This is a genomic window from Pseudomonas sp. BS3782 TE3695, assembly GCF_050435305.1.
GTDB lineage: Bacteria > Pseudomonadota > Gammaproteobacteria > Pseudomonadales > Pseudomonadaceae > Aquipseudomonas.
Map to the genome: position 1 here is coordinate 1,964,798 of NZ_JBNDKB010000001.1, position 457,190 is coordinate 2,421,987.

The following is a 457,190-nucleotide window of genomic DNA, read 5'->3' on the forward strand; positions in this document are numbered from 1 at the left end:
GCCCGGACAGCATTTTGTCACAGAAAAAATAACCCTCGGCGCGCGTCTGTTCAGGGCCCGAATAGCCGGCCCGACGTTCGGGTGCAGCCGTGCGTACCGTTTCGGGTGATGTCGCGGGCGGTTTAGGCTAGAATGCACGGCCTCAAAGCACACCCCTTCCCGAGGCTGTCCCGAAGATGTTGATCCTGCGCGGCGCTCCTGCCCTTTCTGCCTTTCGCCACAGCAAACTCCTTGAGCAACTGAGCCAGAAGGTTCCGGCTGTCAGCGGCTTGTATGCTGAATTCGCTCACTTCGCCGAAGTTACCGGCGTCCTGACCGGCGACGAACAGCAGGTGCTCGCGCGCCTTCTGAAGTACGGCCCAAGCGTTCCAGTACAAGAGCCAACCGGTCGCCTGTTTCTGGTGTTGCCACGTTTCGGCACCATCTCGCCATGGTCCAGTAAAGCCAGCGACATCGCTCGCAACTGCGGCCTGACGAAAATCCAGCGCCTGGAGCGCGGCATCGCGTTCTACGTCGCCGGCCAGTTCAGCGACGCTGAAGCGCAGCTGATTGCTGACGGTCTGCACGACCGCATGACCCAGATCGTGCTGGGCAACCTTGAACAAGCCGCCGGCCTGTTCAGCCACGCCGAGCCCAAGCCACTGACCGCGATCGACGTGTTGGGTGGCGGCCGCGCCGCGCTGGAAAAAGCCAACACCGAGCTGGGCCTGGCCTTGGCCGAAGACGAGATCGACTACCTGGTCGCAGCCTTCGTTGGCTTGAAGCGCAACCCGCATGACATCGAACTGATGATGTTTGCCCAGGCAAACTCCGAGCACTGCCGCCACAAGATCTTCAACGCCAGTTGGGACATCGACGGTCAGAGCCAGGAAAAAAGCCTGTTCGGCATGATCAAGAACACCTATCAGATGCACAGCGAAGGTGTTCTGTCGGCTTATAAGGACAACGCCTCGGTAATCGTCGGCTCCGTCGCCGGCCGTTTCTTCCCGGACCCTGAAACCCGCCAGTACGGCGCGGTGCAGGAACCGGTGCACATCCTGATGAAAGTCGAAACGCACAACCACCCGACCGCGATTGCCCCGTTCCCGGGCGCATCCACCGGTAGCGGCGGCGAGATTCGCGACGAAGGTGCAACCGGTCGCGGTGCCAAGCCAAAGGCTGGCCTTACTGGTTTTACCGTGTCCAACCTGCAGATCCCGGGCTTCGAACAGCCGTGGGAAGTGCCATACGGCAAGCCTGAGCGCATCGTGACCGCGCTGGACATCATGATCGAAGGTCCACTGGGTGGCGCCGCGTTCAACAACGAATTTGGTCGTCCGGCCCTGACCGGTTATTTCCGTACCTTCGAACAGTCGATCACCACTCCGCGTGGCGACGAAGTTCGCGGTTACCACAAGCCGATCATGCTGGCCGGCGGCATGGGTAACATCCGTGCCGAACACGTACAGAAAGGCGAGATCACCGTCGGCTCCAAGCTGATCGTGCTCGGCGGCCCGGCAATGCTCATCGGCCTGGGCGGCGGTGCTGCCTCTTCCATGGCCACCGGCACCAGTTCGGCGGATCTGGACTTCGCATCGGTACAGCGCGAAAACCCGGAAATGGAACGTCGCTGCCAGGAAGTCATCGACCGTTGCTGGCAGTTGGGTGACAAAAACCCGATCAGCTTCATCCACGACGTCGGCGCGGGTGGTCTGTCCAACGCCTTCCCGGAACTGGTCAACGACGGCAACCGTGGTGGTCGCTTTGAACTGCGCAACATTCCAAACGACGAGCCGGGCATGGCCCCGCACGAAATCTGGAGTAACGAATCCCAGGAACGCTACGTTCTGGCGGTGGGACCTGCGGACTTCGAACGCTTCCAGGCGATCTGCGAACGCGAGCGTTGCCCGTTTGCCGTGGTCGGCGAAGCCACTGCCGAACCGCAACTGACCGTGACCGACAGCCACTTCGGTAACAGCCCGGTGGACATGCCGCTCGAAGTGCTGCTGGGCAAAGCCCCGCGCATGCACCGTTCGGCCGTTCGCGAAAACGAGCTGGGCGATGATTTCGATCCGTCGACCCTCGAGATCGCCGACTGCGTCGAGCGCGTTCTGCATCACCCGGCCGTGGCCAGCAAAAGCTTCCTGATCACCATCGGCGACCGCACCATCACCGGCCTCGTGGCTCGTGACCAGATGGTCGGTCCGTGGCAGGTTCCAGTGGCCGACGTTGCCGTCACCGCTACCAGCTTCGACGTTTACACCGGTGAAGCCATGGCCATGGGCGAGCGTACTCCGCTGGCTCTGCTGGACGCTCCGGCGTCGGGCCGCATGGCCATCGGCGAAACCCTGACCAACATCGCGGCGTCGCGCATCGCCAAGATCTCCGACATCAAACTGTCGGCGAACTGGATGTCCGCCGCCGGTCACCCAGGTGAAGACGCGCGTCTGTACGACACCGTGAAAGCGGTCGGCATGGAATTGTGCCCGGACCTCGGCATCACCATTCCGGTAGGCAAGGACTCGATGTCCATGGCCACCCGCTGGAACGACGAAGGCGTCGATAAGACTGTCACCTCGCCGATGTCGCTGATCGTGACCGGCTTCGCCCCAGTCGCTGACATCCGTCAGACCATGACCCCGCAATTGCGCATGGACAAGGGCACCACCGACCTGATCCTGATCGACCTCGGTCGCGGTCAGAACCGCATGGGCGCTTCGATCCTCGCTCAGGTTCACGGCAAACTCGGCAAGCAGGCCCCGGATGTCGATGACGCCGAAGACCTGAAAGCCTTCTTCGCCGTGATCCAGGGCCTCAACGCCGACGGTCATTTGCTGGCTTATCACGACCGTTCCGACGGTGGTCTGCTGACCAGCGTCGTAGAAATGGCCTTCGCCGGTCACTGCGGCCTGAGCCTGAACCTCGACGGTCTGGCAGAAACCTCCGCCGACATCGCCGCGATCCTGTTCAACGAAGAACTGGGTGCTGTGATCCAGGTTCGCCAGGACGCCACTCCGGACATCCTCGCGCAGTTCAGCGCAGCTGGCCTGGGCGATTGCGTGTCGGTGATCGGTCAACCGATGAACAACGGCGAGATCAGCATCACCTTCAACGGCGACACCGTGTTCGAAGGTCAGCGTCGTCTGCTGCAACGTCAGTGGGCCGAGACCAGCTACCAGATCCAGCGTCTGCGTGATAACGCCGACTGCGCCGACCAAGAGTTCGACGTGCTGCTGGAAGAAGACAACCCGGGCCTGAGCGTCAAGCTCAGCTACGACGTCAACCAGGACGTCGCCGCGCCCTACATCAAGAAAGGCATCCGCCCACAGGTTGCCGTGCTGCGTGAGCAGGGCGTCAACGGTCAGGTGGAAATGGCGGCCGCGTTCGATCGCGCCGGTTTCAACGCAATCGACGTGCACATGAGCGACATTCTGGCCGGCCGTGTCGACCTGAACGAGTTCAAAGGTCTGGTGGCTTGCGGCGGTTTCTCTTACGGCGACGTGTTGGGCGCCGGCGAAGGCTGGGCCAAGTCCGCGCTGTTCAACAGCCGCGCCCGCGATGCGTTCCAGGGCTTCTTCGAACGTAATGACAGCTTCACCCTCGGCGTGTGCAACGGTTGCCAGATGATGTCCAACCTGCACGAGCTGATCCCGGGCAGCGAGTTCTGGCCGCACTTCGTGCGTAACCGTTCAGAGCAGTTCGAAGCTCGCGTGGCGATGGTGCAGATTCAGGAATCGAACTCGATCTTCCTGCAAGGCATGGCTGGTTCGCGCATGCCGATCGCCATCGCGCATGGTGAAGGCCATGCCGAATTCGCCAGCGAAGAAGCGTTGCTGGAAGCCGATCTGTCGGGTTGCGTGGCGATGCGTTTCGTCGACAACCACGGCAAGGTCACCGAAAACTACCCGGCCAACCCGAACGGCTCGCCGCGCGGGATCACCGGTTTGACCAGCCGCGACGGTCGCGTGACCATCATGATGCCGCACCCGGAGCGGGTATTCCGCGCCGTGCAGAACTCCTGGCGTTCGGAAGACTGGAACGAAGACGCACCCTGGATGCGTATGTTCCGTAACGCTCGCGTTTGGGTTAACTAAGAGCGGGAGCTGATTGCCGTGTACAAGCTCGGTTTTTTTGTTCCGGCCAGCCATGTCGAGGTGGTCAAAAGCGCTGTGTTCGCTGCCGGTGGCGGGCGGATCGGGGCTTATGATCACTGCGCGTGGCAGGTGTTCGGGTTGGGTCAGTTTCGTCCTCTGGACGGCAGTCAGCCGTTTATTGGTGAAGCGGGGCAGGTCGAGCAGGTCGAGGAATGGAAGGTTGAGCTGGTGGTCAGCGATGAGTTGATTCAGGCGGTGGTGGTGGCTCTGAAAGAGAGCCATCCCTATGAGACGCCGGCTTATGAGGTATGGCGGTTGGAGGATTTCTGATCTTCCTGGCTGCTGAAAATGAAAAAACCCGCTGAAAGTGATTTCAGCGGGTTTTTTATTGGCTGCGATTTTAGGGCGTGGCGGCCCTTGGAGCCGACCAGGTTCTTGTTGATTGAGTACATATCCATTGCTGCGGTAACGGCCACTTATGGTTTCGCCCTGACGGCGACTCCCTTTGGCAAACGCCCCAAAGGAAGCAAAGGTCTTCGCCCCAAGCGTCCGGCCCCTCGCTGAGGCTCGGCGTTCCTTCGCTCCGGTATCCATCTGGGGGCATCGCCCTACGGTCTGCTTCGCTACGACCTACATGCGATGGGTTCGACTGCGTCGAACGGCGCTGCGCGCCAATCCCCAGATGAACACCTGCGCTCAGCCTCCCGAAGGGGCGGGTGGATCAAGATCAAAAGCCAGATCAAAAGCTGCAGGCGAGCTAACGCTCGGCCTGTTGAGTGGTGAAAGGCGGGTGTGCGCCGCTCCACTGTGGGAGCGGGCTTGCTCGCGAAGGCGACCTGACAGCCGACCAATCTCTCTCAGACATACACCGCCCCACTTGTAGGAGCGAGGCTTGCCCGCGAAGGCGGCCTGACAGCCAACCAATCTCCCGCGGGCGTACGCAACCCCACGTAGGAGCTGCCGAAGGCTGCGATCTTTTGATCTTGGTGGCCTGATAGCCGACCAATTTCTTTCATATGTACGCTGCCCCACTTGTAGGAGCGAGGCTTGTCCGCGAAGATGGCCTGACAGCCGACCAATCTCCCTCAGATGTACTCCGACCCACTGTGGGAGCGAGCCTGCTCACGATGGCGGCCTTACAGACAGCGATGTTTATTGATCGGTAAAAACATCAGAACCTTCCCACAAGTCTTTCAGGTTGTGCGTCGGAAGTGGCCTCTCTAATCTCCAAAATCCGTTCTTACCCATATTTTGCAAGACTACTTGGAGAATACAGATGACGAAGCCCGCTAACGGCCACGTCCTCTCATCCGCCTTGGACACATTGGTCAAACGTCCTCTAAATCAAGCAGATGACACGGCGCTTGTGAGCGCGGCCAAAGCTGTTTGGTACTCGAAATTGAATCTTGAGAGTGAGGTGACAGCGTTCCTGAACTGCCACTCTGATGAGGTGGAAGTTCGACGTGCAGGCTATCTGCTCGAACGATTTACTCGCTTTGCCTGCGTGTCTGATAGCCGCGTGTCGGAAACCCTTAACGCTACTGAGCTTTTTGCACTCTCGACTTCCAAGCATGAAGTGATACCACAAGCAACCGTACCGCTTCGTCGGCGCCGTGATGAACTCGCCATTGCTTGGGGGCTGAATGAAGGCCTAGGCTTGAAGGCGCAGTCCCTCATGCCTTTCCAGACTCGGCATTACGAGGCGGAACAGCGCGCTACGTTTTCCTGAGCTTAAGCTGCATTACAAGAACCCGGCCTAGGTCGGGTTTTTGCTGTCCGCCTGGATAGTGATGGTGTTTATTTGTAAGGCAAAACATCAGAACCTTCCCACAAGTTTTTCAGGTTGTCCGTCGCAAGTGGGCTGTCTAACCTTTGGCCTTGAAGGTTGCCGTTACGGGCGAATCTCGATCATCGTGCCGTCCGGCACCAAACCCCAAACCTCGCGCATGTCCATGTTGCGCATGGCGATGCAGCCGTCGGTCCAGTCCAGCGTATGGAACAGGTCTTCAGGGTTGTCTTCGGTGTCCGGGGTACCGTGGATCATGATCATTCCGCCAGGCTCGACGCCTTCGCGCCGGGCACGGGCGGCGTCGCTGATGTTGGGGTAGGAAATGTGCATCGCCAGGTTGAAACGGTCACTGATCTTGCGCCAGTCCACCCAATAAAAGCCTTCGGGGGTGCGTTTGTCGCCCTCCATCAGCTTTGGCCCCTTGGGGCTTTTGCCCAGGGAAATGCGATAGGTCTTGATCGGCTTGCCGTCATTGATCAACTGCAACTGATGGGCAGACTTGAGAACCAGGACTTTTTCGATGACTTTGCCGTCCAGCGTTTCCGTGGAGGAAGCCTGGCTGACAGCAACGAACGACAAGCAAAAAACGGCAAGCAACCAGCGCATTGAAACGATATCCCTAAGAGGTGTCGCGATTATTAATTTTATAGATGCTTTTATGTGTAGGCGCGTTAAATGATGGCAGGCTGGACGAGCGGCGGGATCGATTCGGACCGCACGGGGTAGACCTCGGTCCGCCGGTCAGCGAAGTAGCATTCTAAGGTACGGCCCACCGTGCGGAAAGCCAGTTCGCCCCAAGGGATGTCGGCTTCTTCGAACAGTTGCACTTCCAGGCTCTCGGGGCCTGCGGCAAAATCCAGGTCCACCAGCTCGGCGCGAAAGAATACATGCACCTGGCTGATGTGTGGCACGTCGATCAGCGTGTAGATACTCAGGTTGCGCACCCGGGCACAGGCTTCCTCGGCGGTCTCGCGAATGGCGGCCTGTTCGATGGTCTCACCGTTTTCCATGAACCCGGCGGGCAGGGTCCAGTAACCGCGCCGTGGCTCGATGGCGCGACGGCACAGCAATACCTTCGAACCCCAGACCGGCACGCAACCGGCGACGATATTGGGGTTTTGGTAATGGATGGTATGACAGCTGTCGCAGACAAAACGCAGGCGCGAATCGCCTTCGGGAATGCGCTGGCTTACCGGGTTGCCGCACTGGCTGCAAAATTTCATGCTTGGGTTCCTGAATGCTGCGCCTATCTTGGCGTGCGGCGGTGTCGGTCGGCAAGTTGTCGTTTCGCGACATGAGGCTGTTCGGGGCTTGGGCGGTCGATGCGATTGGTGCATGATGCAGGGTAAGGCACAGATCGAGAAGACTCATGCTGGACGAGCTACTGCACCGGGTAAGCAATCACACGCCGCGTACGCTGGAAACCGACCGACGTTTCCCCGAAGCCGCGGTATTGGTGCCCATCACGCGCAGTGACGAACCGGAATTGGTGCTGACCCTTCGCGCCAGCGGGCTCTCGACCCATGGCGGCGAAGTTGCCTTTCCCGGCGGTCGACGCGACCCCGAAGACCCTGACCTGATTTTTACCGCCCTGCGCGAAGCCGAAGAAGAAATCGGCCTGCCGCCGGGGCTGGTCGAAGTGATCGGGCCGCTGAGCCCGCTGATCTCCCTTCACGGCATCAAGGTCACGCCCTATGTCGGCGTGATTCCGGATTTCGTCGAATACCTGGCCAACGATGCCGAGATCGCCGCGGTGTTCAGTGTGCCGCTGGAGTTCTTCCGCGAAGACCCACGAGAACACACACATCGCATCGACTATCAGGGCCACAGTTGGTACGTGCCGAGCTACCGTTATGGTGAGTACAAGATTTGGGGGCTGACGGCAATCATGATCGTCGAGTTGATCAACCTGCTCTATGACGCGAAAATCAGCCTGCATCACCCCCCCAAAAGTTTTATCAAAACCTGAAGCCATCGCGCGTAGGAAAACAAGATGAAATACCGTCTGGGCGACGCCCGCGTCGACACCCATCCGCAGAGCTGGGTCGCCCCCAATGCCGTGCTGGTGGGCAAGGTCAAACTGGAAGAGGGCGCCAACGTCTGGTTCAACGCCGTGTTGCGTGGCGACAACGAACTGATCCTGATCGGCAAGAACAGCAATGTGCAGGACGGCACCGTGATGCACACCGACATGGGCTACCCGCTGACCATCGGCACCGGCGTGACCATCGGCCACAACGCCATGCTCCACGGCTGCACGGTGGGCGATTACAGCCTGATTGGTATCAACGCGGTAATCCTCAACGGCGCGAAAATTGGCAAGAACTGCATCATCGGCGCCAACTCGCTGATCGGTGAGGGCAAGGAAATTCCGGACGGTTCGTTGGTCATGGGCTCGCCGGGCAAGGTCGTACGCGAATTGACCGAGCCGCAAAAGAAGATGCTCGAAGCCAGCGCTGCCCACTATGTGCATAACTCGCAGCGTTACGCCCGCGATCTGGTCGAGCAAGAAGAATGAGCACCACTGAACGACCTGTTCCATCGCCGTGCGTGAATATTTGTGCGCTGGATGAGGATGACATTTGCACCGGGTGTCAGCGCACGGTGGAAGAAATCACCCGCTGGAGCCGGATGGACAATGCAGAGCGACGCAAGGTGTTGGAGTTGTGTCATGAGCGGGCGAAGTCGAGTGGGTTGATCTGGATGTTGCCATCCAAATCCGATTCCTGATGGTTGTACACGGCTCCGTGGCGAGGGGGCTTGCCCCCGTTGCGCTGCGAAGCGGCGCTAAATCTGCGACGTTATTCTTTCAGGCGTACGGCATTTGCTGATTTCACGACTGCTGCGCAGCCGAACGGCGGCAAGCCCCCTCGCCACAGGTGATCTGTGCGCTTGAGATGAAGTACCCTGTGCACCAAATTGACAGGTATCCCTCGCCCCATGCTCTTCCTGATCGCCTACATCAGCAGTGTCGTGCTGATCAATTACGCCTTTTCCAGCGCCCCGCACCTGGACATCGTCTGGTCAGCCTGGGGTGGGCTGGTGTTCGTGCTGCGTGACATGGTGCAAACCCGTTTCGGCCACGGCGCGATGGCGGCGATGCTGGTGGCGCTGGTGTTGTCGTATGTCACTTCAGACCCGTCCATCGCCCTGGCCAGCGCTACGGCGTTCGCCGTGTCGGAATGCATCGACTGGCTGGTGTTCAGCATCACCAAGCGGCCATTGCACGATCGCCTGTGGATAAGTTCGGCGCTGAGCATCCCGCTGGACACTTTCATCTTCTTCGGCATGATCGATGCGTTCACTCCGGCCGTGATCCTTACCGCCATGGGGTCGAAGTTCGCAGGTGTGACGGTCGTGTGGCTGATCATGGCCTGGCGCTTGCGTCATCAGGCCGTCGTCAGCTGAAGCCAAACCCTCAGGTTCATGTAAAATGCCGCGCTTTCTCCCCATGGGAAGCGTGCCAGGCACCGCATCCCTCGATGATCCGCTTCTTGAGGACCTGAGATGACCCGTATCGGAACTCCATTGTCGCCAACCGCGACCCGCGTATTGCTGTGTGGCTGTGGTGAGTTGGGCAAGGAAGTGGTGATCGAGCTGCAACGCCTGGGCGTTGAAGTGATTGCCGTGGATCGCTACGCCAATGCGCCAGCCATGCAAGTCGCCCATCGCAGCCATGTGATCAACATGCTCGACGGTGCCGCCTTACGTGCAGTGATCGAAGCCGAGAAGCCGGACTTCATCGTGCCGGAAATCGAAGCAATCGCCACCGCGACCCTGGTAGAGCTGGAGTCCGAAGGCTTCACTGTGATCCCGACCGCTCGCGCCGCGCAGCTGACCATGAACCGCGAAGGTATCCGTCGCCTGGCCGCCGAAGAGCTGGGCCTGCCGACGTCGCCGTACTACTTCGCCGACACCTTCGAAGACTACAGCAAGGCCGTCGACGATCTGGGTTTCCCCTGCGTGGTCAAACCGGTCATGAGTTCCTCGGGCAAAGGCCAGAGCCTGCTGCGCAGCGTCGATGACGTGCAAAAAGCCTGGGATTACGCTCAAGAAGGTGGCCGCGCCGGTAAAGGTCGCGTGATCATCGAAGGCTTCATCGATTTCGACTACGAAATCACCCTGCTGACCGTGCGTCACGTTGGCGGCACTACGTTCTGTGCGCCGGTTGGCCACCGTCAGGAGAAGGGTGACTATCAGGAATCCTGGCAGCCACAAGCCATGAGCCCGGTTGCCCTGGCTGAATCCGAGCGCGTTGCCAAAGGGGTGACCGAAGCCTTGGGTGGCCGTGGTCTGTTTGGCGTCGAGTTGTTCATCAAAGGTGATCAGGTGTGGTTCAGCGAAGTCTCGCCGCGCCCGCATGACACCGGTCTGGTGACCCTGATTTCCCAAGACCTGTCGCAGTTCGCGCTGCACGCACGGGCGATCCTGGGCCTGCCGATTCCATTGATCCGTCAGTTCGGGCCTTCGGCTTCGGCGGTGATTCTGGTGGAAGGGCATTCGACCCAGACCGCATTCGCCAATTTGGGTGCTGCGCTGAGCGAGCCGGATACCGCGTTGCGTCTGTTCGGCAAGCCTGAGGTCAATGGCCAGCGTCGGATGGGTGTGGCGTTGGCGCGTGATGAATCGATCGAGGCTGCACGGGCTAAAGCGACCCGTGCTTCTCAGGCTGTTGTTGTAGAGCTCTAAACCGAGTCGCGCCATTCGCGAGCAAGCCCGCTCCCACATTGAACCGCATTCTTTCTGACAGAACGTGGTCCCCTGTGGGAGCGGGCTTGCTCGCGAAGCTTTTGCCTTTTTTTCAGGCAACCCGATTCAAATCGTTATGCCGCGTCTCCTTCAGGCACAGCACTGCGATCAAGCTGAGCACCGCCGCCCCCGACACATACCCGCCGACATAACTCAAACCGCCCATCGCCACCAGTTTCTGCGCAAAGAACGGTGCCGCCGAGGCTCCGACAATGCCGCCCAGATTGTAGGCCGCCGACGCGCCGGTATAGCGCACGTGGGTCGGAAACAGCTCTGGCAGCAGCGCGCCCATCGGCGCAAACGTCACGCCCATCAGAAACAGTTCGATGCACAGGAACAGCGCCACGCCCCAGGTCGAGCCTTGGGTCAGCAACGGTTCCATCAGGAAGCCGGACAGAATCGCCAGCACGCCGCCGATGATCAGCACCGGTTTGCGCCCGAAACGATCACTGGCCCAGGCCGATAGCGGTGTCGCGGCCGCCATGAACAGCACCGCGAAACACAGCAGACCGAGGAAAGTTTCGCGGGTATAGCCGAGCGTCGAAACACCATAGCTCAGCGAAAACACCGTCGAGATATAGAACAGCGCGTAGCACACCACCATCGAGCCGGCCCCCAGCAGCATCGGCGCCCAGTATTGGCTGAACAGCTCGACCAACGGGATCTTCACCCGTTCCTGACGAGCCATGGCATTGGCGAATACCGGGGTTTCGTGGAGCTTGAGGCGTACGTACAAGCCCACCATCACCAGCGCGGCACTAAGCAGGAACGGAATCCGCCAGCCCCACGAACGGAACTGCTCGTCGTTCAGGCTCATGGCCAAGGTCAGGAACAGGCCGTTGGCCGCCAGAAACCCGATCGATGGGCCGAGTTGCGGAAACATGCCGTACCACGCGCGCTTGCCTTTGGGCGCGTTCTCCGTGGCCAGCAATGCGGCGCCGCCCCATTCACCGCCCAGCCCCAGGCCTTGGCCGAAGCGCAGCACGCAAAGCAGGATCGGCGCCCAAGCGCCAATGCTGTCGTAACCCGGTAACACGCCAATCAGCGTAGTACACACGCCCATCAGCAGCAGGGAGGCGACCAGTGTCGATTTACGTCCAATGCGGTCACCGAAGTGGCCGAACAGCGCTGAACCCAGTGGCCGCGCAAGGAAGGCGATGCCGAAGGTAAGGAACGCCGATAGCATCTGGGCGGTGCCGGAGGTTTGCGGAAAGAACACCGGCCCGATCACCAGCGCTGCTGCAGTGGCATAGACATAGAAGTCATAGAACTCGATGGCCGTGCCAATGAAACTCGCAGTGGCTACTCGGGTGGCGGAGTTGGCTGGTTGGACAGGCGCGGTGTCGCTGAACGTTGTGCTGGTCGTCAGGCGGTAATCCCTGACAGTCATGGGCCCCAGTGGAGCGAATTATTATGGTCGAATACCCAGGGATGTGGGTTCAGATACGGTCGCTGTTCAAGGTAGGAACAGTCGTCGCAGTGATGCGGATATTGCCGATGATCTGGCCGGAACCTGCTGCGCGCGGGGTAAGCACGTGGTTCGGTGGGAAGCTTGGATAAGCGACCTGATTATAGGAAGGCGGCTAACGATCGAACAAGGGCGTGGATTTGAAAAAGATCGCAGCCTCGCTTCGCTCGACGGCTCCTGCAAAGTAACGCATTCCAAACTGTAGGAGCTGTCGAGCGAAGCGAGGCTGCGATCTTTTGCTGAGCTAACGGACGAGGGCAGCCACTGAACTGGTATGCCAGATCAACACCCGCGTAACGCGATTGTCTTCCGTCTCCAGAATCTCCAGCCGATAACGCCCGATTTTCAGGCAAACCGCACTGTCTGGAATCGTTTCCAGCGCCTCGGTCACTAACCCGTTGAGGGTTTTCGGACCATCGCTGGGCAGATGCCAGCCAAGGCTCTTGTTCAACTCCCTGATCGACGCCGCCCCTTCGATGACCAAACGCCCATCGGCCTGCGGATGGATGTGCGGATTATCCAGGCTGTGCTGGCTTTCGAATTCACCGACGATTTCTTCGAGAATGTCTTCCAGGGTCACGATGCCCAGCACTTCTCCATATTCGTCGACCACCATGCCCAAACGCCGCTGCTGCTTGTGAAAGTTCAGCAATTGCAATTGCAACGGGGTGCTTTCCGGTACGAAGTACGGTTCGTGACTGGCGGCCAGCAGCGCTTCGCGGGTCAGGCTTGAATCCGGCAGTAAATGCCGGATCTGCCGGGTGTTGAGCACCGCTTCGACCTGGTTGATGTCGCTGTGGAATACCGGCAGGCGAGTGCGCCTGTTATGGCGCAGTTGCTCGATGATTTCTTCGAGGGGATCGTCCAGATTGATTCCGTCGACCTCACTGCGCGGTACCAGAATATCGTTGACTGTGATGTTATCCAGCGCATGGATACCTGATAGCGAATGCGGGCGACTGGCGGCGTGTTCGTGATCGTCATGCCGGTCTGCTGGCGCCTCGTCTTCGCTTTGTTGCACCACATTGATTTTGCGGGCGAATGGACGCATCAGCAGTTGGCTGATGGCATTGAGTAGCCAGGCAGCGGGGTAGACGATCTTCAAGGGGATGCCGAGCAGTGTGTTGCCCAGGCTCAGGACCGCATCCGGATGGCGCGCGGCAAGGGTGCGCGGCAGATAGTCGGCGAACACCAGCAGCACCGCACTGGCACCGAGGCAGGCAATCCATGGACCGTTTTGTGCCCAGGTGAAAATCGCCAGCAAGGTGCTGATGACCACTGCCAGCGCGCGACACAGGGTGTTGCAGAGGATCAGGCTATTGAGCGGGAAACTCAGCTTGGCCACGGGTTTGTCGCTCGAACGCGAGGCCGTGCGCTGGGCCAGCAACTGCTGTTGTGCAATTTCGATGGCGGTAAACAGCCCCGACCATAAAATCAGCAGGGCCAGCACCGCGAGCATCGGCCCTATGGGCAAGTCGTCCATTAATGCCGCCCGTCAGATGTGCAGAATGTATTCGCGGACCAGCTTGCTGCCGAAGTACGCCAGCATCAGCAGGCAAAAACCGGCAAGGGTCCAGCGAATGGCTTTGTGTCCGCGCCAGCCGAGGCGGTTGCGTCCCCATAGCAGCACGCTGAACACGATCCAGGCCAGGCACGCCAGCAGGGTTTTATGCACCAGATGCTGGGCGAACAGGTTCTCGACGAACAGCCAACCGGAAATCAGTGACAACGACAGCAGGCTCCAGCCAGCCCATAGGAAGCCAAACAGCAGGCTTTCCATGGTTTGCAGCGGCGGGAAGTTCTTGATCAGCCCGGATGGATGCTTGTGTTTGAGCTGATGGTCCTGAACCAGCAGCAGCAAAGACTGGAATACGGCGATGGTGAACATGCCGTAAGCGAGGATCGACAAGAGGATGTGGGCGAGGATGCCTGGCGCTTCGTCAATGATCTGCACCGTACCGGCGGGGGCGAACTGTGCCAGCATCACGGTGGCGGCGCCCAGCGGGAACAGCAATAACAGCAGGTTTTCCACCGGAATCCGCGAGCAGGCCAACAGCGTCAGGGCGATGACCGCTGCGGCAATCAGGCTGGCGGCGCTGAAAAAGTCCAGGGCCAGGCCAATCGGTGTCAGCAGATAGGTGATCAGGCTGACGCTGTGAGCCAGCACGGCCAGCACACCGAGGGTGACCAGCAGGCGCTTGTTCGCCTTGGCGCCGGTGGCCAGACGAGTGCCCTGATAGAGGGTCGCAGCGGCGTATAAGCAGGCGGCGGCGAGGGTGGTAAGCAAACTGGGTGACAAGGGGAGCATAAATCCTGTTAGGCAAGCCCGAAAGGCGCTGAGTTTGGCATAGAACCCCCACCGCACGAAAGACCATGCAACCTGACAGCGAGGTGTCCGCCAGACGCAGTCTTCGCTATAATCCGCGACCTGCCCACGCCGCAGGCTCGCCGAGCACATGTTTATTCCGGTCTGGGCCGCCATTATCCCGGTCTACACAGGGCCTGAAAGGATCGCGCAATGTTTGAAAACTTAACCGACCGTCTCTCGCAGACGCTGCGCCATGTCACCGGCAAGGCCAAGCTGACCGAAGACAACATCAAAGACACCCTGCGCGAAGTGCGCATGGCGCTGCTTGAAGCCGACGTCGCCTTGCCGGTGGTCAAAGACTTCGTCAACTCGGTCAAGGAGCGCGCTGTCGGCACCGAGGTGTCACGCAGCCTGACGCCGGGCCAGGCCTTCGTGAAAATCGTCCAGGCCGAACTCGAAAGCCTGATGGGCGCGGCCAACGAAGACTTGAACCTGAGCGCCGTTCCTCCTGCCGTCGTATTGATGGCCGGTTTGCAAGGTGCGGGTAAAACCACCACCGCCGGCAAACTGGCGCGCTTCCTTAAAGAGCGCAAGAAGAAGTCGGTCATGGTTGTATCCGCGGACGTTTACCGTCCGGCGGCGATCAAGCAGCTTGAAATGCTCGCGGGTGAAATTGGCGTCACCTTCTTCCCGTCCGACCTGAGCCAGAAGCCGGTCGACATCGCGCAAGCCGCTATTAAAGAAGCCAAACTGAAATTCATCGACGTGGTTATCGTCGATACCGCCGGTCGTTTGCACATCGACGAAGAGATGATGGGCGAGATCAAGGCGCTGCACGCCGCGATCAACCCGGTCGAAACCCTGTTCGTGGTCGATGCCATGACCGGCCAGGACGCCGCCAACACGGCCAAGGCCTTCGGCGATGCGCTGCCGCTGACCGGTGTGATCCTGACCAAGGTCGACGGCGATGCCCGTGGCGGTGCCGCGCTGTCGGTACGTGCCATCACCGGCAAGCCGATCAAGTTCATCGGTATGGGCGAGAAGAGCGAAGCGCTCGAGCCGTTCCACCCTGAGCGTATTGCGTCGCGCATCCTCGGCATGGGTGACGTGCTCAGTCTGATCGAGCAGGCCGAACAGACCCTCGACAAAGACAAGGCCGATAAATTGGCCAAGAAGCTGAAGAAGGGCAAAGGCTTCGATCTCGAAGACTTCCGCGATCAGCTGCAACAGATGAAGAACATGGGCGGCCTCGGCGGCCTCATGGACAAGCTGCCGAACATCGGTGGTGTGAATCTGGCGCAAATGGGTAACGCCCAGGGCGCGGCAGAGAAACAGTTCAAGCAAATGGAAGCCATCATCAACTCCATGACCCCGGCCGAGCGTCGCGACCCTGAGCTGATCAGTGGTTCGCGCAAGCGCCGGATCGCCATGGGTTCCGGCACTCAGGTGCAGGACATCGGTCGCTTGATCAAGCAGCACAAGCAGATGCAGAAAATGATGAAGAAATTCTCCGCGAAAGGCGGAATGGCCAAAATGATGCGCGGCATGGGCGGCATGTTGCCCGGTGGCGGCATGCCGAAAATATAGTGTCCAGTCACGCCAATACTGCTCAATTTTGGCGGCGCCTGTTGATCTCATGCTGCGTTGCCGCTCCTCGCCATAGCCCGCTATGACTCGTCGCGGCGCCTTGCTTGAGGTCAACAGTCACTCGCCAAAATATGAGCATTATTGACGAGACTGGACACAAAGTATTCACGCAAGGGCTTGCCCTTGCATCTCCCACAAGGAAGTGGGATCTCCAGCAAACCCGCACTTGGCGGGAGCTGACTGGCCGTTTTCAACGACGGCTCTATAGCAAATCTGGATGGCGACCGATAGGCCGCCGGAAAAAGACATTTGCAAAAGTCCGGATATTCCTTAGAATATGCGGCCTTTCGGGCACCTATGCCCGCTGTGCCTTTAGATTTGCAGCACCGACTACAGGAACGATGTTCACATGCTAACAATCCGTCTTGCCCTTGGCGGCTCCAAAAAGCGCCCATTTTACCACTTGACCGTAACCGACAGCCGCAACCCGCGCGACGGTTCGCACAAGGAACAGGTTGGTTTCTTCAACCCTGTTGCTCGTGGTCAAGAAGTTCGTCTGTCCGTGAACCAAGAGCGCGTAGCCTACTGGCTGAGCGTTGGTGCACAGCCTTCTGAGCGCGTTGCTCAGTTGTTGAAGGAATCTGCCAAGGCTGCGGCCTGAGCAATATGAACGCGACGCCAGCTGCTGCCGATGATTTGATCGTTATTGGCAAAATTTATTCTGTTCATGGCGTTCGCGGCGAAGTGAAGGTGTATTCCTTTACTGATCCGACTGAAAACCTGTTGCAGTACAAAACCTGGACGCTCAGGCGCGAAGGCAATGTGAAGCAGGTTGAGCTGGTCAGCGGACGTGGGAACGACAAGTTCCTGGTCGCAAAGCTCAAGGGTCTCGATGATCGTGAAGAAGCACGTCTTCTGGCTGGTTATGAGATCTGTGTGCCGCGCAGCCTGTTCCCTGAATTGACCGACGGCGAGTACTACTGGTACCAGCTGGAAGGTCTGAAGGTTATTGATCAACTTGGGCAATTGCTCGGGAAAATCGATCATCTTCTGGAAACCGGCGCCAATGATGTAATGGTGGTCAAGCCTTGCGCTGGCAGCCTGGATGATCGCGAACGCCTGTTGCCCTATACGGAGCAATGCGTGTTGGCTGTTGACCTTGCCGCAGGCGAGATGAAGGTGGAATGGGATGCGGACTTCTAAACGTGGCTAACTTGCGCGTAGAAGTGATCAGTTTGTTTCCCGAGATGTTCTCCGCCATCAGTGAGTACGGCATCACCAGTCGGGCGGTGAAACAGGGGCTGTTGCAGCTCACCTGTTGGAATCCGCGAGACTACACGACGGATCGACATCACACTGTGGATGATCGCCCATTTGGCGGTGGTCCGGGCATGGTGATGAAGATCAAGCCCCTGGAAGATGCTCTGGTTCAGGCCAAGGCGGCAGCCGGGGAGGCGGCGAAGGTAATTTACCTGTCCCCCCAAGGCCGTCAACTGACTCAGTTGGCGGTGCGCGAGTTGGCGAATCTGGATGCATTGATCCTGATTGCCGGCCGCTATGAAGGCATTGACGAGCGTTTTATTGATGCTCATGTCGATGAAGAGTGGTCGATTGGCGACTATGTACTGTCTGGTGGCGAGCTGCCGGCGATGGTCCTGATCGATGCGGTTACACGACTGCTGCCCGGAGCTTTAGGGCATGCGGACTCCGCCGAGGAAGATTCCTTTACGGATGGTTTGCTGGATTGCCCGCACTACACCCGACCGGAGGTGTATGCGGATCAGCGTGTTCCCGACGTATTGCTAAGTGGCAATCACGCGCACATCCGGCGTTGGCGTTTACAGCAGTCCCTTGGTAGGACCTTTGAACGACGCGCCGATCTTCTGGAAAGCCGCTCGCTTTCTGGAGAAGAGAAGAAGCTGCTCGAGGAATATATCCGCGAGCGGGACGATAGTTAACAACGTATCGATGGTAGATCCGACGATTTACCTTAGGAGCACAGCATGACTAACAAAATCATCCTTGCACTCGAAGCAGAGCAGATGACCAAAGAGATCCCTACCTTTGCCCCGGGCGACACCATTGTCGTTCAGGTGAAAGTGAAGGAAGGCGATCGTTCGCGTCTGCAAGCGTTCGAAGGCGTAGTTATCGCCAAGCGTAACCGCGGCGTAAACAGTGCTTTCACCGTTCGTAAAATCTCCAACGGTGTTGGCGTAGAGCGTACTTTCCAGACCTACAGCCCGCAAATCGACAGCATGGCCGTCAAGCGTCGCGGTGACGTACGTAAAGCCAAGCTGTACTACCTGCGTGACCTGTCCGGTAAAGCAGCTCGCATCAAGGAAAAACTGGCTTAAGTCCAGCTTCCGATGCGCAAGAGCCAGCCTGTTCAGGCTGGCTCTTCAAGAAAATGCCTCGTATCGAAAGATACGGGGCATTTTTCGTTATGGCTGCATATAAAGGCCGGCTAATGGCGGAACCTGTGGGAGCGGGCTTGCTCGCGAAGAGGGTATATCAGTCGACATTGATGTTGCCTGGTGCGTCGTCTTCGCGAGCAAGCCCGCTCCCACACGGATCGCGGCGTTAAGAGAGAAGACTTTTTCCGCACAAAAGCAAACGCCCCGAACAAGTCGGGGCGTTTGCTTGAAGTGCTGCGGCTTTTTGAGCTTGGGCGTTTAGCGCTTCAGCGAAGCTGGCAGGTGTGGCTGGATCGCCGTCAATACTGCCTTGAAGCACTTGGTGTTGCCGGCGACGATATGGCCTTTCTCAAGGAAGTCGTGACCGCCGGTGAAGTCGCTCACCAAGCCGCCGGCTTCCTGGATCAGCAGGGCGCCTGCAGCCATGTCCCATTCGGACAGGCCCGATTCCCAGAATGCATCGAAACGGCCGGCAGCCACGTAGGCCAGGTCCAGGCTCGCTGCGCCAGCACGGCGGATGCCGGCGGTCTGGCCTACCAGGGCGCGGAACATGCCCAGGTAGTTGTCGAGGTTGTCCATCTGCTCATCGCGGAATGGGAAGCCGGTACCCAGCAGGGCGCCGTCCAGGCTGGTGCGGCCGCTGACGCGCAGGCGACGACCGTTCAGCTGGGCGCCGCGACCACGGCTGGCGGTGAATTCTTCCTGGCGAACCGGGTCCAGAACAACAGCGTGCTCCAGGCGGCCACGGTATTTGCAGGCAATGCTGACCGCGAAGTGCGGAATGCCGCGCAGGAAGTTGGTGGTGCCGTCCAGCGGATCGATGATCCACAGGTACTCTTCGCCTTCGATGCCGTTACCGGCGTGCATGCCGGTTTCTTCACCCATGATCGAGTGATTAGGGTAAGCCTTGCGCAGCGCATCGACGATTTTCTGTTCGGCGGCGCGATCTACCTCGGATACGTAATCCTTGGCGTCTTTTTCGTCGACCTTGATGGTATCCAGGCGCTCGATGGAGCGGAAAATCAATTCACTGGCGCTGCGGGCGGCGCGCAGCGCGATATTCAGCATGGGCTGCATGGATGTGTCACCTAAGGTTGTTAAAGAAAGCCGGGCATTCTATCAGAACTTTTCTACAGGTGAAGGTCGGTGTTCGCTTTCATAGCTTAACGGTAGGTTGAGCTGTAAGATTCTGCTCCCCATTAAAGTGTTCGAGAGCGCCTCCCTTGCTGCAAAACATTCGTGTCGTCCTGGTCAATACCAGTCACCCCGGCAATATCGGTGGGGCTGCGCGTGCCATGAAGAACATGGGCCTGTCACGGCTGGTGTTGGTCGAACCGCGGTTGTTCCCGCACCACGAGGCCGATGCGCGTGCGTCCGGCGCCGGTGACATCCTTGAAAATGCTCAAGTCGTCGCCACCTTGGAAGATGCCTTGGTCGGCTGCAATCTGGTGCTCGGTACCAGTGCTCGTGATCGTCGCATTCCCTGGCCGTTGCTCGATCCCCGTGAATGCGGTGTGAAGGTGGTCGAGGAGGCGGGGCAGGGCGCCGAGATCGCATTGGTGTTTGGTCGTGAAGATTCCGGCCTGACCAATGAAGAGCTGCAGCGATGTCATTATCACGTGCACATCCCATCAGACCCTGAGTTCAGTTCGCTGAACCTCGGGGCCGCGGTGCAGGTGTTGAGCTATGAAGTGCGCATGTCCTGGCTGGCGGCTCAAGGTCAGCCGAGCAAGGTCGAGAAGGAGGAAGTGGCGTCCACCAAAAGTGGTGAACTGGCGACCATGGATGAGCTGGAGCGATTCTATGAGCACCTGGAGCAAACGCTGGTGGCCATCGAATTCCTCGACCCGGAAAAACCACGGCACTTGATGGCGCGTCTGCGCCGGTTGTACGGACGCAGCTCGGTCAGTCGGGCGGAAATGAATATATTGCGTGGCATCCTCACGGAAACCCAGAAAGCGGCCCGTGGCGAGCTTCTAAAGCGGAAGGATTAATGATGTTCGAGCGTTTGCGTGAAGATATCCAAAGTGTTTTCCATCGTGACCCGGCGGCGCGTAATGCTTTTGAGGTTCTGACGTGCTACCCGGGCATGCACGCCATCTGGATCCATCGCCTGTCGTCAGCGTTGTGGGGCATGGGCTGGAAATGGCTGGCGCGTCTGGTGTCGAACTTCGGTCGTTGGTTGACCGGAATCGAGATTCATCCGGGTGCCAAGGTCGGTCGTCGCTTCTTTATCGACCATGGCATGGGCATCGTTATCGGTGAAACCGCCGAAATCGGCAACGACGTCACCCTGTATCAAGGCGTGACCCTTGGCGGCACCAGCTGGAACAAGGGCAAGCGTCATCCGACCCTGGAAGATGGCGTTGTGGTCGGGGCGGGCGCCAAGGTGCTCGGTCCGTTTATCGTGGGTGCCGGGGCCAAGGTGGGTTCCAATGCCGTGGTCACCAAGGCAGTTCCGCCCGGAGCGACGGTGGTGGGGATTCCGGGGCGGATCATCGTCAAGTCCGATGACGAGCAGGATGCCAAGCGCAAGGCGATGGCCGAGAAGATCGGTTTCGATGCTTATGGTGTTGGTGAGGACATGCCGGATCCGGTGGCTCGAGCCATTAACCAGTTGCTCGATCATCTGCAGGCTGTAGATGGTCGACTTGAAGGGATGTGTGGGGCGCTGAAGGACCTGGGTAGCAATTACTGTGCGAAAGATCTGCCTGAACTGCGCGAAGAAGACTTTGCCTGCGTGAAGGACAAGGATCAGGCCAGCTAAACTGCGCCGACCCTTTCGCGAGCAAGCCCGCTCCCACATTGGATTTTCAGCGGGTACGGATTTGTGTTCGACACAGATCAAGTGTGGGAGCGGGCTTGCTCGCGAAGAACGATAACGCGCATTTGCTGGTTATACGCTGTCAGCCTTTGTTATGATGCGCGCGCTCTTTTGCGGGTAAACCTGACTAAAGCACTAGGTCTTATAGTTGACTTAAATACTCGGGAATTGCATACTCGCCCCATTCCGAATTCCGTGGTAATTGTCCATGCGACTGACTACAAAAGGCCGATACGCCGTGACCGCCATGCTTGACCTGGCGTTGCACGCGCAGCACGGGCCGGTGTCCCTGGCCGATATCTCCGAGCGCCAAGGCATCTCCCTGTCCTACCTCGAACAGCTGTTCGCCAAATTGCGCCGCAGCAATCTGGTGTCCAGTGTTCGCGGTCCAGGCGGTGGTTACCAGCTGTCCCGCGACATGCAGGGCATTCAGGTCGCCCAGGTAATCGATGCGGTCAACGAATCGGTCGATGCAACCAAATGCCAGGGCCAGGGCGATTGCCATTCCGGCGACACCTGTCTGACCCACCACTTGTGGTGCGATCTGAGCCTGCAGATTCACGAATTTCTGAGCGGTATCAGCTTGGCTGACCTTGTAACTCGCCGTGAGGTGCAAGAAGTAGCCCAGCGTCAGGATCAGCGTCGTTGCAACAGCAAGGCGCCACGCCTGGACAAGATTGAAGCGTCCGCCGTCGAATGACAGCCAAAGAGCTAGCGGCACGCCAGCCAGCCTGATTTAGGAGATAGTCCATGAAATTGCCGATTTACCTTGATTACTCTGCGACGACCCCGGTTGATCCACGTGTCGCGCAAAAGATGAGTGAATGCCTGCTGGTCGACGGAAACTTCGGTAACCCGGCGTCCCGTTCCCACGTATTCGGCTGGAAAGCTGAAGAGTCCGTCGAGAACGCTCGCCGTCAGGTCGCTGACCTGGTTAATGCCGACCCGCGTGAAATCGTCTGGACCTCCGGTGCCACCGAGTCCGACAACCTGGCAATCAAGGGTGCGGCGCATTTCTACTCCACCAAAGGCAAGCACCTGATCACCACCAAGATTGAGCACAAGGCTGTCCTCGACACCATGCGCCAACTGGAGCGTGAAGGTTTCGAAGTGACCTACCTCGATCCTCGCGAAGATGGTCTGGTCACTCCAGAGATGGTCGAAGCTGCTCTGCGCGACGACACTATCCTAGTGTCGATCATGCACGTGAACAATGAAATCGGCACCATCAACGACATCGCTGCCATCGGCGAACTGACCCGCTCCAAGGGGATCCTGTTCCACGTCGACGCTGCTCAGTCCACCGGCAAGGTCGAGATCGACCTGTCGAAACTGAAAGTCGACCTGATGTCGTTCTCTGCCCACAAAACCTACGGCCCTAAAGGCATCGGCGCGCTGTACGTCAGCCGCAAGCCGCGTGTTCGCATCGAAGCGACCATGCACGGCGGCGGTCACGAGCGCGGCATGCGTTCCGGCACCCTGGCGACCCACCAGATCGTCGGCATGGGCGAAGCTTTCCGTGTGGCCAAGGAAGACATGGCTGCCGAGAACGTGCGCATCAAAGCCCTGAGCGATCGCTTCTTCAAGCAGGTTGAAGGCTTGGAAGAGCTGTACGTGAACGGCAGCATGACCGCCCGCGTACCGCACAACCTGAACCTGAGCTTCAACTACGTTGAAGGCGAGTCGCTGATCATGGCGCTCAAGGATCTGGCGGTTTCGTCCGGTTCGGCCTGCACCTCGGCGTCGCTTGAGCCTTCGTACGTACTGCGCGCCCTGGGCCGTAACGACGAACTGGCACACAGCTCTATTCGCTTCACCTTCGGCCGTTTCACCACCGAAGAAGAAATCGACTACGCCGCGCAGAAAGTCTGCGAGGCCGTTACCAAGCTGCGCACTCTTTCGCCGCTGTGGGACATGTACAAAGATGGCGTCGACATTTCGAAAATCGAGTGGGCGGCGCACTGATATTCAAGTCGCCGCAACCGGGCCCCGCCAAACCACGATTGGCTGGGCTTCAAGAGCGACTCCTGATGAGTGAGGATTAAGAATCATGGCTTACAGCGAAAAGGTCATCGACCACTACGAGAACCCGCGCAACGTCGGCAAGATGGACGCGGAAGATCCTGATGTCGGCACCGGCATGGTCGGCGCTCCGGCGTGCGGCGACGTGATGCGTCTGCAAATCAAGGTCAACGAACAAGGCATCATCGAAGACGCCAAGTTCAAAACCTACGGTTGCGGTTCGGCGATCGCCTCCAGCTCCCTGGCGACCGAGTGGATGAAAGGCAAGACTCTGGATGAAGCAGAGACCATCAAGAACACTCAGCTGGCCGAAGAACTGGCGCTGCCGCCAGTAAAAATTCACTGCTCCGTACTTGCTGAAGACGCTATCAAAGCGGCCGTTCGCGACTACAAGCAGAAGAAAGGCTTGATCTGACTTTCAAGATTTGGCGACGAGTAAGGAGTCACCGATGGCTATCAGCATGACAGAAGCGGCTGCTCAACACGTGCGACGCTCCCTCAACGGGCGCGGCAAAGGTGAAGGGATTCGTCTGGGTGTTCGCACCACAGGCTGTTCCGGCCTTGCCTACGTGCTGGAGTTTGTCGACGAGGTGGTTGCAGAGGATCAGGTGTTCGAAAGTCACGGCGAGAAAGTGATCATCGACCCGAAGAGCCTCGCTTACCTGGACGGCACCGAACTCGATTTCGTCAAGGAAGGGTTGAACGAAGGCTTCAAGTTCAACAATCCCAACGTTCGCGGTGAATGTGGCTGCGGCGAAAGCTTCAACATCTGAGGCTGCGCGTGGGAACTCCTTGTCATTTCGCTTTATTTGAGCTGAAACCGAGCTTCCGTCTGGATCTCGATCAGTTGGCCTCGCGCTACCGTGAGTTGGCGCGCGGCGTTCATCCGGACCGCTTTGCCGACGCTTCCGAGCGTGAGCAGCGGCTGGCGCTCGAGCAATCCGCGAGCCTCAACGAGGCCTACCAGACGCTCAAAAGCCCCCCAAAACGCGCGCGCTACTTGCTTGCGTTGAGTGGTGGCGAGTTGCCGCTGGAGGTCACGGTGCATGATCCGGAGTTTCTTCTGCAGCAGATGGAATTGCGTGAAGAACTCGAAGACCTGCAAGACAGCGCCGACCTGGCCGGCATCGCCGCGTTCAAGCGCCGCTTGAAGGTCGCGCAGGATGAACTGAACGAAAGCTTCGCAGCCTGTTGGGATGATGCAGCGCAACGTGAACGGGCCGAACGCCTGATGCGGCGCATGCAGTTTCTCGACAAGCTCACCTACGAAGTGCGCCAGTTAGAAGAGCGCCTCGACGATTAACCCAGTGCCGCTCCGGTCGCACGCCTGATATACAGATAAGTCCTGATCACGATGGCCCTACTGCAGATCGCCGAACCCGGCCAAAGTCCTCAACCGCACCAGCGTCGTCTGGCTGTGGGGATTGACTTGGGCACTACCAATTCGCTGGTCGCTGCGTTGCGCAGTGGTCTTTCCGAGCCTCTGGCCGACGCGCAAGGGCAAGTTATCCTGCCATCTGCCGTGCGCTATCACGCCGATCGCGTCGAAGTCGGCGAGTCGGCCAAACTGGCCGCCGCGTCCGATCCTTTGAACACGGTGCTGTCGGTCAAGCGCTTGATGGGTCGTGGTCTGTCCGACGTCAAGCAATTGGGCGATCAGCTGCCGTACCGTTTTGTCGACGGCGAATCCCACATGCCGTTCATCGACACGGTGCAAGGCCCGAAAAGCCCGGTCGAAGTTTCCGCCGATATCCTCAAGGTACTGCGTCAGCGCGCTGAAGCGACCTTGGGTGGCGAATTGGTTGGCGCGGTGATCACCGTTCCGGCTTATTTCGATGATGCTCAGCGTCAAGCCACCAAGGATGCGGCCAAGCTGGCCGGCCTGAACGTGCTGCGTTTGCTCAATGAGCCAACCGCCGCCGCGGTGGCTTACGGTCTGGATCAGCACGCCGAAGGCCTGGTCGCGATTTATGACCTTGGTGGCGGCACCTTCGATATTTCGATTTTGCGCCTGACTGGCGGTGTGTTCGAAGTGCTGGCTACCGGTGGCGACAGTGCGCTGGGTGGCGATGACTTTGACCATGCTATTGCTGGCTGGATCATCGAGAGCGCCGGTTTGTCGGCCGACCTTGATCCGGGTGCGCAACGTAATCTGCTGCAAACAGCGTGCGCAGCCAAAGAAGCCTTGACCAATTGCTCGTCCGTTGAAGTCGCTTATGGCGACTGGAAGGCTGAGCTGACCCGTGACGCCTTCAATGCGTTGATCGAGCCGATGGTCGCTCGCAGCCTGAAAGCCTGCCGTCGCGCGGTGCGTGATTCCGGCATCGAGCTGGAAGACGTTCACGCTGTGGTCATGGTCGGCGGCTCGACTCGCGTTCCTCGCGTCCGTGAAGCTGTTGCGCACGCCTTTGGTCGCGAACCGCTGACCGAAATCGATCCGGATCAAGTCGTCGCCATCGGTGCCGCGATCCAGGCCGATACCCTGGCCGGCAACAAACGTGATGGCGGCGAACTGCTGTTGCTCGACGTGATTCCGTTGTCCCTGGGGCTGGAAACCATGGGCGGCCTGATGGAGAAGGTGATTCCGCGCAACACCACCATCCCCGTCGCCCGGGCTCAGGACTTCACCACGTATAAAGATGGCCAGTCGGCCATGGCTATCCACGTATTGCAGGGTGAGCGCGAGCTGATCAGCGATTGCCGCTCCCTGGCCCGTTTCGAATTGCGCGGTATTCCGGCGATGGTGGCTGGCGCGGCGAAGATTCGCGTGACCTTCCAGGTCGACGCCGACGGTCTGCTCAGTGTCTCGGCCCGCGAATTGGGTTCAGGCGTCGAAGCCAGCATCCAGGTCAAACCGTCCTACGGCCTGACCGACGGCGAAATCGCCAAGATGCTCAAGGATTCGTTCCAGCACGCCAATGATGACAAGGTCGCCCGCGTATTGCGTGAGCAGCAGGTCGATGCCCAGCGCTTGATCGAGGCGGTGCAGGGCGCTCTGGAAGTTGACGGCGAACGCCTGCTTGATGCCGAAGAGCGCATGGTCATCGAGTTGCAGATGCAGGAACTGACCGAATTGATGAAAGGCACCGATGGTTACGCCATCGAGCAGCAGACCAAGCGTCTGTCGCAAGTGACCGATGCCTTTGCTGCCCGCCGCTTGGATTCGACGGTGAAAGCCGCTCTGGCGGGGCGCAACCTGAATGAAATCGAGGATAACTGATGCCGCAGGTCATTTTTCTGCCACACGAGAAGTTCTGCCCGGAAGGCATGGTTGTAGAGGCTGAACCCGGTATTTCCATTCTCGAACTGGCCCATGAACACCATATCGAGATGGAAAGCGCCTGTGGTGGCGTCTGCGCCTGCACTACCTGCCACTGCATCGTTCGCGAAGGTTTCGATTCGCTGGAAGAGGCCGATGAGCTGGAAGAAGACTTTCTTGATCGGGCATGGGGTCTGGAAGCGCAATCTCGTCTAGCCTGTCAGGCGATCGTCGGGACAGAAGACCTGACCATCGAAATTCCGAAATATTCGCTCAACCATGCAGCCGAAGCGCCGCACTGATTCAAGGAGCCGACATGAGTCTGAAATGGGTTGATGTGCTTGAAATCGCGATCCAACTGGCTGAAACCAGGCCTGAAGTGGATCCACGTTTCGTGAACTTCGTTGATCTGCACCAATGGGTGCTGGCATTGCCGGAGTTCAGTGATGATCCGACCCGCGGTGGCGAGAAGGTGCTTGAAGCCATTCAGGCCGCCTGGATCGAAGAAGTGTAGGAGCTGACTCGCGAAGCGAGGCTGCGATCTTTTCCAATGCCACTTGAATCTCAAGCGCAAAGCAGAATCAAAGGATCGCAGCCTTCGGCAGCTCCTACAGAGGGCAGAGGTCGCGACTTTACGCCGTTAGGCAATACCAAAGAACCCGCGTATAATTCGCGGGTTTAATTTTTCGCAAATTACCGTTTCTGGAGTTACACCATGGCTGTTCAACGTACTTTCTCCATCATCAAGCCTGACGCTGTTGCAAAAAACGTTATCGGCGAGATCACCACTCGTTTCGAAAAAGCTGGCCTGCGCGTTGTAGCTTCGAAACTGAAGCAACTGTCCAAAGCCGAAGCTGAAGGCTTCTACGCTGAGCACAGCGCTCGTGGTTTCTTCAACGACCTGGTTGCTTTCATGATCTCCGGTCCGGTTGTCGTTCAGGTTCTGGAAGGCGAAAACGCTATCGCTCTGAACCGTGAGCTGATGGGCGCTACCAACCCTAAAGAAGCTGCTGCCGGCACCATCCGTGCTGACTTCGCTGATTCCATCGACGCCAACGCTGTACACGGTTCGGACTCCGAAGCCGCTGCTGCTCGCGAAATCTCGTACTTCTTCGCAGCTACTGAAGTAACCACTCGCTAAGCATCGGCTTAAGAGTGAAGGTGAATCCATGACTACATCGACTGTAAAAACCAACCTGCTGGGTCTGACTCAACAGGAAATGGAAAAATTCTTCGACTCAATCGGGGAGAAGCGTTTCCGTGCCGGTCAGGTAATGAAATGGATTCACCACCTTGGCGTCGATGATTTCGACGCCATGACGAACGTCAGCAAGGCCTTGCGTGACAAGCTCAAGGCCATTGCTGAAGTCCGCGGCCCTGAAGTGGTCAGCGAGGACATCTCCACCGATGGCACCCGTAAGTGGGTGGTGCGTGTGGCGTCCGGTAGCTGCGTCGAGACCGTGTACATTCCTCAGGGCAAACGCGGCACTCTGTGCGTTTCGTCCCAGGCAGGCTGTGCCCTGGATTGCAGTTTCTGCTCCACCGGCAAGCAAGGTTTCAACAGCAACCTCACCGCCGCCGAAGTGATCGGTCAGGTGTGGATTGCCAATAAATCGTTCGGCAGCATCCCGGCGACCGCCGACCGTGCCATCACCAACGTGGTGATGATGGGCATGGGTGAGCCGCTGCTGAACTTCGACAACGTCGTGGCCGCCATGCATCTGATGATGGATGACCTGGGCTACGGGATCTCCAAGCGCCGCGTGACCCTGTCCACTTCGGGTGTGGTGCCGATGATCGATGAGCTGTCCAAGCACATCGACGTGTCCCTGGCGTTGTCGCTGCACGCACCGAATGACGCATTGCGTAACCAATTGGTGCCGATCAACAAAAAATATCCGCTTAAGATGCTGCTCGAGTCGTGCCAGCGCTACATGTCGTCCCTGGGCGAAAAGCGCGTGCTGACCATCGAGTACACCTTGCTCAAGGACATCAACGACAAGGTTGAACACGCCGTTGAGATGATCGAGCTGCTCAAGAACATCCCGTGCAAGATCAACCTGATTCCGTTCAACCCGTTCCCGCATTCCGGTTACGAGCGCCCAAGCAACAACGCGATTCGCCGGTTTCAGGATCAGCTTCACCATGCAGGCTTCAATGTCACTGTACGCACCACCCGCGGTGAAGACATCGATGCCGCGTGTGGCCAATTGGTAGGGCAGGTGCTGGATCGCACCCGTCGCAGCGAACGTTATATCGCCGTGCGCGAGTTGAGCGCCGAAAACGATATCGCAACGAACGCCGCGAACAATAATTAAGAGAGGATCTCTATGTCCCTGCGCTTCGCGCTGCTTGTGCTGTTGGCCAGCCTCTGTGCTGGTTGTGTCCTGTCGGGCGATTTCAACCCGATGAAGACCAGCAAGGGCCGTGATGAAGCGCGTGCCGCCTACGTGCAGCTGGGTCTGGGGTATTTGCAACAAGGCATGACCGAGCGCGCCAAAGTACCGTTGAAGAAGGCCTTGGACCTGGATAGCTCGGATCCTGATGCCAACGCGGCTCTGGGGCTGGTGTTCCAGGCTGAGATGGAGCCGGAACTGGCCGATCAGCATTTTCGCAAGGCACTGTCTTCTCGTCCCGCCGATGCGCGAATCCTGAATAACTACGGCAGTTTTCTTTTCGAAGAGAAACGTTACAAAGAAGCGTATGAACGCTTCGAACAGGCCGCCGCCGATACTTTGTATCCTGAGCGTTCACGGGTTTTCGAAAATCTGGGCATGACCGCTTCAAAGCTAGGCCAGCGTGATCTGGCACGCCAGCAACTGGAAAAAGCCCTGCGTCTGAATCGCCAACAGCCACGTGCATTGCTGGAAATGGCTGAGTTGTCTTACGAAGACAGGCATTATGTGCCCGCGCGTGACTATTACGACCGTTTTAGCCTGCTCACCGAGCAAAATGCACGTAGTCTATTGCTCGGCGTTCGGCTGGCAAAAGTGTTCGAAGATCGCGACAAGGCCGCCAGTTTTGGCCTGCAATTAAAACGACTCTATCCCGGTACGCCGGAATATCAGCAATACCTGTCGGAGCAATGATGAAAGCGGCGCATCCCGAAGTTGTAGCAGCGAATCGCGTTAATCCCGGTGAGACTTTGCGCCAGGCCCGCGAAAGCAATGGCTGGTCGCTGGCCGAAGTGGCCCTCAAGCTCAACCTCACCGTCAATTCCCTGAGCAATCTGGAAGCCGGCGCTTTCGACAAGCTGCCTGGCCACACCTTTGCTCGTGGCTATATTCGCGCGTATGCCAAATTGCTCGGCATGGACCAAACTGTTCTGGTCCAGCAGTTCGACCAATCCACCGGCACCGACTCCCATGGCAGCAACGTCCACAGCCTGGGGCGTATCGAAGAGCCGGTTCGGGTTTCCCACACCATTTTGCGAATTGTCAGCCTGCTGTTGCTGCTCGCGGTGATCGGCGGTGGTTTTATCTGGTGGCAGGATCAAACTTCATTGCGTACCAAGGACCTGATCGGCCTGGCGCCGGAGCACGTTGAAGTTGAAGGCGCCGACGGCACCACCCAGATCCATCCACTGGACGAACCAGAAGACCAGGCCGTTGCGCAAGGTCAGGCTGAAGGTGAAACGCCGCTTGCGTTGCCTCAGGCCGAGTCTTCGACCGAATCGGCCGAGGAACCAGTCAATGCCGAAACGAGTGCACCGGTTCCAGCGCCAGTCGCTTCAGCAGTAACGCCTGCGGCTGCGGCCCACGGCACTGCTCCGGTTGTCGCGACACCGGCGACGCCAGCGACACCTTCCCCGTCTGTTCCCGCTGTACCGGCACCGGTTATCACGGCTCCGATTGCTCCGACCGTTCCGGCTCCATCTCCGGCGGCTCCGGTGGCCGGCCAAGGCCAGGTTCAACTGCAATTCACCGCCGATTGCTGGACGCAAGTGACCGATGGCACCGGCAAGGTGCTGTTGAGCGGTCTAAAGCGTAAAGGCGAAAATGTTTCCGTTAGCGGCAAACCGCCCTTTTCCGTGCGTCTGGGCTTCGCCCGTGGCGCGCAGGTCAGCTACAACGGGCAAGTGGTTGATGTCGCTCCGTTCACCAGTGGCGAGACTGCTCGCCTGAAGTTGGGTCAATAAGTCATGCACGGCGAATCTCCAATCAAACGTCGCGAATCCCGCAAGATCTGGGTGGGTAATGTGCCCGTGGGCGGCGATGCGCCTATCGCTGTGCAGAGCATGACCAACAGCGACACCAATGACGTGGCCGCTACCGTGGCCCAGATCAATCGTCTGGAAGCCGCTGGCGTCGATATCGTGCGGGTTTCGGTGCCGGACATGGACGCCGCCGAAGCCTTCGGCAAGATCAAGCAATTGGTCAAAGTGCCATTGGTGGCCGACATTCATTTCGACTACAAGATCGCTTTGCGCGTCGCCGAACTGGGCGTGGATTGCCTGCGCATCAACCCGGGCAACATCGGTCGTGAAGACCGCGTGCGTGCGGTGGTCGATGCCGCCCGTGATCGCGGGATTCCGATCCGCATCGGCGTCAACGCCGGCTCCCTGGAAAAAGACCTGCAAAAGAAATACGGCGAGCCGACGCCCGCTGCGCTGGTCGAGTCCGCCTTGCGTCACGTCGAACACCTCGAGCGCCTGAATTTCCAGGACTTCAAGGTCAGCGTGAAAGCCTCTGACGTGTTCATGGCCGTCGCCGCCTACCGCCTGCTGGCCAAGGAAATCGTCCAGCCGCTGCATTTGGGCATCACCGAAGCCGGTGGTTTGCGTTCAGGCACGGTGAAATCCGCCGTGGGCCTCGGTATGCTGCTCGCCGAAGGGATTGGCGATACTATTCGCATCTCGTTGGCGGCCGACCCGGTCGAGGAAGTGAAAGTCGGCTACGACATTCTCAAGTCCCTGCACCTGCGTTCCCGTGGTATCAACTTCATCGCCTGCCCGAGTTGCTCGCGGCAGAACTTCGATGTGGTCAAAACCATGAACGAACTGGAAGGGCGCCTCGAAGACCTGCTGGTGCCGCTGGATGTCGCGGTGATCGGTTGCGTGGTCAACGGGCCGGGCGAAGCCAAGGAAGCCCATATCGGCTTGACCGGCGGCACGCCAAACCTGATTTACATTGACGGCAAGCCGGCGCAGAAACTGACTAATGACAATCTGGTGGATGAGCTTGAACGCTTGATCCGTCAGAAAGCGGCCGAAAAGGTCGAAGCCGACGCAGCGGTAATCGCTCGCGGCTGAGCCTGACTAAAGAGCCGAACGAATTTAAGGATTTATAGTGAGCAAGTCTCTGCAAGCCATTCGTGGCATGAACGACATCCTGCCCGAACAGACTCCTCTGTGGCGTCATTTCGAGGGCACCGTCTCGCGTCTGCTGGATAACTACGGTTACAAGCAGATCCGCATGCCGATCGTCGAGTTCACCGAGCTGTTCAAACGCTCCATCGGTGAAGTGACCGACATCGTCGAAAAAGAGATGTACACCTTCGAAGATCGCAACGGCGATTCCCTGACCCTGCGCCCTGAAGGCACAGCGGCCTGCGTGCGTGCGGTGCTCGAGCACGGCATCACCGGCGGCGGTCAGGTGCAGAAACTCTGGTACATCGGCCCGATGTTCCGTCACGAACGTCCACAGAAAGGTCGTTATCGCCAGTTCCACCAGATCGGTTGCGAAGTCTTCAACCTCGACGGTCCGGACATCGACGCCGAATTGATCGTTCTGACCTGGCGCCTGTGGGGCGAGCTGGGTATCCGCGATGCGGTCAAGCTCGAACTCAACAGCCTGGGCACCAGCGAGTCCCGTGGTCGTTATCGTGAAGCGCTGGTCGACTACCTGTCCGCTCGCCTGGATCAACTGGACGAAGACAGCCAGCGCCGTCTGAAGACTAACCCGCTGCGGGTTCTGGATACCAAGAATCCCGACACTCAAGCGGCATTGGCCGACGCGCCGAAGATGGCCGACTACCTCGACGAAGAGTCCCGCGTGCACTTCGAGGGCCTAAAGGCTCGTCTGGACGCCGCCGGCATTCCTTATGTGATCAACCCGAAGCTGGTTCGCGGGCTGGATTATTACAGCAAGACCGTTTTCGAATGGGTCACCGACAAGCTGGGCGCCCAGGGCACCGTATGTGCCGGTGGTCGTTACGACGGTCTGGTGGAGCAGATGGGCGGCAAGCCGACCACGGGCGTTGGTTTCGCCATGGGCATCGAGCGTCTGGTGCTGCTGCTTGAAACCCTGGAACAGATCCCGGAAGAAATCTCTCGTCAGGTCGATGTCTACCTCTGCGCCTTCGGTGAAGCCGCCGAGCTGGCCGGTCTGACCTTGAGCGAGCGTGTTCGTGATCAATTGCCCAACCTGCGCCTGCAAGTCAATGCCGGCGCCGGCAGCTTCAAAAGCCAGTTCAAGAAAGCCGACAAGAGCGGTGCGCTGTATGCATTGATTCTCGGTGAGGACGAAATGGCCCAGCAAGTGGTAGGTTTCAAACCCCTGCGTGGCCAGGGCGAACAACAAAGCATTGCCTGGGATGCGCTTGCTGCACACCTGGCCACCTGCGTCGTGCAGGGTTGAAGCTGTCAAACAGCCGATTTAGCGATTAAGGAGTATTGGGGTGTCGAGTACCGAAGACGAACATCTGGCGGAGTTGAAGGACTGGTGGACACGCAACGGCAAGCCCCTGGTCACTGGCGGCCTGTTGGCGCTGGTCATCGTGTTCGGCTGGCAGGCCTTTCAGAAGTATCAGAGCAATCAGTCGCAAGGCGCCTCGATTCTCTATCAGCAATTGCTTGAAACCACGCTGACGCCTGACGGCAAGCCTGATGCCGCACGTGTTTCGGATCTGGCTGGCAAGCTCAACAGCGAGTTCGGCGGCACTGCTTACGCGCAATACGGCAGCCTGTTCGTGGCGAAAGTTGCGGTCGACAGCGGCAAGCTGGACGATGCAGCCAGCGAACTGAAAGCCATTGTCGCCAAACCGGCCAACCCGGCACTGGGCGAAATTGCTCGTCAGCGTTTGGCGCAGGTGTTGGCCGCGCAGAACAAGGTCGATGAAGCCCTGAAGCTGCTTGAAGGCGATGCCGACAAAGCTTTCCTGGCCACTCGCGAAGAACTCAAAGGCGACCTGCTGGTGCAGTTGGGTCGTAACGACGAAGCGAACGCGGCGTATCAGAAAGCCAAGGCGGCACTGTCGGATGAAGCGGCGGTTGGCGGCCTACAAATCAAGCTGGACGACCTGGCCAAAGGGGATGCGTGACGTGATCCGTTGGAAACATGCAGCATTGCTGACTCTGGCCATACTGGCCGCGGGTTGCAGCAGCAACAGCAAAAAAGAATTGCCACCGGCCGAGTTGACCGACTTCAAAGAAGAAGTGGTGCTGCAAAAGCAGTGGAGTCGTTCGATCGGTGACGGTCAGGGCGAAACCTACAACATGCTGGTTCCGGCGATCGATGGCGATACCATCTATGCCGGCGACGTCACCGGTGTGGTGATGGCGATGGATCGCAGCAATGGCGACGTCAAATGGAAGAAAGATCTCGAACTGCCTGTCTCCGGCGCCGTTGGTGTAGGTTACGGTTTGGTCATGATCGGCACGCTCAAGGGCGAAATCGTTGCCCTGGATGCCAGCAGCGGTGAAGAGAAATGGCGCGCTCGCGTGACCAGTGAAGTGCTCGCGCCGCCGGCCACCAACGGTGACGTTGTTGTGGTTCAGACCCAGGATGACCGTCTGATCGGTCTGGATGCCGCTACCGGCAACCAGCGCTGGTTGTATGACAGCACGCCAGCGGTTCTGACCCTGCGCGGCACCAGTGCACCGATCGTCACCAACCGCCTCGCAGTGGCTGGCCTGTCGACCGGTAAAGTGGTCGCTCTCGATGTGTCCAACGGCGTGCCGGTGTGGGAACAGCGCGTAGCGATTCCACAAGGTCGTTCGGAGCTGGAGCGTGTGGTCGATATTGACGGTGGCTTGCTGCTGTCCGGCGGTACGCTGTATGTCGCCAGCTACCAGGGTCGCGTCGCGGCGCTGGACCTGGAAAGCGGTCGTCAGCTCTGGCAGCGGGATGCTTCCAGCTATGCCGGCGTTGCCCAGGGTTTTGGCAGCGTCTACGTGAGCCTGTCTGCGGGCACCGTTGAAGGCGTCGACGAACGTTCCACCACTGCCTTGTGGAGCAACGATTCGCTGGCCCGCCGTCAATTGTCGGCTCCGGAAGTGTTCTCCAGCTATGTTGCAGTCGGTGATATGGAAGGTTACCTGCATCTGCTGAGTCAGGTGGACGGTCGTTTCGTCGGCCGCGAGCGCATCGACAGCGACGGCCTGCGTGCCCGTCCGCTGGTGGTGGGTGACACGATTTATCTGTATGGCAACAGTGGCAAACTGGAAGCCCTGACCATCAAGTAAGAACTATGCTTGGGGTTTAACCCCCAAGCGGCTTCACCTGTGGGAGCGGGCTTGCTCGCGAAGGGCGTCAACGATGACGCGTACAGCCTGAATAAATGCGGTGCTGCTACGTTTTTTCGCGAGCAAGCCCGCTCCCACAGTGCTGCCCCGAGCACCAGCCGCTGCCTCGCAGCGGCTTTTGTATTTTCTGAAATAACGAAGTGGAGAGCCGCATGGTTCCCGTAATCGCCCTGGTGGGCCGACCGAACGTCGGCAAGTCCACCTTGTTCAACCGCCTGACCAGGACTCGCGACGCCATCGTCGGCGACTTGTCCGGTCTGACCCGTGATCGCCAGTACGGTGAGGCCAAGTGGCAAGGGCGTTCCTACATTCTGGTCGACACCGGCGGTATCTCCGGTGACGAGCACGGTATGGACGAAAAAATGGCCGAGCAGTCGCTGCTGGCCATTGAAGAAGCGGATGTCGTTCTGTTCCTGGTAGATGCCAAGGCCGGTTTCACCGCGGCCGACCAGATGATCGCCGAACACTTGCGCAAGCGTAACAAGCGTTCTTACGTGGTTGCCAACAAGGTCGACAACATCGACCCTGAAATGGCCCGCGCCGAATTCGCCCCGTTGGGCATGGGCCACGCGATCCCGATCGCCGGTGCCCATGGTCGTGGCATCACCCAGATGCTGGAAATCGCCCTGAGCGACTTCCCCAAAGACGAAGAAGAATCGGAAGAAGGCGAAGAAGAGATCGTTGCCGAAGGTGAGGAAGCCAAGCGCATTCCTGGCCCAAGCGAAAAAGACGGTATCAAGATCGCCATCATCGGTCGTCCGAACGTCGGCAAGTCGACCCTGGTCAACCGCATGCTCGGTGAAGACCGGGTCATCGTTTATGACCAGCCCGGCACCACCCGCGACAGCATCTACATCCCGTTCGAACGTAACGACGAGAAGTACACGCTGATCGACACCGCTGGTGTGCGCAAGCGCGGCAAGATCCACGAAGAAGTCGAAAAGTTCTCCGTGGTCAAAACCCTGCAAGCGATCAAAGACGCCAACGTGGTGATCTTCGTGATGGACGCCCGCGAAGGCGTGGTGGACCACGACCTCAACCTGCTGGGCTTTGCCCTTGAGGCCGGTCGTGCGCTGGTTATCGCGATCAACAAGTGGGACGGCATGACGCCGAGCGAGCGCGACTTCGTGAAGGTCGAGCTGCAACGTCGACTGTTCTTCGTCGACTTCGCCGATATCCACTTCATCTCGGCCCTGCACGGCACTGGCGTAGGTAACCTCTACGCGTCGGTACAGAACTCGTTCAAGTCCGCGGTCACCCGCTGGCCGACCAACCGCCTGACCCAGATTCTGGAAGATGCGGTCGGTGAGCACGCGCCACCGATGGTCAACAACCGTCGGATCAAGCTGCGTTACGCCCACTTGGGTGGTGCCAACCCGCCGATCATCGTGATTCACGGTAACCAGATCGAGAAGGTGCCGAAGTCTTACGTCCGTTATCTTGAAAACACTTATCGTCGTGTCTTGAAACTGGTCGGTACGCCGATTCGCATCGAGTTCAAGGGGGGGGAGAACCCGTACGAAGGCAACAAGAACTCGCTCACCGACCGCCAGGTCAACAAGAAGCGTCGGATGATGTCGCACCACAAGAAAGCCGACAAGAAGCGCCGCGACAAGCGATAGAAGCAGCGACGAGCCTCAAGCTGCAAGCTTCAAGTAAAAGCAGAAGGGTCCTTTCCGGGACCCTTTTTTGTGTCTGGTGGTTTGACGCTTGACCACTTGCAGCTTGAAACTTGAAACTTGCAGCTCACCTGCAGGGAATCACCGATGATCACCAGTAAGCTGCCGAATGTCGGCATCACTATCTTCACGCAGATGTCCCAGCTTGCGGCGCAAACCGGGGCGATCAATCTGTCTCAGGGGTTTCCCGATTTCGACGGCCCGCAGGCCCTGCGTGATGCAGTCGGTCGGCACATCGCCAGTGGCCACAACCAGTATTCGCCGATGACTGGCTTGCCGGTGTTGCGTCAGCAGATTGCGGCGAAGATCGCTCGCAGCTACGGCGTCCATGTCGATGCCGACAGCGAAGTGACGGTCACTCCCGGTGCGACACAGGCGATTTTTTGCGCCATTCAGGCGGTGATCCATAGCGGCGATGAAGTGATCGTGTTCGATCCGGCCTACGACAGTTATGAACCTTCGGTGGAGCTGGCCGGTGGCCGTTGCGTGCATGTGCCGCTGGGCCTGAACGATTTCAGCATCGACTTCCAGAAGCTTGCCAATGCGCTGAGCCCGCGTACGCGGATGATCATTCTTAACAGCCCGCACAACCCCAGCGGCGCGTTGATCAGTCGTGCCGAGCTGGATCAACTGGCGGCGTTGATTCGCGACCGCGATATCTATGTGATCAGCGACGAGGTCTACGAACACCTGGTATTCGATGGCGCATTTCACGTCAGCGTATTGGCCCACGAAGAACTTTATCAACGCGCCTTTGTGGTTAGTTCGTTCGGCAAGACCTACCACGTCACCGGCTGGAAAACCGGTTATGTCGTGGCACCTCCGGCCCTCACCGCGGAACTGCGCAAGGTTCACCAATACGTCAGTTTCTGCGGCGTGACGCCGTTGCAATATGCCTTGGCCGATTACATGGCCGAGCACCCGGAACACGTCGAGGAGTTGCCGGACTTCTATCAGGCCAAGCGCGATCTGTTCTGCGATTTGCTGGCACCGTCGCGCTTCAGTTTCACCCGGGTGGCCGGTACTTACTTCCAGCTGGTCGATTACTCGCAGATTCGCCCGGACCTCAATGATGTCGAGATGGCGCTGTGGATGACCCGCGAACATGGCGTCGCAAGCATCCCGATCTCGGTGTTCTACCAGACGCCACCCGAAGGCCAGCGCCTGGTGCGTCTGTGCTTTGCCAAACGCGAGGAGACCCTGCGTGAAGCAGCGGCAAAATTATGCGTGATCTGAGTGCTCTGCCCAATCTGAATGTCGCGCTGATCCAGACCACACTGGCCTGGCATGATCGCCAGGCCAATCTGCAACATTTCGAGCCTTTGCTGGAACAGGCTCGCGGCGCGGACCTGATCATCCTGCCGGAGATGTTCACCACCGGTTTCTCCATGGAATCGGAAACCCTCGCCGAGCCGGAAAATGGCCCCACCAGTAAATGGCTGCGGGTTCAGGCGGCGAAACTGGATGCGGTGATCACCGGCAGCATCATCGTCCAGGTGGCTGACGGCAGTCATCGCAATCGTCTGTTATGGGCGCGACCGGACGGGGAGGTGTGGCACTATGACAAACGTCACCTGTTCCGCATGGCGGGCGAGCACAACCATTTCACCCCGGGCGAGCGTCAGGTGCAGTTCGAATTGAAGGGCTGGCGAGTGCGGCCGCTGATTTGCTACGACCTGCGTTTCCCGGTCTGGAGCCGCGACCCTCAAGACACCGACTTGTTGCTGTACACCGCCAATTGGCCGGGCGCCCGGCGTCAGCACTGGAACCGTTTGCTGCCGGCACGGGCGATCGAAAACCTCTGTTATGTGGCGGCGGTGAACCGCATCGGTACCGATGGCAAAGGCTTTGCGTATAGCGGTGACAGTCAGGTGCTGGATTTTCAGGGTGAGATGTTGCTTGGCGCAGGCGATGCCGATGGCGTGTTCAAGGTGGTTCTGGATGCGGCGGAGCTGGCGGCTTATCGCTCACGGTTTCCGGCTAACCTGGATGCGGATACCTTCGAGTTTACTTGAGAATCGGGTGGTCCCGAAAAGATCGCAGCCTTCGGCAGCTCCTACGGGGCTTGTGTGCATCCGCTCGATCACCGGTGTACTCGATCAACGTAGGAGCTGCCGAAGGCTGCGATCTTTTGATCTTTCAGACAGCACAAACAAAAAGGCCCCGAGGTTCACACCCCGGGGCCTTTTGCATTGCAGCGCAGCCTTACGCCGCTTTCGCTTCCGGCTGGCTCAGGGAGCGGTTCAGTGCGCTGAACAGGGCCTTGAAGCTGGCGGTGGTGATATTTTCATCGATGCCGACGCCATGCACCGCTCGCTCACCGTTTACGCGCAGTTCAATGTAGGCCGCAGCCTTGGCATTGGTGCCCGCGCCGATGGCGTGTTCGTTGTAGTCCATGATTTCCACCGGAATCGGCAGACCGGCCACCAGCGCTTCCAGAGCGCCGTTGCCTTTGCCACGCCAGTGCAGGTTGGTTTCGCCCTGACCTTTGCTGGAGACTTCCACTTCCACGGCGCTGTGACCGTTTTCTTCTTGCAAGCGATGGCTGACCAGCGCGTACGGGGTGTTGGCCTGCAAGTACTCGCTGTGCAGCAAAGCGTGGATCTGCTGGGCTGTCATCTCCAGGCCCAGGCGATCGGTTTCACGCTGAACGACCTGGCTGAACTCTATCTGCATGCGGCGCGGCAAGTTGATGCCGTATTCCTGCTCCAGCAGGTAAGCGATACCGCCCTTGCCCGACTGGCTGTTGACGCGAATCACCGCCTCGTAGCTGCGGCCGATGTCGGCCGGGTCGATCGGCAAGTACGGCACTTCCCACAGGGCGTCCGGTTGCTGCTGGGCGAAGCCCTTGCGGATCGCATCCTGGTGCGAGCCGGAGAAGGCGGTGTGCACCAGGTCGCCAACGTATGGGTGACGTGGGTGCACCTGGATCTGATTGCATTCTTCGACGACCTTGCGCACGCCGTCGATATCGGAGAAGTCCAGCTCAGGGTTTACGCCCTGGGTGTAGAGGTTCAATGCCACGGTCACCAGATCGACGTTACCGGTCCGCTCACCGTTGCCGAACAGGCAACCTTCGACACGGTCGGCGCCGGCCATCAGGCCCAGCTCGGTGGCGGCCACGCCAGTGCCACGGTCGTTGTGGGTGTGCAGGCTGATGATCACGCTGTCACGACGGTTGATGTGGCGGCCGAACCATTCGATCTGGTCGGCATAGATGTTCGGGGTGGCGCATTCGACGGTGGCTGGCAGGTTGAGAATCACCTTGTGCTCAGGCGTCGGGTTCCACACTTCGATCACCGCGTCGCAGACTTCCTTGGCGAATTCCAGTTCGGTGGCGCTGAAGGTTTCTGGCGAATACTCGAAAGTCCACTCGGTTTCCGGCTGCTGGGCAGCGTATTTGACGAACAGCTTGGCGGCGTTCACGGCGATGGCCTTGATCCCGTCCTTGTCCTGATTGAAGACAATGCGGCGGAAGGAAGGGGAGGTCGCGTTGTACAGGTGAACAATGGCTTTCTTGGCCCCGCGCAGGGATTCGAAGGTGCGCGCGATCAAGTCTTCACGGCCCTGGGTCAGCACCTGGATGGTGGTGTCGTCCGGGATGTGGCCGTCTTCGATCAGGGTGCGCACGAAGTCGAAGTCGGTTTGCGAAGCGGCCGGGAACGAGGCTTCGATTTCTTTCACGCCGACTTGCACCAGGGTTTTCCAGAAACGCAGCTTCTTGACCGCGTCCATCGGCTCGATCAGCGACTGGTTGCCGTCACGAAGGTCCGAGCTGCACCAGATCGGCGCGGCGGTGATGGTCTTCGATGGCCAGGTGCGATCCGGGATGTCGATGGTCGGGAAGGCGCGGTATTTCGAAGACGGGTCTTTGAGCATGCTCATCGGGAAATCCTTATTGTGTGGGCCGAAAAAAGGCGGCCTGCCGGTGGATCAAAAAGTTCTGGGGATAAAGCGTCAGACGAGGCGCCGCGATTCAGCCTGGCAGTCGTGCGCTGACGAGGCACAGACTGCGGTGCTGACGGAGCTGAATGAGGGTGTGAGAGGTTTTCATGCCTTCAACCCTAACCGCGGGGGGAAAGGATGGCAAGCAGTCGAAAAAAATTGAGAGGAATACTCGAAAAGTCGTGTTTATTGAGATTTTGTTGCGGTGAATAGCAGAGATCGTATTGATGTTTGCGCGAGGTTTGAGCGATGCGCAATTGAAGGTTGGCGATTGCAGTTCGCCCGGCGCAGCTAATCCTTAAAGCCTCAACTAGGCGACCAGGAAGCAGGAGTTGGCAATGAGGCGGAATAAGTGGGGCCAATGAGGCCGCCTTCGCGAGCAAGCCCGCTCCCACATTTGATCGGTGTGAACACATGTTCTGTGCGCGCCGAAAATCTAATGTGGGAGCGGGCTTGCCCGCGAAGAGGCCGGTAGCCTCAACCACTATTTATGGCTGAAACGCCCCAATAAAAATCGCCGGATCCACCCGGGCGTCATTCAGGCTGATGTTCCAGTGCATATGCGGCCCAGTCGCTCGGCCAGTCGCACCGACTTTGCCGACCACACCACCGCGCGCCAATTGCTGGCCGACCTTCACATCGATCTTCGACATGTGACAGAACATGCTGATGAAGCCCTGACCGTGATCGACGAATACCGTATTGCCGTTGAAGAAGTAATTGCCGATCAAAATCACCTTGCCCGCGGCCGGGGTCTTGATCGGCGTGCCAGCGCCCACCGCGAAATCCAGGCCTGAATGGGGATTGCGCTCTTCACCGTTGAAGAAGCGGCGCACACCGAACCTGCTCGACAGCGGCCCATTGACCGGTTTATCGAGCAGCAAATTGCTCGGAGTGTTTGGACTGAAGGTGCGATAGGCGGCAATCTGCTCGGCCAGTTCACGTTCGATGCGCTTGAGATTTTCCGGGTCTGGATTGACCTGCTGCGTATTTTTCAGGGTGATGCGCTGTTCCGGGTATTTCTTGCTGCCGACAGTGAAACTCAGGTTGCGTCCACCGCTGCTGATGAATTGGGCGCCCGGCTTGACCGTCAACGGCACGCCGACAATAGCCAGCCAGTTATTTTGCTCCTTGACCACCAACACAGGTTTGCCCTGATACAGGGCCTTCGGTGCTTGTGCCGAAACACCCAGGTCCACGACGGCCACACCGCCCGGCACCGGTTTGTTCAACAGGCGGGTGATGTAGCTGTCGGCGTGGGCATTGAAGGTCAGGCACAGCAACAGCAAGGGAGCAAAAAAACGCGGCATGGATCAATCCAGTAGAGAAAGGGTGACAGGCGTCAGGTGATTGTCTTCGACCCGCACTTGCAGCTCGCCTTCACCCAGTTTGGCTTTCAGGCGCTGGCCGGTGTGGGTCTGTGCGGCGCTGCGAATCGCATTGCCGCGCTCGTCCAGCAGAATGCTGTAGCCACGCGCGAGAGTCGCCAACGGGCTGACCACGTGCAACGTCTGCATCTGACTTTGCAGTTGCAGGCGGCGGGATTTCAGCCCTTCACGCATGGCCCGGGGCAGTCGTTCGGCAAGGCTGTCGAGACGTTGGCGAAGCATTGCCAGTTGCCGGCCCGGATGTTGCCCGGCGAGGCGGGTTTCCAGGCGGATCAAGCGTTCGCGACGAGTGTTGAGGCTGCGTTCGAACGCGCGGCGCAGGCGCATGTCCAGATCATCCAGGCGTTGTGCTTGCTGACGCAGACGTTCACCGGGATGGCGCAGACGCCGGGTCATGCCTTCCAGGCGCATTCGATCGCGCATCAAGCGGTCGCGGATGCGCATCACCAAGCGCCGATGCAGGCTTTCGATGCGTCGAACCAGATCGCTGGAATCCGGCGCCAGCAGTTCGGCCGCGGCAGAGGGGGTAGGGGCGCGGACATCGGCGACAAAGTCACTGATCGACACGTCAGTTTCATGGCCGACGGCACTGACAATCGGCGTCACGCAGGCATCCACGGCGCGGGCCACGGCTTCTTCGTTGAAACACCAGAGGTCTTCCAGCGAACCGCCGCCACGGGCCAGGATCAACGCGTCGAAACCGCGGGCGTCCGCCAGTTTCAGCGCGCGGACAATCTGTGCGGTGGCTTCGCGGCCTTGCACGGCGGTGGGGATCAGCGTCAGTTGGATCTGCGGCGCGCGGCGGCGGAACACACTGATAATGTCGCGGATCACCGCGCCGGTGGGCGAGCTGATGATGCCGATGCGTTGCGGATGCGCCGGCAGCGGCACTTTGCGCTCGGCACTGAACAGGCCTTCAGCGCTGAGCTTTTCCTTCAAGGCATCGAAGGCCAGACGCAGGGCACCATCACCGGCCGGCTCCACGGTATCGAGAATCAGCTGGTAGTCGCCACGGCCTTCAAACAGCGAAACCTTGCCGCGAACCTTGACCGCCAAGCCATCCTTCAGCGCCTGACGAACCCGCGCGGCATTTTGCCGAAACAGCGCGCAACGCACTTGGGCGCCGCTGTCCTTGAGGGTGAAATACACATGGCCGGACGCCGGGCGGGCGAGGTTGGAAATTTCGCCTTCGACCCAGATGTTGCTGAACACGTCTTCGAGCAACACCCGCGCACGGCCGTTGAGCTGGCTGACAGTCAGGACTTCCCGGTCCAGGCCGAGTCTTGCAAAGGGATCTTTAATCATGGGGCGCAGTTTAAAGGCATTCGGCAAACAATCTCCATGCTCCACGCAAATCCCTTTTGTGGGAGCGGGCTTGCTCGCGAAAGCGGTTTAACATTCAACATTAATATCGACTGTCACGCCGCCTTCGCGGGCAAGCCCGCTCCCACAGGAATTTGTGCAGGTATTGATAAATTGTTGGACCAGCGCCGGGGGATTTTGCCGGCAGGCGAGGGCGACGGTGCTGTGGCAATCCGGGTCGGCCAAGGGTAGGAAGTGGATATCCGGCGGCGCGATGTCCTGCATCGATTCCGGTAACAGCGCGATGCCGAACCCGGCCTGGATCAATTGCAGTTGCGTGGTTTTGCGCGACACCACTCGAGCCGCCTGGGGAAAGAACCCCTGGCGCATGCACAACTCGGCAGACAGATAGCTCAAACCGCCACGCTGTGGATGAGGGATGGAAATGAACGCTTCATTCTTCAGCTGTGCCAGATCAATGCCTTGCGCGGACTTATCCACAGCCAGCCGATGATTAGGCGGAACCGCCAACAACAACCGCTCGCGGTACAGCGGAACAATCTGCACCCCTTCACGCTGACGCAACACCGGCAGGCGCAACAGACCCACATCGAGACGACCTTCGGCCAGTTCTTCCAGTTGCGCCTCAGAGGATAGCTTGACGATGTCCATCGACACTCCTGCATGCCGATCCAGATAGACGCTGATGCCTCGCAGCAGCCGACCACTCATGGGCACGGTGCTGGAATGACTCAGGCGCAACACGCCGAGTTGACCGCTGCCCACCTGGGTGGCCATCTCGCTAGCCTTGGTCAGTTCGTTCAGCAGGTTTCTGGCCCGAGGCAAAAAGGCTTCGCCCGCCGCCGTCAAACGGGGCTGGCGCGCGGTGCGTTCGAACAGCGGCGTTTGCAGCCGGGTTTCCATGTCCTTGATCTGCCGGCTCAGGGCGGATTGAGCAATAAACAGTCGTTCGGCCGCAGCGCTGAAGCTGCCGCTCTCGGCGATTTCCACGAAGTAACGCAATTGACGGGTTGAAAGCACCAGGCATGCCTTTTCGAGATGGGTGGTCGACGTTGAAGATATTAGTCGCAACGCTCGGCGCTGGCTAAAGTCATCGCAGGAATAAAAAGGAAGCCGTGCCGATGAATGTGCTGGAGTTGTTCAACCAATGGCAGTGGGTTGCGATGGATTGGCTGGTGATTGGGCTGGGCGTTGCGCTGGCCTACATCGTGTTCGGCATTGCTGGTTTTGGTACCGCGCTGGTAGCCGGGCCGATTCTGATCCTGTTCATGCCGCTGTCGAAAATCGTGCCGCTGCTGGTGTTGCTGGATTTCGTCGCCGCATTCGGCAATCTGCTGCCCTCGCGGCGGGATGTGGCGCGGCCCGAATTACTGCGACTGCTGCCGTGCATGGCGGTGGGCTGCACGTTGGGGGTGATTTTTCTGCTGAACCTGAAATCCGATGTTTTGCTGCTGTTGATGGGGCTGTTTATCAGCACCTATGCGATTTACAGCCTGTGGATTAAAACCCGTCCGGCGCAATTGTCCGCCGGGTGGGCGGTGCCGATGGGCACCGTGGGCGGGATGTTCGGGGCGCTGTTTGGCAGTGGCGGCTTCTTATATGCGATCTATTTGAACAGTCGGCTGCCCAAGGATGCGGCCCGGGCGACCCAAAGTGCCCTGATCAGTTGCAGCACCGTGGTGCGTTTGAGCCTGTTTGCCATCGCCGGTGTGTATGCCGAGCTACCCTTGCTGATATTGGCGCTGTGTTTGTTGCCGGCGATGGCGCTGGGATTGTGGATCGGCCGGCGGTTGACCATGAAATTGTCCCGCGAGGCATTCGTGCGGCTAGTGACCTGGTTGGTGCTGGCCAGTGGGATTGCCTTGATCGGGCGCTATTTGAGTACTTGACCGGATTTCGTCAGGGATTAAGCTGCCGGCCGCCCTGACGCTATCGCGGGCAAGCCCGCTCCCACAAGGATCTGAGGTGAGCACAAATGTGTTTACGATCGAGATCGTGTGGGAGCGGGCTTGCCCGCGATGGCGCCAGGTCGAACACCGCAGAAATCTCCATTTGACGCAGTAGGCTTGCACCATGAACTCCCAAAGCATCATCGTCCCGAAAATCTCCACCCTGCCGGTACACGAACCCCGGGCCCGGGCGGTCGTGCGTTGGCTGGTGCGCAAGAACATCATCAAAGAAGAGCTGACCACCTGTGGCCGCACCGGCAATCGCATGGCCCACGCCATCGCCGACGGTGCCCGCGCGGTGGTCCTGCACCCTGACGCGCTGCCATTCGGCGAGCCGGTCAATGGCCTGGAAATCATCACCAAGCGCTGCATCTACACACCGGCCAAGGGGTTCCTCGAAGAAGCCGGCTGCGCCGAGTGCCGCAAGGAGATCGGCGAAGCATTATTCGAAAGCCTGGAGGAGTGGATGCCGGGACGCACCGATAACTTCACGTGCCCTGAATGCGGGCATGAAGATGACATCAACGGGTTTCTGTTCTTGCAGGAATGCGGTTTTTCCAACCTGGGTTTCATCTTCAACAACTGGCTCGAGGCCGGGTTCAAGCAGAGCTTCATCGACGAATTTGCCGATTGGCTCGATCAGCCTGTCAGTTGGGTCAAGGTCGAACTCTGAACTCTGAACTCTGGCTGACACCGGCCCCGTAGGAGCTGCCGAAGGCTGCGATCTTTTGATCTTTTGGCGTCAGTGAGGCGGTTAAAGATCAAAAGATCGCAGCCTTCGGCAGCTCCTACAGGGGCTTTGTTTCTCCGTATGTCAGTAATGCCAATAATAGACAGAGTTTTACATTGAACCTGAGGGGGTGTCTGACTATAATGGCGCGCTTCCATTTTCCCGCTCGGGAGCCCCCGCGATGCTGCGTATCAGCCAAGAAGCTCTGACCTTCGACGACATTCTTTTAGTGCCCGGTTATTCCGAGGTTCTTCCTAACGAAGTCAGTCTCAAGACCCGCCTTACCCGTGGCATCGAGCTGAATATTCCACTGGTTTCTGCTGCCATGGACACCGTTACTGAAGCCCGTCTGGCAATTGCCATGGCTCAGGAAGGTGGCATCGGTATCATCCACAAGAACATGACCATCGAGCAGCAAGCTGCCGAAGTGCGTAAGGTCAAGCGGTACGAGGCCGGCGTGGTCAAGGACCCGATCACCATCGAGGCTGACGCCACGGTTCGTGAACTGTTCGAACTGACTCGCCTGCACAACATCTCCGGCGTACCGGTACTGCACGATGGCGACCTGGTCGGCATCGTCACTTCCCGTGACGTGCGCTTCGAAAACCGTCTGGACGTCAGTGTCCGTGAAGTGATGACGCCTAAAGAGCGTCTGGTCACGGTCAAGGAAGGCGCCAACAAGAACGACGTGCGCGAATTGCTGCACAAGCACCGCATCGAACGCGTGCTGATCGTCGACGACAAATTTGCCCTCAAAGGCATGATGACCGTCAACGATATCGAAAAAGCCAAGGCTTACCCGCTGGCGAGCAAGGACGATCAAGGTCGTCTGCGCGTGGGCGCTGCGGTCGGTACCGGTAAAGACACCGGTGACCGCGTAGCTGCCCTGGTCCACGCGGGTGTTGACGTAGTAGTGGTCGACACTGCTCACGGTCACTCCAAGGGCGTGATCGACCGCGTTCGCTGGGTCAAGCAGAACTTCCCTGAAGTGCAGGTCATCGGCGGCAACATCGCCACCGGCGCTGCCGCCAAGGCCTTGGCCGAAGCTGGCGCTGACGCAGTCAAGGTCGGTATCGGCCCTGGCTCGATCTGCACCACCCGTATCGTCGCCGGCGTCGGCGTCCCGCAAATCAGTGCCATCGCCAACGTCGCCGCTGCCCTCGAAGGCACGGGCGTTCCGTTGATCGCCGACGGCGGCATCCGTTTCTCCGGTGACCTGTCCAAGGCCATCGTTGCCGGTGCTTCCTGCGTGATGATGGGCTCGATGTTTGCCGGTACCGAAGAAGCGCCAGGCGAGATCGAACTGTTCCAGGGCCGTTCGTACAAGGCTTACCGCGGCATGGGTTCGCTGGGCGCCATGTCCCAGGCTCAAGGTTCCTCCGACCGTTACTTCCAGGACTCCTCGGCAGGCGCCGAGAAACTGGTTCCAGAAGGTATCGAAGGGCGTGTTCCGTACAAGGGCACCCTGAGCGCCATCATCCATCAACTGATGGGCGGCCTGCGTTCCTCGATGGGTTACACCGGCAGTGCCGACATCGAAGAAATGCGCACCAAGCCTGAGTTCGTGCGGATCACCGGCGCTGGCATGGCCGAATCCCACGTTCACGACGTACAGATCACCAAAGAAGCGCCAAACTATCGGGTCGGCTGACGCCGACAGCTATAAGCCACAAGCTAAGAGCTGCAAGCGGTACTGCGATTACGCAGCTACCGCGCAGCTTCCGACTACTTGCAGCTTGCAGCTTGAAGCTAGCAACTGCTTTTTGAGTTCTTTCCCATGTCCCTCGACATTCACGCTCACCGCATCCTGATCCTCGACTTCGGTTCCCAGTACACCCAGCTGATCGCCCGCCGCGTGCGTGAAATCGGCGTGTACTGCGAACTGCATCCGTTCGACATGGACGACGAAGCTATTCGCGAATTCGCTCCAAAAGGCGTCATTCTCGCTGGCGGACCCGAGTCCGTGCACGAAGCCGACAGCCCGCGCTGCCCGCAAGCGGTGTTTGACCTGGGTGTTCCGGTCTTCGGTATCTGCTACGGCATGCAAACCATGGCTGAACAGCTGGGTGGCAAGGTCGAAGGTTCCGATCTGCGTGAGTTCGGTTACGCCCGCGTTGACGTGGTCGGCAAGAGCCGCCTGCTCGATGGCATCGAAGACCATATCGATGCCGATGGCCTGTTCGGCCTCGACGTGTGGATGAGCCACGGTGACAAGGTCACCAAGCTGCCGGAAGACTTCCACATCCTGGCCAGCACCCCGAGCTGCCCGATTGCCGGCATGTTCAACGATGCTCGCGGCTACTATGGCGTGCAGTTCCACCCGGAAGTGACCCACACCAAACAGGGCGGTCGCATTCTCTCGCGCTTCATCCTCGACATCTGCGGCTGCGAAGCCCTGTGGACACCTTCGAAGATTGCTGAAGACGCCATCGCCCAGGTCCGCGCCCAGGTGGGCACCGACAATGTGTTGCTCGGCCTGTCCGGCGGCGTTGACTCCTCGGTGGTTGCCGCGCTGCTGCACAAGGCTATCGGCGACCAGTTGACCTGCGTCTTCGTCGACAACGGCCTGCTGCGCCTGCACGAAGGCGAGCAAGTGATGGCCATGTTCGCCGAGAACATGGGCGTCAAAGTGATTCGCGCCAACGCCGAGGACCAGTTCCTCGACAATCTGGCAGGCGAAAGCGACCCAGAGAAGAAGCGCAAGATCATCGGCCGTACCTTCATCGACGTGTTCGATGCCCAGTCCAACAAACTGGATAACATCAAGTACCTCGCCCAAGGCACCATTTACCCGGACGTGATCGAGTCGGCTGGCGCCAAAAGCGGCAAGGCTCATGTGATCAAGTCGCACCACAACGTGGGCGGCCTGCCGGAAGAAATGAACCTCAAGCTGGTTGAACCCCTGCGCGAGCTGTTCAAGGACGAAGTGCGTCGTCTGGGCCTGGAGCTGGGCCTGCCGTACGACATGGTCTACCGTCACCCGTTCCCGGGCCCGGGCCTGGGCGTGCGGATTCTCGGTGAAGTGAAGAAGGAATACGCCGACCTGCTGCGTCGCGCCGACCACATCTTCATTGAAGAACTGCGTAAAGCCGACTGGTACCACAAGGTCAGCCAGGCATTCGTGGTGTTCCAGCCGGTGAAATCGGTTGGCGTGGTGGGCGATGGCCGTCGTTACGCCTGGGTCGTTGCCCTGCGTGCCGTGGAAACCATCGACTTCATGACCGCGCGTTGGGCACACCTGCCTTACGAACTGCTGGAAACCGTTTCTGGTCGCATCATCAACGAAATCGAAGGCATCTCTCGTGTGACTTACGATGTGTCGAGCAAGCCGCCGGCGACGATTGAGTGGGAGTGATGCCCCCGGCCTCAGGGCCGATCGGCTGAAACAAAAAACGCCTGGTGCTTATGTACCAGGCGTTTTTTTTGAGTTTTTCATAGTGCTCTGGAGCGAACAGCCACTCAGTCATGCTGACTGGAATTTTTGTTTTTGGGGGGAAAGCTTCGAAGCAAGCGCTGTCGTTTTCAATGAATGGCAAAGGCTGGCGTAGGTATTAGAGAAACTGTGATCGAATCAAATCCGTATCGAACGGCGTTATCCCTTGCTCAGGTGCAAACACCGCCTGTACCTGCTGCGGCGAAACCACTCGTTCCCCGCGTGCTCGAACATGTAAATCGAACAGCAAGCTCGGCCGCGCACGCCGGCCCAATATGACGAAGCGCCTGGACGACGGCCCCGGCCAAGCTGCCCGGAGCAATCAAATGCTTATCCGCCCGTGTGGTCGTTGCCACCGTGCGCGGCGATGAACATGGCGACGGCCGACCGGCAATAGGATTCGATTTCGTTGTCGTCCTCTGCTCTCGCCTCATCGAAGCGCGCGATAATCAGAAGATCGGATCCTTTGAAAAGCGCGGCAAACAAGCGGGCGGACTGGAGAGGATCGGGCACGTTCAGAACCGCCTTCGCGTGCATCTGACGCAACAGGGCCTCGATTTGGGCGATGACATAGGCGGGGCCGGCTTCGTATTGGCGCTTGCTTAACGACTTTTGATTCGTCTTGTCGGCCATGATCATGGCTTCGACACTCCGCACGTCCGGGCTCAACAGCGTGCGAAGCAGGGTTGATCCCACCGCCATGAGCTGATCTTCGGCCGAACCGTCGAAGCCTTCAAAAAGGGCCTGTGGTGCAAACTGCTGGCAGTGGGCCGCGATGGCCGCGCTGAACAGCGCCTCTTTGTTCTCGAAGTGCCTATAGATGCTTAGCTTGGATATCTTCGCCCGCTGGGCGACCTTGTCCATGGTCGTCGCTTGAAAACCCAATTCCACAAAAAGTTCGCACGCGGCGTCGACTATCGTTTGGCCAAGCGCCTCGTTGGCGGGCCGGCCGCGCCGGGCCTGGTTGTTTTCGGTCATAAAAATTCCAGTACTTGACAGTATTCTAATTCTTGAATTAGGGTACTTCAAAGTATCTTAAAAGTGCAAGCCAATCTCCCTTCATCCACAACACGGAGCCCATCACCATGAATGATGTCATCATCATTGGCGGCAGCTTTGCCGGTCTTGCCGCCGCCCTGCAGCTCGGCCGTGCCCGCCGAAAGGTCACCGTTCTCGATACCGGCCTGCCGCGCAATCGCTTCGCCGACCACTCGCATGGGCTGCTCGGCCACGACCATAAGCCACCACTGGAGATCCTGGCCGAGGCGCGGCAGCAGCTGGCGCGCTATCCCACGGTCAAGCTGGTCACTGCCCGGGCCGAGAGCATCTCCGGCGCCATCGACGATTTCTCCGTCCTCACTGGCGATGGCGAAAGCTTCAGGGCGCGCCGCCTGATCCTGAGCTATGGCGTCGCCGATCAGATGCCTGAACTTCCCGGCTTTGCCGAAGGCTGGGGCACCTCCATCGTACCCTGCCCCTATTGCGACGGCTTTGAAGTTGCCGGCCGGCATTGGGGCCTCGTCTGGTCCGGCCCGCCGTCGCACAACTACGTCAGGCTGTACCACGATTGGACCGACACATTGACGGTCTTCGCCAATGGTCACGACATTCCACCCGACATCCGGGCCGATCTGGCGCGCCGCGGCATCCTTGTCGTCGATGGCCGGATCACCGAAATCGACCATGACGAGAGCCATAACGCCACCGTCAGGCTCGACGCCGGCCCCCCTGTCGCGGTCGACATCCTGTTCGCGCATCCGCGCAACAAGCCGTCCGCACGCCTGCATGAATCGCTGGGCCTCGCCACGGTCGATACGCCCCTGGGCATCGCCCTCAAGGTCGACGAGCGCCGCGAAACCAGCATGCCCGGCGTCTACGCCGCCGGCGACCTCGCCAATCCCCTCATGCCCTCGGTCACCACGGCATCATGGCAAGGCGCGACGGCGGGCATCTCCGCCCAGCAGTCGATGCTGGTTTGAGAGCACAGATTCCCTTCTTCGGTTGCGTCGTCGCTTTCGAAGAGGTTGGCGTAGATCGGCGCGGTGAAGGACGGATCGTCGAGTTTGACGCAATGGTAGGAGCGGTTGTCCTTCGAGGTCCGGCGCAGGCGGCACCGATCTCGGTCTGGTGTCTTATCGCTGCTGGAGGCGGGTTTAGAACGAATCAAAAACGAGGAGATGTCATGACAGAGCAAAATGCCTATCAGGTCGCCGACTGGAATGGCCAAAGCGGAGAGTACTGGGTCGCCAACCAGGCCCGGCTCGACGCCATGTTTGCGGTGTTCGGCCAGGCCGCGATAGAAGCCGCCGCGCCCGCGACGGGTGAGCGCGTGCTCGACGTCGGCTGCGGCGCGGGCGCGTCGAGTCTGGCTCTGGCCGCCCGCGTCGGCGCGGGCGGCCAAGTGCTGGGCGTGGACATATCCGAACCGCTGATCGGCCGAGCGCGCGCGCTTGCGCCGCAGGATACGCCGGCCCGGTTCCGGGTAGCCGACGCCAGTAGCGCCGAGCTGGCCGAGGGCGCGTTCGACATCCTGTTCTCGCGTTTCGGAGTGATGTTCTTCGACGATCCGACAGGGGCGTTCGCCCATATGCGACGCGCGCTCCGGCCGGGCGGGCGGGTCGCTTTCGTCTGCTGGCGCGGCGTGGCCGAGAACGATTGGGTGCGCCTGCCGATGGGCGCGATCAAGGGCATCGTCCCGCCGACCGCACCGCCCGATCCCGAAGCACCCGGCCCATTCTCGTTCGGCGACCGGGGGCGGGTGACGCGCATCCTGACGGGGGCCGGCTTTACCGATATCGCTATTGCGCCCTTCGATGTTTCCATCCCGTTCGGCGAGGGCGGGACGCGGGACGCGGCGATCGACGACGCGGTGAAGATGGCGTTCGAGGGCGGCCCGCTGTCGCTTGTGCTCGCGGATCAGCCCGACGACATCCGCGCCCGTGCTTGGGCCGCGGTTCGTGCCGCCTTCGCGGGCCTCCCCGGCGAGCGGTCGGTGATGATCGACGGCGCGGCGTGGATCGTCATGGCACGCAATCCGGCAAGCTGACAGGGTTGAACAGGGGGGAGACGCCCGTGCTGGACAAGAAGCGAGTGCCCAAGGATCGCCTGGATTTCGTGGATGACCCACGCACTTCACGGCACGGGAACTGGCGTTCATGAAAAACAAACCTAAAGGCCCCGTGAACGCGAGTTCACGGGGCCATTTGCGTTTCAGCGTCGCGCCACATCCGAAAAGTAAAACTTGTCCAGCGTATGCCGCGACTCGGTGTACTCGAACTGCCGGCCGTCCTGCAAAAACGTCTGGTTGCTGACCACGATCACATGGCTCTGGCCGTCGAGGTCCAGGTGTTGCTGGTCGTCCTTGCTGCGGGGCACCGCTTCGATGGTGCGCTGGGCGTAGGCGATTTGCAGTTGCAGGGTCTGCTCGATGAAGGCGTAGATCGATTGCTCGGCGATGTCGCGGGACAGACCGGGAATCACGTCGCTGACGAAATGGTTGATATCGAGGATCACCCGTTTGCCATCGATCCGCCGCACGCGTTTGATCCGTGTGATCAGGCTGCCTTCTTCGGCCTTGATGTGTTCGAGCAATGGGCCTTCGAGGGGGATTTGTGTGAACTCGACCACCTCGGTGCTGACGTCGTTGCCCAGTCGCGGGTAGGTTTCCTGGAAACTGACGATGCCGCCGAGTTGAAACTCGATCGGGTTGGTCGACAGCACGAAGGTGCCTTTGCCGTGGACTTTCTGGGCGAAGCCGCGCTCCTGCAATTGCTCGATGGCCTTGCGCACGGTGCCGCGACTGGCTTGATAGCTGTCCATCAATTCGGTTTCGGAAGGCAATCGGGCGCCACGTTCCAGACGTTCGGTCGTGATGCTGGCAAGCAGATCGCTGTAGATCTGGTTGTATTTACTCATGGGGATGGCTCTGTGCCGCGCTGTGCTCAAGGTTTTGAACCTTAAGGGCAGGGTAGGTGTTTGTCCATGCGGCTTTGGGTTTCTTTGACTTCGGAGGTAGGAAATATCGCCGCTTGTCGGGTTCAGGATAAACAAAACCAAACTCGTCTGTACGAGTTGTTGCAATAACTCGTACAGACGAGTACTTTTCGTTTCGGCGTGCTGCCAATAACAAAAAACTACAGTGGAAGAACAAGCATGAGCCACGACTATCCGAACATCGCCTCCGAGCTGCTGCACAGCCTCGGCGGCAGCGATAACCTCGAGCAGGCCGCGCATTGCGTCACACGGCTGCGCTTGGCCCTCAAGGACCCGAGCCTGGTTAACAGCGCCACGCTGAACCAGATCGATCTGGTCAAAGGTTCGTTCTTTACCGGTGGCCTGTTCCAGGTGGTGATCGGTCCCGGCGAAGTGGAAAAGGTCTACGCTGAGCTGCGCCGGCAAACCGGTCTCGCCGCCTCGACCATCGCCGACGTCAAACAGAAAAGCGCCGACAAGATCCACCCCATGCAGCGATTGGTGCGGGTGTTTTCCGACGTGTTCATGCCGATCCTTCCGGCGCTGATCATTGCCGGCCTGCTGATGGGCATCAACAACCTGATCGGCGCCAAGGGCATGTTCATCGAGGGCAAGACCCTGCTGGACGCCTATCCCAAGCTTGACGGGCTCTGGAGCCTGATCAACCTGATGGCCAACACTTCTTTCGTGTTTCTTCCGGCACTGGTGGGCTGGTCGGCGGCCAAGCGTTTTGGCGGCAGCGAAATCCTCGGCATCGTGCTCGGCCTGATGCTGGTGCATCCGGATCTGCTCAATGCCTGGAATTACGGCAAAGCGGTGGCTGGGCTTGAGGGGCAGAGCCTGCCGTACTTCGACATCCTCGGTATGTTTCAGATCGAGAAGGTCGGTTATCAGGGGCAAATCCTGCCGATCCTGATGGCGGCCTATGTGATGAGCGTCATCGAAAAATGGCTGCGGGCGCGAGTGCCTAATGCCGTGCAATTGCTGGTGGTGCCGATCACCACCATCGTCGTCACCGGTGTGCTGGCGCTGGCGGTGATTGGCCCGGTGACCCGCCATCTGGGGATTCTCATCACCGAGGGCGTGGTCACTCTGTTCGACCTGGCACCCATGATCGGCGGCGCTATTTTCGGCCTGCTCTACGCACCGCTGGTGATCACCGGCATGCACCACATGTTTCTCGCGGTGGACTTGCAACTGATCTCCACCCAAGGCGGCACCTTCATCTGGCCGATGATCGTCATGTCCAACCTCGCCCAAGGCAGCGCGGCACTGGCGGTGTTCTACATGACCCGCAGTGTGCGGGACAAAAGCATGGCCTCGACCTCGGCGATTTCTGCTTACTTCGGCATCACTGAACCGGCGATGTTCGGGGTCAACCTGCGCTACAAATTTCCATTCTATGCGGCCCTGATCGGCTCGGCGCTGGGCAGCATTTTCCTGTCGATGAACAAGGTTCAGGCTTCGGCGATCGGCGTTGGCGGGTTGCCCGGTTTCATCTCGATCATTCCGCAATTCATTCCGATGTTCGTGGTCGGGATGGTGATTGCCATGGTCGTGCCGTTTGTTCTGACCTGCGGGTTGAGCATGAGGATTGTCCGGCCGGGGTATCGGGTCGCCTGACAGATCGCATTTACCTGTAGGAGCTGACGAGTGCAACGAGGCTGCGATCTTTTGATCTTGCCTTTAAAAACAACGTCAAAAGATCGCAGCCTCGTTGCACTCGTCAGCTCCTACAGGGTTCGTACAAAATTCAAGAAGGAATAGCGCCATGCAAGACTGGCAACGTTCGGTGATCTATCAGATCTACCCGAAGAGTTTTCACAGCCACGCCGGCAACTCCACGGGTGATTTGCTCGGCGTCGTGGCCAAGCTCGATTACCTGCACTGGCTGGGTGTCGACTGCCTGTGGATCACGCCGTTCCTGCGTTCGCCCCAGCGCGATAACGGTTACGACATCAGCGATTACTACGCCATCGACCCCAGCTACGGGACCATGGCTGACTGCGAGTTGCTGATCGCCGAGGCCGGCAAGCGCGGGATCAAACTGATGCTCGACATCGTGGTCAATCACACCTCGATTGAGCACACCTGGTTCCAGCAGGCCCGCAGCAGCCTCGACAACCCTTACCGCGATTTCTACATTTGGCGTGACCAGCCGAACAATTGGGAATCCAAGTTCGGCGGTTCGGCCTGGGAGTACGAGGCCCAGACCGGTCAGTATTACCTGCACCTGTTCGACCACACGCAGGCCGACCTGAATTGGGACAACCCCAAGGTGCGCGCCGAAGTGTTCAGGATGATGCGTTTCTGGCGCGACAAAGGTGTGGGCGGTTTCCGTCTGGACGTGATCAACTTGATTTCCAAACCGGCGGATTTCCCCGAGGACAACAGCGACGGTCGGCGCTTCTACACCGACGGCCCGAACGTTCACGACTACTTGCAGCAGATGCACCGCGAAGTGTTCGAAGGCCATGACCTGATCAACGTTGGCGAGATGTCGTCCACCAGCCTGGAACACTGCATTCGCTATTCGCGGCCGGAGTCGAAAGAGCTGTCGATGACCTTCAACTTTCACCACCTGAAAGTTGATTACCCGAACCTGCAAAAGTGGGTTCGCGCCGATTTCGACTTCCTCGCACTCAAGCGCATCCTCTCCGATTGGCAGACCGGCATGCAGGCCGGCGGCGGCTGGAACGCGCTGTTCTGGTGTAACCACGACCAGCCGCGGGTGGTCTCGCGTTTTGGTCACGATGGCGAACATCGGGTGGTGTCGGCGAAGATGCTCGGCACGGCGTTGCATTTCCTGCAGGGCACGCCGTTCGTGTACCAGGGCGAAGAACTGGGCATGACCAATCCGGGGTTCGATCACATCGATCAGTACCGCGACGTCGAAACCCTGAACATCTTCCGGCTCAAGCGTGAAGCCGGTAGCAGCGACGCCGACAACATGGCGGCGATCATGCAGAAGTCCCGGGACAACGGTCGCACGCCGATGCACTGGAACGCCGAACCGAACGCTGGCTTCAGCGCGGTCGAACCCTGGATCGGCGTGCCGGCCAACGTGGCGCAGATCAACGTCGCTCACCAACTCGACGATCCGGATTCCGTGTTGCATCACTACCGTCAGCTAATTGCCCTGCGCCGCAGTGAAACGTTGATGTCCGACGGTGTTTACCGGCAGTTATTGCCTGAGCACACCCGGATCTGGGCCTACGTGCGTGAAGGCCATGGCGAGCGTTTGCTGGTGCTGAACAACTTCTATGGCACGCCGTGCGAAGTCGAGCTGCCGCCAGAAGTGATCAACGAATCGATGGTGCAATCTCTGGTCATCAGCAACTACCCGGACTGCCCGCCGCGCAATCGGCAGGTGTTTTTACGGCCCTATGAGTCGTTCGTTCTGCGCCTGACTGACCACTAAAAACACTAATTCAAAAAACACGCAGAACGCTGCGCGGGGGAGTTTTGCGCGCCGATTTTTGCTGCATCACACAATAAAAATAATGAGGTGGTTCTTGAAAACAACAATAAATCGCAGCCTTGTAGCGGCGAGCGTGTACCTGGCGTTACCGTTATCGGCCCATGCGCTGGAGTTCGCCGGCTATGTGCGTAGCGGTGTCGGTACCTCGGTCAACAGCAGTTCGCAGTCATGTTTTCAATTGCCGGGCGCACAGTCGAAATACCGCCTCGGCAACGAATGCGAACAGTATGCGGAGCTGGAGTTGCGTCAGGATCTGTTCACGCTGGATGACGGCTCGGTGCTCAGTGTCGACGGCATGGCCTCGCTGTATAACCAGTACGACCGCAGCCTGACGTTCAACGGGGACAACGGCTCGGTGCGCATGCCGCAGCTGTATGCGCAATGGTCGAACATGCCCAGCCTCAACGGCGGTTCGCTGTGGGCCGGTCGGCGTTACTACAAGCGCAACGATATCCACATTTCCGACTTCTACTACTGGAACCAGAGCGCCACCGGTGGCGGTATCGAAGATGTGCTGATCGGCGATCTGAAGTACAGCTACGCCTTCTCGCGCAAGGACAACCTGTACCAGAAGGACTACATCAACCGTCACGATTTCAACGTCGCCGGCTTCAACACCAACCCTGGCGGTGAGCTGGAGTTCGGCTTGAGCTATATCGACAAACCCGACAGCCGCGACGCTCACCACGGTTGGGCGATTACCACCCAGCATGTGCAGAAAGACTTTCTGGGTGGCAAGAATAAACTGGCCTTTCAGTACGGCGAAGGCCCCGGCACCGGGTTGGGCTATACCGGTAACGTGAGGCTGGACGACAGCAGCAAAAGCTATCGCGTGGTGGAGTTCTTCGACTGGCAAGTGACGCCGCGTTTCGGCGGGCAGGTCGAAGCGGTCTACCAGAAAGACATTCGCCCGGACGGCGCCGACCAGAACTGGATTTCCCTTGGAATTCGCCCGGCGTATGCGATCACTGAGCAGTTCAAACTGGTGACCGAGTTGGGCCACGATCAGGTTGAAGCCACGGGCGGGACGCGCAAGCTGAGCAAGTTCACCTTCGCCCCGACCTGGTCGCCCAAGGGCCCGGAATTTTGGGCGCGCCCCGAGGTGCGTCTGTATTACACCTATGCCAGCTGGAACGAGGCGGCCAAACGGGCGGCCAATGAACTGGCGGCGGGCTCGGCGTTGTCCGACACCGGCGCCTTCGGCACGGCGCGACACGGTTCGAACGTCGGATTGCAGGTCGAGTATTGGTGGAAATAAACGCCGCATGACCCCGTAGGAGCTGCCGAAGGCTGCGATCTTTTCTCTTGGGCTCACTTGAATCTCAAGCGGAAGATCAAAAGATCGCAGCCTTCGGCAGCTCCTACCAGGTACCGCGAGATCGCAAGCGTCTTTTATAAAGAACAAAACAGCAGGTGACGTCATGGCCACACCCCAACAATTGCAACTGCTGGCACCCTTGTCCGGCGTGCTGATGCCGCTGGATCAGGTGCCCGATCAGGTGTTTTCCAGTCGCGTGATCGGCGACGGTCTGTGCATCGATCCGACTTCGCAAACCTTATGCGCACCGCTGGCCGGCGTGATCAGCAATGTGCAGGTCAGTGGGCATGCCGTCAGCATCACCGACGACAATGGCGTGCAGGTGCTGATGCACATCGGCCTCGATACCGTGAACCTGGCTGGAAAGGGTTTCACCCGATTGGTGAAGGAAGGTCAGCGGGTAACAGTGGGGCAGGCACTGATCGAGTTCGATGCCGATTACATTGTCTTGCACGCACGCAGTTTGTTGACCTTGATGCTGGTGGTCAGCGGTGAGCCGTTCACCTGGCTGGCGCCTGAAACGGGGGTGGTAGAAAGTGGCCAGCCGCTGCTGAGTCTGAATCCATCCGAAGGGGCGGCCGATGAGGGGATTGCGCAGGAGGGCGAAGCGCTGTTTTCCAAACCGGTGACGCTGCCCAACACCAACGGTTTGCATGCTCGCCCCGCAGCCGTGTTTGCCCAGGCGGCGAAAGGCTTTGCGGCGAGCATTTACCTGCATAAACAGCAGAGCAGCGCGAACGCCAAATCCCTGGTGGCGATCATGGCGTTGCAGACCGCCCATGGTGACATCCTGCAGGTCAGCGCGGCGGGTGCGGATGCCGAAGTGGCAATCAAGACGCTGGCCGAGTTGTTGGCCGCCGGTTGTGGAGAAGCCGTAACGGTGATGGCAGAGGTTGAGACAGTTGCCGCGCAGGCCTCATCGCTAACAGTGTTGCGCGGCGTCTGTGCATCGCCAGGGTCGGCGTTTGGCCAGGTGGTGCAAATTGCCGAGCAGACTCTTGAGGTCAGTGAATCAGGCGTCAGTCCTCAGGTTGAGCGTGAGCACCTGTCCCGAGCGCTGGCCAAGGCGGTTCTGGCCTTGCAGCAGTTGCGAGACAAGGCCACGGGTGACGCCCAGGCAGACATCTTCAAGGCTCATCAGGAATTGCTCGAAGACCCTGGCCTGCTGGATCAGGCATTGGCACTGATCGATGCAGGCAAAAGCGCCGGTTTCGCCTGGCGAGCGGCTACCGAGTCGACGGCCACCTTGTTTAAAAGCCTGGGCAATGCCTTGCTGGCCGAACGGGCAGCGGATTTGGCCGACGTTGGTCAACGAGTGCTCAAACTGATTCTCGGTGTAGAAGATCGTGCAATGGAGTTGCCGGACGGGGCGATTCTGATTGCCGAGCAACTGACGCCTTCGCAAACGGCTGGCCTGGACACGCGCAAAGTAGTCGGGTTCGCGACGGTCGGCGGTGGCGCAACCAGCCACGTCGCGATTCTGGCGCGGGCCTTCGGTTTGCCGGCGATCTGCGGCTTGCCGGTTCAGGTGCTGACGCTGATCAATGGCACCCGGGTGTTGCTCGATGCCGACAGGGGCGAGCTGCAGCTGGACCCTGATCTGGCCGCCATCGAACAGTTGCAAGCCAATCGTCAACTGCAGAAGAAACGCCAGCAATACGAGCTGGAAAATGCAGGTTTGGCGGCCCGTACCCGAGATGGACATCACGTTGAAATCACCGCCAATATCGCGTCGCTGGCCGAAGCCGAACAAGCCATGGCGCTGGGCGGCGAGGGCGTCGGTCTGCTGCGTTCGGAGTTTCTTTATCTGGACCGCAACCACGCGCCGAGCCATCACGAACAGGCCTCCACCTACAGCGCCATTGCCCGCGCCCTTGGGCCGGCGCGCAATCTAGTGGTGCGAACCCTGGATGTCGGCGGTGACAAACCCTTGGCCTATGTGCCGATGGAGCGCGAAACCAACCCGTTCCTGGGCATGCGCGGCATTCGTTTGTGTCTGGAGCGTCCGCAACTGTTGCGCGATCAGTTCAAGGCGATCCTGAGCAGCGCCGGGCTGGCTCGCCTGCACATCATGCTGCCGATGGTCACGCAATTGTCCGAACTGCGGCTGGCTCGCCAACTGCTGGAAGAAGAAGCGCTGGCATTGGGCCTAACTGAACTGCCGAAGCTGGGGATCATGATCGAAGTACCGGCTGCGGCGCTGATGGCTGACCTGTTTGCACCCGAAGTGGATTTTTTCTCTATCGGCACCAACGACTTGACCCAATACACCCTGGCCATGGACCGCGATCATCCACGTCTGGCCAGTCAGGCCGACAGTCTTCATCCTTCGGTATTGCGCTTGATTGCCACCACCGTGAAAGCCGCCCACGCCCATGGCAAATGGGTCGGAGTATGCGGCGCCCTGGCTTCGGAAAAGCTGGCGGTGCCGCTGTTGCTGGGGCTTGGCGTGGATGAGTTGTCGGTGAGCGTGCCGTTGATTCCGGCGATCAAAGCGGCGGTTCGCGAAGTGGACTTGCTGGATTGTCAGGCCATCGCCCAGCAGGTGCTGGAGCTGGAAAGTGCCGAGCAAGTGCGCGAGGCATTGCGGCTGCATCACGAGGCAACGGTCGATACTTCACTGGTTCTGGAGAACTGAGCATGTTCGAGAAAATGCAGCGGGCGTTCTGGAAAGCGTTGACCCCGGACCTGGTGGTGGACGAGCCGAAAATGGAGACTCAGCCTGTTGGCGGCTTGGCCGCGAATATCGTCGCCGGGCTTGGCGGAATGGACAACCTCAAGTCGCAACAGCCGGTGGCGCTGACCCGGGTGCGGGTGGAATTGCGGGATGTGGCGCGGATGGATCGGCAGGCATTGACGGTGGCAGGGGTGCCGGGGGTGATGACGCTGGAGGATGGGGTTGTTCATCTGATCACGGGTCTTCAAGCGTAACCGGCCGTGGCGAGGGGCTGCCTGTGGCGAGGGAGCTTGCTCCCGCTGGGTCGCAACGCGGTCTTTCTCCCGACGCAGCCCCCGTAGGAGCTGCCGAAGGCTGCGATCTTTTGATCTTGCCCTTGTGGCGAGGGGGCTCGCCCCCGTTCGACTGCACAGCAGTCGCCAAACCAAACACCACGGTATGACTGACAAAACCGGATCGCTGGTTTTGGGGCCGCTGCGCAGCCCAGCGGGAGCAAGCTCCCTCGCCACAAAAAGCCGCGCGACGCTACTCCGAAGGCCGAGCCCGCAACCGCCGCCCAATCACATCCAGCACATCACAGCCATCGCGCAACGGAATGGCGCAGAGCAAGGCGAAGTCACTGAGAATGAAGGATTCGCACTCGACTGAACCGCGCATCGACATGTTCTCAAGCACCTGCGTGACGGAGCGAATTCGGTAGTTGGCAGCGTCATACAAAACATCGAGCGGCGCGTGGGTATCGACGAACAGGGTCGGCATGTCGGTGCAGTTGCCGGTGAGCGCCATGAAGCGGTTGTCGGGGTGGGGAATTGGGTTTTCGTAGGGTGGATCGGGGTGAAGACTTTTCATTTTTAAACCTCTGGTAGAAGTGAAGCTACCATCGGCCTTCCTACAGGCTTGGGTGGCAGCTATACGCGGGGTAGGAATATCGAGACCAGAGAACTCGACCACACCGAAGCGTGCCCGCGCACAGCCGCCGCTGCTGATATTACGGGCGCATGGTAACGGCCGCAAATCAGGTGTCGACGCCAAAGCGTTTCTCATGGTCTGAAAGGGTTCCTACACCCTGCCACTGAAATGTCAGTGACCGCCAAAGACTATCGATGGAACACATTTCACACCAGTTCATGGAAACCGCCGCAGGTTGAAGGAAACTTCCGACGATCTTGTCCGGAAATTTCGTGCCTCTATCAGAACGCTGCGGCAACCCCGCCTACACCGTGAACGAGTGAGCCCGACACCTGACATTTCAAATGATTTTCCTCACTACTTTACGAAATCATCACTACTTAAAACTCTCCCATCCAAAAAAATCGACAAAATTTACTTTTTATTCCCGTCCGCAACATGAAGTAATTAAGTAAGAGAGTCGAATTAGAAAGGAGTTTTCGTCAAATAAACCGAAGGATCTCGAAGGCTCAGAAATGAAGTTGTGAACTTTATAGCTGAATGCTCTGACATAGCTGATACCACGAAGCGGGAGCCGTCTTTCTCAATGGTTAATTTCATAGGCCCGGTTACCGGCAAACTTCTGACCACCAAATTATCAATTTCACTGCAACTGATCCCGATGCGGCAAGCATTATATTGAGCCTGTTGCCATTTTTGGGGGGGGCTATTGGGAAGCTCTCTGATATCGAATGCCAATGTCAATGTGGAAAGATTATTGTCGACAATTAAGGAAAATAGTTTTATCTCATTAATTGCAATTTGGCCACTAAACACCATACAAAAAAACGTACTGCCATCAAGGTCATTCCAGTACTTCATGTCACCTCCTGAAGGGGTAGTGTTCATTTGTATTTTCGACTTTTCCGTTTCTTGGGTCATCTGCAGGCCGAACGTTGAAATGAGGCCCTTGATCACCTTTTTTATTGTCCGCACCAAATCTATGACCGGCAGCATGGTCTTGCAATATCAATTTGAATCCGTCCTCTCGGGTGTACATGTATTGTCTGGTTTTAATTGGCATTCCGATGCTGTTTAGAATATTTTTTCCGTTTATATCAGTCATGTTGGCATAGGTGAATTGACTGGGTCTGCCAGTGACTTCATCCAGCTGTATATCTGGTTGCTGACCTCGTAGAATTCCGGCATCAGCCTTGGCCTGTCGGAAGGCGCCTCGTCGGGAGGTACCCGGTAATGCAGGCTCATCCGGGGCTGGGCAAGAGATTAAACGTTGGCTCTTGGGTGGGCAGTTGGAGCTCAACCCCAACGGATCAACCCACCCCGTCGGATTCGGCGTGTACTGATACTGGTTCAGCCCACCCGCCAACTTGATCGGATCAGGCGTCAGGTACCGAGCAACCTCCGGATCATAGTAGCGATGCCGGTTGTAGTGCAGACCACTCTCGGCATCGAAGTACTGCCCCTGAAAGCGCAGCGGTTGCTCGAGCTGCTCGCCCCCGCCGAACGCCAGACGCGTGACTTTTCCGTAGGCGTTGTACTTCGCCGACCAGACGATTTCGCCACCAAAATCGGTCAGTTCCTGCGGCGTGCCTAGGTGATCGAGCTGGTAGTAGAACGGGCAGGCCTTGCGCGGGCCTTTGCCGTCGAGCATGGCCAAGGGGCGGAAGGTGCCGGGTTCGTAGATGTAGCTGCGGTAATGCTCGCGGCTGCTTTCGGCGACGACCTGATCGCCCTGCCAAAAGAACTCGGTGGTTTTACCAACAACGGTTTTCTTGATGCGACGGCCGAAGGCGTCGTAACGGTAACTCGCACAACTTCCATCCGGCAACGTGACGCCGACCAAGCGATGCTGACAGTCGTAGCGATATTCGGTGACGAGTTTTTGTGCGGTGCCGCGACGTTCGCGGATCAGATTGCCGAAGGCGTCGTAGTCGTAATGCCGGTCGCCTTGTATCAGCAGGCGGTTGCCTTTGACGGTCGCTGCACCGGGACGGTCCTGCATCAGCAGGTTGCCCGCCGGGTCGTGAGCAAAACTTTCCGGCGGGTCGTCGCGGGCGTGGCGCACGCGGGTCAGGCGGTTGAGCGGGTCGTACTGGTAATTGCGCTGGCCGTGGCGGGTGTCGGCGATGTGGTCGAGGTTGCCGTTGAGGCTGTAGGCATAGTCGCGGCGGTACAGGTTTTTTTGCTGTTGGCTGACGGCGTGGGCCTTCAACCGGCCCTGGTCGTCGTAGGCATATTCGCTGAGCAGCAGGCCCTGCTGGCGGTTTTGTTCGCGACCGGCGAGGAAGGTGTGCGACGTAAGCCGCGCGCCATTGAGGTCGATGGCCGTCAGCGCGCCGCCCTTGGCGTGCTGGTAGTCGAGTTTGCTGCCGTCCGGCAGGCGCAGGCGGTTGAGCTGGCCGCAGGCGTCGTAGCCGTAACGCAAGGTGCCCCAGCCCTGGTGTTCGGTGATCAAGCGGTCCTGCTGGTCGTACTCGAATTCCAGCGGATGATCGTGGCCGTCGTCGACGCTGATCAATCGGCCCAGCGAGTCGTAGCGGTATTCGACCTGGATGCCATCGGGCAGGGTCTTGACCAACAGGCGCCCGGCCGAGTCCCGCTCGTAAGACGTGACCAACTGCGAGCCGTCATCGCCGAACTCGGTTTTCTCCTGCAAGTGGCCATTGAGGTCGTAGCTATAAATCCGGCAGCGCTTCCTCAACCAGCTGCCCCAAGGCATTCCAGACGAACACATGCCGGCTGGTGTCCGGGTAGCGGATCGACAGCAAACGCCCCTGAGCGTCGTAGTGATAATGGGTGACCTGGCCGTCGGGATCGGTCGCTTCGGTGACATCCCCCTGGGCATTGCGCTGATATTTCCACACGGCTTTGCCACGAAACCGTGCATGCAGGAAACCGTTGCGGTACTCGTAGGCCGTCGGCTCGTCTTCCGGTGGAATCAGCGCCACCAGGCGTCCGACTTCGTCGTAGCGGTATTCGGTGACGGCACCGAGCGGATCCTGCTCGGCAATCAGCCGGCCGTTGTCGTCGTAGGCCTTTAGGTGTTCGCCACCGTCCAACTCGACCTTACGCACCAGCCGCGCCCGATCATCGTGGACATAAACCTCTTCGCTGCCATCGATATTCAAGACGGTGACACTGCCCTCGTCATCCCAGACATACTGCGCGTCCATTTGCGCAAACGACGCCCAATGGCGGATGCAGCGCGCCGCCTTGCCGGACCGTTCCCACTCCCAGAAGAAACTCGCGCCACCGGCCAGTTGCCGCTGCAGGATCACGTGCCGGTCGTCGTAGTCGTAACGCTCGCTATCGCCGGCGGCGTTGCTCGCTTCGATCAGTTGATCACGTTCGTCGTAGCGGTAACTGACCAGTGTCTGCTCGGTGCGCCAGGCCTCGGCGAGGGTCTGGGCCGGGACGAACACCTGATAATCGATGCCAACCAAATGCGCGCGGTCATAACGCAACAGCAAGGCGCGACCGGCACCGTTGTCGAGGCGCTGGATGCGTTGCTGGCGGTCGCGGGTGATGCGCAATCGGTTGTCGTACGCGTCGCTGATCGTGGTCAGAAAACCGTTACGAAAGTGGTAGAAACGCGGTTCTTCGCCGGCCTGGGCGAGGATCAGTTCTTCGGAGTCCTCGCCGAGATAAATCGCGGCGCGCGACAAACTGTTGTGGATCGCTGGGCGCTCAATAGATGGCAACGGGAAGGTGGTGCGGCGGTTTTCGTGGTCGGTCCAGATGACCTGATCACCCTCGACTTCCAGCCGATGGGCGAGCGAATGGCTCCAGCCGAAGCCCAGCCCACAATCGATCTCGGCGGCACTGGTGCGATAGAGCCGGGTGAAGTCGAACGGCAGGATTCCGTCCAACGAACCATCAGTGAGAGTCAGCAGTTCTTCGCCGGTGACCATCGACACCGGGCATTTGTTGGTGGCGGTTTTATCGGCGGAGTCGGCGCTGTCGCCGTTGGGGTTTTTCGCCTGATCCGGGACGTTGTCGTGGTGTTCGTTTTGCTTGAGCGTGGTGTTGCGCTGGGCATCCCAGCGCAGTTGTATCCGACCCTTTTTCAGCCCCGCGGCAACACCGCGTGCGGCGACTTTCTTATAGCGGTCGACGTACTCCATGAAGGTGCTGAGAATAGTGAAAGTGGCCTCGACGAAGCGCATCGCCAGACCCGCCAGCAACGCCCCGTACTTGAGCCCGCGAGCGGTGAGATAGGTTTTGGCGGCGGGTATACCGACACCCGTCCAGGCCAGCGCCAAAGCAATCAGAATATCGATCAGCACCGAGACAATGATCTGGCTGGTCACCTCTGCCGTGTTGCCGGCGATCTCGCTGGGCGGCAGCATTTCCAGCCACAGACTCGCCGTTCGTAGCAGCAAACAGAGCGCCGCTTCGTCACTGGCCAGCAGCTGGATTTTTGCCATGACCTCGGGCGCCGTCTGCGCAAGCTTGGCCAATTCATCGGCGCCGCTGCCCAACCGTTCAACGAACTTGCGCGGATCCTGAAGAATGTCCGAGAGCAGGCCGAGGCTGTCCCAAACGCCCATGACCGCCGCCCAACTGCCGGCCAGCATTCCATTGCCTACAGCAACCGCAGACGATTGCGACCACTTCGGTTTGAACGTCTTCCACTCTTCACGCAGCCAGTTGTCGAGCTCCGTGGTCAACCCGTCGTAGGAAGAGAAAAGATCTTCAACCTGCTGCGGCGTGACTTCGTGGTGAACATGAACGCGGTAGAACTTGCCCTCTTTCCCCTGGAACGTTCCCTTGCCGTTTTTATCGAGCGTGACTGGCGTCGATTCCCCGCCATCCATGGCAATCACATCGACCTGAATGTTCCCCAGGGGAATGTCATAAACCGATTCGAACTTGCTCTCGATTTCGAGCATTCCGCCTTTCGGACACTGCACGACGGTGGAGATGAACTGGTCATCGCCGCTGCTGACAGCGGTGCGGGAGTCGCCGAACCGGATGATCCGTTCCATGCCCATCAGTGACGGCAGATCCGCCACGCGGCTGGCCTCGTCGGCGACCCGGTTGAACCAGTGTTTAAGCTGTTCGCGATAGAGCGAGAGGGTATGCGGGAAGCTGTCGAGTTCCTGCTCGATACGGGCGATGTGCTCCATCAACGCACCGAACGATAGGAGGCGGGGTTAAAAATCGGTTCGAACATGAGCAATCCCTGGCGCAGAAAATTAGGCGCGGGGACTTTGCGGGGGATCGAGCAGGAAAGAAGTCGGGAAAAGTGGAAATGGATGTAGGGCGATTCGCTGATTGGCGGCGACTCCGTAACGATCAGCTAAACGGCCCCAAATTCTGTAATTGCATTGCATCAGACATGTCGCGCGAGGCCGAAAAGATCGCAGCCTTCGGCAGCTCCTACAGGGTGTACGCCGATCCAATGTAGGAGCTGCCGAAGGCTGCGATCTTTTAAAGGGTTCACCACCGGCTGTGACCATCCGCCGCGCTGCCCTTACTGTTTCTCAACCGCAGGTGTATCGTATTCGCCTTTTGCAGGCCCCCGTGCCTGTGGCTGATACGTGAGGTAGTTGAGTTCATGTCCTTTACCCGTCGACAAATACTCGGTGGCCTGGCCGGTCTTGTGGTGGTTGGCGTGGGGGCTGGTGGCGCGTCGCGTTACTGGCTGGGCAAAATGGCCGACGCTGATGCCGGCCATGACTACGAGCTGATCGCCGCACCGCTGGACGTTGAACTGGTGGCCGGGCACAAGACCCCGGCCTGGGCGTTCGGCCCGTCGGCGCCGGGCACTGAATTGCGCGTGCGTCAGGGCGAATGGTTGCGAGTGCGCTTCATCAATCATCTGCCGGTGGCGACCACTATTCACTGGCACGGTATTCGTCTGCCGCTGGAGATGGACGGCGTGCCGTATGTCTCGCAATTGCCGGTGCTGCCGGGCGAGTACTTCGACTATAAATTCCGCGTTCCCGACGCTGGCAGCTACTGGTATCACCCGCACGTGAACAGCAGCGAAGAACTCGGTCGTGGACTGGTCGGTCCGCTGATCATTGAAGAGCGCGAGCCCACCGGTTTCAAGTATGAAAAAACCTTGAGCCTCAAGAGCTGGCACGTCGATGAAGAGGGCGCCTTCGTAGCGTTCAGCATTCCTCGTGAAGCGGCACGTGGCGGCACGGCGGGGGGCTTGTCGACCATCAATGGCGTCTCACAAGCGGTGATCGATTTGCCTGCCGGGCAGATCACTCGCGTACGCCTGCTCAACCTCGACAATACGCTGACGTACCGCCTTAACATCCCAGGCGTCGAAGCGCAGATCTATGCGCTGGACGGCAATCCGATTGCACCGCGCCCACTGGGCAAGGAATACTGGCTGGGACCTGGCATGCGCATTTGCCTGGCGATCAAGGCGCCGCCGGCTGGCGAAGAGTTATCCCTGCGCAACGGCCCGGTCCGCCTGGGCACCTTACGCTCAGTGGCCAATACCGATGCGCCAACCGAGTGGCCGCCGGCGCTGCCCGCCAATCCGGTGGCCGAGCCGGACCTGGCCAATGCCGAGAAACTCAACTTCAATTTTGAATGGGTAGGCTCGGTGTCGGTCAATGTCGAAAACGGCAAGCCGCCAAGCCTGTGGCAGATCAACGGCAAGGCCTGGGACATCACCGACAAGACCTGCGCCGATCGGCCCATTGCCAAGCTCGAAAAGGGCAAAAGCTATATTTTCGAATTGAAGAACATGACTCAGTATCAGCACCCGATCCACCTGCACGGCATGAGCTTTAAAGTCATCGCCTCGAACCGGCACAAGGTCATCCCGTACTTCACCGACACGTACCTGTTGGGCAAGAACGAGCGTGCGCAAGTGGCGCTGGTGGCGGATAACCCCGGGGTCTGGATGTTCCACTGCCATGTGATCGACCACATGGAAACCGGCCTGATGGCCGCCATCGAGGTGGCGTGATGCGTCAGATTCGCCCCGCAGCGATTATCGACCGCAGCCGTGATCGTGATTTCATGCGCGAGGCCCTGGCCCTGGCCGCTCAAGGCGCGGCGCTGGGTGAAGTGCCGGTGGGCGCGGTGCTGGTGCAGGATGGTGAAATCATCGGGCGCGGGTTCAATTGCCCGATCAGCGGCAACGACCCCAGCGCCCACGCCGAGATGGTCGCGATCCGCGCCGCCGCCCAGGCCGCCAGCAACTATCGTCTGCCGGGCAGCACGCTCTACGTGACACTGGAGCCGTGCAGCATGTGCGCCGGGCTGATCGTGCATTCGCGGATCGCGCGGGTGGTGTATGGCGCGCTGGAGCCCAAGGCCGGGATTGTGCAGAGCCAGGGGCAGTTTTTTACCCAGGGCTTTTTGAATCACCGGGTGTTGTATGAAGGTGGGGTGTTGGCGGAGGAGTGTGGCGCGGTGTTGAGCGAGTTTTTCAAGGCCCGAAGAGCCAAACCAGCAGACTAAAACACCAATCCAGTGTGGGAGCGGGCTTGCTCGCGAATGCGGTGGGTCAGTCAACATTTTTGTTGAATGTTAAACCGCTTTCGCGAGCAAGCCCGCTCCCACAGGGGATCTCCATTGTTTGGGAGATCGGTGTTTTATTTGCGGGCGACGATGACGGCGCGCATCGGCGCCGGCAGCCCTTCAATTGTTTTGCTGTGATCTTCCGGGTCAAGGAAGTCGCTCAACGACTGATACTTCATCCACTCCGTCCCGCGTTGTTCCTCGACCGTAGTCACGCTCACATCCACGCAACGCACGTCGCTGAAGCCGGCGCGGCGCAGCCACAGTTCCAGCGCCGGCACCGACGGCAGGAACCACACGTTACGCATCTGCGCGTAACGGTCTTCGGGCACCAACACCTGCTGCTGATCGCCTTCGATCACCAGCGTTTCAAGCACCAGTTCACCGCCCTTGACCAGGCAATCCTTCAGCGCCAGCAAATGCTCGATCGGTGAGCGGCGGTGGTAGAACACGCCCATGGAAAATACGGTGTCGAAGCCTTCCAGATTGGGAGGAAGATCCTCAAAGGGAAACGGCAAGTGCCAGGCATTGGGCTCGGACAGGTAACGCTGCACAGCCTGGAACTGGCAGAAGAACAGCCAGTTCGGGTCGACGCCGATCACGCTGTCGGCGCCGGCGCCGAGCATGCGCCACATGTAATAACCGTTGCCGCAGCCGACATCGAGGATGCGTTTGCCTTTCAAATCCAGATGTGGCGCGACTCGCGACCATTTCCAGTCCGAGCGCCATTCGGTGTCGACATGCACGCCGAACAGGTCGAACGGGCCTTTGCGCCAGGGCGATAAACCCATCAGTGCGGTGCGCATTTGTGCGCGGGTCTCAACGTCGCAATCGGTGTCCAGTTTCAGGCCGTTCAACAAATCGATTTCGCTAGGCTGGATCTTCGGCAATGCGTCCAGCGCGCTCTGCCAGCGTTCCAGGTCGCCGTGACCTTTTTCCATTTTCTTGTCGAGTTGCGCTTGCAGGGTGTTGGCCCATTCGGCCAGCGGAGTACCGGCCAGGCGGCGGGCGAGGGGGGACAGATCAATCATGGCAAGGCAATCAACGAGGCAAAGTTAAGACACTGGAACCACGGCACGACTTTCGAGAACCCGGCGGCCAGCAGGCGCTCGCGGTGTTCTTCGAGGCTGTCGGGTTTCATGACGTTTTCGATGGCGCTGCGCTTCTGGGCAATTTCCAGTTCGCTGTAGCCGTTGGCGCGTTTGAAGGCAACGTGCAGGTCGGTGAGCAGCGCGTGTTCTTCGGGGTCGTTGAAGCGCAGCTTCTCCGAAAGAATCAACGCGCCACCGGGCAACAACGACTGGCGGATGCGCGAGAGCAACGCGGTGCGCTGGTCGGGGGCGATGAATTGCAGGGTGAAGTTCAGCGCCACCACCGAGGCTGGCTGGAATTCCAGGGCAAGGATATCGCCCTCGATCACTTCCACCGGCAGCAACTCCTGGAACATCGAGTCCTGGCCATTGAGGTACTCGCGGCAACGTTCGACCATGGCCGCGGAGTTATCCACAGCGATGACGCGACAGCCGTCGGTGCGCACGTGACGGCGCAGGGCCTGGGTTACGGCGCCCAACGACGAGCCTAGGTCGTAGAGCACGCTGTTGGGTTGGGCAAACTGCGCGGCGAGCACGCCGAGGTTTTCCACGATGGTCGGATAACCCGGCACCGAGCGCTTGATCATGTCCGGGAACACCCGCACCACGTCCTCGTTAAAGGCGAAGTCAGGCACCTGGGCCAAAGGCTGGGCGAAAAGGCGATCGGATTCTTTGCTCACGGCGGTTCCAGCGGCATGGGTGGAAAAGGCTGGCATTTTAGCCAAATTGACGGGGGGATGCTTGGGTTGCTGATAAAGCGCCGGAGTGACCTCGGCCAAAAGGGGAGAAACACCGTTGTGGCGAGGGAGCTTGCTCCCGCTCGGCTGCGTAGCAGTCGTAAAACCGGCTGATCGGGCAAGTCTGATAAAACTCGTTGAATGGTTTTGGGGCCGCTTCGCAGCCCAGCGGGAGCAAGCTCCCTCGCCACAGGATTCAGCGCGGTTTCTGATCGAACGCCGAAGCTGTAATTCCCCATTGCCCAAGCCAGTAACTGAGGATGATCACGTAAGGCGCGGCGTTGAACGGTGATACAAACCGGTTAATGCCGATCACACTGTCAGAAAACACAAATGCCAGCGCGCCCCCCGCCCCCCGCCGCCAGCAGCGCTGAGCGTTTGGGCACGTTGGTGCCGAGCCGGGCCAAGGCGCGCCAGAGCATGGCGCTGATGGCCAGCCCGTAGACGATCACCGGGATCAGCAGCGGCCCCAAGCCATTGGAAATCAGAATCCCCAGTAGCACCGCGCCAACGCTCAACGCGAGCATCAACGGCAACAGCGCCAAACGCCGGCAATCGCTCAAATAAGCCTTCAGGTACGCCAGATGCGCGACCAAAAACGCCCCAAGGCCAAACACGAACAAATCCCCCGCCCATGCCAGTAACACATCGCCGAGCAAGGAGAAAATCAAACCCAGGCTGATCCAGCGTCGATAGTCACTGGGCGGTGCGTCGTGCAACCAGCCGAGCAGGGCCAGCACCGGCAATGGTTTGACCAGCAGGCACAGCAGCGTGGCATGCACGCTCAGGCCATACAGAAAGGTCACTGCGCCCATCAGCGCCAGAATCAGCCAACCCACGATCAATTAACCGCGATGGCGCAGTCGAAGGTTTTGACCGCCGGTACTTCGGGCGCCCACGGCTGTGAATAGGTCAGTCGCAAGCGACCAGTGCCAGTGGCAAAGGCCTGGAAACGCCAGGTCGAAAGGCCGGCGCTGCCGACGACTCCTGCGTCTTCCGGATTGCTGTAAACCTCGGGGCTGAGTACGCGCAACACGCCACCGGCCGAATCCTGGATCGCCCAACGGTAACCCGTGGTCGGGTTGCTGGGCAGGGTCAGTATCAAGTTTTGCCCGTTGTTCAGTTGCATTGGGCATTCGCTTTGTTTTTCCACGGTCACGTTGTGTGCAGGTTGCGTGGCGCAAGCGCTCAGCAGGGCAAGGGCGAGCGGGATAAACAGGCGGGTAGGGGACATGAGTCAGCGGCTCCGGCATTCACGACGAACGGCGAGCATAACTGAAGATGAGACAAAGTGTGACGGTCGAACCGGGGCAGGCGAAGGTTTGGAGGCGTTAGTACCGACGCCTTCGCGAGCAAGCCCGCTCCCACAGGTTCATCGCAATCCTTGTGGGAGCGGGCTTGCTCGCGAAAGCGGCCGCATGAGCGCTACATCATTATCAGAAGAGAATCTTCGCCACATCCGCAAAGCGCTTGGCGAAGTGCACGCTGATCCCTTCCTTCAAGTAGTCCGGCAACTCTTCAAAACTGCCACGATTTGCTTCCGGCAAGATCAATTCGAAGATCTTCTGTCGCCGCGCCGCGATGACTTTCTCGCGCACCCCGCCAATCGGCAGGACATGCCCGGTCAGTGTCAGTTCGCCGGTCATGGCCACACCTTTTTTCGGTGGCTGGTTGCGGGCCAGGGACAGCAGGGCGCTGGCCATGGTCACACCGGCGCTCGGGCCGTCTTTCGGCGTGGCGCCTTCCGGTACGTGGAGGTGGACGAAGGCTTCGTCGAAGAATGTCGGATCACCGCCGAATTGCTTCAGATGGGAGCTGACGTAGCTGTAGGCAATTTCTGCCGACTCTTTCATCACTTCCCCCAGTTGCCCGGTGAGTTTGAAGCCCCGGTTGAGGGTATGAATGCGCGTGGCTTCGATCGGCAGGGTCGCGCCGCCCATGCTGGTCCAGGCCAGCCCGGTGATGACGCCGATGCCGGACAGCACTTGTTCGTTGCGGAATACCGGTCGGCCGAGTGAGGTTTCCAGGTCTTTCGGCCCGAGCTTGATCACCGCTTTCGGTTCGTCGATCAGCTTCATCACGGCTTTGCGCACCAGTTTGCCCAGGTTTTTTTCCAGCTGCCGCACCCCGGCTTCACGGGCGTAGCCGTCGATCAAGGCTTTCAATGCGTTGTCGCTGATGCTCAGGCTACCCTTGGACACACCCGCTTTCTCAAGCTGTTTTGGCCACAGGTGACGCTTGGCGATCGCGACTTTCTCTTCGGTGATGTAACCCGACAGGCGAATCACTTCCATCCGGTCCAGCAACGGGCCGGGAATCGAATCCAGGGTGTTGGCGGTGCAGACGAACAGCACTTTCGACAGGTCCAGGCGCAAATCCAGGTAGTGGTCGAGGAATTCGACGTTCTGTTCCGGGTCGAGGGTTTCCAGCAGCGCCGAGGCCGGATCGCCCTGGAAGCTCTGGCCCATTTTGTCGATCTCGTCGAGCATGATCACTGGGTTCATCACTTCGACGTCTTTCAACGCGTGAACCAGTTTGCCCGGTTGCGCACCGATGTAAGTGCGGCGATGGCCCTTGATCTCGGCTTCATCGCGCATGCCGCCGACGCTGAAGCGATAGAACGGCCGGCCCAGGGTTTCGGCGATGGATTTGCCGACGCTGGTCTTGCCCACGCCCGGCGGGCCTACCAGCAATACGATGGAGCCGCTGATCTCGCCTTTATAGGCACCGACTGCGAGAAATTCGAGGATGCGGTCCTTGATGTCATCAAGGCCGGCGTGGTGTTTGTCCAGTACCTTGCGCGCGTGTTTGAGGTCGAGTTTGTCCTCGCCGTACACGCCCCACGGCACTGAGGTCGCCCAGTCGAGGTAGTTGCGGGTCACCGCGTATTCCGGTGAGCCGGTCTCGAGGATCGACAGCTTGTTCATTTCCTCTTCGATGCGTTTCTGCGCCTGAGGCGGCAACACCTTGCCCGTCAGACGTTGCTCGAACTGCTCGATGTCGGCGCTGCGATCATCCTTGGTCAGCCCCAGCTCCTGCTGGATGACCTTGAGTTGTTCTTTGAGAAAGAACTCGCGCTGGTGCTCGCCGATCTTGCGGTTCACTTCGGCGGAGATTTCTTTCTGCAGGCGCGCGACTTCGACTTCCTTGCGCAGCATCGGCAGGACTTTTTCCATGCGCTTGAGCATCGGCACGCAGTCGAGCACTTCTTGCAGCTCGCCGCCAGTGGCCGAGGTCAGGGCGGCGGCGAAGTCGGTCAGCGGTGACGGATCGTTGGGACTGAAACGGTTGAGGTAGTTTTTCAGCTCTTCGCTGTACAGCGGGTTAAGCGGCAGCAGTTCCTTGATCGCGTTGATCAGCGCCATGCCGTAGGCTTTGACCTCATCGGTCGGCTCGGTGGGCTGGTGCGGGTATTCGACTTCCACCAGATACGGCGGACGATGATGTTTGAGCCAGGTTTTGATGCGTACGCGGGTCAGGCCCTGGGCGACGAATTGCAGTTTGCCGTTTTCGCGACTGGCGTGGTGGACTTTGACCAGGGTGCCGTATTCCGGCAGGGCTTTGGTGTCGAAGTGGCGCGGGTCTTCCTGGGGAGTGTCCATGAAGAACAGGGCCAGGGAATGGTGGTCGGATTGGCTCACCAGTTCGAGGGTTTCGGCCCACGGCTCTTCGTTGACAATCACCGGCAATACTTGCGCCGGGAAGAAAGGCCGGTTGTGGATCGGAATGATGTAGACCTTGTCCGGCAGGTTCTGGCCAGGCAGGGCGAGGCCTTTGCCGATGGAATTGTGTTGGACGTTGTCTGTTTCGGCGTATTCGCTCGTGTCTTCGGGGAATTCTTGCTGGTCGGTCATGAGGCACCTGCGCAATTGGGTATGGGTCTTAGATGGGGCAGGTGGGGGGTGGTTTCAATGGGTCAGGATATTTCAGCGTGTGTGTTCACGCGTAGGAGCTGCCGAAGGCTGCGATCTTTTGATTTTGATCCTGGTGTCTTTCCGATACTGTCAGAAAATCAAGATCAAAAGATCGCAGCCTTCGGCAGCTCCTACAGGGGATGAGTGATCTGAAACAATTGAGCACAAAAAAGGCGACCCCCTCACAGGCGTCGCCTTTGCTTTAACTGCCGCTACCGCTTATTCCGACAGTTTGTATGCAATCACATAGTCACCTTGCTTGGTGCCCAGCGATCCGTGACCGCCCGCAACAACCAGCACGTATTGCTTGCCGTCTTTGCCGGTGTAGGTCATCGGTGTGGTTTGCGCGCCTGCTGGCAGGCGGCCTTCCCACAGTTGCTTGCCGTTTTTCACGTCGTAGGCGCGCAGGTACTGGTCGAGGGTGCCGCTCAGGAAGGCCACGCCACTGGCAGTGGTGAAGGCCCCGCCCAGGCTCGGTACGCCCATGCTCAGAGGAATTGGAACCGGCGAGCTGTCGCGCACGGTGCCGTTCTTGTGCATCCAGATGGTTTTGTTGGTGGTCAAATCGACCGCCGCCACGTAACCCCAGGCCGGTGCCTGGCACGGCAGGCCCATCGGCGACAGCAGGGCTTCGAGGATCACCCCGTAAGGCGCGCCTTTGTTGGGCTGCACGCCTTCGGTTTCGCTGATGCGAGGGCCTTGTTTGGCGATTTCGGCGGCGGGGATCAGTTTCGATTTGAACGCCATGAAGCTCGGGTTCACGAAAGCTATCTGACGCACCGGGTCAACCGAGATGCCGCCCCAGTCGAACACGCCGAAGTTACCGGGATAAACGATCGAGCCTTGCAGCGACGGTGGAGTGAACATGCCATCGTAGCGCAGGGATTTGAAGTCGATCCGGCACAGCATCTGATCGAACGGGGTCACGCCCCACATGTCGCGTTCCTTGAGGGTCGGCGGCACGAAGTTCAGGTCGGACATCGGTTGGGTCGGCGAAGTGTAGTCGCCTTCCACTGCGCCTTGCGGCACCGGAATTTCCTTGATCGGCACGATCGGCTGACCATTGCTGCGGTCCAGCACGTAGATGCTGCCTTGCTTGGTGGACGCGAGCACCGCCGGTTTCACACCGTCTGCGGTTTTCAGGTCCATCAGAGTTGGCTGGCCGCCGACGTCCATGTCCCACAGGTCATGGTGGGTGAACTGGAAGTGCCAGCGCACCTTGCCGGTGGCGATGTCCAGCGCGGTCAGGCCGGCGGCGTGCAGTTCCGATTCAGGGGTGCGTGCGCCACCGAACTGATCCGGGGTCTGGTTGCCCATCGGCAGATAAATCATGCCGAGTTTTTCGTCGACGCTGAAGATGGACCACATGTTCGGCGAGTTGCGGGTGTAGACCTTGCCTTCGGCAATCGGCGTGGTGTCGTCCGGGTTGCCGCTGTCCCAGTTCCACACCAGTTTGCCGGTGTGCACGTCGAACGCGCGGATCACGCCGCTTGGCTCGTCGATGGAAACGTTATCGGTCACGTGGCCGCCAATCACCACCAGGTCTTTGGTGACCGCCGGTGGAGAGGTGGAGTAATAACCGCCGGCGGTGAATTCACCGATGTTGGTCGTCAGGTCAACCTGGCCACCGTTGCCGAAGTCTTCGCACATTTTGCCGGTGTCGGCGTTCAGAGCGATCAGGCGGGTGTCGGCGGTCGGCAGGAAGATCCGGCGCGGGCAGACGCTGGCGACTGGCGCGTTGGCAGTGCCGGTAGGGCTCTGCTCGGATGCGTAGGCGGCGTCATCGTGATAGGTCACGCCACGGCAGGTCATGTGCGCCCAACCCTTGAAGTTCGCCGCGTTCTGCGTGGAGAGCTTCGGATCGAAACGCCAGAGTTCCTTGCCGGTGTCCGGGTCCAGCGCGATCACCTGGCTATGCGGCGTGCAGACATAAAGCATGCCGTTGGCTTTGAGCGGGGTGTTTTCGGCGGTGGTTTCGCCCGGGTCGTTCGGGCCCGGCAGGTCGCCGGTGCGGTAGGTCCAGGCGGGCACCAGTTTGTTGACGTTCTGCGGCGTGATCTGCGCCAGGGGCGAGTAGCGATCGCCATGGGCGCTGCGACCGTAGGAGTTCCAGTCGCCATCGGGCATGGCCGGGGCGGTGTTGCTCATGCCAGGCACGGCGTCACGATCCAGTTCGCCTTTGATTTCACCGGGGTTGGTGAACAGGCTGGCCAGCGCGGCGATACCGGCGATGACCACGGCAGCGCTCAGTACACCGGTGCCGATCGGGTTGAATTCGCCGGTTCGCAACGGGCGACGAAACCATGGCAGCAGCATGACAATACCCAGGGCAAAGAGCAGCGCCAGGCGTGGCACCAGTTGCCACCAGTCCAGGCCGACTTCCCACAGTGCCCAGACCGTACTGGCGAACAGCACCACTGCGTACAGGCTCAGCGCCGCATAACGGTCGGCAAGCAGCAGCCCCCCGGTCAGCATCAGGCCGATACCGGCCAGCAGGTAATACAGCGAGCCGCCGAGCATGCTCAGCTTGATCCCCCCGGCCAGCAAGGCCAGGCCCATTAGTAGAAGCACGATACCGAGCAGGCTCGGCAGCAGACGGCTTCGACTGAAAGCACCATCAGCGCTCATAGTGTGGTTCTCCGTGACGTTTTAAGTAAGCCCGCGCAAGTTCACTGTAGATGACGATCTGGCGTGGGCAGGTTTCATAGAAATAAAGTGTTCGGTTGATGCGGTCCTTGTGGGAGCGGGCTTGCTCGCGAAGAGGCCATCACATTCAACATGCTGGTTGCCTGATAGACCGCTTTCGCGAGCAAGCCCGCTCCCACAGGTTTTGTGCCGTTAGTTAGAACGATGACTGGATCTTGATCCCGCCAATCAGCGCGTCATCGACCTTGTCCACGCCACCGGGATGGCGGATGTATTGCAGGTTCGGGCGCACGGTCAGCCAGTTCGTGACGTGCACGCCGTAATAGAGCTCGGCGCTGTACTCGGTGTCTTGCGGCGGCAGGAACGACGGGTCGTCGTAGTCGAAGACGGCGCGGGCCTGATTGGTGGCCTCCGCGTTCTTGCGGTAGGCCGGGTTGACGTGGACACGGGCCAGGGCAAAACCGATGTCGTCCTTGGCGCGGGCATCGAACAAGCCTTTGTAGACGACGCCAGCCTGGACATAGTTATCGATGGCGTTGGTCTTTTTGTCGTGCATCGTGCCGTTGGCGAACACGCTCAAGCCCCGTGAATGGTCACTGGCGCGGCTGGTCAGCTGCTGCTGAATACCGAGCCACACACCGTGCTTGCTCGATGCGCTGCGATAAGCCTCGCCAGTCAGGGCTGCCGGCTGGCCATTGCTGTCCTTGTAGACATCGGTGGCCTTGGCATTGCTGTAGTAATAACCGGCACGGTATTCACCCGGCAGGCCATTGAATTTCGGAGTCCAGACCAGTTCCACCGGCAGAATCGCGCCCTGCGTGCCGCTGCCGCTGAGTTTGAAGCCGTTGTCGCGATCCAGGTTGGACGGGTTTTGCTCGTAAACCCCGACCTGCGTGTACAACTGCGGCGTCAGGTGATATTTGATGCGCATCGCCCACTGGCTGACCGGCCAGTTGTACCAGATGTCCCCGGCCCAGTTACCGACCTGGGAGCCACAGAACGCCAGATTCTGGAAGTCGCAGGGAAAGCTGTTGAAGTCTTCGCCCTCGCCGAAGCGGCCGACTTTGATATCGAGCTTCTGATCGAAGAATTTCTGCTGATACCACATCTGTGTCAGGCGCCAGGTCTGGCCGCGGCCCCAGACTTCCTGAGCCGAGGTGAAACCGCCGACCCGCGGATCGTTGATCCGGTCGTTGCTGATGTTGTTGCCGTTGCGCTCGGTGATGGTCAGCTGAAATTCAGCGTCGTCCCAGCCCAAAATTTTCTGCAAGTCCAGATGAGTGCCAAAGCCGAACTGGTCGCTGTAGCGAGCGGTGCGGTCATGGTCATAACCGCCGTGAAGGTTGCTGCCCATTTCACCGGTGTAATCAACCTTGAAGTCGTAGCCCTTTTCCGAAAGTTCGGTACGCGTGCCGTTCCAGTCACCGAGCATCCACGGCGAATCGCTATCGAAAGCCGGGGCGGCCTGGGTACAGGTGGCGAGGCCCAATGCGGCGAATCCGCCCATCAGGTTGAGGGCTTTTCGACTGGCCACAGGGAGTGAGACAGCGCTGTCTTGCGGGGTTTGAAAATCAGGCATGAGAAGGAAATTCTTGGTCTTTTTCTAAAAGGGGTGAACTGAATGAAGCAGGGGAGAAGCGTTTCAGCTGGACGGGCGTAAGGATAATGTTCTGTTACACATAGAGAAAGGGGTTTTACTGACATGGATCATTTCGGATTTGGTAATAGTCCATTGAACAAAGCAAAATCAAAAGATCGCAGCCTTCGGCAGCTCCTACGCGCCTGTGGGCGCTGCCGAAGGCTGCGATCTTTTCAGGTTCACCTACATTTATCAGATAACACATTGAGCTCTTCCACCCGACCAGCCCCTCGGCTAAGGTGCGCGGCTTCCAATTCCCACTTCGCTCGAAGGCCCGGCATGACCGAACAGAACACCAACCCGCTGCACGGGGTGACGCTGGAACAGATCCTCAACGCCCTGGTTGAACACTACGAATGGTCGGGGCTGGCCGAGCGCATCGATATCCGCTGCTTCAAGAGTGACCCGAGCATCAAGTCGAGCCTGACGTTCCTGCGCAAAACCCCGTGGGCGCGGGAGAAAGTCGAACGCTTGTACGTGAAGCTGATGCGCACCAAGCGACCGCTCTGAACATGGTCAAACCCTCGGCGCCAGGTGCTGCCGCGAGGCGTCGTTGTGTTGCCGTGGCGGCGATTCTGGGCTGGGCGGGTTTGAGCATTCAGCTGTACCTGATTCTTTATTTGCGCTGGAGTGTTGCGGCCAGTCTGCTCGGTGGTCTGGTGAGTTTTTTCAGTTTTTTCACCGTGCTGACTAACACGCTGGTGGCGGTGGTGCTGACCTGTGAACTGACGTCCCGAGAATCGGCGACGCGGCGCTGGTTTTTGCAGCCCTGGGTGAGCAGCGGGATTGCGGTGAGCATCGCCGTGGTCGGTGTGGCGTACAGCCTGTTGTTGCGCCACTTGTGGCATCCGGAAGGCTGGCAATGGCTGGCCGATGAGCTGATGCATAACGTCATGCCGCTGCTGTTTCTGGTTTATTGGTGGTTCTGTGTGCCCAAAGGTACGTTGCGCCTGGGGCACATTGCGCTGTGGGTGATCTATCCGCTGATGTATTTCGGCTATGCGTTATGGCGCGGGCATCTGTTGGCGGTTTATCCGTATCCGTTCATTGATGTCGACAAACTGGGCTATCCACAGGTGTTTGTGAATGCCGGGGGATTGTTGGCGGGGTTTGTGCTGATTGCGTTGTTGGTGGTTGGACTGGATCGTCGTCTTCATCGTTAGTTGGAGTTCGTTGGATAAAGATCAAAAGATCGCAGCCTTCGGCAGCTCCTACATATGAATCGTGCACCCCCGTAAATCGTCGGGCGAACACAAATCCTGTAGGAGCTGCCGAAGGCTGCGATCTTTTACGATTTATTCTTCGTCGCTGTCATCCAGCCGCCAGTAGCCGACCGCTTTGACGAATTGCTCGTTCAGGCAATGCTCATCGAGCAATACCCGGCGAATCTGCCGCGACAGCTTCGACTCCGTCGCCACCCACGCATACAGATTGCCATCGGGCACCTCGATCTGTTGCACAGTGGTCAGCAGGTTGTTCCTGCCTCCTTCACGCAATACCCAGATCACATCGACCTGGGCAGCGCTTTCCAGGCGTTGTTGTTCGGCGCCGTTTTCCACTTCCACGATCACCAGCGCATGCCGATTGGCAGCCAGGCCTTCGAGCCGACGGGCGATGGCGGGCAGGGCGGTTTCGTCGCCGATCAGCAGATAGCTGTCGAAGATGTCCGGCACGATCATCGAACCCCGTGGCCCTGCGATGTGCAGGAATTGGCCAGGTTTGGCCTGCTCGGCCCAGGTCGAGGCAGGGCCATCGCCGTGCAGCACGAAGTCGATGTCCAGCTCCAGGGTGTTCAGGTCGTAGCGGCGTGGCGTGTAGTCACGCATCGCGGGCATTGGCCCGTTGTCTTTGCCGGCACCGAGGACCAGGTTTTCCAGAGCCGCCTGTTCTGCCGCGTTTTGGGGAAACAGCAGTTTTACATGGTCGTCCGTTCCGAGGCTGACGAAGCCCGCCAGCTCAGGACCACCTAGCGTAATCCTGCGCATACGCGGGGTCAGGTCGACCACTCGCACCACTTCCAGGCGACGGCGTTTGAGCTCATGCATGACGCGGTGAATGGAGGGCGATTGCAGGATCATGTCGCTCATTCCGTTTTCTCCTGAACAGGTTGAACAGCAGGGCCATCGACGATGGCCTTGGCGGTGTTGTTGAGCAGATCGCGCACCCGCAGGATTTCTTCCGGGCTCCAGCGGCCGTGGTGCATTTGCAAGGCATGGCGCAGGTTGTGCACCGCCTCGTGAATTTCGGCGGGGCGGTCATGGCCGCGCAACGAACGCTTGCTGACTTCGATGCGCATGCGCACGCCGTCCAGGGCAATCGCTTGTTCACTTAAAGACAGACGTCCGGCGTCGGTGATGCTGTAGCGTTTTTTTCCGCCTTCGGCATCGCCCAGGATCATTTCGCTTTCTTCAAGGAAGGTCAGGGTCGGGTAGATCACGCCGGGGCTGGGGCTGTAAGCGCCGTCGAACATGCTTTCGATCTGGCGGATAAGGTCATAGCCATGGCACGGCTGCTCGGCGATCAGCGCCAACAGCAATAGTTTCAGATCACCGGGGGCGAATACCCGGGGGCCGCGCCCACCACGTTCGCGGCCAGGACCGGGGCGTTTTTCGAAGCCGTCACGGCTGTCACCGTGTTCGCGATGGGGGGAATGATGGTCTCTCATTTCTGCTTTCTCTCGTCGTGTTTAGATACAACTTAAGATATATCTTGAGAGGTTCGCAAGGTCCCCCGACCAACGGCTGTTCACAACGCAGAGCGCGGCCGTCACTGAAAATGGCGTTTTCGGCGCTTCAAAATCGGATTTTAAAACGGGCGAACAAGTTGAAATTAGTGTTAACTCTCTAAAGTGACGATTCACACCTTAATTCATTAGCTTTGTAATATCCCTCCTACGGAAATGATAGTGCCATTGTCGACCTTTATTGCCAGTGTATTGGCTTTATGTAGTCTTGTTCTGACAGTCGAACAGCGACTTTATCAATATTTGAGTATTTTTCTTTCCACAGTCGCGGCACTTTGCCTACGCACTTTGAGGAACTTGCCTGCTTACTTTCCAGATCGATTGGCCGATCATTCTTCGGCGTTGGAGGTTGAGGGGAATAGCTAGCTGCTCGTGACTGTTAGCTCTCCTGAAACTTTTAATGACTCGACTCTTTTAAAAGACAGGTACTGAATAATGTTCAAGAAAATCGCGTTTGCTGCTCCTTTGGCTGTTCTGGCACTGAGTTCTTCCATGGCGTTTGCCGTGGAGGAGGCGCGCACGTCCATCAATATTAGTGCCACCATCCCAAGCAAGGTTTTCCACGCTCAGCCGCGGGATCCAAACTTCGGTAAAGATGAGAAAATGGCTTACGTCTTGGGGGCTGGTACATTGACCCCTTTGCGTGCCACCTATGACGTTCAGCACACTAACGGGTCAGTCGGCGCCTATGTTGAAGGCGGTCCGCAGCCTCTGTCCAATGGCAATAGTACAATCGAGCTAACTTATACCTTCAATGGGCAAACCCTGACGGGTGTTTCGCAAGAAGTGGTAGGAGACACTGAGTCTAATGGTGGCATGCAGGCGGATCTGGTGATCGCAGCGGCCAAACCGGCCGACGGTCAGCATGGCCTGTTTACCGCCACGCCAGTAGTGATCTTTGACGCCATTCCTAGAATTACTCAGTAATACTGATTATTAACTAAGGCTGGTCCTTTTTTTGATAATACTTACCGATCGGCAGGCAACCTTTTCCTGTCGATCGGGTTCAGCTTGTTTATATTTAGAGTGTTTCGTTCATGTTTCCGATGATTCCCATCGCGACGGCGCTTGCCTTTTTTTTCTGTGCGAACGCTGTGGCCGCGCCAACGGAAAACGGTCATACACCTCGAAGCCTTCTGGCTCAGGCCAAAGGTTTACCAGCGGAGTTTGAAGAGCATTTTTTTGATGTGCCGTTAGCAGTGCGAGTGGAACTTGACCAACAGTTTCTCGGTGAGGCGATGGTGGTTCTAACTCGCGACGATCGCATTACCCTTGTTGAATTTACCGATGTCAGCGACAGCACGATCAAGTCCAGTGAGCGCGACACCTGGTCGAATTATATGAACCAAGGTGTGGCTCTCGGCGCATGCCAAGGCAAATGCCCGGAACAGTTACTAGCGGTGCACTACAGCCTTGAAAACTCATTGGTTTCTATCCTCACGGAAAATGCCGAGCGCGATGACCAAGTGCAGCGTTATTACAACCTGCCAGAAGGCGGTAGCACCGGCCTGATCGTGCGTAACCAGTTGAACCTCAACGGCGGCCAGAATCAGGACCTGGGCGGGCGCTATGGTCTAGAGGCCAGCAGCAGCCTCGGCAACTGGACCCAGGCGGTCAATATGCAGTTGTCTCGACTGGGTGGCATGGATAATCAGCTCTATCACGCCGTGCATGAGCTTTACACCCAGCGCGAGCTGGAAGGAAATTTTCTTCGTCTAGGCTATTTCACGCCTTCTTCCGAAGGGCTGACGCGACAGCCGCGCACGTTTGGCGCAAGTCCCGACACAGCTTTAGGCGTCATGTATGGTAGCTCCGACAGCCTAGCTATCAGTAACCCGAAACCAGCCGTTTACCCGATCTACGTCACGGCAAATCGGCAAGGCTCGGTGGAGATCTATCGCGACGGTTTGCTGATCAATACCCAGGCGGTCCCTGCCGGTTTACAGACACTCGATACAAGGCCATTACCGGGCGGGATCTACGAAGTGGAAGTACGCTTGATCGAAGACGGTCAAATCACCTCCAGTACCCAGGAGCTGGTCTACAAGCCGAACAACTGGCGCAACCACGACGAGCGCTGGCGCTACAACCTTTTTGCCGGCCGTGAATCCAAACTGCTCAGTAATTGGGAAGAGCAGGGCGATGGCGATATGACCGCCGGCGCGGCGTTCAACTTCCTGCTGCATCCGCGAGTAATTCTCGGCCTGACCGGCCGGCAGGTACGAGACAGCCTGCAATACGGCACATCCATCGATTGGGCCATCGTTAACAACGCCAGTTTCTATACCAACGTCTATCAGACCGAAGACTACGGCACCGGCCTTGATGTGCAGGGGCTGTATTCCTATGGAAATGGCAGCATCGTCGCCAGCCACAACCGCAGCTGGCTCGACACTACTCGACTCTACGACACCTTGCCCGATGGCACCCGAGTGCGTCAGCGCAATGTGTTTGTTGGCCAGACCAGCAACTCGTCGTTGTCGCTCAATCATCGGCTTACCAGTAAAAGTTCGGTCAATGCCCGGGTGTCTCATAGTGAGGGCAACACCGAAGGCGTGGGTGTGGATCTGGGATGGACTCAGCGCACCCAACTGTTCGGCAGTGACGCCAACTGGCGACTGTCGTTGTTCGATCGACCGGGCAGTTTCAGTTCGGGAGACAGTCGCAATCGCGGGATCGATCTGAGCGTGAACATCGCGCTTGGCGGCCCGGGCGAACAGATCTCCGGCACCATCGGAACGCGCACCGCCCGTGAGGGGGGGCGCGATAACAACGCTTCGATCACCTACCGCAAAGACCTGCAGGATCACTTGCTGCAAAGTGTATCGGCCACGGCGATCACCGACACCTACGGAGTCGGATTGAACGCAATGGCAGCCATGTCCTCGGACTGGGTCAATGGCGATGGTTTTATCCAGCGTTCGTCCTTCAACAATGACATCACCGGCGGCCTGAACCTAGACAGCACCGTGGCCGTTGGGAGACAAAAAATGGTCATGACCAGCCAGTATCACCGCAACGGCGCCGGCATGATCATTGATGTGGAATCGGACATCGATGACGTCGTCCTGCGTGCCGACGATTTGAGTGGCGGCAGTGCGGTTCTTCGGCCAGGGCGCAACTTTGTGCCGATTACGGCTTACAAAAGCAGCTCCGTGAGTTTCGATTTCGAGGGCAATCATGTGCCCGCCGCAACCATCCAGCCGGCCCGTTCCAGTTATCACCTGAACAAGGGCGGTGTGGAATATCGACAGGTCCGCGTGATGAAAACACTCACTGTGCTGGGGCGTCTTATCGACCCTCAGGGCAATCCGCTCAAGGGGCACCACATCATCAACCACGCCAGCCGTGGCGTGAGCGAAGTGGATGGGTTCTTCTCGATGGAAATGAACGCCGGTTCACCGACGCTAGAAGTGCGCCACGGTAATCAACTGCTGTGTCAGTTCCGCCTGGACCCGAGCCGCGGGCGCACAGAAAACAATGTATTGATGATCGGCGATTTACGGTGCACGCCCGATACGTTGGCGGACGCGAATTTTATGGCTCGGTCGGCAGGTTGATGACCTGGTTTGAACGTAATTGATCTTCGAGGTTACAAATTATGAAACGCCTGATGGCAGTGTTTGGTTTTTGCTTTTTTACCACGTCGGCTAATGCCGCCCCGAGCATCAATATAGGTACCGTTTATGACTATCTGGACGGGGACAAAAGTACTTATTTGAAGCGTGTGTTCAACGGTGGCGACAGCACCGCATTCGTCAAGGTCAACATCCTCGAAATCCTCTATGACGCCGATGGCACTTCGCGGGAAGTGCCGCTCAAGACTCAGGCCGACGCCAGCGCCCGGGATGGTTTGATGGCCAGCCCGGCGCGCCTGATTGTGCCGGCCAATGGCATGCAAGGCACTCGTTTGCTGTACATGGGTGAGCGTGACAGGGAGCGTTATTTTCGGGTGCGATTCGTACCGGTAGTGCCCGAGAAAGAAGATGAGTTTGTGGTTTCCAGCCAAGAGCGTGAGGAATACAAGAAGGCCCTGTCCGCAGGAGTCACCGTATTGGCCGGTTATGGCGCGGTTTTTTTCGTGCGACCCAAGGAGACACGTTTTGACAGCGTGATCGAGAACAGCGCAGGCAACTATCGGATTCGCAACAATGGCAATACCGTGGTGGTAATCGACGAGTTCAAGGACTGTTCAGTGAAAAACGAGCAGGACTGTCAGCCTACCACCAAACATCACATTCTTGCCGGTCGGGCTTTCCAGTTCGAAAAACTGCCCGGTCGTGAATACCGTTTTACGGTTATTGAAGGAACGGCGACCAAAAAGCTGGAAGTGAAGGGATAGCCCCACGTTTTTCTGAACAGGCTGGGTGAGGGTCAGGTTATCCCAATTCGGCCTGTCTTTTTAACGGGAATTGAAATGTAAGGTGATCAGCATGTTTAAAACCTTAATAACTGTCACTTCAATGGTTTTTTTGACGATGGCCAGCGTTTGTGCGTACGCCACTGTAGAGCGCGAGACGTTTGAGGTTTCGGTGACTATCCCGACCCCGGAGTTTTATGTATTGCCAGTGGACCCTGGCTGGATTGGCCGTGAGCAGAAACTGGACTGGAATCTGACCTCGGAGGAGTTAAGCCCGCTTCGCAAACATTTCGATGTCAAAAACACTAACGGTGGAATCGCTGCCCGATTGAGTGCAGAGCCTTACATACATAATGGTAGAGATATGGACAACATCGCGTTGGAGGTCCAGTTCAATCGAATAAAACTCAGTGTGGATAACTCTGAAGTCATTTCGGAACTGGACGGGAAGGCCGGTAAGCGTGTGGAGTTGGTGATTGCCGCACTCAAGCCCGATGACGGTTATAAGCCCGGTGAGTATTTCGGCAGTGTGCATATGATTTTTGAGGCAATCGCACCTTAATGTTGTTTGGCGATAAGTGATGGGGCGTTGCCGTCACGTTGAAATTTCAGGTTAACCGACAATGAATCTATTTTTTTCACTAAAAACAATCGCTGCCGTTTCTGTGGCAGTAGGCCTGCTGGCCGTATTTCATACCCCTGTCGCCAATGCGGTTGCGCAAGAGATCCGGGCAGTTTTTGTGCCTGATCCGGCGAACCCAATGCTCAACAAGTTTGTCAACACAACCCCGGAAAGTGGTGTGTGCCCGAACCATATGGCACCTCGCTGCAAGAGTCTGGGTATATTTAGCCTGCGCGTACCTGGCCTGAGGTTTAATTCAATACAACCTATTCCCGCCGAACATACAGATCCACGACAGGGTGCGACCTTCAATGTGCCTTCGAACTGGCGGGATCTGGAAGTTGTTCACACGAGGACAGGTGAACGCGAGATTGTCCAGATGCGGGTCGCAGGCATTGGGGGCGAATGGAAGATGGCGAGGCCACCGGGGGTTAGTGCCTGGGGCAAGCCAGGAATTTACTGGAACAGGCAATGGAGCAACGCGCCGGCTCCCTGTACCAGTACAGGATTGGCATATGCGGGTGTCGCACAATCGTTCTTTTTTTGGATCGTTCCTGAAGGTGCTGGCGCGTGCAGTAGAGCGCCGTCTGTTACAATTCCTTGGTTCAATTTTAGTACGGTTGAATACGCCTACGAACTCAAGACACCCAATCCCTTGGTAATGTCTGCGGGCGAGTACAAGGGCTCACTTACCTACACAGCGGGTCCGGGCATGGATTTCGACATGGGTAATGTACTGATCCCTAATGACAATGCGATCACCCTGAATTTCATCCTTGATGTCATGCATTCGCTCAAGGTTGAAATCCCGCCGGGTGGCAACAGAATCGAGCTTTTGCCTCAGGGCGGATGGCAGGCTTGGCTGCATCAAGGGCGTAAGCCTTCAAGGCTGTTCAGGGATCAAACGTTCAACATCTCAGCATCTTCACGATTCAAGATGCGCTTGGAGTGTGGCCTGGAGGCAGGTAACACGTGCGCGTTGAAAAACGCCGACAACCACCAAGTGCCAATGGATATCCTGGTCAGTTTACCCACTGGTTTGACTGACGATACCGGAAGAGCGGTGCACCGCTTGCCGCTACGTTTGGACGGCGTCAGCACCGAGAAATTCTTGCCCGGATATTATGTGGACCGCAAACCTGGGACCTTGCATTTCGAAGTGCAAAAAGCTGATGTTGAGGAAATGTTGCAGTACGGCGGCAGTACCTATTCAGGTACTGCCACGGTGATCTGGGATTCGGAAGTTGGTTGAATAGATTCGCCTCTGAAAGCATCTTGTTGGGATGTTTCTGGGGCGCTTCTAAGTATCGCTCTGTTACACCTCAGCTCTAGTAAGGGCGGCGCGGGTCAAACGTCTCGATAAGTATTTTTCGTTATCTCCCAGGTCAATGAGTATGCGATTGTAAGTTGCCTCGCTGATCGGCTCGTCGGCAAAAACTACGTTCTCCAAAATAGGTACGTCGGTCATGAGTTCCTTGAGCCTGTTTCGCAGGTCGCTGCGTTGCGCCTCCGTTAATGTTGACGAGTTGACCCATTCGAGTTGAGCGGTTCGCAGGGTCTCGATTTGCTCTGACTTACTAAGATAGAGCTGTTTGTTTTCTTCGAACTGCGAAGGGTACGTTTCACGGAGGAAGCCCTCCCAAAAATCCAGTTCAAGCATTTTGTTGACGAGGCCATCCCCTTTCTCTAAGGAAAGAACCGTGTTGTAGGCGTCGTCGATCATGGCATCGGTGACTCCAGCTACCGGTCTGTGAAGCATGTCTTCAGATTGCCAGGGCAGGCCCAAACGTTTGGCCAAACCAGTCTGATAGGCCAAGTAAACTTCAACTTCGTCTGGGTTACCTGAACGATTGCTCATGTCGGCCCGGGCGATATCATTGACCAGTTCCAAGCGTGCCGAACCTTTGGTGAGTGTCACAAGTTTACTTTCAAGCTCCGCGGGATTCGTGGAGCGGGAATATGCCTCGAAGGCGAGTACTTCGATGCCCATGTTGTTGAACAATTGCGCACCAGCATCGGCACATCTCACCGGGTCCCCCGCCATAACAAACAGTTTTTCTCTCAGCTTAGTATCGATGCAGACAGCATCAAGCATACGCCAGAGGCGCTCTAGTAGTTGTGTCCGTGCTTCACCGCCAGTCTGATAATCGGCGAAGTGCCGCGCCCCATTTATGAAAGACATAAAAGGCTCAGCGTTGGGTTCGTGTTTCAGTTCTTCCCAATGTTTAACACGTTCCGCGTCCACTTCGCGAGCACTGGTCCATATAGGTATGCCGGATGGAACGTCGGTTGGAGATTGCGCGCCTATCTCGTTGGGGAGGCCTAATTGCTGACGTATCTCATTAAACATCAGCCGGTTGATAGTCGATAAATTTTCGATATCGAGGCGTGTTCGGGCTACTGTCCATGCTTCTGTCGATCCAGGAATCACATGAGGTAACTGATTGATCGGATTGCCCCGCATATCCAAAACAAAATCCAAAGTCCTGTTTCTTGCAAAGATTCCTATGGGGAAATCAGTGAGGCCGGTGTTCCTCAGCCCGAGGAGTTTTAGCCTGGGCATGCGCGCAATATCGGGCCGTAGGAGTAGAGGATTGTTGTCTAGCTCAATTGTTTCCAGATAGGTCAGATTACTCAGTTTCTCGACAGAGCGATGGCTCAAGGTAATCGAGTTATCACCCAAGCGCAGACGCTCAAGGTAATGCATAGCGCCGATATCCATTGGCAGCCCCCTCAGCTCGCAGCGCTTGGCGCTGAGTTCCCGAAGATTTGGAAAGTTATACAACAGCGTGTATTGCTCGGGTGAAAATCTTGTGTTGTCGAGTTTAAGGACCGTGACTTTGTTGAGATATTTTTTTAGCGCCGGACGCTTTGACCACCAAGTTTCCAAATCTAGCGGTAGCAACTCTCTGGAGAGATCGAGCGAGTAGGATGACGGATCAGTGCGGCTGCCGAGCTCAGTGTTTTTTCGCTCAAAACAATCAATAAGTCGTTCGACGATGTGACGTCCCCCACCACTTAGAAATCCAGTGTTATCCGAAATCGGGCTATAGGGTTGCTGACGCTCCCAGCGATCGAGTATCCCTCGTAACTCAGCGAGATCTGTTTCTTGCTCGCCTATTGCGTTAAGCGGTTCACCTCTGGCGCTCAAAGCATTAGCAAACGCCTCAACCTCAGCCTCGCTAAAGTGCGGATGAAGATCCTGAATGCGTTCGTGCAGAGTTTTTCCTTCCTTGCTGAGTCCACCGCCACGAACCAACAGCATCGTTTCATGCTCGGCAACCGGGCGTATGGGCGGGCTGGCGAGGAGGGTCCTGCGCTCGCTGGGTGGTGCTGACTTCGCAATGACCCATTGCCTGAAAAACTCGGCATCGCCTGGTTTGTACCCCAATGCTTTCCTTCCTTCCTTGCCCATGGCATGCAGCAGGACCTCAAAAAAAGCATCAGTTTCATGGACAGGTTGATCCGAAGCATCACGGACCTGATATTTCCCCGAGTCGTCTCGAATCAATACCCGAACCTGCGTTGCGCTATCGGGCCCGGCACTGCAACGCAGCTCGCCGTCGAACGTACCCTGACGGATTTCAATACGCAGGTCGCCAAACATATCGGTATGGAGCTGCAACGCCCCCAGTGCCAGGCGTTCGGTTTTGATATTGCTCAATGCGTCGTGGTATAGGCCTTGGGCGGCGCGGACCGATTGCGTTTCGAAATCAAGCTCTCTGGCCTGGGTCTTGAGGCGCAAAGGAAGCTTAAGATTCTGCTTCATCTGTTGATGCTCCGAAGGTGTTGCGCCCGCCATGATGTTTTCCACGACACGGGCAGGCAGCTCGGGGAAGTCACTGAACAGCAAGATGATTTCGGGGGACAACGCGACTGTGGTGCTGTCGGCAGCACCAAGACGTTGCAGGGTATCGGTCAGCAGTGGCGGCGGTGGAGTGTTTTCGACATGCATCCTGCGCAGCAGGCCTTCATCAGTACCGCTGATCCGGCGGATCTGTTCCAGTTGTTCGTCGTTGAAAGTGTCGGTGGCGTGACCGATACGCCTCATCAATGTCGAGCCTTCCCACTCGCGCGGGTTTTCCGTTTCGCTGACCCACGCACCCTGGCCGTTGTGCCGCAAGGTCGGTGCATAGGCGTCGTCGCGTCGCGGATGCTGGATGCGGTGTTGCCCGGTGAGCGGGTCCTCCCGGATTTCGAAGTGCCTATCGTCCAACCGCAGAATACGTTGATCCTGATGCTGGTAAATGCCCAGTTCATTGGGCCGGGCGTTCGCCGGTAGGACCAGATCAGGCTGCTGATAGGGGGATAGGTCAGGATTCCATAACCGCGTCTGCCCATCAGGCAACTGCACTGGTTTCAGGCTCTCGAAAAATGGTGAGAGCTTCGCTCGTGCGACATTGCCGAGCGTGCCCGCCGCCGCGAAGGTACCCAGTTGTACGACGCTTTCCAGCACGCCGAGGGTCTGCTCGCCTGCTTCGGCCAGCCTTCCTTCGGCCAGGTCGACCAGGCCCTCGACCACCTCATCGGTCAGTTGATACGCGGTGTAGGCCAGCATCAGCTCGCCCAGACCGGGAACAAACGGCGTCGCCACCAGCAGTGCGATGTTGAGAACATCTGAAAGCATTTTCTCCAGATTGTCCCACCATGCCCAGCGAGCCATGCGATCGGCGTATTCGGTGGAAATCGCGATTTCCCGTGCATCGTTGAGAATCTTGTTCAGTTTCTGCCGGTAGAAGTAGCCCCATAGATCGCCGGTGAAGCGGTTCTGGCGATCATCCTGGATTTTCAACACGCTGAACTGAAGGTTCGGATTATCCACAGGGGTGTCGCGCCAACTGGGCAAGCCGGAACCCGGCGGAGCTGGCTGCCATTTCACTTTGCTCAGTCGATCATTCAACCCGGCAAAAAAATGCCCTCGTTGCTGATGGGCGACGAACTGGCTGAAAAACTGCTGATAGTTTCCGCCTGGAGGCGTGCCACGCAGCTGACGGGTCAGCTCTGCCATGAACTCGAGCGACGACGGGTATTCCTTGAGAGGGTGTTCCGGGTCATGGGGCACGTACGCAATCACGGGGACAGGGGGGGTGGCGGTAGATAGATCCGCTGCGATCAGAACAATGCCGGTCAGCGCAACATCCATCATCGACAGGTTGTAGTAGCTGACCGGTTGACCGTTCCATTTCAGATTTGCACGGTCATCGAGCATCCCTTGCACAACGTTATAGGCGTGTTGCCCGATATCTTTCTTCATCAGGGCCATTCGCGCGGCGACATTCAGCGCGCTTTTCTGGCTGAGAATGACTTTGTGGCGCAAGACATTGCTGGCTACTCGATTGGGCGACAGTAAAAACGCGTTCAGGTGTTGTTCGTATCGAGCGCCGATGTCCAGGTCGCGACACAGTGACTTGAACTGATCGATGCTCATTTTGTGCTTGAGGCGTTTGATTGCGAAATGACCCCGAGTATCGGGCCGGGTGATGAACTCGGAGTCTGCGGTGAATGTTTCACTGTTCGAAAAGTTATGCAGTGCGGCATCAAGCAAGGAAACGGTTCGGCTTTGCATTCCGGAGGCAAAGTCATGCACCCACCACGAGGTTTTCGCCGGTGCATACAGTCGCAGCCAAGTCTGCTCGACATCGTCGTCTATGCCGAAACGGTCTTTCAGCGCCTGTTGCAGCATGGGTTTGGCAAAGGCGTAGACATCTTGCAGGTTGCTCAGGGCCTGATCCACGCTGTTTTGCGCGTTCCAGTTGAGTTTGAGTTCATTGTTCAAGTTGCGGTGTGCGGCGGCAGAAGCGTCCTTGTGCCAGTGCGGAATCGTCAGCCCGACGGATTTCAACGCCTCGATTCGTGACGCTGAAGCGTTCAGCAGCCAGGCAGGGATGGCTTTCTTGACCAACTCGTAGTGGATGCTTTTATCGGGTAGAGCGCTTGGGGTCTGATCTGGCCGTTGACTTGCCAGGTTTGAATTGGGCATTGCTTGATCGTCCATTGATCAATAGTGGAGCGACCAGACTAGGTAAGCAGCTTGCGCAAAAAAAGCTCAAATATACGTTTGTAATGACGCCGGATTCGACTCGAACCTCTCAAAATTGAAGAGTGAAAAATAGATAGATACCGCCACGCCGGATAGTTCTGTTGATCCAGCTTAGCGTCCCGCCGTTGTCACCGTTCCCTGGCACAACGTCTGGGTGCCCGGTTGCAGATAAGGCGACAGGATCGGCGCCATGCCCTTGAGCACCTGCGCGGGCAACGCCGAGGTGAATTTGAAATTCTCCGCCGAGCGACCGGGGACATAGGCGGTGAGGGTGCCGAAATGCTTGTCGCCGATAAAGAACACGAACGTTGCCGTGCGGTTGATCGATTTGGAACTGAGAATCCGCCCGCCGGAACCGATGGCTTCAATGCGGTTGTCGCCGGTACCGGTCTTGCCGCCCATGGGCAAGGGGCTGCCATCGGCCAGTTTGAAGCTGCCGGCCAGGCGCTTGGCGGTACCAGCGTCCACCACTTGTGAGAGGGCTTCGCGCATCGCGGCGGCGACTTCCGAAGGCATCACTCGTTTGCCGACCATCGGATTGTTGATCAGGCGGGTTTCATAAGGCGTATCTGCCGCGAAGTGCAGGCTGTCGATCCGCAATGTCGGCATCCGCACACCATCGTTGAGAATGGTGCCGATCAACTCGGCCAAGGCAGCGGGGCGATCGCCCGAGCTGCCGATAGCGGTGGCCAGCGATGGCACCAGGTGATCGAACGGATAGCCGACTTTCTGCCAGCGCTGGTGAATGTCGAGGAACGCTTCGATCTCCAGCATGGTGCGGATGCGGCTGTCACGGGCGCCCTTATGACGGCTTTTGAACAGCCAGCTGTAGACCTCCTGGCGTTCGAACTGGCTGGCTTTGACGATCTGGCTGAACTTGGCGTCGGGGTTATTCAGCAAGTAGCCGATCAGCCACAGATCCAGCGGGTGAACCTTGGCGATGAAGCCTTGATCCGGCAGGTCATAGCTGCCAGGGCCATAACTCAGGTAGAGGCGTTCGAGGCGTTCATCGGTCAGCTTTTCTGTGAGCTTGGCGCCTTTGAGGTGCGAGCGTACGAAGGTGTTGAAGTCTTCCTGGTCGGCCTGGGGGAATAGATAACGATGCACGGCGGCCATGCGAATCGGCGTCGGACGCATGCCATGCAGAAAGGTCTCGAGCCGCGCCTGGGTGTCCTTGTTGCGGTATTTCTTCCAGAACTTCAGCAGGAATGAAGTGCCTTCTCTGTCGGCGAATGAGGCCAGGTATTCCTGACGCCTCGGGTCGCGGTCGTCCTTGAGCAATTCGGCGCTGCTGTTGGGGCCCGAGTAAGTGCTGTAGCGCACCAGGTCACGCATCAGCCGAATGAACGGCAGGTTGATCGATTCGCGCAGCGCATCGCGCAGGGTCGGCAGGCGGCCGTTGTCTTCCTTGCGAAAGTTAACGAACGTGTGCAGTCCACCGCCGGTGAAAAAGGCCTCGCCAGGGCTGGCGGAATATTTGCGATCCAGCGCGGCGCCGAGCATTTTCGGTAGGCTGCGGTCGGTGTTCTGAATCATATAATCGACGGCCCAGCGGGACAGGCGATCCTGGTCGGCGACTTCGGTTTTTTTCAGTTCGGCGACGCTCATGCTGGCGTAGCGATCGTGCAGTTCGGCCATGATCTGCAGGTAGGTGGTGAGCACGCGCATTTTTGCGGTGGAGCCCAGTTCCAGTTTGCTGCCTTCATTGATGTCGAATGGCTGGTCGGTGCTGTCGGTTTGCACCCGCACGCGCGAACCGTCCGGGGTCAGTTCGAACAGGGTGAAGCTGTAGCGCACCTGCGCGGTGTTGGTGGGGGTGAGCAGGCGTTCGCCGATCAGGCCGATTTCCGCTGCATAAGCTGGATCGGCTAGATGCTTGAGGTACGCGGTGGCCTGGGTTTGCAGTTCGCCTTGCAAGGTGCTGGTGGCGGACAGGTCGAGGCGGTCGAGATCATACAGCGGACGATTGAGCAAACCAGCCAGGCGGCTGCGCGCCACACTGATGCCTTTGTTGGTCTCGATAGGCTGAATGGTGGGTTGGGTGGCCCAGTCGCGGTAAATCACTTTACTGGCCAATGCCGCCGTGGCGAGTGGCGCATCGATCACGCCGTTTTGCGACAGCAGGCGAATATGGCTGTCGGTGAGGCTGGCCAATTCATCACGGCCCTTGGTCAAGTAATGGGAAGGGCGGCGCTGAGCAATCATCAGTGACAGCATTTCCCGCAGGGCCAGGCCTTTTTCCGACAGGCTTTGCGGGTCGGTGTCGGTGCTGGCCAACCGTTCGTTGGCCTTGTTGAAGTCGGCGCCGTACCAGACACGCAAACCTTCAGCCATGCCATGCACTTCACCGTGGCCCGGTACCGCCGACAGAGGAACGCTGTTGAGGTAGTCGCGAATCACGTTTTGTCGCGCCTGAAGGGTTTCCGGCCCCGCCTGATAGGCGCGCACGCTGGCGGAAATCATCTGGCGGATTTTTTCCGCGCCCGACACCGTCAAGCCATCGGGCGAATGCCGATACTTCTCAAGTTGCGTGGCCAGCGTACTGCCGCCCGCCGACTGACCGGGCAGGCCCAACAGTTTGGCCACTTGGGACCACGCCGCCTTGCCGAACCGCGGCCAGTCCACGGCGGGGTTGGCCTGAGGCTGGCGGGGATCGAGCAAAAACCGATTCTCGATAAACAGCAAGCTGCTGACCACGACCGGCGGGATCGCGGCAAAGCTTGAATAGAGTTGCTGCGGGTACTTGAACTGGTACAGCGGGGCCGCGCGGCAATCGGTGATCGACAGCCCGGCCTGGATTTTTTCGGCATAGGGCACAAAAAAACCCTTCTCGGTGTAGTCCATCAGCGCTGGGGAAAAGCGGGTTTGTGCTGCTATTACGTAATCACGCTTGAGCAGGCGCGGTAGAAACTCGTCCATGGCGCTGTAACCCAAACGCTGATCGAACGGGCCTGCGCCAGGGTAACGAATCGCATCGCTGGGCCCGGGTTTCAGCTCATACTTCAGCGAGGCGGCGTATTGACTGATTTCCCGGGCCTGAAACTTGGAGGTGCGCATTTCCTTGGCCGCGGCGAGGCCCAGGACAATCAGGATAATCAGCAACAGCAACCAGAAAGCCCCCCAGCCGTGCCGGGAGCGACGGGGTTTCTCAGGTAAAGGCGCTTCATCCACTCGTTCAGTCGGAACCACGGTTTTACTCGAATCGGTTTGCCACAAAGCGCCCATAGTCGACTGATCCATTCACGCAGATTGATCGGACTTGCTTGAAGCTTAGACGGTGGTTGGCGTTGGTGAGGAAATTGTGAACAACCAGATATCGAGTTCCCGCTATTCCTTGTGGCTTGTGACCTGTGTGACTTGTGACTTGTGATTTGTGACCTGTGGCGAGGGAGCTTGCTCCCGCTGGGCAGCGAAGCAGCCCCTTGTCTTGGCATCGCGCTTTGTCTGATCAATATCGTTCGCCGGTTTTACGACTGCTGCGCAGCCGAGCGGGAGCAAGCTCCCTCGCCACAGGTTTCTTCGGGGCGGGGTTCAACGTCAGCAGGCATGCAGAAGGTAATCGCCATCCAATTGGAAACAGAGCTTTCGTGGCGAGGGAGCTTGCTCCCGCTGGGCAGCGAAGCAGCCCCTTATCTTGGCATCGCGCTTTGTCTGATCAATATCGTTCGCCGGTTTTGCGACTGCTGCGCAGCCGAACGGGAGCAAGCTCCCTCGCCACAGGTTTCTTCGGGGCGGGGTTCAACGTCAGCAGGCATGCAGAAGGTAATCGCCATCCAATTGGAAACAGAGCTTTCGTGGCGAGGGAGCTTGCTCCCGCTGGGCAGCGAAGCGGCCCCTTGTCTTTGGCATCGCGGTTTGTCTGATCAATATCGTTCGCCGGTTTTGCGACTGCTGCGCAGCCGAACGGGAGCAAGCTCCCTCGCCACAGGTTTCTTCGGGGCGGGGTTCAACGTCAGCAGGCATGCAGAAGGTAATCGCCATCCAATTGGAAACAGAGCTTTCGTGGCGAGGGAGCTTGCTCCCGCTGGGCAGCGAAGCGGCCCCTTGTCTTTGGCATCGCGGTTTGTCTGATCAATATCGTTCGCCGGTTTTACGACTGCTGCGCAGCCGAGCGGGAGCAAGCTCCCTCGCCACAGGTTTCTTCGGGGCGGGGTTCAACGTCAGCAGGCATGCAGAAGGTAATCGCCATCCAATTGGAAACAGAGCTTTCGTGGCGAGGGAGCTTGCTCCCGCTGGGCAGCGAAGCAGCCCCTTATCTTGGCATCGCGCTTTGTCTGATCAATATCGTTCGCCGGTTTTACGACTGCTGCGCAGCCGAACGGGAGCAAGCTCCCTCGCCACAGGTTTCTTCGGGGCGGGGTTCAACGTCAGCAGGCATGCAGAAGGTAATCGCCATCCAATTGGAAACAGAGCTTTCGTGGCGAGGGAGCTTGCTCCCGCTGGGCAGCGAAGCAGCCCCTTGTCTTGGCATCGCGCTTTGTCTGATCAATATCGTTCGCCGGTTTTACGACTGCTGCGCAGCCGAGCGGGAGCAAGCTCCCTCGCCACAGGTTTCTTCGGGGCGGGGTTCAACGTCAGCAGGCATGCAGAAGGTAATCGCCATCCAATTGGAAACAGAGCTTTCGTGGCGAGGGAGCTTGCTCCCGCTGGGCAGCGAAGCGGCCCCTTGTCTTTGGCATCGCGGTTTGTCTGATCAATATCGTTCGCCGGTTTTGCGACTGCTGCGCAGCCGAACGGGAGCAAGCTCCCTCGCCACAAGGTTCAAAGCCAGCAGGCATCCCACAGCGGGTAATCGCCAATTTTTTCCACTAATCCTGCCCGTAGAGGATTGGCAACAATATAACGAGCAAAAGGCAGAAGCTCTTCGCCATCGCGGATTGCCCGATCGTGATAGCCGGTCTGCCAGAAAGCACCTTCATTGTTTGACGCTTGGTTGATGGTGAGGGTGCTGCGAGATTTGGTGGCTTGCATGAGTTGCGCCAGGGAGTGTTGTTCGAGTTGTACCAACCAATGGAAGTGATCTGGCATGACGACCCAAGCTATGGAGTTGACCCATTTTTGATCGTGGGCCCGCTTGAACTCGGCGACTAACAGGCGCCCCAACCGCCAGTCCGTGAATATTCGGCGGCGTTGATGCACAACCGCGGTGATGAGATAGGCTCGGCCCTGTTCCGAACAGCGTCCATGGCGTAGCAAATGGGAATTGGGATGTGGATGCATTCCTTGCGTCTTTTGTAGTGATCTTCATTTGATCCTAGCTCTCGATTTACCCCGCTGAAGCTGCAACTTCTGACTGAAATTTCCGAGATCCATGAAGGATCCAGGCGCTTTTGTGGCGAGGGAGCTTGCTCCCGCTGGGCTGCGAAGCAGCCCCATCCCTGCAATGGTGATCTGCCAAGTAAACCGGTGTGTTGGGTTTGCGACTGCTGCGCAGCCGAGCGGGAGCAAGCTCCCTCGCCACAGGGGGCGGGGGTATCGTCTGAAATAGCTGAGCCAGACGCATCAAGGCGGTAAATGCTGCCGAAGCAGGGGCATGACGATGCATCATTACCGTGCAATACTCAGCGCCGTTTTCAGTGGCGAATAATCTTACATAAGGCAGGTAATGCCCCTCCATAAACCGCGCTTTTGCCGAGAGTTATGGCTGAATGTTGTGGTTTATAGAGTGAAAAACCCTGCTGGAAGCTTTTTATACTGCATGCCCGCTGATCTTGCAGGTTTTGGTCCTGCAAGACGTGTCTGCCCATGAAGCAGGCCCGGTTTCAACAGGCACTGGCTTATCGGTCGGTGCTCCGACACTCAGTGGTCACATCCAATAACAAGACGAGGTTGTACCTATGCCAGTCGGCAATCACCTGCCTCACGGCGAGACCGCTCAGGGCGGCCCGCTTAAACGCGAACTCGGCGAACGGCATATTCGCTTGATGGCGCTCGGTGCCTGTATCGGCGTCGGCCTGTTCCTGGGTTCGGCCAAGGCCATCGAAATGGCCGGACCGGCCATCATGCTCTCCTACATCATTGGCGGTCTGGCGATCCTGGTGATCATGCGTGCCCTCGGTGAGATGGCCGTGCATAACCCGGTCGCCGGCTCGTTCAGCCGTTACGCTCAAGACTATCTCGGCCCATTGGCGGGTTTTCTGACCGGCTGGAACTACTGGTTCCTGTGGCTGGTGACCTGCGTCGCGGAAATCACCGCGGTGGCGGTGTACATGGGCGTCTGGTTCCCCGACGTGCCGCGCTGGATCTGGGCACTGGCGGCGTTGATCAGCATGGGCTCGATCAACCTGATTGCGGTGAAAGCCTTCGGTGAGTTCGAGTTCTGGTTCGCCCTGATCAAGATCGTCACCATCATTGCGATGGTGGTCGGCGGCATCGGCGTGATCGCATTCGGTTTCGGCAACGACGGTGTGGCGCTAGGGATTTCCAACCTATGGGCTCACGGCGGCTTCATGCCCAATGGCGTGCAAGGCGTGTTGATGTCTCTGCAAATGGTGATGTTCGCCTACCTCGGCGTCGAGATGATCGGCCTGACCGCCGGTGAAGCCAAGAACCCACAGAAGACCATTCCCGATGCGATCGGCTCGGTATTCTGGCGGATTCTGCTGTTCTACGTCGGCGCCTTGTTCGTGATCCTGTCGATCTACCCATGGAACGAAATCGGCACCCAGGGCAGCCCGTTTGTGATGACCTTCGAACGTCTGGGCATCAAGACCGCCGCCGGCATCATCAACTTCGTGGTGATCACCGCCGCGCTGTCGTCCTGCAACGGCGGCATCTTCAGCACCGGGCGCATGCTCTATAGCCTGGCGCAGAACGGCCAGGCTCCGGCCGGTTTTGCCAAGACCTCGAACAACGGCGTGCCGCGTCGTGCGCTGCTTCTGTCGATCGGTGCCTTGCTGCTGGGCGTGTTGCTTAACTATCTGGTGCCAGAGAAAGTCTTCGTCTGGGTCACCGCAATTGCCACCTTCGGCGCGATCTGGACCTGGGCGATGATCCTGCTGGCCCAGCTCAAGTTCCGCCAAGGCTTGAGCGCCAGCGAACGTGCTGGCCTTAAATACCGGATGTGGCTGTACCCGGTCAGTTCTTACCTGGCACTGGCTTTTCTGGTGCTGGTGGTCGGCCTGATGGCGTACTTCCCGGACACTCGCGTGGCGTTGTATGTCGGGCCTGCTTTCCTGGTGCTGCTGACGGTGTTGTTCTACCTGTTCAAGCTGCAACCGACCAATGTGTCGCAAGGTGCGGTGCGTTCGGCTTCATAAGTTGTAACGTCAGAAATACAAAAGCCCCGGTTTGGATGACCGGGGCTTTTGCGCTTTGGAAGATCAAAAGATCGCAGCCTTCGGCAGCTCCTACATTGGGATGGTGTAAACCCTGTAGGAGCTGTCGAGTGCAACGAGGCTGCGATCTTTTGATCTTAAGCTGCCGACACCATCGAGCGATTCAACCGCTTGTTGAAATCCAGCCAGGCCCCCAGCAACACCATCAACCCGACCCCCAACATTGCGCTAAATACCTGCATCGCCAGTGCATTCGCGCCCAAGGCATTGAGCATGTCCGCCAACGGCGCCAGCAACACACCAAGGCAGAACACTTCCAACGAATACCTCCCCATGCGACAGCTTTGCCGCGCCAGCCAGTGCTGCGTCCAGCCCGTGTCCGGCAACCACCTGGCAGTGACGTAGGCGAGGGCGAGGAAATGCAGCAGGCGTGCCGGCGAGAGGTGGGTCTTGCTGATCGGATAGAGCCATTCGCCGAGCCGTTGAGGCATGAAGGCGTCATGCACGGTCGGCCATTTCCACGACACCGCGATCAGCCCGGTCACCATCAGATAGCTCAACGCGGCGATAAAAACCGGTTGCCGGGTCAGCGGTCGAGGTTGCGGCGCCCGAGGCCTTTGCCCGTGAATCGCCGTCGCGCCACCGAGAATAAACAACAGTTGCCAGGCCATCGGATTGAAAAACCACACGCCACCGTCGGTGCCCGCCAGGTTCCACTGAAACCATGGCGCCAGCAGATACACCAGCACCGACAATCCCACCACGTATTCAGGCTTGCGCAACAGCATCGGCAGCACCAGCGGCAGGCCGAGCAGCAACAAAATATACAGCGGCAGCGGGTCCATCAGGTTCGGCTTGAAGCGCAGCAACAGCTCATCCATCAACGCCTGCTGCGGATTGCTGAGGAAGTATTGCAAGCCCATTTCCTGCACCAGATCACGGGTTTCCACGTGGCTGTTGGCAAAAAACACGATGCCCATCAGCAGCGCCAGCAAGAAGATATGCACCACATACAGCACCCAGGCGCGTCGCAGGATTTTTACCGTAGCGACCAGGAAACCGTCGCGCCGGGCGATTTTGCCGTAGGCCAGCACGGCCGCGTACCCGGCCAGGAACACGAAAATCTCTGCCGCATCGCTGAACCCGAAATTACGCACCGTGAACTGCGCGAGCGGGTTCTGTGGCACGTGATCCCAGAAGATGAAGATCAAGGCCAGGCCACGAAAAAAGTCGATTCGGTGATCGCGTTCAAACGTCATGATGGCGGGCTCTTGAACGGGTGGAGTAGGAGCGGGCGGCGCGCAGGGTGGCGTGATTCGCCGCCAATTGCAAAAGGCTGGATATTACCGAATGTCTCAGGGGTCTATAGCGAACGGATCGCGATGGCGTGTCCGTCGGTCTGCCGGGCCGTTCGCGCCCAGAACGACCTCTGATGGCGGTCTGTCCAACATCTACACTTCGTTTTTCAGGAGTGTGAAACGTGAAAGTTTCGCTGATTGTCCCGGTATTCAATGAAGAGCAGGCGATCAATCTGTTCTACCAGGCGGTGCGTCGCGAATTGAAACTTGACCCCTGTGAAGTCGAGATTGTATTCATCAACGACGGCAGTACCGACCGGACGGCTGAGCAGGCCAAGGCGCTGGCACAGGTCGATGAACAGGTATTGCTGATCAACTTCTCGCGCAACTTCGGCAAGGAACCGGCGTTGTTTGCCGGCCTGGAATACGCCACCGGCGATGCAGTGATCCCCATGGACGTAGACCTGCAGGATCCGATCAGCGTCATCCCGCAGTTGATTGCCGAGTGGCAAAAGGGCGCCGATGTGGTGCTCGCCAAACGCCGAAATCGTGACAGTGACAGTTATTTGAAACGCCACAGCGCATCGCTCTTCTATCATTTGTTGAACAGGATTTCCTACACCCGGATCGAAGAAAACGTCGGGGATTTCCGGCTCATGGACCGCAAGGTGGTCAATGTGATTCGCGCGCTTCCCGAGCATCAGTTGTTCATGAAGGGCGTTCTGTCCTGGGCCGGATTCACCACCGCGGTGGTGGAGTACGAGCGGGCCCGGCGAATGGCAGGACGCAGCAAGTTCAATGGCTGGAAGCTGTGGAACCTGGCGCTGGAAGGCATTACCTCGTTCAGCACGGTGCCGTTGCGATTGTGGACTTACATCGGTGGCGGCATTTCGATCTTCGCGGTGCTGTATGCGGTGTACATGGTGCTGGACAAGATTTTCTTCGGCAACAATGTCCCCGGTTACCCCTCGCTGATGACGGCCATTCTGTTTCTTGGCGGCGTCCAATTGATCGGTATCGGCATCCTCGGCGAGTATGTCGGCCGCATCTATATCGAAGCCAAGCATCGACCCCGTTATGTGGTCAAAGACGTCATTGGCGGCAAAGACCGGAGCGGGCTTTAGCATGGGCAGGCTGAGCGATTTTTTCAGCAATGAGCTAGGGCGTCGTCGGGTCTGGCTGTTTTTTTTGATCGCGACGCTGGTTTATGTCATTCCGCTGATCCTGGCGGACTATCCCTACATCGATGACAACTGGCGTTCGCTGTCGGCCGGTACGGCCTGGGCGGGGCAGGGACGGTTGTTCACCGAGCTGTTCTACAACCTGCTGACGTTCAGCGATGGCGCACCGAACATCTTTCCATTGCCGCTGCTGATCGCCACGCTGGCCATGGCTTTTGCGTTGACCAGCCTGACCTTCCATTACTACCCACGGCCGACAATATCCTGCTGCCTGGTGCTGTTGCCGCTCTGGTACAACCCGTTCTTCCTGCAGAACCTGTCTTATCAATACGACGGGCCGGCCAATGCCTTGAGTCTGGTGGCAGTGATCTACGCGATCACTTTTCGTCATCCCTCGCGCATTCTGCAATGGTTGGTGCCGGCCTTCCTGATTGCGCTGGCGCTGGGGTTCTATCAGGTGAGCCTGAATGTGTTTCTGGGCCTGTGCTGCCTGGAACTGCTCAGGGGCGCGAATGACAAATGGGCCTGGCGGCAATGGTACGAATTGGTCGGCTGGAAAATCGCCCAGGCAGGGCTCGGCGGGTTGATCTACAGCGTCACGGCTTACCCCTACATGAATCAGGATCGCGCCTTGTTGCTGAACTGGGCAGCAGCGCCCTTGCTGCAACTTGAAACCAACATCGGCCGGGTGCTGGAAAAAGTCGCGCTGCTGTTTCACGGCGGATTCACCTGGCTGTTCGCCGCGCTACTGTTGTGTGCCCTGGTGGGCAGCGCGCGGTTAGCCCGCAATGTGATGGAACGCCAGGACTCAGGGCTGAGAAAAATTGTGATGGGCCTGGTGTGTGTGCTGACCGTGCCGGTCGTGACCTTGCTGGTGTCGGGGGCTGCGTTGTTTTTCCGCGACTTCAATGAGGGCGCCAGAACCTTGATGGGGTTCGCGGTGTTACTGGTGCTGGTGTTCTATTTAACCCATCTGGCGCTGGCGCCCATCCATGAGCGGCTGCCGCTGCTGTTGGCGGTGCCTCTGTTGGCCATGCTTTCGTTGTCTTACGCCTATGGCCGCGTGCTGACCGTGCAGAATACTTTTGCGTCCAGCGCGTTGTTTTCCCTGGGGCATGACATTGCGGCCCAGCGGCAACTGCACGAGGCCAAGCGTATTTACCTGGCGGTGAGTTATTCCGATCACTGGCTGGTGGGGGCCGCGGGGGCGTTCAAGCAGATGCCGGTCTTGCATTATCTGCTGAACATCAACTTCTTCATGCTGGCCGAAAACCTGCCGAAGGCGGGCATCACCAATGTGGTCGCGGAGAGGGAGCGGCGCAACGCGACCCTGGCCGGTTATCAGGGTTATCCGCCGTTGGTGGAGAGCAAGTTCTATCGCATCTATCTGCTGGGCGATTACGGTTTCATCGTCATGAAAGAGCCGACCCCGATCACCACGCTGCAGTGGTGAGCCTGATGATTACCTCTTCGATCCTTCCCGAAAGTTTTCCAGCCCGGATGGCCGACAGGGCAGGTCTGGTGGCGGTGACCGTCCTCGCGTTGTTCGCAAGGTTTCACTCCATCACCGTGCCGGTCATCTGGTACGACGAGGCCTACAGCCTCTTGCTGGCCGAAGGCTCGCCTGCGTATATCTGGGCAACGACGGCACGGGATGTTCATCCGCCGCTTTACTATGTCTTGCTGCATTTCTGGATTTTACTGTTCGGCAATGGCGTGTTGGCTGCGCGATCCCTGAGTGCACTGGCGGATGTCGGCACGCTGTTGCTGTGCATCAAATTGATGAGCCTGGTGACGACACGAAAGGCGACCTGGATAGCCGCCGTGTTGTTGGCGTTGCTGCCTATGTCGGTGCGCTATAGCCAGGAAGTGCGAATGTACACCTTGCTCGGCTTTTGGCTGATGGGCGCGACCGTGGCGCTGGTGTGCTGGGTCAAGGCACCGGATCAAAAACGTTATCCGGTTTTTTACGTGCTGCTGATGGCGGCTGCTTTCTATACGCACTACGTCGCCGCGCTGTGCGTGCTGGTGCATTGGCTTTGTTGGTGGCGAGTGCGAGAGGGCGGTCGGCCCAGAGCAATAACGTTGCGTGCGTGGGTCGTGGCCAATAGCGCAATCGTTGTGCTGTACCTGCCGTGGATTCCTCATTTCATCGATCAAGTGTTGCGAATGGACGGGCTCGAGTGGATACCGCCGCTCACTTGGCAAACCGCGCTGACCTTCGTTTGGCAACTGGTGATGATGGGAGATTCGGCCAGTTATTCATCCCTTTGGCGTGTATTGCCCTCGGTGTTAATCGTCGGTTGCGCCGCTGCGGTGCTGCTCAAGTCACGCCATGAGCGACCCTTCAACGTCTTGCTGGTGAGCTATTTTTTTGTGCCGGTGTTGAGCGTGTTTCTGGTGTCGCTGATCGTACCGGTCTTCAACGCCAGGTACCTGATTTTTGCGGCTGCCGCGTTGCCCCTGATCGTTGGGCTCGCGCTGGACGCCTTCAGCCAACGCCATGCCGTTCTCGCCGCTGTCGCCATGGGGTTGGTTTTATTGGCAGAAGTGCACGGGCTTTCGGCGGTCTACGCACAAACCGATGAGATGAACGGGACGAGCATTCGCAAAGACGCAAAACTCGACGCCGTGGTCGCAGGGCTTGGCCGCGAAGTACGTCCGGGTGACGAGATCGTTGTGGATAACCTCTATTGGTACTTGCCGTTCACGTACTACAACCCGACAGGCATTCAGCCGAAGTTATACGTCTTCAAACCACCGACAGGCCGCTTGTGGGGAACCGCCGAATACGGTGGTTGGGCACTCATTCCCCGTCATTTGCATTCGATTCTCTTCGACGATTTTTCAACCTTGCAACTGACTGCCAAGCGGATCTGGTGGGTAACGGGCTACGCTCGGCCTGAACACGACGCCTTGTTTCCCAGGCACTGGAAGCAGGTGCAGGTGCTGAAGGAAGGGGATAGCGAAGCCCGTTTGTTTATCCGAGGGGAAGCGGCAACCCCGCTTGAGGTTGACGTCAGAGCGCATCCATCAACACAACAATACAATCCTTCGCCTGGTAATGATTAATCTGCGGCACCAGACCTTTACGGCGGGTCACTTGGAAAAGGGCGTAGCGGCTCAGGAGTGACAAGCCCAAACGGTTTCCTTGGGGGCGGACTCGGTAATGGTAGGCAGTGGCATGCAGGCTTTTGTGGCGAGGGAGCTTGCTCCCGCTCGGCTGCACAGCAGTCGCAAAACCTGCTGACGGGCTTTGTCTGACTGAGCGCGTTGTCTGTTTTGGGATCGCTTCGCGATCCAGCGGGAGCAAGCTCCCTCGCCACGGAGATCTCCTGCGCACAATAGAGATTTCCAGCTTACGGGCGATGGCAATATTGGAGCAACCGGGTAGGAGCTGCCGAAGGCTGCGATCTTTTGATCTTCAGCGTATCTAACTGACCTCAAGGTCAAAAGATCGCAGCCTTCGGCAGCTCCTACACACGGGGTGTTTATGCTGGCCAGGATTGCCGCATCGGTAACTCGACCCGAAACGTAGTGCCCACCCCGACTTCGCTACGCACCGAAATATCACCCTGGTGTTTCTTCACGATGCCATAGGACAGGGACAAGCCGAGCCCTGTCCCCTGGCCCACCGGTTTGGTGGTGTAGAACGGGTCGAATATTTTCTGCAGGTTGTCCGGTTCGATACCCGATCCCGTGTCCGCGATCTCGATCGACACCGTTTCACCTTCAAGGCCCGTGCGTAGCGTGATGGTGCCCCGTTCCGGTCCTATCGCCTGAGACGCGTTGACGATCAGGTTCATGATGACCTGATTGATTTGCGACGGCAGGCATTCAATGTCAGGCAGCTGTTGAAATTCCTTCACCACATCGGCCTTGTACTTGAGTTCATTGGCAACGATGTTCAAGGTCGACTCTATGCCTTGTTGCAGATTGGTCCACTGCCACTCCTGATTGGAGTCCACGCGAGAGAAGTCTTTCAGGTCTTTGACGATCTGCCCGACGCGGCCGATGCCTTCCTTGGACTCCTTGATCAGCAGCGGAATGTCCTCGCGCAGAAAGTCCAGTTCCACCCGTTCACGCAACTTGCCGAGTTGCTCGATCACCTCGCTTGAGCCAATGGCATTTTCCGCCTCTCGATAGGCATCGAGCATGTCCTGCAGTTGTTTGAAGTAGCCATCGAGGGTGCCGAGGTTGGAGGAAATGAAGCCGATGGGGTTATTGATTTCATGGGCGACGCCCGCCGCCAGTTGCCCCAGCGAAGCGAGTTTTTCCGACTGCACCAATTGCGATTCAAGCTGTTTGCGTTCGTCGATTTCCCGCTGCAACGCTTCGCTGGCTTGCTTGAACTGGGCCGTGCGCTGATCCACCAGATGCTCCAGATGGCTCATTTGAATAGACGCCCGCTCGGTCATCTCCCATTTGGTGAGCAGGGTATTGGCCATCTGCTGGACTTCAATGTTGTCGAATGGTTTTTTCAGAATCAGCAGGCGGTCATGGGCGTGCAAGCGTTCCAGCAGTTCATCCCAGGAATAGTCGGAATAGGCGGTACACACCACCACTTGCAGCAACGGATCTTTCTGCCACAGGTGTTCGATGGTCTGCGCGCCGTCCCAACCCTCGGGCATGCGCATGTCGACGAAGGCCAGCGCATAGGGACGGTTTTCCTGTAATGCCTGAATGAGTTTGCCCAGACCCTCCTGACCGCCATAGGCCGAATCCAGCTCGAACAGCAGGTTGGTGGATTTCACTTCGTTGCCGAACAGCGCGGCTTCCATTTCGTCCAGCTCTGCATGCTGCACTGATGTCGGGGTGAGGATCTTGCGAAAGTCTTCATGGATGGACGGTGTGTCGTCGATCAGCAGAATGCGTCGGTTTGAAAGATCGCTCATGCTTCCTCCATGACGGGTTTCAACGGGATCTGCAAAGTGAACAGTGCACCTTTGCCCGGCCCGTCGCTATGGGCGGTGAGATGGCCGTTCATCTCGATCGCGGCCAGGGCACAGCTGTGCAGGCCGAAGCCGTGACCTTCCTTGCGGGTGGTAAAGCCATGGGCAAAGATCCGCGTCATGTTCTCCGGCGCGATGCCTTCGCCGTCATCCTTGACGCTGATTTGCAGGATCGTGTCCTCGACGACTTTCACCCCAAGGGTCATTTGCCGCGGGCGGTTGCTGAGGTCGGTCATGGCATATTTGGCGTTGCTGATCAGGTTGATCAGGATCAGCAGCAACCGGTGTTTGTCGCCCATCACTTGCGGTACGTCGCCGTACTCCTTGACCACCGTAACGTGGTGCCGGGTCAGGGCGCCGGCGTTCATCCTCAGGGCGTCTTCCAGCAGTTCGCTGATGTGCAACGGCTCCATCAGGCTGTTGGCACCCGCGTAGGATTGCTGGGTGGCGACAATGTCCTTGATGTGATCGACGCTTTTACTCAGTTGCCCGAGTTCATCGGCCATGCCTTGTTGTTCGAGGGCAATGGCTTCCACTAATTGGTTCAGGTAACCGGGCAGCAGTTTTCCTTTCTCGTCATGGGTCAGGAAGACACCCAAGTCGTCTTGATGCGCGTTGATAAGTTGCATCGCCTTGCCCAGTCCCTGGGTCTTGCTGTTACGCAGCTTGCGGGTGACCAGGTCGGCCGAGATGTTCACGCTGTTGAGTACGTTGCCGACGTTGTGCAGCACGTTAGTGGCGATTTCAGCCATGCCGGCCTGGCGAGCGGTGTCGAGCAGTTCGCTCTGGGTATCCTTGAGTTCGCGGGTGCGCTCCTCGACCCGTTGTTCGAGGACGTCGTTGGCAGTTTGCAGTTCTTTGTTTACCCGATTGATCTCCCCGAAGCTGCGCATCAAGCGAATGGCCAGGTACACCAGCACCATCACCAGCAGCGTCGAAAATACCAACATGTAGAGGTGGTAACGCCGGTTGGCTGCATCGGTTTGCTGCTGATCCTTGTTCAGCAGCGCAGTCATGTCATCCAGCCGTGCGGCCACGGGAACGGCTTCGATGTTTTCCAGCAGCCCATTGACCACGGGTTGTTCCCGCAGGATCAGCGCGATGTGATTGCTCAAGACATCGATCGGGCTATGAAACTGCTCCGGTAATCGTTCCTTGTTCACCCGCAGTTTGTTCAGCCCAACCAGGATATCGGCCGCTTTGTCGTCGGAGGTGACCTGGGCGAACTCCAGGCTGCTGAGCAGCAAGTCGTAGGTGTCGGTGGCGATGTTCTGTAGTTGCAGCTTGTCTTCGTCGACCAATTGGGTCAGCGGTTCCTGAATGTCATCTTCGGCGGTGGGCAAAAAAGCCAGTGAGTTACGCAGCACCGCGTTGTGCGATTTGAACTGCTCCACCAGCCGGGTTTTTTCCTGAATGGCGGCCTGATAAGCCTCATGGCTGGCGCGCCAGGTTGGCGAGTCGTTGCGCCCATGACTGGATTCCATGGTCTCGAAGCGCTGCCACAGCTGTGTCATCTCGGTCAGCGGTGCAACCAGCGGGTCATAGTTGTGGCTGATGGCAATCCTGGCCTTGAGAATCTCGGTTTCCCACTGCGCGTTGAACTGTTTGATCCGGCCAATCAAGTCCCGGGACTCGGCGTACGTCGAGGTCTGGTCGGAGCTTGATTTGAGGTACAGAAACAGTAGTGTCGAAGCCAGTATCACGGCCACGCCACTGAGCACTAAAAGGTTGCGACGGTGGTACGTTTTCATAAGGATTTGCCTCCCCATTCACCGGTCAGGGTTTTGAGGAATTTGATGATCAAGGTCTTGTCCTGGTCAGAGGGCACGCGACCGAGCTGGAATCTGAACATCACGTCTACCGCTTCTTCCAGTGTCTTGGCCGAACCGTCATGAAAGTACGGCGCTGTCACGGCGACATTGCGCAGGCTCGGGACCTTGAACACGTTGCGGTCTTCTTCAGCCTTGGTGACCAGATAGCGGCCCAGATCGGCTTCGGTAGGGTTGCCTCGAACCTCGAAGTAATCGCCCATGACCCCGAATTTCTGGAACATGTTGCCACCGATATTCACCCCTTGATGGCAGGCGATGCAGCCGTATTCCTGAAAGCGTTGGTAGCCGTATTTCTCCTCGATCGTGAGAATCTCGGTATTGCCCATCAGGTATTGGTCGAAACGCGAGTTGGCGCTGAGCAGCGTGCGCTCGTAAGTGGCCAGCGCATTTTGCACGTTGTTCATGGTCACGCCGTCCGGGTAGGCCTTGGCAAACGCGCTTTTGTAAGTCTGGTCGGCGGCCAGCGTTTTGACGACATGCTCCCAATGACTGCCCATTTCACTGGGACTCTGCACCACTTCATGGACCTGGTGCTCCAGGGTATCGGCGCGGCCATTCCAGAATTGCCGGAAATTCAGGCTGGCGTTGAACACACTGGGGGTATTGATCGCCAGGGGCATGCCGTTGAAGCCGATGGAAAATGCCTTGTCGTCGGCACCGCCGATTTCCAGACGATGGCAGCTGGCGCAGGAGAGGCTGTTGTTGACTGACAGACGCGGCTCATTGAACAACCGGCGACCGAGCTCCACTTGTAAAGGATTTTGCGGGGGAACGGGGGGCAGGGGTTTGAGCGGGCCATTCAACGGTTCGCCATTGGCTATCAGACAAAAACCGGTCAAAGGCATCAGCAGCAGGTAGTAGAAGGAGCGCGACATCTTGTTATTCCTTGGCAAAGGGTGTCGTTGCACATCGATCATTTGGCTGCGTCGGGCTGAATGGACATCAGGTAGTGCACGAAGGCCTCCGGCTCCACGGCTTTGCTGAAGTAATAACCCTGGCCTTCCTCGCAATGGTGCGCCTTGAGAAAATTCAATTGCTCAAGGGTTTCCACCCCTTCGGCAATGACGGCCAGTTTAAGGCTCTTGCCCAGGCTGATGATGGCACTGACCAGGGCCGCGTCATTGCTGTCACGGCTCAGGCCACGAATGAATGACTGGTCGATTTTCAACACATCGATGGGAAACCGTTGCAGGTAACTCAGGCTCGAATAGCCGGTGCCGAAGTCATCGATAGCCAGCCGTACGCCCAATGCCTTGAGCCGATTCAGCGCGACCATCGTGGCATCGACGTTCTGCATCAATACGCCTTCGGTGATTTCCAGCTCCAGCAATGTGGGGTCCATACCGGTTTGCTTGAGTATCTGTTCGACCCCTTTGACAAAGTCCCGCTGACGGAAATCGATGGCCGACACGTTCACCGACATGCAGAGCTTCGGCAGACCTTTGGCCTGCCAGGCGCGGGCTTGTTGACAGGCCTGGGCGAGCACCCATTTGCTCAACGGTACGATCAAGCCGCTGTCCTCGGCCACCCCGATGAAATCTGTCGGGTAAACCCAGCCTTGCCCCGGCTTTTGCCAGCGGATCAATGCCTCGGCGCCGACCACTTTGCCGCTGGCCAGATCAAGTTTGGGCTGATAGTGCAGGACAAACTCATTGCGTTCCAGCGCCAGGCGAATACCCGACTCGATGCTCTGCTGTTCCCGGGCGCGCTGGTTCATCTCATCGATGAAAAAGCTGAAATCGTTCGGGCCGCTTTCCTTGACGTTACGCATCGCGGTTTCAGCTTTTTTGATCAGCGCAATGGCATCGAAACCGTCCTCCGGGTAGATGCTGATGCCCAGGCTGGCCGTCACGCTCAGGTCGTGGCCGGCAATGTGTTGAGGTGCGCGTATGGCGTTCAAGAGTTTTTCGGCGATGCCCTTGGTCTGTTGAGGATGGTGGATGTCAGCCAGGATCACCACGAACTCATCGGAGCCGTAGCGGAACACCGAGTCGGATGCGCGCACGCAGGCCACCAGGTTGTGCCCGACACGTTTGAGCATCTCGTCACCGGTCGGGTGACCCAAGGCATTGTTGATGCGCTTGAAGCGATCGAGCCCCAGAAACATCACTGCCAGTTGTTTGTCATGGCGTCGTGACAGGGCCAGTGACTGGTTCAGTCGGTCGCCCAGCAAGGTGCTGTTGGGTAATTCGGTCAATACGTCGTACTGCAACAAGTGCGACACCTTGAGCAGCTCATGAACCCTCGCCTCGATGGTTTGCTCCAGGGTATGCACTTTCATGGCCGCGTCCTGCGCCATCTGCCACTTCCAGGTCAGGGCGCTGGCCATCTGGCGGATTTCCAGGCTGTCGAAGGGTTTCTTCAGCACCAGCAACTGATCGCCGAACTCCAGTCGTTCGGCCATGGCTTCCCAGGTGTAATCGGAGAACGCCGTGCACAGCGCGATTTGCAGGTGAGGATCAGCCTTCCAGAGCCGTTCGATGGTTTCCAGGCCATCCCAGCCCGGGGGCATGCGCATGTCGGTGAATGCCATGGCATAAGGCCGACCTTGTGCCTGGGCGCGCTTGACCAGTTCGAGGGCTTCTTCGCCCTGGTAGGCGGAGTCGAGCTGAAATACCAGTCGTGCCGATTGCGGGCTGCCGAACAGCGCGGCTTCAGTGCCGGCGAGCGTTTGTTCATCGTCGGTATCGGGGCCGAGAATCTTGCGAAAGTCCTGATGGATCGAAGGTGTGTCGTCGATGATCAGGATGCGCCGGTTGGCCTGGACGAACGGAGTCTTCATTCCTTGTCCTCCGTGGCATGCGGCGGCTCATCCGGCATCGCTGCGGTTGCGTGGTTGGCGCGCAGAATGCTCCCGGCCTTCAGCAACTCGGCGGCCTGTTGGCTGCTGACTGCTTGGCTGAAGTAGTGACCCTGGGCGTTCATGGGTGAGCCGGTGGCCATCAGCGAACTGCGTTGCTCCTGGGTTTCTACGCCCTCGGCGATAATGCCGATCCCTACATCGCGGGCGAAGTTGATGATGGCCCGCAACGTCGTCGCGCTGGCCGGGTCGCGTGCGGCCATGTCGATGAAGCTCTGGGCGAGCTTCAGGTGATTGACCTGATAAGTCTTGAGGTAATCGAACGAGGAATATTCGGTGCCGAAGTCGTCGATGGCGATTTTCACCCCCAGCTCACGCAGGCGCGGCAGTACATCGTTATGCGTCCACTTGGTCTGGGCCAGGGTGGCTTCGGTGACGTCAAAGCGCAGGTCCCACGGGCACAGTTCCCAGCGCGCGGTGGTGCGCAATACGTCATAGATCAGCTCGGGGCCACTCTTGAGCTGAGCCAGGGACAGTTTTATCGCCACCACCGGTGGCGCCATGCCTTCGTCACGCCACTGCCGCATTTGCCGACAGGCGCCCTCCAGCACCCAGTGACCGAGAGCGATGATGGTGCCGGTCTTTTCCGCCGCAGGCAAAAATGCCTGGGCTTCCAGCAAACCGCGCCGAGGGTGGTTCCAGCTGACTTGTGCTTCCATCCCGAGGATCTTGCCACTGCTCAGGTCCACTTCCGGCCAGTAACGCAGTTCGAGTTCGTCGTGTTCGATGGCCGCTTTCAAGTCGTTGGCGATGGTCATGCGCTCGACCACTTCCTGATTGATCTCCTCGGAATGGAAGTGGTACTGGTTGCGGCCCTTTTCCTTGGAGCGATACAACGCCATGTCGGCCTGGGTCAACAGGCTGTCGGCACTGAGGCTGACCGGCGCATAGCTGCTGATGCCGATGCTGACCGAAACCCGCACATCATTGCCGGCCAGGGAGTAGGGCAGCACCAGTGCATCGCGGACCTTGGCGGCCAGGGCCGCTGATTGGGTCGGATCGCCGACGTCCAGTTGCAGTATCGCGAACTCGTCGCCACCGAGTCGGGCGACCACATCGTTTTCGCGTACGCAGTTCTTTATGCGCCCGGCGACTTCTTGCAACAGCAGGTCGCCCACCGGATGGCCCAGGGTGTCGTTGATCCGTTTGAAATGATCCAGGTCCAGGTAAAACATGGCGAACGGTGTGGCCCCGCGCCGGGCGGCGGCGAATGCCTGGTGCAGCCGCTCGATCAGCGTCGCGCGGTTGGCCAGCCCGGTCAGCCCGTCGGTGCGGGCCAGCAGGGCGATTTTTTCCTCGGCCAGTTTGCGTTCGGTGATGTCGATGATGATGCCTTCGACTTCCAGCAAGCGGCCTTCGTCATCGCGCACCGGGATATAGCGGTTTTCGACCCAGCGCCAATCCCCGTCACCGGTGCGCATCCGAAACTCGATGGAAGCCCCCGACGCATGGCGGTCCAGTACCCTGGCCATCGCCGTATCGACTTTTGCCTGATCGTCAGGATGGATCAGCTCCTGCGCCCAATTGGCCGACGCCACCAGGGCCGCCGCGATGTGGCCGTATTTGGTGATGTTGTGGGAGATATACATCAACGGGAACGACGGTTCGCCCCGCAGCCGATACAGAATGGTCGGGCTGTTCTGCACGATGATGTTGGCGTCGGACAATTCCCGGGTACGCTCTTCGACCGCGTGCTCCAGCAAAGACATCTTCAGCGCCGCGTCTTCGGTCATTTGCCACTTGGCGGTCAATGCGCTGGCCATCTGACGGATCTCGATGGCATCGAAGGGTTTTTTCAGGATAAGCAGGCGATCGCCCAGTTCCAGGCGTTCGGCGATGTCTTCCCAGGAATAGTCCGAATACGCGGTGCAGAGCGCCACCTGCAGCTTGGGATCGACCTGCCACAAGCGTTCGATGGTTTCCAGACCGTCCCAGCCGGGCGGCATGCGCATGTCGATAAAGGCCATCGCGTAGGGCGAGTCATTCGCCAGTGCGCTCTCGACCTTGTCCAGCGCTTCGCGGCCCTGAAACGCGGAATCGATGACGAAACTTTGCAACGATACCGACGCCGGGGTACCGAACAGGGCGTTTTCGGCGCTGATCAGGCTGTCGTCTTCGATCGAAGGCGGGCTGAGAATCTTGGCGAAATCCTCATGGATGGACGCGGTGTCATCGACGATGAGAATCCGGCGATTAATGCGCGCAAGCAGCGTATTCACTGACATGCGCCTGTACCGACAGCAGGTTGGTGCAATGAGCTCATAGAGGGTATCCCTTCCCTGATCGCTGGATGGAGCGAGTATCGTTCTGGATCCGAGTGATCTGAGCATAGTCGTCCGGCCGGCACTTCGCCCGGTTGACTGAAACGAATCATTTCCGGGGGCGGGCTGAAAATCATCTAGCCTGTAGGTCAGGCTCGGGGAACGCCAGCGTATCCGTCCCGCGCGCGACATAAAGACACACGTTTCACTTGAGGTAATGCCATGGAAGACCAACTCCCCACGACTGTGACCGATAAACCCAAATTACTACTGGTCGACGATGAGGAGTCGATTCTCAATAGTCTGCGCCGTCTGCTGCGTGGTCAGCCTTATGAGGTGCTGCTGGCCACCAGCGGTGCCCAGGCGCTGGAGATCATGGCGCAGCAGCCGATCGATCTGGTGATGAGTGACGCGCGCATGCCCAATATGGACGGCGCCACGCTGCTGGCTCACGTCCACCAACGCTATCCGGATACCACCCGGATCATGCTGACGGGTTATGCCGATCCGTCGGCCATTATCAAAGCCATCAATGAAGGGCAGATTCATCGCTACATCAGCAAACCCTGGCACGATGAGGAAATGCTGCTGACCTTGCGCCAATCACTTGCCTACCAGCATTCCGAGCGTGAACGTTTGCGACTGGTGCAGGAGACGTGGGACCAGAACGAGAAACTGAAGCGGCTCAACGCCACCCTGGAAAAACACGTCGCGGCCCGTACTTCGGAGCTGCAGCAGACCGCCGACATGCTGGACCTGGCCTATGAAGAGCTCAAGCGCAGTTATGTCACTGGCACCGAGGTGTTTTCGTTGCTGGCCAATCTGCGCCTGCCGCCTGCCAAACAGACCAACCGGCAAATCATCGAGCTGGTGCGGGTGTACTGCAAACTGCATGGCCTGGACGAAGGCACCAGTCGGGACCTGACCATGGCGGCCGCGCTCTACAACATCGGTAAATTGAGCTGGACCGACAGCATGATGAGCACGCCCTCAGACCTGCTGCATCACAATGACCGCGAGCGCTATCGGGGTTATCCGAAGCAAAGCGAGTCGCTGCTGATGACGCTCGATCCGATGAAGGATGCCGCTCGGTTGATCCTGCATCATCAGGAGCGCTGGGACGGCAGCGGTTTTCCCGATCGGCTCAAGGGCGAAGCGATTCCGTTCGGTTCGCGGTTGCTGAAACTGGCGGTGGATTTCATCGAGTTGCAGCGCGGCCTGATCCTTGAACGGCAGATGAACAGCGATGAAGCGCTGGTGTATATCCGCCAGTACGCCGGTCGCCTCTACGACCCGGAACTGGTGGAGGATTTCATTCAGGTCTGCGCCACTTATCTGAGCGACGTGACACTGGCCGATCCGACGGTCAAGGTGCTGACCACCCGGGATCTGGCGGCGGGCATGATCCTGGCGCGCAATCTCAACGCCGACAACGGCATGCTGCTGCTCAATGCCGGCAAGGTGTTGAACGGGCCGCTGGTGGAGAAGTTGATCGCTTTCGAGGCGATGGAAGGGGCCAGGTACAGCATCTTTGTGAAAGTGCCGGAGCAAGTGGAGAGTGCGCTTCTCGAGACGAGTTGAGCTTCCTGGCCTTTTTGCACAGATCCAGTGTGGGAGCGGGCTTGCTCGCGAAGACGGTTTTATATTCAACATTAATGTTGGCTGATACACCGCTTTCGCGAGCAAGCCCGCTCCCACATTATTTGACGCTCGGCAGATAAGTTTTCGGCGTGACGAAGAACCGGCACGCATGTGATCCTTGCGTCTTTTACCCAAGGCCTATCCTGATCCATGACGCTTCCATCCGCCGCTTCGCCCCGCATTATCCACATCGCCGCTGCCCTGCTGATCGGTCCCGACGGTCGCACCTTGCTGGTGCGCAAGCGCGGCACCCAGGCGTTCATGCAGCCAGGAGGCAAGATCGAGGCCCATGAGCAACCGGTCCATGCCCTCGCCCGTGAACTGGAAGAGGAACTCGGCCTGGTGATCGATCCAGCGCACGCCGCTTACTTGGGACAATTCTCGGCACCAGCAGCCAATGAGCCGGGTTTTGTCGTACAGGCCGAGCTCTTTCAATTGACCATCGACTCGCACGTTTCCCCAGCGGCGGAAATCGAAGAGGTGTGCTGGATCGATCCGGCCACCGACGGTGATGTCATGCTGGCGCCATTGACACGGGACCTCATCCTGCCGTTTTATCGAGCCTCACTGATCGAAACTGCCTGATCATCCAAGGACGGAGAGCGCCCATGATCCCGCTTCAAGACTTACTGATTTTTGCCGCCGCGGCGTTGCTGATGGTGCTCACGCCCGGGCCGAACATGATCTACCTGATCTCTCGTTCAATTTGCCAGGGGCGCAAGGCCGGCGTGACTTCGTTGCTGGGCGTGGTCGCGGGGTTTTTGGTGCACCTATTCGCGGCCGCCGCGGGTTTGACTGCGGTGTTCGTGGCCGTGCCGATGGCCTATGAAGTGTTGAAGTGGGCCGGCGCGTTGTACCTGTTGTGGCTGGCCTGGCAGGCGGTCAAGCCCGGTGCGCGTTCGCCGTTCGAGGCGCAGCAGTTGCCGGCGGACTCGTCCCGCAAGCTGATCACCATGGGCTTTCTCACCAGCGCGCTGAACCCGAAAATCGCGGTGTTTTACCTGTCGGTGTTTCCGCAATTCATTAGCCCTGAGCACGGTTCGGTATTCACCCAGAGCATCATCCTTGGCCTGACCCAGATCAGCGTGAGCTTCAGCGTCAACCTGCTGATCGCGCTGTTCGCCGCAGGCATCGCCTCCTGGTTCGTCAACAACCCGAACTGGCTGGCGATGCAGCGTTACTTCATGGGTTTGGTGCTGTCCGGGTTGGCGGTGCGCTTGATGCTCGAGCAGCGGCGAGTGGCCTGAAATGTGGATTCAACGGCTTGATGCCAGCCATGCCCTGGATTACCGGGCGTTGATGCTCGAAGCCTATGACTTGCATCCCCAGGCGTTCACCTCCAGCGTACGCGAGCGCGCGGTGATGCCGTTGAGTTGGTGGGAATCGCGCCTGACGGGCAAGCTGGAGCGGGTGTTCGGGGCGTTCGAGGAGGGAAAACTGGCAGGCATCGTCGGGCTGGCCTTCGAGCCGCGGGAAAAGGCCCGGCACAAGGCGACGCTGTTCGGCATGTACGTGACCGGCAAGGTTCGCCAGCGCGGGCTCGGTTATCAACTGGTGCAGGCCGCGTTGGCTGAAGCCCAGGCTCACCAAGGCCTGAAGCTGATCCAGCTGACCGTCACCGCTGGCAACGAAGCCGCCTTCAAGCTGTATCAGCGATGCGGCTTCGTGCAGTTCGGGCTTGAGCCGCTGGCCGTGCGGGTCGGTGAGGACTACTTCGACAAGATCCATATGTGGCGAGAGCTCACCGCTGAATCTTTGGCATAAGGGCTGGTGTGGCGAGGGAACTTGCTCCCGCTGGGCTGCAAAGCGGCCCCAAAACCCGCAACCACCTATTTTCAGACACTCCGCGTACACCGGTTTTACGACTGCTGCGCAGCCGAACGGGAGCAAGCTCCCTCGCCACAGGTTCTTCGCTAGCCTCGGGGACGCCAAGCCTGTGGGCGCGAGCTCTGAAACCACCCCGATCCCTTGTAGGCGCGAGGCTTGCCCGCGAAGATGGTTTCACATTCAAAACTGCTGTGGGCTGACACACCGCTTTCGCGGGCAAGCCTCGCTCTCACAGTAATCGATGTCGTTCACAAGTCTTCTAATCAAAGCAGATATCTGTGGGAGCGGGCCTGCCCGCGATGAGGCCTGAACAATCACCCTCCAACTTTGATCAGAATCGACAGGATTTCAGCGAACTGCACTCACCCCATCCAGCGTCGAAAACGACGTGTCCTTGGCCGTCAGCAAAAAGTCGCGCATGTAAGGTGCATCGAGCATGTCGGCGCGAATCCCGGCATAGAGCGTCGCGAACAGGCCTTTTTCCCCCAATCGTTTGGCCTTCACATAGCCCCGTGAACTGTATTCATGCAGCGCCCAATGGGGCATGCCGCACACGCCACGACCGCTGGCCACCAGTTGCATCATCATCACCGTCAGTTCCGAGGTGCGCACTTGGGCCGGTTCGATGTCGGCCGGTTCCAGGAAGCGGGTAAAGATGTCCAGCCGATCACGCTCTACCGGGTAGGTGATCAAGGTTTCCGTCAGCAGATCTTCGGGCACGATGTGCGGCTTGCTCGCCAGGCGGTGCTGATTAGCCACCGCAAGCATGGCTTCGTAGGTGAACAACGGCACGTAAGTGATCCCGACCAGTTCCAGCGGATCGGAGGTCACCACCAGGTCCAGATCGCCTCGGGCCAGCGCCGGCAGCGGGGCGAAAGAGAAACCTGATGCCAGGTCCAGCTCGACTTCCGGCCAGGCGTCGCGGAACTGATCGATGGTCGGCATCAGCCACTGAAAGCAACTGTGACACTCGATCGCCATGTGCAAACGCCCCGCCGTGCCGCCGGCCAGCCGCGCAATGTCGCGCTCGGCGCCACGCAGGAGGGGCAGGGTGGCGTCGGCCAGTTGCAGCAGGCGCAAGCCGGCACTGGTGAAGCGTACCGGTTTGGTCTTGCGCACGAACAGCGGCATGCCCATGCGCTCTTCCAGCTCCTTGAACTGGTGGGACAGCGCCGACTGGGTCAGGTGCAGGCGGTCGGCCGCATCCACCAGGCTGTCGGCTTCACGCAAGGCGTGCAGGGTTTTCAGGTGACGGATTTCAAGCACCGGGGGCTCCATGAGGAAAACTTGTGATCAACACGAAAAGGTTGAGTTTGTCTCATGTTGGGTGGGCTGTCGACAATAGCACCATGTTTTATAGCGTCCTTTATAGAGAGAACTCTCACCATGGCCTTGGCCCACACACTTGGTTTCCCGCGCATCGGCGCCGACCGCGAACTGAAAAAAGCCCTTGAGGCCTACTGGAAAGGTGATCTTGACCAGGACGCACTGAAAAGCGTCGGCCGCCAATTGCGCGCCACCCATTGGCAATTGCAGAAAGACGCTGGCATCGACCTGCTGCCTGTAGGCGACTTCGCCTGGTACGACCAGGTGTTGACTCACTCGCTGACCTTCGGCGTGATCCCGGAGCGTTTTGACAGTGCCAAAGATAAACGTGGCCTGCCGACCCTCGACACCCTATTCGCCATGGCCCGTGGTGCTACTACGGTCTGCTGTGGCGGCGAACATGGCAAGGCGCAATACGCTCAGGAACTGACCAAGTGGTTCGACACCAACTACCACTACCTGGTCCCGGAATTCAACGCAGACCAACAATTCAAACTGAGCTGGGAACAGCTGTTCGACGAAGTCGATGAAGCCAAAGCCCTGGGCCACAACGTCAAACCGGTGATCATCGGCCCGTTGACTTACCTGTGGCTGGGCAAGGCCAAAGGCAATGACTTCGACAAGCTCGATCTGTTGGAGCGCCTGCTGCCAATCTACGGCGAAATCCTCGGTCGCCTCGCGGCCCAAGGCGTGGAATGGGTGCAGATCGACGAACCGATTCTCACCCTCGACCTGCCACAGGCCTGGAAAAACGCCTTCGAACGCGCCTATCACATCCTTCAATACTCGCCGCTGAAAAAACTCGTGGCGACTTACTTCAGTGGCCTGGAAGACAACCTCGGCCTGGCTGTCAGCCTGCCAGTGCAAGGTTTGCACATCGACGCGGTGCGCGCGCCGGATCAACTCGGTCAGGTGCTGGATCGTCTGCCGACTTACAAAATTCTCTCGGTGGGTCTGGTGAACGGTCGCAACGTCTGGCGCTGCGAGCTGGAGCAAGTGCTGGCGCAACTGCAGCCAGCCCAGGAACGCTTTGGCGATAACTTGTGGGTCAGCAGTTCCTGCTCGCTGCTGCACAGCCCGGTGGACCTGGAGCGTGAAGACACACTCGACCCGGAACTGAAAAGCTGGCTGGCATTTGCCGTGCAGAAGTGCGGCGAAATTGCCGTGCTGCGTGATGCCCTCAACGATCCGCAATCGCCCAAAGTGCAAACCGCCCTGGCTGAAAGCCGCGCCATTGCGGCCAGTCGCGCTCAATCTCCGCGTATCCACAAAACGGATGTTCAGGCCCGAATCAATGCCATCGGCGCAGCGGACAGCCAGCGTCACTCGCCGTTTGCCAAACGCATCGCACAACAACAGGCGCGGTTGAAACTGCCGGCGTTTCCGACCACCACCATCGGCTCGTTTCCACAGACCGCATCGATCCGTCTGGCGCGCCAGGCCTTCAAGCAAGGCAAGCTGTCGGCCAACGATTACACCGATGCCATGCACTGCGAAATCCGCCACGCCGTGCAAATCCAGGAGCGCCTGGGCCTGGACGTGCTGGTGCACGGTGAAGCCGAGCGCAACGACATGGTCGAGTACTTCGCCGAACAACTGGACGGCTACCTGTTCACCCGGTTCGGCTGGGTTCAGAGCTACGGTTCGCGCTGCGTCAAACCGGCAGTCATTTATGGTGACCTGAGCCGTCCGAAGCCGATGACGGTCGACTGGATCACCTATGCCCAGAGCCTCACCGACAAGGTCATGAAAGGCATGCTCACCGGGCCCGTGACCATGCTGATGTGGTCGTTCCCGCGCGAAGACGTCTCGCGCAAAATTCAGGTGCAGCAACTGGCCCTGGCCTTGCGCGATGAAGTGGTGGACCTGGAAAACGCTGGCATCAAGATCGTGCAAATCGACGAAGCCGCCTTCCGTGAAGGGCTGCCACTGCGCCGGGCGCAATGGCAGGAATACCTCGACTGGGCGGTGGAAGCCTTCCGCTTGAGTGCATCGGGCGTGCGTGACGAAACCCAGATTCACACACACATGTGCTACAGCGAATTCAACGACGTGATCGAGTCCATCGCGGCCATGGACGCCGATGTGATCACCATCGAAACCTCGCGCTCGGACATGGAATTGCTGGAAGCCTTCGAAGCGTTCGACTACCCGAACGACATCGGCCCGGGCGTCTACGATATCCATTCGCCACGGGTGCCGGACACCGCCGAAATGGTCAAGTTGATAAGCAAGGCCGTTAAGCGCATTCCGGCCGAGCGCTTGTGGATCAACCCCGATTGCGGTTTGAAAACCCGAGCCTGGCCGGAGACGGAAGCGGCGCTGGTGAACATGGTTGCAGCGGCGCGGCAGTTGCGCAGTCAATTGGCTTGACCCGCCCGCTAATTGACTGGCAACGGAGCGCGCGTCGCACGCTCCGTTGTCGTGTTTCACAGCGATGGAAAGTGTTTGAGCGCCAGCGGTTTGCCGATGTCGCCCCGCCAGATCGACTCCACCGGAGCGCCGCTGCTGGCTTGCGCCTGTTGCCATTGCAGGCCCAGGTTGCGCTGTTCAGGCAATTTCAGATGACCTTTGACGAAGTTGAACGCAGACTTCGCCGAGGTGTAATGAAAGTGCGCATACCACAGTGGTTGCGGCGGCTGGCGGGTCAAATCGCGAACTTCATACTCCTGCAGAAAATCCCGCCGACCGTCCGGGCGCTTGCCCAGATCCCGCAATCCGCCTTCCTTGCGGATATCCACCACCCGTTGTTCCAGCAGGTAGTCCAGATAACCCTCAGTCGGGGTTTTGCTGTTCATGGACTGCTCGATGCGCAAGGTGCGTCCGGCTCGCGTAAGGTCCCGGGCCTGATCGGACAACTGCCGTACCAGCGGATCATGGGGCGAGAGACGTTCGATGGCCTGGGCGCGCATCGACAACTCGCTGGCCTCGATGCTCATCATGTGTTCCAGGTCCACCGGCAGCATGTCTTGCCGGGCATAACCCTCGACTCTGTTTTTATAAGTGGGCACCGCCGCGAGTCTTTTTCTGGCTTCGGCCAGCAACGGCTGCACATCCGAGGCCAGCGGCGTTTGCGACGACGCGGCAGGTTCACTGAGGTGGTATTTGCCGCTGGAGCGCGGTAGCCAGGTTTCCGTGCGGCCGTCGACGCATCGTGAAGCGCTTTTGCCGAGTGGCGGCGTCTGTGTGCTCGACGCCGACCAGCAGTCGACTGTCTTCGGTTTCAAAGAGTTTCTTGCCGGTTGTGCCCTCCGTTGGCGTGATCGCTGTGCGATTGCGCAGAGCGTTTCGCGCGAGCTCTTCGACCTTTGCCAGGTTGTCCAGAAACGGCGCGACTTGCTCCAGATCCAGATGTTGCGGGTAACCCAGTGTCCATGCGTTCAGGTTGCGACGGAAATCGGTGTAGGTTGCCAGGCAGTCTTCGAATACCCGATTACGCTGGGTCAGGCTGGCACGTACTTGCGGCAGATTGTGCTGGGTAAAGAGTGCGCGCCCCACTTGGGTGCGGGCCTGTTTCAGTTGCGCGTGGAAATAGAGCCAGGTGGTGTCATCGACGGCATCGACACGACTGATGATCTCAAGGAGGTGAGCTGTTTTCAGGTAACGGTAATTGGTCTCGCTTAACGTTTTGTTCACGGTCGCCACGTCAGCCGCCATTCTGGCTTTATGCTCCCGCTGGGTGATTCGGCGGTTCCAGAGATTGACCTGCTCTACGGCGGCATGCGCCTGATCGAATTCCTGGAGGAAGGCTTTGCGCGTGTTCTTGCGTTGTTCCATCAGACGCAAGTGGGCACGGGTGTCGTTGATGGGCGTGGTGTCTGAACGGGTAAGGAGTTCATCGATCCGGTCGAGGTGTTCCACCAGGCGTTCTTTGGCGAACTGGATTCGGTGTACCGTCCGGTCGACTACCACCCAGGCGCTGCGGCTTTGCAAGTCCTCGATCTGTGTGCGTTTTCTGCCATGGCTCAAGGGCAACAGGTCCGCCAGGTTCTGATAGCTGTTCCGGGCGATCTCGATATCGGTCAGGCAGGCGCTTTCCAGAGACGATCGCAGGGGAGGGCGCTGGGCCGGGGCGCTGTCGTAATAGCGCTCCATGGCTACGTTAGTGCTGCGTGTTTGAGTGTCCAGACGTCGGGTATAGGCGTCGGCGGTGTTGGTCAGGGTCAGTTGGCGGCGCAAGTGCCGATCAGTCCACCAGCGGGGCAGCCTGTGGCGAATGGCGGCGGGCCAGAGCGGGTCCATGCCGTCGGCCAGATGCCCGAGCGCCGCACCGCCACCCGCGCCACCGCCCTCCATCAAGGTGCCATGCACGGCGTAATGGGTGTTCCAGTGGCCGGCCTCGTCAAGGGCGATGGGTTGTTTGTAGGCGCGTGCCCAGGTGCCGTACAAGCGCCAGCCACGCGGGGCATCGCTCAACTCGATCCGGTAGATGCGCCCCTGGCTGATCATGAAGTCGCCGTTGGCATGCCGGTAGACATTGCGATAGATCCCGTGTGTGGCCGGTTGCAGGCCCGCCAGAGAAATCTCGTGTTCATATTCATAGCCTTTGAAGTAATCGAGGACGCTACGGGCCTGTTGCCGCGAGGGCACTCGCATGGCCCCGGCTTTCCCGGCCAGCGCTCGCAACTGGCGATGGCGGGCGACGGCACGGGCTGCACCGGGTGTCGCAGCGGCGCCAGGAAGAAGATCCATGGCCGCGTCGATCAATGACAGCAACACCGATTCAACGTCGGCCAGGCCATGACCGACATCGCCCCGCAGGAAGGCGGCGACCGCCAGGTTGGCGCTGCCCCAGGCGTCATACAGCGCGACCGCCGTCCCCACGAAAGGCACCATGCCCAAGGCCATTTTCAGGTAATTGAACATCGCACCGGACTGCAATGCACAGCGCTCCAGATACAACGCGTCGTTGGAGCGGGAGGTGCTTCGATGGGCTTCCAGCAAGCGCCCCATATGCACATTGAGCAAGTGCGCGGCCAGGGACGTGGTGGCTGGCCATGCGATGCCGACGCCGATCAGCGCAGTGAAGTTGCGCAGCAGGGCCTGATTGATCCGGCTGACATGAAGGACGAAATCCCCCGTCAACGCGCGGTCGGCCAGATAGTTGATCATGCCGGTCTGCAGGCACAGGTTGAACAGGCTTTGGCGTGCCTGCTCAAGGCTGTCGTACTGGCGCAGGTAGATCCCGTCCGGGGCCTGCGGTAAATAGAGCAGTGTCAGGCCGCTGACCTGTTCCTCGATGAAGATGATACCGGACAAAGTGCTCGGGCCTTGATGTGGCGTATCCTCGCCACCCACGGTCAGATGGGCCGGCAGCAGCACGATACGCTTTCCTTGGGCTGCAAAGGCTTGCCGGGTATTGGCATCGATGGCGATATTCAGCACGTGTTGTCCATGGGCATCGATCTGCCGTTGCAACAAGGCGAACTCACCTTGCAGTTTGAGCATCAGGCGCCAGGGTTCGGTCAGGCGTTCATGGCGATATTCAAGGTCGAAGGCCGACGCGCCGGGCGCGCCAAGAAACGCGTGGCGGATCTGTGTCTCATAGTGGCCGGCCAGATCCAGCTCGGTCACCAGTTTGCGCAGGTAAGGCGGGGTGATGCCGGTTTTCAGTGCTGTGCGATCTGGCTCGGTATCCGCGGTGACTTCGACCTGCATGAACGACAGTCGCCACCACAGGGGCTGATCGATGTTCGATTGCGCCAGTTCGACAAGGGACAGTTTGCTACGGGTTTTGCTGGCGATCAGTACATTCTCTTGAGGTGTTCCCGGTGCGGCGCCTTCGATCGCGACCTTCTGCCATTGCGTCGAGTCGGGCAGATCAATCGTCACCGCAAAGCCTTGCGTAAGGGAAAAGTCCTGGCGCAGGCGGGCGTCGATGCGTTTTTTGCTGAAATCTTCCCGTGACGGCAGGTCCCTTTCGAGCAGTTCATGGGAATGCTTCATGGCCGCGATGTAGGTTTTGAACAGACGCTTGAGCTGCAAACGCCGAGCATCAGACAGCGTGCCGAACCACTGCGGCAGCGCTCGCGCCAGTGCACTGCTATGGTTTTGCTCCAGGAGTTGCGCGAAGGCCAGTTCCCGAGCGGCGGGTATCGGCACTGTCAGGCGGGCGAGGGTGCGTTCGCGTAATTCTTCCAGCGCCGCTGCTCGTTGCCTGGCATGGGATGGCACAGGGTTGTCGGCAATCAGTTGAACAACCTGCTGTTCACAACGGTAGAGCTGATCCTGCAACGTGTATTGGAAAGGGTCGCCGGTCAGCTCGCTCAACTGCAAGGCCAATACGTCGTCGGTGGTGCTCAGTTTGAACAGCGCTTGTTCCAGTGCCCGCCGTGAAGCAAAACGCTGCAAGCCACCGAATCGGCCGGGCCAGTACAGCAACAGGCTGTGCGACCCGGTGCCGCGCAGTACCGACGGATGCGCGATCAGCAGCACGCCGTCCAGTTCCTCGGTTTGAGGACTGCCGTTGTCATCTTCGGTGGTCGACAGTGTCAGCCGCGCAACCGCGACCTCGGCATTGCGGTCCACCCGAACGGGAGCATCCAGAACAGCCTTGAGCATCTGGTGCTCTTGGGAACTGATCTGGTTCAGGGTCAATTGAATCTCGGATTCGACGCGCAACCCCGTCAGCCGTGCCTGATGCAGCGCGGTGTAATGTGGGTTCGGTGTATGACGCAGCTCCAGCATCTTCAGCACGTCGCGTGCATTCAGTAATGCGGACGCGGCGGTGTGGCTGGCCTGTTCGGCGACTGTCAGGGCGTCGAGGAGTTGTTTCAGGTTCTGCAGGCGAGGGTCATCCAGATCGCCCGCGAAATCTGTGCCAAGCAAGGTTTCGAGGGCTGCGCAGTGGTACGCCACGGCACTCTGGCGAGTGTCCAGCGCAATGTCGGGGTTGAGCAAACCGAACTGCGCAATACTGTCGCCGCTTTGTCCTTCGGGGTTGATGACTACCGGCTGTTCTGCAGGCTCGGCAAAAACAGCGTGTTGCTGATCCAGCCGGTCGGCGGCGTCTAGCGCAGTGGCGCCATGCTCGGTGATATCGCTGCCATTGCCCTGACGAATACGGTTCATCCAGGCGACCGATACACGCGCAATCAACTGCTCGGCAGCCACTTCCAGCGGCATGGTTTCGATGCGGGTGTATTCGAGGCTGATGCTGCCGACCCGGGACATTCCGAGCGTCTGTTGCGGGTGGGTGATCAGCCAGTTTTCCACCTCATGACGGTGCTGGAAGTGCTTCCAGGCCGGTTGCTGTTCTGGCAGGTACAGCCACTGCGCGGCCGGTTGTTCGGTACTGATGAGTAAAACCCCGGGCAACTCGACTCGCAGATCGTCAGTGAACCTGAACGCCACCTGATGGATAACCATCGGCGGGACGTCGACAGCCACGCTGGCGCTGAAGGCATCGATCAGCGCCAGCAGGGGTTTCATCTGTTCGGCCGTCAAAACGCGCTGGGCATGGGCTACCTGGCTGGAGGCTTCGAAGTGCTGACGATATAACCGGACAGCCAGAGTGCGGCGCGATATTGCCGTGCCGGGCGCCCGGGCATTCCACCAACGCTCCCATGTGTCATTGAGCAGGCGCTCCGGGTTCAGGCTTTTGAGCTCTTCGAGCAATTCGGTTGGGGACTTGCCGTAGAGGCGGTGTTCCCGTGCAAGACCGATTACCACGCAGCGTGCGTTGAGTGAAACTTCGACTGCAGGCTGTTGCAGCACAAAAGCACAAGCTTGGGTCAGGCTGACAAAATGTTCTGGCCGATTGGCGGTGGTGAAGATCCCTAGACCGACCCGGTTACCGTCGAGATCCCAGTGATCCTTGAGCAGTTGGTTGATCGAGGCGCGCGCTTGCGGGATTTGGGCCATGAGTTCGAGCCATTGCTGGCGACAGTCGCGCCAGCGCGCTGAGGCCGTCAACAACAGGCTCTGATCGGGGTTGGGTGAAAGAGGGTAGGACAGGCCGAAATCGGCCAATGTGGGCTTGGGGGTGTCGGGCATGGCGACTGGTCTCCAGAGGGCAAGGACGCCGGGTTGTTCCGGCGTCGAGGCGATTAGAGGTCAGTTATGAGGGGGGCTGGTGGTACATAGTTATATAGATGCGCGCTTATCCTGCGCTCTGGGGATGACCACTCGGCAATCTTCATCAAACTGTCACGTAACTGTGGCAGCGCGCTTGAACAAACTTCATCAGACTCGCGCTCTACTGGAGTTCTGCGTTTCGGTGTTTTTCATGCGTGCTTTTTTGTTATCGGCGGCCACTTTTCTGGCCGCTTTATTGTTCAGCTTGCCATCCCTGGCGGCTTCGCGGTGCGATGTCAATGTTCCGACCGAGCGAGTCGATCTGGAACAGGTGAGCCTGGCCTACCAGAGCATTGGCCGTGCCTCGGACCCTGCCTTGTTGCTGGTGATGGGCTTGGGCGGGCAGTTGATTCACTGGCCGGACGAGGTGGTGGTTGCGTTGTGTCAGCAGGGTTTTCGGGTGATCCGCTATGACAACCGCGATGTGGGTCTCTCCACATGGCGGCAGACGCCGGTCGATGCCAACCTGACGTTCGAAGTGATGCGCTACAAACTCGGCTTGCCGGTATCGGCGCCGTACACCCTGACCGACATGGCCGACGATGCCTTCGGCCTGATGAGTGCCTTGCACGTCGAGCAATTCCACGTACTGGGCGCCAGCATGGGCGGGATGATCGCCCAGCATATGGCGGCCATGGCACCGCAGCGCATCGAGAGCCTGACCTTGCTGATGACCAGCTCGGGGGCCGAAGGTTTGCCAGCGCCAAGTGCGGCACTGATGCAGTTACTCGCGCGACGTGGTGCGCCGAATCGCGAAGTAGCACTGGAGCAACAGGCCGATTTGCTGGCGGCATTGGGTAGCCCGGCGGTGAGCGATGACCGGCAGGCGTTGTTGCAGCAGGCGGCGCAGTCTTATGACCGGGCGTTCAACCCGGAGGGCGTGAAGCGCCAGATCATGGCGATCCTCGCTGAACGGAGCCGTGTGGCACTGCTCAATCAATTGCGGGTGCCGACGCTGGTGGTTCACGGCACCGCCGATCCGTTGTTGCCGGTGATGCACGGCGTACATCTGGCGGCGCACATTCGCGGCAGTCAATTGAAGCTGATTCCGGGGTTGGCGCATCGTTTCCAGGAGGCGTTCAAGGCGCCGTTACTGGCGGCGGTGTTGCCGTATTTGCAGGCCCACCGCGAAGACACCTCGCATTGGGCGCAGATCGATCCGGTGGCCGAACACAATCTCCTGTAACACCCCAATCCAATGTGGAAGCGAGCTCTTGTGGCGAGGGAGCTTGCTCCCGCTGGGCTGCGAAGCAGCCCCAATCCTGCACAGGCTGCTGAGTCTCAGGTAATCCGCATTGACCTGTTTACGACTGCTGCGCAGCCGAGCGGGAGCAAGCTCCCTCGCCACAAAAGCGCCTCAATGACAGTGGAGGCTGGTTTACGTTGGAATGAAGTTTTCCAGCATCCGGTTTACCGCCAGTTCACCCAGCATGACGGAGTTCTGGATGCCGAGCACGGTGTTGCGCTGCGGGCCGTTCAGCTGCCCCGCGAAATCACTCAGCATCACGCTCGCCGCCGCCAGAGATTCGCAGGCGTTGACCAGCAGGGTTTCGTCATTGGCGTCGGGGGCGACCAAGTAAAGGGTGCTGGGTTTGCGTGGGGTGTCTTTGGGAATGACCGGTTTGAGGTAGTAATCGAGGGCGCGGTCGGCGGCTTCGTTGAGCTTTTTGGAGCCTGGGGTTTCGTATGGGGAAACGATGTCTCCGGTTTAAAACGTAAAGGATGTCTCCGGTTTCTACCCGAGCAAGCCCGCTCCCACAAGGGATCTGCTGCGCGCTTTGGCCCCTCGGGTGTATCGTTCGAACTTTCCGGCGCGATTCAAGCCTGCGAGGTAAATGATGAGTACCCCCCTGAAAATCGATTTCGTCAGCGACGTGTCCTGCCCCTGGTGCGTCGTCGGTCTATATAGCCTGACCCGTGCCCTGGATTTGCTGGGTGACGAAGTCCAGGCCGAGATCCGTTTCCAGCCGTTCGAACTGAACCCGAAGATGGGCCCCGAAGGCCAGAACATCACCGAACACATCAGCGAAAAGTACGGCTCGACGCCTGAGCAATCGCAGAAGAATCGCGAAATGATCCGCGCGCGTGGCGCCGAGGTCGGGTTTGCCTTTCGCACGGACGGCAGCAGCCGTATCTATAACACGTTCGATGCTCACCGCTTGCTGCATTGGGCGGGGCTGGAAGGGTTGCAGTTCAACCTGAAAGACGCGCTGTTCAAGGCGTATTTCACCGAGGGCGGCAATCCGTCCGATCACGCACAATTGGCGCAGATCGCCGAAAGCGTGGGGCTGGACCGGCAGCGGGCCGAGGCGATCCTGGCGTCCGACGAATTCGCCAAAGAAGTTCGCGAAGAAGAACAGTTGTGGTTATCGCGCGGCGTGAGTTCGGTGCCGACGGTGGTGTTCAACGGGCAGTACGCCGTCAGTGGCGGGCAGCCGGTGGAGACGTTTATCGGTGCGATTCGCCAGATTATGAGTGAGGCCAAGGGCGGAACAGTGAGCTGAAATTGTGGCGAGGGAGCTTGCTCCCGCTGGGCTGCGCAGCAGCCCCAATAACAACGAACTGTTTCCGTCAGACACGCCGAGTACACCGGTTTTGCGGCTGCTGCGCAGCCGAGCGGGAGCAAGCTCCCTCGCCACAGCTCACAGAATACAAGCGTGGATGGTCAGGCGTGCAAGCGAACCCAAACGCTGACCAGCACCGTCGCCGCCATCAACCATGCCACCGCCGCCACCGCCAACGAAGCCTCCAGCCGCATCCGGTCGACCATCACATACAAGGTCGCCAGGTAGACGAAGTACGGAATGATCGACCACATGCCAAACACGATGGTGGTTTTCAGATCATCCAGCGAACGCCCCTTGCCGACGATGTAATGAGCGATCAGCGCAAAGGTAGGAAACAGCGGCACCAGGCCTGCGATGTAATAGTTTTTGGTCTTGGCCAGCATGGCCAGAATCACCACCACCGCCGCGCCCAGGGTCGCTTTGAATATCAGGTCCATCAGTGGCTCAGCCCGTATTTTTTCACTTTGTCGAACAGCGTGGTCTTGGCCATCCCCAGTTCCTGGCTGGCCTGGGTCAGGTTGCCGCCGCTGCGCTGCAAGGCGTCGCTGAGCAGGTTGCGTTCGAACGCTTCCACCGCTTCGGCGAAGGCCAGGCCCTGATTGCTGCCATTGGTGCCGGATTTTTTGAAGGCCGGCAGGCCCAATGCGAAACGCTCGGCGACGTTGCGCAATTCGCGCACGTTGCCTGGCCAGTCATGGCTCATCAGGTTCGACAGGGTCTGGTTGTCCAGCTCTGGCACCGCGCGGTCGAAGCGCAGGGATGACTGCTGCAGGAAGTGTTCGAACAATTGCAGGATGTCTTCGCGGCGTTCGCGCAACGGCGGCAGTTCCAGGGTCACCACGTTCAAGCGGTAATACAGGTCGCTGCGAAACTCGCCGGCCTTGCTTGATTGATCCAGATCGGACTTGGTCGCGGCGATCACCCGGCAATCCACCGCCACGCTCTGGTTCGAACCCAGGCGTTCGAGGGTGCGTTCCTGCAACACCCGCAGCAGTTTGATCTGCAACGGCAGGGGCATGCTTTCTACTTCATCGAGGAACAGCGTGCCGCCGTCGGCGTGCTCGATCTTGCCGATCCGCCGCTTGCCGGCACCGGTGAAGGCGTTGGCCTCGTGGCCGAATATTTCACTTTCGAACAGGTTCTCCGGCAGGCCACCGCAGTTCAGCGCGACGAACTGTTTGGTGTGCCGACGGCTGAAGTCGTGCAGGCAGCGCGCAACCAATTCCTTACCGGTACCGGTCTCGCCTTCGATCAGCACGTTGGCCGAAGTATCGGCGACGTTGGCGATCAGTTCCCGCAGGTTCTGCATGGCCGGCGAGCGCCCGATGATCCGGCCTTCGAGGGAGTCGCGCTCGAACAGCTGTCGACGTAACGACGACACTTCCCGCGCCAGGCTGCGTTGCTCCAGCGCACGGCGGGCGACGTCCACCAGGCGTTCGGGGGAGAAGGGTTTCTCCATGAAGTCGTAGGCGCCTTTCTGCATCGCGCCGACCGCCATGGATATGTCGCCGTGGCCGGTAATCAGCACCACCGGCAGGCTGCGATCGCGGGCCTTGAGCCGGGTCAGCAGTTCCAGGCCATCGATGCCCGGCAGGCGGATGTCGCTGATGACGATGCCGGCGAAGTTATCGCCGACACGTTCCAGCGCTTCTTCGGCGCTGCCCACGCCCACGCAGGGAATGTCTTCCAGGGTCAGCGCCTGTTGGCAGCCGAGCAGGACATGAGGGTCGTCTTCGACGATCAGCACACTAAGGTCGTTGTTCATATTGGCTCGGCGGGAGTGGGGCTTACCAACGGTAAACTGAGAACGAAAGTGGTTCCACCGCTGGCCGGGTGTTCGACACCCAGATGCCCGCCAGTGGCGGCGGCCAGGCTTGCCGACAGCGTCAGGCCGAGGCCCAGGCCTTGTTCGCCCGGTTTGGTGGTGAAGAACGGTTCGAACAGATGCTTGCGCGCTTCGGCATCGATGCCGTGGCCGTTGTCGCGTACCCGCAGACGATACTTGCCATCGAACGCCTCGCCCTCGAGCCACAACGCCGGCTGGGGCTGCGACTGCATGGCGTCGAGCGCGTTGCCGATCAGATTGACCAGGATCTGTTCCAGGCGGGTCTGGTCGATCTGCAGTTGTACGTCTTTGAAATCGCGGTGCAATTGCAGGTGCGCACTTTCCACCCGGCTACCCAGCAACTGCAGGGCAGCGTCCACTGCTTTGCCGAGGCTGGCCTGGCCCTTGTCATCGCCACGCCGGGCGAAGGAACGCAGGCTGGCAGTGATCCGGCCCATGCGGTCGATCAGTTCATTGATGGTCTTGAGGTTGGTGCTGGCGACATCCAGCTGACCGCGTTCCAGAAAGCGCACGGTATTGCCGGACAAGGTTCGCAGGGCGGCGAGCGGCTGGTTCAATTCGTGGGCGATGCTGGTGGACATCTGGCCGATGGCCGCCAGTTTGCCGGCCTGGACCAGTTCATCCTGGGCGCGGCGCAACGTCTCTTCCGCCTGCCGGCGTTCACGGATCTGGCCCTTGAGCCGTTCGTTGCTGGCGCGCAGGTCGGTGGTGCGTTCGGTAATCCGACGCTCCAGTTGATTGTTGGCTTCCTGCAAGGCTTCCCGTGCCGCGAGGCGGGTGGCGATCACCTTGCGCCGCTCGTTCCAGGCGATCAGCAGAAACGCCACCAGGGCAAATGCCACCGCCACCAGAATCCCCTGATTGATCGCTTCACGGCGCAAATCCTGCAGGGGGGTGAGCAGGGTGAAGTTCCATGGGGTGTCGCTCAGCGGCCGGGTTTGCGAGAGATAGCTGATGTTCTCTTCTTCGGACATCAATTCGCTGTTGGCGGGGAAGGTCAGCTTTTCTTCGCCTTCGGCGAGTTTCTCCCGTGCCAGCGGTTGCAGTTCATTCAGCGGAAACCAGTAGTACTGCAGGCTACGGGCCAGTTTTTCCTTGGTTTCCTCGCTCAATGGCACAACCGATTTAAGCCGCCGCGCCGGATCGCTGGAGAGAATGATGATGCCGTTCTCGTCGCTGACGAAGGCTTCCAGGCGCGCACGCTGCCAGCGTTCTTCCATGGCTTCGAGGCGGACCTTGACCACGGCGACGCCGATGATCTTGCCGTGCTCTTCCAGGCCATGCGCCAGGTAATAACCGGGTTCGCCACTGGTGCTGCCGATGCCATAGAAACGCCCCGGCTGACCGCGCACGGCATTCTGGAAATAGGCACGGAAGGACAGGTCTTCACCCAGATAACTGTCGACATCGCGCCAGTTGCTGGTGGCCAGTACGCGACCGGTGGTGTCCATCACATAAATGGCCCGACTGCGGCTGCGCCGGTTCAGGCCTTCAAGGTATTCGTTAACCGTCTGCCGATGTTCCGGCGACGTATCGGCCAGCAGTTTTGAAACACTGGATTCGAGTTCCAGCAGGCTGGGCAGGTAGGTGTACTTGCTGATCTCGCTCTCGACGGCGCGGGCGTGCAGTTCCAGCTGGCGCTGGCCATTCTCGCTAAGGTTGAGAATTCCGTAGTGTTCACTGACCCAGAAGCCGATGTAACCCAATCCGATCATCAGGGCGATGACCAGCGGCGGCAGGAACAGATGGCGAATCAAACGGGGTTTCACGGCGAGTGATGGCGGCGCGGCGCGATAGAGAGTGGAGTCGCATTTCATCACAGATGCCTTGGGTCAACCAGCGTGGCAACGGGCTTGCACTGGTTTCCAGTCGAACGCGGAACCTGTGGCGAGGGAGCTTGCTCCCGCTCGGCTGCGAAGCAGTCGTAAAACCGGTAAATGCGGTGTGTCAGACACAATGCGTTTTCAGGTTTTGGGGCCGCTGCGCGACCCAGCGGGAGCAAGCTCCCTCGCCACAAGGGCAAGCCAGTACCGTCTTAGTGCTGCAGAATCTTCTCGAGGAAATGCTGCGCGCGGTCGGAGCGGGCGGTGATGTCGCCGAAGAACTCTTCTTTCTTGCAGTCTTCGATGATCTTGCCCTGGTCCATGAAGATCACCCGGTCGGCCACTTTACGCGCAAAGCCCATTTCGTGGGTCACGCACATCATGGTCATGCCTTCGTGGGCCAGTTGCACCATCACGTCGAGTACTTCGTTGACCATTTCCGGGTCCAGCGCCGAGGTCGGTTCGTCGAACAGCATGACGATCGGGTCCATCGCCAGCGCACGGGCAATCGCCACACGCTGTTGCTGACCACCGGAGAGTTGGCCCGGGTGCTTTTTGGCGTGGGCAGACAGCCCGACGCGCTCAAGCAATTGCAGGGCTTTCTTGGTCGCTTCTTCCTTGCTGCGGCCCAGCACCTTGATTTGCGCGATGGTCAGGTTGTCGATGATGCTCAGGTGCGGGAACAGTTCGAAATGCTGGAACACCATGCCTACGCGCGAACGCAGTTTCGGCAGGTTGGTCTTCGGGTCGGCGATGGATGTGCCATCGACGATCACGTCGCCTTTCTGGAACGGTTCCAGGGCGTTGACGCATTTGATCAGGGTGGATTTGCCGGAGCCAGACGGCCCGCACACCACAATCACTTCGCCTTTTTTGACCTCGGTGCTGCAGTCAGTCAGTACCTGGAAGTCGCCATACCACTTGTTGACATTCTTGATAGAGATCATACGGCAAACCTTTTTTGCAGACGCTTGACCAGCAGCGAGGCGGCAAAGCTGATTGTGAAGTACGTGAGACCTGCAAAGATCAGGAACTCATTGGAGCGGCCGATGATGTCGCCACTGGCACGCGAGGCATTGAGGAAGTCCACCAGACCTACCGCATACACCAGAGAGGTGTCCTGGAACAGAATGATGCTCTGTTGCAGCAGCAGCGGGGTCATCTTGCGAAACGCTTGCGGCAGGATGATCAGTCGCATCATCTGGCCGTATTCCATGCCCAACGCCTGGGCAGCGCCCATCTGGCCCTTGGGGATCGACTGCACGCCAGCCCGCACGATTTCGCAGAAATACGCGGCTTCGAACATCATGAAGGCCACGATGCAGGAGGCGAACGCGCCGATCGGGGTGTCTTCGCCGGTAATCCAGCGTAATACAAACGGCACCGCCAGGTAGAACCAGGTGATGACCAGCAGCAACGGGATCGAGCGGAAATAGTTAACGTAGGCGCCGGCGATGCTCGACAGCAGTTTGTTGTGGGACAGGCGCATCAGCGCCAGGAGCGTGCCGAGGATGATCCCGCCGATCACGCCCAGCGCCATCAGCTTGAGGGTCATGATCATGCCGTTCCACAAACCCGGCAGGGACGGAATGATGCCCGAGAAGTCGAATTCCATCATTTACCCCCTACGGAAATCAGGCCCGGTACGGCGACTTTTTTCTCGACCGAACGCATCAGCAACATCAGGCTCATGTTCAGCGTGAAGTAGATCAGCGTTGCCAGGGTGAAGGCTTCGAACAGGTTGGCGGAGAACTCGGCAGTCTGTTTGGTCTGCGCGAGCAGCTCCATCAGGCCGATCAGCGACGCGACGGAGGAGTTCTTGAACACGTTCAAAAATTCCGAGGTAAGCGGCGGAATGATGATGCGGTAAGCCTGGGGCAGCAGCACGTTCCAGTAGATCTGCGGCAGCTTGAAACCCATGGCGCGAGCGGCGGCTTCCTGGCCGCGGGGCAGCGCCTGGATACCGGTGCGCACTTGTTCGCAAACGCGAGCGGTGGTGAACAGGCCCAGGCACACGACGACGCTGAGGAACGCCGAGGTCGTCGGGTTGAGATCCTGCTTGTACCACTCCTGGATGTCCGCAGGCAGCAGGTCGGGCACCAGGAAGTACCAGATGAACAGCTGAACCAGCAGCGGCACGTTACGGAAGAGTTCGACGTAGCAGGTGGCGATACCCGATACGATGCGATTCGGCACCGTGCGCATGACGCCCAGAATCGAGCCCAGCAGCAGCGCGATGATCCAGGCTGCGATGGCGATGGCGATGGTCCAGCCCAGACCGGAGAGGTACCAGTCGAAATAAATCTCGCTGCCCACGCCGGTGGACTTGAAGAACACGCCCCAGTCCCAGTTGTAATTCATTAGGGTCTCCCCTCGGATTCGATCGATTTACAAATGCCCGCCTGGGGAAGCTCCGTTCCCGCCCGATCTTGAAGATCAGGCACACACGAGCGGCTCGACAACCACCGGTTCGAGTGTTTCCAGAAAATGCCAGCAGGGAGTGACAACCCCTGAAAGGGCAAAGGCTCTCTCAGGGGATAAGGTTAGTCAGAAATCAGGATTTCTTTTCGTCAGCCGCTTTGTCGGTCGGATTGGCGATCAGGGCCTTGAGCTCTTCGCTCATCGGGAAGTTCAGGTTCAGGTTTTTTGGCGGGATTGGCTGCATGAACCATTTTTCGTAGATCTTATTGATCTCGCCGGACTTGTAGGTCGCGACGATGGCGTCGTCGACAGCTTTCTTGAACGGCGCGTCGCCCTTGCGGACCATGCAACCGTAGACTTCAAAGGACTGTGGAGTACCGGTCACGACCCAGTCGGTCGGCTTCTTGGCCTTGGCCATTTCGCCAGCCAGCAAGGCGTCGTCCATCATGAAAGCAACGGCACGGCCGGTTTCCAGCATCTGGAAGGACTCGCCATGGTCTTTGGCGGAGATCACGTTCATGCCCATCTGCTTGTCGGCGTTCATCGACTTGAGGATGCGCTCGGACGTGGTGCCCGCGGTGGTCACGACGTTTTTGCCTTTGAGGTCGGCGAAGTCTTTGTACGGGGAATCTTTCTTGGACAGCAGTTTGGTGCCGATTTCGAAGATGCCGACGGAGAAGTCAACTTGCTGCTGACGCTCTACGTTGTTGGTGGTGGAGCCGCACTCCAGGTCCACGGTGCCGTTCTGCACCAGCGGAATACGGGTCTGCGAGGTCACCAGGTTGTACTTGACCTGCAGGTTCGGCAAGTCCAGTTCTTTCTTCAGGGCTTCGACGACTTTCAGCTGGATATCGTGGGAATAGCCAACCGGTTTGCCGGAAGCGTCCGCGATGTAGGAAAACGGAATGGAAGCGTCACGATGCCCGAGGGTGATGGTGCCGGACTCTTTGATCTTCTTCAGTGTGCCGGTGAGTTCGGCGGCGAAAACTGGCGTGCTGATCAGAGCGGCAGCAATGGCTGCGCCCAGGATATGGGGAACGATGCGCATCAAATTTTCCTCGACATTGTTTTTATATGGAGCCAGTTCATCGGCCCTTTTTGGTGCTTCGAATGCCTGAGGGCTCCTGAAGTGTTGGCGCAGCAGGCATTCGTCCAAGAGTGTAGAGCATGACTCGTGCCAGGCCAGGCGATATAGATCAAGTTATTGATTTATAAGGATATTAAATATTTGTGGCGTTGAATTTTCTATTGGGCGATCCGGTTTACCGAATCGACTGGCAAGTCGCGTTCGGAAAACCGAATGCAATTCCATGACTTGCACATACCCTGTGGGAGCGGGCTTGCATCGCGAAAGCGGTCTATCAGCCGACGGATAGGTTGAATGTTAGTCCGTCTTCGCGAGCAAGCCCGCTCCCACAGTTGATCAATGGTGTTCTCTAGAATGCAAAAAGCCCCTGAATCATGAGATTCAGGGGGTTTCGTTTTAACCGGATTAACCGGACTCCCGATCAGGCCGCTTCGATCTTGCTGCGGTTCTGTTCGACCTTGTTCAGGTAATCCTTGAGCTTCTGCTGTTCCGCCGGGGTCGTGAACAGCCCAAGCTTTGTGCGGCGCCACAGAATGTCGTGGGCGGTGGTCGCCCATTCTTCGCTGCACAGGTAATCGACTTCACGAGTGTAGAGGCCGCCGCCGATGTGTTCGCCCAGATCGTTGAGGTTTTCCACACCTTCGAGCATGCGCCAGGTGCGGCTGCCATACGTGGTGGCCCAGCGTCGGGCGATTTCGGTGGGTACCCAGTCGAACTTGTCGCGGATCCGCGAGCACAAGGCCTGCGGCGTGGTCATGTCTTCGCCGCCGGGCAGGGGCGCGCTGGCAGTCCAGCTTGGCTTGATGTGCGTGAAGTACGGGGCCAGTTGCGCCAGCGCCGACTCGGCCAGTTTGCGGTAAGTCGTCAGTTTGCCGCCGAACACCGACAGCAGCGGCGCTTCGTCGGCACTGCCCGACAATGCCAGGGTGTAGTCGCGGGTGACGGCCGACGGGTTGTCGGATTCGTCGTTGCACAGCGGACGCACGCCGGAATAACTGTGCAGGATATCGTCGCGGCTGACTTGCTTCTTGAAGTGGGCGTTGACCACTTTGAGCAGGTAATCGGTTTCGCCTTCAGTGATCGCGACGTTCGCCGGGTCGCCGGTGTATTCACGGTCGGTGGTGCCGATCAGGGTGAAGTGATTCAGATACGGGATGGTGAAGACAATGCGCTGATCTTCGTTTTGCAGAATGTGCGCGTGTTCGCCTTCATACAGCTTCGGCACGATCAGGTGGCTGCCCTGGATCAGACGGACGCCGTACGGCGATTCCATCTTCAGGTCGTCACGGATGAACTGGGCAACCCACGGGCCGGCTGCGTTCACCAGTGCTTTGGCGCGGATCGAAAACAGGCTGCCATCGGCGCGTTCCAGGTGCAGGTGCCAAAGGCCCTTGGTGCGACGGGCATTGACGCAACGGGTTTGGGTATGGACGTGAGCGCCTTTCTCGCGGGCGGCCATGGCGTTGAGCACCACCAGACGTGCATCGTCGACCCAGCAATCGGAATATTCGAAGCCTTTGGTGATTTCGCTTTTCAGCGGGCTGTCCGGGCCGAACTTCAGGCTTTTCGAGCCTTCGAGTTTTTCTCGCTTGCCCAGGTGATCATAAAGGAACAGGCCGGCGCGGATCATCCAGGCCGGACGCAGGTGCGGGCGGTGCGGCAACACGAAACGCATCTGTTTGACGATGTGCGGCGCCTTGGCCAGCAGCACTTCACGCTCGGCGAGGGCTTCGCGCACCAAGCGAAATTCGTAATGTTCGAGGTAGCGCAGGCCGCCGTGGATCAGCTTGCTGCTGGCCGACGAAGTGTGGCTGGCCAGGTCATCCTTTTCGCAAAGGAACACCGAAAGACCGCGACCGGCGGCATCCGCTGCAATCCCCACGCCATTGATCCCGCCGCCAATGACGGCAATATCGTAAACCTCGGCGAGTGGGGGCATAGGCAAGGTAGAAGTGGGCATCGGCTGGCCTCGGGCTTTTGATTTTCTATATTGGAATTCGAACATTAATGTTCATTTGCGAAAATACTAGCCCATAAAGACGCGCACAGCCAGTCAACTTCGATTGAAAATACTGATCGAAAGGCGGTTAAAGGAAAATTTACGAACATTGAGTGAGCGCAGGAGGGGCTTTTGTGGCGAGGGAGCTTGCTCCCGCTGGGCTGCGAAGCAGCCCTAAAACCGGCAATCGGGGTATTTCAGAAGGAGCATGTCATCTGATTTGCGTCTGCTGCGCAGCCGAACGGGAGCAAGCTCCCTCGCCACAAGGGAGCGCGCTGTTTCCGAGAGGGGTTAAACCACTTCCAACCGAATCTTGTGCTGGCTCAGCAACTGCGCCAAGGCCGGCGAAGGCGGTTGATCGGTGACCAGACAATCGATCAGGCTGATCGGCCCCAGGCGAATCATGGCGTTGCGCCCGAATTTGCTGGAGTCGGCTGCCAGAATCACCTGCCGGGCATTGGCAATGATCGCCTGGGATACCCGCACTTCCTGATAATCGAAATCTAGCAAGCTGCCATCTTCATCGATGCCGCTGATACCGACCAGGGCGAAGTCGACCTTGAACTGGTTAATGAAGTCGACACTCGCCTGACCCACCACGCCACCGTCACGTCGCACGTTGCCACCGGTCAGCAGCACGTCGAAATCGTCCTTGGCGCTGAGCATCGAGGCTACATGCAGGTTGTTGGTGATGATCTTCAGGTGGTTGTGGTTGAGCAGCGCCCGGGCGATGGATTCGGTGGTGGTGCCGATATTGATGAACAGCGAGGCGTGATCGGGAATCTGAGCGGCAATGGCTTCGCCGATACGCTGTTTTTCATCGCGCATCTGATCGGCGCGCATGGCGTAGGCGGTGTTTTCGACGCTGGAGTCGTAGGCTGCACCGCCGTGGTAGCGACGCAACAGATTGACTTCCGCCAGTTGATTGATATCGCGGCGGATGGTTTGCGGTGTAACGACGAACAGCTGGGCCATTTCCTCGATGCTGACATAGCCGCGCTCGCGGACCAGTTCGAGGATTTGCTGCTGACGGGGAGGCAGATTCATGGGGCTTCCTTTGGGCTGCCGTGCAAAATTTGCCCATGATGCCGCAGGAATCCGCTCCCTACCAGTTAGAACCCGACCTTGGCTTATTCAGCACCCTCATGCGGTTCCCAATCACGAGTGCGGCTGACCGCTTTTTTCCAGCCGGCGTAGAGTTTTTCTTTCGCGGTTTCGTCCAGTGTCGGTTCGAACTCGCGCTCGATCACTGCCTTGCCGCGCAACTCGTCCAGGCTGCCCCAGAAGCCGCAGGCAAGACCCGCCAAATAAGCCGCGCCCAATGCGGTGGTTTCGCGCATTTTCGGACGCTCGACTTGCGTACCGAGAATGTCTGCCTGGAACTGCATCAGGAAGTTGTTTGCGACTGCGCCGCCGTCCACGCGCAGGGATTTCAGGCGCTCGCCGGAATCCTGTTGCATGGCGTCCAGAACGTCGCGGGTCTGGTAGGCAATCGACTCCAGCGCGGCACGAATGATGTGATCCACGCGTACGCCGCGCGTCAGGCCGAACAATGCGCCACGGGCATACGGGTCCCAGTACGGAGCGCCCAGACCGGTGAAGGCTGGCACCAGGTAAACGCCGTTGCTGTCCTTGACCTTGTTGGCGAAGTATTCGGTGTCGTGGGCGTCGTTGATGATTTTCAACTCATCACGCAGCCACTGCACGGTGGAGCCACCGTTGAACACCGCGCCTTCCAGGGCATAGGCCACTTCGCCACGCGGGCCGCAAGCGATGGTGGTGAGCATGCCGTGTCTGGATTTCACCGCTTTGTCGCCGGTGTTCATCAGCAGGAAGCAACCGGTGCCATAGGTGTTTTTCGCCTGGCCTGGCTCGACGCACATCTGGCCGAAGAGCGCCGCCTGCTGGTCGCCGGCGATACCGCCAATGGCGATGCCGCTTTTGGTGTGGCCGTAGATCTCGGACGAGGATTTAACTTCTGGCAGCATCTCGCGCGGGATGTCGAGGACCTCCAGCATCTTCGCGTCCCACTCCAGCGTGTGGATGTTGAAGAGCATGGTGCGCGAGGCGTTGGTGTAGTCGGTGACATGTACTTTGCCACCGGTAAATTTCCAGATCAGCCAGCTGTCGACGGTGCCGAACAACAGTTCACCCTTGCGCGCACGTTCACGGCTGCCTTCGACGTTGTCGAGGATCCACTTGAGCTTGGTGCCGGAGAAGTACGGGTCGGTGACCAGGCCGGTGGTGTCGCTGATGTATTGCTCATGGCCATCGCGCTTGAGCTGTTGGCAGATTTCGGTGCTGCGCCGGCACTGCCAGACGATCGCGTTGTAGATCGGGCGGCCGGTGGTCTTGTCCCAGACCACGGTGGTTTCGCGCTGGTTGGTGATGCCGATGGCTGCGACCTGATCGTGATGCAGGCCGGCTTGCGCCAGGGCCTCGACCATCACGGCGCTCTGGGTGGCGAAGATTTCCATCGGGTCATGTTCGACCCAGCCGGCTTGCGGGTAATGCTGCGCGAATTCGCGCTGGGCGGTGCAGACCACGTTCGCGTCACGGTCGAAAATGATCGCGCGGGAGCTGGTCGTACCCTGATCGAGGGCAATGATGTAGTTCTTATTCTGTATGTCGGTCATGTCGATTGCCTTGGACGAAAATTAGGAAGTGAGGTCAGGCGCGGGGCCACATGGGCAGGATCACGCGCCAACGGTTTCAAGACGTTCTTGGTTTGCCGTCAATGGCCGGTGCTGCATCCTTTGTAGCAGGTATGGCGCTGGGCAGATGACGGGCAATCAGCCCGCGATACGCTGCAGCACCGAGGCAGGCACCGACAATCGGTGCAAAAATCGGGATCAGGAAGTACGGGATATCGCGCCCGCCAGTGAAGGAAATTTCACCCCAGCCGGCGAAGAAAGTCATCAGTTTAGGACCGAAGTCGCGGGCCGGGTTCATCGCGAAACCGGTCAACGGGCCCATCGAGCTACCAATCACGGCAATCAGCAGACCGATCAGCAACGGCGCCAGCGGCCCTTTGGGCAGACCGTTGTTGTCGTCGGTCAACGACATGATCACGCCCATCAATATGGCGGTGATGATCACTTCAACCAAAAAGGCCTGGGCAGTGGTCAGAGCAGGGTTCGGAAAAGTGGAGAACACCGACGCCAATTCAAGGCTGGCCTGGGTGCCACGAACCATTTGGTGGGTTTGTTCGAAATCGAAGAAAAGGTTGCTGTACAGCGTGTAAACCAACAAGGCCCCGCAGAAGGCGCCAGTCACCTGGGAGAAGATATAGAAAGGCAGTTTGCGCTTTTCGAAGTCAGCGAAAATGCTGAGCGCGATACTCACGGCAGGATTGAGGTGCGCACCGGAAACGCCGGCGGTGAGGTAGATCGCCATACTGACGCCAACCCCCCAGATGATGCTGATTTCCCACAGCCCGAAGCTGGCGCCCGCGACCTTGAGCGCGGCAACGCAACCAGTACCGAAAAAGATCAGCAGTGCAGTACCCAGAAACTCAGCCATGCATTGGCTTGAGAGCGTCGGTTGTTGTAAAGCAGTTGTCATTGAAAACCTCGTTTTTGTTGTTGTCTGGCGCTTTTTGACCAAAGCCAAAGCGCGACTTTCACCGAGGCAGGACCCCATCCTGTGCTCGGTTTACTGCTGGGTGCTGCGGTGAGACATTCGTACAGTATTCAGATTCGAAAAAATATAGACAAGAAACGCTGCTGTCAAAGGTCGAAAGTGAACTGTCAGTCACATTTCAACTATTAGTCATGTGAATGACCGCATCGTTCATCGGGGAGGCTGACCGTGGACGAACGGCACAGTAGCCCGGCCAAGCTTTTGAAATAGCGTTGTAATAGAGCCTTTTATCGATCAATGACCTAGAATCCTGCGCAGTATTTTTTCTTCTGCCGCCAAGCCTGGAGCTGCCATGACCCCCGCATTGGATTTGTTGAAAAAAGTTCGTGCCGAACATCGCGTGCACAGTTACGAACATGATCCAAAGGCAGCGTCCTATGGTCTGGAGGCCGCGGAAAAACTGGGCCTGGACCCGGCGCAGGTGTTCAAGACATTGCTGGCGGCCAGCGAAAAGGGGGAATTGTTGGTGGCGGTGGTGCCGGTCGTCGGAAGTCTGGACTTGAAGGCGCTGGCGCAGGCCGCTGGCGTGAAGAAAGTCGAAATGGCCGATCCCGCGGCTGCACAGCGCGCGACAGGTTATCCGTTAGGCGGCATCAGTCCGCTCGGGCAGAAGAAGCGTTTGCGTACCTTTATTGATCATTCGGCTCAGCCTTTTTCCAGCATCTTCGTCAGCGCCGGACGGCGTGGACTGGAAGTCGAACTGGCGCCCGCCGTGTTGGCCGAGCACACCCAGGCGAAGTTCGCCGATATCGGTCGCGCCTGAGCAAAAGGCCTCGGGCGTCAGTCTGTATGGTGGAAATTGACTGGTTCTGTTACTGGCGAAGGGCGCTTCGTGGCTTCATGCTCGTCGACCTGAAAAAGGGAGAAGTGGCATGCAGCTAGAGTTTCATCAGGTCGACGCGTTCAGTGATCGCCCGTTCAGTGGCAACCCGGCGATGGTGTACCGGCTCGATACCTGGCTCGACGATGAGTTGATGCAAAAAATCGCCGCCGAACACAACCTCGCCGAAACTGCGTTTCTGGTGCGTGAGGGGCCTGTCTGGCACATCCGCTGGTTTACCCCGACCACCGAAGTCCCGTTATGCGGCCATGCAACCCTGGCCAGCGCCTATGTTCTGTTTGAAGTCTATAAGGAACCGGTCGAACGGCTGGACTTCATCTGCAAGTCCGGCCCGCTGAGTGTCAGCCGTGAGGGCGAGCGCTTGTGGCTGGATTTCCCGGCCATCGTGCCGACAGAAGTGGACGTGACCGCGGATATCGAGCGCGCCTTGGGTGTGAAAGCAATCGATATTCTGGGTTCGACAGAGTTGTTCATCGTGCTGGAATCCGAGCAAGCGGTACTCGACTGTCAGCCGGACATGATTGCACTGGCAAAACTGCCGTGGCTGGGCGCCATTGTGACGGCCAAGGGCAGCAAGCATGATTTTGTATCGCGATACTTTGCCCCGGCAATCGGCATTGACGAAGACCCGGTTACCGGGTCGACCCATTGCAGCCTGATTCCGTATTGGGCGGAACGCTTGAGCAAATCGAGTCTGACGGCTTATCAGTGTTCGGCGCGAGGCGGGGAGTTGTTCTGCCAGATGGAAGGGGAGCGAGTGAGTATTGGCGGCAATGCGACGCTGGTCGCAAGCGGCAAATTAATGCTCGGATGATTTTTTTGTAGGAGCGAGGCTTGCCTGCTGTGGCGAGGGAGCTTGCTCCCGCTCGGCTGCGAAGCAGTCGTAAATCCAGCGAACCGCATTCGCTGGATTTGGGTCCGCTTCGCGAACCAGCGGGAGCAAGCTCCCTCGCCACAGCGAGCAAGCCCGCTTGTGTCCGCGTTTTTCAGCTAGCGGAGCTGTACCGCCGAACACCGGATTCGATCACCGGAATCTGCGCCGCCGTGCTGCCGTTCGCCTGGAACAGCACCAAGTGTTCAGCCGCCACCCGAATGCCGACTTCAGCACCGACCAGATGATCGGCATGACTCGGGAAAATCGATTCCAGCTGCGCGCCCGTAGGTAACAGCAAGCGATACAAGGTTGATGCGCCCTGGAAGCTCTTGCCAACAATCTGCGCCCTCAGTGGGCTGTCCGGCGCATAGACGATATCGTCCGGGCGCAACAACACATCCACAGCGCAACCGATGGGCCAGGTATAGGCACGGTTGCCGCGCAATTCACCCAACTCGGTCTGCACCGACTCCGGGCTGCTCAACTGACCGCGAATGAAATAACCCTGGCCAATGAAACTGGCCACGAATGGCGTCAGGGGTTCGTGATAGAGGTTGTAGGGTGTATCCCACTGCTCCAGGCGACCTTCCTTGAAAACACCGACATGGTCGCTGACCGCGAAGGCTTCTTCCTGATCGTGGGTCACCAGGATTGCACTGGTGCCGCGTGCCTTGAGAATGGCGCGTACTTCATGACTGAGCTTGCGTCGCAATTCGCCGTCGAGGTTAGAGAACGGTTCGTCGAGCAACAGCAGTTGCGGTTCCGGCGCCAGGGCGCGGGCCAATGCCACACGTTGCTGCTGGCCACCGGACAGCTCATGGGGGAAGCGCTTGCCGAGGTTTTTCAGGTTGACCAGTTCGAGCAGCTCTTCGGTGATGCGATCCTTTTGCGGGTGCTTGCGGATCCCGAAAGCGATGTTCTCGGCCACGCTCAAATGCGGAAACAATGCGTAATCCTGAAATACCATGCCGATCCGGCGTTTCTCCGGGGCAAGGGTGAAGCCGGCGCTGGAGATGGTTTCGCCCGCCAACTGGATTTCACCTTCGTGCACCGGTTCAAAGCCGGCAATCGCCCGCAGGGTGGTGGTTTTGCCGCAGCCCGAAGACCCCAGCAGGCAACCGATATCTCCAGCATTCAAATGCAGGTTGAGGTTCTGCACAACCCGCAGGTTTTGATAACCGCAGGCCAGGTTGCGCAGGTTCAGCAGTAATGGCTGGCTCATGCGTGGTGGTACGAAGGCGGGACGAGGAATTCGAGCAAGGCCTTTTGTGCATGAAGGCGGTTTTCGGCTTGATCCCAGGCCACCGAACGTGAGTCGTCGAGCAGGTCGAGGCTGATTTCCTCACCACGGTGGGCCGGCAGGCAATGCATGAACAGCACGTCCGGGGCGGCCTGGTCGAGCAGGGCACGGTTGACCTGGAACGGTGCGAACAACTTCAGGCGCTTGGCGGTTTCCTCTTCCTGGCCCATTGAGGTCCAGACATCGGTGCTCACCAGGTGCGCACCGCGCACGGCTTCCTGCGGATCGCGGACGATGGTCACCCGATCGCCGGCTTTAGCCACGAACTCAGGATTGGGTTCGTAACCTTCCGGGCAGGCGATGCGCAACTGGAAGTCGAACTGGATCGCCGCTTCTATGTAGCTGTTGCACATGTTGTTGCCATCGCCGATCCAGGCCACAGTCTTGCCTTGAATCGAACCACGGTGTTCGAGGAAAGTTTGCATATCGGCCAGCAATTGGCAGGGGTGCAGGTCATCGGACAGGCCATTGATCACCGGCACGCGGGAATTGGCGGCGAATTCGGTCAGGGTACTGTGGGCAAAGGTACGGATCATCACCGCATCGAGCATGCTCGACATGACGATGGCGCAGTCGCCGATCGGCTCGCCGCGACCCAATTGGGTGTCGCGTGGCGACAGGAATATCGCCTGGCCGCCCAGCTGGATCATGCCGGCTTCGAACGAGATACGGGTGCGGGTCGAGGACTTCTCGAAAATCATCCCCAGGACGCGGTTTTTCAAAGGCTCGAACAGTACGCCGCGGTTACGCAGGTCCTTGAGCTCAACGCCTCGACGGATCACGCTGACCAGCTCTTCGGGCGTGCAATCCATCAGGGAGAGAAAGTGCCTTGCGCTCATCATTGACTACCTTTTTGCAACAGACCGCAGATACTCAAAGCCTTGTTTAACTGAAAAACGGGCGAGACCTGCGGCGTAAGCCGCACGGGGCGACGAAATAGGGGAAGGCGCGATATTGACATTAAATGTCGCGTTTTTCCAATAGGCTACGGTGTTTAGGGGATTTCAGAGGGGCTACGGGTGACCGCAGTAGCGCTTTTGAAGCCTGTTTCCTGACAGCAGCTAACCATTTGTACACCGCGCTCGCTGGGCTTGGCAATCAAACAGGGCGCGGGCGACACGCTGGCGGTCGGTTTTTGACCTGTCATTCGGGTCTTTGGCGGGCAATGTGTCTTGTCCGAAACATTTGCTAAAGCAAAGTGCTGCGTTATAACTAAGGCACGAGCGATGCAGGAAGCCATCTGGAATGGAATCGAAAGAACAGCTGTTAATGGAATTACTCGGGCTTACGGCCCGCTCTCTGACTCACCTCACCGCTTCCATGACCTCGATGTCTTTCGAGTTGTTGCGCAGTGAAGACGAGGTCACGAAGGCGGCCGGCCGACGCATGATTGACCGCATGGCCACTATCAGCGCCGGGCTCGACGAGCATTGGCGACTGATCGGCGAGCTCACCGGCGTGCATATTGCCCACGAGCAGATCGAAACCGTTGAGGAGATCCAGTCGCAGGCGCCGCCGAGTCTGCCGTTGAACTGATCCGTTGCTGCCATCGGCTGGCCTGATGGTCGCCGATTCACAAGACGAACATCGCTGGCAAAGGGGCGGATCGCGCGCCATAGTTTTGTTCCCGCGGCCGCTATTGCCCGCCCAGAACAAAACAGAGACTGGCCATGACCAAGACTCTCCATCACCGTGCGTGCCACCTGTGCGAAGCCATCTGCGGCCTGACCATCGAAACCACCGAGGTCGAAGGCAGCGGCGTACAGATCACCTCGATCAAGGGTGATCCACAGGACACCTTCAGCCGTGGGCACATCTGCCCCAAAGCGGTTGCCCTGCAAGACATTCAGAACGATCTGGATCGCCTGCGTCAGCCGATGCGGCGAACAGGCAGCGAATGGCAGCCTATCGAGTGGGAAGATGCTTTCAGTTTTGTGGCCGAACGCCTGGCGGCGATCCAGGAGCGTCACGGGCAGAACGCGGTGGCGGTTTATCAGGGCAATCCCAGCGTACACAACTACGGATTGATGACCCACAGCAATTACTTCCTCGGCCTGCTGAAAACCCGCAACCGGTTTTCCGCGACGTCGGTCGATCAGTTGCCCCATCACCTGACCAGTCATTTGATGTACGGCCACGGCTTGCTGCTGCCGATCCCGGACATCGATCACACCGATTTCATGCTGATCCTGGGCGGCAATCCACTGGCTTCCAACGGCAGTATCATGACCGTGCCGGATGTGGAGAAGCGCCTCAAGGCAATTCAGGCCCGGGGCGGCAAAGTGGTGGTGGTCGATCCGCGTCGCAGCGAGACGGCGGCGATGGCTGATCAGCATCTGTTCGTGCGCCCCGGTGGCGATGCGGCGCTGTTGTTCGGGCTGCTCAATACCTTGTTCGCCGAAGGCTTGACCCGCGACAGTCATTTGCCGGTCGATGGCCTGGATGAAGTGCGTGAAGCGATCGCAGGCTTCACTGCCGAGGCCATGAGCCCACTGTGTGCGGTGCCCGCTGAGCAGATCCGCCAACTGGCGCGCGACTTCGCGGCAGCGCCGACAGCGGTGTGCTACGGCCGTATGGGCGTTTCGACCCAGGCTTTCGGTACCCTGTGCCATTGGCTGGTGCAACTGATCAATCTGGTCACCGGCAACCTCGACCGGGTGGGCGGTGCGTTGTGCACCGAGCCTGCGGTGGATCTGGTGGCCTCGACCTCGGGCGGGCATTTCAACCGCTGGCAGAGCCGGGTGTCCGGGCGTCCGGAATATGCTGGAGAACTGCCGGTGTCGGCGCTGGCCGAAGAGATGCTTACCGAAGGGGAAGGGCAGGTCCGCGCACTGATCACAGTGGCGGGCAATCCGGTGCTGTCCACGCCCAATGGCCGGCAACTGGAGCAGGCGCTGGACGGGTTGGAATTCATGGTCAGTGTCGACCTTTACATCAATGAAACCACGCGTTATGCCGACCTGATCCTGCCGTCGACGTCGGCGCTGGAAAACGATCATTACGACACCACGTTCAACCTCTTCGCGGTGCGCAACGTCACCCGCTTCAACCGGGCGATCCTGGCCAAGCCCGAAGGCGCACTGCATGACTGGGAAATTTTCGTGGGGCTGGCCAAGGCTTTTGCAGCGAAGACTGGCAAAGAGCTGAAGCCGACTATCGCTCCCGCGCAGATGATCGACCTGGGGCTGCGGATGGGACGGTATGGCGACGCTTCGGAACATAAGCTGTCACTGGCGACTTTGTTCGATCATCCTCACGGTATCGATCTGGGGGCGCTCAAACCCAATCTGGCGCCACGCTTGAAAACGGCCAATCAGCGAGTCCAGGCGGCACCTGCCGAGATTCTCGCCGATCTGGCGCGCTTCGGGGCACTGCAAGCACCGGCTGCCGATGAGTTGCTGCTGATCGGTCGCCGCCACGTGCGCAGCAATAATTCATGGATGCACAATTATCACCGTCTGGTGAAGGGCAAGCCGCGCCATCAATTGTTGATGAACCCGGATGACCTGGCCAGCCGCGGGATCAGCGACGGGCAGCGGGTTCGCGTCAGTTCGCGGGTCGGGGTGATCGAGGTTGAAGTGGTCGCCAGCCTGGATATGATGAAAGGTGTGGTCAGCCTTCCGCACGGTTGGGGTCATGCGCGACCGGGTGTGCAGATGACGATTGCCAGCAGTCAACCCGGCTCCAGCGCCAATGACCTGACTGATGAATGTCAGCTCGATGAGTTGTCGGGTAATGCGGCGTTGAATGGCGTACCGGTGACCGTGGCGGCGGCGTGAACATGACTGTCGGGGAGGCCGAGCATGGCGCTCGGGTTTCCGTTACAATGCGCCACCGTGCCGACCACTGAGTCGGAAAGTTCAGCCGAGGTGCTCCATGGATATCATCGAAACGATTAAAGAGCAGATTGCCAACAACACCATTCTGCTTTACATGAAAGGCTCGCCGAATGCCCCACAGTGTGGCTTCTCCGCGAAAGCTGCGCAGGCTGTAATGGCCTGTGGCGAAAAGTTTGCCTATGTGGACATCCTGCAGAACCCGGAAATCCGCGCCAACCTGCCGAAATATGCCAACTGGCCAACCTTCCCGCAATTGTGGGTCGGTGGCGAGCTGATCGGGGGTAGCGATATCATGACTGAAATGGCTGCTGACGGTTCGTTGCAAGCGACGATCAAAGCTGCCGTTGAAGCTGCTGCTGCCAACAAGACCGACGCCTGATTAGCTCCTGTAGGAGCTGTCGAGTGAAACGAGGCTGCGATCTCTTGATCTCAGCAACTAAAAAGCCCCGCCCTCGAAAGAGGAGCGGGGCTTTTTATTGCACTTAAACAAGTTACTGAGATGTCGCCGCTACGATCGTCAAGATCGCAGCCTCGTTTCACTCGACAGCTCCTACTCTTCGCCCATCTGCGACTGCAGATAGTTCTCAAGGCCGACTTTATCGATCAGGCCCAGTTGGGTTTCCAGCCAGTCGATATGTTCTTCTTCGGATTCAAGAATGTCTTCGAGCAGTTCACGGCTACCGAAGTCGCCAACAGTTTCGCAGTGAGCGATAGCGACTTTCAGATCGGCATGGCCGTCGCGTTCGATCTTCAAGTCACACTCAAGCATTTCCTTGGTGTGTTCGCCAATGTTCAGCTTGCCCAGGTCTTGGACATTCGGCAGGCCTTCAAGGAACAGGATGCGCTTGATCAGCTTGTCGGCGTGCTTCATCTCGTCGATGGATTCGTGGTACTCGTGCTTGCCGAGCTTGTTCAGACCCCAATCTTCATACATGCGCGCATGCAGAAAGTATTGATTGATCGCGACCAGCTCATTGCCAAGGATTTTGTTGAGGTGCTGGATGACTGTAATGTCGCCTTTCATGATGGGGTCCTGCCCTGTATTAGCTGTTTATAAGGCAGAGTTTGAGCCGCATGATTAAGAGTGTCAAACCTAAGTTATTGAAACTTAAATGAAAATTAATCGGAATAAGAATGTTTGTGTTCCGCGTCTAGCCTCTAAGCAATTGATTTTCAGACATAAAAAAACCGGACATCAAGTCCGGTTCTTTGAAATAAGGGCTTTAAGCGGCGGTAAATTCTGCGGGGTAAGGGATCGACGCCTGGGCTGATTGCAGTTTGCCGAGGGTTTCACGGACCACTTCCTTGGCAAGGCAGGCGCATTTACCGCATTGGCTGGCAACGCCAGTGGCCTGACGAACTTCCCGATAACTGCAGCAACCTTCATAGATTGCATCGCGGATTTGACCATCGGTGACGCCAGTGCAGAGGCAGACATACATAAGTGAAAACCGTCGCTGGTTGTGACTCAATTGCGATGGATCTTAATGTTAACGAGAATGATTGTCAAAGTGGTTTCTGAAAGGTTTTTGTCATAAGGGCCTGTGACTGACGAACGGTTTCATCTCACGCTGTCAGGCGAAAAATATAGAAGCAGTCTTTTTACCGTCCAGGAAAAAAACCATTAAGGCGCTAAGGACAGGTGAAAAACGCGGTGTATGATGGTCGGCCTTTTGCGAAGCAGGTTTGTGTCACAGGGCTGTCGCCCGAGGGTGGCAGGCTGGCATGAACCCTGTTCTTCAACGTTATTACACCAGGAGATATCCAATGAGCGTACTCGTAGGCAAACAAGCCCCTGACTTCACCGTACCGGCCGTACTCGGCAATGGCGAAATCGTAGACAGCTTCACCCTGTCCTCGGCCATCAAAGGCAAATACGGCCTGGTGTTCTTCTACCCACTGGACTTCACCTTCGTTTGCCCGTCCGAGCTGATCGCTCTGGACAACCGCATGGCTGACTTCGCAGAGCGCAACGTGGAAGTGGTCGCGGTGTCGATCGACTCGCACTTCACTCACAATGCATGGCGTAACACCCCGGTGAACAATGGCGGTATCGGTCAGGTTCGTTACACCATGGCTGCCGACATCAAGCAGGAAATCATGAAGGCTTACGACGTTCAGTCCGCTGACGGCGTTGCATTCCGTGGCGCCTTCCTGATCGACGACAAAGGCGTTGTCCGCTCGCAGATCATCAACGACCTGCCGCTGGGCCGTAATATGGAAGAGCTGATCCGTCTGGTCGACGCTCTGCAATTCCACGAAGCGCATGGCGAAGTTTGCCCTGCCAACTGGAAAAAAGGCGACAAGGGCATGAACGCTTCGCCAGAAGGCGTTGCTGCCTACCTGACCGAGCACGCTGCTGCGCTGTAAGGCACGTTCGAGGCATAAAAAAACCGGCTGATGAGGCCGGTTTTTTTATGGGCGGGATAAACCCATGCTGTTCACTTTGAAAGAGCAAGCTCCCTCGGCATCAGATGAGTGATGGATCAGTCGTTGTAGTCTTCCCAGCCGCCCATTTGTTTCCAGCGATTGACGATGCCGCAGAACAGCTCGGCAGTCTTCTCGGTGTCGTAGCGAGCCGAATGAGCCTCGCGACCGTCGAAGTCGATATCGGCTGCCTGACAGGCCTTGGCCAATACGGTTTGACCGTAGGCGAGACCGGCGAGGGTCGCGGTATCGAAGCTGGAAAATGGATGAAACGGGTTACGTTTCATGTCCAGGCGTGCGACAGCGGCGTTGAGGAAGCCCAGATCGAAGCTGCTGTTGTGCCCGACCAGAATTGCCCGTTTGCAGCCGTTGGCTTTCAGGGCCTTGCGGATGCCGCGGAAAATGTCAGTCAGGGCCGCTTCTTCACTCACGGCCATGCGCAACGGGTGATCGAGTTTGATCCCGGTGAATTCCAGAGCGGCCGCTTCGATGTTCGCGCCTTCAAATGGCTCGACGCGGAAGAAGTAGGTGTGATCGGGATACACAAAGCCTTTTTCGTCCATGGCAATGGTGGTCGCCGCAATTTCCAGCAAGGCATCGGTGGCCGAATTGAAGCCGCCGGTTTCTACGTCGACGACAACCGGCAGGTAACCGCGGAATCTGGCAGCCATTGGATGACGAGGACCACCTCCGTTGCCTTGACCGTCCTGTTCATCGTCGAAATGGTCTTCACTCACGCGTGTTCCTCCAGCAGGCGCCAGCGCAGTTTTTCACCGGCGCGCAGCGGGATTACAGTCAGCTCACCAAATGGCAGGCTGGTTGGGGCGGTCCACTCATCGCGGACCAGGGTGATGCGATCGGTGTTCACCGGCAGGCCGTAGAAGCGCGGGCCATTAAGGCTGGCGAAGGCTTCGAGTTTATCCAGCGCGTTGCGCTGTTCAAAGGCTTCGGCATACATCTCGATCGCGGCATAAGCGGTGTAGCAACCAGCACAGCCGCAAGCCGCTTCTTTGGCGTGCTGGGCATGGGGCGCCGAGTCGGTGCCCAGGAAGAACTTGTCGCTGCCACTGGTGGCGGCGTCGAGCAGGGCTTCCTGGTGGGTATTGCGTTTGAGGATCGGCAGGCAATAGAAGTGCGGCCGAATCCCGCCCACCAGCATGTGGTTGCGGTTGTACAGCAGGTGATGGGCGGTGATGGTTGCGCCGACGTTGGCCGAAGCCTCGTTGACGAACTGCACGGCATCAGCGGTGGTGATGTGTTCGAACACCACTTTGAGGGTCGGGAAACGCTCGACCACTCGACGCAAGTGCTCATCGATGAAGATCTTTTCGCGATCGAAAACGTCGACATCGCCACGGGTGACTTCACCGTGAACCAACAAGGGCATCCCGACGTCGGCCATGGCCTCGAGTGCAGGGAAAATCTTGTCGATGCTGGTGACGCCCGAGTCCGAGTTGGTGGTCGCGCCGGCCGGGTACAACTTGGCGGCGTGAACGAAACCGCTGGCCTTGGCCTCACGAATTTCTTCGGGCTGGGTGCGGTCGGTCAGGTACAGAACCATCAGCGGTTCGAAACGGCTGCCGGCCGGACGCGCGGCGAGAATCCGCTGGCGATAGCCATTGGCTTCAGCAGCGTTGCGTACCGGCGGTACCAGGTTGGGCATGATGATGGCGCGACCAAAGGTGCGCGCGACATCCGCGACGGTATTGGTCAACACAGCACCATCGCGAAGATGAATATGCCAGTCGTCGGGACGCAGCAGGGTCAGGCGGTCGGACATGAGGGGATTCCAGGCGGGTCAAACTCAGGGGAATGCTACCGGAAAAGACTCTTGCAGGCACTCGCTATCAAGTTTTGCGGCAAGCTTCCGATATCCAACAGGTATGCCGTAAAGATGTGTTTCGGTCTTTTTGTTGCACAAGCCAGTGGAGCCCTCCCGTGCGCCAGCGTTATTTAGCCTTGCTCAGTGTGTTTGCCAGCCTTCCTGCGATGGCGCTCACTTTCCAGACCCGTCTGGAGAGCATCGAGTGGACGGTCGAAGGTGACAAGTTCGAATGCCGCCTGACTCAGCCCATCACCGATTTCGGCTCGGGAGAGTTCGTGCGTCGCGCCGGCGAACAGGCGACATTTCGCTTGAAGGCCTACAACTCGATGATCGGTGGCGGTTCCGCGACCTTGCTGGCGGCCGCTGCGCCATGGCAGCCGGGGCGTGGCGACATCAACCTGGGCTCGGTGCGAATGGGCAGTGGCAACGTGCTGTTCAACAGCTCGCAACTTCAGGCCGGGCGCCTGATCAGCGGGTTGCTGGACGGTCGCAGCCCGGTGGTTCGACACTCCTCGGGCGAGGGGCGGGTATCCGAAGTTCGTCTGCTGCCAGTCAAATTCAGCAAGGCCTACAGTGACTATCAGGGGTGCGTGGCCAAGTTGCTACCGCAGAATTTCGAGCAGGTGAAGCAGTCCCAAATCGGCTTTCCGGGGGAGGGTATCGATCTCGACGCCCAAGCCAAGGCCCATTTACAGGTCATGCTGGAATTCATGAAAGCCGATCCGACGGTCAACCATATTGAGCTCGACGGCCATTCCGACAACAGCGGCAACCGCCTGACCAACCGCGAATTGTCGCGACGCAGGGCGCTGGCCGTGATGGACTTCTTCAAGGCCAATGGTATCCAGGAATCGCAGATCACCCTGCGTTTTCACGGTGAGCGCTATCCTCTGGCGCCGAACAATAACGCCGCCAATCGGGCGAAAAACCGCCGGGTTGCCGTACGCCTTGAACGGGTAGCGCCGATCGAGCAACCGGCGCCTCCAGCGACTGCTTCCGCGGGCAGCGCGAAGACCTCCTGAACCCGCTGAAATCGTCGCTCGCTCGACATAATCTGTCGCTTCGTCGTCATAAGCTGTCGCGCCTCTGTAAATTATTCTGCATGGGCGGTAGACTTGACGGCTTTCCGTAGAACCCCGTGGAGTGATGGCATGGCGGACGTAAACAAGGTCGTTCTGGCGTATTCCGGCGGCCTGGACACTTCGGTGATCCTCAAGTGGCTGCAGGATACTTATAATTGTGAAGTAGTGACCTTCACCGCTGACCTGGGTCAGGGCGAAGAGGTCGAACCGGCCCGCGCCAAGGCACAGGCCATGGGCGTAAAAGAAATCTACATCGACGATCTGCGCGAAGAATTCGTGCGAGATTTCGTGTTCCCGATGTTCCGCGCCAATACCGTTTACGAAGGCGAGTACCTGCTGGGTACTTCCATCGCTCGTCCGTTGATCGCCAAGCGCTTGATCGAAATCGCCAACGAAACCGGCGCTGACGCCATTTCCCACGGCGCGACCGGCAAGGGCAACGACCAGGTTCGTTTCGAACTGGGCGCCTACGCTTTGAAGCCAGGTGTGAAAGTGATCGCTCCGTGGCGCGAATGGGACCTGCTCTCCCGTGAAAAGCTGATGGATTATGCTGAAAAGCACAACATCCCTATCGAGCGTCACGGCAAGAAGAAATCCCCGTACTCGATGGACGCCAACCTGCTGCACATCTCCTATGAAGGCGGCGTGCTGGAAGACACCTGGACCGAGCATGAAGAAGACATGTGGAAATGGACCGTCTCCCCGGAGAACGCTCCTGACAAACCGCAGTACCTGGAACTGACTTATCGTAACGGCGACATCGTCGCACTGGACGGCGTCGAAATGACTCCGGCCACCGTGCTGACGACTTTGAACCGTATCGGTGGCGAACACGGTATCGGCCGTCTGGACATCGTCGAAAACCGCTACGTCGGCATGAAGTCTCGCGGCTGCTACGAAACCCCGGGCGGCACCATCATGCTACGCGCACACCGCGCGATCGAATCGATCACCCTGGACCGCGAAGTGGCTCACCTCAAAGACGAGCTGATGCCTAAATACGCCAGCCTGATCTACACCGGTTACTGGTGGAGCCCTGAGCGTCTGATGCTGCAACAGATGATCGATGCTTCCCAGGCCCACGTGAATGGCGTAGTGCGCCTGAAGCTGTACAAGGGCAATGTGATCGTCACCGGCCGCAAGTCCGACGAGTCGTTGTTCGACGCCAACATTGCGACCTTCGAAGAAGATGGCGGCGCCTACAACCAGGCCGACGCGGCGGGCTTCATCAAGCTCAACGCCTTGCGCATGCGTATTGCAGCGAACAAAGGCCGCAAGCTTTTCTGAGGCCTTTGAGTCGGTAATGAATTTGTGGCCTTGTTGATGACAAGGCCACAAATTTGAAAGAGGGGCTGCTGCATATAACGCTTCGCTTTCTTCTTGTTTCCGCTGACCGTTCCTTTTGCTTTCTGTCCTTGATCTGCTTCAAGGGCTGCCTTTCTAATGTGCGACAGTTCAATACCTAGCCCATTATCGTCACGCCCTGTGAGCTCAAATTGTAAGAAATACAGAACGTTGCGCTATTACGTTTCTTTATTTGTTTCCAATGTTTGAGCGTATTTGTCTTCAGCAATTTATCCGAATCGGTACACGTGAGAAATACGATCACCTGTGCGGGATTGTCCGCAGGGTACTGAATGCTTTCCATCAAGGCGCTGAACGCCATTTTTTTGTGTATCCACCGTGCATCAACGATATGCAGATCCTTTAGCGGGGCAGGCAGGTTTACATGGTGCTGGGTCGAGCTTTCGGGCGCTACGCTGGATGGGTTGTTGCTCGGATGATGAACGTTCTCCATGGCTTTTATGAAATGCTTGTCCTTCACGAAATCGGAGGGCGCGTAAAGCGATCGATAGTTGAAGTTGAGAGTAACGAAGAAAAGAAAAAGCAAGTAAAAGGGAAAGCTGATCAGGAACCACACATAGAGTTTTCTCTCCTCATTGTCGAGAAAAGGAAGGGATACGGCGGCCGATGTTTCAGACAGTGCTGCAAATATGGCAATAATTGTCATGGGGTTGGTGATTCTTTTTTTGAGTTTTATCATATTGTCTGCTCATTAAGTTTTGTCTTTTCTCGATTGGTTGATGGGTTGTAATAACTGATATCAGACTATTTTTCTGTGGTGTTGAATTGTTTTTATTGGAGTAGTGAGGTTGTTATAGTAGCTGTATTGTTGCGGGTTCGGGTATGGCTGTTTAATTGTTTTTTGTTGGCGCTATGTTATTGGTTAAGTGTTACGGTGTGTGAACTTTTTTGCTTATTGAGCCAGGTTGCGCAAGAAGGTGCTGGAAAATACCCGTTACTTTTAAGGGTGGCTCAATAGTCGGCATCTCGTGGATTAATGTGTCGACACTGTTTTTTTGTCGTTTTTTGGTTGTAAGTCGATACAAAAAACTGTCGAAGCATTGAACAATAGTAGATCAGTAAAATCTCTGTTTCTTCGTATGGCAATGATTTTTTGTAGGAATAATCCGTGTTGTTTGTAGGCTATGTCTCTCGCTGCGAGTGGCCGAGGGTGACGGCGTGCCATGGGTGAAACGACTAGGCTATGGTGCGGGCTCTAAAAATTCGAACAGCGAAAATTGGACTTGCCCATGAATAAAGTGCTGATCGTGGATGATCACCCCGTCATTCGGCTTGCGGTACGTATGCTAATGGAGCGTCATGGCTACGAAGTCATTGCAGAAACAGATAATGGTGTGGACGCATTACAACTTGCCCGTGATCTTATGCCGGATATTGTCATACTGGATATTGGAATACCGAAACTGGATGGGTTGGAAGTTATCGCGCGCCTGACATCAACGGCGATGCCTCTTAAAGTATTGATATTGACATCCCAGGCGCCAGGCCATTTTTCCATGCGTTGCATGCAGTCGGGTGCCGCCGGATATGTTTGCAAACAACAGGATCTCACTGAGTTGCTCAGTGCAATAAAAGCTGTATTGTCAGGCTACAGCTATTTTCCTAATCAGGCGTTGCATACCGTGCGTTCCAGTCTGGGGAATGCCAGTGAAGCGGATATGGTGGATCGTTTGTCCGGGCGAGAGATGATGGTCCTGCAACAATTGGCCCGAGGAAAGACAAACAAGGAGATCGCCGATGGAATGTTCCTCAGCAATAAAACCGTTAGTACTTATAAAACTCGTCTTCTGTTAAAGCTCAATGCTCGCTCACTGGTCGACCTGATTGAATTGGCCCAGCGCAATGGCCTGGTATGAAGCTGCCAGCGTTTGGCGAGGCGCGATGAACAGGTGTTTGTCAACGGACGGCACTTAGTAAAAAGCCTCCGTTTCGGGAGGCTTTTAAGTGTTACAAGTCAAAATCGTAATCGGCCAATTGCTTTTGCAGTCGGCGCTCCTCCAGCAGGTTGTCAATGGTGCGGCGTTTGCTCAGGTTGGTCTTCGCCACTTCCATGACCGGCTCAGCGTCATCGGCCTCAACGGGGGTGAAGTCGTCTTCTACGTCCAATTGCTCTTTGCCAGTGCTCATAAGGTTAACTCCAGGCTAAGGCTGCCCTTTGGCGCTCCTTATATCGACAATTTCCCGGCGGGTAAAAAAGATTTTTTCAATCGATCAATCAAAAAAACTAATAGGGCCTCAATCGTCCGAGGTTTTTTGCTTGTATTCGCATAAATCCTCGATCCGGCAGCTGCCACACCGCGGCTTGCGGGCCAGGCAAACGTAGCGCCCATGGAGAATCAGCCAGTGATGGGCGTCGAGCAGATATTCCTTGGGCACGAACTTCATCAGTTTTTGCTCCACCTCGACCACGTTCTTGCCCGGAGCAATGCCGGTACGGTTACTGACCCGGAAAATGTGAGTGTCCACGGCCATGGTCAGCTGACGAAAGGCGGTATTAAGCACCACATTGGCGGTCTTGCGACCGACGCCCGGCAAAGCCTCCAGTGCCTCGCGGGTTTGCGGTACTTCACCTCCATGGCGCTCCACCAGTAAGCGACAGGTTTCGATCACATTTTTCGCTTTGCTGTTGAACAGACCAATGGTCTTGATATATTCCGACAGCCCTTCGACGCCCAAGGCATAGATTGCTGCTGGTGTATTGGCCACCGGGAACAGTTTGCCGGTGGCCTTGTTCACGCCGACATCGGTCGATTGCGCCGAGAGAATCACGGCGATCAACAATTCGAACGGTGAAGAGTAGGCCAGTTCGGTCTTCGGTTCAGGGTTGTCTTCGTGAAACCTGCGGAAAATTTCAAGACGTTTTGCGGCATTCATGGGCGATGCGTTTCCTCGAAGGCGGTCATTGTGAGGCCGCCGGGCGGCGAAAGGCTTGATGTGCGGCGATCAGTAGTCCGAGCAGAATAAACCCGCCGGGGGCCAGCGTGGCCAGATGCAGGCCACCGTCGGCGATCAGCGTCCAGCCTTGCCAGTCCGGTTGCGTGGTTCCGGCCATCCTGGAAAGGTCGCGACCGAGTGTTCCGTTGCCGATGAGCTCGCGCAGCAGAGCCAAGCCCACCATCAAGGCGCCGAACAAGCCACACAGGCGCAGTCGATCACGCGGTGGGCTCTGGAAAAAACCGTTGTGTTCCAGCACAACGCATTGCAGGGCGATCAATCCTGCGTAGAAACCCAGCTGCTGGTGCCATTGGAGCGACCAGGCTTGCATGGCGAGTTCCGCGCAACTGGTCAGCGTGGCGGCCAGCAGCAGGCTAGCGAGCAAATGGGTGGTTGGCATCAGTCGCGAGCGCAAAACGCCCATGCTTAAACCATAAGCACTGAGCACCAGGGCAAACATCAGCCACAGGCCCAGGGCCGTAACCAATGAATCCGTAACGCCGATCAACGGCGTAAGCATCAACGAGTTTTGCAGGGGCAATGACTTATTCATGGGCGCTGCTCCCGATCAGCGGTTGCCGATGTTCGTCGAAGTAGCGTAACGCGTCATGGGTAGCATTGATCACCGCTCTTGAGGTGATGGTCGCGCCCGCAATCTGATCGAATTGCCCTTGGTCTTTTTTCAAGGCCCAGCCATTGTCATCGGGGGCGGTTAGAGACTTGCCGGTAAACACCTCAAGCCAGGCATTGGGCCAGTCGGCGAGCTTGCCGCCTAGCCCCGGGGTTTCCGATTGCCTGAGGGTTTTGACCCCTACTAACTTGCCTTGGCGGTCGATGGCGATCAGCAATTCGACGGCGCCGGCGTAGCCCAGAGTCTGGCTGCGCAGCAACACGGCGCTCGGTTGGCCAGCCTTGGACGCCAGATAGCCACCCAACAGTGTGCTGTGGGCCAGGCGAATGTTTTCGACTCTGAGGGGGTGCTCCAATGGCTGATTGTCGTAGCTGTCGGGCGGTAGCAGATCCAGTAACCGGCGGCTGTCGATCAGGCGTTGTTCGACGGCAACGCGTGCGGCGCTGGTGTGCTGCACGAGGTAAGTCGCGCCCATCCCCAGGCCTGCCAGCACTACCAGGATCACAACGCTCGTCGCTCGGTTCATGGGGCAACCTGTTCCTGTCTGGACGCGGCAAACCGTTCCAGCGCCGGTACACAGAGATTCATCAGCAGAACCGCAAAGGCCACACCGTCCGGATAACCGCCCCACGTCCGAATCAGATAAGTCAGTAACCCCACGCCGGCGCCGAACAGTAATCGGGCCAAGGGGCTTTTCGCGCCCGAGATCGGTTCTGTGACGATGAAGAAGGCACCGAGCATGCTCGCGCCGGTGAGCAGATGAAACAGTGGCGAGCCATGAGAGTCGGAACCCGTACCGTTCCAGCACAACAGGCTGATGACGAACAGGCTGGCGAGCATGCCGACCGGCGCATGCCAACTGAATACCCGTCGCTGCAGCAGAAACGCACCGCCCGCCAGAAACGCCAGGTTGACCCATTCAACGCCTCGGCCGCCAAAACGGCCGAATGCCGGATTCTCGGCGAACAGTTCGTCCATGGTCAGGCTCTTGTTGATTCGCAAGCTGTCCAGCGCCGTGGCCTGGGCCCACGCATCGGGCGTCTGGCCGAAGCTGAAGCCGAACACCTGTTGCAGTCCACCGAACAAATCCATGCCATGGGACGCCGGCCAATGGGTCATTGGCTGCGGAAACATCACCAGGACCAGCGCGAAACCGAGCATCGCCGGATTGAACGGGTTCTTGCCGACGCCGCCATACAAATGCTTGCCGAAAGACAGTCCGAACGCCACGGCGCTGACCGTCAGCCACCATGGACAATAAGGCGGCAAGGCCAGCGCCAACAATGTCGCGCTGACCAGTGCACTGCCGTCGCTCAACGTCGGTTTCACCGGTTGTTTGCGCAGCTGCAACATCGCCGCTTCAACGGCCAACGCGGTTGCCGCCGCCAGAACCAGGTTGATCAATACGCCCCAGCCATACAGCCAGAACAACATCAGCATCCCCGGCACGGTGGCCAGCAATACCAGCTTCATGGCCTGTTGAAGGCGTTCGTCCACCGACTCAAGAGGTGGCATAGGCATCCACCTGACGCTCGGCTTCGCTGAGCGCACGTTGCAACGCTTCGATCTGTTCGGGCGGTGCCTCGCTTGTTTGAGCTTTCTTGAGTTCGGCGCGGCGCATGGCCAACTGGATCTTCGCCCGTTTCAGCTCGGCATCTTTCGCTGGAGCAGGTGGCGCAGAAACCGGCGGTGCGCTGCTCTCCAGTTGCGCCAGCGCCTGTTCGGCGGCTTCGAACTGCTGTTGCAGCACGATCAGTTGCGATTGCTGTTCGAAGGTCGGCGGATGCCCGAAGGCCTTGAGCGATTTGTTCAGTTGCGCCCGACTCATCGCTAGATCGACCTTGGCCTTTTTCAGTGCCGCATCGGCATTGTCGGCTTTCTGTGCGCGAACGCGCTCGAGTGCGGCCTGAACCGGGTCGAGCGTCACTTCGCTGTGCTGCACGGCGCGTTGGGCGCGGGCCTGGCGTTCGGCGAGCTTCTGTTCCTCTTCGCGATGCAAGCGGGCATTACGCTGTTCGAAACGGCGTCGCGCGTGATTGCGCTTGGCGGCGCGGGCCTGTTGTTCCTCCAGGCTGAACGCCAGCCCGCCGACAATCGGCAGCACCGTGGCCAGCGGTAACGGATGCATCTCGATGCAATCCACCGGGCACGGCGCCACACAGAGGTCGCAACCGGTGCATTCGTCAACGATGACTGTGTGCATGAATTTCGCCGCACCGACAATGGCATCGACCGGGCAGGCCTGAATGCATTTGGTGCAGCCAATGCATTCGGCTTCGCGGATGTAAGCGATCTGCGCTGGCGCCGAACCGCGACTGACGTCCAGTTCCAGCACTGGCACTTTCAGCAGGTCGGCCAGGGCCGCGATGGTTTCGCTGCCACCCGGTGGGCACTTGTTGATCGGCTCGCCGCTGGCGATGCCTTCGGCGTAGGGTTTACATCCGGGGTGACCACATTTGCCGCATTGGGTCTGCGGCAAGAGGGCGTCGATGCGTTGAATCAGACTCATGTTTTGATCAGCCCGCTGAATCCGAGAAAAATCACTGCGATCAATCCGGCGCCGATCAATTCGATCGGCAGGCCGCGAAAGGGCAGGGGGATATCGTTATCGAGTGTGCGCTGGCGCAAGTCGCTGAACAGACTCAGCACCAGCCAGAAACCCAGCCCGGCGCCAAGGCTCAGGGCTATGGCGTGGAAAATTCCCTTTTCGTCTTGAGCGTTGAGCAATGTCAGCCCAAGCACCCCGGCATTCCCCAGCAGCAGGGGCCAGAGGCCATCGAATGAAAGCTTCGTCAATAACCGGGAAAGCAGTTTGAGCAGCGGGTGGGTCAGCAGAACGCTCAACGGCAGGAATACGAACAGACGCAGCGACGTCAGCCCCAACGGCACTAATAGCCAGTGGTAGAGCGCATAGCCAAGTGCGCCGACGATCAGCATCAGGCACGTCGTCGCGATGCCCAGCGCATGGACCTGCGGCCGCTCGCTGCCCAGCACCGGATCGACGCCCAGCGGCCAGTGCAACACGAGGTTGTTGATCAGGGCAGCGCTGATAAGCGTAAGAAGCAGTTCGGTCATGATCGGTCAACCTGAAGCGTCCGTATCCACACATCGTTGGGCTGCTGGGTAAATCAGTAGGAGCTGCCGCAGGCTGCGATCTTTTGACTTTGTTTTTTAAACACAAGGTCAAAAGATCGTAGCCTCGTTTCACTCGACAGCGCCTACAAGATGAGGCGGGAGTTGAGAGATAGTATGGGCCAGACATGAAAAACCCACAGTCATGCCAGGCACGACTGTGGGATCGGTCCAGCGGATCGAGCCTTACTTGATACGCTGACCCGGCTTAGCGCCGCTATCGGGGCTCAGCAGGTAGATTTCTTCACCACCAGGGCCGGCTGCCATCACCATGCCTTCGGAGATCCCGAATTTCATTTTGCGAGGCTTGAGGTTGGCGATCATCATGGTCAGGCGACCATTGAGCTTGGACGGGTCCGGGTAAGCGCTCTTGATCCCGGAGAACACGTTGCGTTGTTCGTCACCGATGTCCAGGGTCAGGCGCAGCAGCTTGTCGGCGCCTTCCACGGCTTCGGCCTTGACGATCAGCGCAACGCGCAGGTCTACAGCGGCAAAAGTGTCGAACTCGATCTCTGGCGACAGCGGATCCTTGGCCAGTTCACCGTTGCCGGCGGGTGCCGCTTGGCCGGTGTCGGTTGCGCTGGCGGTCAGGTCTTCTTTCGAGGCGTCGGTCATGGCTTGTACTTTTACCGGGTCGATGCGGGTCATCAACGGTTTGAACTCGTTCAACTGATGGTTGCTGAGCAAGGTGGCGTGGTCGTTCCAGGTCAGCGGCGCGACATTCAGGAACGCCTCGGCATCGGCGGCCAGCAGCGGCAGTACCGGTTTGAGGAAAATCACCAGTTGGCGGAACAGGTTGATGCCGAGGGCGCAAATGGCCTGGACTTCATCCTGCTTGCCTTCCTGTTTGTTCAGCGACCACGGTGCCTTGTCGGCGATCCAGGCGTTGGCGCGGTCGGCCAGGCCCATGATTTCGCGCATGGCACGGGCGAAGTCGCGAGCCTCATAGGCATCGGCAATGCTTGGCGCTGCGGCCAAAAAGGCGTCGGTCAGTTCCGGCGCGGCGTTGCCGGCTACCAGTACACCGGCGTTGCCTTTATGGATGAAACCGGCGCAACGGCTGGCGATGTTGACGACTTTGCCGACCAGGTCGGAGTTGACCTTCTGCACGAAGTCTTCGAGGTTCAGGTCCAGGTCGTCGACGCCACGGCCCAGCTTGGCGGCGTAGTAGTAGCGCAGGTATTCCGGCGACAGGTGATCCAGGTAAGTCCGCGCCTTGACGAACGTGCCGCGGGACTTGGACATCTTCTGGCCGTTGACGGTCAGGTAGCCGTGGACATTGATGCCGGTCGGTTTGCGGAAACCGGCGCCTTCAAGCATGGCGGGCCAGAACAGGGCGTGGAAGTTGACGATGTCCTTGCCGATGAAATGGTACAGCTCGGCGGTGGAATCCTTGCCCCAGAACGCGTCGAAGTCCAGGTCCGGACGGCGGGCGCAGAGGTTCTTGAAGCTGGCCATGTAGCCGATTGGCGCATCCAGCCACACGTAAAAGTATTTGCCCGGCTCGTCGGGGATTTCGAAGCCGAAGTACGGCGCATCGCGGGAAATATCCCACTGTTGCAGGCCGGCATCCAGCCATTCGGCGATCTTGTTGGCTACGGCCTCTTGCAACGTGCCGCTGCGGGTCCAGGCTTGGAGCATTTCCTGGAAGTCTGGCAGCTTGAAGAAGAAGTGCTGGGAATCCTTGAGCACCGGGGTGGCGCCGGAGATGGCCGATTTCGGATCCTTCAGATCGGTCGGCGCGTAGGTCGCACCGCATTTTTCGCAGTTGTCGCCGTACTGGTCTTCGGTGCCGCATTTCGGGCAGGTGCCCTTGATGAAGCGGTCGGCCAGGAACATTTTCTTTTCCGGGTCGAAGTACTGAGTGATCGAGCGCGTAGCGATGTGCCCGGCGTCGCGCAGCTTCAGGTAGATCTGGCTCGAAAGCTCACGGTTTTCTTCGGCGTGAGTGGAGTGGAAGTTGTCGAAGTCCACCAGGAACTCGGCAAAGTCGGCGCTGTGTTCGGCCTGGACGTTGGCGATCAGTTGTTCCGGGGTGATGCCTTCCTTTTCCGCGCGCAACATGATGGCCGAACCGTGGGCGTCGTCGGCGCAGACATAAATGCATTGGTTACCGCGATGCTTCTGGAAGCGCACCCACATATCGGTCTGGATATATTCCAGCATATGGCCGAGGTGGATCGAACCATTGGCATAGGGCAGGGCGCTGGTGACGAGGATCTTGCGTGGCTCGGACATGGGGCTCGGCTACTTGATGAAACGGAGGTCGGCCACTATAAAGCGCTGACGCATATTTTTCACCCCGTGAGGTTGTTTCCTCCGATGATCGAATGGGGGAGGCCATTAAAAGATCGTAGCCTTCGGCAGCTCCTACAGGGATTGCGCCGAACTTGTAGGAGCTGCCGAAGGCTGCGATCTTTTGAACATCCCGCCAAACCATCAGAACAGGTACGATACCCGCCTGATTTTTCCAGTCTTGCTATCGGAGTTGCCCATGAGCGCCGTCAATCGTGCAGCGGTGGAAGCCGTCCTTCGCCAATACACCGACCCTTACCTGAACCAGGACCCGGTCAGCGCCGGGTGCGTGCGCAGCATCGATATCCAGGGTGATCGCGTCAGCGTCCAGCTGGAGCTGGGCTATGCCGCCGGTTTGTTCAAAAGCGGCTGGGCGCAGTTGCTGCAACTGGCCATCGAAGGCCTGGACGGCGTCGTCATTGCGCGCGTCGAGATCACCAGTGTGATCGCCGCGCACAAGGCCCAGGCACAGATTCCTGGCCTGGCCAACGTTAAGAACGTCGTGGCCGTGGCGTCCGGCAAGGGTGGCGTGGGCAAGTCCACCACGGCTGCCAACCTGGCCCTGGCGCTGGCCCGCGAAGGCGCCAAAGTCGGGATTCTCGACGCGGATATCTACGGCCCGAGCCAGGGCATCATGTTCGGCATCCCTGAAGGCACCCGACCAAAGGTCAAGGATCAGAAGTGGTTCATTCCGATTGAATCCCATGGCGTCGAAGTGATGTCCATGGCGTTCCTGACCGACGACAACACGCCGATGGTCTGGCGCGGGCCGATGGTGTCCGGTGCCTTGTTGCAACTGGTCACGCAAACGGCCTGGGGCAATCTGGATTACCTGGTCATCGACATGCCGCCAGGCACCGGCGATATCCAGTTGACCCTGGCGCAAAAAGTCCCGGTGGCCGGCGCGGTGATCGTGACCACCCCGCAGGATCTGGCATTGCTGGACGCGCGCAAAGGCGTGGAGATGTTCCGCAAGGTCAACATCCCGGTGCTGGGCGTGGTGGAAAACATGGCCGTGCACATCTGCTCCAACTGCGGGCATGCCGAGCATCTGTTCGGTGAGGGTGGCGGTGTGAAGCTGGCCAACCAGTACGGTGTCGAACTGTTGGCTTCGTTGCCACTGTCGATGCTGATCCGCGAACAGGCCGATGGCGGCAAGCCAACGGTGATCGCCGAGCCGGAAAGCCAGATCGCGATGGTTTACCAGGAACTGGCCCGCCATGTCGGCGCGCGGATTGTGTTGCAGGAAGCGGCAACGCCGGCGATGCCGAACATCACCGTCAGCGACGATTGATTCGCTGAAGAAATGCGATCCAATGGTGGGAGCGGGCTTGCTCGCGAAGACGGTATAACATTCAACAGATAAGTTGACTGAACCACCGCTTTCGCGAGCAAGCCCGCTCCCACATTTGTTTTGTGTTGACCCTAGATCCGCAACCCGCCATCCAACTCAAGAATCCGGCCGTTGTAGTAGTCGTTCTCGAGAATGTAGCCCACCGACTGGGCAATCTCTTCAGGTTTGCCCATGCGCTTGAGCGGAATCCCGGAGGTCATTTTCTCTAGTGCTTCCGGTTTCATGCTCAGGGTCATCTCGGTTTCAATGAAACCCGGCGCAATGCCCGCCACGCGAATGCCGTAACGCGCCAGTTCCTTGGCCCAGGTCACAGTCGCCGCAGCGACACCGGCCTTCGCGGCGGAGTAGTTGGTCTGGCCAATGTTGCCGGCGCGCGAAATCGACGAGATATTGATGATCGCGCCGCTGTTTTTCAGCTCGACCATTTTTGCCGCAACTTCACGCGTGCACAGGAAAACGCCGGTCAGATTGACGTCGATCACCGCCTGCCATTGGGCCAGGCTCATCTTGGTCATTTCGCCATCCTTGACCTTCAACAGCAGGCCGTCGCGCAGAATGCCGGCGTTGTTGATCAAGCCATGGATTGCGCCGAAATCGTCGGCCACCTGGGTGGCCATATGGGTCACCTGCTCTTCATCGGCGACGTTGCACAGGTAGGCGCGGGCCTCGACACCCTTTGCTTTGCAAGCGGCGACGGTGGCGTCGAGTTTTTCCTGATTCAAGTCCACCAGCGCCAGCTTCGCGCCTTTGCCTGCGAGATACTCGGCCATGGAACGGCCTAAACCCTGGCAACCGCCGGTGATAATGATTACTTTGTCAGTGAGTTGCATTCGCATAGCCCCTTGGCAGATCGGATTGGTTTTCCTTAGAGAGGGCCCCTCGATCTGAGCCTGATATGGCTTGGCTGCACATGAGAACTGCCCCTATGGCGTGCTGAAACTTTATCCAGGCGCCTGTCCGTTTCTTCGACGGATTCTATATAAGGAGTCATAAATTGAGCGTTGTAGTGGCTAAGCATGCCCGAGAATTGCTTCTCAAGGAATACCGTGGAGTGCTCTCTACGCACTCCAAAGCGATGCCCGGTTTTCCGTTTGGCTCCGTGGTTCCGTACTGCCTGGACGAGCAAGGCCGGCCGCTGATCCTTATCAGCCGCATCGCTCAGCACACTCACAACCTGCAGAAAGATCCGAAATGTTCGCTGCTGGTGGGTGAGCGTGAGGCCGAAGACGTACAAGCCGTTGGTCGCCTGACTTACCTCGCTGAGGCAGAAAAGCTGCAAGACACCGCTGCCATCGAGGCAGCCGCCGAACGTTACTATCGCTATTTCCCCGATTCGCAGAATTACCACAAAGCCCATGATTTCGATTTCTGGGTCCTCAATGAGGTACGTCACCGCTACATTGGCGGCTTCGGCGCGATCCACTGGATCGTTCAGTTGACCCTCCCCAATCCGTTCGCCGGCAAAGCCGAAGTGAGTATGGTCGAGCACATGAATGCCGATCACGCTAAAGCCATTGCCCACTATGTCGAGCTGGCGGGGCTGCCGAAAACCGCCCCGGCGCAACTGGCCGGTATTGACTCCGAAGGCATGCACCTGCGCATTGGTCAGGGACTCTACTGGCTACCGTTTCAAAAGCCCTGTAATACGCCGACACAAGTACGGGAAGCCTTGGTTTTCCTGGCTCACGCTGAGCAATGGCCGAAAAATGAGGTGGCCGACGCTTGAATTCACGAAACGGCGACGTCATCTAAGGAACACTGGCAAGGCATTCTTGCGTTGAGGAACCATTTGATGCGCCCTTTTTTGTTGCTCTTTGTACTGTTCCCGGTGTTGGAGCTGTTCGTATTCGTCAAGGTCAGCGGGGCGATCGGGTTTTTCCCGGCCCTGCTGCTGATCATTCTCGGCTCGATGCTCGGTGTGTTCGTGCTGCGCATCGCCGGTCTGGCTACTGCGCTGCGCGCCCGTGAAAGCCTGAACCGCGGCGAGCTGCCGGCCCAGACCATGCTCGAAGGCCTGATGCTGGCCCTGGCTGGCGGTCTGTTGATCCTGCCGGGCTTCGTCACTGACGTGCTGGGCCTGATCATGTTGCTGCCGATCTCTCGTCGACTGCTGGCCAATAAAATGCGTCTGCGCGCCGAGGAACAAGCGATGCGTCAGCGTGCGTTCGCCGATGACCTTCAGCCACGGGGCGGTCCTGCTCCGCAGCAGCCACTGGGCCGTGAGCCCAATGTGATCGAAGGCGAGTTCGAACACCGCGATTCCAAGTAACACTTCCATCGACACGGCACCTTCGGGTGCCGTGTTCATTTTCAGGGCATTGAGATAAAAATTTTTCGCTCCCCGCCCTTGAAATAAGCTTGTACGCCCTTATGTAACGGTCACCGCAAGGTTTCTGGCAATTGCGCCAGACAGACTTCCGCGGTTCGCTCGACGAACCGCACCCGGCGCCGCCGGATTTGTTAAACCCGCCGGGACTACACCGGCCGATGAAAACCACAATTAGGAGAGATCGACAATGAAGCTTCGTCCTCTGCATGACCGCGTCGTCGTCCGTCGCAGCGAAGAAGAAAAGAAAACCGCTGGCGGTATCGTCCTGCCAGGTTCGGCTGCTGAAAAGCCAAACCAGGGTGAAGTCCTCGCTGTAGGCCCAGGCAAAGCACTGGACAACGGTGAAGTGCGTGCGCTGGCCGTGAAAGTGGGTGACAAGGTTGTGTTCGGCCCTTACTCCGGCAGCAACACTGTGAAAGTTGACGGCGAAGACCTGCTGGTTATTGGCGAGAGCGAAATCCTCGCAGTAATCGAAGGCTGATTCCCCGCTCATTTTCCCGCTACTACAAAGTATTTAAGGAATATCGATCATGGCTGCTAAAGAAGTTAAATTTGGCGATTCCGCCCGCAAGAAAATGCTCGCCGGTGTCAACGTCCTGGCTGACGCAGTAAAAGCGACCCTGGGCCCTAAAGGCCGTAACGTGATCATCGAGAAGAGCTTCGGCGCTCCGACCATCACCAAGGACGGCGTTTCCGTTGCCAAAGAAATCGAGCTGAAAGATCGCTTCGAAAACATGGGCGCGCAGCTGGTCAAAGACGTTGCCTCCCGTGCCAATGATGACGCAGGCGACGGCACCACCACCGCTACCGTTCTGGCTCAGTCGATCGTCAACGAAGGCCTGAAAGCCGTCGCTGCCGGCATGAACCCGATGGACCTGAAGCGCGGTATCGACAAAGCGACCATCGCGATCGTCAAAGAGCTCAAAGCCCTGTCCAAGCCTTGCGCTGACACCAAGGCCATCGCTCAGGTCGGCACCATCTCGGCCAACTCCGACAGCTCCATCGGCGACATCATTGCCGAAGCCATGGAAAAAGTCGGCAAAGAAGGCGTGATCACCGTTGAAGAAGGCTCGGGCCTGGAAAACGAACTGTCGGTTGTTGAAGGCATGCAGTTCGACCGCGGCTACCTGTCCCCGTACTTCGTCAACAAGCCAGAGACCATGACCGCCGAGCTGGACGGTCCGCTGATCCTGCTGGTCGACAAAAAGATCTCCAACATCCGCGAAATGCTGCCAGTGCTGGAAGCCGTTGCCAAAGCCGGCCGTCCACTGCTGATCGTTGCCGAAGACGTTGAAGGCGAAGCCCTGGCGACTCTGGTTGTGAACAACATGCGTGGCATCGTTAAAGTCGCAGCCGTCAAGGCTCCAGGCTTCGGCGACCGTCGCAAGGCTATGCTGCAGGACATCGCTGTTCTGACTGGCGGTACCGTTATCTCCGAAGAGATCGGTCTGAGCCTGGAAAGCACTACCCTGGAACACCTGGGTAATGCCAAGCGCGTAATCCTGTCCAAAGAAAACACCACCGTGATCGACGGTGCCGGCGTTGAGGCTGACATCCAGGCTCGCGTGACCCAGATTCGTCAACAAGTGGCTGATACTTCGTCCGACTACGACCGTGAAAAACTGCAAGAGCGCCTGGCCAAGTTGTCCGGCGGCGTTGCAGTGATCAAGGTTGGCGCTGGTTCCGAAGTTGAAATGAAAGAGAAGAAAGCCCGCGTTGAAGACGCCCTGCACGCTACTCGTGCAGCCGTTGAAGAAGGCGTGGTACCTGGCGGCGGCGTGGCACTGGTTCGCGCTCTGCAGGCTATCTCCGAGCTCAAAGGCGACAACGATGACCAGAACGTTGGCATCCAGTTGCTGCGCCGCGCTGTTGAAGCGCCGCTGCGTCAGATCGTTGCCAACTCCGGCGACGAGCCAAGCGTAGTCGTCGACAAGGTCAAGCAGGGTTCGGGTAACTTCGGTTACAACGCTGCGACCGGCGAATACGGCGACATGATCGAAATGGGTATCCTGGACCCGGCTAAAGTGACTCGTTCGGCTCTGCAAGCGGCTTCGTCGATTGCCAGCCTGATGATCACCACCGAAGCCATGATCGCCGAGATCAAGGAAGACGCACCAGCTGGCGGCGGCATGCCAGACATGGGCGGTATGGGCGGCATGGGCGGCATGATGTAAGCCAGCCTTACCCCGTACGTAAAAACCCCGCCGGCGTTAAGCCGGCGGGGTTTTTTATTGCCCTTTTTAAATATCAACCTCAAAAGATCGCAGCCTTCGGCAGCTCAGGGTTATGCGTACACCTGTAGGAGCTGCCGAAGGCTGCGATCTTTTGATCTTTCTTCAGGCGCTGACCGGTTCTGCCTCACTTTCCCGCTCAATCTTGGAAACCGGTCGATAAAGGATGTAGTAATACGCCCCCAAACAAATCAACCAGCAGAAAATCGCCGTCCACACGTTGTGCGAAAAGAAGTGCGCCCCCTGCATCATCCGGCTGATGGAAAACACCGAACCCAACGCGAAGGCAAAGACAAACGCCTTGCGTGCCAGACGCGGGCGACGGTCGCGCAATACGAAGAACAACGCAAACAGCGTGAAACCGGTTGCCGCATGCCCCCCCGGCCAGCAGCGGCCCGGCTTGTCGGTGGGCGGGCGAGGGCTAAGCAGTTCGCTGTAGGTTTCGTGCCCGCCGAATTGCTCCAGGCTCCATGGGCATTGGACCGCCGTCACCGCTTTGACCGGGGTGACGAACGAAGTTGCCAGTGCCAGGGACAGCACCAGGCAACCCAGTTCACGTTTGAACGGTTTGAGCCTGTCCATGAAAAAGGCGCCGATGAAGCCCAGAATGGCGAACACCGAAAAGGCGATGACCACTTGCTTGGCCCGGTCATGCAGGATGTTTTCCAGCAAGTAACTGTGCCGTCCGATGAACTCGCCGGCGACCGGGTCATAGAACAGCTTGGCAAGGTCCATGTCCAGGGACGTCAGTTCGAGCAACAGCAGGGTGATCGCCGCAATGGCGGGCACTCCCAGGCATAGCCAGGCATTCAGTGGCCTGGAAGCGGGGCGGGCAGCGGTCAAAACCATGGCAATTCCTTGGTGAGTGAAATGTTCTGAAGAGCGCAACCGCGGGGAGTCTGGCCACGCCGCTGTCGTCAGCCTGTGAATCGATGGTGAAAAAGTTGTTAACGCCATCCAAGGCTTTTCTTGTCGGATTTACCCCCGCACACCACCCTATCCCTGAGCCCCACTTGCCTTTAAGCTGCGCGCCAAGACAGCCGTTACTGTGTACGGAGGAGGTGCCGATGCGAATTCTATTGGTTGAAGACAACCGCGATATCCTGGCCAATCTGGCCGATTATCTGGGGCTCAAGGGTTACACCGTGGATTGCGCGCAGGACGGTTTGTCGGGCCTGCACCTGGCGGCCACCGAGCACTACGATTTGATCGTGCTCGACATCATGCTGCCCGGCATCGACGGCTATACCCTGTGCAAACGTCTGCGCGAAGACGCCCGCCGCGATACGCCAGTGATCATGCTCACTGCCCGCGATCAACTGGATGACCGTTTGCAAGGCTTCAAATCCGGTGCAGACGACTATTTGATCAAACCCTTTGCCCTGTCCGAGCTCGCCGCACGGATCGAGGCGGTCATGCGCCGCGCCCAGGGTGGCGGTCGCCGTGCCTTGCAAGTCGGTGATCTGAGCTACGACCTCGATACCTTGGAAGTCACGCGCGAAGGCCGTCTGCTGAAACTCAACCCGGTGGGCCTGAAGTTGCTGGCCGTGTTGATGCAGAAAAGTCCCCATGTGTTACGCCGCGAGGTTCTCGAAGAAGCCTTGTGGGGCGATGACTGTCCAGACAGCGACAGCCTGCGCAGCCACGTCCATCAACTGCGTCAGGTGATCGACAAGCCGTTCGACAAGCCCTTGCTGCACACCGTGCATGGCGTCGGTTATCGCTTGGCCGAGGGTCGTGATGGAGTTTAAGCAGAGCCTTGCGCAACGGATCATCATCGCCTTTGCGTTAATGAGCGCGCTGGTGGCGGGAGCCTTCGCCATGGGTATTGTGGCGACCGTGCACCTGGTGGAAGAGAAACTGATTTCGGCAGGTCTGGGTGGTGATTTGCAGCGCCTGTTGCTGATGGACAGCGTGTCGGACTGGAGCCACCGTCCCGAGCCGGACCAGCTGTTCTATTTCAGCGGCGGGCCGGGAGACTTCGAGTTACCCAAGGATTTGCGACACCTGGATTCGGGCTTTCATGAGGTCTTTCGCGAACAGCTGTCGTATCACGCGATGGTAGAAGTCGTTGATGGTCGGCGCTACGTGCTGATGCAGGACCAGAGCGATTTCGAAGAGCGTGAGCGGGTGTTGTTTGCCGTGGTGCTGGTGGGTTTCGTTCTGAGCCTGGCATTGGCGGTATTTCTGGGCTGGGTGCTGGCCCGCAAGGTCATGGCGCCAGTGGTGCGACTGGCCCGTCAGGTGCGTCATCGCGATCAACTGCTGGGGCTGGCGCCGCCACTGGCGCCGGACTATGCCGCCGATGAAGTGGGCGAACTGGCCGTGGCCTTCGACGCCACCCTTGGTCGTTTGCGTCAGGCGTTGACCCGTGAGCGATTGTTCACCAGTGACGTCAGCCACGAGCTGCGCACGCCGTTGATGGTATTGGCCAGTTCCTGTGAACTGTTGCTGGAAAACCCCGGCATCGATCAGCGCGGTCGTGCTCAGGTGGAGCGAATTGCCCGTGCGTGTGCCGAGATGCGCGAGTTGGTACAAACCTTCCTCATGCTGGCTCGCGCTCAACATGAAGACGCCAGCATGGCTCCCCAGCAGACCCTGAGCCAGGTAGCCGACGGGCTACTTTCTCAATGGCGCGAGCCGATTGAAACCAAGGGCCTGACGCTGAACTTCGAGCCAGACAATCCACCGGACACCCGCTATAACGCGACCCTTTTGCATGCGGTGATGGGCAACCTGTTGCGTAATGCACTGCATTACACCGAGCACGGCTACATCCTCCTCGCGCTGACGAACACGGGGTTCGTGGTCGAGGACAGTGGCGTAGGCATCCCCGAGGAAAAACGCGAGGCGATGTTCGAGCCTTTCGTGCGCGGCAACGAGAAACGCGGCGAGGGCCTCGGGTTAGGGCTGTCGCTGGTGCAACGGATTTGCGAGAACCAAGGCTGGAGCGTCAGCCTGACCAATATGGAACCCAATGGATGCCGCTTTCAGGTGGATTTGAATTCGTCCGGGATCTGACGGAGAAACGCTCTGGTCATGTAAAACCCTGAAATAATTCAGGGTTTTACATGACAATTTTTTCACAAGCGCATGACCTGACGCTGACAGCGCATTACCTAAGGTGATAGCCATCAGACGTTCAGGAGACAGCAGATGGCTGGCCCGATCAAACTCGATTTTTCCGAGAAATACGACGATCAGCACGCACAGAAGTATTTACGCAAGCATCAGGAGGGACTTGACCGCCGGCTGTCCCACTGGCGTGACGAACAGCTGGCGCGAAAAGCGCTGACGCTGGCCGGTGAGCCTGGGTTGGTCCTTGATTTGCCGTGCGGCGCGGGACGTTTCTGGCCGCTGCTGGCTGAAAAACACAACCGTGTCATCATTGGGGCTGACAACTCCGAGTCCATGTTGAAGGTTGCCATGCAGGCGCAACCCGCCGACGTGGTGAAACGGGTACAACCCTTGCACACTTCTGCATTCGATATTGCCTTGCCCGATAACGCTGTCGACAGCATTTTCTGCATGCGCTTGCTTCATCACATCGGTGAAGCCGAGCATCGACTGGCTATCCTGCGCGAATTCGAACGTGTCACCCGTGACAGCGTGATTGTTTCGTTGTGGGTGGACGGCAACTTCAAGGCCTGGAAACGCAAGCGCGCCGAGAAACGCCGTAGGCAGGAGGGTTACCAGAATCGATTTGTGTTACCGGCTGCCACGGTTGAAAGGGAATTCGAGCAGGCGGGTTTCCGGATCCAGGAACATCTGGATTTTTTACCGTTTTATGCCATGTGGCGGGTATACGTATTACGCAAGAGGTAGAAGATGGCAATGCAATGTGCAGCACAAACGAAGGTGGTTTCTCAGGACCGCTTCGACTACTTCTGGAACCTGCGCGGCGAATGGGTAGAAGAACCCAACGTCCGTCGCGGTGGCGAAAGTGGCGTGCAGCGCGTTATGGGCAGTGATGGGCAATTGCTCTACATCAAGCGTCAAACCGGGCATATTTATCGTAGCGCGTTACACCCCTTCGGCCGGCCGACAGTGTTGCGCGAGCGCGATGCGCTCACTGGCCTGCGTCTGCTGGATGTTCGTGTTCCGGAAATCGTTTTCTGCGGGGCGCAGCGCGATCCCATGTACAAATGGCGCGCATTACTGGTCACCAAGTCCCTGGATGGCTTCGTAGAAATCAAACACTGGTACGCGGGTGGCGGTCGTGAGCGTTACGGTGAGGCAGTGCACGATCGCGTATTGAAGGATTTGGCCGACAATCTGGCCCGTATGCACAAGGGCCGTTGGCAACACAGCTGTATCTACATCAAGCATGTATTCGTGCGGGTCACCGGCGAAGGCGAGTCAGCCAAGGTCGAGGTGGCGTTGATCGATCTGGAAAAGTGTCGGCAGCGCTTGACCGCTCATCAAGCGGCTGCACATGACCTGAAACAGCTACGTCGCCACTCGTCGTTCAGCGATACGGACTGGAGAAAACTCGTCTATTTTTATGAGACGGCGTTTGGCAGCGCTATCAAAGGCTTATAACAATGAAACTCGAAATTGCACGAGGTTTGTTTTTAGCCGGAGCCTTGGCAGTTGCTTCATTGGCGGTGGCGGCCTGGGAGCAGCCCCGCACGCAAGTCCTCAGCTCCGTTCACAGTGACGCGCATTGTCCGTTGCCCCGGGTTGCCAAAGCACCCGTGGCCACTCAACCCGATCATGACTTGTTACTGTTCATGTTCGGACTTTCTCAAGGACTGAGGCCACAAAGTTGAACAGATTGAAACCAAATAAAAGGCCTCGCAGTTGCGAGGCCTTTTATTTTTTGATAATCAAAAGATCGCAGCCTTCGGCAGCTCCTACAGGGAGCACGCCATCCCAATGTAGGAGCTGCCGAAGGCTGCGATCTTTTGACGTCAAGGTTTATCGGGCTTGGCCAGCAACGTGTAGATGCACGGCAACACAAACAACGTGAACAGCGTCCCGATCGACATCCCCGTCGCGATCACCGTGCCGATGTCGAACCGGCTGACCGCGCCCGCGCCCGTGGCGATGATCAACGGCACCATGCCGAACACCATCGCCGCCGTGGTCATCAATACCGGACGCAGACGAATGGCCGCCGCTTCCTCCACCGCCTCGCGAGGCGACAGGCCCTTCTCTTTGCGCAACTGGTTGGCGAACTCGACGATCAGGATCCCGTGCTTGCTGATCAGCCCGATCAACGTCACTAACCCCACTTGGGTATAGATGTTCATGCTCGACCAGCCAAGGAACAAGGGGATTAATGCGCCACAGATCGACAGCGGCACGGTCACCAGAATCACCAGTGGGTCGCGGAAACTTTCGAACTGAGCGGCCAGCACCAGGAAGATGATCGCCAGCGCCAGAGCGAAGGTGACCCACAGCGCGCTGCCTTCCTGAACGTACTGCCGTGATGCGCCGGCATAGTCGACGGCGTAACCCGCCGGCGCTTCTTCCCGGGCGATCTGGCGCACGGTGTCGATGGCTTCCCCCATGCTGACCAGCGGAACCCCGGAAAGAATTGCCGAATTGAGTTGCTGGAACTGGTTCAACTGGCGCGGCCGGGCCCGATCGGTCACGGTGATCAGGGTCGACAGGGGCAGCAATTCGCCCTGGGTGTTCTTGACGTAATAGTGGTTCAGCCAGTCGGGGTTATCGCGAAAAGGCCGTTCCACCTGCGCAATGACTTTGTAGCTGCGGCCTTCGACAGTGAAGCGGTTGATTTCCGCCTCACCCAATAACGTCGCCAGGGTCCCGCCCAAGGCCTGCATGGATACACCCATTTGTGCGGCCTTGGCCCGATCGATATCGACGACGATTTCGGGTTTGTCGAAGGCCAGATCAACATCGACAAAAGCGAACTTGCCGGATTCCATCGCTCTTTTTTTCACTCGGTCCGTTACCTCCAGCAACGACTCGTAAGTGTTGGCCGAGTTGATCACGAATTGAAACGGCAAGCCTTCGCCAGTGCCCGGCAGGGAGGGCAGGTTGAAGCCGAAGATTTGTAACCCGGGGATGCTTTCCAGCTTGCTCTGGACCTCGGGCAGAATCTGCATCTGGGTCCGCTCGCGTTCGTTCCAGGGTTTGAGCAGGAAGCCGCCGATCCCCGATTGCACTCCGTTGAAACCGTTGATCTGGAACGAGGAGTAGTACTCGGGGAACTCCTTGAAAATCGTGAGGAATTCGTCGGTATAGGTATTCAGGTAGTCGAGGTTGGCCGTCTGCGGAGCATTGGCCATCATGAAAATCACGCCTTGGTCCTCGTCCGGCGCCAGTTCCGATTTGGTGAACTTGAGCAGCACCGGAATCAGGCACAGCACGATCACCGCGAACACCAGCACCACCGGCCGGGTATTGAGGGTGCCATGAAGCACATGCTGATAGCGGCGCTTGAGGCCTTCGAAGATCACGTCAAGGCGATGGGCCAGGCCAGTAGGGTTTTCATCGTGGCGTAGCAGCAGGGCGCACATCATCGGCGACAGCGTCAGGGCAACGACGCCGGAGATCACCACCGCCCCGGCCAGGGTCAGGGCGAACTCCTTGAACAGCGCCCCTGTCAGGCCGGTCAGGAAACCGATTGGCGCATAGACCGCCGCCAGGGTGATGGTCATCGACACCACCGGCATAGCGATTTCCCGGGCACCCTCGATTGCCGCATCCAGCGGCGTCTTGCCTTCTTCGATATGCCGGTGGATGTTTTCCACCACCACGATCGCATCGTCCACCACCAGCCCGATGGCCAATACCATCGCCAGCAAGGTCAGCAGGTTGATCGAGTAGCCCATCATCTGCATGAAGAACATCACGCCGATCATCGACAGCGGAATGGTCACCACCGGGATCACCACCGAGCGCAGGGCGCCGAGGAACAGGAACACCACCACGATCACGATCAGCACCGCTTCGAACAGGGTTTTCACCACTTCGTCGATGGACGCTTGAATGAACAGCGTGGCGTCGTAGGCGATTTCACCCTTCAGATTCGGCGGCAGCTGGGCTTCCAGCTCTGGCATGATCTTGCGCACTTCTTTGATCACGTCCAGCGGGTTGGCGCCGGGCGTGGCCTTGATGCCGATGTACACCGAGGGCGTGCCTCCGAAAGAGCTGATGGTGTTGTAGTTCTCCGCGCCCATCTCGACCCGCGCCACGTCCCGTAACAGCACGCGGCTGTCGCCATCGACCTTGAGCGGAATCGCGCCGAAGGCTTCGGCGGATTTGAGTTCGGTGTTAGCGTTGATGCTGGTGACTACATACTCGCCTTTCACTTCGCCGGCGGCGGAGAGGAAGTTGTACTGGCGCACGGCGTTGGTCACATCGCTGGCGCTCAGGCCGTAACCGGCAAGTTTCACCGGGTCCAGCCATAGGCGCATGGCGAATACCTGGTTGCCAAGAATCTCGGCTTCGGCCATGCCCGGCAGGGTCGCCAGTTTCGGCTGGATGACCCGTGACAGGTAATCGGTGATCTGCGGATTGCTCAGTTCGTCGCTGAAAAAGCTGATGTACATCAGCGCCGAAGCGTCGGCAGCTTCCTTGCTCAGTACGGGGTCTTCGGCGTCCTGGGGCAGCTGGTTCTTGACCTCGTTGGCCTTGGCCAGCAGTTCGGTGAACAAGCGGTCGCTGTTGGCACCAATGCGCGCGTAGATCGAGATCACCGAGAAGTTCTGACGACTGACCGACGTCATATAGTCGATGCCTTCGGCGCTGGCCAGGCTCTGCTGCATCGGTTGGGTGATGTAGCCCTGGATGGTTTCAGCGTTGGCCCCGGGGTAAGCGGTGGTCACCGTGATCAGGGCGTTTTCCATTTGCGGGTATTGGCGCAGCGGCAATTTTCCCCAGGCCTGGAAGCCCAGCAGCACAATCAACAGGCTGACCACGGTGGCGAGCACCGGGCGGCGGATGAACGGGTCGGTAAAAGCCATGGGGATTCCTTGATCAGTCAGCGCGCGGCTGACTGCTCTTCTCGGCTAGGGTCTTGTCGTCGCTGATGGCAATGTGCGCGCCGTGGTCCAGTTTGATCTGGCCGGCCGTGACCACTTTTTCGCCGTTTTGCACGCCTTTGGTGATCATGACTATTCCATCGCGGCGCTCGCCGGTTTCGATGAAGCGCCGCTCGGCGATCAAAATCGGCTCACCCTTGTCGTCTTTTTCGAGGCTGCCATCTTCGGCCTTTTTCTGCGCGACGACGTACAGCGAGTTGCCATAAAGGGTGTAGGTGATCGCGCTTTCCGGCACGACGATGCGTGGCTGCGGATCGGGCAACATCACCTGCAGACTGGCGAACATGCCCGGCAGCAGTTTGTCATCGGGGTTGGCCAGGGTTGCGCGCACCAGCACGTTGCGGGTGCTGCTCTCGACCTTCGGGTTGATCGCACTGATAGTGCCGGGGAAACTCTCTGTCGGGAAGGCTGAGACAATGACTTGTACCGGTTGGCCGAGGGCGATTTTCGGCACCGATTGTTCGGGCACAAAGAAGTCGACGTAGAGGCTGCTGATGTCTTGCAGGGTGGCGATCATCGTGCCGCTGGCCACGTAGTCGCCGACGTCTACCTGACGAATGCCGATGGTCCCGCTGAACGGGGCGAGGATGCGTTTTCTCTCCAGTGCCGCCTTGAGCTGATTGACCGTGGCCCGGCTCTTTTGCAACACCGCCGAGAGTCGGTCGAACTCGCCTTTGGAAATGGCCTGGCTGCCCACCAGTTGGCTGCCGCGACCGTAATCCAGTTGCGCCAGTCCCAGATCGGCCTGGGCGGTTGCCAGCAGGGCCGTTTCAACGGCGGTGTCGAGTTGCAGGATCGGCTGACCGGCCTTGACCTTCTGCCCCGACTCGAACTGTACCTCCTTGACGGTGCCGGCGATTTCCAGACTCAGGTCGACTCCCTGCAGTGCCGTGAGGGTGCCGACCGTTGGCAAACGGCTTTGCCATGGACGTTCGGTGGCGGTGGCCACGGCGACACTTATCGGCGGTTTCGGCGCGGAAAAACCTTGCATCATCGTGTAGATGGAGAAGGCTTTGTAACCGGCCAGGGCCAACACGATTAACAGAACAACACCCAACATGATCAGCATGCGGCGGCGCAGCATATTTCCATTTCCTTGGAGAAAATCAGGTGAGACAGGCGGGAACATTACTCCGAGTGTAAGCGGGATTCCAATGGATGTTTTTTGCGTGATCTTACGGAAAAGATCGCAGCCTGCGGCAGCTCCTACAGGTACGTATTCCCCTGTAGGAGCTGCCGCAGGCTGCGATCTTTTAAACCATCAGATGAAGATGGTTGTCCCAGAGCCCCGCAGGCAATTCCAGCGGTTTTGCAACAAGGGTTGTCTGGCGGCAATCGTAGTAGCGGCATCGTCCTTGACCGGAGGTCACGACAAAACCATCGGCCACGGCCCCGACGCCTGCACAGTCGGGAAGTGGCGCATCCAGGCGCACTTCAGCACTGTCCAGGTCCCAGATAAAAAAGCGGTTGCCTCGCGGCGCAGTCAGGGCGACCAGACGCAGTTCGCTGTGCACGGCGACGCTGGCGGTGTAATGCCCCATGGCCTGCAATTGATGCTCGGGCACCGGAAACGCCACGAACGGTTGGCCGGGACGCTTGATCGCCAGCAGCTCCGATGATTCATGAGCAGCGCCCATGAATTGCTGGCCGGCGACGATGGTGCCATCGCTGGCGACACCCAAGTGCCGCACGCTATTCATCTGCTGAGCCAGTGTTTCCTTGCTCAATAAAGTGCCGTTGCGCTGCATCAACACCAGGCTCGGCTCCATCGCGTTGAGGTTCATCTCCACCCGACTTTCGGCCTCGGTGCGAATGCCGCCGTTGGCCACAATCAGCGTCTCGCCATCGGGCATCCACGACACCTGATGCGGGCCCACGCCGTGGGTAGAAAGTTCGCCGCTGTGCACCAGTCGTTCACCTTCGAACTGATACACACCGAGCAAGCCACGGCCCGGATCGGAGGTGTCGTTCTCGGTGGCGTACAGCCAGTCGCCGCTGTGGTGAATCACTGCGTGCCCGTAGAAGTGCCGGTTCGGCTGCGACACGACGGTTTGCAGCAACGTGCCGTCGCGCAGGTCGATCAGGTAACTCTCGGTACCCGGACGCCGGGCGACGAACAGCGCTATCGGCCGCGTCGGGTGGTTGATGATGTCGTGGCAACGCTGGCCGACCTTGGTGGCAAACACCCGGGTACCATCCAGCCGATAACCGACGGCGTAGTGCTTGCCGTCAACGTCGTCCCGCGCCGAGAGCAGCAGCGCGCTTTTGTCCTTTTGCTTGAACAGCGTCCAGCCGCCCAGTGTCACCGCACCCAGCAGCAAACTCCCTAATGTCAGAGCCTGGCGTCGCAGCATGGCACTTGCCCTCATCAGTCACCGTCATTGGCGTTGAAGCCCAATTGGATGCCCAACGCCTTGGCCAGTTCGCCTTCGTGCAGGCGATGGACAACGTTGAGGCTGTCGTAGATCGCGTTGAGCTGCTGGCGTCCGGCATCGTCGGTGAGCATGTCGGTCAGCGAGCGCTGGTTGCTGGCGAACAGTTTCAGGGACGTTGCGTAGGCTGCGTCGATCTTGTCGGCCAAGGGTTTCTGCTCGCTCGGCAACAGGCCGCGCAGGCCTTTGTTGTCGACACCGACCCAAACGGTTTGCGCCGCACTCAGGCTTGCTTGCAAGCCTTGCAGCGACGATTGGCTACGCCAGGCATCGGCTTGGAACGGCTGTGGCGTGCCCTTGCTCTGACGGCCCATCGGCGTGCCGAGTTTTTTCTTCAAAGAGTCCAGCGCCGTCACTTGCACGCGCAACAGGTCGGCGATCGCTTCGTGGGAGTCGGCGTAGCGCTGGTTCGGGAATTTGCTCATCTGCGCGAGCATGCCGTCGTTGGTGTTCCAGCGCGACAGGATCTCTTCGGCCAGTTGTTTCTGGCGTTCGCCAATGGCGGTGAGCAGGGGGCAGTATTTGGCTTTCTGCGTGCTGTCGGCCATGTCGATCTTGCTGTCGAACAGAATGTATTCATAGGCCGAGAGCCCCTGAACCACAACGCTGGACTTGGCCAGGGCGGCGGCATCGATCTGCGGCTGCGCGGTCACCAGTTGCTCGACCTGACGGCCAACGAGATTCTTCTTGTCCGGCCAGAACTGCACCTGCCAGGAACGGTTGCCCTCGGCCAACGGCCCGATCAGCAGCGGTTGCAACTCGGCCCAGGCTTTCTGCGCGTGCAGTAAGTCGGCACGGGCGGTTTCGAGGTTTTCCTTGCCTTGGCAGAACGCCAGGGCGCTGACCGCCAATTGACGGTCGGCTTCGACCCAGCGGCTGTAGGTCGGCAGGATCACTTGCTTGGCGATGGCCGCCGACGTGACCGCTTGTGGGTCCTGGGGCGAACAGGCGCCCAGGGCGAGGGCGGCAAGGCTGGTGAACAATAATTTGGGACGGAACATGTCGGGCTCCCGCTGAAGGAAAACGTATTAAAGAGAATTCAAAAACGCCAGCAATGCCGCGCGCTGCTCAGCATTGAAAGACAAAACCTGTTGTTGCGCCGCCTGTGCCTCGCCGCCATGCCAGAGCACGGCTTCGAGCAGGTTGCGGGCGCGGCCGTCATGCAAGAACTGGGTGTGGCCGTTGACCGTCTGCGTCAAACCGATGCCCCACAACGGCGGCGTGCGCCAGTCGCGGCCGCTGGCCTGGAATTCAGTGCGGTGGTCGGCCAGTCCGTCGCCCATGTCATGCAGCAGCAGGTCGCTGTAAGGGCGAATCACTTGATTGGCCAGTTCAGGTTCCGCGGCGTTGGCGGCGGTGGTGTATTTCGGGGTGTGGCAGGATTGGCATCCCGCCTGGAAAAACAGATTCTTGCCGGCCAGCACTTGCGGCGTGCCGACATCGCGACGGGCCGGCACCGCGAGGTTGCGGCTGTAGAACAGCACCAGACGCAAAATGTTATCGCTGACTTCCGGCTCGCCATCCGGACCATTGCCGTTGGGTGCCTGTTTGCAAGCGGTTTGCGTGTCGGTGCAGTCATCAATGGGGCTCAGGCTGGTCGTGAGGCCCATATCACCAGAAAACGCGTGAACGTTTTGTTGATTGAGGTTCGGTTGCCCGGCCTTCCAGCCAAATCGCCCGAGGACGGTTTTCTGCTGCGCGTCGTCCCAGACCCGGTTCGGTCGTCCGGCGATGCCGTTTTTCTCCCGGGCCTGAGCCTCTGCGTTGGCCAGGATGGCCTCGTCGGGGATCGCCTCGAGCAAGCCCAGGCCAATCATCGGTGGAGCGATGCGCGCCGAGAAACGCGTATCGGGGTGCATCGGGCCGTAGCCGAGTTGAGTGATCTGCAGGGTCGGCTTGCGCAACTCGATTTCGCTGCCGTCCTTGAAACGCACCGGGACTGCTGTGTAATCGACGCGCACCTTGCCTTCCGGGACGACGTCAGGCACCGACATGTCCTGGAACTGGCCACCGTAGACCGACTCTGGCACCACGCCCAGTCGTTCGATGACCTTGGCGTAGGCCGGATCATCGGGAATCGACAGACGCACCAGCATCGACACTGCGTTCGGCGCATCGGGAGCTGGCGGGTGACCGCGCCCGTCCTTGATGTGGCAGTTCTGGCAGGCGTTGGTATTGAACAACGGACCAAGGCCATCGCGCGCCGTGGTGGTCGACGGCGCGATCACCCAAGGGCTGCGAAAGAAACTGTTGCCGACGCTGAAATCCACGCGTCGTGACGGCGGCAGGTTAGCGGAAGGCAGGGAGAATGCGTTCTGATCAGTCTTGCGTACCGTCGCACTGCCGCCGGAGCGGGCTTCACCGGGTTCGGCCTGGGTGAAACGCGGGGCGTCATCGCAGGCACTCAGGCCCAGGGCCAGCAACAGTGCGGACAAGCGAAGAGGCAGCGAGGGCATCGGACATCCTGCAAGACGAGCAAAACAAGGGCGCAAAGTCTAACAGGGCAGGGGAGTTTGAATAAGAGGAATTATCGTTTGGTTGATGTGACGCAATCGTTCTCTTGGAACCGTCGCGCAAGAGTCACATTCGCCCAGGTCAGCACAAGATCCTGTGGGAGCGGGCTTGCTCGCGAAGGCGGTGTGTCAGGCAACATTGATGTCGACTGACACTCCCTCTTCGCGAGCAAGCCCGCTCCCACATTTTGATCTGCGTTCGGGCTAACAAAAAAGGCGACCCGAAGGTCGCCTTTGCATTCACTCAGCCAGCCTTGATCAGAACTCGTGATCAGCGTTGTCCGGGTTCAGGGCGCTGATGCCCAGTTTGCCAGCGGCCGCTTCGATCGAACCGGTCTGCTTGACCAGCGAGGCGATGGCGTCGCGCACGATCTGGTTACCGGCAGTGTTGCCGGCAGCGATCAGTTGGTCGTAGTGCTCACCCTTGTTGGCGTGATCGACGATGACCTGCATCTTGGCTTCGGTAGCCGCCAGGTCGGCTTTCAGCGCGGTGTCGGCCGCCGGGTCGGCTTTGGCGACCAGAGACGACAGGCTCGCACCGGTCATTTTGCTGCCGTCTACGCGGGTGTATTCGCCCAGGTACACGTTACGCACGCCTTTGGCATCGTAGAACTGCGAGTTGTGGGTGTTGTCGCTGAAGCAGTCGTGTTCGTCTTCCGGGGAATTGGCTTCCAGGGAAACCTTCATGCGCTCGCCCGCCAGTTCGCCCAGCGACAGGCTGCCCATGCCGAACAGCATTTTGCGCAGACCGGTTTCAGCCGGCTCCGCTTCCAGGGTGGCGCGGTAGTTGTCGGCCACGTTCGGCTTCCAGTTACCGACCATTTCTTGCAGGTCGTTGACCAGCAATTGGGTCACGGATTTCAGGTAAGCGCGACGACGATCATTGTGACCGCCGGTAGCGCCCTTGCCTTCCAGGAAGTCGGAAGCAGGACGGTTGCCGGCACCAGGGCCGGTGCCGTTCAGGTCCTGGCCCCAGAGCAGGAATTCGATGGCGTGGTAGCCGGTGGCGACGTTGGCCTCGGAACCGCCCAGCTCGTTCAGGCTGGCGAGTTTTTCCGGGGTGATGTCTTTTACGTCGACTTTGTCTTCGCCGACCTGAACGTTAGTGTTGGCGATGATGTTGGCGGTGGCGCCCGGGTTACCCAGTGCGTGCTCGTAGGATTTGTCGACGTAGTCGATCAGGCCTTCGTCCAGTGGCCAGGCGTTCACCTGACCTTCCCAGTCGTCGATGATGGTGTTGCCGAAGCGGAACACTTCGCTCTGCAGGTAAGGCACGCGGGCCGCGACCCAGGCAGCCTTGGCGGCTTTCAGGGTGTCGGCGTTCGGCTTGGCCAGAAACGCGTCGACGGCGGTTTGCAGGGTTTTCGCGGTGGATTCGGCATCGCTGTAAACGGCGAAGACGATGTCGGCATAGTGCGCGACCACCGCCTTGGCGGCGGCTTCATCGACTTTACCGGCAGCAGCAGGCGCAACCGGGGCAGCCGGGGCAGCAGTGCTGGCAGCCGGGGTCGGCGCTTGTGGAGCGGCAGCCTTGTCTTTGCCTTCGCCGCAACCGGCGAGGGAAATAGCGATGGCCAGCAGACTGGCGGTGGCCAGAGGCATACGAATCATGGCGAACATCCTGCTTCGGTGATTGATGGACGCGCGAAGGGGCGCGCAAAACTGCGACATAATGCAAATCTTTCGCATTATGTGTAAAGGGTTGTTCCTGTAAATATTTCTTATTCACGCAAAGATATTGGGGCACATTAAAAGATCGCAGCCTCGTTTCACTCGACAGCTCCTACACAGCTCCTGCGAACCGCGTGCATCTGTAGGAGCTGTCGAGTGAAACGAGGCTGCGATCTTTTGATCTTCTATAAAGAGACTGCGATCCTTTGATCTTCTACAAGATAGCCGCGTTACTGCGTTGGGCTTGCTTGAGGTAGGCACCCAATTCCCGGGCCGGCAGCGGTTTGCTGTAGTGATAGCCCTGACCTTCGTGGCAGCCTTCGGAAATGATATAGGCCTCTTGCTCGGCGGTTTCCACGCCTTCGGCAATCACCTGCATGCCCAGGCTCTTGCCCAGCTGGATGATGGCGCGAACGATGGTCGCATCGTCGTCGTCATCGAGCAGGTCCTGAACGAAGCTCTTGTCGATCTTGATTTTGTCCAGCGGCAGGCTTTTCAGATAACTCAGGGATGAATAACCGGTGCCGAAGTCGTCGATGGCGATCAGTGCGCCGGAGCGGCGCAGGCTCAACAAGTGCTGGGCGGCGGTGCTGATGTCTTCCATCAGGCCGGTTTCGGTGACCTCCAGCTCCAGGCTGCGCGGTGGCAGACGATACATCTGCAGCAGGTTATTGACCACCCGCGGCAACTCGGCGTGGTGCAGTTGCACGGTGGACAGGTTCACCGCCATGCGCAGGTCGAAACCCTGATCGTGCCATTCGCGCAATTGTTTGCAGGCCTGATCCAGCACCCATTCGCCGATGGCGATAATGGTGCCGTTCTGCTCGGCCAGCGGGATGAACAGGTCCGGCGGCACCAGCCCGTGCTCGGGATGTTGCCAGCGAATCAACGCCTCGACGCCCACCACGCTATGATCGCGGTAGCTGATCTGCGGCTGATAGACCAGGTAGAACTGGTCGCGAATCAAGGCATCGCGCAGATCTTTTTCCAGCTCGCGCCGCCGCCGCATTTCGGTGTCGACGCTGGCGATATAGAACTGATAGCGGTTGCGCGAGCGAGTCTTGGCCAGGGTCATGGTCTGCTCGGCTTTTTGCAGCAACTTCTCGGTGCTGTCACCGTCCTCGGGGAACAGGGTGATGCCGATGGTGGCGCGCAGGCGAATTTCCTGATGATCGAGGGCGAATGCCGCTTCCAGATCATCCAGAATGCTTTGGGCCAGTTCGGCCGCTTCATAGGGTTGTTCGATGTCGGCCTGGACCAGTGCGAACTGGTCGCCACCCAAGCGGGCGAGGGCGCCGAGGCGGCCGCTATGAGCCCGCAGGCGATCGGCCAGGGCCAGCAGCAGTTGGTCGCCGGTCTGGTAGCTGAATTGTTCGTTGATGCCTTTGAAATCATCGAGCCCGACACACAGCACCGCGACCCGACGCTGCAATTTACCGGCGTCGACGAGGATCTTGTCCAGTTGTTGCTGCAATTGCTGGCGGTTCGGCAAACCGGTGAGGAAGTCGTACTGGGCCATGCGCAACAGGCTGTTTTCCGCTTCGTAGCGCAGGTGGGTATTGCGTTCGATGGATTCGAGCAACTGGTTGGCGGTGTTGATCCACACGCCCAACTCGTTCTTTTCATGACCCTTGAGCTGGGGGATCTTGTGGGCGCTGGGCCGGTCCGGGTTGATTTCGGTCAGGTGTTCGATAATCCGCGACAGCGGTTTGGTCAGCAGCCAGTGATAGACCAGATACAGCACCAGGGCCATGGCCAGGGCGCGCAATACGCCAGAGATGAAGATGATCACCGAGCTGACAATGAAGCCCTTGCCGTAAGTGGCGGTGTCGAGGGTGATGCTCAGGTCGCCGTAGTATTCGCTGTAGGGCCCGCGACCCACCAGTTGGGTGGTGAAGGTGCGTTCCTGGCCGAGGATCAGATCGGTCAGCCAGCGGCTGTTGGAGTGCTGCAATTCACGGGTTTTTTGCGCAAGCATGGCTTCGTGAGGGTGGCCGATGGAGGCCATGCGCACAGCGTCGTCCTGAAACAGGCCTTCGATCACCTGCATGCCCATTTCCCGGTCCAGGCTGTAGACGGCCTGGGTCGAAGGGTCACGGAACATATCGAGGATGCGCTGGGCATCGCTGGCTACGGCTTGACGTGTTTTATAGGCATCGAAAACGATCTGTGCGCAGCTCAAGACCACGCCGACGATCAATGCCGACAGGAGCACGACCCGAAGCAACTTCACCGACAAGCTGTTCTTGAGTTCCAGCTTCAAAGGGTTATTCCTTGTTCCGTTCGGGTAGCGTCAGGTTGCGGTGAGTATTGGCAATCCCGTGATGTCAGTCAAAGGGACAATCCACCCCAAGGGATTTGCCGGTAGCCTGGCGCATAGGCTGTTGTTTGGAGTATTTGCCCTATTAGCACTATGTCGGTTGTTGAGGCCCTCAACTTGAGGGGGACGGGACAATTTTTCCTTGAGGTTGATGTTAGACGGCTGTGATGGGGTGGCAAGAGGGCGAATGCCACTCGTGGTTGTGATTGAGCAGGTCATCATGCTGGCGGAGCTGGCGGTGAACCGAGCGCTGGAAAACGTCGATCCGGCGTAGACCGCGTTATCGTTCTTCGCGAGCAAGCCCGCTCCCACAGTTGACTTGTGCCGTACACGGAATTTGTGAGCAACGATGAACCCCTGTGGGAGCGGGCTTGCTCGCGAAGGCGGCCTGGCAAGCGCCAGATTCTTATCAAGCATGCCAGGTTCCCGAGCCCATAAAAAAACCCGGCAAAAGCCGGGTTTCTTGACTGGCGCGAAGCTTAAGCGGTGAAGGTTTTGCCTTCGAACTGCTCAGCCACGAACTTCCAGTTGACCAGGTTCCAGAACGCTTCGACGTACTTCGGACGAAGGTTGCGGTAGTCGATGTAGTAAGCGTGTTCCCAGACGTCGCAAGTCAGCAGCGGGGTGTCGCCGCTAGTCAGCGGGTTGCCGGCGCCGATGGTGCTGGCCAGGGCCAGGGAACCGTCAGCCTTTTTCACCAGCCAGCCCCAACCGGAACCGAAGGTGCCGATGGAGGTTTTGCTGAACTCTTCCTTGAACTTGTCGAACGAACCGAACGCTGCGTTGATGGCATCAGCCAGCGCGCCGGTTGGTTGACCGCCGGCGTTTGGCGCCAGGCAGTTCCAGTAGAAAGTGTGGTTCCAGACCTGAGCGGCGTTGTTGAAGATACCGCCGGAGGAAGTCTTGACGATTTCTTCCAGGGTCTTGCCTTCGAACTCGGTGCCTGGCACCAGGTTGTTCAGGTTCACGACGTAGGTGTTGTGGTGCTTGTCGTGGTGGTACTGCAGAGTTTCCTCTGAAATGTGCGGCTGCAGGGCATCGTGTGCGTAAGGCAGCGGCGGCAATTCGAAAGCCATGATGATTCTCCTAATCAGGTCAGTTGCGGTGGGCGCAAGGCCGATCACGGGCGGCCAGACATGCGCCGGGGAGTTTGTACTCTTTGCGGCGCAGGGATCGGATCATAGCACCGGGGGTGCGGCATAACCACGCAACAACTGTGTGGAATAGAGGTTCCAGAGCCTTTTGGAATAAATCATCCGGCGCTGATTAGCTGGAACGCTACGGTGAACATCATGACGGCGACCAACAGGTCGAGAATTCGCCAGGTACTCGGCCGTGCCAGCCACGGCGCCAGCCATGCCGCGCCAAGGGCTAAAGTGAAAAACCACAGCAATGACGCACTGGCCGCGCCCACCACATAAGCACCGGGCTCGGTTTGTTGAGCGCCCAGGGAGCCGATCAGCAACACGGTGTCCAGATAAACGTGCGGGTTGAGCAACGTCACCGCCAACGCACTGAGCAGCACCGCCCGCAGCGAGCGCACGGTCTGGTTTTCACCCTGTTGCAGGCTTTGTTTCGAGCACGCCCGACGCAACGCCAGGCTGCCGTACCACAGCAGAAACGCCGCGCCACCCCAACGGGCGATGGCCAGCAGGGTCGGGTTTTGCGCCAGCACCGTCGCCAGGCCGAACACCCCGGCGGCCACCAGTAGCGCATCGCAGGTCACGCAGAGCGCCGCCACCGGCAGGTGATGTTCACGCCGCAGGCTCTGCGCCAACACGAACGCATTCTGGGTGCCGATCGCCATGATCAACCCCGCGGCCACCAACAGGCCGTTCACATAGCTTTGCCACATAGGTTTACTCCGCGGTGGACGCCAGATCCCGCAGTACCTGCAGGGCGCGTTCGGCATCGGCCTGGCCGACGAACAAATGATCGTGGTAATACCCGGCGATCACGTTGCAACTGATGCCGGCCTGTCCGAGTGCTGTGGCGAACGCGGCGGTCAGGCCGACGGCTTCGAGGGCCGAGTGCACGTTCAAGGTGATCCAGGCGGCGACGTAGTCGAAGCTGAAACCCGCCTTCTCGGCGTAGGACCGTTGCAGAATCACCGTCAGGCCTTCCTGCTCACGAAAGCTGCCGACAATCTCAAGGCTTGTGGGCAACTTGCCGTCGCGCAACGTGCAGAACACGTATTCGCCGTCGTTGAGTTGCGGGTTCATGCTGCGCAGCAGGGTTGCCAATGACGTTTCGCCAGCCATGTGGGTGATCCTTGTTCAAGAGTTCTTGCTGGTCATTCTCCGGTTGAACGCGGTATAAGAAAAACCAATAATCCTGATCGCTCATTAGGAAAACTGATGTTCGACTACAAATTGCTGTCCGCGCTCGCCGCCGTCATCGAGCAGGCCGGGTTCGAACGCGCCGCGCAGGTGTTGGGTTTGTCCCAATCGGCCATCTCCCAACGGATCAAACTGCTGGAGGCACGAGTCGGCCAACCGGTGCTGGTGCGGGTAACCCCCCCGGCGCCGACGGAGATTGGCCGGCGCTTGCTCAACCATGTGCAGCAGGTGCGATTGCTCGAGCGGGATCTACAAACGTTGGTCCCGGCGCTGGACGAAGAAGGCCTGCCGGAACGCCTGCGTATCGCCCTGAATGCCGACAGCCTTGCCACTTGGTGGGCAGAGGCGGTGGGCGACTTTTGTGCGGAACAACATTTGCTGCTCGATTTGGTGGTAGAAGACCAGACCGTCGGCCTCAAGCGCATGCGCGCAGGCGAAGTGGCAGGGTGTGTCTGCGCCAGTGAGCGGCCGGTGGCCGGCGCGCGCAGCGTGCTGTTGGGGGCGATGCGCTACCGTGCGATGGCGAGCCCGGCGTTCATTGCCCGGCATTTTCCCGAAGGTGTGCGCGCCGATCAGTTGGCCAAAACCCCGGCTCTGGTGTTTGGCCCGGATGATTTCCTACAGCATCGCTACCTCGCCTCCCTTGGTGTGGATGGCGGTTTCGAACACCATCTATGCCCGTCGTCCGAAGGCTTTCTTCGTCTCACGGAAGCGGGGCTTGGCTGGGGCCTGGTGCCTGAATTGCAGGTGCGCGAGCAACTTGAGCGCGGCCAATTGCAGGAGCTTTTGCCAGATAAGCCGATCGATGTGCCGCTGTACTGGCATCATTGGCGCAATGGCGGTCAGTTGCTGGGGTTACTCACCGATCAATTGGTGCGCTCGTCGAAGCAATGGCTGGTGCCCTTCGGGCAGTTTTAAGCGTCTAGCTGCAAGCTGCAAGTGAAGAGCCTGCGCATCATTTTTAACTTGCAGCTTGAAGCTTGACGCTTACAGCTGTATCCGAAGGAATACTTCATGAAGATTCTGGTCACCGGCGCAAGCGGCTTCATTGGCGGACGCTTTGCGCGTTTCGCCCTGGAGCAGGGCCTGGACGTGCGGGTCAACGGTCGCCGGGCCGAGAGCGTCGAGCATCTGGTGCGCCGTGGCGCCGAGTTCATTCAGGGCGATTTGAGCGATCCGCAACTGGCGCGCGACCTGTGTTCTGATGTCGAAGCCGTGGTCCATTGCGCTGGCGCGGTGGGTTTGTGGGGGCGCTACCAGGACTTTCATCAAGGCAACGTCGAAGTCACCGAGAATGTGGTCGAGGCCTGTCTGAAACAGCGGGTTCGGCGCCTGGTGCACCTGTCGTCGCCGTCGATCTATTTCGATGGTCGTGATCATCTGGGGTTGACTGAAGAGCAGGTGCCCAAGCGTTTCAAACACCCCTACGCCGCGACCAAATACCTGGCCGAGCAAAAAGTCTTCGGCGCGCAGGAATTCGGTCTCGAAACCCTGGCCTTGCGCCCGCGTTTCGTCACGGGCGCAGGCGATATGAGTATTTTCCCGAAATTGCTGAAAATGCAGCGCAAAGGGCGGTTGGCGATTATCGGCAACGGCCTGAACAAGGTCGATTTCACCAGCGTGCAGAATCTCAATGAGGTGTTGCTCAGCAGCTTGCTGGCCAGCGGCTCGGCCTTGGGCAAGGCCTACAACATCAGCAATGGAGCGCCGGTTCCGTTGTGGGATGTGGTCAATTACGTGATGCGTCAAATGGATGTCCCACAGGTGACCCGCTACCGTTCCTACGGTTTGGCCTACAGCCTTGCCGCGCTCAACGAGGGCGTGTGCAAGCTGTGGCCAGGTCGTCCTGAGCCGACCCTGTCTCGGCTGGGCATGCAGGTCATGAAGAAAAACTTCACCCTGGACATCAGCCGCGCCCGGCATTATCTGGACTACGATCCGAAAGCCAGCCTCTGGACCGCTCTCGATGAGTTCTGCGGTTGGTGGAAGGCTCAGGACATTCGCTGACACACAAGGCCAGCCCCTTACTGAACCGAGTGCGGGGTTCAGGGTCAACCGGTGCGGCAGCGGGGGTTATACTTCGCCGCATCAAGCCATCACCGCGTTCCACAAAGGTTGACCCTAATGCCCATGCGTAACGATGCCAACGACGACTTCGACGATGTCCCGAGCCTGCGCGCCAGCAGCCTCGATGACGATGATTTTCCGACCACCGCTCGCACTTCCGTGCATTCGCGCACCACACCGGTGGTCAAGGTCAAAGGCCCGAGCACCGGCCCACTTTGGGCATTGGTCGGCGCGTTGTTCTTTGCCTTCGCCGGCCTTGCCTGGTGGAGTTTTCAGCAGATTTCGCTGATGGAACAGCAACTGGTGGCGACCCAGGAAAGTTTCGCACGCATCAGTGAGGAAGCGGCGGGGCGCTTGCAGGACATTTCCGGCAAGGTTGTGGCCAGTCAGTCCAACGTCAACACCGGCAGCGAAGCGTTGAAACTGCAAATCAAACAGCTCGAAGGCAAACTCCAGGACCAGAGCAAGCAGCTGGAAAGCAAGCTTCAGGACCAGAGCAAACAGCAGCAAGGCGTCCTCGGCCAAACCTCCGAACTGGACAAGCGCCTGGCGCAAATGACCGCGCAAGCCACCGAACAACAATCCGCCAATGCTCAGTTGCAGGCTCAGGTCAAAGCCTTGAGCGGCGAACTGGCCGCGTTGAAGAATGCGTCGGCCGATACCAGCCAGATCGATGCCCAGCTCAAAAGCCTGGGTGCCGACATTACCGCGCTGAAGAGGCAAGGCAACCCAAGCGCCGCCATCGAGCGCCTGGAGCAAGACATGATCGTGCTCAAAAGCCAACAGGACAACCGCCCGGCAACCGCACAAGGAGGCCCCAACACCGCCGAATTCGACGCCTTCCGCGGTCAGGTCACCCGCAACATCAACACCCTGCAGGCGCAGATTCAGAATCTGCAGCAGCAGCTGCGCAACCGGCCTTAGGTCATACAAGCATGCCTACCTGAAAAACGTCGGGCATTTTCTGGTGGCTGTCGGGTATTACAGCCCTTGATGGTTTAAAAGAAAGATCAAAAGATCGCAGCCTTCGGCAGCTCCTACAGGGGATCGCATTTCAATGTAGGAGCACCGAAGGCTGCGATCTTTGCTTTTAGCGAACCTTGTCCTCCCGCCCCCGCAACACTCTGTTTGGCATGGCAATCGCCGCCGCCAGCCCCAGCAGTGACACCGCCGCGCTGACGATCAACAAATGCCGGAAGGTCAACAGCAATTCTGTGCGCAGGGCGTTTTGTGCATCCCCCGGCGCGGTGTTCAAACCGTCCAGCAAGACATTCCCCGAATGGCCTTCGGCAATCAGCGACGAGCCGGCCAGGTGCACGAAACTCGAATCCTGCAACAGCGCTAGCAGCAGCGCCGACATTAACGCCACACCCACTGCACCGCCGAGGGAACGGAACAGATTGGTGGTGCTGGTGGCGACGCCGATGTCCCGTTGTTCCGCCGAGTTTTGCGTGCCCACCAATGATGTGGGGAACTGCATGCCGCTGGCGATACCACTGAGCAACATGAACAGACTGCTCAGCACAAACGCCTGAGGCGCACTGAACGCCATGCCGAGAATCGAGAACGGCATCAGCAGGGCGCCAGTCAGGATCATCGGTTTATAACGACCGCTCACCGAGGTCTGGCGTCCGGCAAAATACGCGCCTATCGGCAAACCCATGGCCAGTGGCAACAGGTGCAGCGCAGCGCTGTCAGCCCCGGCCCCGGTGACGCTCTGGAAGCGCAGCGGCATCAGCACGATCAAGGAAATCGCCTGGAAACTGGTGAAGAAAATCGTGCACCAGCAAAGAATCGCACTGCGGTTGGCGAACAAGTGCATCGGCAGCAACGGTTCCCGCGCCCGCCGCTCATGCCAGACGAACAGCGCCAGCACCACCACCGCACAACCGAGCAAGGCCGATACTTCGGCGCTGCGCCACGAATGTCCCTGGCCGATCTGAGTAATGCCCAGCAACAACGCCGTCAGGCCGATGATCATCAGCAAGGTGCCGAAGTAATCGATGATCGGCTTGCGCTGCGGCACGGGCAAACCCACCAGCGTACGGTGGGCCACCAGCCAGGCACCCAGGCCCAACGGAAGGTTGACCAGAAATACCCAGCGCCAGGACAGGTATTCGGTCATGTAGCCACCGAGTACCGGGCCCGCCACGCTGGCCACCGCGTACATGCTGCTGAAGTAACCCTGATAGCGACCGCGTTCGCGGGGTGGAACGATGTCGCCGATGATCGCCTGGCTCACCGAAATCATTCCCCCGGCGCCAATGCCCTGAAGAATCCGCGCCAGCACCAGTTGCTCCATGCTTTGCGCCATGCCGCAGAACAACGACGCCAGGGTGAACACCCCCATGCCGAACAGCATCAACTTGCGGCGCCCATACAGGTCGCCGAGTTTGCCGTAGATCGGCACCGCCACGGTCATCGCCACCATGTACCCGGAAATCACCCAGGCCAGCAGGCCGACATCCTTGAACTGCGCGGAGATGGCCGGCATCGATACCGCGACGATGGTCTGGTCCAGCGCGCCCAGAAAAATCGCCAGCATCAAGGCGATCAGCACGCTGCGAATGGCCGGCTTGGGCGTTTCAGGCTGGTTGAGATTGGTCACGGGTAAAACCTGCGGGCAGTAAGGGGCCCGCAGCAGGCAAGGCGAGCGGGATGCTCGCCAGTGTAAGTCGGTAGCAGGCTATTCGATAGCCTCATAAGGAAGACCGACGTAATTTTCGGCAATGGTTTTTCGGCCCGCCTCGGAGTCCACGAAATAGGCCAGTTCCGATTCGCTGATGCGTTGGCTGAACGCGTCGTGCTCGTCGAAGCGATGCAGCATCGAGGTCATCCACCAGGAAAACCGCTCGGCTTTCCATACCCGCCGCAAGCAGACCTCGGAATACTTCTCCAGCAACTCTACACGGCCTTCGCGGTAAACCTTCAACAGGATATTGAACAATGTACTGACATCGCTGGCCGCCAGGTTCAAACCCTTGGCACCAGTGGGAGGAACGATGTGCGCGGCGTCGCCTACCAGGAACATCCGCCCGTACTGCATCGGTTCGACCACGAAACTGCGCAGCGGCGCGATGCTTTTTTCGATCGAGGGGCCGGTCACCAGCACGTCGGCGAGGGCGGTCGGCAGGCGGGATTTGAGCTCATCCCAGAAGCGTTGGTCAGACCAATCCTCAACTTGATCCTGTGCCGGTACCTGGAGGTAGTAACGGGTACGTGTCGGCGAACGCATGCTGCACAGCGCAAAACCCCGTTCATGCCGCGCGTAGACCAACTCTTCGTGGACCGGTGGCGTGTCGGCGAGAATCCCCAGCCAGCCGAACGGATAAACCCGCTCGAACACTTTCAGGCTGTCGGCAGGAATCGACTGCCGAGCCACCCCATGAAATCCGTCGCAACCGGCGATGTAGTCACAATCGAGTCGATAGGTTTCGCCATCCTTGTCGAAGGTGACAAAGGGTTCGGCGGTTTTCATGCCGTGGGGGACGACGTTGCGGGCTTCGTAGATCGTCTGTGCACCGGCGTCCCGACGAGCGGCCATCAGGTCGCGGGTGACCTCGGTCTGGCCATAGATCGTTACGGTTTTGCCGCCCGTCAGCGCCTGCAAATCGATGTGTACCCGGCGTCCGTCCAGAGCCAGTTCGAAGCCTGCATGCACTAACCCTTCGGCGTCCATGCGCTGACCCACTCCAGCCTGACGCAACAGCTCTACCATGCCTTGTTCGAGGACACCGGCGCGGATGCGTCCCAGCACATAATCCGGGGTCTGGCGTTCGAGAATCAGGGTGTCGATGCCGGCGTTATGCAGCAATTGGCCGAGTAGCAAACCAGAGGGGCCGGCGCCGATGATGGCGACTTGGGTTTTCAGTGTTTTCATTGTTTTTATGACTCGCAAGCTCCACACAGCCAAGGCCGGTGAATGATTTTTATGGATCGAGTACTTGCATTTTTCACTTGCGAGTCTGTCAATTGAAGGGGAAAACTGAGCCGAAACCTGTACATTCTGCCAATCGGTGCGATTATCGCCCCGTTACCCTCGAGGCCTGGATTGAAGTGATGAACAAGCCTGACCTGCCATCGATTCCGGTGTTCAAACTCTACGGTGAAAGCCTGGACTGGCCGACCCCCGACTTATTGCATTGTGAAACCATTTCCAAGCGCAGCCGCGAACATCAGTGGGAAATCAAACCCCACCGCCACGCGGATTTGTGTCAGTTGCTCTTCGTTTTCAAAGGTCAGGCAGAGCTTGAAATCGAAGGCAAGCGTTCACAACTGACCGAGCCGGCAATCCTGGTTCTGCCACCGTTATCGGTGCATGGTTATCGGTTTTCCGAGGACGTCGAAGGTTTCGTCGTCACGCTGGCCGCGCCGCTGATCGCCCACCTGCAAGCACAACTGGGCAATTCGGTGAACGCCCTGGCACAGGCCGAAAGCTACCCGGCGGGCAAGGACAGCGAGTACCTCAACAGCCTGTTTTCGGCGCTGCAAAGCGAGTACATCGGCCATCAACCGGCGCGGGAAATGCTCATGCATTCGCTGGTCAGCGTGATTATGGTGTGGATCAGCCGCCAGGTGATTCAGCGCCAAACCGCCACCCAGCGTCCGCAGCGAGCCCGGGAATACCTCAACGGCTTTATTCAGCTGGTGGAAGAAACCTATCGACAGCACGTCAAGGTCGAAGACCTGGCTCATCGGCTGGGGATTTCCGTGTCCCACCTCAACGGCACGTGCCGTGAACTGGCGGGGCAACCGGCGTTGCAGATCATGCACGAGCGTCAATTGCTGGAGGCCAAGCGCTTGCTGACCTACACCAGCATGACCATTTATGAAATGTCCGACGTGCTGGGGTTTTCCGATCCGACCAACTTCACACGCCTGTTCAGGCGTCGCGTGGGAATTTCGCCCAAAGCCTTTCGCGATCGTTTGAAGGCCGATCAGGACAACGACGCCTGAACCTTGTGGCGAGAGAGCTTGCTCCCGTTGGACTGCGCAGCAGTCCCATTCTTTTTGGGGATAAGGGGGGCCGCTTCGCAGCCCAGCGGGAGCAAGCTCCCTCGCCACAGGTGTGATCGTCACCGGAGGGCGTTGAGGGTCGCGTTGTGGGGAATGCAGCGCTCGAAGTTGCAGCTCGCAAAGTCACGGGGCTGTTGTCGCAACTGCTCGACACGCCAGGCGGCTGTGCCATACAGCGCCAGCGTCGCCACACAAGTGATAAAAATGGCGAGGTATCTTCTTGTTTTGATGTTCATGGCGTTGACCTCTGAACGAATACCTTTCGGTACTGCTTTGAGCATAGGTCAGCGCGGGTGAGTTGTGTAGGAGCTGCCGAAGGCTGCGATCTTTTGATCTTGATCTTCTCGCCGCCCCTCAAGATCAAAAGATCGCAGCCTTCGGCAGCTCCTACAGGGTCTACGTCGAGCTTTTGTAGGAGCTGGCGAACCTGCGATCTTTTGATCTTTAAAGAGCTGCATCCCACGCCGGTTCTTCCGGAAATCTGAGCACCAGAAAATCCAGCATGCTGCGCAACGCCGCCGGCATGTGCTTGCGTGAGGCATACACCGCATAGATGTTCAGCTGCCGAGGCTCGGCCTGGGGCAGCAGGCGGATCAGTTCGCCGCTGTGGATATGCACGCCGGCCAGATAACTGGGCAGCATCACCACGCCGGCGCCGGCCATCGTCGCGCGCAACAGTGTGCTGGCTTCGTTGGCGCTGATGTTGCCCTGCACCGGCACCGAGACGGGCTCGCCGTCCTGTTCGAAATGCCAGAGGCTCTTGCCGAAGTAAGAGTGGGTCAGGCAGTTGTGCAGGCTCAGGTCCTCGACCCGTTGCGGTGTCGGGTGCTCGCGCAGGTACGCGGGGGAGGCGCAGATCACTGAACGGCAGACCGTGAGCCGCCGGGCGATCAGGTTCGGGTCCAGGTCGTTGCTGGTGCGGATCGCCAGATCGATGCGTTCATCCACCAGATTCACCGTGCGGTCGAGCATTTGCATATCAATGCTGACGCCGGGGTAACGTTTGACGTACGCCGCCATGGCGTCCGCCAGTTGCGCCTGGCCGAACGAGGTGCTGACGCTGATCCGCAGCAGGCCTCGCGGTGCGTCGTCCGGCTCGCTGACGGCGGCTTGCATGTCGGTGGACAACTCGAGCATTTGCCGACAGCGGGGCAGGATCTCGCTGCCGGCGGCGGTCAGGCTCAATTTGCGCGTGGTGCGGTGCATCAGGCGCGCGCCGACCCAATCCTCCAACTCCGCCAGATAGCGTGAAACCACCGGCCGTGACAGGTCCAGATGATCGGCGGCGGCCGATTGGCTGCCCAGGTCCACCACCGTAACGAACACCCGCATTGCTTGTAGACGATCCATGATTTGCCCGCTTTCAGAAACAAACTATGTTCAAGCATCGCATTTTTTGTATCGAACCAGGCAACTAAGCTCTGTCCCCTGTAGGAGCTGACGAGTGAAACGAGGCTGCGATCTTTTGATCTTGCCTTTAAAAAGAAAAGTCACAAGATCGCAGCCTCGTTTCACTCGTCAGCTCCTACAGAGCCATCGGCCAACCCTAGCCATCGACAACGGAGCAACAGATGATCGGCTTCACCTCGCTTAAACGTATTTTGCTGGCCACCGCCACCCTCGGTTTCGCCGCCCATGCAGCGGCTGCCTCGAGCTTGACGCTGGACGTCTACAACCCTGGCACCAACGCGATCTTCCCGGTGACCTCGGTACTGGTCAGCGGCGAGAAGGAAGCGATTCTGCTGGACGCGCAATTCGGCAAAGCCCAGGCCGAACAAGTGGTGGAAAAAATCCGCGCCAGCGGCAAACAACTGACCACCATCTACATCAGCCACGGTGACCCGGATTACTACTTCGGCCTCGATACCGTGACCCAGGCGTTCCCGAAAGCCAAAGTGCTGGCATCGCAACCGACTGTTGATCACATCAAAAAAACCGTCGACGGCAAACTGGCGTTCTGGGGCCCGAAAATGGGCGCTGACGTGCCGAACAAAACCATCGTGCCGCAGGTGCTCAAGGGCGACAGCCTGATGCTGGAAGGGCAGAAATTGCAGGTGATCGGCCTGGACGGCAAGCAGCCGGATCGCAGCTTTGTGTGGATCCCGTCAATCAAGGCAGTGGTGGGTGGCGTGGTCGTCGCCGAAAACATTCACGTGTGGATGGCCGATACCCAGACCCCGCAGTCCCATGCCGATTGGCTGACGACGCTGCAGACGATTGAAGCGCTGAAGCCGAACACCATCGTGCCAGGTCACTACCTCGGCGAGAGCGCTCGCTCTCTGGCGGCGGTGCCGTTCACCGCCGATTACATCAAGGCTTTCGACGAAGAAACCGCCAAGGCGAAAGATGCTGCCGAACTGATCGCCGCGATGAAAAAACGCTACCCGACCCTGGGTGAAGAAAGCTCGCTAGAGCTGAGCGCCAAAGTCGCCAAGGGCGAGATGAAGTGGTAATCCGCCGCAGCTGAAACTGAATAAGCCTTTGTGGCGAGGGAGCTTGCTCCCGCTCGGCTGCGAAGCAGTCGTAAAACCTGAGCATGCGGTGAGCCTGAAGAAATGCAGGGGAGCGCTTCGCACTCCAGCGGGAGCAAGCTCCCTCGCCACAATGAGCATCGCCAAATCACTACAACTACATCACCGCAACTGGAGAAACGTCATGAGCAACCTCGCAATCATCGGTGCCACCGGTCGTGCCGGTAGCCAACTGTTGGAAGAAGCCTTGCGTCGCGGTCACCGCGTCACCGCCATCGCCCGCAACACTTCGAAAATCGCTCCGCGAGCCGGTGTTGTGAGCAAAAGTGTAGACGTGCTCGATGCCGCTGCCTTGCAAGCCGCCGTGGCCGGGCATGATGCGGTGATCAGCGCTGCGCATTTCTCCACCATTCCCGCCAGCGCGATCATCGAGCCAGTGAAGAAGGCCGGGGTCAAACGGCTGCTGGTGGTCGGCGGTGCCGGCTCGCTGTTGCTGCCGGACGGCTCGCGGGTGATCGACAGCGAAGGCTTCCCCGAGGAATACAAGGCCGAGGCCAGCGCCGGTGCCGCGTTCCTGAATACCCTGCGTCAGGAACAGGACCTGGACTGGACCTTCCTGTCTCCGTCGGCAGAGTTTGTCGAAGGTGAGCGCACGGGTACGTTTCGGGGCGGCAAGGATGACTTGCTGGTGAATGCCCAGGGCCGTAGCTGGATTACCTTTGCTGACTTCGCGATTGCGCTTCTTGATGAACTGGAAACACCGAAACATTCCCGGCAGCGGTTTACTGTCGGGTACTAATTCCGGAACACCCTAATGTAGGAGCTGCCGAAGGCTGCGATCTTTTGATCTTTGATTTTCGGCGACTTTGAAGGCGCTAAGATCAAAAGATCGCAGGCTTCGCCAGCTCCTACAGATCAAAAGATCGCAGGCTTCGCCAGCTCCTACACGGTTGTTCGGTTCAACGCGATTGAGCCTGCTCCACCAACCACCCCATCAATTCACGCAACTTCGGCGAAGGCGCCGGTTTCTCGGGGAACACCAGGTAATACGCCAACCCGGTTTTCACCTTCAAATCAAAAGGCATGACCAGCCGTCCGGCACTCAGGTCATCGCCGATCAACGACCAATCGCCAATCGCCACGCCTGTTCCCTGGGACGCCATTGACATCGCCAGGTCGAGGGTTTCGAAATGCTGCCCCTTGCCGACATTGCTCAGGCGAATATCCGCTGCTTTCAGCCAGGCGTTCCAGTCCCGTTCATCGCGGGTAGGGTGTAGCAGCAAGTGCTGTTGCAGATCGATCGGTGTCTGCAAAGCCATCGGCCCTTCAAGCAGCGGTCGGGAACACACCGGCGTCAGTTGCTCATCGAACAGATGCTGGGAGGCCAGGGAGTTGTCCGGCGGCGTGCCATACATCACCGCCGCATCGAACTGCTCGCGATGGAAATCCACGCCGTGCTTCACCGTGGTGGTCAATTCCACCGGTACATCCGGCCGCTCCTTTTGCCACTGCAAGAGGCGCGGTAACAGCCAGCGCATCACGCAGGTCGGGGCTTTCAGTTGCAGAGTTTCACGCTTCTCGCCGATCTGCTCCACGGCCTCGTCGATCAGGCCGAAAATCTGCTGCACCCGTGGCAGCCACTCCCGTCCTTCGGCGGTCAGGCTCAAGCCTCGCGCCTGACGAATGAACAGCTCATAACCCAGATGATCTTCCAGCCCGGCGATCTGCCGGCTCACCGCGCCTTGGGTGATGTGCAGTTGTTCGGCGGCCCGGGTGAAGTTGCAGCACTGCGCGGTGATCAGAAAAGTGTGCAGCGCCGGCAGGGGAGGCAATCGTTTCATTGGGATCCAAGGTATGACGTGAGGACATGGCTAGTATGACTTTTTATCCATTGTTGCGGCTACGTGTCGCCCGTTCCAATGAGGCCATCCCTGGACCTGCCAACCCATCATAAACACTGCGCAGGCCCGGCGTCTCAAACGAACAAAAAGGGCAAAGACATGGCGACGTGCGGCGAAGTATTGGTCAAGTTACTCGAAGACTACGGGGTCGAGCAGGTGTTCGGCATTCCCGGGGTGCACACCGTGGAGCTGTATCGCGGGCTGGCCCGTTCGAGCATCAACCACGTCACTCCGCGTCACGAACAGGGCGCCGGTTTCATGGCCGACGGTTATGCGCGCACCAGCGGCAAACCGGGCGTGTGCTTCATCATCACCGGCCCTGGCATGACCAACATCACCACCGCCATGGGGCAGGCTTACGCTGATTCGATCCCGATGCTGGTGATTTCCAGCGTGCAATCGCGCAGCCAATTGGGCGGCGGTCGCGGCAAGCTGCATGAGCTGCCAAACCAGAGCGCACTGGTCGGCGGCGTGGCAGCCTTCTCTCACACCTTAATGTCGGCGGCTGAATTGCCGGGCGTGTTGGCCCGCGCCTTCGCGCTGTTCCAGGCTGGCCGTCCGCGTCCGGTGCACATCGAAATTCCGTTGGACGTATTGGTCGAAGAGGCTGATGACTTGCTCGCCAGCGTGCCGGTGAACATCGATCGCGCCGGTGCTTCGCCCAGTGCGATCAGTCGCATGACTGACCTGCTGGCCGATGCCAGGCGCCCATTGATTCTCGCCGGTGGTGGCGCCATTGATGCGGCAGACGAATTGACCGAACTGGCCGAACTGCTGGACGCACCGGTGGCCCTGACCATCAACGCCAAAGGCATGCTCGAGTCCCGACATCCGCTGCTGATCGGTTCGACCCAAAGCCTGGTAGCCACTCGCGCGCTGGTCGCCGAGGCCGACGTGGTATTGGCCATCGGCACCGAACTGGCCGAAACCGATTACGACATCACCTTCGCCGGCGGCTTCGAAATTCCCGGCGTGCTGCTGCGCGTGGACATCGACCCCGACCAGACCGTGCGCAATTACCCGCCGACAGTCGCGTTGGTGGCCGACTCGCGCAACGCCGCTCAGGCCTTGCTGAGTGCGCTGTCCCACAAGTCGCTGGCCGAGCGTCGCAACGATTGGGGCCAGGTGCGTGCCGCGCGTTTGCGCGATGAATTGGCCGCATCCTGGGATGCCCCGACACTGGCCCAGACTCGCTTCCTGGAAACCGTTTTGCATGAATTACCGAGCGCAGTATTCGTCGGCGATTCGACCCAACCGGTGTACACCGGCAACCTCACATTCAACCCGGAGCGCCCGCGACGCTGGTTCAACTCGTCCACCGGTTACGGCACCCTCGGTTACGCCTTGCCAGCGGCGATTGGCGCCTGGCTTGGTGGCCGCGTCGAAGGCGGCGCACGCCCTCCGGTGGTGTGCCTGATCGGCGACGGTGGCCTGCAATTCACTTTGCCGGAACTGGCCAGCGCGGTTGAAGCCCGCACCCCGGTGATCGTCCTGCTGTGGAATAACCAGGGTTACGAAGAGATCAAGAAATACATGGTCAACCGCGCCATCGAGCCGGTGGGCGTGGACATCTACACCCCCGATTTCATCGGTGTGGCCAAGGCCCTGGGCTGTGCGGCCGAGGCGGTCAGTAGTGTGGACGGATTGCGCGATGCGTTGCGCCTCGCCACCGATCGTCAAGGCCCGACCCTGATTGAAATTGACCAGGCTCGCTGGACGAAGGCGGTGTCGCAATGAGTTTTCCTACCACTCTCGATGGCTTATTTATCAATGGCCAATGGTCCGCCGGTAGCGAACATCTACGCGTGATCAACCCGGCGACCGAAGCCCTGTTGACCACCGTTAATGGTGGCGATGCACAGGCTGTCGATCAGGCTGTTACGGCCGCGACCAACGCTTTCAAACAATGGTCGAAAACTACCGGCGCCGAGCGCGGGGCGATCCTGCGCAGAATCGCCGCGGGCGTGCAGGCCAGTCGCGAGCAGTTGATGAAATTGCAGTCGAGCAACAACGGCAAACCGCTGTTCGAAGCGGCCATCGACGTCGACGACGTGATCGCCACCTTCGAGTATTACGCCGAGCTGGCCGAAGGCCTGGACGCCAAGCAAGACAGCGCTGTGGCGTTGCCGAGCGATGATTTCAGCGCCCGTTTGCGCCGTGAACCGTGCGGTGTGGTGGGGCTGATCGTGCCGTGGAATTTTCCGATGGTCACCACCGCCTGGAAACTCGCCCCGGCCCTGGCCGCCGGTTGCTGTGTGGTGCTTAAACCGTCGGAAGTGACGCCGCTGCCGGAGCTGGAGCTGGCGACGATCATTGCCGAGGCCGGTCTGCCAAACGGTGTGTTCAATCTGGTCTGCGGCACCGGCCTGGCGGTTGGCGCGCCGTTGTCGGCGGATCCGCGCATCGCCAGGATTTCCTTCACCGGCAGTAACGCGGTGGGCGTGCAGGTGATGCAGCGAGCGGCGGAAACGGTGAAAGGCGTGAGCCTGGAACTGGGCGGCAAATCCTCGCTGCTGGTACTCGCCGATGCCGATATCGACTTGGCCGTGGAAGTGGCCTGTGGCGGTGGCTTCTTCAACGCCGGGCAAATGTGTTCCGCCACCAGCCGCGTGCTCGTGGCCGATGAGCTGGCGGAAGAATTTGTCGCGCGATTGAAAGGGCGCGCCGAAGCCATTCGCGTGGCCGACCCGTTCGACCCGACCGTGGAAATGGGCGCACTGGTCAATCAGGCGCAATACCAACGTGTGCTGGGCCACATCGATCACGGTTTGAGCGCTGGCGCGAAGCTGATCTGCGGCGGTAATCGCCCGGCGGACCTGCCACGCGGCTATTTTTTGCAGCCGACTCTTTTCATCGACGTGCCCCTCGACAGTGCGCTGTGGTGCGAAGAGATTTTCGGCCCGGTGATTTGCGTGCGCAGTTTCACCTCTGAAGCCGAGGCGATTGCCCTGGCCAACGACAGCCAGTTTGGCCTGGTGGCCAGCGTGGTTACGCGCGACGCCGACGCGGCCGATCGGGTCGCCAACGCTTTGCAGGCGGGGCTTGTGTGGATCAACGCGCCGCAGGTGATCTTCCCGCAGACCGCCTGGGGTGGCTACAAACAGAGCAGCATCGGCCGCGAATTGGGGCCGTGGGGTTTGCAGGCTTTCCAGGAAATAAAACACGTGATTCGGGCCGTCTGACAGCACGAAAAAGGTGAACGCATGCCTCGCGATGAGGCATGCGCCAGCGTCATGGCTTCAATGAGTTTTTATCGATAGTCAGGTGTTTTGCACGACCTCAGGATGAACCCGCAGGTCAAGCTCAAGTCCTTTGAAACCGGGGACTGCAAGCTGATCTGGCCGCGCGGATGCAACGGTTGCGACCAACCTCATACTTAAAAAAACAAAGGGAGTCCTTCATGGGCGAGCACGATCTGAACAGACGTCAATTCATCAAAACCGTGGGCGTGGCGTCCGTGGCTGCGGCGGCCATGAGCATGCCATTCATCAAGGCCAATGCCAGCGACACACGCTTCCAGGGCAAAACCCTGCGCTTACTGACGTGGTCCGACGACACCGGCCTTGCAGCATTGCGCAATATCGCCGCGACGTTCGAAGCCAAGTACGGCTGCAAAGTTATCGCCGACCGCACCGGAAGCACCTCGGAAATGGTCGCCAAACTCAAGGCCGGCGGTGATCGCCCGCAGTACGACATCATCACCCTGGCTGGCGTCGGCGCCGAAGGTCTGGCCGCCGCCAACCTGCTGGAAAAACCTGATCTCAACCGCATTCCCAACCTGATCGACGTGCCGGAAAAATACCGCACCGGCGCCAACGGTCACGGCATCGGTTACCTGCTGTGGTGTAACAGCCTGGTCTACAGCACCCGCACCATCAAGGAAGCGCCGGACAGCTACGCCGCCCTGTGGGACGCCGAGCTGTCGCCGAACATTTTCCTGCCGCCGCCGAACTGGACCGAGGCCATGGACCTGATCATCATCGCCGCCAAACTGGCCGGTGGTGACGAACACAACATCGAGCCAGGCTTCAAGAAACTCGCCGAGCTGAAAGACCGCGTCGTGACCCTGGGCGAAAACCCGAACCAGATCGCCGAGCTGTTTCGCACCGGTTCCCTGGACATGGGCGGCTTGTACGCGCCGGCGTTTTTCCCGAAACAGATTCGCGATCCGGCCTACGGTCTGGGCGCCACGTTCGGTATGAAGGAAGGCTTTTACACCGACCTGATGCTGTCGGTGATGCCGAAGAATCGTCCGGGCGATATCGACCTGGCCTACGCCTTCATCAACCACTCTCTGGACCCGCTGGTGCAGGGCAAGATGGCCGAAGACATCTACAACGGCCCGGTCAACGCCAAGGCAATCATCTCCGCCGAAGCGCGCAAGAGCCCGTACATCCTCACGCCGGAGCAGATTGCCGAGAAGGCGATCATGCACGACAACGCCTTCCTGGCCACCGTGCATGACCAATGGATTCGTCGTTACACGGAAATCTTTTCTTCCTGATCGAGTGGCGTACGCAAGCCTTCTGGGACACCACAAATCCAATGTGGGAGCGGGCTTGCTCGCGAATGCGGTGTGACATTCAACATTGATGTCGACTGACACGGCCTCTTCGCGAGCAAGCCCGCTCCCACAGGGTTCACGGTGGTTTTGAAGGTTGTGTTCGCTCAGCTGCTTTCCATTGACGAGACCCTTGCTATGGAACACCAACCTCTGACCCACCCGGTAAGCGCCGCACCCGTGCGCATCAACCGGGGTGTCTCACCGACGGCGCGCGCGTGGCTTTTTCTCTCGCCGTCGATGCTGTTTCTCGGCGTGCTGATTGCCGCCAGCCTTTTGGTGCTGCGCATGAGCGTCGGCACCAAAGGTGCGGAGTGGTCCGGCTTCAGCCTGGCCAGTTACGCCCAATTGCTGGAACCCTATTACCTCAAGTCGTTGCTGCTGACGTTGCGCCTGGCGCTGATCAGCGCGGTGATTGCGGTGCTGCTGGCGATCCCGGTCGCCTACACCATGTCGCGGCTGACTTCACCGTTTGTGCGGCGGATCTTCCTCGCCGCGGTGCTGCTGCCCTTGCTGGTCAACCTGCTGCTGCAAAGCTATGGCTGGCTGGTGATCCTCGGCCCCGGCGGCATGCTCAATCAGGCGCTGATGGGCCTGGGTCTGATCAAGCGCCCGATCATGCTGCTCTACAACCAGAACGGCGTGTTGATGGGCCTGGTGCAAACCGCGTTCCCGTTGGCCGTGCTGCCGATTGCCAGCGCCATGCGCGGCGTCGCTCGCACTTACGAAGAAGCCGCTGCCACCCTCGGCGCCAGTCGTTTGCAGGTGTTTCGCCAGGTGGTGTTGCCGATGAGTTTGCCGGGGATCATCACCGGCGCGACGCTGGTGTTCGCCTACAACGCCAGCAGCTTCGTGGTGCCGCTGCTGCTTGGTGGTCGACGCGTGCCGATGCTGGCGGTGATGGTGCATGACCAGATCGCCCCGCTGATGAACTGGCCCGCCGCGTCTGCTGCCGGTGTGGTACTGATCGTCACCACCCTGGCGATCATGACCTTGTCCGAATACATCACCGGCCGTCGTCGGCGCATGCTGGAGGCTTCCCAATGAGCACCCTGATCAAGAAGCGCTACTCGCTGCTGCCGGGCGATACCGGCAAGTTCGCCGGCATCCTGTCAGGCTTCATTTTGCTGCTGGCGGTGCTGCCGATTTTGACCATGATCGTCATGTCGTTCAGCGGTGCATCGAACCTCGATTTCCCGCCCAGCAGTTATAGCCTGCAATGGTACGAAGCCGCCTGGAACACCTTCGTGTCGCCGGACGCCAGCGATGTGCTGAGCCTTGGCAAGGCCATGACCACCAGCCTGATGGTGGCCTGCCTGACCATGGTTTTCGCCACGATTATCGCGGTGCCGGCGGCCTATGCCTTGACCCGTTGCGAGTTCCGCGGCAAGGCTGTGGCGCTGCAATTGATGTCGCTGCCACTGGTGTTCCCGATGGTGGTGTTGGGCCTGGCCTTGCTGCTGGTGTTCGACAGCCTGCCGTTCCACATCACCACCTCGCGGCTGGTGATTGCCCATGTGATTCTGGCGCTGCCGTTCGTGGTGAAAAACTGCACAGCGGCGATGCTCTCCATCGGCAGCGAAGTCGAAGAGGCCGCGCAGATGCTCGGCGCTTCACCGCTTCGAGCGATTGTCGATGTGGTGGTGCCGCTGATGAAGTCGGGGATTCTGGCGGGCATGCTGCTGGCGTTCATCGTCTCGTTCAACGAATTCACCGTGACCTATTTCCTCTACACCATCGACGTCATGACCGTGCCGATCTGGATGTACAGCCGCACCGTGTCTTCGCTCGACCCTACCGTTTTCTCGTTTGCCGTGCTGATCGTGCTGATCGACTTCGTGCTCATCTGGGCGTTGGAAAAGTTGGTTGGCGAAGGCGGCGTTTCGTTCTGATTCTTGAGGTGATTCAAATGACTGGTCTGATTCTGGAAAACGTCGAGAAACATTACGGCTCGGCCTGCGCGGTAAAGGATGTGAACCTGCATTTGCCTGAGGGCAAACTGGTGTGTTTCCTCGGCCCTTCGGGCTGCGGCAAAACCACCTTGCTGCGGATGATCGCCGGGCTGGAAACCCTGACCGGTGGCGAGATTCGTCTGGACGGCGAAGACATCGGCCATACGCCGGCGCATCAGCGTAATTTCGGCATGGTGTTTCAATCGCTGGCGCTGTTTCCGCACATGACGGTGGGGGAGAACATCGCTTATCCGCTGAAATTGCGCGGGGTCAGCAAGGCGGATCAACAGGCGCGGGTGGTGGAGTTGCTGGAGCTGATTCAGCTGCAGGAGATGATTGATCGCCCGGTGGCTAAACTCTCTGGCGGGCAACGTCAGCGCGTGGCGATTGCCCGGGCGATTGCCTCGCGGCCGAAAATCCTCCTGCTCGACGAACCGCTGTCGGCGCTGGACGCCAAGCTGCGCGAATCGATGCAGGTGGAAATCCGTCAGCTGCAACAACGTTTGAACATCACCACCATCATGGTCACCCACGACCAGCGCGAAGCCATGACCATGGCCGACATCGTGGTGGTGCTGGGGGAGCATCGCGTGCAGCAGGTGGGCTCGCCGATTGAAATCTACCGGCATCCGGCCAATGAATTTGTCGCGGACTTTATTGGTTCGGGGAATATTTTTCCGGCCACGGCGCTGGGCAACGGCAAGGTCAGCTTGCCCGGTGGCGATGCGCTGCAAGTGCCTATCTGCAGCAGCATTGTGGTGGGGGAGAAGGTGAAAATGCTGATTCGCCCGGAAGATCTGCAACTGTCGCAACCCCAGGCCACGGCGGGCAATCGCCTGCTCGGGAAGGTGACGTTTGTACGGGATATCGGGGCGACGATTGAAACCACCGTCGAGTGTTCCGGGGTGTCGTTTACCGCGTTGAGCACGCCGTGTCAGGGAGTCGGGTTGAGCATTGGCAATCCGGTGTCGGTGACCTTGCCGGCTGAGGCTTGCCGCGTGTTGAGCGCCTGACTTTAGAGGTGGGGCGCCTTTGCCGGCCCCTTCGCGAGCAAGCCCGCTCCCACAGGGGATTTGTGGTGGACACAAAATAAGTGAACACCGCAGATCCAATGTGGGAGCGGGCTTGCTCGCGAAGGGGCCATCAGCCGCACCGAAAAAGACAGATCAAACCGACAACCGCAACCGCGCCAGATCCCGCAGCGGCGGTGCGCCAAACAATCGGCTGTACTCACGGCTGAACTGCGAAGGGCTTTCATACCCCACCCGATAACCCGCCGCCGAAGCTTCCAGCCCTTCGGCCAGCATTAACCGCCGCGCCTCTTGCAGGCGCAACTGCTTCTGATATTGCAGCGGACTCATCGCCGTCATTGCCTTGAACCGGTGATGCAACGTCGATACGCTCAGGTTCACTTCCCGCGCCAGATCATCGATGCGCAGCGGTTGCTCATAATTGCCGTTGAGCCATTTGATCGCCTGGCTGATGCGATGACTCTGGCTGTTGGCAATGGCAATCTCATACAGCCGATGCCCCTGCTGGCTGCGCAACAGCCGATACAGAATCTCCCGACGAATCAGCGGCGCCAGCATGGCGATGTCTTTGGGTGTGTCCAGCAAACGTGCCAGACGCAGCACGGCATCGAGCATTGCCGTGTCGATTTGCTCGACATACAGGCCGCGACCGGTGGGCCGTGTGGGAACCCCGATGGGGCCGGCATCGGCAATCAGCGCGCTGATTTCTGCCGGGTCGATGTCCAGCCGCACCGCGAGGATCGGTTCTTCGGGTGAGACATTCACCACTCGCCCGCTCAAAGGCATCGAGACCGACACCACCAGGTAATTCAGCGGGTCGTAATTGAAGTATTCATCCGCCAGCCGCACTTCCTTGCGCCCCTGGGCCATGATGCACAGGGCCGGTTGCGCCAGCACCGGGGCAAATTCATGGTTTTGACTGTGGCGCGACATGAACAGTGAACCGACGGCGGTGGCATACGTGCCATCCTCCATCGTGTTGCGGCGGATGAGGGCGGCCAGTTCCGCACGCTGTTTTTCCATGTCGGCATCCAGCGGGGCTTGAAAGTGATCGAGCGACGACATGCTGGGCATCCTCGTGATGCGTTGGTAATGGGCTGAGCTTAAATTTGTGCAAGTGACAGCGGTAGACACATCCTGCCAAAAGCTTGCCTGATTCTGCACGGGGCTTATGTATCGCCCCGTCATGACGTGACGCAGATGGGCAACGGCTGACGCAAACCTCCCCCTGTAGGAGCTGCCGAAGGCTGCGATCTCTAAACCTTAAAAACAGAAGTCAAAAGATCGCAGCCTTCGGCAGCTCCTACACAAAGCTCGTGTGACAGTGGTGTGACGGGTTTTACAGGTTGTTACAGGTGTTGAGCCAAGTCTCGCAGGATTGTGCAATGTGTCGGCAGGAATCGACTAACGACAGCTGCGACACGCCGCCTAATCTTGGATCCTGTCGCAGCCCGTCCCCGGCTGCCACTGGATGACCTGGGAGGGTTGAACATGTCTACGCAAATCCCCGTCAGTCATATGGTCTTCATTCGCGCCCGCGCCGGGCGTTCGGCAGAACTTGGTGCGCGCCTGAGCGCCCTGATCGAGCCATCGCGCAACGCGCCGGGTTGTCTGAGCTTTGCCCTGCAGCACTCGCAATGCGATCCCGAGCTGTGGCTGGTGTCCGGTTTCTGGGCCAACCAACAGGCCATGACCGCTTACTTCGGCAGCCCGGCGATGCAGATTTTTGCCGAGCTGGTGCAGGAGTTGGTGGTCAATAGCCTGGATTTTCATACCTTCAAGGATGTCTCGGCGGCCCAGGCCCTTGGCCAGTCCCAGGCAGCGGTACACAAACTCGTCGGTTGAGGGTTTAATGGCGCAATTCTCCATAAGCCAGGATCCGCGACATGGCACGCAAAGCCTTTGAACACTTCGAAGCCGTTTCAGCAGTAGTACCGGGCGAGGGCGGTTACCACGCCGCGATTGCCGTCAAAGCCCTCGGCGGTTCCGGTGCCCCGACTTTTCACAAAGTGCTGGAAGACCGGATTTTCAAGACCGCTCATGAAGCCGACGAGGCCGCGGCCAAAGAGCTGACCCGCCTCAAAGACGTTAAAGAAGACGCCGACTTGCTCTGGTAATCACTTGACTGCCCCGGGGCGGAACATTTTGAACAATGCCTCTGGCCCCAGCTGAAAGTAATCCGCCGGCCCGCCGCCGCGCAGAATCGGTTCTGCCGCGGCGGTGTCGTACACCCCATCCTTCAACAGCCATTTGGCGATGTGCACGGCGACCACTTCGCCGAGAATCAGCCAGCTCGGCACCACTTCCTTGTTGGCGCGCTGCAACTGAATAATCTGCGTAACCTTGCACTCGAAGGACACCGGGCTTTCGGCGACCCGTGGTACCTGAATGATTTTCGACGCCACGGTGGTCAGCCCGGACAGTTCGAATTCATCGACCTGCGGCCCGACCATGGCGCAGCTCTGGTTCATCTGCTCGGCCAACGGGCGGGTCGCCAGGTTCCAGGCGAATTCGCCGGTCTGCTCGATGTTGTTCAAACTGTCTTTGCGCCCGACGCTGGAAAACCCAATGATCGGCGGAATGTAGTTGAAGGCATTGAAAAAGCTGTAAGGCGCCAGGTTCAAGCAGCCGTTGGCGTCCTGGGAAGAAATCCAGCCGATAGGGCGCGGGCCGACGATGGCGTTGAACGGATCATGCGGCAGGCCGTGGCCGTTGGCGGGTTCGTAGAAATGGATGTCGTCGGGCATGAACGGGTTCCTGAGGCGTTGATTCGGAATCGATCATAGTGCAAGGACGAGCGGGTTATTTCCAGCGATGAGATCTAATGTGGGAGCGGGCTTGCTCGCGAAAGCGGTGTATCAGTCAGCACCTTGTTGAATGTTAAACCGCCTTCGCGAGCAAGCCCGCTCCCACAGGTTGACCGAGTTCTTTCCGAAGAAAATGCGGTCGAATGTGGGAGCGGGCTTGCCCGCGAAGAGGCCGGTACAGCCGACCTCGATGTAACGGTCAGTCCGTCTCGATACGCGAATGTTTGCGGGTGTCTTTCATGGTGATGTACACCAGCAACGACACCGCGATGCACGCCGTGACATACCAGTAGTAACCGGTTTCCATGCCGATGCTCTTGAACCACAGCGCGATGTATTCAGCGGTACCGCCGAAGATCGACACCGTCAGTGCGTAGGGCAAACCGACGCCCAGGGCACGGATCTCGGTGGGGAACAGTTCGGCTTTGACCACCGCGTTGATCGATGTGTAGCCGCTGACGATGATCAGCGCCGCCATGATCAGGAAGAATGCGCCCCACCAGGTCTGGACAGTGTGCAAGGTGGTCAGGATCGGCACGGTGAACAGCGTCCCGAGAATACCGAAGGCGATCAGGATCGGCCGACGACCGACTTTATCCGACAGCCCACCGATGATCGGTTGCAGGCACATGAACAGGAACAGCGTGGCCGCGGAAATCGTGGTGGAGTCGGAAATGCTCATGCCGACAGTGTTCACCAGGTATTTCTGCATGTACGTGGTGTAGGTGTAGAACGCCAGCGTGCCGCCCATGGTCAGGCCGACCACGGTCATCAATTCCTTCGGATGGCGCAGCAAGGTGCGCATCGCGCTTTCCTTGGCTTTCTCTTTCTTGGTAAACGACTCGGTTTCTTCCATGCCACGACGCAGATAGAGCGCCACCACGGCACACAGCGCACCGATGGCGAACGGAATGCGCCAGCCCCAGGCGTACAGCTCTTCGGTGGTCAGAACATTTTGCAGCACGATCAGCACACCCAGGGCGATGAGCTGGCCGGAAATCAGCGTCACGTACTGGAAGCTGGAGTAGAAGCCGCGACGTTCCTTGGTCGCCATCTCGCTGAGGTAAGTGGCCGAGGTGCCGTACTCACCACCCACCGACAAACCTTGCAGCAGGCGGGCGAACACCAGCAGGATCGGCGCACCGATGCCAATGGTTTCATACCCCGGGCTCAGGGCGATCAGCAGCGAGCCGAAGCACATCAGGTACACCGAGGCCATCAATGCGCGTTTACGACCGGCCTTGTCGGCGTAGAGCCCCATCAACCAGCCACCGATCGGGCGCATCAGGAAGCCCACGGCGAAGATCGCGGCGGTGTTGAGCAGTTGTGCGGTGGTGTCGCCTTTGGGGAAGAAGGCTTTGGCGAAGTACAGGGAGAAGGCGGCGTAGACGTACCAGTCGTACCACTCGACCATGTTGCCGACAGAACCGCTGAAGATCGATTTGATCCGGCTGGCGGTGGTTCTTTCTTTAGCCGGCGCGGCAGCCGACCCAAGGGGCAGGGCGTTGGAGTTATCCATTGAAGGATCCTTCGTTTAATTGTTTTTGTGGAGCGCGTTAAAACGCAGCCTGCTGGAGCTATAGCAGGAGCTGTGCCAAGCAGAGGAGGGCCGGTTTAGAGGGGGTAGCGGGTTTTATTGAGCGGAAATCCGCTTATTCAGGAACGGGTGCGAGCGGAAATCCGCTTATTCGGGCTTAGGGCCTCTTCGCGAGCAAGCCCGCTCCCACAGTTGATTTGTGGTGTAGGCGAATTTTGTGTTCGCCATAGATCCAATGTGGGAGCGGGCTTGCTCGCGAAGGGGCCAGTTCAGGCACTGCAAAGTTCAGCTGTCCTGAAAAAACATCTCGCGGGTCAGGCCATGGCGCTGCATTTTTTCATTGAACGTGCGGCGCGGCAGTTGAAGCTCTTCAAGCACCGCTTTCACATCACCCTTGTGCCGGGTCAGTGCCGCGCGCAGGCAATGCGCTTCGAAGGCTTCCTGCTGCGCCGCCAATGACTGGCCGGGGTCGATCCCCACCGGTTCCGGTTCGCCGAGGCCCAGCACTTGTCGCTCGGCGACGTTCGCCAGTTCGCGCACATTGCCTGGCCAGTCGTGACTCAGCAGATGGCTCAGTTGCGGCCCGCTCAAGGGCGCAAAGGTGCGCCCCAAACGTTCGGCGGCACTTCGCGCGAAGAACTCGAACAACAGTGGAATGTCCTCACGCCGATCGCGCAATGGCGGCAGACGCAACTCGGCGACGTTCAATCGATAGGCCAAATCTTCGCGAAAACGTCCGGCCCGAGCTTCATCGAGCAAGTCGGGTTTGGTCGCGGCGATGATCCGCAAGTCCACGTGGATGCTCTGGTTGGAACCCAGGCGCTCAAGCTTCTGCTCCTGCAACACCCGCAATAATTTCACCTGCTGGGCCAGGGGCATGCTTTCGATTTCATCGAGAAACAGCGTGCCGCCGTCAGCGTATTCGAGCTTGCCGATGCGTTTGCCCTGGGCACCGGTGAATGCGCCGCTTTCATGGCCGAACAGTTCGGCCTCGAACAACTGCTCGGGAATCGCTGCGCAGTTGAGCGCCACGAAGGCTTTGTCGGCGCGCGGACCGAAGTCGTGCAGGCAACGGGCAACCAGTTCCTTGCCGCTGCCGGTTTCGCCACGGATCAGTACATTGACCGGCAGCATCGCCAAATCCAGCACTTGGCGGCGCAGGGTCTGCAAACCACGGGACACCCCCAACAGCGTGGCATCCAGCTTGGCACGATTATCCGCCTGCTCATGCAGCGCGCGGTTTTCCAGCACCAGTCGACGCTTGTCCAGCGCCCGGCGCAGGCTGCTCATCAAAGCTTCCGGGCTGAAGGGTTTTTCAAGGAAATCGTAGGCACCATCGCGCATCGCTTCGACCGCCATCGGCACATCGCCGTGACCGGTCAGCAGGATCACCGGCAAATCGGCATCGCGGCGCCGGACTTCAGCCAGCAGCTCCAGACCTGTCATGCCGGGCATGCGCACATCGCTGAGAATCACCCCGGGGAAATGCCTGGGCAGTTGCGCCAGGCATTCGTCAGCGCGACTGAACAGCTGCACCTCGAACCCCGACAGGCTCAGCCACTGTTCGACAGCGCTGCGGATGCTGCTTTCGTCATCGACCACCATCACCGAATTGAGCATCAGGCAGGGACCTCCAGATCAATAGGCAGCGTCACGGTGAATACCGCGCCGTTTTCGCCATTGGCGGCACTCAAGCGACCGCCCGCTTCGTGGACGATAGCGAAGGATACGGCCAGTCCCAGACCCAGGCCATCGCCCACCGGTTTAGTGGTAAAGAACGGATCGAAGACTTGGGCCAGATGTTCTTCGGCAATGCCGCCACCGTTATCGGCGACGGTCAGGCGCCAGAGCTGTTCGTCGGCTTCAAGACGGATTTCCAGACGTTTGCAGGTTTTGTCGTGCATCGCATCCAAAGCGTTGCGCAGCAAGTTGATCAGCACCTGTTCCAGACGAATCGCATCGCCACGCACCCAGGCCGGGCGCGTCAGGTGCAGCACCAGGCTGACCTTTTCATCCCGCAGGCGCGCATCCAGCAATTCCAAGGATTGATCGACCACTGTCGCCAGGTCCAGCCGTTCACGCAAGCCGCTGGGGCTTTTGCGGGCGAAAGTTTTCAGGTGGCCGGTGAGTGCGGCCATGCGGGTGAGCATCTCGTCCACCGGTTTCAGTGCCTTGTAAGCGTCCTCGACACGGCCGTGATCGAGCAGCAGGCGCAAGGTCGCCAGTTGCATGCGCTGGGCGGTCAGTGGCTGGTTGATTTCATGGGCCAGCGCCGCGGACATTTGCCCCAGCGCCGCGAGTTTGGCCGATTGCACCAAACCGTCCTGGGCGGTGCGCAAATCCCGGGTGCGTTCTTCCACCAGTCGTTCGAGTTCTTCGCGGCTGCGCTGGCGCAATTTCGCCAGCCGCCAACGCTGATTGAGGAACAGCAACAGAAACACTACGGCCAGCCACACCCCGGCGGCCGCGAGCCCGGCGTTGCGCAGGTCTTCGAAAGCTACCTGCGGGCGGCGCAGCAAGTGCAGCGTCCAGCCTTCGGCGGCCAGCGGCAGGGATTCCCAGAGGTAATCCGCTGTCCCCTCGGGGCCATTGACCCGGGTCAAATCACTGTTGTCGTCGAAGCGCCGCACCGATTGATAGTCAAGCGAGGTCAGCGGTTGCTTGTCGTATTGACGGGTGGTCTTGAGCTCAGTGTGATCGCTGGCGCTCAGCGGCCGCAGCAAGCGATAGCGCCAGCCCGGCTGGTTGGCGATGAAGATGATCCCGCGGGCATCGCTGACCAGCAACGTGTCGCTGCCCTGACGCCATTCGCGTTCCAGTTCCGGGAATTCGAGTTTGACCACCATGGCGCCGAGGAACTCGCCACTGTCGCTGGTCACCGCGCTGGACAGGAAGTAGCCGGGAATGCCGCTGGTCACGCCCACTGCGTAAAAACGCCCAGTGCCCTGAGTGCGGGTCTGGCTGAAGTAGGGGCGAAAACCATAGTTGTGGCCGACGTAACTGCTGGGCAGGCGCCAATTGCTGGCGGCCACGGCGAGGCCGGTACGGTCGAGCAGTTCCAGGGTCGAGGACTGCGCGGCGCCGTTGATTTTTTCCAGTTTGCGATTCAATGCAAGCTGCTCTTCGGGGCTCACTTCACCGTTTAGCGCGTCGCGCAATTGCGGGTCCAGCGCCAGCACGGCGGGCAGGGCGCGATAGCGTTCAATCAGCGTGTGCAAGGAGTTGGCGTACAACGCCAATTGCTGACTGGCACGGGCGGCGTCTTCTTCCAGCGCCTGACGCTCGGCGTGGCGGATGGCCAGGGTCGCGGCGAGCGCTGCACCGGCGACGATCAGCAGGGTGTACAACGACAGGCGCAAGGTACGGGAAGTCGGCAGCATGCTGTAGGAAACAGGTTGAAGGATGGGCTGGCACCATACCATGAGGCCGCGCATCCTTCGTCCCGGCATGACGTGTTCAGACGGTAATAAATTTACTCGATCGAGAGCGCAACTTGGTCTGGGTATACGCCAATTCGTTAGTCACCTCTGCTTAGATCAAAGGGCTAAATCGATATCCAAAAAAAAGCCGGGTCGTCTGGGGAGACGGCCCGGCCTTTTCAGCAGTGAGGGAAGCGCTTACTGCACTTCCACCGCCAGGCTTTCACCGATCTTTTTCTGCCAGATGGCAGGACCGGTGATATGTACTGACTCGCCTTTGCTGTCGACCGCAACGGTCACAGGCATGTCTTTGACGTCGAACTCGTAGATCGCTTCCATGCCCAGTTCGGCGAACGCTACCACGCGGGATTTCTTGATGGCTTGGGCCACCAGGTAAGCCGCGCCGCCGACAGCCATCAGGTAAACGGCTTGGTGGTCCTTGATCGCTTCGATTGCGGTCGGGCCGCGCTCGGATTTGCCGATCATGCCCAACAGGCCGGTTTGCTCGAGGATCTGACGGGTGAACTTGTCCATCCGCGTCGCGGTGGTCGGGCCGGCCGGGCCAACCACTTCTTCGCGCACCGGATCGACCGGACCGACGTAGTAAATGAAGCGACCTTTGAGGTCTACCGGCAGGGTTTCACCCTTGTTCAACATCTCGACCATGCGCTTGTGCGCTGCGTCGCGACCAGTGAGCATTTTGCCGTTGAGCAGGACAGTTTCGCCCGGCTTCCAGCTCTGCACTTCTTCCGGCGTCAGGGTATCGAGGTTGACGCGACGGGCCGATGGGCCGGCTTCCCAGACGATTTCCGGGTAGGCGTCCAGCGGTGGCGCTTCCAGCGAGGCCGGGCCGGAACCGTCGAGCACGAAGTGCGCGTGACGGGTGGCGGCGCAGTTGGGGATCATGCACACCGGCAACGAAGCAGCGTGGGTCGGGTAATCCATGATCTTCACGTCGAGCACGGTGGTCAGGCCACCCAGACCCTGGGCGCCGATGCCCAGTTGGTTGACCTTCTCGAACAGCTCCAGACGCATCTCTTCGATACGGTTGGATGGCCCGCGCTTTTTCAGCTCGTGAATGTCGATGGATTCCATCAACACTTCCTTGGCCATGACGGCGGCTTTCTCGGCGGTGCCGCCGATGCCGATGCCGAGCATGCCCGGTGGGCACCAGCCGGCGCCCATTTCCGGAACGGTTTTCAGCACCCAGTCAACGATCGAGTCGGACGGGTTGAGCATGGCCATTTTCGACTTGTTCTCGGAACCGCCGCCCTTGGCTGCCACGTCCACTTCCACGGTGTTACCCGGTACGATGGAGTAGTGGATAACGGCCGGGGTGTTGTCCTTGGTGTTTTTGCGAGCACCCGCCGGATCGGCGAGGATCGAGGCACGCAAGACGTTTTCCGGCAGGTTGTAAGCCCGTCGCACGCCTTCGTTGATCATGTCGTCCAGGCCCATGGTGGCGCCATCCCAACGAACATCCATGCCCACCCGCACGAACACGGTCACGATGCCGGTGTCCTGGCAAATAGGGCGGTGGCCGGTGGCGCACATGCGCGAGTTGATCAGGATCTGCGCCATGGAATCGCGAGCGGCCGGCGATTCTTCACGCAGGTAGGCCTCGTGCATCGCCTGGATGAAATCCACGGGGTGGTAGTAGGAAATGAATTGCAGGGCGTCGGCAACGCTCTGAATCAGGTCGTCTTGCTTGATCACGGTCATGAGTCGCGCTCCTCTAAAAGAATAAGGGCAGCTTCAAGCCTTAAGCTTCAAGCGGCAAGCTGAAGCAGTACGCGAACTGCTCTGAACCTGGCGCTTGAAGCTTAAGGCTTGAAGCTGATCCTCAAGGTCACAAGGCACGCCGGGCATGCTGGCGCGACGCTAAAAAGGCGCGGCAGTATACCGCGCCTCGATGGCGGGCACATCCGTTGACAGTCAAACGTTGGTCGCATAGGTCGGCGTTGACTGTCGTGCCCCCTACATTGATAGCGTGCAACCTCGAGGTAATGGGTGTACCTCAATCCCTGTAGGAGCTGGCGAAGCCTGCGATCTTTTGATTTTTCTTTTCACGGTCCTGAAAAAGATCACGATCAAAAGATCGCAGCCTTCGGCAGCTCCTACATTGATAGCGTGCAACCTCGAGGTAATGGGTGTACCTCAATCCCTGTAGGAGCTGGCGAAGCCTGCGATCTTTTGATTTCTTTTCACGGTCCTGAAAAAGATCACGATCAAAAGATCGCAGCCTTCGGCAGCTCCTACAGGGGAAGTGGGTCATGGCTTTGACGCCAGTTTTCTGCCCCGAAAATTGAATGGTCATTTATCAGACTCGCCACTAAAGTGGCATCCGGCCTGTAGAGTAGGACACTCGATCAGCCTCCTTTCCCACGGTGAATCAACGATTGACCCATAACGCCATCCAGCGGCTTTTGCTTAAACGCTTTGCCCTCGCAGCCGGCACTTACGCCTTGGCTTTGCTGCTGCTGTGGCTGGCGTTTTTCACCGGTCATTACCAAGACTCCGTCACCGGCATGGCGATCGGCAGTGCCTTGGTGGTGCTCAGCCAGGCAGTGTTGTTCGCGGTGTTCTCCAGCGGCTGCAACTTGCGTTTTTCCGATCCCAGCCTGACCGAAGTGCAAATACTGCTGGGGCTGGGTTGGCAAACCTGGCTGATTGCCCATCTGGACGAAGCGCGCGGCGTGTTTCTGGTGTTTTACCTGCTGATTCTGTTGTTCGGGTTATTTCATCTTTCGCACAGAGCATTCGTGCGGTGTGCGTCGCTGGTGTTTTTCAGTTTCAGCGCCATCATTTTGTGGGAGGGCTACCACTTTCAGCAGCCCGACCCGACGCTGGCCCTGTTGCAGGTGTGCGTGCTGTTGGTGGTGCTCGCGTGGCTGGTGCTGTATGCCCGTTACGTCCAAATGTCGCGCCAGCGTATGCGTCAGCGGCGGTTCGCCTTGCAAGCGCATCAGGACACCCTGCGTGGAATGATGCGCCAGCTCGAAGGGCTGGTGGCGACCGATGAACTCACCGGGCTGTTCAACCGCCGGCATTTCCTGCGCCTGGCCTCCCGCGAGTTGAACGCCATGGAAGCCGATGTGGTGCACGGCCTGGCGTTGATCGACCTCGATCACTTCAAGCGCATCAACGATGTTCATGGCCATGCCGCCGGCGACCAGGTATTGCAAGCGTTTGCCGGAGTGGCCACCGCCTGCCTGCGCGATGGCGATGTTCTGGCCCGCTACGGCGGTGAAGAGTTCGTGGTGCTGTTGCCCGATTGTGATGCCGAGCGCCTGACGGCGTGTTGCGAGCGGTTGCGCATTGCGTTCATGGATGCCGAATTGATCGGCCTGGACGTGCGCAACCTCAGCCTGTCGGCAGGCATGACGTTGTTGGCGCTCGGCGACGATCTGGATGACGCGTTGCAGCGCGCCGATCAGGCGCTGTATCGTGCCAAGCGTGATGGCCGTAACCGTTGCGCGGCGGCCTGGGAGAATGTCGATGCCTGAGTTACGGGTCGGCGAACGCCAATGGACGGTGGCGGCGGGGAGCAACCTTCTTGATGCCTTGAATCAGAACGGTGTGTCGGTGCCCTATAGCTGCCGCGCCGGCAGCTGTCATGCGTGCCTGGTTAAATGTGTCGAAGGCTTGCCCAGCGACAGCCGTCCCGATGCCTTGAGCCATGAGCAGCGTCAGCGGGGTTGGCGGTTGGCCTGTCAGTGCCAGGTGGTCGATGATCTGCAAGTCGAAACCTTTGACCCGCTGCGTGACGGGCTTGCCGCTCAGGTGGCCGCCAGCGATTGGCTGAGCCCCAGCGTTTTGCGTTTACGCCTGACGAGTGAGCGACCGTTGCGCTATCAGGCGGGGCAGCATCTGGTGTTGTGGGCGGGTCAGGTGGCGCGGCCGTATTCCCTGGCCAGCCTGCCGGAAGAGGATCGCTTTCTGGAGTTCCACCTCGATTGCCGTCAGCCGGGGGGGTTCAGCGATTTGGCACGCCAGTTGAAAATCGGCGATCCGATCCGCCTCGGCGAGTTGCGCGGCGGAGCGTTGCATTACGACCCGGACTGGCACACCCGACCTCTGTGGCTATTGGCGGCCGGCACCGGTCTGGGGCCGTTGTTCGGTATTTTGCGCGAAGCCTTGCGTCAGGATCATCAGGGCGCCATCCGTGTCATTCACCTGGCCCATGATGCGGGTGAGCATTATCTGGCCAAACCCCTGCAAGCCATGGCCGACGGCCGTGAAAACCTTGATGTCGAGCTGTGGACCGCGGCCGAGTTGCCTGCGGCTTTGGCACAACTGCGCCTTGTTTCGCGGCAAACCCTGGCCTTAGTCTGCGGGGCTCCCGACAGCGTCGACGCCTTTGCCCGGCGCCTGTACCTGGCGGGTTTGCCGCGCAATCAACTGCTGGCGGATGTCTTTCTACCCCGTGGTTGAGCGCTGATTTCTCTGTGGCGAGCTCGCTCGCCACAGTTGATCCTCTCAGATCAGGATTCATCATGCCCGATACCCTCCAGTTTGAACGCGAGCGCGGCCTGCTGACCCTGCGCCTCAATCGCCCCGAAAAGAAAAACGCCCTGACTCGCGCCATGTACAGCCAACTGGCGGAGGGTTTGCGGCTTGCCGACAGCGACCCGGAAATCAATGCGGTACTGATCACCGGTGGCGTTGAGTGCTTCACCGCCGGCAACGACATCTTTGATTTCCTCCAGCAACCCCCGGGCAACCTCGACAGCCCGGTGTTTCACTTCATGCTCAACTTGCTCGAGTGCCGCAAACCGGTCATCGCCGCCGTGGCTGGCGCGGCGGTGGGGATCGGCACAACGATGCTGCTGCATTGCGATCTGGTTTACGTCAGCGCCGACGCCCGCTTGCGCATGCCGTTCGTCAACCTCGGGTTATGCCCTGAGTTCGGCTCCAGCCTGATCCTGCCGCGAATGCTCGGGCATGCCAAAGCGGCGGAGCTGTTGTTGCTGGGCGAGGGTTTCAGTGGTGAACAGGCAGCCGCGTGGGGGATCGCGACTGAAGCTTTAGGCAGTGGCGAAGCGGTGTTAGCCAAGGCACGGGAGATGGCGTTGCGGTTTGAATCGTTGCCGCCGGAGGCGGTGCGTATCAGCAAGCAACTGATGAGAGCGCCGGATCGGGAACAGATACGCAAGGTGATAGAAGAAGAGGGCGCGTTGTTCACCCAGCGGCTGCGTTCGCCGGAAGCGATGATGGCGTTGTCGGGGTTTCTCAACAGGCATTGAATTTGCGGTGACAGGGCGGGCCTCTTCGCGAGCAAGCCCGCTCCCACATTGGATCTGCAGTGTCCACAGGTTTTGTGTCATCCACAAATCCCCTGTGGGAGCGGGCTTGCTCGCGAAGAGGCCAGACCAGACAAAACACCTGTTGGATCAGAATGCAAAAAGCCCCGCCATTCACATGGCGGGGCTTTTGTTTTTCAGCGCTCGATCACTCAGACCATCGGGTCGCCAACGTGCAGGATTTTCATCCCGTTGGTGCCGCCGGTAGTGTGGTAGCTGTCGCCCTTGGTCAGGATGACCCAGTCGCCTTTCTCGACCACACCCAACTTGAGCAACTCGTCGATCGCAGCCTGGCTGACTTGCTCAGGTGGCAAGGACGCCGGGTCGAAAGGTACGGTGTAGACGCCACGGAACATGGCCGCGCGGGCCTGGGTTTCGCGGTGTGGGGAGAACGCGTAGATCGGCACCGAGGAGCGGATGCGCGACATGATCAACGGCGTGTAGCCACTTTCAGTCAGCGCAATAATCGCCTTCACGCCCGGGAAGTGGTTGGCGGTGTACATGGCCGCCAGCGCGATGCTCTGGTCGCAGCTTTCGAAGACCTTGCCGATGCGGTGGCTGGAGGTCTTGCTGGTCGGGTGCTTTTCAGCGCCGATGCAGATGCGCGCCATGGCTTGCACGGCTTCCAGCGGGTACAAACCGGCAGCACTTTCGGCCGAGAGCATCACGGCGTCGGTGTAGTCGAGCACGGCGTTGGCTACGTCGGAGACTTCGGCGCGGGTCGGCATCGGGTTCTGGATCATCGACTCCATCATCTGGGTCGCAACGATCACCGCTTTGTTGTGGCGGCGTGCATGCAGAATGATTTTCTTCTGGATACCCACCAGTTCGGCGTCGCCGATTTCCACACCCAGGTCGCCACGGGCAACCATCACCGCGTCGGAGGCTTTGATCAGGCCGTCGAGGGTTTCGTCGTCGGCCACGGCTTCGGCGCGTTCAATCTTCGCCACCAGCCAGGCAGTACCGCCGGCTTCGTCGCGCAATTGACGGGCGTATTCCATGTCGGCAGCGTCGCGCGGGAAGGATACCGCGAGGTAGTCGACTTCCATTTCGGCTGCGAGCTTGATGTCGGCCTTGTCTTTTTCGGTCAGGGCCGGTGCGGTCAGGCCGCCACCACGACGGTTGATGCCTTTGTGGTCCGACAGCGGTCCGCCGATGGTCACGGTGCAATGCAGCTCGGTGGCAGTAGCGGTGTCGACGCGCATCACCACGCGGCCGTCGTCGAGCAGCAGCTCGTCGCCCACGCCACAGTCTTTTACCAGGTCCGGGTAGTCGATGCCGACTATTTCCTGGTTGCCTTCGGTCAACGGATGGCTGGTAGAGAAGGTGAATTGATCACCGATCTTCAGCTCGATCTTCTTGTTGGCGAATTTGGCGATACGAATTTTCGGGCCTTGCAGGTCACCCAGCAGGGCGACGAAGCGGCCGTGCTTGGCAGCGAGGTCACGTACCAGCTTCGCGCGAGCCTTGTGCTCGTCGGGGGTGCCGTGGGAGAAGTTCAGACGGGCAACGTCCAGGCCAGCCAGAATCAACTGTTCGAGAACTTCCGGCGAGTTACTGGCCGGGCCAAGGGTAGCGACGATTTTGGTGCGACGGACGGACATGCATAGACTCCTGAGTTCAAGCGCTAGCAGAGGCTACTATGGTCCGTAGGTGTAGTCATTGTTCGTTTGCACTACTTTTTTTGAAGAACTTGGTTATTAGTTTCTTTATTGAACGCGACAATCGGCGCAAACCGTCCTGAAGATTTCCGCCCAAGGGTCGATACAGAGCTCAAGACAGGAGATCCCCCATGCGATTCGTGCTCATTGCCGCCCTTGCCATTAGTGCCCTCAGTGTCACGGGCTGCACCCGTTGGTCGATGAACCATCATTTGAATAATGCCTACAGCGCCTATGAGCGCGGCAATTGCGAGCAAGTCATGCTCGAACTGTCCAAGGTCGAGCGTGCCAGCCATGCACGGCCTTATGTGTGGCCGGAAGTGTCGATGATGCGGGGCCTGTGCCTGGAACGGCAGAAGCTGTTTATCGATGCGGCTCAGACTTACCAGTTCATCATGGCCTCTTACCCGCAAAGCGAGTACGCCTACCGCGCCCGTGCCCGTCTGGAAACCCTGCAGAGCCTGGGCCATTACCCGACCCGCAGTGCGGCGGCGGTGCGTCCAACCCGGTTCTGATTGTCAGGCGACAGCGGTGAGCTATAGTCCAATGGATCGGTTTAGAGCCTTGCCTCTGATCGAGGTAAACACCTGTGATCGGCAGCAGTAAGCGACAGCGGTTGGAAGGACTGTCGCACCAGGATCGGGGAGAGCGCGGCACATGCCTATAAAACAATAGAGCAGGCCCGTTCCGAAGTATTGATGCGGCCCTGCTTAAGGGCCTTGCGTAGCGAAATCAGCATGTTCACTGACCGCCGGATCGAGCGGCATCAACTGCCGTATTTTCTCAAAGTGTTCAACAGCGTCACCGACAAGCCGATCGGCTTTCTGGGCAATCTGTCCGAGGACGGGCTGATGTTGATCAGCCAGTTGCCGCTGATGGTGGGCGCCGATTTTAATCTGCGCCTGAAAATCCCCATGGATGGCCATTGCCAACAGGTGATCGACCTCGATGCCTGCTGCCTGTGGTGCCACGAGGACGCCACCCCCCATCACTATGACGCCGGCTTCAGCCTGCAACGGGCACCGCCGGAATATGGGCAATTGTTGGGGGCACTGAAGCAGTACTTCAGTTTTCAGCCGTTGCCTGCCTCGGCCTGAACTCTGCGGCGCCTTCACTATTGCCATCGCGGGCAAGCCCGCTCCCACAGTTTCGGCGTTGTTCACCTGTTGTGTGTTCACCGAAAATCCCTGTGGGAGGAAATATCCAGGACGCAAGCTTTAACGTGTTTGCCTCCGCATCCCGTCTGGCCAAGCTGTCCCCGGGTAATGCGATGTCGTTGGGCAGTGTTCCGTTGCCTGAGTCGCCTGCCATTGATGAGTTTAATGGGTAGGGAGGAGGCGTCAGAGTGCGCCCACTCGCTTCCATCCCAGGTAACGAGTAACCAACGCCGCACCTAACTCTCCAGGCCTTGCATCCAGCACCGCCACTCCATGAGCATTCAACCGCTCATGGAGTTCGGCCCGTGCATTCAGGTAATCCACCGTGCCGCAATAGGCCAGCGCTTCCGGCAAGGTCTGCACCGGCGCATGGCGTACGCAGTCGAGGGCTTCTTCGCGCAAGCTGACCACCAGCACCTGATGTTGCTGGCGCAGGTGTTTGACTGCACCGAGTACGGCCTCATCATCTTCATCACGCAGGTTGGTCACCAGTACCACCAGCGCCCGGCGTTTCTGTCTTGCCAGCAATTGATTCGCCGCTGCCTGATAGTCGGCGGGGCGTTTGCTGCTGGCGAGATCGTAGACGCAATTGAGCAACACATTGAGTTGGCTAGCGCCCTTGATCGGTGCGAGGTAGCGCGCTTGATCACCAGCGAAGGTACACAAGCCCACCGCATCACCCTGGCGCAAGGCCACGTAGCTGAGTAACAGGCAGGCGTTGAGCGCATGATCGAAGTGCGACAGTTCATCGTCCTGGCTGCGCATGCGTCGCCCACAATCGAGCATGAAAATGATCTGCTGATCACGCTCGTCCTCATACTCGCGGGCAATCGGTGTGCGCTGGCGGGCGGTGGCTTTCCAGTCGATCTGGCGCAGGCTGTCGCCTTCTCTGAATTCGCGCAGTTGATGGAATTCCAGGCCCAGCCCACGACGCGGGCGTTGGCGCACGCCGAGTTGGTTGAGCCAGTTGTCCACCGCCAGCAATTGACCGCCATAGAGGCGGGCGAAGTCGGGGTAGACGCGGGTATTGTCGATTAGGTTCAGTAGACGTTTGCCTGACCACAGGCCCATAGGGCTCGGCAGGCTGATTTCGCAGCGGTCGAAGGTGAAGTGGCCGCGCTTGAGTGGGCGCAGGCGATAGCCGATCTGGTTGTGCTGGCCGGCTTGCAGTTCGACCGACAGTGGCAGGTTTTCGAAACTCAAACCATCCGGGACGTGGTCGAAGATTTGTACGTTCAGCGGTTGAGCGAAATCATGCCCGACCTCCAGCCGCACTTCGCCCCATCGACCGAGCGCCAGGCTGCCGGGCATATGCCGTTGTACGCGGGGCGAGGGCAGGCGTTTGAGGCGAATGGCGTCGAGTATTCCCAGGGCCAGCAGCGCCAGGAGCAATCCCCAGTTGATCGATAACAGGCTGGATGGAACGGCGATGTCCAAGGCTCGCAACGTACCCAGCACGATGCCGATGGCCAGCAGTAGCGCGAGCCAGATTAGTAGAAGCCGGGACGGTTTCATCAGGGCACACCTTTTGTGGCGAGGGAGCTTGCTCCCGCTCGACTGCGAAGCAGTCGTAGAACAGGTAGACGCGTTTTACCTGACATTGCGCGTCGACTGGTTTTGGGGCTGCTTCGCAACCCAGCGGGAGCAAGCTCCCTCGCCACAAGGGGGCGTCGCATGACTGTGGTCACAGCCGCGGTGCCGGCACTTGGTCGAGCAACTGCCGGAGCACCTGATCGACTTCCAGCCCTTCGATGTCCAGCTCCGGGGCAATCCGCACCCGGTGGCGCAACACCGACAGCGCGCAGCCCTTGATGTCATCCGGAATCACAAACTCGCCACCGCGCAACAAGGCCCGAGCGCGGGCGCAACGTACCAGCGCGATTGAAGCGCGTGGCCCGGCGCCGAGAGTCAACCCCGGCCAGGTTCGGGTGGTGCGGGCCAGGCGCACGGCGTAATCGAGTACCTGATCGTCCATGGGCAGATCACTGGCAATGCGTTGCAAGGCCAGCACGTCCTTGGCTTGCAACACGGTGCGCAGCGGTTGCACGTCGAGCATGTCGGCCCGGGTCGAGCGGCTTACCTGGCGCACCATGTTCAACTCCTGCTCGGCATCGGGGTAGTCCATGCGCACCTTGAGCATGAAGCGGTCGAGCTCGGCTTCCGGCAACGGATAAGTGCCTTCCTGTTCGATGGGGTTTTGCGTGGCCAGCACCATGAACGGTTGCGCGATCGGCAGGGCGCGGCCTTCGAGGGTGACCTGGCGTTCCTGCATGGCTTCGAGCAGCGCCGCCTGGGTTTTCGCCGGGGCGCGGTTGATCTCGTCGGCCAGCAGCAGGTTGGTGAACAGCGGGCCTTTGCGCAGTTTGAATTGCTCTGTTTGCAAGTCGTACACCGCGTGCCCGGTGACATCGCTGGGCATCAGGTCCGGGGTGAACTGGATGCGCGCGAACTCACCACCGAAGCAGCGGGCGAGAGCGCGTACCAACAACGTCTTGCCCAACCCCGGCACACCTTCGAGCAGCACATGGCCGCCAGCGATCAGGGCAGTGAGCACGTCGTCGATCACGCTGTTCTGGCCGATCACGGCTTTTTGCAATTCCGTTCTTATCGCTTGGGCCAACTGACTGGCGCGCTGGCGCTGCTGGGCGGCGTGGGTCTGTGTGCCGGGCTCGATCTGTTCAGTCATCTTTGCTGGAGCCTTGTTAACTGTTACATGCTGTTTATCTTCCATAAATCAGTCGCTTACCTAATCCGATTTTTTACGTATCTGTTACGTATGGAACGAGTGAATGACTGCCAGATTGCATCATTGCAATCGCGTGGCAATCCTTCAATTTGAGCGTTCGAGAACGTGCAGGTTAGTCCATGATGGTTAAAGGTACGCGATTGAGGATCGTTGAGATAAGGCTTCACGTATAAGTCATCTACAAGCCAGGAAACTGGGGCTAAGCCCATGACATTGATGGCCACTAATGGCCAGCAGCAAACCTTGCTCAAGGGAGACTTTGTGCCGTAATTGGACAGGGGCGCGAAGGCCAATCACTGATTGGCCAATGTTTGAGCGTTTTTATTACAACAGGCTTCTACCAATGGATGCACCGCCATCGACGTAGAGCGTCTGCCCGGTGATAAAAGAGCTGCGCTCATCAAGCAGGAAGGCCGCTGCGGCAGCAACCTCATGCGGTTGCCCAAGGCGTCCCATCGGCACTGCCGCAACATAGGCGGCCTCGCCGCAGCTACCTTCAGGGTTCCCGCTTCGGAACAGCTCTGTCTCGATGGGGCCAGGTGCTATCGCATTAACGGTAATCCCGTTTTGCGCCAGCTCCAGTGCCCAACCTCGCGTGAAGCTAACCAGAGCGGCTTTTGCGGCGGCATAGGCTGTGCGGTGACGGATTCCAAGGACCGTCAGACTCGAAATGTTCACTATTCTGCCCCATCCCCTGGCAGACATACCTGGCAGAAGAGCCTGGGTCGCCAACAACGCCGGATGCAGGTTGACCTTCATGACGTAGTCGAAGCTGGCCAAATCGACCTCTCCGATTCCTTGTGGCTTGACTACGCCCACGTTGTTAACGAGACCGTCGAAGACATAACGGGAATTCAGGCGCTCGAGCGCATGAAGAGTGCTATCCGTGTCGCTCAGGTCGGCAGCAATCAATTCGCCGGGGAATCGACAATCCTCCGCCCGTCGAGCGATGCCTACGACACGGTGTCCGTTGGCCGCCAGTTGCTCGGCGATAGCCCGACCGATCCCCTTGCTGGCACCTGTTATCAGGAAAGTGCGTCCAGACATAATGCGCTCCTGGGCTCAGTCCTTCAGGCGTTGCAGGATGGCTTGTCCGACCGCCGCTGCAGAGGCAGGGTTCTGCCCGGTGATCAATTCGCGATCGATCACGACGTTGGACGCCCACGGCGACTGGTTGCTTTGATATTGCCCGCCAGCGCGCTCCAGGGCTGTTTGTGGATAGAACTTCATTTGTCCACCCAGAAGACCTTTGGCCTGTTCTTCCTCCTGGTTACTGATGACGGTCATACGGTAACCGGCGTAGATCCAATCCGCCGGCGTAACCGTTTGTTCGCCGGCTTCAAGTGCATCGATCAGTCTTTGGGGGCGATCCAGTGCCGAGAGCAAGGCTATTGGGCCGTGGCATACCAATGCAGTTGGCTTTCCGGCGGCGTGGAAGGCGCGCAGCAAGTGGCCGAGGGCAGGATCCGAGAGCAAGTCCTGCATGGGGGCATGGCCGCCAGGCACGTAAAGGGCATCAAAATGGGCATATCCGATCTGTTCCACGCGCGCCAGGCTTATCACCGGCGAACGAGTCGCAGAGGTCAGTAGCAGTCGATCCAGCAGCGCTTGATATTCCTTCAGACGTTGCTGATCCCCACCAAAATGCCCGGCAACCGCAGAGCTTCGATCGAGACTCGGCGCGCGGCCGCGGGGCGTCGCGAAGGTCACTTCATGACCCGCCTCAAGCAAAGCCTTGGTAGGCTCCAGCAGTTCGTTGAGGTAAAAACCAGTGGAGAGCGATTTGCCATCGCGCAGTTCCAGATGGTTCTCGTCGGACAGCACTACCAGCACATTTGCCGCATGGGCGCTGAGGCTTGCGCTGCTGACAACCGCGGCCAGCACAATACGTTTGTAAGTTTTCATCGTTTTTCATCCATTTCGAGCGCGTGCCGGACGCCACGCGGGCAAACATTCATTGGCGGTTTGATTGTCGAGGCACTGGTCTGCGGACAAAAAAATCCGCACTGAGAGCCAGATCCGGGCGCTGCAAACCTTTGGCGAATATCGAGATTGGTTACTATCAGGCAATAGTCTGAACCGTCCCGCCTTCAGCCCGAATCGCCGCGCCGTTGATCACAGCTGCACGCTCGCTGGACAGGAACACCACAACACTTGCCACTTCTGCGGGTTTGGCCAGGCGGTAGATCAGCGAGGAGGGACGATTTTGCGCCATGAATTTTTTCTCTGCCTCGGTATAAGGCAGCCCCGGGTTCACTGACTCAATAAAGCCTTTGAGGCTCTCCGTCTCGGTGGGTCCTGGCAAAACTGCGTTGACGGTAACCGAGGTTCCCTTGGTCAACTCAGCCAGGCTGCGGGAGATCGACAGTTGCGTGGCTTTGCTCGCGCTGTAATGAGCCATTGCAGCCATTGGCGTCAATGCCACTTCGCTAGAGATGAAAATTACTCGGCCATGGCCACGCTCCAGCATGCCTTTCATATAGGTACGAGCCAGCCGCACTCCGCTCCAGACATTGGTTTCAAACATGCGCTGCCAGTCAGCATCACTTGTGCTGAAGAAATCGCTCAGCTCATAGGTACCCATGTTATTGATCAGGATATCGATCTGCGGGTAAGCAGCGGCAGCAACTGTCTCACCGCCTGATTGACTGACGTCTGCCACCAGGGGCAGGGCGCGCCCTTCGCCAAAGCGCTTGTTCAACTCGGTGACCCGCTGCGCTACAGAAGCCTCGCTACGACCGTTGATGATTACGCGAGCTCCGTTCTCGAGTAACTGCGTGGCGATGGCCAAGCCAATGCCGGCGGTGGATGCGCTGACCAGTGCAGTCTTGCCTTCTAAACCAAGGTCCATACCGTTCTCCAAAGATGAAATTAAGGAGCGAATTGATCCGCTGGAAGAAAGTATGAGTCGCTTTGAGTGCATTGATTAGCATGTGTAATAGAATAGTATTGCGGAATAAAATTCACATATCGGGTGATCATGGACAGTCGAAGCGGAGAGATGCAGGTCTTTACCAAGGTTGTCGAAACCGGCAGTTTTTCAGCGGCTGGCAAGTTGCTGAACCTTACGCCTTCAGCGGTAAGCAAACTCATCACACGGCTCGAAGAGCGGTTAGGCGTGCTTCTGTTCGAGCGCTCGACACGGCAATTGGTAATCAGTGATGAAGGCACCCGCTTTTACGAAAGTTGCGTCCGCATACTCAACGACATCGAAGAGGCAGAGCAGAACGCTGTCGGCTCTATGGTGGCTCCCAGCGGCCTCTTGCGGGTCAATACTTCGGTTCCTTTTGGTACGCACCAGCTCCTGCCGATTATCAGCGACTTCAATCATCTTTATCCTGACATCACACTCGATCTGTCGCTGACAGACGCTCTGATAGATCTGAAGCGCGAACGCATCGACGTGGCAATCCGCATGGGGCCGCTGGATGATGCCAGTTTCCGCGCACGCATCCTGGGTAGCAGCCGCCGCGCCGTCGTAGCCTCGCCTGCCTATCTGGCACGTTACGGCGTACCGAAAACACCGGATGAGCTGGAGAATCATCGCTGTTTCAATTTCAACTTCCGCAGGTCCCGGGATGAGTGGCCATTCAAAGTGAACCACACCACTCGATATCTGGCGGTGCGCGGCGACATGCTGACCAATAATGGCGAAACCATGCGTCAGTTAACGATCAATGGATTGGGGATCAGTCGGCTAGGAATGTTTCATATCGCCGAGGATCTCAAGGCGGGTCGGCTGATCGAACTGTTCGCTGATTTCAATGCGGGGGACACAGAGGAAATCCACGCGATTTTCAACAACCAGCGGTACATGCCGCAGCGAGTAAGGGTATTTATCGACTTCCTGGTAGAGCGAATCGGGCCATTGTTGAGCTCGCTTGGCTAAAAGAAAGGCCGCAGTCGAGGCTGCGGCCTGCTGATACCTCTGGGTATGAAACTGCTTTCAAAATGGAAGATATCCAACGCTTTCCAAGTGCCGGATCATAAGGTGTTCCTCAAGTTTTGCAGCTGGGCGACCTGACGGCAGAATTCAGCGCTGGGCAGCCGCTGCTTCGCTCGCGGGCTCATGGCCTGGCTGATGACGCGTGTGGGTTGGCCAGTCAGGCGTGCGAGCACCAGCCATTGTTCGGCAACGCCGAGTTGTTCAAAACCGGGATGACGGTGACGGACACGACGCAGGATGTCTTGTTGCAAGGCTTGCAACAGGCTGTGCTGACCGTTGCGACGCAGCATGAAATCGGCGCTGGCACGCAGGTGTTCCTGAAGTTGACGACGCGCCCTTGGGGCAGGTTCGAGCAGCGGGCCGTTGCGCACGCCGACGTGCCAGAACCCCAAGGCGATCAAGGCAATCAGGGCCACCAGTGCTTGGGGGAAGTTGCGCCACAGCAAGGTCAACAGACGGTCGTGATCGGTGTTGAACAGCAGGGTCACGTCTGTGTCGGCCGTCAGGTACCACAGCAGCCAGGCGTTATCGTACTGGTCGATGGCCGGGGTTTTCCAGAGGTCGGCGTCGGTGACCACGGTGATCGAACCCAGCCCGTGAGCCAGTTGCATCATGTGCGTGGCCTTGCCGCTGTTGGCCCAGGCCTGGGCGAGGTTTTTCGGGTCGTCGAGATGGAACGCAGTATCGAAGCTGACGTAGGCCGGCGCCTCTTCATTTTCCAGGTACAGCTTGGTCAGTTTCGGGTAGGGGTCGTCTTCAGGATCGGGCGGCGGTTCCTTGAGGTCTTTACTCAGGGATTGATGCACCTGCACCCGATCGAGCAACAGGTCATTGCTCTGACCGGTCTTCTCATCCCACAAGGCTTCGGCGACGAACAAAAGACGCCCGCCGGCCCGGGTCCAGTTCAATACCTGATCCACCTGTCGTGGCGACATGTTCGACCGATCGCCGAGCAACAACAAACTGCGCTGATGAGGCTCGAGCCTCGGCAAGATGTCGAGGCTGTTGGCGTGGCTGACAGTCAGGCCCTGTTTGCGCAGAAAATGCTCGGCCGCCAGATAGGGGTTAGTCCGGGCTTCGGGGGATGGGCCGTGATCGATTTCTGCCTGATAGGGCGTGGCCTTGAAATACAGGTAAACACTCAGCGCACACACAAGCAGGACGATGAACGCACCGACCGAAAGCCACAAACGCCGGTTCAACGGCCTGCTCCCGGGCCGAACAACGCGCGCCAGCCGTCACAGAGTTCCCGCTGCAAATGCGCCGGTGGCAGGCGATGCCCATAGGCCATGTTCTGCCAGTGCCCGGTGAGGTTTTTACTGAAGGCCAGCAAGGCAGGTTGTTGCAATTGTTCAACCCGCTGAAGAACTTCGCCTTCGGTGTCAGCGGGCTTGAGCGCCATGTTGAAATCGTGCAGCAAGTGGCTGAGGAGGGCGCGATAGAGTAACCCGAGGGCTTCACGGGGATGGGTTTGCCAAAGGCTTTCGGCGCTGGCCGCGATGTCGGCGGGCAGGGTTTCACGGTTGAGGTCCAGGCCAAACGCCTGCTGCGGGAATGGCTGCGCGACTTTGCGCTTTAACGTTGGCCGACGGCTGACGAACGCCTGCAACCAGTCGCGGTAATGCCAGATGAATAGCCCAATGGCGCCGATCACTGTGCCCCATAGCAATACTTCGATCAGGCTGGCCAATACTCCAAAGCGTTGGCTGTCCAGCAAGCTGAACAGCGCCTTCAGCCATGCGGGTGTTTTACCCGCGTCCGCGTTGTTGGCGGCGGGTTTGTCTTCGCCAAAACGATAGCGCGTGACCGTTTCCTTGTTCTTGAAGGGGGGCTGATCGAGGATGGCTTTGATGCTGTCCCGGGAGGCCTGACTGGTCAGTGGTTGCTCCAGCAGACGGGCAGATTCCGGTGAAATATTCGTTTCGGCGGCCCAGCCACTTTGCGCCGTCGGCACCAACAGCATCGCGGCCAGCAGCAACGTGACGACCGCGCTGGTCAAGCGTTGGCGCAATCGGCGAAAGACCAGCTCGATATCCCAGGCTTCCAGCCGCGTGCGCCGGTTCAGGTAAAGGCTGAAACCGCAGGCCACGTAGATCGGTTCCCAGACAATCAGCACCAGAACGTAAAAAGTATTGGTCAGATGTTCCAGCCACCGCCAGTCTTGGGTGGCGGCGGTGATCAAGGTTTGCCAGCTCCAGTCGAGTTCGACCTGTTGCGGCAAGAACATATAGAACAGCACCATCAAGCCGATCCACAGGGCGGTTTCCAGATGCACGCCGATAATCGTCAGCCATTGGGCGGCACCCGCGTTGCGCTGCAGCAGCACGCGCAAACGTTGTTGGCGTTCTTCCCCCGACAGACCTTCGAGTTGCACCACCGGCATCAGAAAACTGCGACTCAGACTCAGGCGGCGCCAGGTCAGGCTGGCCAGCAATTGCGGTTGGAGCAGGCGCGGCCATTGCCGCAGAGCCTGCTTCAGTGTAGGCGTTTCGCCGAACATGGCTTTGGACAGGATGTACAGCGGCAGCCGATCGAACGCCGGTTTGAGCCACCAGAACAGGAACACGGCGAGGGAGGGCGAATCCCACAACAGTAAGGTGAGCAGACCGAAGATTGGCAAGGTCACGATGGCCCAACTGGTCATCAACAGGCATCGATGGCGCTGACTCAGCAGCACGCCCAGGTCCATGGCTTCCCAGGTCGTGCGCGGGCGGATCACCACGCTGGCATCACTCAGGCGCATGGCGAGTCCGTCCGGCGAACAGCAAGTAAATCGCCACCAAGCCCCAGAGCGCCGCCCCAACCAGGTATCTGGTCAGCGGCGTGAGCCCGGTCCGCGACGACCAGTAGGCTTCGATAAACGCCGCAATCAGCAGAAACAACATGACCCCGCAAATCAGCAACACGCTCTTGCGTGCCGCCAGTTGCAGGGCTTCGGCGCGAGGCAAACGCCCTGGCGCGATCAAGGCCCAGCCCAGTTGCAAGCCTGCGGCGCCGGCCAGGGCGATGGCGCTCAATTCGAAGGCGCCATGGCCGATCACGAACGACCAGAAGGTTTGACCATAGCCAATGTGCGTCAGGTGCCCGGCCACCGCACCGATCATCAACCCGTTGTAGAACAGGAAAAATGCGCTGCCCAAGCCAAACAGCAAACCGCTGGCGAAGGTCTGAAAGGCGATGCCGATGTTGTGCATGATGTAATAACCGAACATCACCCAGTTCTCACTGGCCGCCCGTTCGGCCGAACGTCCCAGATGACCGGCGACGGGGTCGTACATGCTTTGCATCTCACTGACCTGCTCGGCCGGAATCAGGTTGTAGACCCGCTCCGGGAACAGATACACCAGCAACGCGAAGCCGATCAGGCTGCCAAAAAAAATCAGGCTGGCGGCCAGGACGAAGCGCCACTGTTCGCGCACCAATCGCGGGAAACCGGCGAGGATGAAACTCAACACGTTGGCACCCAGTCGACTGCGATGGCGATAAAGCTGTTGATGCCCGCGCAGGACCTGTTGCTGCAATGAGTCGATCAGGAAACTGCTGTAACCGCGCTCCTGAGCAAGGGCCAGATGGTGGCAGATCCGTCGATAATCACTGGGAAAACTGGCGACGCCAGAAGCGTCTTCGCCTCGCTCCAGCCGTTCAAGCATGAGTGCAAACTGCTCCCATTCGGCTTGGTGGCGACTTTCGAAAAGGCTTTGCTTCATGTGGGACCCAACAGTGCGCGGGCGATACCGTTGAGTTCGGCTCTCGCCTGTGGCGTCGATACCTGCAATGGCTGCGCGAGTATCGAGGCAAGCTCATTGGCCCGCGCCTCGGAAAGTTCACCCTGGCGTTCGGCAAACCCGAGGATGGCGCGTTGCTCGCTCAGTGTCAGTGCAAAGGCTGCGCGCCGAGGTGGGACATCAGGCAGCTGCGGGCGGGTGAATGGTTGTTCGCGGTAGATCACCAGCGTACCAGCGGCCAGGTCGCCGAGGCGTTTGAAGGTGGGATGTTGCAGGCAGCTGATTGCCCCGAGAAAGTAGCCGAATGGCAACATGTCGACAAATCGCAGCAGGTTGCGCACCAATGACGCAGACCAGCCAATCGGCGTGCCATCGTCATGTACCACGCGCAATCCCATCCATTGCTTGCCCGGTGAGCGGCCCTGATTGAGCACCTCGAACAGCACCATGTACCACCAGCTCACCACGAACAGCAGAATCGAACCCAGGCCGGCGCCGAGTTTTCCCAGAAACGCCAACACAATGAACAGCAGGCCCAGCATCACCCCACGCAGGACCAGGTCGATGGCGAACGCCAGCGCACGTACCATCAGCCCGGCCGGGCGCAGCGGCAAGTCGATGCCTTCGGGCGTTTCGACGTGATACCGCGTGTCCAGTGGCGGGGCCAGCGTCGCTTTCCCTGGCAGTGCTGTGGTTTTGAGCATGGGCAACCTTGATGTGGCCTGGTCCGTCGGATGCTAGCAGCCTCTCGGGGGAAAACGACATAACTATGTATTGCACGGTGCGTGGCCACAGATGTTTGAATAACAGATTGCTGGTCGGGGCGCCGTGTGTGCGCCTAGACTTCGCCGGTCTTCAGTTCAGGAACAGCCCGTGACCTCGATCTTCTGGTACGACTATGAAACCACTGGCATCAACCCCCGTTGCGACCGTCCGCTGCAAGTGGCGGGGATTCGCACCGACTTCGATCTCAATGAAATAGACGAACCGGTCAACCTTTATTGCCAGCCCAGTGAGGACATCCTGCCGCATCCGGCGGCGTGCGCGATCACCGGTATTACGCCCGCGCGTCTGCTCGAACAGGGTTTGAGCGAAGCCGATTTCATGACACGGGTTCACGCCCAACTCGCGGCGCCCGGCACCTGTGGCGCCGGGTACAACACGCTGCGTTTCGATGACGAGATGACCCGTTACAGCCTGTATCGAAACTTTTTCGACCCTTATGCACGGGAGTGGCAGGGCGGCAACAGCCGCTGGGACTTGATCGACGTGGTGCGCGCCGCTTATGCCTTGCGTCCCGATGGCCTCGTCTGGCCCAGGGACGACGAGGGGCGAGTCACGCTCAAACTCGAACGCCTGACCGCCGCCAATGGCATCGATCATGGGCATGCGCACGAGGCGCTCTCGGATGTCCGGGCCACGATTGCGTTGGCGCGTCTGATTCGGGAAAAACAGCCGAAGTTATATGACTGGCTGTTTCAACTGCGCAGTAAACAAAAGGTCATGGATCAAATTCGGCTGTTGCAGCCGATGGTGCATATTTCCGGGCGTTTCTCTGCGGCCCGCAACTATGTGGGTGTGGTACTGCCTTTGGCCTGGCATCCACGTAATCGCAATGCGCTGATTGTCTGTGACTTGCACCTGGACCCTCAGGGGCTGCTCGACCTGGATGCCGAAACCTTGCGTCAGCGGCTATACACCCGCCGCGATGACTTGGCCGAAGGCGAACTGCCGGTGCCGCTCAAGCTCATACACATAAACAAGTGCCCGGTAGTGGCGCCGTTATCGGTACTGCGTCCTGTCGATCAGCAACGTCTGGCGCTGGATATGGCGCTTTATCAGGAACGGGCGCTGCGGCTAAGTGACGCACAACAAGTTTGGCGAGATAAAGTGGCCGGTATTTACGCCAGCGACGACTTCTCTTCGAGCCAAGACCCCGAGCAACAGTTATACGATGGTTTTATCGGTGATCGGGACCGGCGTCTATGTGAGCAAGTCAGAGCCGCCGACCCTGGGCAATTGGCACAAGAACTGTGGCCTTTCGATGATGAACGTTTGCCTGAATTATTGTTTCGTTATCGCGCACGCAACTTTCCCGACACGTTGAGTCTGGAAGAGCAAGAACGCTGGCGAATATTCTGTCAGAAACGTTTGAGTGCACCTGAGTGGGGCGCGCCAAATACGCTGAATAGTTTTCTGGAGGCGGCTGCTCAATTGGCGACTAGTGCTACATCGTTTCAGCGAGAGGTTCTGGGTGAATGGCAGAATCATGTCCAGACATTACGAAAACGCTTGAGTCTTTGAAAACGAAAATAATCTGCGCTTGAATTTTCAGGCATAAAAAAACGCCAGCAATTGCTGGCGTTCCTTTGGTCGCGGATCAATCTGCGACTGGCTTGCGGCTTAGCCCAGCAGGGTAGCCCAACCTTCAACCACATCACCGCCCCACTTGGCTTTCCACTCTTTCAGAGTCTTGTGGTTGCCACCTTTGGTTTCGATGACTTCGCCATTGTGCGGGTTTTTGTATTGTTTAACTTTGCGAGCACGCTTGGTGCCAGTAGTTTTTACTGCGCCGCCACGTGGAGCCTTGGTTTTGGACTCTGGATCCAACAGTGCGATGATGTCGCGCAGGGATTTGGAGTATTCGCCCATCAAGGTGCGCAGTTTGCCTTCGAATTCCAGCTCGGTTTGCAGTTTGTCGTCTTGGGACAGATTCTTCAAACGGGCTTGCAGCTCTTTGATAGCTTCTTCGGTGGCGCGATATTCGTTGATCAAGGACATGAGGACTACCTTATGTTAGGTACTGGATGGCAGGGGTACAGTGCGACAATAATAGTCAGGGTGTTTCATCAAGTAAACATTTAACCGGAGTTTTATTTAATTTAGTTGTGGAACAGGACACACATTGGAGTGACAGTTAAATAGCGTCACAAATATTCTCGGTTGACCTCTTGAAGATTGCACGCAAGAACACCATCGCGTGGGGCCGCGTGTGCTTGCAGAGCCTGTACCGGACCCCCGGAAAAGGCCATGCATCATCAATACTGCAGTTTTGCTGCGCAATCGCTAGAATGGCGGCCTTTGCGAAGTTCTGGAGTTTCCCCCTCATGCGCACTTTTCGGCTGGTGATTGCTTGCCCGGACCGCGTCGGCATCGTTGCTAAAGTCAGTAACTTTCTGGCGTCACATAATGGCTGGATCACTGAAGCGAGCCATCACTCGGATAATCTCAGTGGCTGGTTCTTCATGCGTCACGAAATTCGTGCCGATTCGCTGCCTTTCGGTATCGAAGCCTTTCGCGAAGCGTTTGCACCGATTGCCGAAGAGTTCTCGATGGACTGGCGCATCACCGACACCGAGCAGAAGAAACGCGTGGTGTTGATGGCCAGCCGTGAGTCCCACTGCCTGGCCGACTTGCTGCACCGTTGGCACAGCGACGAACTGGACTGTGAAATCGCCTGCGTGATTTCCAACCATGATGATTTGCGCAGCATGGTCGAATGGCACGGTATTCCCTACTACCATGTTCCGGTCAATCCACAGAACAAGGAACCGGCCTTCGCCGAAGTCTCGCGCCTGGTCAAACAGCACGAGGCCGAAGTGGTGGTACTTGCCCGTTACATGCAGATTTTGCCGCCCGAGTTGTGCAGCGAATATGCTCATAAAGTCATCAATATTCACCACAGCTTCTTGCCGTCATTCGTCGGTGCCAAGCCGTATCACCAGGCTTCGATGCGCGGTGTGAAGTTGATCGGCGCCACTTGCCACTATGTCACCGAAGAACTGGATGCCGGTCCGATCATCGAACAAGACGTGGTGCGCGTGAGTCACAGCGACAGTATTGAAGACATGGTGCGCTTCGGTCGTGATGTCGAGAAAATGGTGCTGGCCCGTGGTTTGCGTTATCACCTGGAAGACCGGGTGCTGGTGCATGGCAACAAAACCGTGGTGTTCTGATAGCGATACTGTTGAAATTTGAAGGGCCTGGGCGTTCAATCGCTTCAGGCCCTTCGCCGTTTTGGCACTGAGAACATGACCATGGCCGATCCACTGGACAAAGCCACTTCCAAGGCACCCGCCACATTGGGTGAGGGCTGTTTGAGTCGCTATGACCCGGATGACCTGAGCGCCGAAGACGGCACGGAGTTTCCCGGTGCCGCCGAGTTGTGGGAGCAGGTGCAGGGCGATTGCGACGATGCAGTCGGGGGCGCCTGAAAAAGATCGCAGCCTTCGGCAGCTCCTACAAGGGCGCGGTGTATACCCTGTAGGAGCTGCCGAAGGCTGCGATCTTTTAAGGCTGCGATCTTTTAAGCCTGCTTGAGCTTCATCAGTTTCCTGAGCAATGGCCGCCCGAGCATCAGTAGAAACACCGGGCCACCGATCACCAGATAAAAGTAATAAGTCACTGTCCGCCAGATCAGAATCGCCGCCGCCGCGGTGGACTTCCCGACCATGGGCGCCAGCAGCGCCGCCGATGTCAGTTCCGCTGCCCCGGCACCGCCCGGCAACAGGCTGAATTGCCCCGCACTCAATGACAGCATCTGGATCAGAAAACACCAGGCCCACTGCAAATCCACGCCCAGCCCGCGCAATGCCAGATACAACACGCTATAGCGCAAAAGCCAATGCAGGCAGGTCAGTGCAAACACCGTGATCAATGTCTGAAAGGGCAACTTCAGTGTGTCAGTGAACGCCGCCAGAAAGTGCAGGAGTTTTCGCGCCCAGCGCATCCGGGTGGTGCCTTTGACATTGAGACGCGCGAGCAACCGCCCCCCCAGACGAATCAGCGAGCGGTGGTAGCGAGCCGCTAATACGCAGCTGAACAGTCCACCGAACATCGAGATGGCGCTGACGGTCAGCAACCATTCCATGCGCTGACTGAGGTGCTGGAACAGTGCATAAATCAGAATTGCGCTCAGCGCGCAGAGAAAAAACAGCAGATCGCTCAATTGATCCATAGCGAACACGGCGCTGCCCCTGGCCGGTCGCACGCCGTGGCGTGCCAGCAGGGCCATGATGGTCAGCGGTCCGCCACTGCCGCCGGGAGTGGCGCAGTAAGCGAATTCGGCGGACATCACCACCCCAAGGCTTTTGAAGTGACTGATCTTGCCGCGCTGATCTCCCAGCAACAGGCGCAAGCGCAGGGTGTTGAGCATCCAGCACAGCAGGATCATGCCGAACATGACCAGCAACCATTTCAGCGGAAAGCTTTGCAACCGCGACCATGTCTCGCCGCCACCCAGCAACGACGGGATAAGCACCGCAGCGAGCAGGGTGACGACCAGCAGAATCCCGCGGCTCATGCGGCGCGACCGACGATGTCGCATTGCTGTTTTAGCCAGTTGGCCTTGGTCATCGGCACACGTCCCTCGTCGAGCAAGCGCTTGAGGGTGTGCAGCCAGTAATGACGCGAGAATTCATGGCGCATGTCCACGGGGTGCACGCCGAGACGAATCACCGGCGCCTGGTGCCAATGTTGTTCGCGCTGATCGCTGACGATTTTCGACAGGCCGCGGCGCCAGGCGCTGCGCGCGCTCCAGACCAGGCCGGGGGCATCGATCGCGGTGAAATCCGGCAAACGATACAGATGCTGCGAGTCGCTGGTGTAGTGCAGCGGTAACTGGCGCAAGGCCTGGCGGGTGCCTTCACTCATCAGCCAGGCCGGGGCGACGAAACCTTCCAGTGGCCAGTCATAACGGTGAAACACCTCGATTCCGGCACGCAGGCGGGAGAGGGCGGCTTCCAGGGGCAGATCGTAGAACTCGCCTTCATGGGTGTAGATTCGGCGCATGAACCAGTCTCGGGGCGTGATAGGGATCGGCCCTTCATCGCAATGGAAGTAACCGTGCAGTGCCAGTTCGTCGCCGCGAGCGACGCGATGGGTCAGCAAACGTCGAAACGCCGGATACGTGGCCAGGTCGTTATGTTTGTGCAAATCCGGCACCACCAGCCACGTGATCGGCACCTCACCCAGTGCGTCGACGGCTTCGACAAAGGCTTGGTAATCGGGCCAGGTTTGCGGCGCAACGTCGTGCAATACCAGTATCAGGCTGGGCGCGTTCATGGGCTCAACCATTGGCGATCAGTGGCCATTGAGTGCCGAGTACCGCGTGATAGTGCCCCAGCAGGCTGTCGACCACGATGTCCCAGGCGTAATGCTGCTCGACATGGCTACGGGCTTGTTTGCCCAGCGCGGCGCTGCCCTGACTGAACAGTTCACGCACTGTGCTGGCCATCGCTGCTGGATTGTTCGGCGCGCAAAGCAGGCCGCACTGATCGGTGACAATTTCCTGAAAAGCCCCGGCCGCCACGGCCACTACCGGAAGGCCGCTGGCCATGGCTTCAAGGACCACTAGACCAAAGGTTTCCTGATCACCGGCATGCACCAGCGCATCGGCACTGGCCATCAAGCGCGCGACTTGCGCCGCCGGGTAGAACTCATCGAGGACGGTGACATTGCGCGGAACCAGGGTCGGCATTGATGAGCCCACCAATAACAGATGGTAGCGACGACCCAGGCGTTTCATGCATTTGAGCAGCACCGGCAGGTTTTTTTCCTTGGAGCCACGGCCGGCGAAGATCAACAGGTGCGTATTTTCATCGATGCCCAATTCGGCCCGCAAACCTGGATCCCGTGCATTGGGGGTGAACGTTTGCAAATCGACGCCCAGCGGTTGTACAAAAACGTTCTTCACGCCCAACCCGATCAGTTTATCGGCCATGATTTGACTCGGTGCCAGAACCCGGTCGAAGTTGCCATAAAGTTTGCTGACATAAGCTTCGACATTGGGTGTTAGCCAATTGCCCATGCGGTTGCTGACCAGCAACGGCAGATCCGAGTGATAAAAACCGATCACCGGCACGTCGAGTTGCCGCTTGGCGTCCAAGGCGGCCCAGGCAGTCAGGTAAGGGTCGCCGGCTTCAATCAGGTCAGGCTGCAAATCCTGCAGGACATTACGCCACGGCGCGAGACGGACGGGGAAACGATAACCCTTGCCAAAGGGCAGGGCAGGGGCCGGAACCGTGTAAATGCCATCCTGTTCACTCAAATGAGCCCCAGGAATCAGCAAACTGTGACGAATACCTGGCTTGCTGCCCAAGCGACGGTGTTTGGCATCCAGATAAGTGCGCACGCCACCGCTGGCAGGGGCGTAGAACATGGTTATGTCAGCGATATGCACGATGAACATTCCTCCGGTCCGTTTGTTCTCCCTTGGGTTGACCTATATGAAGGATAGATGTTCGGTTGGGGTTTTGCGGCGAAGCCAAGGGCTTTGGACGTGGGTGTGGCGAGGGAGCTTGCTCCCGCTCGGCTGCGAAGCAGTCGCAAATCAGCCGGTGTGTTCAATCTGACACACCTTTGATTCCGATTTTGGGGCCGCTTCGCGACCCAGCGGGAGCAAGCTCCCTCGCCACAGTGTCCGTAATCAGGCTCTAGATGCGGAAACTGCCCACCAACTGCTTCAATCGCGAAGCCTGCTGTTCAAGGTCCGAGCATGCCCGCAACGTCGATTGCAGGTTTTCCACGCCTTCCTGGTTCAGCGTATTGATCTCGGTGATATCCACGTTGATTGATTCAACCACCGCCGTCTGTTCCTCGGTCGCCGTGGCCACGGACTGGTTCATGCCGTCGATTTCGCCGATGCGCAACGTCACACTGTTCAGCCGTTCACCGGCCAGGTTGGCGATTTCCACGCTGTCCTGGCTGTGGCGCTGGCTGTCGCTCATGGTGCTGACCGATTCGCGGGCGCCCACTTGCAGCTCCTCGATCATGGTTTGCACCTGTTGCGCCGACTCTTGTGTGCGGTGCGCGAGGTTGCGCACTTCGTCGGCGACCACGGCAAAACCGCGCCCGGCTTCACCGGCCCGCGCCGCTTCAATGGCCGCGTTGAGCGCCAGCAGGTTGGTTTGCTGGGAAATGCTGGTGATGACTTCGAGAATCTGCCCGATGTTCACGGTTTTGCTGTTCAGCGATTCGATATTGGTGCTCGAGGCGCTGAGCATGCTCGACAGCTGATTCATCGCGGCAATGCTGCGATCCACCACTTGCTGGCCATCTTCGGCCAGGCTGCGCGCGTCGCTGGCCTGACTTGACGCTTGCGCGGCATTGCGGGCGATTTCCTGGGCCGCGGCACCGAGCTGGTTGATTGCCGCGGCAACGCTGCTGGTGCGCGAGGCTTGCTGGTCGGAATTGAACATCGACGAGTTCGAGGCGGCCACCACACGCAGGGCTACTTCGTTGACTTGGCCGGTGGCCGAAGACACTTCGCGGATCGAGGTATGAACCCGCTCCACGAAACGGTTGAACGCCGTGCCGAGGATGCCGAATTCGTCCTGATTTTGAATGGTCAGGCGCTTGGTCAGGTCGCCTTCACCGTCGGCGATGTCTTCCATGGCGCGGGTCATGACGTGCAGCGGCTGGATCAGAATGCGGATTAGCATGCCGAGCAGGGCGATGATGATTGCCACGGCAATCAGGGTGGCAACGACCGCCGAGGCGCGGAACTCGCTGAGCATTGAGAAGGCTTTGTCTTTATCCACCGACAGACCGATGTACCAATTGACCGAAGACAGGCCTTTGATCGGGGTGAACGTGACGATGCGAGTCTTGCCGTCGACGTCGATTTCACTGAGTTCGTTGCTGATGCGCGGGGTATTTTTCGGGTACGCCTCGCTCAGGGACTTCATCGCCAGGGCTTTGTCCGGGTGAACCAGGATCTTGCCATCGGCGCTGATCAGAAAGGCGTAACCCATGCCGTCGAAGTCCAGCGCGTTGAGGCTGTCGGCGATCACCTGCAAGCTCAAGTCGCCACCGACCACGCCGATGCTTTGACCTTCCTTGAGCACACTGTTGACGATGGAAATGACCAGTTGGCCGGACGCCAGATCGATGTACGGTTCGGTCAGTGCCGAGCCGCCGGTGCTCTGGGCGCTCTTGTACCAGGGCCGGACGCGAGGGTCATAGCCGTCGGGCATCTTGCTGTCAGGGCGGATGATGAAGGTGCCATCCTGGTTGCCCAGATAAGCGCCCATGAAGGTTGAGGTCACGGCCTTCTGCTCGAGCAATTTGGAGACATTGTCGATGTTGGCGTTCAGGGCGACGTTTTGTGACAGGTTTTCGATCAGCAGGCTGCGTCCGGCCAGCCAGGTCTGGATATTGTTGGCCGTTACGCTACCCATTTCTTGCAGATAGTTGTCCAGGTCGTTGCGTATCGCATTACGCTGCAGATAATCGTTGTACAACGTGAACGAAGCGAAGGCGGCAATAACGATCAGGGCGGCGGCAAGCAGTATTTTATGGCTGAAGCGCAGATTTTTATTCATGGCTTGGGGTCCGCTAAAGTCTTAATGTCCAGGGCGTACTTTTATTAAGGCGCGCAAAATGGGCAGTGTTGAAAGTAAGCTGATATTTCCACCTCTCCTTAGGGAATTAGCGACGCTATCTTCAGTCTGGTCTCTCGCTTGTTATCGGCCATGAAGGATCAAAGATTAACCATGGGTGACAAAATGCCTGATTCATCGCAACTCCTTATCGGCGCTGACCTCGCGGGCCAGTCCATCGCCCAGGCCATGCGCCTGGCCAACCGTCACGGGCTGATAGCGGGCGCTACCGGGACCGGTAAAACCGTCACCTTGCAGCGCCTGGCCGAAGCCTTCAGCGATGCCGGCGTGGCGGTGTTCGCAGCGGACATCAAAGGCGACCTGTGCGGCCTGGGCGCTGCCGGCAATCCTCAAGGCAAAGTCGCCGAGCGGATCGCCGGCATGCCTTGGCTGAACCATAAGCCTCAGGCCTATCCAGTGACCCTGTGGGACATTAACGGTCAGTCCGGTCATCCACTGCGCACAACCTTGAGCGAAATGGGCCCGTTGCTGCTCGGCAGCCTGCTGGAACTGACCGACAGTCAGCAGTCGGCACTCTATGCCGCGTTTAAGGTGGCCGACCGCGAAGGGCTGTTGCTGTTGGATTTGAAGGACTTGAAGGCGCTGCTCAATCACCTGCGCGACAGCCCCGAATTGCTGGGGGATGACGCGGCGCTGATGACCACTGGTTCCAGCCAGGCGCTGTTGCGCCGTCTGGCGACGCTGGAACAGCAAGGCGCCGAAGCATTGTTCGGCGAACCGGCGCTGCAGTTGGAAGACATGTTGCAACCGGCCCTGGATGGTCGCGGGCGCATCCACTTGCTCGATGCCAGCCGTCTGGTGCATGAAGCACCGAAGGTCTATGCGACGTTCCTGCTTTGGCTGCTGGCCGAACTCTTCGAGCAACTGCCGGAGCGCGGCGATGCCGAGAAACCGCTGCTGGCACTGTTTTTCGACGAAGCGCACTTGTTGTTCGCCGGTACGCCCAAGGCGTTGCAGGAGCGTCTGGAACAAGTGGTGCGGCTGATCCGCTCGAAAGGCGTGGGCGTGTATTTCGTCACCCAATCACCGGGCGACTTGCCGGATGATGTATTGGCTCAATTGGGGCTGCGCATTCAGCACGGTTTGCGTGCCTTTACCGCCAAAGAGCAGAAATCCCTGCGCGCGGTGGCTGACGGTTTCCGGCCGAACCCGGCATTTGAAGCCTTGTCGGTATTGACTGAATTGGGAATCGGCGAGGCGCTGGTCGGCACCTTGCAAGACAAGGGCACACCCGGGATGGTCCAGCGCGTGTTGGTTGCACCGCCACAATCGCGGATCGGGCCGCTGACCGAGACCGAACGCACCGTGCTGATCGCCGGTTCGCCGTTCAAGGGGCGTTACGATAAACCGGTCGATCGCGAATCGGCTTATGAAGTGCTGATGGGGCGCAAAGGCCTGGCGCCGGCTCCTGAAACCGCGCCGGGCAAACCTGCACCTGAAGAGCCGAGTTTCACCGAGCAGGCCGGGGAATTCCTCGGCACAGCGGCAGGCCAGGCGTTGAAATCAGCGATGCGACAGGCGGCCAATCAATTGGGCCGACAATTGGTACGCGGGTTGATGGGCTCATTGCTCGGTGGCAGCAAACGCCGCTGAAAATCAAAAGATCGCAGCCTTCGGCGGCGCCCACAGGCGCGTAGGAGCTGCCGAAGGCTGCGATCCTTTGATCTTTGCTTTTAAATAATCTTGCTTTTAAACCTTGGGTTTGGCGTGAGCCGCCAGCCGTTCGAGGGCCGCCCGCAGGTTCGGGTCGGTAATCCCGTCAGCCGTCGCCTGAATGGTCGCCGCCGCGTCGGTCGACAAATTTATCGTATGCCCCGCAGCCCCTTGCTGAACGGTAGGCGGTTGAACCTTGAACAGAATCCGCGTCAGGCTGGCGAACTCATCGAACAGCTGTAATTGCCGTTGCAGACGCTTTTGTTGATAACGCAGGCGGGTGGCCCAATGGCCGTCGGTGACAATCAGCAATAAACTGCCTTCGCGCCACGACGCCACATGGCAATGCTCGCGGGCAGCTGGCTGCAACTGACTTTCTACCAGACGTTGTAAATGACCCAGGCGTTGCGCGTGGCCAAAAATGGCTTTCAGCGGTTTGGCTTCGCGAAGCAGAACGGCGGGTGCTCTGGCCGTAAGAGGGCGAAATGCCATGATCAGACACCTGAAGTAACAGAGCGGCCATGGTAACAGAAAGCACCCGCTGCCCCCGACCCATTGCTTTGCGAGCGCTTTACCCATTAAATCAACAAGTAACTTGTGCCCTCAATGGGTTGAAGTTCAGCAAAATGCCCTTATTTCAAGTGAGCCCCGTCATAGCGCAGTGCATGCATCGTGGAATAACGCCACTTTCCTCACCATCGTTTCCGGGTAGAATACTCGTTCGCATGCGGCCATGAGGGCTGCACGGGCGACTCACGGGGCCGCCCTCCATCCCTTTAGTGTGGAAGATCCTGCCGATATGTTTGCGCCTTTGTTAAAGAAACTTTTTGGAAGCAAGAACGAGCGTGAAGTCAAACGCATGCTCAAGACGGTGCAGCTCGTCAATGCCTTCGAAGAGCAAATGGTGGCCCTTTCGGACGATCAATTGCGTGCCAAGACAGACGAGTTCAAGGCCCGCCTCGCCAAAGGGGAAACCCTCGACAAGCTGTTGCCAGAAGCCTTTGCGGTCGCCCGCGAAGCCGGTAAGCGCGTCATGGGTATGCGTCACTTCGATGTCCAGCTGATCGGCGGCATGACCTTGCACGAGGGCATGATCGCGGAAATGCGTACCGGTGAAGGCAAGACCCTGGTGGCGACACTGGGCGTTTACCTCAATGCGCTGTCCGGCAAGGGCGTGCACGTTGTGACGGTGAACGACTACCTGGCCCGCCGTGACGCCAACTGGATGCGTCCGCTCTACGAATTCCTCGGCATGACGGTCGGCGTGGTCACCCCATTCCAGCCGCCGGAAGAGAAGCGTGCCGCCTACGCTGCCGACATCACCTACGGCACCAACAACGAATTCGGTTTCGATTACCTGCGCGACAACATGGCGTTCAGCATGGAAGAAAAATTCCAGCGCGAACTCAATTTTGCCGTGATCGACGAAGTCGACTCCATTCTCATCGACGAAGCCCGTACCCCGCTGATCATCTCCGGTCAGGCCGAGGACAGCTCCAAGCTGTACATCGAGATCAACAAACTGATCCCGCAGCTGGAATTGCACGTCGAAGAAGTCGAAGGCGAAGTCACCAAGGCTGGCCACTACACCGTGGACGAGAAGTCCCGCCAGGTCGAACTCAACGAAGCCGGTCACCAGTTCATCGAAGACATGCTCACCCGCGTCGGCCTGCTGGCTGAAGGCGAGAGCCTGTATTCGGCACATAACCTCGGTCTGCTGACCCACGTTTATGCTGGTTTGCGTGCGCATAAACTGTTCAATCGCAACGTCGAATACATCGTGCAGGACGGTCAGGTCGTACTGGTCGACGAACACACCGGCCGCACCATGCCGGGTCGCCGTTTGTCCGAAGGCCTGCACCAGGCCATCGAAGCGAAGGAAGGGCTGAACATCCAGGCTGAAAGCCAGACCCTGGCGTCGACCACGTTCCAGAACTACTTCCGTCTGTACAACAAGCTGTCCGGCATGACCGGTACCGCGGACACCGAAGCGTTCGAATTCCACCAGATCTATGGCCTGCAGGTCATGGTCATCCCGCCGAACAAACCGTTGGCGCGTAAAGACTACAACGACCTGGTGTTCCTGACCGCCGAGGAGAAATACGCGGCGATCATCAATGACATCAAGGAATGCATGGCTCAGGGTCGTCCGGTGCTGGTGGGTACCGCCACCATCGAAACGTCCGAGCACATGTCCAGCCTGCTCGTGAAGGAAGGCATCGAACACAAGGTTCTGAACGCCAAGTTCCACGAAAAGGAAGCCGAAATCATTGCTCAGGCCGGTCGCCCGGGCGCACTGACCATCGCCACCAACATGGCCGGTCGTGGTACCGACATCCTGTTGGGCGGGAACTGGGAAGTGGAAGTCGCTTCGCTTGAAAACCCGACCCCTGAGCAGATTGCCCAGATCAAGGCCGACTGGCAGAAGCGTCACCAGCAAGTGCTGGAGTCGGGCGGTTTGCAGGTGATCGCTTCCGAGCGTCACGAATCGCGCCGTATCGACAACCAGTTGCGTGGTCGTGCCGGTCGTCAGGGCGACGCCGGTTCCAGCCGTTTCTACCTGTCGCTGGAAGACAGCCTGATGCGCATCTTCGCCTCTGACCGGGTGAAGAACTTCATGAAGGCGCTGGGCATGCAGTCCGGGGAGGCGATCGAGCACCGCATGGTGACCAACGCCATCGAGAAGGCTCAGCGCAAGGTTGAAGGCCGCAACTTCGACATCCGTAAACAACTGCTCGAGTTCGACGACGTCAACAACGAACAACGTAAAGTGATCTATCACATGCGTAACAGTTTGTTGGCCGCCGACAACATCGGCGAAACCATCGCCGATTTCCGTCAGGACGTGCTCAACGCCACCGTCAGCGCACACATTCCACCGCAATCGCTGCCTGAGCAATGGGACGTGGCCGGTCTGGAAGCGGCGCTGCAGAGCGACTTCGGTGTAGCGCTGCCGATCCAGCAATGGCTGGACGAAGACGATCACCTCTACGAAGAAACCCTGCGCGAGAAGCTGATGAACGAGCTGATCGCCGCGTACAACGAGAAAGAAGACCAGGCCGGTGCCGAAGCACTGCGCACCTTCGAGAAGCAAATCGTTCTGCGCGTACTGGACGACTTGTGGAAAGACCACCTGTCGACCATGGATCACCTGCGTCACGGCATCCACTTGCGTGGTTATGCGCAGAAGAACCCGAAGCAGGAATACAAGCGCGAGTCGTTCACCTTGTTCTCGGAACTGCTGGATTCGATCAAGCGCGACTCGATCCGTGTGCTATCGCACGTACAGGTCCGCCGCGAAGATCCGATCGAAGAAGAAGCTCGCCTGCGTCAGGAAGCCGAAGCACTGGCTGCGCGCATGCAGTTCCAGCACGACGAAGCGCCTGGCCTGGAGCAACCGGAAGTGTTGGGTGAAGAGGTCGACGTAGCCCTCGCCACCGCACCGGTGCGCAACGAGCAGAAGCTGGGCCGTAACGAGCTGTGCTACTGCGGTTCGGGCAAGAAGTTCAAGCATTGCCACGGGCAGATCCAGTAAACCCGTTTCATACGCTGAAATACCGCGCCGCGACCGGCTTATGCCGTCGCGGCGTTTTGCCATTTAAACCACCGACGCCCCGACGGCGGTGCAGACATCATTTATTAAGGAGCGCATTCATGGCTGTTGGTCTTGGTCCTTTGCCAACGTTGCACCCGGTTGCCGGTTTTGAACTCGGTATCGCCTCGGCCGGCATCAAGCGCCCGGGGCGCAAGGATGTCGTGGTCATGCGCTGTGCCGAAGGTTCCACGGTCGCGGGCGTGTTCACTCTGAATGCCTTTTGCGCCGCTCCCGTTATCCTGGCCAAACAACGCGTGCAAGGCCCGGTACGTTACCTGCTGACCAACACCGGTAATGCCAACGCCGGTACCGGCGAACCAGGCCTGGCAGCTGCCGAGCGCACGTGCGCCAAACTGGCTGAGCTGACCGGCGTCGATGCAGATCTCGTGCTGCCGTACTCCACCGGTGTGATCGGCGAGCCGCTGCCGGTCGAAAAAATCGAAGGCGCGCTGCAAGCCGCCCTCGACGACCTGTCGGTCAATAACTGGGAGGCCGCCGCCACTGGCATCATGACCACTGACACCCTGCCCAAGGGTGCCAGCCGCCAGTTCCAGCATGATGGCGTGACCATTACAGTCACTGGCATCAGCAAAGGTGCGGGCATGATTCGTCCGAACATGGCGACCATGCTTGGCTACATCGCCACCGACGCCAAAGTCTCCCGCGATGTACTGCAAAACCTGCTGCTGGACGGCGCCAACAAGTCGTTCAACCGCATCACCATCGACGGCGACACCTCGACCAATGACTGCTGCATGCTAATCGCCACCGGTCAGGCCGCACTGCCGGAAATCACCTCTGCCAGTGGTGAATTGTTCGCCAAGCTGAAGCAGGCCGTGTTCGAAGTGTGCATGGACGTGGCCCAGGCCATCGTGCGCGACGGCGAAGGCGCGACCAAGTTCGTCACCGTGGAAGTCAACGGCGGCGGCAATCACCAGGAATGCCTGGACGTCGGTTACACCGTGGCCCACTCGCCGCTGATCAAGACCGCGCTGTTCGCCTCCGACCCGAACTGGGGCCGCATTCTGGCCGCCGTGGGCCGTGCCGGCGTACCGAACCTGGACGTGAGCAAGATCGACGTATTCCTCGGTGACGTGTGCATCGCCAGCCGTGGCGCTCGCTCCGCTACCTACACCGAAGCCCAGGGCGCGGCGGTGATGCAGCAGGAAGAAATCACCATCCGCATCGAGCTGGGGCGCGGCGATTGCAGCGAAACCATCTGGACCACTGACCTGTCCCACGAATACGTGAAGATCAACGCCGAGTACCGTACGTAAACAAGGTCCGGACCGAGTCGCGCCCTTCGCGAGCAAGCCCGCTCCCACATTCGATCGCACTTCTTCTGGAAGAACTCGGTCAACTGTGGGAGCGGGCTCGCTCGCGAAGGTGGCCGACCAGACACCAAAGATTCTGGTCCATCCCCTATCAAAAGGTCCCGAACATGAGCCTCCACCCGATCATCGGCGACAAACTGCATTCTTTCTGGTCCCCGCGCGACCTTGAAACCCTCTACCAATGGCCGGCCTTCAAGGCTCGGCACAAGGCTGACCTGGAGGCAATAAAGCAGTGAAACGAGTTCACGTAGCCGCTGCGGTTATCCGCGATAGCAACGGCAAAATCCTTATTGCCCGCCGTGCCGACACCCAGCATCAGGGCGGTTTGTGGGAGTTCCCCGGTGGCAAGGTCGAGAATGACGAATCCGTCGAGATGGCCCTGGCTCGCGAGCTTCACGAAGAGTTGGGCATTGTGGTCATCACCGCGCGGCCGATGATCAAGGTCCGCCACGATTACCCGGACAAACAGGTGTTGCTGGATGTCTGGGAAGTATCGGCGTTTACCGGCGAACCCCATGGCGCCGAAGGTCAGCCTTTGGCCTGGGTGACCGCGCGGGAACTGGTGGATTACGAGTTTCCGGCCGCAAACCAGCCGATCGTCGCCGCTGCACGCTTGCCCGGCGACTACCTGATCACCCCGGAAGGCCTGGAAACCCCGGCCTTGTTGCGCGGTATTCAGAAAGCCATCGCTGGCGGCATCAAGCTGATTCAATTGCGCGCGCCCAACGGCTACGACCCGCAATACCGCGATCTGGCGGTGGATGCGGCGGGGCTGTGTGCCGGCAAGGCGCAGTTGATGATCAAGGGGCCGTTTGAATGGCTGGGGGACTTCCCGTCCGCCGGTTGGCACATCACCTCGGCACAGTTGCGCAAGTACGCGGCGGCCGGGCGTCCGCTACCGGCGTCACGTTGGTTGGCAGCGTCTTGCCACAACGCTGAAGAACTGGCGCTGGCCGAGCAAATGGGCGTGGACTTCGTGACCCTGTCGCCGGTGCAGCCGACGCAGACACATCCGGACGCGCTGCCATTGGGTTGGGAACAGGCTTCGACGTTGATCGAGGGCTTCAGCAAACCGGTGTTTTTGCTGGGAGGCGTTGGCCCGGCAGAGCGGCAGAAGGCTTGGGAATCAGGGGCGCAGGGTGTGGCGGGGATTCGGGCGTTTTGGCCTGAAGCTTGATTTTGCATTGAGGCTACTGGCCTCTTTCGCGAGCAAGCCCGCTCCCACATTCGATCGCATTTCTTCTGGAAGAACTCGGTCAACTGTGGGAGCGGGCTTGCTCGCGAAGGCTGCTTATCAGACGAAAAACATCTTCCTGATTAAACCCCGGGTTTCGCAGCCGCTTGCCACAAAATCTCGGCAACCCCCTGACGCTTGGCAATCAGCCGTGCCGCCACAAACAACAAATCCGACAATCGATTGATATATGCCAGCCCAACCCCGGCCAATGGTTCGATCGCATTCAACTGCTGACAGCGCCGCTCGGCACTGCGCGCCAGGCAGCGGCATACGTGAGCCTGGGCGATCAACGCCGAACCGCCGGGCAGAATGAAATTCTCCAGCGGCCCCAACTCTTCATTCCACACATCGATTGCCGCTTCGAGCCTCTCGACTTCTGCCGAATTCAAGGCCTGATACACCGGCATCGCCAGTTCGCCACCCAGGTCGAACAACCGATGCTGGCAGGGCGCCAACACCTCGATCACTTCGTTCAGCCCCGGGTATATATCACTTTGCGCTGCCAGCCCGGCCAACAACACACCCACCTGGCTGTTCAGCGTATCGACTTCGCCAATGGCTTCGATGCGCGGATGGTCCTTGGGCACCCGGCGGCCATCGCCGAGCCCTGTTTCGCCTTTGTCGCCAGTGCGGGTGTAAATCTTCGACAAGCGAAAGCCCATGGTTACCTCGACAGCTGATTGAGTTCTTGAGAGACCACCGGAGTGCCCGACAACGGCAGGCGCAAGGTGAAACAGGTGCCTTGGCCCGGTGTCGATTGCACTTCCATCTGGCCTTTATGGTTGTTGGTGATGATGAAATACGAGACCGAGAGCCCAAGGCCGGTGCCCTGACCGATTTCCTTGGTGGTAAAGAACGGCTCGAACGTACGTTTGCGCACACTCTCGCTCATGCCGATGCCGTTGTCTTCGACCTGAATTTCTGCCCACGGCGGGTTCAGTTTTGTACGCAGAGTGATCCGCCCCGGCTCGCGGTCGTCGGTACGTTGATGAATGGCTTGCGCGGCGTTTTTCAGCAGATTGAGCAGCACCTGCTCCAGTTCGTTGGCAGTGCCGGGCACCGGGCCCAGTGCCGGATCGAACTGCCGAATGATCGCCTGCCCCTTGAAATCGAAACCGATCGCCAGGTCGAAGTCATTGCCGGCGATTTCCACCGCTTGATCGATCAACGCCGGCAAATCGCAAGGCGCCATCTGCCGGGTGCTGCGGCGGCTGAAGCTGAGCATGTGCGTCACGATTTTCGCCGCCCGGGCGCCAGCCTGTTGAATGCCATCGAGTAACTGCGGCACTTCGCGAGCTTTCAGATACTGGTTGACCGTTTCCAGCTCAATGCCGAGTTGCTCGGCCTGTTCGAGGTTTTTCGGCAGATCGGGTGACAGGCGCCGGCGAATGTTCTGCACGTTGTGCAGGATCGCACCCAGCGGATTATTGATCTCGTGGGCCATGCCGGCGGCGAGGCCACCCACCGAGAGCATTTTTTCCGACTGCACCATCATTTCTTCCAGGGACAGCCGCTGAGTGATGTCGTCGATCCGGATGACCACACCGCGCCCGGCACCCCCCATCAACGGGTAGAACGTCAGGGCGTAGTGCCGGGGCTCTTCGTCCTTGAGCCAGGTAACCCGTTCGATCTTCGCCACCGTGTGCTGCTCGACGGTTTGCCTGAGCTGCGGCAGGAACGGCTTGAGCGGTTCGAAGGCGAGGAAGATCGGTTGGTTCAAGGCTTCGGCGAGGCGCGTGCCGGACAGGGCGCTGGCTTCCTGATTCCACTGGGTCACATAGAGCTGCTCGTCGAGGGCGATCAGGGCCGACGGCATGGAGTCGATGATGCTGTTGAGGTAATTCTGGAAACCGGTGAGTTTCTTTTCGATCTTGCTGCGCACCTGCACTTCCAGTTCCAGCTTGCGGTTGGTGTGACGGGTTTCTTCGGCCAGCCCCTGGGCTTGGTCGTAAGCAGCCTGGGAATCATCGCGGGCACGCTTGAGCTGCTGCTCCCGGGCTTCGATGCGCGAGAGCATGGTGTTGAACGCTTCGGCGAGGCTGCCGATTTCATCGTGGTTGCCGCGGGAGGCGCGCAGGGCGTAGTTCTCTTCCCGGGTCACTTGCCGGGACAACTCTTCGAGCTGATGGATCGGCCGGGTGATCAGGCGTTTGATCTGCCGGGCGATCACCAGCCATAACAGCACGCTGAAAATCAGAATCCCCAGGCTGGCGGTGAGGGTCCCGGTATAGAACGCCATCGGCAATTCGCTGCTGGCCACCAGCAGCAAATGCCCTGGCGCGGTACCGGGGCGAGGCAGGGTGATCACTTGGTTGCTGCGAAACTCGGTGGCTTGCCAGGCTTCCAGATGCCGGAAATGCTCCGGTAGATGGAGCTCGTCTCCCTGCTGCAGCTGCGCCAGAAGCACACCTTTTCCGTCATAGAGCGCTGCTGCACGCAACGGTGTATAGCTGTTGAGCTCGTTAAGCAGGCGCTGGGCGGTTTGCGGCGACTTCAAGGCGTCGGAGATCAGGCTCGGGTTGGACACCAGTCGGCCGATGGTCTGCAAGGCTTGGGGGGCCATGCTTTCCTGGGAAATGTAATAGGCGGCGCTGATAAAGGTCAGGTTGGCGACCAGCAAAACGGTGGTCAACAGCACCAGCAGGGCGGCCAGCAATTTCTGGCCGACTGGAAGGTTTTCAAGGCGCTGGCGCAATGGCATCAGGTTCATCGCTGAAAAGGAACAAGTGGCCAGCGTAGCCGCTGCTCAGTCGCTGGGCAATCCAAGGCTGCGCAGATGAGCAATCAGGCGCTCCTGCAATTGACTGAGATGGGGCAGGTTCAGCTGATGCCGCGACGCGACTTTGCAAGCATGGCCCAACAGGTAGCTGATTTCGGTGCGGCGCTGACTCGCGACGTCCTGGTACATCGAGGAGAAATTGGCCGCGGTGGCCTGGATCACTCGTTCGACTTCCTCCCGGAGGTTTTGCGCCGCTGCCGGTTGGCCGCAGCGCTCAAGCAGCTCGGTGAGCTCGGCGCACAGGGTGGCGACTTCGCAATGATGTTGCTGCAAACCGCCGTTGCGGCATTCGTGCAGCACGGTCAGCGGGTTGATCGCACAATTGAGCGCCAGTTTTCGCCACAGCCTTGTGAGGATATCGGTGCTCCACTCATGAGGAATACCGGCGGCGCTCAAGTCCTCCAGCCAGATCGGTGCTACCGGATGGCCCGCATCGCCCAGCCAGGTGTAGCCGTGACCGGCGAACACCACGCGCCAGTCGCCATCGCGAAACGCGCCTTCGGTGCTGGAGGCGAAGATGCAGCGCGCCTGAGGCACCTGCGCGGCAACCGCGTCCTGACTGCCGAGGCCGTTCTGCAGCAGGATCAGTTCGGCGTCCGGTGTCAGGCGATGGGCGAGGCGGGCCACGGCTGTTACGGCGTCGTAGGCTTTACAGGCCACCAGCAGACGGCTGATGGGCTCGTCACTGTCAGCTGTTTCGCCGGGCACCGGATACAGCTGCGCTTCGCCGTGTTCGATCAGCGTCAAACCGCCCGCCGTCTGATAGGACTGCAGGCGTGTCGCGTCCCGCACAATCAGCCTGACCGGCACATCCGCCCGCGCCAGACGTGTGGCCCAAAGGGTGCCGAGGCTGCCGGCACCCAGAATATGCCAAGGAGTGGACATCAGCTTTTTGCTCGGTTTGACGCTGGCATGTGAGGCTCGCAGTATCGGTTGGAAAAGACCCGTTATAATGAGCCCGATTTTAACCGCAAGCCAAGCGCGCTCCATCGCTATCGAGCGTGCCTTTTTATTGGAGAGATTACATGCCGTCGTTCGACGTGGTATCCGAACTGGACAAACACGAAGTCACCAACGCGGTCGAGAACGCCGTCAAGGAACTCGATCGTCGCTATGACCTGAAAGGCAAAGGCACCTTCGAGTTCAAGGAAAAGGACCTGACCGTCAACCTGACCGCGGAAGCCGATTTCCAGCTCGAGGCGATGATCGAGATCCTCAAGCTGGCCCTGGTCAAGCGCAAGATCGACGTGCAGTGCCTTGAAGTCAAGGATGCCTACGCGTCGGGCAAGTTGATGAAGCAGGAAGCGGTCCTCAAGGAAGGCATCGACAAAGAGCTGGCGAAGAAAATCGTCGCTCACGTCAAAGACGCCAAGCTCAAGGTCCAGGCCGCCATTCAGGGCGAGCAAGTGCGCATCACCGGCAAGAAGCGTGACGATCTGCAGGAAGCGATTGCCGCCCTGCGCGCCAAATCCTTCGATATGCCGCTACAGTTCAATAACTTCCGCGACTGACTTTTCAAGCGGGAACCTGTGGGAGCGGGCTTGCTCGCGAAAGCGGCGTATCAGTCGACATCACTGTTGAATGACACGCCGCTTTCGCGAGCAAGCCCGCTCCCACCTCGATTGTGTTTAACCCGGCGGATCTTTCTGCCGCTCATTTTTTGCGTGCCGGGTAGCCGGAAATCAGGAGAAAAAAGATGGATTTGAATGCTGAAGTGGACAACCTGGTCAAGGCATCCCAAGCCTGGATTCCGATGATCATGGAATACGGCAGCCGCGTGCTGTTGGCGGTGATTACCCTGGCTGTCGGTTGGTGGCTGATCAATAAGGTCACGCAAAAACTCGGTGGCCTGCTGGCGTTGCGCAATGCCGACCTGGCGCTGCAAGGTTTCATCAGCAGCCTGGCGAACATCATTCTCAAGGTTCTGCTGATCGTTAGCGTGGCGTCGATGATCGGCGTGGAAACCACCTCGTTCGTCGCCGCGATCGGTGCTGCTGGCCTGGCGATCGGTCTGGCATTGCAGGGCAGCCTGGCGAACTTCGCGGGTGGCGTGCTGATTCTGTTGTTCCGCCCGTTCCGCATTGGTGACTGGATCGAAGCCCAAGGTGTTGCCGGTACTGTCGACAGCATCCAGATCTTCCACACTGTGCTGCGCACGGGCGATAACAAAACCATCATCGTGCCTAACGGCAATCTGTCGAATGGCATCATTACCAATACCAATCGTCAGCCGACCCGCAAAGTGATATTCGATGTAGGCGTTGCTTACGAAGCGGACTTGCAAAAGGCGCGTGAAGTATTGCTGGAACTGGCCAAAGACCCGCGCGTATTGGCTGATCCGGCACCGGAAGCAGTGATTTCCACACTGGGCGACAGTTCGATCACTGTTTCCCTGCGGGTGTGGGTGAAGACCGCTGACTACTGGAATGTGATGTTCATGTTTAACGAACAATCCCGTGATCGTTTGAAGACTGCCGGTATCGATATTCCATTTCCGCAGCGGGTTATTCGAATGGTTCAGGAGTCGGCAACGGCGTAATAATGGGTCTCATGTTTGACCTTTCGGTCAGACTTGTTCTGCAAGAGCTGAACCGTTAAACACAATGCTGTAGCCAATAAAAAAGGCCCATCCGAAGATGGGCCTTTTTTGATTACCGCGAAGTAGCTAACGGCAATTACAAAATCGACAGCGGGTAGTCGACGATCAGACGGAACTCTTTGATATCGCCTTCGCCCTGGTCGCCATTAGCGAAGTGCCATGCTTGACGAACGCGGAAGGAAAGATCTTTTGCCGGGCCAGTCTGAACAACGTACTTGGCTTCCAGGTTGGTTTCATTGTGCTTGCCATCTTCACCGTACAGGCCGGCGTAAGCACTGCCTGTTGGAGTGTTGGTGCCGTCGATGTCCCAACCTTTTACGTAACGGGTCATGAAGCTCAGACCTGGAACGCCGTACTCAGCCATTTTCAGGTCATAACGGACCTGAGCAGACTTCTCGTTAGGACCGTTGAAGTCAGAGTACTGGATGGAGTTGGCGAGGAAGATCGAGTCGCCGCCGCGGTTGTTGTCACCCACGCCGATGTAGTCGAACGGGACGTCGCCGTTAACTTTCTGGAAGGCCACGGTAACGGTGTGTGCTTTCAGGAACGAGTAAGCAGCAGCCAGCGAGAACGTGGTGTTGCTGATCTCGCCTGCTTTGGCGGAACCGGTATCTTTGGTGTTGTAGATGTTACCGTCCAGGTTAATCGACTGATCGCTACCCATTGGGATGGTGTAGTTCAGGTTGGCGTAGTACTGGTTCCAGATGTCTTCCAGCTGGGCGCCGTAAAACGATGCGCTGAGGTTCTCGGTGAACCCGTACTTGCCGCCAGCATAGTCTGCGGTTTTAGCGGTAACGCCGGCGTAGTTCGCCCACAGTTCGCCATCACTGTTCATCTCATCCTGGCTAGAGGCCGAGTAGAAGTGACCGCCTTCCAGGTCCAGGTTGTTGATTTCGCTGCTCTGCAGTTGGAAACCGGTAGCGGTTTGAGGCACCAGACGAGAACCGCCGATAGCGAATACTGGAGAGGTGCTTGGCTGCATCTCACCGAACTTCAGTTCAGTTTTGGAGATGCGAACTTTAACGGCGGCACCGGCTTTGCCGAAGTCGTCGTGGTTGCGGCCTTGGGAGTCGCGGCTCAGGTTGCCCGAGCCAGTTGTGCCGTCACCACCGTCCAGTTTGATACCCAGATAACCGAATGCATCAACGCCGACACCTACGGTACCTTGAGTATAACCGGAGCTGAAATTGCCCCAGATGCCCTGTGTCCAGTCTTTCTGGTCGTTTGCGCCGTCTCTGCGGTCACGGTTGAAGTAATAGTTGCGAAGCAGCAAGTCGAACTTGGCGTCTTCAACAAAACCTTTGGCTTCAGCCTGGTCACTTACAAACGGTGCGGCCGTAGCCATTTGAGTACTGGCTGCTGCTGCAACTGCCAGTGCGATCATGCTCCACTTCATCACGCGCATCGTGATTTGCTCCTTTGGTTTTTAGAAGAGTACTGCCGTCCCGCCTGTTTTATTATCCGGGCGGCTCTTTCTTTTTGTGTCGGCGCAAACTTATATCACGCCGACCATGTTGGCGATACTTGCGCATCTAACCTTTCAGCTTCTTTACGACCCTGTCGCAAATGGCTGGGTAGATGTCGCAAATTCACAATCCCGACGCAATCGGACTGACAACTTCAACGTTGTTTTCCATGGCTTGAGCGTCGGTAAAAAAGAGTCCCTTGTCCTGCACTTGAATCTCCATCGGGCAACCCTGCCGCTGTTTTTATTGGTCTTAAGGCTTCCACTTCCAGCGGAGCGCTTATAGACGATACGGGTGTGAATGCAACAAGCGTGCACAAATCGGAATTCTGTTGCTGTTTTTTTCCAAAGACCTGCCTGTTGCTGTAAAAACCTCATAAAACCGGGGGGTTCAAGCTCTTTTTACCTGAGCTTGACGCCATGCTTCGCATCGTGGTTACCACATCGAACTGGTGGGGGCGACAACCAAAAACGTTACCGGTTCACCCCGCCAGTGAGTAGTTAGCGGATGCTGACGCACTGAGCGTAGACGCGTTGTGCGGTTTTGGTGCAAAAAATTTCAATTGCTGTACCGAATTCATACAGTGTCGCTTTGTCGTGGATTGGAGCGGCCCGTTGTTTATCGGTCATTTCGGCATTTTTTGTGCGGCGGCTGGTTCTGTCATGGTGCATGCCGGATCAAAATGGCTCATGTCGAGGCGCCCGTAGGTGGCAGTTCGTCGTGAAGCGCGTGGCATTCGCAGGTATGCTGCCGTCCTGTCGCTTGGCGCGCCGTCTTTCGCAATGGGGCGCTAAGCTGAAAAAAGATCACCAGAGGGGAGTGTGTGCTGTGTTCGCTTTAGATCCACGACTTCAACAAGACACGTTGCCGATCGGCGATTTCCCGCTCTGTCGGTTGCTACTGTCCAATGATTCGAACTACCCGTGGTTCATCCTCGTGCCCCGCCGTGAGGATATCAGTGAGATATTTCAATTAGATGTCGCAGATCAACAACAGCTGTGGCAGGAAACCACCGCACTGGCGGAAACGCTCAAAGACTCGTTCGACGCGGATAAATTGAACGTCGCGGCCCTGGGTAATGTCGTCAGTCAGTTGCACATGCATGTGATTGTGCGTAAGCGTGAGGACGCTGCCTGGCCAGCCCCGGTCTGGGGTAATCAGCCGGCCAAACCCTACAGTCCAGAGCAGATCGCGACGATTCGTGAGCGGCTGCGTCTGGTGTTGACCGATGACTTCACGTTTCTGGAGGGCTGAAACATGAGCCTGGAAGAGCGCGTTACCGATCTGGAAAGCCAGTTGGCGTTTCAGGATGACACCATCCAGACATTGAATGATGTGCTGGCGGCGCAGCAGCATGCAGTTGAACGCCTGCAACTGCAAATGGCGGCGCTGCTCAAGCGGCAGGAGGAAATGGTCGGTCAGTTCGAGTCCTTCGAAGAAGAGGCACCACCACCGCATTATTGAGCCACATGAGTGAGCCATATTAGTGAAGAGCAGGGCATAAAAAAACCGCGAACAGCCTGAGCTGTTCGCGGTTTTTTTTTGCCTTGGGATCAGCGGCGCGGCAGGGCGGCGATCACATCTTCAGCTTGCAGACCTTTGTCGCGGTTCATCACAGAGAACTCCACGCGTTGGCCTTCGACCAGAACACGATGGCCTTCGCCGCGAATTGCCCGGAAGTGCACGAAAATATCATCGCCGGAATCACGGGAAATAAAGCCGAAGCCTTTGGAGGTGTTGAACCATTTGACGGTGCCGGTATCACGGTTGCTCATGTCATAGCTTGGCGAAGCGGCGGCCGGTGAAGATTTGTAGAAGCTGACGGCCAGGTGCAAAAGTACGGCGATCAGGGCTACGACCAGACTGAACAGAACGGCAGGTTGACCGGCGATGACAGGCATCGGGGCGAACAATGTCAGTGTTTGCAATACCACAGCCAGGACCAGCAAGGCGCTGACCAGGTTTTGCAGTTGATGACGCGGGCCTTTGTTCCAGTAAGGGATAACAGGTGCAAGGGTGAGGTTGAGCAGGCCGAAAAAGGCCAGGTACAGCGCATCGGGTTGTTGCAGGTAAGGTAGCGCTTCGGATCGCAGGCTAGGGATGAAGGACAGCAGCAAGGCTGCTGCGCCCATTAGCAGGTGGACGATTTTCAACATTTTGATTAACTCACGTTAAGACGGATCACAAGGAAGAGCTGATGGAGCACGGTTCGCTTCAGAACAATAAGAGGCGTTGGACACGTTCCCGCTATCAGCCTATGCGCAGCCCCCGGAAAATAGGCGGTAGCGACACACTGCCTATTTAACAGCAAAGCCCGCAGCTACTCAAATCAGGCAGTCCGGCGGTACTCCCGCTGGCCGCTGTGTGGATGAGGCTTGCTTTTAGTGCTAATTGTCTGCTGTGTTTCTCATGTCTTTTTGCCTTTTCGCTGAAAGACATTGCGTCAGTGTTCGTAGGAAACACGTCTGTCTGGGACGAACTCCATGATCTCCCCTCAGTTGTTGGCTTATCCTACGTCGATGGTCAAAAAGTCATCTGGATAATCCCTGTGCACCTGCGCTTCTATAAGGAAACACGAAATATGACTCTTATAAGCAGCAACGACAAAGGAGTGTCAACGCTATGGATTATCAAGACGGGCGAAGCGAGGGGAGGGTCGGTCCACTCAAGGAAGTAAGGATTGATTCATTTGTCGGCGAATTCGATATGGGCCTGGCCCAGCCATTATCCCGGTCAGTGCGCTTGAATGGCTTTGCGACCTGTTTGCGGCTTGAACAGGTCTATTGGGATATTTTGGGTGACATGGCCAAGATCAATTGCTGCTCGGTCAGTGCGCTGTTGTCCCACGTGGATCGCGAAGTGCATCTGCGTCACGGCGGGGTGAAGAACTTCACCGGGCTGGTGCGGGTTGTCTGCGTCGTGCACAGCCTGAAGGAAGGAAGTTGCCCGGTCATGGCTTGACGATGGCGATTGATCGGGTCGAGTGTCGGTCTGTGCAGTCTTACGGCTGCACAGGCTGCATTTAATGGATATAATCCCGCCCTTTGCCGCAAAGCCCAGCATGCGCGGTAGCAATCTGATCGCCGAGACAACCCCCATGCCGATGTACGACTATCAATGTGCTTCCTGTGGTCATCAGTTGGAAGCCATTCAAAAGATCAGCGCAGCACCGCTGGTCGACTGCCCTGCCTGCCAGGCGCCAGAGCTTAAAAAGATGCTGTCCATGCCGGGCTTCCGCCTCAGCGGCACCGGCTGGTACGAAACCGACTTCAAGACCGGTTCCAAGAAGAATCTGGCCGGTGGCGACAAAGCTGACTAGGGTCTAGCGCCCCGGCTGAATGACACGCGCGAGCTCTTGCATCATCCGGCACCTTATTCAAGTGTGGGGGTGCGGCAAGACCTCCAACCGAATTTCGAATTACGAGAAGTGAAACCACTACCATGATGCGCAGCCATTATTGCGGCCAACTGAACGAAAGCCTGGAAGGCCAGGAAATTACCCTTTGCGGATGGGTCCACCGTCGTCGTGACCACGGTGGGGTGATTTTCCTCGATATCCGTGATCGTGACGGTCTGGCCCAGGTGGTGTTCGACCCGGACCGCGCTGAATCCTTCGCCGCCGCCGATCGCGTACGCAGCGAATACGTGGTCAAGATCACCGGCAAGGTGCGCCTGCGTCCGGCCGGTGCCACCAACGCCAACATGGCGTCGGGCATGATCGAAGTGCTGGGCTACGAGCTGGAAGTATTGAACGAAGCGGAAACCCCGCCGTTCCCACTGAACGAGTTCTCCGACGTCGGCGAAGAAACCCGCCTGCGTTATCGCTTCCTCGACCTGCGTCGCCCGGAAATGCTTGAGAAGCTGCGTCTGCGTTCGCGTATGACCACCAGCATCCGTCGCTTCCTGGACGAGAACGGCTTCCTCGATGTCGAGACGCCGATTCTGACCCGCGCCACGCCAGAAGGCGCTCGCGACTACCTGGTGCCGAGCCGTACTCACGCAGGTAGCTTCTTCGCCCTGCCGCAATCGCCACAGCTGTTCAAGCAGCTGCTGATGGTCGCCGGCTTCGACCGTTACTATCAGATCGCCAAGTGCTTCCGCGACGAAGACTTGCGTGCCGACCGCCAGCCTGAATTCACCCAGATCGACATCGAAACCAGCTTCCTCGATGAAAAAGAGATCATGGGCATCACCGAACAAATGATCCGCAACCTGTTCAAGGAAGTGCTGGACCTGGAGTTCGGCGACTTCCCGCACATGACCTTCGAAGAGGCCATGCGTCGTTACGGTTCCGACAAGCCGGACCTGCGTAACCCGCTGGAACTGGTTGACGTTGCCGATCAACTGAAAGAAGTCGACTTCAAGGTGTTCAGCGGCCCTGCCAACGACCCGAAATGCCGCGTTGCCGCTCTGCGCGTTCCAGGCGCGGCAAGCATGCCGCGCAGCAAGATCGACGACTACACCAAGTTCGTCGGCATCTACGGTGCCAAGGGCCTGGCGTACATCAAGGTCAATGAGCGCGCCAAAGGCGTTGAAGGTCTGCAATCGCCAATCGTCAAGAACATCCCTGAGGCTAACCTGAACGTGATTCTCGATCGCGTCGGTGCAGTTGATGGCGATATCGTGTTCTTCGGCGCTGATAAATCGAAGATCGTCAGCGAAGCCTTGGGTGCGCTGCGGATCAAGGTTGGTCACGATCTGAACCTGCTGACCTGCGAGTGGGCACCAATGTGGGTCGTCGACTTCCCGATGTTCGAAGAGAACGACGACGGCAGCTTCACCGCGTTGCACCATCCGTTCACCGCGCCGAAGTGCACACCGCAAGAACTGGAAGCCAACCCGGCAACCGCGCTGTCCCGTGCCTACGACATGGTCCTGAACGGCACCGAGCTGGGTGGCGGTTCGATCCGTATCCATCGCAAGGAAATGCAACAGTCGGTGTTCCGTCTGCTGGGTATCAGCGAAGCGGAACAGGAAGAGAAGTTCGGCTTCCTGCTCGATGCCCTGAAATACGGCGCGCCGCCGCACGGCGGTCTGGCCTTCGGTCTGGACCGTCTGGTGATGCTGATGACCGGCGCTCAGTCGATCCGTGAAGTGATCGCCTTCCCGAAAACCCAGAGTGCTGCCTGCGTCATGACTCAGGCACCGGGGCTGGTGGATGCCAAGGCGTTGCGCGAACTGCACATTCGTCTGCGTGAAACACCTAAAGCCGAGTAAGGTTGACCAGAAGGGCGCATCTTCGGATGCGCCCTTTCTATATATAGAAAGGTCGAGATTTTTTTTTGCTGGCTGGCGCATCATGGCGTGGCGGGCAATGTTTCAAAGATAATTCGGAGCGAGTTATGGCAGGTCATTCCAAGTGGGCGAACATCAAGCACCGCAAAGAACGTCAGGATGCCAAGAAGGGCAAGATTTTCACCAAGTGGATTCGTGAACTGACGGTTGCTGCTCGTCAGGGCGGCGGTGATCCGGGCTCCAACCCGCGCTTGCGTCTGGCGCTGGATAAAGCGCTGGGTGCGAACATGAGCCGCGACATCATCGATCGCGCAGTGGCTCGCGGTGCCGGTGCTGCCGATACCGACGACATGGTCGAGCTGACCTACGAAGGTTACGGTCCGGGCGGTGTAGCGGTGATGGTCGAATGCATGACCGACAACCGCAACCGTACAGCCGCCGCCGTTCGCCATGCGTTCAGCAAGTGCGGCGGCAATCTCGGCACCGACGGTTCGGTGGCCTACCTCTTCGAGCGCAAAGGGCAGATTTCCTTTGCGCCAGGGGTGGATGAGGATGCGCTGATGGAAGCGGCCATGGAGGCTGACGCCGATGATGTGGTGACTCACGAAGACGGTTCGATTGACGTGTTCACCTCGTTCGCCGGCTTCTATTCCGTGCGCAACGCCTTGGAGGCCGCAGGCTTCAAGGGCGATGACGCGGAAATCGTCATGCTGCCGACCACCAGTGCCGAACTGGACCTGGAAGGCGCCGAGAAGATTCTGAAGCTGATCGACATGCTCGAAGACCTGGATGACGTGCAAAACGTGTATTCCAACGCGGATATCCCAGAGTCGGTCGCTGCACAGCTCGGTTGATGCATTGATAAAGATCGCAGCCTTCCCTTGGCCCCTGTAGGAGCTGGCGAAGCCTGCGATCTTTTGACTTTAAGATCGAAAATCAAAAGATCGCAGCCTTCGGCAGCTCCTACACAGTTATCCTCAAGCCACCGCGATCTCTTTCTGCAGGCGTTATGACTTTAATTCTTGGTATCGACCCCGGTTCGCGTATCACCGGTTATGGCGTGGTACGTGATACCGGGCGTGGCTGCGTGTACGTGGCGTCGGGGTGCATTCGCACGGGCTCCGGCGAGCTGCATGAACGCCTGCAAATCGTCTATCGGAGCGTGCGTGAAGTGATCCAGACCTACGGCCCAGTGACCATGGGCATCGAAAAAGTCTTCATGGCCCGCAATGCCGACTCTGCCCTTAAACTCGGTCAGGCCCGCGGCGCTGCCATCGTGGCCGGTGCCGAGGAAAGCCTGGAAATCGCCGAATACACCGCAACCCAAGTCAAACAAGCGGTGACCGGCACCGGCGCGGCGAATAAAGAGCAGGTGCAAATGATGGTCATGCACATGCTCAAGTTGACCAGCAAGCCGCAAATCGATGCCTCGGATGCCCTGGCCATCGCGATTTGCCACGCTCATACGCGGTCCAGTCTGTTGCCGCATGGTCTGGGCACAGCACGCAGTCGTGGCGGGCGCCTGCGTCTCTGATAGCATCAGCAATCATTTTTTATGGAATGAGGGTTTTGCGCCTGTGTTGTCGGCGCAAAACCTTTGTTCTGTCAGTCGCCAGCACTGATCTGGCCAAGGCTCAAGGATCTGAAACGTGATTGGACGCTTGCGCGGCACACTGGCTGAGAAACAGCCGCCGCACCTGATTCTGGATGTAAATGGTCTGGGGTATGAGCTGGAAGTGCCCATGACCACGCTTTATCGCTTGCCGTCGGTCGGTGAACCGCTGACCTTGCACACCCATTTGGTCGTACGCGAAGACGCGCAGTTACTCTATGGCTTCTTTGGCAAGCGCGAGCGAGACTTTTTTCGCGAGCTGATCCGTCTCAATGGTGTGGGGCCGAAACTGGCGCTGGCTTTGATGTCGAGCCTGGAGGTCGACGAGCTGGTTCGTTGCGTGCAGTCGCAAGACACTTCGGCGCTGACCAAAGTGCCTGGCGTGGGCAAGAAGACGGCCGAGCGTTTGCTGGTGGAACTCAAGGATCGCTTCAAGGCCTGGGAAACCGTGCCGGCGATGTTCGCGTTGGTGCCAAACCAGCCGGGTGGGCCAGATGCGCCTCCAGTCGCCACCGCCGAAAATGACGCGGTCAGCGCGCTGATTTCCCTGGGCTACAAGCCGCAGGAAGCCAGCAAGGCGATTTCCGCGATCAAGGAGAAAGGTTTGAGCAGTGAAGACATGATTCGTCGTGCCCTGAAGGGAATGATCTAAGTGATTGAAGCTGATCGTCTGATCGCCGCCACGGGTGGTCCTCGTGAGCGCGAAGAAGTCCAGGACCGGGCGATTCGCCCCGTCAGCCTGGCCGAATACATTGGCCAGCCGACCGTTCGCGAGCAAATGGAGTTGTTCATCCAGGCCGCGCGTGGGCGCAATGAATCCCTGGACCATACGCTGATTTTCGGCCCGCCGGGACTGGGTAAAACCACCCTGGCCAACATTATTGCCCAGGAAATGGGTGTGTCGATCAAAAGTACCTCGGGGCCGGTTCTTGAGCGTCCGGGTGATCTGGCAGCGTTGCTGACCAACCTTGAGCCCCATGACGTGCTGTTCATCGATGAGATCCATCGGTTGTCGCCGATCGTCGAAGAAGTCCTGTACCCGGCAATGGAAGATTTCCAGCTCGACATCATGATCGGCGAAGGGCCGGCCGCGCGCTCGATCAAACTCGATCTGCCGCCGTTCACCCTGGTCGGCGCAACCACCCGGGCCGGCATGCTGACCAACCCGTTGCGCGACCGTTTCGGGATCGTTCAGCGTCTGGAGTTCTACAACACCGCCGACCTGGCAACGATTGTCAGCCGTTCGGCGAACATTCTCGGTTTGCCGCTGGACCCGGAAGGCGCCTTCGAAATCGCCCGCCGTGCCCGTGGCACGCCGCGGATCGCCAACCGCTTGCTGCGTCGGGTCCGGGATTTCGCCGAGGTTCGCGCCAAAGGCCACATCACCAAACCGATCGCCGACCTGGCGCTGAATCTGCTGGATGTCGACGAGCGTGGCTTCGACCATCAGGATCGACGCCTGCTGTTGACCATGATCGAGAAGTTCGACGGTGGGCCGGTGGGGGTCGACAGTCTGGCGGCGGCCATCAGCGAAGAGCGTCACACCATTGAAGACGTGCTGGAGCCATATTTGATCCAGCAGGGCTACATCATGCGCACTCCGCGGGGGCGGGTGGTCACTCGACATGCGTACCTGCATTTCGGTTTAAACATCCCGTCACGATTAGGCGAGATGCCCGTGGTAGACGAATTCCTCGATGCCGTGGACGATTAGTAACCTTTGCGCGCTGATTTATTCGGGGTTTGTGCTGTCCCAGGACCGTACTTTCGCCGCAAAGCCGCGAATCAATGAAAAACAGTTGCCTGGCCGGATTGGCAACCTGAGGAGTAAGCACTAGAGTATGCGCGCGCAAAACGGGCTTGAGCCGTTCGCACATCGTTGTCGCGTTTATTACGAGGACACCGATGCGGGCGGCATCGTGTATTACGTCAATTACCTCAAGTTTATGGAACGGGCTCGAACCGAACGGCTCCGGGAGCTGGGCTTTGCCCAGTCGGCGCTGGCAGGGGAGGACCTGTTGTTTGTCGTGCATTCCAGCGAAGCGCGTTACCACGCGCCGGCGCGACTGGACGACGAACTGCTGGTAAGCGCTGAAGTAATTGAATTGAACCGGGTCAGCCTGCGCTTCAAACAGCAGGTCAGGCGGGCTACGGATAATGCGCTGCTCTGCGAAGGGCAGTTTCTGGTGGCCTGTGTGCGCACCAACAGTTTGAAACCCCGGGCCATTCCCGAAGCTCTACGTGCGGCCTTTGCCGACGTGAGCGGCGCGGGTACACACTCAAAGCAGGAGATAAAGCGTGGAAGCTAACGTCGTCGACCATTCCTCCATGTGGAGCCTGGTCAGCAATGCCAGTATCGTGGTGCAACTGGTAATGCTGATCCTGGTAGCCGCATCGGTGACCTCATGGATCATGATCTTTCAGCGCAGCAACTTGTTGCGCGCCGGTCGACGCGCCCTGGAGAGCTTTGAAGAGCGCTTCTGGTCCGGTATCGACCTGTCCAAACTCTACCGTCAGGCCGGCAGCAACCCTGATCCGGATTCGGGCGTGGAGCAAATCTTCCGCGCCGGTTTCAAGGAATTCTCCCGTCTGCGTCAGCAGTCAGGCGTTGATCCGGAAGCGGTCATGGAAGGCGTGGCCCGTGCCATGCGCGTGGCCATCTCCCGCGAGGAAGAAAAACTCGAGCAGAGCCTGCCGTTTCTCGCCACCGTCGGTTCTGTCAGCCCGTACATCGGTCTGTTTGGTACGGTCTGGGGCATCATGAACTCCTTCCGTGGCCTGGCCACTGCCCAGCAAGCGACCCTGGCCACTGTGGCCCCGGGTATCGCCGAAGCATTGATCGCCACAGCGATCGGTCTGTTCGCCGCCATCCCGGCCGTAATCGCCTACAACCGTTTTGCTGCTCGCAGCGAAACCCTGCTGGGCCGTTACTACACCTTCGCCGATGAATTCCAGGCGATCCTGCACCGCAAAGTGCACACCAGCGAAGAATAAGCAGGTAATTTCCAATGGCTTTAATCGCTCGAGCTCGCAAAAAGCGCAAGCCGGTTGCCGAGATGAACGTGGTGCCTTACATCGATGTGATGCTGGTACTGCTGGTCATCTTCATGGTGACCGCGCCGATGCTCAATCAGGGCGTGAAAGTTGATCTGCCCAAGGTTTCCAGCGAAGCCTTGCCGCAGGACAACAACACTCAGGTCCTGACCATTTCGATCAAGGCTGACAAGACCTACTACTGGAACCTTGGCAGCGAAGTCGACACCGATAAACAGCAGGACAAGGCCATGACCTTGCCGCAAATGACCGACGCCGTGACCAAGATCGTTCGCGCCGGCACTGAAGGCGGCAAGCGTACCCAGGTGTTCATCCGTGGCGACAAGACCGTCGATTACGGCGCCGTCATGGGTGCCATGGGCGGGTTGCAGAAAGCCGGGGTCGGTAATGTTGGCTTGATTACCGAGGCACCCTGATGCAGCAAATGCGAGAGCCGTCCGCCTCGGAAAGCTATTTCTGGCCTAGTGTCTGGGCGATTGTCTTGCACGTGCTGGTTTTCGGCATGCTGTTCGTCAGTTTTGCCTTCACACCGGAGTTGCCGCCGGCCAGGCCGATTGTCCAGGCGACCTTGTACCAGCTGAAATCGAAAAGTCAGGCGACCACCCAGACCAATCAGAAGATTGCGGGTGAGGCGAAGAAATCCGCCGCGCGCCAGACTGAAGTCGAACAGATGGAACAGAAAAAGATCGAGCAGGAAGCGATCAAGGCCGCGGAACAAAAGAAGGAAGATGCGGCTCAAAAAGCCGAAGAATCCAAGAAGGCCGACGAGACGAAGAAAGCGGAAGAGGCAAAAAAGGCTGATGAAGCCAAAAAAGCCGATGAAGCCAAGAAGACCGCCGAAGCCAAAAAGGCCGAAGAGAAACAATTGGCTGATATAGCCAAGAAGAAATCTGAAGAAGAAGCCAAGAAAGCTGCTGAAGAAGAGGCCAAGAAAGCGGCCGCTGAAGAAGCGAAGAAAAAGATCGTCGAAGACGCGAAGAAGAAAGCCGCCGAAGACGCCAAGAAGAAATCTGAAGCTGAAGAGGCGAAGAAGAAAGTCGCCGAAGACGCGAAGAAGAAAGCTGCTGCCGATGCTGCGAAGAAAAAATCGCAGGAAGCGGCACGTAAATCCGCCGAAGACAAAAAGGCTCAGGCCTTGGCAGATTTGCTTTCCGACACGCCAGAGCGTCAGCAGGCCTTGGCCGATGAGCAGGGTGACGAAGTCGCCGGCAGTTTCGATGATCTGATTCGTGCTCGTGCAGCGGAAGGCTGGGCTCGTCCACCTTCGGCACGCAAAGGCATGACGGTCGTGTTGCAAATCGGCATGTTGCCCGATGGTACGTTGACTTCGGTCGGCGTGGCCAAGTCCAGCGGCGATGGTCCGTTTGACGCTTCCGCTGTAGCGGCGGTCAAGAACATTGGACGTTTGACAGAAATGCAGGGAATGAAACCGAGCGATTTCGCTCCCTATCGTTCATTCAAGATGACATTCACACCTGAGGATCTAGCCTTGTGAGAAACCTTCTTCGAGGAATGCTTGTCGTTATTTGCTGCCTGGCAGGGATAGCGGCAGCTGATGAGAAAAACATTCTGGTCACCAGCGGCAGTGATCGGGCCACCCCGATCGCGGTAGTGCCGTTTGGCTTCCAGGGCGGTAGCGTGCTACCGGACGACATGGCTGAAATTATCGGTAACGACCTGCGCAACTCGGGTTACTACTCGCCGATTCCAAAACAGAACATGATCAGCCAGCCTAGCCAGGCCAGCGAAATCATCTTCCGTGACTTCAAGGCGCTGGGCGCCCAGTACGTCATGGTCGGCAGCATTGTTCCAGCGGGCGGTCGCCTGCAGGTTCAATACGCACTGTTCAACGTCGCCACCGAGCAGCAAGTGCTGACCGGCAGCGTATCGGGCAGCGTCGATCAACTGCGCGACATGGCGCATTACATCTCCGACCAGTCGTTCGAGAAACTCACCGGTATCAAAGGTGCATTCTCGACTCGTCTGCTGTACGTGACGGCCGAGCGGTTCTCCGAGAAGAACACCCGCTACACGCTGCAACGTTCGGACTATGACGGTGCCCGTGCGGTGACCCTGCTGCAATCGCGCGAGCCGATCCTGTCGCCGCGTTTTGCACCGGATGGCAAACGCATTGTTTATGTGTCGTTCGAGCAGAAGCGTCCGCGCATTTTCATGCAGAACATCGACACCGGTCGCCGTGAGCAGATCACCAACTTCGAAGGCCTGAATGGTGCGCCAGCCTGGTCGCCAGATGGTCAGCGTCTGGCATTCGTACTGTCGAAAGACGGTAACCCGGACATCTATGTGATGAACCTGGGTTCGCGTCAGATCAGTCGCGTCACCAACGGTCAGGGCATCAACACCGAACCGTTCTGGGGTAAGGATGGGTCGACCATCTACTTCACCTCCGACCGTGGCGGCAAGCCACAGATCTACAAAACCAGCGCAAGCGGTGGTGGTGCGGAGCGTGTGACCTTCATCGGTAACTACAACGCCAACCCTAAACTGTCAGCCGATGAAAAGACCCTCGTGATGATCCATCGTCAGGAAGGCTTCACCAATTTCAAGGTGGCGGCCCAGGATTTGCAGCGCGGTAGTGTAAAGATCCTCACTGATAGCACTCTGGACGAGTCGCCTACTGTTGCGCCCAACGGCACCATGGTAATCTACGCCACCCGCCAGCAGGGCCGGGGAGTCTTGATGCTCGTGTCCATTAATGGGCGCGTGAGGCTCCCGCTTCCTACCGCACAAGGCGAAGTCAGAGAACCGTCCTGGTCCCCTTACCTGAACTGACGCGGCGCTACACGTTGTACTTAACACACTGGGGTTCATTAGGAGTTTCACGATGGAAATGCTGAAGTTTGGTAAATTTGCTGCGCTGGCTCTGGCCATGGCTGTAGCTGTAGGTTGCTCGTCCAAAGGCGGCGACAACGCCGGTGAAGGCGCTGTTGATCCAAACGCTGGTTACGGCGCTAACACTGGTGCTGTTGACGGCTCCTTGAGCGAAGAAGCTGCTCTGCGCGCAATCACCACCTTCTACTTCGAATACGACAGCTCGGACCTGAAGCCAGAAGCCATGCGCGCTCTGGACGTTCACGCCAAAGACCTGAAAGCAAACGGCGCTCGCGTTGTTCTGGAAGGCAACACCGACGAACGTGGTACTCGTGAGTACAACATGGCACTGGGCGAGCGTCGTGCGAAAGCCGTTCAGCGTTACCTGGTACTGCAAGGTGTTTCCCCTGCTCAGGCGGAACTGGTTTCCTACGGCGAAGAGCGTCCAGTTGCTACCGGCAACGACGAGCAGTCCTGGGCTCAAAACCGTCGCGTCGAACTGCGTAAGTAATTCGTCATGCGAACGTGCCGTCGTGCTGTAACTGTTTTGGCTCTCAGCCTCGCACCGCTTGCGGTGTGGGCTGCGGTTCCTGTGGTCGAGGACAACTCCGGCTATAACAATAGCGGGAGTAGTTATCCGCCTGCGGGTTACGGTACGAACGGCGCCTATGCCGGGGGAGGGGTTTCAGCCCCTGTCTCGGCGCAGGGCCAGCTGTTCAACCAACTGCAACAAATGCAGGATCAGATCTCGCGCCAACAGGGTGTGATCGAAGAACTGCAAAATGATGTAGCGCGCATGAAGCAAGAGAGCCTGGAGCGATATCAGGATCTTGATCGGCGCATAGGAACCGGCGTTGCACCCGCCGCGACTCCTGATAATTCTTCCACCGGTGGCAATTTGAATGCCCCCGGTGCAGCAGCAGGCGCGGGAGCGGCAGCCGCTGCCACTTCTACACAAGCGCCTGCCGCGGGTAGCGAACCGGCTGATCCGGCGAAGGAAAAACTGTATTACGATGCAGCCTTCGACCTGATCAAAGCCAAGGATTTCGACAAGGCCAGCCAGGCTTTCGCCGCATTCCTGCGTAAATACCCGAACAGCCAATACGCGGGCAATGCCCAGTACTGGCTGGGTGAGGTGAACCTGGCCAAAGGCGATCTGCAAGGCGCAGGTCAGGCATTTGCCAAGGTTTCGCAGCTGTATCCCAAGCACCCCAAAGTGCCTGATTCGCTGTACAAGCTCGCTGATGTAGAGCGCCGCCTCGGTCATACCGACCGGGTCAAAGGCATTCTGCAGCAGGTCGTGTCCCAGTATCCGGGCACTTCCGCCGCTCAGCTGGCTCAACGCGATTTGCAGCGCATGTAAGCTTGCTTGATGCGTTTAGAAGAAACCCGCGCTTGTCGCGGGTTTTTTCGTTAGAATTCATGCCCTTTTTATGAAACACGCTTTTTGGGATCTGCGCGTTGGCGAGGTTCCTTGAAGTGCCTGACGGAGGCGGACAGCCTGTTTAGCTGTTACGCCCGTGGCGACTATGCAAGACACATTGAGAATCACCGAAGTTTTCTACTCGTTGCAGGGTGAAACGCGGACTGCCGGGCTGCCCACTGTTTTTGTGCGCCTGACCGGTTGCCCATTGCGTTGCCAATACTGCGACAGTGCCTACGCGTTCACGGGGGGCACCATCCGTACGCTCGATGACATCCTCGAGCAAGTGGCCGGTTTTCGCCCGCGTTACGTCTGTGTCACGGGCGGCGAGCCCCTGGCGCAACCGAATGCCATTCCCTTGCTCAAGCAGTTGTGTGACGCCGGCTACGAAGTGTCGCTGGAAACCAGTGGCGCGCTGGATATCTCGGCGGTCGATCCGCGGGTCAGTCGCGTCGTCGACCTGAAAACCCCGGGTTCGAAAGAAGCACACCGCAACCGCTACGAGAACATCGAGCTGCTCACGCCTAACGATCAGGTAAAGTTTGTCATCTGCTCGCGGGAAGACTACGACTGGGCCGTGTCCAAGCTGATTCAGTACGGTCTTGATCTGCGTGCCGGCGAAGTCCTGTTCTCGCCGAGTCACCATGACCTGAATGCGCGTGATCTGGCGGACTGGGTGGTTGCGGACAATCTGCCTGTGCGCCTGCAATTGCAGTTGCATAAATATCTTTGGAATGACGAGCCGGGGCGCTGAAATGACTGAACAAACGAACACTGCTGATAAACGTGCGGTCATCTTGCTGTCCGGTGGCCTCGACTCCGCAACAGTCGTGGCCATGGCCCGTGCCGACGGCTACCGCTGCTACACCATGAGCTTCGATTATGGTCAGCGGTCTCACGCTGAATTGCACGCCGCCGCACGCGTTGCCCAAGACTTGGGTGTGGTCGAGCACAAGGTGATCGGTCTGAACCTGAACGGTATTGGCGGCTCGGCATTGACCGATACCAGCATCGATGTGCCGGAAACACCAGGTGAAGGTATTCCGGTGACTTACGTGCCAGCGCGCAACACTGTGTTTCTGTCCCTGGCACTGGGCTGGGCCGAAGTGCTGGGGGCGCGTGACATCTTTATCGGCGTCAACGCGGTGGATTACTCCGGTTACCCGGATTGCCGTCCCGAGTTCATCGAAGCCTTCGAGCGCATGGCTAACCTGGCGACCAAGGCCGGTGTAGAAGGGCAGGGCTTCCGTATCCAGGCGCCACTGCAAAACCTGAGCAAGGCGCAGATCGTTCAGGCTGGCGTGAAGCTTGGCGTCGATTACGGGCTGACCGTTTCCTGCTATCAAGCGGACGATAATGGCCGCGCCTGCGGTAAATGCGACAGCTGCCGCCTGCGTGCAGAAGGCTTCGCGGCGGCCGGTGTGACTGACCCAACACCTTATTTTTGATTTATTTCAAATTAGGTGTTGAATAGTCCTTAAAAATCAGTATTATACGCGCCACCACACAGCGGGTCGTTAGCTCAGTTGGTAGAGCAGTTGGCTTTTAACCAATTGGTCGTAGGTTCGAATCCCACACGACCCACCATTTTAAAAAATCTGGAAGGCCCACGTAAGTGAGGATTTCCGGGTTTTTTTTGCCCGCGATTTGAGCATGCCTCAGTTCGGGTGACGCAGGTCAGAATCATCTTTTGCATCCACGGGATATTCTGTAGCCTTGCGCAGCTTCAAAGCTACCCACGCCTGATGAATACTCACTCTCCCGGCGGTACCCTTAAGGGTCCGGAGCCGGGTGTATACTCGACTTTCGCGCGAAAGCGCCTGCAGGTCTTGCGAACATGACGCAGATTTCCGAACGCCTTCTGGTTCAAGCTCACCTCGACGCCAAGCAGCCCAAGCCGCTGACCGCCGAGGAAGAGGCTTATTACCGTGCTGCCATCGCTGCCGAGCTCAAGGCTCAGGACGCGGTGCTGGTTGCCCACTTCTATTGCGATCCGGTCATTCAGGCCCTGGCCGAAGAAACCGGTGGCTGCGTCTCCGACTCTCTGGAGATGGCCCGCTTCGGCAATGCCCACCCGGCCAAGACCGTAGTGGTCGCCGGCGTGAAGTTCATGGGCGAAACCGCGAAAATCCTCAACCCTGAAAAACGTGTGCTGATGCCGACCCTGGAAGCGACTTGTTCGCTGGACTTGGGTTGCCCGGTGGACGAGTTCTCGGCGTTCTGCGATCAGCATCCGGAACGTACGGTAGTGGTATATGCCAACACCTCGGCGGCGGTCAAAGCCAGGGCGGATTGGGTGGTGACGTCCAGTTGTGCGCTGGAAATCGTCGAAAGCTTGATGGACAACGGCGAAACCATTATCTGGGCACCAGACAAGCACTTGGGCACTTACATCCAGCGCAAGACCGGTGCCGACATGCTGCTGTGGGACGGTGCTTGCATCGTCCATGAGGAGTTCAAGGCCAAACAGCTCGAAGACATGAAAGCGCTGTACCCGGATGCGGCCATCCTGGTGCACCCGGAGTCGCCGACTGCTGTAATTGATTTGGCCGACGCGGTGGGTTCCACCAGTCAGCTGATCGCTGCGGCGCAAAGTCTGCCGAACAAGACCCTGATCGTCGCCACCGACCGTGGCATCTTCTACAAGATGCAGCAGCTATGCCCGGACAAGGTCTTTATCGAAGCGCCAACGGCCGGTAACGGCGCAGCCTGCCGCAGTTGCGCACATTGCCCGTGGATGGCGATGAATACGCTTGAGCGCACGCTGAAGAGCTTGCGTGAAGGGACTAACGAAATCTTTGTTGATCCGGCGTTGATTCCGCAGGCGGTGCGGCCGTTGAAGCGGATGCTTGATTTCACGCAGGCGGCGCGGATGAAGTTGGCCGGCAACGCCTAATACTTACTGTGGCGAGAGCTGTTGTGGCGAGGGAGCTTGCTCCCGTTCGGTTGCGCAGCAGCCGCATTTGGGGGGCGCTTCGCACCCCAGCGGGAGCAAGCTCCCTCGCCACCGTGATTTGCATTGCCTGTGCTATTTGGTCTTCTTCGGAATCCGCACGAGCAGGGTATTGGAGTAGATGTCATGCCAGCCGCGCTTCTGCTTGTCTAACAGCGACCAGAAGAATCCCAGCCCGAGGCAGAGCCAGGACGCGATCGACACCACAAAGCGCAGTAGCGCCTGCCATAGGCTGATGGATGACCCATCGGCGTTTTGTACGCGAATGCCCCACACCTGCATGCCCAGCGTCTGCCCCGACCAGGTCCAGAACTTGGCGAAGAAGCCGAACAGCACAAATAGCAGTACCGTCGATAGCAGTGGATCACCGTCCAGCGCACCGGCTTCGGTCAAGGCACGCATTTGGCCTTCGCCAATGATCGCCATCTGGATCATCTTGTAAATGCCGCTGGTGACGATCAGCAGGGCGGTGCATAACAGGAAGTCGTAGAACATCGCTGCCAGGCGACGACCCAGGCCGACGGCGGGAAAGTCGCCCTGTGGGTAGAGCAGGTGTTTCGACATGGCAGCCTCTGAACGGAAAAAGAAGCCATTTTACGGATTTACGCGCACAAAAAAGCCCCTGATATCAGTATCAGGGGCTTTTTCGTTACAGAAGATCAGGCTTCTGCTTGTACTTCGTCAGCCTGCATGCCTTTCTGGCCTTGCACAGCAACGAAAGTCACTTTCTGGCCTTCTTTCAGGCTCTTGAAGCCGTTGCCCTGAATAGCGCGGAAATGTACGAACAGATCCGGACCGCTTTCTGGAGTGATAAAACCAAAACCTTTCTCGTCGTTAAACCACTTGACGGTACCGCTCTGACGTTGGGACATTTCTTATTTCCTTTGACGCAAAAAATGAATGACAGTCTCCTTCTGGTGAAAGAGTACTGGGGCTGGTTGCAGGAGAGTAAGAAGACGTCGGACGGGATGTAGCTAACTTGTAGGCTACTGCCCAGGTCACGATTCCAAGCGACCCATGCAAACACAGTGAACAAACTCTACGCCAACTACGGGAGAAAAAACAAGCCCTGCGAAGGCCCGTATTTCCTTGGGTTGGTGGCACTAGCGCAGGCTTATTCGACAGAGTTGTTCAGTTGTTTTCGATCGTTATAAGTAACGTTCATAAACGAAACGTTCGCACTGTTTTATGGCGGCTGCGTTACAGATTAGTGCACTGTTAACGCAACCGCGTTACTTATAGAAACAGTCAATCAGCCGCGATAGTAGCGTTGTGGAACAAATGGCATTTTGCTTACAAGCAAAGGCACCTTTTTCCCACGAACAATTGCCCAAACCGACGTATCCAAAGCGATATAAGCGCTATCGAGGTAACCCATGGCCAAAGGACCGCCGAGGGTCGGACCGAAGCCGCCGCTGCACACGCTGCCGATAATATCGCCGGCTTCGTTGACGATCTCTGCACCTTCGCGCACTGGTGTACGTTCCTGTGGCAGCAGGCCAACGCGTTTACGGCTGACACCGGTTTGCTGCTGGGCGAACACGGTTTCAGCGCCGGGGAAGCCGCCGGCCCGCGCGCCATCGGCACGACGAGGCTTGGAGATGGCCCACAGCAGGCTCGCTTCGATTGGAGTGGTTTCGGTGTTCATGTCGTGGCCGTAGAGGCACAGGCCGGCTTCCAGGCGCAGGGAGTCGCGAGCGCCGAGGCCGATGGCCGCCACTTCCGGTTCGGCCAGCAGGGCTCGAGCCAGGGCTTCGGCATTGGCGGCCGGTACGGAGATTTCGAAACCGTCTTCACCGGTGTAGCCCGAACGGCTGACAAAGCAGTCCACGCCCAACAACTTCACGCGGGCGAACTGCATGAAGGTCATCTTCGCCACTTCCGGCGCCAGGCGTGCGAGCACGGTGACAGCGGCCGGGCCTTGCAGCGCCAGCAGCGCGCGTTCTGCGAACAGCGGCTCGATGGTGCACTGGTCGCCGATGTGCTTGCGCAGGTGCGCCAGGTCCTGATCCTTGCAGGCCGCGTTGACCACCAGGAACAGTTCGTCGTTACCGAGGTTGGCGACCATCAGATCGTCGAGGATGCCGCCGGTCTCGTTGGTGAACATCGCGTAGCGCTGCATGCCCACCGGCAAATCGATGATGTCCACCGGCACCAGGGTTTCCAGGGCTTTGGCCGCATTGGCGCCGGTCAGGCGGATCTGGCCCATGTGCGAGACATCGAACAGCCCGGCCTGATCACGGGTGTGCTGGTGTTCTTTCATCACGCCCAGCGGGTATTGCACGGGCATGTCGTAGCCGGCGAACGGCACCATGCGGGCGCCGAGTTCAAGGTGCAGTGCGTGCAACGGGGTTTTCAACAGTTGTTCGGTGGACATATCCAGCTCCTGAAAATAGTGCTGATGCGCGCATCAGCACTCGATAATGTTGACCGCCAAACCGCCACGGGCGGTTTCCTTGTATTTGCTTTTCATGTCGGCGCCGGTCTGGCGCATGGTGCGAATGACTTTGTCGAGGGAGACGAAATGCTGGCCGTCGCCGCGCAGGGCCATGCGCACCGCATTGATGGCCTTGACCGAACCCATGGCGTTGCGCTCGATGCAAGGCACTTGCACCAGCCCGCCAATTGGGTCGCAGGTCAGGCCGAGGTTGTGTTCCATGCCGATTTCGGCGGCGTTTTCCACCTGCTGCACCGTGCCGCCCAGCACTTCACACAAGGCGCCGGCGGCCATGGAACAGGCGACGCCAACCTCGCCCTGACAGCCGACTTCGGCGCCGGAGATCGAGGCGTTTTCCTTGTACAGAATGCCGATCGCGGCGGCCGTCAGCAGAAAGCGCACGACGCCGTCTTCGTTGGCACCGGGGATGAAGCGCATGTAGTAATGCAACACCGCCGGGATGATTCCGGCTGCACCGTTGGTGGGCGCGGTGACCACGCGTCCGCCGTTGGCGTTTTCTTCATTGACCGCCAAGGCGTACAGGTTGACCCAGTCGAGCACCGACAGCGGATCGCGCAGTGACGATTCAGGGTTGTTGCACAGTTGCCGATGCAGCGCCGCAGCCCGACGTTTGACCTTCAGCCCACCGGGTAAAATACCTTCGTTGCGGCAACCGGCGGTGACGCAGTCTTGCATCACTTGCCAGATTTTCAGCAGCCCGGCACGGGTTTCCGCTTCCGGACGCCAGGCACTCTCGTTGGTCAGCATTACCTGGCTGATCGACAGGCCATAGGTGGTGCAATGACCGAGCAGGTCCTTGGCGCTTTTGAACGGGAAGGTCAGGGGGGTGGCGTCTTCGACAATGCGGTCGGCACCGGCAGCGTCCTCATCGACCACGAAACCACCGCCGACCGAGTAGTACTCGCGGCTGCGGATTTGCAGGCCTGCGGCATCGAATGCGCGAAAGATCATGCCGTTGGGGTGATAGGCCAACGGTTTGCGAATCATCGCCAGGTGTTCTTTCTCGTTGAACGCAATGCTATGTTCGCCAAGCAGATTCAGGCGACCGTTGCCGCGAATCTCTTGCAGACGAGCGGCGACGGTTTCGGTGTCTACGGTATCCGGGTGTTCGCCTTCCAGGCCCAGCAACACAGCCTTGTCGCTGCCGTGGCCTTTGCCGGTGGCGCCGAGCGAGCCGTAGAGCTCGACTTTGACGCAGGTGGTTGCCGCCAGCAGCCCTTCACGGCGCAGACCTTCGGCGAAACGCGCAGCGGCACGCATCGGGCCGACGGTGTGGGAGCTGGAGGGGCCGATGCCAATCTTGAACAGGTCGAACACGCTTAACGACATGAGTTGTTCTCCGGTTTCTTGTTATAGGCTCACGGCAGATGTATTCCGTAGGAGCTGCCGCAGGCTGCGATCTTTTGATCTGGCTCTTCAAACCCAAGATCAAAAGATCGCAGCCTCGTTTCACTCGACAGCTCCTACAGAGGGAGCGGCGTGACCGCTCCCGCACTGCCTTAAGCGTAGCTTTCGATCGACGGGCAGGCGCAGACCAGGTTGCGATCGCCGAAGACGTTGTCGACGCGACCGACCGGTGGCCAGTACTTGCCTTCGATCAGCGACGCGACCGGGTACACCGCTTGCTCGCGGCTGTACGGGTGGGTCCACTCGCCGACGATTTCCGCAGCGGTGTGCGGTGCGTTTTTCAGCGGGTTGTCGTCCTTGTCCAGCGTGCCGTTTTCCACCGCGCGGATTTCTTCGCGGATGCGAATCATGGCGTCGCAGAAGCGGTCCAGTTCTTCCCTGGACTCGCTTTCGGTCGGTTCGATCATCAACGTGCCCGCCACCGGGAACGACATGGTCGGGGCGTGGAAGCCGAAATCGATCAGGCGCTTGGCGACGTCATCGACGCTGATGCCGCTGCTGTCTTTCAACGGACGCAGGTCGAGGATGCATTCGTGCGCCACCAACCCGTTGCTGCCGGTGTACAGCACTGGGTAGTGCTCTTCGAGGCGACGGGAAATGTAGTTGGCATTCAGGATCGCCAGTTGCGAAGCACGCTTGAGACCCGCACCACCCATCATACGAATGTACATCCAGGTGATCGGCAGAATGCTCGCGCTGCCGAACGGTGCCGCGCAGACCGCGCCTTCCTTGCGTTCCATCTGAGCGTGGCCCGGCAGGAACGGCGTCAGGTGCGACTTGACGCCAATCGGGCCGACGCCCGGGCCGCCACCGCCGTGAGGGATGCAGAAGGTTTTGTGCAGGTTCAGGTGGGACACGTCGCCGCCGAACTTGCCCGGTGCGCAGAGGCCGACCATGGCGTTCATGTTGGCGCCGTCGATATACACCTGGCCGCCGTTGTCGTGAATGATGCCGCAGATTTCGCGGATGCCTTCTTCGAACACGCCATGGGTGGACGGGTAGGTGATCATCAGCGCAGCGAGGTGTTCGCGGTGCTCAATGGCCTTGGCACGCAGGTCTTCGATATCGACGTTGCCACGGGCATCGCAGGCGGTCACGACCACGCGCATGCCAGCCATGTTGGCGGTGGCCGGGTTGGTGCCGTGGGCGGAGGACGGGATCAGGCAGATGTCGCGACGGTCTTCGCCACGGCTCTGGTGGTAGGCGCGGATCGCCAGCAGGCCAGCGTATTCACCTTGGGAGCCGGCGTTCGGTTGCAGGGAGATTGAGTCGTAACCGGTGGCGGCGCAGAGCATCGCTTCCAGTTCATCGGTCAACTGCTGGTAGCCGGCGCTTTGCTCGGCCGGGGCGAACGGGTGCAGGGCACCGAATTCAGCCCAGGTCACCGGGATCATTTCGCTGGCGGCGTTGAGTTTCATGGTGCAGGAACCCAGCGGAATCATGGTGCGATCCAGGGCCAGGTCTTTGTCGGCGAGCTTGCGCAGGTAGCGCATCAGCTCGGTTTCCGAGTGATAACGGTTGAACACCGGGTGGCTGAGGATCGGCGATTGGCGAACCAGCGCGGCCGGAAGGGTGCTTTCGACCGAGGCGGCGAGGGCGGCGAAGTCTGGCAAGGTTTTGCCGTCGGCCAGCACGCTCCACAGGGTTTCAACGTCAGCCTGGCTGGTGGTTTCGTCGAGGGACAGGCCCAGGCGCTCGCCATCTACAACACGCAGGTTGATCTTCTGAGCACGAGCCTTGTCGTGCAGGGCAGCAGTTTGTGCGCCGGTCTTGACCGTCAGCGTGTCGAAGAAGCTGGTTTGCTCGACGATCAGGCCCAATGCGCTCAAGCCTTTGGCGAGGATCGCGGTCAGGTGATGAATGCGCTGGGCGATCTGCGTCAGGCCTTTCGGGCCGTGGTACACGGCGTACATGCTGGCGATGTTGGCCAGCAGTACCTGGGCGGTGCAGATGTTGCTGGTGGCTTTCTCGCGGCGGATATGTTGCTCGCGGGTCTGCATGGCCAGACGCAGGGCCGGCTTGCCGAAACGGTCCACGGAAACACCAACCAGACGGCCCGGCATGTCACGTTTGAATGCATCTTTGGTGGAGAAATAGGCCGCATGCGGACCACCAAAGCCCAGCGGCACGCCAAAGCGTTGTGCGCTGCCGATGGCCACATCAGCACCGAATTCGCCTGGCGGAGTCAGCACGGTCAGGGCCAGCAGGTCAGCCGCGACGGCGACCAGCGCATTAGCCGCGTGGAAGCGCTCGGTCAGTTCGCGGTAGTCGAACACGTCACCGTTACTGGCCGGGTATTGCAGCAAAGCTCCGAAGAACGGCGTCACGTCAGTCAGTTCGCGCTCGTCGCCGACAACCACGTCGATACCCAGCGGCTCGGCACGGGTGCGCAGCACGTCGAGGGTTTGCGGGTGGCAATGAACCGAGGCGAAGAACGCGTGGCTGCCTTTGTTCTTGCTCAGGCGTTTGCAGAAGGTCATCGCTTCGGCTGCGGCGGTGGCTTCGTCCAGCAGCGAGGCATTGGCGATCGGCAGGCCGGTCAGGTCGCTGATCAGGGTCTGGAAGTTCAGCAGCGCTTCGAGACGGCCCTGGGAAATTTCTGGTTGATACGGGGTGTAGGCGGTGTACCAGGCCGGGTTCTCCAGCAGGTTGCGCAGGATTGGCGATGGCGTGTGAGTGCCATAGTAGCCCTGACCGATATAGGTCTTGAACAGCTGGTTTTTGCCGGCGATGGATTTGATCAGCGCCAGGGCATCCGCTTCACTCAGGCCATCTTCCTGGCCGAGGATGCTGGTGCCTTTGATGCTGTCGGGAATGACGCTGGCGCTCAGGGCTTCCAGGGAGTCGAAACCGAGGCTGTTGAGCATGGCTTGCTCGTCGCCCGAACGTGGGCCGATGTGGCGGGCGATGAATTCGTTGGCGGTGCTGACATTTACAGAAACAGGAAGTACTTGAGTCATGTCGGCGCTCCTCAGGCTTGGGCGATCAGACGGTCGTAAGCGTCTTGATCCAGCAGTTGGCCGACAGCCGAGGCGTCGGTTGGCTGGAAGCGGAAGAACCAGCCTTCGCCCAGCGGATCTTCGTTGACCAGTTCAGGGCTGCTGTCCAGCGCCGGGTTCACTTCCAGCACTTCGCCATCGAGTGGCATGTACACGCCGCTGGCGGCTTTTACCGATTCCACGGTGGCGGCTTCAGCGCCTTTGTCGTAGGACTGCAGCTCAGGCAGTTGTACGAAAACCACGTCGCCCAGAGCGTTCTGCGCGAAAGCGGTGATGCCGACGGTAACGGTACCGTCAGCTTCGGTGCGCAGCCATTCGTGATCTTCAGTAAAACGCAATTCGCTCATGGAAACTCCTAAGGGGGCCAGACTCGTCTGGTGGACGCGATGGAATACTCGGCAATGCCGTACTTTATGGATGGTTACTAAGCAAAAACGCGGCCAATGTTATTTTGTTGTTAAATATCAATAAGTTATATGTTTTTTCGAAGCGCGGCGATTTGCGAGCTGTAGCGAAATCGCTACAGCGCAAGCCGAAGAAAAAAGCCTAGGAGGATCAAAGCCTTGCAAAGCGGCGATCAGAAGAGGGTGTATCGATTTCATTCCACTGTAGCGCTTTCAGTACAGATGGAGGTCGCTTTTAAACAGGTTAGAAGCCCTTGAATTGGAACCCGACCCGTAGGAGCTGCCGAAGGCTGCGATCTTGTCCCAGGCACTACATAGCTAAAGTCAAAAGATCGTAGCCTTCGGCAGCTCCTACAAGATGTATACCGAGCCTTTGTAGGAGCTGGCGAAGCCTGCGATCCTTTACTCACCAAAGCAGGATCAAAAGATCGCAGCCTTCGGCAGCTCCTACATGGGTAAGCGCATGGCCCGATACAAGGTAAGTGTACGGCCGAAGGCAAAGGAGCTTTAGGGCTTGTTGGGTATGCCGTACTTACGCAACCGATGGGCGATCGCGGTGTGGGAGGTTTGCAGGCGGCTGGCCAGTTGGCGGGTCGAGGGGTAGCTGACGTAGAGTTTTTCCAGCAGGGTTTTCTCGAACTCTTCCATGGCCTGTTCAAGGCTGTCGACCTCGCTGTCGCTCTGGCGCGCCACGGAGGTGCCAGCGATATCGAGGTCGCCGATGTCCACCAGGCTGCTTTCGCAAATCGCCGCGGCACGGAAGATTACGTTCTGCAATTGCCGCACGTTTCCCGGCCAGCGATTGTCTAGCAGCGCCGGATAAGTGCCCGGCGCCAGTCGACAGACCGGCCGCTGGATCTGCGCGCAGGCCTGCTGCATGAAGTAGCGCGCCAGCAGCAGAATGTCCTGGCCCCGCTCGCGTAACGGCGGGACTTCGACATTCAGCACGTTGAGGCGATAGAACAGGTCTTCGCGGAAGGTGCCTTCGCTGACCATTTTTTCCAGATCGCGGTGAGTCGCGCTGAGGATCCGCACATTGACCTTCACTTCGCGATCGCCGCCGACCCGTCGGAAGCTGCCGTCATTGAGAAAACGCAGCAGTTTCGCCTGCAGGTACGGTGACATTTCACCGATCTCATCGAGAAATACCGTGCCCTGGTTGGCCAGTTCCATCAGCCCCGGTTTGCCGCCCCGTTGCGCGCCCGTGAAGGCGCCGGGGGCATAGCCGAAAAGCTCGCTTTCGGCGAGGTTTTCCGGCAGTGCCGCGCAGTTCAAGGCCAGGAATGGCGAGCTGTGGCGAGCGCTGATGGCGTGGCAGGCGCGGGCCACCAGCTCTTTACCGGTGCCGGTCTCGCCCTGGATCAGCAACGGTGCATCGAGGGCCGCAACCCGTTGGGCGCGAGCCTTGAGCGTACGGATCGCCGGGGATTCACCAAGCAGGGCATCGAAGCCTTCGGCGTGATCGTGGTGCAGCGCCGAGAGGCGTTCACCGATGCGGTTCGGTTGATACAGGGTCAATAGCGCGCCGGCGTCGGTGATCGGCGTGGCGTCCAGCAGCAGGGTCTGGCCGTTGACGGTGATCTCGCGCAGCGGCAGGCGGAAGCCGTTTTCCAGCAACGCGTCGAGCAGCGCCGGGTCAGCAAATAGCTCGCTGACGCTTTCACCCGCCGGTTCGCGGCCGTACAGGGCGATCAGCGCCGGGTTGGCCAGCAGCACCTTGCCAGCGCTGTCGAGGGCCAACACCGGGTCGGTCATGGCGGCGAGCAACGCATCGAGCTGCAAGTGACGGCGCTGGCCGGGAAGAATGTCGACCACTGTCACCGCTTGCACGCCGCGCACGCTGAACAGCGCATCGCGCAGTTCTTCGAGCACTGCCGGGCTCAAGGTCGGGGCGTCAATGTAGACGTTGGGCGGGACCATTTCCACCGCATCCAGATTGAGATTGCGCCCACCGAGCAGGGCCAGGACTTCCTGGGTGATGCCGACGCGGTCGATGAAGCTGACGTGGATACGCATGGGGCGGTTGGGTTCTGGAGTGCGAAGGGGGGCAAGTATGCCTTGGGGCGGGCCAATGGTGAAATCCTGTGCAGGACTTCAGGGCTGCACCGAACCAATGTGGGAGCGGGCTTGCTCGCGAAAGCGGTATAGCAGGCAACATTTATGTCGGCTGACACTCCGCCTTCGCGAGCAAGCCCGCTCCCACAGGTACAGCGTTCATCCAGGGGAATAGGGTTATTCGAAGTGCTCGAGGTTTACCGGGTCGCCGGATTTCATATCCAACTGCTTGCGGATGTCTTCAAACATCAGATCGTAATGCTTGTGAATCGAGCCGATCTGGCTGTGTGTCTTCGGGATTCCGTACTTCTCGGCGATTTTCGTTACATTGTTGGCGAAGTTGTAAGCCTCCTCCTTGGGCAAAAAGAAGGTCTCCGTCATGTCTTTTCCCTGCATGCTGCCGTGCATGGTGAACAGAATCCCTTTGCCTTTCTTGGGATCCTGCGAGACTTCATAGTCGAGGTGCACGTTGTAGTTGACATCATCCGGGGTCAGCGCGTGGCGCTCGATGTGCAGATGACCGGGCTCAAACGTTGCCATTGACGTCTCTCCTTACAAGTAAGTTATGCCAGGTGTCGCCGTACTGATACGCGTGCCGGCCTTGCCCTGGACGATCGCTTCGATGTCCGAGAGTGAACCGATCACCGCGGTTTTTCCAGTATGGCGGGCGAACTCGCAGGCCGCCTGGACCTTCGGTCCCATGGAGCCGGCGGCGAAGCCGAGTTTTTCCATCTCATCGGGGTGGGCCTGGGCAATAGCTTTCTGGGTGGGTTTGCCGAAGTCGATGAACGCCGCATTAACGTCGGTGGCGATCACCAACAGATCGCTTTCAAGCTGTTCGGCCAGCAGCGCCGAGCACAGGTCCTTGTCGATCACCGCTTCCACGCCTTGCAGTTTGCCGCTGGCGCCGTACATCGTCGGGATACCGCCACCGCCGGCGCAAATCACGATACTGCCTTTTTCCAGCAGCCACTTGATCGGGCGGATTTCGAAGATGCGTTTGGGTCTCGGGCTGGCCACCACGCGGCGGAACTTGTCGCCGTCCGGCGCAATCGCCCAGCCTTTTTCGGCGGCGAGTTTCTCTGCTTCGGCCTTGGTGTAGACCGGGCCGATGGGTTTGCTGGGGGCCTGGAATGCCGGGTCGTTGGCGTCGACTTCGACCTGGGTCAGCAAGGTAGCGAACGGAACTTCGAAGTCCAGCAGGTTGCCCAGTTCCTGTTCGATGATGTAGCCGATCATGCCTTCGGTTTCGGCACCGAGCACGTCCAGCGGATAAGCGGACACCTGGGTGTAGGCGGCCGCTTGCAGCGACAACAGGCCGACCTGCGGACCATTGCCGTGGGCGATCACCAGTTGGTTGCCGGGATGGACCTTGGCGATCTGTTCGGTGGCGACCCGGATATTGGCGCGCTGGTTGTCCGCGGTCATGGGTTCACCCCGGCGGAGCAGGGCGTTACCGCCCAGAGCAACGACGATACGCATAATGCAGTCCTTTCAAGAGTTCGGTGATCCCCGTAGGAGCTGCCGAAGGCTGCGATCTTTTGATCTTGGTCTTTTGATCTTGATCTTTACCTGGCCATTGAAGATCAACATCAAGATCAAAAGATCGCAGCCTTCGGCAGCTCCTACAGGGTCAGGTCATGAACACGTGTTCAGCCTCAGATATCCGCCAGCGCCGAGACCAGAATCGCCTTGATGGTGTGCATGCGGTTTTCCGCTTGCTCGAAGGCGATGTTGGCCGGCGACTCGAAGACGTCTTCGGTCACTTCGACGCCGTTGGCCAGGTGCGGATAGCGCGCGGCGATGTCTTTGCCGACCTTGGTTTCGCTGTTGTGGAACGCCGGCAGGCAGTGCATGAATTTCACCCTCGGGTTGCCCGAGGCCTTCATCATCTCGGCGTTGACCTGGTAGGGCAGCAGTTGCTCGATGCGCTCGTCCCACGCTTCCACCGGCTCGCCCATCGACACCCAGATGTCGGTGTGGATGAAGTCCACATCCTTGACCGCTTCCTTCGGGTCTTCGGTGATGGTGATGCGCGCGCCGCTCTCCTCGGCGAAGGCCTTGCACTGATCGATGAAGTCCTGATGTGGCCACAGCGCTTTCGGTGCGGCGATGCGCACGTCCATGCCGAGTTTGGCGCCGATCATCAACAGCGAATTGCCCATGTTGTAGCGGGCATCGCCGAGGTAGGCGTAGCTGATGTCGTGCAGCGGCTTGTCGCTGTGCTCACGCATGGTCAGGGTGTCGGCGATCATTTGCGTCGGGTGGAATTCAGCGGTCAGGCCGTTGAACACCGGCACGCCGGCGAACTTGGCCAGCTCTTCGACGATTTCCTGTTCGAAGCCGCGGTACTCGATGGCATCGAACATCCGCCCCAGCACCCGGGCGGTGTCTTTCATGCTTTCCTTGTGGCCGATCTGCGACGACACCGGGTCGATGTAGGTGACGTGAGCGCCCTGGTCATGGGCCGCGACTTCGAAGGCGCAACGGGTGCGGGTCGAGGTTTTTTCGAAGATCAGCGCGATGTTCTTGCCTTGCAGGTGCGGACGCTCGGTGCCGGTGTACTTGGCGCGCTTGAGGTCACGGGACAGATCCAGCAGGTAATTGAGCTCGCGAGTGGTGTGGTGCATCAAACTCAGCAGGCTGCGGTTACGCATGTTGAAAGCCATGAGTGGATCTCCTTGGGTATCGGTTATCCCCCGGGCCGCGCTGGATAAGCGGCGGCCAGGGTTTGCAGGTTAATAGTCGATTGGGTCACGGATGATCGGGCAAGTCATGCAGTGGCCGCCGCCACGCCCGCGACCGAGTTCACCGGCGCTGATGGTGATGACCTCCACACCGGCCTTGCGCAGCAGGGTGTTGGTGTAGGTGTTGCGGTCATAACCGATCACCACGCCGGGCTCCACGGCCACCACGTTGTTGCCGTCGTCCCATTGCTCGCGTTCGGCGGCGAAGGCGTTGCCGCCGGTTTCCACCACGCGCAGCGCTTTGAGGTTGAGGGCCTTGGCCACGGTGTCGAGGAAGCTGGTTTCTTCGCGGCGAACGTCGACGCCGCCCGGTTTGCTTTCGTCAGGGCGCACGCTGAAGGCGACAATCTGGCTCACCACTTCCGGGAAAATGGTCACAAGGTCGCGGTCGCAGAAGCTGAACACGGTGTCCAGGTGCATCGCTGCGCGGGACTTCGGCAGGCCGGCGACAATCACCCGCTCGACGGCTTTGTTCTTGAACAGGTTGACCGCCAATTGGCCGATGGCCTGGCGGGACGAACGCTCGCCCATGCCGATCAGCACCACGCCGTTGCCGATCGGCATTACATCGCCGCCTTCAAGGGTGGCGCTGCCATGGTCCTGATCCGGATCGCCGTACCAGATCTGGAAGTCGGCGTTGGTGAACTGCGGGTGGAATTTGTAGATGGCGGTGGTCAGCAGGGTTTCCTGACGGCGCGCCGGCCAGTACATCGGATTGAGTGTCACGCCGCCGTAGATCCAGCAGGTGGTATCGCGGGTGAACTGGGTGTTGGGCAGCGGCGGCAGAATGAAGCTGGAGTGACCGAGAAATTCGCGGAACATCTGGATGGTCTTGCCGCCAAAGCTGTCCGGCAGGTCATCGGCCGAAACACCGCCAATCAGGAACTCGGCGATCTTGCGCGGCTCCAGGCTGCGTAGCCAGGAAGCGGTTTCATTGACCAGACCCAGGCCCACCGAATTGGCGGTGATCTTGCGCTCCAGGATCCAGTCCAGCGCTTCAGGAATTGCAACGATATCGGTCAGCAGGTTGTGCATTTCCAGCACGTCGACGTTGCGCTCGCGCATTTTGGTGACGAAGTCGAAATGGTCACGCTTGGCTTGAGCCACCCACAGCACATCGTCGAAAAGCAATTCATCGCAGTTGTTCGGGGTCAGCCGCTGATGGGCCAGGCCGGGGGAGCAAACCATGACTTTACGCAGTTTGCCGGCTTCGGAATGGACGCCGTACTTAACTTTTTCGGTGGTCATTACAGTGATCCTCCAGATGACAAATGGGTCAAGGTGTTACAGGGTCAGGAAGCCGTCATACAGCCCGTAAGCCGCCACCAGGGCGCCCACGACTACGGCGGCAAAAATCAGCTTCTCGACGTTGGTGAAAACCGGTTTGTTGACTTCAAGCTTGGCCTTGGCAAACAGGATCGCGCCAGGCGCATAGAGCAGGGCGGAGAGCAGCAGGTATTTAACGCCGCCGGCATAAATCAGCCAGACCGCATAGATCAACGCGATGGCGCCGATGAACAGGTCTTTCCTGCGCTCGGCCGCAGCGTTTTCATAACTCTCGCCGCGCACCGCCAGCAGCAGCGCGTACGCCGCCGACCACAGGTACGGCACCAGAATCATCGACGTGGCGAGGTAGATCAGTGACAGATAAGTGCTGGCCGAAAACAGCGTGATGATCAGGAACAGCTGGACCATGGCATTGGTCAGCCACAGTGCATTGACCGGCACATGGTTGGCGTTTTCGCGGCGCAAAAAGGCCGGCATGGTGTGGTCCTTGGCGGCGGCGAACATGATCTCCGCACACAGCAACACCCACGACAGCAGCGCACCGAGCAACGAGATGATCAAACCGACGCTGATCAGCACTGCGCCCCAATGACCGACCACGTGTTCCAGCACCGCGGCCATGGACGGGTTTTGCAGTTTGGCCAATTCCGGCTGGGTCATGATGCCCAGCGACAGCACGTTCACCAGCACCAGGAACAGCAGCACGGTGATGAAACCGATGACGGTGGCTTTACCCACGTCGCTGCGTTTTTCCGCACGGGCCGAGAAGATGCTCGCGCCTTCGATGCCGATGAACACCCAGACGGTGACCAGCATCATCTTGCGCACCTGGTTCATCACGCTGCCCAGATCCGGGTTTTTCAGGCCCCAGATGTCGGCGGTGAAGATCTCCAGCTTGAAGGCGAAAATCGCGATCAGGACAAACAACAGTAGCGGCACGATTTTGGCGACGGTGGTCACCAGGTTGATGAACGCTGCTTCCTTGATTCCGCGCAATACGAGGAAATGCACCCCCCACAGCAGCAGCGACGCACCGATCACAGCCGCAACGGTATTACCCTCGCCAAAAACGGGAAAGAAGTAGCCGAGGGTACTGAATAGCAAGACGAAATAGCCGACGTTGCCCAGCCAGGCGCTGATCCAGTAACCCCAGGCGGACGAGAAACCCATGTAGTCGCCGAAACCGGCCTTGGCATAGGCGTACACCCCGCCGTCCAGATCTGGCTTGCGATTGGCCAGGGTCTGGAACACGAAGGCCAGGGTCAACATGCCGACGGCGGTGATTGCCCAACCGATAAGAACAGCACCGACGTCGGCACTGGCGGCCATGTTCTGGGGCAGTGAGAAAATCCCGCCACCGATCATCGAGCCGACCACCAGCGCAACCAGAGCGCCAAGTTTCAGTTTTCCGGGGGATTCAGACATGCATGACTCCAGTGCAGGAGAAAGAGAGAAAACAGATTAATTTCGTTTGCTTTTCAATCATCTGACTTGGATCAATGCATGATCACATTCCATTGTTAATTAACGACTTATGTAATTTTTATAGGCGTAAGGTTATTGCCGGAAGAGCTCTTTCCAGAGGTCTCGGCTGACGGTTGGAGAAATCAAGCGCATCGATTGAAGTTTAGACGCTAGTTTGTTTTTATGTTTTGGCAAGTGACGAGTTCTGGTTTTGGAGTGATATGAATTTAGTTAGAATATACAGACAAAACTGCGATTTACAGTCAGCGCGTTAGCGTGATCAGCTATAAGTAAAAGACAGAGATTGGCGTTAATTGATAAACGTTATTACGCTTTATCTATTTAGTTAAAACCAACAATGTGACGGTCTCGCGGTGATAGTCGCGGCGGGAAATGGAGACGCCCGAATGTCGCAACCGACGCAAAAGCTTCGCCTGAGTGCGCTGATCGCTTTGGTGGTGGGTTCGATGATTGGCGGTGGGATTTTTTCCTTACCGCAAAACATGGCAGCGCGTGCCGATGCCGGGGCGATATTGATCGGTTGGGCGATCACTGCCGTTGGCATGCTGACCCTGGCCTTTGTGTTCCAGACCTTGGCCAATCGCAAGCCGGAACTGGACTCCGGGGTGTACGCCTACGCCAAAGCCGGTTTCGGCGATTACATGGGTTTCTCATCGGCCTGGGGATACTGGATCAGCGCCTGGCTGGGCAACGTCGGTTATTTCGTGCTGCTGTTCAGCACTCTCGGGTATTTCTTTCCGGTGTTTGGCCAGGGCAACACGCCGATCGCCATCGGCTGCGCCTCGGTGCTGCTGTGGGCGGTGCATTTTCTGGTGCTGCGCGGAATCAAGGAAGCGGCGTTCATCAATCAACTGACTACCGTGGCCAAGATCGTCCCGCTGATCATGTTCGTCGTCATTGCCGCCGTGGCCTTCAAGGCGGATATCTTCACTCGCGATATCTGGGGACGCAGCAACCCGAATTTCGGCGGCGTGATGGATCAGGTGCGCAACATGATGCTGGTCACTGTGTTCGTCTTCATCGGCATCGAAGGCGCCAGCGTGTATTCGGCGAGGGCGCAGAAACGTTCGGACGTGGGCCGGGCCACGGTCATCGGTTTTATCGGTGTGCTGGCCCTGCTGGTGCTGGTGAACCTGTTGTCGCTCGGCATCATGAGTCAACCGGAACTGGCCACTTTGCAGAACCCGTCACTGGCGGCGGTGCTGGAACATATCGTCGGCCCTTGGGGCGCGCTGCTGATCAGCATTGGCCTGGCTATTTCGCTATTGGGAGCATTGCTGTCCTGGGCGTTGTTGTGCGCTGAAATCCTCTTCGCTACCGCGAAAGACAAGACGATGCCAGCCTTTCTGAAAAAAGAGAACGCCAACCATGTGCCGGTCAACGCACTGTGGCTGACCAACGTGATGATCCAGATTTTTCTGCTGATCACGCTTTTTTCCGCCGGTACTTATACCAGCCTGATCTACCTCGCCTCATCGATGATTCTGGTGCCATATCTATGGTCGGCGGCGTATGCGGTGTTGCTGAGCGGGCGAGGGGAAACCTATGAGCATGCTTCGGCCGAGCGCACGAAAGACTTGCTGATCGGTGGCATTGCCCTGTGTTACGCGGTTTGGTTGTTGTATGCCGGTGGCGTGAAATACCTGCTGCTCTCGGCGTTGTTGTATGCACCGGGGGTGATTCTGTTTGCCCAGGCCAAGCGGGAACAGGGCAAACCGCTGTTTACGTTGGTGGAGAAAGGCATTTTCAGCTGTGTGGTTGCCGGGGCGGGGTTGGCGGCCTATGGGTTGTACAGCGGATTGTTGTCGTTGTGAGGTTGTTGCTGGCGTATCAACCCTGTCGAGAATAGGCGGCGCAGGTGCTTTGGACATCGTTGAGCCAACTGGATTGAGCTGAGCTGAGATGTGTAGTCTTTCCCGGGCCTCTTCGCGGGCAAGCCCGCTCCCACAGTGAACGAGTTTCCTTGGAGGAATGCGATCACCTGTGGGAGCGGGCTTGCTCGCGAAGGGTCACCACCACTGCGCGCGATGGGAACCCAGTTCACCGGCCGGCAGCGCCCATTGCAGCGGTGTCCCGGTGATTTTCAGTGGCACCTTCAACCGATGGGTCGGCCCCCAAGGTGTCTGCTCAATCAACAGCCCTTGATCGTTGTCATCCTCCGCCCGCAACGGCTCATCGGTTCCCGCGCCATGCTCAATCAGCAACTTGGCGGTCCGTGCCAACGACAACCTGGCCGACCCGCCACGTCCCAATAACGTGATCGTCGCCGCTGCCATCAAATACCCGGTGGCGTGATCAAGCGCCTGCACCGGCAGCGGCGTCGGCTGGTTCGCTTTCTTCCACTGCATCCCCGCTTCGGCAATCCCGCTGCTCATCTGTACCAAACTGTCGAACCCTCGACGGTTCTGCCAGGGGCCGCTCCAGCCGTAGGCGTTGAGGCACACATCAATCAGGCCCGGCGCCAGTTGTTGCCGCACGGCGACGCCATAACCCAACTTTTCCAATGCATCGGCGCGGTAGCCGTGGAGCAGGATATCGGCGTCCTTGAGCAGGCATTCGAACGTCATGCGATCAGTCTTGTCGTGCAGATCCAGGCGCGCACAGCGTTTGCCCAAAGTGACTTCCGGCACCACGCCCGGTTCGTTCCAGGTCGGTGGGTCGATGCGCAAAACATCGGCGCCCAGGCCAGCGAGAAAACGGCTGGCGATGGGGCCGGCCAATACGCGGGTCAAATCCAGCACCTTGATGCCTGCCAGCGGTTGCGCCACCGAACCCCTCCACGGCTTTGCATGTTCGCTGCTGTCGGTGCTGAACCGAATCAACGGCTCGGCATTCACCGCCAAACCTTGGGGATGCGTTTGCCATTGCGCCCAGCTACGCATTTCGGCCGCGCAACCACCGGCATCGATCACCGCCTGTTCCAGATCGCTTTTGGCCCATTGCGCAACCTCGATCGCCATCGCGGCGCGGTCGGCACAGGCGCCGAGCACGCTTTCAGCGGCGGCACGGTGATGAGGTGCGTTGGTGTGCATGCGGATCCAGCCGTCCTTGGTCGCATAGTCGCCGGCGACCGGATCCCACAACGGTGGAACGTTCCAGCCCACGGGACGAATCGACGTTGCGAACCAGAACGACGCCAGACGGCGGTCGACTTCAAGGGGAGGCAAACGGCCGGTGTGTTGTTGCAGCCATTCACTTACAGCTTGGCCGGCAGCGGCAATGCTTGCGCAGGCAAGGTCGGTGACGGCAAACGCCGAGGGCAGGCCGCCGCTCGAGGCGAACGGGATTGGGGTGTGGGGCAAGCCGAGCGCGGCTTGAATGGACGTGAGTAAATCAGTCATCGAAGGCCCTCCGGAGCGAGAGCCCGAGCATAGTTCAAAATACCGCTCGATTAGATGAAAACGCCGGTTGCCGGCCGAATACCCTACCCTGTGGGAGCTGGCTTGCCTGCGATGGCGGTGTATCAGCCAACAGAGATTCGGCTGACACACCGCCATCGCAGGCAAGCCAGCTCCCACAAGGATTTGTGATTATTGCTACGCCCGGTATTGGTCACGCTTCATCCACGACCTAGCAAATAAGTCGCGTAATCCGGGATGCGGTGTTCGTGAGCCTGATCCATCAACGGGCTGCTGAGCAGGTAATCGGCACTGCACTCATTGCAGGCCACCGGGATGTTCCACACCGCCGCGACCCGCAGCAGTGCCTTGATGTCCGGGTCGTGGGGTTGCGGTTCGAACGGGTCCCAGAAGAACACCAGCATGTCGACCTGCTGCTCGGCGATTCGCGCACCGAGTTGCTGGTCGCCGCCCAACGGACCGCTGATCATGCTTTCCACCGGCAGGTCGAGGCGTTGTTGCAATAACAACCCCGTCGTGCCCGTGGCGACCAGTTCATGTTGCGCGAGTTTGTTTTTCTGCCGCTCGGCCCAATCCAACAAAAATATCTTGCAGTGATCGTGGGCAACCAGGGCGATACGCTTGCGCGCTGGCAGGGTTTTTTGCGTAAAGCTGATACCGATCATCGCTTGCTTCTCCCAGGCGTAATGCGCCTGCGACGACGCATTTTCCGGCGTTTTCACATACCTACGGGGGCCGCGTCGACACAGCTGTTTATTCGGCGTTGCAGAGCGCCAGGCAGTTATCGAGCATGCGGTTGGAGAAGCCCCACTCGTTGTCGTACCAGGCCAGCACTTTGAGCAGCTTGCCGCTGGACTTGGTGTGGTTGGCGTCGAAGATCGACGACAGCGGGTTGTGGTTGAAGTCGCTGGAAACCAGCGGCAGGGTGTTGTAGCCGAGAATCTTCGAGTGCTGGCTGGCTTGTTTGAGCATCGCGTTGACTTCATCGGCCGACGCTTCACGCTTGAGCTGCACGGTCAGGTCCACCAGCGACACGTTGATCACCGGAACACGCACCGCCATGCCGGTCAGTTTGCCCGCCAGTTCCGGCAGCACCAGGCCGACCGCTTCAGCGGCGCCGGTCTTGCTCGGGATCATGTTCTGGGTGGCGGAGCGGGCGCGGTACGGGTCGGTGTGATAGACGTCGGTCAGGTTCTGGTCGTTGGTGTAGGCATGGATGGTGGTCATCAGACCGCTTTCGATGCCCAGCTCGCGGTGCAACACCTGGGCCACCGGGGCCAGGCAGTTGGTGGTGCATGAGGCGTTGGAAATGATCTGGTGCGATTGGCGCAGAATGTCGTGGTTAACCCCATAAACCACGGTGGCGTCGGCGCCTTTGGCCGGGGCCGAGATAATCACTTTGCGTGCGCCGGCCGTAATATGCGCGGCGGCTTTGGCACGGTCGGTGAACAGACCGGTGCATTCGAACACGACGTCGACCTTTTCCGCGGCCCAAGGCAATTCGGCCGGGTTGCGAATGGCACTGACCGAAATACGGTCGCCGTTGACGGTCAGGCTTTCCTGATCGTGCTGGACATCGGCATCGAACGTGCCGTGAACGGTGTCGTACTTGAGCAGGTGAGCATTCATCGAGCTGTCGCCCAGGTCGTTGATCGCTACGATCTGCAGATCCTGACGATAGCCTTGGGTATACAGTGCGCGCAGGACATTACGGCCGATACGGCCAAAACCATTGATTGCAATTCGAAGAGTCATTTACAGCGCCGCCGTCGTTTTGTTGTTGGAATTACAAGATTATTCGCAAAAAAATAGAAAACAAGCCTTTTTAGTGGCAATATTTTGTTTTATCTACAACGAGTGACCTGAATCAACTGGTCCGAATGATCAAGAAAACCGTCTGTCACCCCGATCACAGCGGTGCTTGGTCAGCATAGACAATCAGGTCGCCACATCCGTTAGCCTGGAGTTCTACACATGCATCCCCGCGTACTTGAGGTCACCGAACGGCTTATCGCCCGCAGCCGCGCCACGCGTGAGGCTTACCTTGCATTGATCCGCGACGCCGCCAGCGACGGCCCGATGCGCGGCAAGCTGCAATGCGCCAACTTCGCCCATGGCGTAGCCGGATGTGGCAGCGACGACAAGCACAGCCTGCGGATGATGAATTCCGCCAACATCGCCATCGTTTCGTCCTATAACGACATGCTCTCGGCGCACCAGCCGTACGAAGTCTTCCCGGAACAGATCAAAAAAGCCTTGCGCGAAATCGGCTCCGTCGGCCAGTTCGCCGGTGGCACTCCGGCGATGTGCGATGGCGTGACCCAAGGCGAACCAGGCATGGAATTGAGCCTGCCGAGCCGCGAAGTGATCGCGCTGTCCACCGCTGTAGCGCTGTCCCACAACATGTTCGACGGCGCGTTGATGCTCGGCATCTGCGACAAGATCGTGCCGGGCCTGATGATGGGCGCGTTGCGTTTTGGTCATCTGCCGACCATTTTTGTGCCGGGCGGGCCGATGGTGTCGGGCATTTCCAACAAGCAGAAAGCCGATGTGCGTCAGCGCTATGCCGAAGGCAAGGCGACGCGCGAAGAGCTGCTGGAATCGGAGATGAAGTCCTATCACAGCCCTGGCACCTGCACTTTCTACGGCACCGCCAACACCAACCAGTTGCTGATGGAAGTCATGGGCCTGCACTTGCCAGGCGCCTCTTTCGTCAACCCGAACACCCCGTTGCGCGATGCCCTGACCCGCGAAGCGGCGCATCAGGTCACCCGCTTGACCAAGCAGAACGGCGACTTCATGCCGATCGGCGAAATCGTCGACGAGCGTTCGCTGGTCAACTCCATCGTGGCCCTGCACGCCACGGGCGGCTCAACCAACCACACGCTGCACATGCCGGCCATCGCCATGGCCGCGGGCATCCAGTTGACTTGGCAGGATATGGCCGACCTCTCCGAGGTGGTGCCGACCCTCAGCCACGTGTACCCGAACGGCAAAGCCGACATCAATCATTTCCAGGCGGCGGGCGGCATGTCGTTCCTGATCCGCGAACTGCTGGAAGCGGGCCTGCTTCACGAAAACGTCAACACGGTGCTGGGCCACGGCCTGAGCCGCTACACCATGGAGCCGTTCCTCGAAAACGGCGAACTGGTCTGGCGCGAAGGCCCGATCGAAAGCCTCGACGAAACCATCCTGCGTCCGGTCGCTCGCGCATTCTCCTCAGAGGGTGGCTTGCGGGTGATGGAAGGCAACCTCGGCCGTGGCGTGATGAAGGTTTCGGCAGTCGCGCTGGAAAACCAGGTCGTCGAAGCACCGGCGATGGTGTTCCAGGATCAACAGGACCTGGCCGATGCATTCAAGGCCGGTTTGCTGGAGAAAGATTTTGTCGCGGTGATGCGCTTCCAGGGTCCGCGTTCCAACGGCATGCCGGAGCTGCACAAGATGACGCCGTTCCTCGGCGTACTGCAGGATCGCGGTTTCAAGGTTGCGTTGGTGACTGATGGGCGTATGTCCGGCGCCTCGGGGAAAATCCCGGCGGCGATCCACGTCAGCCCCGAAGCATATGTGGGCGGCGCTTTGGCGCGGGTGCAAGAGGGCGATATCATCCGCGTCGATGGCGTCAAAGGCACCCTGGAGCTTAAGGTGGACGCCGAAGAATTCGCAGCGCGCGAGCCCGCCAAAGGTTTGTTGGGCAACAACATTGGCAGCGGTCGCGAACTGTTTGGTTTCATGCGCATGGCCTTCAGCTCCGCAGAGCAAGGCGCCAGCGCCTTTACTTCTGCCCTGGAGACGCTTAATTGAAACTGGCTCTGGTCGGTGACATCGGTGGCACCAACGCACGTTTCGCGTTGTGGAAAAACCAGCAGCTGGAATCGGTCCAGGTGCTGGCGACGGCAGACCACGCCAGCCCGGAAGAGGCGATTGCGCTCTACCTGAGCGGCCTCGGTCTGGCGCCGGGTTCGATCGGTTCGGTGTGCCTGTCGGTGGCAGGCCCCGTGAGCGGCGATGAATTCAAATTCACCAACAATCACTGGCGGCTCAGTCGCCAGGGGTTCTGCAAGACCTTGCAGGTGGATCAACTGCTGTTGATCAACGATTTTTCGGCGATGGCCCTGGGCATGACCCGCTTGCAACCGGGTGAATTTCGGGTGGTCTGCGAAGGCACGCCAGAACCGTTGCGGCCGGCAGTGGTGATCGGCCCGGGCACAGGTCTGGGCGTGGGCACGTTGCTCGATCTGGGCGAAGGTCGTTTTGCCCCGCTGCCGGGGGAGGGCGGTCACGTCGACCTGCCGCTGAGCAGTCTGCGAGAAACCCAACTGTGGCAGCACATCTTCAACGAGATCGGGCATGTCAGTGCTGAAACGGCGTTGAGCGGCAGTGGTTTGCCGCGGGTCTACCGGGCGATCTGCGCGGTGGACGGTCACACGCCTGTGCTCGACACGCCTGAGGCGATCACAAAGGCCGGGCTGGCGGGCGATCCGATTGCCCTGGAAGTGCTCGAGCAATTCTGCTGCTGGCTCGGTCGCGTGGCCGGCAACAACGTCCTGACCACCGGGGCCCGTGGCGGTGTGTACATCGTTGGCGGTGTGATTCCACGGTTTGCCGATTTCTTCGTCAAAAGCGGTTTCGCCCGGTGTTTCGCCGACAAGGGCTGCATGAGCGATTACTTCAAAGGCATTCCGGTGTGGCTGGTGACGGCACCGTATTCCGGCCTTGTTGGTGCGGGTGTGGCGCTGGAGCAATCCATTCCAGCCTGAAATGCAATCCAGTGTGGGAGCGGGCTTGCTCGCGAAAGCGGTCTATCAGTCAACCAAGATGTTGAATGTGATGGCCCCTTCGCGAGCAAGCCCGCTCCCACAGTAGTTCTGCAGTGTTTGTAGATTCGGTGCTTAAGGCATAATCCTCCACAACACAAACAACAAGGATGCCGCCCCGTGAGCTCAGTCAACAAGTCGATTTTGTTGGTCGATGACGATCAAGAGATACGCGAGTTGCTGGACACCTACCTGACCCGCGCCGGTTTCCAGGTCCGTACCACGCCCGACGGTGCAGGTTTTCGTCAGGCCTTGAACGAGGCGCCGAGCGATCTGGTAATCCTCGACGTGATGCTGCCGGACGAAGACGGGTTCAGCCTCTGCCGCTGGATCCGTCAACACCCGCGTCAGGCCCATGTACCGATCATCATGCTCACCGCCAGTTCCGACGAGGCCGACCGTGTCATCGGCCTGGAACTGGGCGCAGACGACTACCTCGGCAAACCTTTCAGCCCCCGTGAATTGCAGGCGCGCATCAAAGCCTTGTTACGCCGCGCGCAGTTCGGTCAGGAGCGTTCCGGCAGTGAAGTGCTGGCCTTCGATGACTGGCGGCTGGACATGGTCAGCCATCGGCTGTTCCATATCGACGGCGAGGAAGTGATTCTCTCGGGCGCCGATTTCGCGCTGCTGAAACTGTTCCTCGATCATCCTCAGGAAATCCTCGACCGCGACACCATCGGCAACGCTACCCGTGGCCGTGACCTGATGCCGCTCGATCGCATCGTCGACATGGCGGTCAGCCGTTTGCGCCAGCGCCTGCGCGATACCGAAAAACCGCCGCGGCTGATCCGTACCGTGCGCGGCAGTGGCTACCAACTGGCAGCCAACGTGGTTGCCAGCAATGGCCACTGAGTTCCTGCGCAAGCTCGCCGGACGGGTGCCGGTGCCGCGCTCGCTGCTCGGGCGCATGTTGCTGCTGACCCTGCTGGCGGTGCTGTTCGCACAGGCGTTGTCGAGCGTCATCTGGGTGTCGCAATTGCGCGCCACGCAGCTCGAAGGTCTGGTCACCAGTGCTCGCAGCCTGGCCCATTCGATGACGGCCAGCGTCAGTTATTTCCGCTCGTTGCCGGTGGCATTTCGGCCGCTGGTGCTCGATCAGTTACGCAGCATGGGCGGCACCCGGTTCGTGGTGACCCTCAACGACAAACCCTTGGGCATGGAAGTGCTGCCGATCACCCCGCGTAAAGCAGCGGTGCTCAAAGCGGTGGACGAAGTGCTGCGCCAGTCTCTGGGCCAGGACACCGATATCTCAGTGACCTTCGTCAGCCCCGAAGACCTGCGGATTTTCAACGGTGGCCTGAAGCTCGATGAGTTGCCGCGCTCTTGGGCTCATTACGCGTTGACCCTGGAACCGGTGAACCCGCCGGTGCTGGTCACGCAAATCCAGATGGCACCGGGGGAATGGCTGTACATCGCATCGCTATTGCCCGAGCCCTACACCAGCCTTGAGGAACAAGGCCTGCCGGCGCAGCAGGTCTGGTTCATTGTGCTCACCAGTGGTTTCTTACTGTTGTTCATCGGCCTGTTGGTGCACTGGCAGAGCCGGCCCCTCAAGCGCTTGGCGCGGGCGGCGCGGGACATGTCTTTGGGTGCTGAAGTCGAACCGGTGGCGGAGGGCGGCGGCAGTGAAGTGGTGGAAGTGGGGCGCGCCTTCAATGCGATGCGCGAGCGCATCAGCCGTTACCTGACTGAGCGTAGCCAATTGTTCAGCGCGATTTCCCATGACTTGCGCACGCCGATTACCCGGCTGCGATTGCGGGTCGAATTGCTTGAAGACGAAAAGCTGCAAGCCAAGTTCGGTCGCGATCTGGATGAGCTGGAGTTGCTGGTCAAAGGCGCGCTGCAATGCGTGAAGGACACCGACATTCATGAAAACATCGAGCCGGTGGACCTCAATCATGTACTCGACTGCCTGGTGGAACCGTATCTGGCGCCCAACGGCAATGGTCGCGTGACCCAGCATGGCCGGGCGCTGGCGCCGTATCCCGGCAAGCCACTGGCGCTCAAGCGTTGCATAGGTAACCTGATCGACAACGCCTTGAAATATGGGCAGAACGCGCATCTGCACATCGATGACGACGAAAGCGCGTTTGTCCTGCATGTCGACGATGAAGGGCCGGGCGTGCCGGAGCAGCGTCTGGAGCAGGTGTTCGAACCGCACTTCCGTTTGGCCGGGCAGCAGCAGGGCTATGGCCTGGGGCTGGGGATTGCGCGCAACATTGCCCATAGCCATGGCGGTGAAGTCAGCCTGCAGAACCTGCGTGAAGGCGGGTTGCGGGTGACGTTGCAGTTGCCGCGATCTGTCGATTGAGAAGATCAAAAGATCGCAGCCTTCGGCAGCTCCTACAGAGTTTGTGTCCGCTCGATATTCACGGGTGTACGCGATTCCTCCGTAGGAGCTGCCGAAGGCTGCGATCTTTTGATTTTGCTTTTTTTGTCACGACTCTGTGACAAAAGCCGCCCCCTTCGTTACCTGCCCGCCATCGTCCGTTGTTTAGACTGCCCCCAGTCATAACAACAAAAAAGGTCTTCCCATGGACACCTTCCAACCTGCCTTCAGCAGTTGGCTGAACGCACCTGCCCATCAGCAATGGCTCGCCACCGAAGGCCTGCGCCTGTTGGCGTTTGCCAAGGCTGCAAAGCTGGCCGAAGGCTTCGGCAACCTTGATGAAAAAGGTCGTCTGCTGGCCAACGCGCAAGCCGAAACCATGAACACCGCACGCATGACCCACAGCTTCGCCATGGCCCACATCCAGGGCCTGCCGGGTTTTTCAGAGTTGGTGGATCACGGCATCCAGGCCCTCAGCGGGCCGCTGCGTGATGCCGAACACGGCGGCTGGTTCGCCACGCCCGAGCACCGCGACGGCAATACCGGCAAAGCCGCTTACCTGCATGCCTTCGTGGCATTGGCCGCGAGCTCTGCGGTGGTCGCCCAACGTCCCGGCGCACAAGCCTTGCTCGACGATGCGATTCACATCATCGACAGTCATTTCTGGAGCGAGGAGGAGGGCGCCATGCGCGAATCCTTCAACCGCGACTGGAGCGTCGAGGAAGCCTATCGCGGCGCCAACAGCAACATGCACGCCACCGAAGCCTTTCTCGCCCTGGCCGATGTCACCGAGGACAACCGCTGGCTGATTCGCGCCCAGCGCATCGTCGAGCGCGTCATTCATGATCATGCCGCGGCCAATGATTATCTGGTGGTCGAGCATTTCGACCGCGACTGGCAGCCGTTGCGCGACTACAACCACGACAACCCGGCTGACGGATTTCGTCCTTACGGCACCACACCGGGCCATGGTTTTGAATGGGCGCGGCTGTTGCTGCATCTTGAAGCGGCGCGGGTGCAGGCCGGGATACTCACGCCGGGCTGGCTCGCCACCGATGCGCAAAAACTCTTCGAGCACAATTGCCGTCACGGCTGGGCCGTCGATGGTGCACCAGGCATTGTCTACACCCTCGACTGGGATAATCGCGCGGTGGTTCGCCATCGCCTGCATTGGACCCATGCCGAAGCGAGCGCTGCCGCCAGTGCACTGCTCAAACGCACCGGTGATGAACAATACGAGCGCTGGTACCGACTGTTCTGGGAATTCTGTGACAGTCATTTCATCGACCGCTGCGATGGCAGTTGGCATCACGAACTCGATCCGCTGAACCGTCCGAGCGCCGATGTCTGGGCGGGCAAACCCGACCTGTATCACGCCTGGCAAGCCGTTTTGATTCCGCGTCTGCCGCTGGCGCCGAGCATGGCCAGTGCGCTGGCGCAATTGTCCCGCAGCGTTGCTGTGTAACCATGTAGTGACATTCGCGCGTCCCTTCGTTACCTGCGAAGGGGCATCCCCTGTTTAGAATCCTATGCAGCGCAAGCACCAGACTTGCATGCATAACAACAAGAAAGGTACTACTAGATGAATGCGATTTCTCGCCTCGCTACTGTCATTTCTCTCGCTTCACTGCTTCCTGTTGCTGCATTCCCCGTCAGTGCCCTTGCCGCCGATGCCAAAGGTTCGGTGGAAGTCGTTCACTGGTGGACGTCTGGTGGTGAAAAAGCAGCGGTCGATGTGCTCAAGGCCCAAGTCGAAAAAGACGGCTTCACCTGGAAAGACGGCGCAGTCGCCGGCGGTGGCGGCTCCACGGCCATGACCGTACTCAAAAGCCGCGCCGTGGCCGGTAACCCGCCGGGCGTTGCCCAGATCAAGGGGCCGGACATCCAGGAGTGGGGCAGCACTGGCCTGCTCAGCACCGACACCCTCAAAGAGGTTTCCAAGTCCGAAGGCTGGGATAACCTGCTGATCAAGAAAGTCTCCGACACCGTGAAATACGAAGGCGATTACGTCGCCGTGCCGGTGAATATCCACCGCGTCAACTGGCTGTGGATCAACCCGGAAGTCTTCAAGAAAGCCGGGATCGAAAAAGCGCCGACCACCCTCGAAGAATTCTATGCCGCTGGCGACAAGCTCAAAGCCGCCGGCTTCATCGCACTCGCTCACGGTGGTCAGCCGTGGCAGGACAGCACCGTGTTTGAAGATGTGGTGCTCTCGGTCATGGGGGCCGACGGGTACAAGAAAGCCCTGGTCGACCTGGACCAGAAAACCCTCTCCGGGCCTGAGATGACCAAGGCCTTCACCGAGCTGAAAAAAATCACCGGCTACATGGACCCGAACCGCGCCGGTCGTGACTGGAATATCGCAGCTGCCGACGTCATCAACGGCAAGGCCGGCATGCAGATGATGGGCGACTGGGCCAAGAGCGAATGGACCGCGGCGAAGAAAGTCGCGGGCAAGGATTACCAGTGCGTGCCATTCCCGGGCACCGAAAAAGCCTTCACCTACAACATCGACTCGATGGCTGTGTTCAAGCTCAAAGCCGATCGCAAAGGCGACATCGCGGCCCAGCAAGACCTGGCCAAGGTCGCTCTGGGCAAAGACTTCCAGAAAGTCTTCAGCATCAACAAAGGCTCGATCCCGGTGCGTACCGACATGCTTAACGACATGAGCGCGCTGGGCTTCGATTCTTGCGCTCAAGCGGCGGCCAAGGATTTCCTGGCTGACGAGAAAACGGGCGGCCTGCAACCGAGCATGGCGCACAACATGGCCACCTCCCTGGCTGTGCAGGGCGCGATCTTCGATGTGGTCACCAACTTCATGAACGACAAGAACGCTGACCCGGCCAAGGCCAGCGCGCAACTGGCCTCGGCTGTCAAAGCTGCCCAGTAACTCCTGACACTGCGTGCCCCTGTGGGAGCGGGCTTGCTCGCGAATGCGGTCTGACATTCAACACGAATGTCGACTGATACACCGCCTTCGCGAGCAAGCTCGCTCCCACAAGGGATCGCCGTGCCGATTTCATTCCTCTTCACCTGGATTATCCCGATGAGCTCTGTGGCGGTTTTCAGCAAAGCCTCACCGTTCGACGCATTGCAGCGCTGGCTTCCCAAGCTGGTTTTGGCGCCAAGCATGCTGATCGTCCTGGTTGGTTTTTACGGTTACATCATCTGGACATTTGTTCTGTCCTTCACCAATTCCAGCTTCATGCCGAGCTACAAGTGGGTCGGCCTGCAGCAATACATTCGCCTGATGGACAACGATCGCTGGTGGGTCGCGAGCAAGAACCTCGCGGTGTTCGGCGGCATGTTCATCGGCATCAGCCTGGTGCTGGGGGTGTTCCTCGCCGTGCTGCTGGATCAGCGCATTCGCAAGGAAGGCTTCATCCGCACCGTTTACCTGTACCCGATGGCGCTCTCGATGATCGTCACCGGTACCGCGTGGAAATGGCTGCTCAACCCAGGCCTGGGCCTGGACAAAATGCTGCGTGACTGGGGCTGGGAAGGCTTCCGTCTCGACTGGCTGGTGGATCAGGATCGCGTGGTGTATTGCCTGGTGATCGCCGCTGTGTGGCAAGCCTCCGGGTTTGTGATGGCGATGTTCCTGGCCGGCCTGCGTGGGGTCGATCAATCGATCATCCGCGCGGCGCAAGTCGACGGTGCGAGCCTGCCGACCATCTACTTGAGGATCGTATTGCCGAGCCTGCGCCCGGTGTTCTTCAGCGCCTTCATGATCCTGGCGCACATCGCGATCAAGAGCTTCGACCTGGTGGCGGCCATGACCGCGGGTGGCCCGGGCTACTCGTCTGACCTGCCGGCGATGTTCATGTACTCCTTCACTTTCAGCCGTGGCCAGATGGGCATTGGTTCGGCGAGCGCCATGATGATGCTCGGCGCGATCCTGGCGATTCTGGTGCCGTACCTGTACTCCGAATTGCGAGGCAAACGCCATGAGTAATCAACTTGGCAAACCGGGCATCAGCTTTAGCCGCATCGCGATCTACGCAACTCTGTTGCTGGCCGCAGCGATCTATTTGGTCCCGCTGGTGGTGATGCTGCTGACCAGTTTCAAATCCCCGGAAGACATCCGCACCGGCAACCTGTTGAGCTGGCCGCAAGTGATTGATGGCATCGGCTGGATCAAGGCCTGGGATAGTGTCGGCAGCTACTTCTGGAACTCGGTGAAAATCACCGTGCCAGCGGTCCTGATCTCTACGTTCATCGGTGCCATGAACGGCTACGTGCTGTCGATGTGGCGCTTCCGTGGTTCGCAACTGTTCTTCGGCCTGTTGTTGTTCGGCTGCTTCCTGCCGTTCCAGACCGTGCTGCTGCCAGCCTCGTTCACCCTCGGCAAGATCGGCCTGGCCAACACCACCACAGGCCTGGTGCTGGTGCACGTGGTCTACGGCCTGGCGTTCACCACGCTGTTCTTCCGTAACTACTACGTGAGCATTCCGGATGCGCTGGTCAAGGCAGCGCGGCTGGATGGCGCGGGCTTCTTCACGATTTTCTGGAAGATCCTGCTGCCGATGTCGATCCCGATCGTGATGGTCTGCCTGATCTGGCAGTTCACCCAGATCTGGAATGACTTCCTGTTCGGCGTGGTCTTCGCCAGTGGCGATGCCCAGCCGATTACCGTGGCCCTGAATAACCTGGTCAACACCAGCACCGGGGCCAAGGAATACAACGTTGATATGGCCGCCGCGATGATCGCCGGGCTGCCGACACTGCTGGTCTACATATTCGCTGGCAAGTATTTCCTGCGTGGGCTGACGTCCGGCGCGGTCAAGGGGTAGAACATGGCAACTCTCGAATTACGCAACGTCAACAAGACCTACGGTGCCGGCTTGCCGGACACCCTGAAAAACATCGAACTGAAGATCAATGACGGTGAGTTCCTGATCCTGGTTGGTCCATCGGGCTGTGGTAAGTCCACGCTGATGAACTGCATCGCGGGTCTGGAAAACATCAGCGGCGGCGCGATTCTGGTGGACGACGCCGACATCAGCGGCATGAGCCCGAAAGATCGCGACATCGCCATGGTGTTCCAGTCCTACGCGCTGTACCCGACCATGAGCGTGCGCGACAACATCGCGTTCGGCCTGAAGATTCGCAAAATGCCCACCGCCGAAATCGACGAAGAAGTCGCTCGCGTGGCCAAGCTGCTGCAAATCGAACACCTGCTCAGCCGCAAGCCGGGCCAGCTTTCCGGTGGTCAACAACAGCGCGTGGCCATGGGCCGGGCGCTGGCGCGGCGGCCGAAGATTTACCTGTTCGACGAACCGCTTTCCAACCTCGACGCCAAGTTGCGCGTCGAGATGCGCACCGAAATGAAACTGATGCACCAGCGCCTGAAAACCACCACGGTCTACGTGACTCACGACCAGATCGAAGCCATGACCCTGGGCGACAAAGTGGCGGTGATGAAGGACGGGATCATTCAGCAGTTCGGCACGCCGAAAGATATCTACAACAACCCGGCCAACCTGTTCGTGGCGAGCTTCATCGGTTCGCCGCCAATGAACTTCATCCCCCTGCGTTTGCAGCGTAAGGAAGGTCGTCTGGTGGCGCTGCTCGACAGCGGTCAGGCGCGCTGCGAATTGCCGCTGGGCATCCAGGACGCCGGGCTCGAAGACCGCGAAGTAATCCTCGGCATGCGCCCGGAGCAGATCGTGCTGGCAAACGGCGAGCCGAATGGTTTGCCGACCATTCGTGCCGAAGTGCAGGTCACCGAGCCGACCGGGCCCGACACTTTGGTGTTCGTCAACCTCAACGACACCAAGGTCTGCTGCCGCCTGGCACCGGACGTCGCGCCGGCCGTGGGCGAGACCCTGACCCTGCAATTCGATCCATCGAAAGTGTTGTTGTTCGATGCCAAGACCGGTGAACGCCTGGGGGTGGCCGGCCTGCCCAAAACCGAAGCTCACAGCGCCAACGTGGCCCAATTCAAAGGCCGCTGAAGAATCAAATGTGGGAATGGGGTTGTGTGGGAGCCGGGCTTGCCCGCGATCAAGCGACTCGGTTTTACGTTGAACCGAGTTGATGCCATCGCAGGCAAGCCAGCTCCCACAAAAGCCCGCTCCCACAGGGGGGATTCGCGGTGGGTGGGGACATCCGTCGCAATCGATGTAAACCGCGTTCGATAAAAACAGTTAATAACAATAAAACGAGGATGTAGGGATGAAGAAGAACAACAACGCTCAGCTTATCTGCCAGTTGTCAGCGCTTGCGATGATGACTATGGCCGGTAGCGCACACGCGGCTGAGGCGTTCAGTGCCGACTCGCAGTGGATGACCGGGGATTGGGGCGGCGAGCGGACCAGGCTGATCGAGCAAGGTATCGACATCAAGGCCGACTACGTTGGTGAAGTGGGCGCCAACCTGCATGGCGGCTACAACGACGACAAGACGGCACGTTACGCCGACCAGTTTGGCTTGGGCGTGGCGCTGGACCTGGAAAAACTGTGGGGCTGGGATAACACCCAGGCCAAGATCCAGCTCACCAACCGTAACGGTGAAAACATCTCCAATGACCGTGTCGGCGATCCGCGTGCCGGTACCTTGAGTTCTTCCCAGGAAGTCTACGGCCGTGGCCACATGGTCCGACTGACCCAACTGTGGATCAAGCACCAGTTCCTCGACGGTAAACTGGATATCAAGGCGGGTTACTTCGGCGAAGGCGAAGATTTCAACACCTTCCCTTGCGAGTTCCAGAACCTGGCTTTCTGCGGTTCACAAGTGGGTAACTGGGCGACCAACATCTGGTACAACTGGCCGGTCATGCAGGCAGCGGTTCGTGTGAAGTACAACATCACGCCCGAGTTCTATGCGCAGATTGGCGCGTACAACCAGAACCCGTCGCAACTTGAACACGGTAACGGCTTCAAGCTCAGCGGCAGTGGTACCGAGGGTACCGTCTTGCCGGTTGAATTGGTCTGGTCGCCGAAGGTCAACAACCTGCCGGGCGAATACCGTGTCGGTTACTACAAGAGCACGGCCAATGCCGACGACGTGCGTAAAGACGACAACGGCGACGATGCGGCAACCAGCGGCAACGCCTATCGCAGTCACGATAGCAAGCACGGCTACTGGTTCGTGGCGCAGCAACAACTCACCACCCACAACGGTGATGCTTCGCGCGGTCTGAACATCGCGGCCAACGCCACATTCCACGACAAGGACACCAACATCGTCGACAACTACCAGTCGCTGATGTTCGTGTACAAAGGCCCGTTCGATGCGCGTCCCAAAGATGATGTCGGAATCGGTTTCGCCCGTATCCATGTCAACGAAGATGTGAAGAAAAACGCCGAGTTGGTCAACGCCGCCAATGGCGTCAGCGACTACAACGATCCGCTGTTCTCGCCACTGCGTTCCACCGAGTACAACTATGAGATCAACTACGGTTTCCACGTTACCGATTGGCTGACCGTGCGTCCTAACCTGCAATACATCACTCACCCGGGCGGTGTGGATGAAGTCGACAATGCTCTGGTGGCTGGTCTGAAAATTCAGTCGGTGTTCTGACGCTGTTGCGATAAGCTCCTCTCTATGTGCGCATTTTTGCGGACGGCCATGGCTGTCCGCTTTTTTTTGGGGCTGATCCGCCAGGCGGCTGGCGAAAGCATTGTGGCGAGGGAGCTTGCTCCCGCTTGGCTGCGAAGCAGTCGTAAACGCGGCGAATGCGGTTTTGCCTGAAGCACCGCAGTGAATGGTTTTAGGGCAGCTTCGCAGCCCAGCGGGAGCAAGCTCCCTCGCCACAGAGACATTCACTGGCTACAAAAGCGCTGTTGTTTTCAGAGATGGTGAGTACACCCATGATTTTCAGGACCGCGGCACATGCTTGAGCATCCGCTACAACGCTTCTTCAAATCCTTGCGCGAACGTCCGGTGTTTGCGTGGGAGCGCTATCAGATGCGCGATGTGTTGGTAATCGATCATCCGCTGTGTCAGGCGGTGTTCAGTCGGCAGGGCGCGCAATTGCTGCACTTCCAGCCAAAGGGGCAGAAACCCTGGCTGTGGTGCGCGGCGAAATGGCCGCATGTCGGTGCGATTCGCGGCGGCGTGCCGGTGTGCTGGCCGTGGTACGGCCGTCATCCGAGCGAAAACGCCTGGCCGTCCCATGGCTGGGCGCGTTTGCTCGACTGGAAACTGCTCGACAGCAGCAGTGATGATGATGGCGTGCACCTGCACTGGCAGCTACAGCTGTGCGACTGGCAAGTGGATTTGCACGCGCATCTGGGCGAACGCATGGATTTGCACCTGAGCACCGAGCATCAGGACGACATGCCGTGCCAGTTGAGCCAGGCGTTGCACGCCTATTGGCGTATTGGTGACGTGGCCGAGGTAGCGCTGTCTGGGCTCGACGGCGCGCAAGGTTACGACCAGTTGAGTCGCCAGGTTTGTCAGCAGGAAGGCGAGTTGCGGGTCGACGGCGGTTGTCAGCGCGTGTTCCAGCATGACGGCGAATTGCAGCTCAAGGACCACGCCTGGCAGCGGCAATTGTGCATCGACACCGGTGATCATGCGGACACGGTGGTCTGGCATCCCGGCTCGCGACCGTTGCTGGGCGTGAGCTGGAACGAGGTTTTAGAGTTTGTTTGTGTGGAAGCCGCGAGTGGCGGCACCGATAGCTTGAGCCTGGCGCCGGGGGAGCGGGCGCATTTGAGTTTGCAGGCGCGGGTCGGGGTTTAGGGAGATCAAAAGATCGCAGCCTCGCTTCGCTCGACAGCTCCTACATGGGATTGGCGTAAACCTGTAGGAGTTGTCGAGCGAAGCGAGGCTGCGATCTTTTAAGGTGGACTAATTGAATTCATCCCCAATCGGATACCGACTGGCATTCAGGCTTTCCTTGATCTTGCGCAAATGCGGCTGGAAATCCACGCCCCGGCGCAGGGTCATGCCGGTGGCGAGTACATCGAGCACAGTCAGTTGAATGATCCGCGACGTCATCGGCATGTAGATATCCGTGTCTTCCGGCAGCGGAATGTTCAGGCTCAAGGTGCTGGCCTTGGCCAGCGGCGAACCCTCGGCCGTCAGGCCCAGCACTGAAGCGCCGTTTTCCCGGGCAATGCGTGCCACTTCCACCAGTTCGCGGGTGCGGCCGGTGTAGGAAATGATCACGAACAACTCACCGGTGTGGGCCACCGAGGCAATCATGCGTTGCATCAGCACGTCGGCATGGGCGGTCACCGCCAGGTTGAAACGGAAGAACTTGTGCTGCGCATCCAGCGCCACCGGAGCCGAAGCGCCGAGGCCGAAGAAGTGGATCTGCCGGGCCTGGATCAGCAGGTCGACGGCACGGCTGATCAGGTTCGGATCAAGCGCCTGCAACGCACTGTCCAAGGAGGCGATGGCGCTGCCGAAAATCTTTTTTGTATACGCTTCCGGATTGTCATCGGCTTCAACTGCCCGGCTGACATACGCCGCGCCACTGGCCAGGCTTTGGGCCAGTTGCAGTTTCAGTTCCGGGTAACCGCTGACGCCGAACGAGCGGCAGAAACGGTTGACCGTCGGCTCGCTGACCTTCGAGGCCTGGGCGAGGGCGGCAATGCTGAACCGGGTGGCCTGCTCCGGGTTGAGCAAAATCACTTCGGCGACTTTGCGTTCAGCCTTGTTCAGGTCTTCAAGGCGATTCTGGATCTGTTCCAGTAAATTTCGCACGCGATCCATTTAATGTTCCTTAGGTCAGCAGCGCAAATAAGCGTTCGACTAATGCAAATTGGGCCTTTGATACGGCCCATAACGGTGGCCTATCCTACTGATGGCTCCGACCGACCACCACTCGGAATCTGTATTTTGCGAAAATGTTGTGGTTATTACTACATTTTCCCTTGAGTGATGCCTTGAAAAAAGGTATTTGTAGCTTAACTTGATAAAAGAACAAACATCATGCCTTCGATTACGGTTGAACCTTGCACCTTTGCCTTGTTCGGCGCTCTCGGCGATCTGGCCCTGCGCAAGCTGTTTCCTGCCCTTTATCAGCTCGATGGCGCCGGCCTGCTTCATGAGGATACGCGCATTATCGCGCTGGCCCGTGAACCCGGCAGCGAGCAGCAGCATCTGGCATTCATCGCCACTGAACTGCGCCGTTACGTGGGCGCCAAAGAGCTGGATGAAGCGGTGGTCGAGCGCTTTCTGGCCCGTTTGAGCTACCTGCACGTCGACTTCCTCAAGGCCGACGATTACGTCGCCCTGGCCGAACAGGCCGGCAGTGCCCAGCGGGTGATTGCCTACTTCGCCACCCCGGCGGCGGTGTATGGCGCCATTTGCGAGAACCTGTCGAAGGTTGGCCTGACCGAAAACACCCGCGTGGTGCTGGAAAAACCCATTGGTTCGGACCTGGAATCCTCGCGCAAGGTCAACGACGCCGTGGCGCAGTTCTTCCCGGAGAACCGCACCTACCGCATCGACCACTACCTGGGCAAAGAGACCGTACAAAACCTGATCGCCCTGCGTTTCGCCAACAGTCTGTTCGAAACCCAGTGGAACCAGAATTACATCTCCCACGTGGAAATCACCGTGGCCGAGCAGGTCGGGATCGAAGGCCGTTGGGGCTATTTCGACAAGGCCGGGCAGCTGCGGGACATGATCCAGAATCACCTGCTGCAATTGCTCTGCCTGATCGCCATGGACCCGCCGGCCGACCTGTCCGCCGACAGCATTCGCGATGAGAAAGTCAAAGTCCTCAAGGCGCTGGCGCCAATCAGCCCGGAAGGCCTGACCACTCAAGTGGTGCGCGGCCAGTACATCGCCGGGCACAGCGAAGGCAAATCGGTACCCGGGTATCTGGAAGAGCCTAATTCCAACACCCAGAGCGACACCGAAACCTTCGTCGCCCTGCGTGCCGACATTCGTAACTGGCGCTGGGCCGGCGTGCCGTTTTACCTGCGCACCGGCAAGCGCATGCCGCAGAAACTGTCGCAGATCGTCATCCACTTCAAGGAGCCGTCGCACTACATCTTCGCCCCTGAGCAGCGCTTGCAGATCAGCAACAAACTGATCATCCGCCTGCAACCGGACGAAGGCATTTCCTTGCGCGTGATGACCAAAGAACAAGGCCTGGACAAGGGCATGCAGCTGCGCAGCGGTCCGTTGCAGCTGAATTTTTCCGACACCTATCGCAGCGCGCGGATTCCCGACGCCTACGAACGGTTGTTGCTGGAAGTGATGCGCGGCAATCAGAATTTGTTTGTCCGTAAAGATGAAATCGAAGCCGCGTGGAAGTGGTGTGACCAGTTGATCGCCGGGTGGAAAAAGTCCGGCGATGCGCCCAAGCCGTACGCGGCCGGGTCGTGGGGGCCGATGAGCTCCATTGCACTGATTACGCGGGACGGGAGGTCGTGGTATGGCGATATCTGAATTGAAACTGCCTCAGGGCGTTAGCGCTCATGAGTTCAAAAGCCCGGTGTTGCTGGCCGAAGGCCTGGCATTGACGGTGGCCAAGCAATTGGGCGACGCCATTGCCGCACAAGGCGCGGCGACGCTGGTGGTGTCTGGCGGGCGCAGCCCGGTGGCGTTTTTCCAGCATCTGGCCAAGCAGGCGCTGGACTGGTCGAAAGTGGTGGTCAGCCTGGCTGACGAGCGCTGGGTGCCGGTGGAACATGCCGACAGTAATGCCGGCCTGCTCAAGCGTTACCTGTTGCAAGGCCCGGCGGCCAAGGCTCAGTTCCTGAACCTCTACAGTGCCACCGCCAACCTGGAACAGGCCGCCGAGCAGGCTGATCGCTTGCTCGCCGAATTGCCGCCGATCGACGTGCTGGTGCTGGGTATGGGTGACGACGGTCATACCGCGTCGCTGTTCCCCAACAGCCCGAACCTGGCCGAGGCCTTGAAAGTCGATGGCGCCCGTCGCTGCTGGCCGATGCTGGCGCCGACCGTGCCCCATCAACGCCTGACCATGAGTCGCGCGCTGCTGGCTTCGGCGAAGCACACCGTTCTATCGATTTCCGGTCAGTCCAAGCTGACCACCCTGAAGGCCGCACTGGCCGGTGACGATGTCGCCGCCATGCCGATTCGGGCGTTTCTGCAACCTACGTTAGAGATTTACTGGTGCCCATGAACCAAGGATCAGCCGCTATGACAAACACATCCCCGACCGTTTCCATGGCGGACAAAGTTGCCCTGATCGACAGCCTCTGCGCCAAGGCGCGGATTCTGCCAGTGATCACTATTGCCCGTGAACAGGACGTGCTGCCGTTGGCCGACGCCCTGGCGGCCGGTGGCCTGACGGCGCTGGAAGTGACCCTGCGTTCGCAGTTCGGCCTCAAGGCGATCCAGATCCTGCGCGAGCAGCGTCCGGAACTGGTGACCGGTGCTGGCACCGTACTGGATCGCGGCATGCTGGCGGCGGCCGAAGCGGCCGGTTCGCAATTCATTGTCACGCCGGGCATTACCCGTGATCTGCTTGAAGCCAGTGTCGGCAGCCCGATCCCGTTGTTGCCGGGCATCAGCAATGCCTCCGGCATCATGGAAGGCTATAGCCTGGGTTATCGCCGCTTCAAGCTGTTCCCGGCGGAAGTCAGCGGCGGCGTTGCGGCCATCAAGGCTCTGGGCGGTCCATTCGGCGAAGTAAAATTCTGCCCGACCGGTGGCGTCAGCCCGGCCAACATCAAGAGCTACATGGCGTTGAAAAACGTGATGTGCGTGGGCGGTAGCTGGATGCTTGACCCCGAGTGGATCAAGAACGGCGACTGGGCCCGCATCCAGGAATGCACCGCCGAGGCGTTGGCCCTGCTGGACTGATTAACCTGATTTTTACCAAACACTTCGTTGTGTGTTCTACGGCTTTACGGTGCACTTGGTCGGTGCACCGTTTTTTTTGCCAAAAAGAAACCGTAGGAAAAAAAGCGATACATAGTTACCGCCTCTCGTCGCTCGTCCGGCGTTAACCTGCGTTCATCTTATGGAAGAGAGAACGTCATGGAAGACAACACTGTAATTACATCCCCTCCACCGGTCTGCCAACTGTCACCCGAACAGATCGCCGGCCCATATTTTCGAAATCCGAAACTAATCAGACGCAACATCAGCGAAGGCATGGATGGCATCCCCTTGGTGCTGCGGCTGACGATCGTCGATGCAATGACCGCTCAACCGGTGACAGGCGCTTTGGTCGATATCTGGCATTGCAACGCGCGCGGGGCGTATTCGGGGTGGAGCAAGGTCGACCCGGATAAGGAAGTCGACGTCGATAGCATCGGTTCGATCCCGCGCACCGATGACGATACCTACCTGCGCGGCGGGCAATTTACCGACCACCAGGGTGTGGTGCGTTTTACCACCCTCTATCCCGGTTTTTATGCTGGCCGTGCCCTGCATATTCATGTGGCGGTACGCATCACCGCCGGCAACAACTACCTGGAAGAACGGCATGTCGCCTGGGTCGGCCAGCTGTACTTTCCCGAGGTAGCCTCGCGGGCGGTACTCAATGCTCGCGAGTACCGTGGGCGTGGCATCTGCGCGCTGAACAACGAGCAGGATGAGTTCTATCAGGGCATGGGGGGTGAAGCCTCGACCTTGAATATCCATGCCATCGGTCGAGACTCGAATGACGACGGCTTTTTCGGGCACATGACCATCGGTGTCGATACGTTTGCGGTGTCATCGCAAATCAAGCCTGGGGACTTCGACAAATACACCGTGTGACCTCAGCGCAATTCAGTCAGCGCCCGTGCCAGCCAATCCATGTCGGCTGCGGTGGTGGTGAGGCCCGGCGTGATGCGGATGCACGGGCCACAGGCGGCACCGCTGCGCATCACGGTAAACAGGTTGTAGTCGTTGAGCAGGCGCTCGACCAGCGCCTGCTGATCGGCATGCCGGGTAAAGCGCATCGAGGTGATGGCGCAATACAGGTGTGGGTCATCCGGGGTCATGACTTCAATGCCCGGTAACCCCCGAACGGCATCGACCCATCGGTTGCGCAGGTAATTGAGCCGCATGCCCTTGGCGACGGAACCGCCCATGGCGTGATGTTCTTCGAACACCAACGGCAGGGTCAGCAGGGCCGGAATATTGGGTGTGCTGTAGGGCGTGCGGGCGCGAATGTCGGTGACCGGGAAATGCATCTCGCCCATGTCCGGGTCAATATCGGCCAGGCGCTCGGGGGCGATGTAAATGAAGCCCAGCGTCAGCGGCGCACCGATCCACTTGTGCAAGTTGTAGCCCGCAAAAGCGATGCCCAGTTTCTCGAGATCGAACTCGATCTGACCGAGAGCATGGGCGCCGTCGAGGATCACATCGATCCCATGTTCCCTGGCGGCAGCGGCAATCGCCTGCACCGGCATGACCAGTCCGGTGCGATGGGTGACGTGGGTCAGTGCCATCAGCTTCAGGCGCGGATAACGCACGAAAGCTTCGCGGTAAGTGGTGAGTAAACTGTCGAAACTGGCGGGGTGGCGGTGTTCGATCTCGATTACTTCCACCCCTCGATAGCGTGCCAGCCAACGCATCGCGCCCTTGACCGTGTCGTACTCCAGATCGCCCATCAGCACCTGATCGCCCGGTGCCAGGCGATTGTAGTTGCGGATCAGCGATTGCAGGCCATCCGAAGCGTTTCGGGTGAAGGCAACGGCTTCGGCGGGGGCTCCAATTAGCTCGGCCAGCTGCGCACGAATCTTAACGCTTTCGCCCTGTTCGAAGCGCTGGCGCACATGCACCGAGTTGCCGCGGTTGATGAGTTCGATGTTGCGCTGATACTCCTCGACCACGGTGCGCGACATGCGCCCGAAATAACCATTTTCCAGGTTCAGGGGGCCGGGTTCGACAGCGTAACGGTCGGCAAAGGTTTGCCAAAAGGCTTCATCGCGGGTACGGCGGGTGTTATCGGGCATGAGCAACTCGGCGAGATAGGGCGGGTCAGTGGCGAGGCGCGGGTTTACCGTGTTTGGCGCGTAGGGGCTCGAGCAGTTCCGACAAACCGTTGTGGTCGATTTCCTGCATCAAAGCCAGCAAACCGCCCAGTTCACCGTGGGGGAAACCTTCGCGAGCGAACCAGTTCAGGTACTGACCGGGCAGGTCAGCGATGATGCGGCCCTTGTATTTGCCGAAGGGCATTTCGCGGGTAATCAGCAGTTCGAGCTTTTCGGGATTCATCATCAGTCATCTTGATTCAAGGCAGTCTGGAAAATACAGGCATTCTGCATGCAGGCCAAATGACAGATCATGCAAAAAAAGCGGATTTACATACAGATTCCTCGCTAAAATCTAAGCAATTGAAATATAAGTAGAAAGTCATCAATTCAAAGCTGGCATGCAGGCTGCAACTACTTAATGCATCTTTCATCAACCGCAAGGAACTGAAAAATGACCGACATTAATAAAGAAGCGATCTCTGTACTCAACGACCTGATAGAAACCTGTAAAGACGGTCAGGAAGGGTTCAAGACTTGCGCTGAAGACATCAAGCATCCAGAACTCAAAAACCTGTTCGTTCAGCGCTCCGCCGATTGCGCTGCAGCCGCTGCGGAGTTGCAGGCCGCTGTGCGTTCCTTGGGCGGTGATCCGGAAACCTCCACCAGTGTCAGCGGCGACCTTCACCGTCGCTGGGTCGACGTGAAGGCGATGTTCACCGGCAAGGATGAAGAAGCGGTGTTGAACGAAGCCGAACGCGGTGAAGATCATGCGCTGAATGTTTACAAGGACGCACTGGAAAAAATCAACAAACACAACCTGGTGAGCATTCGTGACATGGTCGAGCGTCAGTACCATGGCGTGCAACGCAACCATGACCAGGTGAAAGCCCTGCGTAACCAGGCTCGCGCACGCTCATAAACGTTCGTTACCTGTCAAAAACGCCAGCCAGTCTGGCGTTTTTTTATGTTCGGGATTTAACACTGGACGGGATATAGATAGCTAGCTAATAATTTGTCATTCAAATTATCCCGCCTAACCCGGCTATCGTTAAACCGTCCTTTCAAGAGTGTCCTACGTGCCTATCACTTTGCAGGCGTTGTTTGCGCCTGACCGCCGCGCCGTGCAGTTCGCGATCAAGACTTTGATCGGCGGCGGCCTGGCACTGTGGCTGGCGTTGCGCTGGGGGCTGGAGCAACCGTCGTGGGCGTTGATGACGGCATTTATCGTCGCCCAACCGTTGTCCGGGATGGTGGTGCACAAGGGTTTGGCACGGCTGTTGGGTACGCTGGTCGGGACGATCATGTCGGTGGTGTTCATGGGCCTGTTCGCTCAGACGCCCTGGCTGTTTTTGCTGGCGTTGGCGTTGTGGCTCGGGCTGTGTACGGCGAGTTCGACCTTGCTGCGCAGCGCCTGGTCCTATTCCTTCGTGTTGGCCGGTTACACGGTGGCGATCATCGCATTGCCAGCCATTACCCATCCGCTGACAGTGTTCGATCAAGCCGTGGCGCGCTGCACGGAAATCTGCCTGGGAATTCTCTGCGCCACCGCTGCCAGTGCGTTGCTCTGGCCATTGCGGGTCGAACGGCAACTGGCGGACCAGGCCCGGGCAGCCTGGCAAAGCGGCATGAATGCCGCGCGTGCGACGTTGGCCGGCGACGCTCAGGCGCGTAAAGGCTTGCTGGAAATACTCGGGAAAATCGTCGCGGTCGATGCCCAGCGCGAGCATGCCTGGTTTGAAGGTAGCCTCGGTCGGCAACGAGCGCGGGCCATCAGCGGTTTGAGTCAGAAGCTGTTGATGCTGTTGCGCATCGCCCGTTCGGTACGCCGTCAATGGAATCAATTGGAACTGCTCGAAGCCGAGCAACTGATGCCATGGATGACCGAGGTTCAAGAAGCGATTGGCGCTTGTGATACCGCGCAGTTGCAAGCCTTGCGCCCGAGATTGCTCGACGCCTCCCACGATGCACGCATCAGCGCCGCGCAAAGTTACTGTCTGGCCCGTTTCACTTTGTTGCTTGATACCGCCATGGCGGCCTGTACTGCATTGAAGGCGGTGCAGGAGGGGCGTGAAACGGTCGACCCGCCGAGAACCCTGACGCCGCACCGTGACCTGTCATTGGCACTGGTCTTTGGCGCGCGCAGTGCGCTGGCGTTTCTGGTGGTGTCGGGTTTCTGGCTGGCGACGGCATGGCCTGCGGCGTCGGGCGCTCTGGTGCTGACGTGTGTGGTGTGCAGTCTGTTTGCCAGCCGCGAGAATGGGGCGCAAATCGGCATGAGCTTTCTGCGTGGCATCCTGCTGGCGATTCCATCGGCGTTTATCGTCGGGCAGATTTTGCTGCCGCAATGGAGCGGGTTTGCGCTGCTGTGCATGGGCATGGGCGTGCCGCTGTTTCTCGGCGCGCTGGGCATGGCCAATCCGCAGATCGGCGCCACGGCCACGTCCTTCTGTCTGCACTTTATTGTGCTGGTTTCACCGCTGAACACGATGAAGTTCGATGTCGCGAATTTCTTCAATAGCGCTCAGGCCATGCTGATCGGTGTCGGCGCTGCCGTATTGGCGTTTCGCTTGCTGATCATGCGTAACCCGACATGGCATGGCCGACGCTTGCTGGCGGCGACCCTCGCCGATCTGGTGCGTCTCACCCGACGCAATCTACGCGGTGCCGAAAGCTGGTTCGGCGGGCGCATGGCCGACCGTTTGCTACAACTGGCGCGGCATTATCCCGAGTTGCCGGAGCCGGCGCGCAGCCGCTGGGATGACGGCTTGCTCGGCCTGGACATCGGCGATGAGTTGCTGCATTTGCGTTTGAGTCTGGCGGCCGCCCAGGTGCCGGTCAGTGCGCCCCAGCGGCGTTATCTCGAGCAACTGGAAAAAATCCTCGAGCAAGGCCCGGCCGGCAATCGCGCCGAGGCGCTGGCGCAACCCAGCGAAGCGTTATTGAAAACCTTGTACGCGTTGCCGCCCAGCGACGCGGTGAAACTCGCCCAGGGCGCGGTGCTGCAATTGCAAAGCAGCTGGCGTGCCTGGTGTCACCAACAGGAGCAAAGCCATGGGCTTGCGTGAGTGGTCGGTGGGCGGCGTGCTGCTCAGTCCGTTTCTGATTGATGTGTTGCTGGCGTTGCTGGTGACCGGAGCGTTGCGCATGGTCTTGCGCCTGACCCCGGTCGGTCGCTGGATCTGGCACGAAGCATTGTTTGATTGCGCCTTGTACGTCTGTGTATTGACCTTGATCACCGTCGTCCTCGGGCCTTTATAAAGGAGTTGAATATGCGTACATCCGTACGTGTCGCGATAACCCTGAGCCTGACGGCGCTGGCAATTTTTGCCGGCTTCCATCTGTGGCAGTACTACATGTTGACGCCCTGGACACGCGACGCGCGGATCCGCGCCGACGTCGTAGTCATCGCCCCCGACGTGTCTGGCTGGGTGCGAGAGCTCAAGGCTTTCGATAACCAACAGGTCAAGGCTGGCGATGTGTTGCTGAGTATCGACCGTGATCGTTTCGAAGCCGCGCTGGAGAAGGCGCAAGCGGTGGTGCAGACCCGTCAGCAGCAACTCGGATTGCGTGAACACGAAGCCAGCCGCCGAGCCAGTCTCGGGCCACAGGCGATCAGCGCCGAACTGCGCGAGAACGCGCAAATCAATGCTGGCATCGCCCGGGGTGAATTGCGCGAAGCTCAGGCTGAAGCCAAGGTCGCGCAACTCAACCTGACTCGTAGCGAGGTGCATGCGCCGCGCAGCGGTCACGTCACCAACCTGCGTCTGGCACAGGGTAATTACGTGAATGCCGGGCAACCGGTGATGGCGTTGATCGACGATTCGACCTTTTATGTGCAGGCGTATTTCGAAGAAACCAAACTGCCGCGAATTCGCGTCGGCGATCCGGTCAAGGTCTGGCTCATGAGCGCCGGGGAGGCGTTGCAGGGGCACGTCGAAAGCATCAGTCGCGGGATTACCGACCGCAATACCACGCCCGATGGGCAGTTGCTGGCCGAGGTGGAACCGACATTTAACTGGGTGCGCCTGGCGCAGCGGATTCCGGTGCGGATCAAGCTCGACACGTTGCCTGAAGGGATCAGTTTGAGCGCGGGGATGACGGCGAGTGTGCAGGTGCAGGAGGGGCATCAATAATCGCAGCGCTGCGGTCCACTGTGGCGAGGGAGCTTGCTCCCGCTGGGGTGCGAAGCGCCCCCAAATCGGACGCCTCGACGCACCTGATCAGGCGCAGTGGCAGCTATTTTACGACTGCTTCGCAGCCGAACGGGAGCAAGCTCCCTCGCCACAAGAAGCCCCCGCAGAAAGCCCATCCGGGCCACTGATGAGCGGTGAGGTCAGCCGATGCTGATCGCCGGCAACGTCGGCAACGTCACGGTCTGTTGCTTGCGCGGCGCCAGAATCTCTGCCTCGCCATCCACGACCAACTCATCGCGCTGGTTGAACACCCGGGTAGCGATGCGTACACGAAACTTCGGCAGTTTCTCGAGAATTTCCAGGCGCACAGTCAGCGTGTCGCCAATCTTTACCGGCTTCTGAAAGCTCATCGTCTGACCGATATAAATCGTCCCCGGCCCTGGCAACTCGCAAGCCACCGCAGCGCTGATCAACGCGCCGCTGAACATGCCGTGGGCGATACGCTCCTTGAACATGCTGGCGGCGGCGAACTCGGCGTCCAGGTGCACCGGGTTGTGGTCGCCGGACATTGCGGCGAACAACTGAATATCGCGCTCTTCGACGGTCTTGCTGTAGCTGGCGGTCTGGCCGACTTCGAGGGCTTCGTAAGGCGTATTGGTAACCTGGGTCATCTGTCTCGATTCCTGTGACGAATTAAAAAAATCCACAAAAAAAACTATTCGGTCCTGGGTGGCCGGTGAGCGCTCAAGGCCTGGGCGATCCAGTTCAGCGCATCGGCAGTCACTTCATCGCGATTGATTTCATTGAACAGTTCATGCCGGGCCTGCGGGTAAATAGTCAGCTGCAGGTTCTGGCAGCCAGCGTCGCGCAGGGCGTGGGCCAGATCTTTCAGACGTTTGCCTTCGCTCACCGGATCACATTCGCCGCCGATCACCAGCAGCGGCAGGCCCGGATCGATCTGGGCGAGATTGGACGCTTTGCTGATTTGCTGCAAGCCGCCGAGCAAATCGATCCACAGTTGATTGGTGCAGCGAAAGCCGCAGAGCGGGTCATTGGCGTATTTGTCGACTTCGGCCGGGTCGCGGCTCAGCCAGTCGAACGGCGTGCGCGCCGGTTTGAATTTCTTGTTGAATGAGCCAAACGACAGCCATTCGATCAGCGCACTGCGCCCTTTGGGCCCTTGGCGCAGGCGTTCGAGGCGAGCTATCTGTCGCGCTGCGCGATAGAGCATCACGGGCTGGAAGTTCGAGCCACTGAGAATCGCCCCGTGCAGGCTGGCGCTGTGGTGCAGCAAATAGGCCTGGGCGATGTAGCTGCCCATGCTGTGGCCGAGCAACACGATCGGCACGCCGGGATGCTGTTGGCCGATATGTTGGTTAAGGCTGGCCAGGTCGCCGACCACTTTGCACCAGCCATCATCATCGGCGAAATGGCCCAAGGTGCCGTTTTCGGCAGTTTTGCCATGTCCGCGCAGGTCGGGCGCATACACACCGTAATCCCGATCACAGCAGGCTTGCGCCAGGCGGGTGTAACGACCGCTGTGTTCTGCCATGCCGTGGGCCAGCAGGATCACCGCCTTGAGTGGCGCGGCCGGCAGCCACTGGTTGACGAAGAGGCGGCTGCGGTCACTCGCGGTCAGCCAGAAAGTGTCGTGGATCATGGCGATTCCTTTGCGTTGGGCTGCATGAGGCTGCCGGGTGGAAAACAGCCTCGATGCATTGTATAGCGCATCCCGTCGCCTACCGTCTGATCAGGCCTCGGCTGGGCAGCAAGATTCACGCGATCAATGACGATCGTGCGCATATTTGCCTGATTCGTTATAGCTGCTAGTGTCCGGGAAGCACCGCTTTTTTGCTTTCTGTTTTTGATAAAGGACGCAAAGCGGCTCGGATAGGCTCAGGTAAAGAGGACAAGAACAATGCAACCTGATTTCTGGAATGACAAGCGCCCGGCCGGCGTGCCCCTGGATATTGACCTTGGGGCCTATAAGTCGGTGATCGAGGTGTTCGAGCGTTCCTGCAAGAAATTTGCCGACCGCCCGGCGTTCAGCAACATGGGCGTGACCCTGACCTACGCCGAACTGGAACGCTACAGCGCCGCGTTTGCCGGTTACCTGCAAGCCCACACCGACCTGGTGCCGGGGGATCGCATCGCGGTGCAGATGCCCAACGTCCTGCATTACCCGATTGCCGTGTTCGGTGCCTTGCGCGCCGGGCTGATCGTGGTCAATACCAACCCGCTGTACACCGCGCGGGAGATGCGTCATCAGTTCAAGGACTCCGGTGCCCGGGCGCTGGTGTACCTGAACGTGTTCGGACAGAAGGTCCAGGAAGTGCTGCCCGACACCGACATTCAGTACCTGATCGAAGCGAAGATGGGCGACTTGATGCCCACCGCCAAGGGCTGGCTGGTCAATACCCTGGTGAGCAAAGTCAAAAAGATGGTGCCGGACTATTCCTTGCCGCAGGCGATTTCCTTCAAGAGCGCGCTGCGTCTGGGCCGGGGCCTGGGCATCAAACCACTGAAGGTCGGCCTCGACGACATCGCCGTGCTGCAATACACCGGCGGCACCACTGGCCTGGCCAAAGGGGCGATGCTGACCCACGGTAATCTGGTGGCGAACATGCAACAGGCGCGCGCGTGTCTTGGGCAATTCGGCACCGACGGCCAGCCGCTGCTGCGCGAAGGCCAGGAAGTGATGATCGCGCCGCTGCCGCTGTACCACATCTATGCATTCACGGCGAACTGCATGTGCATGATGGTGACCGGCAACCACAACGTGCTGATCACCAATCCACGGGACATCGGTAACTTCATCAAGGAACTGAAGAACTGGCGGTTTTCGGCGCTGCTGGGGCTCAACACGCTGTTCGTGGCGCTGATGGACCATCCCGACTTCAAGACTCTGGATTTCTCCAGCCTCAAACTCACCAACTCCGGTGGTACCGCGCTGGTCAAGGCCACGGCCGAGCGCTGGGAACAGCTCACCGGTTGCCGCATCACTGAAGGTTACGGCCTGACTGAAACCTCGCCGGTGGCCTGCACCAATCCCTACGGCGACAAGTCGCGCATCGGCACGGTTGGCCTGCCGGTGCCAGGCACAAGCCTGAAAGTGATCAACGATGAAGGCGTCGAGCAGCCGCTGGGCGAGCGTGGCGAACTGTGCATCAAGGGCCCGCAGATCATGAAAGGCTACTGGCAGAAACCCGAAGCCACTGACGAAGTGCTGGACGCCGACGGTTGGTTCAAGTCCGGTGACATTGCGGTGATCGACCCGGACGGTTTTGTGCGCATCGTCGATCGCAAGAAAGACATGATCATCGTCTCGGGCTTCAATGTGTACCCGAACGAGATCGAAGACGTGGTGATGGCTCACCCGAAAGTCGCCAACTGCGCGGTGATCGGCGTGCCGGACGAGCGTTCGGGGGAGGCGGTGAAGTTGTTTGTGGTGGCCCGTGAATCAGGTGTCAGCCTTGAAGAGCTGAAGGCCTACTGCAAGGAAAACTTCACGGCGTACAAAGTCCCCAAGCACATCGTCTTGCGAGAGTCGTTGCCGATGACGCCGGTGGGCAAGATTCTGCGGCGGGAGTTACGAGAGATCGCCTGATCGTTGAATGGCTGCTTCGTGCGGATCGCGGGCAAGCCTCGCTCCCACAAGTTTAGTGTTGTGCACAAAGAGTGTGTACGACACGGACTTGTGGGAGCGGGCTTGCCCTAATGCCAGTCAGTTAAGCATGCGAAACCTGTGGGAGCGGGCTTGCTCGCGAAAGCGGTGTGCCAGGCGACATTAATGTCGACTGACACGCCCTCTTCGCGAGCAAGCCCGCTCCCACATGGATTGCTTAACTGACTGGCATTGGGGCTTGCCCGCGATGCTTTTAAGGGAAGGGGCCCAAAGTACGGGGCTTTTAAGGCTGTATAGAATTTTTGCTCTAAAATGACTGCTTGTTTGTCTTGAGTCATTAAAGTGACTATGTGGGCCGTTTTTGGCTCTAGTCGGCCCTTGGCAAAGCTGCTACTCTCGGCGCGCTTTGTGACTTCTCGGCCTTGTTAAAAGCCAGACTCACCAATAATCAAACACCAATAATAATCGCATCAAATGCGGTATTTGAATTCGCGTTGCTGAGGAGTGGGCTTCCATGATCGAAGACTTTTGGAAGGATAAGTACCCAGCTGGAATTGCTGCCGAGATCAATCCAGACGAGTATCCGAATATTCAGGCAGTGTTAAAGCAATCCTGCCAACGCTTCGCTGACAAACCGGCATTCAGCAACCTGGGCAAGACAATCACCTACGGTGAGCTATACGAATTGTCCGGTGCCTTTGCCGCTTACCTGCAACAGCATACCGATTTGCAACCAGGCGATCGAATCGCCGTGCAACTCCCCAATCTGCTGCAGTACCCAATCGCCGTTTTCGGTGCCATCCGCGCCGGGCTGATCGTGGTCAATACCAACCCGCTGTACACCGCGCGGGAAATGGAACACCAATTTAACGATTCCGGTGCCAAAGCCTTGGTCTGCCTGGCCAACATGGCACATCTGGCCCAGACCGTCGTGCCGAAAACCGGCGTCAAGCATGTGATCGTCACTGAAGTGGCCGACCTGCTGCCGCCGCTCAAGCGCCTGCTGATCAACAGCGTCATCAAGTACGTGAAGAAGATGGTCCCGGCGTATCACTTGCCCAAGGCCATCAAATTCAATGATGTGTTGCGCAAGGGCCATGGCCAGCCAGTGGCTGAAGCCAACCCGGCCAGCAGCGACGTTGCCGTGCTGCAATACACCGGCGGCACCACCGGCGTAGCCAAAGGCGCGATGCTGACCCATCGCAATCTGGTGGCGAACATGCTGCAGTGCAAAGCGCTGATGGGTTCCAACCTCAATGAAGGTTGCGAGATCCTGATCACTCCGCTGCCGCTGTACCACATCTATGCGTTCACCTTTCATTGCATGGCGATGATGCTGATCGGCAACCACAACATTCTGATCAGCAACCCGCGCGACCTGACGGCGATGGTCAAGGAACTGTCGAAGTGGAAGTTCAGCGGCTTCGTGGGCCTGAACACGCTGTTCGTCGCGCTGTGCAACAACGAAGCGTTCCGCAAGCTGGATTTCTCCAGCCTGAAAATCACTCTGTCCGGCGGCATGGCCTTGCAACTGGCCGCGGCCGAACGCTGGAAAGCCGTTACCGGTTGCCCGATCTGCGAAGGTTACGGAATGACCGAAACCAGCCCGGTGGCCACAGTGAACCCGAGCCAGAACATCCAGATCGGCACCATCGGTATTCCAGTGCCATCGACGGTGTGCAAAATCATCGACGATGCCGGTGTTGAACAGCCGCTGGGCGCCATCGGTGAACTGTGTGTGAAAGGTCCGCAAGTCATGAAGGGCTACTGGCAGCGTCAGGACGCCACCGATGAAATACTCGACAGCGAAGGCTGGTTGAAGACCGGTGACATTGCGCTGATCCAGCCCGACGGTTACATGCGCATTGTCGATCGCAAGAAAGACATGATCCTGGTCTCCGGTTTCAATGTGTATCCCAATGAGCTTGAAGATGTGCTGGCGACTCTGCCGGGCGTGCTGCAATGCGCGGCCATTGGTGTGCCGGACGAGAAGTCGGGCGAGGCGATCAAGATCTTTATCGTCGCCAAACCGGGTGTGACCCTGACCAAGGATCAGGTGATGGAGCACATGCGCGCCAACGTCACCGGTTACAAAGTGCCGAAAGCCGTGGAATTCCGTGATGCGCTGCCGACCACCAACGTCGGCAAAATCCTGCGCCGCGAACTGCGCGACGAAGAGCTGAAGAAGCTCGGCGTGAAGAAAGTCAGCGCCTAACCAACAAAAAGCCCCGCAGATGCGGGGCTTTTTGTTGTGGTGAAAGCAGATCAAAAGATCGCAGCCTTCGGCAGCTCCTACATTGACCGAGTACACCCGATATTCCACAAGTATGCGCGATCTATGTAGGAGCTGCCGAAGGCTGCGATCTTCTGCTGTTACTGGTGGAATTGCGCAAAGTTGACGTTGGTACCGCCCGGGCGCATGTCCTGCAAGTAGGAGTCCTTGTCGGCGCTCAGTTCCAGGCTCAGGGCTGCCTTGCGCTTGCCTTGGTTGCGCACCACCAGACCTTCGAGTTTTTCGCGCAGGAAAACCGTCGGCACTTTAAGGTGCAGCAGTTCGTCGGTATCCGGGGTGTGCATCAGCAAATGAATCCATTCGTACTGACCAACGGCCAGGCGTGCAACCGGAATATCGAACCAGAAAATGTTTCGGTTGCGGTTCAGTTCGGTGAAATGGCAGTTGTTGACGCCAAGCACAGCACCGCCGAGTTCCTGGTTTCTGCGGGCAATGGCCTGCTTTTTATCGAGTTTCATAACGTTCCTACGGGATTGGATCTTCAGCGCCATGGCCTGAATACGTGGCGCATTCTCGGGGCAAAGGCTGCAAACATAAAGCCCAACCTGCGAAATGTCCGGTTAATAAATAAATGAAACTCCGCGCAAAGACCCTCGGTCAATCCTTGTGTAACCACTTTCCCCATTGAAATGTTCACAGGAGAAATACCATGGGCAGCACGGGCGATAAAGTTAAAGGCATGGCAAACGAAGCGGCCGGCAACGTCAAGCAAGGCGTCGGCAAGGCCACCGGTAATGACAAGATGCGCGCCGAAGGCGTGGCGCAGGAGAAGAAAGGCGAAACCCAGCAAGCAGTCGGCAAAGCCAAGGATGCTCTCAAAAAAGGCATCGATAAGGCGTAATCCGGCATTTGACGAGTAACAGAAACGGCCATCCGAAGATGGCCGTTTTTGTGTTGGATAGGCGAGATATACCCTTAGATTGTTTCAAAGTCGCCAAGTAGGCTACTTTGTTGTAGAAAACGGCCCCTGAGTCGCCACGACTTCAACCTTTTTGCGGCGAAAGGAGACGCTAATGTTTTTTCCAACCATGAAAGGTCTGCCCCTGCATCGGGTGATGATGCGCACGGTTACCGAGTTCATCGCCGATGAAATGTCGACTTATGCCTCGGCGCTGGCCTATCAAATGTTGTTCTCGCTGTTCCCTTTCATCCTCTTCCTGATCGCCCTGATCGGTTTTCTGCACTTGCCGGATTTCTTTTCCTGGTTGCGCCTGCAATCGGAACTGGTTCTGCCACCCCAGGCGCTGGAGCAGGTGAACCCGGTAATCGACCAGCTTCAGCAGTCCAAAGGGGGGTTGCTCTCGGTAGGTATCGTCATCGCCCTGTGGACCGCGTCCGCTGGTGTACGGTTGATGATGAGCGCGATGAACGCCGCGTATGACGTGGTCGAAGGCCGTCCAGCCTGGAAACGTTTCCCGCTGTCGATTTTCTACACCATCGGCATCGCCGGCATGTTGCTGATCGCCGCCGCACTGATGGTGCTCGGGCCGCAGGTGATGGGCTGGATTGCCTCACAAGTAGGCCTCGAAGATTTTATCGTGACCGTGTGGACCATTGTTCGCTGGCCGGTGATTGTGGTTCTGTTGATGATGGCGGTGGCGCTGATTTATTACGTCATGCCTGACGTCAAACAAGAGTTTCGCTTCATCACCCCGGGTGCTGTGTTGTCTGTGGTGGTCTGGATCATCGCTTCGCTGGGCTTCGGTTTCTACGTCAAAACCTTCGCCAACTACAATGCCATGTATGGCAGTATCGGCGCGATCATCGTGTTGCTGTTGTACTTCTATATTTCCGCCGCGGTGCTGTTGCTCGGCGCGGAAATGAATGCAGTGATCGAACACATGTCGTCCGAAGGCAAGAAACCTGGCGAAAAGGTGCCCGAAGAACCCAAACACCACGTATCGGGATTGGGACGCGACCACTCAATCAAGCCGACCACTGACGAAGCCCTGAAATGATCCGTGAAATTCTGAAAATGGGTGATGAACGCCTGCTGCGCATTGCCTCACCGGTGCCAACAGAAATGTTCGACAGCCCTGAGTTGTGGCAGTTGATCGACGACATGTTCCAGACCATGGAAAGCGTAGGCGGGGTGGGCCTGGCCGCGCCGCAGATCGGTGTCGACCTGCAACTGGTGATCTTTGGTTTCGAACACAGCGAACGCTATCCGGACGCCGAAGCGGTGCCGCAGACGATTCTGATCAATCCACTGATCACGCCATTGAGCCCGATCCTTGAAGAGGGGTTCGAAGGCTGCCTGTCGGTGCCGGGCTTGCGCGGTGCGGTGAATCGTTATCAGCAGATTCGCTATGAAGGCTTCGATCCCAAGGGCGAGCCGATCGTGCGCATTGCCTCGGGATTTCATGCGCGGGTGGTGCAGCATGAATGCGATCACCTGATCGGCCGGCTGTACCCGTCGCGCATCAGTGATTTCAGCAAATTCGGGTTTACCGAAGTGATGTTTCCGGATCTGGACCCTGCGGCGGACGATTAAATCGCTAAAAGATCGCAGCCTTCGGCAGCTCCTACGGGTGTACACAAAACCCTGTAGGAGCTGCCGAAGGCTGCGATCTTTTGATTTTCTAATCTGGTTCAAACCCCATCGCAATCATCGGTTTGCTGCGCGCATAACGGCTCAACCGTTCAGCCATGGCGTAGGGCAGGGGCGGGTCGAAGGTAAAACCGCGACGCTCATAAAAGCCACGCAGATCCGGATGGCAGAACAACCAGACGGGTTCTTCGAGGTGCTTGATGGCGTGGGCGATCAACGTCGCGGCGATCCCTTGCTCGCGACAGCGCGGGTCGACGAACAGCCCGGTCAGCCAATGCCCGCCGGCCACTGGCCGCAAACATAACGCCGCAATGATCTCATCGCGTTTTGCGACCCACAGGCGAGCGTCGCGGACTGCTTTCATTGACGATTGGTGGGCGCGGTAAAACTTGTTCATCAACGGCCATAACGGCTCATCGAGCAAGGAGTACTGGGTGTTGGGCATGGGCCTGGACTGTCAGTGCGCAAAGCGGGTGATTATAAAAGAACGCGGGCGCCGCGATAGGTGTATACCTGATCTCACGTCCCGTATGAGTGGAGTATGTATCATGGCCAAAGGCATGGATTCAAAGAAAGCGGCAAAGAAGAAACCGGCTAAAACCGCCGATGAAAAACGTGCGGACAAGAAGGCCAAGAAGGTGGGCGTGTTCGGCCACTGATCCCCACGTCAAAGGAGCCCGGGTTCTCGGGCTCCTGCTGCAGGTCTAACGAAATACCCCCGAAAAATCTGCAAGAAATTCCGATCAAGACCTGATCTCCTTTCAAGTCTAAACCCTACTCGCGGTTGATTTAACGCCTCACGCCCATTGCGCAGCCAGCGCGCCTTTCACGGCTGGCCGCATATCAACCCTCGCCTGAAATCGCGCCAATGCAGGCCACTCACTCAGATCGATGTCAAACCCCTGAGTCCAGCGCAACACCGTAAACAGATACGCATCAGCGATGCCGAATCCACCGGCCATCAAGTAATCCTGCCGCTCCAGCGTCTTGCTCAACACGGCGAAGCGCTTGAACAGCTTCTCCTTGATGAGCGTCCTCACCTCATCCGGAAACTGCGAATTGAACAGCCAACCCAGCCCACCATGAATCTCGGTAGAAACGAAATTCAGCCATTCCTGCAAACGCACCCGCTCGAACGTCCCGTTCGTCGGTGCCAGGTCCGCCTCAGGTCGTAGATCTGCCAGGTACTGCAGGATCGCCGGGCCTTCGGTCAGCACATCACCGTTATCCAGCTGCAATGCCGCGACATAGCCTTTTGGGTTAATGGCCAGGAAATCCTCTCCGGTGACGGTCTGCTTGGTGCTGTTGTCGACGCGAATCAACTCGAACGGCAAATCCAGTTCGCGCAGCACAATGTGCGGCGCCAATGAGCAGGCTTGCGGGGCGTAATACAACTTCATGGGCAGGGCTCTGGTTGCGGATTTGCGCCAGTGTCATAGTGCGCGGCACGCTCGGTAAAATTAATCTTTCAGAAAACTGCCATTAGGAAAGCTACTGCCATGATGAACCTGATGCACTGGCGAATGGTGGTGGCGGTGGCCGATACCGGCAACATCACCCGGGCCGCCGAACGGGTTGGAATGACCCAGTCCGGTGCCAGTCAGGCGTTGGCCTTGATCGAAGAAACCCTGGGCGTTCAGCTGTTCAGCCGGGAAAACCGTCATACCTTGCCGACCGCCATTGGCTTGCCTGTGATCGAACAGGCGCGAACCATGCTCGGCGCTCTCGAGAACATACGCAGCACCGTCGACGCCACTAAGGATATCCAGCGCGGGACGATTCGCCTGGCCAGTTTTCCGTTGGTGCTGGCGACCTTACTGCCGCCACTGCTACGCCAATTCAATCGGCTGTATCCCGGCATTCAAGTGGTGGCGTTGGAGGTCAGCGACGATGAAGTGGAAACGTTGCTCAGTGACGGGCTGGTGGATGTCGGCGTGGTGTTGAACCCTGCGCCCGCGCGCAGCGCTGGTCGTCTGGGGCGTGATGCCTGGGTGGCGGTGCTGCCCGGTGGCCACCCCTTGGCGCGCCGCTCGAATGACAAGGGCGTTTCATTGGCAGAACTGGCGGAGCAACCCTTCGTGCTGGCCACGGGCGGTTGTTCGACCAATGCCCGCAGCCTGGCCGCCGATGCCGGGCTGCAACTGGTGGATATACGGGCCGAGGTGCGAGAGTGGAGCAGTGCGTTTACCCTGGTGCGGGAAAACATTGGCGTGACCCTGGTACCGGAAATGACCTTGCCGCCCCATCGCCAAGGCCTGCGTGTAATGCCTTTGATGCCGCGTATCGATCGCGAATTTGCCTTGGTGGTCGCGCCCGACAAAGAACCTTCGGCGGCGGTGCGGGCGTTGTTGAGGATGCTTGCAGATCACCCGATGGGAATGTCGAACTCCTGAAACGCATCATCCAACGGCCTGTAACCCAACACCCGGGTAGTTTCACTGAGGTCCAGGCGTTTGAAACGGTTATTGGAAATACCGTGGGCGATCAGGTGTTGCACACCTTTGACCTCTACCGAGAGTTGCAGTAACTGCACCGCATCACGAGGGCTGAGCCATGCGCTCAGGTCACGAGCGTTGGTCAATTCGTGACGGTCCGCAAATTCGAAAGCGCCGATGCGTATGGCGATGCTCGATAGGTTGTGTTTGGCAGCGTAGAACGCACACAAGGCTTCGCCATAACACTTGCTGACGCCATACAGATTGGCCGGCATCACCTGCATGCCCGGTGTGATCTGCCGGTCCACCGGATAACCCTCGATGGTCTGCGCGCTGCTGGCGAACACCAACCGTTTACAATTCGCCGCCACGGCGGCTTCGAACAGGTAAGTGGTGGCCAGAATATTGTTGGGCAGTAACTCATCGAAAGAGGCGGTGGCGTGAGGGATGCCAGCCAGATGCACGATGACGTCGATGCCCTTCAGCACTTCGCTTATGGCGGTGAGGTCGGACAGGTCCTGGCGTACAAAGCGATGCGGTGGATCGACATTGAAGTCGGGTTCGATTCGATCCGTCAGCACGAAGGTGTAGCGGTCCTGCGAAGCTTCGAAAAAGGTTCTGCCGATTCTGCCGCAGGCGCCGGTCAGCAGTACGTTGAGTCCGTTCATGGGGTTCTCTTTTATGAAAAAGCAGAGGGGGCGGATTTGGCGTTATGGCACGCCATTGCAAGCGTGTTCCATGAACCCCGGCCGCAGCGCCAGTCGTTGGCAATAGGCGTCGACGGCGGGGTAGTCCGGGCGATCCATCGGGGTCATCCGCCAGCGGTTGACCGACAATCCGATGAGGATATCGGCCAGTGTGAACTGCGGTCCGGCGACATATGCTCCGGTCGCCGCGAGTTGCTGTTCGAGGATGCCCATTTTTGCGTTCCAGCCGCGAACGCCATCAGCAATCCGTTGCGTATCCTGAAAGTTCGGCAATTGCCGGACCAGCGCAAAAAATGCGTAGCCCCACGACGGGTTGAGTTCGGTGGCTTGCCAGTCCATCCACTGCTCCACGCGAGCGCGGGCCGCCGGTTCGATGGGCAACAGGTCAGTGTTTTGGTGTTTACCGGCCAGATACCGGCAGATGGTATTGGACTCCCACAAGACGCCGGCTTCGTCGATGAGCACCGGCACCTGTGCGTTGGGGTTGAGCTGGAGAAATTCCGGGCGCTGTGTCGATGCGAAACCGCTGCCCCAGTCTTCGCGTTCGTAGGAAACGCCCAGTTCGTCGCAGGTCCACAGGACTTTTCTGACGTTAATTGACGAGGCCCGACCCAAAATCTTCAGCGTATGTCCCATTGAGCTTCTCCGTTTGCTGTTCCAGGTATCGGAATCTAGCACGCGGAGCGTGGGAATGGTCGCGAGTCAGGTGCTCTCGCGTACCTTCAATTCAAATCCCATATCCTGCACCGGTTTGGTCACTGAATTGCCAGCCAGCAAGGTCAGCATCAGCTCTGCGGAGCGACGGCCAATGGCTTCGCGCGGGGTGCTGATGCTGCTCAGGCGCGGCACCATGTGCTCTGATGCAGGCAGGTCGTTGAAGCCGAGGATCGCCACGCGTTCGGGGATCTTGATTCCATTGCGCAACGCTTCGAGCAGCGCGCCCTGGGCCAGGTCGTCGTTGCCGAAGAAGATCGCATCGACGTCCGGATGGGTTGCGAGCAGTTGCAGGAACAATTCGCCGCCCAGACCCACCGACGAAGCTCGCGGTGTCAGCACTTCCAGTGCTGGATCATACAAACCGGCCTTTTGCAGCGCGCGACGGAAACCTTCGCCGCGCAGCAGCGTGCGTTGATCGAGTTGCGCGCCGATGTAGGCCAGGCGCTTGCGACCGCGTGACAGCAAATGCCCGGCTGCGGTTTCGCCGGCAGCGACTTGCGAGAAACCGACGCAATTGAGCCCGGCCGCGCTGTCCAGTTCCATCATGTACACGCACGGAATGTTGCTGGCCTCGATCATCCGCCGCGAACTTTCGGTGCGGTCGAAACCGGTCAGCAACAGGCCGCGAGGTTGATAAGCCATGTAATTGCGCAGCAGGTTTTCTTCTTCATCACGCGAGTAATGGAAGTTGCCGATCAGCACTTCGAAGCCCTTTGGTCGTAAAACCTGATGAATGGCTTCCAGCGTGTCGATGAACAGCAGGTTGGACAATGACGGCACCAAAACCACCACGGAATGGCTCTGGGCCGAGGCCAGGGCGCGGGCGGCGGGGTTGACCACGTAGTTCAGGTCGAGGGCGGCCTTCTGGACTTTTTCCACCAGTTCGGTGGCCACCGTGCTGACGCCGCGCAGGGCGCGGGAGGCGGTAATCGGGCTGACACCGGCCAGGCGCGCGACTTCGTTGAGGGTAGGGCGGCCAGTGGTGCGAGTATTTTTATCGTTTTTAGGGGTATTCATCGGACGGCTTGCCAAACAAAATTCAAGGCACTAAGGTAGCGCTGTCTCGATGCAGCTGCAAATGCGTGAACGAGGTTTGCCTGATCCTCGCTTTTTGGCTTCGAGAACGAACATGCTGCAACCCACAAAAATGACAAGAAGGCGTCGGCAACTTCTGCTTTTGCACTTGAGTCTTACGTAGCAAAGGTAGCGCTGTCTGCGCGCTGAGGTGTTACATGAATCATCCCATCACCGCCCTGGTCATCATGGGCGTTGCCGGTTGCGGCAAGACGTGCGTCAGCCAGTCCCTGTGCCAGCTTAGCGGCGCGACCGCCATTGAAGGCGACACTTTCCACCCTGCCGCCAATATCGAAAAGATGAGCGCGGGTATCCCCCTGAACGACGAAGATCGTGCCGGCTGGCTCGACAGCCTGTGCGATGAGCTGCGCCGCATCGATGCCAAGGGTGAACGCCCGGTGCTGACGTGCTCTGCCCTCAAACACAGTTACCGCGAACGCTTGCGCAGTGCCTTGCCGGGCCTGGGCTTCGTTTTCCTCGAGCTGACCCCCGAAGTCGCTGCCGATCGTGTGTCTCATCGGCCGGGGCACTTCATGCCGTCGACCTTGATCGACAGTCAGTTCGCCACACTTGAATCGCCCATTGGTGAGCCCCTGACCCTGGCTCTGGATGCGTCCAGCCATAGCGTCGATGAATTGGCTGCTCAGGCCCACCGTTGGTGGCTCGATCACGGCTTGAAACTCGCCGGTTGATTTTGCTCCAAAAGATAGCGCTGTCCTGACGGCATTTGAATAATTGCTTTCATAACAACAACAAACAACGGAGACACCCCCCATGTTTGGCATGTCCCACGAGTCATTCCTGCTGCTAGACGCAGTGGTCACAGTGATCGGGCTTATCGTCCTGATCACCAAGTTCAAGTTGCACCCATTCCTCGCACTGATCATCGCCGCCGCCTTCCTCGGGCTGACGTCCGGCATGCCTATCGGCACTATCATCAAGGCGTTCCAGGATGGCTTCGGTGGGGTACTCGGTTTCGTCGGGATCATCCTGGCGCTGGGCACCATGCTCGGCAAAATGATGGCCGAATCAGGCGGTGCGGATCAAATTGCGCAGACGTTGATCCGCGCCTTCGGCAAGGACAAGGTGCAGTGGGCGATGATGTTCGCCGCGTTCCTGGTCGGCATTCCGCTGTTCTTCGAAATCGGCTTCGTACTGCTGATTCCGCTGGTGTTCATCGTGGCCCGTCGCACTGGTGTGTCGATCATCAAGATCGGTATCCCGCTGCTGGCTGGCCTGTCCGCGGTACACGGCCTGGTGCCGCCGCACCCGGGTCCGCTGCTGGCCATCGGTGTGTTCGGTGCCGACATTGGTAAAACCATTCTGTACGGCCTGATCGTTGCGCTGCCAACGGCCATCATCGCTGGCCCGATTTTCGGTACGTTCATTGCCAAGCACATTCCCGGTCATCCGAACCAGGAGCTGGTGGATCAACTATCGCGCGAGACGGATTCGGCTGAACTGCCGAGCTTCGGCATCACGCTGGTGACCGTGTTGCTGCCGGTATTCCTGATGCTGCTCAAGACATTTGCCGACGTGGTGCTGCCCGATGGCAACATCTTCCGCGCTTTCATGGACCTGATCGGTCACCCGATTTCGGCGTTGCTGCTGGCATTGCTGCTGTCGCTGTATACCTTCGGCTACAAGCAGGGCATCGGTTCCAGTCAAATGATGAAATGGCTCGATGCAAGCCTTGCACCGACCGCCGCGATCATTCTGATCATCGGTGCCGGTGGCGGCTTCAAGCAGATGCTGGTGACCAGCGGTGTGGGTGATGTGATCGGCCATATGGCGGTGAATGCACAGATCTCGCCGATCCTGCTGGCCTGGCTGGTGGCGGCGGTGATCCGCATCGCGACCGGTTCGGCAACTGTGGCGACCATTACTGGTGCGGGCATCGTGGTGCCGGTGGTGGGGATGATTCCGGGCGTGAACCGTGAGTTGCTGGTACTGGCTACCGGTGCCGGTTCGTTGATCCTGTCCCACGTCAACGACGCCGGTTTCTGGCTGGTGAAGCAGTACTTCAACATGACCGTGGCGGAAACCTTCAAGACCTGGACTGCGATGGAAACCATCCTGTCCGTGGTGGGCCTGGGCTTCATCCTGCTGTTGTCTTTGTTCGTCTGACACGATCGGCAAACACAAAAAAACCGCAGCGATGCGGTTTTTTTGTGGGTGATGAGTCGAAATCCCCGTAGGAGCTGTCGAGTAGAACGAGGCTGCGATCTGTTGATCTTGATTTAAAAAACAAAATCAAAAGATCGCAGCCTCGTTCTACTCGACAGCTCCTACAGTGTCAGGTGTCAGATATTGGTTTTCTGAACCAACCCATCCGCCCGGAACATTCCGCGAATCCCGCGCACGGCCTGACGAATCCGGTCCTGGTTTTCGATCAGCGCGAAGCGCACATGATCATCCCCATACTCGCCAAACCCAACGCCCGGCGAGACACAGACCTTGGCTTCGGCCAGCAATTTCTTGGCGAATTCCAGCGAACCCATGTGTGCATAAGCCTCGGGAATCTTGGCCCAGACATACATCGATGCTTTCGGGTTTTCGACCATCCAGCCCAGTTCATGCAAGCCTTTGACCAGTACATTACGACGCTGCCGATACTGATCGGCGATGTCTTTGACACATTGCTGATCGCCTTCCAGTGCCGCAATCGCCGCGACTTGCAGCGGGGTAAAGGTGCCGTAGTCGTGGTAGCTCTTGATCCGTGCCAGGGCGTTGACCAGTTCCGGGTTGCCGACCATGAAACCAATGCGCCAGCCGGCCATGTTGTAGCTCTTGGACAGGGTGAAAAACTCCACCGCGATGTCCTTGGCGCCCGGCACTTGCATGATCGACGGGGCTTTCCAGCCGTCGTACACGATGTCGGCATAGGCCAGGTCATGCACCACCAAAACATCGTACTGTTTGGCGAGGGCGATCACCCGCTCAAAGAAGTCCAGCTCCACGCACTGGGCGGTGGGGTTGGACGGGAAGCCGAGGATCATCATTTTCGGTTTCGGGATCGAGCCGCGAATCGCCCGTTCCAGCTCGGCGAAGAAGTCCACGCCAGGGATCAGCGGCACCGAGCGCACCTGGGCGCCGGCAATCACGGCACCATAGATGTGAATCGGATAGCTGGGGTTCGGCACCAATACGGTGTCGCCCTGGTCTAGGGTGGCCAGCATCAAATGTGCCAGACCTTCCTTGGAACCGATGGTGACGATGGCTTCGGTTTCCGGGTCGATCTCGACTTCGTAGCGATCCTTGTACCAATTGGAGATCGCCCGACGCAGGCGCGGAATCCCTTTGGACGTGGAATAGCCGTGGGTGTCTTCACGCTGGGCAACCGTAACGAGTTTTTCGACAATGTGCGGCGGCGTGGCGCCGTCGGGGTTGCCCATGCTCAAGTCGATGATGTCTTCGCCACGACGACGGGCGGCCATCTTCAGCTCGGCAGTGATGTTGAAAACGTAAGGGGGGAGTCGATCTATGCGCGCAAAGCGGCGCGGCGAACCTTGTTCGGCCATTGTTGCCTCGGATAACGTAAGCGCCCGGAACCGTCCGAGCGACGCTGGCCACTGCGGTGGCCTGTGGCGGAATGTAAGGGCTGCTGTGGCAGACTGTCCAGCGTCTATGTAAACAAATTTTGCGAAGGAAATCGGTTGATGGAGTTTACCAGCGGCTTTTTGCTGAGCCTTTCGCTGTGCCTGGACATCGGCGTGGCCAATATCGCGATGATCACGCTGGCAATGCAGCGCGGCTATTTCCAAGGCTTTGCGCTGGGATTGGGAACGTGTGTCGGCGATCTGATTTACGCCGTGCTGGCGTTGGCCGGGATGACCGTATTGCTGCAATACGAAACCGTGCGTTGGGTGCTGTGGATCGGCGGCTCGGCGCTGCTGCTGTATTTCGCGGCGAAGATGATTTATTCGGCGATTCATCATGAAGCGCTGTTGGCGCAGACCCCGGAAGTGGGGCACAACTCGCATCGTCGTGAGTTTTTTCGCGGGATTTTTCTCGCCATGTCATCGCCTAGCGCCATTCTATGGTTCGCCGCGGTGGGCGGCACACTGATCGCCCGTTCCGGTGGCGGTGGCGCGGTCAGCTCGGCGCTGTTCCTTGGCGGCTTCTTGTGCGCCGGTGTGCTCTGGTGTGTCGGTCTGTGCTTCGCGGCGAGCCATGGCGGCAAGTTGCTCGGGGACAAACTGCTGCGTTATTCCTACATGGCATCGGCAGCGATCTTCTGCTATTTCGCGGTCTACGTGATTCTATCGGGTTACAACGAGTTCATCGGCCCAGGCGCCATCGAACAGTTGCACGCACTGTAACTGGGCGAATCGGGTTTGGCTTCTATACTCCCAGCCGAACCCACCTTTTGTACCAGGAGTTGAGTCATGGATGAGCAAACAGGCGTCGAAACGGCCGAGCCACGCTTTGAAAACGGGCACTTCATGCTCATAGCGGGGCTTGGTGGACGATTTACGGCGGATACGACCAAAGCGATCCCCGACCTATGGGAGAAATTCATTCCCGAGATGGGAAAAATTCCCGGTCAGAAAAGCGAAGTAACCTACGGCATCTGCTGCAATCCGGATGGCAAGGGTGGTTTCGAATACATCGCCGGTGTCGAAATCAGCAAGCTCGACGACCTGCCCGAGAAGTACCGCTGGATTGAAGTTCAGCCTCAGAAATATGCAGTTTTCGAACATAAGGGGCCTCTGGATACCTTGCCCCAGACCTTTCAATACATCTGGAACACTTGGCTGCCGAAATCCGGTCGTGAAGCGGCGGATGCGCCGGAGTTCGAACGCTACAGCGATGACTTCAACCCGAAGCTCAATACCGGCGTGCTGGAAATCTGGCTGCCACTCAAAGCGTAATGAACGGGTCGAGCGGCGGATCGATGATTCGCCTCTCGAAGTCATATTGATGCTGATTTATGATCCCCAACCTTTCCCACGCCGATTCCGAGTTGCCATGAACACCGTCATCCGCCACGTCAGCCCTGCTGACCTGGACCGCTGCTATGCCATCGAAACCGTCGCTTACGAAGGCGATGAAGCCGCCACCCGCGAGAAAATCGCCACCCGCATCGCCACTTGGCCCGAAGGCTTCATCGTTGCTGAAGTGAATGGCGTTGTCGCCGGTTTCATCAATTCCGGTGCGGCGTTTGAGGTGGAAATGTCGAACGAAGCATTCAAGGAGCTGATTGGCCACGACCCGGCCGGCCCGCACGTGGTGATCATGTCGGTGGTGGTGCATCCGGACTATCAGGGGCAGGGTCTGGCGAAACGCTTGATGAGTGAATTTATCCAGCACATGCGTGCACTGAACAAGGCCAGCATCCACCTGATGTGCAAAGAGCGGCACATTCCACTCTATGCCGGGTTTGGTTTTGCCTACATCAAGCCTTCGGCGTCGGACCATGGCGGGATGGCGTGGCATGAGATGGTGTTGACGCTGTAATCCGTGTGGGAGCGGGCTTGCTCGCGAAGGCGGTGTGTCAGACAACATTGATGTCGACTGACACACCGCCTTCGCGAGTAAGCCCGCTCCCACAGGTTGGTGTTGCCTCAATCGATCCCGACAAACCCGCCGGTCTGGTGCTGCCACAACCGCGCATACAAACCGCCATGGGCCAGCAGTTCGGCGTGGCTGCCGGTTTCGGCGATCTTGCCCTTTTCCAGCACCACCAGGCGGTCCATTCGCGCAATGGTCGAGAGGCGGTGGGCGATGGCGATCACGGTTTTGCCCTGCATCAGGGTTTCGAGGCTTTCCTGAATCGCCGCTTCGACTTCCGAGTCCAGCGCCGAGGTGGCTTCGTCCATGATCAGGATCGGTGCGTCCTTGAGCAACACCCGTGCGATGGCGATCCGCTGGCGCTGGCCGCCGGAGAGTTTTACACCGCGTTCACCGACGTGAGCATCGAAACCGGTGCGGCCTTCGGAGTCCGACAGCAACGGGATGAACTCGTCGGCGCGGGCCTTGTGCACCGCTTCCCAGAGTTCGGCTTCGGTGGCGTCGGGTTTGCCGTACAGCAAATTGTCGCGGATCGAACGGTGCAGCAGCGAGGTGTCCTGGGTGATCATACCGATGCGTTCACGCAAGCTCTCCTGACCGACCTCGGCGATGTTCTGGCCGTCGATGAGAATCCGCCCGCCTTGTACGTCATAGAGGCGCAGCAGCAGATTGACCAACGTCGATTTGCCGGCACCGGACGGGCCGATCAGGCCGATTTTTTCGCCGGGTTTGATCGTCAGGTTGAGGTCGCTGATGATCCCGCTTTTCTTGCCGTAGTGAAAATCGACGTGATCGAAACGCACCTCTCCACGCGCCACGTTCAACGGCTTGGCCTGCTCGCGGTCGGTGATGCTGACTGGCTGGGAAATGGTCTGCAAACCGTCCTGAACCATGCCGATGTTTTCGAAGATGCCCGTCACCACCCACATGATCCAGCCAGACATGTTGACGATGCGGATCACCAGGCCCGTGGCCAATGCAATTGCGCCTACGGTGATCAACGATTGCGTCCACAGCCACAACGCGAGGCCGGTAGTGCTGACGATCAGCAGGCCGTTCATGCTGGTGATGGCCACGTCCATGCTGGTCACCACACGGCCAGCCAGTTGGGCTTTTTCGGTTTGTTCCTTGATCGCTTCGCGGGCGTATTGCTGCTCGAAATTGGTGTGGGCGAACAGCTTCAGGGTGGTGATGTTGGTGTAACCATCAACGATCCGTCCCATGAGTTTGGAGCGGGCATCGGATGACACCACCGAGCGTTCCTTGACCCGTGGCACGAAGTAGTAGAGGGCGCCGATGAAGGCGGCGATCCAGGTCAGCAGCGGGATCATCAGGCGCCAGTCGGCTTCGGCGAACAGCACCAGCGAACTGATCGCGTAGATCAGCACATGCCATAGCGCGTCCACCGCTTGCACAGCCGAATCGCGCAACGAGTTGCCGGTCTGCATGATGCGTTGGGCGATGCGTCCGGCAAAATCGTTCTGGAAGAAATTGAGGCTCTGTTTGAGCACATAACTGTGGTTTTGCCAGCGGATCAGGCTGGTCAGGCTGGGACTCAAGGTCTGGTGTACCAGCAAGTCATGCAAGCCGACGAATATCGGGCGCAGGACCAGCGCCACCACCGCCATCCAAGCCAGTTCGATGCCATGTTCCCTGAAGAAGTCGACGTTGGGCGTGCCTTGGGCGAGATCGATGATGCGGCTCAGGTAGCTGAACAGCGCCACTTCGATCAGCGCGCCGAACAGGCCGACGATCAGCAGGACGGCGAAACTCGGCCAGACCTGCTTCAGGTAATAGGTGTAGAAGGGGAGAACCCGATCCGGCGGAGCCGCCGTCGGTGCATCGCGGAATATGTCGATCAGTTTTTCAAAACGGCGATAAAGCATCAGTTCTCCGCCCGCGCACGGGCTCTCCTTTAAACGATATGAGCGGCGCCAAGACCGACAGCCGCTCAAGCACTCCTGTGCAGATTAGTCTATGCGTTTGGCCGACTTGATGAAGACCGGGTCGGCCGGCACGTCTTTCATGCCGCCTTTGGTGGTGGTCTGGGAGTTGACGATGACATCGACCACGTCCATCCCTTTAACGACTTTACCGAACACGGCATAGCCGTCGCCCTGGTCGAGAAAGTCATTGTCTTTGACGTTGATGAAAAACTGGCTGGTGGCCGAATCCGGAGCGGAAGTACGAGCCATGGACAGCGTGCCACGCACGTTATGCAGGCCGTTTTTGGATTCGTTCTTGATCGGCGCCTTGGTTTCTTTTTGCTGCATCTGTTGTGTGAAACCGCCGCCCTGGACCATGAAGCCAGGAATCACACGGTGAAAAATGGTGTTGTTGTAAAAGCCGCTGTCGACGTACTCAAGGAAATTCTTGGTACTGACCGGTGCCTTGACCGGGTCCAGTTCGATTTCGATCTGGCCGTTGGTGGTTTCCAGCAGCACGTGCGGCGCCTTGGCGGGCGTGGCGGCCATCAGGTTGGCGGCAAACAGAACGGAGCCGGCAACGAGGGCGATTTTTTTCAGCATAAGTCAGTGATCCTGAGTAGTGGTGTCGACTGCGGTGAGAAATTCGAGCAGCGTTTGGTTGAAGCGTTCGGGTTGATCCAGCGGGGTGGCGTGGCGCGAGTCGGCGATCACCACCAGCCGCGCATCGGGCAGCAGCTTTACATAGGTTTCTTTCAGTGCGACCGGGGTGTAGTCACGGTCGGCGCTGACGATGAGGGTTGGACAGGACACCCTGGAAAGTCGTTCCTGAACCCCCCAGCCAACGATGGCATCGAAGCTGGCGAGATAAGCACGTTTGTCGTTTTTTGCCCAGCGCGCCGCTATTTTTTGTCGTAACGAAGCTTGTTCGGGCCTGGGAAACAGCTTGGCGCCCAAGGCCTTGCCGATGGTGCCCATGCTCAGCGCGCGCATCAGGCTCCAGCGTTTTAACCACTGCCAGTAATCGTTACGGCTGCGCCGTTTGACCTCGGGCGCGCTGTTGACGATGCACAGGCTCTTGAGCAGTTGCGGCTGATCGACGGCCAATTGAAAAGCGATCATGCCACCCATCGAAAGCCCCACAAGATGAACGGGACCCAGATTCAAATGTTCGATCAGCGCGATCAGGTCGGCGCTGAACCCCGCGATGCTGTAGCGCTCGCGGGGTTTGTCGGAGCGCCCGTGGCCGCGTATGTCCGGGACGATTACCCGATAGTGGGCCGCGAGCGCCGGGATCTGCATTTCCCAGTCCAGGGTGCTGGAGCCCAATCCGTGAACCAGCAGCAACGGCGTGCCATGGCCATATTCCTCATAGTGCAGGTTGCAACCTTCATGTTCGAAATAGGCCATGGGTACACTCCGTGTCAGGCTTGTTCAGGGGCGGCGAAAGGCGCATCCAGCGGCGCGGTATCGAAGGTGCGCAGCAGTTCGATGAGAATCTGCGTCGCCGGGCCCAAGGGTTTGTCCTTGTTCGAATACAGATAGAAGCTCGGGTTGCGGCTGCCGCCCTGGTCCAACGGTAGCACTTTGAGCGTACCTTCCTTGAGTTCGCGCTCGATCATGTGCCGGGGCAGCCAGGCGAAGCCCAGGCCGCTGCTGACGAACGTCGCGGCGGTGGCCAGGCTACCGACGGTCCAGCGTTGCTCGGCGCCAAGCCAGCCGACGTCTCGCGGTTGCTGACGGCCGGAGTCGCGGATCACCACTTGCATCTGGCTTTCCAGGTCCTGGAAGTTCAATTCGCGATTCAGGCGATGCAACGAATGCTCGGGGTGGGCGACCGCAATGAATTCGACGTCGCTCAATTCAGCGCCCAGATAGCCGGGAATACTGAACCCGGTGATGGCCAGATCGGCCACGCCTTCGAGCAGCACTTCTTCGACCCCCGACAACACTTCTTCGCGCAGACGCACCCGGCAGCCACGGCTTTGTGGCATGAACGCGGTCAGTGCGCGAACAAGGCGGGCGCTGGGGTAGGCAGCGTCGACCACCAGCCGCACTTCCGCTTCCCAGCCTTGCTCCATGTGATGGGCCAGGTCTTCCAGTTGGCTGGCCTGTTTCACCAGTTGCCGGGAACGACGCAACAACACGCCGCCGGCTTCGGTGAGCACCGCTTTGCGCCCGTCGATGCGCAACAGCGGCACGCCGAGCTGGTCCTGCATGCGCGCTACGGTGTAGCTGACCGACGATTGCGAGCGGTGCAGCGCTTCGGCGGCCTGGGCGAAACCGCCATGATCGACCACGGCTTGCAATGTTCGCCATTGATCAAGGGTCACGCGGGGCGCTTTCATGTTGAGCTCCTCTTGTCCTAAGCTGGCAGTCCCTATTGGAGGCTGCTGAATGAAAAAACTTTGTTGTGTGATGGCGGGTTGTGCGGCGTTGGCGATGTTGCCGCTGACTGCGTTTGCCTATCCGATCGACGTTCAAAAGCAATTGAACGGCTTGAGCATCGACTACAACGCCTTTGATACAGATGCCGATATCGCCTCCATTCAGGTGAACAACTACGGCAGCACCGATGCGATCTGTAAGGTTGTTTTCAACAATGGCCCGGAAGCGCCGCGTAACCGCACAATCGAAGTGCCTGCCGGTAAACACAAAAACGCCACCGCCAAGTTCACCCGCACCATCATCAAGATGCGTATCAACCTGACCTGCACGCCGAAATGACATCGAGCGGCTGTGGGAGCTGTGGCGAGGGGGCTTGTCGGAACGCCGCATCGCCCCGTTGGGCTGCGAAGCAGCCCCAAAAAATCTGATATAGCAAAGATCTTGTGAGTGCTTTGCACTCAAACGGGGGTCAAGCCCCCCTCGCCACAGCCGCTCCCACAGAACATGCATCGCTTATAAACGAATTTATCGATGGTTTATAGCAGTTATTTGCGCTTTTTCATCGATATGACTCTGTTTAATCTTCACTCCATCGACCTACAGCATTCTCAGATGGAGGCTACATCCCATGTCCCGCGTTCTGATCATCGAAAGCAGCGCCCGTCAGCAAGACTCGGTTTCCCGCCAACTGACCCAGACCTTCATCAGCCAATGGAAAACCGCACACCCGGCCGACCAGATCACCGTCCGTGACCTGGCCACCACGCCGGTGCCGCACCTGGACATCAACCTGCTGGGCGGCTGGATGAAACCTGCCGAACAACGCAACGACATCGAGCAGGCCTCGTTGGATCGCTCCAACTTGCTGACAGATGAGCTATTGGCCGCTGATGTACTGGTAATGGCCGCGCCGATGTACAACTTCGCCATTCCGAGCACCCTCAAAGCCTGGCTCGACCACGTGCTGCGTGCCGGTGTGACCTTCAAGTACACCGAAACCGGCCCACAAGGTTTGCTCAGCGGCAAGCGCGCCTATGTGCTGACCGCTCGCGGCGGGATCTATGCCGGCAGCACCGCCGATCACCAGGAACCGTACCTGCGCCAGGTCATGGCCTTCATCGGCATCCACGACGTCACGTTCATTCACGCCGAAGGCATGAACCTGGGCGGTGACTTCCAGGAGAAAGGCCTGAACCAGGCCAACGCCAAGCTTTCCCAGGTCGCCTGAGCCGTTAATCGCCAGATAATCGCTGGATGGTCTAGTGACCTGGCGCAACCCTTCAAGCCTGTACGCGCATCGAACCTCCCTTTGCACTTGTTGCTCCTGAGTGCTCTAGCCCGATTGAACGCATTAGCGAGATCGGGCTTTTTTTGCCTGCGATTTGCTAAGCGGACACACAACCCCCTGTGGGAGCGGGCTTGCTCGCGAAGAGGGCGTGTCAGTCGACATTAATGTTGCCTGACCCACCGCATTCGCGGGCAAGCCCGCTCCCACAGGGGGTTGTGTATTACCTGACTGTTCGCGATGAAGGGCAAAAAACGCTATCGTCGCCGCCATTCGAAATGAGGCGAGCATGGGCTATCTACTTTTTGTCACGCTGATCCAGGCGTTTTCCTTCAGCTTGATCGGCGAATACCTGGCCGGGCATGTCGACAGTTACTTCGCGGTGCTGGTGCGGGTGCTGCTGGCGGGGCTGGTGTTCATTCCGCTGACGCGCTGGCGTCAGGTCGAGCCGGCGTTCATGCGCGGGATGTTGCTGATCGGCGCGTTGCAGTTCGGCGTGACATACGTCTGCCTGTACCTGAGCTTCCGGGTGCTGACGGTGCCGGAAGTGTTGCTGTTCACCATCCTCACGCCATTGCACGTGACCTTGATCGAAGACGCGCTGAACCGGCGCTTCAATCCCTGGGCCTTGATCGCGGCATTGGTGGCGGTACTCGGGGCGGCAGTGATTCGCTTTGACCGGATCAACCCGGATTTCTTCATGGGTTTCCTGCTGCTGCAACTCGCCAACTTCACCTACGCCGCCGGGCAGGTGCTCTACAAACATCTGGTGGCCTGCCATCCGAGCGATCTGCCGCATTACCGGCGCTTCGGATACTTCTACCTGGGCGCATTGGCGGTGGCGTTGCCGGCGTTTCTGCTGTTCGGCAAACACAACTTCCTGCCCGAAGCACCGCTGCAATGGGGCGTGCTGCTGTTCCTCGGCCTGGTCTCGACCGCGCTGGGTTTGTACTGGTGGAACAAGGGCGCGTGCCTGGTGAACGGCGGGACGCTGGCGGTGATGAACAATTTGCACGTGCCGGTGGGGTTGCTGATCAACTTGCTGATCTGGAATCAGCATGAAGAGCTGGGGCGGTTGTTGTTTGGTGGGTCGGTGATTCTGATGGCGGTGTGGATTAGTCGGTTGGGTGTTCGCCGGCCGGCGGCTGCACACTAATCCCTTGTGGGAGCGGGCTTGCTCGCGAATGCGGTATGACATTCAACATAGATGTCGGCTGACACTCCGCCTTCGCGAGCAAGCCCGCTCCCACAAAGAGATATGTGGTGCTACATGATGTGTTTTTCCGGCTCGGGAATGTGGCTCGCGCCGAGCACCGCCGGGAGCAACCCCGACCGCAAATCCCCGCCGCTCGGCTGCTGATAAAGGCTCAAGCCAAACTCCGGCAATACCGCCAGCAGGTAATCGAAAATATCCCCCTGTATCCGCTCGTAATCAGCCCACACGGTGGTGCGGGTGAAGCAGTAGATTTCCAGCGGGATGCCCTGAGCGGTGGTCTGCATCTGGCGAACCATGCAGGTCATGTTCGGCTGGATTTCCGTGTGACTCTTCAGATAGGCCAGCGCATAGGCGCGAAAGGTGCCGATGTTGGTCATCCGTCGACGGTTGGCCGACATCGCCGCGACGTTGCCCTGAGCTTCGTTCCAGGCCTTGAGTTCGGCCTGTTTGCGGTTGATGTAGTCGGTCAGCAGATGCACCTGGGACAGCTTCAGCTCTTCATCATCGCGAATGAACCGCACGCCGCTGGCGTCGATGAACAAGCTGCGCTTGATCCGGCGGCCACCGGACTGCTGCATGCCGCGCCAGTTCTTGAACGACTCGGACATCAGGCGCCAGGTCGGGATCGACACAATCGTCTTGTCGAAATTCTGCACCTTGACCGTGTGCAAGGTGATGTCCACCACGTCACCGTCGGCACCGACTTGTGGCATCTCGATCCAGTCGCCGACCCGCAGCATGTCGTTGCTGGTCAGTTGCACACTGGCGACGAACGACAGCAGGGTGTCTTTGTAGACCAACAGGATCACCGCCGACATGGCGCCCAGACCCGACAGCAGTAACAGCGGCGAACGGTCGATCAACGTGGCGACGATGATGATCGCGCCAAACACGAACAACACCATTTTCGCCAGTTGCACGTAGCCCTTGATCGAGCGGGTGCGGGCGTGTTCGGTGCGGGCATAGATGTCCAGCAGGGCATTGAGCAATGCGCTGACGGCCAGCACCAGGAACAGAATGGTGAACGACAGCGCCACATTGCCGAGGAAGTTAAGGGCGGTTTTGCTCAGGTCCGGCACCAAATGCAGGCCGAACTGGATCACCAGCGAGGGCGTCATCTGTGCCAGGCGATGAAACACTTTGTTGTGGCGAAAATCGGTGATCCAGTGCAACGACGGCTGGCGACCAAGGATTTTGGTCGCATGAAGAATGAGGTAGCGCGCCACTCGTCCGAGTACCAGCGCCACCAGCAGCAGCAACATCAGCGCGAGCGTGGAATGCAGGAGCGGGTGCTGATCGAGAGCACCCAAGAGGTCTTGGGCGTTGAGCCAGAGCTGTTTGATATCCATGGGTGAAAACGGTTCTTCTGTAGGACACGACGGGGCAATTAGAGCATTTAAGACGTTCCGGATGACGTTTTGAGGCAAAACAGGCGACAAAAAAACCACTGTTTGCAGCCATTTGGATAAAGAAACTCGGCCTTCGCGCTCGAAACCGTTACCCTATGCAGCTGTTTTTTTGTATTTCTTCGAGGTAGCACCCGTGTTTTCCCAATTCGCCCTGCACGAACGCCTGCTCAAAGCCGTGGCCGAGCTTAAATTTGTCGAGCCAACGCCTGTGCAAGCAGCGGCTATTCCGCTGGCGCTCCAAGGGCGTGACCTGCGGGTGACAGCGCAAACCGGTAGCGGCAAAACCGCTGCATTCGTTTTGCCGATCCTCAACCGCTTGATCGGCCCGGCCAAAGTCCGCGTCAGCATCAAGACCCTGATCCTGCTGCCGACCCGCGAGCTGGCCCAGCAGACCATCAAGGAAGTCGAGCGCTTCGCTCAGTTCACCTTCATCAAGTCCGGCCTGATCACCGGCGGTGAAGACTTCAAGGTCCAGGCCGCCATGCTGCGCAAGGTGCCGGACATCCTGATCGGTACGCCGGGCCGGATGATCGAGCAACTGAACGCCGGCAACCTCGACCTCAAAGAAGTCGAAGTGCTGGTGCTCGACGAAGCCGACCGCATGCTCGACATGGGCTTTGCCGAAGACGTGCAGCGTCTGGTGGAAGAGTGCACCAACCGTCAGCAGACCATGCTGTTCTCCGCCACCACCGGCGGTTCGGGCCTGCGCGAGATGGTCGCCAAGGTGCTGAACAACCCTGAACACTTGCAGCTGAACAACGTCAGCGATCTGAACGCCACCACTCGTCAGCAGATCATCACCGCCGACCACAATCAGCACAAAGAACAGATCGTGAACTGGCTGCTGGCCAACGAGACCTATCAGAAGGCCATCGTGTTCACCAACACCCGGGCCATGGCCGACCGTATTTATGGCCGTCTGGTGGCGCAGGAATACAAAGCGTTCGTGCTGCACGGTGACAAAGACCAGAAAGACCGCAAACTGGCCATCGACCGTCTGAAGCAGGGCGGCGTGAAGATCCTCGTGGCCACCGACGTCGCCGCCCGTGGCCTGGACGTGGAAGGCCTGGACCTGGTGATCAACTTCGACATGCCGCGCAGCGGCGACGAATACGTTCACCGCATCGGTCGCACCGGTCGTGCCGGCAACGATGGCCTGGCCATCTCGCTGATCTGCCATGGCGACTGGAACCTGATGTCGAGCGTCGAGCGCTACCTCAAGCAGAGCTTCGAGCGCCGCACCATCAAGGAAGTCAAAGGCACCTACGGCGGACCGAAAAAGGTCAAGGCCTCGGGCAAAGCCGTTGGTGTGAAGAAGAAAAAGGTCGATGCCAAAGGCGACAAGAAGAAAACCGGCGCCAAGGCCCCGACCAAGCGCAAGATCGCCAACCGCCCGAAAACCGACGCCCTGTCGCTGGTCAGCAAGGATGGCATGGCGCCTTTGAAACGCCGCAAGCCGGAAGCGCCGGCTGCTGAATAAGGCGCGGTAGCGTTCCCATAAAAAACCCGGACAGTGTCCGGGTTTTTTTACGTCAAAAAATCGCATCAGCTCTTACAGCTGCACGCTCAAACCCGTGTAGGAGCTGCCGAAGGCTGCGATCTTTTGATCTTGCGGTTTAACTCTTGGCTTTCTTCTCCGCCGACTCCAGCTCCTTGAGACGCTGATCAATCAACTGGCACTTGTCCGGCAAATCCTTGCTGGCCGTCTCCAGGTCCATCTTCTTCAACTCGTCATTGATTTCCTTGGCCTTGGCCGGGTTCTGCTCCGTGATCTTGGCGACTTCCCTGGCCAATTGTTCGCGCTTGGCGGTGGCTTCGTCGGGCGGGCAGGCCCAAACGGGGAGGGCGCAGGTGAGGGTGGCGGCGAGGGCGAGTTTGAGCAGGGGTTTCATAAAATCAGGCCTCGGTTCCGGTTAAGGCGGGTTATCCGGTTGAGGGCTGAAGGGCGAAAAAAGTTCAGTGACAGAAACGGGCGACCCACAGGCCGCCCATTTTCATTCACTCCGCAACCTGCGCCCGCAACCGTCGACCAATCACATCCATCAAATCACAGCCATCGCGTAACGGAATGGCTAGCATTTTGGAGAAGTCGGAAAGCACCACCGTGTCGCAACCGATCTCGGCGCGAAAGGCGATGTTTTCCGGTTTAAAACGTAAAGGATGTCTCCGGTTTCTACCCGGGCAAGCTCGCTCCCACAGGGGATTGGTGGTGTTCACGGATGCTGTGACCAACCCGGATCAAGCAATCTACCCCTCATGACAGCAACTGGCCGGCGCCTTGTCCTCATACCGATCGTGATGCCGCACCCAATCCATAATCTCCTCTTCATTACGCCCCTTGGGCGTGAGGTCCAGATAGTTATAGGCCCCCACCAGCAAATCCAAACCTCGGGCATACGTTGAATAGGTGTGAAAAATCTCCCCCGCTTCATTGCGATAAAACACGCTGAGCCCAGGGAGTTCTTCTTCGGCGCCGTCGGATTTTTCGTAGTTGTAGGTAGCTTTTCCGGCGGCGACGTCTTCGGCCCGGGCTGAGACGCCAAAGTCATAGTTGAAGTCGCAGCCTTCGGACGAGACCCAGTCGAATTTCCAGCCCATGCGCTGCTTGAACGGTTGGAATTCGGCGAACGGTGCGTGGGAAACAGCGACCACGGCCACGTCATGGTGGGCCAGGTGTTGGTTGGCGCCGTCGATGTGGTCGGACAGGAATGAGCAACCTGGGCAGCCTTCGTCCCAGCCAGCGGCGAACATGAAGTGGTAGATGATCAATTGGCTGCGGCCGCCGAACAGGTCGGCCAGGCTCAGTTCGCCGTTGGGTCCCTGGAAGCGGTAGGGTTTGTCGATTTTCACCCAGGGCAGGGCACGGCGTTCGGCGCTGAGTTTGTCTCGTTCCTTGGTGAAGGCTTTTTCGTGGGCCAGGTGTTGTTTGCGGGCAGCGAGCCATTCTTCTCGGGACACGACCGGATGGTTCTGAATGTTCATGGTGATTTCTCCTGCATGCTGTGGCGAAAGTCGATCCGCGCAGAGGGGTAAACTGTCTTACACAGCCTAGTCGTTTGGCCTGCGCCTTATTCGACATACCGCTGGTCGGTAGGGTGAAATAACCAGGCTGAACGGCCGCCCTCCCTGTCGGTCACAACCTATGAAGGCCATTTCACTCGCGGGCACTTGGAGGTTGATCAGGATGACGACTTATAACTGGGATTTGATGGAGCGCTTGCTGCATGAAGTGCAGAACGGCGCTGGCCACAGTTTCACTCCTCGGCCTTATGCCGAGCAGTATGCGGCGCAGAAAGCTGCCGCGGGTGAGCCGTTCGAGAATCTGGATCACCTGAAAACCGTGGCTGGCGAGTATGAAAAACTACTGCTGCAGCGGGGCTATATCGAGCCTCGGCCCGAGGATCAGGGTGGGAATGGCGAGAACTACATTTTGACGCCTCGGGGCTCGAGTTTGTTGAGCCTGATCGACAGCAGCATTCCGGGTAATGAGCATCCGCGGCAGGTGCTGGATGAGCAGGAAGATCCGCTGGAGGAGCTGACATTTGATGAGCTGGCGTCGAAGGCGCAGATTGCCTGATTTTGTAGCGACAGCAAAAGATCGCAGGCTTCGGCAGCTCCTACATGGAGTCGCGTACACCCTCAAACATCGGGCGGACACACATTCTGTAGGAGCTGCCGAAGGCTGCGATCTTTTGATTTTCTAGTCTTTCCGCGCCGCTTTCAGGCATTTCAAATCAGTGAAATCCTTGCGCACGCCTTCAATCTTTTGCAGCAACCGTTCACGTTGAACCGGTGTGCTCTCGGCCATCACGTCCACCAGCAACACCCGAGCCTGGGCTTCGGTGTTGGCATAGGCCTCGCGGTAAGCCGGCGTCCACAAACTCTCGCGATTTACCAGAAGTGTCTCGATTCGTTGTGGGAATTCTGGACTCTGCCGCTGCGCGACTGCTGCGCTGAATTGCTGTTGCCAATGGGCGCGGTTGGCAATCCATTGCTTATTCTGATCACCCAAGGCATTCGACCAGGCCGCGACCCGTTGCTGCTGGCTTGGGCTGAGTGGGCCGAGCCAGTCATTCAAGCGTTTTTCCATGCGCTTGCTCCGTTCTCTGATCTGTTGTTCCAGAGACGGTTTGAGGTAGGCCTCCTGGCGTTTGCGCTGGTCCTTGGCGAAGGCATCGTTCATTTCCGCGACTTGCTTGTCATCAAGGCCCTGTAACAGTTCGATGGCCGACGGCGTGATTTCCCGGGCGGTATCGGCGATGGCCTGTTTGGCTTCCTGGGTGCGGGTTTGCAATGCGGCGTCGGTGATCTGGTTGGCCTCGACCATGGCCTGCAAACGATCCAGCCAGTCGAGGTAACCGGGCAATTGCGTGGTGCAGTGCCAGCTCAGGTGTTCTTTGAGGCGCTCATTGAACCAGTCTTTTTGTTCGTGATTCATCTCCAGATAGTCGCTGAGCGTCCAGGGAATGATCACGTCGAGGTTGCGGTAAGCCAGGCCCACGCGGCTACACGCGGCGACGGTAAGGCTAAGGGTGAGGATGACGCTGATCTGCTTCAACCAGTGCGACATGACGAGTCCTTGCGAAGACCTGGTTTCTTTAGGGTTCTCTTGTGTGATCGCGGGATAAGCCCGGCGGTTCAGCCGATTAATAGAAGCTGTGCGCAGCCTTGAGCGTCACCAGGCCGTCGCACTGGGCATTGTGGCCAGAATAGGCGGAACAATCGCTGCCGCTCAGGCTTGAATCACTGTAGATCAAGTCCAGATCGATGCCCATGAACGGTCGGGACAATTTCACTGACCAGTCGGTAAAACTGCCTACATACCCATCGTCGACGGACACCGGCGTGTTGAGTTGGTGGGTGGTGTATTTCAGGCTGAGCCCGATGCCGAACGGCTGATTGCCACTGAGGTCGGCGAACAGGGTGCTGTTCTGTTTGTCGGGGTCGTTGCTGAAGGCCGCGCCGAAGCGACTGCCCAGCAGGGTAAGGCCGCCGAACAGCTCTTGGCTGTCTAGGGTGTCCACTTGCGGGTAGCTGTAATGGATCATGCCCACTTCGTAGCCGAGGGAGTGATCGAAAGGCTGTTTAAAGCCCATGTAGGAATCGACTTCAAGGTTGCTCGACGGGCTCAGTCCCATGCTGGGGGACCATTGACCTACGTAGAAGCCGCTGTCGTGGCTCAGGTCGAGGCCGCCATGGAATGAGCCGGTCGCCGAAGGTTTGACCAGCCCTTGGGCCATGCTGCGGCTGGGGGTGGTTGCGAGCTTGAGATCGAAATCGCCCAGTTCGCGCTGGAAGACTTGTGCTTGGGCGACCGAATACCACAGCAGGCTGCCGAGCAGAAAAAGAGAGGGCTTGAGCATGCGTCACTCCATGAACAGCGAGGAGCAGGTCCTGAAAACCTGCTGAAACGCTTGATCCAGACACGTGCAAGCATACCGACGAATGTTCGGCATCGAGGGCCGTTCGTCGATTTTTGAAATATTGATTTGTTTTATGAGGTATTGCGGGAGGGTTCCAGTCCAAGCGCTTCGAAGCTCAAAGCGCTTACGGACCAGTTAACGCGGGGGAGAAATTACTTCTTGCCCAGCGTGATCTGCTTGGACGGGCCGAACGTCTGGCCGCTGACGCCTTTGGCAATTTGCTGGATCTCTCCGCCGGACTTGAGGAACGCGGCGATCTGGTTGTTGATCGATTCGCTGGTTTCAACGGCTGGAGCTGGCTTTGCTTTGCTGTTGGATGCTTTTACACGCATGGCGGCCATTAACCTGTAGAAATTAACTTGGCCAAGCATCGTACAGGAAATACTTGACAATTGCTTGGTAAATATCCTCCCGAAATACACCTTGGAGCAATGCGATTTATCGCAAGTTATTATTCGCAATGTTCCCTAAGCTGCTGTTTTAACTAGGAACCCCCGTGAAGAAAAAGCGTTTTTCGGACGGGCAGGCCAGGGAGCGAGGCACTCAGATGGTCTGACGAGCGGGCAAGCGCACCAGGTAAAACCCAAGAAAATTAAGGCCTTCGACGGATTTTCCTGTGCCACCGGACCGGCCGCCGAACGCGGCCCGCAAAACCGGGTAGAATGCCGCCCACGCAATGAGGGTATTGGACATGGCTTTAGTCGGGCGCTACAACAGTTTGCAAGTGGTTAAACACACTAACTTCGGTTTATATCTGGACGGTGGCGCGGATGGCGAAATCCTCTTGCCTAACCGTTATATCCCCAAAGATATTCCCAGCGAAGATGAAGACTGGCTCAACGTTTTTATTTATCTGGACAGCGATGACAAACTTATCGCAACGACCGAAAAGCCGAAAGTTCAAGTCGGTGAATTCGCTAGTTTGAAAGTTGTTGAAGTCAACAGCATCGGCGTGTTCCTGGATTGGGGGTTGCCGAAGGATCTGCTGCTGCCGTATTCCGAAGAAAAGCGCCAGATGACGGCCGGCGAGTATGTCGTGGTGCACGTTTATCTCGACAAACACACGCGACGCATCACCGCGACGGCGCGTCTGGATCGTTACCTGGACAAGACCCCGGCCAATTACACCCCGGGTCAGGAAGTTGATTTGCTGGTGGCCGAAGCGACCGATATGGGCTTCAAGGCAATCATCAACAACAAGCATTGGGGCCTGATCCACAAGAACGAAATCTTCAAGTTCATGCGCGCCGGTAAAGAAGAGAAGGGCTTTATCAAAGAAGTCCGCGCCGACGGCAAGATCAGCCTGAGCCTGCAACCGGTGGGCGAGGAAGCTGCCACCAGCCTGAACTCGAAGATTCTTGCCAAGTTGCGCGACAACAACGGCACGCTGCCAGTCAGCGACAAGAGCGATCCGACACTGATCAGCAGCATGTTCGGCGTCAGCAAGGGCAACTTCAAAAAGGCCATCGGTGCGTTGTACAAGAACGGCCAGATCGTCATTCACGCTGATCGTATCGAGCTCAGCTGACCCTACGCGCTCCCTGTAGGAGCTGCCGCAGGCTGCGATCTTTTGACAGTAAAAGATCAAGATCAAAAGATCGCAGCCTGCGGCAGCTCCTACAGGGAGGACGCGACCGCCATATGACGCAAGCAACGATTTAAAGGTCTTTTGCAGACACCTTTTTCTGTCCATCTGGTTAATAATCGACGGCATAATTTTTCGCCCCGGTACTTCTGTTCAACCAGAAGACCGGGGCTTTATTTTTACTGTCGAGTCATTGCCATGGATTGTGTTATCGAGGTGTTCCGGTGAGCGCCACCCGGCGTAGCGCCGATGGGTTTGCCCTGCAAGTGATGGTCGGGTTGTGCCTGATCTGGGGCGTGCAGCAGGTGATGATCAAGTGGGCCGCGCCCGACATCGCGCCGGTCATGCAAGCGGCGGGGCGGTCGGGTATTTCCGCATTGCTCGTCGGCGTGTTGATCTGCTGGAAGGGCGGTTGGGATCAGGTTGGCACTACCTGGCGCGGCGGTTTGCTGGCGGGTGCGTTGTTTGGCCTGGAGTTCTTCTTCATTTCCGAAGGCCTGCAATTGACCACGGCGGCGCACATGTCGGTGTTCCTTTATACCGCGCCGATCTTCACCGCGTTGGGCGTGCATTGGCTGTTGCCCAGTGAACGTTTAAGACCGGTGCAGTGGCTGGGGATTGTTCTCGCTTTCATCGGCATTGCCATTGCGTTTGCCGGTGGCGTGTCGTGGGACAACCTCGACCACCGCATGCTGATGGGCGACGCTTTGGGCGTGCTGGCCGGCGCATCATGGGGCGCGACCACTGTTGTGGTGCGCGCCTCGCGTTTGTCGGAAGCACCGGTGACGCTGACGCTGTTTTATCAACTGATTGTCGGCTTCGTCGGCCTGCTGTTGATCGCGATCCTCAGCGGACAGGTCACCCATGTCAGCCTGACCACTGTGGCCGTGGCCAGCGTGCTGTTCCAAGGGTTGGTGGTGTCGTTCTTCAGTTACCTGACCTGGTTCTGGCTGCTGCGCCGTTATCTGGCGGCGAACCTGGCGGTGTTTTCGTTCATGACGCCGCTGTTCGGCGTCACATTCGGCGTGGTGCTGCTGGGCGAAGAACTGAGCCTGAACTTCGTGATTGGCGCGGTGTTGGTGCTGCTCGGGATCACTTTTGTGAGCGCAGAACAGTGGGTCCGCCGTCGTTTGCGCAAAGCACTTGGGCAACCCTGATCGGGCGCAACAATAAAGCACCCGCGATGATCAAACCGCTGCCGGCGATCAGCAATGCAGGTTGCAGGCCGCCACTGAAGTGACTGCTCAGCGCCGCCAGTAAGGGCCCGCTGAACTGACCCACGGCGAAGCATGCAGTGAGCAGCCCGGCGTTGCGCTGGATGGCATGGGGCGCCAGCTCCCGGGAGCGCTGCATCACCAGTTGCATGCAGGCCAGGAACGGTCCGCCACACAAGATTACTCCCAACGCCAGGCCGGCACCGCTGCCCAACAGGCAGGCGAAGACGCCACCCGCCTGCAACCACAACGTTGCCATCAGCCAATGGCGAGTGGCATTCGGGTTGTGCCGACGCAGGCTCACCAACATTACCCCGATTGCTGCCGCCAGGCCGAAGCATGGCCAGAACAGGTCGGCTTGCCATTGGCCGTGGAACTGCTCGCTGGCCATTTGCGAGAGGAAAGTGGCCGGAATGATGTAGCCCAAACCGTATAACCCGTAGATCACCGGTAAATGTCCGACGCCTTGGGCGCCCGATGTGGCAGCAGACAGGGTCGTCATAACAGGTGCAACCGGCTGCGGCAGGAACGGCAGAATTCCCAACAGCATCACCAGCCCGACCCCGGCATACACCAGCCACAAAGTCGCGGACGTCTGACCCAGCAGGTTCGAGCCCAAGGCCAATAATCCTGTCAGAAAAATCCCCAGACCCGGTCCGGCAAAGACCAGGGCGCCAAGCCGCGGACGACCGGCCGTCGCTGCCAACGGTTGACTCAATGCAGTAATCATCACCAACACCCACGCACTGGCCACGCCTGTGCCGAAACGCAATGCCAGATGCGACCAGAACCCGTCGGCCCAGAACGAGGCCAGCGTCAGCAGCACACAGAGCCACAAACCACCGAACAGGCGTCGACGAACCTGGTCGGGGCGAGGAGCGAACATCGCGTCCACCGCGCCGACGAAGTAGCCGAGGTAGTTGGCGGCAGCAATCAGACCGGCGGCAGTCAGGTCGATCTGGCCCTCGCTGAGCAAGTGCGGCAGTTGCGGGGTCAGGGCGAAACGCCCGATGCCCATGGCCATCATCAAGGCGATGAAACTGGCGGTTAAGCGAATCAGAGGGGACATGGTCGGCGTTCCGTTTCGAGGATCAATGACCGTCAGGCTAGGACTGATTGACTTTCTTTAAAAATGAATAATAGTGAGAAACTTGTTCTGATTTGGAGAATGATGTGGAATTCAGCCAATTGCGGATCTTCCAGGCGGTGGCGCAGGAGGGCTCCATCACCCGCGCTGCTGAACGCCTGCATCGTGTGCCGTCCAACCTGTCGACCCGGCTCAAGCAGCTTGAAGAGCAACTCGGTGTCGAACTGTTCGTACGTGAGCGTCAGCGCTTGCAGTTGTCACCTGCGGGAAAAGTCCTCTTGGACTACACCGCCAAGCTGTTCGCTTTACATGACGAAGCCCACGCGGCGGTGCAGGGCGGGCAACCGGCGGGGGATTTCGTCCTTGGCACCATGTACAGCACCGCCGCGATTCACTTGCCGGAGTTGTTGGCGCGCTATCACCGCAGCTATCCGGCGGTAAACCTGCAGGTGCAATCGGGGCCCAGCGGCGAATTGCTCGAAGGTTTGCTCACCGGGCGCCTTGATGCGGCGCTGGTGGACGGCCCGCTGGAACTGGCCGGGCTCGACGGCGTGCCGTTGTGCGACGAACGGCTGGTGTTGATCAGCGAAGCCGATCACCCGCCGGTACATAGCGCGCTGGATGTCGAGGGACGTTCGGTGTTTACGTTTCGGCAGGGGTGTTCCTATCGGATGCGTCTGGAAGCCTGGTTCGCCCATGATCATGCGGCCATGGGCCGGGCGATGGAGATCGAGTCTTATCCGGGCATGCTTGCCTGCGTGATTGCCGGCTCCGGCGTGGCGCTGATGTCGGAGTCGATGCTCGCTAGTCTGCCGGGGCGCGAAAGTGTGGCGGTGCACCCGTTGGCCGAGCCGTTCGCCAGTGCGACCACCTGGCTGATGTGGCGCAAAGGCATGGTCGGGGCCAACCTGAATGCGTGGATCGAACAGCAGCAGGCGGTCTATCCGTCGGCAGCCATTCAGGCCCAGGCAATTGCTTGAACTAACGATCAGGGATTTGGATCAATTCAGTAACAGATCATTGCGATGTTGGACGAGCATTGCATAGGACTTCGGACTATTATCAGTGCGAAGGGGCTACAGAACTTCAGCCGCTCGGCACTACCCTGAAGGGGGCACCATGAAAGAGAAAATCCAAAACTGGCTGCATGACCTGGGTGTCGCACTCGGTTTGATCGAACCGCCTCTGCAACCCATACCCATTCGCACTGACGACGAACAACGTCGCCGCCAGCAACAGCGCCGTCGGTAAATCTGGCAAATCACCTGTGGCGAGGGAGCTGCTCCCGCTGGGGCGCGTAGCGGCCCCATTCATCGCCACAGAGGTGGATCAGGTCGAGCACGGATGCAGCTTGCGATCGCTGCGCAATCGAGCGGGAGCAAGCTCCCGCGCCGCAGAGGTCATTCGTCATATCGGTGGTATCTGACAACCCATCTCAATACCGCCCAATCTCAATCAAAAACCGGCTCAAGTCGTCGACGGTCGTCGCAGTCTTGAGCAGCCGGTCTTCTTCGGCGATAAATGCTGTCAATCCCAGTTGATCTTCCAGATGGAAAATCAGCTCTTCAATATCTTCTTTATCCAGTCCCAACTGCACCAGGTTGGAGTTGTCGTCAAAGTCATGCTGATTTTCCAGCAGGCGGCTGATGAAGCGGTGCACGGCTGTACGAACGGCGTCTCTGGTCATGGTTGTTCTTCAAGGGCGTCATTGTTGTTATCCCTGATGCTGAGTACAGCAGGCTTCAGGCGTGCCGACGCTGCCACTCGTCTATCATCGTGCGCAAATACTCTCCGGAAAAACTGCCGAAATGCCCGCCATGCACGGTGCGGATCGGCAGCGCGCGCAAGCGTTGCAGGCTGCGGGCATAGTCGTCGAGGTTGGAGTGGTAGGCGTCTTCGATCAGCGGCCCGTCGTAAATGATGTCGCCGCTGAACAGGGTTTCGGTCGCCGCTTCAAACAAGCTGATGCCGCCCGGTGAATGCCCCGGCGTGTGCAGCACTTGCAGGACTCGGTCACCGAGATCAAGCACGTCGCCCTCTTCGATAAAACCCGTGGCCGGTGCGGCTTTGACCCGGTATTCGGCGTAGCACAGCGGGCAGTCGGGGTGAGCCTCGAACATGTCGTCGCCGACGAAAGCCCTGCTCAATGTGTTTTCACCGTCCGGAGAAGCCAGAATCTGCGCTTCAGCCGGGTGCACCAAGCGTTCGGGGAATTCGTGGTGCCCGGCGATGTGGTCGAAATGGCAATGACTGGCCACTGCCACCAGCGGTCGTTCGGTGATCCACGGCAATTGCTCGCGCAGGCTGACCAGTCCGGAACCGCTGTCCAGCAGCAAGTCCTTGTCGCGCCCCTGAATGTGCCAGAGGTTGCAGCGATAAAAGGGCCTAATGTAAGGCTCGTGGATCAGGCGGATGCCATCGCTGAGCTGTTTGACCTCGAACCACTGGTCGCGGCTGACGATCTTCATAAGCAGATTCCTTCAGGCGAAAAAAAACGGGTGTGGCAACCGACGCCACACCCGTCGAAGAAAGCATCAAGTCGTCATGTTTAAGTTTAGGCGGCGCTCGCCACCACTACCGGGCGACGGGACAGCAAGCTGACCACCACGAAACTCACCAGGCCAACGCCAAGGCTGTAGTAGATCGGGGTGTTGGCGTCCATACCGTCCTTGAACATGAACACCAGCGCGGTAACGAAGCCCAGCGCCATGCTGGTGATCGCACCGGCTGTTGTGGCGCGTTTCCAGTAAATGGCGCCCATCAGCGGGATCAGCATGCCGCCCACCAACAGGTTATAGGCCAGGGTCAGTGCGCTGATCACATCATTGACCACCAGAGCAATGCCCAATACTGCGATGCCCGTCAGCAGGGTAAACAGGCGATTGACGCTTACGTTCGACTGCTTACCGCCGCGCAGTTTCGGCAGCAGGTCTTCGGTCAGGGTGGTGGATGCGGCGAGCAGGCCGGCGCTGGCGGTGGACATCATGGCCGCCAGTGCAGCAGCGATGACCAGGCCGCGGATACCGTCCGGCAAGGACACTTTGACGATGGCGGCAAAGGCATTGTTGACGTTGTCCAGATCCGGAATCAGTACATGAGCGGCCATGCCGATCAGCGCACACACCAGGCCATAGACAATGCAGTAAATCCCGGCAGATGTACCGGCGTACCTGGCGACTTTTTCGCTTCGTGCGGTGAACACCCGTTGCCAGATGTCTTGACCGATCAGGATGCCAAAGAAGTAGATCAGGAAGTAGGTGATGATGGTGTCCCAGCCGATGCTGGTGAAGTTGAAGCTGGCGGCCGGCAATTGGGCAACCAGTTGATCCCAGCCACCGACACGGTACAGACAGATCGGCAGCAACAGGAACATCAGGCCCACGGTCTGGATTCCGAACTGGACGATATCAGTCAGGGTCAGGGACCACATGCCACCAATGGTCGAGTAGATCACCACCACACCGCCGCCGAGCAGCACCGAGAGCCAGAACGGCAGACCGAAAAGCACTTGCAGCACAGTGCCGATCGCCAGGATCGAGGTCACACCGATCATCAGCGCATAGGCCAGCATGATGGTTGCGCTCGCGGTACGAGCCATTGGGTTGTAACGCTTTTCCAGCACTTGGGTAACGGTGAAAACCTTCAGCTTCAGCAGCGGTTTGGCGAGGAACAGGTTGAGCGCGACGATCCCGCAACCCAGTGCGGCGCAGAGCCAGAAACCGGAGATGCCATGAACATAGCCCAGGCGCACGGTGCCGACGGTGGATGCACCACCCAAGACGGTAGCGGCCATAGTGCCCATGTAGAGACCAGGGCCGAGGTTGCGACCGGCGACCAAATAGTCTTCGTGGGTCTTGGCCTTGCGCATGCCGAAGTAGCCGAGCACCAGCATCGCGGCGGCGTAGATGAGTACGACGAATAAATCCAAAGCCATGATGGCGAGTCTCCGATTGTCTTTTTTATGGTGAGGCGAAAATCAATCTTTTCTGTGGGCGCGTGGCTTGCCCGCGATGGCTGCGCCGCGGTCCATCAGGCAGACCGCGTCATCGTTCTTCGCGGGCAAGCCACGCTCCCACAGGTAATGCGTTGAATCAGGCGGCTTGTCGTATCGCCGGTTTACCGAGCGAATCCGTGTCCTTGCTGCGTGCATCGTTGGGGCCGAACACCGTAGCCGGTTCCGGGAACAGGCTCAGCAGCGTCAGGTACACCAGCGAGGCCAGGCCGAGGGTCACCGGCAGGCTGATGTCGATACCGCCCGCCAGATTCCCGAGTGGCCCGACAAACTGCCCCGGCAGGTTCACGAAGCACAAACCCACCAGCGCGCTCGGGATCCAGGCACCCAGGCCGCGCCAGTTCCAGCCGTGGGTGAACCAGTAACGGCCACCTTTCTCGCCACGGGTGAACACCTGCAGGTCATCCGGGCAGTAGAAGCCGCGACGCACCAGCAGGCCGATGATCATGATCACCATCCACGGGGTGGTGCAGGTGATGATCAGCACGGCGAAGGTCGACACGCTCTGCACCAGGTTCGCCGCAAAGCGCCCGATGAAGATGAAAGCAATCGACATCACACCGATCAGCAGCGTTGCCTTGACCCGCGACAGCACCCTCGGGAACACGCTGGACATGTCCAGCCCGGTGCCATACAGCGACGTGGTGCCGGTGGACATGCCGCCGATCACCGCAATCAGGCACACCGGCAGGAAGAACCAGCTCGGCGACACCGCCAGCAGACCGCCGACATAGTTGTTGGCCGCGATGTAGTCCGGTGCCTTGATCGCCACGATGGTGGCAGTGGCGAGGCCGAACAGGAACGGGATGAAGGTGGCGATCTGCGAGATCACCACGGCGGCCATGATCCGGCGCTTGGAGGTGTCACGCGGGATGTAGCGCGACCAGTCGCCGAGGAACGCGCCGAAGGAAATCGGGTTGCTCATCGCTACCAGTGCAGCGCCGATGAAGGCCGCCCAGAAACCCGGTTGACCGAGGCTGACGCTGCCGGCGTAGTTCACATCGAAAGGACCGGCGAAGGCGAAGATGCCCAACAGGAACAACAGGCTGGCGCTCCACACGGCGATCTTGTTGACCCACAGCAGGAAGCGGAAACCGTAGATACACACCGTCAGCACCAGGATCGCGAACAGACCGTAGGCCAGGCCCAGGGTCAGGTCGGTTTCCGGCAGGCCGATCAGGCGTTTCGCACCACCGATCAACGCATCGCCCGAACTCCACACCGAAAGCGAGAAGAAGGCGATGGCAGTCAGCAGCGACAGAAACGAACCGACGATCCGCCCGTGCACGCCGAAGTGCGCACCGGACGACACGGCGTTGTTGGTGCCGTTAAGCGGCCCGAACAAACCCATCGGCGCAAGGATCAGCGAACCCAGCAACACGCCCAGCACAATCGCCCAGACGCCCGCCTGGAAAGACAGGCCGAACAGCACCGGGAAACTGCCGAGCACGGCGGTGGCAAAGGTGTTGGAACCGCCGAAGATCATCCGGAACAAGTCCGTTGGGCCTGCGGTGCGTTCGTTGTCCGGGATCTGTTCGACCCCGTGGGTTTCGATTTGCGTAAGGCTTTGGTCTTTGTTGTTGTTATTCATGATCTGCTCCGATCATAAAGGCGCGCTCATCGTGCGTGAGCGTCACTTTGGCTAAGGGGGTGGCAGCCCTTCCGGCATTGCGGACAAATGTTCGTGGCAGGCCAGCCATAGGCCTTGTTGTTCTTGGCCAGACGCTTGTTTCTTGAAAACAATCGTCTCGCGCTCCTGGCTGAAGTGTTGCTCCCCTTGCATGCGCAGCTCGGTGGCCACGTCATGGATGAAAACCGCCACGTCACCCTGCAGGCTGACGAAGGCGTTGCTCGAGGTGCATGACAGCACCTCGAAGCCGTCCTCGGCGCGCCAGCTGTCCCACAATGCCTGATAGGCATCGCGCGACAGCAAGGGCTGCTCGAGGGTGTAGAACACGAAGCTGGCATCAACGCTGAATGCGCCGAAGTAAGCTTCACGATCGTTACGGGCAAAGGCCGACACCAGCTCAGCGGCGGCGTTGAGTACCTGATCACGTTCGCTCATGACCGATCCTCAGCGATGGACCACGCCCGGCAGTACGCAGAGCATTTCGTACAGCAGGTTGGCGCCCAACAGCGAGGTGTTGCCGGTGGTGTCATACGCTGGCGAGACTTCCACCAGATCGCAGCCGACCAGATCGAGGCCTTGGCAGCCGCGCACGATTTCGATCGCTTGAATGGTCGTCAGACCGCCGATTTCCGGGGTGCCAGTGCCGGGTGCCCAGGCCGGGTCGATGCCGTCGATATCGAAACTCAGGTACACCGGACCGCCGCCGACTTTCTCGCGAACTTCGGCCATCAGCGGTGCCAAGGATTTGTGCCAGCATTCTTCAGCCTGAACCACACGGAAGCCTTGATTGCGGCTCCAGTTGAAGTCATCAGCGGTGTAACCCTGAGCGCGCAGGCCAATTTGCACCACGCGGTCGCAATCCAGAAGGCCTTCTTCTACGGCGCGACGGAAGGTGGTGCCGTGGGCGATCTTCTCGCCGAACATGTGATCGTTTACATCGGCGTGAGCGTCGATGTGCACCAGGCCGACCTTGCCGTGCTTTTTATGGATGGCACGCAGGATCGGCAGGGTAATGGTGTGGTCGCCGCCGAGGGTCAGGGGGATCACATCGTGTTCGAGAATGTTGTCGTAGGCTTCTTCAATGATCCGCACGGCGTCCAGCAGGTTGAACGTGTTGATCGCCACGTCACCGATGTCAGCGACCGACAGCGAATCGAACGGCGCGGCGCCGGTGGCCATGTTGTACGGGCGGATCATCACCGATTCCGCACGGATTTCACGCGGCCCGAAACGGGTGCCGGGGCGCAGGGACGTGCCGATGTCCAGCGGGATGCCGATAAAGGCGGCGTCCAGGCCGACGGCGGATGGCAAATGGGGAAGTCGCAGCATGGTGGCGATGCCGCCGAAGCGCGGCATTTCGTTGCCGCCCAGTGGTTGGTGAAGAATCTTGTCCACGGGTAAGGCCTCATCGTCGTTGTTTTATTTATGTCGGTTGCACGCTCGGGGAGAGACGGGCACCGCTGTGGGCCGATTCTGCGAAATGCAGTGACCGGGAAGAATCGCTACGGGCAAATACTTAGTTCAGATTTTTCTAAACTAATGGGCGCAGCGGCGATAGACTTCTGACCACACGCAGAACCCCTGTGGCGAGGGAGCTTGCTCCCGCTGGGCTGCGAAGCGGCCCCAAAACCATTCACCCTGGTGTGTCAGACGGACCGGGGCAGCAGGTTTTACGACTGCTGCGCAGCCGAGCGGGAGCAAGCTCCCTCGCCACAAAGGCATCTTTGAAGCCACAAAACACCGCGCTTTTCCTTGCCCCCGGGAGCATTCAATGGCCAACGCTTTACCCGACCTGAAACTATTGCGCATCTTCGTCAGCGTGGTTCGCCATCAGGGGTTCGCCAACGCCCAGCAAGAGCTCAACCTCTCGACCTCGGCCATCAGCACTTACATGAGCCAGCTCGAAGCGGCCTTGGGCCTGGTGCTTTGCCATCGCGGTCGTGGTGGTTTCAGCCTGACCAGCAAGGGCGAGCTGTTCCATCAGGAAACCCTGCGGCTATTGGCGGAACTCGAAGGTTTCGAACAATACGCCGCCGCCCTCAAAGGCGAGCTGCGCGGAACCTTGAACCTGGGCGTGATCGACTCCACCGTCAGCGATAAGGCCTTGCCCTTCGCCGAAGCCATTGGTGCCTACAGTCAGGAGCACCCGGCGGTGCATTTGCATCTGTCGGTCATGAGCCCTTACGAGCTGCAACTCGGCGTGCAGGACAACCGCCTCGACCTGGCCATCGGTGCCTTTTCCACGCGCATGAGCGGTCTGGTCTACATGCCGCTCTACCGTGAACAACACTGGCTGTATTGCAGCAGTCGCCATCCGCTGTTCACCGAGCAGCGTATTCCCGAGCAAGTCATCACCCAACAGCGCATGGTCGGTCGCGGCTATTGGAGTCAGGCCGAACTGGCCCGCCACGGTTTCAAACACAGCGCGGCGACCGTGGAAAGTATGGAAGCCCAGCTGATTCTGGTGCTGTCCGGCGCCTACATCGGTTACTTGCCGGAGCACTACGCCCAGGCTTGGGCCGACAAAGGTGATTTGCGTGTGTTGCTGCCGGCGACGTTCGGTTATCAGGCGCCGTTTTCGATGATCGTGCGCCGAGGCCGCAGCCGCGAACCGCTGATCCAGACCTTCCGCGACCTGCTCAAAGCGCAGCTCAATCAGGCTTAAGACAATGTCCAGAATCCAGTGCCCGCGTTGCCTGCGTCCGCAAACCCATTGCCTGTGCCCGCTGATCCCGAGCCTCAACAGCCGCACCCGGCTGTTGCTGCTGCAGCATCCGAGCGAAGTGAACCATGCGTTGAACACCGCGCGATTGGCCGCATTGGGGTTGAAGAATGCCGAGTTGATCGTCGGCGAGGTGTTCGATGAATTGCCGGCGCTGTTGAATCAGCCGGGCTATCAGGCGCGGCTGCTGTTTCCCGCCGAGGACGCGCAACCGTTGCAGGCTTACACCGCTAATGATGAACCGCTATTGCTGGTGGTCCCGGACGGCACCTGGCGCAAGGCGCGCAAAATGCTGCACCTCAATCCGTTGTTGGCGGCGTTGCCCAGAGTGACATTGGTCGAGGGCGGGGTGTCGCGTTATCGCCTGCGCAAGGCGCCGGGGCCTGGGGCGTTGTCGACGGTGGAGGCGATTGTGCAGGCGTTGCAAACGCTTGAATCGCCCATCAGTTTTGAGCCGTTGTTAAAACCGTTCGAGGCGTTGATCGAGGGGCAGATTGCGGCGATGGGGGAGGAGGTTTTTCAGCGCAATCATGGGCCGAGATAATCGTTGTTTGTAAGGGCCTCTTCGCGGGCAAGCCCGCTCCCACATTTGATCGCATTTCTCCTGAAGGAACTCGGTCCAATGTGGGAGCAGGCTTGCTCGCGAAAGCGGTAGAACAATCACAGACAATCTCAACTCAAGACTACCTTTCGCGCATCGCCTCGGTCCGCGCTTTCAACACCGGTTTAAGCAAATAATCCAACACACTTTTCTCCCCGGTAATAATGTCCACCGTCGCCACCATCCCCGGAATGATCAGCAGCGGTTTCGCATCCCCGCCCAAGTGATTCTTATCGGTGCGCACCTGAATCAGATAAAAGCTATTGCCCTTGTCGTCGGTGATAGTGTCCGCTCCGATCAGTTCCAGCTTCGCACTCAATCCGCCATAAATTGTGTAGTCGTATGCGCTGAACTTGACCATGGCTTTCTGGCCCGGGTGCAGGAAGGCCACGTCTTGAGGGCGGACCTTGGCTTCGATCAGCAAGTTATCTTCCAGCGGCACGATTTCCACCATGTCGTTGCCCGGCTGGACCACGCCGCCGATGGTATTGACCTTCAGCATTTTGATAATGCCGTGAACCGGCGACACCACGGTGGTGCGCGTCACCCGGTCGTCGATGGCAATGCTTGAAGCGGTGATTTTCGACAGGTCGGTGCGTTTCTCGTTCAGCTCTTTTGCCGCGTCCGAACGGAAGGATTGTTCGGACTCGTCGATCTTGCTTTTGATCTCATTGATCGCCGATTCGGCACGGGGAATCGCCAGGGTCGTAGCGTTCAGCGAGCCGCGGATTTCCACCGCGCTGCGTTTGAGTCGCAGGATTTCCACCGGCGAAACCGCACCGGTGCCCACCAGCGGCGCCGACATGTTCATCTCTTGTTGCAGCAGCGCCAGGCTGGAACTGAACTGCCCCTGTTTGGAACGGAATTCCGCCAGTTCCTGGGTTTTCTGCCGAAGTTGTTCGGTCAGCGTGCGCTGTTCGCTGGCCAGTCGGCGCTGGCGTTGTTCGTACAGCGAGCGTTCGTCCTCGGCCACTTGTGGCGCCTTGGCGATGACTTCCGCGGACAGCTTGAACGGCCGACCTTCCGCTTCGGCCGATAACCGTTCGACTTGCGCGGTCAGCGCATAGCGATCCGCTTCACTTTCACCTTTGTTCGACAGGAATCGCGTGTCATCCAGGCGCAGCAAGGTGTCGCCCTTGTTCACCATTTGCCCTTCGCGCACGAAGATTTCCGTGACGATGCCGCCCTCCAGGTTCTGGATCACCTGAATCTTGCTCGATGGAATCGCCTTGCCTTCGCCCGTGGTGACTTCCTGCAACACGGCGAACTTGGCCCAGACCAGCGAGGTGATCAGCAGCGCCGCCGCCAGCCACACGGTGATCCGCGACCAGCGCGGCGAATCCTGCAACGACGCGCCGGCGGTTTCCGGCATGAATTCGCTTTCGGCACTTTTGCTGAAACTGCCGAGGTAGCTTCGGGCCGCTGAATCCGGTGTTTGAGCAGACATGGGCGATACCCGTCAGTTAGAGAAATAGCCGAACACAAACCTGTGGCGAGGGAGCTTGCTCCCGCTCGGCGGCGAAGCCGTCGCAAAATCTGCCGATAGGGTCCATCTGACACAACGAGGTGAATGGCTTTAGGGCTGCTTCGCAACCCAGCGGGAGCAAGCTCCCTCGCCACAGGTTTTGCATTGGCATCGGGTGGGTGCCCCTAAACCGTCGCAGAGCCGACACGGCCCTTGCGCAGTGCATCGATGACCGCTTCTTTCGGGCCGTCGGCGACGATCCGTCCGTTGTCCAGCACCACCAACCGGTCCACCAGGCTGAGCATCGAGGTGCGGTGAGTGACCAGCAGCAGGGTTTTGCCCTGAATCCAGCCGTGGAGTTTTTGCCGTAGGACGTCTTCGCTGCTGTTGTCCATGGCGCTGGTGGGTTCGTCGAGCAGCATGATCGGCGGGTCGAGCAACAAGGCCCGCGCCAGCAACACTGCCTGGCGTTGACCGCCCGACAGCAACTGACCGCGTTCACCCACCGGTCGGTCGAAGCCATGGGGGTGTTGGCGAGCCAGCTCGGTGACGCCGGTCAGTTCAGCGACTTCGAGCATTCGCGCGTCGCTGATGTAGCGCGCGCCGAGGGTCAGGTTGTCGCGCAGGCTCCCGGCCAGCAATGGCAGGTCGTGGGCGACGTAACCGATTTGTTGGCGCAGGTCGGCGACGTCCAGTTGCCGCAGGTCCAGGCCATCGAGCAGCAACTGGCCTTCTTCCGGCGCATAGAACCCCATCACCAGCCGCGCCAATGTGCTTTTGCCCGAGCCGCTGCGGCCGATGATGCCGATCCGTTCGCCGGGTTTCATGCTGAAGCTGACGTTGGCCAGGGCCGGAGCATTCTGGCCGTTGTAGTGGAACGTCACGCCGCTGACGTCGAGTGCGCCTTGCAATTGCGTGCGCTCCAATGGCCGCTGCTTGGCGTCGCGTTCTTGCGGCAACGACATCAGCGCATCGGTGCTTTTCATGGTCAGTTGCGCTTGCTGATAACGGGTGATCAGCCCGGCGATCTGTCCCAGCGGCGCGAGCACGCGGCTGCCGAGCATGTAGGTCGCCACCAGCGCGCCAACGCTGAGGTTGCCGGCAATGATGCTGTAGACCCCGGCGACGATGGTCGCCATGCCGCAGAGTTGCTGGATGAACAGCGTGCCGTTGGTGGCCAGCGCCGAGAGGTTGCGCGCGTGGCTGTCGAGGCGGGTGAGGGCGCCGTGGGTGCTTTCCCATGTGTGCTGACGTTCGCTTTCGGCGCTGCAGGCCTTGAGGGTTTCCAGGCCGCCGAGGGTTTCGATCAGCAGGGCCTGACGTTCGGCGCCGAGGCTCAGACTCTTCTGCACGGTGTCGCGCAGGCGTGCCTGAATCACCATGGCAAAGATGATCGTGATGGGGAATGCCAACAGCGGAATCATCACCAGCCAGCCACCGAGCAGGCCGATCACCACCAGCATCAGTACCGCGAAGGGCAGGTCGATCAGGCTGGTCAGCGTGACGGCGGTGAGAAATTCCCGCAGACCCTGAAAATCATGAATGCTCTGGGCGAAACCACCAATGGTTGCTGGCCGCGCTTTCATCGCCATGCCGGTGATGCGTTCGAACAAGGTCGCCGAAAGAATCACATCGGTTTTCTTCCCGGCGGTGTCCAGCAAGTGCGCGCGAACCACCCGCAGCACCAGTTCGAAGCCAGTGCCGATCAGCAAGCCGATCGACAGCACCCACAACGTTGAAGTGGCCTGGTTCGGCACTACCCGATCGTAGGTCTGCATCACGAACAGCGGCACCATCAGGCCCAGCAGGTTGATCAGGAAACTCGCCAGAATCGCATCGCTGTACAGCCACTTCGACAACTTCAACGTGTCGCGAAACCATGCCTCCACTCGTGGCACCAGCGGCGCGCGCAGGTCTTCGAGTTCATGCCGCGGCCGGGCGAACAAGGCCTGGCCGCTGTAGTTGGCGGCCAGCTCGTCCGTGCTGACCCATTGTTCTCCGCCATTCGCTTCACTCGGCAGAATCAGCGCCTGACCGTTATCGCCGAAGCGACGCAAGATTGCGCAGCGGCCATGGTTGAGGATCAGCATCACAGGCAGGTTGAGCGCGGAAATCTCTCCCAGTTCACGGCGCAGTACCCGCGCCTGCAAACTGGCCCGGGCCGCTGCGCGCGGCAGCAGGGCCAGGCTCAAACGTTGGTGTGCCATTGGCAGCCCGGCACTCAGGCTGGCGCGACTAACCGTCGCGCCATGAAGTTTGCAGAGAATCAACAGACCGTCCAGGAGCGGGTCGTCGAAGCTCAGACGCGGATCGACGCCAATGTTGCCGGGTTCCATGCTGGTCACTTGATCGCTCCTGTTGAACCGTGGCAATGGATACACATCTCCCTGTAGGAGCTGCCGAAGGCTGCGATCTTTTGATTTTGCTTTTAAAGATCAAGATCAAAAGATCGCAGCCTTCGGCAGCTCCTACGCGGGGTTACGTCATTTCAATTCAGGCAGCGGGGTTAATTCATTTCAGTTCAGGCAAACGAGCTTCGTTTTTCACTTCGGTGGCGGCGATCGCATCGGCAGGCAGCACTACCCGTTGTTTGCTCAGCAACTGACCCATGTTCGCCAGCACGCGGTACATCGAAAACTCCTCGGTGTAGCGCACTTCGGTGTAGCGGCGGTTGGCGTTGTAGAGCTCGTTTTCACTGTCGAGCAAGTCGAGCAAGGTCCGTTGACCCAGGCCGAACTGATCCTGATACGCGGCCCGCACGCGGGTGGTGGTTTCGGCGTACTCACGGGCGGTCGGGGTTTGTTTCTTGGCGTTGAGCATGGCGTTCCAGGCCAGGTGGATGTTCTCGTTGAGCTGGCGCAGGGCGTTGTTGCGGATGTCCAGCGCCTGGTTGATCTGGTGCGCATCGGAGGCCAGCCGAGCCTTGTCGCTGCCGCCGCGGAACAGGTTGTAGTTCATCACCACACCCACTCGCCATTGGTTGTCGTGGCCTTCGTCGCCCTGAATATTGTTATTCGCGCCTACCGCCGCTTCAGCGTCAAAGCGCGGGTAGAACGGCGACTTGGCGACTTCGTACTGGCTCTCGGCCGATTGCACATCGGCCTGGGCGGATTTCAGGTACGGGTTGTTTTCCACCATGCTCTGCTGGGCTTCCGGCAGGGTGGCGGGCAATTCGCCGCGGGTCGATGGCGGCGCTTCGAGTTCATCGGGCATGCGTCCCACGACGCTGTAGAAATTCGTCTCGGCATCGGCCAGATCGACTTCGGCGGTGTCGAGGTTGTTTTGCGCCAGCGCCCGGCGAGCGGTGGACTGGTCGGAGTCAGCGTTGCTGCCGACACCACGCTGAGTGCGCAGGCCGATTTGATCGTTGACCCGCATGTGCGCTTGCAGGTTGTTCTTGGCCAGGGTCACCAGTTCGCGGCGCTTGAGCACCTCGAGGTACACCTCGACGGTGCGCAGGGCCAAATCCTGGGCGGTACCCTGAGCGTAATAGGCTCGCGAATTGGCCACGCCTTTGGTGCGCGCGACTTCGTTGGAGGTGTTGAAACCGTCGAACAGCATCTGCCGCAGGCGCAGTTCCGATTGGGTGTAGTTGAGGATTTCGGTGTGGTGATTGCCCTGCGCCCGCGTGGTGGTGTTATCGCTGTAGCCGCGCCCGTAGCCGGCGTTCAAATCCACCGATGGATAGAAGCCCCCTTTGGCGACTTTAACCTGCTCGTCGGCCGAGAGCCGTGCATCGACCCGCGACGCCAGTTCCGGGTGGGTCGCAATGGTGCTCTGGATCGCCTCGGTCAATGACATCGCCTGAGCCTGAGAAGTGCAGGCCATGGCCAGCAAAATCGCGCTGCAGAGGGGGGTTAAAACGCGCATGGATGCCTCTCCCTGATTCCTGATGGTGCTTAGTGAGTCGCCAAATATTTGACGTTATTTTTAAGTGAAACCGTCTCACCCTTGTTACAACAGAGCTAAGAACATCCTGACGCGAAGCTAAGAAGGATTTCTCATAATGCTTATGTCGAAAAAAACTTATGCGCTCTGAAAAATCCAGCACATTGTTCAATGCGAAAGCCTTTGTTTATGAGCTCTGAGGAGCATCGAAGGGCTTGAAGAAAGTTCAATCCACTTTTCGACACAGAGCGAAGACGTGCTGGAGGGGAGGGAAGCGAAACGGTTTAGAGGCGACAATTTTTTGTCACTCGAGTGATTCAAAACCGTTACGCATCGTTGGCAGGGCGGTTATTGCGGAAGTGGATCCCGATGCCATTGATTGCAGAGGGTTTTATCCCTATCCAGAAATTCCCCGTGCGAGCGACATGCCTGACGAAATTGTCGGGAGGCAGTGGTTTACGTCAGGTAAACGCTTTCTCGGCAAACGATCCGTCAGGCCAACCTGCTTGAACCATGAGCAACTTCTTCGCGCAAACAGGATGCCGACAGCAGTCGGCAGCGGAGGAAATGCACATGGCAACGCTCATCGGTATCGTCAGTAAGGTCATCGGTCAGGTGTACGCAGTGGCGGGTGATGGCACCCGACGCACCCTGGTCGAGGGCGATCGGCTGTTTGCCGGCGAGCAACTGGTCACCGGGGCCGAAGGCGCGGTGGCGGTGCAGTTGAAAAATGGCCAGGAGCTGACTCTGGGGCGTGATAGCAGCTTGCAAATGACGACCCAATTGCTGGCGCATCAGGTCCCGCACGTGCAGACCGCTGATGCGGTGACGCCGAGCCAGGCGCAACTGACTGATGTCGAACAGCTGCAAAAAGCTATTGCCGCCGGCGCCGACCCGACTCAGACCGGTGAAGCCACTGCCGCCGGGCCGGGCTCGGGCGCGCCGGGTGGATTGGGTGGCGGTCACAGTTTTGTGTTGCTGGAGGAAGTGGCGGGCCGGGTCGATCCCACGGTTGGTTTCCCCACCGCGGGCTTCAACGGTATTCCCGAATTCCTCCTGGAACGCCGATACCCCGACAATGGCGACAATGGCGACAACGGTGCAGGTGGTGCGGGGGGGGCAGGCGCGCCGAATAATCCGGTTACCCTCATTGGCCTGTCGGCGGCGGGGGGCGAACTCACCCTCAATGAAGCCCACCTGGCGGACGGTTCGGCCAGCAACCCCGGAGCGCTGACTCAAAACGGCACCTTCACAATCATCGCGGCTGACGGGCTGACCAGCCTGAACATCGGCGGGATCAACGTGATCAGTGGCGGTGTGCCCGCCGGTTTTGCGCAGTCGATCACCACTCAACTGGGCAACACCCTGACGATCACCGGCTACAACCCGGCCACTGGCGTGGTGAGTTACAGCTACACACTCGTCGGCAACGAAACCCACTCGGCTGGCGATGGCGCCAACAACCTCAGTGAACAGTTCACCGTGGTCGCGAGTGACAGCAATGGCGATACCGCCACCGGTTCGCTGGACGTCAACATCACCGACGATGTGCCCAAAGCCATTGACGACACCAACGCCAGTACTGCCTCGGAAACCCTGCTGACCCTGACCGGCAGTGTGCTGCCCAATGACCTCCAGGGCGCCGACCGCATTGCTACCGGTCCCGACAGTGGGCCGATCATCGGCGGCACGTTCAACGGGACTTACGGCACCCTGGTGCTCAACCCCAACGGCACCTACGTCTACACCCTGAACACCAGCGATGCCGACTTCAAAGCCCTGAACGGCGGCGGCAACGGGACCGAAAGTTTCGTCTATACCCTCACCGATGCCGATGGCGATACCAGCACCGCGACGCTGGTGCTGAACATCCATGACAACGATGATCCAGTGACCCTCGACGGCCTGAACGTCAACGGCGGCGAACTCAACGTTTATGAGAAAAACCTCAGCGACGGCACCAGCCCCAACATACCCGCCTTGACCCAAAGCGGCACCTTCACCGTCACCGCCCTGGACGGTTTGCAAACCCTGACCGTGGGCGGTATCGCGGTGGTCACCGGGGGTGTGGTCGCAGGCTTCCCGCAATCGATTGTCACCGCGCTCGGCAATACGCTCACCATCAGCGGTTTCAACAGCACCACCGGCGTGGTCAGTTACAGCTACACCCTGACGGATAACGAAACCCACCCGAACGCCGACGGCACCAACAGCCTTACCGAGAACCTCGACGTCGTCGCCACAGACGTCGATGGCAGCACGGCATTGGGTCAAATCAACGTCAATATCGTCGATGACTTGCCCACCGCCAACCCTGATTTCGCCACGATCGACGAGGGCGCAACGGCCTCGGGCAACGTGCTGAACAATGACGTCGGTGGCGCCGATGGCCCGGCGCTCAGTGGTGCAGTGGTCGGCGTGCGCGCCGGCAGCGACACCTCGACTTCGGCCATCGGTGGTTTGAACACGCAAATCAACGGCACCTACGGCTACCTGACTCTGGATGCCAACGGCAACGCCGTGTACCACAGCAACCCGAACTCGGTCAGCGCGCCGGGCGCCACGGATGTGTTCACCTACACCGTGCGTGATGCCGACGGCGATGAAAGCACCACAACCATCACCATCAACGTGGCGGATTGCACCCTCGTAGCGGCCAGCGATAGCGACGTGACGGTTAACGAAAAAGCTCTGGATCTGACCCAGGATGGCCAGGACTTGGCGGCAGGCACTGTCACCGGCAGCGAGCCTGGCAACACCGGTGAAACCGGCTCCGGTACGCTGGTCGGTGCGGTTACCGGCGCCACCGGCACGATCACTTACACCTTGGTCGGCAGCGCCACCGGGACTTATGGGCAAATCGTGCTCAATCCCGACGGCAGCTACACCTACACCCTGACCTCCGCGCCAGCGACCACGCCCAACGTCAATGACGGGCCGAACACCCTGAGCGAGAGCTTCACCTATCAAGCCACCGATCCTTTGGGCAACAGCGTCACCAGCACCATCGTGATCAATATCGTCGATGACGTACCCACCGCTCACACCGATGCAGTCGCGGTGGCGGAGGGTGGGACCGTCAGCGGTAATGTGTTGGGTAATGATGTGCTCGGCGCTGACGGCCCTGCGGCGGGTGGTGCAGTGGTCGGTGTGCGCGCCGGCAGCGACACTTCGACCTCGGCCATCGGCGGTTTGAACACGCAAATCAACGGCACCTACGGCTACCTGACGCTGGATGCCAACGGCAACGCCGTGTACCACAGCAATCCGAACTCGGTCAGTGCGCCGGGCGCTACGGACGTGTTCACCTACACCGTGCGCGATGGCGACGGCGATGAAAGCACCACGACCATTACCATCGACGTGGTCAACTGCTCCCTCGTCGTGGCTCCCGATACCGACGTGACGGTTCAGGAGAAAGCGCTGGATTTGACCCAGGATGGCCAGGACCTGGCAGCGGGTACCGTCACCGGCAGCGACCCTGGCCATACCGGCGAAACCGCTTCCGGCACGCTGGCCGGTTCCATCACCGGCGCCACTGGCGCAATCACTTACACGTTGGTCGGTAACCCCACTGGCACCTACGGGCAAATCCTGCTCAACCCGGATGGCAGCTACACCTACACCCTGACGTCCGCACCAGCAACCACGCCCCATGCCAACGACGGACCGAATACCCTGAGCGAAAGCTTCACCTATCAGGCCACCGATTCTTTAGGCAACAGCGTCACCAGCACCATCGTGATCACCATCGTCGATGACGTGCCGACTGCTTACTGCGATTCAGTCGCGGTGGTAGAGGGCGGGACCGTCAGCGGTAATGTGCTGGACAACGATGTGCTCGGTGCTGACGGCCCGGGAGGGGGAGGTGCAGTGGTTGGTGTGCGCGCCGGCAGCGACACCTCGACCTCGGCCATCGGTGGTTTGAACACGCAAATCAACGGCACCTACGGCTACCTGACGCTGGATGCCAACGGCAACGCCGTGTACCACAGCAACCCGAATTCGGTGGGCGAGCCGGGTGCCACGGACGTGTTTACCTATACCGTGCGTGATGCCGATGGCGATGAAAGCACCACCACGATCACCATCGATGTCCACAACAACTGTCTCGTAACGGTCACCGATACTGACGTGACGGTCTACGAAAAAGCCCTGGACTTGACCCAGAACGGCCAGGACCTGGCGGCGGGCACGGTCACTGGCAGCGAACCCGGCAACACCGGTGAAACCGGCTCCGGTACGCTGGTCGGTGCAGTCACTGGCGCCAGTGGCGCGATCACTTACAGCCTGGTCGGCAGCGCCACCGGAACCTATGGGCAAATCCTGCTCAACCCCGACGGCAGCTACACCTACACTCTGACCTCGGCGCCGAAAACTTCGCCCACCACCAATGACGGCGCGAACACCCAGAACGAAAGCTTCACCTACACCGCCACTGATGCCGTGGGCAACAGCACCACCGGCACCCTTGTGGTCAGCATCGTCGATGACGTGCCCAGCGCCGTCACCTCCGACCGTTCGGTGCCCGCGGTGCAGATCGATTCCAACGTGCTGCTGGTGATCGACGTGTCCGGGAGCATGGTCGACCCTTCCGGCGTATCGGGGCTGTCGCGACTGGACCTGGCCAAGCAGGCAATCAGCACATTGCTCGACAAGTACGACGATCTCGGTGATGTGAAAGCGCAGATCGTCACCTTCAGCAGCAGCGCCACCAACCAGACTTCGGTGTGGGTCGATGTGGCGACCGCCAAGTTGATCATCGCTACGCTGACGGAGGGCGGCGGCACCAATTACGACGCAGCCGTGGCGGCGATGCAAACCGCGTTCTACACCTCGGGCAAACTCACCGGGGCGCAGAACGTCGGCTACTTCTTCTCCGATGGCAAACCCAACGAAGGCGACATCGGCCCTGCAGACGAGGCCGCGCTCAAAGCCTTCCTCGACGCCAATGGCATCAACAACTACGCCATCGGCCTGGGGAGCGGCGTCAGTAATGACAGCCTCGATCCAGTGGCCTATGACGGCAGCACGCACACCGACACCAACGCTGTGCTGGTGACCGACCTCAATCAGCTCGATTCGGTACTCTCGGGCACCGTACAAGGTGCGCCGGTCACCGGTTCCTTGTTGGGCGAGGGCGGTACTTTCGGTGCCGATGGCGGCTTCATCAAATCCCTCACGGTTGACGGCACCACCTATACCTATGACCCGAAAGCCAACAGCAATCAGGGTTCGCTGAGCTTCAGCGGTGGCGCCAACCACGGCACGTTCAACACCGCCAATAACACCCTGAGCATCGCTACCAATGACAGCGGTACGCTGCTGGTGAACCTCGACACTGGCGAGTACACCTACCTCTCGCAGAAAACCACGACGGCGGTAATCACTGAAAATATCGGCTTCACCGTCAGCGACAACGACGGCGATCTGGCCAGCTCCACGCTGGTGATCAACGTGATTCCGAACACGCCACCGGTGGCAGTCGATGACCATGTCATCACCAATATTCTGTCGGGCAGCCTTGTGGTGCCGGGCGAGCTGCTGCTGGCCAACGACAGCGACGTCAATGGCGATGCGCTCACGGCATCGCCGACCACCTTCAACACCGGCTGGGCGGCCAAGGGCGGGGACTTTACCGGTACCAACCCGAACTTCAGTTTCACCGGCAACAACGTCCAGGCAGTCACCATCGCCCGCAGCGCATTCGTCGCCAACACAGCCGCTATGACCGCGATGTTGGTGGTCAGCGGGGCGCTGGGGTCGGTCAGCGCCAACAATACCAATGATGAGGACCGCATCACCGTCACCCTCAAACAGGGTGAAACCCTCAACCTGGACCACAACCTGGCGGCCGGCCACATCACCCTGGCGTACTCGGTCAACGGCAGTGCTTTCATTGCCATCGCCGACGGCCAGACCATCACTGCCACAGCGGACGGCACGTACCAGATCCACATCACCAACATCGACGACGGTGGTCCGGGCAATAGTGGCAAGGGAGCGGAAAACTACCAGTTGACCCTGACCGTCAACTACGCCGGAGCCCACGACAGCACCCCGGATTTCCACGGCACCTACACCGCCAACGACAACCACGGCGGCAGCGACTCGGCCAATGTGACCATCAGCTATCAGGATGGCCATACGCTGACCGGCACTTCAGGTGACGACGTACTGGTGGCGGGCGCTGGCAACAACGTCATCAATGCCGGTGACGGCAATGACGTGCTCACCGCAGGTGGAGGCAACAACGAAATGCACGGCGGTGCCGGCAATGACGTGCTGTTCAGTGGCGCGGGCAATGACCTGCTCGATGGCGGCGCCGGCAACGACACCGCGAGTTACGCCCACGCCACTGCCGGGGTCACCGTCGACCTGAGCCTGCTCACCGCGCAAAACACCCTTGGCGCCGGCACCGACACCCTGACCGGCATCGAAAACCTCACCGGCTCAAACTTCAACGACAGCCTCATGGGGGATAACAACAGCAACATTATCAACGGCGGTTTGGGTGACGATGTGCTCAACGGCAGGGATGGCGACGACTTCCTCAACGGCGGCCTGGGCAACAATACCCTCACCGGCGGCAGCGGCGCCGACACCTTCCAGTGGCTCAAAGGCAACAGCGGCCACGACGTCATCACCGACTTCACCCCAGGCACCGACAAACTCGATCTGTCGCAACTGCTGCAAGGGGAAAACGGCACCGCGGCATCGCTGGATGACTACCTGCACTTCACCGTCAGCGGCAGCGGCGCATCGGTCATCACCAGCATCGACGTCAGCGCCATGGCCGGCGCCACGCCGAACCAGACCATCGACCTCGCCGGCGTGAACCTGGCCAGCCACTACGGCGTCATCCCCGGGGCGGGCGGGGTGATTGCCGGCGGCGCGGACACGGCGACGATCATCAACGGCATGCTCAATGATCATTCGTTGAAGGTGGATACCGTGTGATCTGAAAGTACAAACCCCGCCATTTCTTTGGAAAGAAATGGTGGGCTTTTTGTTGTTTGGGGTTTGAACGTCAACAGATCGCAGCCTTCGGCAGCTCCTACAGATTCGGTGTTCACCGCCCTATCGCGGTTGAGCACAATCGCGCGTAGGAGCTGCCGAAGGCTGCGATCTTTTGATCTACCAACCCTGTGCCGCTGAAGCAAAAAAGCCAGGCCCGGATTCAGATATCCGACCTTGGTTTTTTGTTATGGCTTTCTTTCTGAAACTGCTGGCTGCGGGCACTGTTGGTGGAGGTGCTGCTGGTGCTTGTATAGCTCGTGTAGTTGCTGCTGACACTACCGATCATTGTGCTCACTCCTTGGAATGGGAAGCCGGTGAGTGCACCGGCTTATCCAGCCTCAAGGGGTGAGTTGTCGTGGGTATGTGGGGTTTGTACCGATTGGTACACACAAATATTGGCCTGGCTCAGATCCTGTGGGAGCGGGCTTGCCCGCGATGAGGTCTGAATCCGTGAGGCCAGTTCCCGTGGCTCGAATGGCTTGGCCATGTAGTCGTCGGCGCCCAGTTCCAGCCCGATGATCCGGTCGGTGGGTTCGCAGCGGGCGGTGAGCATCAGGATCGGGATGTCCGATTCGGCGCGCAACCAGCGGCACAACGACAAACCGTCTTCGCCCGGCAGCATCAGGTCGAGCACCACCACGTCGAAATGCCCGGCTTGCAGCGCCTGACGCATGGCAGCGCCATCGGTGACGCCGCTGGCGTGGATATTGAACCGGGCCAGGTAGTCGATCATCAGTTCGCGGATCGGGACGTCATCGTCGACGATCGGGGCGCGAATACTCCAGCGTTTATCGTCGGTCGGCGCTTTTTGATCGTCGTTCAGAGGTGCTGGGGAGTTGTGCATGCGTGCGTTCATCTGCCAGATAGGCTGCCAACCACAAAGATAGGCTGCGAGGTTGTGGCTTCAGCATAGGCGTCCGGCCGTGAGGCGGGAAGTGCTGTAGGACCTGTTGCGGCTGCCGAGGGTAGCGCTGAAGGGTGTTGTGGACGTGTCGTGTGTGTACCGGACTCGACACAATTGCCGCAGGAGCTAGTCTTGTCTTGGCCGCGACGACGAATTACCGATCATCGGGTCCCGCAGCGGCGCTGGTTCCGCTACAATGCGCGCCGATTTCGACTTGCCTGAGAGCCCACTCATGTCCGCCTGCCAGACGCCTATCATCGTCGCCCTGGATTTCCCTACTCGTGACGCCGCACTGAAGCTGGCCGATCAGCTGGACCCGAAGCTATGCCGGGTCAAAGTCGGTAAAGAACTGTTCACCAGTTGCGCCTCGGAAATCGTCGGCACTTTGCGCGACAAAGGCTTCGAAGTGTTCCTGGACCTCAAGTTCCACGACATCCCGAACACCACCGCCATGGCCGTCAAGGCCGCCGCGGAAATGGGCGTGTGGATGGTCAACGTGCACTGCTCCGGTGGTCTGCGCATGATGGCTGCCTGCCGTGAAGTGCTCGATCAGCGCAGCGGCCCGAAACCGCTGTTGATCGGCGTGACCGTGCTGACCAGCATGGAGCGTGAGGATCTGGCGGGCATCGGTCTGGACATCGAGCCACAGGAGCAGGTGCTGCGTCTGGCCGCGCTGGCGGAAAAGGCCGGGTTGGACGGTCTGGTCTGCTCGGCCCTGGAGGCCCGGGCACTGAAAACCGCGCACCCGTCGCTGCAACTGGTGACCCCGGGGATTCGTCCGGCGGGCAGCGCCCAGGACGATCAACGCCGCATCCTGACCCCGCGTCAGGCGCTGGAGGCTGGTTCCGACTACCTGGTGATCGGCCGTCCGATCAGCCAGGCGGCGGATCCGGCGAAGGCGTTGGCGGCCGTGGTCGCCGAACTGGCCTGATCAAACACCGAAGATCCAATGTGGGAGCGGGCTTGCTCGCGAAGAGGGAGTGTCAGTCGACATCGATGTTGACTGACATACCGCTTTCGCGAGCAAGCCCGCTCCCACATGGGTAGTGTTGTTTGCAGGTATGGGTTAAACCTTCAACACCAACTTCCCGAAATTCTCGCCGCTGAACAATTTCATCAGCGTCTCCGGGAACGTTTCCAGTCCTTCGACGATATCTTCCTTGCTCTTGAGCTGCCCCTTGGCCATCCAGCCGGCCATTTCCTGCCCGGCAGCGGCGAACTGTGCGGCGTAATCCATCACCACGAAACCTTCCATCCGGGCGCGGTTGACCAGCAGCGACAGGTAGTTGGCCGGGCCTTTGACCGCTTCCTTGTTGTTGTACTGGCTGATGGCACCGCAGATCACCACCCGTGCCTTCATGTTCAGTCGACTCAGCACGGCATCGAGAATATCGCCGCCAACGTTATCGAAATAAACGTCGACGCCTTTCGGGCATTCGCGCTTGAGGCCGGCCTGTACGTCTTCGTTTTTGTAGTCGATGGCGCCATCGAAACCCAGTTCATCGATCAGGAACTTGCACTTGTCCGCGCCGCCGGCAATGCCGACTACCCGGCAGCCTTTGATCTTGGCAATCTGCCCGGCAATGCTGCCCACCGCGCCAGCCGCGCCCGACAGCACCACGGTGTCACCGGCTTTCGGCGCGCCGACATCGAGCAGGGCGAAGTAGGCGGTCATCCCGGTCATGCCCAGCGCGGATAAATAGCGCGGCAGCGGCGCCAGTTTCGGATCTACCTTGTAGAAACCTCGCGGCTCGCCGAGGAAATAATCCTGCACACCGAGGGCGCCGTTGACGTAGTCCCCCACGGCGAAACCCGGATTGTTCGAGGCGATGACCTTGCCCACGCCTAATGCACGCATGACTTCGCCAATGCCGACCGGAGGGATGTAGGACTTGCCCTCGTTCATCCAGCCACGCATGGCCGGGTCTAGGGACAGGTATTCGTTCTTGACCAGAATCTGACCCGCCGCCGGTTCGCCGACCGGTACTTCTTGATAGGTGAACGTCTCACGGGTGGCCGCGCCCACGGGACGTTTGGCGAGCAGGAACTGGCGATTGGTCTGGGTAGTCATGACAGGCACTCAAGATGAATGAAGTCTTGTTGATAGACCTTCATGGGCGATGTCGCAAGGTTGGCTGACGCTGCGAATGCACGTCGATCCAGTGCGGTGATAGTCATGGCGCCGGTTTTATCACTGCAACGCATGGGGGCCCAACCGGCCTTCTGATAGTGCTGCCGCGCCATACGCCCCTGTGACTAGACTGGCCACACCCGATCCCCGGCATTCTTCCTTCTGAGGACATAACAATGAGCATGACGTTTTCTGGCCAGGTTGCCGTTGTGACAGGCGCGGCCAACGGTATTGGCCGCGCGACCGCTTTGGCGTTCGCCGCCGAAGGTTTGAAAGTGGTGGTCGCCGATCTGGACGCGGCCGGTGGTGAAGGCACTGTGGCGCTGATTCGCACCGCCGGCGGTGAAGCGACCTTCGTGCGCTGCAACGTCACTGTGGAAAGCGAGGTAAAAAATCTGATGGACGAGGTGGTGAATACCTACGGCCGTCTCGACTATGCCTTCAACAACGCCGGTATCGAAATCGAGAAAGGCAAACTGGCAGAAGGCACGATCGATGAGTTCGACGCGATCATGGGCGTCAACGTCAAAGGCGTCTGGCTGTGCATGAAGTATCAGTTGCCGTTGTTGCTGGCCCAGGGCGGCGGCGCAATCGTCAACACCGCTTCGGTCGCCGGCCTGGGCGCTGCGCCGAAGATGAGCATCTATGCCGCCTCCAAACACGCCGTGATCGGCCTGACCAAATCGGCGGCCATCGAATATGCCAAGAAAAAGATTCGCGTGAATGCAGTGTGCCCGGCGGTGATCGACACCGATATGTTTCGCCGCGCCTATGAAGCGGACCCGAAAAAGGGCGAGTTCGCCAATGCCATGCACCCCGTAGGGCGTATCGGCAAGGTCGAAGAAATTGCCAGCGCGGTGCTGTACCTGTGCAGCGATGGCGCGGCATTCACCACTGGTCATTCATTGGCGGTGGATGGTGGGGTCACGGCGTTTTAATGCTTTAGGTCGCGCCACAGGGATTCAGGCAAACACAATCTTTGTGGCGAGCGAGCTTGCTCGCGCTGGGCTGCGTAGCGGCCCCAAAATCTTGTAAGTGCTACGCCCTCAAGCGGAAGCAAGCTCCCTCGCCACAGGTTCTCTGCACTACACACATTGGCGTCGGTTCCGTGAAGACGCCGGTCATTGTGTTTCAAATGGTTAGAACCGAGGGTTTTGACGGCGTTGTCGCACATCCCCCGGAGCGCTCCTGTGATTAACTGTTCCCCGCAAAACGGACAGGAGTTTGCTTACTCATGGAGTTGAGAATCGATCGGGAGGCATTGGTGCCTGTCGTGCAGCAAATCGTCGACGCATTGGCCGACTGGCTCCGTCGCGGCGAGGTGACGCCGGGAGCGCGTTTACCTTCCGTGCGACAAATCGCGCGGATCAATCTGCTCAGTCAATCCAGTGTCGTCGAGGCCTGTGAACGGCTGGTGGCTCAAGGAGTACTGGAGGCGCGTAGCGGGGCGGGTTTCTTTGTCGCGACAGCGGCGCTGGCCGCTCAGGGGCAACGGGATTTTCCCTGGTTCGAAGGGCTTGAGGAGAAGCAAAGCGGCCATGTCGGGGAACTGAAACTGGGTTGCGGCGGGCTACCCGAAAGCTGGCGCGAGACTGATGACCTGAGCTACGCCATACGCCAGATCAGTCGTACCGACATGGCCGGGTTGTTCAACTACAGCACGCCGCTGGGCCTGCCTGCCTTGCGCCAGCAGATTCTCAAACGGTTGAAACAACTGAGTATCGAGGTGGATGAAAGCCGAATAATGACCACGGCTGGGGCCAGCCATGGGCTCGATCTGATTGTGCGCACGCTGTTCAAACCGGGCGATTGCGTGGTGGTGGAGAGTCCTGGTTATTCGATGCTGTTCGATCTGCTCAGGCTGCACGGGGTCAGCATGATCGAGGTGCCACGAACCCCACGCGGGCCAGATACCGACGCACTCGAAGCAGTGCTGCTTAAGGACAAACCCCGTGGCGTGTTCATCAACAGCTTCTATCACAACCCCACCGGCAGCAGTTTGACCCCGGCGGTGGCTCAGCGGGTCCTGCAACTGGCTAAAAACCATGGCGTACCGGTGATTGAAGACGACGTCTATGCGGATTTCCACAGCGGTCCCGGCACGCGCCTTGCGGCCCTCGGCATCGATGACAACGTAATCTACGTCGGCAGCTACTCAAAAACCCTCAGCAGTTCGTTGCGGATCGGTTTTGTAGTGGCCAATGCCGATGTGATTTCGCGACTGGCGAAAGTCAAGATGATCAGCAGCATGGGCGCTTCACGGTTCAGCGAGTCGGTGCTGGCGAGTCTGTTGGCCAGCGGTGCCTACCGCAAATTGGTGCAGCGTCAGCGCCAGCGTTTAAGCATTGGCAGAGAAGCGGCCTTGCAGCTGCTCGAAGAGGCGGAGTGGGAGGTTTTCGGCAAACCGGTTGGCGGCCTGTTCATCTGGGCGCGATCGCGCAACGCTGACGATGCTCAGGTGCGCACTCAGGCTCGGCGCTTTGGTGTCCTGCTGTCTTGCCCGACGGCGTTCAGTCCGACCGGCCAGGTTCATGACTGGCAGCGGATCAACATAGCTTATGCCTGTGATCCTCGCGCCCGGGCATTTTTTCAGGCCACCGCTCTGGATCGACCTCAAGCGTTCTGAAAGCGACGCGGGCGTAGCTTTTTGCCATTATTCCGCCGCCAGAGACTTGTGTTGGCACAAGCCCGTTGCGAATCTGCATCAACAGACAATGGCAGGGGACTACGCGCAATGATTTCGGCCGTGCAAGGACGTTTTGCCAACCTCGGTATGGCGAAAAAACTGGGTGTCGGGTTTGTATTGGTGCTGCTGTTGACCGCGTTGGTAGCGGCCATCGGCGTATGGTCCCTGCAAACCATCAGTCAGCGCTTCGACGGGCTCAAGCAGATGTCGTCGCTCAACAGCGGTTTGCTCAAGGTTCGCCTGCTCGAGCAGGAATACGCCTTGCACGGTAATCCGAAAACCGTGGACGCCTTGCACGCCGGGGTGGACGCTCTGATCGCTCTGGCGAGCGGACTTAAGGCGCAATCGGCGGCCAATGTGCCAATCATGAATGACGTCGAACAATCTCTGGGGGCCTATCGCAAGGCGTTCGACGAGTTTGTCTCGCTGAGTCAGGCCAAGGACCTGGCACTGGAAATGGCCAGTTGGTCGGTGTCCAGCGTGGCCAATAACCTGGACGTGCTGCAGGCCGGGCTCGCCGATGATGGTGCCTATACCTTGAAGGAATCCGAGGGCAAGGACGGCGCGCAATTCATCGAACAAGCCAATCAGGTCAGCCAGGTTGCACGGCTGATGTTGCAGGCCATGAACGAAGCACGGGTACGCCTGGACCAGAGCCGCAAGGGCGATGACAGCGGCGCGCAGGGCAAGATCGAGCAAGCCGATCAGGCGCTGACCCAGGCCGAGCAACTGAAAACCACGATCAAGGACGAGGGTTACCAGACGGTCCTCAATGAAGTGTCCGGTCACATCGCCGGTTTCAGTGAAAAACTCGCCGAGTACACTGGGCTGTTGGCAGAAGAAAAAACCGTCTACGGGCAACTCCACCAGCGCGCCGCTCAAGTGGTGGAACGGGTGGATCAGGCCTACGTTGCCGAAGACCTGTCGATGCAGGCAGAGCTGAAAAAGAATTCGCTGTTGATCATTGGTTCCTCGGCTCTGGCCTTGCTGGTGGGGCTGATCGCTGCATGGGTGATTACCCGGTTGATCGTCGCGCCGCTGCGCAGTGTGATCCGTGTCGCTCAGCAAATCGCATCGGGCGATTTGAGTGCAACAATTGAAGTGACCCGCCGTGACGAGATCGGCCAGTTGATGCAAGCCATGCAGCAAATGGGCGCAGGGCTGAGCAATATCGTCAGTGGTTTGCAGGCCGGTATCGAACAGCTGGCGAGCTCTGCCCAATCGCTGTCGGCGGTAACCGAACAGACCAATCTGGAAGTCAGCAGCCAGAAGGAAGAAACCGAGCAGGTCGCCACCGCGATGAATCAGATGACTGCCACGGTGCACGACGTTGCACGTAATGCGGAAGAGGCTGCCCAGGCGGCGCAGACAGCCGATGGCAAGGTTGAGAGCGGTCAGCAGGTGGTGCGACAGAGCATGGCGCGGATCGAACAATTGGCGGACTCGGCTACCTCGGCCAGCTCCAGCATCGAAAGCCTCAGTGCGCAAATCCAGAACATTGGCACGGTGCTCAGCGTGATCAAAAGTGTTGCCGAACAAACCAACCTGTTGGCGCTCAATGCGGCCATCGAGGCAGCTCGGGCTGGCGAGCAGGGCAGGGGTTTTGCGGTGGTGGCCGATGAAGTTCGCGCGCTGGCCAAGCGAACCCAGCAATCGACCGAGGAAATCGAACAGCTGGTCAGTGCCTTGCGCTCGGCGGCGCAGTCGTCGGTGCAGCAGATTCAGAATAGCGGCGAGTTGGTGAAACTGGCGGTGAGCGATGCATTGCAGACCGAGAGCGCGTTGGGAAGCATTGCGGCAGCGGTGTCGTTGATTCAGCAGATGAACCAGCAGATCGCAGCGGCTGCGGAAGAGCAGAGTTCAGTGGCCGAGGAGATCAATCGCAGTGTCACCAGTATCCGCGCCAGTGCGGATCAGTCGTCGCTGGCGATGCAGGGTAATGCCGCATCGAGTATTGAGTTGGCGCAGCTGGGGGTTGAGTTGAAGGGGATGGTGGGGCATTTCAGGTTGTAAGCGCTGCCTTCCATCAATTCCAACGTTTGAGCGACGAAAATCCTGTGGGAGCGTGGCTTGCCCGCGAAGAATGCACCGCGGTATTTCAGGTGCTACGCGTCATCGTTCTTCGCGGGCAAGCCACGCTCCCACAGGTTCTGCGTCTTAACTTACCGGCATTAACCTGAACCAGTGGCTTTTCAGTCGTAGATCGCTTTTTTCTTCCAGTCGGCATCAGCCTCGACGTCTTTGAGACCTTCAGTCAATTGGTTCACTTCGCCTTCAACCGGGGCGATGGTGTCCATGACCTGGGCGTTGGCGCGGACCAGGAGTTTCTCCAGGTATTCCAGCTGTTCTGCGTAAATCTGCGGTTCCTGTTGTTTGCGCAGGTATTGCACGCCGCGTTCGAAGGCCAGACGAGCCTGGCCGGGCTGGTTTTGCTGCAGCGAATGCTGGCCCAGGTTGTTGAAGAATTCGATGTGCAGCAGGACCAGGATGTGGCGTACCTCGCGGATCCAGCGCTTGGCTTCGTTGGGCGGCAGGAAACCATCCTGTGCCGCGCGGGTGATCTGGCCATGCAGGGCTTCGAGCAAAAAGCGCACGTCTTTGGCTTTGGCTTCGGTCTGGATCGGTGCCGGCGGGTTGTTGACCGGGATCGATTCGCCCTGGGCGACGAGGGTACTCAGCTCGGCAATCCGTGCCTTCAAAGTCGTGTTGGTTTTTTCCAGGTTCAGCAAGCGCTGGCAGACGTTCAATTCTAGACGGGTCAACAGCAGCTTGAGGGTCGGTGTCATCAACTGGCCGGGGAAGGTCTCGGTGATTTCACCGCAGCGACGCAGGCGGTCATTGAGTTCAACCTTGGTGCGGGCCTTTTCCAGCTTATTGTTCTCCACCACATGGTTCATGTAGCCAATGGCGATCAATAGTGCGATCCCGGCTACGACTAGCAGGGTGATCATGAGTGGTGTCACCGGTAAGACCTCTTTTATTAGGGTTCGCGTGCGAGTCGAGTGTAGTAGCTTGGCATTTGGGCGCCTAGGTCGCTCGACGAGTTGAATCGGCTCTGGCTCTGTTTATATCGGCCGTAACGCCGGATAGATAAGTAAATAGCAGGCGAGATGCACATTGCCATCATCCGCGCCGGGACTATAACTCCTTGCTGGATGCCAGAATATAGGCGCCAAAGGTCAGTCGACGGAAAAGCCTCAATCGCTGCTGAAAGCAGGGCGAAGTCATTGATTTAAATAAATTTATATCTGGGGGTTGACGACCCCTCAATCCATCCATAGAATGCGCGCCACTTACAGCGTAAAGCACACAGCGAAACGCGGTAGGGAGTGAATGTTGTACGTGTGTCCCCTTCGTCTAGTGGCCTAGGACACCGCCCTTTCACGGCGGTAACAGGGGTTCGAGTCCCCTAGGGGACGCCAATGCGGGAATAGCTCAGTTGGTAGAGCACGACCTTGCCAAGGTCGGGGTCGCGAGTTCGAGTCTCGTTTCCCGCTCCAGTTTTAAACGGCTTTGCTTTCGGGCAGGGCTGAGTGAAACCAGAACCTGATCTTCGGATGCGGATCTGGGCACCGAAACACACACCATGTGTTCCGGGCAGCGTGTCCCCTTCGTCTAGTGGCCTAGGACACCGCCCTTTCACGGCGGTAACAGGGGTTCGAGTCCCCTAGGGGACGCCATTTGCGGGAATAGCTCAGTTGGTAGAGCACGACCTTGCCAAGGTCGGGGTCGCGAGTTCGAGTCTCGTTTCCCGCTCCAAATTCAAAAAAACGCCGCTCATTGAGCGGCGTTTTTTTATGCGCGTGAAAAAAGCCGGCTCAACTTCCGAGGCTCTGCACCAGGCTTTCGAGCACTTCAGCGGTTGTATCTTCCAGCGCCGGTTGCGCTGCCACTGCTCTGAGTTGGCAGGTCAAACGGTATTCACTGGGCGTGCAGTTGACGAACTGCTTGAAGGCGCGAGCGAAGTAGGACGGGTCCTTGAAGCCGGCTTCATAGCCGATGCTGGTAATCGGCATCTGGCTATTGTCGAGCAGTTGTTTGGCGAAGCTCATGCGCTTGTTCAGGATGTAATCGGTAAAACCAACGCCATTGGCTTCCTTGAACAGGCGGCTGAAGCGAAAGGTCGTCATGCCGCAACGCTTCGCCAACTCTCTCTGATCGATGCTGTCGCGAAAGTGCTGGTCGATGTACAGCATGACGTGGCTCAACGCCTGGTGTTTTTGGTGTCCCGAGGTCAATCGGATGCTATCCGGCAAGGTCGGGGAGTGATCGATCAGCGAGGTCTGGCCCTGGCCGTTGGCATTTCGGCGCAACTCGCACAGCTGCACCACTGCTGTCAGATAGCGCTTTCTCTCAGTGCCTGAGAGCGGGAGCACCATGTATTCCCAGACGCTGGAACGCATGGCCCATACCGCCAGTTCTTCCGAGTGCTGCACAGTGAACATGGTGATCGGGATGGTGGGGGTGGTGCGTTTGATCTCCAGCAACAGCCTCAAGCCCGGCGTGTCGGGGCGATCGAAATGGATGCAGATCATGTCCGCCTGTTCCCCGTGGGGCAACACGGAGTTTTTCGCCAATTTGCAGTCGCAGGCGCTCTCGAACTGCGCGATGAGTTCCTTGGTGGAATGGTCGTGGGTCAGATCGAACCACAGTAGCGATGGCCTTCTGGTCAAATTGGACGTCATGTCTCTACTCTGCGGTTCTTCATGCCGTTCTCGGTGAGTAGTATTGTCAACGTGAACTGACTTTGCAGATTAAATGCTTATAAAGAACTGATGCTTTAGTTCTATGAGCTCTATGTTTAGTTGCAGAATCAGCGCCATCCCAGTTGTTTGGTAGCGTGGATCGATGTCACGAGCGGCAACCGCTCGTCGCTTGTGAATCGACGGTAATCGCATTCGCAAGTCATTTCCTTTTTTGCCCTGCCGTTCCTTCCAAAAGCCAACTACCTGGTAGTTGGTGCCCCCGCAAAAAAGTCCTAGTGATGTGCAAAATCTTCCTAACGCCTATGCCTTGCCCCTGACTAGTGTTGCATCCAGGCAGAGCAGAACGCACTGCCTCTGAAAAAACAACTTTCGAGTGAGGTGGGCAAAATGATCATGCAAACAATCAAGGCTTCGGTACTGAAGTTCGTCAAAGACGAAGATGGCCTGACCATTGTGGAATACGCAGTGGCAGGTGGGCTGATTACGGTGACTGTCGCCGCAGCGTTCGTGGCGCTTGGAGGTCAGGTGGAAACCAAAATCGATGCGCTGTGCGCCGCGGTCAACGGCGGGGTCGCTTGCTAACGATAATTCGCAATCGGGAGACGCGCCATGTCCATGGAATTGCTGATATCAACAGTTGTACTGCTAGGACTGCTGGCCGTCGCGGTGGTGAGCGATCTGCTTCGCCACCGTATTCCCAACATGCTGGTTTTGTTGGGCCTTGCCCTGGGATTGGCCGGTCAGACTTATTCAGGTGGTGTCAACGGATTGGGTGACGGCCTGTTGGGTATGCTGATCTGTTTTGCATTGTTCCTGCCGATGTACGCCTTTGGTGGCATGGCCGCCGGCGACGTCAAGTTAATGGCCATGGTCGGCAGTTTTTTACCAGTTCATTTCGCGTTGTGGGCTGCCTTATTCAGCCTGATTGCCGGCGGTGTCTGCGGTTTCCTGATCGTGCTGTTCCGCGGTCAATTACTTCAAACCCTAGGCCGCTATCGGCTGATTCTGAGGGCGCAGTCCTATCTGGCGCCTGCTTCGGATGAAGTAGCCGGCAAACCTTTTCCTTATTCGATCGCCATCCTGATCGGCACTTTAAACAGCGTCTACTGGCAACTCGTTGCCGGTGGATTGGGAGCTTAGTCATGCACGTCATCGTCGATAGTGATGCCTACCCCAGCGATAGGGACGCGGTGCAACGACTGGCGCCTCAGCCATGCACCATCCGCGAAACCGGTCTGACCGACAGTTTCCTCGGTGAGTTGGTGTGCAAGCATTTGCATGACGCCGGTGTGCTGGACATGTCGCGGCTGGTGGAGCGCCTGGCACTGACCGGCGCCGTACTAGAAGAAGTTCTGGCGTTTCTGCGTAAGGATGGCCGTGTCGAAGTGCTGGGCCAGATGGGGCAATCCAGTGGGCAGATGCTGCGTTATGGCCTGACCGAACGCGGCCGCAGTGCCGCCCGCGATGCACTGTCGCGCAGTGGCTATATCGGCGCGGCACCTTTCCCGGTGAGTACTTACCGTTCCCTGATCAAAATCCAGACCATTCACCACGGTCGCATCAACGCCGACGATATGCACAGGGCCCTCACGGGCGTAGTGCTCACGGAGGGGATGCTCGATCAGTTGGGTGTGGCGCTGAACTCCGGGCGCGCGATCATGATTTATGGCCCCGCGGGTACCGGCAAGACGTATGTCAGCAGTCGGCTGATTCGTCTTTTCGCCGAAGCGATCTGGGTGCCTCATGCCATCGTCATCAACGAGTCGGTGATCGAGATCTATGACCCGCAGGTGCATCAGCGTCTCGATGACAACAGTCAATCGAACAACTTGATGCTCAACGAAGGGATCGACCGTCGACTGTTGTGCTGCAAACGTCCGATCGTCATTACGGGCGGCGAGCTGAGCATGGAACAGCTGGACGTTCGCTATGACCCTTACACCCGTCAATACCAGGCCGCCTTGCAGCTCAAGGCCAGTAACGGCCTGTTCATCATCGATGACATGGGGCGCCAGCGCATGGCTCCGGCCGAGCTGTTGAATCGCTGGATCGTACCCATGGAAGAGAAGCGCGACTTCCTCAACCTGGGCGGCGGTCGGCATTGCGAGCTGCCGTTCGATTTGATTCTGGTGTTTTCCACCAACCTCAATCCCCTGGAGCTGGCTGATGAGGCCTTTCTGCGCCGGATTGGCTACAAGCTGCAGTTCGGTTACCTGAAGCCTGAGGAGTACGAAAAGATCTGGCGTCAGGAAAGCGAGCGCCTGGGCATTCCTTTTGACCCGCTGCTGCTGCGTTATGTATTGCAAAGGCTTTATGCAAGTGAAGGCATGCCCCTGGTGCCTTGCCACCCTCGCGATCTCCTGAACATGGCCCTCGACCGTCAGCGTTACCTGGGCGGTTCCGGAGCTCTGTCGCCGCAGGAGCTGGAATGGGCCTGGCACAACTATTTCGTCCAGCTCGACTTTCTTTGAAGCGGAGATACTGACATGAGCTCTCGTACTGTTTCCCTGATAGGCATTTCCCTGGTCATGGGCCTTGGGGCCGCATGGATGGCCGACTCCTGGCTGAGCGCACGGCTCAATGCCACCCCCGATGATCACCTTCGAAGTGTGGTGGTCGCCACGGTAGAAATTCCCTTCGGGCAGATGGTCGAGGCTCAGCAGGTCACGACCATGCGCATGCCCATGGACACGATCCCGGACGATGCCTTCGACTCCACCGACAAAGCAGTAGGCAAGATCGCAACGTTCGACATCCTGAAGGGCGACATCATGCGCGGCGCACGCCTGAGCGAGCACTTGGGCGGCAGTACCCTGGCCTCGCTGATTGCGACAGACAAACGTGCCATCTCGGTACGGGTAGACGATGTGGTCGGCGTGGGTGGGTTCCTGCTACCCGGTAACCGGGTCGATGTGCTGGCGACTAAAAAAACTGATGGCGCCGGTAATAACGCTGTGTCCAGGACCATCCTCGAGAATTTGCGGGTGTTGGCGGTGGACCAGACCGCAGGTACCGACAAGACCCAGCCGGTAGTGGTGCGTGCAGTGACGCTGGAAATGACGACTGCAGAGGCTGAAACCCTGGTTACCGCACAAACGGAAGGAAAATTGCAACTGACCTTGCGCAATCCGCTGAACGACCAGAAGAAAATCGCGACCGTTGCGCCTGCGGCACCGGTCATGGCGATGGCCGCAGCCCCGGCGCCAAAACGTGTGGTGCAGCGCAGCAGTGGCGAGCGTGGCGGAGCTATCACCATTATCCGCGGGATCGAAACCAAAGTAGTCAACATTCGCTGACAGAACGCAACAGGCGCCTGGACACCCAGGTATTGGCGGAGCCGATCCGGATCAGTTTCGGTAAATGAGGGCTTGATGATGAATCTTCGAATTCAGCAGCCGTTCACTGCGACGCCAAGGCGCCAGGAAGGATCGGTGAGCGTACTGATGGTGATTGCGTTGGCGGTGATGGCCATGATGGCGGCGTTGGCTCTGGACGGCGGACACATGTTGCTGAACAAAACGCGCCTGCAGAATGCGGTAGACGCCGCCGCCCTGAGTGGTGCCAAAACCCTGAGTCAGGTGGCGGGAGAAGTCAACGCTGCCAGCGCGACGCAAGCTGCCGCGCTCAATACGCTGATGCAAAATGCCAATGCTCCGGGCAACAATGAATTGGCAGCGGTTGTCGGCGGCAACGGCTTCGCGGTGGTGGAATTGTCCAGCCTCGTCTATGGCCCGTTCTCCTATCCCGGGCCTTCGAATGCCAAATACGTTCGGGTATCGGTACCGAACTATAACCTGACGGGGTTTTTCTGGAACTTCGCCCAGTCATTCGGCGCCGTGGGGAACAAAGCGGTGGCGGCGATTGCCACGGCAGGCCCCAGCCCTACCAGCCCGTGTGATCTCGCACCTTTGATGGTCTGTGGCGAGCCGAGTCAATACGACCCGGACGCTGGCATGTTCTGGGGCTTCCAATTTGGTGATTTGCAAGTACTGAAGTCGGCTGCCGGCAATTCGTCCGCCATTGGGCCAGGCAACTTTCAGTTGCTCGATTTTGGTTCGGGCGGCAGTTCGGTCAGGGATGATATGGCCGGAGGCGGCTCGGTCTGCCGCAACGTGGGGGAAAATGTCCAGACCAAACCCGGCAACACGGTGGGCCCTGCGTCTCAAGGCTTGAATACGCGCTTCGGCATCTATCAGGGGCAGGTCAATTCCTCGGCCTATCCGCCGGACCTGGTGACGACATCCAGCAACCCCGCGATCACTTATGACGACTCAGTCACCCCGCCACAATCGAAGTACCAAGGGCAACCCGTCACATCGAGTGGTGGCGATCTTACCGCGGGCGGCAACGCGATATTTGACTACAACGACTGGCGTGCGAGCGTTGCTGCCTGTGTGGCAGGTTCTAGCAGTGGCTGTGAAAGCAACGGGGTGTTCGAGCGCCGGATGATGAAAATCGTTGTGGGTGACTGCACCGGTAAACAGGGCGGTTCAACCACGGTCCCGGTCTTGGGGTTCGGCTGCTATTACGTGGTTCAGCCAATGAGTAACGGCGGCACGGAGGCGCAGATCTTCGGACAGTTTGTGAAGGAGTGCGAAGGTGACAACGTGCCCAGTCCTACACCGGTGAACGATTCCGGCCCGAATATCATTCAGCTCTACAAAACCTATCTCAACGGCAGCGGCACTCCGAGCACCGACTCGTAGGAGGGAACGTCATGAGACTTAACACGTTTAAAGAGCCGCAGCGCCAGCAAGGCCTGGCCCTGGTGGAATTCACCCTCGTGCTGCCATTGTTGCTCCTGCTGTTGCTGGCTTTCGGCGAATTTGGCCGCATGCTCTATCAGTACAACGTCCTGCTGCAGGCCAGTCGTGATGCGGACCGTTTTGTTGCCAGCCAGGCCTGGAATTCGACGCTCGGTGAGGTCTCTCTGAGTAATGCCCTGCAGGACCAGACGAAAAATGTCGCGGTCTATGGTGTGCCCAGTAATACCGGCAGCCCTGTGGTGTCAGGGTTGACGACCGGTATGGTGGAGGTCGCCGCCGTGGGCTTCGACCATGTGCGGGTCACCATCACCTACACGTTCTGCCCGGTGATTGGCAGTGGTAATTGCACCGGATCGATTCCGGGTTTCTTCGGTAATCCGATTGCGCTGAGCATTCCGCTGGTCGCCACCACTGTCATGAGGGCATTGTGATGAATCGCAAATGCATGCGCGGCACCTATGTCGTGGAGTTCGCCATCATTGGCATGCTGGTATTCACGCTGTTGTTCGCCGTATTGGAAATGGGCCGCCTGTATTTCACGGTCAATGCATTGGATGAAGCAGCCCGTCGCGGTGCACGCCTGGCGGCAGTGTGCAATATCAGCGATCCGGTGATCCTGCAGCGGGCGATTTTCAATGCCGCGGGGGATGCCGGTACGAGCCAGCTGATCACCGATCTGAGCACCAGCAACCTGGTACTGACTTATCTGGATGCAAACGGCGCTCTGGTGGCCAACCCTGGCGACACGAGTGGGGTCACTGGATTCCGTGCCATCCGCTACGTCCAGTTGAGCCTGCAAAACTTCGTTTTCAATCTGTTCATTCCCGGGTTCGGCGTGCCCATTACCTTGCCCACATTCAGGGCAACGTTGCCACGCGAAAGCCTTGGGCGTCATTCCGATTCCGGGGAGATCACACCATGCTGAATACCAAGGAAACCCCAGTCGCCACCTCGACCGGCAAAGCCGGGCTCCGGTTGCTGATCAGCAGCCGTGACGCCACCTCTTTGCGCGATCTGCAGAGCGTCTGCCAGCGCATGCCGAGCCTGGAGGTGAGCACTCGCTTGGTGAGCAACGGTCATGTCGACCCGCTCTATGGCCTGGACCGGATGCCCGATCTGCTGCTGTTGCGCGTCAGCCATCTGTGGCGTGAAGAATTGTCGGCGTTGTTGCAGCGTCCAGCCCATGAACGTCCACCGATGTTGGTGTGCGGTCTGCTGAGCGAACAGGAAGGCATGCGCCTGGCCATGCAGGCCGGCGCCCGGGACGTGCTGCCCGAGCCCATCGCCGAGACAGAATTGGTCGCCGCCTTGAATCGTCTGGTCACAGAGGTTCGGACCGGCAGCGGGGCAGAAGGGAAATTGATCGCCGTGATGAGCGCCAAGGGCGGCTCCGGTGGAACCCTGGTGGCTTGCAACTTGGCTCAGCAACTCAGTGTCAAGGGCGGCAGCACCCTGTTGCTGGACATGGACCTGCAATTTGGCAGTGTCACGCATTATCTGGATGTGGCGCAGTCGCACAGCCATCTGGAGGTGTTGGCGCAGATCGAGGGCATGGACAGTGTCGCGTTACGCGGTTTTTGCAGTCACTTCAGTCCGACCTTGCATGTGCTGGGTGGCCGGGCCGGTGAGCTGTGTCTGCCACAGGATGCCCAGCCCGAACAGCTTGATGCCCTGTTGAAACTGGCCCGCGCCAGCTACGACTGGGTGGTGATCGACCTGCCGCGGCAAATCGACCACCTCACCGGCTCGGTGCTGGAACAGGTGGATCGGGTGTACGTAGTGGTGCAGCAGAGTGTCAGTCATCTGCGCGATGCCAGCTCTCTGGTGCGGATTCTTCGCGATGACCTGAGTGTGCGCGGGGACCAAATGCAGATAGTGGTCAACCGCTATGACAAGGCAGCCCCCATCAGCCTCAAAGACATCGGCGAGGCGCTGCGCTGCACCAATCTGTCGAAATTACCCAACGACTTCAACCTGGTCAGCCAGAGTCAGAACACTGGCGTGCCGTTGGGGCTGCATGCGCCGAGGGCGGCGATTACTACCGCTCTGCGCGACATGACCGAGGACCTGGTCGGTCAACAAGTAGCCGGGAACAAAGGCTTACTCAAACGCGCCTTCAACCGTTTTTTCGGGGGATGACCCATGATCAGCGACTTTCGTAACCGCTTGCGCAAACAATCCGGTAAATCCGCCTCATCGGCGACACAGTCGAACGGTGATCTGTCGGATCCGGCAGATGAAATGATGGCGTGGGAGCACATCGTCCCGGATGTTCTTTACGAAACCAGAAGCCAGGTCACCCCGGTGGAAGCCGAGTGGCGGGAAAAGATCTACCAGCAGTTGCTCAAGGTCATGGACCTGTCCTTGCTGGACTCCCTTGAACAGGCCGAAGCCACGCGGCAGATTCGCGATATTTGCCAGCGCTTGCTCGATGAGCATTCGGCGCCGGTGAGTTCTGTCAGCCGCCAGTTGATCATCAAGCAAATCACTGACGAAGTGCTTGGCTTGGGTCCCCTGGAACCGTTGCTGGCCGATCACAGCGTGTCCGACATTCTGGTCAACGGCCATGCCTCGGTCTATGTCGAGCGCTTCGGCAAACTGCAACGGACCGATGTGCGCTTTCGCGATGATCAGCATTTGCTGAACATCATCGACCGCATCGTTTCCAGCCTCGGTCGGCGTATCGACGAATCCTCGCCATTGGTGGATGCCCGACTCAAGGACGGTTCGCGGGTTAACGCGATTATTCCGCCGCTGGCTATCGACGGTCCGAGCATGTCGATTCGCCGCTTTGCGGTGGACCTGCTCAATACCGACAGCCTGATCTCGGTGGGGACATTGACCCCGGCCATTGCCCTGCTACTCAAGGCGATTGTCCGTGGACGCTTGAACGTTTTGATTTCCGGCGGTACCGGTAGCGGCAAGACCACCATGCTCAATGTGCTGTCCAGTTTCATTCCGCAAAACGAGCGGATCGTCACTATCGAAGATTCGGCTGAACTGCAACTGCAGCAACCCCACGTGGTGCGCCTGGAAACCCGGCCTTCGAATATCGAGGGGCGAGGCGAGGTGAGTCAGCGGGAGTTGGTGCGCAACAGTTTGCGGATGCGCCCGGACCGTATTGTGATCGGCGAAGTGCGCGGCGCCGAGGCGCTGGACATGCTGACCGCGATGAACACCGGCCACGACGGCTCGTTGACCACCATTCACGCCAACACCGCGCGTGATGCGTTGGGCCGAATCGAAAACATGGTGTCGATGACCGGGGCGACTTTCCCGATCAAGGCCATGCGGCAGCAGATCGCGTCGGCCATCGATGTGGTGATTCAGCTGGAACGCCAGGAGGACGGCAAGCGCCGCCTGGTCAGCGTGCAAGAGATCAACGGCATGGAAGGCGAGATCATCACCATGACCGAAATCTTCTCCTTTGCGCGCCAAGGCATGAGCGAAAACGGCGAGGTGCTCGGTGATTATCGTCCCAGCGGCATGATCCCGGCCTTCCGCGATGTGTTGGCCAAGCGCGGTATCGAGTTACCGCTGACGATGTTCAGGCCTGAATGGATGGAGGCACGCCAGTCATGAACAATATTCCTGGTGAATTCATTCTGATGTTCCTCGGCATGGTGTTTATCGCCGTGTTCCTTCTGTCCCAGGGGGTCGTGGTGCCGGTGTTCGGCGAGGCCGGCAAGATGCGCAAGCGCATCCGCGGTCGCTTGCATGTACTGGAGAAGGCTAACAATCTGCCCAACATGCAAACGGTATTGCGGCAGAAATACCTGACGCGCTTGTCGCCCCTGGAGGCCATGCTCGAGCAATTGCCCTTTATGGCGAACCTGACACAGATGATCGAGCAGGGCGGCCACGAATACCGGGCTTATCGGGTGCTGTTCCTCGGGCTGTTCCTGGGCGTTTGTGCGGCTATCTCGATCTGGATGATTTCGGCGCTCTGGTGGATGGCGTTGCTGGCGGGCTTCGGGGGGTTCTGGTTACCCCTGCTGAAAATTTCTCGTGACCGTGGCAAACGCTTTGCTGATTTTGAGGAAGGCCTGCCAGATGCGCTGGATGCCATGTGCCGGGCCCTGCGTGCCGGACACCCGTTCAACGAAACCCTGCGCCTGGTCGCCGAGGAGCATAAGGGGGCGGTGGCTCATGAGTTCGGCCTGACCTTCGCCGATATCAACTATGGCAACGATGTGCGTCGCGCCATGCTCGGCCTGCTCGAGCGTATGCCAAGCATGACGGTGATGATGCTGGTCACCTCGATCCTCATCCATAGGGAGACGGGCGGCAACCTGACTGAAGTGTTGGAGCGTCTGAGTCGACTGATTCGTGGACGCTTCCGTTTTCAGCGCAAGATCAAAACCTTGTCGGCGGAAGGGCGGATGTCGGCCTGGATATTGGTGGCCATTCCCTTCGTGCTGGCGATCGCAATCATCGTTACAAGCCCCACTTACATGCCTGTTCTGCTCAATGATCCCATGGGCCAAAAGCTGATCATCGGGGCTTTCTGCTCCATGTTGGTCGGGATTTTCTGGATACGCAAAATCATCCGGATTCAGGTTTAAGCGTTATTCGCTACCGGGAGGTACAGTTCATGGACTTTTTACTCGGGTTGTTCAGTCGGGTCACGGGGAACGAGGAGATGGGGCGCCTGTTGTTCCTCGGCGCCATTGGTGTCAGTACAGTGCTGGCGGTGGTCGCTGTGATCTTGCTGATGTTGGGCCTTCAAGACCCGGTGCAGCGTCGCCTGGCGTTGATCAAGCGTGGTCATTTAGGCAATACGACCGGGCAGGACGCTCCAGGTAATCTGCAACTGTTGCTGGAGCGGGTCGGTCAGCGCTTTGCCTCGAGCGAATCGGCTCAGGCATCCGCCACCCAGACCCTGTTGACGCATGCGGGTTACCGTTCTGCTTCGGCGGTGCAGATGTACTGGGCGGTGCGTTTGATGTTACCGCTATTGCTGGTCGGCGTTGCATTGTTGCTATTGCCTTTGATCCCCAAGGTTTCGCTGAGCATTGGTCTGCTGTTGGTGGTCATGGCGGCCGGTATCGGATGGCTGCTGCCGGCCCTGTATGTCGGCAAGCGTAAGCAGGCGCGTCAACGTCGGCTGCGCGCTGCGTTTCCGGATGCACTGGACCTGATGGTGGTGTGCGTGGAGTCGGGCCTGGCCCTGCCCACGACCATCGAACGGGTGGCTGAAGAAATGTCGGTCAGTCAGGTTGAACTGGCTGAAGAGCTGGCCCTGGTCAATGCGCAAATCCGCGCGGGCATCTCCAGTACCGAGGCGCTCAAGCAACTGGCCGTGCGCACTGGTCTGGATGATGTACAAGGGTTGGTCAGCCTGTTGGCGCAGAGTATTCGCTTCGGTACCAGCGTGGCCGATACCCTGCGCATCTATGCCGACGAGTTCCGTGACCGGCGTATGCAGGCTGCCGAAGAGGCAGGGGCGAAAATCGGTACCAAGCTGATATTCCCGCTGATTTTCTGCCTGTGGCCGAGCTTCTTCCTGGTCGCCATCGGCCCTGCCTTGATCGGTGTGGTGAGAGCATTCGGGTGAAATAACGGACGGAGGCTGTCGAGTACGATGGCCTTGCCGCCCGACCCTGATCTGTACTTCCCTCCATAGATCCACATCCCTGTAAGAGATGTCGCAGGCTGCGATTTTTTGATTTTTCTGGCAGGCAATTCGTTGTCCAGGCCTCTGAATCAAAAGATCGCAGCCTGCGGCAGCTCCTACAGGGATTTGCGTATGTTTGTTCATCACGACCGGGTGCTGATTGTCGCGATACGCTCGGTGACAGGCTGGTCAGGGCGCAAGCAATGGTTGCCAGGCACTTCTTTAAGAAGCAGCGCGGTCAGACGTAGGAGCTGGCGAAGCCTGCGATCTTTTGATTTTTGATGGGCGAGGAATCGCTGAAGCAAAAGATCGCAGCCTGCGGCAGCTTCTACAGCGTAATCCAGCCAGCCTTGGATAATTCGCAGATACCGCTGCTTTACTTGTACACGACGTCTAGCCCGGCTTTGCAGCCAGGCCACTTTAGACGACACCAGAGGCTGATCACCCATTGATGTGCCTCAGTTACCGCTAGTGATCTCACCCGCCATATCCTGGTCAAAAAACTCCGGAATCGGGTAGTTGAAACTGTTCAGCCAACGCTGCATGGCCAGGTCACGTTCGGTGGCCGAAGCGGTTTGCAGTTTAGTGGAGGCAACGACACCGCGACTCTGCATTACCAACCACTGCTCGGTGCCTTTTTGCTCCTTCGAAGAGGGGCCCGGTTCAATAGCCCAGGCACTGGTGGACAGGCAAGCCATGCACACGATCAACAGCCTCTTGGTATTCATCTCGACTCCTCGTACGTTTTACTTGGTCGCACTGGATGAGGCAGCGGCTACCTCAGTCTTGCGATTGCCCTGCGAAGCCGCCACTTTTTTTGCGGAGGCCTTGAGTTTTTCCGCGCGGCTTTGAGCCTCGGCGATTTGCTGGGGACTCAAGCTGGCACGGTTCGCGAGTTCGGCAGCCGACTTCCAGTTGTCCTGATAAATCAGCAGCGTCACCATATTGAGTGCCGCCAATGAATTGGACTGTTTGAGCTCCATGGCGGTCATGAACTCGAAGCGTGCTTCAGGGATACGTCGTTGATTGAGGTAAACGACCCCCAGATCATTGCGCATCTTGTCATCGGTGGGCGCCATCTTGACCGCACGCTCAAGGTGTTTGGTCGCGGTGGCGTAATCATTTTTGGCCGCGGCCAATTGGCCCAGGCCATGTTCCCCATCGGCGGCCAGACAGGTGCCGAGCAAGCTTTGATACAACGGCCCCGCCTCGTTACGCCCCATCAAACGCAGCACCCGAGCCTTGCGCAGGCGAACCTGAACCAGGTTGTCGGGCAAACCTTCCAGATTTGCCAGGCTGGCATACAAACGGCCATCGTTGGCCATGTTGTCGGCCAGACTCAGGGCCAACTCTTGTTCCGAATCGGGCTTGGCGCAGATAGCCGGTCGCGAAGACAAACCATTAGTGGCACAACCTGCGAGCATCAATGTCGCCATGACTGCAATGACTGCTTTCATCGAATGTCCTTTGGCTACAACACGTTGAACGCTTGGCCAATGGCAAGAAAGCCGGCCCGGCAAGCGCTCAAGGTCACCGTTACGAATGAGGGCGAGATTCAGGCTGCTCTGGCTCATTGTGAAAGCCCGGAACGACTGTCGAAGTCGCCATTTTCGAGGAAGAACATGCGGTAAAAGTTCGGGTCGTAATTGCGCAGCTGTTCGCCAGGCAATGACGGTAGTTGTGCGTTGACAGCCAGTGGCTGGACCAGATGCGGGGTAACGATCATTAGCAGTTCACGCTCTTCACGGTTGACGGTGTTGTCGCGAAAGAACGCCCCCAGAATCGGGATATCGCCCAGCCCCGGAAATTTGTTCACCTGGGAATTGTTGCGGGTGCTGATCAGGCCGCTGATGACAAAGCTTTCGCCATCGGCCAGGGAGATGCTGGTGTCGGTACGGCGTATGGTCAGCGCTGGAACAATGGTGCCGGCGATGCTCACGGCGTTGGTGAAGTCCAGTTCACTCACTTCCGGTGCCACCTTCAGCGCAATACGGTTTTTCCCGATGATGGTCGGCGTCAGGGTCAGGCGGATACCGAATTCCTTGTACTCGATGGACACGTTATCGCTGCCTGAACTGGGTACCGGAATCGGTACTTCACCACCGGCCAGGAAGCTCGCACTTTGCCCGCTGAGCGCGACCAGGCTTGGTCGTGCCAGGGTGTAGGCGAAACCGCTGCCTTCCAGTGCGTTGATCGACACCAGCGTATCGCTGGACGCAAAAGCGAAGTTGAACATGCCGTTGTTCACCGGCAACGATGGCGTGACAATGCCGTCGATGGTGGGAAAGGTTCTCGGCGAGCCGAACAGGAAGTTGCCCTGACGGGCAAAAATCGAGGCATTGGCTTCCTTGAGTTTGGTCCGGCTGACTTCTACGAAGCGGATGTCGGTTTGCACCTGGATCGGCAACAGCGGGTCTTCGGAAGGCACTGTCGAGACGCTGGTCAGCGCCGCGGTGGCCTTGCCCTTGACGAACACCATGCTTTGGCGCGGCTCTTTCGAACAGGCGGTCCAGACCATCAGGCTGGTGGCCCCCGGCGCGAGGCCCGTGAGTATGAAGGCGTTGCTGCCGCTGGGTTGCACGTCGGCAATCTTCGGATCGCCTACCGCCAGCTGCGTCACCGGGACGGGGACGCGCAGTTCGTTCTGAAGTCCCTGACCGACCTCGAACGTTGCCGGTAAGTTATCCAACTGCGAACAATTGGCCGCCGCGGCCTGAGCCGCATCCACACCAAGGCCCATCCAGAACAGACCATGGATAATTCGCTTGAAAGCGGGCACGGTACGATAGCTCATTAAGTGCATCCTCGCTGAATAGGCCATCTTTGAGGCAAAACCAGGTTGCCTCGGATCACTACAAGGGGCCTCGGTCGGCCCTCTACCCCGCCAGACCCCTGACTAATGGCCCCGGCAATATTCCGTGGTGCTACATGCAAGCAGCTGCAATACGCTGTTCCGACTGAACGGCGAGCGACCTTCGCTATAACGGTTTTTAGTGATCCAGATGCCAGGGCTGTCAACCCGAACGATATGCGCAGGCTCGACAGCAGCTAAAGACGGCACTTTGCGCCGGCCTGACTCCCCTAAAAAGCAACCGGCAATTAACGCACTGAGCCGGAAAACGCTTGTCAGGATCATAGTGAGGTAACTCCTTTTGCCAATCCGCTATCTGATCGCTGAACCTAATGTGGCATTTCGAACCGTTATGTCTTCTTCTTGTTTGAAAGGTAGTTCAACCAAGGCAAAGCGCCATGCTTTGAACGAAAACTTTCGATACAGATACTGGTTTTTTTCTGAAAGCCACGGTCAGGCCACGCAATCATTGGTATTGCGCTGGATGCTGATGAAATAAGGGGTGCTTCACTGTCCTGCGAGTTTTTCTTTGGGTTTTGCGCTGCATATTTCACAAAACGCCACTCATTGAGTGGCGTCTTTTCAGGCGTGCCGGTTTGTACTTTTCGGATGCTGACCAATCGTAACAATGGCATCTGGCGGGATATGACAAGGAAGCTGAATATGACAGATTGTGTAGTTCTACACCTGCGAAGTTCAGGTTGGAGTATTGGCCGTAAGGTACTGGATCACCTCTTCAAGCATGTCTATATCAGGAGAATTGCTCACTAACGCTTGCGAACTGCACCATGGGTAATCCAGATGCGATACCCACTCCATGATGCAGTGCAGATCAGTCGCTGGCAGGGTTTTCATGTGCTCAATGGTGATAGTGAGTCTCTCGACAAGCCCCGACTCGGGGCTGAACTGCCACTCATACAGACCGCAACCGACTCGGCCTTCGCCGCAGCTCTTGTCGGACATGCCAACCAGCCATTTACACTGGAATGTTTTGGCCTGCGGTTCTGGTGGGAGTCCCAGGCAAAAGGTATAGACGTTTTCGAAAGTCTGGCCGAATCGCCTGACGAGCACATCGCCGATAGATCCGAGGCCTTCAACGTGGGGTGGAAACGAGATAGATCCGGTATGCACGACCATGTCCAGGATCGCGTCTGGCGCAAAGGCCTGGCGTAACAAATGTGGGCGATTACTGTCCTTGGCTTTTATGTACTGTTGAATCGATTGTTGAGCAGTGTTCATTGTTTGTCCGTGGCATCCATATCGGCCCGTCAGTCAGACTAGAGGCGTTTGTTTGTTTTACATCGACAGAATCAACCGGCCAGCGAACAAAATCAGGATCACGCCCATGGTTCGTTCGAACCAGTGCCCCATGCGCATGAACAGCAGTCGTACCCGGGCGCTGGAAAAGAACAGGGCCACGATCACGAACCACAAGGCATTCACGAAACACATCCATAGCCCGTATAGCGCCTGAATCTGCAGCGGTGTCGTGGCACTGATGATCGTGGTGAAGATCGCCAGGAAAAACAGGGTGGCCTTGGGGTTGGTGGCATTGGTTAGAAAACCTGTGGTGAACGCCTTCAGCAATGTTTGCTCGACCACGGGCTCGTCTGCACCTTTGTCGCCCTCCAGCACAGTTTTGGGTTTGCTACGCAGCAGGCTCACGCCGAGGTACAAAATGTAGGCGCCCCCCACAACCTTGGCCACCGTCAATAACCAGGGCGTGGTGTGCATCAGCGCGCCGACGCCGAGCAAGGTGTAAAGCACATGCACGGAAATGCCCGCGCCGATGCCCAGGGCCGTGCAAATCCCCACTAGGCGGCCGAAACGCACGCTTTGGCGGATGGTCACGGCAAAATCCGGTCCGGGGGCGACCACGGCCAGAAAGTGGATGGTTGCCAGTGCCAGAAACTCGCCCAGGTAATTCGAAAACATCTCAACTCCAAAAAGTCAGGGGTGAAGCATTGCCGCGATAGCCGACAAAGAAGGAAAGGCTCAATCGCGGATCGTCCACCCCCGGGGTCACCGAGTGCATGCAGCGCGAATTGAACATGATGAAATCACCCGGCTCAGGACGAATCTCCAGGGTCGGAGGGCCGAGCAAGGCCGGGTCGATGCCGTAACTGTCACCACGCATTTCATCGAACTGGTCGGGAGAAATGTCGTGGTCCCACATCTGCAACGCGCCGCCCTCGGTCGGCATGTTCAGGTAGACGTTGCAGGCGAACTGCGCTTCCAGGCTTCTGGCCTGGAAACTGTCCGGGGCGTCCTTGGCGAAAATATCGTGATGGGCGAGGAAGCACACCCCGGGCTTCACGACCCGGGACAGGCCAACATACATCTTGCGGCCATAGAGATTTTCCAGATGCGCTCCCGCCGGCCAGGACTCGTCGAGCATGCAGCGCAGCGTGTCGACAGGAGAGGAGTAGGGTGCACAACGGCTGCGCAACTCGGCGATGTTACTGGTGGCACGCTCGAAATAGTCCTCGATCAGCAGCGGCTGGTTTTCCGCTTCATAAAACGCCATGCCAATACGACCGATGCTCGGCGCGTTGATATAGCCTTCGAAGCCAGGGGCGAGGATCTTGTCGCCGATCTGGATCGCCAGCGGCTCAGGCAACAAGCCCTTGACGCGGATGGCGAGGACTTCTTCATTGGCCAGTTTTTGTATGCACGTCTCATCGAGACGCTCGACGTCAAGCATCATGTCTTTAGGTCCATCTATCGATAGTCAACAGAGGCTGCGAACGCAGACTCCCCCGGCGTCAGGCGATGACGGGGCCGACATCGCCCAAATGCTCAATCCACGCTGTAGTGGACTGACAGCGTTCCCTTTTTCTGTGAAAGGGAAGCGATCGTGACCGTGCCCAAATCCTTCAGGCTCTGTACATGGGTGCCGCCGCAGCCGTAGGCGGGCAGTTCACCGAAACCGATTTCCCGGGCGCCTTCGCGCAACGACGTCAAGCGCGGCAGGTCATGGGCGATCCATTGCTCGATGCCGTGTTGAATCGTCTGGGCATCGACTTCCTGCGCGTTATCACCCGGTTTGAACTGAACGCGTCCTTCATCGGGCCAGTGATGAGCCTTGATCGGCATCCAGCCCATTGCCTGGACGAAGTGACCGATCAGGTGCCCTGCCGAATGCATGCGCGTGTTGAACTGGCGGCGTTGCTCGTCGACCCGAATCTGGGTCATGCCGAGTTTTACCGGGTGGTCGACGAAATGGATGATCCGGTCCGGATCCTGAACCACGCGCAGCACCTGGCTTTCGCCAATCCAACCGGTGTCCCAGGGTTGCCCGCCGCCTTGAGGATGAAACAGTGTGGCCCGCAGCACCACAGCGAATTCGTTCTCCTGGGGTGTGCATTCCAGGACTTCCACGTTGGCCTTGAGCTCATCACTATGGAAGAAGAGGCGAAGCGTCATATTCCATGCTCTTATTAAAGATTCTATTTTTATTATATGAACCCCGGAATTGCGTGATAATCCGTTCAATCATCAAAGGACTGTTGCGCTGTGAGCATAAATCTTCCCCTGCCTCTGCTCGGTGAAATGGCGATTTTCGTCAAGGTTGTCGAGACCGGCAGTTTCTCCGAAGCGGCACGCCAACTGGGTTCTTCACCCTCGGCGGTGAGTCGCAGCATTTCGCGGCTGGAGAAGGCACTCGCCACGCGTCTGCTGCAACGCACTACGCGCAAGCTACGCCTGAGTGACGGTGGCGAAGAGGTGTTCAAGCGTTGCCAGGAGATGGTCAGCGCGGCGAAGTCGGTGATGGAAATCAGCGGACAGTTCACCCATGAAGCGGAAGGGCTGGTGCGTGTCAGCGTGCCCAAGGCTGTCGGACGATTCGTGATTCATCCGCACATGCCCGAATTTCTGCGGCGCTATCCCAAAGTGAATGTGGAGTTGTTGCTCGAGGACCGTCAGGTGGATTTGATCGACGACAACGTCGATCTGGCGATCCGCATTACCGATCGCCCGCCAGCGGGGCTGGTGGGGCGGCAGTTGCTGACCATCGATCATTTACTCTGTGCAACGCCGCAGTACCTGGCCGAACACGGCACCCCGACCCATCCCCATGATTTGCTCAACCACAGCTGCATCTACCTGGGCGAAACCCCGAGCGATGCGCGCTGGAAATTCAAGAAAGGCAGCAAAGCCGTGACCGTCGGCGTGCGCGGACGTTATGCCGCCAATCACACGGGCGTGCGACTGGGCGCGGTATTGCAACACATCGGAATCGGCAGCCTGCCGTACTTCACCGCCCGTTATGCGCTGGAACAGGGGCTGATCGTGCAGGTTCTGCCGGACTGGACTTTTCTGGCGTCCTACCACGGAGGCGCCTGGCTGCTGCATTCGCCAACCCGCTATCTACCGCCCAAGTTACGGGTGCTTATCGACTACCTGGTGGAGTGCCTGGAGAAGGAGCCGACCTTGAGCAGGCCGGGCAAGCCAAGCGGGTTGGGCAAGGTCGCGGCAGAGTATGAGTTGCCCGAAAGTGATGGGTTGCTCTGAAGGACCCTTTCGCGAGCAAGCCCGCCCCCACAGTGGATTTCTGTCGTATACAGAATCTGTGTCCACTGAAGATCAAATGTGGGAGCGGGCTTGCTCGCGAAGACGGCAGCCCAAACACCACATCACTCGGCGATGCCACAAAAAAGGCCCGCATGTTCAACCATGCGGGCCTTTTGCATTACTGACTGTGGGATCAGTGCTTGCTGTCCTGGTTCGACATCGCCAGCAGCTGTTTTTCCTGATTCCAGTCGAACGGTTCGTCGTTCTGTTCGGCTTCGAAGCGACGCTCTTCAAGAGCCTGGTACAGATCGATTTCATCATCGGGCATGTAATGCAGGCAGTCGCCAGCGAAGTACCACAACAGGTCGCGCGGGACCAGGTGGGCGATTTGCGGGTAGCGAGTGATCACCTGACACAGAATGTCCTGGCCCAGGTATTGGCTTTCGATCGGGTCGACCGGCAGCAATGCACGCAGTTCGTCGAAGCGCTCCAGAAACAAGGCATGGCTTTCTTCGGGAACCTGTTCGGCCTCACCTACGGCGACCAGGATGCTGCGCAGGTGGTCGAGCAAGACGAGATGATCGGCAACGACATTGGACACGAGATAAGTCCTCAAGAGCAAAACGGGCGCGGGAGTATAAAGCTCCTGCGCCCCTTTTCACATATTAAAGAGCCCCATGCAAGACACAGGGTCCGCCGGATCAGCGGACCTTGCCTTTGGCCAATACCAGCTCCTTCGGGTCGAAATCATCGACATCAATCACCTTGCGTCGCGCCACTTCTACCTCGCGCAAGGTCTGGGCTTCAAGCGGCTGCAAGACGCCAGCCTCCAGGGCGGCATCGATGGGAGACTCTCCGACATCGGGTTTGACCTGGCGACTTTTCAGTGCCGTATTGAGTTTTTTCTGTAGCGGCTTGGCGGCGTTCAGCAAATCGCAAGCGTGCTGCAGGGCGCCGACCGAATCCTCGGGTGATTGCGGGCGATAGCAGCCGCCCAGCAACTCCTCAAGCGCAGGATCGCCCTTGGGGCGGCCGATGACGGCTGCGACGTCGGCCGCCTGCCTGTCCGACGGGCCTCTGTGGCGACGACCGAACGGAAACACCATCACCCGCAGCAGGCATCCAAGTACCTTGTTCGGGAAGTTGGTCAGCAGTTCGTCCAGCGCACGTTCGGACTGACCCAGGCTCTCTTCCATGGCCCAGGCGAATAGCGGACGCATATGCTCCGGCGAATCGAGATCGTGATAACGCTTGAGTGCGCCGGAGGCCAGATACAGGTAGCTGAGTACGTCGCCCAGACGTGCGGACAGCCGTTCGCGACGTTTCAAATCACCGCCCAGCAGCATCATGCTCAGGTCTGCAAGCAGAGCAAAAGCTGCGGCCTGACGGTTGAGGGCGCGGAAGTAGCCTTGGCTGAGCCTGTCCCCGGGCATGTGTTCGAAATGCCCGAGGCCGAGGTTCAGCACCAGCGTGCTGGAGGCATTGCATACAGCAAAACCAATATGGTCGAGCAGCAGCGCATCGAACTCGATCAGTGCCTGTTGTTTGTCTTCGCGATGGGCGAGGGCCATTTCCTTGAGTACGAACGGATGGCAGCGAATAGCGCCCTGGCCGAAGATCATCAAACTGCGTGTCAGGATGTTCGCACCTTCGACCGTGACGGAAATAGGTGCACCTTGCCAGCTACGCGCCAAGTAGTTGTTCGGGCCCATGATGATAGCCCTGCCGCCGTGAACATCCATGGCGTGGCTGATGCATTCGCGACCGCGTTCAGAGAGGTGGTATTTGATAATGGCCGAAGGTACGGAGGGTTTTTCGCCGAGGTCGACCGCGTTGGCGGTGAGCATCCGTGCGCTGTCCATCAGCCAGGTATTGCCGCCAATCCGCGCCAGTGCCTCTTGAATCCCTTCGAAGGCTGACAGCGGTGCGTTGAATTGTTCGCGAACCTGCGCGTATTGGCCCGTCACCAGACTGGTGAACTTGCCCGCAGCGGTACCGATGGCAGGTAGCGAAATGGAACGCCCGACCGACAGGCAGTTCATCAGCATCATCCAGCCCTCGCCGAGCATCTCCTGACCGCCGATGATGAATTCCAGCGGTACGAACACATCCTTGCCGGAGTTCGGGCCATTCATGAACGAGGCGCCCAGCGGCAAGTGGCGGCGACCGATTTCTACACCGGGAGTCTGGGTTGGAATCAAGGCGAGACTGATCCCCAGGTCGACTTTGTCGCCCAGCAGATGATCCGGGTCATAAGCCTTGAACGCCAGGCCGATCAAGGTCGCCACCGGGCCGAGGGTGATGTAGCGCTTTTCCCAGTTCAGGCGCAGTCCAAGGGTTTCCTTGCCCTCCCATTCACCTTTGCAGATGACCCCGGTGTCGGTCATCCCGCCGACGTTGGAGCCCGCCATCGGGCCGGTCAGGGCAAAGCAGGGGATATCGTCGCCACGGGCCAGCCGTGGCAGGTAATGATTGCGTTGTTCGTCGGTGCCGTAATGCAGCAGCAGCTCCGCCGGGCCGAGGGAATTGGGCACCATGACGGTCGATGCCAGGTCGCCGCTGCGGGTGGCCAGTTTCATCGCCACTTGGGAGTGCGCATAAGCCGAGAAGCCTTTGCCACCATATTCCTTGGGGATGATCAGGGCAAAAAAGCCATGTTGTTTGATGTGATCCCAGGCCTTGGGCGGCAGGTCCAGCAACTGGCCTATCTGCCAATCGCTGACCATGGCGCAGAGCTCTTCGGTCGGGCCATCGATGAACGCTTGTTCCTCTTCGCTCAATTGCGCTTTTGGATAAGCCAGCAGCTTGTTCCAGTCCGGACGACCGCTGAACAGCTCGCCGTCCCACCAGACCGTGCCCGCTTCAATGGCTTCACGTTCGGTTTGCGACATCGGCGGCAAGTTTTTTTGAAACCAGCTGAACATCGGTGCCGTAAAGAGTTTTCGGCGCAGATCCGGCAGCAACAGGAAAGCGCCCACGGCTGCGAGCATCACCCAGAAAATCAGCATGAGCCAGACGGGGGCAGGGCTGAAGATGCCCATCGCCAACAGATAGACAGCGATGATGCCCAAGGCGGGCAGAGGCGCGGTGCGGCGATGGGCCAGATAGGCAATCCCGACCACCAGAACCAGTATCCACAACAGCAACATATTCAATTCTCCATGAAGCCAGGGGCAAAACCACTTTCAGAGCTTAGACGGCATCCATAAAAGTGGAGGTCAGAGCGATAGGTCTGAGTTTGTAGGATTCAACGGCTGAAACTTGTCAGGTATCTCGAGGACAGGTGGTTGAGCGCTGTTATTGACAGCGCGGCAAACGCTGATATTTGGCCGAAACGTCGTTATCTCTGTGCTGAAGGTGTCGCTAGACTCGTGGCTTCCCCCAGGAGATTGTTCCCATGCACGCATGTCTAAGCCCCGGCCGCTTCATCGATAGTGACCACCCCTCGGTGGTGGAGTTCGCCGAAAAACATCGTGGTACCGGGCGCGATCCGCTTGAACAGGCGATCAATCTCTATTACGCGGTGCGCGAGGCCGTGCGCTACAACCCTTACACCTTCAGCCGCGATCCAGAGACCTTGCGCGGCAGCTATGCGCTGGCGGCCGGGGAGAGTTATTGCGTGCCCAAAGCCACGCTGCTCGCCGGTGCAGCCCGGCATTGCGGGATCCCGGCGCGGATCGGTCTGGCGGATGTGCGCAATCACCTGTCGACGCCGCGCCTGCTCGAATTACTCAAAAGCGATGTGTTCGCCATGCACGGTTACACCGAGTTGTATCTGAACGATCGTTGGGTCAAGGCCACCCCTGCGTTCAATCAACAACTCTGTGAACTGTTCAATGTTGCGCCGCTGGAGTTCGACGGGATCAACGACAGCGTGTTTCATCCCTTCAATCGTAACGGCGAGCAGTTGATGGAATACCTGATCGATCACGGCCAGTTCACCGATGTGCCTGAAGCGTTCTTTTTCCAACACCTGGAGAAGTGCTATCCGCATCTGTTCGGCGAGCAGCTGCCGGTGCTGCTGGGGGACATGCAGAGCGATTTGAGTCGCGCCTGATCCGGCGTATGCTGCCTGCGCATTCATCCAAAAAGGGGCGGTCATGCTGAAGATCTGGGGTCGGAAAAATTCGTCGAATGTCAGGAAGCCATTGTGGGCGGCCGAAGAACTGGGCCTGGCCTATGAAGCCATCGATGCCGGCGGCGCCTTTGGCGTGGTCGACACGCCTGAGTACCGCGCGATGAATCCCAACGGCCGCGTGCCGGTGATCGAAGACGACGGTTTTGTACTGTGGGAATCCAACACCATCGTCCGTTATCTGATGGCCCGTCATGCCAGCGATATGGCTTGGTATCCGACAGACCTGCAGGCCCGCGCCTCTGCCGAAAAGTGGATGGACTGGACCACCTCAAGTTTTGCCACCCCGTTCCGCACGGTGTTCTGGGGCGTATTGCGCACCCCGGCAGACCAGCAGGACTGGCCGGCCATCAAGGCCGCGATCAAGGAATGTGACGATCTGCTGTCGATGGTCGATCAAGCGCTGGCGGCCAAACCGTATCTGTCGGGCGATGAGATCGGCATGGGCGACATTCCCCTGGGCAGTTTCATTTATGCCTGGTTCGAGATGCCGATCGAGCGTGCGCCACAGCCACATCTCCAGGCCTGGTACGCGCGGTTGAAACAGCGTCCGGCCTATCAGAAGGCAGTCATGACCGCGTTGACTTAATACTCACTATCGACACGCTTGACTGTACTTGTGCGGCAGCGACAAGCACCATTGCGCTCATGCGCCGCGGTTGTATTGCTCGCCGCCCGCCCTTATTTATTCCTTTCTTCCCTTCTTGGTGCGTAATCCGATATGAGTTCCGCTCTGTCCATCCGGCAGCTAACCAAAACCTACGGCAACGGTTTCCAGGCCTTGAGTGGTATCGATCTGGACGTCGCCGAAGGTGACTTTTTCGCCTTGCTCGGCCCCAACGGTGCCGGCAAATCCACGACCATCGGCATTCTCTCGACCCTGGTGAACAAGACCAGCGGAACGGTGAATATCTTCGGTCATGACCTGGACAAGGAGCCGGCGGCGCTCAAGCGCTGCATTGGCGTGGTGCCCCAGGAATTCAACTTCAACCAGTTCGAAAAGACGTTCGACATTGTCGTGACCCAGGCCGGTTACTACGGCATCCCGGCGAAAATCGCCAAGGAACGCGCTGAGCAGTACCTGACCCAACTGGGCCTGTGGGACAAGCGCGATGTGCCGTCGCGTTCCCTGTCCGGTGGCATGAAGCGTCGACTGATGATCGCCCGAGCGCTGGTTCACGAACCGCGCCTGCTGATCCTCGACGAACCGACGGCGGGGGTGGACATCGAATTGCGTCGCTCGATGTGGACCTTCCTCACCGAACTGAACAAGAAAGGCATCACCATCATCCTCACCACCCACTATCTGGAAGAGGCCGAGCAGTTGTGCCGCAACATTGGCATCATCGACCACGGCACCATTGTCGAGAACACCAGCATGAAGCAGTTGCTCAGCCAACTGCATGTCGAAACCTTCCTGCTGGATTTGAAGAACACCTTGCAAGTGGCACCACAGTTGCTCGGTTATCCGGCCAAACTGATCGACAGTCATACCCTGGAAGTCCAGGTCGACAAAGCCATGGGCATTACCGCGCTGTTCACCCAATTGGCGCAGCAGAACATCGAAGTGTTGAGCCTGCGTAACAAAACCAATCGCCTTGAGGAGTTGTTCGTGTCCCTGGTGGAGAAGAATCTGTCGAAGGTGGCGGTATGAGTTCCGAGCTGCAACCCAACCTCGTTGCCCTCAATACCATCGTCTACCGCGAGGTCAAACGCTTCACCCGGATCTGGCCGCAGACCCTGCTGCCGCCGGCCATCACCATGGTTCTGTACTTCGTGATCTTCGGCAATCTGATCGGTCGGCAGATCGGCGACATGGGTGGCTTCACCTACATGGAGTACATCGTGCCGGGGCTGATCATGATGTCGGTGATCACCAACTCCTACGGCAACGTGGTGTCGAGTTTCTTTGGCAGCAAGTTCCAGCGTTCCATCGAAGAATTGATGGTGTCGCCGGTATCGCCGCATACGATTCTGATCGGCTACACCCTGGGCGGCGTGCTGCGCGGGTTGATGGTCGGGATTATCGTGACCCTGCTGTCGTTGTTCTTCACTCAATTGCAGGTGCATCACCTGGGCGTGACCGTTCTGGTGGTGGTACTGACGGCGACGATTTTCTCGCTGCTGGGTTTCATCAATGCAGTATTTGCGCGCAACTTCGACGATATCTCGATCATTCCGACGTTCGTACTGACGCCGTTGACCTACCTGGGCGGGGTGTTCTACTCGATCAGCTTGCTGCCACCGTTCTGGCAGACCGTGTCGTTGGCCAACCCGGTGTTGCACATGGTCAACGCGTTCCGTTACGGCATCCTTGGTGTGTCGGATATCAGGATCAGCGTGGCAATCGCCTTCATGCTGGTGGCGACCATTGTGCTTTATATCGGTTGTGCGCGGTTGCTGGTGAGTGGGCGCGGGATGCGTACCTAAGGAAGATCGAGTTGCCTGCTTCGCGAGCAAGCCCGCTCCCACAGGATCGGTGTTGCCTACACATTTTGTGATCAACACAGAACCCATGTGGGAGCGGGCTTGCTCGCGAAGGCGTCAGTACAAACACCGCAAAAAAACGGCCTCCGCATTGGAGGCCGTTTTACATTCTCACATTCGACTTTTCTTACGCCGCTTCCACTGCCGACTCACCCACCAGCGCCAATACATCATCACCAGACAATAAGCGAGGGCACCCAGCACCAACCCCGTCACCACCGAACCAAGCAAGAACGGTTGCCACAGGCTCGAGAGTTCGCCGCTGATCCATTCCCAGGTCAACTCATTCGGCAGGCTGCGGGCAGGAACATCCATCAGCCAGGCACCGGTCTGGTAAGTGCAAAAGAACACCGCCGGCATGGTGATCGGGTTGGTCAGCCAGACCAGGCTGACAGCAATCGGCATGTTGCCGCGCACCACAATGGCAAGGATGGCCGCCAACAACATCTGCAACGGAATGGGCAGGAACGCCGCGAACAGACCGACCGCCATGGCCCGCGCGACGGAGTGGCGATTGAGGTGCCAGAGGTTCGGGTCATGCAGCAGGGTGCCGAGAAAGCGTAAGGATTTGTGTTCCCTGATGCTGGTCGGGTCTGGCATGTAACGTTTGAACAAGCGCCGGGGCATAAGGCTTCTCGGTCGGTTAAGGCGGCAAGTATGTCTTGATTCTACGAGCCGCCCATTCAGACTTTGTGACAATTGATAACGGCGGACGTGCGACAGACCGGCTAAGCCTAGGGCTGGAACTCTCAAGGACGGGCTTATGCGCACAGGGATGATGGCGCTGGCGTTGGGTCTGTTGGCCCTGCGTTTTTTGCCGGTATTACCGCCGGCGGGGTTGTGGCTGTTGTTGCCGGTAGTGGGTTTGATGTTGTTGCCGTTTCGCACCTTCCCCCTGGCATTTTTGCTGTTCGGTTTCAGTTGGGCGGGCGCGAATGCACAGTGGGCGCTGAATGATCGCCTGGCAGCGACGCTCGATGGCGAGACTCGCTGGCTCGAAGGTCGTGTGACCGGGTTGCCGCAGCAGGCCGATGGGGTGGTGCGTTTCGAACTGACGGACAGTCAGTCGCGTCGCACCAGACTGCCTCGGCACCTGCGCCTGGCCTGGTATGGCGGGCCGTCCGTCAACAGCGGCGAACATTGGCGGCTGGCGGTCAAATTGAAGCGTCCTGCCGGGTTGCTCAACCCGCATGCGTTCGATTACGACGCCTGGTTGCTGGCCCGGCACATCGGCGCCACCGGGACTGTCAAGGACGGTCAGCGACTGATGGAGGCGCAATGGGCCTGGCGCGACGGCATCCGTCAGCGTTTGCAGGCGGTGGATGCCCAGGGGCGAACGGGAGCGCTGACGGCGTTGGTGCTGGGGGATGGCGCCGGGCTGAGTCGTGAGGACTGGCAGGTGCTGCAAGACACCGGCACCGTGCATCTATTAGTGATTTCCGGGCAGCACATCGGTTTGCTGGCGGGAGTGATGTATCTGCTGATTGCCGGGTTGGCGCGTTATGGCTTATGGCCCGGGCGCTTGCCGTGGCTGCCATGGGCATGCGGACTGGCGTTCGCGGCGGCGCTCGGTTATGGGCTGCTGGCCGGCTTCGAAGTGCCGGTGCGCCGGGCTTGCCTGATGATCGGTCTGGTGCTGTTGTGGCGACTACGGTTTCGTCACCTTGGCGCATGGTGGCCGCTGCTGTTGGCGCTTGACGGTGTTTTGCTGCTGGACCCGCTGTCGAGCCTGCAACCGGGTTTCTGGTTGTCCTTTGCGGCGGTCGCGGTGCTGATTTTCACCTTTGGCGGGCGATTGGGGCCGTGGCGCTGGTGGCAAACCTGGACCCGTGCCCAGTGGCTGATCGCGATCGGTCTGTGCCCGCTGCTATTGGTGCTGGGGTTGCCGATCAGTCTCAGCGGGCCGCTGGCCAATTTGCTGGCGGTGCCTTGGGTCAGTCTGGTGGTTCTGCCGCCGGCCTTGCTCGGGACGATGCTGTTGCCCGTCCCTTATGTGGGCGAAGGATTGCTGTGGTTGGCCGGCGGTCTGATCGATCTTTTGTTCAAGGGGTTGGCGTTGATCGCGGGGCAATTGCCCGCGTGGGTGCCGGTGGCGGTTCCATTATGGGCATGGGCGCTCGGTACGCTGGGGGCCTTCCTGCTGTTAATGCCGCGTGGCGTGCCGTTGCGCCCGTTGGGTTGGCCGATGATGCTGTTACTGGTTTTTTCGCCCCGGCACACATTGCCTGAAGGCATGGCCGAGGTCTGGCAACTGGATGTCGGTCAAGGTTTGGCGGTCCTGGTGCGCACTCGCCATCACACTTTGCTATATGACGCCGGGCCACGGTTCGGCGATATCGACCTGGGTGAGCGGGTGGTACTGCCATCATTGCGCAAACTAGGCGTGAACGGACTCGATCTGATGCTGATCAGCCACGCCGACGCCGATCACGCCGGCGGTGCGCGAGCCATTGCCAACGCAATACCCGTGAAGCAAGTCCTGAGTGGCGATCACCAGGCCCTGCCAAACGAATTGCAGGCCGAGGGCTGCGAGAGCGGTCAGCAATGGGACTGGGACGGGGTGAAGTTTCAACTCTGGCAGTGGTCATCGGCCAGCGACAGCAATCAGAAATCCTGCGTGCTGCAGATCGAAGCCAATGGCGAGCGGTTGCTGCTGACTGGTGATATCGACGCCGCAGCCGAGCGGGTGCTGCTCGACGGTCCATTGGCGGTGCAGACGGATTGGTTGCAGGCCCCCCACCATGGCAGTCGCAGTTCGTCTTCGATGGCGTTGCTCAGCGTATTGCAACCCAAAGCGGTGCTGATCTCCCGTGGCAACGGCAATTCTTTCGGTCATCCCCATCCCGTGGTCGTGGCGCGGTATCAAAAGCGCGGGGTGACGATTTACGACAGCGCCGATCAAGGTGCCATTCGTCTGCAACTGGGGCGCTTCAAGCCGCCGTGGACGATGCTTCAAGAACGGCGCTTCTGGCGCGATCTGCCACCATCCAGCCAGTAACCCGAACTGTCGAAGCCCGACCGGATACGCCATCGCGGTCTTCGGTGCGTCCACCCCCTATGTTAGAGTGGCGCACTTTTCGAGGGGACTGTCACTGTGTGGGAATTGGTCAAATCCGGCGGCTGGATGATGCTGCCGATCATTTTGAGTTCCATCGCGGCCATGGCGATCGTTGCCGAGCGTCTGTGGACCCTGCGTGCCAGCCGCGTGACGCCGGAGCATTTGCTCGGGCAGGTCTGGGTCTGGATCAAGGACAAACAACTCAATAAAGAAAAGCTCAAGGAACTGCGTGCCAACTCTCCGTTGGGCGAGATCCTGGCCGCCGGTCTGGCGAATTCCAGGCATGGTCGCGAGATCATGAAAGAGTGCATCGAAGAAGCCGCTGCGCGGGTGATTCACGAGCTCGAGCGCTACATCAATGCCCTCGGCACCATCGCCGCCATGGCCCCGTTGCTGGGTCTGCTGGGTACGGTGCTGGGCATGATCGATATTTTCAGTGCATTCATGGGCACGGGCATGGGCACCAACGCCTCGGTGCTGGCCGGTGGTATTTCCAAGGCGCTGATCACCACCGCCGCAGGCCTGATGGTCGGCATCCCGGCCGTGTTCTTCCACCGTTTCCTGCAACGCCGCATAGATGAACTGGTGGTGGGTATGGAGCAGGAAGCGATCAAGCTGGTCGAGGTAGTGCAAGGTGACCGCGACGTGGATCTGGCTGAGGGCAAAGCGTGAAATTCCGTCGTAAACCACGGGAAACGATAGACATCAACCTCGCGTCGTTGATCGACGTGGTGTTTATCCTGCTGCTGTTTTTCGTTGTAACCACCACCTTCACCCGTGAAACCCAGTTGCGCGTCGACCTGCCTGAAGCGGTCAGCGGTTCCCCGGCCGAAGACCAGCAGGCCAAGCAACTGGACATCGCCATCAGCGCCGAAGGGGTGTTCTCGGTCAACAATCAATTGTTGCCCAAGAATGACCTGACCAGCCTGATGGAAGCGCTACAGAAAGAATCCAACGGCGATACCAACCTGCCGTTGTCCATCAGCGCTGATGGCAAGACCCCCCACCAGTCCGTCATCACCGCAATGGACGCTGCCGGAAAACTCGGTTTCAGTCACTTGCGCATGACCACTGTCGAGGCGGCGCCGGCATCCTGATGGCCATGTCCGATCGATTGCTTGCTGCATGGTACGAAGGCCATCCGGCGCTGAAGCTGTTGCAGCCTCTGGAATGGCTGTATCGGCGTGTGGTCATCGGCAAGCGCGAGCGCTTTCTGGCGGGTGAGGGCCAGATCTATCAGCCGCCGGTGCCGCTGATCGTGGTCGGCAACATCACGGTGGGCGGCACCGGCAAGACGCCGCTGATTCTGTGGATGATCGAGCATTGCCAGCGCAGCGGTTTGCGAGTTGGCGTGGTCAGTCGTGGTTACGGCGCCAAACCTGCGCAATTGCCGTGGCGGGTCGAGGCGGATCAAGGCGCGGACGTGGCGGGCGATGAGCCATTGCTGATCGTCCAGCGCACCGGCGTGCCGTTGATGATCGACCCGGACCGCAGCCGCGCAGTCAAAGCCTTGCTGGCGAGCGAGCCACTGGACCTGATTCTTTCCGACGACGGCATGCAGCATTATCGGCTGGCCCGGCACCTGGAACTGGTGCTGATCGATGCCGCCCGGGGGCTGGGCAACCAGCGTTGCCTGCCAGCCGGGCCGTTGCGTGAACCGATCGAGCGTCTGCAAAGCGTCGATGCGGTGCTTTATAACGGTGCTACGGCCGACCGCATCGACGGTTTTGCCTTCCGGCTGCAACCCACGGCACTGGTCAATCTGCAAAGCGGCGAACGCCGGCCCCTTGACCACTTCCCCCCAGGCCAGTCCATTCACGCCGTGGCCGGGATCGGCAATCCCCAGCGTTTCTTCACGACCCTCGAAACGCTACACTGGCGGCCAGTGCCGCATGCATTTGCCGACCACGCCGAGTACAGCGTGCAGGCCTTGAATTTCACCCCGTCATTGCCAGTGGTGATGACGGAAAAAGACGCGGTGAAGTGCCGTGCCTTCGCCGCCGCCGATTGGTGGTACCTGGCGGTCGATGCTGCGCCATCGCCGGCCTTCGTGGCCTGGTTCGATACGCAGCTGATGCGCCTGTTGCCGGCTCGTCTTTTGCCTTAACTCCGTTTCTATCCAGGGAATGTTCATGGACACCAAATTGCTCGATATCCTCGCTTGCCCGGTCTGCAAAGGCCCGCTCAAGCTCAGCGCCGACAAAACCGAGCTGATCAGCAAGGGCGCCGGCCTGGCGTACCCGATTCGCGACGGCATCCCGGTGATGCTCGAAAGCGAAGCGCGCACCCTGACCACCGACGAGCGTCTGGATAAATGACCACCGCCTTTACCGTTGTCATTCCATCGCGCTATGCCTCCACCCGTCTGCCGGGCAAACCCCTGCTGCTGATCGCCGGCAAGCCGATGATCCAGCACGTCTGGGAACAAGCGAGCAAAAGCGGTGCCCAGCGCGTGGTCGTTGCTACTGACGATGCGCGCATTATCGAGGCCTGCAAAAGCTTTGGTGCTGAAGTGGTGCTGACGCGCGAAGATCACAATTCCGGCACCGACCGTCTGGCCGAAGTTGCGGCAAAACTGGGCCTGGCCCCGGACGCCATCGTGGTCAATGTCCAGGGCGACGAGCCGTTGATTCCGCCGAGCGTGATCGATCAGGTTGCCGCCAACCTGGCCGCCCACACCGAAGCGCGCATGGCCACCCTGGCCGAGCCGATCGAAGACGTGGAAACCCTGTTCAATCCCAACGTGGTCAAGGTGGTCAGCGACCTCAATGGCCTGGCGCTGACGTTCAGTCGTGCCACCTTGCCATGGGCTCGCGATGCGTTCGCCAAGAGCCGCGAGCAGTTGCCGGAAGGCGTGCCCTATCGCCGCCACATCGGCATTTATGCCTACCGCGCCGGTTTTCTGCATGACTTCGTCATTTGGGGCCCGTGCTGGCTGGAAAACACCGAGTCTCTGGAGCAACTGCGGGCGCTCTGGCACGGTGTGCGGATTCACGTCGCCGATGCGCTGATCGCACCGCCCACCGGGGTCGATACCATTGAAGACCTCGAGCGCGTTCGTCGCTTGCTGGAGGCCTGATGCGGGTTCTGTTCGTTTGCCTGGGTAACATCTGCCGTTCCCCTACGGCCGAAGGCGTGTTGCGGCACAAACTGCGTGAGGCGGGGCTGGCCGATCAAGTCGAAGTGGCTTCCGCCGGCACCGGTGACTGGCACGTCGGCAAGGCCCCGGACAAGCGCAGCCAGGCCGCGGCGGGGTTGCGCGGTTATGACTTGTCTGCCCAGCGCGCGCGGCAAGTCAGCCGTGCCGATTTCGCCACCTACGACCTGATTCTGGCGATGGACAACAGCAACCTGCGCCATCTCAAGGCCTTGCAACCGGCCAAGAGCAAGGCCGAGCTCGACCTGTTCCTGCGTCGCTTCCAGTCGGAAATCGATGAAGTGCCCGATCCTTATCACGACAGTGACCAGGGCTTCGAAACGGTCCTGGACCTGATCGAGCGCGCCAGCGATCTGCTGGTCATCGAATTGAAGGGCCGGTTATGAGTTTGCAGGTTCAACCGCGGGTTTCGCTCAAGCCGTTCAACAGCTTTGGCGTGGATGTTCAGGCCCGGCTTTTTGCCCAGGCCCATAGCGATGCCGACGTGCGCGAAGCGCTGGCCTATGGGGTGGAACATGATGTGCCGGTGCTGGTGATCGGTGGCGGCAGCAATTTGCTGCTGACCGCTGATGTGCAGGCGCTGGTGCTGCGCATGGCCACGCGTGGGATTCGCCTGCTGAGCGATGACGGTAACCAGGTGGTGATTGAAGCCGAGGCGGGTGAACCGTGGCATCCGTTTGTGCAACATACCTTGGCGCAAGGGTTGGCGGGGCTGGAAAACCTCAGCCTGATTCCCGGCACTGTGGGCGCGGCACCCATGCAGAACATCGGCGCTTACGGCGTCGAGATCAAAGACGTTTTTGCCGGCCTGACTGCCCTAAATCGCCAGACCGGTGAGCTGCGGGACTTCACGCTGGCCGAGTGCAACTTCGCCTATCGCGACAGCCTGTTCAAACAGGAGCCGGGGCGTTGGTTGATTCTGCGGGTGCGTTTCACCCTCACGCGCACCGCGCACCTGCACTTGGAATACGGTCCGGTTCGCCAGCGCCTGACATCGCTGGGCATCGATCACCCGACGCCTACCGATATCAGCCAGGCCATTTGCAGCATTCGCAACGAAAAGCTCCCGGATCCGGCGGTGCTCGGCAATGCCGGCAGCTTCTTCAAGAATCCCTTGGTGCCGGCGACATTGGTCGCGCAACTCAAGGAGCAATACCCGGAGCTGGTGGCCTACGCGCAACCCGACGGGCAAATGAAACTGGCGGCGGGCTGGCTGATTGAACGGGCCGGCTGGAAAGGCTTTCGCGACGGTGATGCCGGTGTGCATAAATTACAGGCGCTGGTGCTGGTCAACTACGGCACCGCAACGGGCCTGCAATTGCTGAACCTGGCGCAGCGTATTCAGAAAGACATTTCAGAGCGTTTCCACGTCGACCTGGAAATGGAACCCAACAGGTATTGAGGCTACGCTTTCACGGCTGATTTCAAAGCCCTGCACATCTTCAAATGTGCAGGGCTTTTTTGTTAATGCTGGCTTAACTTAGCCACCTAACGATGCAAGCATTTGCTCCACCAAAGGCCCGGTGCAGACGTTGCCGTCCGCATAAGAGAGCCCATTAGCCTGAGTCGATCTGCGTGAAGGAACCCACGCGGCAGATTGCTCGACCCCATAACCTCTATAACTATGCGGGCGTGCCCATGATTACCCTGAAACTCAATGGACAAGATCATCAACTCGATGTCACCGAGGACATGCCGCTGCTCTGGGCGATCCGTGACGTGGCCGGTTACAACGGCACCAAATTTGGCTGCGGCATGGGCCTGTGTGGCGCCTGCACCATTCATATCGATGGCGCGCCTGCGCGCAGTTGCATCACGCCGATCGGCTCGGTCATCGGCCAGAACGTCACCACCATCGATAACCTGCACGCCGACCCGGTTGGCAAAGTCGTCCAGCAAGCCTGGCTCGACAGCGCCGTGGCTCAGTGCGGGTACTGCCAGGGCGGGCAGATCATGTCGGCCACAGCGTTGCTGAAAACCAATCCGAATCCCAGCGACGAGCAGATTGAAGAGGCAATGGTCGGCAACATTTGCCGTTGCGGCACCTACAACCGGATCAAGACCGCGATCCGCCAGGCATCCACTCACCTGAAGGAGGCCAAGGCATGAGCCAGTTACCCAATGATTTTGCGCTGAGCAATCTCAGCCGCCGCGGGTTCCTCAAAGGCGTGGGCGCCACCAGTGCGCTGGTGCTGGCAGCCAGTTGGGGCTGGCAGGACGCGCTCGCTGCCGAAAAAGACAAGAAGTTCGGTGCCGACGGCATGCCCAACGGCTGGATCGATGATCCCAAGGTTTATGTCAGCATCGCCACCGATGGCAGCGTGACCGTGGTCTGCAACCGCTCGGAAATGGGCCAGGGCGTACGCACCAGCCTGACCATGGTCGTGGCCGATGAGCTGGATGCCGACTGGGCGCTGGTCAAAGTGCAACAGGCGCCGGGCGATGAAGTGCGTTTCGGTAACCAGGACACCGACGGCTCACGCAGCATGCGTCACTGGTACGAGCCGATGCGCCGTTGCGGGGCTGCCGCGCGAACCATGCTTGAGCAAGCCGCCGCCGCGCAGTGGAAAGTGCCGGTCAGCGAGTGCCGTGCGCAACTGCATAAAGTCATTCACCAACCCACCGGTCGTGAACTGGGCTATGGCGCATTGGCCGCGGCTGCCAGCGCGTTGGCGGTGCCGGCCCGCGATAGCCTGCGCCTCAAGCAGCCCTCGGAATTTCGTTACATCGGTAAGGAAGGCACAAAAGCCATCGACGGTGCGGACATCGTCAACGGCCGGGCAGTCTACGGCGCCGATGTGCATTTTGAAGGCATGCTGTTCGCCACCATCGCGCGGCCAGCGGTTTATGGCGGCAAGGTCAAATCCTTCGATGCCAGCGCCGCGATGAAAGTCCCGGGTGTGATCAAGGTTCTGCAAATCGAAAGCCGTCCATTGCCGTCCGAGTTTCAGCCGCTGGGCGGCGTGACCGTGGTGGCCAGTAATACCTGGGCGGCTATCAAGGGCCGCGAGGCGCTGAAAATCGAGTGGGATGACGGCCCCAACGCCAGTTATGACTCGATCGCCTACCGCAAGGAGCTCGAAGCCGCGTCCCTCAAGCCCGGCAAAGTGGTGCGCAATACCGGCAGCATCGACCAGGCCATGAGCAGCGCCGACAGCACCGTTGAAGCCTCTTACTACCTGCCGCACCTGGCGCAATCGCCGATGGAACCGATGGTCGCCATCGCCCGTTTCAAGGACGGCATGTGCGAAGCCTGGGCTCCAAGCCAGGCCCCGCAAGTCAGCCGTGAACGGATCGGCGAGCGCCTCGGCATCCCATTCGATAACGTCACCTTCAACGTCACCTTGCTCGGCGGCGGTTTCGGTCGCAAATCCAAGCCGGACTTCATCATCGAAGCGGCGATCCTGGCCAAGGAGTTCCCGGGCAAGGCGGTGCGGGTGCAATGGACTCGTGAAGACGACATCCACAATTCCTATTTTCACACCGTGTCGGCCGAGTACCTGAAGGCCAGCTTGAACAAGGACGGCCTGCCGTCCGGTTGGTTGCACCGCACGGTGGCGCCGAGTATCACCGCGCTGTTCGCGCCGGGCATGAACCATGAGGCGGCTTTCGAGCTGGGCATGGGCTTCACCAACATGGCTTACGCGATCCCCAACGTACGCCTGGAAAACCCCGAAGCGGCGGTCCACACCCGGGTCGGCTGGTATCGCTCGGTATCGAATATTCCACACGGCTTTGCGATTCAGAGTTTTGTCGATGAGCTGGCGCATAAGGCTGGCCAGGATCCGCTCAAGTATCAGATCAAGTTGCTCGGCCCGGACCGTCAGATCGATCCGCGCACCTTGAGTGAAGAGTGGAACTACGGCGAATCGCCCGAGCGTTATCCCATCGACACTGCACGGATGCGCACCGTGCTGGAAACTGCCGCCAAAGCGGCCGGTTGGGGGCGCGAGTTGCCCAAGGGCCGAGGCTTGGGCTTGGCGGTGCACTATAGTTTTGTCACTTATGTGGCGGCGGTGATCGAGGTGGAAGTCAAAGACGATGGCACGTTGATCGTGCACAAGGCCGACATCGCCGTGGATTGCGGCCCGCAGATCAATCCTGAGCGGATTCGTTCGCAGTTCGAAGGTGCCTGCGTCATGGGCCTGGGCAACGCGGTGTTGGGGGAAATCAGCTTCAAGGACGGCAAGGTTCAGCAGGACAACTTCCACATGTACGAAGTGGCGCGCATGTCCCTGGCCCCGAAGGAGATCGCCGTGCATCTGGTCACGCCACCGGGCAATGTGCCCTTGGGCGGGGTCGGTGAGCCAGGCGTGCCGCCGATTGCGCCAGCGCTGTGCAACGCGATCTTCGCCGCCACCGGCAAGCGCATCCGTAATCTGCCGGTACGCTATCAGCTGCAAGGCTGGCAGAAGGCGCAAGCCTGATGGACAGCGTCGATCTGAACGTCCTGCGCAGCGTGCTGGAATGGCGCCGCGCCGGTCAGCGGGTGATGTTGTACAGCGTGGCCCAGACCTGGGGCACCGCGCCCCGGGCACCTGGCGCCATGCTCGCCTTGCGTGAAGATGGCGTAGTGATAGGCTCGGTGTCCGGTGGCTGCGTCGAGGATGACCTGATTGCCCGGCTCCACGATGGCCGTATCCCGGCCGATGGGCCGCCGGTGCAATTGATTACCTATGGCGTCACCCGTGAGGAGGCCGCGCGATTTGGTTTGCCATGCGGCGGCACGTTGCGCCTGACCGAGGAGCGTGTCGGCGATCCGGCGTGGGTCGCCGAATTGCTGACGCGCTGCGAAGCCCATGAAATCGTTGCGCGTGAGCTGAATCTGGCGACCGGTGAAGTGATTCTGCAACCCGCGAGTAAGACCGATGTGCTGGTGTTCGATGGGCAGACCTTGCGCGCCATTTATGGTCCGCGCTGGCGGTTATTACTGATTGGTGCCGGCCAACTGTCGCGCTACGTTGCCGAAATGGCGCGGCTGCTGGATTTCGAGGTGCTGATCTGCGATCCGCGCACCGAGTTCGTCTATGGCTGGGAAGAGCAACACGGTCGCTTCGTCCCAGGCATGCCCGACGAAGCGGTGCTGACCATCCAGACCGACGAGCGCACAGCCATTGTCGCGCTGACCCACGATCCACGCCTGGATGACATGGCGCTGCTCACGGCGCTGGACTCCAAGGCATTTTATGTCGGTGCGCTGGGGTCACGGGTCAACAGTCAGAAGCGCCGGGACAACCTGGCTCAGCTAGGCTTGTCACAACAGGCCATCGAGCGCTTGCACGGCCCGATCGGTTTGCACATCGGCAGCCATACACCGGCGGAAATCGCCTTGTCGCTGCTGGCTGAAATTGTGGCGATCAAGAACGGCGTCGAGCTGAAACACAAGAGGCCGTTGCAGGAGGGCGTATGAGCGACTCCATTGGCGTTATCGTTCTGGCCGCAGGGCAGGGCAGTCGGTTTCGACAGGTAGCGGGCGACGAAAAGGACAAGCTGCTGGTGGATTGCACCGCTCGTGACGGCGTTTCTGTGCATTCGATGATCGAGCAGGTGCTGGCAAATCTGCCAGCCACGCTTGAGAAGCGCGTGCTGGTGACCACGGCGGATCGCCCGCAAGTGATTCGCATGGCTCAGGCCTATGGTTGCGAGATTGTGCGGATCGAGTCGACCGGTCTGGGCGATAGCATAGCGGCGGGTGTGGCGGCGTGTTCACAACTCGGTGGCTGGCTGATTGTGTTGGGGGATATGCCGTTTATCCTGTCGTCCAGCATTGAGCGGGTGGTCGCGAATATTGCCGGCGATGCCATCAGCGTGCCGGTGTATGAGGGGCAATATGGGCACCCGGTGGGATTCGGGCGAAGTTTTGGTCCGGGATTGATGGCGTTGACCGGCGATCACGGCGCCAAGTCGCTGTTTGCTCAGGCGAGGGTGGTCGAGGTGGTGGTAGACGATCCGGGGGTGTTGTGGGATGTGGATGTTCCAGAGAAATTAATGTTTGTGTAATCCCCAAAAGATCGCAGCCTTCGGCAGCGCCCACAGGCGCGTAGGAGCTGCCGAAGGCTGCGATCTTTTGATTTTTTGGGCATAAAAAAAGCCCCGCCCGGGATCACCAGGCGGGGCTTTTTAATGGCCGATGGAATCAGGCGAGGGGTTTAGGCTCGTGCTCTTTTTCCTGGGCTTGCTCGTGTTGCTCTACCGCTTCCTGAACGGAGCGCGGTGCTTCGTCGAACGCGGATTCAGCTGGTTCGGCAGGGACTTCAGCGGCCGGGGCAGGGGCTGCCTCGACAACTTCAGCAACAACCGGGGCTGGCTCGGCAGCGGCCGGAGCAGCAGCGGCAGCCAGTTCGGCTTCCTTCTGCAGACGCTCGGCTTCACGCTTGCGACGACGTACTTCACGCGGGTCGTTCGGCGCACGGCCACTTGGGGTCAGCGCGCTGACAGGGGCTGCTTCAGCCGCCGGTGCAACCTCTTCGGCAACAACGGGCGCTTCAACAGCTGCTGGAGCAGGCTCGGCAGCAGCAGCCACTGGCTCGGAGACCATGGCTTCAGCAACCGGAGCCTCCGCGACTGGCGCTGGCGCTTCGACCGCTACAGGTGGCTCGGCAACCCAGTTGAACGTGGTCTGCTCTTCGCGAGCTTCAACCACAGGCTCAGCGGATGGAGCAGGCTCGGCAGCAACGGCTGGCTCAGCTTCAACTTCAGGCTGGGCTTGACGAACCGGTGCCACTTCGATTTCCGGAGAGGCAGTGACTTCTACCGGCGTGGTCGCCTCAACGACTGGCGCTTCGACCGGCGCAGTTTCCTGCGTGGCGGCAGTGGCGCGTTCGGCTTGCTCGTTGGCTTGTGCTTCAGCAGGCGCGCTGATCACGGAGCTGGCAACGGCTGCAGTAACCGCCAGGCCGGCGGCCAGGTCGGCGGTGCTTGGCGCTTCGGCGTTTTCAGCCGACTCGGACTCTTCCGAACCTTCGATCACATTGCCGTTGGCATCGCGTTGACGCTCACGACGGTTGCTGCGACGACGCTGGCCACGGGAGCGGCGGCGAGGACGATCGCCTTCGGCGTGTTCCTGACCGTCTTCCTGCAGTTGCTCTTCGTTGGCTGGCAGCTCTTCTTCGGCAACAGCAGCAACGGCTTGCTCGGTACGTGGCTGACGTTCTTCACGCGGTGGGCGTGGAGCACGTTCTTCACGTGGCTGACGGGCCGGACGCTCTTCAGCGTTGGCAGCGACGACCGGAGCGGCATCCAGAGGCTCGCGCAGTTCACGAACCGGACGTTCTTCACGCTCGCCACGTGGCTTGCGATCTTCACGCGGGGCGCGCGGTGCACGCTCTTCACGAGGGGCGCGTGGTGCGCGCTCTTCGCGCGGAGCGCGTTCCTGGGCAACTGCTGGCGCTTCTTCGCGGACTTCACGTGGCTCACGTGGTGCGCGTTCTTCACGCGGTGCACGTTCCTCACGAGGCTTGCGCTCTTCATCGCGGCGACCGTTACGGTTGCGGCTCTGCTGACGGCCGTTGCGGCGCTCTTCGTTGCGAGCAGGGCGTTCGGTAGCTGGCTTTTCAACCACAACCGGCGCAGCAGGCTCTTCCTTGGTGGCGAACAGGCTGACCAGCGACTTCACCAAACCTTTGAACAGGCTTGGCTCTGGGGCAGCGGCCGGGGCAGCCACCGGAGCAGCGGCGACTTCGGTCGGAACCGGAGCGTTGGCGCGGGCCGGAGCTGTCTTGACCGCGGCTTCCTGGCGAACCAGAGTGCGGGTCGCGGCGGCTGGCTGGACTTCTTCGACTTCGGCCGCAGCAGCGGCGATTTCGTAGCTGGACTGGCCGACCGCGGCTTCCGGGCTGTCATCGCGCAGACGCTGAACTTCGAAGTGCGGCGTTTCGAGGTGATCGTTCGGCAGAATGACGATGCGGGCACGGGTGCGCAGTTCGATCTTGGTGATCGAGTTGCGTTTTTCGTTGAGCAGGAAAGCTGCAACCGGAATCGGCACTTGTGCGCGAACTTCGGCGGTGCGGTCTTTCAGGGCTTCTTCTTCGATCAGGCGCAGGATCGCCAGCGACAGCGATTCAACGTCACGGATGATGCCGGTGCCGTTGCAACGCGGGCAGACGATGCCACTGCTTTCGCCCAGCGATGGACGCAGGCGCTGACGGGACATTTCCAGCAGGCCGAAGCGCGAGATGCGACCGACTTGCACGCGAGCGCGGTCGGCTTCCAGGCATTCGCGGACTTTCTCTTCCACGGCGCGCTGGTTCTTGGCAGGGGTCATGTCGATGAAGTCGATGACGATCAGGCCGCCGATGTCGCGCAAGCGCAGCTGACGGGCGATTTCTTCGGCGGCTTCAAGGTTGGTCTGCAGTGCGGTTTCTTCGATGTCGCTGCCTTTGGTGGCGCGCGCCGAGTTGATGTCGATGGACACCAGGGCTTCGGTCGGATCGATAACGATGGAGCCGCCGGAAGGCAGTTCGACGACGCGCTGGAAGGCGGTTTCGATCTGGCTTTCGATCTGGAAACGGTTGAACAGCGGAACGCTGTCTTCGTACAGTTTGATTTTGCTGGCGTACTGCGGCATCACCTGGCGAATGAAGGTCAGGGCTTCGTCCTGGGCTTCAACGCTGTCGATCAGCACTTCGCCGATGTCCTGGCGCAGGTAATCGCGGATGGCGCGGATGATCACGTTGCTTTCCTGATAGATCAGGAACGGCGCGGAACGGTCCAGCGAAGCTTCTTTGATGGCGGTCCACAGTTGCAGCAGGTAATCGAGGTCCCACTGCATTTCTTCGCTGCTGCGGCCAAGGCCGGCAGTGCGAACGATCAGACCCATGTCGGCCGGGGCAACCAGGCCGTTCAGGGCTTCACGCAGTTCGTTGCGCTCTTCACCTTCGATGCGACGGGAGATACCGCCGGCACGCGGGTTGTTCGGCATCAGCACCAGGTAACGGCCGGCCAGGCTGATGAAGGTGGTCAGGGCGGCGCCCTTGTTGCCACGTTCTTCTTTTTCGACCTGAACGATGACTTCCTGGCCTTCGCTCAGGACGTCCTTGATGTTGACGCGGCCTTCAGGGGCTTTCTTGAAGTATTCGCGGGAGATTTCTTTGAGGGGCAGGAAGCCGTGGCGCTCAGAGCCGAAATCGACAAAGGCAGCCTCAAGGCTTGGTTCGATGCGAGTAATCCGGCCTTTATAGATGTTGGCCTTCTTCTGCTCGCGTGCACCAGATTCGATGTCCAGGTCGTAGAGGCGCTGGCCGTCTACCAGTGCAACACGCAACTCTTCGGGTTGGGTTGCGTTAATCAGCATTCTTTTCATGTAGTACCGTCGGTTTCCGGGCTGCCGGAAACGGCGTTCGGCACACACGACTTCTCACGGTCGGTGTCAGGTGCGTCAGGAGTGGTTGGCCACTCCAGTGTCTAGCGAACCCCGACCAATTGGGTCGATGTCGCGACGTACGCGTCCTGCTTGCTGTGGCTACTTAAGCACTCAGTCAGGAGGAGGAATCAACCGGCGGCTGTGGACGAGATGAAGCGTCTTGATAAAGCCTATTGCTACACAGTCCAGCGGTTGTGCATCTCCACCCTACACGTATCCCTGATAATTCGGGTGCTGCCGCGCGCAGAATCCGCAGCGGGTTGGCATTTACCGTGAGCTCCGAAAGGGGAGGTCACGCATCATGGCTAATTTAGGCGGTGTTTCCGAAGCGTTCGCTCGGGGTCGTTCGCAGCTGACTGCACTTTGTGAACTGGCCGTGAATATTTGCTCGGAAGGCGAGTGAAAACTCTGCTTTGCGGCATGATTCAGGCCTTATGTCACCTGCGCTCGTTACAACTGCAAACTCTGCCGTTACGTAGCGAAAGCCCCGTAGGACGGCCTCTCGTCCTCATGAATTGCGTTGGTCAGGGCCGGTTTTTGACCGTTGGTCCGCTGTCCAGGCCACTTTTGGCGGCGTTCGCGACTATAGCAGCAATGATTAAGTGCTTCAATTCCATAAAAAATTGTTATCATCCGCGTCATGACGACTACTGCCCCTTCGACCCCAGCCGTACAACTGCTGGAGGTCTCGCCGGAATATGCCGGCCAACGTATTGATAACTTCCTTCTCGCTCGGCTCAAAGGCGTGCCCAAGACCTTGATTTACCGCATTTTGCGCAAGGGCGAAGTGCGGGTGAACAAAGGTCGGATCAAGCCCGAATACAAGCTGCAGGCGGGCGATATCGTGCGCGTGCCGCCGGTTCGCGTGCCTGAGCGTGACGAGCCCGTGCCATTAGCCCAGGGTTTGCTGCAGCGGCTCGAGGCCGCGATTGTCTATGAAGACAAGGCGCTGATCGTGGTCAACAAGCCTTGCGGCATTGCGGTTCATGGTGGCAGTGGCTTGACCTACGGTGTGATCGAGGCCTTTCGTCAGTTGCGTCCCGATTGCAAGGAACTCGAACTGGTTCATCGTCTCGATCGTGATACCTCGGGCCTGCTGATGATTGCCAAAAAGCGCAGCATGTTGCGCCACTTGCACACGGCATTGCGCGGCGATGGCGTCGATAAGCGCTACATGGCGCTGGTGCGCGGCAACTGGGCGACCTCGATCAAGCAAGTCCGTGCGTCGCTGGGCAAGAGCAATCTGCGCTCCGGCGAGCGGATGGTCGAAGTGGACGAGGAGGAGGGCAAGGAGTCTGTGACCGTATTTAAGGTCCTGCGTCGCTTTGGCGATTTTGCCACTATGGTCGAGGCCAAGCCGATCACGGGTCGCACTCACCAGATTCGCGTCCATACTCTGCATGCCGGACATTGCATCGCGGGTGATACCAAGTACGGCGATGAAGGTTTCAGCAAGGAGATTCGTGATCTTGGCGGTAAGCGTCTGTTTCTGCACGCCTACATGCTGACGGTGCCGCTACCTGATGGCGGTGAGCTCAAGTTACAGGCGCCGGTCGACGAGATGTGGGCCAAAACCGTGGAGCGCTTGAGTGCACCCTACTGATTACAAGCTGCTGATTTTCGATTGGGACGGCACGCTGGCTGACTCCATTGGTCGGATTGTCGAGGCGATGCATGTCGCGTCCGAGCGGTCCGGTTTTCAGTTGCGCGATGATTCTGCCGTCAAAGGCATTATCGGTCTGGGCTTGCCGGAAGCGATTCGCACCCTGTATCCCGAGATTGGCGACACCGAACTGGTAGCGTTCCGTCAGCACTATGCGGATCACTACATTGCGGCGGAGGCCGTGCCTTCCCCGTTGTTCGAGGGGGTTGTCGAGTCTCTCGAAGCGTTTCGTGTCGAGGGATATCATCTGGCAGTAGCGACCGGTAAGGCTCGTCGTGGGCTGGATCGGGTGCTGAAGTCTCACGGCTGGGAAGATTATTTCGATATTACCCGTGCCGCTGATGAAACCGCCAGCAAGCCCCATCCGCTGATGCTTGAGCAGATTCTCGCCCATTGCGAGGTTCGTCCGGAGCAGGCGCTGATGGTCGGCGATTCATCGTTCGACCTGCAGATGGCGCGCAATGCGGGCATGGATTCGGTAGCGGTCAGCTATGGCGCTCAATCGATCGACGCCTTGAAGCTATTTGAGCCGAGACTGGCCATTGATCGTTTTTCAGAGTTGCACGCCTGGCTGAGTCAGCGGGTTTAATTGGTTTTTTTGCTGGGGTACATGGCATGACCGACGAATGGAAAGCGCCCGCCAAGGCGAGTGCGGAAACGGGTGATGAGAAAAGCTGGAAGCTGCTGGAAAAAACCTTGCTCGCTGGCGTGCAGGAGCAGCGACGGTCCCGTCGCTGGGGAATATTCTTCAAGTCGCTGACTTTCTTGTACCTGTTCGGCGTGCTGGTTCTCTTATCGCCGATGATAAGCATGGAGAAAGGCGCCACTCTCGGCTCTGGCTACACGGCGCTGATCGATATAACGGGCATGATTGCCGACAAAGAGCCGGCCAGTGCCGATAATATCGTCGGCAGTCTGCGTGCAGCCTTCGAGGATAAGAAGGTCAAGGGTGTGGTTCTGCGGATCAACAGCCCTGGCGGCAGTCCGGTGCAGTCGGGTTATGTCTACGACGAGATCCGTCGTTTGCGCGGCCTGCATCCAGATACCAAGGTTTATGCGGTGATCTCGGATCTGGGCGCTTCCGGTGCCTATTACATCGCTAGCGCCGCGGACCAGATCTACGCCGACAAGGCGAGCCTGGTGGGTTCCATCGGTGTGACGGCGGCCGGCTACGGTTTTGTCGGGACCATGGAGAAGCTGGGTGTGGAGCGTCGTACCTACACGTCTGGGGAGCACAAATCGTTCCTCGATCCGTTCCAGCCGCAGAAACCCGCGGAAATCCAATTCTGGCAGAGCGTGCTCGATACCACCCATCAGCAGTTCATCAATAGTGTCAAGAAGGGTCGTGGTGATCGCCTGAAGGATAAAGAACATCCAGAGCTGTTCTCCGGGCTGATCTGGTCGGGTGAGCAGGCGCTGTCGCTGGGCTTGATCGATGGTCTGGGCAATGCCAGTTCGGTTGCTCGCGATGTGATCGGTGAGAAAGAACTGGTGGATTTCACTGTTGAGGAATCGCCATTCGATCGCTTCTCGAAAAAGCTTGGCGCCAGCGTGGCTGAGCATTTGGCAATGTGGATGGGCTTTCAGGGGCCATCGTTGCGCTGATCTTCTTGCTGCATAAAAAAAACCGGCTTTTTGCCGGTTTTTTTACAGTCAAAAGATCGCAGCCTCGTTTCACTCGACAGCTCCTACAAGGGAATACGCATTTCAATGTAGGAGCTGTCGAGTGAAACGAGGCTGCGATCTGTTGACCTTTAAGGTATCTGCACGCCTTCGGCCAGCAGCATGTCCACCAGGCGAATCAACGGCAGGCCGATCAGGCTGGTGGCGTCAGGGCCTTCGGTGCTTTGAAACAGGCTCACCCCCAAACCTTCGGCCTTGAAGCTGCCAGCGCAGTCATAGGGCTGTTCAGCATGCAGGTAACGTTCGATGCGTGCTGGGTCGAGTGTGCGCATGTGTACGGTAAAAGGCACGCAGTCGACCTGACAGTGGCCGGTCTGGCTGTTGAGTAGTGCCAGGCCGGTCAGGAAGGTCACGCTGGCGCCGCTGGATGCCAAGAGTTGTTCGCGGGCCTTTTCGAAGGTGTGAGGTTTGCCGATGATCCGCTCACCGAGCACCGCGACCTGATCTGAGCCGATGATCAGGTGGGCAGGATGGCTGTCCGCCAGTGCGCGGGCTTTTTCTTCGGCGAGGCGCTTTACCAGGTCTACGGCTGACTCGTCCGGGCAATGACTTTCGTCGATATCCGGCGAGCTGCACGTGAATGGCAACTGCAAACGGGCCAGCAATTGCCGGCGATAGGCTGAGCTTGAAGCGAGTAATAAAGGCAGCATGCGCATCTCCAAAGGGCAGGGGCGAATTCTAGCGCAGGCTCAAGTGACGGGCAGGGCTGAATTTCCTTTGACATGGCTGGGGGCATCCCTATAATGCTGCGCCTATGTTGAATGACCCGATTCCACCTCACGTTGACCCGCGCAAATTGGCTGACCGTGGCACCACCCTTCAAGGTGAACTGCTGCTGGCCGATTTGGAGAGACTCTGCGACCCGCTTTCCGATACTGTCGGTACGGTGCAGGCTAAATTCGTTTTTGAACGAGATGAACGTAAATCTGTGGTAATTCACAGCTTTATCGACACCGAAGTCAAAATGGTTTGCCAGCGTTGTCTTGAGCTGGTCACCCTGCCGATCCATAGCGAATGCAGTTATGCTGTGGTGAAGGAGGGTGCGAATACCCAGTCGTTGCCGAAAGGTTATGACGTGCTGGAACTGGGCGAAGATCCTTTGGATCTGCAGTCACTGATCGAGGAGGAGCTTCTGCTCGCCTTGCCCATTGTGCCTGCTCATCATCCGGAAGAATGCCAGCAGCCGGCGGGTCTCGATGAGCCCGAACCGAGCGAGGACGAGGTAACGCGGTCCAACCCGTTCAGTGTATTGGCGCAGTTAAAGCGTGACCCAAACGTTTAGGAGTTAATCAATTATGGCTGTTCAGCAGAACAAAAAATCCCGCTCTGCCCGTGACATGCGTCGTTCGCACGACGCTCTCGAGGCTAGCACCCTGTCTGTAGAAAAAACCACCGGTGAAGTTCACCTGCGTCACCACGTATCGCCAGAAGGCGTATACCGTGGCCGTAAAGTGATCGACAAGGGCGCTGACGAGTAATCACTTGTCCGCTCAAGTCATCGCGATTGACGCAATGGGCGGGGACTTCGGTCCCCGCAGCATTGTTCAGGCCAGCCTCGCTTGCCTGTCTGCTACACCCTCGCTGCACCTGACCCTCGTCGGTCAACCCTCCCTTCTTGAAGATCTGCTCGCCAGCCAATCGGCTGTCGATCGCGCGCGCCTGTCGATTACGCCGGCGTCCGAAGTCATCACCATGGACGAAAAGCCCGCCCAGGCGTTGCGCGGCAAGCCCGATTCGTCGATGCGCGTGGCGCTGGAGTTGCTGCGAGACGGCAAGGTCCAGGCCTGTGTCAGTGCCGGCAATACCGGCGCACTGATGGCCTTGTCGCGCTTTGTGCTCAAGACCTTGCCGGGCATTGATCGGCCGGCAATGATCGCGGCCATTCCAACGCAGAAGGGCTACTGCCAGTTGCTCGATCTGGGTGCCAATGTCGATTGCACTGCCGAGCACTTATTGCAGTTTGCAGTGATGGGTTCGGTCGCGGCAGAAACCCTGGGTATCGTTCGCCCCAGGGTTGCGTTGCTGAACATCGGCACTGAAGACATCAAGGGCAATCAGCAGGTCAAATTGGCGGCTACGTTGTTGCAGAGTGCTCGTGGCATCAACTACATCGGGTTTGTCGAGGGTGACGGCTTGTACCGTGGCGAGGCGGATGTGGTGGTGTGTGACGGCTTTGTCGGCAATATCCTGCTCAAGTCCAGCGAAGGCCTGGCGACCATGATTGCCGGGCGCATCGAGGCGTTATTCAAGAAAAATTTCGCCTCAAAAGTGGTGGGTGCGCTAGCGCTGCCGCTGATGAAACGCTTGCAGGCTGAGCTGGCGCCGGCACGACATAACGGCGCAAGTTTCCTCGGTCTGCAGGGAATTGTCGTGAAAAGCCACGGTTCGGCGGGGGTGCAGGGTTTTCAGAGTGCGATACAGCGAGCACTGATCGAGATCCAGGAAAACCTGCCGGAGCGGCTTCATGGGCGCCTGGAAGATTTGTTGCCTTAGGCGTTTTCGTCGGACAATGCTTAAATGTGACCGCTCAGTTCAATGGGCCATCCAACTGTGAGTTTCTTGCGTTCCGGAAACGGGGCGTCATTCTCCGACGACAAGATCATTAGGGGCTTGTTACATGTCTGCTTCCCTCGCATTCGTCTTTCCAGGACAGGGTTCGCAGTCCCTCGGCATGCTGGCCGAGTTGGGCGCGCAACATCCGGTGGTCCTCGAAACATTCAAAGAAGCTTCCGATGCTCTGGGTTACGACCTGTGGGCACTGACCCAGCAAGGGCCGGAAGAACAACTCAATCAAACCGATAAAACCCAGCCGGCCATTCTGACCGCCTCGATCGCCTTGTGGCGTCTGTGGCTGGCTGAAGGCGGCGCGCGTCCGGCGTACGTTGCCGGTCACAGCCTGGGCGAATACAGCGCCTTGGTGGCTGCAGGCAGTCTGAGTCTGGGCGACGCAGTGAAATTGGTAGAGCGTCGCGGTCAGCTGATGCAAGAGGCTGTTCCGGCCGGGCAGGGCGGCATGGCCGCGATCCTTGGTCTGGAAGATGCGGATGTGCTGGCAGCCTGTGCCGAAGCGGCGCAAGGCGAAGTGGTTAGCGCGGTCAACTTCAACTCCCCGGGCCAGGTAGTGATCGCTGGCGCCAAGGCGGCGGTCGAGCGCGCCATCGAGGGCTGCAAGGCACGTGGCGCCAAGCGCGCCATGCCATTGCCGGTCAGCGTACCGTCCCACTGCGAATTGATGCGCCCAGCCGCTGAGCGGTTCGCCGAATCGATCGCCGCGATCGACTGGCAGGCGCCGCAGATCCCTGTGGTGCAGAACGTCAGCGCCAACGTGCCGGCGGATCTGGAAACCCTCAAGCGCGATCTGCTTGAACAGCTCTATAAGCCTGTACGCTGGGTCGAATCGGTCCAGGCGCTGGCAGCCAAAGGTGCGACCAATCTGGTCGAGTGCGGCCCTGGCAAAGTACTGGCCGGTTTGAACAAACGTTGCGCCGAAGGCGTGTCGACCTCTAACCTCAATACCCCAGACGCTTTCGCTGCCGCCCGCGCAGCGCTGGCCTGAACAAGGAGAAGCTTGCATGAGTCTGCAAGGTAAAGTTGCATTGGTCACTGGTGCCAGCCGTGGTATCGGCCAGGCTATCGCTCTGGAATTGGGTCGTCAGGGTGCCATTGTCATTGGTACCGCGACTTCCGCTTCAGGGGCCGAGCGTATCGCTGCGACCCTGAAAGAAAACGGTATTCAGGGCACTGGCCTGGAACTCAATGTCACCAGCGACGAGTCCGTAGCGGCCGTGCTGGCGAGCATTCAGGAGCAATTCGGTGCGCCGTTGATCCTGGTCAATAATGCCGGTATCACCCGCGATAATCTGATGATGCGCATGAAAGATGACGAATGGCACGATGTCGTCGATACCAATCTGAACAGCCTGTTCCGCCTGTCCAAGGGCGTTTTGCGCGGCATGACCAAAGCCCGTTGGGGACGAATTATCAGTATTGGTTCGGTTGTGGGTGCCATGGGCAACGCAGGCCAAGTAAACTACGCTGCCGCCAAGGCCGGTCTGGAAGGTTTCAGCCGTGCACTGGCGCGTGAAGTCGGTTCGCGTTCGATTACGGTAAACTCGGTGGCCCCTGGGTTCATTGACACCGATATGACCCGTGAACTGCCCGAGGCGCAGCGTGAAGCCTTGCAGACGCAAATTCCGCTGGGTCGTCTGGGGCAAGCTCAAGAGATCGCGTCTGTGGTCGCTTTTCTTGCATCTGACGGTGCGGCTTACGTTACTGGGGCTACAATCCCGGTGAACGGCGGGATGTACATGAGTTAAATGTGACGGATTGCTTCAAAAAAATGTCATACGAGCTGTCTAAAATCCGTTATAAAGCTGCAATCTATTTATAGACAGAGGGTCGCCGGGTTTGAGGAGTGAAGCTTTCAGTTGAAAAACTGAAAAGTCTTTCTATACACTTACCCACCGGCCAGCTGCCTGAATTTGTCCATTAGGAGTGAAAACAAGGTATGAGCACCATCGAAGAGCGCGTCAAGAAAATCGTTGCTGAGCAACTGGGCGTTAAAGAAGAAGAAGTGGTCAACACTGCTTCCTTCGTTGAAGACCTGGGTGCCGACTCCCTTGACACTGTTGAGCTGGTGATGGCTCTGGAAGAGGAATTCGAGACCGAAATCCCTGACGAAGAAGCTGAGAAGATCACTACTGTACAAGCAGCAATCGACTACGTTACCAGCCACCAGGCGTAATAGTTTTTAGTCGTCGCTCGCTGTCATGGAAAAACCGCACTGCCATCACGGCGTGCGGTTTTTTCTTTAGGCCTGATGCAAAGTCGTCATTTGAAAAAGGAGAGTGCTGTGTCGCGTAGACGCGTCGTAGTCACCGGTATGGGTATGTTGTCGCCACTGGGCACGGATGTGCCGAGCAGCTGGCAGGGCATTCTGGCTGGCCGCAGTGGCATTGGTCTGATCGAACACACCGACCTTTCTGCCTATTCCACCCGTTTTGGCGGCTCGGTAAAGGGCTTCAATGTCGAGGAATACCTGTCGGTCAAGGAAGCTCGCAAACTCGACCTGTTCATTCAATACGGTCTGGCTGCAGGTTTTCAAGCCGTGCGTAACGCAGGCCTTGAGGTCACCGACGCCAATCGTGAGCGTATCGGCGTGGCTATGGGCTCGGGTATTGGCGGTCTGACCAATATCGAAGAGACTAGCCGCACATTGCATGATTCCGGCCCACGACGGATTTCTCCGTTTTTCGTGCCAGGCTCGATCATCAATATGATTTCCGGTTTCCTGTCCATTCACTTGGGGGCACAGGGACCTAACTACGCCATCGCCACGGCGTGTACCACCGGTACGCACTGCATCGGCATGGCGGCACGCAACATCATGTACGACGAAGCCGACGTGATGATCGCCGGTGGTGCCGAGATGGCCGCGTGTGGTCTGGGCATGGGCGGCTTCGGTGCCTCCCGCGCACTGTCGACCCGCAACGACGAGCCGACCCGTGCCAGTCGTCCATGGGACAAGGGCCGTGATGGCTTCGTGCTGTCCGACGGCGCCGGCGCACTGGTGCTCGAAGAACTGGAGCACGCCAAGGCGCGGGGCGCGACCATCTACGCCGAACTGATCGGTTTCGGCACCAGTGGCGATGCTTACCACATGACCTCGCCACCGGCCGATGGCGCGGGTGCTGCGCGTTGCATCACCAATGCCTTGCGTGATGCGAAGATCAACAGCGATCAGGTTCAGTACATCAACGCCCACGGCACTTCGACCTCCGCTGGCGACCTCGCCGAAGCCTGTGCGATCAAATCCGTGTTCGGCGATCACGCCTACAAGCTGGCGGTCAGTTCGACCAAGTCCATGACCGGTCACCTGTTGGGTGCAGCGGGCGCGGTCGAGGCGATTTTCAGTGTGCTGGCAATCAACAGCCAGGTCGCGCCACCGACCATCAACCTCGATGAGCCGGACGAAGGCTGCGACCTCGACTTCGTACCCCACACCGCGCGGGGCATGGATATCGACGTGGTGCTGTCCAACTCCTTCGGATTTGGCGGTACCAATGGCTCGCTGGTGTTCCGCCGGTTCGCTGACTGATGGACAGCTGGGTCGACGGTCAACCGGCTGACGCTTTGTCGCTGAAGGATCGCGGCCTGGCTTACGGTGATGGTCTGTTCGAGACCATTGCGGTCAAGGGCGGGCAGCCGCTGCTGCTGGATCGACATTTGTCGCGTCTGGCGGAGGGTTGTTCGCGCTTGGCGATTGCCGCTAATCATCAACTGATCCGCGCAGAGCTGCTGGCCTACGCCGCTGCGCTAGGCGAGGGCATGCTCAAACTGATCCTCACCCGCGGCGACAGTCTGCGCGGTTACGCCGTCGATCCCTCGGCTCAGGCTCGACGCATTCTGCAAGGCAATCCTCCCGCGCCTTATCCGGCTGTTCATGCGGAGCAGGGCGTTCGTCTGTTCCCTTGTGCAACGCGGCTTTCCAAACAACCACTGCTCGCCGGTCTCAAGCATTTGAACCGTCTGGAGCAAGTGATCGCTCGTGCCGAATGGCAGGACGCCGAGCATGCCGAAGGCTTGATGCTGGATCAGGTCGGGCGGGTGATCGAAGGTGTGTTCAGCAATCTGTTCCTGGTACGCGATGGCGTGCTGGTGACCGCCAATCTCAAACGCTGTGGCGTGGCGGGCGTGATGCGTGCCGAATTATTGTTTCAAGCCAAGTCATTGGGAATTCCCACGCAAATCACTGATATCACCCTCGAGCAGCTGCAATGGGCTGACGAGGTCTTTGTCTGCAACAGCGTGTATGGCGTTTGGCCGGTGCGCGCCTATGCCGCACTGAGCTGGCCGGTTGGGCCGCTCACCCGTAAACTCCAAACCATTGCCCGTGCGCTACTGGATGCTTGATTCGTGAGACGTAAATTCTTGCTGCTGCTGGAAACCGGATTGGTTCTGGCGGGGCTGTTGGCCGGCGCTTGCGCCTGGAAAATCGATTCGGCGCTGAAACAGCCGCTGAACATCGCCCAGGAAGAGCTGCTGGAAGTGCCCAAAGGCACTACGCCAAACCGCACCTTCCTTCGACTCGAAGCCGATGGCGTCATCAAAGACGCTTTCTGGCTGCGCGTGTATTGGCGCTTTAATCTGGCAGGGCAACCGTTGCACAGCGGTGAGTACCGCATGGTGCCGGGTATGACAGTCAATGGGCTGATCGACCTGTGGAAGCGCGGAGAAATGGTGCAATACAGTCTGACGCTGGTCGAAGGCTGGAATTTCCATCAGGTTCGCGCAGCGCTGGCCAAGGATGAAAAACTCGAACAGACCCTGACGGGTCTGAGCGACAGCCAAGTGATGGACAAACTGGGCCACAGCGGGGTTTTTCCCGAAGGACGATTCTTCCCCGACACCTATCGTTTCGTGCGCGGCATGAGCGACGCCGATCTGCTCAAGAAAGCTTACGACCGCCTCGATGAGGTCCTCGCCAAGGAATGGAATCAGCGTTCTGCCGAAGCTCCCTACAAGGACCCCTATCAGGCGCTGATCATGGCCTCGCTGGTGGAGAAGGAAACCGGTGTGCCGCAGGAGCGTCGGCAGATTGCCGGCGTGTTCGTGCGGCGCATGGAGATGGGCATGCTGTTGCAGACCGATCCGACCGTGATTTATGGTCTGGGTGACCGTTACAACGGCAAGTTGACCCGCGCTCACCTCAAGGAACCGACGCCCTATAACACTTACATGATTGCTGGCCTGCCGCCGACGCCGATTGCGATGGTGGGCCGCGAAGCGATCCATGCGGCGCTGAATCCGGCGAACGGCAACAGCCTGTATTTTGTCGCGCGCGGTGATGGCAGCCACGTGTTTTCCGATGATCTGGACGCCCACAACAATGCGGTGCGCGAGTTCCAGATCAATCGACGTGCCGATTACCGTTCCAGCCCTGCGCCGGCCGTTGCGCCGCCGACCGAGGATGTCCAGGCGCCAATTCCGGCGGCTTCGCCCAACGTCGCGCCCGAAGACCTGCCGGCAGTAGTGCCGCAAGACTCCGTACAAGACTCCGTGCAAGGCTCGGAACAAGAGCCGGAACAAGAGCCGGCGCCAGCACCCGAAGCGGATGCTCCCGCGCCGCAAAGCCCGCAATGACTCTGACTAAGGACTGCCTGTGACTGGCTTGTTTATTACCCTGGAAGGCCCGGAAGGTGCCGGCAAGAGCACCAATCGCGAATACCTGGCCGAGCGTCTGCGCGCCGCCGGGATCGAGGTGGTGTTGACCCGGGAACCCGGTGGCACGCCCTTGGCTGAACGGATCCGTGATGTGCTGTTGGCCCCGGTCGATGAGGTCATGAACCCTGACACCGAGCTGCTGTTGGTGTTTGCCGCGCGCGCCCAGCATCTGGCCGAGGTGATCCGCCCGGCGCTGGCCCGAGGCGCGGTGGTCTTGTGCGATCGCTTTACCACGACGCTATTTTTTAATAGGGGAGAACGTAAACGTCCCATGGGAGTAGAACGAAATCACGGATTTATAGAGGGATCCGCCGTAGCTAGGGCGCTTCTGGCTGCCTAGTACCTTCTCACTGAACCAATCTTAGCATTGATCCCGCCAAAAAAGTAAACCCCTTCTGGTTCAGCCTTTCCGAACGCCAAATGTAAACCCATTCTCGCGGTGTTATCGGCGAAGCGCCCGCGTCGAGACCGCGATTCTCCTCTAGGCCACGTGTTCCGGCCCCTTCCAGGTTTACATTTTGCTCGCAAGCCCTCCAAATCGCCGCCTCGAGCACGCTGAAACCCGCTTTCAGCTGGTCAGAAATCCTTGCTTAGGTAGCCCTGCACTGTCGAGATCCACGGGGCGTCGAGCGATACTAAGCTCGACATATCAAAACCCTAAGGCTAATGGTGCATTTGGCGCGCTGTGACTGCAAAGGATCATCCAGGTAACTAGGTGTCGACCGTGACAACGGTGTCATTTCCACCTTCTTTTGACAGGCTCACGCTTGCGTCTCCACCACCATTTTCTGGCTACCTCTATATCGCTTAACGAGATATTATCGTGCCATCATCAAAGGGTGATCACTTAGTGGTTATGCCGGCTGACTTACCAGTCAGGACTTATAAATGCGATCTTGGAGTTCAGAAAATGGACGAAGTTAAGCCAGGCTATACATTCAACCGAGCCGATTTAGTCGAATATGCGATGGACAAGCCAATAGGGGCTGCGCGTGCGGCATTGACAATTGCGCTGGAGGGGGCCGATGTATCTGCCGAGGTCGTGATTGAAAGGCTTTCGGAAAATATGGAAATTAATCAACAACTTTTGAGTAAAGTGATTAGTGCTCTGCGAGATGATCCCCGCAAGATTTTGCAGCGGATGCCAAAAGAAATGGCTGCTAGTCAGCTAGAGCGCGATCTCGGATTGTGATTGTGTTTGCTTCTAATAACTTGATGGTGTGTGCTTAGAAGAGGTCGGCTGATGTCTGATGACGAGAATCCTATCGAGTATGCTCCTGCTTCAGAGTTCATGCTCACTGCTCTTGATGTGAAAGCGGGTGAGCCGGTTCGCCCATTGGATCGACTGACTTTAATGTCGCCAGATGAGTGGGAGAAGTTTACTGAGGAGCTTGCCTACTATCTGGATAACGATTACCAGAAGGTGACAAGGTGCGCAGGGGCAGGAGATAAAGGACGTGATGTCATCGCTCGATATTCGTCAGGTGGTTGGGATAACTATCAATGCAAGCACTACGCGAACAAGTTGAGCGTTGCAGATGTTGTGGCTGAGTTGGGTAAGCTGGTGTTTTATACGTGGAAGGGAGACTACACTCTACCACGGAAGTACTTTTTTGTAACCCCGCGAGGCTGCAGCCCCAGCTGTATAGATGTTTTTGAGAATAAGTCTAGGGTTAAGTCAGAGATTATAGCTCGTTGGGATAAGATCTGCCGTGCTGGGATTACTAAGAAACAAGAGATCCGTTTGGAAGGCGATCTGCTGACATATCTTAATGGGATAGATTTCTCGTTCGTTGATGAAATGTCTTTGCAAGAAGTTATCAATAAGCATCAGAAGACGCCATTTCATTCGACGCGATTTGGTAGCTATCACTTGAAGCGTCCTGTCGTTTTGAAGGAGGCTCCCACATCAGTGGGGAAAAATGAAAAAGTATATTTAGAGGCTCTTGTAAAAATTTTGTCTCAAAGGGATAAAAAAGAATACACGCTTGAAGAGGCTAGAGATAGCAAAAACTCCGACATGCTGAACCGCGCCAGAGTTCACTTTTTTAGCGCTGAATATTTGGAGCGTTTTTCTCGTGATGGCTTTCCTGATGGTTGTTATAGCAGCTTAAAAGACGAGTGCTATGAGGCCTTGGAGGGCGTAGTTCTTGAAGAACACCGTGATGGCTTTGCTCGATTTGTAGCGACAACTAAGCATGCGGGCATTATACCTTTAGATTCACATCCGTTATTTAAATTTATACTGCACACAGATAGAAAAGGCATATGCCATCAGCTAGTGAATGACGGCAGAATAGAATGGATTGCGGAGGGGTAGGTTGTGATCTCAAAGGAAGTTTTCAATAGCTCAGTTGAAGTTGGCGCAAGAATAGTCCTTCTTTTATCCGGGCTTAATCTTAAGTTAAGCCTAGATGATCTGGTTTTTTTTGATTATGCGCTGATTTATAGTCGTGATTTTCAAGGGGAGGAGAGCCTTCACCCTGCATTGCTCAATCGCCTGGCTGAACTAGTGCGTAGGCGTGAGATATTTCCTGACTCGATAAAACTGTATGCGTCGAAAGGGCTGCTCACCACACAAGTCGACGAGTTGGGTGTGCGGTACTCAATAACTCTTGAGGGGCGGGAATTCGCTGAAAGGCTATCATCTCCGTATCACAGAAATTTTGCCAGTCGCGTGCCCTGGATCGCAGAAAATATTGAACGCCTTAGAGTTCAAAAGCGAATGACTTACAAATTGGACAGGGTGGTCTGATGTTTATCGAGAGTGTTGTAGTTAGTGGGCCAAATCTGCCAGATGCCTCTGTTTTTTTCTCAAAGGGCGCCAATGTTGTTCAAGGTGGCTCAGATACTGGTAAATCTTATATTGTTCAATGCATTAAGTTTGTTTTAGGTTCAAAAAATCCGCCGAAACCGATTGCTTTGTCTAAAGATTACACGACAGTAACAGTGAAGTTCGTTAACGACGATGGTTCTTGTTTTACGATAGAAAGGCCCCTTGAGGCTGAAGCCAAGGTGACGCTGACTGATGAGAAGGGAAAGATTTCTATTCTAGGCGTAAAACACAATCCTAAAAATAGTAGTACGCTATCTAATCAGTTCTTGAATAGGATAGGGCTGGATAAAAAAACTCTACTCTTAGGCGCCGAGTCGTTAAGAAGCAGTGCATTTTCGTTACGTGATCTTGAAAAAATTTTCGTGATTGATGAGTCTAGGATTGTGGCTGAGTATTCACCTTTGGGTACTGGTCAGTATTTGGAGCGCACCAAAGAGAAATCAATTCTGAAACTGCTGCTAACGGGCAGTGATGATGCAGCTGTTAAAGGGGCGAAGAAAGATTTAGCGTCGAAAGATACCCTAAAGCACAAAGTGAGTGCTGTTGAGGATATTATTGCGAAATTTTATCCTGGAGATGATGCTGTACAGCTCACACAACTGCAGAAACTCAACGCTTTTCGTCACGAAGTAGCAGATGCATTGGAAGTAGCGGAGGCCGAACTCGCTGCGGGATTTGAATCCAACAACGACCGGTTTAACGAGAAGACGGATTTGATCACCGATCTGGCTGAGGTTGAGGAGAGGCTTTCTGAGGATAAAAGTCTACTCCTGCGATTTGGTATGTTAGGTGAAAAGTACGAGTCTGATCGCCAACGTCTTCTCGGTATCGAGCAGGCCGCAACTCTGCTTGACGCTGTTGTAGCGGTTCCTTGCCCTACATGTGGCAACCACTTCGGTTCTGATTCATGCGAATCTAATATAGAGAATGTGCAGCAAGGAGTCGCGTTCGAACTCACTCGAATTGCTGAAAATCTTAATGAGCTTTCAGAGGCGAAAAACTCTCTCTCGATTTCGATTGAGCGCAACACTGCGAGTTCGTTGTCTATCAAAACTAGCATTGCAGTACTGGAGAAAAAAATAGCATCTGGACTTCAAGGGTTTGTCCAAAGTGTAAGTGACCTGAAAGAGCTACTGGCGTGCGTCCAATCCGACTTGACTACCTTGGATCAGCAGGTTCAAGCGAAGAGCAAGCTGAGTGATGAACTGAAAAGGCTAGGTGTTCTGCTTTTGGAGGAACAATCAGAGTTCACCGCTGAAAGCTTCATGGAAGCAGCTAAACCTCTGATAGAGGAAATTCAATCAATACTTAAGCGCTGGGGTTACCCTAATTACCTGCCCGTAGAGTTTGATATGGTTGCCAGGGATATAGTCATAGGGGGTAGCGCAAGAGGTAACTTTGGTAAGGGGTATCGAGCGATTGCGTTCTCTGCCTTTGTTCTCGGTCTTATGAATTTGCTCAGACTCTCAGGCCGGCATCCTGGTTTTGTAGTCCTTGATTCGCCACTAACTACCTACAAAGAAGGTGACGATACCCCAGAGGACGATCGTGATGAGGTTGCTGGTGATCTGATCTACGCATTCTACCGAGACATCGCTGACAATTTTACAGGGTGCCAGGTCATTATTTTTGAAAACAAAGAACCGGATATGTCGATAATTCCTTCGTTAAATTATCAGCACTTTACCAAAAGCCGAAGCCATGGGCGGTACGGTTTCTTTCCTCTTAGAGGGTAGCCGCAGGGTTTATCGGTCGCTCTGATCGCCTCGACCTCGGGGCGATCAATACCATCATTGGGTAAATGTTGTCCCTAGCTTGATGCGCAAGCTTAGCGCTAAATATTATAGAAAATAAATCAATTAGATACTTGATCCATCATTCATGCGTTGACTATCTTTTCCATATTCTATGCACCGTCGAAGGGGATACGCCTGTCACGTTAGCCGTTTCCTTTTGGGTTAGGCCTTTTTCCCGGCATTGAAGAACAGCCTGCAACTTGTCCTCAGATAGACTGCGTCCGCTTCGCTGAGATTTGAGCGATCCACCCTCCAGTTGCGCCTCGAGCCTATTCAAGAGCCCTAGGTCAGTAAGACGGTCGATTTCATCTGCGAGCATCTGCAGGCGAGCAGCATCATTGATCTGCATATCTCGTGCAGACGCAATTAGGAGAAGAGCGAGCGGGTCGCACCCGAGCGCCGATGCCACACCGCCGAGCTTTTCAAGCGTAGCTCCGCTCTTTGCATTCTCGAGATCGTGAAGGTAGGTCGGATGTATCTGGGAGGCCAAGTCCTCTCTGGACGAGCCCGCAATGGAACGGGCTACACGGAGGACTGCCGCTAGCGACTGCCTCGTGACCATGACGAACCCTCAAAAAGCGAGGATAGAGCCACATTGGCCATTTTCACGCCATCGGATATGTCCTATTATGTGAAACTGATGGTGGTGCCACGTTCACCGAGCCCGGCATGGTCGCCATAGCTGGCCAAGCATTTCGGCTGAACGATCACCATGTATTGGCTCGCCTGAAGGCTGGGTAACGCTTCATTGGGTAGAGTTTTGAGGGTGCCGCCAACGTTGCGGTCTTCGGATATTAGGATTGAACGTGTTTTTAACTAACCGCAGCGAGCTCAGGGGTACCTTTATGAAGGGCCCCGATGCGTTGCTCTTCTGGGCCACAGTCAACCTCAGTCGCTGCAGCTTCAGCTTCTTGATCGAAGGCATTGGGCTCGATGAGGGGAGCATAGGCCCGATCGCACGACTGGTAAGCGATGTGGATATCGTCAAGGCAGCATATAACGGCGACAGCTCGGTGTTCATGCATGTGAACAAAGTCCATCTGATCACCTCACCAATGATGAATGAGCAGACTGGCTACGTGATGGAAGTGCTGGCCGAGATTCGCTTGCAGCCTGGTACCGAAGTGCACCCCGTTTATGAATTCGTCACTGATGCCGGACGAATCTATACGAGTGCACGCTCATGATGGATAGAGCTGGAGGTTCCATGGCTGCAACTCTAGAAGAGGTCACTGAGTTTCTTTATGCAGCAGGGGAGGCTGCTCCCGGCTGGCAAGGCACTCCTGACCAGCTGATCAACCTCGCCGAGCAGACCTTCCCCAGGAAACCCTTCTGCCTCGTGAGGCAGTGGATTATTGCCGAATTGCAACTCAAGTACGACGAACAACAGAAGCTGACGTCTATGGGGATCCTGCCCGCGGTCGTTTATGCACATGAAGTCGTCCGTGACAGCCGACATCGTTTCCAGCCAGGGCAGTGGGTGCGCACCAATTTCGGAATATCGCATGAACACCCATGCATGTTTGAAACCAAAAGCACGGTCTACCTATTGCTTGGTGATGGTTTAAGGAAGCAAGCAGCACTCAGTACCGTTTTCTCGTTTCGCGCGTAACAAACTCAATACTTTCACTCACGCTGCCATTTAGGCAGTGCGGGTGGCTACGCCTTAAAAAATTGCAGGAGCACGTTTTGATTCGATTTGATTGCCGGCAGGTCACTGGAGTGATCGAGAAGCCACGAGTGATTGCCACCGAGCAGGGGACTGTGACCGCGCGCATCGTTATCGATGGGCAGGTGTTGCCGAATGTTTTGCTGCCAGGAAAGATTTTTGAAGAGATCGAAGCGGGGGAGCGTGTGACCCTATATGGCATCTTCACAAAGAAAAAAGACAAAACTGAAAACAAAGCCACCATCTACGCCATGAAGGGCGCGAACGGCAAGCTTGTAGCAGCGAGGCAGTACCAGATCAAAGTGCCGGTGATGTTGATGGTCTATGCAGTTCCCTTGATGATCTTGGCGTTCATTGCCGGGTGCTTCCTTTCTCCCTATCCGATTCACCTGGTTTCCGGAAGCGTTGACCCTGATTACCTAGTTCGGACAACCTTCGTTTGGGCGTTCTGGGAGGGGATCCTGGCCGGGTTGGTCATGGTGGGAATTGCGATCAATTGGATCATGAAGAGCAATGACCCGGAGAGCTGGGCAGTGATCGATGCTGTGACACTTTCTCAGCGCTTCAGCAAGGCATTTAAGTAAGCACTTCATAGCCAGGCTTCCCCTTTGGTGGAGGCTTTGGCTAAGCGAAGGGGAGGTGGCACGTGCAAATCGATGAGCACGAGCGCGAACGACGTCGAAAAGCAGTGGCTGAGGTTCTTGGCTGTCAGGCACTCGAAGGTGTGAGGCCTTCCTCTACGCACCTTGCTGAGCTGCAGCGATATGTGGATGGCCTAGTCAGTCTTGACGAGCTCCGGACGGAGTTGATTGAGCGCATACGACAGTGCTCTCCAGGGTGAGCAGATAACTTCCAGGAGGGCCGGCTTTGAGAGTCTTTACCATGTTTGATTCGAATCTCCTGGTACCTAGCCGGCTGAAGCCGAATGACCGAGTTCTATTTCTCGATTTTGATGGGGTGCTGCACCCGGACGACGTATACCGTACGCGGAGTGGCTTGGAATTGCGTGCACCCGGGCAACTCATGATGCATGCCGGAATCCTTGTCGAGATACTGAAGGAATTTCCTCAAGTCAAAATCAGCTTATCGACAAGTTGGGTGCGCATCCTCGGTTATCGCCGTGCATACGCTGCCTTACCGCCCGAGTTGCAGGCTCTCACCGTGAGTAGTACGTGGCACTCAAGGATGCCCAGAGCGCCTCTTGAGGGCTATGACATGTACAGCCGATATCAGCAGATCCGTGCTGCAGTAACTAGGGCGGGCCTGACGAATTGGATCGCCCTGGATGATGACCCTTTTGAAAGCTGGCCAGATCACGATCGACGGCTGATTCGCACTGATCCTGACCTGGGCCTTAGCTCAGTGCTGACGCAGGATGAACTCCAGGCCAGGCTTCGAGCACTGATGGAGACGGAATGAAAAGACCACTGAGCTCAACCTTGTTGTTAGTGAAGGAGAGGGTTGTCACCGCATCTAGGCTGAGCACAAGCAACCTGCACACATCTCATGTTTGGAGCCTCTAGAGCCGTTTACCTCCTTGGTCGAGGTCAAAGAACAGCACCAAGTGTGAGTGCCGCGCTTTCCACGAAAGCCGGTTAAGTAATGACCGCCGCAAATACCCGTTGAATCATTTTGGAGCTTTGGCCGGATGCCTGAAATTATCGAAGTCGAATTTCATAGTAAGTATCTGAGTGACTTTCAAATGAGTCGCCTCGTACAAGCGAGTCTCCGAAAATTCACAGTGGCCATTACGGCTTTTATCAGTGATGCAGTGATCATTGATGATAGGTGCCTTGGCGTGTCTTTCGATCAGCTGCAGCAAGACGACGCGTATCGAACAGCCAATGGCGGAATTATTCGCACAGAAAAAATCCAAAGGGCATGGAAAGAAGGGCGTTTTTGGCTTCTTGAGACACGAGAAGGAAACTACCTCGTTGGAAGCTTCAAACGTGGAGGCGGGCGGCGGAGTTTTCTTGAGTTGCTTCGTTCCGGTGAACGTCTCCAATCTGAGGATTGAATGTTCTGGGGGAGTGGAACTGCATGGCAGCTGATGAACGCTGGACAGTTGCTCGGGCAACGAGAAATTTCGATGAGTTGCTCGAGAAGGTAATCATGACGCGTAAACCGGTTTTTATCGATGGTCAGTGAAGGAGCGCTGTTCTGATCTCGATAGAAGAGTGGAACGCCGTCCAGGATGAGCTCCGCGCCCGCGTTCTGTCAGACCTCTGAGACATCGCTTGCTAGGCCTCATACAGTTTGAATTAGCAGCGCTCCGAGTTAGCCGTGCAGAGCGCTTCAAACTGCCTCTATCCCGCGAAGCTCATTTTGCCGTCGGAAGGATTCACAGCTCACCTTAGCTCAGTAACCGTACTCGTTCAGCAGTTTCTGCAAAAACTCTCGCCGCCGTTGGACTATGCTCAAAATAAAATAGTCGCGCTCGGTGTCCCTCGTCGATAAATGCCCCGCATCCACCAATCCGTGAATGTAGCCCTCGGCCTTACCTCTTGCTTCGAGCAATGCATCGATGGACGTGCTTTTGTAGATGTCTTCAGCGATGAGCTGCCACCGCTTCTTCTGGCGGTGCCCAACTGGATCGTCGGAAAATTTCGGAGCGTTGAGCAGGGTGTTGAAATCGGCATGCGCATTAGGTGTGTTCAAAGCGGGCTCTCGCAACAGTTACGTCTGTGCCGGAGGCTATCATGCGCACACTTAATGGCTTGCTGCTGGCTGGTTTTTGTAGGCGCTGGCGCGAAGGGACGACTTCAATGATGGTGCACGCTATCGGTGGCGTCTTTGAACATTGCGGAGCGTACAGGCAGTGCTATTCAGCGAGTACATTCTTAGCCCGGAGTTCGATATGGGATACCTCAGCCTAGAGGACATCTACCCCGATGACGTAAAGATATATGGCCATCTGCGGGTGGGGCTGACCGACCTCTATGTAAAAGACAATCACGCGATTTATGGTGTGGTTACGCGTGGCGAATACCGCGAGCTGACCAGCAGGTTACTGCGTGATGAAGCGGTGCAAATGATCATCAGCGCTAAGCTCGCCGCACTGCCCGAGGACTACGATCCGTGGATTAGGCGGATCGAACGCAATCGCGCCTTACGCGCTAGGTATGGGGACAAATTCGATCCCTGGGGAGACGACTGACAGACCCCACGTCCAATCACAAATGCGGCGCCTCATCTTACTCGGCCGACCTGGTAGTTACGCTCCTCGAAAATCCATCGGCACTGTAAATAGTGGGACGAACACGGGCTCCAATGACAGGCCACGCTAACAATCGTTGAAAAGGAAAGGGCGTTGAAGATATTCCTAGATTGCGAATTTACCCAGCTCAATCCGGACTCGAAGCTGATATCACTAGCGCTGGTATCGGAGTCAGGCGAAGAGTTTTACGTTGAGTTGACGGATACCTATTCGGTCGATGACTGCAGTGATTTCGTCATTCAAAACGTTTTACCGCAGCTCGATCCTCTGCGATATGGTCAGTCGCTTGTCGAAGCTCGAGCCTCACTTCGAAAGTTTCTAGGCTGCTTCGACGAGGAGCTTGAGGTGTGTTCAGATGCGCCACATTGGGATTGGGAGTTTTTCCGTTATCTCGTTTGTGCAGATCATCAACCCTGGCCAGTCCAAGTTGTGAGTCAACCGACCAACCTTACAAGCCTCTTCAATCAGCTGAATGCGGAAGCTCTTGAACAGATAGAGCTGTCTGATCTGCCGCACCATGCGTTGCTAGATGCGCGAATGCTTGCAGTGCTTTTCAAGATCTTGGCCTCCCGGCTTGTTTTGTCACCATAAAGGCGCATCACGACGCAGGCCGATCAACTTTGGACTGTGTGCTGCAGGTGATTCGAGTTTCACCAACGGTAGGGAAGTGGCAAAACTGGATTATTCCGAATTATGGCTCAGCCATAATTTTTCACTTCAAAAAGCCCCTGTAATCAGAGCAACACGTCGTCATCCAAATAGGCGGAAATTCCTGCTGTTGCTGCGACTTCGAAAGTACATAAGGGTTGATCATGAATGATCCTCGTATCCCCATCATCACTGGTGATAACAGCGTTCAGAGCAAGACCGCTGAACCGATGGAAGCTCATCCCTCCGTATCCCGAACTCTCGAACTATTGGCTGCTGACATGAATGCGTATCCGGAGCGAATGCTTCCTTTGGATACGCGTCTGGTCGCTCGCATCCTTTCGCTAGTCGATCAGATTGATGTTGACCTCAATGAGCCGCTCTTGGCGGAAGACGAATAAATCAGGGCCGCGAACCTAGACTCGCGTACACGGGCTTCCCTGGCTCTAATTTCAAATTGTGGTTTTTGGTGTATTGTTAGGTGACTAACTACATAGAGATTTATCATGTCCAAGCTCGCAGAATTCCGTCAGCTCGAAAAACATCTAGCCGAGCAGCTCCAGGCTCTCGAAGCCCTGAAAGGCGATGCCGGTCTGAAGCAAGAAATCGAATTCGAAACGAAGCTCCGCGATCTGTTGGCAAAGTACGGGTACAGCCTGAAAGACGTGATCAACTTGCTTGATCCACAGCCTGGTCGTCGCGCTCCAGCCGCCCAATCGCAACCTGGAACCCGAAAGCCTCGCCAAGTAAAGATCTACAAGAATCCGCACACCGGCGAAGTTGTAGAAACCAAAGGCGGCAACCACAAAACGTTGAAGGAATGGAAAGCCGAATACGGCTCGGACACCGTTGAATCCTGGCTGACGAACTGATTTTGGTTTTGAGTACAAAAGGCCCTGCTGGGCCTTTTGTACCGCATTAGCAATCTTGCGCTCCGGCTAAAAACTGACAACAATGAATGGCCGTTTTCAGCCGATTACTGCCTGTTACGATGGGCAGCGAAGTGCCTATTATATAGAATTTTAAACATCAATTAAACTCGTGCCAGGTTCCAATAATACATACGGGATAATTTCAGACTTCCATGAGCTGGAGTAATACCGTTTTGCTTGGTCTTCAGCTAATTGTATAAAGCTATCCCACTGCGAAGGATGAATGGTCTGGCATCCTTCACTTGAAGTTGTATTATATCCACCCCGATGGATGTTAATGCCAAAGTACCCTGTGTCTAGATAGGGGGGGGTACCATCTCTAGTTACTGAAACTTTCCCCTCGCGCTGGCAGAGTGCGAGATAATCCCCCTTGTGGTAGTCGAAGCGGTGTGCGTACCACACCCCAGGGTTCAGCGAGGCCATTCCTTTTTCAGTCCCATCTCCTTCCCCTTTTCGGTACTTAGATGGGTCAGTATTGCCGTTGTAGGCTACCATAGCTTGATGCGAATAGATAAAAATCGCATCGTCATATATACCTCTATCATTTACCTCTGGGGCGCCCATCTGATCCTTATAGTATCCTCTAATGCCAACTATAATGAGGGGGTACATTTTGCGGTCAATATTATACGGATCTAATAGTTCCATAAGTTTTTGGGTGCTAAGTCTTGGCTTTTCTAATGGTGACATAATAAGCAGCTCCGTGATATGAATAAATTTTAACGGAAGAGCATGGTAAAATTTAGTGTAGGTAATATTTGGGGTGGCGTAAGGAAAGTGATCGGCGGTATCTAATTGCCATTATCTGTTTCATCGTGTTTACAGTTTTAGTCTTCTTGGTGTAAATTTTTCATGATTCGCGTATTAATAGCATGCTAAAAAACGTATCTTCGAAGGTGTATGAACCTTGTTGGCAGACCTAGTAACGTCTCAGAGAAGATGCGGGAATCTGCAATGATCCCATTTATAGTCACTAGCGCGGAGTCTTAATTCCAATTCGTCATAAAAAAAGCTGGACGAGTTTTTTTTATCTAATACGCTCAAACCTAAAGCGCACCAGCATAGTTAGGGGTATCACCATGAAGCATACTTCCCAATATAACTTAGAGAGTAAACACTCGTTTCTGGAAAAAAATTGGGTGTTGATCGTAGGCGTCCTATTGGGAGCTATGACGATATTTTTTCTTATGGCGCTTGTAATAATGTCAACTTTCGCTCTGGTCGTCCCGCCAGGCAGCAGGTTTATAGTTATAACTATTATTGCATTTGGATTGTCTTTTTCTGGGGCTTTCATAGGGGGTAACGCTGCGGCAAAAGGTAAGATTCCATTTGTCTCTGAAGCGTACACTGCGGAGTTCAGTGCGGGAGGAGGAGTAGCTACTTTTTTGATTGTATTTGTTGCAGGTTCATTTTTATACAAGCCAGATGTTCAGCCTCCACCTTCACTGCCATGGGATGGGAAGTTAGAGAATTTGAAAAAGGCAGAGGCTCAGGTTTCAAATGTTGACGATGCAATGATTGTACGAGTTAATGAAAAACAAATAATCGAAGCCAGATATGGAGGGGTTCCGCCGGCGTTGGATATATTGGGGGAACTTAAGAAGGGTCAGAATGTAATTGAAGTGGAAGTAAGGAATGATAGCTATGGTGGATGCGCTGGCAAATTAAGGTTGAGATTTAATGATATGTATATTCCAGATTATGAGTGGTCTGTGGATAATCCTTTTGCTGGCTCGAATAGTACGTGTTACTCCGATAAAAGGATGCTAAATATACAATGAAACAATATTTTAACTAATCTAAGATCAAATATTTGATTTATTTTAAATTATGTTGGATTCAGCTTGCAGACTACGCTGAGACTTACTCTAAGTAAACTCGTTTCCGCCACCATGGCCGTGAGGAGGTGTTTATGTGCAACGCATGGAATCACCCACAAAACTGTACCTGCGGCTGGGGAGGGGAAGGGCACTCTGGGGGATCGACCTTTTCCGATTTCTTACCCGCTCCCGAAAGATGGTGGCCACGCTTGCTGTGGAACACTTACGACAGCTATGTCAATCCAAACGCCAGCTGCCCAGTGTGTGGTGCTTCCGTATTTTTTTACCAATCCCCTAATGGTGGCCGTGTCTTCTTCGACGAGCTAGGCCCTCCTTGGCCCAAACACCCTTGTACAGACAACACTAGCCGACCAGGAAGAATCTCTTCTGTCCCTACCGTAACAATCGAACGTGCCAACTATGCTTGGCAGAATTCAGGTTGGCAGCCGTTTCTTATCAAGTCGATCGTCGGCATCGACAAAAACTTCCTCAAGATCACTGTAGTGCTGCATGACCAGCGCATTTGCCTCTACATAGAGCGTCTAGTGGAACACCATCTGCACGATCAGGTATTTTCCGAGAAAAGCCTTGCTCATATTAAAGCCAGCACCGACACCAGCTATCAACTGTCGATCCTCCTACCAAATGGCGTGCCGATCACCATTAACGCCTTCATGCTTCTAGCTGATGCGAGAAATGATCTGACACAGAGGATCAGTATGAAGAAAACCAAAACGACTCGCGGAAAATCATCCTTCCCTACGCAGCCGAGCGAACGCCCAAAAGCACTCATCAGTGAGCCGAACAGCGTATCCCAGCGATCTTCAGCCAATACGACGATGGCACTTGCCTTTAGGAAGGCTCAAGAACGGGAGGAAAAATCCTAAGCTTCCAAACAGCCCATATATCTGCCTGCATGGAATTGGCAGTTACGTTAAATCAGCCCCCACAGCTGGGCCAGCCTTGGTGAAAAGCCAATTCGGAAATGGCCACCAAGTCGGTACGCTACGTACTACCAGCACCCTGGGCAATGGTAAACCCCCAAAGACTTCTCAGCTTGCAGTTGAATGCTCAAGATAATTCACGATTCTGGCTCCTGTGAAACCGATTTTTCTAGTGCAATAGTCTAACGTGTCAGCCAAACGATGCACCGGCCCTGTCAAATCCCAGATCGGCTTTGCCATGGCCGCCGCTGGTACGGGAAGCGCCGTTGAAACGGCAGACGTTGCGTTGATGAATGATGACCTGCGAAAGATCCCGGCCTTTGTTCGCCTGTTCCGACAGACCGCATTGGTTTTCTAGCAAAACATCAGGTTCGCGTTCGGAATCAAGGCAGTGTTTCTGGTGTTCACCTTGATGGACTTGGCCACCATGTGGATGGCTGTATTTGCGGGCGTTGGAGTGAGCTTACTCGTGGTTCTCAACGGGCTCCGATTGCTGAAGAAATAAAGCGAGGTGCTGCATGAGAGAGGTTTTGCGAAGCGCCATCACTGGGGTGTTCCACGAGGCCGGGCTCGCTATAAGAGCCAAGGACTACCCGGCTGCTTACCATTGGTTGGAGCGTGCTCATATCCTCACACAGCGTATGCCGCTGGCTCATGCACGATCCCATTGGATAATGTTGAAAGTGGGTTTACTCACCAGGGATTGGCGAGAGGTTGTTGGACAGGTTCCTCGTATGTTTGCAGCGTTGGTGTTTTCCAGGATTTGGGTGCCGATCGGTAACACGGGGAGAGCGCGAATCAGTGCTTTTTCCCTTATGCCGCTCTCCACAGATCTGCGAGAACTGCTGCGCGAAGATGAGGATTAGCGCAACGCGCTGGCTCTTCTGTCCACAACCCTGAAACTCAAGTGCGCCGCGAATTACCCGACCCCAAGCTGCTGTTGGGTGTGCAGAACTACCCCATTGGCAGTCAGGATCGTTGGAGTTTCGATCAGGACTTCATGACCATGCAAATGGTCGGTGTCTGACAGGAAATGCCCAACAGCGACTAGCGCAAAGCGCGCTAGCAGGCATGGTGTTAGGTCGCAAATCAGATTACTCATCCAGGCGTTGAAGCTTCCATCGTGTGTCGTAAGCCGATCCGCTAAGCGACCATTTCCAAGCAGTGATCGTCAGCCTTCGACCGATTCCTTTGTTAAGGAAGGCGAGTAGCCAACTGCCAAGTGGTTTCCATTTCTTTCATCACCTTATTTTTTTGGAGTTGGAGGCGCTCATACGCTGCGTGGGCAAGCCCTCTTACATCCCCAAACCGTCCAGCAGCAGTTTCGAGTGCTCTGCAGGGGCCCATGTCGGGTATGACTTCTCCAGGTTTGACGGTGGACGTGCCGAGGCAGTTACCATTGAAGGCCATCATCCGGATGTTGAGAGATGCCTCTTCCCTGGTCATTTCTTCAATTGCCCTATCGATCGAATCTCCGGTATTTCGAATCGCGGGCTCGGAGGCCGAGACTTGCGTCAACACCACCTCGGCTTGAGCTCTCTGCGCACCGTTTCCTGACGAAAGACGCTGAGCAAATCGCAGTCTGTCACTGAGATCGTTGCTTGCGCGAGTGAAGTAAGAAATAAAGCGGGGTATATCGTCGATTTGCTTTCTGGCCCTCTTCACATATGTGTTGAGGGCATCTTCGAGAGCCAACGCAGATCGGTTCAAGGTTTCGACCTGATCAGCCCGTAACTTCTCAGTTTTGATCGACTCTCCGGCATGCGCCAGTCTTACAGCTTCAGCGTTGAAGTCAGCGACACTGCCGCGTGTGAAATGAGCGCTGGCAACCGCGCCGTCGCTGCCGACCAGATTTAGCTCCAAAGCTGAAGCGGTGACTGTTCCACTGATGTTCCGACCGATCGGGAGGCCGGCCAGAGATATGGTAAGGGTCAAACTCTCACCATCAACGATCCCAGTCACATTTCCCGTTGACGTGTCTATCCCACCACTGCTTTTGAGAGTTATGTGCTGCAAGGTACCTACAATCTTTCCGTCTTGCGCCTGAGTAAGCTGCAAGAGCTCAGCGCTTGATGAGTCTTTGGC

412 protein-coding genes, 5 tRNA genes and 8 pseudogenes (1 of these 425 cut by a window edge) are annotated in these 457,190 nt (G+C 58.6%); 245 read left to right on the forward strand and 180 right to left on the reverse strand.

Annotated features, from left to right (window positions below):
- Positions 1-176: 176 nt before the first annotated feature.
- From purL to ABH909_RS08990, 3 genes are all read left to right on the forward strand, one after another.
- Positions 177-4,073, forward strand: coding sequence for a phosphoribosylformylglycinamidine synthase (purL, locus tag ABH909_RS08980; protein ID WP_429432337.1), 3,897 nt, complete (start codon positions 177-179; stop codon positions 4,071-4,073).
- Positions 4,074-4,091: 18 nt separating this feature from the next.
- Positions 4,092-4,403 (forward strand): NGG1p interacting factor NIF3, encoded by a 312-nt coding sequence (locus ABH909_RS08985; protein ID WP_429432340.1) that lies wholly within the window; start codon positions 4,092-4,094, stop codon positions 4,401-4,403.
- Between the two features lie 946 nt (positions 4,404-5,349).
- A complete protein-coding gene (locus tag ABH909_RS08990; RefSeq protein WP_429432343.1) occupies positions 5,350-5,802 on the forward strand; it encodes a hypothetical protein in 453 nt (150 codons plus the stop codon).
- 162 nt (positions 5,803-5,964) lie between these two features.
- Here ABH909_RS08990 and ABH909_RS08995 read toward each other — a convergent pair whose 3' ends face one another.
- Both ABH909_RS08995 and ABH909_RS09000 read right to left on the reverse strand, forming a co-directional pair.
- The gene (locus ABH909_RS08995; protein ID WP_429432346.1) at positions 5,965-6,468 is read right to left on the reverse strand and encodes a L,D-transpeptidase family protein; all 504 of its coding nucleotides are present in this window, start codon (positions 6,466-6,468) and stop codon (positions 5,965-5,967) included.
- A 65-nt stretch (positions 6,469-6,533) separates the two neighbouring features.
- Entirely contained in the window at positions 6,534-7,085 is a 552-nt protein-coding gene (locus tag ABH909_RS09000) for an NUDIX hydrolase (RefSeq protein ID WP_429432349.1), read from the reverse strand.
- Positions 7,086-7,231: 146 nt separating this feature from the next.
- On the opposite strand from ABH909_RS09000, the gene ABH909_RS09005 reads away from it, so the two are divergent.
- The 5 genes from ABH909_RS09005 (at position 7,232) to purT (ending at position 10,551) form a co-directional block, all read left to right on the forward strand.
- A complete protein-coding gene (locus tag ABH909_RS09005; RefSeq protein WP_429432352.1) occupies positions 7,232-7,831 on the forward strand; it encodes a CoA pyrophosphatase in 600 nt (199 codons plus the stop codon).
- A gap of 24 nt (positions 7,832-7,855) precedes the next feature.
- Positions 7,856-8,380, forward strand: a complete 525-nt coding sequence (locus tag ABH909_RS09010; protein WP_003221962.1) for a gamma carbonic anhydrase family protein — start codon at positions 7,856-7,858, stop codon at positions 8,378-8,380.
- Entirely contained in the window at positions 8,377-8,592 is a 216-nt protein-coding gene (locus tag ABH909_RS09015; RefSeq protein WP_429432355.1) for a DUF1289 domain-containing protein, read from the forward strand. The genes ABH909_RS09010 and ABH909_RS09015 overlap by 4 nt, the downstream gene beginning before the upstream one ends.
- Before the next feature lie 210 nt (positions 8,593-8,802).
- Positions 8,803-9,270: a preQ0 transporter gene (locus ABH909_RS09020; RefSeq protein WP_429432358.1), complete on the forward strand. Its 468-nt coding sequence runs from the start codon at positions 8,803-8,805 to the stop codon at positions 9,268-9,270.
- A gap of 99 nt (positions 9,271-9,369) precedes the next feature.
- Positions 9,370-10,551, forward strand: coding sequence for a formate-dependent phosphoribosylglycinamide formyltransferase (gene purT, locus ABH909_RS09025; protein WP_429432361.1), 1,182 nt, complete (start codon positions 9,370-9,372; stop codon positions 10,549-10,551).
- Between the two features lie 112 nt (positions 10,552-10,663).
- On the opposite strand, the gene ABH909_RS09030 is transcribed toward purT, so the two are convergent.
- From ABH909_RS09030 to ABH909_RS09040, 3 genes are all read right to left on the reverse strand, one after another.
- Entirely contained in the window at positions 10,664-12,001 is a 1,338-nt protein-coding gene (locus tag ABH909_RS09030) for an MFS transporter (RefSeq protein WP_429432364.1), read from the reverse strand.
- A gap of 322 nt (positions 12,002-12,323) precedes the next feature.
- Positions 12,324-13,562, reverse strand: coding sequence for an HlyC/CorC family transporter (locus ABH909_RS09035; RefSeq protein ID WP_429432367.1), 1,239 nt, complete (start codon positions 13,560-13,562; stop codon positions 12,324-12,326).
- Between the two features lie 12 nt (positions 13,563-13,574).
- Positions 13,575-14,387, reverse strand: a complete 813-nt coding sequence (locus ABH909_RS09040) for a cytochrome C assembly family protein (protein ID WP_429432370.1) — start codon at positions 14,385-14,387, stop codon at positions 13,575-13,577.
- A 210-nt stretch (positions 14,388-14,597) separates the two neighbouring features.
- Here ABH909_RS09040 and ffh point away from each other — a divergent pair, with 210 nt between their 5' ends.
- The 5 genes from ffh to rplS all read left to right on the forward strand — a co-directional run bounded on the left by ffh (position 14,598) and on the right by rplS (position 18,328).
- On the forward strand, positions 14,598-15,974 hold the full coding sequence (gene ffh, locus ABH909_RS09045; protein ID WP_429432373.1) for a signal recognition particle protein: 1,377 nt from the start codon (positions 14,598-14,600) through the stop codon (positions 15,972-15,974).
- A gap of 409 nt (positions 15,975-16,383) precedes the next feature.
- Complete coding sequence (gene rpsP, locus ABH909_RS09050) at positions 16,384-16,635, forward strand: 30S ribosomal protein S16 (RefSeq protein ID WP_003198088.1); 252 nt, start codon at positions 16,384-16,386, stop codon at positions 16,633-16,635.
- A 5-nt stretch (positions 16,636-16,640) separates the two neighbouring features.
- Entirely contained in the window at positions 16,641-17,177 is a 537-nt protein-coding gene (rimM, locus tag ABH909_RS09055) for a ribosome maturation factor RimM (RefSeq protein ID WP_429432376.1), read from the forward strand.
- Complete coding sequence (gene trmD / locus ABH909_RS09060; RefSeq protein WP_429432379.1) at positions 17,159-17,932, forward strand: tRNA (guanosine(37)-N1)-methyltransferase TrmD; 774 nt, start codon at positions 17,159-17,161, stop codon at positions 17,930-17,932. The genes rimM and trmD overlap by 19 nt, the downstream gene beginning before the upstream one ends.
- Before the next feature lie 45 nt (positions 17,933-17,977).
- Positions 17,978-18,328: a 50S ribosomal protein L19 gene (gene rplS / locus ABH909_RS09065; RefSeq protein ID WP_003175895.1), complete on the forward strand. Its 351-nt coding sequence runs from the start codon at positions 17,978-17,980 to the stop codon at positions 18,326-18,328.
- Between the two features lie 318 nt (positions 18,329-18,646).
- On the opposite strand, the gene suhB is transcribed toward rplS, so the two are convergent.
- Positions 18,647-19,465: an inositol-phosphate phosphatase gene (gene suhB / locus ABH909_RS09070; protein ID WP_429432382.1), complete on the reverse strand. Its 819-nt coding sequence runs from the start codon at positions 19,463-19,465 to the stop codon at positions 18,647-18,649.
- A gap of 146 nt (positions 19,466-19,611) precedes the next feature.
- On the opposite strand from suhB, the gene trmJ reads away from it, so the two are divergent.
- The 21 genes from trmJ to ABH909_RS09175 all read left to right on the forward strand — a co-directional run bounded on the left by trmJ (position 19,612) and on the right by ABH909_RS09175 (position 38,651).
- Complete coding sequence (trmJ, locus tag ABH909_RS09075) at positions 19,612-20,382, forward strand: tRNA (cytosine(32)/uridine(32)-2'-O)-methyltransferase TrmJ (protein WP_105340219.1); 771 nt, start codon at positions 19,612-19,614, stop codon at positions 20,380-20,382.
- A gap of 2 nt (positions 20,383-20,384) precedes the next feature.
- Positions 20,385-21,155, forward strand: coding sequence for a serine O-acetyltransferase (gene cysE, locus ABH909_RS09080; RefSeq protein ID WP_429432385.1), 771 nt, complete (start codon positions 20,385-20,387; stop codon positions 21,153-21,155).
- A 265-nt stretch (positions 21,156-21,420) separates the two neighbouring features.
- Positions 21,421-21,912: a Fe-S cluster assembly transcriptional regulator IscR gene (gene iscR / locus ABH909_RS09085; protein WP_003227911.1), complete on the forward strand. Its 492-nt coding sequence runs from the start codon at positions 21,421-21,423 to the stop codon at positions 21,910-21,912.
- Between the two features lie 50 nt (positions 21,913-21,962).
- A complete protein-coding gene (locus tag ABH909_RS09090; protein WP_429432389.1) occupies positions 21,963-23,177 on the forward strand; it encodes an IscS subfamily cysteine desulfurase in 1,215 nt (404 codons plus the stop codon).
- Between the two features lie 85 nt (positions 23,178-23,262).
- Positions 23,263-23,649 (forward strand): Fe-S cluster assembly scaffold IscU, encoded by a 387-nt coding sequence (gene iscU / locus ABH909_RS09095; RefSeq protein ID WP_003443374.1) that lies wholly within the window; start codon positions 23,263-23,265, stop codon positions 23,647-23,649.
- Positions 23,650-23,683: 34 nt separating this feature from the next.
- On the forward strand, positions 23,684-24,007 hold the full coding sequence (iscA, locus tag ABH909_RS09100) for an iron-sulfur cluster assembly protein IscA (protein WP_007903589.1): 324 nt from the start codon (positions 23,684-23,686) through the stop codon (positions 24,005-24,007).
- Positions 24,008-24,015: 8 nt separating this feature from the next.
- Positions 24,016-24,537, forward strand: a complete 522-nt coding sequence (gene hscB / locus ABH909_RS09105) for a co-chaperone HscB (RefSeq protein WP_429432392.1) — start codon at positions 24,016-24,018, stop codon at positions 24,535-24,537.
- A 51-nt stretch (positions 24,538-24,588) separates the two neighbouring features.
- Positions 24,589-26,454, forward strand: coding sequence for a Fe-S protein assembly chaperone HscA (gene hscA, locus ABH909_RS09110; RefSeq protein ID WP_429432395.1), 1,866 nt, complete (start codon positions 24,589-24,591; stop codon positions 26,452-26,454).
- Positions 26,454-26,795, forward strand: a complete 342-nt coding sequence (fdx, locus tag ABH909_RS09115; protein ID WP_007903596.1) for an ISC system 2Fe-2S type ferredoxin — start codon at positions 26,454-26,456, stop codon at positions 26,793-26,795. Before hscA ends, fdx begins: the two co-directional genes overlap by 1 nt.
- Positions 26,796-26,809: 14 nt before the next feature.
- Complete coding sequence (iscX, locus tag ABH909_RS09120; protein WP_429432398.1) at positions 26,810-27,007, forward strand: Fe-S cluster assembly protein IscX; 198 nt, start codon at positions 26,810-26,812, stop codon at positions 27,005-27,007.
- 201 nt (positions 27,008-27,208) lie between these two features.
- Positions 27,209-27,634, forward strand: a complete 426-nt coding sequence (gene ndk / locus ABH909_RS09125; protein ID WP_007903599.1) for a nucleoside-diphosphate kinase — start codon at positions 27,209-27,211, stop codon at positions 27,632-27,634.
- 28 nt (positions 27,635-27,662) lie between these two features.
- Complete coding sequence (rlmN, locus tag ABH909_RS09130) at positions 27,663-28,811, forward strand: 23S rRNA (adenine(2503)-C(2))-methyltransferase RlmN (protein WP_007903600.1); 1,149 nt, start codon at positions 27,663-27,665, stop codon at positions 28,809-28,811.
- Positions 28,812-28,823: 12 nt separating this feature from the next.
- Positions 28,824-29,582 carry a type IV pilus biogenesis/stability protein PilW gene (gene pilW / locus ABH909_RS09135; protein ID WP_007903601.1) on the forward strand — a complete coding sequence of 253 codons (759 nt, stop codon included), beginning with the start codon at positions 28,824-28,826 and terminating at the stop codon, positions 29,580-29,582.
- Entirely contained in the window at positions 29,582-30,631 is a 1,050-nt protein-coding gene (locus ABH909_RS09140; RefSeq protein WP_429432401.1) for a RodZ domain-containing protein, read from the forward strand. Before pilW ends, ABH909_RS09140 begins: the two co-directional genes overlap by 1 nt.
- Positions 30,632-30,634: 3 nt before the next feature.
- Complete coding sequence (gene ispG, locus ABH909_RS09145) at positions 30,635-31,744, forward strand: flavodoxin-dependent (E)-4-hydroxy-3-methylbut-2-enyl-diphosphate synthase (RefSeq protein ID WP_008070966.1); 1,110 nt, start codon at positions 30,635-30,637, stop codon at positions 31,742-31,744.
- Positions 31,745-31,781: 37 nt separating this feature from the next.
- A complete protein-coding gene (gene hisS, locus ABH909_RS09150) occupies positions 31,782-33,071 on the forward strand; it encodes a histidine--tRNA ligase (RefSeq protein ID WP_429432404.1) in 1,290 nt (429 codons plus the stop codon).
- A 40-nt stretch (positions 33,072-33,111) separates the two neighbouring features.
- On the forward strand, positions 33,112-33,753 hold the full coding sequence (locus tag ABH909_RS09155) for a tetratricopeptide repeat protein (RefSeq protein WP_429432407.1): 642 nt from the start codon (positions 33,112-33,114) through the stop codon (positions 33,751-33,753).
- A complete protein-coding gene (gene bamB, locus ABH909_RS09160) occupies positions 33,746-34,897 on the forward strand; it encodes an outer membrane protein assembly factor BamB (RefSeq protein ID WP_429432410.1) in 1,152 nt (383 codons plus the stop codon). The genes ABH909_RS09155 and bamB overlap by 8 nt, the downstream gene beginning before the upstream one ends.
- Before the next feature lie 212 nt (positions 34,898-35,109).
- Positions 35,110-36,579 carry a ribosome biogenesis GTPase Der gene (gene der, locus ABH909_RS09165; RefSeq protein ID WP_429432413.1) on the forward strand — a complete coding sequence of 490 codons (1,470 nt, stop codon included), beginning with the start codon at positions 35,110-35,112 and terminating at the stop codon, positions 36,577-36,579.
- Positions 36,580-36,723: 144 nt separating this feature from the next.
- The gene (locus ABH909_RS09170) at positions 36,724-37,872 is read left to right on the forward strand and encodes a pyridoxal phosphate-dependent aminotransferase (RefSeq protein WP_429432416.1); all 1,149 of its coding nucleotides are present in this window, start codon (positions 36,724-36,726) and stop codon (positions 37,870-37,872) included.
- Entirely contained in the window at positions 37,860-38,651 is a 792-nt protein-coding gene (locus tag ABH909_RS09175) for an amidohydrolase (RefSeq protein WP_429432419.1), read from the forward strand. The genes ABH909_RS09170 and ABH909_RS09175 overlap by 13 nt, the downstream gene beginning before the upstream one ends.
- 190 nt (positions 38,652-38,841) lie before the next feature.
- On the opposite strand, the gene leuA is transcribed toward ABH909_RS09175, so the two are convergent.
- The 4 genes from leuA to ABH909_RS09195 form a co-directional block, all read right to left on the reverse strand.
- Complete coding sequence (gene leuA / locus ABH909_RS09180) at positions 38,842-40,521, reverse strand: 2-isopropylmalate synthase (RefSeq protein ID WP_429432422.1); 1,680 nt, start codon at positions 40,519-40,521, stop codon at positions 38,842-38,844.
- Positions 40,522-41,069: 548 nt separating this feature from the next.
- Positions 41,070-41,891 (reverse strand): peptidoglycan DD-metalloendopeptidase family protein, encoded by an 822-nt coding sequence (locus tag ABH909_RS09185; protein ID WP_429432424.1) that lies wholly within the window; start codon positions 41,889-41,891, stop codon positions 41,070-41,072.
- Between the two features lie 3 nt (positions 41,892-41,894).
- On the reverse strand, positions 41,895-43,274 hold the full coding sequence (gene xseA / locus ABH909_RS09190; RefSeq protein ID WP_429432427.1) for an exodeoxyribonuclease VII large subunit: 1,380 nt from the start codon (positions 43,272-43,274) through the stop codon (positions 41,895-41,897).
- An 87-nt stretch (positions 43,275-43,361) separates the two neighbouring features.
- Positions 43,362-44,312, reverse strand: a complete 951-nt coding sequence (locus ABH909_RS09195; RefSeq protein ID WP_429432430.1) for a LysR family transcriptional regulator — start codon at positions 44,310-44,312, stop codon at positions 43,362-43,364.
- Between the two features lie 101 nt (positions 44,313-44,413).
- On the opposite strand from ABH909_RS09195, the gene ABH909_RS09200 reads away from it, so the two are divergent.
- The 4 genes from ABH909_RS09200 to guaA all read left to right on the forward strand — a co-directional run bounded on the left by ABH909_RS09200 (position 44,414) and on the right by guaA (position 49,326).
- A complete protein-coding gene (locus ABH909_RS09200; protein ID WP_429432433.1) occupies positions 44,414-45,181 on the forward strand; it encodes a sulfite exporter TauE/SafE family protein in 768 nt (255 codons plus the stop codon).
- A 184-nt stretch (positions 45,182-45,365) separates the two neighbouring features.
- Positions 45,366-45,914: a sugar ABC transporter ATPase gene (locus ABH909_RS09205; protein ID WP_123358101.1), complete on the forward strand. Its 549-nt coding sequence runs from the start codon at positions 45,366-45,368 to the stop codon at positions 45,912-45,914.
- Positions 45,915-46,152: 238 nt separating this feature from the next.
- Positions 46,153-47,622, forward strand: coding sequence for an IMP dehydrogenase (guaB, locus tag ABH909_RS09210; RefSeq protein ID WP_429432436.1), 1,470 nt, complete (start codon positions 46,153-46,155; stop codon positions 47,620-47,622).
- A 126-nt stretch (positions 47,623-47,748) separates the two neighbouring features.
- Positions 47,749-49,326: a glutamine-hydrolyzing GMP synthase gene (gene guaA, locus ABH909_RS09215; protein WP_429432439.1), complete on the forward strand. Its 1,578-nt coding sequence runs from the start codon at positions 47,749-47,751 to the stop codon at positions 49,324-49,326.
- A gap of 408 nt (positions 49,327-49,734) precedes the next feature.
- On the opposite strand, the gene ABH909_RS09220 is transcribed toward guaA, so the two are convergent.
- The gene (locus ABH909_RS09220; protein ID WP_429432442.1) at positions 49,735-50,382 is read right to left on the reverse strand and encodes a TetR/AcrR family transcriptional regulator; all 648 of its coding nucleotides are present in this window, start codon (positions 50,380-50,382) and stop codon (positions 49,735-49,737) included.
- Positions 50,383-50,489: 107 nt separating this feature from the next.
- On the opposite strand from ABH909_RS09220, the gene ABH909_RS09225 reads away from it, so the two are divergent.
- Entirely contained in the window at positions 50,490-51,383 is an 894-nt protein-coding gene (locus ABH909_RS09225) for an NAD(P)/FAD-dependent oxidoreductase (protein ID WP_429432445.1), read from the forward strand.
- On the opposite strand, the gene ABH909_RS09230 is transcribed toward ABH909_RS09225, so the two are convergent.
- Positions 51,278-51,631 carry a DUF736 family protein gene (locus tag ABH909_RS09230; RefSeq protein WP_429432447.1) on the reverse strand — a complete coding sequence of 118 codons (354 nt, stop codon included), beginning with the start codon at positions 51,629-51,631 and terminating at the stop codon, positions 51,278-51,280. The two genes, ABH909_RS09225 and ABH909_RS09230, sit on opposite strands and share 106 nt — an antisense overlap.
- On the opposite strand from ABH909_RS09230, the gene ABH909_RS09235 reads away from it, so the two are divergent.
- The gene (locus tag ABH909_RS09235; RefSeq protein WP_429432450.1) at positions 51,587-52,450 is read left to right on the forward strand and encodes a class I SAM-dependent methyltransferase; all 864 of its coding nucleotides are present in this window, start codon (positions 51,587-51,589) and stop codon (positions 52,448-52,450) included. The genes ABH909_RS09230 and ABH909_RS09235 overlap by 45 nt on opposite strands.
- Before the next feature lie 164 nt (positions 52,451-52,614).
- On the opposite strand, the gene treR is transcribed toward ABH909_RS09235, so the two are convergent.
- Positions 52,615-53,319, reverse strand: a complete 705-nt coding sequence (gene treR / locus ABH909_RS09240) for a trehalose operon repressor (protein ID WP_192345555.1) — start codon at positions 53,317-53,319, stop codon at positions 52,615-52,617.
- Between the two features lie 237 nt (positions 53,320-53,556).
- Between treR and treP the strand changes: the two genes are divergently transcribed.
- From treP to ABH909_RS09265, 5 genes are all read left to right on the forward strand, one after another.
- Positions 53,557-54,999: a PTS system trehalose-specific EIIBC component gene (gene treP / locus ABH909_RS09245; RefSeq protein WP_429432453.1), complete on the forward strand. Its 1,443-nt coding sequence runs from the start codon at positions 53,557-53,559 to the stop codon at positions 54,997-54,999.
- A 148-nt stretch (positions 55,000-55,147) separates the two neighbouring features.
- Entirely contained in the window at positions 55,148-56,797 is a 1,650-nt protein-coding gene (gene treC, locus ABH909_RS09250; protein WP_429432456.1) for an alpha,alpha-phosphotrehalase, read from the forward strand.
- Positions 56,798-56,891: 94 nt separating this feature from the next.
- Positions 56,892-58,115: a maltoporin gene (locus tag ABH909_RS09255; RefSeq protein ID WP_429432459.1), complete on the forward strand. Its 1,224-nt coding sequence runs from the start codon at positions 56,892-56,894 to the stop codon at positions 58,113-58,115.
- Between the two features lie 163 nt (positions 58,116-58,278).
- Positions 58,279-60,813, forward strand: a complete 2,535-nt coding sequence (gene ptsP, locus ABH909_RS09260; RefSeq protein WP_429432462.1) for a phosphoenolpyruvate--protein phosphotransferase — start codon at positions 58,279-58,281, stop codon at positions 60,811-60,813.
- Positions 60,814-60,815: 2 nt separating this feature from the next.
- Positions 60,816-61,106, forward strand: coding sequence for a PTS transporter subunit EIIB (locus ABH909_RS09265; RefSeq protein ID WP_429432465.1), 291 nt, complete (start codon positions 60,816-60,818; stop codon positions 61,104-61,106).
- A 271-nt stretch (positions 61,107-61,377) separates the two neighbouring features.
- Here the strand turns inward: ABH909_RS09265 and ABH909_RS09270 are convergent, their stop codons facing one another.
- From ABH909_RS09270 to ABH909_RS09280, 3 genes and pseudogenes are all read right to left on the reverse strand, one after another.
- On the reverse strand, positions 61,378-61,701 hold the full coding sequence (locus tag ABH909_RS09270) for a hypothetical protein (protein WP_429432468.1): 324 nt from the start codon (positions 61,699-61,701) through the stop codon (positions 61,378-61,380).
- A gap of 525 nt (positions 61,702-62,226) precedes the next feature.
- Entirely contained in the window at positions 62,227-62,622 is a 396-nt protein-coding gene (locus ABH909_RS09275; protein WP_429375041.1) for an Imm50 family immunity protein, read from the reverse strand.
- A gap of 1 nt (position 62,623) precedes the next feature.
- Positions 62,624-66,890, reverse strand: a pseudogene (locus tag ABH909_RS09280) (RHS repeat-associated core domain-containing protein).
- Positions 66,891-67,321: 431 nt separating this feature from the next.
- On the opposite strand from ABH909_RS09280, the gene ABH909_RS09285 reads away from it, so the two are divergent.
- Positions 67,322-68,698 carry a multicopper oxidase family protein gene (locus ABH909_RS09285; RefSeq protein WP_429432471.1) on the forward strand — a complete coding sequence of 459 codons (1,377 nt, stop codon included), beginning with the start codon at positions 67,322-67,324 and terminating at the stop codon, positions 68,696-68,698.
- The gene (gene tadA / locus ABH909_RS09290; RefSeq protein WP_008014671.1) at positions 68,698-69,195 is read left to right on the forward strand and encodes a tRNA adenosine(34) deaminase TadA; all 498 of its coding nucleotides are present in this window, start codon (positions 68,698-68,700) and stop codon (positions 69,193-69,195) included. The genes ABH909_RS09285 and tadA overlap by 1 nt, the downstream gene beginning before the upstream one ends.
- 134 nt (positions 69,196-69,329) lie before the next feature.
- Here tadA and cmoB read toward each other — a convergent pair whose 3' ends face one another.
- From cmoB to ABH909_RS09325, 7 genes and pseudogenes are all read right to left on the reverse strand, one after another.
- Positions 69,330-70,286 carry a tRNA 5-methoxyuridine(34)/uridine 5-oxyacetic acid(34) synthase CmoB gene (gene cmoB / locus ABH909_RS09295; protein WP_429432474.1) on the reverse strand — a complete coding sequence of 319 codons (957 nt, stop codon included), beginning with the start codon at positions 70,284-70,286 and terminating at the stop codon, positions 69,330-69,332.
- Positions 70,283-71,062 carry a carboxy-S-adenosyl-L-methionine synthase CmoA gene (cmoA, locus tag ABH909_RS09300; protein ID WP_183683242.1) on the reverse strand — a complete coding sequence of 260 codons (780 nt, stop codon included), beginning with the start codon at positions 71,060-71,062 and terminating at the stop codon, positions 70,283-70,285. The genes cmoB and cmoA overlap by 4 nt, the downstream gene beginning before the upstream one ends.
- Before the next feature lie 217 nt (positions 71,063-71,279).
- Positions 71,280-71,922, reverse strand: a pseudogene (locus ABH909_RS09305) (lysoplasmalogenase).
- A gap of 2 nt (positions 71,923-71,924) precedes the next feature.
- On the reverse strand, positions 71,925-72,317 hold the full coding sequence (locus ABH909_RS09310; RefSeq protein ID WP_429432478.1) for a protease inhibitor I42 family protein: 393 nt from the start codon (positions 72,315-72,317) through the stop codon (positions 71,925-71,927).
- A gap of 202 nt (positions 72,318-72,519) precedes the next feature.
- Positions 72,520-74,937, reverse strand: coding sequence for an endopeptidase La (gene lon / locus ABH909_RS09315; RefSeq protein WP_429432481.1), 2,418 nt, complete (start codon positions 74,935-74,937; stop codon positions 72,520-72,522).
- A 279-nt stretch (positions 74,938-75,216) separates the two neighbouring features.
- Positions 75,217-77,625 (reverse strand): glucose/quinate/shikimate family membrane-bound PQQ-dependent dehydrogenase, encoded by a 2,409-nt coding sequence (locus tag ABH909_RS09320; protein WP_429432484.1) that lies wholly within the window; start codon positions 77,623-77,625, stop codon positions 75,217-75,219.
- A gap of 214 nt (positions 77,626-77,839) precedes the next feature.
- Complete coding sequence (locus ABH909_RS09325; protein ID WP_429432487.1) at positions 77,840-79,222, reverse strand: carbohydrate porin; 1,383 nt, start codon at positions 79,220-79,222, stop codon at positions 77,840-77,842.
- Positions 79,223-79,561: 339 nt separating this feature from the next.
- On the opposite strand from ABH909_RS09325, the gene ABH909_RS09330 reads away from it, so the two are divergent.
- Entirely contained in the window at positions 79,562-79,792 is a 231-nt protein-coding gene (locus ABH909_RS09330; RefSeq protein WP_429432489.1) for a VF530 family DNA-binding protein, read from the forward strand.
- Between the two features lie 2 nt (positions 79,793-79,794).
- Positions 79,795-80,445 carry a Pr6Pr family membrane protein gene (locus tag ABH909_RS09335; protein ID WP_429432492.1) on the forward strand — a complete coding sequence of 217 codons (651 nt, stop codon included), beginning with the start codon at positions 79,795-79,797 and terminating at the stop codon, positions 80,443-80,445.
- Between the two features lie 132 nt (positions 80,446-80,577).
- Here the strand turns inward: ABH909_RS09335 and ABH909_RS09340 are convergent, their stop codons facing one another.
- Complete coding sequence (locus ABH909_RS09340) at positions 80,578-81,369, reverse strand: siderophore-interacting protein (protein ID WP_429432494.1); 792 nt, start codon at positions 81,367-81,369, stop codon at positions 80,578-80,580.
- The gene (locus ABH909_RS09345) at positions 81,366-81,947 is read right to left on the reverse strand and encodes a PadR family transcriptional regulator (protein WP_429432497.1); all 582 of its coding nucleotides are present in this window, start codon (positions 81,945-81,947) and stop codon (positions 81,366-81,368) included. Before ABH909_RS09345 ends, ABH909_RS09340 begins: the two co-directional genes overlap by 4 nt.
- A gap of 513 nt (positions 81,948-82,460) precedes the next feature.
- Here ABH909_RS09345 and ABH909_RS09350 point away from each other — a divergent pair.
- The 5 genes from ABH909_RS09350 (at position 82,461) to ABH909_RS09370 (ending at position 88,259) form a co-directional block, all read left to right on the forward strand.
- On the forward strand, positions 82,461-82,952 hold the full coding sequence (locus ABH909_RS09350) for a CS1 type fimbrial major subunit (protein WP_429432500.1): 492 nt from the start codon (positions 82,461-82,463) through the stop codon (positions 82,950-82,952).
- A gap of 110 nt (positions 82,953-83,062) precedes the next feature.
- The gene (locus tag ABH909_RS09355; RefSeq protein ID WP_429432503.1) at positions 83,063-85,585 is read left to right on the forward strand and encodes a TcfC E-set like domain-containing protein; all 2,523 of its coding nucleotides are present in this window, start codon (positions 83,063-83,065) and stop codon (positions 85,583-85,585) included.
- A gap of 41 nt (positions 85,586-85,626) precedes the next feature.
- Positions 85,627-86,367, forward strand: coding sequence for a molecular chaperone (locus ABH909_RS09360; protein WP_429432506.1), 741 nt, complete (start codon positions 85,627-85,629; stop codon positions 86,365-86,367).
- Between the two features lie 91 nt (positions 86,368-86,458).
- Positions 86,459-86,947 carry a CS1 type fimbrial major subunit gene (locus ABH909_RS09365; protein ID WP_429432508.1) on the forward strand — a complete coding sequence of 163 codons (489 nt, stop codon included), beginning with the start codon at positions 86,459-86,461 and terminating at the stop codon, positions 86,945-86,947.
- Between the two features lie 61 nt (positions 86,948-87,008).
- On the forward strand, positions 87,009-88,259 hold the full coding sequence (locus ABH909_RS09370; RefSeq protein WP_429432511.1) for a hypothetical protein: 1,251 nt from the start codon (positions 87,009-87,011) through the stop codon (positions 88,257-88,259).
- Positions 88,260-88,322: 63 nt separating this feature from the next.
- Here ABH909_RS09370 and ABH909_RS09375 read toward each other — a convergent pair whose 3' ends face one another.
- The 3 genes from ABH909_RS09375 to ABH909_RS09385 form a co-directional block, all read right to left on the reverse strand.
- Complete coding sequence (locus ABH909_RS09375; RefSeq protein ID WP_429432514.1) at positions 88,323-92,987, reverse strand: dermonecrotic toxin domain-containing protein; 4,665 nt, start codon at positions 92,985-92,987, stop codon at positions 88,323-88,325.
- A 171-nt stretch (positions 92,988-93,158) separates the two neighbouring features.
- Positions 93,159-96,272 (reverse strand): transglycosylase domain-containing protein, encoded by a 3,114-nt coding sequence (locus tag ABH909_RS09380; protein ID WP_429432517.1) that lies wholly within the window; start codon positions 96,270-96,272, stop codon positions 93,159-93,161.
- A 1,536-nt stretch (positions 96,273-97,808) separates the two neighbouring features.
- Positions 97,809-98,267, reverse strand: a complete 459-nt coding sequence (locus tag ABH909_RS09385; protein ID WP_429432520.1) for an REP-associated tyrosine transposase — start codon at positions 98,265-98,267, stop codon at positions 97,809-97,811.
- 617 nt (positions 98,268-98,884) lie between these two features.
- Between ABH909_RS09385 and ABH909_RS09390 the strand changes: the two genes are divergently transcribed.
- Positions 98,885-100,306: an amino acid permease gene (locus ABH909_RS09390; protein WP_429432522.1), complete on the forward strand. Its 1,422-nt coding sequence runs from the start codon at positions 98,885-98,887 to the stop codon at positions 100,304-100,306.
- Between the two features lie 155 nt (positions 100,307-100,461).
- Here ABH909_RS09390 and ABH909_RS09395 read toward each other — a convergent pair whose 3' ends face one another.
- On the reverse strand, positions 100,462-101,583 hold the full coding sequence (locus ABH909_RS09395; RefSeq protein WP_429432524.1) for an OpgC family protein: 1,122 nt from the start codon (positions 101,581-101,583) through the stop codon (positions 100,462-100,464).
- Positions 101,584-101,804: 221 nt separating this feature from the next.
- Between ABH909_RS09395 and ABH909_RS09400 the strand changes: the two genes are divergently transcribed.
- Genes ABH909_RS09400 through ABH909_RS09410 form a run of 3 tightly spaced genes read left to right on the forward strand, consistent with a single transcriptional unit; the run spans position 101,805 to position 105,875 of the window.
- On the forward strand, positions 101,805-102,746 hold the full coding sequence (locus ABH909_RS09400; protein ID WP_429432527.1) for a glycosyltransferase family 2 protein: 942 nt from the start codon (positions 101,805-101,807) through the stop codon (positions 102,744-102,746).
- A 1-nt stretch (position 102,747) separates the two neighbouring features.
- Complete coding sequence (locus ABH909_RS09405) at positions 102,748-104,256, forward strand: glucosyltransferase domain-containing protein (protein WP_429432529.1); 1,509 nt, start codon at positions 102,748-102,750, stop codon at positions 104,254-104,256.
- A 47-nt stretch (positions 104,257-104,303) separates the two neighbouring features.
- Positions 104,304-105,875 (forward strand): glycosyltransferase family 39 protein, encoded by a 1,572-nt coding sequence (locus ABH909_RS09410; RefSeq protein WP_429439798.1) that lies wholly within the window; start codon positions 104,304-104,306, stop codon positions 105,873-105,875.
- A 419-nt stretch (positions 105,876-106,294) separates the two neighbouring features.
- On the opposite strand, the gene ABH909_RS09415 is transcribed toward ABH909_RS09410, so the two are convergent.
- From ABH909_RS09415 to ABH909_RS09435, 5 genes are read right to left on the reverse strand one after another with little or no spacing between them, the layout of a single operon-like run.
- Positions 106,295-107,698, reverse strand: a complete 1,404-nt coding sequence (locus ABH909_RS09415; RefSeq protein ID WP_429432532.1) for an ATP-binding protein — start codon at positions 107,696-107,698, stop codon at positions 106,295-106,297.
- On the reverse strand, positions 107,695-109,506 hold the full coding sequence (locus ABH909_RS09420; protein ID WP_429432535.1) for a DAHL domain-containing protein: 1,812 nt from the start codon (positions 109,504-109,506) through the stop codon (positions 107,695-107,697). Before ABH909_RS09420 ends, ABH909_RS09415 begins: the two co-directional genes overlap by 4 nt.
- Positions 109,503-110,462: a cytochrome-c peroxidase gene (locus ABH909_RS09425; RefSeq protein ID WP_429432538.1), complete on the reverse strand. Its 960-nt coding sequence runs from the start codon at positions 110,460-110,462 to the stop codon at positions 109,503-109,505. Before ABH909_RS09425 ends, ABH909_RS09420 begins: the two co-directional genes overlap by 4 nt.
- 38 nt (positions 110,463-110,500) lie before the next feature.
- A complete protein-coding gene (locus ABH909_RS09430; RefSeq protein WP_429432541.1) occupies positions 110,501-112,369 on the reverse strand; it encodes a putative bifunctional diguanylate cyclase/phosphodiesterase in 1,869 nt (622 codons plus the stop codon).
- A complete protein-coding gene (locus ABH909_RS09435) occupies positions 112,366-114,672 on the reverse strand; it encodes an EAL domain-containing protein (protein WP_429432543.1) in 2,307 nt (768 codons plus the stop codon). Before ABH909_RS09435 ends, ABH909_RS09430 begins: the two co-directional genes overlap by 4 nt.
- Before the next feature lie 258 nt (positions 114,673-114,930).
- Here ABH909_RS09435 and ABH909_RS09440 point away from each other — a divergent pair, with 258 nt between their 5' ends.
- The 4 genes from ABH909_RS09440 (at position 114,931) to ABH909_RS09455 (ending at position 118,113) form a co-directional block, all read left to right on the forward strand.
- Positions 114,931-116,289, forward strand: coding sequence for an HD domain-containing phosphohydrolase (locus tag ABH909_RS09440; protein ID WP_429432546.1), 1,359 nt, complete (start codon positions 114,931-114,933; stop codon positions 116,287-116,289).
- 210 nt (positions 116,290-116,499) lie between these two features.
- Positions 116,500-116,934 carry an NUDIX hydrolase gene (locus ABH909_RS09445; RefSeq protein WP_429432549.1) on the forward strand — a complete coding sequence of 145 codons (435 nt, stop codon included), beginning with the start codon at positions 116,500-116,502 and terminating at the stop codon, positions 116,932-116,934.
- 23 nt (positions 116,935-116,957) lie between these two features.
- Positions 116,958-117,596 carry a LysE family translocator gene (locus ABH909_RS09450; protein WP_429432552.1) on the forward strand — a complete coding sequence of 213 codons (639 nt, stop codon included), beginning with the start codon at positions 116,958-116,960 and terminating at the stop codon, positions 117,594-117,596.
- A 1-nt stretch (position 117,597) separates the two neighbouring features.
- The gene (locus ABH909_RS09455; RefSeq protein ID WP_429432555.1) at positions 117,598-118,113 is read left to right on the forward strand and encodes an N-acetyltransferase family protein; all 516 of its coding nucleotides are present in this window, start codon (positions 117,598-117,600) and stop codon (positions 118,111-118,113) included.
- A gap of 411 nt (positions 118,114-118,524) precedes the next feature.
- Here the strand turns inward: ABH909_RS09455 and metR are convergent, their stop codons facing one another.
- Positions 118,525-119,442 carry a transcriptional regulator MetR gene (metR, locus tag ABH909_RS09460; protein WP_429432558.1) on the reverse strand — a complete coding sequence of 306 codons (918 nt, stop codon included), beginning with the start codon at positions 119,440-119,442 and terminating at the stop codon, positions 118,525-118,527.
- A gap of 120 nt (positions 119,443-119,562) precedes the next feature.
- On the opposite strand from metR, the gene metE reads away from it, so the two are divergent.
- Positions 119,563-121,875 (forward strand): 5-methyltetrahydropteroyltriglutamate--homocysteine S-methyltransferase, encoded by a 2,313-nt coding sequence (gene metE / locus ABH909_RS09465; RefSeq protein WP_429432561.1) that lies wholly within the window; start codon positions 119,563-119,565, stop codon positions 121,873-121,875.
- Positions 121,876-121,931: 56 nt separating this feature from the next.
- Here metE and ABH909_RS09470 read toward each other — a convergent pair whose 3' ends face one another.
- Positions 121,932-122,513 (reverse strand): hypothetical protein, encoded by a 582-nt coding sequence (locus ABH909_RS09470; RefSeq protein ID WP_429432564.1) that lies wholly within the window; start codon positions 122,511-122,513, stop codon positions 121,932-121,934.
- A 79-nt stretch (positions 122,514-122,592) separates the two neighbouring features.
- Positions 122,593-127,497, reverse strand: coding sequence for a dermonecrotic toxin domain-containing protein (locus ABH909_RS09475; RefSeq protein ID WP_429432567.1), 4,905 nt, complete (start codon positions 127,495-127,497; stop codon positions 122,593-122,595).
- A 232-nt stretch (positions 127,498-127,729) separates the two neighbouring features.
- Here ABH909_RS09475 and ABH909_RS09480 point away from each other — a divergent pair, with 232 nt between their 5' ends.
- The gene (locus ABH909_RS09480; protein ID WP_429432570.1) at positions 127,730-128,764 is read left to right on the forward strand and encodes an alpha/beta fold hydrolase; all 1,035 of its coding nucleotides are present in this window, start codon (positions 127,730-127,732) and stop codon (positions 128,762-128,764) included.
- Between the two features lie 192 nt (positions 128,765-128,956).
- Here ABH909_RS09480 and ABH909_RS09485 read toward each other — a convergent pair whose 3' ends face one another.
- Positions 128,957-129,277, reverse strand: a complete 321-nt coding sequence (locus ABH909_RS09485; protein ID WP_429439801.1) for a DUF6124 family protein — start codon at positions 129,275-129,277, stop codon at positions 128,957-128,959.
- Positions 129,278-129,416: 139 nt separating this feature from the next.
- On the opposite strand from ABH909_RS09485, the gene ABH909_RS09490 reads away from it, so the two are divergent.
- Positions 129,417-130,082 carry a DsbA family oxidoreductase gene (locus tag ABH909_RS09490; protein ID WP_429439804.1) on the forward strand — a complete coding sequence of 222 codons (666 nt, stop codon included), beginning with the start codon at positions 129,417-129,419 and terminating at the stop codon, positions 130,080-130,082.
- Positions 130,083-130,243: 161 nt separating this feature from the next.
- Here the strand turns inward: ABH909_RS09490 and ABH909_RS09495 are convergent, their stop codons facing one another.
- The 11 genes from ABH909_RS09495 to ABH909_RS09545 all read right to left on the reverse strand — a co-directional run bounded on the left by ABH909_RS09495 (position 130,244) and on the right by ABH909_RS09545 (position 142,885).
- Entirely contained in the window at positions 130,244-130,573 is a 330-nt protein-coding gene (locus ABH909_RS09495; RefSeq protein WP_185047110.1) for a GlpM family protein, read from the reverse strand.
- A gap of 8 nt (positions 130,574-130,581) precedes the next feature.
- Positions 130,582-131,910: a sigma-54-dependent transcriptional regulator gene (locus ABH909_RS09500; RefSeq protein ID WP_052966168.1), complete on the reverse strand. Its 1,329-nt coding sequence runs from the start codon at positions 131,908-131,910 to the stop codon at positions 130,582-130,584.
- The gene (locus tag ABH909_RS09505) at positions 131,907-133,808 is read right to left on the reverse strand and encodes a sensor histidine kinase (RefSeq protein WP_429432574.1); all 1,902 of its coding nucleotides are present in this window, start codon (positions 133,806-133,808) and stop codon (positions 131,907-131,909) included. The genes ABH909_RS09500 and ABH909_RS09505 overlap by 4 nt, the downstream gene beginning before the upstream one ends.
- Before the next feature lie 218 nt (positions 133,809-134,026).
- Positions 134,027-134,761, reverse strand: coding sequence for an amino acid ABC transporter ATP-binding protein (locus tag ABH909_RS09510; RefSeq protein ID WP_429432577.1), 735 nt, complete (start codon positions 134,759-134,761; stop codon positions 134,027-134,029).
- Positions 134,758-135,429 carry an amino acid ABC transporter permease gene (locus ABH909_RS09515; RefSeq protein WP_429439807.1) on the reverse strand — a complete coding sequence of 224 codons (672 nt, stop codon included), beginning with the start codon at positions 135,427-135,429 and terminating at the stop codon, positions 134,758-134,760. Before ABH909_RS09515 ends, ABH909_RS09510 begins: the two co-directional genes overlap by 4 nt.
- Positions 135,429-136,175 (reverse strand): amino acid ABC transporter permease, encoded by a 747-nt coding sequence (locus tag ABH909_RS09520; RefSeq protein WP_429432580.1) that lies wholly within the window; start codon positions 136,173-136,175, stop codon positions 135,429-135,431. The genes ABH909_RS09515 and ABH909_RS09520 overlap by 1 nt, the downstream gene beginning before the upstream one ends.
- Positions 136,176-136,368: 193 nt before the next feature.
- Entirely contained in the window at positions 136,369-137,283 is a 915-nt protein-coding gene (locus tag ABH909_RS09525; RefSeq protein ID WP_429432583.1) for a glutamate/aspartate ABC transporter substrate-binding protein, read from the reverse strand.
- A gap of 460 nt (positions 137,284-137,743) precedes the next feature.
- Positions 137,744-139,282 carry a glycerol-3-phosphate dehydrogenase gene (glpD, locus tag ABH909_RS09530; RefSeq protein WP_429432586.1) on the reverse strand — a complete coding sequence of 513 codons (1,539 nt, stop codon included), beginning with the start codon at positions 139,280-139,282 and terminating at the stop codon, positions 137,744-137,746.
- A 330-nt stretch (positions 139,283-139,612) separates the two neighbouring features.
- Entirely contained in the window at positions 139,613-140,368 is a 756-nt protein-coding gene (locus ABH909_RS09535) for a DeoR/GlpR family transcriptional regulator (protein WP_095632280.1), read from the reverse strand.
- A gap of 83 nt (positions 140,369-140,451) precedes the next feature.
- Positions 140,452-141,957, reverse strand: a complete 1,506-nt coding sequence (gene glpK / locus ABH909_RS09540) for a glycerol kinase GlpK (RefSeq protein ID WP_095632279.1) — start codon at positions 141,955-141,957, stop codon at positions 140,452-140,454.
- A 76-nt stretch (positions 141,958-142,033) separates the two neighbouring features.
- On the reverse strand, positions 142,034-142,885 hold the full coding sequence (locus ABH909_RS09545; protein WP_429432590.1) for an MIP/aquaporin family protein: 852 nt from the start codon (positions 142,883-142,885) through the stop codon (positions 142,034-142,036).
- Positions 142,886-143,255: 370 nt separating this feature from the next.
- On the opposite strand from ABH909_RS09545, the gene ybaK reads away from it, so the two are divergent.
- Complete coding sequence (gene ybaK / locus ABH909_RS09550) at positions 143,256-143,726, forward strand: Cys-tRNA(Pro) deacylase (RefSeq protein ID WP_429432593.1); 471 nt, start codon at positions 143,256-143,258, stop codon at positions 143,724-143,726.
- Between the two features lie 109 nt (positions 143,727-143,835).
- Complete coding sequence (locus ABH909_RS09555; protein ID WP_429432596.1) at positions 143,836-144,618, forward strand: PhzF family phenazine biosynthesis protein; 783 nt, start codon at positions 143,836-143,838, stop codon at positions 144,616-144,618.
- 172 nt (positions 144,619-144,790) lie between these two features.
- Here ABH909_RS09555 and ABH909_RS09560 read toward each other — a convergent pair whose 3' ends face one another.
- Both ABH909_RS09560 and argF read right to left on the reverse strand, forming a co-directional pair.
- Positions 144,791-145,900, reverse strand: coding sequence for an ABC transporter ATP-binding protein (locus ABH909_RS09560; protein ID WP_429432599.1), 1,110 nt, complete (start codon positions 145,898-145,900; stop codon positions 144,791-144,793).
- Complete coding sequence (gene argF / locus ABH909_RS09565; RefSeq protein WP_429439810.1) at positions 145,897-146,817, reverse strand: ornithine carbamoyltransferase; 921 nt, start codon at positions 146,815-146,817, stop codon at positions 145,897-145,899. Before argF ends, ABH909_RS09560 begins: the two co-directional genes overlap by 4 nt.
- A 406-nt stretch (positions 146,818-147,223) precedes the next feature.
- Between argF and ABH909_RS09570 the strand changes: the two genes are divergently transcribed.
- From ABH909_RS09570 to grxD, 3 genes are all read left to right on the forward strand, one after another.
- Positions 147,224-147,514: a hypothetical protein gene (locus ABH909_RS09570; protein WP_429432602.1), complete on the forward strand. Its 291-nt coding sequence runs from the start codon at positions 147,224-147,226 to the stop codon at positions 147,512-147,514.
- Between the two features lie 134 nt (positions 147,515-147,648).
- A complete protein-coding gene (locus ABH909_RS09575) occupies positions 147,649-149,757 on the forward strand; it encodes a molybdopterin oxidoreductase family protein (RefSeq protein WP_429432605.1) in 2,109 nt (702 codons plus the stop codon).
- 97 nt (positions 149,758-149,854) lie between these two features.
- Positions 149,855-150,196: a Grx4 family monothiol glutaredoxin gene (gene grxD, locus ABH909_RS09580; RefSeq protein WP_095632272.1), complete on the forward strand. Its 342-nt coding sequence runs from the start codon at positions 149,855-149,857 to the stop codon at positions 150,194-150,196.
- Positions 150,197-150,367: 171 nt separating this feature from the next.
- Here the strand turns inward: grxD and bfr are convergent, their stop codons facing one another.
- Positions 150,368-150,841, reverse strand: coding sequence for a bacterioferritin (gene bfr / locus ABH909_RS09585; RefSeq protein ID WP_429432609.1), 474 nt, complete (start codon positions 150,839-150,841; stop codon positions 150,368-150,370).
- Between the two features lie 199 nt (positions 150,842-151,040).
- The gene (locus ABH909_RS09590; RefSeq protein ID WP_123500682.1) at positions 151,041-151,259 is read right to left on the reverse strand and encodes a bacterioferritin-associated ferredoxin; all 219 of its coding nucleotides are present in this window, start codon (positions 151,257-151,259) and stop codon (positions 151,041-151,043) included.
- 325 nt (positions 151,260-151,584) lie between these two features.
- Here ABH909_RS09590 and ABH909_RS09595 point away from each other — a divergent pair, with 325 nt between their 5' ends.
- The gene (locus ABH909_RS09595; protein ID WP_429432613.1) at positions 151,585-152,187 is read left to right on the forward strand and encodes a peroxiredoxin; all 603 of its coding nucleotides are present in this window, start codon (positions 151,585-151,587) and stop codon (positions 152,185-152,187) included.
- Between the two features lie 116 nt (positions 152,188-152,303).
- Here ABH909_RS09595 and rnt read toward each other — a convergent pair whose 3' ends face one another.
- A complete protein-coding gene (rnt, locus tag ABH909_RS09600) occupies positions 152,304-152,981 on the reverse strand; it encodes a ribonuclease T (RefSeq protein WP_008069497.1) in 678 nt (225 codons plus the stop codon).
- Positions 152,978-154,024 carry a dihydroorotase gene (gene pyrC / locus ABH909_RS09605; RefSeq protein WP_429432616.1) on the reverse strand — a complete coding sequence of 349 codons (1,047 nt, stop codon included), beginning with the start codon at positions 154,022-154,024 and terminating at the stop codon, positions 152,978-152,980. Before pyrC ends, rnt begins: the two co-directional genes overlap by 4 nt.
- 158 nt (positions 154,025-154,182) lie before the next feature.
- Here pyrC and ABH909_RS09610 point away from each other — a divergent pair, with 158 nt between their 5' ends.
- The gene (locus ABH909_RS09610) at positions 154,183-155,091 is read left to right on the forward strand and encodes a flagellar protein MotY (RefSeq protein WP_429432619.1); all 909 of its coding nucleotides are present in this window, start codon (positions 154,183-154,185) and stop codon (positions 155,089-155,091) included.
- Between the two features lie 129 nt (positions 155,092-155,220).
- On the forward strand, positions 155,221-156,438 hold the full coding sequence (locus ABH909_RS09615; protein WP_095632266.1) for an argininosuccinate synthase: 1,218 nt from the start codon (positions 155,221-155,223) through the stop codon (positions 156,436-156,438).
- Positions 156,439-156,613: 175 nt separating this feature from the next.
- On the opposite strand, the gene ABH909_RS09620 is transcribed toward ABH909_RS09615, so the two are convergent.
- Complete coding sequence (locus tag ABH909_RS09620; RefSeq protein WP_429432622.1) at positions 156,614-157,195, reverse strand: hypothetical protein; 582 nt, start codon at positions 157,193-157,195, stop codon at positions 156,614-156,616.
- Between the two features lie 550 nt (positions 157,196-157,745).
- On the opposite strand from ABH909_RS09620, the gene ABH909_RS09625 reads away from it, so the two are divergent.
- Positions 157,746-158,372 carry a response regulator transcription factor gene (locus ABH909_RS09625; RefSeq protein WP_008069501.1) on the forward strand — a complete coding sequence of 209 codons (627 nt, stop codon included), beginning with the start codon at positions 157,746-157,748 and terminating at the stop codon, positions 158,370-158,372.
- 91 nt (positions 158,373-158,463) lie between these two features.
- Here ABH909_RS09625 and ABH909_RS09630 read toward each other — a convergent pair whose 3' ends face one another.
- The 8 genes from ABH909_RS09630 to metG all read right to left on the reverse strand — a co-directional run bounded on the left by ABH909_RS09630 (position 158,464) and on the right by metG (position 165,451).
- Entirely contained in the window at positions 158,464-158,643 is a 180-nt protein-coding gene (locus ABH909_RS09630; protein ID WP_429432625.1) for a PA3496 family putative envelope integrity protein, read from the reverse strand.
- Between the two features lie 108 nt (positions 158,644-158,751).
- The gene (gene nth, locus ABH909_RS09635) at positions 158,752-159,390 is read right to left on the reverse strand and encodes an endonuclease III (RefSeq protein WP_429432628.1); all 639 of its coding nucleotides are present in this window, start codon (positions 159,388-159,390) and stop codon (positions 158,752-158,754) included.
- 25 nt (positions 159,391-159,415) lie between these two features.
- Positions 159,416-160,003: an Rnf-Nqr domain containing protein gene (locus tag ABH909_RS09640; protein ID WP_429432631.1), complete on the reverse strand. Its 588-nt coding sequence runs from the start codon at positions 160,001-160,003 to the stop codon at positions 159,416-159,418.
- Positions 159,996-160,607 (reverse strand): RnfABCDGE type electron transport complex subunit G, encoded by a 612-nt coding sequence (locus ABH909_RS09645; RefSeq protein WP_429432634.1) that lies wholly within the window; start codon positions 160,605-160,607, stop codon positions 159,996-159,998. Before ABH909_RS09645 ends, ABH909_RS09640 begins: the two co-directional genes overlap by 8 nt.
- A complete protein-coding gene (locus ABH909_RS09650) occupies positions 160,604-161,596 on the reverse strand; it encodes an RnfABCDGE type electron transport complex subunit D (protein WP_429432637.1) in 993 nt (330 codons plus the stop codon). Before ABH909_RS09650 ends, ABH909_RS09645 begins: the two co-directional genes overlap by 4 nt.
- Complete coding sequence (rsxB, locus tag ABH909_RS09655) at positions 161,583-162,590, reverse strand: electron transport complex subunit RsxB (RefSeq protein ID WP_429432640.1); 1,008 nt, start codon at positions 162,588-162,590, stop codon at positions 161,583-161,585. The genes ABH909_RS09650 and rsxB overlap by 14 nt, the downstream gene beginning before the upstream one ends.
- Positions 162,587-163,156 carry an Rnf-Nqr domain containing protein gene (locus ABH909_RS09660; RefSeq protein WP_429432643.1) on the reverse strand — a complete coding sequence of 190 codons (570 nt, stop codon included), beginning with the start codon at positions 163,154-163,156 and terminating at the stop codon, positions 162,587-162,589. Before ABH909_RS09660 ends, rsxB begins: the two co-directional genes overlap by 4 nt.
- A 243-nt stretch (positions 163,157-163,399) precedes the next feature.
- The gene (gene metG / locus ABH909_RS09665) at positions 163,400-165,451 is read right to left on the reverse strand and encodes a methionine--tRNA ligase (RefSeq protein WP_429432645.1); all 2,052 of its coding nucleotides are present in this window, start codon (positions 165,449-165,451) and stop codon (positions 163,400-163,402) included.
- A 256-nt stretch (positions 165,452-165,707) separates the two neighbouring features.
- On the opposite strand from metG, the gene apbC reads away from it, so the two are divergent.
- Positions 165,708-166,802: an iron-sulfur cluster carrier protein ApbC gene (gene apbC / locus ABH909_RS09670; RefSeq protein WP_429432648.1), complete on the forward strand. Its 1,095-nt coding sequence runs from the start codon at positions 165,708-165,710 to the stop codon at positions 166,800-166,802.
- A 131-nt stretch (positions 166,803-166,933) separates the two neighbouring features.
- On the opposite strand, the gene ABH909_RS09675 is transcribed toward apbC, so the two are convergent.
- On the reverse strand, positions 166,934-167,692 hold the full coding sequence (locus ABH909_RS09675) for an SDR family oxidoreductase (RefSeq protein WP_429432651.1): 759 nt from the start codon (positions 167,690-167,692) through the stop codon (positions 166,934-166,936).
- Positions 167,693-167,856: 164 nt separating this feature from the next.
- Between ABH909_RS09675 and ABH909_RS09680 the strand changes: the two genes are divergently transcribed.
- From ABH909_RS09680 to groL, 4 genes are all read left to right on the forward strand, one after another.
- Complete coding sequence (locus ABH909_RS09680) at positions 167,857-168,588, forward strand: HugZ family protein (protein WP_429432654.1); 732 nt, start codon at positions 167,857-167,859, stop codon at positions 168,586-168,588.
- Positions 168,589-168,654: 66 nt separating this feature from the next.
- A complete protein-coding gene (locus tag ABH909_RS09685; RefSeq protein WP_038981886.1) occupies positions 168,655-169,131 on the forward strand; it encodes an FxsA family protein in 477 nt (158 codons plus the stop codon).
- 247 nt (positions 169,132-169,378) lie between these two features.
- Complete coding sequence (locus tag ABH909_RS09690; protein WP_007898444.1) at positions 169,379-169,672, forward strand: co-chaperone GroES; 294 nt, start codon at positions 169,379-169,381, stop codon at positions 169,670-169,672.
- Between the two features lie 49 nt (positions 169,673-169,721).
- On the forward strand, positions 169,722-171,365 hold the full coding sequence (groL, locus tag ABH909_RS09695; protein ID WP_429432656.1) for a chaperonin GroEL: 1,644 nt from the start codon (positions 169,722-169,724) through the stop codon (positions 171,363-171,365).
- Between the two features lie 162 nt (positions 171,366-171,527).
- Here groL and ABH909_RS09700 read toward each other — a convergent pair whose 3' ends face one another.
- The gene (locus ABH909_RS09700; protein ID WP_429432658.1) at positions 171,528-172,271 is read right to left on the reverse strand and encodes a phosphatase PAP2 family protein; all 744 of its coding nucleotides are present in this window, start codon (positions 172,269-172,271) and stop codon (positions 171,528-171,530) included.
- A gap of 218 nt (positions 172,272-172,489) precedes the next feature.
- On the opposite strand from ABH909_RS09700, the gene colR reads away from it, so the two are divergent.
- The 5 genes from colR (at position 172,490) to ABH909_RS09725 (ending at position 176,194) form a co-directional block, all read left to right on the forward strand.
- Complete coding sequence (gene colR, locus ABH909_RS09705; protein WP_008069526.1) at positions 172,490-173,173, forward strand: two-component system response regulator ColR; 684 nt, start codon at positions 172,490-172,492, stop codon at positions 173,171-173,173.
- Complete coding sequence (locus ABH909_RS09710; protein WP_429432660.1) at positions 173,163-174,443, forward strand: sensor histidine kinase; 1,281 nt, start codon at positions 173,163-173,165, stop codon at positions 174,441-174,443. The genes colR and ABH909_RS09710 overlap by 11 nt, the downstream gene beginning before the upstream one ends.
- A gap of 135 nt (positions 174,444-174,578) precedes the next feature.
- Entirely contained in the window at positions 174,579-175,247 is a 669-nt protein-coding gene (locus ABH909_RS09715; RefSeq protein WP_429432662.1) for a class I SAM-dependent methyltransferase, read from the forward strand.
- 3 nt (positions 175,248-175,250) lie between these two features.
- On the forward strand, positions 175,251-175,964 hold the full coding sequence (locus ABH909_RS09720) for a lipopolysaccharide kinase InaA family protein (protein ID WP_429432664.1): 714 nt from the start codon (positions 175,251-175,253) through the stop codon (positions 175,962-175,964).
- A gap of 2 nt (positions 175,965-175,966) precedes the next feature.
- Positions 175,967-176,194, forward strand: a complete 228-nt coding sequence (locus tag ABH909_RS09725) for a hypothetical protein (protein WP_095632246.1) — start codon at positions 175,967-175,969, stop codon at positions 176,192-176,194.
- A gap of 141 nt (positions 176,195-176,335) precedes the next feature.
- Here the strand turns inward: ABH909_RS09725 and ABH909_RS09730 are convergent, their stop codons facing one another.
- The 10 genes from ABH909_RS09730 to ABH909_RS09775 form a co-directional block, all read right to left on the reverse strand.
- Positions 176,336-179,362 (reverse strand): multidrug efflux RND transporter permease subunit, encoded by a 3,027-nt coding sequence (locus tag ABH909_RS09730; RefSeq protein WP_429432666.1) that lies wholly within the window; start codon positions 179,360-179,362, stop codon positions 176,336-176,338.
- Between the two features lie 13 nt (positions 179,363-179,375).
- Positions 179,376-180,524 (reverse strand): efflux RND transporter periplasmic adaptor subunit, encoded by a 1,149-nt coding sequence (locus ABH909_RS09735; RefSeq protein WP_429432668.1) that lies wholly within the window; start codon positions 180,522-180,524, stop codon positions 179,376-179,378.
- A 169-nt stretch (positions 180,525-180,693) separates the two neighbouring features.
- The gene (locus ABH909_RS09740; RefSeq protein WP_429432670.1) at positions 180,694-181,794 is read right to left on the reverse strand and encodes a DUF1513 domain-containing protein; all 1,101 of its coding nucleotides are present in this window, start codon (positions 181,792-181,794) and stop codon (positions 180,694-180,696) included.
- A gap of 14 nt (positions 181,795-181,808) precedes the next feature.
- The gene (locus ABH909_RS09745; RefSeq protein WP_429432672.1) at positions 181,809-182,873 is read right to left on the reverse strand and encodes an imelysin family protein; all 1,065 of its coding nucleotides are present in this window, start codon (positions 182,871-182,873) and stop codon (positions 181,809-181,811) included.
- A gap of 27 nt (positions 182,874-182,900) precedes the next feature.
- The gene (locus ABH909_RS09750) at positions 182,901-184,328 is read right to left on the reverse strand and encodes a di-heme oxidoredictase family protein (RefSeq protein ID WP_429432674.1); all 1,428 of its coding nucleotides are present in this window, start codon (positions 184,326-184,328) and stop codon (positions 182,901-182,903) included.
- Positions 184,329-184,643: 315 nt separating this feature from the next.
- Positions 184,644-185,996 carry an imelysin family protein gene (locus ABH909_RS09755; protein ID WP_429432676.1) on the reverse strand — a complete coding sequence of 451 codons (1,353 nt, stop codon included), beginning with the start codon at positions 185,994-185,996 and terminating at the stop codon, positions 184,644-184,646.
- Between the two features lie 274 nt (positions 185,997-186,270).
- On the reverse strand, positions 186,271-188,319 hold the full coding sequence (locus ABH909_RS09760; protein WP_429432678.1) for a putative bifunctional diguanylate cyclase/phosphodiesterase: 2,049 nt from the start codon (positions 188,317-188,319) through the stop codon (positions 186,271-186,273).
- A gap of 536 nt (positions 188,320-188,855) precedes the next feature.
- Positions 188,856-189,452, reverse strand: a complete 597-nt coding sequence (locus ABH909_RS09765; RefSeq protein ID WP_007898423.1) for a superoxide dismutase — start codon at positions 189,450-189,452, stop codon at positions 188,856-188,858.
- Between the two features lie 176 nt (positions 189,453-189,628).
- Positions 189,629-190,231, reverse strand: a complete 603-nt coding sequence (locus ABH909_RS09770) for a LysE/ArgO family amino acid transporter (RefSeq protein ID WP_008069553.1) — start codon at positions 190,229-190,231, stop codon at positions 189,629-189,631.
- 4 nt (positions 190,232-190,235) lie between these two features.
- On the reverse strand, positions 190,236-190,637 hold the full coding sequence (locus ABH909_RS09775) for an ACT domain-containing protein (RefSeq protein WP_429432680.1): 402 nt from the start codon (positions 190,635-190,637) through the stop codon (positions 190,236-190,238).
- A gap of 96 nt (positions 190,638-190,733) precedes the next feature.
- Here ABH909_RS09775 and ABH909_RS09780 point away from each other — a divergent pair, with 96 nt between their 5' ends.
- The 3 genes from ABH909_RS09780 (at position 190,734) to ABH909_RS09790 (ending at position 193,706) form a co-directional block, all read left to right on the forward strand.
- Entirely contained in the window at positions 190,734-191,633 is a 900-nt protein-coding gene (locus ABH909_RS09780) for a LysR family transcriptional regulator ArgP (RefSeq protein ID WP_429432682.1), read from the forward strand.
- A gap of 96 nt (positions 191,634-191,729) precedes the next feature.
- A complete protein-coding gene (locus ABH909_RS09785) occupies positions 191,730-192,722 on the forward strand; it encodes an NAD-dependent epimerase/dehydratase family protein (RefSeq protein ID WP_429432684.1) in 993 nt (330 codons plus the stop codon).
- Positions 192,723-192,839: 117 nt separating this feature from the next.
- Positions 192,840-193,706, forward strand: coding sequence for an ATPase (locus tag ABH909_RS09790; protein WP_429432686.1), 867 nt, complete (start codon positions 192,840-192,842; stop codon positions 193,704-193,706).
- Positions 193,707-193,872: 166 nt separating this feature from the next.
- Here ABH909_RS09790 and ABH909_RS09795 read toward each other — a convergent pair whose 3' ends face one another.
- Together ABH909_RS09795 and pobA are read right to left on the reverse strand one after the other, a co-directional pair.
- The gene (locus ABH909_RS09795) at positions 193,873-195,390 is read right to left on the reverse strand and encodes an MDR family MFS transporter (protein WP_429432688.1); all 1,518 of its coding nucleotides are present in this window, start codon (positions 195,388-195,390) and stop codon (positions 193,873-193,875) included.
- Between the two features lie 78 nt (positions 195,391-195,468).
- Positions 195,469-196,653 (reverse strand): 4-hydroxybenzoate 3-monooxygenase, encoded by a 1,185-nt coding sequence (gene pobA / locus ABH909_RS09800; RefSeq protein WP_429439813.1) that lies wholly within the window; start codon positions 196,651-196,653, stop codon positions 195,469-195,471.
- Positions 196,654-196,841: 188 nt separating this feature from the next.
- Between pobA and ABH909_RS09805 the strand changes: the two genes are divergently transcribed.
- A complete protein-coding gene (locus ABH909_RS09805; protein ID WP_429432690.1) occupies positions 196,842-197,738 on the forward strand; it encodes a helix-turn-helix domain-containing protein in 897 nt (298 codons plus the stop codon).
- Positions 197,739-197,857: 119 nt separating this feature from the next.
- Here the strand turns inward: ABH909_RS09805 and ABH909_RS09810 are convergent, their stop codons facing one another.
- Together ABH909_RS09810 and ABH909_RS09815 are read right to left on the reverse strand one after the other, a co-directional pair.
- Positions 197,858-198,079: a hypothetical protein gene (locus ABH909_RS09810; protein WP_429440143.1), complete on the reverse strand. Its 222-nt coding sequence runs from the start codon at positions 198,077-198,079 to the stop codon at positions 197,858-197,860.
- A gap of 163 nt (positions 198,080-198,242) precedes the next feature.
- Entirely contained in the window at positions 198,243-199,148 is a 906-nt protein-coding gene (locus ABH909_RS09815; RefSeq protein ID WP_429432692.1) for a LysR family transcriptional regulator, read from the reverse strand.
- 221 nt (positions 199,149-199,369) lie between these two features.
- Between ABH909_RS09815 and ABH909_RS09820 the strand changes: the two genes are divergently transcribed.
- Positions 199,370-200,251 carry an MBL fold metallo-hydrolase gene (locus ABH909_RS09820; protein WP_429432694.1) on the forward strand — a complete coding sequence of 294 codons (882 nt, stop codon included), beginning with the start codon at positions 199,370-199,372 and terminating at the stop codon, positions 200,249-200,251.
- 202 nt (positions 200,252-200,453) lie between these two features.
- Positions 200,454-201,068, forward strand: coding sequence for an NAD(P)-dependent oxidoreductase (locus ABH909_RS09825; protein WP_429432696.1), 615 nt, complete (start codon positions 200,454-200,456; stop codon positions 201,066-201,068).
- Positions 201,069-201,228: 160 nt separating this feature from the next.
- Here ABH909_RS09825 and ABH909_RS09830 read toward each other — a convergent pair whose 3' ends face one another.
- Positions 201,229-202,110, reverse strand: coding sequence for a LysR substrate-binding domain-containing protein (locus ABH909_RS09830; RefSeq protein ID WP_429432698.1), 882 nt, complete (start codon positions 202,108-202,110; stop codon positions 201,229-201,231).
- A gap of 159 nt (positions 202,111-202,269) precedes the next feature.
- Between ABH909_RS09830 and ABH909_RS09835 the strand changes: the two genes are divergently transcribed.
- The 6 genes from ABH909_RS09835 to ABH909_RS09860 all read left to right on the forward strand — a co-directional run bounded on the left by ABH909_RS09835 (position 202,270) and on the right by ABH909_RS09860 (position 209,696).
- Entirely contained in the window at positions 202,270-203,907 is a 1,638-nt protein-coding gene (locus ABH909_RS09835) for a 5-guanidino-2-oxopentanoate decarboxylase (protein ID WP_429432700.1), read from the forward strand.
- Positions 203,904-205,352 (forward strand): aldehyde dehydrogenase family protein, encoded by a 1,449-nt coding sequence (locus ABH909_RS09840; protein WP_429432702.1) that lies wholly within the window; start codon positions 203,904-203,906, stop codon positions 205,350-205,352. Before ABH909_RS09835 ends, ABH909_RS09840 begins: the two co-directional genes overlap by 4 nt.
- Positions 205,353-205,570: 218 nt before the next feature.
- Positions 205,571-206,674, forward strand: coding sequence for an ABC transporter substrate-binding protein (locus tag ABH909_RS09845; RefSeq protein ID WP_008069577.1), 1,104 nt, complete (start codon positions 205,571-205,573; stop codon positions 206,672-206,674).
- A gap of 195 nt (positions 206,675-206,869) precedes the next feature.
- Entirely contained in the window at positions 206,870-207,778 is a 909-nt protein-coding gene (locus ABH909_RS09850) for an ABC transporter permease (protein WP_007898367.1), read from the forward strand.
- Complete coding sequence (locus tag ABH909_RS09855; protein ID WP_429432705.1) at positions 207,775-208,623, forward strand: ABC transporter permease; 849 nt, start codon at positions 207,775-207,777, stop codon at positions 208,621-208,623. Before ABH909_RS09850 ends, ABH909_RS09855 begins: the two co-directional genes overlap by 4 nt.
- 17 nt (positions 208,624-208,640) lie before the next feature.
- Positions 208,641-209,696, forward strand: coding sequence for an ABC transporter ATP-binding protein (locus ABH909_RS09860; RefSeq protein WP_008069588.1), 1,056 nt, complete (start codon positions 208,641-208,643; stop codon positions 209,694-209,696).
- Positions 209,697-209,849: 153 nt separating this feature from the next.
- Here the strand turns inward: ABH909_RS09860 and ABH909_RS09865 are convergent, their stop codons facing one another.
- Positions 209,850-210,779 carry an AraC family transcriptional regulator N-terminal domain-containing protein gene (locus tag ABH909_RS09865; protein WP_429432707.1) on the reverse strand — a complete coding sequence of 310 codons (930 nt, stop codon included), beginning with the start codon at positions 210,777-210,779 and terminating at the stop codon, positions 209,850-209,852.
- Between the two features lie 426 nt (positions 210,780-211,205).
- On the opposite strand from ABH909_RS09865, the gene ABH909_RS09870 reads away from it, so the two are divergent.
- Both ABH909_RS09870 and ABH909_RS09875 read left to right on the forward strand, forming a co-directional pair.
- Positions 211,206-211,559 carry a putative quinol monooxygenase gene (locus ABH909_RS09870; protein ID WP_429432709.1) on the forward strand — a complete coding sequence of 118 codons (354 nt, stop codon included), beginning with the start codon at positions 211,206-211,208 and terminating at the stop codon, positions 211,557-211,559.
- A gap of 41 nt (positions 211,560-211,600) precedes the next feature.
- Positions 211,601-211,831, forward strand: coding sequence for a hypothetical protein (locus ABH909_RS09875; RefSeq protein WP_095632219.1), 231 nt, complete (start codon positions 211,601-211,603; stop codon positions 211,829-211,831).
- Here the strand turns inward: ABH909_RS09875 and ABH909_RS09880 are convergent, their stop codons facing one another.
- The 5 genes from ABH909_RS09880 to ABH909_RS09900 form a co-directional block, all read right to left on the reverse strand.
- Positions 211,832-212,461 carry a flavin reductase family protein gene (locus ABH909_RS09880; RefSeq protein WP_429432712.1) on the reverse strand — a complete coding sequence of 210 codons (630 nt, stop codon included), beginning with the start codon at positions 212,459-212,461 and terminating at the stop codon, positions 211,832-211,834.
- A gap of 259 nt (positions 212,462-212,720) precedes the next feature.
- Positions 212,721-214,040, reverse strand: a complete 1,320-nt coding sequence (locus ABH909_RS09885; RefSeq protein ID WP_429432714.1) for an MFS transporter — start codon at positions 214,038-214,040, stop codon at positions 212,721-212,723.
- A 303-nt stretch (positions 214,041-214,343) separates the two neighbouring features.
- Positions 214,344-215,678, reverse strand: a complete 1,335-nt coding sequence (locus tag ABH909_RS09890; protein ID WP_429432716.1) for a sigma-54-dependent transcriptional regulator — start codon at positions 215,676-215,678, stop codon at positions 214,344-214,346.
- Positions 215,678-217,480 carry a sensor histidine kinase gene (locus ABH909_RS09895; protein WP_429432718.1) on the reverse strand — a complete coding sequence of 601 codons (1,803 nt, stop codon included), beginning with the start codon at positions 217,478-217,480 and terminating at the stop codon, positions 215,678-215,680. Before ABH909_RS09895 ends, ABH909_RS09890 begins: the two co-directional genes overlap by 1 nt.
- Before the next feature lie 195 nt (positions 217,481-217,675).
- A complete protein-coding gene (locus ABH909_RS09900) occupies positions 217,676-219,199 on the reverse strand; it encodes a fumarate hydratase (RefSeq protein ID WP_429432720.1) in 1,524 nt (507 codons plus the stop codon).
- Positions 219,200-219,876: 677 nt separating this feature from the next.
- Between ABH909_RS09900 and ABH909_RS09905 the strand changes: the two genes are divergently transcribed.
- From ABH909_RS09905 to ABH909_RS09915, 3 genes are all read left to right on the forward strand, one after another.
- Positions 219,877-220,983, forward strand: a complete 1,107-nt coding sequence (locus ABH909_RS09905) for a GGDEF domain-containing protein (protein ID WP_429432722.1) — start codon at positions 219,877-219,879, stop codon at positions 220,981-220,983.
- On the forward strand, positions 220,976-221,911 hold the full coding sequence (locus tag ABH909_RS09910) for an iron-sulfur-binding ferredoxin reductase (RefSeq protein WP_429432724.1): 936 nt from the start codon (positions 220,976-220,978) through the stop codon (positions 221,909-221,911). Before ABH909_RS09905 ends, ABH909_RS09910 begins: the two co-directional genes overlap by 8 nt.
- 62 nt (positions 221,912-221,973) lie before the next feature.
- Positions 221,974-222,723, forward strand: a complete 750-nt coding sequence (locus tag ABH909_RS09915) for an enoyl-CoA hydratase-related protein (protein WP_429432726.1) — start codon at positions 221,974-221,976, stop codon at positions 222,721-222,723.
- A gap of 209 nt (positions 222,724-222,932) precedes the next feature.
- On the opposite strand, the gene pyk is transcribed toward ABH909_RS09915, so the two are convergent.
- On the reverse strand, positions 222,933-224,384 hold the full coding sequence (gene pyk, locus ABH909_RS09920; protein ID WP_429432728.1) for a pyruvate kinase: 1,452 nt from the start codon (positions 224,382-224,384) through the stop codon (positions 222,933-222,935).
- A 188-nt stretch (positions 224,385-224,572) separates the two neighbouring features.
- Between pyk and ABH909_RS09925 the strand changes: the two genes are divergently transcribed.
- Entirely contained in the window at positions 224,573-224,956 is a 384-nt protein-coding gene (locus ABH909_RS09925; RefSeq protein ID WP_095632207.1) for a tetratricopeptide repeat protein, read from the forward strand.
- Positions 224,957-225,178: 222 nt separating this feature from the next.
- Positions 225,179-225,538, forward strand: coding sequence for a PilZ domain-containing protein (locus tag ABH909_RS09930; protein WP_429432731.1), 360 nt, complete (start codon positions 225,179-225,181; stop codon positions 225,536-225,538).
- A 243-nt stretch (positions 225,539-225,781) separates the two neighbouring features.
- Here ABH909_RS09930 and ABH909_RS09935 read toward each other — a convergent pair whose 3' ends face one another.
- The 5 genes from ABH909_RS09935 to ABH909_RS09955 form a co-directional block, all read right to left on the reverse strand.
- Positions 225,782-227,113, reverse strand: coding sequence for a DUF58 domain-containing protein (locus tag ABH909_RS09935; RefSeq protein ID WP_429432733.1), 1,332 nt, complete (start codon positions 227,111-227,113; stop codon positions 225,782-225,784).
- Between the two features lie 169 nt (positions 227,114-227,282).
- Positions 227,283-228,284, reverse strand: a complete 1,002-nt coding sequence (locus tag ABH909_RS09940) for an AAA family ATPase (RefSeq protein ID WP_429432735.1) — start codon at positions 228,282-228,284, stop codon at positions 227,283-227,285.
- A 384-nt stretch (positions 228,285-228,668) separates the two neighbouring features.
- Positions 228,669-229,391, reverse strand: a complete 723-nt coding sequence (locus ABH909_RS09945; protein WP_429432737.1) for an SDR family oxidoreductase — start codon at positions 229,389-229,391, stop codon at positions 228,669-228,671.
- Between the two features lie 15 nt (positions 229,392-229,406).
- Positions 229,407-230,249 carry a type 1 glutamine amidotransferase domain-containing protein gene (locus ABH909_RS09950; protein WP_429432739.1) on the reverse strand — a complete coding sequence of 281 codons (843 nt, stop codon included), beginning with the start codon at positions 230,247-230,249 and terminating at the stop codon, positions 229,407-229,409.
- A gap of 157 nt (positions 230,250-230,406) precedes the next feature.
- On the reverse strand, positions 230,407-231,195 hold the full coding sequence (locus tag ABH909_RS09955; RefSeq protein ID WP_429432740.1) for an SDR family NAD(P)-dependent oxidoreductase: 789 nt from the start codon (positions 231,193-231,195) through the stop codon (positions 230,407-230,409).
- A 129-nt stretch (positions 231,196-231,324) separates the two neighbouring features.
- Here ABH909_RS09955 and ABH909_RS09960 point away from each other — a divergent pair, with 129 nt between their 5' ends.
- Positions 231,325-232,233, forward strand: coding sequence for a LysR family transcriptional regulator (locus ABH909_RS09960; RefSeq protein WP_429432742.1), 909 nt, complete (start codon positions 231,325-231,327; stop codon positions 232,231-232,233).
- Between the two features lie 95 nt (positions 232,234-232,328).
- Here ABH909_RS09960 and ABH909_RS09965 read toward each other — a convergent pair whose 3' ends face one another.
- The 4 genes from ABH909_RS09965 to ABH909_RS09980 are packed head-to-tail and all read right to left on the reverse strand — an operon-like array spanning position 232,329 to position 236,719.
- Positions 232,329-233,492 (reverse strand): DUF4350 domain-containing protein, encoded by a 1,164-nt coding sequence (locus ABH909_RS09965; protein WP_429432744.1) that lies wholly within the window; start codon positions 233,490-233,492, stop codon positions 232,329-232,331.
- Positions 233,489-235,033 (reverse strand): DUF4129 domain-containing protein, encoded by a 1,545-nt coding sequence (locus tag ABH909_RS09970; RefSeq protein ID WP_429432745.1) that lies wholly within the window; start codon positions 235,031-235,033, stop codon positions 233,489-233,491. Before ABH909_RS09970 ends, ABH909_RS09965 begins: the two co-directional genes overlap by 4 nt.
- Positions 235,020-235,997: a stage II sporulation protein M gene (locus tag ABH909_RS09975; RefSeq protein WP_429432747.1), complete on the reverse strand. Its 978-nt coding sequence runs from the start codon at positions 235,995-235,997 to the stop codon at positions 235,020-235,022. Before ABH909_RS09975 ends, ABH909_RS09970 begins: the two co-directional genes overlap by 14 nt.
- The gene (locus ABH909_RS09980) at positions 235,994-236,719 is read right to left on the reverse strand and encodes an RDD family protein (protein WP_429432749.1); all 726 of its coding nucleotides are present in this window, start codon (positions 236,717-236,719) and stop codon (positions 235,994-235,996) included. Before ABH909_RS09980 ends, ABH909_RS09975 begins: the two co-directional genes overlap by 4 nt.
- Positions 236,720-236,888: 169 nt before the next feature.
- Between ABH909_RS09980 and sbcB the strand changes: the two genes are divergently transcribed.
- Positions 236,889-238,319, forward strand: a complete 1,431-nt coding sequence (sbcB, locus tag ABH909_RS09985; protein ID WP_429432751.1) for an exodeoxyribonuclease I — start codon at positions 236,889-236,891, stop codon at positions 238,317-238,319.
- 99 nt (positions 238,320-238,418) lie between these two features.
- On the opposite strand, the gene mvaT is transcribed toward sbcB, so the two are convergent.
- On the reverse strand, positions 238,419-238,796 hold the full coding sequence (gene mvaT, locus ABH909_RS09990) for a histone-like nucleoid-structuring protein MvaT (RefSeq protein ID WP_007933316.1): 378 nt from the start codon (positions 238,794-238,796) through the stop codon (positions 238,419-238,421).
- Between the two features lie 326 nt (positions 238,797-239,122).
- On the opposite strand from mvaT, the gene purU reads away from it, so the two are divergent.
- On the forward strand, positions 239,123-239,971 hold the full coding sequence (purU, locus tag ABH909_RS09995) for a formyltetrahydrofolate deformylase (RefSeq protein ID WP_007903852.1): 849 nt from the start codon (positions 239,123-239,125) through the stop codon (positions 239,969-239,971).
- 81 nt (positions 239,972-240,052) lie between these two features.
- Positions 240,053-240,229: a hypothetical protein gene (locus tag ABH909_RS10000; protein WP_429432754.1), complete on the forward strand. Its 177-nt coding sequence runs from the start codon at positions 240,053-240,055 to the stop codon at positions 240,227-240,229.
- Between the two features lie 92 nt (positions 240,230-240,321).
- Here the strand turns inward: ABH909_RS10000 and ABH909_RS10005 are convergent, their stop codons facing one another.
- From ABH909_RS10005 to ABH909_RS10025, 5 genes and pseudogenes are all read right to left on the reverse strand, one after another.
- Entirely contained in the window at positions 240,322-241,317 is a 996-nt protein-coding gene (locus ABH909_RS10005) for a lysylphosphatidylglycerol synthase transmembrane domain-containing protein (protein WP_429432756.1), read from the reverse strand.
- A complete protein-coding gene (locus ABH909_RS10010) occupies positions 241,314-242,090 on the reverse strand; it encodes a DUF2334 domain-containing protein (RefSeq protein WP_429432758.1) in 777 nt (258 codons plus the stop codon). The genes ABH909_RS10005 and ABH909_RS10010 overlap by 4 nt, the downstream gene beginning before the upstream one ends.
- Positions 242,083-243,204, reverse strand: coding sequence for a glycosyltransferase family 4 protein (locus ABH909_RS10015; RefSeq protein WP_429432760.1), 1,122 nt, complete (start codon positions 243,202-243,204; stop codon positions 242,083-242,085). The genes ABH909_RS10010 and ABH909_RS10015 overlap by 8 nt, the downstream gene beginning before the upstream one ends.
- 244 nt (positions 243,205-243,448) lie before the next feature.
- On the reverse strand, positions 243,449-244,213 hold the full coding sequence (locus ABH909_RS10020; RefSeq protein WP_411736823.1) for a methyl-accepting chemotaxis protein: 765 nt from the start codon (positions 244,211-244,213) through the stop codon (positions 243,449-243,451).
- Between the two features lie 93 nt (positions 244,214-244,306).
- A pseudogene (locus tag ABH909_RS10025) lies at positions 244,307-245,338 on the reverse strand (HAMP domain-containing protein); the annotation flags it as partial.
- Positions 245,339-245,521: 183 nt separating this feature from the next.
- Between ABH909_RS10025 and ABH909_RS10030 the strand changes: the two are divergent.
- Positions 245,522-247,009, forward strand: coding sequence for a helicase HerA-like domain-containing protein (locus ABH909_RS10030; RefSeq protein WP_429432762.1), 1,488 nt, complete (start codon positions 245,522-245,524; stop codon positions 247,007-247,009).
- 96 nt (positions 247,010-247,105) lie between these two features.
- On the opposite strand, the gene ABH909_RS10035 is transcribed toward ABH909_RS10030, so the two are convergent.
- Positions 247,106-247,561: a DUF721 domain-containing protein gene (locus tag ABH909_RS10035; protein WP_123357942.1), complete on the reverse strand. Its 456-nt coding sequence runs from the start codon at positions 247,559-247,561 to the stop codon at positions 247,106-247,108.
- Positions 247,562-247,868: 307 nt separating this feature from the next.
- Between ABH909_RS10035 and secA the strand changes: the two genes are divergently transcribed.
- The 4 genes from secA to ABH909_RS10055 all read left to right on the forward strand — a co-directional run bounded on the left by secA (position 247,869) and on the right by ABH909_RS10055 (position 253,175).
- On the forward strand, positions 247,869-250,604 hold the full coding sequence (secA, locus tag ABH909_RS10040; RefSeq protein WP_429432764.1) for a preprotein translocase subunit SecA: 2,736 nt from the start codon (positions 247,869-247,871) through the stop codon (positions 250,602-250,604).
- A 119-nt stretch (positions 250,605-250,723) separates the two neighbouring features.
- Positions 250,724-251,941, forward strand: coding sequence for a bifunctional glutamate N-acetyltransferase/amino-acid acetyltransferase ArgJ (gene argJ / locus ABH909_RS10045; protein WP_429432766.1), 1,218 nt, complete (start codon positions 250,724-250,726; stop codon positions 251,939-251,941).
- A gap of 164 nt (positions 251,942-252,105) precedes the next feature.
- Positions 252,106-252,234, forward strand: coding sequence for a hypothetical protein (locus ABH909_RS10050; RefSeq protein ID WP_429432768.1), 129 nt, complete (start codon positions 252,106-252,108; stop codon positions 252,232-252,234).
- On the forward strand, positions 252,231-253,175 hold the full coding sequence (locus tag ABH909_RS10055; RefSeq protein ID WP_429432770.1) for a Nudix family hydrolase: 945 nt from the start codon (positions 252,231-252,233) through the stop codon (positions 253,173-253,175). The genes ABH909_RS10050 and ABH909_RS10055 overlap by 4 nt, the downstream gene beginning before the upstream one ends.
- Before the next feature lie 140 nt (positions 253,176-253,315).
- Here ABH909_RS10055 and ABH909_RS10060 read toward each other — a convergent pair whose 3' ends face one another.
- The 3 genes from ABH909_RS10060 to ABH909_RS10070 are packed head-to-tail and all read right to left on the reverse strand — an operon-like array spanning position 253,316 to position 256,899.
- On the reverse strand, positions 253,316-253,897 hold the full coding sequence (locus tag ABH909_RS10060) for a cob(I)yrinic acid a,c-diamide adenosyltransferase (protein WP_429432772.1): 582 nt from the start codon (positions 253,895-253,897) through the stop codon (positions 253,316-253,318).
- A gap of 2 nt (positions 253,898-253,899) precedes the next feature.
- A complete protein-coding gene (locus tag ABH909_RS10065) occupies positions 253,900-255,936 on the reverse strand; it encodes a sensor histidine kinase (RefSeq protein WP_429432774.1) in 2,037 nt (678 codons plus the stop codon).
- 45 nt (positions 255,937-255,981) lie between these two features.
- Complete coding sequence (locus ABH909_RS10070; RefSeq protein WP_429432776.1) at positions 255,982-256,899, reverse strand: putative 2-dehydropantoate 2-reductase; 918 nt, start codon at positions 256,897-256,899, stop codon at positions 255,982-255,984.
- 140 nt (positions 256,900-257,039) lie between these two features.
- Here ABH909_RS10070 and ABH909_RS10075 point away from each other — a divergent pair, with 140 nt between their 5' ends.
- Together ABH909_RS10075 and ABH909_RS10080 are read left to right on the forward strand one after the other, a co-directional pair.
- Positions 257,040-257,525 carry a YajQ family cyclic di-GMP-binding protein gene (locus tag ABH909_RS10075; RefSeq protein ID WP_095632188.1) on the forward strand — a complete coding sequence of 162 codons (486 nt, stop codon included), beginning with the start codon at positions 257,040-257,042 and terminating at the stop codon, positions 257,523-257,525.
- A 185-nt stretch (positions 257,526-257,710) separates the two neighbouring features.
- A complete protein-coding gene (locus tag ABH909_RS10080; RefSeq protein ID WP_429432778.1) occupies positions 257,711-258,553 on the forward strand; it encodes a mechanosensitive ion channel family protein in 843 nt (280 codons plus the stop codon).
- Between the two features lie 136 nt (positions 258,554-258,689).
- Here the strand turns inward: ABH909_RS10080 and ABH909_RS10085 are convergent, their stop codons facing one another.
- Entirely contained in the window at positions 258,690-260,018 is a 1,329-nt protein-coding gene (locus ABH909_RS10085; protein ID WP_429432780.1) for an OprD family porin, read from the reverse strand.
- An 889-nt stretch (positions 260,019-260,907) separates the two neighbouring features.
- On the opposite strand from ABH909_RS10085, the gene ABH909_RS10090 reads away from it, so the two are divergent.
- Positions 260,908-261,333, forward strand: coding sequence for an HIT family protein (locus ABH909_RS10090; RefSeq protein WP_429439815.1), 426 nt, complete (start codon positions 260,908-260,910; stop codon positions 261,331-261,333).
- A 3-nt stretch (positions 261,334-261,336) separates the two neighbouring features.
- Positions 261,337-261,543, forward strand: a complete 207-nt coding sequence (locus ABH909_RS10095; protein ID WP_429432782.1) for a SlyX family protein — start codon at positions 261,337-261,339, stop codon at positions 261,541-261,543.
- Positions 261,544-261,632: 89 nt separating this feature from the next.
- On the opposite strand, the gene ABH909_RS10100 is transcribed toward ABH909_RS10095, so the two are convergent.
- Positions 261,633-262,235: a cold-shock protein gene (locus tag ABH909_RS10100; protein ID WP_095632183.1), complete on the reverse strand. Its 603-nt coding sequence runs from the start codon at positions 262,233-262,235 to the stop codon at positions 261,633-261,635.
- Positions 262,236-262,701: 466 nt separating this feature from the next.
- Here ABH909_RS10100 and ABH909_RS10105 point away from each other — a divergent pair, with 466 nt between their 5' ends.
- From ABH909_RS10105 to nadA, 18 genes are all read left to right on the forward strand, one after another.
- Entirely contained in the window at positions 262,702-263,040 is a 339-nt protein-coding gene (locus tag ABH909_RS10105) for a ribbon-helix-helix domain-containing protein (protein ID WP_429432784.1), read from the forward strand.
- Between the two features lie 136 nt (positions 263,041-263,176).
- Entirely contained in the window at positions 263,177-263,398 is a 222-nt protein-coding gene (locus tag ABH909_RS10110) for an FmdB family zinc ribbon protein (RefSeq protein WP_010457489.1), read from the forward strand.
- 122 nt (positions 263,399-263,520) lie between these two features.
- The gene (gene aspS / locus ABH909_RS10115; protein WP_008072428.1) at positions 263,521-265,296 is read left to right on the forward strand and encodes an aspartate--tRNA ligase; all 1,776 of its coding nucleotides are present in this window, start codon (positions 263,521-263,523) and stop codon (positions 265,294-265,296) included.
- A 125-nt stretch (positions 265,297-265,421) separates the two neighbouring features.
- Entirely contained in the window at positions 265,422-266,168 is a 747-nt protein-coding gene (locus ABH909_RS10120) for a YebC/PmpR family DNA-binding transcriptional regulator (protein ID WP_095632180.1), read from the forward strand.
- Positions 266,169-266,323: 155 nt separating this feature from the next.
- Positions 266,324-266,848 carry a crossover junction endodeoxyribonuclease RuvC gene (gene ruvC, locus ABH909_RS10125; RefSeq protein WP_183682295.1) on the forward strand — a complete coding sequence of 175 codons (525 nt, stop codon included), beginning with the start codon at positions 266,324-266,326 and terminating at the stop codon, positions 266,846-266,848.
- A gap of 115 nt (positions 266,849-266,963) precedes the next feature.
- Complete coding sequence (gene ruvA, locus ABH909_RS10130) at positions 266,964-267,578, forward strand: Holliday junction branch migration protein RuvA (RefSeq protein ID WP_038981959.1); 615 nt, start codon at positions 266,964-266,966, stop codon at positions 267,576-267,578.
- The gene (gene ruvB, locus ABH909_RS10135) at positions 267,579-268,640 is read left to right on the forward strand and encodes a Holliday junction branch migration DNA helicase RuvB (protein ID WP_007897032.1); all 1,062 of its coding nucleotides are present in this window, start codon (positions 267,579-267,581) and stop codon (positions 268,638-268,640) included.
- A 127-nt stretch (positions 268,641-268,767) separates the two neighbouring features.
- Positions 268,768-269,235 (forward strand): tol-pal system-associated acyl-CoA thioesterase, encoded by a 468-nt coding sequence (gene ybgC, locus ABH909_RS10140; RefSeq protein ID WP_007897031.1) that lies wholly within the window; start codon positions 268,768-268,770, stop codon positions 269,233-269,235.
- Positions 269,225-269,920, forward strand: a complete 696-nt coding sequence (tolQ, locus tag ABH909_RS10145) for a protein TolQ (RefSeq protein ID WP_007897030.1) — start codon at positions 269,225-269,227, stop codon at positions 269,918-269,920. The genes ybgC and tolQ overlap by 11 nt, the downstream gene beginning before the upstream one ends.
- Positions 269,921-269,943: 23 nt before the next feature.
- Positions 269,944-270,396 carry a protein TolR gene (gene tolR, locus ABH909_RS10150; RefSeq protein WP_176466929.1) on the forward strand — a complete coding sequence of 151 codons (453 nt, stop codon included), beginning with the start codon at positions 269,944-269,946 and terminating at the stop codon, positions 270,394-270,396.
- Positions 270,396-271,475: a cell envelope integrity protein TolA gene (gene tolA, locus ABH909_RS10155; protein ID WP_429432787.1), complete on the forward strand. Its 1,080-nt coding sequence runs from the start codon at positions 270,396-270,398 to the stop codon at positions 271,473-271,475. Before tolR ends, tolA begins: the two co-directional genes overlap by 1 nt.
- Positions 271,472-272,773 (forward strand): Tol-Pal system beta propeller repeat protein TolB, encoded by a 1,302-nt coding sequence (gene tolB, locus ABH909_RS10160; protein WP_429432789.1) that lies wholly within the window; start codon positions 271,472-271,474, stop codon positions 272,771-272,773. Before tolA ends, tolB begins: the two co-directional genes overlap by 4 nt.
- Before the next feature lie 52 nt (positions 272,774-272,825).
- Positions 272,826-273,323 (forward strand): peptidoglycan-associated lipoprotein Pal, encoded by a 498-nt coding sequence (pal, locus tag ABH909_RS10165; RefSeq protein WP_095632173.1) that lies wholly within the window; start codon positions 272,826-272,828, stop codon positions 273,321-273,323.
- Positions 273,324-273,329: 6 nt separating this feature from the next.
- On the forward strand, positions 273,330-274,175 hold the full coding sequence (gene ybgF, locus ABH909_RS10170; RefSeq protein ID WP_183682305.1) for a tol-pal system protein YbgF: 846 nt from the start codon (positions 273,330-273,332) through the stop codon (positions 274,173-274,175).
- 166 nt (positions 274,176-274,341) lie between these two features.
- Entirely contained in the window at positions 274,342-274,989 is a 648-nt protein-coding gene (gene queE, locus ABH909_RS10175) for a 7-carboxy-7-deazaguanine synthase QueE (protein ID WP_095054352.1), read from the forward strand.
- 1 nt (position 274,990) lies between these two features.
- Positions 274,991-275,683 carry a 7-cyano-7-deazaguanine synthase QueC gene (gene queC / locus ABH909_RS10180; protein WP_429432792.1) on the forward strand — a complete coding sequence of 231 codons (693 nt, stop codon included), beginning with the start codon at positions 274,991-274,993 and terminating at the stop codon, positions 275,681-275,683.
- Positions 275,684-275,746: 63 nt separating this feature from the next.
- A tRNA-Lys gene (locus tag ABH909_RS10185) sits at positions 275,747-275,822 on the forward strand.
- A gap of 250 nt (positions 275,823-276,072) precedes the next feature.
- The gene (gene nadA / locus ABH909_RS10190) at positions 276,073-277,131 is read left to right on the forward strand and encodes a quinolinate synthase NadA (RefSeq protein ID WP_429432794.1); all 1,059 of its coding nucleotides are present in this window, start codon (positions 276,073-276,075) and stop codon (positions 277,129-277,131) included.
- Positions 277,132-277,263: 132 nt separating this feature from the next.
- Here nadA and ABH909_RS10195 read toward each other — a convergent pair whose 3' ends face one another.
- The 12 genes from ABH909_RS10195 to arcD (ABH909_RS10250) form a co-directional block, all read right to left on the reverse strand.
- Positions 277,264-277,752 (reverse strand): RDD family protein, encoded by a 489-nt coding sequence (locus tag ABH909_RS10195; protein ID WP_429432796.1) that lies wholly within the window; start codon positions 277,750-277,752, stop codon positions 277,264-277,266.
- Between the two features lie 95 nt (positions 277,753-277,847).
- Entirely contained in the window at positions 277,848-278,060 is a 213-nt protein-coding gene (locus ABH909_RS10200; RefSeq protein WP_003175786.1) for a cold-shock protein, read from the reverse strand.
- 380 nt (positions 278,061-278,440) lie between these two features.
- A complete protein-coding gene (gcvT, locus tag ABH909_RS10205; protein ID WP_429432798.1) occupies positions 278,441-279,565 on the reverse strand; it encodes a glycine cleavage system aminomethyltransferase GcvT in 1,125 nt (374 codons plus the stop codon).
- 33 nt (positions 279,566-279,598) lie between these two features.
- Positions 279,599-280,975 carry an L-serine ammonia-lyase gene (locus tag ABH909_RS10210; RefSeq protein ID WP_305446605.1) on the reverse strand — a complete coding sequence of 459 codons (1,377 nt, stop codon included), beginning with the start codon at positions 280,973-280,975 and terminating at the stop codon, positions 279,599-279,601.
- 170 nt (positions 280,976-281,145) lie between these two features.
- Entirely contained in the window at positions 281,146-284,013 is a 2,868-nt protein-coding gene (gene gcvP, locus ABH909_RS10215) for an aminomethyl-transferring glycine dehydrogenase (RefSeq protein WP_429432800.1), read from the reverse strand.
- A gap of 11 nt (positions 284,014-284,024) precedes the next feature.
- The gene (gene gcvH, locus ABH909_RS10220; RefSeq protein WP_030131840.1) at positions 284,025-284,399 is read right to left on the reverse strand and encodes a glycine cleavage system protein GcvH; all 375 of its coding nucleotides are present in this window, start codon (positions 284,397-284,399) and stop codon (positions 284,025-284,027) included.
- Between the two features lie 564 nt (positions 284,400-284,963).
- Positions 284,964-286,472, reverse strand: coding sequence for a sigma-54-dependent transcriptional regulator (locus ABH909_RS10225; protein ID WP_429432802.1), 1,509 nt, complete (start codon positions 286,470-286,472; stop codon positions 284,964-284,966).
- A 216-nt stretch (positions 286,473-286,688) separates the two neighbouring features.
- Positions 286,689-287,051 carry a DUF5064 family protein gene (locus tag ABH909_RS10230; RefSeq protein WP_429432804.1) on the reverse strand — a complete coding sequence of 121 codons (363 nt, stop codon included), beginning with the start codon at positions 287,049-287,051 and terminating at the stop codon, positions 286,689-286,691.
- Between the two features lie 12 nt (positions 287,052-287,063).
- Positions 287,064-287,993 carry a carbamate kinase gene (gene arcC / locus ABH909_RS10235; protein ID WP_429432806.1) on the reverse strand — a complete coding sequence of 310 codons (930 nt, stop codon included), beginning with the start codon at positions 287,991-287,993 and terminating at the stop codon, positions 287,064-287,066.
- A 176-nt stretch (positions 287,994-288,169) separates the two neighbouring features.
- Positions 288,170-289,180, reverse strand: coding sequence for an ornithine carbamoyltransferase (locus tag ABH909_RS10240; RefSeq protein ID WP_007903335.1), 1,011 nt, complete (start codon positions 289,178-289,180; stop codon positions 288,170-288,172).
- 69 nt (positions 289,181-289,249) lie between these two features.
- Complete coding sequence (arcA, locus tag ABH909_RS10245; protein ID WP_123495475.1) at positions 289,250-290,506, reverse strand: arginine deiminase; 1,257 nt, start codon at positions 290,504-290,506, stop codon at positions 289,250-289,252.
- Positions 290,507-290,542: 36 nt separating this feature from the next.
- Complete coding sequence (gene arcD / locus ABH909_RS10250) at positions 290,543-291,970, reverse strand: arginine-ornithine antiporter (protein WP_008072931.1); 1,428 nt, start codon at positions 291,968-291,970, stop codon at positions 290,543-290,545.
- A 446-nt stretch (positions 291,971-292,416) separates the two neighbouring features.
- Here arcD (ABH909_RS10250) and arcD (ABH909_RS10255) point away from each other — a divergent pair, with 446 nt between their 5' ends.
- On the forward strand, positions 292,417-293,844 hold the full coding sequence (gene arcD, locus ABH909_RS10255; RefSeq protein ID WP_429432809.1) for an arginine-ornithine antiporter: 1,428 nt from the start codon (positions 292,417-292,419) through the stop codon (positions 293,842-293,844).
- 195 nt (positions 293,845-294,039) lie between these two features.
- Here the strand turns inward: arcD (ABH909_RS10255) and ABH909_RS10260 are convergent, their stop codons facing one another.
- From ABH909_RS10260 to gap, 3 genes are all read right to left on the reverse strand, one after another.
- Positions 294,040-295,371, reverse strand: coding sequence for a CoA transferase (locus ABH909_RS10260; protein WP_429432811.1), 1,332 nt, complete (start codon positions 295,369-295,371; stop codon positions 294,040-294,042).
- Positions 295,372-295,589: 218 nt separating this feature from the next.
- A complete protein-coding gene (locus tag ABH909_RS10265) occupies positions 295,590-296,054 on the reverse strand; it encodes a methylglyoxal synthase (RefSeq protein WP_429439817.1) in 465 nt (154 codons plus the stop codon).
- Between the two features lie 88 nt (positions 296,055-296,142).
- Positions 296,143-297,144, reverse strand: a complete 1,002-nt coding sequence (gap, locus tag ABH909_RS10270) for a type I glyceraldehyde-3-phosphate dehydrogenase (RefSeq protein WP_008013978.1) — start codon at positions 297,142-297,144, stop codon at positions 296,143-296,145.
- A gap of 219 nt (positions 297,145-297,363) precedes the next feature.
- On the opposite strand from gap, the gene edd reads away from it, so the two are divergent.
- The 11 genes from edd (at position 297,364) to ABH909_RS10325 (ending at position 311,223) form a co-directional block, all read left to right on the forward strand.
- Positions 297,364-299,190 (forward strand): phosphogluconate dehydratase, encoded by a 1,827-nt coding sequence (gene edd / locus ABH909_RS10275; RefSeq protein ID WP_429432813.1) that lies wholly within the window; start codon positions 297,364-297,366, stop codon positions 299,188-299,190.
- Entirely contained in the window at positions 299,187-300,146 is a 960-nt protein-coding gene (locus ABH909_RS10280) for a glucokinase (protein ID WP_429432815.1), read from the forward strand. The genes edd and ABH909_RS10280 overlap by 4 nt, the downstream gene beginning before the upstream one ends.
- Positions 300,147-300,323: 177 nt before the next feature.
- Complete coding sequence (locus ABH909_RS10285) at positions 300,324-301,055, forward strand: response regulator (RefSeq protein WP_008006907.1); 732 nt, start codon at positions 300,324-300,326, stop codon at positions 301,053-301,055.
- A gap of 31 nt (positions 301,056-301,086) precedes the next feature.
- Positions 301,087-302,514, forward strand: a complete 1,428-nt coding sequence (locus ABH909_RS10290) for an ATP-binding protein (RefSeq protein WP_429439820.1) — start codon at positions 301,087-301,089, stop codon at positions 302,512-302,514.
- A gap of 223 nt (positions 302,515-302,737) precedes the next feature.
- Complete coding sequence (locus ABH909_RS10295) at positions 302,738-303,997, forward strand: AGE family epimerase/isomerase (RefSeq protein WP_429432817.1); 1,260 nt, start codon at positions 302,738-302,740, stop codon at positions 303,995-303,997.
- Between the two features lie 117 nt (positions 303,998-304,114).
- Positions 304,115-305,422, forward strand: coding sequence for an ABC transporter substrate-binding protein (locus ABH909_RS10300; protein WP_429432819.1), 1,308 nt, complete (start codon positions 304,115-304,117; stop codon positions 305,420-305,422).
- A gap of 156 nt (positions 305,423-305,578) precedes the next feature.
- The gene (locus ABH909_RS10305) at positions 305,579-306,487 is read left to right on the forward strand and encodes a carbohydrate ABC transporter permease (protein WP_008155860.1); all 909 of its coding nucleotides are present in this window, start codon (positions 305,579-305,581) and stop codon (positions 306,485-306,487) included.
- Positions 306,480-307,325 (forward strand): carbohydrate ABC transporter permease, encoded by an 846-nt coding sequence (locus tag ABH909_RS10310; protein WP_102616685.1) that lies wholly within the window; start codon positions 306,480-306,482, stop codon positions 307,323-307,325. The genes ABH909_RS10305 and ABH909_RS10310 overlap by 8 nt, the downstream gene beginning before the upstream one ends.
- Positions 307,326-307,328: 3 nt before the next feature.
- Entirely contained in the window at positions 307,329-308,489 is a 1,161-nt protein-coding gene (locus ABH909_RS10315; protein WP_429432822.1) for an ABC transporter ATP-binding protein, read from the forward strand.
- Between the two features lie 220 nt (positions 308,490-308,709).
- Complete coding sequence (locus ABH909_RS10320) at positions 308,710-310,056, forward strand: carbohydrate porin (RefSeq protein WP_429432824.1); 1,347 nt, start codon at positions 308,710-308,712, stop codon at positions 310,054-310,056.
- A gap of 312 nt (positions 310,057-310,368) precedes the next feature.
- Positions 310,369-311,223 (forward strand): D-hexose-6-phosphate mutarotase, encoded by an 855-nt coding sequence (locus ABH909_RS10325; protein WP_429432826.1) that lies wholly within the window; start codon positions 310,369-310,371, stop codon positions 311,221-311,223.
- Positions 311,224-311,331: 108 nt separating this feature from the next.
- Here the strand turns inward: ABH909_RS10325 and ABH909_RS10330 are convergent, their stop codons facing one another.
- On the reverse strand, positions 311,332-312,192 hold the full coding sequence (locus tag ABH909_RS10330) for a MurR/RpiR family transcriptional regulator (RefSeq protein ID WP_173667542.1): 861 nt from the start codon (positions 312,190-312,192) through the stop codon (positions 311,332-311,334).
- A 228-nt stretch (positions 312,193-312,420) separates the two neighbouring features.
- On the opposite strand from ABH909_RS10330, the gene zwf reads away from it, so the two are divergent.
- The 4 genes from zwf (at position 312,421) to ABH909_RS10350 (ending at position 316,176) form a co-directional block, all read left to right on the forward strand.
- Positions 312,421-313,890 carry a glucose-6-phosphate dehydrogenase gene (zwf, locus tag ABH909_RS10335; protein WP_048395673.1) on the forward strand — a complete coding sequence of 490 codons (1,470 nt, stop codon included), beginning with the start codon at positions 312,421-312,423 and terminating at the stop codon, positions 313,888-313,890.
- Entirely contained in the window at positions 313,877-314,590 is a 714-nt protein-coding gene (gene pgl / locus ABH909_RS10340) for a 6-phosphogluconolactonase (RefSeq protein WP_429432828.1), read from the forward strand. Before zwf ends, pgl begins: the two co-directional genes overlap by 14 nt.
- Positions 314,591-314,607: 17 nt before the next feature.
- A complete protein-coding gene (locus ABH909_RS10345) occupies positions 314,608-315,273 on the forward strand; it encodes a bifunctional 4-hydroxy-2-oxoglutarate aldolase/2-dehydro-3-deoxy-phosphogluconate aldolase (protein ID WP_429432830.1) in 666 nt (221 codons plus the stop codon).
- A 177-nt stretch (positions 315,274-315,450) separates the two neighbouring features.
- Positions 315,451-316,176, forward strand: a complete 726-nt coding sequence (locus tag ABH909_RS10350) for an intradiol ring-cleavage dioxygenase (RefSeq protein ID WP_429432832.1) — start codon at positions 315,451-315,453, stop codon at positions 316,174-316,176.
- A gap of 2 nt (positions 316,177-316,178) precedes the next feature.
- Here ABH909_RS10350 and ABH909_RS10355 read toward each other — a convergent pair whose 3' ends face one another.
- Together ABH909_RS10355 and ABH909_RS10360 are read right to left on the reverse strand one after the other, a co-directional pair.
- Positions 316,179-317,360: an aminotransferase class V-fold PLP-dependent enzyme gene (locus tag ABH909_RS10355; RefSeq protein ID WP_429432834.1), complete on the reverse strand. Its 1,182-nt coding sequence runs from the start codon at positions 317,358-317,360 to the stop codon at positions 316,179-316,181.
- A gap of 25 nt (positions 317,361-317,385) precedes the next feature.
- The gene (locus ABH909_RS10360) at positions 317,386-317,622 is read right to left on the reverse strand and encodes a DUF3820 family protein (RefSeq protein ID WP_007949456.1); all 237 of its coding nucleotides are present in this window, start codon (positions 317,620-317,622) and stop codon (positions 317,386-317,388) included.
- Between the two features lie 210 nt (positions 317,623-317,832).
- Between ABH909_RS10360 and ABH909_RS10365 the strand changes: the two genes are divergently transcribed.
- From ABH909_RS10365 to ABH909_RS10380, 4 genes are all read left to right on the forward strand, one after another.
- Positions 317,833-318,300, forward strand: coding sequence for a ferritin-like domain-containing protein (locus ABH909_RS10365; RefSeq protein ID WP_429432836.1), 468 nt, complete (start codon positions 317,833-317,835; stop codon positions 318,298-318,300).
- A 157-nt stretch (positions 318,301-318,457) separates the two neighbouring features.
- Positions 318,458-320,446, forward strand: a complete 1,989-nt coding sequence (locus ABH909_RS10370; RefSeq protein WP_429432838.1) for an FUSC family protein — start codon at positions 318,458-318,460, stop codon at positions 320,444-320,446.
- Positions 320,433-320,639, forward strand: coding sequence for a DUF1656 domain-containing protein (locus ABH909_RS10375; protein ID WP_008069143.1), 207 nt, complete (start codon positions 320,433-320,435; stop codon positions 320,637-320,639). The genes ABH909_RS10370 and ABH909_RS10375 overlap by 14 nt, the downstream gene beginning before the upstream one ends.
- A gap of 11 nt (positions 320,640-320,650) precedes the next feature.
- Entirely contained in the window at positions 320,651-321,514 is an 864-nt protein-coding gene (locus ABH909_RS10380) for an efflux RND transporter periplasmic adaptor subunit (protein WP_008069141.1), read from the forward strand.
- A gap of 200 nt (positions 321,515-321,714) precedes the next feature.
- Here the strand turns inward: ABH909_RS10380 and ABH909_RS10385 are convergent, their stop codons facing one another.
- Together ABH909_RS10385 and ABH909_RS10390 are read right to left on the reverse strand one after the other, a co-directional pair.
- The gene (locus tag ABH909_RS10385) at positions 321,715-322,185 is read right to left on the reverse strand and encodes a MaoC family dehydratase (protein ID WP_007902410.1); all 471 of its coding nucleotides are present in this window, start codon (positions 322,183-322,185) and stop codon (positions 321,715-321,717) included.
- A 44-nt stretch (positions 322,186-322,229) separates the two neighbouring features.
- Positions 322,230-323,174: a lysophospholipase gene (locus tag ABH909_RS10390; RefSeq protein WP_429432841.1), complete on the reverse strand. Its 945-nt coding sequence runs from the start codon at positions 323,172-323,174 to the stop codon at positions 322,230-322,232.
- 258 nt (positions 323,175-323,432) lie between these two features.
- On the opposite strand from ABH909_RS10390, the gene fadD2 reads away from it, so the two are divergent.
- Together fadD2 and fadD1 are read left to right on the forward strand one after the other, a co-directional pair.
- The gene (gene fadD2 / locus ABH909_RS10395; RefSeq protein ID WP_429432843.1) at positions 323,433-325,121 is read left to right on the forward strand and encodes a long-chain-fatty-acid--CoA ligase FadD2; all 1,689 of its coding nucleotides are present in this window, start codon (positions 323,433-323,435) and stop codon (positions 325,119-325,121) included.
- 532 nt (positions 325,122-325,653) lie between these two features.
- On the forward strand, positions 325,654-327,354 hold the full coding sequence (gene fadD1 / locus ABH909_RS10400; protein WP_429432845.1) for a long-chain-fatty-acid--CoA ligase FadD1: 1,701 nt from the start codon (positions 325,654-325,656) through the stop codon (positions 327,352-327,354).
- Positions 327,355-327,512: 158 nt separating this feature from the next.
- Here the strand turns inward: fadD1 and ABH909_RS10405 are convergent, their stop codons facing one another.
- Entirely contained in the window at positions 327,513-327,890 is a 378-nt protein-coding gene (locus ABH909_RS10405; RefSeq protein WP_429432847.1) for a hypothetical protein, read from the reverse strand.
- A 191-nt stretch (positions 327,891-328,081) separates the two neighbouring features.
- Here ABH909_RS10405 and ABH909_RS10410 point away from each other — a divergent pair, with 191 nt between their 5' ends.
- The 3 genes from ABH909_RS10410 (at position 328,082) to def (ending at position 329,926) form a co-directional block, all read left to right on the forward strand.
- A complete protein-coding gene (locus ABH909_RS10410) occupies positions 328,082-328,273 on the forward strand; it encodes a CsbD family protein (RefSeq protein WP_429432849.1) in 192 nt (63 codons plus the stop codon).
- Positions 328,274-328,445: 172 nt separating this feature from the next.
- The gene (locus ABH909_RS10415; protein WP_429432851.1) at positions 328,446-329,390 is read left to right on the forward strand and encodes a YihY/virulence factor BrkB family protein; all 945 of its coding nucleotides are present in this window, start codon (positions 328,446-328,448) and stop codon (positions 329,388-329,390) included.
- Entirely contained in the window at positions 329,387-329,926 is a 540-nt protein-coding gene (gene def, locus ABH909_RS10420) for a peptide deformylase (RefSeq protein ID WP_429432853.1), read from the forward strand. Before ABH909_RS10415 ends, def begins: the two co-directional genes overlap by 4 nt.
- An 88-nt stretch (positions 329,927-330,014) precedes the next feature.
- Here def and ABH909_RS10425 read toward each other — a convergent pair whose 3' ends face one another.
- Together ABH909_RS10425 and gstA are read right to left on the reverse strand one after the other, a co-directional pair.
- Positions 330,015-330,428: a GNAT family N-acetyltransferase gene (locus ABH909_RS10425; protein ID WP_429432855.1), complete on the reverse strand. Its 414-nt coding sequence runs from the start codon at positions 330,426-330,428 to the stop codon at positions 330,015-330,017.
- Between the two features lie 352 nt (positions 330,429-330,780).
- The gene (gene gstA, locus ABH909_RS10430) at positions 330,781-331,383 is read right to left on the reverse strand and encodes a glutathione transferase GstA (RefSeq protein WP_429432857.1); all 603 of its coding nucleotides are present in this window, start codon (positions 331,381-331,383) and stop codon (positions 330,781-330,783) included.
- Positions 331,384-331,482: 99 nt separating this feature from the next.
- Between gstA and ABH909_RS10435 the strand changes: the two genes are divergently transcribed.
- A complete protein-coding gene (locus tag ABH909_RS10435; RefSeq protein ID WP_429432859.1) occupies positions 331,483-332,376 on the forward strand; it encodes a LysR family transcriptional regulator in 894 nt (297 codons plus the stop codon).
- Here ABH909_RS10435 and ABH909_RS10440 read toward each other — a convergent pair.
- The 3 genes from ABH909_RS10440 to ABH909_RS10450 form a co-directional block, all read right to left on the reverse strand.
- The gene (locus tag ABH909_RS10440) at positions 332,349-333,086 is read right to left on the reverse strand and encodes an NAD-dependent epimerase/dehydratase family protein (protein ID WP_429432861.1); all 738 of its coding nucleotides are present in this window, start codon (positions 333,084-333,086) and stop codon (positions 332,349-332,351) included. The genes ABH909_RS10435 and ABH909_RS10440 overlap by 28 nt on opposite strands.
- A 42-nt stretch (positions 333,087-333,128) precedes the next feature.
- Entirely contained in the window at positions 333,129-333,761 is a 633-nt protein-coding gene (locus ABH909_RS10445; RefSeq protein ID WP_429432863.1) for a glutathione S-transferase family protein, read from the reverse strand.
- Positions 333,762-333,827: 66 nt separating this feature from the next.
- Positions 333,828-334,859, reverse strand: coding sequence for a LacI family DNA-binding transcriptional regulator (locus ABH909_RS10450; RefSeq protein ID WP_008069112.1), 1,032 nt, complete (start codon positions 334,857-334,859; stop codon positions 333,828-333,830).
- Between the two features lie 215 nt (positions 334,860-335,074).
- Between ABH909_RS10450 and ABH909_RS10455 the strand changes: the two genes are divergently transcribed.
- Together ABH909_RS10455 and ABH909_RS10460 are read left to right on the forward strand one after the other, a co-directional pair.
- Positions 335,075-335,608, forward strand: a complete 534-nt coding sequence (locus ABH909_RS10455) for a gluconokinase (protein WP_429432865.1) — start codon at positions 335,075-335,077, stop codon at positions 335,606-335,608.
- 82 nt (positions 335,609-335,690) lie between these two features.
- A complete protein-coding gene (locus tag ABH909_RS10460) occupies positions 335,691-337,043 on the forward strand; it encodes a GntP family permease (protein ID WP_007902445.1) in 1,353 nt (450 codons plus the stop codon).
- Positions 337,044-337,219: 176 nt separating this feature from the next.
- Here ABH909_RS10460 and alaC read toward each other — a convergent pair whose 3' ends face one another.
- Entirely contained in the window at positions 337,220-338,437 is a 1,218-nt protein-coding gene (gene alaC, locus ABH909_RS10465) for an alanine transaminase (protein ID WP_429432867.1), read from the reverse strand.
- A 138-nt stretch (positions 338,438-338,575) separates the two neighbouring features.
- On the opposite strand from alaC, the gene ABH909_RS10470 reads away from it, so the two are divergent.
- The 3 genes from ABH909_RS10470 (at position 338,576) to ABH909_RS10480 (ending at position 340,376) form a co-directional block, all read left to right on the forward strand.
- Positions 338,576-339,238, forward strand: coding sequence for a LysE family translocator (locus ABH909_RS10470; RefSeq protein WP_429432869.1), 663 nt, complete (start codon positions 338,576-338,578; stop codon positions 339,236-339,238).
- 66 nt (positions 339,239-339,304) lie between these two features.
- Positions 339,305-339,790 (forward strand): GyrI-like domain-containing protein, encoded by a 486-nt coding sequence (locus ABH909_RS10475; protein ID WP_429432871.1) that lies wholly within the window; start codon positions 339,305-339,307, stop codon positions 339,788-339,790.
- A 97-nt stretch (positions 339,791-339,887) separates the two neighbouring features.
- On the forward strand, positions 339,888-340,376 hold the full coding sequence (locus ABH909_RS10480; RefSeq protein WP_429432873.1) for a GNAT family N-acetyltransferase: 489 nt from the start codon (positions 339,888-339,890) through the stop codon (positions 340,374-340,376).
- Positions 340,377-340,483: 107 nt separating this feature from the next.
- On the opposite strand, the gene ABH909_RS10485 is transcribed toward ABH909_RS10480, so the two are convergent.
- The 4 genes from ABH909_RS10485 to ABH909_RS10500 all read right to left on the reverse strand — a co-directional run bounded on the left by ABH909_RS10485 (position 340,484) and on the right by ABH909_RS10500 (position 344,703).
- Positions 340,484-342,316: an ABC transporter ATP-binding protein gene (locus ABH909_RS10485; RefSeq protein WP_429432875.1), complete on the reverse strand. Its 1,833-nt coding sequence runs from the start codon at positions 342,314-342,316 to the stop codon at positions 340,484-340,486.
- An 84-nt stretch (positions 342,317-342,400) separates the two neighbouring features.
- Positions 342,401-342,958, reverse strand: coding sequence for a peptidylprolyl isomerase (locus tag ABH909_RS10490; RefSeq protein ID WP_429432877.1), 558 nt, complete (start codon positions 342,956-342,958; stop codon positions 342,401-342,403).
- A 3-nt stretch (positions 342,959-342,961) separates the two neighbouring features.
- Entirely contained in the window at positions 342,962-343,765 is an 804-nt protein-coding gene (locus tag ABH909_RS10495; RefSeq protein ID WP_429432879.1) for an alpha/beta fold hydrolase, read from the reverse strand.
- Between the two features lie 14 nt (positions 343,766-343,779).
- On the reverse strand, positions 343,780-344,703 hold the full coding sequence (locus ABH909_RS10500) for a LysR family transcriptional regulator (RefSeq protein WP_008069097.1): 924 nt from the start codon (positions 344,701-344,703) through the stop codon (positions 343,780-343,782).
- Positions 344,704-344,752: 49 nt separating this feature from the next.
- Here ABH909_RS10500 and ABH909_RS10505 point away from each other — a divergent pair, with 49 nt between their 5' ends.
- The 3 genes from ABH909_RS10505 to ABH909_RS10515 all read left to right on the forward strand — a co-directional run bounded on the left by ABH909_RS10505 (position 344,753) and on the right by ABH909_RS10515 (position 347,184).
- Entirely contained in the window at positions 344,753-345,082 is a 330-nt protein-coding gene (locus ABH909_RS10505; RefSeq protein ID WP_218397845.1) for a 3-phosphoglycerate kinase, read from the forward strand.
- A 289-nt stretch (positions 345,083-345,371) separates the two neighbouring features.
- Positions 345,372-345,971, forward strand: coding sequence for an FMN-dependent NADH-azoreductase (locus tag ABH909_RS10510; RefSeq protein ID WP_429432881.1), 600 nt, complete (start codon positions 345,372-345,374; stop codon positions 345,969-345,971).
- A gap of 346 nt (positions 345,972-346,317) precedes the next feature.
- Positions 346,318-347,184, forward strand: coding sequence for a carboxylate/amino acid/amine transporter (locus ABH909_RS10515; RefSeq protein ID WP_429432883.1), 867 nt, complete (start codon positions 346,318-346,320; stop codon positions 347,182-347,184).
- A gap of 110 nt (positions 347,185-347,294) precedes the next feature.
- Here the strand turns inward: ABH909_RS10515 and ABH909_RS10520 are convergent, their stop codons facing one another.
- Positions 347,295-348,593 (reverse strand): mechanosensitive ion channel family protein, encoded by a 1,299-nt coding sequence (locus ABH909_RS10520; RefSeq protein ID WP_429432885.1) that lies wholly within the window; start codon positions 348,591-348,593, stop codon positions 347,295-347,297.
- Positions 348,594-348,786: 193 nt separating this feature from the next.
- Here ABH909_RS10520 and ABH909_RS10525 point away from each other — a divergent pair, with 193 nt between their 5' ends.
- Positions 348,787-350,133: a DEAD/DEAH box helicase gene (locus ABH909_RS10525; protein WP_008153197.1), complete on the forward strand. Its 1,347-nt coding sequence runs from the start codon at positions 348,787-348,789 to the stop codon at positions 350,131-350,133.
- Positions 350,134-350,269: 136 nt separating this feature from the next.
- Here the strand turns inward: ABH909_RS10525 and ABH909_RS10530 are convergent, their stop codons facing one another.
- The 3 genes from ABH909_RS10530 to ABH909_RS10540 all read right to left on the reverse strand — a co-directional run bounded on the left by ABH909_RS10530 (position 350,270) and on the right by ABH909_RS10540 (position 351,635).
- Positions 350,270-350,545, reverse strand: coding sequence for a hypothetical protein (locus ABH909_RS10530; protein ID WP_429432887.1), 276 nt, complete (start codon positions 350,543-350,545; stop codon positions 350,270-350,272).
- Between the two features lie 106 nt (positions 350,546-350,651).
- Positions 350,652-350,852 (reverse strand): hypothetical protein, encoded by a 201-nt coding sequence (locus ABH909_RS10535; protein WP_429439823.1) that lies wholly within the window; start codon positions 350,850-350,852, stop codon positions 350,652-350,654.
- A 48-nt stretch (positions 350,853-350,900) separates the two neighbouring features.
- On the reverse strand, positions 350,901-351,635 hold the full coding sequence (locus ABH909_RS10540; protein WP_429432889.1) for a DUF899 domain-containing protein: 735 nt from the start codon (positions 351,633-351,635) through the stop codon (positions 350,901-350,903).
- Between the two features lie 202 nt (positions 351,636-351,837).
- Between ABH909_RS10540 and ABH909_RS10545 the strand changes: the two genes are divergently transcribed.
- Positions 351,838-352,230, forward strand: a complete 393-nt coding sequence (locus tag ABH909_RS10545) for a transcriptional regulator (protein WP_429432891.1) — start codon at positions 351,838-351,840, stop codon at positions 352,228-352,230.
- 123 nt (positions 352,231-352,353) lie between these two features.
- On the opposite strand, the gene ABH909_RS10550 is transcribed toward ABH909_RS10545, so the two are convergent.
- The 4 genes from ABH909_RS10550 to ABH909_RS10565 all read right to left on the reverse strand — a co-directional run bounded on the left by ABH909_RS10550 (position 352,354) and on the right by ABH909_RS10565 (position 354,769).
- The gene (locus tag ABH909_RS10550; protein ID WP_429432893.1) at positions 352,354-353,223 is read right to left on the reverse strand and encodes a DUF6279 family lipoprotein; all 870 of its coding nucleotides are present in this window, start codon (positions 353,221-353,223) and stop codon (positions 352,354-352,356) included.
- Positions 353,224-353,299: 76 nt separating this feature from the next.
- A complete protein-coding gene (locus ABH909_RS10555; RefSeq protein WP_429432895.1) occupies positions 353,300-354,016 on the reverse strand; it encodes a TorF family putative porin in 717 nt (238 codons plus the stop codon).
- Between the two features lie 212 nt (positions 354,017-354,228).
- A complete protein-coding gene (locus tag ABH909_RS10560) occupies positions 354,229-354,417 on the reverse strand; it encodes a hypothetical protein (protein ID WP_017337097.1) in 189 nt (62 codons plus the stop codon).
- Between the two features lie 202 nt (positions 354,418-354,619).
- Positions 354,620-354,769, reverse strand: coding sequence for a hypothetical protein (locus ABH909_RS10565; RefSeq protein ID WP_429432897.1), 150 nt, complete (start codon positions 354,767-354,769; stop codon positions 354,620-354,622).
- Between ABH909_RS10565 and ABH909_RS10570 the strand changes: the two genes are divergently transcribed.
- Positions 354,768-355,604 carry a CvfB family protein gene (locus ABH909_RS10570; RefSeq protein ID WP_030131899.1) on the forward strand — a complete coding sequence of 279 codons (837 nt, stop codon included), beginning with the start codon at positions 354,768-354,770 and terminating at the stop codon, positions 355,602-355,604. The genes ABH909_RS10565 and ABH909_RS10570 overlap by 2 nt on opposite strands.
- 281 nt (positions 355,605-355,885) lie before the next feature.
- Positions 355,886-356,818, forward strand: a complete 933-nt coding sequence (locus tag ABH909_RS10575; protein ID WP_429432899.1) for a DMT family transporter — start codon at positions 355,886-355,888, stop codon at positions 356,816-356,818.
- Here the strand turns inward: ABH909_RS10575 and ABH909_RS10580 are convergent.
- Positions 356,754-357,944, reverse strand: a complete 1,191-nt coding sequence (locus tag ABH909_RS10580; protein ID WP_429432901.1) for an MFS transporter — start codon at positions 357,942-357,944, stop codon at positions 356,754-356,756. The two genes, ABH909_RS10575 and ABH909_RS10580, sit on opposite strands and share 65 nt — an antisense overlap.
- 104 nt (positions 357,945-358,048) lie before the next feature.
- On the opposite strand from ABH909_RS10580, the gene ptrR reads away from it, so the two are divergent.
- Together ptrR and ABH909_RS10590 are read left to right on the forward strand one after the other, a co-directional pair.
- Positions 358,049-358,942: a putrescine utilization regulator PtrR gene (gene ptrR / locus ABH909_RS10585; RefSeq protein WP_429432903.1), complete on the forward strand. Its 894-nt coding sequence runs from the start codon at positions 358,049-358,051 to the stop codon at positions 358,940-358,942.
- A gap of 139 nt (positions 358,943-359,081) precedes the next feature.
- The gene (locus tag ABH909_RS10590) at positions 359,082-359,213 is read left to right on the forward strand and encodes a PA1414 family protein (RefSeq protein WP_256348862.1); all 132 of its coding nucleotides are present in this window, start codon (positions 359,082-359,084) and stop codon (positions 359,211-359,213) included.
- 184 nt (positions 359,214-359,397) lie between these two features.
- On the opposite strand, the gene ABH909_RS10595 is transcribed toward ABH909_RS10590, so the two are convergent.
- The 6 genes from ABH909_RS10595 to speB all read right to left on the reverse strand — a co-directional run bounded on the left by ABH909_RS10595 (position 359,398) and on the right by speB (position 364,999).
- Positions 359,398-359,649, reverse strand: coding sequence for an acyl carrier protein (locus tag ABH909_RS10595; protein ID WP_429432905.1), 252 nt, complete (start codon positions 359,647-359,649; stop codon positions 359,398-359,400).
- Between the two features lie 55 nt (positions 359,650-359,704).
- Positions 359,705-360,430: an MBL fold metallo-hydrolase gene (locus ABH909_RS10600; RefSeq protein WP_429432907.1), complete on the reverse strand. Its 726-nt coding sequence runs from the start codon at positions 360,428-360,430 to the stop codon at positions 359,705-359,707.
- Between the two features lie 86 nt (positions 360,431-360,516).
- Positions 360,517-361,896, reverse strand: a complete 1,380-nt coding sequence (locus ABH909_RS10605) for a sodium:solute symporter (protein ID WP_429432909.1) — start codon at positions 361,894-361,896, stop codon at positions 360,517-360,519.
- A 157-nt stretch (positions 361,897-362,053) separates the two neighbouring features.
- A complete protein-coding gene (locus ABH909_RS10610) occupies positions 362,054-363,565 on the reverse strand; it encodes a purine-cytosine permease family protein (protein ID WP_429432911.1) in 1,512 nt (503 codons plus the stop codon).
- Positions 363,566-363,616: 51 nt separating this feature from the next.
- Positions 363,617-364,039 (reverse strand): YybH family protein, encoded by a 423-nt coding sequence (locus ABH909_RS10615; protein ID WP_429432913.1) that lies wholly within the window; start codon positions 364,037-364,039, stop codon positions 363,617-363,619.
- A gap of 9 nt (positions 364,040-364,048) precedes the next feature.
- Positions 364,049-364,999, reverse strand: a complete 951-nt coding sequence (speB, locus tag ABH909_RS10620) for an agmatinase (protein WP_429432914.1) — start codon at positions 364,997-364,999, stop codon at positions 364,049-364,051.
- 376 nt (positions 365,000-365,375) lie between these two features.
- On the opposite strand from speB, the gene ABH909_RS10625 reads away from it, so the two are divergent.
- Both ABH909_RS10625 and ABH909_RS10630 read left to right on the forward strand, forming a co-directional pair.
- On the forward strand, positions 365,376-366,269 hold the full coding sequence (locus ABH909_RS10625) for a LysR family transcriptional regulator (RefSeq protein ID WP_429432916.1): 894 nt from the start codon (positions 365,376-365,378) through the stop codon (positions 366,267-366,269).
- A gap of 4 nt (positions 366,270-366,273) precedes the next feature.
- Positions 366,274-366,870 carry a tRNA-uridine aminocarboxypropyltransferase gene (locus ABH909_RS10630; RefSeq protein WP_429432918.1) on the forward strand — a complete coding sequence of 199 codons (597 nt, stop codon included), beginning with the start codon at positions 366,274-366,276 and terminating at the stop codon, positions 366,868-366,870.
- A 139-nt stretch (positions 366,871-367,009) separates the two neighbouring features.
- Here the strand turns inward: ABH909_RS10630 and ABH909_RS10635 are convergent, their stop codons facing one another.
- From ABH909_RS10635 to ABH909_RS10645, 3 genes are all read right to left on the reverse strand, one after another.
- Positions 367,010-368,374, reverse strand: coding sequence for an HlyD family type I secretion periplasmic adaptor subunit (locus ABH909_RS10635; RefSeq protein WP_123494640.1), 1,365 nt, complete (start codon positions 368,372-368,374; stop codon positions 367,010-367,012).
- Between the two features lie 203 nt (positions 368,375-368,577).
- Positions 368,578-370,737: a type I secretion system permease/ATPase gene (locus tag ABH909_RS10640; protein ID WP_429432920.1), complete on the reverse strand. Its 2,160-nt coding sequence runs from the start codon at positions 370,735-370,737 to the stop codon at positions 368,578-368,580.
- Positions 370,738-370,903: 166 nt separating this feature from the next.
- Positions 370,904-372,262, reverse strand: coding sequence for a TolC family outer membrane protein (locus ABH909_RS10645; RefSeq protein ID WP_063341253.1), 1,359 nt, complete (start codon positions 372,260-372,262; stop codon positions 370,904-370,906).
- A 591-nt stretch (positions 372,263-372,853) separates the two neighbouring features.
- Here ABH909_RS10645 and ABH909_RS10650 point away from each other — a divergent pair.
- On the forward strand, positions 372,854-379,240 hold the full coding sequence (locus tag ABH909_RS10650; protein ID WP_429432922.1) for a retention module-containing protein: 6,387 nt from the start codon (positions 372,854-372,856) through the stop codon (positions 379,238-379,240).
- Positions 379,241-379,493: 253 nt separating this feature from the next.
- Here the strand turns inward: ABH909_RS10650 and ABH909_RS10655 are convergent.
- A pseudogene (locus ABH909_RS10655) lies at positions 379,494-379,586 on the reverse strand (histidine kinase); the annotation flags it as partial.
- A gap of 105 nt (positions 379,587-379,691) precedes the next feature.
- Positions 379,692-380,144 (reverse strand): annotated as a pseudogene (locus tag ABH909_RS10660) (response regulator transcription factor); the annotation flags it as partial.
- 292 nt (positions 380,145-380,436) lie between these two features.
- Here ABH909_RS10660 and pyrF point away from each other — a divergent pair.
- Complete coding sequence (gene pyrF, locus ABH909_RS10665; RefSeq protein WP_195840113.1) at positions 380,437-381,135, forward strand: orotidine-5'-phosphate decarboxylase; 699 nt, start codon at positions 380,437-380,439, stop codon at positions 381,133-381,135.
- 135 nt (positions 381,136-381,270) lie between these two features.
- On the opposite strand, the gene ABH909_RS10670 is transcribed toward pyrF, so the two are convergent.
- The gene (locus ABH909_RS10670) at positions 381,271-382,275 is read right to left on the reverse strand and encodes an NADP-dependent oxidoreductase (RefSeq protein WP_429432924.1); all 1,005 of its coding nucleotides are present in this window, start codon (positions 382,273-382,275) and stop codon (positions 381,271-381,273) included.
- Between the two features lie 236 nt (positions 382,276-382,511).
- On the opposite strand from ABH909_RS10670, the gene ABH909_RS10675 reads away from it, so the two are divergent.
- From ABH909_RS10675 to ABH909_RS10690, 4 genes and pseudogenes are all read left to right on the forward strand, one after another.
- Positions 382,512-383,273, forward strand: a complete 762-nt coding sequence (locus tag ABH909_RS10675; RefSeq protein ID WP_063341249.1) for an SDR family oxidoreductase — start codon at positions 382,512-382,514, stop codon at positions 383,271-383,273.
- 296 nt (positions 383,274-383,569) lie between these two features.
- Entirely contained in the window at positions 383,570-384,961 is a 1,392-nt protein-coding gene (locus ABH909_RS10680; RefSeq protein ID WP_429432926.1) for a PLP-dependent aminotransferase family protein, read from the forward strand.
- A 987-nt stretch (positions 384,962-385,948) separates the two neighbouring features.
- Positions 385,949-386,173, forward strand: a pseudogene (locus ABH909_RS10685) (HAMP domain-containing protein); the annotation flags it as partial.
- A complete protein-coding gene (locus tag ABH909_RS10690) occupies positions 386,171-387,034 on the forward strand; it encodes a methyl-accepting chemotaxis protein (RefSeq protein WP_429439826.1) in 864 nt (287 codons plus the stop codon). The pseudogene ABH909_RS10685 and the gene ABH909_RS10690, both read left to right, overlap by 3 nt.
- Before the next feature lie 179 nt (positions 387,035-387,213).
- Here the strand turns inward: ABH909_RS10690 and ABH909_RS10695 are convergent, their stop codons facing one another.
- Complete coding sequence (locus ABH909_RS10695) at positions 387,214-387,972, reverse strand: hypothetical protein (RefSeq protein ID WP_429432928.1); 759 nt, start codon at positions 387,970-387,972, stop codon at positions 387,214-387,216.
- Positions 387,973-388,367: 395 nt separating this feature from the next.
- Between ABH909_RS10695 and ABH909_RS10700 the strand changes: the two genes are divergently transcribed.
- From ABH909_RS10700 to ABH909_RS10715, 4 genes are all read left to right on the forward strand, one after another.
- A tRNA-Glu gene (locus tag ABH909_RS10700) sits at positions 388,368-388,443 on the forward strand.
- A 2-nt stretch (positions 388,444-388,445) separates the two neighbouring features.
- Positions 388,446-388,521, forward strand: a tRNA-Gly gene (locus ABH909_RS10705).
- Between the two features lie 104 nt (positions 388,522-388,625).
- Positions 388,626-388,701, forward strand: a tRNA-Glu gene (locus ABH909_RS10710).
- Between the two features lie 3 nt (positions 388,702-388,704).
- Positions 388,705-388,780, forward strand: a tRNA-Gly gene (locus tag ABH909_RS10715).
- A 59-nt stretch (positions 388,781-388,839) separates the two neighbouring features.
- Here the strand turns inward: ABH909_RS10715 and ABH909_RS10720 are convergent.
- Positions 388,840-389,706, reverse strand: a complete 867-nt coding sequence (locus ABH909_RS10720) for a helix-turn-helix domain-containing protein (protein WP_429432930.1) — start codon at positions 389,704-389,706, stop codon at positions 388,840-388,842.
- Positions 389,707-390,114: 408 nt separating this feature from the next.
- Here ABH909_RS10720 and ABH909_RS10725 point away from each other — a divergent pair, with 408 nt between their 5' ends.
- From ABH909_RS10725 to ABH909_RS10775, 11 genes are all read left to right on the forward strand, one after another.
- Positions 390,115-390,309: a Flp family type IVb pilin gene (locus tag ABH909_RS10725; protein ID WP_429432932.1), complete on the forward strand. Its 195-nt coding sequence runs from the start codon at positions 390,115-390,117 to the stop codon at positions 390,307-390,309.
- Positions 390,310-390,336: 27 nt separating this feature from the next.
- Positions 390,337-390,867 (forward strand): A24 family peptidase, encoded by a 531-nt coding sequence (locus ABH909_RS10730; protein WP_429432934.1) that lies wholly within the window; start codon positions 390,337-390,339, stop codon positions 390,865-390,867.
- 2 nt (positions 390,868-390,869) lie between these two features.
- A complete protein-coding gene (locus ABH909_RS10735; RefSeq protein WP_429432936.1) occupies positions 390,870-392,198 on the forward strand; it encodes an AAA family ATPase in 1,329 nt (442 codons plus the stop codon).
- A 15-nt stretch (positions 392,199-392,213) separates the two neighbouring features.
- Positions 392,214-393,023 carry a Flp pilus assembly protein CpaB gene (cpaB, locus tag ABH909_RS10740; protein ID WP_429432938.1) on the forward strand — a complete coding sequence of 270 codons (810 nt, stop codon included), beginning with the start codon at positions 392,214-392,216 and terminating at the stop codon, positions 393,021-393,023.
- Positions 393,024-393,098: 75 nt separating this feature from the next.
- Entirely contained in the window at positions 393,099-394,433 is a 1,335-nt protein-coding gene (locus tag ABH909_RS10745) for a Tad domain-containing protein (RefSeq protein ID WP_429432940.1), read from the forward strand.
- A gap of 11 nt (positions 394,434-394,444) precedes the next feature.
- The gene (locus ABH909_RS10750) at positions 394,445-394,924 is read left to right on the forward strand and encodes a TadE/TadG family type IV pilus assembly protein (protein ID WP_429432942.1); all 480 of its coding nucleotides are present in this window, start codon (positions 394,445-394,447) and stop codon (positions 394,922-394,924) included.
- The gene (locus ABH909_RS10755) at positions 394,924-395,418 is read left to right on the forward strand and encodes a TadE/TadG family type IV pilus assembly protein (RefSeq protein ID WP_429432944.1); all 495 of its coding nucleotides are present in this window, start codon (positions 394,924-394,926) and stop codon (positions 395,416-395,418) included. The genes ABH909_RS10750 and ABH909_RS10755 overlap by 1 nt, the downstream gene beginning before the upstream one ends.
- Positions 395,412-396,632: an AAA family ATPase gene (locus ABH909_RS10760; protein WP_429432946.1), complete on the forward strand. Its 1,221-nt coding sequence runs from the start codon at positions 395,412-395,414 to the stop codon at positions 396,630-396,632. The genes ABH909_RS10755 and ABH909_RS10760 overlap by 7 nt, the downstream gene beginning before the upstream one ends.
- A 3-nt stretch (positions 396,633-396,635) precedes the next feature.
- Positions 396,636-398,075, forward strand: a complete 1,440-nt coding sequence (locus ABH909_RS10765; RefSeq protein WP_429432948.1) for a CpaF family protein — start codon at positions 396,636-396,638, stop codon at positions 398,073-398,075.
- Positions 398,072-399,058 (forward strand): type II secretion system F family protein, encoded by a 987-nt coding sequence (locus ABH909_RS10770; RefSeq protein WP_429432952.1) that lies wholly within the window; start codon positions 398,072-398,074, stop codon positions 399,056-399,058. Before ABH909_RS10765 ends, ABH909_RS10770 begins: the two co-directional genes overlap by 4 nt.
- Positions 399,059-399,087: 29 nt before the next feature.
- Entirely contained in the window at positions 399,088-400,050 is a 963-nt protein-coding gene (locus ABH909_RS10775; RefSeq protein ID WP_429432954.1) for a type II secretion system F family protein, read from the forward strand.
- A gap of 203 nt (positions 400,051-400,253) precedes the next feature.
- Here ABH909_RS10775 and ABH909_RS10780 read toward each other — a convergent pair whose 3' ends face one another.
- The 8 genes from ABH909_RS10780 to ABH909_RS10815 form a co-directional block, all read right to left on the reverse strand.
- A complete protein-coding gene (locus ABH909_RS10780; RefSeq protein WP_429432956.1) occupies positions 400,254-400,559 on the reverse strand; it encodes a hypothetical protein in 306 nt (101 codons plus the stop codon).
- Positions 400,560-400,568: 9 nt separating this feature from the next.
- A complete protein-coding gene (locus tag ABH909_RS10785; protein ID WP_429432958.1) occupies positions 400,569-400,838 on the reverse strand; it encodes a DUF3613 domain-containing protein in 270 nt (89 codons plus the stop codon).
- An 18-nt stretch (positions 400,839-400,856) separates the two neighbouring features.
- On the reverse strand, positions 400,857-401,567 hold the full coding sequence (locus tag ABH909_RS10790) for a tetratricopeptide repeat protein (protein ID WP_429432960.1): 711 nt from the start codon (positions 401,565-401,567) through the stop codon (positions 400,857-400,859).
- A gap of 113 nt (positions 401,568-401,680) precedes the next feature.
- Positions 401,681-402,904, reverse strand: coding sequence for a type II and III secretion system protein family protein (locus ABH909_RS10795; RefSeq protein WP_429432962.1), 1,224 nt, complete (start codon positions 402,902-402,904; stop codon positions 401,681-401,683).
- A 753-nt stretch (positions 402,905-403,657) separates the two neighbouring features.
- A complete protein-coding gene (locus tag ABH909_RS10800) occupies positions 403,658-404,200 on the reverse strand; it encodes a hypothetical protein (RefSeq protein WP_429432964.1) in 543 nt (180 codons plus the stop codon).
- Between the two features lie 57 nt (positions 404,201-404,257).
- Positions 404,258-404,896, reverse strand: a complete 639-nt coding sequence (locus ABH909_RS10805) for a LysE family translocator (RefSeq protein ID WP_095634876.1) — start codon at positions 404,894-404,896, stop codon at positions 404,258-404,260.
- A 1-nt stretch (position 404,897) separates the two neighbouring features.
- On the reverse strand, positions 404,898-405,668 hold the full coding sequence (locus ABH909_RS10810; protein ID WP_429432966.1) for a 2OG-Fe(II) oxygenase: 771 nt from the start codon (positions 405,666-405,668) through the stop codon (positions 404,898-404,900).
- Between the two features lie 92 nt (positions 405,669-405,760).
- The gene (locus ABH909_RS10815; RefSeq protein ID WP_429432968.1) at positions 405,761-406,387 is read right to left on the reverse strand and encodes an alanyl-tRNA editing protein; all 627 of its coding nucleotides are present in this window, start codon (positions 406,385-406,387) and stop codon (positions 405,761-405,763) included.
- Positions 406,388-406,477: 90 nt separating this feature from the next.
- On the opposite strand from ABH909_RS10815, the gene ABH909_RS10820 reads away from it, so the two are divergent.
- Positions 406,478-407,476 (forward strand): LysR substrate-binding domain-containing protein, encoded by a 999-nt coding sequence (locus ABH909_RS10820; RefSeq protein ID WP_429432970.1) that lies wholly within the window; start codon positions 406,478-406,480, stop codon positions 407,474-407,476.
- Positions 407,477-407,669: 193 nt separating this feature from the next.
- On the opposite strand, the gene ABH909_RS10825 is transcribed toward ABH909_RS10820, so the two are convergent.
- Both ABH909_RS10825 and ABH909_RS10830 read right to left on the reverse strand, forming a co-directional pair.
- The gene (locus tag ABH909_RS10825) at positions 407,670-408,077 is read right to left on the reverse strand and encodes a PA2817 family protein (protein WP_007905217.1); all 408 of its coding nucleotides are present in this window, start codon (positions 408,075-408,077) and stop codon (positions 407,670-407,672) included.
- Between the two features lie 100 nt (positions 408,078-408,177).
- Positions 408,178-410,625, reverse strand: a complete 2,448-nt coding sequence (locus tag ABH909_RS10830; RefSeq protein ID WP_429432972.1) for an acyl-CoA dehydrogenase — start codon at positions 410,623-410,625, stop codon at positions 408,178-408,180.
- 248 nt (positions 410,626-410,873) lie between these two features.
- Between ABH909_RS10830 and ABH909_RS10835 the strand changes: the two genes are divergently transcribed.
- The 4 genes from ABH909_RS10835 (at position 410,874) to ABH909_RS10850 (ending at position 414,041) form a co-directional block, all read left to right on the forward strand.
- Entirely contained in the window at positions 410,874-411,533 is a 660-nt protein-coding gene (locus ABH909_RS10835; protein WP_429432974.1) for a transglutaminase-like domain-containing protein, read from the forward strand.
- A gap of 43 nt (positions 411,534-411,576) precedes the next feature.
- The gene (locus ABH909_RS10840; protein ID WP_429432976.1) at positions 411,577-412,200 is read left to right on the forward strand and encodes a glutathione S-transferase family protein; all 624 of its coding nucleotides are present in this window, start codon (positions 411,577-411,579) and stop codon (positions 412,198-412,200) included.
- Between the two features lie 132 nt (positions 412,201-412,332).
- Complete coding sequence (locus tag ABH909_RS10845; RefSeq protein ID WP_095634883.1) at positions 412,333-413,265, forward strand: ABC transporter ATP-binding protein; 933 nt, start codon at positions 412,333-412,335, stop codon at positions 413,263-413,265.
- Complete coding sequence (locus tag ABH909_RS10850) at positions 413,262-414,041, forward strand: ABC transporter permease (protein ID WP_429432978.1); 780 nt, start codon at positions 413,262-413,264, stop codon at positions 414,039-414,041. The genes ABH909_RS10845 and ABH909_RS10850 overlap by 4 nt, the downstream gene beginning before the upstream one ends.
- A gap of 168 nt (positions 414,042-414,209) precedes the next feature.
- On the opposite strand, the gene ABH909_RS10855 is transcribed toward ABH909_RS10850, so the two are convergent.
- Positions 414,210-414,725, reverse strand: a complete 516-nt coding sequence (locus ABH909_RS10855) for a DUF2062 domain-containing protein (protein ID WP_429378453.1) — start codon at positions 414,723-414,725, stop codon at positions 414,210-414,212.
- Between the two features lie 136 nt (positions 414,726-414,861).
- Between ABH909_RS10855 and ABH909_RS10860 the strand changes: the two genes are divergently transcribed.
- The 12 genes from ABH909_RS10860 to ABH909_RS10915 all read left to right on the forward strand — a co-directional run bounded on the left by ABH909_RS10860 (position 414,862) and on the right by ABH909_RS10915 (position 426,313).
- Positions 414,862-417,096: a DNA internalization-related competence protein ComEC/Rec2 gene (locus ABH909_RS10860; protein WP_429432980.1), complete on the forward strand. Its 2,235-nt coding sequence runs from the start codon at positions 414,862-414,864 to the stop codon at positions 417,094-417,096.
- A gap of 96 nt (positions 417,097-417,192) precedes the next feature.
- Positions 417,193-417,828 (forward strand): MotA/TolQ/ExbB proton channel family protein, encoded by a 636-nt coding sequence (locus ABH909_RS10865; protein WP_008067747.1) that lies wholly within the window; start codon positions 417,193-417,195, stop codon positions 417,826-417,828.
- The gene (locus ABH909_RS10870) at positions 417,825-418,253 is read left to right on the forward strand and encodes an ExbD/TolR family protein (RefSeq protein WP_007904055.1); all 429 of its coding nucleotides are present in this window, start codon (positions 417,825-417,827) and stop codon (positions 418,251-418,253) included. Before ABH909_RS10865 ends, ABH909_RS10870 begins: the two co-directional genes overlap by 4 nt.
- A complete protein-coding gene (lpxK, locus tag ABH909_RS10875; protein ID WP_429432982.1) occupies positions 418,253-419,263 on the forward strand; it encodes a tetraacyldisaccharide 4'-kinase in 1,011 nt (336 codons plus the stop codon). The genes ABH909_RS10870 and lpxK overlap by 1 nt, the downstream gene beginning before the upstream one ends.
- 25 nt (positions 419,264-419,288) lie before the next feature.
- On the forward strand, positions 419,289-419,474 hold the full coding sequence (locus tag ABH909_RS10880) for a Trm112 family protein (protein WP_003179363.1): 186 nt from the start codon (positions 419,289-419,291) through the stop codon (positions 419,472-419,474).
- On the forward strand, positions 419,471-420,235 hold the full coding sequence (kdsB, locus tag ABH909_RS10885; RefSeq protein ID WP_429432984.1) for a 3-deoxy-manno-octulosonate cytidylyltransferase: 765 nt from the start codon (positions 419,471-419,473) through the stop codon (positions 420,233-420,235). The genes ABH909_RS10880 and kdsB overlap by 4 nt, the downstream gene beginning before the upstream one ends.
- Positions 420,235-420,699 (forward strand): low molecular weight protein-tyrosine-phosphatase, encoded by a 465-nt coding sequence (locus ABH909_RS10890; RefSeq protein ID WP_429432986.1) that lies wholly within the window; start codon positions 420,235-420,237, stop codon positions 420,697-420,699. The genes kdsB and ABH909_RS10890 overlap by 1 nt, the downstream gene beginning before the upstream one ends.
- Positions 420,696-421,715 carry a UDP-N-acetylmuramate dehydrogenase gene (gene murB / locus ABH909_RS10895; protein WP_429432988.1) on the forward strand — a complete coding sequence of 340 codons (1,020 nt, stop codon included), beginning with the start codon at positions 420,696-420,698 and terminating at the stop codon, positions 421,713-421,715. Before ABH909_RS10890 ends, murB begins: the two co-directional genes overlap by 4 nt.
- 236 nt (positions 421,716-421,951) lie before the next feature.
- On the forward strand, positions 421,952-422,422 hold the full coding sequence (locus tag ABH909_RS10900) for a (2Fe-2S)-binding protein (protein WP_048395810.1): 471 nt from the start codon (positions 421,952-421,954) through the stop codon (positions 422,420-422,422).
- A complete protein-coding gene (locus ABH909_RS10905) occupies positions 422,419-424,740 on the forward strand; it encodes a molybdopterin cofactor-binding domain-containing protein (protein WP_429432990.1) in 2,322 nt (773 codons plus the stop codon). The genes ABH909_RS10900 and ABH909_RS10905 overlap by 4 nt, the downstream gene beginning before the upstream one ends.
- Positions 424,740-425,723: an XdhC family protein gene (locus ABH909_RS10910; RefSeq protein ID WP_429432992.1), complete on the forward strand. Its 984-nt coding sequence runs from the start codon at positions 424,740-424,742 to the stop codon at positions 425,721-425,723. Before ABH909_RS10905 ends, ABH909_RS10910 begins: the two co-directional genes overlap by 1 nt.
- Positions 425,720-426,313 carry a nucleotidyltransferase family protein gene (locus ABH909_RS10915; protein ID WP_429432994.1) on the forward strand — a complete coding sequence of 198 codons (594 nt, stop codon included), beginning with the start codon at positions 425,720-425,722 and terminating at the stop codon, positions 426,311-426,313. Before ABH909_RS10910 ends, ABH909_RS10915 begins: the two co-directional genes overlap by 4 nt.
- Positions 426,314-426,449: 136 nt before the next feature.
- On the opposite strand, the gene rne is transcribed toward ABH909_RS10915, so the two are convergent.
- Positions 426,450-429,614 carry a ribonuclease E gene (gene rne / locus ABH909_RS10920; protein WP_429432996.1) on the reverse strand — a complete coding sequence of 1,055 codons (3,165 nt, stop codon included), beginning with the start codon at positions 429,612-429,614 and terminating at the stop codon, positions 426,450-426,452.
- A gap of 700 nt (positions 429,615-430,314) precedes the next feature.
- Here rne and rluC point away from each other — a divergent pair.
- The 3 genes from rluC to sppA are packed head-to-tail and all read left to right on the forward strand — an operon-like array spanning position 430,315 to position 432,942.
- Complete coding sequence (rluC, locus tag ABH909_RS10925; RefSeq protein ID WP_429432998.1) at positions 430,315-431,277, forward strand: 23S rRNA pseudouridine(955/2504/2580) synthase RluC; 963 nt, start codon at positions 430,315-430,317, stop codon at positions 431,275-431,277.
- Complete coding sequence (locus ABH909_RS10930; protein ID WP_429433000.1) at positions 431,264-431,926, forward strand: HAD-IA family hydrolase; 663 nt, start codon at positions 431,264-431,266, stop codon at positions 431,924-431,926. The genes rluC and ABH909_RS10930 overlap by 14 nt, the downstream gene beginning before the upstream one ends.
- A gap of 26 nt (positions 431,927-431,952) precedes the next feature.
- Positions 431,953-432,942 carry a signal peptide peptidase SppA gene (gene sppA, locus ABH909_RS10935; RefSeq protein WP_429433002.1) on the forward strand — a complete coding sequence of 330 codons (990 nt, stop codon included), beginning with the start codon at positions 431,953-431,955 and terminating at the stop codon, positions 432,940-432,942.
- Between the two features lie 149 nt (positions 432,943-433,091).
- Here the strand turns inward: sppA and ABH909_RS10940 are convergent, their stop codons facing one another.
- The gene (locus ABH909_RS10940; RefSeq protein ID WP_429433004.1) at positions 433,092-433,670 is read right to left on the reverse strand and encodes a Maf family protein; all 579 of its coding nucleotides are present in this window, start codon (positions 433,668-433,670) and stop codon (positions 433,092-433,094) included.
- A 104-nt stretch (positions 433,671-433,774) separates the two neighbouring features.
- Between ABH909_RS10940 and ABH909_RS10945 the strand changes: the two genes are divergently transcribed.
- From ABH909_RS10945 to ABH909_RS11010, 14 genes and pseudogenes are all read left to right on the forward strand, one after another.
- Positions 433,775-434,302, forward strand: a complete 528-nt coding sequence (locus ABH909_RS10945; protein ID WP_004371317.1) for a YceD family protein — start codon at positions 433,775-433,777, stop codon at positions 434,300-434,302.
- A gap of 13 nt (positions 434,303-434,315) precedes the next feature.
- Positions 434,316-434,498 (forward strand): 50S ribosomal protein L32, encoded by a 183-nt coding sequence (rpmF, locus tag ABH909_RS10950; RefSeq protein ID WP_003179396.1) that lies wholly within the window; start codon positions 434,316-434,318, stop codon positions 434,496-434,498.
- Positions 434,499-434,502: 4 nt separating this feature from the next.
- The gene (plsX, locus tag ABH909_RS10955; RefSeq protein WP_429433006.1) at positions 434,503-435,513 is read left to right on the forward strand and encodes a phosphate acyltransferase PlsX; all 1,011 of its coding nucleotides are present in this window, start codon (positions 434,503-434,505) and stop codon (positions 435,511-435,513) included.
- A gap of 124 nt (positions 435,514-435,637) precedes the next feature.
- Positions 435,638-436,576 (forward strand): ACP S-malonyltransferase, encoded by a 939-nt coding sequence (fabD, locus tag ABH909_RS10960; RefSeq protein ID WP_429433008.1) that lies wholly within the window; start codon positions 435,638-435,640, stop codon positions 436,574-436,576.
- A gap of 16 nt (positions 436,577-436,592) precedes the next feature.
- Positions 436,593-437,336, forward strand: coding sequence for a 3-oxoacyl-ACP reductase FabG (gene fabG / locus ABH909_RS10965; RefSeq protein WP_192343996.1), 744 nt, complete (start codon positions 436,593-436,595; stop codon positions 437,334-437,336).
- A gap of 191 nt (positions 437,337-437,527) precedes the next feature.
- Positions 437,528-437,764, forward strand: coding sequence for an acyl carrier protein (acpP, locus tag ABH909_RS10970; protein ID WP_003175607.1), 237 nt, complete (start codon positions 437,528-437,530; stop codon positions 437,762-437,764).
- A gap of 108 nt (positions 437,765-437,872) precedes the next feature.
- The gene (fabF, locus tag ABH909_RS10975; RefSeq protein ID WP_008067780.1) at positions 437,873-439,117 is read left to right on the forward strand and encodes a beta-ketoacyl-ACP synthase II; all 1,245 of its coding nucleotides are present in this window, start codon (positions 437,873-437,875) and stop codon (positions 439,115-439,117) included.
- On the forward strand, positions 439,117-439,932 hold the full coding sequence (gene pabC / locus ABH909_RS10980; protein ID WP_429433010.1) for an aminodeoxychorismate lyase: 816 nt from the start codon (positions 439,117-439,119) through the stop codon (positions 439,930-439,932). The genes fabF and pabC overlap by 1 nt, the downstream gene beginning before the upstream one ends.
- Before the next feature lie 3 nt (positions 439,933-439,935).
- A complete protein-coding gene (gene mltG / locus ABH909_RS10985) occupies positions 439,936-441,162 on the forward strand; it encodes an endolytic transglycosylase MltG (protein ID WP_429433012.1) in 1,227 nt (408 codons plus the stop codon).
- A 19-nt stretch (positions 441,163-441,181) separates the two neighbouring features.
- Positions 441,182-441,499, forward strand: a pseudogene (gene tmk / locus ABH909_RS10990) (dTMP kinase); the annotation flags it as partial.
- 654 nt (positions 441,500-442,153) lie between these two features.
- The gene (locus ABH909_RS10995) at positions 442,154-442,435 is read left to right on the forward strand and encodes a hypothetical protein (RefSeq protein WP_429433014.1); all 282 of its coding nucleotides are present in this window, start codon (positions 442,154-442,156) and stop codon (positions 442,433-442,435) included.
- A gap of 51 nt (positions 442,436-442,486) precedes the next feature.
- Positions 442,487-443,563 (forward strand): ABC-three component system protein, encoded by a 1,077-nt coding sequence (locus ABH909_RS11000; protein ID WP_429433016.1) that lies wholly within the window; start codon positions 442,487-442,489, stop codon positions 443,561-443,563.
- Positions 443,564-443,566: 3 nt separating this feature from the next.
- On the forward strand, positions 443,567-443,998 hold the full coding sequence (locus ABH909_RS11005) for an ABC-three component system middle component 2 (protein WP_429433018.1): 432 nt from the start codon (positions 443,567-443,569) through the stop codon (positions 443,996-443,998).
- Positions 443,998-445,815: a hypothetical protein gene (locus ABH909_RS11010; RefSeq protein ID WP_429433020.1), complete on the forward strand. Its 1,818-nt coding sequence runs from the start codon at positions 443,998-444,000 to the stop codon at positions 445,813-445,815. The genes ABH909_RS11005 and ABH909_RS11010 overlap by 1 nt, the downstream gene beginning before the upstream one ends.
- Before the next feature lie 154 nt (positions 445,816-445,969).
- Here the strand turns inward: ABH909_RS11010 and ABH909_RS11015 are convergent, their stop codons facing one another.
- Complete coding sequence (locus ABH909_RS11015) at positions 445,970-446,437, reverse strand: helix-turn-helix domain-containing protein (protein ID WP_429433022.1); 468 nt, start codon at positions 446,435-446,437, stop codon at positions 445,970-445,972.
- 283 nt (positions 446,438-446,720) lie between these two features.
- Here ABH909_RS11015 and ABH909_RS11020 point away from each other — a divergent pair, with 283 nt between their 5' ends.
- The 6 genes from ABH909_RS11020 to ABH909_RS11045 all read left to right on the forward strand — a co-directional run bounded on the left by ABH909_RS11020 (position 446,721) and on the right by ABH909_RS11045 (position 449,561).
- On the forward strand, positions 446,721-447,062 hold the full coding sequence (locus tag ABH909_RS11020) for a hypothetical protein (RefSeq protein ID WP_429433024.1): 342 nt from the start codon (positions 446,721-446,723) through the stop codon (positions 447,060-447,062).
- 20 nt (positions 447,063-447,082) lie between these two features.
- Entirely contained in the window at positions 447,083-447,487 is a 405-nt protein-coding gene (locus ABH909_RS11025; RefSeq protein ID WP_429433025.1) for a DUF6957 family protein, read from the forward strand.
- Between the two features lie 77 nt (positions 447,488-447,564).
- Entirely contained in the window at positions 447,565-448,128 is a 564-nt protein-coding gene (locus ABH909_RS11030) for a hypothetical protein (RefSeq protein ID WP_429433026.1), read from the forward strand.
- Positions 448,129-448,232: 104 nt separating this feature from the next.
- Positions 448,233-448,385: a hypothetical protein gene (locus tag ABH909_RS11035; RefSeq protein WP_429439829.1), complete on the forward strand. Its 153-nt coding sequence runs from the start codon at positions 448,233-448,235 to the stop codon at positions 448,383-448,385.
- A gap of 41 nt (positions 448,386-448,426) precedes the next feature.
- Entirely contained in the window at positions 448,427-448,963 is a 537-nt protein-coding gene (locus ABH909_RS11040; protein ID WP_429433028.1) for an HAD domain-containing protein, read from the forward strand.
- 229 nt (positions 448,964-449,192) lie between these two features.
- On the forward strand, positions 449,193-449,561 hold the full coding sequence (locus ABH909_RS11045) for a hypothetical protein (RefSeq protein ID WP_429433030.1): 369 nt from the start codon (positions 449,193-449,195) through the stop codon (positions 449,559-449,561).
- A gap of 341 nt (positions 449,562-449,902) precedes the next feature.
- On the opposite strand, the gene ABH909_RS11050 is transcribed toward ABH909_RS11045, so the two are convergent.
- Positions 449,903-450,202, reverse strand: a complete 300-nt coding sequence (locus ABH909_RS11050; RefSeq protein WP_429433031.1) for a hypothetical protein — start codon at positions 450,200-450,202, stop codon at positions 449,903-449,905.
- A gap of 199 nt (positions 450,203-450,401) precedes the next feature.
- On the opposite strand from ABH909_RS11050, the gene ABH909_RS11055 reads away from it, so the two are divergent.
- From ABH909_RS11055 to ABH909_RS11070, 4 genes are all read left to right on the forward strand, one after another.
- A complete protein-coding gene (locus tag ABH909_RS11055; RefSeq protein ID WP_429433033.1) occupies positions 450,402-450,701 on the forward strand; it encodes a hypothetical protein in 300 nt (99 codons plus the stop codon).
- Between the two features lie 153 nt (positions 450,702-450,854).
- A complete protein-coding gene (locus tag ABH909_RS11060; RefSeq protein WP_429433035.1) occupies positions 450,855-451,352 on the forward strand; it encodes a 3'-5' exoribonuclease domain-containing protein in 498 nt (165 codons plus the stop codon).
- 221 nt (positions 451,353-451,573) lie between these two features.
- Complete coding sequence (locus ABH909_RS11065) at positions 451,574-451,810, forward strand: type II toxin-antitoxin system PrlF family antitoxin (RefSeq protein WP_429433037.1); 237 nt, start codon at positions 451,574-451,576, stop codon at positions 451,808-451,810.
- A 105-nt stretch (positions 451,811-451,915) separates the two neighbouring features.
- Positions 451,916-452,281 carry a histone-like nucleoid-structuring protein, MvaT/MvaU family gene (locus ABH909_RS11070; protein WP_429433039.1) on the forward strand — a complete coding sequence of 122 codons (366 nt, stop codon included), beginning with the start codon at positions 451,916-451,918 and terminating at the stop codon, positions 452,279-452,281.
- A 150-nt stretch (positions 452,282-452,431) separates the two neighbouring features.
- On the opposite strand, the gene ABH909_RS11075 is transcribed toward ABH909_RS11070, so the two are convergent.
- Positions 452,432-453,031, reverse strand: coding sequence for a hypothetical protein (locus ABH909_RS11075; RefSeq protein WP_429433041.1), 600 nt, complete (start codon positions 453,029-453,031; stop codon positions 452,432-452,434).
- 389 nt (positions 453,032-453,420) lie between these two features.
- Here ABH909_RS11075 and ABH909_RS11080 point away from each other — a divergent pair, with 389 nt between their 5' ends.
- The 4 genes and pseudogenes from ABH909_RS11080 (at position 453,421) to ABH909_RS11095 (ending at position 455,971) form a co-directional block, all read left to right on the forward strand.
- Positions 453,421-454,122, forward strand: a complete 702-nt coding sequence (locus tag ABH909_RS11080) for a hypothetical protein (RefSeq protein WP_429433043.1) — start codon at positions 453,421-453,423, stop codon at positions 454,120-454,122.
- A gap of 131 nt (positions 454,123-454,253) precedes the next feature.
- Entirely contained in the window at positions 454,254-455,048 is a 795-nt protein-coding gene (locus ABH909_RS11085) for a hypothetical protein (protein ID WP_429433045.1), read from the forward strand.
- Between the two features lie 254 nt (positions 455,049-455,302).
- Positions 455,303-455,610: pseudogene (locus ABH909_RS11090) on the forward strand (heavy metal translocating P-type ATPase); the annotation flags it as partial.
- A 13-nt stretch (positions 455,611-455,623) separates the two neighbouring features.
- On the forward strand, positions 455,624-455,971 hold the full coding sequence (locus tag ABH909_RS11095; RefSeq protein WP_429433047.1) for a DUF3703 domain-containing protein: 348 nt from the start codon (positions 455,624-455,626) through the stop codon (positions 455,969-455,971).
- 328 nt (positions 455,972-456,299) lie between these two features.
- On the opposite strand, the gene ABH909_RS11100 is transcribed toward ABH909_RS11095, so the two are convergent.
- A protein-coding gene (locus tag ABH909_RS11100; RefSeq protein ID WP_429433049.1) for a hypothetical protein crosses the window boundary here: on the reverse strand, positions 456,300-457,190 show its 3' portion. The gene runs 90 nt beyond the window's last position; only the last 891 of its 981 coding nucleotides appear in the window; the start codon falls outside the window, past its right edge; it ends in the stop codon at positions 456,300-456,302.

What these genes read in the sequence shown, in the direction of transcription:
- ABH909_RS10355 (WP_429432834.1), bottom strand. Translation starts at nt 317,360, where the DNA reads ATGCCCGATAACACCCGCCGTACCCGCGATGAAGCCTTTTGGCAAACC.
- ABH909_RS09310 (WP_429432478.1), bottom strand. Translation starts at nt 72,317, where the DNA reads ATGTCCCCTACCCGCCTGTTTATCCCGCTCGCCCTTGCCCTGCTGAGC.
- cmoA (WP_183683242.1), bottom strand. Translation starts at nt 71,062, where the DNA reads ATGCCAGCCTTTTCCACCCATGCCGCTGGAACCGCCGTGAGCAAAGAA.
- ABH909_RS09430 (WP_429432541.1), bottom strand. Translation starts at nt 112,369, where the DNA reads ATGAAGACTCCGTTCGTCCAGGCCAACCGGCGCATCCTGATCATCGAC.
- ABH909_RS11010 (WP_429433020.1), top strand. Translation starts at nt 443,998, where the DNA reads ATGTTTATCGAGAGTGTTGTAGTTAGTGGGCCAAATCTGCCAGATGCC.
- ABH909_RS09790 (WP_429432686.1), top strand. Translation starts at nt 192,840, where the DNA reads ATGCCCATGCGTAACGATGCCAACGACGACTTCGACGATGTCCCGAGC.
- ABH909_RS10850 (WP_429432978.1), top strand. Translation starts at nt 413,262, where the DNA reads ATGAGTTCCGAGCTGCAACCCAACCTCGTTGCCCTCAATACCATCGTC.
- ABH909_RS10450 (WP_008069112.1), bottom strand. Translation starts at nt 334,859, where the DNA reads ATGAATACCCCTAAAAACGATAAAAATACTCGCACCACTGGCCGCCCT.
- ABH909_RS09915 (WP_429432726.1), top strand. Translation starts at nt 221,974, where the DNA reads ATGCCCGATACCCTCCAGTTTGAACGCGAGCGCGGCCTGCTGACCCTG.
- ABH909_RS10765 (WP_429432948.1), top strand. Translation starts at nt 396,636, where the DNA reads ATGATCAGCGACTTTCGTAACCGCTTGCGCAAACAATCCGGTAAATCC.
- ABH909_RS09885 (WP_429432714.1), bottom strand. Translation starts at nt 214,040, where the DNA reads ATGGATAACTCCAACGCCCTGCCCCTTGGGTCGGCTGCCGCGCCGGCT.
- cmoB (WP_429432474.1), bottom strand. Translation starts at nt 70,286, where the DNA reads ATGATTGATCTGTCCCCCCTCGCCCGCCGCCTGGCCGGTACTCCGCTG.
- argJ (WP_429432766.1), top strand. Translation starts at nt 250,724, where the DNA reads ATGGCTGTTGGTCTTGGTCCTTTGCCAACGTTGCACCCGGTTGCCGGT.
- ABH909_RS10365 (WP_429432836.1), top strand. Translation starts at nt 317,833, where the DNA reads ATGACCGACATTAATAAAGAAGCGATCTCTGTACTCAACGACCTGATA.
- arcA (WP_123495475.1), bottom strand. Translation starts at nt 290,506, where the DNA reads ATGACCACCGAAAAAGTTAAGTACGGCGTCCATTCCGAAGCCGGCAAA.
- guaA (WP_429432439.1), top strand. Translation starts at nt 47,749, where the DNA reads ATGTCCCTCGACATTCACGCTCACCGCATCCTGATCCTCGACTTCGGT.
- ABH909_RS11080 (WP_429433043.1), top strand. Translation starts at nt 453,421, where the DNA reads ATGAAGCATACTTCCCAATATAACTTAGAGAGTAAACACTCGTTTCTG.
- ptsP (WP_429432462.1), top strand. Translation starts at nt 58,279, where the DNA reads ATGGCCACACCCCAACAATTGCAACTGCTGGCACCCTTGTCCGGCGTG.
- ABH909_RS10210 (WP_305446605.1), bottom strand. Translation starts at nt 280,975, where the DNA reads ATGTCGTTAAGCGTGTTCGACCTGTTCAAGATTGGCATCGGCCCCTCC.
- ABH909_RS09855 (WP_429432705.1), top strand. Translation starts at nt 207,775, where the DNA reads ATGAGCACCCTGATCAAGAAGCGCTACTCGCTGCTGCCGGGCGATACC.
- ABH909_RS10445 (WP_429432863.1), bottom strand. Translation starts at nt 333,761, where the DNA reads ATGGGACATACGCTGAAGATTTTGGGTCGGGCCTCGTCAATTAACGTC.
- mvaT (WP_007933316.1), bottom strand. Translation starts at nt 238,796, where the DNA reads ATGTCCTTGATCAACGAATATCGCGCCACCGAAGAAGCTATCAAAGAG.
- ABH909_RS10410 (WP_429432849.1), top strand. Translation starts at nt 328,082, where the DNA reads ATGGGCAGCACGGGCGATAAAGTTAAAGGCATGGCAAACGAAGCGGCC.
- metG (WP_429432645.1), bottom strand. Translation starts at nt 165,451, where the DNA reads ATGTCCGAGCCACGCAAGATCCTCGTCACCAGCGCCCTGCCCTATGCC.
- ABH909_RS10800 (WP_429432964.1), bottom strand. Translation starts at nt 404,200, where the DNA reads ATGAACACTGCTCAACAATCGATTCAACAGTACATAAAAGCCAAGGAC.
- ABH909_RS10390 (WP_429432841.1), bottom strand. Translation starts at nt 323,174, where the DNA reads ATGATCCACGACACTTTCTGGCTGACCGCGAGTGACCGCAGCCGCCTC.
- ABH909_RS10265 (WP_429439817.1), bottom strand. Translation starts at nt 296,054, where the DNA reads ATGATCGGTATCAGCTTTACGCAAAAAACCCTGCCAGCGCGCAAGCGT.
- ABH909_RS10515 (WP_429432883.1), top strand. Translation starts at nt 346,318, where the DNA reads ATGGGCTATCTACTTTTTGTCACGCTGATCCAGGCGTTTTCCTTCAGC.
- ABH909_RS10570 (WP_030131899.1), top strand. Translation starts at nt 354,768, where the DNA reads ATGGCTTTAGTCGGGCGCTACAACAGTTTGCAAGTGGTTAAACACACT.
- ABH909_RS09545 (WP_429432590.1), bottom strand. Translation starts at nt 142,885, where the DNA reads ATGACAACTGCTTTACAACAACCGACGCTCTCAAGCCAATGCATGGCT.
- ABH909_RS09730 (WP_429432666.1), bottom strand. Translation starts at nt 179,362, where the DNA reads ATGGCTTTTACCGACCCGTTCATCCGCCGCCCGGTGCTCGCCACCGTG.
- ABH909_RS10500 (WP_008069097.1), bottom strand. Translation starts at nt 344,703, where the DNA reads ATGAAAGCGCCCCGCGTGACCCTTGATCAATGGCGAACATTGCAAGCC.
- ABH909_RS09015 (WP_429432355.1), top strand. Translation starts at nt 8,377, where the DNA reads ATGAGCACCACTGAACGACCTGTTCCATCGCCGTGCGTGAATATTTGT.
- ABH909_RS09645 (WP_429432634.1), bottom strand. Translation starts at nt 160,607, where the DNA reads ATGAACCGAGCGACGAGCGTTGTGATCCTGGTAGTGCTGGCAGGCCTG.
- xseA (WP_429432427.1), bottom strand. Translation starts at nt 43,274, where the DNA reads ATGATTAAAGATCCCTTTGCAAGACTCGGCCTGGACCGGGAAGTCCTG.
- fadD1 (WP_429432845.1), top strand. Translation starts at nt 325,654, where the DNA reads ATGATCGAAGACTTTTGGAAGGATAAGTACCCAGCTGGAATTGCTGCC.
- ABH909_RS09845 (WP_008069577.1), top strand. Translation starts at nt 205,571, where the DNA reads ATGGGCGAGCACGATCTGAACAGACGTCAATTCATCAAAACCGTGGGC.
- ABH909_RS10225 (WP_429432802.1), bottom strand. Translation starts at nt 286,472, where the DNA reads ATGCGTATCCACGTCAGCTTCATCGACCGCGTCGGCATCACCCAGGAA.
- ABH909_RS09755 (WP_429432676.1), bottom strand. Translation starts at nt 185,996, where the DNA reads ATGATTCGTATGCCTCTGGCCACCGCCAGTCTGCTGGCCATCGCTATT.
- ABH909_RS08995 (WP_429432346.1), bottom strand. Translation starts at nt 6,468, where the DNA reads ATGCGCTGGTTGCTTGCCGTTTTTTGCTTGTCGTTCGTTGCTGTCAGC.
- ABH909_RS10030 (WP_429432762.1), top strand. Translation starts at nt 245,522, where the DNA reads ATGCCTGATTCATCGCAACTCCTTATCGGCGCTGACCTCGCGGGCCAG.
- pilW (WP_007903601.1), top strand. Translation starts at nt 28,824, where the DNA reads ATGTCCCTGCGCTTCGCGCTGCTTGTGCTGTTGGCCAGCCTCTGTGCT.
- ABH909_RS09450 (WP_429432552.1), top strand. Translation starts at nt 116,958, where the DNA reads ATGATCCCGCTTCAAGACTTACTGATTTTTGCCGCCGCGGCGTTGCTG.
- ABH909_RS09930 (WP_429432731.1), top strand. Translation starts at nt 225,179, where the DNA reads ATGTTCACTGACCGCCGGATCGAGCGGCATCAACTGCCGTATTTTCTC.
- murB (WP_429432988.1), top strand. Translation starts at nt 420,696, where the DNA reads ATGAGTTTGCAGGTTCAACCGCGGGTTTCGCTCAAGCCGTTCAACAGC.
- ABH909_RS10415 (WP_429432851.1), top strand. Translation starts at nt 328,446, where the DNA reads ATGTTTTTTCCAACCATGAAAGGTCTGCCCCTGCATCGGGTGATGATG.
- groL (WP_429432656.1), top strand. Translation starts at nt 169,722, where the DNA reads ATGGCTGCTAAAGAAGTTAAATTTGGCGATTCCGCCCGCAAGAAAATG.
- ABH909_RS10010 (WP_429432758.1), bottom strand. Translation starts at nt 242,090, where the DNA reads ATGGTTGAGCCCATGAACGCGCCCAGCCTGATACTGGTATTGCACGAC.
- ABH909_RS09265 (WP_429432465.1), top strand. Translation starts at nt 60,816, where the DNA reads ATGTTCGAGAAAATGCAGCGGGCGTTCTGGAAAGCGTTGACCCCGGAC.
- ybgC (WP_007897031.1), top strand. Translation starts at nt 268,768, where the DNA reads ATGCGCGCGCAAAACGGGCTTGAGCCGTTCGCACATCGTTGTCGCGTT.
- ABH909_RS10645 (WP_063341253.1), bottom strand. Translation starts at nt 372,262, where the DNA reads ATGCGCGTTTTAACCCCCCTCTGCAGCGCGATTTTGCTGGCCATGGCC.
- nadA (WP_429432794.1), top strand. Translation starts at nt 276,073, where the DNA reads ATGACGCAGATTTCCGAACGCCTTCTGGTTCAAGCTCACCTCGACGCC.
- kdsB (WP_429432984.1), top strand. Translation starts at nt 419,471, where the DNA reads ATGACCACCGCCTTTACCGTTGTCATTCCATCGCGCTATGCCTCCACC.
- pgl (WP_429432828.1), top strand. Translation starts at nt 313,877, where the DNA reads ATGGCGATATCTGAATTGAAACTGCCTCAGGGCGTTAGCGCTCATGAG.
- pal (WP_095632173.1), top strand. Translation starts at nt 272,826, where the DNA reads ATGGAAATGCTGAAGTTTGGTAAATTTGCTGCGCTGGCTCTGGCCATG.
- fadD2 (WP_429432843.1), top strand. Translation starts at nt 323,433, where the DNA reads ATGCAACCTGATTTCTGGAATGACAAGCGCCCGGCCGGCGTGCCCCTG.
- rplS (WP_003175895.1), top strand. Translation starts at nt 17,978, where the DNA reads ATGACTAACAAAATCATCCTTGCACTCGAAGCAGAGCAGATGACCAAA.
- der (WP_429432413.1), top strand. Translation starts at nt 35,110, where the DNA reads ATGGTTCCCGTAATCGCCCTGGTGGGCCGACCGAACGTCGGCAAGTCC.
- rpmF (WP_003179396.1), top strand. Translation starts at nt 434,316, where the DNA reads ATGGCTGTTCAGCAGAACAAAAAATCCCGCTCTGCCCGTGACATGCGT.
- ABH909_RS09690 (WP_007898444.1), top strand. Translation starts at nt 169,379, where the DNA reads ATGAAGCTTCGTCCTCTGCATGACCGCGTCGTCGTCCGTCGCAGCGAA.
- gcvH (WP_030131840.1), bottom strand. Translation starts at nt 284,399, where the DNA reads ATGAGCGAATTGCGTTTTACTGAAGATCACGAATGGCTGCGCACCGAA.
- pyrF (WP_195840113.1), top strand. Translation starts at nt 380,437, where the DNA reads ATGTCCGCCTGCCAGACGCCTATCATCGTCGCCCTGGATTTCCCTACT.
- ABH909_RS09675 (WP_429432651.1), bottom strand. Translation starts at nt 167,692, where the DNA reads ATGCAACTCACTGACAAAGTAATCATTATCACCGGCGGTTGCCAGGGT.
- glpK (WP_095632279.1), bottom strand. Translation starts at nt 141,957, where the DNA reads ATGACCGACATACAGAATAAGAACTACATCATTGCCCTCGATCAGGGT.
- ABH909_RS09390 (WP_429432522.1), top strand. Translation starts at nt 98,885, where the DNA reads ATGCCAGTCGGCAATCACCTGCCTCACGGCGAGACCGCTCAGGGCGGC.
- ABH909_RS09720 (WP_429432664.1), top strand. Translation starts at nt 175,251, where the DNA reads ATGGCAATGCAATGTGCAGCACAAACGAAGGTGGTTTCTCAGGACCGC.
- nth (WP_429432628.1), bottom strand. Translation starts at nt 159,390, where the DNA reads ATGAATGCCGCAAAACGTCTTGAAATTTTCCGCAGGTTTCACGAAGAC.
- ABH909_RS10555 (WP_429432895.1), bottom strand. Translation starts at nt 354,016, where the DNA reads ATGCTCAAGCCCTCTCTTTTTCTGCTCGGCAGCCTGCTGTGGTATTCG.
- rsxB (WP_429432640.1), bottom strand. Translation starts at nt 162,590, where the DNA reads ATGAGTCTGATTCAACGCATCGACGCCCTCTTGCCGCAGACCCAATGC.
- ABH909_RS09505 (WP_429432574.1), bottom strand. Translation starts at nt 133,808, where the DNA reads ATGAAATGCGACTCCACTCTCTATCGCGCCGCGCCGCCATCACTCGCC.
- ABH909_RS09715 (WP_429432662.1), top strand. Translation starts at nt 174,579, where the DNA reads ATGGCTGGCCCGATCAAACTCGATTTTTCCGAGAAATACGACGATCAG.
- ABH909_RS10050 (WP_429432768.1), top strand. Translation starts at nt 252,106, where the DNA reads ATGAGCCTCCACCCGATCATCGGCGACAAACTGCATTCTTTCTGGTCC.
- ABH909_RS09420 (WP_429432535.1), bottom strand. Translation starts at nt 109,506, where the DNA reads ATGAAAACGTACCACCGTCGCAACCTTTTAGTGCTCAGTGGCGTGGCC.
- ABH909_RS10470 (WP_429432869.1), top strand. Translation starts at nt 338,576, where the DNA reads ATGGAGTTTACCAGCGGCTTTTTGCTGAGCCTTTCGCTGTGCCTGGAC.
- arcC (WP_429432806.1), bottom strand. Translation starts at nt 287,993, where the DNA reads ATGCGTATCGTCGTTGCTCTGGGCGGTAACGCCCTGCTCCGCCGGGGT.
- ABH909_RS10650 (WP_429432922.1), top strand. Translation starts at nt 372,854, where the DNA reads ATGGCAACGCTCATCGGTATCGTCAGTAAGGTCATCGGTCAGGTGTAC.
- ABH909_RS11055 (WP_429433033.1), top strand. Translation starts at nt 450,402, where the DNA reads ATGGGATACCTCAGCCTAGAGGACATCTACCCCGATGACGTAAAGATA.
- ABH909_RS10475 (WP_429432871.1), top strand. Translation starts at nt 339,305, where the DNA reads ATGGATGAGCAAACAGGCGTCGAAACGGCCGAGCCACGCTTTGAAAAC.
- ABH909_RS09810 (WP_429440143.1), bottom strand. Translation starts at nt 198,079, where the DNA reads ATGCTCAAAGCAGTACCGAAAGGTATTCGTTCAGAGGTCAACGCCATG.
- ABH909_RS10075 (WP_095632188.1), top strand. Translation starts at nt 257,040, where the DNA reads ATGCCGTCGTTCGACGTGGTATCCGAACTGGACAAACACGAAGTCACC.
- ABH909_RS11070 (WP_429433039.1), top strand. Translation starts at nt 451,916, where the DNA reads ATGTCCAAGCTCGCAGAATTCCGTCAGCTCGAAAAACATCTAGCCGAG.
- ABH909_RS09830 (WP_429432698.1), bottom strand. Translation starts at nt 202,110, where the DNA reads ATGAAACGATTGCCTCCCCTGCCGGCGCTGCACACTTTTCTGATCACC.
- ABH909_RS09445 (WP_429432549.1), top strand. Translation starts at nt 116,500, where the DNA reads ATGACGCTTCCATCCGCCGCTTCGCCCCGCATTATCCACATCGCCGCT.
- ABH909_RS10720 (WP_429432930.1), bottom strand. Translation starts at nt 389,706, where the DNA reads ATGACGTCCAATTTGACCAGAAGGCCATCGCTACTGTGGTTCGATCTG.
- sppA (WP_429433002.1), top strand. Translation starts at nt 431,953, where the DNA reads ATGACCGACGAATGGAAAGCGCCCGCCAAGGCGAGTGCGGAAACGGGT.
- ABH909_RS10350 (WP_429432832.1), top strand. Translation starts at nt 315,451, where the DNA reads ATGGAAGACAACACTGTAATTACATCCCCTCCACCGGTCTGCCAACTG.
- ABH909_RS09620 (WP_429432622.1), bottom strand. Translation starts at nt 157,195, where the DNA reads ATGATAAAACTCAAAAAAAGAATCACCAACCCCATGACAATTATTGCC.
- ABH909_RS09870 (WP_429432709.1), top strand. Translation starts at nt 211,206, where the DNA reads ATGTCTACGCAAATCCCCGTCAGTCATATGGTCTTCATTCGCGCCCGC.
- ABH909_RS10295 (WP_429432817.1), top strand. Translation starts at nt 302,738, where the DNA reads ATGGACACCTTCCAACCTGCCTTCAGCAGTTGGCTGAACGCACCTGCC.
- ABH909_RS10830 (WP_429432972.1), bottom strand. Translation starts at nt 410,625, where the DNA reads ATGTTGCTGTTGTGGATACTGGTTCTGGTGGTCGGGATTGCCTATCTG.
- ABH909_RS11075 (WP_429433041.1), bottom strand. Translation starts at nt 453,031, where the DNA reads ATGTCACCATTAGAAAAGCCAAGACTTAGCACCCAAAAACTTATGGAA.
- ybaK (WP_429432593.1), top strand. Translation starts at nt 143,256, where the DNA reads ATGACCCCCGCATTGGATTTGTTGAAAAAAGTTCGTGCCGAACATCGC.
- ABH909_RS09345 (WP_429432497.1), bottom strand. Translation starts at nt 81,947, where the DNA reads ATGAGAGACCATCATTCCCCCCATCGCGAACACGGTGACAGCCGTGAC.
- ABH909_RS10100 (WP_095632183.1), bottom strand. Translation starts at nt 262,235, where the DNA reads ATGTTGAAAATCGTCCACCTGCTAATGGGCGCAGCAGCCTTGCTGCTG.
- ABH909_RS10625 (WP_429432916.1), top strand. Translation starts at nt 365,376, where the DNA reads ATGGCCAACGCTTTACCCGACCTGAAACTATTGCGCATCTTCGTCAGC.
- ABH909_RS10005 (WP_429432756.1), bottom strand. Translation starts at nt 241,317, where the DNA reads ATGAGCCGCGGGATTCTGCTGGTCGTCACCCTGCTCGCTGCGGTGCTT.
- ABH909_RS09375 (WP_429432514.1), bottom strand. Translation starts at nt 92,987, where the DNA reads ATGCCCAATTCAAACCTGGCAAGTCAACGGCCAGATCAGACCCCAAGC.
- ABH909_RS09325 (WP_429432487.1), bottom strand. Translation starts at nt 79,222, where the DNA reads ATGCCTGATTTTCAAACCCCGCAAGACAGCGCTGTCTCACTCCCTGTG.
- ABH909_RS11040 (WP_429433028.1), top strand. Translation starts at nt 448,427, where the DNA reads ATGTTTGATTCGAATCTCCTGGTACCTAGCCGGCTGAAGCCGAATGAC.
- ABH909_RS11015 (WP_429433022.1), bottom strand. Translation starts at nt 446,437, where the DNA reads ATGGTCACGAGGCAGTCGCTAGCGGCAGTCCTCCGTGTAGCCCGTTCC.
- ABH909_RS09950 (WP_429432739.1), bottom strand. Translation starts at nt 230,249, where the DNA reads ATGAAAACTTACAAACGTATTGTGCTGGCCGCGGTTGTCAGCAGCGCA.
- ABH909_RS10615 (WP_429432913.1), bottom strand. Translation starts at nt 364,039, where the DNA reads ATGAGCGAACGTGATCAGGTACTCAACGCCGCCGCTGAGCTGGTGTCG.
- ABH909_RS10015 (WP_429432760.1), bottom strand. Translation starts at nt 243,204, where the DNA reads ATGTTCATCGTGCATATCGCTGACATAACCATGTTCTACGCCCCTGCC.
- treC (WP_429432456.1), top strand. Translation starts at nt 55,148, where the DNA reads ATGCAAGACTGGCAACGTTCGGTGATCTATCAGATCTACCCGAAGAGT.
- ABH909_RS09385 (WP_429432520.1), bottom strand. Translation starts at nt 98,267, where the DNA reads ATGCATCCACATCCCAATTCCCATTTGCTACGCCATGGACGCTGTTCG.
- ABH909_RS09925 (WP_095632207.1), top strand. Translation starts at nt 224,573, where the DNA reads ATGCGATTCGTGCTCATTGCCGCCCTTGCCATTAGTGCCCTCAGTGTC.
- ABH909_RS10805 (WP_095634876.1), bottom strand. Translation starts at nt 404,896, where the DNA reads ATGTTTTCGAATTACCTGGGCGAGTTTCTGGCACTGGCAACCATCCAC.
- rlmN (WP_007903600.1), top strand. Translation starts at nt 27,663, where the DNA reads ATGACTACATCGACTGTAAAAACCAACCTGCTGGGTCTGACTCAACAG.
- ABH909_RS10780 (WP_429432956.1), bottom strand. Translation starts at nt 400,559, where the DNA reads ATGGGTGATCAGCCTCTGGTGTCGTCTAAAGTGGCCTGGCTGCAAAGC.
- purL (WP_429432337.1), top strand. Translation starts at nt 177, where the DNA reads ATGTTGATCCTGCGCGGCGCTCCTGCCCTTTCTGCCTTTCGCCACAGC.
- ABH909_RS09595 (WP_429432613.1), top strand. Translation starts at nt 151,585, where the DNA reads ATGAGCGTACTCGTAGGCAAACAAGCCCCTGACTTCACCGTACCGGCC.
- ABH909_RS09945 (WP_429432737.1), bottom strand. Translation starts at nt 229,391, where the DNA reads ATGTCTGGACGCACTTTCCTGATAACAGGTGCCAGCAAGGGGATCGGT.
- treR (WP_192345555.1), bottom strand. Translation starts at nt 53,319, where the DNA reads ATGAGTAAATACAACCAGATCTACAGCGATCTGCTTGCCAGCATCACG.
- guaB (WP_429432436.1), top strand. Translation starts at nt 46,153, where the DNA reads ATGCTGCGTATCAGCCAAGAAGCTCTGACCTTCGACGACATTCTTTTA.
- ABH909_RS10120 (WP_095632180.1), top strand. Translation starts at nt 265,422, where the DNA reads ATGGCAGGTCATTCCAAGTGGGCGAACATCAAGCACCGCAAAGAACGT.
- ABH909_RS10230 (WP_429432804.1), bottom strand. Translation starts at nt 287,051, where the DNA reads ATGGCAACGTTTGAGCCCGGTCATCTGCACATCGAGCGCCACGCGCTG.
- ABH909_RS09630 (WP_429432625.1), bottom strand. Translation starts at nt 158,643, where the DNA reads ATGAGCACTGGCAAAGAGCAATTGGACGTAGAAGACGACTTCACCCCC.
- trmD (WP_429432379.1), top strand. Translation starts at nt 17,159, where the DNA reads ATGGGATGCGGACTTCTAAACGTGGCTAACTTGCGCGTAGAAGTGATC.
- ABH909_RS10520 (WP_429432885.1), bottom strand. Translation starts at nt 348,593, where the DNA reads ATGGATATCAAACAGCTCTGGCTCAACGCCCAAGACCTCTTGGGTGCT.
- fdx (WP_007903596.1), top strand. Translation starts at nt 26,454, where the DNA reads ATGCCGCAGGTCATTTTTCTGCCACACGAGAAGTTCTGCCCGGAAGGC.
- ABH909_RS09350 (WP_429432500.1), top strand. Translation starts at nt 82,461, where the DNA reads ATGTTCAAGAAAATCGCGTTTGCTGCTCCTTTGGCTGTTCTGGCACTG.
- ABH909_RS09330 (WP_429432489.1), top strand. Translation starts at nt 79,562, where the DNA reads ATGACCGAACAGAACACCAACCCGCTGCACGGGGTGACGCTGGAACAG.
- argF (WP_429439810.1), bottom strand. Translation starts at nt 146,817, where the DNA reads ATGAGCGCAAGGCACTTTCTCTCCCTGATGGATTGCACGCCCGAAGAG.
- iscU (WP_003443374.1), top strand. Translation starts at nt 23,263, where the DNA reads ATGGCTTACAGCGAAAAGGTCATCGACCACTACGAGAACCCGCGCAAC.
- ABH909_RS10855 (WP_429378453.1), bottom strand. Translation starts at nt 414,725, where the DNA reads ATGCCCCGGCGCTTGTTCAAACGTTACATGCCAGACCCGACCAGCATC.
- iscR (WP_003227911.1), top strand. Translation starts at nt 21,421, where the DNA reads ATGCGACTGACTACAAAAGGCCGATACGCCGTGACCGCCATGCTTGAC.
- ABH909_RS09740 (WP_429432670.1), bottom strand. Translation starts at nt 181,794, where the DNA reads ATGCTGCGACGCCAGGCTCTGACATTAGGGAGTTTGCTGCTGGGTGCG.
- ABH909_RS10300 (WP_429432819.1), top strand. Translation starts at nt 304,115, where the DNA reads ATGAATGCGATTTCTCGCCTCGCTACTGTCATTTCTCTCGCTTCACTG.
- ABH909_RS09775 (WP_429432680.1), bottom strand. Translation starts at nt 190,637, where the DNA reads ATGGCTGGCGAAACGTCATTGGCAACCCTGCTGCGCAGCATGAACCCG.
- ABH909_RS09370 (WP_429432511.1), top strand. Translation starts at nt 87,009, where the DNA reads ATGAATCTATTTTTTTCACTAAAAACAATCGCTGCCGTTTCTGTGGCA.
- ABH909_RS09880 (WP_429432712.1), bottom strand. Translation starts at nt 212,461, where the DNA reads ATGCCCGACGACATCCATTTCTACGAACCCGCCAACGGCCACGGCCTG.
- ABH909_RS10635 (WP_123494640.1), bottom strand. Translation starts at nt 368,374, where the DNA reads ATGTCTGCTCAAACACCGGATTCAGCGGCCCGAAGCTACCTCGGCAGT.
- ABH909_RS09700 (WP_429432658.1), bottom strand. Translation starts at nt 172,271, where the DNA reads ATGGTTTTGACCGCTGCCCGCCCCGCTTCCAGGCCACTGAATGCCTGG.
- ABH909_RS09205 (WP_123358101.1), top strand. Translation starts at nt 45,366, where the DNA reads ATGAACTCCCAAAGCATCATCGTCCCGAAAATCTCCACCCTGCCGGTA.
- ABH909_RS10670 (WP_429432924.1), bottom strand. Translation starts at nt 382,275, where the DNA reads ATGACTACCCAGACCAATCGCCAGTTCCTGCTCGCCAAACGTCCCGTG.
- ABH909_RS09270 (WP_429432468.1), bottom strand. Translation starts at nt 61,701, where the DNA reads ATGAAAAGTCTTCACCCCGATCCACCCTACGAAAACCCAATTCCCCAC.
- ABH909_RS10065 (WP_429432774.1), bottom strand. Translation starts at nt 255,936, where the DNA reads ATGCCATTGCGCCAGCGCCTTGAAAACCTTCCAGTCGGCCAGAAATTG.
- ABH909_RS09005 (WP_429432352.1), top strand. Translation starts at nt 7,232, where the DNA reads ATGCTGGACGAGCTACTGCACCGGGTAAGCAATCACACGCCGCGTACG.
- ABH909_RS09010 (WP_003221962.1), top strand. Translation starts at nt 7,856, where the DNA reads ATGAAATACCGTCTGGGCGACGCCCGCGTCGACACCCATCCGCAGAGC.
- def (WP_429432853.1), top strand. Translation starts at nt 329,387, where the DNA reads ATGATCCGTGAAATTCTGAAAATGGGTGATGAACGCCTGCTGCGCATT.
- ABH909_RS09380 (WP_429432517.1), bottom strand. Translation starts at nt 96,272, where the DNA reads ATGGGCGCTTTGTGGCAAACCGATTCGAGTAAAACCGTGGTTCCGACT.
- rpsP (WP_003198088.1), top strand. Translation starts at nt 16,384, where the DNA reads ATGCTAACAATCCGTCTTGCCCTTGGCGGCTCCAAAAAGCGCCCATTT.
- ABH909_RS10385 (WP_007902410.1), bottom strand. Translation starts at nt 322,185, where the DNA reads ATGACCCAGGTTACCAATACGCCTTACGAAGCCCTCGAAGTCGGCCAG.
- ABH909_RS09235 (WP_429432450.1), top strand. Translation starts at nt 51,587, where the DNA reads ATGACAGAGCAAAATGCCTATCAGGTCGCCGACTGGAATGGCCAAAGC.
- ABH909_RS10755 (WP_429432944.1), top strand. Translation starts at nt 394,924, where the DNA reads ATGAATCGCAAATGCATGCGCGGCACCTATGTCGTGGAGTTCGCCATC.
- ndk (WP_007903599.1), top strand. Translation starts at nt 27,209, where the DNA reads ATGGCTGTTCAACGTACTTTCTCCATCATCAAGCCTGACGCTGTTGCA.
- ABH909_RS09910 (WP_429432724.1), top strand. Translation starts at nt 220,976, where the DNA reads ATGCCTGAGTTACGGGTCGGCGAACGCCAATGGACGGTGGCGGCGGGG.
- ABH909_RS09805 (WP_429432690.1), top strand. Translation starts at nt 196,842, where the DNA reads ATGAACAAGCCTGACCTGCCATCGATTCCGGTGTTCAAACTCTACGGT.
- ABH909_RS09975 (WP_429432747.1), bottom strand. Translation starts at nt 235,997, where the DNA reads ATGAAGCAAAGCCTTTTCGAAAGTCGCCACCAAGCCGAATGGGAGCAG.
- gap (WP_008013978.1), bottom strand. Translation starts at nt 297,144, where the DNA reads ATGACTCTTCGAATTGCAATCAATGGTTTTGGCCGTATCGGCCGTAAT.
- ABH909_RS09555 (WP_429432596.1), top strand. Translation starts at nt 143,836, where the DNA reads ATGCAGCTAGAGTTTCATCAGGTCGACGCGTTCAGTGATCGCCCGTTC.
- ABH909_RS10750 (WP_429432942.1), top strand. Translation starts at nt 394,445, where the DNA reads ATGAGACTTAACACGTTTAAAGAGCCGCAGCGCCAGCAAGGCCTGGCC.
- ABH909_RS09960 (WP_429432742.1), top strand. Translation starts at nt 231,325, where the DNA reads ATGGACAGTCGAAGCGGAGAGATGCAGGTCTTTACCAAGGTTGTCGAA.
- ABH909_RS10380 (WP_008069141.1), top strand. Translation starts at nt 320,651, where the DNA reads ATGCGTACATCCGTACGTGTCGCGATAACCCTGAGCCTGACGGCGCTG.
- ABH909_RS08990 (WP_429432343.1), top strand. Translation starts at nt 5,350, where the DNA reads ATGACGAAGCCCGCTAACGGCCACGTCCTCTCATCCGCCTTGGACACA.
- ABH909_RS10775 (WP_429432954.1), top strand. Translation starts at nt 399,088, where the DNA reads ATGGACTTTTTACTCGGGTTGTTCAGTCGGGTCACGGGGAACGAGGAG.
- ABH909_RS10060 (WP_429432772.1), bottom strand. Translation starts at nt 253,897, where the DNA reads ATGGGCTTTCGCTTGTCGAAGATTTACACCCGCACTGGCGACAAAGGC.
- ABH909_RS10200 (WP_003175786.1), bottom strand. Translation starts at nt 278,060, where the DNA reads ATGTCCCAACGTCAGAGCGGTACCGTCAAGTGGTTTAACGACGAGAAA.
- ABH909_RS10845 (WP_095634883.1), top strand. Translation starts at nt 412,333, where the DNA reads ATGAGTTCCGCTCTGTCCATCCGGCAGCTAACCAAAACCTACGGCAAC.
- ABH909_RS10600 (WP_429432907.1), bottom strand. Translation starts at nt 360,430, where the DNA reads ATGAAGATCGTCAGCCGCGACCAGTGGTTCGAGGTCAAACAGCTCAGC.
- ABH909_RS09625 (WP_008069501.1), top strand. Translation starts at nt 157,746, where the DNA reads ATGAATAAAGTGCTGATCGTGGATGATCACCCCGTCATTCGGCTTGCG.
- ABH909_RS09575 (WP_429432605.1), top strand. Translation starts at nt 147,649, where the DNA reads ATGACCAAGACTCTCCATCACCGTGCGTGCCACCTGTGCGAAGCCATC.
- queE (WP_095054352.1), top strand. Translation starts at nt 274,342, where the DNA reads ATGCAAGACACATTGAGAATCACCGAAGTTTTCTACTCGTTGCAGGGT.
- ABH909_RS10440 (WP_429432861.1), bottom strand. Translation starts at nt 333,086, where the DNA reads ATGAACGGACTCAACGTACTGCTGACCGGCGCCTGCGGCAGAATCGGC.
- ABH909_RS11000 (WP_429433016.1), top strand. Translation starts at nt 442,487, where the DNA reads ATGTCTGATGACGAGAATCCTATCGAGTATGCTCCTGCTTCAGAGTTC.
- ABH909_RS10900 (WP_048395810.1), top strand. Translation starts at nt 421,952, where the DNA reads ATGATTACCCTGAAACTCAATGGACAAGATCATCAACTCGATGTCACC.
- ABH909_RS10725 (WP_429432932.1), top strand. Translation starts at nt 390,115, where the DNA reads ATGATCATGCAAACAATCAAGGCTTCGGTACTGAAGTTCGTCAAAGAC.
- fabG (WP_192343996.1), top strand. Translation starts at nt 436,593, where the DNA reads ATGAGTCTGCAAGGTAAAGTTGCATTGGTCACTGGTGCCAGCCGTGGT.
- ABH909_RS10595 (WP_429432905.1), bottom strand. Translation starts at nt 359,649, where the DNA reads ATGACCAGAGACGCCGTTCGTACAGCCGTGCACCGCTTCATCAGCCGC.
- ABH909_RS10260 (WP_429432811.1), bottom strand. Translation starts at nt 295,371, where the DNA reads ATGACTGATTTACTCACGTCCATTCAAGCCGCGCTCGGCTTGCCCCAC.
- ABH909_RS09710 (WP_429432660.1), top strand. Translation starts at nt 173,163, where the DNA reads ATGGAGTTTAAGCAGAGCCTTGCGCAACGGATCATCATCGCCTTTGCG.
- ABH909_RS10405 (WP_429432847.1), bottom strand. Translation starts at nt 327,890, where the DNA reads ATGAAACTCGATAAAAAGCAGGCCATTGCCCGCAGAAACCAGGAACTC.
- ABH909_RS10835 (WP_429432974.1), top strand. Translation starts at nt 410,874, where the DNA reads ATGCACGCATGTCTAAGCCCCGGCCGCTTCATCGATAGTGACCACCCC.
- ABH909_RS10070 (WP_429432776.1), bottom strand. Translation starts at nt 256,899, where the DNA reads ATGTCCACTCCTTGGCATATTCTGGGTGCCGGCAGCCTCGGCACCCTT.
- ABH909_RS10345 (WP_429432830.1), top strand. Translation starts at nt 314,608, where the DNA reads ATGACAAACACATCCCCGACCGTTTCCATGGCGGACAAAGTTGCCCTG.
- secA (WP_429432764.1), top strand. Translation starts at nt 247,869, where the DNA reads ATGTTTGCGCCTTTGTTAAAGAAACTTTTTGGAAGCAAGAACGAGCGT.
- ABH909_RS10435 (WP_429432859.1), top strand. Translation starts at nt 331,483, where the DNA reads ATGATGAACCTGATGCACTGGCGAATGGTGGTGGCGGTGGCCGATACC.
- ABH909_RS09765 (WP_007898423.1), bottom strand. Translation starts at nt 189,452, where the DNA reads ATGGCTTTCGAATTGCCGCCGCTGCCTTACGCACACGATGCCCTGCAG.
- cysE (WP_429432385.1), top strand. Translation starts at nt 20,385, where the DNA reads ATGTTCGAGCGTTTGCGTGAAGATATCCAAAGTGTTTTCCATCGTGAC.
- metE (WP_429432561.1), top strand. Translation starts at nt 119,563, where the DNA reads ATGGCCTTGGCCCACACACTTGGTTTCCCGCGCATCGGCGCCGACCGC.
- ABH909_RS10425 (WP_429432855.1), bottom strand. Translation starts at nt 330,428, where the DNA reads ATGCCCAACACCCAGTACTCCTTGCTCGATGAGCCGTTATGGCCGTTG.
- grxD (WP_095632272.1), top strand. Translation starts at nt 149,855, where the DNA reads ATGGATATCATCGAAACGATTAAAGAGCAGATTGCCAACAACACCATT.
- rluC (WP_429432998.1), top strand. Translation starts at nt 430,315, where the DNA reads ATGACGACTACTGCCCCTTCGACCCCAGCCGTACAACTGCTGGAGGTC.
- fabD (WP_429433008.1), top strand. Translation starts at nt 435,638, where the DNA reads ATGTCTGCTTCCCTCGCATTCGTCTTTCCAGGACAGGGTTCGCAGTCC.
- ABH909_RS09525 (WP_429432583.1), bottom strand. Translation starts at nt 137,283, where the DNA reads ATGCGCATCGTTCCCCATATCCTGGGCGCAGCCATTGCTGCCGCTCTG.
- ABH909_RS09340 (WP_429432494.1), bottom strand. Translation starts at nt 81,369, where the DNA reads ATGAGCGACATGATCCTGCAATCGCCCTCCATTCACCGCGTCATGCAT.
- ABH909_RS09780 (WP_429432682.1), top strand. Translation starts at nt 190,734, where the DNA reads ATGTTCGACTACAAATTGCTGTCCGCGCTCGCCGCCGTCATCGAGCAG.
- ABH909_RS10105 (WP_429432784.1), top strand. Translation starts at nt 262,702, where the DNA reads ATGGATTATCAAGACGGGCGAAGCGAGGGGAGGGTCGGTCCACTCAAG.
- ABH909_RS10795 (WP_429432962.1), bottom strand. Translation starts at nt 402,904, where the DNA reads ATGAGCTATCGTACCGTGCCCGCTTTCAAGCGAATTATCCATGGTCTG.
- ABH909_RS09030 (WP_429432364.1), bottom strand. Translation starts at nt 12,001, where the DNA reads ATGACTGTCAGGGATTACCGCCTGACGACCAGCACAACGTTCAGCGAC.
- ABH909_RS10890 (WP_429432986.1), top strand. Translation starts at nt 420,235, where the DNA reads ATGCGGGTTCTGTTCGTTTGCCTGGGTAACATCTGCCGTTCCCCTACG.
- ABH909_RS10905 (WP_429432990.1), top strand. Translation starts at nt 422,419, where the DNA reads ATGAGCCAGTTACCCAATGATTTTGCGCTGAGCAATCTCAGCCGCCGC.
- ABH909_RS09185 (WP_429432424.1), bottom strand. Translation starts at nt 41,891, where the DNA reads ATGCCGCGTTTTTTTGCTCCCTTGCTGTTGCTGTGCCTGACCTTCAAT.
- aspS (WP_008072428.1), top strand. Translation starts at nt 263,521, where the DNA reads ATGATGCGCAGCCATTATTGCGGCCAACTGAACGAAAGCCTGGAAGGC.
- purU (WP_007903852.1), top strand. Translation starts at nt 239,123, where the DNA reads ATGCGCACTTTTCGGCTGGTGATTGCTTGCCCGGACCGCGTCGGCATC.
- ABH909_RS10770 (WP_429432952.1), top strand. Translation starts at nt 398,072, where the DNA reads ATGAACAATATTCCTGGTGAATTCATTCTGATGTTCCTCGGCATGGTG.
- ABH909_RS09410 (WP_429439798.1), top strand. Translation starts at nt 104,304, where the DNA reads ATGGCCGACAGGGCAGGTCTGGTGGCGGTGACCGTCCTCGCGTTGTTC.
- ABH909_RS09560 (WP_429432599.1), bottom strand. Translation starts at nt 145,900, where the DNA reads ATGAGCCAGCCATTACTGCTGAACCTGCGCAACCTGGCCTGCGGTTAT.
- ABH909_RS10310 (WP_102616685.1), top strand. Translation starts at nt 306,480, where the DNA reads ATGAGTAATCAACTTGGCAAACCGGGCATCAGCTTTAGCCGCATCGCG.
- ABH909_RS09175 (WP_429432419.1), top strand. Translation starts at nt 37,860, where the DNA reads ATGCGTGATCTGAGTGCTCTGCCCAATCTGAATGTCGCGCTGATCCAG.
- tolA (WP_429432787.1), top strand. Translation starts at nt 270,396, where the DNA reads ATGCAGCAAATGCGAGAGCCGTCCGCCTCGGAAAGCTATTTCTGGCCT.
- ABH909_RS09815 (WP_429432692.1), bottom strand. Translation starts at nt 199,148, where the DNA reads ATGGATCGTCTACAAGCAATGCGGGTGTTCGTTACGGTGGTGGACCTG.
- ABH909_RS09335 (WP_429432492.1), top strand. Translation starts at nt 79,795, where the DNA reads ATGGTCAAACCCTCGGCGCCAGGTGCTGCCGCGAGGCGTCGTTGTGTT.
- ybgF (WP_183682305.1), top strand. Translation starts at nt 273,330, where the DNA reads ATGCGAACGTGCCGTCGTGCTGTAACTGTTTTGGCTCTCAGCCTCGCA.
- ABH909_RS09640 (WP_429432631.1), bottom strand. Translation starts at nt 160,003, where the DNA reads ATGAATAAGTCATTGCCCCTGCAAAACTCGTTGATGCTTACGCCGTTG.
- iscA (WP_007903589.1), top strand. Translation starts at nt 23,684, where the DNA reads ATGGCTATCAGCATGACAGAAGCGGCTGCTCAACACGTGCGACGCTCC.
- ABH909_RS09285 (WP_429432471.1), top strand. Translation starts at nt 67,322, where the DNA reads ATGTCCTTTACCCGTCGACAAATACTCGGTGGCCTGGCCGGTCTTGTG.
- ABH909_RS09405 (WP_429432529.1), top strand. Translation starts at nt 102,748, where the DNA reads ATGGGCAGGCTGAGCGATTTTTTCAGCAATGAGCTAGGGCGTCGTCGG.
- ABH909_RS10560 (WP_017337097.1), bottom strand. Translation starts at nt 354,417, where the DNA reads ATGGCCGCCATGCGTGTAAAAGCATCCAACAGCAAAGCAAAGCCAGCT.
- glpD (WP_429432586.1), bottom strand. Translation starts at nt 139,282, where the DNA reads ATGCCCACTTCTACCTTGCCTATGCCCCCACTCGCCGAGGTTTACGAT.
- ABH909_RS09320 (WP_429432484.1), bottom strand. Translation starts at nt 77,625, where the DNA reads ATGAGCGCTGATGGTGCTTTCAGTCGAAGCCGTCTGCTGCCGAGCCTG.
- ABH909_RS09225 (WP_429432445.1), top strand. Translation starts at nt 50,490, where the DNA reads ATGAATGATGTCATCATCATTGGCGGCAGCTTTGCCGGTCTTGCCGCC.
- ABH909_RS09365 (WP_429432508.1), top strand. Translation starts at nt 86,459, where the DNA reads ATGTTTAAAACCTTAATAACTGTCACTTCAATGGTTTTTTTGACGATG.
- ABH909_RS09570 (WP_429432602.1), top strand. Translation starts at nt 147,224, where the DNA reads ATGGAATCGAAAGAACAGCTGTTAATGGAATTACTCGGGCTTACGGCC.
- ABH909_RS10785 (WP_429432958.1), bottom strand. Translation starts at nt 400,838, where the DNA reads ATGAATACCAAGAGGCTGTTGATCGTGTGCATGGCTTGCCTGTCCACC.
- ABH909_RS10000 (WP_429432754.1), top strand. Translation starts at nt 240,053, where the DNA reads ATGGCCGATCCACTGGACAAAGCCACTTCCAAGGCACCCGCCACATTG.
- ABH909_RS10080 (WP_429432778.1), top strand. Translation starts at nt 257,711, where the DNA reads ATGGATTTGAATGCTGAAGTGGACAACCTGGTCAAGGCATCCCAAGCC.
- ABH909_RS10590 (WP_256348862.1), top strand. Translation starts at nt 359,082, where the DNA reads ATGAAAGAGAAAATCCAAAACTGGCTGCATGACCTGGGTGTCGCACTC.
- ABH909_RS10530 (WP_429432887.1), bottom strand. Translation starts at nt 350,545, where the DNA reads ATGAAACCCCTGCTCAAACTCGCCCTCGCCGCCACCCTCACCTGCGCC.
- treP (WP_429432453.1), top strand. Translation starts at nt 53,557, where the DNA reads ATGAGCCACGACTATCCGAACATCGCCTCCGAGCTGCTGCACAGCCTC.
- ABH909_RS09425 (WP_429432538.1), bottom strand. Translation starts at nt 110,462, where the DNA reads ATGTCGCGCTCCTTCTACTACCTGCTGCTGATGCCTTTGACCGGTTTT.
- ABH909_RS09275 (WP_429375041.1), bottom strand. Translation starts at nt 62,622, where the DNA reads ATGAAGTACTGGAATGACCTTGATGGCAGTACGTTTTTTTGTATGGTG.
- ABH909_RS09035 (WP_429432367.1), bottom strand. Translation starts at nt 13,562, where the DNA reads ATGGACGACTTGCCCATAGGGCCGATGCTCGCGGTGCTGGCCCTGCTG.
- ABH909_RS10540 (WP_429432889.1), bottom strand. Translation starts at nt 351,635, where the DNA reads ATGAACATTCAGAACCATCCGGTCGTGTCCCGAGAAGAATGGCTCGCT.
- ABH909_RS10315 (WP_429432822.1), top strand. Translation starts at nt 307,329, where the DNA reads ATGGCAACTCTCGAATTACGCAACGTCAACAAGACCTACGGTGCCGGC.
- ABH909_RS09745 (WP_429432672.1), bottom strand. Translation starts at nt 182,873, where the DNA reads ATGTTCCGTCCCAAATTATTGTTCACCAGCCTTGCCGCCCTCGCCCTG.
- ABH909_RS09020 (WP_429432358.1), top strand. Translation starts at nt 8,803, where the DNA reads ATGCTCTTCCTGATCGCCTACATCAGCAGTGTCGTGCTGATCAATTAC.
- ABH909_RS09395 (WP_429432524.1), bottom strand. Translation starts at nt 101,583, where the DNA reads ATGACGTTTGAACGCGATCACCGAATCGACTTTTTTCGTGGCCTGGCC.
- ABH909_RS09140 (WP_429432401.1), top strand. Translation starts at nt 29,582, where the DNA reads ATGAAAGCGGCGCATCCCGAAGTTGTAGCAGCGAATCGCGTTAATCCC.
- ABH909_RS10495 (WP_429432879.1), bottom strand. Translation starts at nt 343,765, where the DNA reads ATGGCCTATTTCGAACATGAAGGTTGCAACCTGCACTATGAGGAATAT.
- bfr (WP_429432609.1), bottom strand. Translation starts at nt 150,841, where the DNA reads ATGAAAGGCGACATTACAGTCATCCAGCACCTCAACAAAATCCTTGGC.
- ABH909_RS09935 (WP_429432733.1), bottom strand. Translation starts at nt 227,113, where the DNA reads ATGAAACCGTCCCGGCTTCTACTAATCTGGCTCGCGCTACTGCTGGCC.
- iscX (WP_429432398.1), top strand. Translation starts at nt 26,810, where the DNA reads ATGAGTCTGAAATGGGTTGATGTGCTTGAAATCGCGATCCAACTGGCT.
- ABH909_RS09535 (WP_095632280.1), bottom strand. Translation starts at nt 140,368, where the DNA reads ATGAATCTGCCTCCCCGTCAGCAGCAAATCCTCGAACTGGTCCGCGAG.
- ABH909_RS10610 (WP_429432911.1), bottom strand. Translation starts at nt 363,565, where the DNA reads ATGAATAACAACAACAAAGACCAAAGCCTTACGCAAATCGAAACCCAC.
- ABH909_RS10730 (WP_429432934.1), top strand. Translation starts at nt 390,337, where the DNA reads ATGTCCATGGAATTGCTGATATCAACAGTTGTACTGCTAGGACTGCTG.
- ABH909_RS09735 (WP_429432668.1), bottom strand. Translation starts at nt 180,524, where the DNA reads ATGCTGCGCCGCCGCATGCTGATCATGTTGGGTGTTGTTCTGTTAATC.
- ABH909_RS09900 (WP_429432720.1), bottom strand. Translation starts at nt 219,199, where the DNA reads ATGACCGTGATCAAGCAAGACGACCTGATTCAGAGCGTTGCCGACGCC.
- ruvC (WP_183682295.1), top strand. Translation starts at nt 266,324, where the DNA reads ATGACTTTAATTCTTGGTATCGACCCCGGTTCGCGTATCACCGGTTAT.
- ABH909_RS09895 (WP_429432718.1), bottom strand. Translation starts at nt 217,480, where the DNA reads ATGGTATGGTGCCAGCCCATCCTTCAACCTGTTTCCTACAGCATGCTG.
- hscA (WP_429432395.1), top strand. Translation starts at nt 24,589, where the DNA reads ATGGCCCTACTGCAGATCGCCGAACCCGGCCAAAGTCCTCAACCGCAC.
- ABH909_RS09940 (WP_429432735.1), bottom strand. Translation starts at nt 228,284, where the DNA reads ATGACTGAACAGATCGAGCCCGGCACACAGACCCACGCCGCCCAGCAG.
- rimM (WP_429432376.1), top strand. Translation starts at nt 16,641, where the DNA reads ATGAACGCGACGCCAGCTGCTGCCGATGATTTGATCGTTATTGGCAAA.
- ABH909_RS10095 (WP_429432782.1), top strand. Translation starts at nt 261,337, where the DNA reads ATGAGCCTGGAAGAGCGCGTTACCGATCTGGAAAGCCAGTTGGCGTTT.
- ABH909_RS11045 (WP_429433030.1), top strand. Translation starts at nt 449,193, where the DNA reads ATGCCTGAAATTATCGAAGTCGAATTTCATAGTAAGTATCTGAGTGAC.
- ABH909_RS09435 (WP_429432543.1), bottom strand. Translation starts at nt 114,672, where the DNA reads ATGTCAGTGAATACGCTGCTTGCGCGCATTAATCGCCGGATTCTCATC.
- ABH909_RS09455 (WP_429432555.1), top strand. Translation starts at nt 117,598, where the DNA reads ATGTGGATTCAACGGCTTGATGCCAGCCATGCCCTGGATTACCGGGCG.
- arcD (WP_008072931.1), bottom strand. Translation starts at nt 291,970, where the DNA reads ATGTCTGAATCCCCCGGAAAACTGAAACTTGGCGCTCTGGTTGCGCTG.
- pyk (WP_429432728.1), bottom strand. Translation starts at nt 224,384, where the DNA reads ATGTCCGTCCGTCGCACCAAAATCGTCGCTACCCTTGGCCCGGCCAGT.
- ABH909_RS09040 (WP_429432370.1), bottom strand. Translation starts at nt 14,387, where the DNA reads ATGCTCCCCTTGTCACCCAGTTTGCTTACCACCCTCGCCGCCGCCTGC.
- ABH909_RS10940 (WP_429433004.1), bottom strand. Translation starts at nt 433,670, where the DNA reads ATGCTGCCTTTATTACTCGCTTCAAGCTCAGCCTATCGCCGGCAATTG.
- ABH909_RS10505 (WP_218397845.1), top strand. Translation starts at nt 344,753, where the DNA reads ATGAAAAAACTTTGTTGTGTGATGGCGGGTTGTGCGGCGTTGGCGATG.
- ABH909_RS10745 (WP_429432940.1), top strand. Translation starts at nt 393,099, where the DNA reads ATGATGAATCTTCGAATTCAGCAGCCGTTCACTGCGACGCCAAGGCGC.
- ABH909_RS11095 (WP_429433047.1), top strand. Translation starts at nt 455,624, where the DNA reads ATGAGAGAGGTTTTGCGAAGCGCCATCACTGGGGTGTTCCACGAGGCC.
- ABH909_RS10240 (WP_007903335.1), bottom strand. Translation starts at nt 289,180, where the DNA reads ATGGCTTTCAACATGCGTAACCGCAGCCTGCTGAGTTTGATGCACCAC.
- ABH909_RS09000 (WP_429432349.1), bottom strand. Translation starts at nt 7,085, where the DNA reads ATGAAATTTTGCAGCCAGTGCGGCAACCCGGTAAGCCAGCGCATTCCC.
- ABH909_RS10550 (WP_429432893.1), bottom strand. Translation starts at nt 353,223, where the DNA reads ATGTCGCACTGGTTGAAGCAGATCAGCGTCATCCTCACCCTTAGCCTT.
- ABH909_RS10460 (WP_007902445.1), top strand. Translation starts at nt 335,691, where the DNA reads ATGTTTGGCATGTCCCACGAGTCATTCCTGCTGCTAGACGCAGTGGTC.
- ABH909_RS10690 (WP_429439826.1), top strand. Translation starts at nt 386,171, where the DNA reads ATGGGCGCAGGGCTGAGCAATATCGTCAGTGGTTTGCAGGCCGGTATC.
- colR (WP_008069526.1), top strand. Translation starts at nt 172,490, where the DNA reads ATGCGAATTCTATTGGTTGAAGACAACCGCGATATCCTGGCCAATCTG.
- ABH909_RS10995 (WP_429433014.1), top strand. Translation starts at nt 442,154, where the DNA reads ATGGACGAAGTTAAGCCAGGCTATACATTCAACCGAGCCGATTTAGTC.
- ABH909_RS09770 (WP_008069553.1), bottom strand. Translation starts at nt 190,231, where the DNA reads ATGTGGCAAAGCTATGTGAACGGCCTGTTGGTGGCCGCGGGGTTGATC.
- ABH909_RS10035 (WP_123357942.1), bottom strand. Translation starts at nt 247,561, where the DNA reads ATGGCATTTCGCCCTCTTACGGCCAGAGCACCCGCCGTTCTGCTTCGC.
- ABH909_RS10545 (WP_429432891.1), top strand. Translation starts at nt 351,838, where the DNA reads ATGACGACTTATAACTGGGATTTGATGGAGCGCTTGCTGCATGAAGTG.
- ABH909_RS11025 (WP_429433025.1), top strand. Translation starts at nt 447,083, where the DNA reads ATGGCTGCAACTCTAGAAGAGGTCACTGAGTTTCTTTATGCAGCAGGG.
- gcvP (WP_429432800.1), bottom strand. Translation starts at nt 284,013, where the DNA reads ATGACTCAAGTACTTCCTGTTTCTGTAAATGTCAGCACCGCCAACGAA.
- ABH909_RS10860 (WP_429432980.1), top strand. Translation starts at nt 414,862, where the DNA reads ATGCGCACAGGGATGATGGCGCTGGCGTTGGGTCTGTTGGCCCTGCGT.
- ABH909_RS09520 (WP_429432580.1), bottom strand. Translation starts at nt 136,175, where the DNA reads ATGAATTACAACTGGGACTGGGGCGTGTTCTTCAAGTCCACCGGCGTG.
- tadA (WP_008014671.1), top strand. Translation starts at nt 68,698, where the DNA reads ATGCGTCAGATTCGCCCCGCAGCGATTATCGACCGCAGCCGTGATCGT.
- ABH909_RS09650 (WP_429432637.1), bottom strand. Translation starts at nt 161,596, where the DNA reads ATGCCACCTCTTGAGTCGGTGGACGAACGCCTTCAACAGGCCATGAAG.
- ffh (WP_429432373.1), top strand. Translation starts at nt 14,598, where the DNA reads ATGTTTGAAAACTTAACCGACCGTCTCTCGCAGACGCTGCGCCATGTC.
- ABH909_RS10675 (WP_063341249.1), top strand. Translation starts at nt 382,512, where the DNA reads ATGAGCATGACGTTTTCTGGCCAGGTTGCCGTTGTGACAGGCGCGGCC.
- ABH909_RS09355 (WP_429432503.1), top strand. Translation starts at nt 83,063, where the DNA reads ATGTTTCCGATGATTCCCATCGCGACGGCGCTTGCCTTTTTTTTCTGT.
- ABH909_RS10580 (WP_429432901.1), bottom strand. Translation starts at nt 357,944, where the DNA reads ATGTCCCCTCTGATTCGCTTAACCGCCAGTTTCATCGCCTTGATGATG.
- ABH909_RS10480 (WP_429432873.1), top strand. Translation starts at nt 339,888, where the DNA reads ATGAACACCGTCATCCGCCACGTCAGCCCTGCTGACCTGGACCGCTGC.
- ABH909_RS11065 (WP_429433037.1), top strand. Translation starts at nt 451,574, where the DNA reads ATGAATGATCCTCGTATCCCCATCATCACTGGTGATAACAGCGTTCAG.
- ABH909_RS09360 (WP_429432506.1), top strand. Translation starts at nt 85,627, where the DNA reads ATGAAACGCCTGATGGCAGTGTTTGGTTTTTGCTTTTTTACCACGTCG.
- ABH909_RS09510 (WP_429432577.1), bottom strand. Translation starts at nt 134,761, where the DNA reads ATGATCTCTATCAAGAATGTCAACAAGTGGTATGGCGACTTCCAGGTA.
- rne (WP_429432996.1), bottom strand. Translation starts at nt 429,614, where the DNA reads ATGAAAAGAATGCTGATTAACGCAACCCAACCCGAAGAGTTGCGTGTT.
- acpP (WP_003175607.1), top strand. Translation starts at nt 437,528, where the DNA reads ATGAGCACCATCGAAGAGCGCGTCAAGAAAATCGTTGCTGAGCAACTG.
- ABH909_RS10020 (WP_411736823.1), bottom strand. Translation starts at nt 244,213, where the DNA reads ATGTTCAATTCCGACCAGCAAGCCTCGCGCACCAGCAGCGTTGCCGCG.
- arcD (WP_429432809.1), top strand. Translation starts at nt 292,417, where the DNA reads ATGTCGCAACCGACGCAAAAGCTTCGCCTGAGTGCGCTGATCGCTTTG.
- ABH909_RS09090 (WP_429432389.1), top strand. Translation starts at nt 21,963, where the DNA reads ATGAAATTGCCGATTTACCTTGATTACTCTGCGACGACCCCGGTTGAT.
- ABH909_RS09725 (WP_095632246.1), top strand. Translation starts at nt 175,967, where the DNA reads ATGAAACTCGAAATTGCACGAGGTTTGTTTTTAGCCGGAGCCTTGGCA.
- queC (WP_429432792.1), top strand. Translation starts at nt 274,991, where the DNA reads ATGACTGAACAAACGAACACTGCTGATAAACGTGCGGTCATCTTGCTG.
- leuA (WP_429432422.1), bottom strand. Translation starts at nt 40,521, where the DNA reads ATGAGCATGCTCAAAGACCCGTCTTCGAAATACCGCGCCTTCCCGACC.
- ABH909_RS10735 (WP_429432936.1), top strand. Translation starts at nt 390,870, where the DNA reads ATGCACGTCATCGTCGATAGTGATGCCTACCCCAGCGATAGGGACGCG.
- ABH909_RS10110 (WP_010457489.1), top strand. Translation starts at nt 263,177, where the DNA reads ATGCCGATGTACGACTATCAATGTGCTTCCTGTGGTCATCAGTTGGAA.
- pabC (WP_429433010.1), top strand. Translation starts at nt 439,117, where the DNA reads ATGGACAGCTGGGTCGACGGTCAACCGGCTGACGCTTTGTCGCTGAAG.
- ABH909_RS10305 (WP_008155860.1), top strand. Translation starts at nt 305,579, where the DNA reads ATGAGCTCTGTGGCGGTTTTCAGCAAAGCCTCACCGTTCGACGCATTG.
- ABH909_RS09415 (WP_429432532.1), bottom strand. Translation starts at nt 107,698, where the DNA reads ATGAGCGATCTTTCAAACCGACGCATTCTGCTGATCGACGACACACCG.
- ABH909_RS10840 (WP_429432976.1), top strand. Translation starts at nt 411,577, where the DNA reads ATGCTGAAGATCTGGGGTCGGAAAAATTCGTCGAATGTCAGGAAGCCA.
- ABH909_RS09200 (WP_429432433.1), top strand. Translation starts at nt 44,414, where the DNA reads ATGAATGTGCTGGAGTTGTTCAACCAATGGCAGTGGGTTGCGATGGAT.
- ispG (WP_008070966.1), top strand. Translation starts at nt 30,635, where the DNA reads ATGCACGGCGAATCTCCAATCAAACGTCGCGAATCCCGCAAGATCTGG.
- ABH909_RS09475 (WP_429432567.1), bottom strand. Translation starts at nt 127,497, where the DNA reads ATGCCCGACACCCCCAAGCCCACATTGGCCGATTTCGGCCTGTCCTAC.
- ABH909_RS11020 (WP_429433024.1), top strand. Translation starts at nt 446,721, where the DNA reads ATGAAGGGCCCCGATGCGTTGCTCTTCTGGGCCACAGTCAACCTCAGT.
- ABH909_RS09480 (WP_429432570.1), top strand. Translation starts at nt 127,730, where the DNA reads ATGCGTGCTTTTTTGTTATCGGCGGCCACTTTTCTGGCCGCTTTATTG.
- apbC (WP_429432648.1), top strand. Translation starts at nt 165,708, where the DNA reads ATGAGCGCCGTCAATCGTGCAGCGGTGGAAGCCGTCCTTCGCCAATAC.
- ABH909_RS09970 (WP_429432745.1), bottom strand. Translation starts at nt 235,033, where the DNA reads ATGCGCCTGAGTGATGCCAGCGTGGTGATCCGCCCGCGCACGACCTGG.
- ABH909_RS09750 (WP_429432674.1), bottom strand. Translation starts at nt 184,328, where the DNA reads ATGCCCTCGCTGCCTCTTCGCTTGTCCGCACTGTTGCTGGCCCTGGGC.
- ABH909_RS09490 (WP_429439804.1), top strand. Translation starts at nt 129,417, where the DNA reads ATGAGTACCCCCCTGAAAATCGATTTCGTCAGCGACGTGTCCTGCCCC.
- ABH909_RS10695 (WP_429432928.1), bottom strand. Translation starts at nt 387,972, where the DNA reads ATGATCACCCTGCTAGTCGTAGCCGGGATCGCACTATTGATCGCCATT.
- cpaB (WP_429432938.1), top strand. Translation starts at nt 392,214, where the DNA reads ATGAGCTCTCGTACTGTTTCCCTGATAGGCATTTCCCTGGTCATGGGC.
- ABH909_RS10320 (WP_429432824.1), top strand. Translation starts at nt 308,710, where the DNA reads ATGAAGAAGAACAACAACGCTCAGCTTATCTGCCAGTTGTCAGCGCTT.
- ABH909_RS09615 (WP_095632266.1), top strand. Translation starts at nt 155,221, where the DNA reads ATGGCGGACGTAAACAAGGTCGTTCTGGCGTATTCCGGCGGCCTGGAC.
- ABH909_RS10605 (WP_429432909.1), bottom strand. Translation starts at nt 361,896, where the DNA reads ATGGCTTTGGATTTATTCGTCGTACTCATCTACGCCGCCGCGATGCTG.
- ABH909_RS09875 (WP_095632219.1), top strand. Translation starts at nt 211,601, where the DNA reads ATGGCACGCAAAGCCTTTGAACACTTCGAAGCCGTTTCAGCAGTAGTA.
- ABH909_RS09500 (WP_052966168.1), bottom strand. Translation starts at nt 131,910, where the DNA reads ATGAACAACGACCTTAGTGTGCTGATCGTCGAAGACGACCCTCATGTC.
- ABH909_RS09835 (WP_429432700.1), top strand. Translation starts at nt 202,270, where the DNA reads ATGGCGACGTGCGGCGAAGTATTGGTCAAGTTACTCGAAGACTACGGG.
- ABH909_RS10630 (WP_429432918.1), top strand. Translation starts at nt 366,274, where the DNA reads ATGTCCAGAATCCAGTGCCCGCGTTGCCTGCGTCCGCAAACCCATTGC.
- edd (WP_429432813.1), top strand. Translation starts at nt 297,364, where the DNA reads ATGCATCCCCGCGTACTTGAGGTCACCGAACGGCTTATCGCCCGCAGC.
- ABH909_RS09890 (WP_429432716.1), bottom strand. Translation starts at nt 215,678, where the DNA reads ATGCTCAATTCGGTGATGGTGGTCGATGACGAAAGCAGCATCCGCAGC.
- ABH909_RS09440 (WP_429432546.1), top strand. Translation starts at nt 114,931, where the DNA reads ATGGAAGACCAACTCCCCACGACTGTGACCGATAAACCCAAATTACTA.
- bamB (WP_429432410.1), top strand. Translation starts at nt 33,746, where the DNA reads ATGCGTGACGTGATCCGTTGGAAACATGCAGCATTGCTGACTCTGGCC.
- ABH909_RS10945 (WP_004371317.1), top strand. Translation starts at nt 433,775, where the DNA reads ATGTTGAATGACCCGATTCCACCTCACGTTGACCCGCGCAAATTGGCT.
- ABH909_RS10490 (WP_429432877.1), bottom strand. Translation starts at nt 342,958, where the DNA reads ATGCTGAAAAAAATCGCCCTCGTTGCCGGCTCCGTTCTGTTTGCCGCC.
- ABH909_RS10680 (WP_429432926.1), top strand. Translation starts at nt 383,570, where the DNA reads ATGGAGTTGAGAATCGATCGGGAGGCATTGGTGCCTGTCGTGCAGCAA.
- zwf (WP_048395673.1), top strand. Translation starts at nt 312,421, where the DNA reads ATGCCTTCGATTACGGTTGAACCTTGCACCTTTGCCTTGTTCGGCGCT.
- ABH909_RS10360 (WP_007949456.1), bottom strand. Translation starts at nt 317,622, where the DNA reads ATGAATCCCGAAAAGCTCGAACTGCTGATTACCCGCGAAATGCCCTTC.
- ABH909_RS10565 (WP_429432897.1), bottom strand. Translation starts at nt 354,769, where the DNA reads ATGTCCAATACCCTCATTGCGTGGGCGGCATTCTACCCGGTTTTGCGG.
- ABH909_RS09955 (WP_429432740.1), bottom strand. Translation starts at nt 231,195, where the DNA reads ATGGACCTTGGTTTAGAAGGCAAGACTGCACTGGTCAGCGCATCCACC.
- ABH909_RS10485 (WP_429432875.1), bottom strand. Translation starts at nt 342,316, where the DNA reads ATGCTTTATCGCCGTTTTGAAAAACTGATCGACATATTCCGCGATGCA.
- ABH909_RS09825 (WP_429432696.1), top strand. Translation starts at nt 200,454, where the DNA reads ATGAGCAACCTCGCAATCATCGGTGCCACCGGTCGTGCCGGTAGCCAA.
- ABH909_RS09590 (WP_123500682.1), bottom strand. Translation starts at nt 151,259, where the DNA reads ATGTATGTCTGCCTCTGCACTGGCGTCACCGATGGTCAAATCCGCGAT.
- ABH909_RS10790 (WP_429432960.1), bottom strand. Translation starts at nt 401,567, where the DNA reads ATGAAAGCAGTCATTGCAGTCATGGCGACATTGATGCTCGCAGGTTGT.
- ABH909_RS10760 (WP_429432946.1), top strand. Translation starts at nt 395,412, where the DNA reads ATGCTGAATACCAAGGAAACCCCAGTCGCCACCTCGACCGGCAAAGCC.
- ABH909_RS10880 (WP_003179363.1), top strand. Translation starts at nt 419,289, where the DNA reads ATGGACACCAAATTGCTCGATATCCTCGCTTGCCCGGTCTGCAAAGGC.
- ABH909_RS09840 (WP_429432702.1), top strand. Translation starts at nt 203,904, where the DNA reads ATGAGTTTTCCTACCACTCTCGATGGCTTATTTATCAATGGCCAATGG.
- alaC (WP_429432867.1), bottom strand. Translation starts at nt 338,437, where the DNA reads ATGGCCGAACAAGGTTCGCCGCGCCGCTTTGCGCGCATAGATCGACTC.
- suhB (WP_429432382.1), bottom strand. Translation starts at nt 19,465, where the DNA reads ATGCAGCCCATGCTGAATATCGCGCTGCGCGCCGCCCGCAGCGCCAGT.
- ABH909_RS10910 (WP_429432992.1), top strand. Translation starts at nt 424,740, where the DNA reads ATGGACAGCGTCGATCTGAACGTCCTGCGCAGCGTGCTGGAATGGCGC.
- ABH909_RS09820 (WP_429432694.1), top strand. Translation starts at nt 199,370, where the DNA reads ATGATCGGCTTCACCTCGCTTAAACGTATTTTGCTGGCCACCGCCACC.
- ABH909_RS10375 (WP_008069143.1), top strand. Translation starts at nt 320,433, where the DNA reads ATGGGCTTGCGTGAGTGGTCGGTGGGCGGCGTGCTGCTCAGTCCGTTT.
- ABH909_RS10085 (WP_429432780.1), bottom strand. Translation starts at nt 260,018, where the DNA reads ATGCGCGTGATGAAGTGGAGCATGATCGCACTGGCAGTTGCAGCAGCA.
- gcvT (WP_429432798.1), bottom strand. Translation starts at nt 279,565, where the DNA reads ATGTCCACCGAACAACTGTTGAAAACCCCGTTGCACGCACTGCACCTT.
- ABH909_RS09865 (WP_429432707.1), bottom strand. Translation starts at nt 210,779, where the DNA reads ATGTCGTCGCTCGATCACTTTCAAGCCCCGCTGGATGCCGACATGGAA.
- ABH909_RS09785 (WP_429432684.1), top strand. Translation starts at nt 191,730, where the DNA reads ATGAAGATTCTGGTCACCGGCGCAAGCGGCTTCATTGGCGGACGCTTT.
- pyrC (WP_429432616.1), bottom strand. Translation starts at nt 154,024, where the DNA reads ATGTCCGACCGCCTGACCCTGCTGCGTCCCGACGACTGGCATATTCAT.
- ABH909_RS09980 (WP_429432749.1), bottom strand. Translation starts at nt 236,719, where the DNA reads ATGCTCAAAACCACAGCACTGCCAGGGAAAGCGACGCTGGCCCCGCCA.
- ABH909_RS09685 (WP_038981886.1), top strand. Translation starts at nt 168,655, where the DNA reads ATGCGCCCTTTTTTGTTGCTCTTTGTACTGTTCCCGGTGTTGGAGCTG.
- ABH909_RS09515 (WP_429439807.1), bottom strand. Translation starts at nt 135,429, where the DNA reads ATGGAATTCGACTTCTCGGGCATCATTCCGTCCCTGCCGGGTTTGTGG.
- ABH909_RS10455 (WP_429432865.1), top strand. Translation starts at nt 335,075, where the DNA reads ATGAATCATCCCATCACCGCCCTGGTCATCATGGGCGTTGCCGGTTGC.
- ABH909_RS10815 (WP_429432968.1), bottom strand. Translation starts at nt 406,387, where the DNA reads ATGACGCTTCGCCTCTTCTTCCATAGTGATGAGCTCAAGGCCAACGTG.
- purT (WP_429432361.1), top strand. Translation starts at nt 9,370, where the DNA reads ATGACCCGTATCGGAACTCCATTGTCGCCAACCGCGACCCGCGTATTG.
- ABH909_RS10325 (WP_429432826.1), top strand. Translation starts at nt 310,369, where the DNA reads ATGCTTGAGCATCCGCTACAACGCTTCTTCAAATCCTTGCGCGAACGT.
- ABH909_RS09660 (WP_429432643.1), bottom strand. Translation starts at nt 163,156, where the DNA reads ATGACCGAACTGCTTCTTACGCTTATCAGCGCTGCCCTGATCAACAAC.
- ABH909_RS10915 (WP_429432994.1), top strand. Translation starts at nt 425,720, where the DNA reads ATGAGCGACTCCATTGGCGTTATCGTTCTGGCCGCAGGGCAGGGCAGT.
- lon (WP_429432481.1), bottom strand. Translation starts at nt 74,937, where the DNA reads ATGACCGACCAGCAAGAATTCCCCGAAGACACGAGCGAATACGCCGAA.
- ABH909_RS09220 (WP_429432442.1), bottom strand. Translation starts at nt 50,382, where the DNA reads ATGACCGAAAACAACCAGGCCCGGCGCGGCCGGCCCGCCAACGAGGCG.
- ABH909_RS09170 (WP_429432416.1), top strand. Translation starts at nt 36,724, where the DNA reads ATGATCACCAGTAAGCTGCCGAATGTCGGCATCACTATCTTCACGCAG.
- ABH909_RS10195 (WP_429432796.1), bottom strand. Translation starts at nt 277,752, where the DNA reads ATGTCGAAACACCTGCTCTACCCACAGGGCGACTTTCCCGCCGTCGGC.
- gstA (WP_429432857.1), bottom strand. Translation starts at nt 331,383, where the DNA reads ATGAAGTTGTATTACGCCCCGCAAGCCTGCTCATTGGCGCCGCACATT.
- ABH909_RS10810 (WP_429432966.1), bottom strand. Translation starts at nt 405,668, where the DNA reads ATGATGCTTGACGTCGAGCGTCTCGATGAGACGTGCATACAAAAACTG.
- ABH909_RS11085 (WP_429433045.1), top strand. Translation starts at nt 454,254, where the DNA reads ATGTGCAACGCATGGAATCACCCACAAAACTGTACCTGCGGCTGGGGA.
- ABH909_RS09860 (WP_008069588.1), top strand. Translation starts at nt 208,641, where the DNA reads ATGACTGGTCTGATTCTGGAAAACGTCGAGAAACATTACGGCTCGGCC.
- lpxK (WP_429432982.1), top strand. Translation starts at nt 418,253, where the DNA reads ATGGCCATGTCCGATCGATTGCTTGCTGCATGGTACGAAGGCCATCCG.
- ABH909_RS09850 (WP_007898367.1), top strand. Translation starts at nt 206,870, where the DNA reads ATGGAACACCAACCTCTGACCCACCCGGTAAGCGCCGCACCCGTGCGC.
- ABH909_RS10510 (WP_429432881.1), top strand. Translation starts at nt 345,372, where the DNA reads ATGTCCCGCGTTCTGATCATCGAAAGCAGCGCCCGTCAGCAAGACTCG.